Source organism: Streptomyces sp. NBC_00390, from assembly GCF_036057275.1.
GTDB lineage: Bacteria > Actinomycetota > Actinomycetes > Streptomycetales > Streptomycetaceae > Streptomyces.
The window spans coordinates 2,355,478-2,816,850 of the sequence record NZ_CP107945.1 but is presented as its reverse complement, the minus strand read 5'-3'; the positions used below and the strand labels follow the sequence as shown (position 1 = coordinate 2,816,850).

The 461,373-nt window shown below is 69.8% G+C and carries 392 protein-coding genes, 7 tRNA genes, 3 rRNA genes, 9 pseudogenes and 2 riboswitches (2 of these 413 cut by a window edge); of the genes and pseudogenes, 275 read left to right on the top strand and 136 right to left on the bottom strand.

The features are described 5' to 3' along the window. On the bottom strand, positions 1 to 798 hold the 5' portion of the coding sequence (ligD, locus tag OHS70_RS11700; protein WP_328396480.1) for a non-homologous end-joining DNA ligase. The gene continues 78 nt to the left of window position 1, outside the view; 798 of the gene's 876 nt are visible here — the first part of the coding sequence; its start codon is at positions 796 to 798; its stop codon lies off the left edge, out of view. A 41-nt stretch (positions 799 to 839) separates the two neighbouring features. On the opposite strand from ligD, the gene ku (OHS70_RS11695) reads away from it, so the two are divergent. Next, on the top strand, positions 840 to 1,898 hold the full coding sequence (gene ku / locus OHS70_RS11695; protein WP_328396478.1) for a non-homologous end joining protein Ku: 1,059 nt from the start codon (positions 840 to 842) through the stop codon (positions 1,896 to 1,898). 21 nt (positions 1,899 to 1,919) lie between these two features. On the opposite strand, the gene OHS70_RS11690 is transcribed toward ku (OHS70_RS11695), so the two are convergent. Beyond that, a complete protein-coding gene (locus OHS70_RS11690; protein ID WP_328396476.1) occupies positions 1,920 to 2,522 on the bottom strand; it encodes a TetR/AcrR family transcriptional regulator in 603 nt (200 codons plus the stop codon). 51 nt (positions 2,523 to 2,573) lie between these two features. Here OHS70_RS11690 and OHS70_RS11685 point away from each other — a divergent pair, with 51 nt between their 5' ends. Beyond that, positions 2,574 to 3,506: a DUF2867 domain-containing protein gene (locus tag OHS70_RS11685; protein ID WP_328396474.1), complete on the top strand. Its 933-nt coding sequence runs from the start codon at positions 2,574 to 2,576 to the stop codon at positions 3,504 to 3,506. On the opposite strand, the gene OHS70_RS11680 is transcribed toward OHS70_RS11685, so the two are convergent. Next, a complete protein-coding gene (locus OHS70_RS11680) occupies positions 3,442 to 4,020 on the bottom strand; it encodes a histidine phosphatase family protein (protein WP_328396472.1) in 579 nt (192 codons plus the stop codon). The two genes, OHS70_RS11685 and OHS70_RS11680, sit on opposite strands and share 65 nt — an antisense overlap. A 311-nt stretch (positions 4,021 to 4,331) precedes the next feature. On the opposite strand from OHS70_RS11680, the gene OHS70_RS11675 reads away from it, so the two are divergent. Beyond that, on the top strand, positions 4,332 to 4,559 hold the full coding sequence (locus OHS70_RS11675) for a CbtB domain-containing protein (RefSeq protein WP_328396470.1): 228 nt from the start codon (positions 4,332 to 4,334) through the stop codon (positions 4,557 to 4,559). Positions 4,560 to 4,572: 13 nt separating this feature from the next. After that, positions 4,573 to 5,376 carry a CbtA family protein gene (locus tag OHS70_RS11670; RefSeq protein WP_328396468.1) on the top strand — a complete coding sequence of 268 codons (804 nt, stop codon included), beginning with the start codon at positions 4,573 to 4,575 and terminating at the stop codon, positions 5,374 to 5,376. Positions 5,377 to 5,425: 49 nt separating this feature from the next. Here the strand turns inward: OHS70_RS11670 and OHS70_RS11665 are convergent, their stop codons facing one another. Beyond that, positions 5,426 to 6,163 (bottom strand): DUF429 domain-containing protein, encoded by a 738-nt coding sequence (locus OHS70_RS11665; RefSeq protein ID WP_328396466.1) that lies wholly within the window; start codon positions 6,161 to 6,163, stop codon positions 5,426 to 5,428. Positions 6,164 to 6,522: 359 nt separating this feature from the next. Between OHS70_RS11665 and OHS70_RS11660 the strand changes: the two genes are divergently transcribed. Together OHS70_RS11660 and OHS70_RS39045 are read left to right on the top strand one after the other, a co-directional pair. Then, positions 6,523 to 7,230 carry an SDR family NAD(P)-dependent oxidoreductase gene (locus tag OHS70_RS11660; protein ID WP_328396464.1) on the top strand — a complete coding sequence of 236 codons (708 nt, stop codon included), beginning with the start codon at positions 6,523 to 6,525 and terminating at the stop codon, positions 7,228 to 7,230. A 147-nt stretch (positions 7,231 to 7,377) separates the two neighbouring features. Beyond that, on the top strand, positions 7,378 to 7,452 hold the full coding sequence (locus tag OHS70_RS39045) for a 50S ribosomal protein bL37 (protein ID WP_384040260.1): 75 nt from the start codon (positions 7,378 to 7,380) through the stop codon (positions 7,450 to 7,452). Between the two features lie 174 nt (positions 7,453 to 7,626). On the opposite strand, the gene OHS70_RS11655 is transcribed toward OHS70_RS39045, so the two are convergent. From OHS70_RS11655 to OHS70_RS11645, 3 genes are read right to left on the bottom strand one after another with little or no spacing between them, the layout of a single operon-like run. Further along, on the bottom strand, positions 7,627 to 8,514 hold the full coding sequence (locus OHS70_RS11655; RefSeq protein ID WP_328396462.1) for an alpha/beta fold hydrolase: 888 nt from the start codon (positions 8,512 to 8,514) through the stop codon (positions 7,627 to 7,629). Then, entirely contained in the window at positions 8,514 to 9,311 is a 798-nt protein-coding gene (locus tag OHS70_RS11650) for a TetR/AcrR family transcriptional regulator (protein WP_328396460.1), read from the bottom strand. The genes OHS70_RS11655 and OHS70_RS11650 overlap by 1 nt, the downstream gene beginning before the upstream one ends. Continuing rightward, the gene (locus tag OHS70_RS11645; protein WP_328396458.1) at positions 9,308 to 9,481 is read right to left on the bottom strand and encodes a hypothetical protein; all 174 of its coding nucleotides are present in this window, start codon (positions 9,479 to 9,481) and stop codon (positions 9,308 to 9,310) included. The genes OHS70_RS11650 and OHS70_RS11645 overlap by 4 nt, the downstream gene beginning before the upstream one ends. A gap of 95 nt (positions 9,482 to 9,576) precedes the next feature. On the opposite strand from OHS70_RS11645, the gene OHS70_RS11640 reads away from it, so the two are divergent. Continuing rightward, positions 9,577 to 9,735: a hypothetical protein gene (locus OHS70_RS11640; protein ID WP_328396456.1), complete on the top strand. Its 159-nt coding sequence runs from the start codon at positions 9,577 to 9,579 to the stop codon at positions 9,733 to 9,735. 115 nt (positions 9,736 to 9,850) lie between these two features. Continuing rightward, positions 9,851 to 10,579 (top strand): hypothetical protein, encoded by a 729-nt coding sequence (locus tag OHS70_RS11635; RefSeq protein ID WP_328396454.1) that lies wholly within the window; start codon positions 9,851 to 9,853, stop codon positions 10,577 to 10,579. 187 nt (positions 10,580 to 10,766) lie between these two features. Here OHS70_RS11635 and OHS70_RS11630 read toward each other — a convergent pair. Further along, a pseudogene (locus OHS70_RS11630) lies at positions 10,767 to 10,868 on the bottom strand (DNA alkylation repair protein); the annotation flags it as partial. Positions 10,869 to 11,027: 159 nt separating this feature from the next. Here OHS70_RS11630 and OHS70_RS11625 point away from each other — a divergent pair. Further along, positions 11,028 to 11,612, top strand: a complete 585-nt coding sequence (locus tag OHS70_RS11625) for a DinB family protein (RefSeq protein WP_328396452.1) — start codon at positions 11,028 to 11,030, stop codon at positions 11,610 to 11,612. Positions 11,613 to 11,654: 42 nt separating this feature from the next. Further along, positions 11,655 to 12,468: pseudogene (locus OHS70_RS11620) on the top strand (IS5 family transposase). A gap of 256 nt (positions 12,469 to 12,724) precedes the next feature. Here the strand turns inward: OHS70_RS11620 and OHS70_RS11610 are convergent. Both OHS70_RS11610 and OHS70_RS11605 read right to left on the bottom strand, forming a co-directional pair. Further along, a complete protein-coding gene (locus OHS70_RS11610; protein ID WP_328396448.1) occupies positions 12,725 to 13,003 on the bottom strand; it encodes a hypothetical protein in 279 nt (92 codons plus the stop codon). A gap of 443 nt (positions 13,004 to 13,446) precedes the next feature. Then, positions 13,447 to 14,097, bottom strand: coding sequence for a hypothetical protein (locus OHS70_RS11605; protein WP_328396446.1), 651 nt, complete (start codon positions 14,095 to 14,097; stop codon positions 13,447 to 13,449). Between the two features lie 568 nt (positions 14,098 to 14,665). Between OHS70_RS11605 and OHS70_RS11600 the strand changes: the two genes are divergently transcribed. Together OHS70_RS11600 and OHS70_RS11595 are read left to right on the top strand one after the other, a co-directional pair. Further along, positions 14,666 to 18,400: a S8 family peptidase gene (locus OHS70_RS11600; protein WP_328396444.1), complete on the top strand. Its 3,735-nt coding sequence runs from the start codon at positions 14,666 to 14,668 to the stop codon at positions 18,398 to 18,400. A 137-nt stretch (positions 18,401 to 18,537) separates the two neighbouring features. Next, a complete protein-coding gene (locus OHS70_RS11595) occupies positions 18,538 to 19,545 on the top strand; it encodes a helix-turn-helix transcriptional regulator (RefSeq protein WP_328396442.1) in 1,008 nt (335 codons plus the stop codon). A gap of 91 nt (positions 19,546 to 19,636) precedes the next feature. Here OHS70_RS11595 and OHS70_RS11590 read toward each other — a convergent pair whose 3' ends face one another. Next, entirely contained in the window at positions 19,637 to 20,770 is a 1,134-nt protein-coding gene (locus OHS70_RS11590) for a glutathione-independent formaldehyde dehydrogenase (protein ID WP_328396440.1), read from the bottom strand. Positions 20,771 to 20,940: 170 nt separating this feature from the next. Between OHS70_RS11590 and OHS70_RS11585 the strand changes: the two genes are divergently transcribed. The 3 genes from OHS70_RS11585 to ku (OHS70_RS11575) all read left to right on the top strand — a co-directional run bounded on the left by OHS70_RS11585 (position 20,941) and on the right by ku (OHS70_RS11575) (position 22,506). After that, entirely contained in the window at positions 20,941 to 21,132 is a 192-nt protein-coding gene (locus OHS70_RS11585) for a hypothetical protein (protein WP_030931808.1), read from the top strand. Positions 21,133 to 21,233: 101 nt separating this feature from the next. After that, complete coding sequence (locus OHS70_RS11580; protein ID WP_328396438.1) at positions 21,234 to 21,407, top strand: tetratricopeptide repeat protein; 174 nt, start codon at positions 21,234 to 21,236, stop codon at positions 21,405 to 21,407. 202 nt (positions 21,408 to 21,609) lie between these two features. Continuing rightward, positions 21,610 to 22,506 carry a non-homologous end joining protein Ku gene (gene ku, locus OHS70_RS11575; protein WP_328396436.1) on the top strand — a complete coding sequence of 299 codons (897 nt, stop codon included), beginning with the start codon at positions 21,610 to 21,612 and terminating at the stop codon, positions 22,504 to 22,506. On the opposite strand, the gene OHS70_RS11570 is transcribed toward ku (OHS70_RS11575), so the two are convergent. The 3 genes from OHS70_RS11570 to OHS70_RS11560 form a co-directional block, all read right to left on the bottom strand. After that, positions 22,503 to 22,682, bottom strand: a complete 180-nt coding sequence (locus OHS70_RS11570; RefSeq protein WP_328396434.1) for a DUF6233 domain-containing protein — start codon at positions 22,680 to 22,682, stop codon at positions 22,503 to 22,505. The two genes, ku (OHS70_RS11575) and OHS70_RS11570, sit on opposite strands and share 4 nt — an antisense overlap. Then, positions 22,683 to 22,832: a hypothetical protein gene (locus tag OHS70_RS11565; RefSeq protein ID WP_328396432.1), complete on the bottom strand. Its 150-nt coding sequence runs from the start codon at positions 22,830 to 22,832 to the stop codon at positions 22,683 to 22,685. A gap of 190 nt (positions 22,833 to 23,022) precedes the next feature. Then, complete coding sequence (locus OHS70_RS11560) at positions 23,023 to 23,493, bottom strand: GNAT family N-acetyltransferase (protein ID WP_328396430.1); 471 nt, start codon at positions 23,491 to 23,493, stop codon at positions 23,023 to 23,025. A gap of 642 nt (positions 23,494 to 24,135) precedes the next feature. On the opposite strand from OHS70_RS11560, the gene OHS70_RS11555 reads away from it, so the two are divergent. Then, positions 24,136 to 24,801 carry a hypothetical protein gene (locus OHS70_RS11555; protein WP_328396427.1) on the top strand — a complete coding sequence of 222 codons (666 nt, stop codon included), beginning with the start codon at positions 24,136 to 24,138 and terminating at the stop codon, positions 24,799 to 24,801. A gap of 309 nt (positions 24,802 to 25,110) precedes the next feature. On the opposite strand, the gene OHS70_RS11550 is transcribed toward OHS70_RS11555, so the two are convergent. Beyond that, on the bottom strand, positions 25,111 to 25,332 hold the full coding sequence (locus OHS70_RS11550) for a helix-turn-helix domain-containing protein (protein ID WP_010981499.1): 222 nt from the start codon (positions 25,330 to 25,332) through the stop codon (positions 25,111 to 25,113). After that, the gene (locus OHS70_RS11545) at positions 25,332 to 25,817 is read right to left on the bottom strand and encodes a DUF2975 domain-containing protein (protein ID WP_328396401.1); all 486 of its coding nucleotides are present in this window, start codon (positions 25,815 to 25,817) and stop codon (positions 25,332 to 25,334) included. The genes OHS70_RS11550 and OHS70_RS11545 overlap by 1 nt, the downstream gene beginning before the upstream one ends. Before the next feature lie 461 nt (positions 25,818 to 26,278). On the opposite strand from OHS70_RS11545, the gene OHS70_RS11540 reads away from it, so the two are divergent. Beyond that, positions 26,279 to 26,575, top strand: coding sequence for a GYD domain-containing protein (locus OHS70_RS11540; protein WP_328396399.1), 297 nt, complete (start codon positions 26,279 to 26,281; stop codon positions 26,573 to 26,575). A 255-nt stretch (positions 26,576 to 26,830) separates the two neighbouring features. On the opposite strand, the gene OHS70_RS11535 is transcribed toward OHS70_RS11540, so the two are convergent. Then, positions 26,831 to 26,902: transfer RNA gene (locus tag OHS70_RS11535), tRNA-Arg, on the bottom strand. A 503-nt stretch (positions 26,903 to 27,405) separates the two neighbouring features. Here OHS70_RS11535 and OHS70_RS11530 point away from each other — a divergent pair. The 26 genes from OHS70_RS11530 (at position 27,406) to OHS70_RS11405 (ending at position 55,123) form a co-directional block, all read left to right on the top strand. Beyond that, a complete protein-coding gene (locus tag OHS70_RS11530; RefSeq protein WP_328396397.1) occupies positions 27,406 to 27,888 on the top strand; it encodes a response regulator in 483 nt (160 codons plus the stop codon). A 55-nt stretch (positions 27,889 to 27,943) separates the two neighbouring features. Next, positions 27,944 to 28,924: an ArgS-related anticodon-binding protein NrtL gene (nrtL, locus tag OHS70_RS11525; protein ID WP_328396395.1), complete on the top strand. Its 981-nt coding sequence runs from the start codon at positions 27,944 to 27,946 to the stop codon at positions 28,922 to 28,924. 16 nt (positions 28,925 to 28,940) lie between these two features. After that, entirely contained in the window at positions 28,941 to 30,332 is a 1,392-nt protein-coding gene (lysA, locus tag OHS70_RS11520; RefSeq protein ID WP_328396393.1) for a diaminopimelate decarboxylase, read from the top strand. A 97-nt stretch (positions 30,333 to 30,429) separates the two neighbouring features. Beyond that, positions 30,430 to 31,719: a homoserine dehydrogenase gene (locus tag OHS70_RS11515; RefSeq protein ID WP_328405557.1), complete on the top strand. Its 1,290-nt coding sequence runs from the start codon at positions 30,430 to 30,432 to the stop codon at positions 31,717 to 31,719. Between the two features lie 7 nt (positions 31,720 to 31,726). Continuing rightward, complete coding sequence (gene thrC / locus OHS70_RS11510) at positions 31,727 to 32,797, top strand: threonine synthase (RefSeq protein WP_328396391.1); 1,071 nt, start codon at positions 31,727 to 31,729, stop codon at positions 32,795 to 32,797. A gap of 334 nt (positions 32,798 to 33,131) precedes the next feature. Next, positions 33,132 to 34,049: a homoserine kinase gene (gene thrB / locus OHS70_RS11505; protein WP_328396389.1), complete on the top strand. Its 918-nt coding sequence runs from the start codon at positions 33,132 to 33,134 to the stop codon at positions 34,047 to 34,049. A gap of 414 nt (positions 34,050 to 34,463) precedes the next feature. Continuing rightward, positions 34,464 to 36,506, top strand: coding sequence for a transcription termination factor Rho (gene rho / locus OHS70_RS11500; RefSeq protein ID WP_328396387.1), 2,043 nt, complete (start codon positions 34,464 to 34,466; stop codon positions 36,504 to 36,506). Positions 36,507 to 36,662: 156 nt separating this feature from the next. Further along, a complete protein-coding gene (locus OHS70_RS11495) occupies positions 36,663 to 38,408 on the top strand; it encodes a trypsin-like serine protease (RefSeq protein WP_328396385.1) in 1,746 nt (581 codons plus the stop codon). Positions 38,409 to 38,593: 185 nt separating this feature from the next. Further along, positions 38,594 to 39,730, top strand: coding sequence for an LCP family protein (locus tag OHS70_RS11490; RefSeq protein ID WP_328396383.1), 1,137 nt, complete (start codon positions 38,594 to 38,596; stop codon positions 39,728 to 39,730). Between the two features lie 148 nt (positions 39,731 to 39,878). Then, on the top strand, positions 39,879 to 40,103 hold the full coding sequence (rpmE, locus tag OHS70_RS11485; protein WP_328396381.1) for a 50S ribosomal protein L31: 225 nt from the start codon (positions 39,879 to 39,881) through the stop codon (positions 40,101 to 40,103). 108 nt (positions 40,104 to 40,211) lie between these two features. After that, on the top strand, positions 40,212 to 41,291 hold the full coding sequence (gene prfA, locus OHS70_RS11480; RefSeq protein WP_328396379.1) for a peptide chain release factor 1: 1,080 nt from the start codon (positions 40,212 to 40,214) through the stop codon (positions 41,289 to 41,291). Between the two features lie 38 nt (positions 41,292 to 41,329). Beyond that, complete coding sequence (gene prmC / locus OHS70_RS11475; RefSeq protein ID WP_328396377.1) at positions 41,330 to 42,175, top strand: peptide chain release factor N(5)-glutamine methyltransferase; 846 nt, start codon at positions 41,330 to 41,332, stop codon at positions 42,173 to 42,175. A 44-nt stretch (positions 42,176 to 42,219) separates the two neighbouring features. After that, positions 42,220 to 42,867, top strand: coding sequence for an L-threonylcarbamoyladenylate synthase (locus tag OHS70_RS11470; RefSeq protein WP_328396375.1), 648 nt, complete (start codon positions 42,220 to 42,222; stop codon positions 42,865 to 42,867). 28 nt (positions 42,868 to 42,895) lie between these two features. After that, positions 42,896 to 43,546, top strand: a complete 651-nt coding sequence (locus OHS70_RS11465; protein ID WP_328396373.1) for an arsenate reductase/protein-tyrosine-phosphatase family protein — start codon at positions 42,896 to 42,898, stop codon at positions 43,544 to 43,546. A gap of 128 nt (positions 43,547 to 43,674) precedes the next feature. Further along, positions 43,675 to 44,949 (top strand): serine hydroxymethyltransferase, encoded by a 1,275-nt coding sequence (gene glyA, locus OHS70_RS11460; protein ID WP_328396371.1) that lies wholly within the window; start codon positions 43,675 to 43,677, stop codon positions 44,947 to 44,949. Between the two features lie 106 nt (positions 44,950 to 45,055). Further along, complete coding sequence (locus OHS70_RS11455; RefSeq protein WP_328396369.1) at positions 45,056 to 46,420, top strand: MraY family glycosyltransferase; 1,365 nt, start codon at positions 45,056 to 45,058, stop codon at positions 46,418 to 46,420. A 262-nt stretch (positions 46,421 to 46,682) separates the two neighbouring features. Next, the gene (locus tag OHS70_RS11450; protein WP_328396367.1) at positions 46,683 to 47,120 is read left to right on the top strand and encodes a hypothetical protein; all 438 of its coding nucleotides are present in this window, start codon (positions 46,683 to 46,685) and stop codon (positions 47,118 to 47,120) included. 225 nt (positions 47,121 to 47,345) lie between these two features. After that, a complete protein-coding gene (gene atpB, locus OHS70_RS11445) occupies positions 47,346 to 48,158 on the top strand; it encodes a F0F1 ATP synthase subunit A (protein WP_328396365.1) in 813 nt (270 codons plus the stop codon). Between the two features lie 75 nt (positions 48,159 to 48,233). Next, the gene (atpE, locus tag OHS70_RS11440; RefSeq protein ID WP_328396363.1) at positions 48,234 to 48,464 is read left to right on the top strand and encodes an ATP synthase F0 subunit C; all 231 of its coding nucleotides are present in this window, start codon (positions 48,234 to 48,236) and stop codon (positions 48,462 to 48,464) included. 38 nt (positions 48,465 to 48,502) lie between these two features. After that, positions 48,503 to 49,057 (top strand): F0F1 ATP synthase subunit B, encoded by a 555-nt coding sequence (locus OHS70_RS11435; protein ID WP_328396361.1) that lies wholly within the window; start codon positions 48,503 to 48,505, stop codon positions 49,055 to 49,057. Continuing rightward, complete coding sequence (locus OHS70_RS11430; protein ID WP_328396359.1) at positions 49,054 to 49,869, top strand: F0F1 ATP synthase subunit delta; 816 nt, start codon at positions 49,054 to 49,056, stop codon at positions 49,867 to 49,869. The genes OHS70_RS11435 and OHS70_RS11430 overlap by 4 nt, the downstream gene beginning before the upstream one ends. Before the next feature lie 128 nt (positions 49,870 to 49,997). Further along, the gene (gene atpA / locus OHS70_RS11425; protein ID WP_328396357.1) at positions 49,998 to 51,596 is read left to right on the top strand and encodes a F0F1 ATP synthase subunit alpha; all 1,599 of its coding nucleotides are present in this window, start codon (positions 49,998 to 50,000) and stop codon (positions 51,594 to 51,596) included. Between the two features lie 20 nt (positions 51,597 to 51,616). After that, positions 51,617 to 52,534 carry a F0F1 ATP synthase subunit gamma gene (locus OHS70_RS11420; RefSeq protein WP_328396355.1) on the top strand — a complete coding sequence of 306 codons (918 nt, stop codon included), beginning with the start codon at positions 51,617 to 51,619 and terminating at the stop codon, positions 52,532 to 52,534. Beyond that, entirely contained in the window at positions 52,534 to 53,976 is a 1,443-nt protein-coding gene (gene atpD / locus OHS70_RS11415) for a F0F1 ATP synthase subunit beta (RefSeq protein WP_328396353.1), read from the top strand. Before OHS70_RS11420 ends, atpD begins: the two co-directional genes overlap by 1 nt. 189 nt (positions 53,977 to 54,165) lie before the next feature. Then, the gene (locus tag OHS70_RS11410) at positions 54,166 to 54,549 is read left to right on the top strand and encodes a F0F1 ATP synthase subunit epsilon (RefSeq protein WP_328396351.1); all 384 of its coding nucleotides are present in this window, start codon (positions 54,166 to 54,168) and stop codon (positions 54,547 to 54,549) included. Positions 54,550 to 54,676: 127 nt separating this feature from the next. Beyond that, positions 54,677 to 55,123 (top strand): DUF2550 domain-containing protein, encoded by a 447-nt coding sequence (locus tag OHS70_RS11405; RefSeq protein ID WP_328396349.1) that lies wholly within the window; start codon positions 54,677 to 54,679, stop codon positions 55,121 to 55,123. Positions 55,124 to 55,321: 198 nt separating this feature from the next. Here OHS70_RS11405 and OHS70_RS11400 read toward each other — a convergent pair whose 3' ends face one another. The 4 genes from OHS70_RS11400 to OHS70_RS11385 form a co-directional block, all read right to left on the bottom strand. Then, complete coding sequence (locus OHS70_RS11400) at positions 55,322 to 56,179, bottom strand: metallophosphoesterase family protein (RefSeq protein ID WP_328396347.1); 858 nt, start codon at positions 56,177 to 56,179, stop codon at positions 55,322 to 55,324. A gap of 84 nt (positions 56,180 to 56,263) precedes the next feature. Beyond that, positions 56,264 to 58,117 (bottom strand): glycosyl hydrolase family 18 protein, encoded by a 1,854-nt coding sequence (locus OHS70_RS11395; RefSeq protein ID WP_443062592.1) that lies wholly within the window; start codon positions 58,115 to 58,117, stop codon positions 56,264 to 56,266. Between the two features lie 156 nt (positions 58,118 to 58,273). Next, positions 58,274 to 58,972: a response regulator transcription factor gene (locus tag OHS70_RS11390; protein WP_328396345.1), complete on the bottom strand. Its 699-nt coding sequence runs from the start codon at positions 58,970 to 58,972 to the stop codon at positions 58,274 to 58,276. Beyond that, entirely contained in the window at positions 58,969 to 60,174 is a 1,206-nt protein-coding gene (locus tag OHS70_RS11385) for a sensor histidine kinase (RefSeq protein WP_328396343.1), read from the bottom strand. Before OHS70_RS11385 ends, OHS70_RS11390 begins: the two co-directional genes overlap by 4 nt. Before the next feature lie 151 nt (positions 60,175 to 60,325). On the opposite strand from OHS70_RS11385, the gene OHS70_RS11380 reads away from it, so the two are divergent. After that, positions 60,326 to 60,919 carry a hypothetical protein gene (locus tag OHS70_RS11380; protein ID WP_328396341.1) on the top strand — a complete coding sequence of 198 codons (594 nt, stop codon included), beginning with the start codon at positions 60,326 to 60,328 and terminating at the stop codon, positions 60,917 to 60,919. On the opposite strand, the gene OHS70_RS11375 is transcribed toward OHS70_RS11380, so the two are convergent. Beyond that, complete coding sequence (locus OHS70_RS11375) at positions 60,916 to 61,488, bottom strand: cob(I)yrinic acid a,c-diamide adenosyltransferase (protein ID WP_328396339.1); 573 nt, start codon at positions 61,486 to 61,488, stop codon at positions 60,916 to 60,918. The two genes, OHS70_RS11380 and OHS70_RS11375, sit on opposite strands and share 4 nt — an antisense overlap. A 220-nt stretch (positions 61,489 to 61,708) precedes the next feature. Here OHS70_RS11375 and OHS70_RS11370 point away from each other — a divergent pair, with 220 nt between their 5' ends. The 3 genes from OHS70_RS11370 (at position 61,709) to OHS70_RS11360 (ending at position 65,691) form a co-directional block, all read left to right on the top strand. After that, the gene (locus OHS70_RS11370) at positions 61,709 to 62,557 is read left to right on the top strand and encodes a 3-hydroxyacyl-CoA dehydrogenase family protein (protein WP_328396337.1); all 849 of its coding nucleotides are present in this window, start codon (positions 61,709 to 61,711) and stop codon (positions 62,555 to 62,557) included. Positions 62,558 to 62,683: 126 nt separating this feature from the next. After that, positions 62,684 to 63,007, top strand: coding sequence for an STAS domain-containing protein (locus OHS70_RS11365; RefSeq protein WP_328396335.1), 324 nt, complete (start codon positions 62,684 to 62,686; stop codon positions 63,005 to 63,007). Positions 63,008 to 63,261: 254 nt separating this feature from the next. After that, positions 63,262 to 65,691 carry an ATP-binding protein gene (locus OHS70_RS11360; RefSeq protein ID WP_328396333.1) on the top strand — a complete coding sequence of 810 codons (2,430 nt, stop codon included), beginning with the start codon at positions 63,262 to 63,264 and terminating at the stop codon, positions 65,689 to 65,691. Positions 65,692 to 66,127: 436 nt separating this feature from the next. On the opposite strand, the gene nucS is transcribed toward OHS70_RS11360, so the two are convergent. After that, positions 66,128 to 66,790, bottom strand: a complete 663-nt coding sequence (nucS, locus tag OHS70_RS11355) for an endonuclease NucS (RefSeq protein WP_328396331.1) — start codon at positions 66,788 to 66,790, stop codon at positions 66,128 to 66,130. A gap of 242 nt (positions 66,791 to 67,032) precedes the next feature. Here nucS and OHS70_RS11350 point away from each other — a divergent pair, with 242 nt between their 5' ends. Further along, entirely contained in the window at positions 67,033 to 67,425 is a 393-nt protein-coding gene (locus OHS70_RS11350; protein ID WP_177147611.1) for an SCO5389 family protein, read from the top strand. Between the two features lie 101 nt (positions 67,426 to 67,526). Here the strand turns inward: OHS70_RS11350 and OHS70_RS11345 are convergent, their stop codons facing one another. After that, positions 67,527 to 68,558, bottom strand: a complete 1,032-nt coding sequence (locus tag OHS70_RS11345; RefSeq protein ID WP_328396326.1) for an LLM class flavin-dependent oxidoreductase — start codon at positions 68,556 to 68,558, stop codon at positions 67,527 to 67,529. Positions 68,559 to 68,769: 211 nt separating this feature from the next. On the opposite strand from OHS70_RS11345, the gene OHS70_RS11340 reads away from it, so the two are divergent. Then, complete coding sequence (locus tag OHS70_RS11340) at positions 68,770 to 69,099, top strand: ATP/GTP-binding protein (RefSeq protein ID WP_328396324.1); 330 nt, start codon at positions 68,770 to 68,772, stop codon at positions 69,097 to 69,099. A 3-nt stretch (positions 69,100 to 69,102) separates the two neighbouring features. On the opposite strand, the gene OHS70_RS11335 is transcribed toward OHS70_RS11340, so the two are convergent. The 3 genes from OHS70_RS11335 to OHS70_RS11325 all read right to left on the bottom strand — a co-directional run bounded on the left by OHS70_RS11335 (position 69,103) and on the right by OHS70_RS11325 (position 72,109). Continuing rightward, entirely contained in the window at positions 69,103 to 69,936 is an 834-nt protein-coding gene (locus tag OHS70_RS11335; protein WP_328396322.1) for an ABC transporter permease, read from the bottom strand. Further along, complete coding sequence (locus OHS70_RS11330; RefSeq protein ID WP_328396320.1) at positions 69,933 to 71,090, bottom strand: ABC transporter ATP-binding protein; 1,158 nt, start codon at positions 71,088 to 71,090, stop codon at positions 69,933 to 69,935. Before OHS70_RS11330 ends, OHS70_RS11335 begins: the two co-directional genes overlap by 4 nt. Before the next feature lie 149 nt (positions 71,091 to 71,239). After that, the gene (locus OHS70_RS11325) at positions 71,240 to 72,109 is read right to left on the bottom strand and encodes a hypothetical protein (protein WP_328396318.1); all 870 of its coding nucleotides are present in this window, start codon (positions 72,107 to 72,109) and stop codon (positions 71,240 to 71,242) included. 260 nt (positions 72,110 to 72,369) lie between these two features. Between OHS70_RS11325 and OHS70_RS11320 the strand changes: the two genes are divergently transcribed. Then, on the top strand, positions 72,370 to 73,302 hold the full coding sequence (locus OHS70_RS11320) for a hypothetical protein (protein WP_328396316.1): 933 nt from the start codon (positions 72,370 to 72,372) through the stop codon (positions 73,300 to 73,302). Here the strand turns inward: OHS70_RS11320 and OHS70_RS11315 are convergent. The 5 genes from OHS70_RS11315 to mce form a co-directional block, all read right to left on the bottom strand. Further along, a complete protein-coding gene (locus OHS70_RS11315; protein ID WP_328396314.1) occupies positions 73,283 to 74,062 on the bottom strand; it encodes an ABC transporter permease in 780 nt (259 codons plus the stop codon). The two genes, OHS70_RS11320 and OHS70_RS11315, sit on opposite strands and share 20 nt — an antisense overlap. Before the next feature lie 3 nt (positions 74,063 to 74,065). Beyond that, positions 74,066 to 75,022, bottom strand: coding sequence for an ABC transporter ATP-binding protein (locus OHS70_RS11310; protein WP_328396313.1), 957 nt, complete (start codon positions 75,020 to 75,022; stop codon positions 74,066 to 74,068). Positions 75,023 to 75,166: 144 nt separating this feature from the next. Next, positions 75,167 to 76,105 carry a cellulose-binding protein gene (locus tag OHS70_RS11305; protein ID WP_328396311.1) on the bottom strand — a complete coding sequence of 313 codons (939 nt, stop codon included), beginning with the start codon at positions 76,103 to 76,105 and terminating at the stop codon, positions 75,167 to 75,169. Between the two features lie 114 nt (positions 76,106 to 76,219). Continuing rightward, complete coding sequence (gene scy / locus OHS70_RS11300) at positions 76,220 to 80,173, bottom strand: polarized growth protein Scy (RefSeq protein ID WP_328396309.1); 3,954 nt, start codon at positions 80,171 to 80,173, stop codon at positions 76,220 to 76,222. 166 nt (positions 80,174 to 80,339) lie between these two features. Then, the gene (gene mce / locus OHS70_RS11295; RefSeq protein WP_328396307.1) at positions 80,340 to 80,768 is read right to left on the bottom strand and encodes a methylmalonyl-CoA epimerase; all 429 of its coding nucleotides are present in this window, start codon (positions 80,766 to 80,768) and stop codon (positions 80,340 to 80,342) included. A gap of 146 nt (positions 80,769 to 80,914) precedes the next feature. On the opposite strand from mce, the gene OHS70_RS11290 reads away from it, so the two are divergent. The 4 genes from OHS70_RS11290 to OHS70_RS11275 all read left to right on the top strand — a co-directional run bounded on the left by OHS70_RS11290 (position 80,915) and on the right by OHS70_RS11275 (position 85,317). After that, positions 80,915 to 82,117 carry an acetyl-CoA C-acetyltransferase gene (locus OHS70_RS11290; protein WP_328396305.1) on the top strand — a complete coding sequence of 401 codons (1,203 nt, stop codon included), beginning with the start codon at positions 80,915 to 80,917 and terminating at the stop codon, positions 82,115 to 82,117. 62 nt (positions 82,118 to 82,179) lie between these two features. Continuing rightward, complete coding sequence (gene meaB / locus OHS70_RS11285) at positions 82,180 to 83,136, top strand: methylmalonyl Co-A mutase-associated GTPase MeaB (RefSeq protein WP_328396303.1); 957 nt, start codon at positions 82,180 to 82,182, stop codon at positions 83,134 to 83,136. Positions 83,137 to 83,200: 64 nt separating this feature from the next. Further along, complete coding sequence (locus OHS70_RS11280; RefSeq protein WP_328396301.1) at positions 83,201 to 83,788, top strand: TetR/AcrR family transcriptional regulator; 588 nt, start codon at positions 83,201 to 83,203, stop codon at positions 83,786 to 83,788. Next, positions 83,785 to 85,317: an MFS transporter gene (locus OHS70_RS11275; protein WP_328396299.1), complete on the top strand. Its 1,533-nt coding sequence runs from the start codon at positions 83,785 to 83,787 to the stop codon at positions 85,315 to 85,317. Before OHS70_RS11280 ends, OHS70_RS11275 begins: the two co-directional genes overlap by 4 nt. Here OHS70_RS11275 and OHS70_RS11270 read toward each other — a convergent pair. The 4 genes from OHS70_RS11270 to OHS70_RS11255 all read right to left on the bottom strand — a co-directional run bounded on the left by OHS70_RS11270 (position 85,235) and on the right by OHS70_RS11255 (position 87,893). Beyond that, positions 85,235 to 85,711, bottom strand: coding sequence for a MarR family winged helix-turn-helix transcriptional regulator (locus tag OHS70_RS11270; protein ID WP_328396297.1), 477 nt, complete (start codon positions 85,709 to 85,711; stop codon positions 85,235 to 85,237). The genes OHS70_RS11275 and OHS70_RS11270 overlap by 83 nt on opposite strands. Positions 85,712 to 85,831: 120 nt before the next feature. Next, positions 85,832 to 86,614, bottom strand: coding sequence for an AIM24 family protein (locus tag OHS70_RS11265; RefSeq protein ID WP_328396295.1), 783 nt, complete (start codon positions 86,612 to 86,614; stop codon positions 85,832 to 85,834). Continuing rightward, positions 86,611 to 87,261, bottom strand: coding sequence for an AIM24 family protein (locus OHS70_RS11260; protein WP_328396293.1), 651 nt, complete (start codon positions 87,259 to 87,261; stop codon positions 86,611 to 86,613). The genes OHS70_RS11265 and OHS70_RS11260 overlap by 4 nt, the downstream gene beginning before the upstream one ends. Beyond that, entirely contained in the window at positions 87,261 to 87,893 is a 633-nt protein-coding gene (locus OHS70_RS11255) for an AIM24 family protein (RefSeq protein ID WP_328405553.1), read from the bottom strand. The genes OHS70_RS11260 and OHS70_RS11255 overlap by 1 nt, the downstream gene beginning before the upstream one ends. Positions 87,894 to 88,071: 178 nt before the next feature. Between OHS70_RS11255 and OHS70_RS11250 the strand changes: the two genes are divergently transcribed. Both OHS70_RS11250 and OHS70_RS11245 read left to right on the top strand, forming a co-directional pair. Next, on the top strand, positions 88,072 to 88,422 hold the full coding sequence (locus OHS70_RS11250) for a DUF3817 domain-containing protein (RefSeq protein WP_328396291.1): 351 nt from the start codon (positions 88,072 to 88,074) through the stop codon (positions 88,420 to 88,422). Continuing rightward, positions 88,419 to 88,712: an MTH1187 family thiamine-binding protein gene (locus OHS70_RS11245; RefSeq protein WP_328396289.1), complete on the top strand. Its 294-nt coding sequence runs from the start codon at positions 88,419 to 88,421 to the stop codon at positions 88,710 to 88,712. Before OHS70_RS11250 ends, OHS70_RS11245 begins: the two co-directional genes overlap by 4 nt. Before the next feature lie 169 nt (positions 88,713 to 88,881). Here OHS70_RS11245 and OHS70_RS11240 read toward each other — a convergent pair. Next, positions 88,882 to 89,016, bottom strand: a pseudogene (locus OHS70_RS11240) (transcriptional regulator); the annotation flags it as partial. 198 nt (positions 89,017 to 89,214) lie between these two features. On the opposite strand from OHS70_RS11240, the gene OHS70_RS11235 reads away from it, so the two are divergent. The 3 genes from OHS70_RS11235 to OHS70_RS11225 all read left to right on the top strand — a co-directional run bounded on the left by OHS70_RS11235 (position 89,215) and on the right by OHS70_RS11225 (position 91,921). Then, positions 89,215 to 89,724: a MarR family winged helix-turn-helix transcriptional regulator gene (locus OHS70_RS11235; protein ID WP_328396287.1), complete on the top strand. Its 510-nt coding sequence runs from the start codon at positions 89,215 to 89,217 to the stop codon at positions 89,722 to 89,724. Positions 89,725 to 89,787: 63 nt separating this feature from the next. Continuing rightward, a complete protein-coding gene (locus tag OHS70_RS11230) occupies positions 89,788 to 90,117 on the top strand; it encodes a DUF3817 domain-containing protein (protein ID WP_328396285.1) in 330 nt (109 codons plus the stop codon). A gap of 103 nt (positions 90,118 to 90,220) precedes the next feature. Continuing rightward, a complete protein-coding gene (locus OHS70_RS11225) occupies positions 90,221 to 91,921 on the top strand; it encodes an acyl-CoA mutase large subunit family protein (RefSeq protein ID WP_328396283.1) in 1,701 nt (566 codons plus the stop codon). Positions 91,922 to 92,005: 84 nt separating this feature from the next. Here OHS70_RS11225 and OHS70_RS11220 read toward each other — a convergent pair whose 3' ends face one another. Further along, positions 92,006 to 92,653, bottom strand: a complete 648-nt coding sequence (locus tag OHS70_RS11220) for a TetR/AcrR family transcriptional regulator (RefSeq protein ID WP_384045966.1) — start codon at positions 92,651 to 92,653, stop codon at positions 92,006 to 92,008. Positions 92,654 to 92,900: 247 nt separating this feature from the next. On the opposite strand from OHS70_RS11220, the gene OHS70_RS11215 reads away from it, so the two are divergent. The 5 genes from OHS70_RS11215 to OHS70_RS11195 all read left to right on the top strand — a co-directional run bounded on the left by OHS70_RS11215 (position 92,901) and on the right by OHS70_RS11195 (position 97,722). After that, the gene (locus tag OHS70_RS11215; RefSeq protein WP_328396279.1) at positions 92,901 to 93,875 is read left to right on the top strand and encodes a tetratricopeptide repeat protein; all 975 of its coding nucleotides are present in this window, start codon (positions 92,901 to 92,903) and stop codon (positions 93,873 to 93,875) included. A gap of 627 nt (positions 93,876 to 94,502) precedes the next feature. After that, entirely contained in the window at positions 94,503 to 95,147 is a 645-nt protein-coding gene (locus OHS70_RS11210) for a DUF6230 family protein (protein ID WP_328396277.1), read from the top strand. 103 nt (positions 95,148 to 95,250) lie between these two features. Next, positions 95,251 to 95,796 (top strand): DUF6114 domain-containing protein, encoded by a 546-nt coding sequence (locus OHS70_RS11205; RefSeq protein WP_328396275.1) that lies wholly within the window; start codon positions 95,251 to 95,253, stop codon positions 95,794 to 95,796. Continuing rightward, complete coding sequence (locus OHS70_RS11200) at positions 95,786 to 97,099, top strand: hypothetical protein (protein WP_328396273.1); 1,314 nt, start codon at positions 95,786 to 95,788, stop codon at positions 97,097 to 97,099. Before OHS70_RS11205 ends, OHS70_RS11200 begins: the two co-directional genes overlap by 11 nt. 116 nt (positions 97,100 to 97,215) lie before the next feature. Beyond that, complete coding sequence (locus OHS70_RS11195) at positions 97,216 to 97,722, top strand: hypothetical protein (RefSeq protein ID WP_328396271.1); 507 nt, start codon at positions 97,216 to 97,218, stop codon at positions 97,720 to 97,722. A 60-nt stretch (positions 97,723 to 97,782) separates the two neighbouring features. Here the strand turns inward: OHS70_RS11195 and OHS70_RS11190 are convergent, their stop codons facing one another. Continuing rightward, complete coding sequence (locus OHS70_RS11190) at positions 97,783 to 101,775, bottom strand: hypothetical protein (RefSeq protein ID WP_328396269.1); 3,993 nt, start codon at positions 101,773 to 101,775, stop codon at positions 97,783 to 97,785. A 305-nt stretch (positions 101,776 to 102,080) separates the two neighbouring features. Here OHS70_RS11190 and OHS70_RS11185 point away from each other — a divergent pair, with 305 nt between their 5' ends. Beyond that, positions 102,081 to 102,323 carry a hypothetical protein gene (locus tag OHS70_RS11185; protein WP_328396267.1) on the top strand — a complete coding sequence of 81 codons (243 nt, stop codon included), beginning with the start codon at positions 102,081 to 102,083 and terminating at the stop codon, positions 102,321 to 102,323. Positions 102,324 to 102,468: 145 nt separating this feature from the next. Here the strand turns inward: OHS70_RS11185 and pyk are convergent, their stop codons facing one another. From pyk to pta, 3 genes are all read right to left on the bottom strand, one after another. Then, a complete protein-coding gene (gene pyk / locus OHS70_RS11180) occupies positions 102,469 to 103,899 on the bottom strand; it encodes a pyruvate kinase (RefSeq protein WP_328396265.1) in 1,431 nt (476 codons plus the stop codon). A 107-nt stretch (positions 103,900 to 104,006) separates the two neighbouring features. Continuing rightward, positions 104,007 to 105,233, bottom strand: coding sequence for an acetate kinase (locus OHS70_RS11175; protein ID WP_328396263.1), 1,227 nt, complete (start codon positions 105,231 to 105,233; stop codon positions 104,007 to 104,009). Then, a complete protein-coding gene (gene pta, locus OHS70_RS11170) occupies positions 105,230 to 107,311 on the bottom strand; it encodes a phosphate acetyltransferase (protein WP_328396261.1) in 2,082 nt (693 codons plus the stop codon). The genes OHS70_RS11175 and pta overlap by 4 nt, the downstream gene beginning before the upstream one ends. Positions 107,312 to 107,606: 295 nt before the next feature. On the opposite strand from pta, the gene OHS70_RS11165 reads away from it, so the two are divergent. Further along, complete coding sequence (locus OHS70_RS11165) at positions 107,607 to 108,632, top strand: ATP-dependent 6-phosphofructokinase (protein ID WP_328396260.1); 1,026 nt, start codon at positions 107,607 to 107,609, stop codon at positions 108,630 to 108,632. Positions 108,633 to 108,772: 140 nt separating this feature from the next. On the opposite strand, the gene OHS70_RS11160 is transcribed toward OHS70_RS11165, so the two are convergent. Further along, the gene (locus tag OHS70_RS11160) at positions 108,773 to 109,384 is read right to left on the bottom strand and encodes a helix-turn-helix domain-containing protein (RefSeq protein WP_328405552.1); all 612 of its coding nucleotides are present in this window, start codon (positions 109,382 to 109,384) and stop codon (positions 108,773 to 108,775) included. A 194-nt stretch (positions 109,385 to 109,578) separates the two neighbouring features. Here OHS70_RS11160 and OHS70_RS11155 point away from each other — a divergent pair, with 194 nt between their 5' ends. Genes OHS70_RS11155 through OHS70_RS11145 form a run of 3 tightly spaced genes read left to right on the top strand, consistent with a single transcriptional unit; the run spans position 109,579 to position 111,829 of the window. Then, positions 109,579 to 110,583: a hypothetical protein gene (locus OHS70_RS11155; RefSeq protein ID WP_328396258.1), complete on the top strand. Its 1,005-nt coding sequence runs from the start codon at positions 109,579 to 109,581 to the stop codon at positions 110,581 to 110,583. Then, entirely contained in the window at positions 110,580 to 110,753 is a 174-nt protein-coding gene (locus OHS70_RS11150) for a hypothetical protein (protein ID WP_328396256.1), read from the top strand. The genes OHS70_RS11155 and OHS70_RS11150 overlap by 4 nt, the downstream gene beginning before the upstream one ends. Beyond that, on the top strand, positions 110,750 to 111,829 hold the full coding sequence (locus tag OHS70_RS11145) for a hypothetical protein (protein WP_328396254.1): 1,080 nt from the start codon (positions 110,750 to 110,752) through the stop codon (positions 111,827 to 111,829). The genes OHS70_RS11150 and OHS70_RS11145 overlap by 4 nt, the downstream gene beginning before the upstream one ends. 24 nt (positions 111,830 to 111,853) lie before the next feature. On the opposite strand, the gene OHS70_RS11140 is transcribed toward OHS70_RS11145, so the two are convergent. Together OHS70_RS11140 and OHS70_RS11135 are read right to left on the bottom strand one after the other, a co-directional pair. Further along, positions 111,854 to 112,531, bottom strand: coding sequence for a response regulator (locus OHS70_RS11140; protein WP_328396252.1), 678 nt, complete (start codon positions 112,529 to 112,531; stop codon positions 111,854 to 111,856). A gap of 43 nt (positions 112,532 to 112,574) precedes the next feature. Next, a complete protein-coding gene (locus tag OHS70_RS11135) occupies positions 112,575 to 114,464 on the bottom strand; it encodes a sensor histidine kinase (RefSeq protein ID WP_328396250.1) in 1,890 nt (629 codons plus the stop codon). A gap of 104 nt (positions 114,465 to 114,568) precedes the next feature. Between OHS70_RS11135 and OHS70_RS11130 the strand changes: the two genes are divergently transcribed. Beyond that, positions 114,569 to 115,957 (top strand): cation:dicarboxylate symporter family transporter, encoded by a 1,389-nt coding sequence (locus OHS70_RS11130; protein WP_328405550.1) that lies wholly within the window; start codon positions 114,569 to 114,571, stop codon positions 115,955 to 115,957. Between the two features lie 66 nt (positions 115,958 to 116,023). Here OHS70_RS11130 and OHS70_RS11125 read toward each other — a convergent pair whose 3' ends face one another. Beyond that, the gene (locus OHS70_RS11125; protein WP_328396248.1) at positions 116,024 to 116,194 is read right to left on the bottom strand and encodes a hypothetical protein; all 171 of its coding nucleotides are present in this window, start codon (positions 116,192 to 116,194) and stop codon (positions 116,024 to 116,026) included. A gap of 214 nt (positions 116,195 to 116,408) precedes the next feature. Here OHS70_RS11125 and OHS70_RS11120 point away from each other — a divergent pair, with 214 nt between their 5' ends. Continuing rightward, positions 116,409 to 116,729, top strand: a complete 321-nt coding sequence (locus OHS70_RS11120; RefSeq protein WP_328396246.1) for a GYD domain-containing protein — start codon at positions 116,409 to 116,411, stop codon at positions 116,727 to 116,729. A 217-nt stretch (positions 116,730 to 116,946) separates the two neighbouring features. Here the strand turns inward: OHS70_RS11120 and OHS70_RS11115 are convergent, their stop codons facing one another. After that, entirely contained in the window at positions 116,947 to 117,894 is a 948-nt protein-coding gene (locus OHS70_RS11115; protein ID WP_328396244.1) for a DUF1996 domain-containing protein, read from the bottom strand. Positions 117,895 to 117,906: 12 nt separating this feature from the next. Beyond that, positions 117,907 to 119,313 carry a glycoside hydrolase family 16 protein gene (locus OHS70_RS11110; protein ID WP_328405548.1) on the bottom strand — a complete coding sequence of 469 codons (1,407 nt, stop codon included), beginning with the start codon at positions 119,311 to 119,313 and terminating at the stop codon, positions 117,907 to 117,909. A 188-nt stretch (positions 119,314 to 119,501) separates the two neighbouring features. On the opposite strand from OHS70_RS11110, the gene OHS70_RS11105 reads away from it, so the two are divergent. The 4 genes and pseudogenes from OHS70_RS11105 to OHS70_RS39040 all read left to right on the top strand — a co-directional run. After that, on the top strand, positions 119,502 to 119,672 hold the full coding sequence (locus tag OHS70_RS11105; RefSeq protein ID WP_328396242.1) for a hypothetical protein: 171 nt from the start codon (positions 119,502 to 119,504) through the stop codon (positions 119,670 to 119,672). A 54-nt stretch (positions 119,673 to 119,726) separates the two neighbouring features. After that, complete coding sequence (locus OHS70_RS11100) at positions 119,727 to 120,119, top strand: MerR family transcriptional regulator (protein ID WP_328396240.1); 393 nt, start codon at positions 119,727 to 119,729, stop codon at positions 120,117 to 120,119. Between the two features lie 3 nt (positions 120,120 to 120,122). Beyond that, a complete protein-coding gene (gene trxA, locus OHS70_RS11095) occupies positions 120,123 to 120,473 on the top strand; it encodes a thioredoxin (protein WP_328396238.1) in 351 nt (116 codons plus the stop codon). 80 nt (positions 120,474 to 120,553) lie between these two features. Beyond that, a pseudogene (locus OHS70_RS39040) lies at positions 120,554 to 120,763 on the top strand (trypco2 family protein); the annotation flags it as partial. 111 nt (positions 120,764 to 120,874) lie between these two features. Here the strand turns inward: OHS70_RS39040 and OHS70_RS11090 are convergent. Continuing rightward, on the bottom strand, positions 120,875 to 122,314 hold the full coding sequence (locus OHS70_RS11090; protein ID WP_328396236.1) for a WGR domain-containing protein: 1,440 nt from the start codon (positions 122,312 to 122,314) through the stop codon (positions 120,875 to 120,877). Positions 122,315 to 122,637: 323 nt separating this feature from the next. Here OHS70_RS11090 and OHS70_RS11085 point away from each other — a divergent pair, with 323 nt between their 5' ends. Next, the gene (locus OHS70_RS11085; protein ID WP_328405546.1) at positions 122,638 to 124,848 is read left to right on the top strand and encodes a HelD family protein; all 2,211 of its coding nucleotides are present in this window, start codon (positions 122,638 to 122,640) and stop codon (positions 124,846 to 124,848) included. A 107-nt stretch (positions 124,849 to 124,955) separates the two neighbouring features. On the opposite strand, the gene glgB is transcribed toward OHS70_RS11085, so the two are convergent. From glgB to OHS70_RS11065, 4 genes are all read right to left on the bottom strand, one after another. Next, positions 124,956 to 127,355: a 1,4-alpha-glucan branching enzyme gene (glgB, locus tag OHS70_RS11080; RefSeq protein WP_328396234.1), complete on the bottom strand. Its 2,400-nt coding sequence runs from the start codon at positions 127,353 to 127,355 to the stop codon at positions 124,956 to 124,958. A 376-nt stretch (positions 127,356 to 127,731) separates the two neighbouring features. Continuing rightward, positions 127,732 to 129,111, bottom strand: a complete 1,380-nt coding sequence (locus tag OHS70_RS11075; protein ID WP_328396232.1) for a maltokinase N-terminal cap-like domain-containing protein — start codon at positions 129,109 to 129,111, stop codon at positions 127,732 to 127,734. Positions 129,112 to 129,266: 155 nt separating this feature from the next. Further along, on the bottom strand, positions 129,267 to 130,991 hold the full coding sequence (treS, locus tag OHS70_RS11070; protein WP_328396230.1) for a maltose alpha-D-glucosyltransferase: 1,725 nt from the start codon (positions 130,989 to 130,991) through the stop codon (positions 129,267 to 129,269). Then, positions 130,988 to 133,105 carry an alpha-1,4-glucan--maltose-1-phosphate maltosyltransferase gene (locus OHS70_RS11065; RefSeq protein WP_443062591.1) on the bottom strand — a complete coding sequence of 706 codons (2,118 nt, stop codon included), beginning with the start codon at positions 133,103 to 133,105 and terminating at the stop codon, positions 130,988 to 130,990. Before OHS70_RS11065 ends, treS begins: the two co-directional genes overlap by 4 nt. 574 nt (positions 133,106 to 133,679) lie before the next feature. On the opposite strand from OHS70_RS11065, the gene OHS70_RS11060 reads away from it, so the two are divergent. The 4 genes and pseudogenes from OHS70_RS11060 to OHS70_RS11045 all read left to right on the top strand — a co-directional run. Next, a complete protein-coding gene (locus OHS70_RS11060; RefSeq protein WP_328396226.1) occupies positions 133,680 to 134,024 on the top strand; it encodes a hypothetical protein in 345 nt (114 codons plus the stop codon). Next, positions 134,021 to 135,304 (top strand): FAD-dependent monooxygenase, encoded by a 1,284-nt coding sequence (locus OHS70_RS11055; RefSeq protein WP_328396224.1) that lies wholly within the window; start codon positions 134,021 to 134,023, stop codon positions 135,302 to 135,304. The genes OHS70_RS11060 and OHS70_RS11055 overlap by 4 nt, the downstream gene beginning before the upstream one ends. Before the next feature lie 316 nt (positions 135,305 to 135,620). After that, entirely contained in the window at positions 135,621 to 138,284 is a 2,664-nt protein-coding gene (locus OHS70_RS11050) for a glycosyltransferase family 1 protein (RefSeq protein ID WP_328396222.1), read from the top strand. Positions 138,285 to 138,321: 37 nt separating this feature from the next. After that, positions 138,322 to 138,777: pseudogene (locus tag OHS70_RS11045) on the top strand (alginate lyase family protein); the annotation flags it as partial. A gap of 49 nt (positions 138,778 to 138,826) precedes the next feature. Here the strand turns inward: OHS70_RS11045 and OHS70_RS11040 are convergent. From OHS70_RS11040 to glgX, 5 genes are all read right to left on the bottom strand, one after another. Then, positions 138,827 to 139,561 (bottom strand): Clp protease N-terminal domain-containing protein, encoded by a 735-nt coding sequence (locus OHS70_RS11040; RefSeq protein WP_328396220.1) that lies wholly within the window; start codon positions 139,559 to 139,561, stop codon positions 138,827 to 138,829. A gap of 158 nt (positions 139,562 to 139,719) precedes the next feature. Further along, the gene (locus OHS70_RS11035; protein WP_328396218.1) at positions 139,720 to 141,753 is read right to left on the bottom strand and encodes a M4 family metallopeptidase; all 2,034 of its coding nucleotides are present in this window, start codon (positions 141,751 to 141,753) and stop codon (positions 139,720 to 139,722) included. Between the two features lie 509 nt (positions 141,754 to 142,262). After that, positions 142,263 to 144,140, bottom strand: a complete 1,878-nt coding sequence (locus OHS70_RS11030; RefSeq protein ID WP_328396216.1) for an ABC transporter ATP-binding protein — start codon at positions 144,138 to 144,140, stop codon at positions 142,263 to 142,265. After that, positions 144,137 to 146,062, bottom strand: a complete 1,926-nt coding sequence (locus tag OHS70_RS11025; protein ID WP_328396214.1) for an ABC transporter ATP-binding protein — start codon at positions 146,060 to 146,062, stop codon at positions 144,137 to 144,139. Before OHS70_RS11025 ends, OHS70_RS11030 begins: the two co-directional genes overlap by 4 nt. 126 nt (positions 146,063 to 146,188) lie before the next feature. Then, on the bottom strand, positions 146,189 to 148,471 hold the full coding sequence (glgX, locus tag OHS70_RS11020; protein WP_328396212.1) for a glycogen debranching protein GlgX: 2,283 nt from the start codon (positions 148,469 to 148,471) through the stop codon (positions 146,189 to 146,191). A 200-nt stretch (positions 148,472 to 148,671) separates the two neighbouring features. Between glgX and OHS70_RS11015 the strand changes: the two genes are divergently transcribed. The 5 genes from OHS70_RS11015 (at position 148,672) to OHS70_RS10995 (ending at position 154,570) form a co-directional block, all read left to right on the top strand. Continuing rightward, positions 148,672 to 149,898: a L,D-transpeptidase gene (locus tag OHS70_RS11015; protein ID WP_328396210.1), complete on the top strand. Its 1,227-nt coding sequence runs from the start codon at positions 148,672 to 148,674 to the stop codon at positions 149,896 to 149,898. Positions 149,899 to 150,102: 204 nt separating this feature from the next. Beyond that, positions 150,103 to 151,347, top strand: coding sequence for a L,D-transpeptidase (locus tag OHS70_RS11010; protein WP_328396208.1), 1,245 nt, complete (start codon positions 150,103 to 150,105; stop codon positions 151,345 to 151,347). 75 nt (positions 151,348 to 151,422) lie between these two features. Then, the gene (locus OHS70_RS11005; RefSeq protein ID WP_328396206.1) at positions 151,423 to 152,190 is read left to right on the top strand and encodes an enoyl-CoA hydratase/isomerase family protein; all 768 of its coding nucleotides are present in this window, start codon (positions 151,423 to 151,425) and stop codon (positions 152,188 to 152,190) included. A 159-nt stretch (positions 152,191 to 152,349) separates the two neighbouring features. Next, on the top strand, positions 152,350 to 152,961 hold the full coding sequence (locus tag OHS70_RS11000; protein WP_443062590.1) for an ATP-binding protein: 612 nt from the start codon (positions 152,350 to 152,352) through the stop codon (positions 152,959 to 152,961). 409 nt (positions 152,962 to 153,370) lie between these two features. Next, on the top strand, positions 153,371 to 154,570 hold the full coding sequence (locus tag OHS70_RS10995; protein WP_328396202.1) for a YncE family protein: 1,200 nt from the start codon (positions 153,371 to 153,373) through the stop codon (positions 154,568 to 154,570). A 40-nt stretch (positions 154,571 to 154,610) separates the two neighbouring features. On the opposite strand, the gene OHS70_RS10990 is transcribed toward OHS70_RS10995, so the two are convergent. Beyond that, positions 154,611 to 155,249: a GNAT family N-acetyltransferase gene (locus OHS70_RS10990; RefSeq protein WP_328396200.1), complete on the bottom strand. Its 639-nt coding sequence runs from the start codon at positions 155,247 to 155,249 to the stop codon at positions 154,611 to 154,613. A gap of 105 nt (positions 155,250 to 155,354) precedes the next feature. On the opposite strand from OHS70_RS10990, the gene OHS70_RS10985 reads away from it, so the two are divergent. Continuing rightward, positions 155,355 to 155,570, top strand: a complete 216-nt coding sequence (locus tag OHS70_RS10985; protein ID WP_328396198.1) for an EF-hand domain-containing protein — start codon at positions 155,355 to 155,357, stop codon at positions 155,568 to 155,570. 64 nt (positions 155,571 to 155,634) lie between these two features. Here OHS70_RS10985 and OHS70_RS10980 read toward each other — a convergent pair whose 3' ends face one another. From OHS70_RS10980 to gcvT, 4 genes are all read right to left on the bottom strand, one after another. Continuing rightward, complete coding sequence (locus OHS70_RS10980) at positions 155,635 to 157,002, bottom strand: L-serine ammonia-lyase (RefSeq protein ID WP_328396196.1); 1,368 nt, start codon at positions 157,000 to 157,002, stop codon at positions 155,635 to 155,637. Between the two features lie 134 nt (positions 157,003 to 157,136). After that, a complete protein-coding gene (glyA, locus tag OHS70_RS10975; RefSeq protein ID WP_328396194.1) occupies positions 157,137 to 158,402 on the bottom strand; it encodes a serine hydroxymethyltransferase in 1,266 nt (421 codons plus the stop codon). Between the two features lie 24 nt (positions 158,403 to 158,426). Further along, on the bottom strand, positions 158,427 to 158,801 hold the full coding sequence (gene gcvH / locus OHS70_RS10970; RefSeq protein ID WP_328396192.1) for a glycine cleavage system protein GcvH: 375 nt from the start codon (positions 158,799 to 158,801) through the stop codon (positions 158,427 to 158,429). A gap of 58 nt (positions 158,802 to 158,859) precedes the next feature. Next, positions 158,860 to 159,975 carry a glycine cleavage system aminomethyltransferase GcvT gene (gcvT, locus tag OHS70_RS10965; protein WP_328396190.1) on the bottom strand — a complete coding sequence of 372 codons (1,116 nt, stop codon included), beginning with the start codon at positions 159,973 to 159,975 and terminating at the stop codon, positions 158,860 to 158,862. Positions 159,976 to 160,123: 148 nt separating this feature from the next. Next, a riboswitch (glycine riboswitch) is annotated at positions 160,124 to 160,221 on the bottom strand. 179 nt (positions 160,222 to 160,400) lie between these two features. Here gcvT and OHS70_RS10960 point away from each other — a divergent pair. From OHS70_RS10960 to OHS70_RS10915, 10 genes are all read left to right on the top strand, one after another. Then, positions 160,401 to 161,069 (top strand): AAA family ATPase, encoded by a 669-nt coding sequence (locus OHS70_RS10960; protein WP_328396188.1) that lies wholly within the window; start codon positions 160,401 to 160,403, stop codon positions 161,067 to 161,069. A 311-nt stretch (positions 161,070 to 161,380) separates the two neighbouring features. After that, positions 161,381 to 162,151 carry an enhanced serine sensitivity protein SseB gene (locus OHS70_RS10955; RefSeq protein WP_328396186.1) on the top strand — a complete coding sequence of 257 codons (771 nt, stop codon included), beginning with the start codon at positions 161,381 to 161,383 and terminating at the stop codon, positions 162,149 to 162,151. 113 nt (positions 162,152 to 162,264) lie between these two features. After that, the gene (locus OHS70_RS10950) at positions 162,265 to 163,053 is read left to right on the top strand and encodes an enhanced serine sensitivity protein SseB C-terminal domain-containing protein (protein ID WP_328396184.1); all 789 of its coding nucleotides are present in this window, start codon (positions 162,265 to 162,267) and stop codon (positions 163,051 to 163,053) included. Between the two features lie 217 nt (positions 163,054 to 163,270). Then, a complete protein-coding gene (locus OHS70_RS10945; RefSeq protein WP_328396182.1) occupies positions 163,271 to 164,938 on the top strand; it encodes an ABC transporter substrate-binding protein in 1,668 nt (555 codons plus the stop codon). An 85-nt stretch (positions 164,939 to 165,023) separates the two neighbouring features. Next, positions 165,024 to 166,025, top strand: coding sequence for an ABC transporter permease (locus OHS70_RS10940; protein ID WP_328396180.1), 1,002 nt, complete (start codon positions 165,024 to 165,026; stop codon positions 166,023 to 166,025). Positions 166,026 to 166,035: 10 nt separating this feature from the next. Further along, positions 166,036 to 166,989 carry an ABC transporter permease gene (locus OHS70_RS10935; protein ID WP_328396175.1) on the top strand — a complete coding sequence of 318 codons (954 nt, stop codon included), beginning with the start codon at positions 166,036 to 166,038 and terminating at the stop codon, positions 166,987 to 166,989. Positions 166,990 to 166,995: 6 nt separating this feature from the next. After that, a complete protein-coding gene (locus OHS70_RS10930) occupies positions 166,996 to 167,994 on the top strand; it encodes an ABC transporter ATP-binding protein (RefSeq protein WP_328396173.1) in 999 nt (332 codons plus the stop codon). Then, complete coding sequence (locus OHS70_RS10925) at positions 167,991 to 169,373, top strand: ABC transporter ATP-binding protein (RefSeq protein WP_328396171.1); 1,383 nt, start codon at positions 167,991 to 167,993, stop codon at positions 169,371 to 169,373. Before OHS70_RS10930 ends, OHS70_RS10925 begins: the two co-directional genes overlap by 4 nt. Before the next feature lie 47 nt (positions 169,374 to 169,420). Next, positions 169,421 to 170,083, top strand: coding sequence for a trimeric intracellular cation channel family protein (locus tag OHS70_RS10920; RefSeq protein ID WP_328396169.1), 663 nt, complete (start codon positions 169,421 to 169,423; stop codon positions 170,081 to 170,083). Between the two features lie 62 nt (positions 170,084 to 170,145). Further along, positions 170,146 to 170,994 (top strand): thioesterase family protein, encoded by an 849-nt coding sequence (locus OHS70_RS10915; protein WP_328396167.1) that lies wholly within the window; start codon positions 170,146 to 170,148, stop codon positions 170,992 to 170,994. 185 nt (positions 170,995 to 171,179) lie between these two features. On the opposite strand, the gene OHS70_RS10910 is transcribed toward OHS70_RS10915, so the two are convergent. Beyond that, positions 171,180 to 171,794, bottom strand: a complete 615-nt coding sequence (locus OHS70_RS10910) for a TetR family transcriptional regulator (RefSeq protein ID WP_328396165.1) — start codon at positions 171,792 to 171,794, stop codon at positions 171,180 to 171,182. A gap of 132 nt (positions 171,795 to 171,926) precedes the next feature. Here OHS70_RS10910 and OHS70_RS10905 point away from each other — a divergent pair, with 132 nt between their 5' ends. The 3 genes from OHS70_RS10905 (at position 171,927) to OHS70_RS10895 (ending at position 173,680) form a co-directional block, all read left to right on the top strand. Then, a complete protein-coding gene (locus tag OHS70_RS10905; RefSeq protein ID WP_328396163.1) occupies positions 171,927 to 172,079 on the top strand; it encodes a hypothetical protein in 153 nt (50 codons plus the stop codon). Between the two features lie 22 nt (positions 172,080 to 172,101). Next, positions 172,102 to 172,395: a DUF4190 domain-containing protein gene (locus OHS70_RS10900; RefSeq protein ID WP_328396161.1), complete on the top strand. Its 294-nt coding sequence runs from the start codon at positions 172,102 to 172,104 to the stop codon at positions 172,393 to 172,395. A 121-nt stretch (positions 172,396 to 172,516) separates the two neighbouring features. Next, the gene (locus OHS70_RS10895; RefSeq protein WP_328396159.1) at positions 172,517 to 173,680 is read left to right on the top strand and encodes a cysteine desulfurase family protein; all 1,164 of its coding nucleotides are present in this window, start codon (positions 172,517 to 172,519) and stop codon (positions 173,678 to 173,680) included. A gap of 130 nt (positions 173,681 to 173,810) precedes the next feature. Here OHS70_RS10895 and OHS70_RS10890 read toward each other — a convergent pair whose 3' ends face one another. Further along, positions 173,811 to 174,530, bottom strand: a complete 720-nt coding sequence (locus OHS70_RS10890; protein ID WP_328396157.1) for an N-acetylmuramoyl-L-alanine amidase — start codon at positions 174,528 to 174,530, stop codon at positions 173,811 to 173,813. A 61-nt stretch (positions 174,531 to 174,591) separates the two neighbouring features. Between OHS70_RS10890 and mnmA the strand changes: the two genes are divergently transcribed. Next, positions 174,592 to 175,716, top strand: a complete 1,125-nt coding sequence (mnmA, locus tag OHS70_RS10885; RefSeq protein WP_328396155.1) for a tRNA 2-thiouridine(34) synthase MnmA — start codon at positions 174,592 to 174,594, stop codon at positions 175,714 to 175,716. 193 nt (positions 175,717 to 175,909) lie between these two features. On the opposite strand, the gene OHS70_RS10880 is transcribed toward mnmA, so the two are convergent. Continuing rightward, complete coding sequence (locus tag OHS70_RS10880; RefSeq protein ID WP_328396153.1) at positions 175,910 to 177,703, bottom strand: hypothetical protein; 1,794 nt, start codon at positions 177,701 to 177,703, stop codon at positions 175,910 to 175,912. 413 nt (positions 177,704 to 178,116) lie between these two features. On the opposite strand from OHS70_RS10880, the gene OHS70_RS10875 reads away from it, so the two are divergent. The 12 genes from OHS70_RS10875 to OHS70_RS10820 all read left to right on the top strand — a co-directional run bounded on the left by OHS70_RS10875 (position 178,117) and on the right by OHS70_RS10820 (position 191,282). Next, the gene (locus OHS70_RS10875) at positions 178,117 to 178,656 is read left to right on the top strand and encodes a TIGR00730 family Rossman fold protein (RefSeq protein WP_328396151.1); all 540 of its coding nucleotides are present in this window, start codon (positions 178,117 to 178,119) and stop codon (positions 178,654 to 178,656) included. A 24-nt stretch (positions 178,657 to 178,680) separates the two neighbouring features. Then, entirely contained in the window at positions 178,681 to 179,370 is a 690-nt protein-coding gene (locus tag OHS70_RS10870; protein ID WP_328396149.1) for an SDR family oxidoreductase, read from the top strand. Between the two features lie 153 nt (positions 179,371 to 179,523). Then, the gene (locus OHS70_RS10865) at positions 179,524 to 180,336 is read left to right on the top strand and encodes a hypothetical protein (protein ID WP_328396147.1); all 813 of its coding nucleotides are present in this window, start codon (positions 179,524 to 179,526) and stop codon (positions 180,334 to 180,336) included. A 72-nt stretch (positions 180,337 to 180,408) separates the two neighbouring features. Beyond that, positions 180,409 to 181,413 (top strand): methionine synthase, encoded by a 1,005-nt coding sequence (locus OHS70_RS10860; protein ID WP_328396145.1) that lies wholly within the window; start codon positions 180,409 to 180,411, stop codon positions 181,411 to 181,413. A gap of 31 nt (positions 181,414 to 181,444) precedes the next feature. Further along, positions 181,445 to 183,628 carry an NAD-dependent DNA ligase LigA gene (gene ligA, locus OHS70_RS10855; protein ID WP_328396143.1) on the top strand — a complete coding sequence of 728 codons (2,184 nt, stop codon included), beginning with the start codon at positions 181,445 to 181,447 and terminating at the stop codon, positions 183,626 to 183,628. Positions 183,629 to 183,945: 317 nt separating this feature from the next. Then, entirely contained in the window at positions 183,946 to 186,072 is a 2,127-nt protein-coding gene (locus tag OHS70_RS10850; RefSeq protein ID WP_328396141.1) for a putative bifunctional diguanylate cyclase/phosphodiesterase, read from the top strand. 237 nt (positions 186,073 to 186,309) lie between these two features. Beyond that, positions 186,310 to 186,783 carry a carboxymuconolactone decarboxylase family protein gene (locus OHS70_RS10845; RefSeq protein ID WP_328396139.1) on the top strand — a complete coding sequence of 158 codons (474 nt, stop codon included), beginning with the start codon at positions 186,310 to 186,312 and terminating at the stop codon, positions 186,781 to 186,783. A 500-nt stretch (positions 186,784 to 187,283) separates the two neighbouring features. Next, entirely contained in the window at positions 187,284 to 187,580 is a 297-nt protein-coding gene (gene gatC, locus OHS70_RS10840; protein WP_328396137.1) for an Asp-tRNA(Asn)/Glu-tRNA(Gln) amidotransferase subunit GatC, read from the top strand. Positions 187,581 to 187,585: 5 nt separating this feature from the next. Next, positions 187,586 to 189,079 carry an Asp-tRNA(Asn)/Glu-tRNA(Gln) amidotransferase subunit GatA gene (gatA, locus tag OHS70_RS10835; RefSeq protein WP_328396135.1) on the top strand — a complete coding sequence of 498 codons (1,494 nt, stop codon included), beginning with the start codon at positions 187,586 to 187,588 and terminating at the stop codon, positions 189,077 to 189,079. 5 nt (positions 189,080 to 189,084) lie between these two features. After that, positions 189,085 to 189,318 (top strand): hypothetical protein, encoded by a 234-nt coding sequence (locus OHS70_RS10830; protein ID WP_328405544.1) that lies wholly within the window; start codon positions 189,085 to 189,087, stop codon positions 189,316 to 189,318. Positions 189,319 to 189,334: 16 nt separating this feature from the next. Continuing rightward, entirely contained in the window at positions 189,335 to 190,843 is a 1,509-nt protein-coding gene (gatB, locus tag OHS70_RS10825) for an Asp-tRNA(Asn)/Glu-tRNA(Gln) amidotransferase subunit GatB (protein ID WP_328396133.1), read from the top strand. A 169-nt stretch (positions 190,844 to 191,012) separates the two neighbouring features. Further along, a complete protein-coding gene (locus tag OHS70_RS10820) occupies positions 191,013 to 191,282 on the top strand; it encodes a hypothetical protein (protein ID WP_328396131.1) in 270 nt (89 codons plus the stop codon). A gap of 13 nt (positions 191,283 to 191,295) precedes the next feature. Here OHS70_RS10820 and OHS70_RS10815 read toward each other — a convergent pair whose 3' ends face one another. Continuing rightward, a complete protein-coding gene (locus OHS70_RS10815; RefSeq protein WP_328396129.1) occupies positions 191,296 to 192,207 on the bottom strand; it encodes a hypothetical protein in 912 nt (303 codons plus the stop codon). Positions 192,208 to 192,509: 302 nt separating this feature from the next. Here OHS70_RS10815 and OHS70_RS10810 point away from each other — a divergent pair, with 302 nt between their 5' ends. The 6 genes and pseudogenes from OHS70_RS10810 (at position 192,510) to OHS70_RS10785 (ending at position 201,929) form a co-directional block, all read left to right on the top strand. Continuing rightward, positions 192,510 to 194,603, top strand: a complete 2,094-nt coding sequence (locus tag OHS70_RS10810) for a phosphocholine-specific phospholipase C (RefSeq protein ID WP_328396127.1) — start codon at positions 192,510 to 192,512, stop codon at positions 194,601 to 194,603. A gap of 195 nt (positions 194,604 to 194,798) precedes the next feature. Continuing rightward, complete coding sequence (locus tag OHS70_RS10805) at positions 194,799 to 197,018, top strand: MMPL family transporter (RefSeq protein WP_328396125.1); 2,220 nt, start codon at positions 194,799 to 194,801, stop codon at positions 197,016 to 197,018. A 15-nt stretch (positions 197,019 to 197,033) separates the two neighbouring features. Next, on the top strand, positions 197,034 to 197,636 hold the full coding sequence (locus OHS70_RS10800) for a GNAT family N-acetyltransferase (RefSeq protein WP_328396123.1): 603 nt from the start codon (positions 197,034 to 197,036) through the stop codon (positions 197,634 to 197,636). 66 nt (positions 197,637 to 197,702) lie between these two features. After that, positions 197,703 to 198,439: pseudogene (locus tag OHS70_RS10795) on the top strand (GNAT family N-acetyltransferase). 162 nt (positions 198,440 to 198,601) lie between these two features. Further along, the gene (locus OHS70_RS10790) at positions 198,602 to 198,778 is read left to right on the top strand and encodes a hypothetical protein (protein WP_328396121.1); all 177 of its coding nucleotides are present in this window, start codon (positions 198,602 to 198,604) and stop codon (positions 198,776 to 198,778) included. Positions 198,779 to 198,788: 10 nt separating this feature from the next. Further along, positions 198,789 to 201,929: a helix-turn-helix transcriptional regulator gene (locus tag OHS70_RS10785; RefSeq protein WP_443062589.1), complete on the top strand. Its 3,141-nt coding sequence runs from the start codon at positions 198,789 to 198,791 to the stop codon at positions 201,927 to 201,929. A 33-nt stretch (positions 201,930 to 201,962) separates the two neighbouring features. Here OHS70_RS10785 and OHS70_RS10780 read toward each other — a convergent pair whose 3' ends face one another. Then, positions 201,963 to 203,120, bottom strand: a complete 1,158-nt coding sequence (locus OHS70_RS10780) for a PQQ-dependent sugar dehydrogenase (RefSeq protein ID WP_328396119.1) — start codon at positions 203,118 to 203,120, stop codon at positions 201,963 to 201,965. 124 nt (positions 203,121 to 203,244) lie between these two features. Further along, positions 203,245 to 204,255, bottom strand: a complete 1,011-nt coding sequence (locus OHS70_RS10775) for an aldo/keto reductase (RefSeq protein ID WP_328396117.1) — start codon at positions 204,253 to 204,255, stop codon at positions 203,245 to 203,247. Positions 204,256 to 204,329: 74 nt separating this feature from the next. Here OHS70_RS10775 and OHS70_RS10770 point away from each other — a divergent pair, with 74 nt between their 5' ends. The 6 genes from OHS70_RS10770 to serA all read left to right on the top strand — a co-directional run bounded on the left by OHS70_RS10770 (position 204,330) and on the right by serA (position 214,167). After that, positions 204,330 to 205,280 (top strand): 2-hydroxyacid dehydrogenase, encoded by a 951-nt coding sequence (locus OHS70_RS10770; protein WP_328396115.1) that lies wholly within the window; start codon positions 204,330 to 204,332, stop codon positions 205,278 to 205,280. A gap of 390 nt (positions 205,281 to 205,670) precedes the next feature. Next, complete coding sequence (locus tag OHS70_RS10765) at positions 205,671 to 208,496, top strand: putative bifunctional diguanylate cyclase/phosphodiesterase (protein ID WP_328396113.1); 2,826 nt, start codon at positions 205,671 to 205,673, stop codon at positions 208,494 to 208,496. A gap of 203 nt (positions 208,497 to 208,699) precedes the next feature. Then, on the top strand, positions 208,700 to 210,586 hold the full coding sequence (locus OHS70_RS10760) for an acetolactate synthase large subunit (RefSeq protein ID WP_328396111.1): 1,887 nt from the start codon (positions 208,700 to 208,702) through the stop codon (positions 210,584 to 210,586). Between the two features lie 26 nt (positions 210,587 to 210,612). Continuing rightward, complete coding sequence (gene ilvN / locus OHS70_RS10755; RefSeq protein ID WP_328396109.1) at positions 210,613 to 211,137, top strand: acetolactate synthase small subunit; 525 nt, start codon at positions 210,613 to 210,615, stop codon at positions 211,135 to 211,137. A 95-nt stretch (positions 211,138 to 211,232) separates the two neighbouring features. After that, positions 211,233 to 212,234 carry a ketol-acid reductoisomerase gene (gene ilvC, locus OHS70_RS10750; protein WP_328396107.1) on the top strand — a complete coding sequence of 334 codons (1,002 nt, stop codon included), beginning with the start codon at positions 211,233 to 211,235 and terminating at the stop codon, positions 212,232 to 212,234. Between the two features lie 328 nt (positions 212,235 to 212,562). Further along, positions 212,563 to 214,167, top strand: coding sequence for a phosphoglycerate dehydrogenase (gene serA, locus OHS70_RS10745; RefSeq protein ID WP_328396105.1), 1,605 nt, complete (start codon positions 212,563 to 212,565; stop codon positions 214,165 to 214,167). A gap of 150 nt (positions 214,168 to 214,317) precedes the next feature. On the opposite strand, the gene OHS70_RS10740 is transcribed toward serA, so the two are convergent. Both OHS70_RS10740 and OHS70_RS10735 read right to left on the bottom strand, forming a co-directional pair. Next, the gene (locus tag OHS70_RS10740) at positions 214,318 to 214,779 is read right to left on the bottom strand and encodes a hypothetical protein (protein WP_328396103.1); all 462 of its coding nucleotides are present in this window, start codon (positions 214,777 to 214,779) and stop codon (positions 214,318 to 214,320) included. 34 nt (positions 214,780 to 214,813) lie between these two features. After that, complete coding sequence (locus tag OHS70_RS10735; protein WP_328396101.1) at positions 214,814 to 216,139, bottom strand: PucR family transcriptional regulator; 1,326 nt, start codon at positions 216,137 to 216,139, stop codon at positions 214,814 to 214,816. A gap of 172 nt (positions 216,140 to 216,311) precedes the next feature. On the opposite strand from OHS70_RS10735, the gene OHS70_RS10730 reads away from it, so the two are divergent. The 8 genes from OHS70_RS10730 to OHS70_RS10695 all read left to right on the top strand — a co-directional run bounded on the left by OHS70_RS10730 (position 216,312) and on the right by OHS70_RS10695 (position 223,792). Continuing rightward, positions 216,312 to 217,238, top strand: coding sequence for a proline dehydrogenase family protein (locus OHS70_RS10730; RefSeq protein WP_328396099.1), 927 nt, complete (start codon positions 216,312 to 216,314; stop codon positions 217,236 to 217,238). A gap of 257 nt (positions 217,239 to 217,495) precedes the next feature. Beyond that, positions 217,496 to 219,127 carry an L-glutamate gamma-semialdehyde dehydrogenase gene (gene pruA, locus OHS70_RS10725; RefSeq protein WP_328396097.1) on the top strand — a complete coding sequence of 544 codons (1,632 nt, stop codon included), beginning with the start codon at positions 217,496 to 217,498 and terminating at the stop codon, positions 219,125 to 219,127. Positions 219,128 to 219,254: 127 nt separating this feature from the next. Beyond that, a complete protein-coding gene (locus OHS70_RS10720) occupies positions 219,255 to 219,494 on the top strand; it encodes a hypothetical protein (RefSeq protein WP_328396095.1) in 240 nt (79 codons plus the stop codon). Positions 219,495 to 219,536: 42 nt separating this feature from the next. Continuing rightward, positions 219,537 to 219,974, top strand: coding sequence for a hypothetical protein (locus OHS70_RS10715; RefSeq protein ID WP_328396093.1), 438 nt, complete (start codon positions 219,537 to 219,539; stop codon positions 219,972 to 219,974). Between the two features lie 101 nt (positions 219,975 to 220,075). Next, entirely contained in the window at positions 220,076 to 220,621 is a 546-nt protein-coding gene (locus OHS70_RS10710; protein ID WP_328396091.1) for a GNAT family N-acetyltransferase, read from the top strand. Between the two features lie 236 nt (positions 220,622 to 220,857). Next, positions 220,858 to 220,986 (top strand): hypothetical protein, encoded by a 129-nt coding sequence (locus tag OHS70_RS10705; RefSeq protein WP_328396089.1) that lies wholly within the window; start codon positions 220,858 to 220,860, stop codon positions 220,984 to 220,986. A gap of 390 nt (positions 220,987 to 221,376) precedes the next feature. Then, positions 221,377 to 222,420: a 3-isopropylmalate dehydrogenase gene (locus OHS70_RS10700; protein ID WP_328396087.1), complete on the top strand. Its 1,044-nt coding sequence runs from the start codon at positions 221,377 to 221,379 to the stop codon at positions 222,418 to 222,420. Between the two features lie 259 nt (positions 222,421 to 222,679). Further along, entirely contained in the window at positions 222,680 to 223,792 is a 1,113-nt protein-coding gene (locus OHS70_RS10695) for a branched-chain amino acid aminotransferase (RefSeq protein WP_328396085.1), read from the top strand. Between the two features lie 6 nt (positions 223,793 to 223,798). Here the strand turns inward: OHS70_RS10695 and OHS70_RS10690 are convergent, their stop codons facing one another. Then, on the bottom strand, positions 223,799 to 225,220 hold the full coding sequence (locus tag OHS70_RS10690) for a cytosine permease (RefSeq protein WP_328396083.1): 1,422 nt from the start codon (positions 225,218 to 225,220) through the stop codon (positions 223,799 to 223,801). A gap of 167 nt (positions 225,221 to 225,387) precedes the next feature. Here OHS70_RS10690 and ureA point away from each other — a divergent pair, with 167 nt between their 5' ends. The 4 genes from ureA to OHS70_RS10670 all read left to right on the top strand — a co-directional run bounded on the left by ureA (position 225,388) and on the right by OHS70_RS10670 (position 229,948). Continuing rightward, the gene (ureA, locus tag OHS70_RS10685) at positions 225,388 to 226,074 is read left to right on the top strand and encodes an urease subunit gamma (RefSeq protein ID WP_328396081.1); all 687 of its coding nucleotides are present in this window, start codon (positions 225,388 to 225,390) and stop codon (positions 226,072 to 226,074) included. Beyond that, complete coding sequence (locus OHS70_RS10680) at positions 226,074 to 227,756, top strand: urease subunit alpha (RefSeq protein ID WP_328396079.1); 1,683 nt, start codon at positions 226,074 to 226,076, stop codon at positions 227,754 to 227,756. The genes ureA and OHS70_RS10680 overlap by 1 nt, the downstream gene beginning before the upstream one ends. Positions 227,757 to 227,782: 26 nt before the next feature. Beyond that, the gene (locus OHS70_RS10675) at positions 227,783 to 228,805 is read left to right on the top strand and encodes an agmatine deiminase family protein (protein ID WP_328396077.1); all 1,023 of its coding nucleotides are present in this window, start codon (positions 227,783 to 227,785) and stop codon (positions 228,803 to 228,805) included. A 537-nt stretch (positions 228,806 to 229,342) separates the two neighbouring features. After that, positions 229,343 to 229,948 (top strand): TetR/AcrR family transcriptional regulator, encoded by a 606-nt coding sequence (locus OHS70_RS10670; protein ID WP_328396075.1) that lies wholly within the window; start codon positions 229,343 to 229,345, stop codon positions 229,946 to 229,948. Here OHS70_RS10670 and OHS70_RS10665 read toward each other — a convergent pair. Beyond that, positions 229,920 to 230,723: a hypothetical protein gene (locus OHS70_RS10665; RefSeq protein ID WP_328396073.1), complete on the bottom strand. Its 804-nt coding sequence runs from the start codon at positions 230,721 to 230,723 to the stop codon at positions 229,920 to 229,922. The two genes, OHS70_RS10670 and OHS70_RS10665, sit on opposite strands and share 29 nt — an antisense overlap. A gap of 488 nt (positions 230,724 to 231,211) precedes the next feature. On the opposite strand from OHS70_RS10665, the gene cimA reads away from it, so the two are divergent. Continuing rightward, the gene (gene cimA, locus OHS70_RS10660) at positions 231,212 to 232,843 is read left to right on the top strand and encodes a citramalate synthase (protein WP_328396071.1); all 1,632 of its coding nucleotides are present in this window, start codon (positions 231,212 to 231,214) and stop codon (positions 232,841 to 232,843) included. Between the two features lie 267 nt (positions 232,844 to 233,110). On the opposite strand, the gene OHS70_RS10655 is transcribed toward cimA, so the two are convergent. Beyond that, positions 233,111 to 234,985, bottom strand: a complete 1,875-nt coding sequence (locus tag OHS70_RS10655) for a ricin-type beta-trefoil lectin domain protein (RefSeq protein ID WP_328396069.1) — start codon at positions 234,983 to 234,985, stop codon at positions 233,111 to 233,113. A gap of 244 nt (positions 234,986 to 235,229) precedes the next feature. On the opposite strand from OHS70_RS10655, the gene OHS70_RS10650 reads away from it, so the two are divergent. The 4 genes from OHS70_RS10650 (at position 235,230) to OHS70_RS10635 (ending at position 242,148) form a co-directional block, all read left to right on the top strand. Beyond that, positions 235,230 to 236,216, top strand: a complete 987-nt coding sequence (locus OHS70_RS10650; RefSeq protein WP_328396067.1) for a LacI family DNA-binding transcriptional regulator — start codon at positions 235,230 to 235,232, stop codon at positions 236,214 to 236,216. 90 nt (positions 236,217 to 236,306) lie between these two features. Next, on the top strand, positions 236,307 to 239,393 hold the full coding sequence (locus OHS70_RS10645) for a glycoside hydrolase family 3 N-terminal domain-containing protein (RefSeq protein ID WP_328396065.1): 3,087 nt from the start codon (positions 236,307 to 236,309) through the stop codon (positions 239,391 to 239,393). A gap of 55 nt (positions 239,394 to 239,448) precedes the next feature. Continuing rightward, positions 239,449 to 240,801, top strand: a complete 1,353-nt coding sequence (locus tag OHS70_RS10640) for a hypothetical protein (protein ID WP_328396063.1) — start codon at positions 239,449 to 239,451, stop codon at positions 240,799 to 240,801. Between the two features lie 147 nt (positions 240,802 to 240,948). Continuing rightward, positions 240,949 to 242,148 carry a S8 family peptidase gene (locus OHS70_RS10635; protein ID WP_328396061.1) on the top strand — a complete coding sequence of 400 codons (1,200 nt, stop codon included), beginning with the start codon at positions 240,949 to 240,951 and terminating at the stop codon, positions 242,146 to 242,148. 95 nt (positions 242,149 to 242,243) lie between these two features. Here OHS70_RS10635 and OHS70_RS10630 read toward each other — a convergent pair whose 3' ends face one another. Continuing rightward, complete coding sequence (locus OHS70_RS10630; protein ID WP_328396059.1) at positions 242,244 to 242,870, bottom strand: YceI family protein; 627 nt, start codon at positions 242,868 to 242,870, stop codon at positions 242,244 to 242,246. A gap of 630 nt (positions 242,871 to 243,500) precedes the next feature. Between OHS70_RS10630 and OHS70_RS10625 the strand changes: the two genes are divergently transcribed. Both OHS70_RS10625 and OHS70_RS10620 read left to right on the top strand, forming a co-directional pair. After that, positions 243,501 to 245,111 carry an acyl-CoA carboxylase subunit beta gene (locus OHS70_RS10625; protein ID WP_328396057.1) on the top strand — a complete coding sequence of 537 codons (1,611 nt, stop codon included), beginning with the start codon at positions 243,501 to 243,503 and terminating at the stop codon, positions 245,109 to 245,111. A 39-nt stretch (positions 245,112 to 245,150) separates the two neighbouring features. Next, positions 245,151 to 245,357 carry an acyl-CoA carboxylase subunit epsilon gene (locus tag OHS70_RS10620; protein ID WP_328396055.1) on the top strand — a complete coding sequence of 69 codons (207 nt, stop codon included), beginning with the start codon at positions 245,151 to 245,153 and terminating at the stop codon, positions 245,355 to 245,357. Between the two features lie 426 nt (positions 245,358 to 245,783). Here OHS70_RS10620 and OHS70_RS10615 read toward each other — a convergent pair whose 3' ends face one another. The 8 genes from OHS70_RS10615 to OHS70_RS10580 form a co-directional block, all read right to left on the bottom strand. Further along, the gene (locus tag OHS70_RS10615) at positions 245,784 to 246,365 is read right to left on the bottom strand and encodes a GTP-binding protein (protein WP_050791473.1); all 582 of its coding nucleotides are present in this window, start codon (positions 246,363 to 246,365) and stop codon (positions 245,784 to 245,786) included. After that, the gene (locus OHS70_RS10610) at positions 246,346 to 246,927 is read right to left on the bottom strand and encodes a DUF742 domain-containing protein (protein ID WP_328396053.1); all 582 of its coding nucleotides are present in this window, start codon (positions 246,925 to 246,927) and stop codon (positions 246,346 to 246,348) included. The genes OHS70_RS10615 and OHS70_RS10610 overlap by 20 nt, the downstream gene beginning before the upstream one ends. A gap of 96 nt (positions 246,928 to 247,023) precedes the next feature. Beyond that, positions 247,024 to 247,437: a roadblock/LC7 domain-containing protein gene (locus OHS70_RS10605; protein ID WP_006127847.1), complete on the bottom strand. Its 414-nt coding sequence runs from the start codon at positions 247,435 to 247,437 to the stop codon at positions 247,024 to 247,026. A gap of 10 nt (positions 247,438 to 247,447) precedes the next feature. After that, on the bottom strand, positions 247,448 to 250,720 hold the full coding sequence (locus OHS70_RS10600; RefSeq protein ID WP_328396051.1) for a sensor histidine kinase: 3,273 nt from the start codon (positions 250,718 to 250,720) through the stop codon (positions 247,448 to 247,450). 336 nt (positions 250,721 to 251,056) lie between these two features. Then, positions 251,057 to 251,638: a GTP-binding protein gene (locus OHS70_RS10595; protein WP_328396049.1), complete on the bottom strand. Its 582-nt coding sequence runs from the start codon at positions 251,636 to 251,638 to the stop codon at positions 251,057 to 251,059. Next, positions 251,619 to 252,023 (bottom strand): DUF742 domain-containing protein, encoded by a 405-nt coding sequence (locus tag OHS70_RS10590; RefSeq protein WP_328396047.1) that lies wholly within the window; start codon positions 252,021 to 252,023, stop codon positions 251,619 to 251,621. Before OHS70_RS10590 ends, OHS70_RS10595 begins: the two co-directional genes overlap by 20 nt. A 137-nt stretch (positions 252,024 to 252,160) precedes the next feature. Then, the gene (locus tag OHS70_RS10585; protein WP_005311457.1) at positions 252,161 to 252,574 is read right to left on the bottom strand and encodes a roadblock/LC7 domain-containing protein; all 414 of its coding nucleotides are present in this window, start codon (positions 252,572 to 252,574) and stop codon (positions 252,161 to 252,163) included. Positions 252,575 to 252,583: 9 nt separating this feature from the next. Continuing rightward, positions 252,584 to 256,075 carry a sensor histidine kinase gene (locus OHS70_RS10580; protein WP_328396045.1) on the bottom strand — a complete coding sequence of 1,164 codons (3,492 nt, stop codon included), beginning with the start codon at positions 256,073 to 256,075 and terminating at the stop codon, positions 252,584 to 252,586. Between the two features lie 582 nt (positions 256,076 to 256,657). On the opposite strand from OHS70_RS10580, the gene OHS70_RS10575 reads away from it, so the two are divergent. The 9 genes from OHS70_RS10575 (at position 256,658) to OHS70_RS10535 (ending at position 260,572) form a co-directional block, all read left to right on the top strand. Next, on the top strand, positions 256,658 to 256,831 hold the full coding sequence (locus OHS70_RS10575) for a hypothetical protein (RefSeq protein WP_328396043.1): 174 nt from the start codon (positions 256,658 to 256,660) through the stop codon (positions 256,829 to 256,831). Positions 256,832 to 256,933: 102 nt separating this feature from the next. Beyond that, entirely contained in the window at positions 256,934 to 257,707 is a 774-nt protein-coding gene (locus OHS70_RS10570) for a fumarylacetoacetate hydrolase family protein (RefSeq protein ID WP_328396041.1), read from the top strand. Then, positions 257,700 to 259,175 (top strand): glutamate--tRNA ligase, encoded by a 1,476-nt coding sequence (gltX, locus tag OHS70_RS10565; RefSeq protein ID WP_328396039.1) that lies wholly within the window; start codon positions 257,700 to 257,702, stop codon positions 259,173 to 259,175. Before OHS70_RS10570 ends, gltX begins: the two co-directional genes overlap by 8 nt. Positions 259,176 to 259,284: 109 nt before the next feature. Next, the gene (locus OHS70_RS10560; protein ID WP_328396037.1) at positions 259,285 to 260,004 is read left to right on the top strand and encodes an HAD family hydrolase; all 720 of its coding nucleotides are present in this window, start codon (positions 259,285 to 259,287) and stop codon (positions 260,002 to 260,004) included. An 88-nt stretch (positions 260,005 to 260,092) separates the two neighbouring features. After that, positions 260,093 to 260,164: transfer RNA gene (locus OHS70_RS10555), tRNA-Gln, on the top strand. Positions 260,165 to 260,185: 21 nt separating this feature from the next. Continuing rightward, positions 260,186 to 260,258, top strand: a tRNA-Glu gene (locus OHS70_RS10550). A 62-nt stretch (positions 260,259 to 260,320) separates the two neighbouring features. Next, positions 260,321 to 260,393, top strand: a tRNA-Glu gene (locus tag OHS70_RS10545). A gap of 16 nt (positions 260,394 to 260,409) precedes the next feature. Next, positions 260,410 to 260,481 (top strand) — tRNA-Gln (locus OHS70_RS10540). 18 nt (positions 260,482 to 260,499) lie between these two features. After that, a tRNA-Glu gene (locus OHS70_RS10535) sits at positions 260,500 to 260,572 on the top strand. 40 nt (positions 260,573 to 260,612) lie between these two features. Here the strand turns inward: OHS70_RS10535 and OHS70_RS10530 are convergent. After that, on the bottom strand, positions 260,613 to 261,251 hold the full coding sequence (locus OHS70_RS10530) for a MerR family transcriptional regulator (RefSeq protein WP_328396035.1): 639 nt from the start codon (positions 261,249 to 261,251) through the stop codon (positions 260,613 to 260,615). 101 nt (positions 261,252 to 261,352) lie between these two features. On the opposite strand from OHS70_RS10530, the gene OHS70_RS10525 reads away from it, so the two are divergent. Beyond that, complete coding sequence (locus OHS70_RS10525) at positions 261,353 to 261,841, top strand: DUF4188 domain-containing protein (protein ID WP_328396033.1); 489 nt, start codon at positions 261,353 to 261,355, stop codon at positions 261,839 to 261,841. 15 nt (positions 261,842 to 261,856) lie between these two features. On the opposite strand, the gene OHS70_RS10520 is transcribed toward OHS70_RS10525, so the two are convergent. Beyond that, the gene (locus OHS70_RS10520; RefSeq protein ID WP_328396031.1) at positions 261,857 to 262,105 is read right to left on the bottom strand and encodes an SCO4226 family nickel-binding protein; all 249 of its coding nucleotides are present in this window, start codon (positions 262,103 to 262,105) and stop codon (positions 261,857 to 261,859) included. 215 nt (positions 262,106 to 262,320) lie between these two features. Beyond that, positions 262,321 to 263,037, bottom strand: coding sequence for an IclR family transcriptional regulator NdgR (gene ndgR, locus OHS70_RS10515; RefSeq protein WP_026278050.1), 717 nt, complete (start codon positions 263,035 to 263,037; stop codon positions 262,321 to 262,323). A gap of 144 nt (positions 263,038 to 263,181) precedes the next feature. Between ndgR and leuC the strand changes: the two genes are divergently transcribed. The 4 genes from leuC to OHS70_RS10495 all read left to right on the top strand — a co-directional run bounded on the left by leuC (position 263,182) and on the right by OHS70_RS10495 (position 266,450). Continuing rightward, positions 263,182 to 264,606: a 3-isopropylmalate dehydratase large subunit gene (gene leuC / locus OHS70_RS10510; protein WP_328396029.1), complete on the top strand. Its 1,425-nt coding sequence runs from the start codon at positions 263,182 to 263,184 to the stop codon at positions 264,604 to 264,606. A 137-nt stretch (positions 264,607 to 264,743) separates the two neighbouring features. Beyond that, a complete protein-coding gene (leuD, locus tag OHS70_RS10505; protein ID WP_328396027.1) occupies positions 264,744 to 265,337 on the top strand; it encodes a 3-isopropylmalate dehydratase small subunit in 594 nt (197 codons plus the stop codon). A gap of 104 nt (positions 265,338 to 265,441) precedes the next feature. Next, positions 265,442 to 265,669, top strand: a complete 228-nt coding sequence (locus OHS70_RS10500; protein WP_328396025.1) for a hypothetical protein — start codon at positions 265,442 to 265,444, stop codon at positions 265,667 to 265,669. Positions 265,670 to 265,811: 142 nt separating this feature from the next. After that, on the top strand, positions 265,812 to 266,450 hold the full coding sequence (locus tag OHS70_RS10495) for an HU family DNA-binding protein (RefSeq protein WP_328396023.1): 639 nt from the start codon (positions 265,812 to 265,814) through the stop codon (positions 266,448 to 266,450). Between the two features lie 91 nt (positions 266,451 to 266,541). Here the strand turns inward: OHS70_RS10495 and OHS70_RS10490 are convergent, their stop codons facing one another. Next, on the bottom strand, positions 266,542 to 266,745 hold the full coding sequence (locus OHS70_RS10490) for a hypothetical protein (RefSeq protein ID WP_328396021.1): 204 nt from the start codon (positions 266,743 to 266,745) through the stop codon (positions 266,542 to 266,544). Between the two features lie 10 nt (positions 266,746 to 266,755). Continuing rightward, positions 266,756 to 267,451 (bottom strand): 2-phospho-L-lactate guanylyltransferase, encoded by a 696-nt coding sequence (gene cofC, locus OHS70_RS10485; protein WP_328396019.1) that lies wholly within the window; start codon positions 267,449 to 267,451, stop codon positions 266,756 to 266,758. A gap of 158 nt (positions 267,452 to 267,609) precedes the next feature. Here cofC and OHS70_RS10480 point away from each other — a divergent pair, with 158 nt between their 5' ends. From OHS70_RS10480 to OHS70_RS10470, 3 genes are read left to right on the top strand one after another with little or no spacing between them, the layout of a single operon-like run. After that, positions 267,610 to 268,362: a lysophospholipid acyltransferase family protein gene (locus tag OHS70_RS10480; protein WP_328396017.1), complete on the top strand. Its 753-nt coding sequence runs from the start codon at positions 267,610 to 267,612 to the stop codon at positions 268,360 to 268,362. After that, on the top strand, positions 268,359 to 269,369 hold the full coding sequence (locus tag OHS70_RS10475; RefSeq protein WP_328396015.1) for an NAD(P)H-dependent glycerol-3-phosphate dehydrogenase: 1,011 nt from the start codon (positions 268,359 to 268,361) through the stop codon (positions 269,367 to 269,369). Before OHS70_RS10480 ends, OHS70_RS10475 begins: the two co-directional genes overlap by 4 nt. Before the next feature lie 34 nt (positions 269,370 to 269,403). Further along, positions 269,404 to 270,561, top strand: coding sequence for a D-alanine--D-alanine ligase family protein (locus tag OHS70_RS10470; protein WP_328396012.1), 1,158 nt, complete (start codon positions 269,404 to 269,406; stop codon positions 270,559 to 270,561). A gap of 394 nt (positions 270,562 to 270,955) precedes the next feature. On the opposite strand, the gene OHS70_RS10465 is transcribed toward OHS70_RS10470, so the two are convergent. Continuing rightward, positions 270,956 to 271,189: an Lrp/AsnC family transcriptional regulator gene (locus OHS70_RS10465; RefSeq protein ID WP_328396010.1), complete on the bottom strand. Its 234-nt coding sequence runs from the start codon at positions 271,187 to 271,189 to the stop codon at positions 270,956 to 270,958. Between the two features lie 227 nt (positions 271,190 to 271,416). Between OHS70_RS10465 and OHS70_RS10460 the strand changes: the two genes are divergently transcribed. Beyond that, complete coding sequence (locus OHS70_RS10460; protein WP_328396008.1) at positions 271,417 to 272,388, top strand: thiamine-phosphate kinase; 972 nt, start codon at positions 271,417 to 271,419, stop codon at positions 272,386 to 272,388. A gap of 10 nt (positions 272,389 to 272,398) precedes the next feature. After that, positions 272,399 to 273,202, top strand: coding sequence for a bifunctional hydroxymethylpyrimidine kinase/phosphomethylpyrimidine kinase (gene thiD / locus OHS70_RS10455; RefSeq protein ID WP_328396006.1), 804 nt, complete (start codon positions 272,399 to 272,401; stop codon positions 273,200 to 273,202). A gap of 91 nt (positions 273,203 to 273,293) precedes the next feature. Here thiD and rpmB read toward each other — a convergent pair whose 3' ends face one another. Next, positions 273,294 to 273,479, bottom strand: coding sequence for a 50S ribosomal protein L28 (gene rpmB / locus OHS70_RS10450; protein ID WP_003957616.1), 186 nt, complete (start codon positions 273,477 to 273,479; stop codon positions 273,294 to 273,296). A 263-nt stretch (positions 273,480 to 273,742) separates the two neighbouring features. Between rpmB and OHS70_RS10445 the strand changes: the two genes are divergently transcribed. The 9 genes from OHS70_RS10445 (at position 273,743) to mutM (ending at position 282,942) form a co-directional block, all read left to right on the top strand. Beyond that, positions 273,743 to 275,332, top strand: coding sequence for a DAK2 domain-containing protein (locus OHS70_RS10445; protein ID WP_328396003.1), 1,590 nt, complete (start codon positions 273,743 to 273,745; stop codon positions 275,330 to 275,332). 208 nt (positions 275,333 to 275,540) lie between these two features. After that, positions 275,541 to 277,742: an ATP-dependent DNA helicase RecG gene (gene recG, locus OHS70_RS10440; protein ID WP_328396001.1), complete on the top strand. Its 2,202-nt coding sequence runs from the start codon at positions 275,541 to 275,543 to the stop codon at positions 277,740 to 277,742. 112 nt (positions 277,743 to 277,854) lie between these two features. Continuing rightward, positions 277,855 to 278,439 (top strand): 16S rRNA (guanine(966)-N(2))-methyltransferase RsmD, encoded by a 585-nt coding sequence (gene rsmD / locus OHS70_RS10435; protein ID WP_328395999.1) that lies wholly within the window; start codon positions 277,855 to 277,857, stop codon positions 278,437 to 278,439. Between the two features lie 26 nt (positions 278,440 to 278,465). Further along, on the top strand, positions 278,466 to 278,948 hold the full coding sequence (coaD, locus tag OHS70_RS10430; RefSeq protein WP_328405540.1) for a pantetheine-phosphate adenylyltransferase: 483 nt from the start codon (positions 278,466 to 278,468) through the stop codon (positions 278,946 to 278,948). Between the two features lie 94 nt (positions 278,949 to 279,042). Beyond that, a complete protein-coding gene (locus tag OHS70_RS10425) occupies positions 279,043 to 280,128 on the top strand; it encodes an ATP synthase F0 subunit B (RefSeq protein ID WP_328395997.1) in 1,086 nt (361 codons plus the stop codon). A 135-nt stretch (positions 280,129 to 280,263) separates the two neighbouring features. After that, on the top strand, positions 280,264 to 280,911 hold the full coding sequence (locus OHS70_RS10420; protein WP_328405538.1) for a YceD family protein: 648 nt from the start codon (positions 280,264 to 280,266) through the stop codon (positions 280,909 to 280,911). A 2-nt stretch (positions 280,912 to 280,913) separates the two neighbouring features. Further along, positions 280,914 to 281,087, top strand: a complete 174-nt coding sequence (gene rpmF, locus OHS70_RS10415) for a 50S ribosomal protein L32 (RefSeq protein ID WP_026165248.1) — start codon at positions 280,914 to 280,916, stop codon at positions 281,085 to 281,087. Positions 281,088 to 281,106: 19 nt separating this feature from the next. Continuing rightward, complete coding sequence (gene rnc / locus OHS70_RS10410) at positions 281,107 to 281,970, top strand: ribonuclease III (protein WP_328395995.1); 864 nt, start codon at positions 281,107 to 281,109, stop codon at positions 281,968 to 281,970. A gap of 111 nt (positions 281,971 to 282,081) precedes the next feature. Next, a complete protein-coding gene (mutM, locus tag OHS70_RS10405; protein WP_328395991.1) occupies positions 282,082 to 282,942 on the top strand; it encodes a bifunctional DNA-formamidopyrimidine glycosylase/DNA-(apurinic or apyrimidinic site) lyase in 861 nt (286 codons plus the stop codon). Here mutM and OHS70_RS10400 read toward each other — a convergent pair. Continuing rightward, the gene (locus tag OHS70_RS10400; RefSeq protein WP_328395989.1) at positions 282,915 to 283,340 is read right to left on the bottom strand and encodes a winged helix-turn-helix transcriptional regulator; all 426 of its coding nucleotides are present in this window, start codon (positions 283,338 to 283,340) and stop codon (positions 282,915 to 282,917) included. The genes mutM and OHS70_RS10400 overlap by 28 nt on opposite strands. Positions 283,341 to 283,453: 113 nt before the next feature. Between OHS70_RS10400 and OHS70_RS10395 the strand changes: the two genes are divergently transcribed. Then, positions 283,454 to 284,044 carry a flavodoxin family protein gene (locus OHS70_RS10395; protein ID WP_328395987.1) on the top strand — a complete coding sequence of 197 codons (591 nt, stop codon included), beginning with the start codon at positions 283,454 to 283,456 and terminating at the stop codon, positions 284,042 to 284,044. Positions 284,045 to 284,116: 72 nt separating this feature from the next. On the opposite strand, the gene OHS70_RS10390 is transcribed toward OHS70_RS10395, so the two are convergent. Further along, on the bottom strand, positions 284,117 to 284,992 hold the full coding sequence (locus OHS70_RS10390; RefSeq protein WP_328395985.1) for a CAP domain-containing protein: 876 nt from the start codon (positions 284,990 to 284,992) through the stop codon (positions 284,117 to 284,119). Positions 284,993 to 285,145: 153 nt separating this feature from the next. Here OHS70_RS10390 and OHS70_RS10385 point away from each other — a divergent pair, with 153 nt between their 5' ends. From OHS70_RS10385 to OHS70_RS10370, 4 genes are all read left to right on the top strand, one after another. Continuing rightward, positions 285,146 to 285,427: an acylphosphatase gene (locus tag OHS70_RS10385; protein WP_328395983.1), complete on the top strand. Its 282-nt coding sequence runs from the start codon at positions 285,146 to 285,148 to the stop codon at positions 285,425 to 285,427. 413 nt (positions 285,428 to 285,840) lie between these two features. Continuing rightward, complete coding sequence (locus OHS70_RS10380; RefSeq protein WP_215097132.1) at positions 285,841 to 286,059, top strand: hypothetical protein; 219 nt, start codon at positions 285,841 to 285,843, stop codon at positions 286,057 to 286,059. Positions 286,060 to 286,242: 183 nt separating this feature from the next. Next, the gene (locus tag OHS70_RS10375; protein ID WP_328395980.1) at positions 286,243 to 290,130 is read left to right on the top strand and encodes an AAA family ATPase; all 3,888 of its coding nucleotides are present in this window, start codon (positions 286,243 to 286,245) and stop codon (positions 290,128 to 290,130) included. Between the two features lie 152 nt (positions 290,131 to 290,282). Then, entirely contained in the window at positions 290,283 to 291,704 is a 1,422-nt protein-coding gene (locus tag OHS70_RS10370; protein ID WP_328395978.1) for a sugar porter family MFS transporter, read from the top strand. 33 nt (positions 291,705 to 291,737) lie between these two features. Here the strand turns inward: OHS70_RS10370 and OHS70_RS10365 are convergent, their stop codons facing one another. Beyond that, positions 291,738 to 292,715 carry an LLM class flavin-dependent oxidoreductase gene (locus OHS70_RS10365; protein ID WP_328395976.1) on the bottom strand — a complete coding sequence of 326 codons (978 nt, stop codon included), beginning with the start codon at positions 292,713 to 292,715 and terminating at the stop codon, positions 291,738 to 291,740. Positions 292,716 to 292,872: 157 nt separating this feature from the next. On the opposite strand from OHS70_RS10365, the gene ftsY reads away from it, so the two are divergent. Next, on the top strand, positions 292,873 to 294,096 hold the full coding sequence (ftsY, locus tag OHS70_RS10360) for a signal recognition particle-docking protein FtsY (RefSeq protein ID WP_328395974.1): 1,224 nt from the start codon (positions 292,873 to 292,875) through the stop codon (positions 294,094 to 294,096). Between the two features lie 93 nt (positions 294,097 to 294,189). Here ftsY and OHS70_RS10355 read toward each other — a convergent pair whose 3' ends face one another. Continuing rightward, positions 294,190 to 294,852 carry a bifunctional DNA primase/polymerase gene (locus tag OHS70_RS10355; RefSeq protein ID WP_328395972.1) on the bottom strand — a complete coding sequence of 221 codons (663 nt, stop codon included), beginning with the start codon at positions 294,850 to 294,852 and terminating at the stop codon, positions 294,190 to 294,192. A 430-nt stretch (positions 294,853 to 295,282) separates the two neighbouring features. Between OHS70_RS10355 and nsdA the strand changes: the two genes are divergently transcribed. From nsdA to ftsH, 6 genes are all read left to right on the top strand, one after another. Beyond that, positions 295,283 to 296,758, top strand: coding sequence for a transcriptional repressor NsdA (nsdA, locus tag OHS70_RS10350; protein WP_328395970.1), 1,476 nt, complete (start codon positions 295,283 to 295,285; stop codon positions 296,756 to 296,758). A gap of 299 nt (positions 296,759 to 297,057) precedes the next feature. Further along, entirely contained in the window at positions 297,058 to 298,413 is a 1,356-nt protein-coding gene (locus tag OHS70_RS10345) for an ammonium transporter (RefSeq protein ID WP_328395968.1), read from the top strand. Beyond that, positions 298,410 to 298,748, top strand: coding sequence for a P-II family nitrogen regulator (locus OHS70_RS10340; RefSeq protein WP_328395966.1), 339 nt, complete (start codon positions 298,410 to 298,412; stop codon positions 298,746 to 298,748). The genes OHS70_RS10345 and OHS70_RS10340 overlap by 4 nt, the downstream gene beginning before the upstream one ends. A 26-nt stretch (positions 298,749 to 298,774) precedes the next feature. Continuing rightward, complete coding sequence (locus OHS70_RS10335) at positions 298,775 to 301,237, top strand: [protein-PII] uridylyltransferase (protein ID WP_328395964.1); 2,463 nt, start codon at positions 298,775 to 298,777, stop codon at positions 301,235 to 301,237. A gap of 216 nt (positions 301,238 to 301,453) precedes the next feature. Further along, complete coding sequence (ffh, locus tag OHS70_RS10330) at positions 301,454 to 303,004, top strand: signal recognition particle protein (RefSeq protein ID WP_328395962.1); 1,551 nt, start codon at positions 301,454 to 301,456, stop codon at positions 303,002 to 303,004. 70 nt (positions 303,005 to 303,074) lie between these two features. Continuing rightward, a complete protein-coding gene (gene ftsH, locus OHS70_RS10325; protein ID WP_328395960.1) occupies positions 303,075 to 304,991 on the top strand; it encodes an ATP-dependent zinc metalloprotease FtsH in 1,917 nt (638 codons plus the stop codon). Positions 304,992 to 305,013: 22 nt separating this feature from the next. Here the strand turns inward: ftsH and OHS70_RS10320 are convergent, their stop codons facing one another. Then, positions 305,014 to 305,862, bottom strand: a complete 849-nt coding sequence (locus OHS70_RS10320) for an SAM-dependent methyltransferase (RefSeq protein WP_328395958.1) — start codon at positions 305,860 to 305,862, stop codon at positions 305,014 to 305,016. 211 nt (positions 305,863 to 306,073) lie between these two features. On the opposite strand from OHS70_RS10320, the gene proS reads away from it, so the two are divergent. The 18 genes and pseudogenes from proS (at position 306,074) to OHS70_RS10230 (ending at position 320,750) form a co-directional block, all read left to right on the top strand. Next, positions 306,074 to 307,486 (top strand): proline--tRNA ligase, encoded by a 1,413-nt coding sequence (proS, locus tag OHS70_RS10315; protein WP_328395956.1) that lies wholly within the window; start codon positions 306,074 to 306,076, stop codon positions 307,484 to 307,486. A 209-nt stretch (positions 307,487 to 307,695) separates the two neighbouring features. Further along, entirely contained in the window at positions 307,696 to 308,325 is a 630-nt protein-coding gene (locus OHS70_RS10310; RefSeq protein ID WP_328395954.1) for a hypothetical protein, read from the top strand. Between the two features lie 280 nt (positions 308,326 to 308,605). Beyond that, positions 308,606 to 309,046 (top strand): 30S ribosomal protein S16, encoded by a 441-nt coding sequence (rpsP, locus tag OHS70_RS10305; protein WP_328395952.1) that lies wholly within the window; start codon positions 308,606 to 308,608, stop codon positions 309,044 to 309,046. Between the two features lie 2 nt (positions 309,047 to 309,048). Next, complete coding sequence (locus tag OHS70_RS10300; RefSeq protein WP_005311361.1) at positions 309,049 to 309,288, top strand: RNA-binding protein; 240 nt, start codon at positions 309,049 to 309,051, stop codon at positions 309,286 to 309,288. 78 nt (positions 309,289 to 309,366) lie between these two features. Further along, a complete protein-coding gene (gene rimM, locus OHS70_RS10295) occupies positions 309,367 to 309,927 on the top strand; it encodes a ribosome maturation factor RimM (RefSeq protein WP_328395950.1) in 561 nt (186 codons plus the stop codon). Then, positions 309,927 to 310,748 carry a tRNA (guanosine(37)-N1)-methyltransferase TrmD gene (gene trmD / locus OHS70_RS10290; RefSeq protein ID WP_328395948.1) on the top strand — a complete coding sequence of 274 codons (822 nt, stop codon included), beginning with the start codon at positions 309,927 to 309,929 and terminating at the stop codon, positions 310,746 to 310,748. The genes rimM and trmD overlap by 1 nt, the downstream gene beginning before the upstream one ends. 132 nt (positions 310,749 to 310,880) lie before the next feature. Beyond that, positions 310,881 to 311,231, top strand: coding sequence for a 50S ribosomal protein L19 (rplS, locus tag OHS70_RS10285; protein WP_328395946.1), 351 nt, complete (start codon positions 310,881 to 310,883; stop codon positions 311,229 to 311,231). A gap of 71 nt (positions 311,232 to 311,302) precedes the next feature. Further along, the gene (gene lepB, locus OHS70_RS10280; protein ID WP_328395944.1) at positions 311,303 to 312,088 is read left to right on the top strand and encodes a signal peptidase I; all 786 of its coding nucleotides are present in this window, start codon (positions 311,303 to 311,305) and stop codon (positions 312,086 to 312,088) included. Next, positions 312,081 to 313,092: pseudogene (gene lepB / locus OHS70_RS10275) on the top strand (signal peptidase I). The gene lepB (OHS70_RS10280) and the pseudogene lepB (OHS70_RS10275) overlap by 8 nt, the downstream one beginning before the upstream one ends. Further along, positions 313,061 to 313,972, top strand: a complete 912-nt coding sequence (lepB, locus tag OHS70_RS10270; protein ID WP_328405536.1) for a signal peptidase I — start codon at positions 313,061 to 313,063, stop codon at positions 313,970 to 313,972. Before lepB (OHS70_RS10275) ends, lepB (OHS70_RS10270) begins: the two are co-directional and overlap by 32 nt. 71 nt (positions 313,973 to 314,043) lie before the next feature. After that, entirely contained in the window at positions 314,044 to 314,784 is a 741-nt protein-coding gene (gene lepB / locus OHS70_RS10265; protein ID WP_328395942.1) for a signal peptidase I, read from the top strand. Continuing rightward, positions 314,774 to 315,304: an NUDIX hydrolase gene (locus tag OHS70_RS10260; RefSeq protein ID WP_328395940.1), complete on the top strand. Its 531-nt coding sequence runs from the start codon at positions 314,774 to 314,776 to the stop codon at positions 315,302 to 315,304. Before lepB (OHS70_RS10265) ends, OHS70_RS10260 begins: the two co-directional genes overlap by 11 nt. Before the next feature lie 56 nt (positions 315,305 to 315,360). Then, complete coding sequence (locus OHS70_RS10255) at positions 315,361 to 315,669, top strand: DUF2469 domain-containing protein (RefSeq protein ID WP_055510545.1); 309 nt, start codon at positions 315,361 to 315,363, stop codon at positions 315,667 to 315,669. A 194-nt stretch (positions 315,670 to 315,863) separates the two neighbouring features. Further along, positions 315,864 to 316,226 (top strand): YraN family protein, encoded by a 363-nt coding sequence (locus OHS70_RS10250; protein WP_328395937.1) that lies wholly within the window; start codon positions 315,864 to 315,866, stop codon positions 316,224 to 316,226. After that, positions 316,226 to 317,848 carry a YifB family Mg chelatase-like AAA ATPase gene (locus tag OHS70_RS10245; protein ID WP_328395935.1) on the top strand — a complete coding sequence of 541 codons (1,623 nt, stop codon included), beginning with the start codon at positions 316,226 to 316,228 and terminating at the stop codon, positions 317,846 to 317,848. The genes OHS70_RS10250 and OHS70_RS10245 overlap by 1 nt, the downstream gene beginning before the upstream one ends. A gap of 30 nt (positions 317,849 to 317,878) precedes the next feature. Beyond that, positions 317,879 to 319,045, top strand: a complete 1,167-nt coding sequence (gene dprA / locus OHS70_RS10240) for a DNA-processing protein DprA (protein ID WP_328395933.1) — start codon at positions 317,879 to 317,881, stop codon at positions 319,043 to 319,045. A gap of 249 nt (positions 319,046 to 319,294) precedes the next feature. Continuing rightward, positions 319,295 to 320,131, top strand: a complete 837-nt coding sequence (whiG, locus tag OHS70_RS10235; protein WP_328395931.1) for an RNA polymerase sigma factor WhiG — start codon at positions 319,295 to 319,297, stop codon at positions 320,129 to 320,131. Positions 320,132 to 320,192: 61 nt separating this feature from the next. Next, entirely contained in the window at positions 320,193 to 320,750 is a 558-nt protein-coding gene (locus OHS70_RS10230; protein WP_328405534.1) for a TetR/AcrR family transcriptional regulator, read from the top strand. Here OHS70_RS10230 and OHS70_RS10225 read toward each other — a convergent pair. Next, complete coding sequence (locus OHS70_RS10225) at positions 320,698 to 321,246, bottom strand: M23 family metallopeptidase (protein WP_328395929.1); 549 nt, start codon at positions 321,244 to 321,246, stop codon at positions 320,698 to 320,700. The genes OHS70_RS10230 and OHS70_RS10225 overlap by 53 nt on opposite strands. Positions 321,247 to 321,739: 493 nt before the next feature. On the opposite strand from OHS70_RS10225, the gene rpsB reads away from it, so the two are divergent. From rpsB to OHS70_RS10200, 5 genes are all read left to right on the top strand, one after another. Further along, positions 321,740 to 322,645 (top strand): 30S ribosomal protein S2, encoded by a 906-nt coding sequence (gene rpsB, locus OHS70_RS10220; protein WP_328395926.1) that lies wholly within the window; start codon positions 321,740 to 321,742, stop codon positions 322,643 to 322,645. A gap of 104 nt (positions 322,646 to 322,749) precedes the next feature. Then, positions 322,750 to 323,586: a translation elongation factor Ts gene (gene tsf / locus OHS70_RS10215; protein ID WP_328395924.1), complete on the top strand. Its 837-nt coding sequence runs from the start codon at positions 322,750 to 322,752 to the stop codon at positions 323,584 to 323,586. Positions 323,587 to 323,741: 155 nt separating this feature from the next. Beyond that, complete coding sequence (pyrH, locus tag OHS70_RS10210; protein WP_328395922.1) at positions 323,742 to 324,524, top strand: UMP kinase; 783 nt, start codon at positions 323,742 to 323,744, stop codon at positions 324,522 to 324,524. Between the two features lie 128 nt (positions 324,525 to 324,652). Continuing rightward, on the top strand, positions 324,653 to 325,210 hold the full coding sequence (gene frr, locus OHS70_RS10205) for a ribosome recycling factor (protein ID WP_328395920.1): 558 nt from the start codon (positions 324,653 to 324,655) through the stop codon (positions 325,208 to 325,210). Continuing rightward, positions 325,210 to 326,346, top strand: a complete 1,137-nt coding sequence (locus OHS70_RS10200) for a phosphatidate cytidylyltransferase (RefSeq protein ID WP_328395918.1) — start codon at positions 325,210 to 325,212, stop codon at positions 326,344 to 326,346. The genes frr and OHS70_RS10200 overlap by 1 nt, the downstream gene beginning before the upstream one ends. Before the next feature lie 73 nt (positions 326,347 to 326,419). On the opposite strand, the gene OHS70_RS10195 is transcribed toward OHS70_RS10200, so the two are convergent. Further along, entirely contained in the window at positions 326,420 to 327,232 is an 813-nt protein-coding gene (locus tag OHS70_RS10195) for a hypothetical protein (RefSeq protein ID WP_328395916.1), read from the bottom strand. A 275-nt stretch (positions 327,233 to 327,507) separates the two neighbouring features. On the opposite strand from OHS70_RS10195, the gene OHS70_RS10190 reads away from it, so the two are divergent. Both OHS70_RS10190 and OHS70_RS10185 read left to right on the top strand, forming a co-directional pair. Then, on the top strand, positions 327,508 to 328,869 hold the full coding sequence (locus tag OHS70_RS10190; RefSeq protein WP_328395914.1) for a hypothetical protein: 1,362 nt from the start codon (positions 327,508 to 327,510) through the stop codon (positions 328,867 to 328,869). A gap of 294 nt (positions 328,870 to 329,163) precedes the next feature. Then, positions 329,164 to 330,153, top strand: coding sequence for a serine hydrolase (locus tag OHS70_RS10185; protein ID WP_328395912.1), 990 nt, complete (start codon positions 329,164 to 329,166; stop codon positions 330,151 to 330,153). Between the two features lie 357 nt (positions 330,154 to 330,510). Here OHS70_RS10185 and OHS70_RS10180 read toward each other — a convergent pair whose 3' ends face one another. Then, entirely contained in the window at positions 330,511 to 331,524 is a 1,014-nt protein-coding gene (locus tag OHS70_RS10180) for a helix-turn-helix domain-containing protein (protein WP_328395910.1), read from the bottom strand. 70 nt (positions 331,525 to 331,594) lie between these two features. On the opposite strand from OHS70_RS10180, the gene OHS70_RS10175 reads away from it, so the two are divergent. Next, entirely contained in the window at positions 331,595 to 331,927 is a 333-nt protein-coding gene (locus OHS70_RS10175; RefSeq protein WP_328395908.1) for a cupin domain-containing protein, read from the top strand. A gap of 118 nt (positions 331,928 to 332,045) precedes the next feature. Here OHS70_RS10175 and OHS70_RS10170 read toward each other — a convergent pair whose 3' ends face one another. Beyond that, complete coding sequence (locus OHS70_RS10170) at positions 332,046 to 332,261, bottom strand: hypothetical protein (protein ID WP_328405532.1); 216 nt, start codon at positions 332,259 to 332,261, stop codon at positions 332,046 to 332,048. Between the two features lie 26 nt (positions 332,262 to 332,287). Then, positions 332,288 to 332,512: a hypothetical protein gene (locus OHS70_RS10165; RefSeq protein ID WP_328395906.1), complete on the bottom strand. Its 225-nt coding sequence runs from the start codon at positions 332,510 to 332,512 to the stop codon at positions 332,288 to 332,290. A gap of 169 nt (positions 332,513 to 332,681) precedes the next feature. Between OHS70_RS10165 and OHS70_RS10160 the strand changes: the two genes are divergently transcribed. Further along, positions 332,682 to 333,107 carry a DUF3592 domain-containing protein gene (locus tag OHS70_RS10160; RefSeq protein ID WP_328395904.1) on the top strand — a complete coding sequence of 142 codons (426 nt, stop codon included), beginning with the start codon at positions 332,682 to 332,684 and terminating at the stop codon, positions 333,105 to 333,107. A gap of 92 nt (positions 333,108 to 333,199) precedes the next feature. Here the strand turns inward: OHS70_RS10160 and OHS70_RS10155 are convergent, their stop codons facing one another. Beyond that, positions 333,200 to 333,520: a DUF6191 domain-containing protein gene (locus OHS70_RS10155; protein ID WP_328395902.1), complete on the bottom strand. Its 321-nt coding sequence runs from the start codon at positions 333,518 to 333,520 to the stop codon at positions 333,200 to 333,202. Positions 333,521 to 333,624: 104 nt separating this feature from the next. On the opposite strand from OHS70_RS10155, the gene OHS70_RS10150 reads away from it, so the two are divergent. The 5 genes from OHS70_RS10150 to OHS70_RS10130 all read left to right on the top strand — a co-directional run bounded on the left by OHS70_RS10150 (position 333,625) and on the right by OHS70_RS10130 (position 339,215). Continuing rightward, entirely contained in the window at positions 333,625 to 333,996 is a 372-nt protein-coding gene (locus OHS70_RS10150) for a hypothetical protein (RefSeq protein WP_328395900.1), read from the top strand. Between the two features lie 159 nt (positions 333,997 to 334,155). Beyond that, positions 334,156 to 335,262 (top strand): 23S rRNA (adenine(2503)-C(2))-methyltransferase RlmN, encoded by a 1,107-nt coding sequence (gene rlmN / locus OHS70_RS10145; RefSeq protein ID WP_328395898.1) that lies wholly within the window; start codon positions 334,156 to 334,158, stop codon positions 335,260 to 335,262. A gap of 60 nt (positions 335,263 to 335,322) precedes the next feature. Continuing rightward, positions 335,323 to 335,427: riboswitch (TPP riboswitch) on the top strand. Then, complete coding sequence (locus tag OHS70_RS10140) at positions 335,423 to 336,520, top strand: thiamine ABC transporter substrate-binding protein (RefSeq protein ID WP_328395896.1); 1,098 nt, start codon at positions 335,423 to 335,425, stop codon at positions 336,518 to 336,520. Its footprint overlaps the riboswitch before it by 5 nt. 38 nt (positions 336,521 to 336,558) lie before the next feature. Next, a complete protein-coding gene (locus OHS70_RS10135; protein WP_328405530.1) occupies positions 336,559 to 338,187 on the top strand; it encodes an ABC transporter permease in 1,629 nt (542 codons plus the stop codon). After that, complete coding sequence (locus tag OHS70_RS10130; protein WP_328395894.1) at positions 338,187 to 339,215, top strand: ABC transporter ATP-binding protein; 1,029 nt, start codon at positions 338,187 to 338,189, stop codon at positions 339,213 to 339,215. The genes OHS70_RS10135 and OHS70_RS10130 overlap by 1 nt, the downstream gene beginning before the upstream one ends. 60 nt (positions 339,216 to 339,275) lie before the next feature. Here the strand turns inward: OHS70_RS10130 and OHS70_RS10125 are convergent, their stop codons facing one another. From OHS70_RS10125 to OHS70_RS10105, 5 genes are all read right to left on the bottom strand, one after another. Then, on the bottom strand, positions 339,276 to 340,388 hold the full coding sequence (locus OHS70_RS10125) for an LOG family protein (protein WP_328395892.1): 1,113 nt from the start codon (positions 340,386 to 340,388) through the stop codon (positions 339,276 to 339,278). Between the two features lie 358 nt (positions 340,389 to 340,746). Beyond that, complete coding sequence (locus OHS70_RS10120; RefSeq protein WP_328395890.1) at positions 340,747 to 341,910, bottom strand: hypothetical protein; 1,164 nt, start codon at positions 341,908 to 341,910, stop codon at positions 340,747 to 340,749. After that, on the bottom strand, positions 341,892 to 342,620 hold the full coding sequence (locus tag OHS70_RS10115; protein ID WP_328395888.1) for an ABC transporter ATP-binding protein: 729 nt from the start codon (positions 342,618 to 342,620) through the stop codon (positions 341,892 to 341,894). The genes OHS70_RS10120 and OHS70_RS10115 overlap by 19 nt, the downstream gene beginning before the upstream one ends. Before the next feature lie 188 nt (positions 342,621 to 342,808). Further along, positions 342,809 to 344,188 (bottom strand): aspartate aminotransferase family protein, encoded by a 1,380-nt coding sequence (locus tag OHS70_RS10110; protein WP_328395886.1) that lies wholly within the window; start codon positions 344,186 to 344,188, stop codon positions 342,809 to 342,811. Further along, positions 344,173 to 344,688, bottom strand: a complete 516-nt coding sequence (locus tag OHS70_RS10105) for an Lrp/AsnC family transcriptional regulator (protein ID WP_328395884.1) — start codon at positions 344,686 to 344,688, stop codon at positions 344,173 to 344,175. The genes OHS70_RS10110 and OHS70_RS10105 overlap by 16 nt, the downstream gene beginning before the upstream one ends. A 169-nt stretch (positions 344,689 to 344,857) precedes the next feature. On the opposite strand from OHS70_RS10105, the gene OHS70_RS10100 reads away from it, so the two are divergent. Next, positions 344,858 to 346,297 (top strand): gamma-aminobutyraldehyde dehydrogenase, encoded by a 1,440-nt coding sequence (locus OHS70_RS10100; protein WP_328405528.1) that lies wholly within the window; start codon positions 344,858 to 344,860, stop codon positions 346,295 to 346,297. A gap of 119 nt (positions 346,298 to 346,416) precedes the next feature. Here OHS70_RS10100 and OHS70_RS10095 read toward each other — a convergent pair whose 3' ends face one another. Both OHS70_RS10095 and OHS70_RS10090 read right to left on the bottom strand, forming a co-directional pair. Then, complete coding sequence (locus OHS70_RS10095) at positions 346,417 to 346,971, bottom strand: TetR/AcrR family transcriptional regulator (RefSeq protein WP_328395882.1); 555 nt, start codon at positions 346,969 to 346,971, stop codon at positions 346,417 to 346,419. Further along, the gene (locus OHS70_RS10090) at positions 346,968 to 347,330 is read right to left on the bottom strand and encodes a DUF1304 domain-containing protein (protein ID WP_328395880.1); all 363 of its coding nucleotides are present in this window, start codon (positions 347,328 to 347,330) and stop codon (positions 346,968 to 346,970) included. Before OHS70_RS10090 ends, OHS70_RS10095 begins: the two co-directional genes overlap by 4 nt. A gap of 169 nt (positions 347,331 to 347,499) precedes the next feature. Here OHS70_RS10090 and OHS70_RS10085 point away from each other — a divergent pair, with 169 nt between their 5' ends. Beyond that, positions 347,500 to 348,663: a polyamine ABC transporter substrate-binding protein gene (locus OHS70_RS10085; protein ID WP_328395878.1), complete on the top strand. Its 1,164-nt coding sequence runs from the start codon at positions 347,500 to 347,502 to the stop codon at positions 348,661 to 348,663. Positions 348,664 to 348,701: 38 nt separating this feature from the next. After that, positions 348,702 to 349,241 carry a hypothetical protein gene (locus OHS70_RS10080; protein WP_328395876.1) on the top strand — a complete coding sequence of 180 codons (540 nt, stop codon included), beginning with the start codon at positions 348,702 to 348,704 and terminating at the stop codon, positions 349,239 to 349,241. 33 nt (positions 349,242 to 349,274) lie between these two features. On the opposite strand, the gene OHS70_RS10075 is transcribed toward OHS70_RS10080, so the two are convergent. The 3 genes from OHS70_RS10075 to OHS70_RS10060 form a co-directional block, all read right to left on the bottom strand. Further along, positions 349,275 to 349,658: a winged helix-turn-helix transcriptional regulator gene (locus OHS70_RS10075; RefSeq protein ID WP_328395874.1), complete on the bottom strand. Its 384-nt coding sequence runs from the start codon at positions 349,656 to 349,658 to the stop codon at positions 349,275 to 349,277. 265 nt (positions 349,659 to 349,923) lie between these two features. Beyond that, a complete protein-coding gene (locus OHS70_RS10065; RefSeq protein ID WP_328395872.1) occupies positions 349,924 to 350,613 on the bottom strand; it encodes a glycerophosphodiester phosphodiesterase in 690 nt (229 codons plus the stop codon). A 20-nt stretch (positions 350,614 to 350,633) separates the two neighbouring features. After that, entirely contained in the window at positions 350,634 to 351,659 is a 1,026-nt protein-coding gene (locus OHS70_RS10060; RefSeq protein ID WP_328395870.1) for an adenosine deaminase, read from the bottom strand. 111 nt (positions 351,660 to 351,770) lie between these two features. Between OHS70_RS10060 and OHS70_RS10055 the strand changes: the two genes are divergently transcribed. Further along, positions 351,771 to 352,469 (top strand): DUF4190 domain-containing protein, encoded by a 699-nt coding sequence (locus OHS70_RS10055; RefSeq protein ID WP_328395868.1) that lies wholly within the window; start codon positions 351,771 to 351,773, stop codon positions 352,467 to 352,469. On the opposite strand, the gene OHS70_RS10050 is transcribed toward OHS70_RS10055, so the two are convergent. Then, entirely contained in the window at positions 352,459 to 353,016 is a 558-nt protein-coding gene (locus OHS70_RS10050) for an NADAR family protein (RefSeq protein WP_328395866.1), read from the bottom strand. The two genes, OHS70_RS10055 and OHS70_RS10050, sit on opposite strands and share 11 nt — an antisense overlap. Before the next feature lie 175 nt (positions 353,017 to 353,191). Here OHS70_RS10050 and OHS70_RS10045 point away from each other — a divergent pair, with 175 nt between their 5' ends. The 8 genes from OHS70_RS10045 to OHS70_RS10010 all read left to right on the top strand — a co-directional run bounded on the left by OHS70_RS10045 (position 353,192) and on the right by OHS70_RS10010 (position 362,890). Continuing rightward, the gene (locus tag OHS70_RS10045; RefSeq protein WP_328395864.1) at positions 353,192 to 354,709 is read left to right on the top strand and encodes a gamma-aminobutyraldehyde dehydrogenase; all 1,518 of its coding nucleotides are present in this window, start codon (positions 353,192 to 353,194) and stop codon (positions 354,707 to 354,709) included. A gap of 64 nt (positions 354,710 to 354,773) precedes the next feature. Then, complete coding sequence (locus tag OHS70_RS10040) at positions 354,774 to 356,021, top strand: ABC transporter substrate-binding protein (protein WP_328395862.1); 1,248 nt, start codon at positions 354,774 to 354,776, stop codon at positions 356,019 to 356,021. 46 nt (positions 356,022 to 356,067) lie between these two features. Next, positions 356,068 to 357,222, top strand: a complete 1,155-nt coding sequence (locus OHS70_RS10035; protein ID WP_328395860.1) for an ABC transporter ATP-binding protein — start codon at positions 356,068 to 356,070, stop codon at positions 357,220 to 357,222. Then, positions 357,219 to 358,139 carry an ABC transporter permease gene (locus OHS70_RS10030; protein ID WP_328395858.1) on the top strand — a complete coding sequence of 307 codons (921 nt, stop codon included), beginning with the start codon at positions 357,219 to 357,221 and terminating at the stop codon, positions 358,137 to 358,139. Before OHS70_RS10035 ends, OHS70_RS10030 begins: the two co-directional genes overlap by 4 nt. Next, positions 358,139 to 358,936, top strand: coding sequence for an ABC transporter permease (locus OHS70_RS10025; RefSeq protein ID WP_328395856.1), 798 nt, complete (start codon positions 358,139 to 358,141; stop codon positions 358,934 to 358,936). Before OHS70_RS10030 ends, OHS70_RS10025 begins: the two co-directional genes overlap by 1 nt. A gap of 21 nt (positions 358,937 to 358,957) precedes the next feature. Then, positions 358,958 to 360,370, top strand: coding sequence for an NAD(P)/FAD-dependent oxidoreductase (locus OHS70_RS10020; RefSeq protein WP_328395854.1), 1,413 nt, complete (start codon positions 358,958 to 358,960; stop codon positions 360,368 to 360,370). Between the two features lie 161 nt (positions 360,371 to 360,531). Next, complete coding sequence (locus tag OHS70_RS10015; RefSeq protein WP_328395852.1) at positions 360,532 to 360,990, top strand: hypothetical protein; 459 nt, start codon at positions 360,532 to 360,534, stop codon at positions 360,988 to 360,990. A 100-nt stretch (positions 360,991 to 361,090) separates the two neighbouring features. Further along, positions 361,091 to 362,890 carry a chitinase gene (locus OHS70_RS10010; RefSeq protein ID WP_328395850.1) on the top strand — a complete coding sequence of 600 codons (1,800 nt, stop codon included), beginning with the start codon at positions 361,091 to 361,093 and terminating at the stop codon, positions 362,888 to 362,890. On the opposite strand, the gene OHS70_RS10005 is transcribed toward OHS70_RS10010, so the two are convergent. The 3 genes from OHS70_RS10005 to OHS70_RS09995 all read right to left on the bottom strand — a co-directional run bounded on the left by OHS70_RS10005 (position 362,856) and on the right by OHS70_RS09995 (position 365,803). Then, positions 362,856 to 363,413 carry a phosphatase PAP2 family protein gene (locus OHS70_RS10005; RefSeq protein ID WP_328395848.1) on the bottom strand — a complete coding sequence of 186 codons (558 nt, stop codon included), beginning with the start codon at positions 363,411 to 363,413 and terminating at the stop codon, positions 362,856 to 362,858. The genes OHS70_RS10010 and OHS70_RS10005 overlap by 35 nt on opposite strands. A 334-nt stretch (positions 363,414 to 363,747) precedes the next feature. After that, entirely contained in the window at positions 363,748 to 365,097 is a 1,350-nt protein-coding gene (gene gabT, locus OHS70_RS10000) for a 4-aminobutyrate--2-oxoglutarate transaminase (RefSeq protein WP_328395846.1), read from the bottom strand. 154 nt (positions 365,098 to 365,251) lie between these two features. After that, complete coding sequence (locus OHS70_RS09995; protein WP_328395844.1) at positions 365,252 to 365,803, bottom strand: hypothetical protein; 552 nt, start codon at positions 365,801 to 365,803, stop codon at positions 365,252 to 365,254. Between the two features lie 154 nt (positions 365,804 to 365,957). Between OHS70_RS09995 and OHS70_RS09990 the strand changes: the two genes are divergently transcribed. The 12 genes and pseudogenes from OHS70_RS09990 (at position 365,958) to OHS70_RS09935 (ending at position 382,637) form a co-directional block, all read left to right on the top strand. After that, positions 365,958 to 368,255, top strand: a complete 2,298-nt coding sequence (locus tag OHS70_RS09990) for an ATP/GTP-binding protein (RefSeq protein WP_328395842.1) — start codon at positions 365,958 to 365,960, stop codon at positions 368,253 to 368,255. Between the two features lie 108 nt (positions 368,256 to 368,363). After that, positions 368,364 to 369,977 (top strand): PucR family transcriptional regulator, encoded by a 1,614-nt coding sequence (locus OHS70_RS09985; protein WP_328395840.1) that lies wholly within the window; start codon positions 368,364 to 368,366, stop codon positions 369,975 to 369,977. Between the two features lie 90 nt (positions 369,978 to 370,067). After that, complete coding sequence (locus OHS70_RS09980; protein WP_443062588.1) at positions 370,068 to 371,066, top strand: EamA family transporter; 999 nt, start codon at positions 370,068 to 370,070, stop codon at positions 371,064 to 371,066. A 133-nt stretch (positions 371,067 to 371,199) separates the two neighbouring features. Next, positions 371,200 to 372,645, top strand: a complete 1,446-nt coding sequence (locus OHS70_RS09975; RefSeq protein ID WP_328395838.1) for an aldehyde dehydrogenase family protein — start codon at positions 371,200 to 371,202, stop codon at positions 372,643 to 372,645. Positions 372,646 to 372,880: 235 nt separating this feature from the next. Continuing rightward, positions 372,881 to 374,863, top strand: coding sequence for an acyl-CoA dehydrogenase family protein (locus OHS70_RS09970; RefSeq protein WP_328395836.1), 1,983 nt, complete (start codon positions 372,881 to 372,883; stop codon positions 374,861 to 374,863). A gap of 55 nt (positions 374,864 to 374,918) precedes the next feature. Then, positions 374,919 to 375,212: pseudogene (locus tag OHS70_RS09965) on the top strand (3-phosphoshikimate 1-carboxyvinyltransferase); the annotation flags it as partial. Between the two features lie 190 nt (positions 375,213 to 375,402). Further along, on the top strand, positions 375,403 to 376,656 hold the full coding sequence (gene dxr / locus OHS70_RS09960; RefSeq protein ID WP_328395834.1) for a 1-deoxy-D-xylulose-5-phosphate reductoisomerase: 1,254 nt from the start codon (positions 375,403 to 375,405) through the stop codon (positions 376,654 to 376,656). After that, entirely contained in the window at positions 376,653 to 377,948 is a 1,296-nt protein-coding gene (locus OHS70_RS09955) for a M50 family metallopeptidase (protein ID WP_328395832.1), read from the top strand. Before dxr ends, OHS70_RS09955 begins: the two co-directional genes overlap by 4 nt. 151 nt (positions 377,949 to 378,099) lie before the next feature. Further along, positions 378,100 to 379,278 (top strand): flavodoxin-dependent (E)-4-hydroxy-3-methylbut-2-enyl-diphosphate synthase, encoded by a 1,179-nt coding sequence (ispG, locus tag OHS70_RS09950; RefSeq protein ID WP_328395830.1) that lies wholly within the window; start codon positions 378,100 to 378,102, stop codon positions 379,276 to 379,278. Positions 379,279 to 379,410: 132 nt separating this feature from the next. Further along, positions 379,411 to 380,256 (top strand): GNAT family N-acetyltransferase, encoded by an 846-nt coding sequence (locus OHS70_RS09945; RefSeq protein ID WP_328395828.1) that lies wholly within the window; start codon positions 379,411 to 379,413, stop codon positions 380,254 to 380,256. A 51-nt stretch (positions 380,257 to 380,307) separates the two neighbouring features. Further along, positions 380,308 to 380,877, top strand: a complete 570-nt coding sequence (locus OHS70_RS09940) for a GNAT family N-acetyltransferase (RefSeq protein WP_328395827.1) — start codon at positions 380,308 to 380,310, stop codon at positions 380,875 to 380,877. Between the two features lie 65 nt (positions 380,878 to 380,942). Then, positions 380,943 to 382,637 (top strand): proline--tRNA ligase, encoded by a 1,695-nt coding sequence (locus OHS70_RS09935; protein WP_328395825.1) that lies wholly within the window; start codon positions 380,943 to 380,945, stop codon positions 382,635 to 382,637. A gap of 273 nt (positions 382,638 to 382,910) precedes the next feature. Here the strand turns inward: OHS70_RS09935 and OHS70_RS09930 are convergent, their stop codons facing one another. The 3 genes from OHS70_RS09930 to OHS70_RS09920 are packed head-to-tail and all read right to left on the bottom strand — an operon-like array spanning position 382,911 to position 384,792. Continuing rightward, positions 382,911 to 383,786, bottom strand: a complete 876-nt coding sequence (locus OHS70_RS09930) for an aminoglycoside phosphotransferase family protein (protein WP_328395823.1) — start codon at positions 383,784 to 383,786, stop codon at positions 382,911 to 382,913. Positions 383,787 to 383,809: 23 nt separating this feature from the next. After that, positions 383,810 to 384,265 carry a DUF4439 domain-containing protein gene (locus OHS70_RS09925; protein WP_328395821.1) on the bottom strand — a complete coding sequence of 152 codons (456 nt, stop codon included), beginning with the start codon at positions 384,263 to 384,265 and terminating at the stop codon, positions 383,810 to 383,812. Further along, on the bottom strand, positions 384,262 to 384,792 hold the full coding sequence (locus tag OHS70_RS09920) for a hypothetical protein (RefSeq protein WP_328395819.1): 531 nt from the start codon (positions 384,790 to 384,792) through the stop codon (positions 384,262 to 384,264). The genes OHS70_RS09925 and OHS70_RS09920 overlap by 4 nt, the downstream gene beginning before the upstream one ends. 165 nt (positions 384,793 to 384,957) lie before the next feature. Between OHS70_RS09920 and rimP the strand changes: the two genes are divergently transcribed. From rimP to OHS70_RS09875, 9 genes are all read left to right on the top strand, one after another. After that, positions 384,958 to 385,461, top strand: coding sequence for a ribosome maturation factor RimP (gene rimP, locus OHS70_RS09915; RefSeq protein ID WP_328395817.1), 504 nt, complete (start codon positions 384,958 to 384,960; stop codon positions 385,459 to 385,461). Between the two features lie 2 nt (positions 385,462 to 385,463). Then, positions 385,464 to 386,459: a transcription termination factor NusA gene (gene nusA, locus OHS70_RS09910; protein ID WP_328395815.1), complete on the top strand. Its 996-nt coding sequence runs from the start codon at positions 385,464 to 385,466 to the stop codon at positions 386,457 to 386,459. Between the two features lie 120 nt (positions 386,460 to 386,579). Next, positions 386,580 to 386,858 (top strand): YlxR family protein, encoded by a 279-nt coding sequence (locus OHS70_RS09905; protein ID WP_328395813.1) that lies wholly within the window; start codon positions 386,580 to 386,582, stop codon positions 386,856 to 386,858. A 152-nt stretch (positions 386,859 to 387,010) separates the two neighbouring features. Beyond that, a complete protein-coding gene (gene infB / locus OHS70_RS09900; protein ID WP_328395811.1) occupies positions 387,011 to 390,124 on the top strand; it encodes a translation initiation factor IF-2 in 3,114 nt (1,037 codons plus the stop codon). A gap of 139 nt (positions 390,125 to 390,263) precedes the next feature. Beyond that, positions 390,264 to 390,557 (top strand): DUF503 domain-containing protein, encoded by a 294-nt coding sequence (locus tag OHS70_RS09895; protein ID WP_328395809.1) that lies wholly within the window; start codon positions 390,264 to 390,266, stop codon positions 390,555 to 390,557. Between the two features lie 47 nt (positions 390,558 to 390,604). Continuing rightward, a complete protein-coding gene (gene rbfA / locus OHS70_RS09890; protein WP_328395807.1) occupies positions 390,605 to 391,051 on the top strand; it encodes a 30S ribosome-binding factor RbfA in 447 nt (148 codons plus the stop codon). Beyond that, entirely contained in the window at positions 391,048 to 391,944 is an 897-nt protein-coding gene (gene truB, locus OHS70_RS09885) for a tRNA pseudouridine(55) synthase TruB (RefSeq protein WP_328395805.1), read from the top strand. The genes rbfA and truB overlap by 4 nt, the downstream gene beginning before the upstream one ends. A gap of 222 nt (positions 391,945 to 392,166) precedes the next feature. Beyond that, complete coding sequence (locus OHS70_RS09880) at positions 392,167 to 395,994, top strand: serine protease (RefSeq protein ID WP_328395803.1); 3,828 nt, start codon at positions 392,167 to 392,169, stop codon at positions 395,992 to 395,994. Then, complete coding sequence (locus OHS70_RS09875; protein ID WP_328395801.1) at positions 395,895 to 396,851, top strand: bifunctional riboflavin kinase/FAD synthetase; 957 nt, start codon at positions 395,895 to 395,897, stop codon at positions 396,849 to 396,851. The genes OHS70_RS09880 and OHS70_RS09875 overlap by 100 nt, the downstream gene beginning before the upstream one ends. Positions 396,852 to 397,199: 348 nt before the next feature. Here the strand turns inward: OHS70_RS09875 and OHS70_RS09870 are convergent, their stop codons facing one another. From OHS70_RS09870 to eccE, 9 genes are all read right to left on the bottom strand, one after another. Further along, positions 397,200 to 398,180: an ABC transporter ATP-binding protein gene (locus OHS70_RS09870; protein ID WP_328395799.1), complete on the bottom strand. Its 981-nt coding sequence runs from the start codon at positions 398,178 to 398,180 to the stop codon at positions 397,200 to 397,202. After that, positions 398,177 to 399,169 carry an ABC transporter ATP-binding protein gene (locus tag OHS70_RS09865; RefSeq protein ID WP_328395797.1) on the bottom strand — a complete coding sequence of 331 codons (993 nt, stop codon included), beginning with the start codon at positions 399,167 to 399,169 and terminating at the stop codon, positions 398,177 to 398,179. Before OHS70_RS09865 ends, OHS70_RS09870 begins: the two co-directional genes overlap by 4 nt. Next, entirely contained in the window at positions 399,166 to 400,095 is a 930-nt protein-coding gene (locus OHS70_RS09860) for an ABC transporter permease (RefSeq protein WP_328395795.1), read from the bottom strand. Before OHS70_RS09860 ends, OHS70_RS09865 begins: the two co-directional genes overlap by 4 nt. Beyond that, positions 400,092 to 401,150 (bottom strand): ABC transporter permease, encoded by a 1,059-nt coding sequence (locus OHS70_RS09855; protein WP_328395793.1) that lies wholly within the window; start codon positions 401,148 to 401,150, stop codon positions 400,092 to 400,094. The genes OHS70_RS09860 and OHS70_RS09855 overlap by 4 nt, the downstream gene beginning before the upstream one ends. Before the next feature lie 3 nt (positions 401,151 to 401,153). Continuing rightward, positions 401,154 to 403,055: an ABC transporter substrate-binding protein gene (locus OHS70_RS09850; RefSeq protein WP_328395791.1), complete on the bottom strand. Its 1,902-nt coding sequence runs from the start codon at positions 403,053 to 403,055 to the stop codon at positions 401,154 to 401,156. Between the two features lie 199 nt (positions 403,056 to 403,254). Next, complete coding sequence (locus tag OHS70_RS09845) at positions 403,255 to 406,599, bottom strand: SCO5717 family growth-regulating ATPase (RefSeq protein WP_328395789.1); 3,345 nt, start codon at positions 406,597 to 406,599, stop codon at positions 403,255 to 403,257. 415 nt (positions 406,600 to 407,014) lie between these two features. Continuing rightward, positions 407,015 to 407,248 carry a DUF397 domain-containing protein gene (locus OHS70_RS09840; RefSeq protein ID WP_328395787.1) on the bottom strand — a complete coding sequence of 78 codons (234 nt, stop codon included), beginning with the start codon at positions 407,246 to 407,248 and terminating at the stop codon, positions 407,015 to 407,017. A gap of 288 nt (positions 407,249 to 407,536) precedes the next feature. Continuing rightward, a complete protein-coding gene (locus OHS70_RS09835; RefSeq protein ID WP_328395785.1) occupies positions 407,537 to 408,253 on the bottom strand; it encodes a hypothetical protein in 717 nt (238 codons plus the stop codon). Further along, positions 408,253 to 409,587 carry a type VII secretion protein EccE gene (gene eccE, locus OHS70_RS09830; protein ID WP_328395783.1) on the bottom strand — a complete coding sequence of 445 codons (1,335 nt, stop codon included), beginning with the start codon at positions 409,585 to 409,587 and terminating at the stop codon, positions 408,253 to 408,255. The genes OHS70_RS09835 and eccE overlap by 1 nt, the downstream gene beginning before the upstream one ends. 180 nt (positions 409,588 to 409,767) lie before the next feature. Here eccE and eccB point away from each other — a divergent pair, with 180 nt between their 5' ends. The 10 genes and pseudogenes from eccB (at position 409,768) to OHS70_RS09780 (ending at position 421,239) form a co-directional block, all read left to right on the top strand. Next, complete coding sequence (eccB, locus tag OHS70_RS09825; RefSeq protein WP_328395781.1) at positions 409,768 to 411,297, top strand: type VII secretion protein EccB; 1,530 nt, start codon at positions 409,768 to 409,770, stop codon at positions 411,295 to 411,297. Between the two features lie 13 nt (positions 411,298 to 411,310). Beyond that, positions 411,311 to 412,540, top strand: a complete 1,230-nt coding sequence (mycP, locus tag OHS70_RS09820) for a type VII secretion-associated serine protease mycosin (protein WP_328395779.1) — start codon at positions 411,311 to 411,313, stop codon at positions 412,538 to 412,540. 281 nt (positions 412,541 to 412,821) lie between these two features. Further along, positions 412,822 to 413,265, top strand: coding sequence for a hypothetical protein (locus OHS70_RS09815; RefSeq protein WP_328395777.1), 444 nt, complete (start codon positions 412,822 to 412,824; stop codon positions 413,263 to 413,265). A gap of 6 nt (positions 413,266 to 413,271) precedes the next feature. Further along, a complete protein-coding gene (locus OHS70_RS09810; protein WP_328395775.1) occupies positions 413,272 to 415,170 on the top strand; it encodes a hypothetical protein in 1,899 nt (632 codons plus the stop codon). Between the two features lie 24 nt (positions 415,171 to 415,194). Beyond that, entirely contained in the window at positions 415,195 to 416,457 is a 1,263-nt protein-coding gene (locus tag OHS70_RS09805; protein ID WP_328395773.1) for a S8 family serine peptidase, read from the top strand. Between the two features lie 116 nt (positions 416,458 to 416,573). After that, positions 416,574 to 416,912, top strand: coding sequence for a WXG100 family type VII secretion target (locus OHS70_RS09800; protein ID WP_328395771.1), 339 nt, complete (start codon positions 416,574 to 416,576; stop codon positions 416,910 to 416,912). A 69-nt stretch (positions 416,913 to 416,981) separates the two neighbouring features. Then, positions 416,982 to 417,284, top strand: coding sequence for a WXG100 family type VII secretion target (locus tag OHS70_RS09795; RefSeq protein ID WP_328395769.1), 303 nt, complete (start codon positions 416,982 to 416,984; stop codon positions 417,282 to 417,284). A gap of 197 nt (positions 417,285 to 417,481) precedes the next feature. Next, a pseudogene (locus tag OHS70_RS09790) lies at positions 417,482 to 417,786 on the top strand (LysR substrate-binding domain-containing protein); the annotation flags it as partial. A 620-nt stretch (positions 417,787 to 418,406) separates the two neighbouring features. Continuing rightward, on the top strand, positions 418,407 to 420,581 hold the full coding sequence (locus OHS70_RS09785; protein ID WP_328395767.1) for a hypothetical protein: 2,175 nt from the start codon (positions 418,407 to 418,409) through the stop codon (positions 420,579 to 420,581). A 25-nt stretch (positions 420,582 to 420,606) separates the two neighbouring features. Continuing rightward, positions 420,607 to 421,239 carry a hypothetical protein gene (locus OHS70_RS09780; protein WP_328395765.1) on the top strand — a complete coding sequence of 211 codons (633 nt, stop codon included), beginning with the start codon at positions 420,607 to 420,609 and terminating at the stop codon, positions 421,237 to 421,239. 811 nt (positions 421,240 to 422,050) lie between these two features. Here the strand turns inward: OHS70_RS09780 and OHS70_RS09775 are convergent. The 5 genes from OHS70_RS09775 to eccCa all read right to left on the bottom strand — a co-directional run bounded on the left by OHS70_RS09775 (position 422,051) and on the right by eccCa (position 429,825). Then, positions 422,051 to 422,182: a hypothetical protein gene (locus OHS70_RS09775; protein WP_328395763.1), complete on the bottom strand. Its 132-nt coding sequence runs from the start codon at positions 422,180 to 422,182 to the stop codon at positions 422,051 to 422,053. Positions 422,183 to 422,272: 90 nt separating this feature from the next. Continuing rightward, positions 422,273 to 422,818, bottom strand: a complete 546-nt coding sequence (locus OHS70_RS09770; RefSeq protein ID WP_328395761.1) for a hypothetical protein — start codon at positions 422,816 to 422,818, stop codon at positions 422,273 to 422,275. Positions 422,819 to 422,900: 82 nt separating this feature from the next. Further along, the gene (locus OHS70_RS09765) at positions 422,901 to 425,204 is read right to left on the bottom strand and encodes a hypothetical protein (protein ID WP_328395759.1); all 2,304 of its coding nucleotides are present in this window, start codon (positions 425,202 to 425,204) and stop codon (positions 422,901 to 422,903) included. A 7-nt stretch (positions 425,205 to 425,211) separates the two neighbouring features. Next, complete coding sequence (locus tag OHS70_RS09760; RefSeq protein ID WP_328395757.1) at positions 425,212 to 425,712, bottom strand: hypothetical protein; 501 nt, start codon at positions 425,710 to 425,712, stop codon at positions 425,212 to 425,214. Positions 425,713 to 425,853: 141 nt separating this feature from the next. Beyond that, complete coding sequence (gene eccCa, locus OHS70_RS09755) at positions 425,854 to 429,825, bottom strand: type VII secretion protein EccCa (protein ID WP_328395755.1); 3,972 nt, start codon at positions 429,823 to 429,825, stop codon at positions 425,854 to 425,856. Positions 429,826 to 430,049: 224 nt separating this feature from the next. On the opposite strand from eccCa, the gene eccD reads away from it, so the two are divergent. The 6 genes from eccD (at position 430,050) to OHS70_RS09725 (ending at position 437,114) form a co-directional block, all read left to right on the top strand. Further along, positions 430,050 to 431,549: a type VII secretion integral membrane protein EccD gene (gene eccD / locus OHS70_RS09750; protein WP_328395753.1), complete on the top strand. Its 1,500-nt coding sequence runs from the start codon at positions 430,050 to 430,052 to the stop codon at positions 431,547 to 431,549. A gap of 165 nt (positions 431,550 to 431,714) precedes the next feature. Beyond that, a complete protein-coding gene (gene rpsO, locus OHS70_RS09745) occupies positions 431,715 to 432,005 on the top strand; it encodes a 30S ribosomal protein S15 (protein WP_328395751.1) in 291 nt (96 codons plus the stop codon). 274 nt (positions 432,006 to 432,279) lie between these two features. After that, entirely contained in the window at positions 432,280 to 434,502 is a 2,223-nt protein-coding gene (locus OHS70_RS09740; protein WP_328395749.1) for a polyribonucleotide nucleotidyltransferase, read from the top strand. Then, a complete protein-coding gene (locus OHS70_RS09735) occupies positions 434,499 to 435,878 on the top strand; it encodes a M16 family metallopeptidase (RefSeq protein ID WP_328395747.1) in 1,380 nt (459 codons plus the stop codon). The genes OHS70_RS09740 and OHS70_RS09735 overlap by 4 nt, the downstream gene beginning before the upstream one ends. Before the next feature lie 16 nt (positions 435,879 to 435,894). Further along, a complete protein-coding gene (gene dapB, locus OHS70_RS09730) occupies positions 435,895 to 436,647 on the top strand; it encodes a 4-hydroxy-tetrahydrodipicolinate reductase (protein ID WP_328395745.1) in 753 nt (250 codons plus the stop codon). Between the two features lie 14 nt (positions 436,648 to 436,661). Beyond that, positions 436,662 to 437,114 (top strand): hypothetical protein, encoded by a 453-nt coding sequence (locus OHS70_RS09725; RefSeq protein ID WP_328395743.1) that lies wholly within the window; start codon positions 436,662 to 436,664, stop codon positions 437,112 to 437,114. Between the two features lie 23 nt (positions 437,115 to 437,137). Here OHS70_RS09725 and OHS70_RS09720 read toward each other — a convergent pair whose 3' ends face one another. Both OHS70_RS09720 and OHS70_RS09715 read right to left on the bottom strand, forming a co-directional pair. Further along, a complete protein-coding gene (locus tag OHS70_RS09720) occupies positions 437,138 to 437,692 on the bottom strand; it encodes a hypothetical protein (RefSeq protein WP_328395741.1) in 555 nt (184 codons plus the stop codon). 93 nt (positions 437,693 to 437,785) lie between these two features. Further along, a complete protein-coding gene (locus OHS70_RS09715; RefSeq protein ID WP_328395739.1) occupies positions 437,786 to 438,052 on the bottom strand; it encodes a hypothetical protein in 267 nt (88 codons plus the stop codon). 171 nt (positions 438,053 to 438,223) lie between these two features. Here OHS70_RS09715 and thyX point away from each other — a divergent pair, with 171 nt between their 5' ends. The 6 genes from thyX to rrf all read left to right on the top strand — a co-directional run bounded on the left by thyX (position 438,224) and on the right by rrf (position 447,533). After that, positions 438,224 to 438,961 (top strand): FAD-dependent thymidylate synthase, encoded by a 738-nt coding sequence (gene thyX, locus OHS70_RS09710; protein WP_328395737.1) that lies wholly within the window; start codon positions 438,224 to 438,226, stop codon positions 438,959 to 438,961. A 189-nt stretch (positions 438,962 to 439,150) separates the two neighbouring features. Continuing rightward, positions 439,151 to 440,050: a 4-hydroxy-tetrahydrodipicolinate synthase gene (gene dapA, locus OHS70_RS09705; RefSeq protein ID WP_328395735.1), complete on the top strand. Its 900-nt coding sequence runs from the start codon at positions 439,151 to 439,153 to the stop codon at positions 440,048 to 440,050. Between the two features lie 129 nt (positions 440,051 to 440,179). After that, positions 440,180 to 441,865 carry a ribonuclease J gene (locus OHS70_RS09700; protein WP_328395733.1) on the top strand — a complete coding sequence of 562 codons (1,686 nt, stop codon included), beginning with the start codon at positions 440,180 to 440,182 and terminating at the stop codon, positions 441,863 to 441,865. 493 nt (positions 441,866 to 442,358) lie between these two features. Continuing rightward, a 16S ribosomal RNA gene (locus tag OHS70_RS09695) occupies positions 442,359 to 443,884 on the top strand. Positions 443,885 to 444,194: 310 nt separating this feature from the next. Next, a 23S ribosomal RNA gene (locus OHS70_RS09690) occupies positions 444,195 to 447,318 on the top strand. A 98-nt stretch (positions 447,319 to 447,416) separates the two neighbouring features. Continuing rightward, a 5S ribosomal RNA gene (rrf, locus tag OHS70_RS09685) occupies positions 447,417 to 447,533 on the top strand. Together the 16S, 23S and 5S rRNA genes form the textbook arrangement of a ribosomal RNA operon. Before the next feature lie 53 nt (positions 447,534 to 447,586). Here the strand turns inward: rrf and OHS70_RS09680 are convergent. Beyond that, on the bottom strand, positions 447,587 to 448,495 hold the full coding sequence (locus OHS70_RS09680) for an alpha/beta hydrolase family esterase (RefSeq protein ID WP_328395731.1): 909 nt from the start codon (positions 448,493 to 448,495) through the stop codon (positions 447,587 to 447,589). Positions 448,496 to 448,613: 118 nt separating this feature from the next. Between OHS70_RS09680 and OHS70_RS09675 the strand changes: the two genes are divergently transcribed. After that, positions 448,614 to 448,686 (top strand) — tRNA-Thr (locus OHS70_RS09675). Positions 448,687 to 448,735: 49 nt separating this feature from the next. Here the strand turns inward: OHS70_RS09675 and OHS70_RS09670 are convergent. Beyond that, complete coding sequence (locus OHS70_RS09670; protein ID WP_328395729.1) at positions 448,736 to 451,390, bottom strand: SpoIIE family protein phosphatase; 2,655 nt, start codon at positions 451,388 to 451,390, stop codon at positions 448,736 to 448,738. A 268-nt stretch (positions 451,391 to 451,658) separates the two neighbouring features. Between OHS70_RS09670 and OHS70_RS09665 the strand changes: the two genes are divergently transcribed. The 4 genes from OHS70_RS09665 to OHS70_RS09650 all read left to right on the top strand — a co-directional run. Continuing rightward, positions 451,659 to 457,139, top strand: a complete 5,481-nt coding sequence (locus tag OHS70_RS09665) for a HAMP domain-containing protein (protein ID WP_328395727.1) — start codon at positions 451,659 to 451,661, stop codon at positions 457,137 to 457,139. Positions 457,140 to 457,413: 274 nt separating this feature from the next. Beyond that, positions 457,414 to 458,094, top strand: coding sequence for a response regulator (locus tag OHS70_RS09660; RefSeq protein ID WP_328395725.1), 681 nt, complete (start codon positions 457,414 to 457,416; stop codon positions 458,092 to 458,094). 125 nt (positions 458,095 to 458,219) lie between these two features. Next, positions 458,220 to 460,976 (top strand): DNA translocase FtsK, encoded by a 2,757-nt coding sequence (locus OHS70_RS09655; protein ID WP_328395723.1) that lies wholly within the window; start codon positions 458,220 to 458,222, stop codon positions 460,974 to 460,976. A gap of 190 nt (positions 460,977 to 461,166) precedes the next feature. Further along, positions 461,167 to 461,373, top strand: partial view of a helix-turn-helix domain-containing protein gene (locus OHS70_RS09650; protein ID WP_328395721.1) — the 5' end (the start) only. 612 nt of this gene lie beyond the right edge of the window; the window shows 207 of its 819 coding nt (coding positions 1-207); it begins with the start codon at positions 461,167 to 461,169; its stop codon lies beyond the right edge, outside the window.

Sequence of the window (461,373 nt, the reverse complement as noted above, 5' to 3'; positions counted from 1 at the left end):
GTCGCCCATCAGGAAGGAGAGCTCCCTGCCCGCCTCGACCTCCTGCCAGGTCACCGGCGCGGACACGGTCGGCTCGGGGCGGGCGCGCAGGGTGTAGGGGGCAGCGGTCGTCTTCGCTGCGGCGTTCTGGCTGTGGTCGACGAAGACCTTCCCCGGCCGCAGCGCCTTGGCCATCCGGTGCAGCACCAGCTTCGGCAGAGCCGCCTCGCCCTCGACCGCCAGGCCCTTCGCGTACTCCGAGACCTTCCGGGAGGGGGTGGGAGCCAGCGGCACGAGCAGATGCAGACCCTTGGAGCCCGAGGTCTTCACGTATGCCTCCAGGCCGTCGGCCGCCAGCCGCTCGCGCAGCCACAGCGCCACCTCGCAGCACTGGGCGACGCCCGCGGGCGGGCCGGGGTCGAGGTCGAAGACCATACGGTCGGCGACGGCCGGCGCGTCGGACCGCCACTGCGGCGTATGGAACTCCACCACCAGATTGGCCGCCCAGATCAGGGACGGCAGATCCTGTACGACGACCTGGTGGGCGTTCACGTCCTCCGAACGCGGCACCAGGGCCGTGTCCACCCAGTCGGGGGTTCCCGGTGGCGGGTTCTTGGTGAAGAACAGCTGCCCGTCGGGGCCGTCCGGGTACCGCAGGAACGACAGCGGGCGATGGCGCAGATGGGGGAGGATCGCCTCCGCCGCGGTGGCGTAGTAGTGCACGATCTCGCCCTTGGTGGTGCCCGTGGCGGGGTGGATCACCTTCTCCAGATTGGTGAGCGCCAGGCGCCGCCCCTCCACCTCCGTGATCGGCGTCATAGTATGAGAATCCCATGAAAAGCGGATGAAAGGGATGGAACGTGCGATCCATTTGGAACGGCGCGATCTCCTTCGGTCTGGTCAGCATCCCGATCAAGCTCGTCAACGCCACCGAGAGCCGCTCCGTCTCCTTCCGTCAGATCCACTCGGCCGACGGAGGCCGGATCCGCTACCGCAAGGTCTGCGAGCTGGAGGAGAAGGAGGTCGGTGCCGCGGAGATCGGCAAGGCCTACGAGGACGCCGACGGCACCCTGATCCCGATCACGGACGAGGACCTCGCCACACTGCCGCTGCCGACGGCGAAGACGATCGAGATCGTCGCCTTCGTCCCCGCATCGGAGATCGACCCGCTCCAGATCGAGGCTGCGTACTACCTCTCCGCCAACGGGGTCCCGGCCGCCAAGCCGTACACCCTGCTGCGGGAGGCCCTCAAGCGCAGCCAGAAGGTCGCCATCGCCAAATTCGCCCTCCGGGGGCGCGAGCGGCTCGGCATGCTGCGCGTCGTCGACAATGTGATCGCCATGCACGGCCTGCTGTGGCCGGACGAGATCCGCGAACCGGAGGGCGTGGCGCCGCAGACCGAGGTCACCGTGCGCGAGGCCGAACTCGACCTGGCCGACGCCTTGATGGCCACCCTCGGCGAGGTGGAACTCGACTCGCTGCACGACGACTACCGCGAAGCGGTCGAGGAGATGATCGCCGCGAAGGTCGAGGGCGGCGTCACGGTGCCGGAGGCTCCGCCCGAGGAAGGCCGTGGCAAGGTGATCGACCTGATGGCCGCGCTGGAGAGCAGTGTGCGCGCGGCGAAGGAGGCACGCGGCGAGGAGGGCGACGTCGCGAAGGTCACGCAGCTCAAGGGCCGGTCCGCCCCGAAGACGCCGGAAGCGAAGAAGTCGACGGCTACGAGCGCGAAGAAGACGGCGGCGAAGAAGACGGCGGCGACCAAGTCCACGGCGAAGACGGCGAAGAAGGCGGAGACGAAGAAGACGGCGGGCGCGAAGACCGCGGCCAAGTCGACCGCCAAGTCCACGACCGCCAAGTCCACGACCGCCAAGTCCACGGCGAAGAAGGCGACCCCGCGCAAGCGCCGCTCGGCATGACCGGACCGCCCCGCCGCCCTCTTACGCGTCGCGGCGCAGCAGCGTGTCCATCATCGACTCCAGATACGCGTCGCGCTCCGCCCCCGCCGGCAGCGTCTGCGGCACCGCGTGCGTGAGCTGGGTGTGCCCGAGATAGCTCGTGTACGCCAGCAGCCCCCGCTGCCGCGCCGCCTCGGGCGGGAAGCCGAGCTCCTCGAAGAGCTGGGCCACGTACCGGACCCGACGCTCCGTCACCCGCCGTAGTGTGGCAGCGACTTGAGGGTGCGCCGCGGTGGCGAGCAGGGAGACCTCGAGCGGATCCTCGGCGGCCGACGCGGTCGCCTCGTGGAAGAGCATGCGCAGCCGCGTCTCAGGGTCCGGCTCGGCGTCCAGCGCCGTGATGATCTCCTCGGTGCAGAGCTCCTCCCACCGCAGCAGCGCGGCCTCGATCAGCGCCTCCCGGTTGGCGAAATGCCAGTAGAAGCTGCCCTTGGTGGTGCCGAGCCGGGCGGCGAGGGGCTCCACGGCGACGGCGGCGAGCCCGCGCTCCGCCATGGCGGCGAGCGCCGCGTCGGCCCAGTCACCGGCGGTGAGCCGCTTGCGTTCCCGGCCCTTCTCCCGCCCTGAGTCCTTCGGTTGCACCATGTCCATACGCTACCGTACGGTTGAACATACGCCACCGTATGGAGGTGCGGAATGCGCACGGTACGCAACGTCCACGAGCGCGTCGTCGAAGCCCCCGCCGCAGTGGTGGGCGCCCTGCTCGACCGCCTCGGCTCGCAGGACGACCCGATCAGCCCGACCCCGGTCTGGCCCCCGATCCGCTTCGACCGCCCTCTCGCCGTCGGCGCGGACGGCGGGCACGGCTTCGTCCGCTACTCGGTCGGGGCCTACGAACCCGGCCGCAGCATCCGCTTCGACTTCACCCCGCCGGGCACCGGCCATCACTCCTTCGGCATCGAGCCGCTCGGTGACTCACGCTGCCGGATCCGCCATGTCCTCGAGCAGCAACAGGGCCTGAAGGACAGCCTGCTGTGGTCACTGGTGATCCGGCCCCTGCACGACACGATGGTGGAGGAACTCCTCGACAACGTCGTCCGCGCGGCGACTCCCGACCAGCCGCCGCGCCCCACCCGCTGGACCCGATGGGCGCGCCTGATGCGCCGCGCGGTCTGGGAGCGCCCGTCCGCGGTCGACTCTCCCGAGGGCGCTGTTCTCGCCCGACAAGCCTGCGGTGACCCCGACTTCACCGATTCCTGGCAACTGCCGCTGGACCCCGGGATGCCCCGCGACCCCGCGGCCTGGCGCACGGTGCTCCCCTTCCCGGTGCGGGCGACCGCCCCGCACGAGATCCTGCTCGGCGAGGACGCGTCCCATCTGGACTTCCGCGCCTCGCTCCTTGTCGACGAGGACGAGGACACGGTCACCCTGACGACGGTGGTCAGGATCCACAACCTGCGCGGCAGGCTGTACTTCGGGGTCGTACGCCTCTTCCACCCCGTGATGGCCCGCATGATGCTCAGCCGTACCCGTCGCCGACTGGCGTACGAGGCCCCGCCCGCTCCTACCCGCCTGGCGCGACGAGCGATCGCCCGGCCTGAACGTTCCAACGCCCTGCCCGGCCACTGAGTCCGGTCGCGGTGAGCGGCCGGACGTCCAGCCGCCAGAACGCGCTGTCGGGTGCGGACAGGGCGTGGACCAACGCGGCGCGTACGACGTCGGGTTCGACGACACAGAGGAGACGTCCGCCGTCGCCGTCGCGGTCGGCCGACGCGTCGAGCCAGGCACCGACGCGGATCCGCAGGTCCCGCAGCGACTCCCCGCCATGGGGTGCGGAACCGGGGTCGGTCAGCCAGGAGGTGACGGCGGCCTGATCGGCGGCCGCGACCTCGTCCAGGCGCAGTCCGCGCCAGCGTCCCATGGCGCAGCCCGCGAGCGCGGGCAGAGCTTCGGCGTCCAGCCCGAGGCCCTTTGCGGTCGCGTGGCAGCGTGCAGAGTCCGACACGTGCGCACGCCCGCTCATGCGCTCGGCCCGCTCCAGACTCGCGAACCCGGCGGGATCCAGCGGCAGGCCGTCGTCGAACCGGGCGTCCCGCAACGCCACGCTCATCGCGGGCGAGATGAGGGTGACTCGTACGGTCATCGGCGTGCTCGCATCCGGGCACCCTACTCAACAGCACACAGGGGGCGTACAGGAGGCGCACGGGGGCGAAAGCGAGTGATTCGCGCCTCAGCCCCTTGGCCAGATGTGAGCGTCGCGGTACGGTCACCGCGACAATTTCAATCATCACGACGACGGCGAGACGGAAGCCCGGTGAGAGTCCGGCACGGTCGCGCCACTGTAGTGCCGCAGCGGAAGCCCTTGCACGGGCGTGTCCGCGGCGGCGAGTCAGACCCGCGGACCGTCGTCGCGCACCACCGTATGGGACGCGTGTTCCCCAAGGAGGTTCCGCCATGGCCGAGGCTGTTGTATCCGGCGCCGTTTCCACCCCTGCCGTACCCGAACTGACCTCTCTCCCCGTGCGGGCGGTACTGCCCTGGGCGGTGTTCATCGGCCTCCTTGCCCTCGTCGCCCTGTACTTCGTGGGTGCCGAACAGGGCGCCACCTCCGTCTTCGCCGGCGCCGACGTGCACGAATGGGTGCACGACGGGCGTCACCTGCTCGGCTTCCCCTGCCACTGAGAGGCTTGAGTACGTGTACGCCTCAACTGTCAGAAATCTACTGGTCCGTGGCATGCTCGCGGGCCTGATAGCCGCGCTCTTCGCCTTCGCCGTCGCCTACAGCCTGGGTGAGCCCCAGGTGGACGCCTCGATCGCGGTCGAAGAGGCCGCGGCGGCCGAGGAAGCGGCCCACGCCGGACACGGCGGCGCCGCGGCCGAAGCCGAGGAGGAAGAGGAACTGGTCAGCCGCGCGGTGCAGTCGACCGCAGGCCTCGGCAGCGGCGTCCTCGTCTACGGCGTTGCGCTGGGCGGCATCGCGTCGCTGGCGTTCTGCTTCCTGCTCGGCCGCCTGGGCCGCTTCACCCCGCGCGCGACTGCGGCCATCACCGCGGCGGCCGCGTTCACCACGGTCTTCCTGGTGCCGTTCCTGAAGTACCCGGCCACCCCGCCGGCTGTCGGCAACCCGGACACCATCGGCAAGCGCACCACGCTGTTCTTCCTGATGATCCTGCTCAGTGTGCTGCTCGGCATCGCGGCCACCATCGCGGGCCGCCGCCTGGCGCCGCGCCTGGGCAACTGGAACGCAACTCTGGTCGCCGGCGCGGGCTTCATCGCCGCGGTGACGATCGCGTTCGTCTTCCTGCCCTCGAACGAGGACGCGGTGGCGAAGGGCTTCCCGGCGGCAGTGCTGTGGGAGTTCCGCCTGGCATCGCTCGCGGTCCAGGCGGTGCTGTGGACGGTGTTCGGCGTCGCCTTCGGCTTCCTGGCGCAACGTCTGCTCACGCCGCGCGAGACCACGGTCCCCGCGGCCGCGGAGGGTGCACCGACCCCGGCCTGAGACGCTCGACCTCCGCGCCCCTGCCGCGACTTAGGCGGTGGGGGCGCGTTCATGCCTCCAGCAACCGCGGCAGGCTGCCGACGACGGGCACATGAATCCAGCCCTCGATGCGCGCCACCTCCAGATCCGCCCCCACGGGCGGCCGCGTCAGCCCCTGGGCCACCGCACGCGCGGTCAGCGCACAGACCAGCGCGTCGAAGGCGTGCTCGCTGCTCTCGTACGCCGCCCGCGCCTCGCCGTCGCAGCGGAGCCACGGAGCGGCCTGCACCAGCTCCGCCACCGAACGCACCCTGCCCAGACCCCAGTTCTGCCGGGTCGCCCGCGGATACACCTCGCAGACGTCCCCCGTCCCGGCCCGGTCCACCGCCCGCCCCCGGACGGCGAGTTCGTCCTCGATGTGCGCCCACCGCGCGACCATGGCCCCGATCCGGTCGAAGGGAGCGGACAGTGGCGGCTGTCCCGGCTTGAGGGCATCCCACACGAGCCGGTCCGTACGCCGGAACCGCAGCGACGACAGGCGGTGCACGGTGCTGTCCAGCCCGCGCCCCGGCCACGGCTGATGCGCGGCATGCGCGGCAACGGCCTGCACGAAGCCGACGGGCCACCCGAAGGGCGTGTCCACGGCGGCACGGTCGTCCACCCCGAGTCCGGCGAGCAGACAGACGATCTCGGCATCCCGGCACCGTGTCCGGGGCGGCTCCACGACGGCATGGGCGGAGCCCCAGGTCACCACCGAGGCGGCCGTGTTGTCGGGACTGGCGGAGAGATCGATGCCGACAGTACGCATGCGGCTCATCGTGGCAGACGTCCGCCGGACTCGTCCCGGACCCGGCTGCCGACCGCCCGACAGCCCCGGACCCCTGGCCACCGAGCCGACCCGGCGTCCGTCCAGTTGCCCGGGCCCGGTCGCTGCCGTCGGCTTGTCCGGCGGGGCGGTCGATCGAGGCGACCTGTTCGTACGGGTAACCCACCACGTCGGCAAGTGCTGTTGGGCGGGGTCGGCCCTGTCCCGGAACAGCCGCACCGGTTTTCCGTCTTTCCGTAACCGAGCCGGATCGCCGGCCTGTCGTGCGTCGCCGTGGCGGACGGCACGCTGCCGGGGGAGTACGTGAGGCGCCCGTACCGGATGCGACTAGCGTCGTAGTCATGTCCCAGGCGTCGCACTCCATTCGTACCGCGCTGGTCACCGGCGGCAATCGGGGTATCGGTCTCGAGACCTGCCGGCAGCTCGGCCGGGCCGGGCTCGACATCGTCCTGGCCGCGCGCGGTCCCGCACGCGGCCGGACGGCCGCACAGGAGCTCACCCGGCAGGGGCTGCGGGTCAGGGGCGAGGAACTCGACATCACGGACGGCGGGAGTGTGCGCGCCTGCGCGCAGCGGCTCGCGGAAGCAGGCATCGAGGTCGATGTGCTGGGCAACAACGCGGGCGTCTATCCGACCGAGCCGTTCTTCTCCCTCGACGAGGAGACGATGCGGCAGTCGATCGACGTGAATCTCATGGGTGCGTTCCGCACCTGCCGGACGTTCGTGCCGGAGATGATCCGGCGCGGCTACGGACGGGTCGTGAACGTCTCCTCCGGGCTCGGCGCCATGACCGACAACGTTCCCTCCCCGGCCGCCTACGGCATCGCGAAGGCCGCCCTCAACGCCCTCACCCTGGTCGTCGCGGCCGCGAGTCCGTCATCGGTGAAGGTCAACGCGGTCTGCCCGGGCTGGGTGCGCACCGACATGGGCGGCGAGTGGGCACCCACCACCGTCGAGCGGGGCGCGGACACGGTCAGCTGGCTGGCGCTGCTGCCGGACGACGGTCCCACGGGTGGGTTCTTCCGCAATCGCAGCCGCATCCCGTGGTGAGGGAGCGTCCGGGCCGCCGCTGCGGACCGCGGCGCACCGGGACGCGACCGGCGACGCCGGCACGCGCGTACCGCCCCGCACCGCTGATGCGGACCCCGCAGCCCGCCCCTAGACTGGCGAAAAGTCCTGATTGAGGGAGATATACCCATGTCGAAGCGAGGCAACAAGCGCCGCGCCCGCAAGAAGAAGCGCGCGAACCACGGCAAGCGCCCCAACGCCTGAGCCATGGCCGCTGAGCCGGACCCGGTGAAACCCGGGTCCGGCTCGGCGTGGTCAGTGGCTGTACAGGCCCCTCGGCGCAGCCGCAATCGCGAACGTCCTTGCCGCTGTTGCCTTCATGACCTGCCGGCGCGCCCCGCCGGGCCTGGACGGTGCCGGCCCGCTCGCCCATCAAGCTCAGGATCCGGCGAGGAACGTACCGAGGAGGGGGCCGACCTCCTCCGGGGCCTCGATCTGGGGGTAGTGGCCGACGGCGGGCGGTCCGGCGAGTTCGGCCACGACTGCGTGCGGCATGCGTTCCCGGACACGGGCGAGGACATGAGCACCGCTGATCGGATCGGCAGGGCCCCATACGAAGAGGGTCGGGCCCTCGTAGCCCTCCAGGGCCGAGACCCATCGGGCCTGGTGCACGCGCCGCTCATCGATGTAGCGCAGCAACTGCGGGGCCAGCAGCCGGCCTCGGTTGAGGGCGATGCCCTCCCACATCTCGTGCAGCGCGCGGTCCGTGACCGGTCTGCCCAGGATCCGGCGCATCGAGGCGCGGAAGCCGCGTTCGCTGATCGCGTGGGCGAGCAACGGTCCCATCGGTCCGTGGAGCAGCCGCTGGATGCGGATCGGCCTGTGCAGGTCGGCGTACAGGCCCCCGTTCAGCCAGGCCGTCCGGGTGATCCGGCGGGGGGTCCGCGCGAGCAGTTCCTGGGCCACGCTCACCCCGTAGTCGTGGGCGACCAGCGCGGTGTCACCGATGCCCAGACGGCGCCAGAGGTCCTCCACCAGATCGGCCTGCTCCAGCAGCGAATAGCGGTGTCTGCGCGGCTTGTCGCTGTGGCCGAAACCGAGAAGGTCGAACGTGGTGACCCTGAATCCCAGCCTCGCCAGCCCGGGCACGAGCGGCGACCAGTCGTGGGACGAGGTGGGGAATCCGTGCACGAGCGTCACCGGGGCGCCGTCGGCCGGCCCGTCCTGCCGGACGAAGAGCGTATGGGCACCCGCACGTCCTCGAACGGCGACCCGTGTGCCGCCGGCGAACCACTGCGTGCCGGTGGGCAGGGCGGAACCAGGCACTAGCCATCCCCCTTCAAGCGGGCGATGCCGTCCAGGAGACACCGCAGGCCGAATTCGAACTCGTCGTCGCCGTCCGGTCCGCCGAGGAGGGTGGAATGGGCGGTGACCAGCGGAAACCGTCCGGCGGGAAGCGAGGCGAACAGACCGGCCATCGCCGACCGCTGCCCGGCCGTGCGCGCCGCGCCACCGCTGTCCAGGAGCACGGCCCCGACCACGAAGTGCGTGACGGTGAGGTAGATCCGCACCGCCTGCCCGGGCGGCCACCCCGCATCCGTGAGCAACCGCAGGCCGTGCTCGCGGGCGCGCAGGGCGTTCGGGCCGAGGAGCTGACCCTGGGTCATCTGGGGGACCAAGGCGTGGTGCGCACTCAGTACACGCCGGTACTCCCGGGCGCCGGCCTCGGTGCGGGCGCGCCAGTCCGGGCCGGGCCCGGGCAGGCGGACCTCGCCCAGCATGTGATCGACCAGTTCCACGAGCAGTTCGTCGCGACTGGCCACATGCCGGTACAGGGACGTGTGCCTGACGTTCATCCGGTCGGCCACCGCACGCATCGTCAGTGCGTCGAGGCCGTTGCTGTCGGCGATCGCCAACGCGACGTCCATGATCGCGCCGAGGGTCAGCCCGCCGGGCCGCGGCCGCCGGCGGACCCGGGCTGCGTAGCGCTGCTTCCACCAGGCGGCCGAGCCGATCGCGGGACCCTGGCCACCGGCCGCCGCGGGGCCCTCCGCCGGGGCGACCTCGATTCCGGCCGCCACGGGCTCGGGCTCTGCCTGCGCCCACTCCTGCGGGCCGGTCATGCGAACAGATCGGGGTCGGTGCGGACGACGTCGTCCCACAGCGGCCGGAAGGAGACCCACCCCGCGAGCGGCGACCCGGTCTGCCCCCGCGTGCAGCGGGCGGCCTCCGCGACGCTGATCAGCGCGAGATCCTCCTGCGCTGGGAGAAAGGCATGTGCGGTGTCGGTCACGTCAGGGCTCCTCCTACGTCGGCGCCTGCACAGCGGGCAGTGATGCGTCCAGCAGACGCATATTAAGCGTCCACCGGACGCATCACAACGGGCTGGTGGCGACGGAAGACGAGGTTCTCGTCGTAGTGCCGCCCGTGCCGGAGGCAGTGGCAGAGCCGGCCGAGCATGAGGTTGAAGAGGTTGCGTCGGACGGCGGCGTGCCGGTCTCGGTGGTCGTCGCGTCGCGGGCGGTAGTGGACTTGGGCGGCGGGTGAGGCGGTGATCGCGGAGAAGACCAGAGGTAGCCGGAGTGGTTGAGGCTGCCGACCGCTGCATCGAGGCCCTGATGAGCTAGTGCGACCGACCCGAGGCGCGTCGTTAGGCTGCGGCATGCGCGTTCACCCGATTTCGCCCCCGTCCGTCTACGGACGCCTCCGCGTCGAGCGGCGCAACCTCACACCCGCCCGCTGGCTGGAGCAGCGCCCGCCCGGCAATGACGGATTCGGCACGGTGGCGGGGGTGTGCGCACCCGGCTTCGACGCGTACGCGCGGATCCTCCATCCGGCCCGAATCGGTGAGGAACCGGTGCGGTGGGACCGAGTCGCCGCCGTGTACGGACGGTCCGTGTCCGCGGAGACGCGCTGGCACGAGCTGATCGGCGCCCAAGATCCCGTCCGCTACCGCAACGACGACACCCCGGCCGTCCCCGGCGTCTGGGACGAGCACCCGCAGGAGGGCCCGACCCCTGCCGACGTGGCCCGCACTCTGATCTCCGTGCTGTCCCAGCACACCCGTACCCCTGACTGCTGCTGGTACGGCCTGTGGGACGGCTACGGCGACCACGACTGGCACGACACCCCGGTCTTCCGCACCCCCGGCCGCGACGAGATCCTGCTCGCCGGACCTCTCGACGATGCCGACTCGCCCGCGCGAGACCCCCACGAGGCGTGGCTCGAGAACCCCGACCTGTGGTGGCCTCAGGATCGTGCCTGGTGCGTGGGCGGTGACGTCGACCTGGTGAGCACCTACGTCGGTGGTTCGGCGGCCTGCGTCGCGCAGCTCCTCGCGACCCCAGGCCTGGAGGCACACGCAGTCGCCGAGACCTCCACCGTCAACTGATACGGCACAACTGGTGGGTTCGCTGCAGGCGGCCGTCACGCGGCTGCCCGTTTCCCGGCGCTCAAGGGGTGGTGCGTGGACGCGCTCAGTAGTCACCGGCCTGCGGCGAACACGTCGGCCTCGACGTGGCGGCGCTGCACCCCGCACTCGCGGCGACGGCCCCGAAGAACCACCGTCCCCTCACGTCACCGTGATCGTCACCGTGTCCATCGTTCACCTCGCGAATCTTCGGGTCCTCGAGCTCGGCCAGCTCGGCCATCACCTCGGCCACCATCGTCTCGGCCACCATCGTCTCGGCCACCTAAGAGGGTGTCACACATGGCAAGTTTCGCGAGCTTCTTGTAGCAGGTCAGGGCGGCGGCCATGGCCAGGCCTCGGCTCTGCCAGTCGTTGCGGACCACGTACGGGATCTTGAGACCACAAGCAGCCCATGGCAGGCTCATGCCGCATGATCGATGAATTCGCGAAAGACAACCTGCACGGGAGACTGCGGCGGGACCGCAAGGCGCTGCTCTGGAAACTCGACGGCTTGTCCGAATACGACGCCCGCCGACCTTTGACAGCGACCGGGACCAACCTCCTCGGCCTGGTCAAACACGTGGCCACCGTCGAGGCCAGGTACTTCGGCGAGGTCTTCGACCGTCCTTCCCCGGAATCGCTGTCCCGGTGGCAGGACTCCGACGGCAGTGATCTGTGGGCGACCGAGGACGAGACCCGCGATCAGATCATCGGGTTCTACCGGCGCACGTGGGAACACTCGGACGCGACGATCAACGAGCTCCCCCTCGACGCCCCCGGCCACGTGCCGTGGTGGCCGGAGCCTTATCCCAACACGAACCTGTTCGCCATCATGGTCCATGTACTCGGCGAGTCCATCCGGCATGCCGGGCACGCCGATATCCTGCGCGAGGGCCTCGACGGCCGGACCGGGGTGCGCGCCGAAAACGAGCAGCAGATCGACGAGGAAGCCCGTGCAGCCTACTGCGCGAAGATCGAGCAGGCCGCCAGGTCGGCCGCACCGATCAAGGCTTAGAGGTTGTCAGTGACTTGATGTTCGTGCGGCATGATGCCGGTCGTGGGTGCTGATCTATCGAAGCGTCTGGTTCCTGATGAACTCTGGGAGCTGGCCGCCCCGTTGCTGCCGTCGTTCGCTGCTCGTCCGCAAGGTGGTGGGACCGCTCCGTGTGACGAGCGGGCCGTGTTCACGGCAGTGGTGTACGCGCTGACCAGCGGCTGTGCCTGGCGGCATCTGCCGCCGACGTTCGGCACGTCGCCCTCCCCCGCGCATCGCCGCTTCATGGTACGGACCGAGGCCGGCCTGTGGCGTCGGCTGCACCGGGCGGTGCTGGACGAACTCGGGGCCCGGGGCGAGGTGGACTGGACCTCGGCGATCGTCGACGCGGCCTCCGTTCGCGCCAGAAGGGGGGATCGCTGACCGGGCCGAACCCGGTCGATCGCGGCAAGAAGGGCAGCAAGCTGCACGTGCTGTCCGATGCCCAGGGCATCCCGCTCGCCGTCGCCGTGTCCGGCGCGAACATGCACGACAGCCTCGCCCTCAAGCCGCTCATCCGCGGCATACCCGCCGTCCGGTCCCGCCGGGGACCACGGCGCCGACCCGTCAAACTCCGCGCGGACAAGGCGTACTTCTCCGCCGAACACCTGGCCTGGCTGCGCGAGCGCGGGCTCGTCGCGCGCATCGCGCGGCCCGGCATCGAGTCCGGCGAACGCCTCGGTCGGCACCGCTGGAAGATCGAACGGTCGATCGCCTGGCTCTTCGGCTACCGCCGCCTCACCGTCCGGTACGAACGAATGGGCTCGCACTTCCTCGCCTTCCTCGGCCTGGCCGCCGCCTGACCTGCTACAAGAAGCTCGCGAAACTTGCCACGTGAGACACCCTCTTAGCGGTTGCCCGCCACCGCCCTGGCGATCGGTTACGGCGCTTTGTGTGCGGCTGTGCCGCTCGGTCCCTGCCGCAAGTGCCGCGGATGTTCGAGATGAAGACCGACCGCTGAGGCCGCCTCACGCGGGACAAGACCTGCCGCCGCTGCAAGGTCCACGGCACGCGGATACGCGTCGGCCGCGACCTCTACAACTTGTGGGCCGGCACCTACCGCGCAGGCACTCGCTGACCACCCGAATACTGGCCTACTCCGGACCGAGCGCGGCTGTCATGCGCTCTTTCCAGTCCTCGTCGGCGAAGCCGGTGTCCATCAGCACGTCGCGGTAGTCGATGTAAGCCAGCTCGATCAGCGCCAACAGCCTGTCCACGTCGCCCGCCGCGCCCAGCACGATCGCCGTCTGTACGCGGCCCTCGTCCCATTCCCGGCAGGCCGGGCCCCACTCCTCAAGCAGCTCGATCACCACCGCTGCGACCTCCGGGTCGGGGAAGTCCCGGCGCACCCGCGACTCCGCTCGTGCGTTCAACTGCACAGGTTCCCCCACTGCGCAACCCTCCCGTTCCGCCCCGACGGGCGGGCCCAGGGGCCCATCCCGCGTGAAGGAGATCGTTCCATGGCCTTGACCGTCTCCGGACTCCGGGGAGCGACACGGCCGCCGGGGCCTGAAGGCGCGCGAGGCAGCAACGGACCGGCCGGTCCCCATCCCGCTCGTGCTGGTCGCCATACTCTCCGCGCGCACCTGAAGGAGTTCGAGACCGCGGGGGATTGGTCGGGCCACTGGCGTGCCTGGGAGGTAGCGAGGCTGTACGCGCTGTCTCCGGACCGCGTCGAATCGCCGCTCGCCGGGCGTCCGTGCGACCTGAGGCACGCATGCATCATGCGGTGGCTGAACGCTTGGGTGCCCATCGCTGAAGCCCACTGCCCGGCGATCACAGCCGCACCCACCCGTAGATCATTTACGGGTCGACCCTAGGACTGCGGGGCGGTCTCGGAACGGATGCGTTCGTATTCGGTCGGATCCAGGATTTCCCAGACCGCCTGGCCGATCGCGAGGACACCGCGGGCCGGCAGGGCCACGTCACCGATCCGCGGATTGTCCTGCAGCCGGACGGGGAGTCCGAGGTCGACGCCGTCGAGCGTGGCTCGTGAGTCATCGATGAAGTACATCTGCTGCGGCATGAGGGTTCCGGTGTGACCGCTCGGCATCACGCCGGACATCTGAAGGTGCCCCATTCCCAGCGCGCGGGCCACTCGCTCCCGAGCCCGTACCAAAGATGCCGCTCGCCACGTGGCGAGCGGCAACGCCACGCTGATGCTGTTGAGGAAACCGAGGAGGCGGGTCGAGGAGGCGGTGAGAGTCCAGTCCAGTGAAGGAGCATCCATCGTCACCTGCAGGGAGGCCGGGCCCGTCCAGGTGAGCCCTATACGGGCGTACCCCGTGCGGTCGCAGGCCGCGCCGTAGTACCGGGGGCATGCTGTGTCCAGTCGTGCCCCGTGGACGCGGATCGACCAGCTGCCGCTCGGATCGCGATGCCACAGCGTGCGGTAAGGCCCGAAGCTGTTCTCAGGAAAGACTCGGAGCGCGAGCACGTGACCGGAGTCGAAGGGCAGCGCAAACACGCCCCAACCCTTGACGTACTCGTGATGGGGCCAAGGTGCCCGACCCCGCACAGTGGGGATGTCCGACAACCTGGATGACAAGTCGAGCATCGTCATCACCTCGGGGTGTTGACCAAGAATTTCGATGCCCCGGTTCAAGCGTAGAACGGACAGGAGACAGGAACCCGTCGAGGCCTGCCCATGTGGTCTTCGGCACGGGGAGTAAGGGCAGCGCCGAGTCGGCCGTGCATCTTCGTCGGTGTCCCGCTGCTCGTCGAGGGAGCGCAGGGCCGTGGCGCCGCGCTGCTGCAAGCGCGGCTACGTCTTCCTTGGCACCGCGACAGCGACAGCCCTCGTCATTTGGCTCCGGACGTGATCGGCCGGACAAGTCCCAGTGAGTCAAAGCCGTCACCGGGCGGCGAGCGGTCGGCAAGGGCTTCGCGCTGCCACCGCCGACTGAATGCCCATGTCTGAAAAGTGCAACCTTGCCTGGATGTGCGCGAATTGCGGCTGACAAGTCCTTGCCATGGCGAGGACTTGCCGTCATCCGGCCTTCACGTCGGCGTGAACTGGCCTATAGACCCAGGGCATGTCCTCCTCCTCTCAGTCTTCCGCCTTCCGGCGCAGGCGGTGGCGGCTCGTCTCCGCCGCCACCGCGGTGCCGCTGCTGGCGGCGGGGCTTGCAGTTCTGCAAGCGCCCGCACAAGCCGCCCCGAGCAAGCCCACCGTTCCCCTCAAGCCCTCGGCGACCCACAAGGTCACCCTGGTCACCGGCGACGTCGTCACGGTCACCACGACGGCCGACGGTAAGCAGATCGCCGACGTCGACCGGCCCGACAGCGCCGTCGGCGGCGTGAAACTCCAGGAGATCAAGGGCGACCTGTTCGTCATTCCGGACGAGGCGGCGCCGCTGCTGGGCACGGACAAGCTGGACCGGCGGCTGTTCAACGTCACCGATCTGATCGAGATGGGCTACGACGACGCGAAGTCGGCCGCGGTGCCGCTGATCGCGACGTACACCCAGCCGAAGTCCCGCGCGGCCGTCGAGCCGACGGCCCCCCGGGGCAGCAAGCTGACCCGCAAGCTCAAGGGCATCCGCGGTGCCGTGCTCAGCACCGAGAAGCGGCAGGCCCGCACCTTCTGGACCACCGTCGCGCCGCGGGGCAGAGCGACGTTGGGCGCGGGTGTGGCGAAGCTGTGGCTCGACGGCCGCGTGAAGGCCAACCTGAAGGAGAGCGTGCCGCTGATCGGCGCGCCCGAGGCCTGGGCGGCCGGCTACACCGGAAAGGGCGTCAAGGTCGCGGTGCTCGACACCGGCATCGACGTCAACCACCCCGATTTCGCCGGCCTGATCGACGGCACGGCCAGCTTCGTGCCGGGTGAGGCCGTCACCGACGTCAACGGGCACGGCACGCATGTGGCCGGCACGATCGTCGGTTCGGGCGCCGCCTCCAAAGGCGACAACAAGGGCGTCGCCCCCGGCGCCGACCTGTTCGTCGGCAAGGTGCTCGGCGGCACGGAGGGCTACGGCCAGGACTCCTGGGTCATGGCCGGCATGCAGTGGGCCGCCGAGTCCGGTGCGGACGTCGTCAACATGAGCCTCGGCGACTCCTACCCGACGGACGGCAGCGACCCGATGTCGCAGACGGTCGACGCGCTGTCCGCGCAGTACGGCACGCTGTTCGTCATAGCCGCCGGCAACGCCGGCCCGGAGAGCATCTCCGCCCCGGGCGCGGCCTCCTCGGCGCTGACCGTGGCCGCCACCGACAAGGAGGACCGGCTCGCGTCCTTCTCCAGCACCGGCCCGCTGGCCTACTCCGGCGGCATGAAGCCGGACATCGCGGCGCCCGGCGTGGACATCACCGCAGCCCGCTCGCAGGAGATGACGGACGGTGGTGAGGGCCTGTACCGCACCATCAGCGGCACCTCGATGGCCACCCCGCACGTGGTAGGCGCGGCGGCGATCCTGGCCCAGCAGCACCCGGACTGGACCGGCGCGCAGCTCAAGGAACACCTGACGAGCACCGCGAAGGAACTGGACGGCGGGTACTCGCCGTACGAGGTCGGCACCGGCCGTCTCGACGTGGCCGCCGCAGTGCGCACCACGGTCCGCGGCACCGGATCGCTCTTCTTCGGCAACTACACATGGCCGCACAAGCCGAGCGACGTCGCCGTCACGAAGGACCTGACCTTCACCAACACCGGTTCCGCCGACGTCACGCTGAACCTGGCGCTGACCAACGACGGGGGCCCCTTCACGCTCGGAGCCACCAAGGTGACCGTCCCGGCGGGCGGTACCGCCGGGGTCCCGGTGACCGGTGACCCGCAAGCCGCCTCGGCAGGCCGGCACGTCGGCTATGTGACAGCCACCGACACGGCCACCGGGCAGCCGGTGACCCGCACGTCCGTGGCGCTGCTCAAGGAGGAGGAGCGCTACGACCTGAACATCAAGCTGGTCGGCCGGGACGGCAAGCCCGCCGCCGGATGGGTCGGCATCAATCTGGCCGGCGACCCCTGGCCGTGGAATGTCTACGTCGACGGCTCGACCACGATGCGCATGGCACCCGGCCTGTACACCGTCGCGGGATACCTCGACGTGGCCGGTGAGCAGGCGGACCGCTCGGGTCTGGCCGTGCTGGTCGACCCGGAGACCGTGCTCAAGGACGGCTCCGCGGACGTGGTGCTGGACGCGAGCAAGGCACACCTGCTGCAGACCGAGGCGCCGCAGCGCACCGAGGACCGCCAGCGCAAGGTCGACTTCAACGTCCACTACAAGGGCCACGACCCGTACATGGACTACCGCAGCGCGTACGTGCTGCCGCTGACGTACGACGACGTCTACGTCGCCCCGACGGAGCCGATGAAGCAGGGCGAGTTCATGCTGACCACCCGCTGGCGCAAGGGCGAACCGCAGCTCAGCCTGAGCACGTTGGGCGGTCGGCTCCGCTTCGATGCACGGGTACAGGCGGGCAGCGCCCTGGGATCCGCCACGGACACTCTGGGCGCCGTCTACGCGGGCAACGGCTCGGCGGCCGCGTACGAGAAGGTCAGGGCCAAGGGCAAGGCCGTCGTCGTCGAGCGCAGCGACGAGGTCTCGCCGCAGGAACGCACCGAGGCCGCAGTCGCGGCCGGCGCAAAGGCGCTGATCGTGGTCAACGACGGTGTCGGTGCACTGATGGAGTACGTCGGCGAGTCGACCATCCCGGTCGCCACCGTCCACCGTGACGCGGGCGGGACCCTTGTCGCGATGGCCAAGGCCGGCATCTTCAAGCTGACCGTAAAGCAGACCGAGTACACGCCGTTCGTCTACGACCTGACCCAGGACTACCCCGGTCGGGTGCCGGACAGGGCCCTGGTCTACAAGCCGGCCAAGGGTGACCTCGCCCGGATCGACGCCCGCTACTACTCGGCCACGGACGGCGGGTTGGCGGAGGGCTACCGGTCCGACTTCACCCTCAGCCCGTCGTTCAACTTCCCCGAGGTCGAGTGGCACCCGGGCACCCGCACCGAGTGGGTGACCCCGGGCCAGGTCTGGAGGGAGTTCCACGCGCAGGGCATCGACGGGAACCTGCCGTGGGTGATGGTGTCGGGCGACAACACCTATGCCAAGGGCAGCACCACGCGTCTGGACTGGTTCGCTCCGGCGACCCGGCCCGGCCAGAGCGAGTCCTTCGGCGTGTACAACTCCCGCTGGCAGAACCACATGACCTGGAACGTGCAGGCCTGGGCCTCCGCCAGCGACACCATGCGACTGGGCGGCTACCTGCCGTGGGGTGAGACGCCGACCCACCTGCAGATCTTCCAGGGCGACACGCTGATCCACGACAACCCGAACAGCACGGACATGCAGTGGAAGGAGGTGCCGGCGGGCAACCTGCCCTACCGCGCCGTCCTCGACGCGGAGCGGCCCGGTGACGTCTTCCGGCTGTCGACGCGCACCCACACCGAGTGGACGTTCATGTCCGACACCGTCGACTCGGACTTCTCCGAGCCGTTCTCGGTGCTGAACCTGGACTACAAGCTGGAGTCGGACCTGCACGGTGACGTGAAGGCCAATGCAACCCAGAAGATCGCGCTCAAGCCGGCGTCGGTGGACCTCGGCAGCGTGCCGGGCACCGTCACCAAGGTGAGGCTGGACGTCTCGTACGACGACGGCGCCACCTGGCAGAAGGTGACCCTGGCCAAGGGCGCCGACGGCTACTGGACAGGTGCGTTCAGGACGGCCAAGAAGCCCGGCGGCTACGTCTCGGTCCGCGCGAGCGCGGAGACGGACAGTGGCTTCAGCGTCAAGAACGAGATCATCCGGGCGTACGGCCTGCGATGAACCGCACTGCCGGGCCCCGGGGAGGCGACTCCCCGGGGCCCTTCCCGTCACACCTGCTCCCACCAGGGGCTATTCAGGGTCTGCCGCCATGGCGCATACTCTCCCCGCTGCGGCAAGCGGAAGAGAGTCGGTCGCCGATGCTGGATGTTCTGGGCCTCGAACCCGATGACGAGCGCGTGTACCGGGCGCTGCTCGGACGGCCGAACTCCACCGCGATGATCCTGTCGGATCAGCTCGTCGTACCGCAGGCCCACGTCGACAAGGCCTTGTCCCGCCTGGTCGGGTGGGGACTGGTGATCAGGTCGGCGGACGAGCAGTTCACCGCCGCGCCGCCGGCCATGGCGCTCGGTGCTCTCATCAGCCAGCGCCGGGACGGGCTGCGCATGGCTGAGCAGGCACTGGTGACCTTCGCCGAGGAGCACCGGGCGGCGATGACCGGGAGCAGCATCAGCGATCTGATCGAGGTCGTCACGGGCGTCGACGCCATCCGCCATCGCTTCCTCCAGGTGCAGCAGGCAGCCCGCACGCAGGTCCGCACCTTCATCACCACACCGTTCGTCGCCGTGCCGCCCGACGAGAACACGGCCGAACCCATGGCCATCGGCCGCGGCGTGCACTTCCGGGCGGTACTGGACCGGGCCGTGCTGGCAGAGCCGGGCATCATCACCGATGCGATCGATTCACTGCGCAACGGCGTGCAGCTGCGTGTCGCCGACCAGTTGCCGATGAAACTCGTGCTGGCCGACGCCGAACTCGGCCTCGTCCCGCTCGCGACCACGCCGGCCGGAGAGCCCGGCGCCGTGCTGCTGCACCGCAGCGGACTGCTGGACGCGCTGGACGCGCTGTTCGAGACGGTATGGCGCACCGCCCACCCACTGGAGCTGTCGGGCACCGGCGGAGAAGCCGAACCCACCGTCGAGCTCGGGGAGGAGGGCCCGACCGACCTCGACCGGAGGATCCTCGCGCTCCTGCTGGCCGGCCTGACCGACCAGACAGCCGCGACACAGCTTGGTCTGTCACCGCGCACGCTGCACCGACGCCTGCGCCACCTCATGGACATAGCCGGAGTTCGGACCCGGATGCAGCTTGGCGGTCACGCCATCCGACACGGCTGGGTGGAGCCACCGGTGCCGGGGGAGACGTAACGGCGCTTCTCATGGCGCGTGGCCACCGCCCGGTGTTCCTCCGTGACCCGCAGCCGGGGGGCGAACGCAACCGGGCAAACCGAAGGACCCGCTACGGGTGCAGCACGACCTTCGTGTAGCCCTCGATCCGCTTGTCGAACTTGTCGTACGCCGACGGCGCCTGGTCCAAAGGCAGTTCATGCGAGACGACGAAGCTCGGCTTCGCCCGGCCTTCGATGATCATGTCGCGCAGGTGCCGGTTGTAGCGCTTCACGTTGCACTGCCCCGTACCCATCCGCAGGCCCTTCTCGAAGAGCTTGCCGATCGAGACGAGGAGCATGCCGTGTCTGGCCTGCTCGTCAGGGCCTCCGGGATCGGCCGGGACGTAGAGGCCGGGCACACCCAGCGCTCCAGTGGCCCGGACCGTTCCGACGAGCGAGTTCAGGACGGTCGCCGGCTCCTCGCGCTCAGTACCGCGCGCCATCGCCTGGTAGCCGACGGCGTCCACGCCCTTGTCCGTGCCGACGCCCTCGGTCTGCTCCTTGATCTGCTCCACGGGATCGCCCTCGGCGAAGTTGATCGGAATCGCGCCGATCTCCCGGGCCTTCTCCAGCCGCTCGGGAACCCGGTCCACGACGAACACCTTCTTCGCACCGCGCAGCAGGGCCGAGTAGGCGGCCATCAGCCCTACCGGCCCGCCGCCGTAAACGGCGACGCTCTCACCCGGGCGGACCTGGGCGAGTTCACAGCCGTGGTATCCGGTCGGGAAGATGTCGGCGAGCAGTATGAAGTCGGTCTCGTGCTCGTTTCCCGGCGGTAGCTTCAGGCAGTTGAAGTCGGCGTAGGGAACGCGTAGGTATTCCGCCTGGCCGCCTGGCCAGGGCCCCATGGCGACATAGCCGTAAGCGCCACCCGCGAAGCCGGGGTTGACGGTCTGACAGAATCCGGTGAATCCCTCGACACAATTGGTGCAGAACCCGCAGGCGACATTGAAGGGCATGACCACGCGGTCGCCCTCCCTGAGAGAGGTGACGCCCTGGCCGATCTCCTCGATGACTCCCATGTTCTCGTGGCCGAAGACTATGCCTGGCTCGGCCGCGGTACGGCCCTCGTACATGTGCAGGTCGGAGCCGCAGATCGCGCTTGAGGTGATCCGTACGATGACGTCGTTCGGATGCTGAGTCTTGGGCTTTTCAACATCTTCGACCGCCACGGTGAACGGTTCCTTGTACACGACGGCCTTCATGGCTGTACCTCCGCTCGGCGATGTCCAATATGCTTTTCACCCCCAGCCCGCCATTGCGCGTGACTCATCTCTCATGGTTGTCCTGCCTGCGCCAACAAACAACTCGGTAATCTCGGGGGGAATATCTTCCCTTTGGTGTAACACCCGAGAAAAGGAGAGGGAGGGCGAAAGTGGCAGCACAACGGCTCGGGACCCTGCTCGTCCCAGTACCCGGACTCTCCGGCACCACATACCCACCCGGAACGACGGTGACTGTCCGCGGTCGCGGCGCGACTGTCGATGCATTTGTCAACGGCGACTGGCTTCCGCTGTCGTGGTGGGAGTTCTCCGACGGCCTCCGCGAGGACATCGCCGACCGCTGAAGTGGCGCGCGAACACAGACGTCCAGGGTCTCCTCCCGGCGTGATCATGCGAGACGGCGTTTTCGCGGGGCTGAGGGTTGCTGCGACGCCTGGTCCCAGAATTGAGCAGGCACGCGAACACCCTGACCGAGGACACGCTGACTCGCCGACGGCGGGTGCTGGGCGAGGACCACCCCCAGACCCTGACCAGCGCCTACAACCTGGCCGTCGATCTGGGGGAGCTGGGGGAGGTCGAGGCCGCACGCATCCTGGCCGAGGACACCCTGGAACGCTGACGGCGGGTGCTGGGCGAGGACCACCCCCACACCCTGGCCAGCGCCAACCAGCTTGAAGAGCTAACCGACGGGTCTTCCTGAATCGCCATGGTTGCGGGGTGGCCGGCTGACGCGGGCTGGCGGAAGGCGCTGAGCTCCATGTGGCGGGTTCGGTGTGTCGCCGTAGGCTGGCTCTGCTCGGGGCTCGCAGTGGAGGTTCGTCATGCCCCGCCCCGTCTGGTCCGGTGCCATCAGCTTCGGTCTGGTCACCATTCCGATCAAGGTGCTGTCCGCGACCGAGGACCGCAGTATCAGCTTCCGGCAGATCCACTTGGAGGACGGCGGCCGGATCCGCTACCGGAAGATCTGCGAGCTGGAGGACAAGCAGGTCGGCGACCACGAGATCATCAAGGGGTACGAGCTCGACCGCGACACCCTCGTCCCCGTGACGGACGAGGAGCTGGCGCGCATGCCGCTGCCCACGGCAAAGGCCATCGAGATCGCCGCGTTCGTCCCGGCCTCCAGCATCGACCCCATCCATATCGGCGACTCCTACTACCTGTCCGCCGAGGGCGTCGCAGCGAAGCCGTACAAGCTGCTGCGCCAGGCCCTGGAGCGCAGCTCCAAGGTCGCCGTGGCGAAGTTCGCCTGGCACGGAAGAGAGCGCCTTGGACTGCTGCGGGTCAAGGGCGACGTGATCGTGCTGCACGCCATGCGCTGGCCCGACGAGATCCGCTCACCCGAAGAGCTCGCCCCGCCGCCGGTAGAACTCGGGGACGCGGAGATCGACGAGGCGCTCGAGCTCATGGACGCCATGACCGAGGAGCACATGCCCGACCTCACCGACCAGTACCGCAAGGCGCTCGAGGACGTCATCGAGGCGAAGGCGCACGGCGAGCAGCTGCCCAAGGCCGAGCGGGAGGAGCAGCCGGCCGGGCAGGTCGTCGACCTCATGGCCGCGCTCAACGAATCCGTCGCGAAGGCGCGCGAGGCCCGCGGCGAGGACGCCACCGTGCACGACATGCCGAAGAAGAAGGCGACGAAGAAGACCCCCGCCAAGAAGCAGACCACGAAGAAGGCAGCGGCGAAGAAGACCACCGGCAGGAAGCGCGCGGGCTAGTCCAACACCCCCAGCGCGGTGTCCGGCCGGCAGTGGCTGCACGCCTCGACACCCTCGCCCAGCGCTCGCACCGCCTGGTCCCGCTGCAGCGTGTGCACCCGCTTACCCGCCATGTGACAGCCGCCGACGTGCACCGCCACCGGTGGAGCGCCCTGACCGATGCCGCGCTCCAGCACTCAGTCAGGCGTCACCTCGAGCCGGCTGCGGCGGCGGATGGCGGCCTTCTGCTCCAGATAAGTGATCCTCTCGCGGACCCGGGCGAGGCTGAGGGCAAGGAACGTCTCGAGGATGCGCAGGCGCTCCCGGTCCGGCGGGAGAACGGACACGCTGCCGCCCTGCCGGTGCGGACGCGCTGACGATCTCAACTTCCGGCCACAGCTTGCAGGCTGTTGCGTAGGCGCGCTGCGCGAATACGAGTGATCACGCACGTAGGCCGTTAGCCCCCAGCCCACAGGCCGGGGGCTTCGTCGTCTCTCGGTCGTGTGCCATCGGTTGTTTGTCTGCGGCTTCCCGAGCTCACCGAGCGGGGAAGGCGAGCCGCAGAACGATCTCGCCGTCGTCGATCTCCCCGGTGGGCTCGAACCCGAACTTCTGGTAGAAGGGCCACGGTTCGCCGTCGCCGGGCTCGTAGCTGGTCAGCAGCTCGGTGGCGCCGTCCGCGCGAACCAGGGCGGCGATCTGCGTGAGCGCCTCTCGGCCGATTCCTCGCCTCTGGTACCGCTTGTCGATGAGGAGGCGCCAGAGGAAGTGTCGCCCTTTGTAAGGACCAGCCTGCGGTTTCCACGACAGCATCACGAAGCCAACTGGCTCATCGCCACGGTACAGGGCGCGGTACCAGGGATTGGCCTCCGGCGTCTTCGCCGCCTCCTTGAGCGACTTGGACACGGAGGCGACGAACTGCTTCTGGTCACCTCGTACGCGGAGGGCACGAACGGCATCCCGGTTGTCGTCGGTGATCTCCCGTAGGTGCACGCCTGGGGACCTCATGCCACACCCCTTCCTGCATCCGGCAGCTGCGTCATCCGGGCCGACGTGAAGAGGCCGCCACCGGGCCGCGTTTCCATGCGCGTACGCGTTATCAAGGACGCCAGGCTGGACGTCTTCGCAGCGTATTCGACACAGACGATCTGGAGCGGCACTGGCACGCCAGCCTGTGACCGCATCCGAGGCAGCTCCTGGTGAAGAGCAACTCGGCCTGACGTGGCGATGCTCATGCATGGGATGACCTGGGCAGATGCTCGAAGATCGGGTTCACAAATAGTCCACAGACCCCGTCATAGGGCCGCTCAGTGCTGCATACGCCTGCACGTACGCGAAGACCCCGGCCTCAGCGTTTCCGCTGATGACGGGGTCTTTGGGCACCTCATACAGGGTGCCCCCGGCAGGCAGGCAGGTCCGGCTCGGGGAAGGTCAGCCACAGCCACACTCCGAACGGCAGCGGCATCCGGTACACCGAGGGGGCCAGCCCGACCGGGGTCCAGGTCTCCCCTGTCTGCGGATGGGGCGTCGCCGACCGCAAGGACCGGAGGCGTACGCTCCGGATGGGCGGGGCCTCTGGAGACGTCCTGTGCGTTCACTCCGGCTGGCTACGATGCGGGGCCTTCCTTCCTGACCTCAGAGGAGTGCTACGTGTCGACTCGCAAGGTGACCGCGCTTGCCGTGGGCTCCATCGTGCTCATCGCGGGATGTTCGGATGGCGGCACCGACGCCAAAAGCGACGCGCGCACCGCCACCACGGAGTCGTCGCCGACCGTCTCCGCGCCCACGTTCAGCAAGTTCGCTGACTTCCCCGGCAAGGACTTCGTGACCGTCGAACCGGGGACGAACCTCGGCGTGCGGGTGAAGGGCGTGGACACCGTCTGGACACCCGAACTGGCCGGCAAGTCGGCCGACCCCGGAAAGCACTTCGTCGCCGTGTACGTCGCCGTGACCGGCGAGCTCGCCGACCGCGGGGTGGAGAAGGTCAAGCTCGACTACCTCAGGCTGAAGTTCACGTCGACGACGCAGAAGTGCGGCCCCAGGGGGGACAGGGACGTCTGCCACTTCGAGGCCTACCCCAGCACCCGGCTCGAGCAGGTAGCGGACGGCGAGTGGCGCAACACCAGCTGGACCGAGACCATCAGCGGCACCGATCTGGAGCGCGGCGAGACCAAGATCGGCGTGATCGGGTTCAGCCTGCCGGACACGGAGACGGCCACCTCGTTCGAACTGTGCGGCCCCACGAAGGACGCCCGCGTGGACTACGACCGGTTCCCCTGTGCTCCGATCAAGGCCCCGGACAGGACCGCGAGCTGACGGCGCCTCGTCAGCGGGGACCCGTGAAGTATGCGGCGCTCTCCGCGTCCGCGGGGTAGTACGACTCGATCGTGACCCTCGTCCAGCGGGGAGGCGGCGCTTGGCCAGCAGCTGAGGGCCTCGGGTGAGGTCACGATCTGTATGGCTGCGGCCGTGGGGACCACCAACTCATCGGCTGTAACCCCAGGGCTGCGGCGTAGTCGCGTGACGTCCCAGTCGTGATCATGTGAGTCCGAGGAGGACGAGCGGTCCAGGTGTTGTGTCACGGGCCGGTGGTGCCAGGCGTTTTCACGCCCGCCCTGGGGCACGTCATCCGCCGGCGGCGTCCTCGGCCTCCCAGCGCAGCAGGTCGCCCGGCTGGCACTTGAGCACCTCGCAGAGCGCGGCGAGCGTCGCGAAGCGTACCGCCTTGGCGCGGCCGTTCTTGAGTACCGCCAGGTTGGCGGGCGTGATCCCTACGCGGTCCGCGAGCTCGCCCACGGACATCTTCCGCCTGGCCAGCATCACGTCGATGTCGACGGCGATCGGCATCAGATCACCTCGTCCAACTCGGCCTGCATCTGCGCCGCTTCGACGTCGCGTGCGACGGCCTGGGCGAGCAGCATACGCAGCACGAGCACGATGAGCGCGACCCCCAGGATGGCCACGCCAACCCCGCCCATGATGACGGTGACGCCAGGGTCGTCCCGCTGGCCCGGCGCATTGAGGGCCGTGACCGCGAACCACACGAGGGCCGCCGCCACGATCGCGCCGATCACGCCGTCCACGTACCGGAAGGCGGCGTGGGAGAACACGGTTCCGCGTCGCACCATCGTCACCAGTCGCCATACGCAGACCAGGGCGACCTGCGCCGACACCATGCCCAGGATCGTGATCACGCGCAGCGGGGTCAGCGGGAGCGACCCGTCCTCCGGGTCGGTGGCCAACGCCCACACCATCAATGCCTGTACGAACACGGTGCCGGCGAGCACCAGCGCGAGCACGGCGCGCAGCGCACGCACTGTCAGCTTTCCCATGGCCCATCCTTCCATCGAGTTGCGATGGGAATCTATCGAATGTCGATAGGTGAAGCAAGGGCTGAGAAGGAGGGTGGGGCGGCGGGTTCGCGCCGTGGCGGGACGCCGCCGCCCCTCCCATGGCATGGCGGTGGCGCGAACCGTCTTGATCTCGTCGAAGTTGGCCTCGCTTGAGCACAAATCGGACGCCAGCCGACTACGCCGAAGCCCTGGGGGTGTATGTCGGGCAAGGCCATGAAGCCAGGCCGACCGGCCGAGGAGTACCGGGGGCACTGCTGACTGCCGTTGCCGTCCGCGTTCGCTGCCGTGTCACCTTCATTTGTGTCGACGGGCCGCCCACCGCTCGAGGCAGTATGTGACGGCTCCCGTCACTCCTTTAGATGCGCCTCTCATGCGCATTACGCGCATGGTGCCCACGATTGACCACGACGTGTTGTGTCTACTTACAGGGGTAAAGGATCATGCCCACGTTCGTTGCGCTGCTGAACTGGACCGACCAGGGGGTCCGCGGCTACAAGGACACCCCGCAACGCGCCGAGGCCTTCGCCGCAGCGGCACAAAAACTCGGGGTGAAGGTCCTGAACGAGTACTGGACCGTCGGTCCGTACGACATGGTGGTCGTCATGGAAGCGCCCGACGACGAGACCGCCACCGCAGCGCTCCTGCAGGCCGGCGGGTTGGGCAACGTCCGTAGCACGACCCTGCGAGCCTTCGGCCGGGACGAGATGGACCGCATCATCGCCAAAACCATCGGCTGAGGTTCCGCGTCGAGGATCTGTTGGTACGCGTACCACGATCAAGGCGGTACGCTCCAAGGCCCCTGGAATTCGCCCTGTCGGGGGGCCTTCGCTATTCCTGGGTGCGACCTGGGCTTACGTCCCAAGATCCTGTCCACGAATAGTCCACAGCCCCCGACATACGCCCGCTCCGAGCGGCATACGGCTGCGCAAGCAAGAAGACCCCGGCCTCAGCGTTTCCGCTGGTGACGGGGTCTTTGGACACCTCATACAGGGTGCCCCCGGCAGGATTCGAACCTGCGCACACGGCTCCGGAGGCCGTTGCTCTATCCCCTGAGCTACGGGGGCGTACGCCCCGCTGTTGCGCGGCGACGGGTAGAACCCTACCAGCTCCCACAGGGTCGTCGTGAACAGGTATTTCCAGCTTCACGGCAGGTGCCGCACGGGTCATCTCCAGGCCTTGTGCGCTGTGATTTCGGTCCAGTCGGAGTCCGAGTAGACGAGTCGCAGGGAGTCCGCCTGTCCGAGATAAGCCTCCTGGAGCACTGGCGATGCCGCGTCGGCGCGCCTACGCGCTTCACTGGTCATGGGCCGCCCTCCGCAGGCGGTCCCCTGGCTCTGGCCAGGCTGTAGGCCCCGCTTTCGCCACCCGGCCCCGCCCCTGAGCGAAACCCCCGAGCGTAGCGCGGCCTCGCACGCACCCGCCCCGACGCCCCCGGGGCGACACGCCCCCCACCCGGCGCTCCCGCCCCCGGTGGCGCGCCGCCCGGAGTCGGTGGCGCACGCCCCCACCCCGACGCCCGGTGGCACGCCCCCCCGCCCCGCCTCCCCGTCCCCCACCCGGGTCGGAAGTGGGCAAAACCCGGACGCAGCCCCGTTCGCCGACCTACTCTCGAGTTGTGTCCGGCGTGTCCCGCCGAGTTCTCGTTGTTGATGACAATCGGGTGATTCGGCAGCTGATCAGGGTCAACCTCGAGCTGGAGGGCTTCGAGGTCGTGACCGCGGCCGATGGTGCCGAGTGCCTGGACGTCGTGCATCGGGTCCGCCCCGATGTCGTCACCCTTGATGTCGTCATGCCCCGGCTCGACGGACTGCGCACCGCAGCCCGCCTTCGCGCCGATCCCCGCACCCGTCATCTGCCCGTCGCCATCATCAGCGCCTGCACCCAGTACGAGGTGGACAACGGGATCGCCGCCGGCGTCGACGCCTTTCTCGCCAAGCCCTTCGAGCCGGCCGAGCTCGTACGGCTCGTACGCCGGTTGATGCACCGGGAGGGTCCGCCGTCCGTCGACGGCAGGCATGGAGCCGGGCGGGCGGGGAGCGCTCGGGGCTGACCGCATCGCGAAACCGGTTCGCGAAGGGCCCCCCTCCCTCCCCTACGCTTGTCCCGTGACACCGGCTGAGCTCTCCCTTACCGTCCACCACGCCGTGCGGCGTGCCGTGGAGGAAGGTGTGCTCGAGGCGCCCGTGCCCGAATCCGGCAGCATCAAGCTGGAGCGGCCCCGGCCGGGTGGACACGGGGACTACGCGACCGGGATCGCGCTGCGGCTTGCCAAGGCCGCCGCTCAGGAGCCGCGGCGGGTGGCCGAGATGCTGCGGGACCGGATCGCCCGGGAGTCCGGGATCGAGCGGGTCGACATCACCGGCCCCGGGTTCCTCAACATCACCCTCGGCGGCGGCACCCAGCAGATGCTCGTCCGCACGGTGCGCGAGCGCGGCAGGACGTACGGATCCGGGGACTCGCTCGCCGGGACCTCCGTGCGGTTCCGGATCGAGGGCGACCGGCGCGCCGCTCTGTGGACCTCGGCCGTCTCACATCTGCTCAGCACCCAAGGCGCCCGCACCGACGTCATCGCCGGGGGCGAGACGGTCCTCAGGGTCGTGCCCGCGCCCGATCAGGATTTCTACGAGCGGCTCGGGCCGGACGCCGCCCGCTGGGCCGTCCTCTCCGCCGCCGCGCACGACCGGCCCAGGACCGGCGACGAGTGGCTCGTCCAGCACGAACGCAACCCCCTCTTCCGGGTGCAGTACGCATACTCCCGGACCAGGGCGCTGACTCGCGCCGCCGCACGGCTCGGTATGGCCGCCGCCCCCGAGGAGCACGTCGACGCCCCGGCGCTCACGGCCGCCGTCCGTGACTACCCCGCCGTCACCGCCGACGCCGCCCGTCTGCGCGCCCCGGACCGTATCGCCCGTCATCTGGACGTCACCTCCGATGCCTTTCTCGCGTTCCAGCACACGGTGCTGCCCGTCGGCGACGAGAAACCCTCGGCCGCCCACCGCTCCCGGCTCGCCCTTGCCGAAGCCGCCGGGACGGTGCTTGCCGGTGGCCTGTCCCTCCTCGGCATCAGCGCACCCGAACACCTGTGAGATGTGAGAGAGACAGATGAGCCGATCCGCACACCCCGCCGGGCCCCGTCATGCCGATGTTCTTCCCGAGGGCCACTACACCGCCCCGCCCACCGACCTGAACGCGCTCGACGAGAAGGTGTGGGCCCGTACGGTCAGCCGCAACGACGACGGGGTCGTCCGCGTCGGAGGGATCGAAGTCACCCGGCTCGCCGAGGAGTTCGGCACGCCCGCCTACTTCCTCGACGAGGCCGACTTCCGGGCCCGCTGCCGCGCCTGGGCGGACGCGTTCGGCAAGGACGCGGACGTGTTCTACGCCGGCAAGGCGTTCCTCAGCAGGGCCGTCGTGCGGTGGCTCACGGAGGAAGGACTCAATCTCGACGTGTGTTCCGGGGGAGAGCTGACGACCGCGCTCGACGCCGGCATGCCCGCCGAACGCATCGCCTTCCACGGCAACAACAAGTCCGAGCAGGAGATCGAGAGGGCCGTGCGCGTCGGTGTCGGGCGGATCGTCCTCGACTCCTTCCAGGAGATCGTCCGCGTCGCCCACATCGCCCAGAGCCTCGGGAAGCGGCAGCGTGTGCAGATCCGCGTCACCGTCGGCGTAGAGGCGCACACCCACGAGTTCATCGCCACCGCGCACGAGGACCAGAAGTTCGGCATCGCGCTGGCCGGCGGGCAGGCGGCGGAAGCCGTCCGCCGGGCCCTCAGGCTCGACGGTCTCGAACTCATCGGAATTCATTCGCACATCGGGTCGCAGATCTTCGACATGGCCGGCTTCGAGGTCTCCGCGCGGCGCGTCGTCCAGCTTCTCGCCCAGGTGCGCGACGAGCACGGTGTCGAGCTGCCCGAGATCGACCTCGGCGGCGGCCTCGGTATCGCCTACACCTCCGAGGACGACCCCCGAGAGCCGCACGACATCGCCAAGGCGCTCGGCGAGATCGTCACCCGTGAGTGTGAGGCCGCCGGGCTGAGGACGCCGCGGATCTCGGTCGAGCCGGGGCGCGCGATCGTCGGTCCCACCGCGTTCACGCTGTACGAGGTCGGCACCGTCAAGCCCCTCGAAGGACTGCGGACGTACGTCAGCGTCGACGGCGGCATGTCGGACAACATCCGCACCGCTCTGTACGACGCCGAGTACAGCGTCGCCCTCGTCTCGCGTATCTCCGATGCGGCCCCCATGCTCAGTCGTGTCGTCGGCAAGCACTGTGAGAGCGGCGACATCGTGGTGAAGGACGCGTTCCTGCCCGCCGACCTCGCGCCCGGCGATCTGATCGCCGTGCCGGCCACCGGCGCGTACTGCCGTTCCATGGCCAGCAACTACAACCACGCACTTCGCCCGCCCGTTGTCGCCGTCAGGGACGGTGAGGCGCGGGTGATCGTCCGGCGCGAGACGGAGGAAGATCTTCTGCGTCTCGATGTCGGCTGATGAAATAGATGTCTCGCAATCTGGACGGGGGATAGAAACTTCCGTCCGGTGCGTGAGACTGGTCCAACCGTAGAAGTAAAGGAAACGAGGTCGGATGATGCGTACGCGTCCGCTGAAGGTGGCGCTGCTGGGCTGTGGAGTGGTCGGCTCAGAGGTGGCGCGCATCATGACGACGCACGCCGACGACCTCGCCGCACGCATCGGCGCCCCGGTGGAGCTCGCCGGGGTCGCCGTGCGCCGCCCCTCCAAGGTGCGGGCCGGTATCGACGCCTCGCTGATCACCACCGATGCGACCGCGCTCGTCAAACGCGGCGACATCGACGTCGTCATCGAGGTCATCGGCGGCATCGAGCCCGCCCGGACCCTCATCACCACCGCGTTCGAGCACGGCGCGTCCGTCGTCTCCGCCAACAAGGCGCTGCTCGCCGAGGACGGCGCGACCCTCTACGCCGCGGCCGAGCAGCACGGCCGGGACCTGTACTTCGAGGCGGCCGTCGCGGGGGCGATCCCGCTGATCCGCCCGCTGCGCGAGTCGCTGGCCGGCGACAAGGTCAACCGCGTGCTCGGCATCGTCAACGGCACGACCAACTTCATCCTCGACAAGATGGACAGCTCGGGCGCCGGATACTCCGAGGCGCTCGACGAGGCCACCGCCCTCGGTTACGCCGAGGCCGACCCGACCGCCGACGTCGAGGGCTTCGACGCCGCGGCCAAGGCCGCCATCCTCGCCGGGATCGCCTTCCACACCCGCGTACGCCTCGACGACGTCTACCGCGAGGGCCTGACCGAGGTCACCGCCGCCGACATGGCCTCCGCGAGGCGTATGGGCTGCACCGTCAAACTCCTCGCGATCTGCGAGCGCGCCGCCGACGGGCGGTCCGTCACCGCCCGCGTCCACCCGGCGATGATCCCGCTCAGCCACCCGCTGGCCTCCGTGCGCGAGGCGTACAACGCCGTCTTCGTCGAGGCGGACGCCGCCGGCCAGCTGATGTTCTACGGTCCCGGCGCCGGCGGCGCCCCGACCGCATCCGCGGTGCTCGGCGACCTCGTCGCCGTCTGCCGCAACAGGCTCGCCGAGGCAACGGGGCCCGGCGAGTCCGCGTACACGCAGCTGCCCGTCAGCCCCATGGGTGACGTGGTGACGCGGTACCACATCAGCCTCGACGTGGCCGACAAGCCGGGCGTCCTCGCCCAGGTGGCGACGGTCTTCGCCGAGCACGGCGTATCCATCGATACGGTGCGCCAGCAGGGCAAGGACGGCGAGGCCTCCCTCGTCGTCGTCACCCACCGCGCGCCCGACGCGGCCCTCTCCGGGACCGTCGAGGCACTGCGCAAGCTCGACACCGTGCGTGGTGTCGCCAGCATCATGCGTGTTGAAGGGGAGTAAGGGACCCATGACCACCAACGGCACCCACCAGTGGCGCGGCATCATCGAGGAGTACCGGGACCGTCTTCCGGTCACGGACACGACGCCGGTCGTCACGCTGCGCGAGGGTGGCACGCCGCTCGTCCCGGCGCAGGTCCTCTCCGAGCTCACCGGTTGCGAGGTCCATCTCAAGGTCGAGGGAGCCAACCCCACCGGGTCCTTCAAGGACCGCGGTATGACCATGGCCATCACCAAGGCCAAGGAAGAGGGCGCGCAGGCCGTCATCTGCGCCTCCACCGGCAACACCTCCGCGTCGGCCGCCGCCTATGCCGTACGGGCCGGAATGGTCTGCGCGGTGCTGGTGCCGCAGGGCAAGATCGCGCTCGGCAAGATGGGCCAGGCCCTCGTGTACGGCTCGAAGATCCTTCAGGTCGACGGAAACTTCGACGACTGCCTGAACCTGGCCCGCGGCCTGTCGGAGAACTACCCGGTGGCGCTGGTCAATTCGGTCAATCCGTTCCGCATCGAGGGTCAGAAGACGGCGTCGTTCGAGATTGTCGACGCGCTCGGCGACGCCCCCGACATCCATGTGCTGCCCGTCGGCAACGCCGGCAACATCACGGCGTACTGGAAGGGCTACAAGGAGTACTCCGCCGACAGGATGTCCACGCGCACCCCGCGGATGTGGGGCTTCCAGGCCTCCGGTTCGGCGCCGATCGTGCGCGGCGAGGTGGTCAAGGACCCGTCCACCATCGCCACCGCGATCCGGATCGGGAACCCGGCCTCCTGGCAGCAGGCGCTCGCCGCGCGCGACGAGTCGGGCGGGCTCATCGACGAGGTGACGGACCGTGAGATCCTGCGCGCCTACCGGCTGTTGGCCTCGAAGGAAGGCGTCTTCGTCGAGCCGGCGTCGGCCGCTTCGGTCGCCGGTCTGCTCAAGGCGGCCGAGCAGGGCAAGGTCGACAGGGGCCAGCGGATCGTCTGCACGGTCACCGGAAACGGTCTGAAGGACCCCGACTGGGCGGTTGCCGGAGCGCCGCAGCCAGTCACCGTTCCGGTCGACGCCGTGGCTGCCGCGGAGCGCCTCGGCCTGGCGTGAGCGCCGTCGTGCCGGGCGGCCACAACAGCCCGCCCGGCACGGCCGATTGCCGCTGGAAGCCGCCGACTGCCTACCGGAAAGTATGGCAAGCGGGGCAAGGGCCTGCATAGAGGCACAGGAGGCCGCGCGACACGCATCGTGCGCCTCCTGTGCGCCCTATGTCGCAGGTGAACCTTCCTTCGATAGGCTGTACCGAACCCCCCGCCGCATATGCCGCGGTGCTGTTGCCCGTGAGGCCCGTGGGTGTTCGTACCTCTCGAACAAAACTCGCAGATCCCGTAGTTCCGCATCTGCGGTCCGATACGAATCCAGAACCAAGGAGTGTCCTCGAGCGATGGCCGGTCCAGCGTTCCGCGCCGCCGCCGTCCGGGTGCGCGTCCCCGCCACCAGCGCCAATCTCGGTCCGGGCTTCGATGCCTTCGGACTGTCGCTCGGCCTGTACGACGACGTCGTCGTCCGGGTCGCGGACTCCGGTCTGCACATCGACATCGCGGGTGAGGGCGCGTCGACGCTGCCCCGCGACGAGAGTCACCTCCTCGTACGCTCCCTGCGCACGGCCTTCGACCTGCTCGGCGGGCAGCCGCGCGGCCTCGAGGTCGTGTGTGCCAACCGCATCCCGCACGGGCGGGGACTCGGCTCGTCGTCCGCGGCCATCTGCGCCGGTATCGTCGCCGCCCGCGCGGTGACGATAGGGGGCGATGCCAAGCTCGACGACGCGGCGCTGCTGGAGCTCGCCACCGAGATCGAGGGGCACCCCGACAACGTGGCCGCCTGCCTGCTCGGCGGCTTCACGCTCGCCTGGACGGACGCGGGCGCGGCGCGTGCCATCAGGATGGATCCCGCAGATTCCGTCGTTCCGGTGGTTTTCGTCCCCGGCAAGCCGGTACTGACCGAGACCGCCCGCGGGCTGCTGCCGCGCACCGTCCCGCACGTGGACGCGGCAGCAAACGCCGGCCGGGCCGCGCTGCTCGTCGAGGCGCTGACCAGGCGTCCCGAGCTGCTGCTGCCGGCCACCGAGGACCGGCTCCACCAGGAGTACCGGGCTCCGGCGATGCCGCAGAGCATCGACCTTGTGAACCGTCTGCGCGCCGACGGCGTCCCTGCAGTCATCTCCGGTGCGGGCCCCACGGTTCTCGCACTGGCCGAGGACGGTGTGGCCGACAAGGTCGCCCGTCTGGCGGGCGAGGAGTGGGCGGCCAATCGGCTCACTTTCGACGCGGCGGGCGCCAGCGTTCTGCCGCTGGCACCGTAGACGCCCGCGGCGGTACACGCAGTGACACAAGATTGCCGGTGAGGGAGAGGGGGAATGTTTGTTGGAGCCGGTAGTGTTAACCTCAAGTCTGCAACCGACGTCGTTGAGGCGCGGTGCATCGCGGTCCCCGTCGGGGCCACCATCCTTCCGGGAGCCTCCCAAACTGCCTGAGCAGCCTGCCTGAGCAGTTTCGAGCACGCTCCGGAACCGGCACGACACCCCTCGCTTTTCCCAGGAGTGGGCCGAGCAGGGGGATCTCGGGCCGGGCCTTGCACGTATGCATGTATATCTCTCCGCCGTTGATTGTCGGCGGGACCACCGCTCCGGCACGGTCCGCACAGCAGGACCGCGGTCGGACAGCACAACCGGTCGCCGAGCCAGAAGGCCGACGTCCGCTCCAGGGAAGGACCCTTCGTGAGCGACACCACCGATCTGATGGGCGTGACTGCCGACAGCAGTGTCGACACCACCGCGCCCGCCGCAGGTGCTGCCTCGGGCACCACCTCACGGCGCCGCCGCTCCGGCACCGGCCTCGAGGGCATGGTCCTGGCCGAGCTGCAGCAGGTCGCGTCCGGCCTCGGCATCAGGGGCACAGCGCGGATGCGCAAGAGCCAGCTGATCGAGGTCATCAAGGAGGCGCAGGCCGGAGCCGGAGCCTCCACCCCGGCGAAGAGCGCCGAGGCAGGCACCGGCGAGGCCGCGACCAAGCCGAAGCGGCGTACCACCTCCAAGACCCGGACGGGTGACGAGTCGGCAGCGGCCGAGACGGCCGCGAAGGCCGACAAGGCCGTCGCCCAGCAGCAGATCGACATTCCCGGTCCGTCGGCAGGCGACGACCAGCCGGCCGCGGAGCGGCGCCGTCGCCGTGCCACCGCACAGGCGGGCAGCCCCGAGACCCGTACCGAGACCCGCGGCGACACCGCCGTCGAGGTCCGGACGGAGGCGCAGCCCGAGGCCAAGGCCGAGGCCGCCGTCGCAGTGTCGGCCCAGGACGGCGCCGACGGCCGCCAGGGCCGTCAGGAGCGCGGTCAGCGCGGCGAGCGCAGTGACCGCGGAGCGGAGCGTGGAGGCGAGCGCGGCGACCGCCGTGAGCGTCAGCGCGACCGTGACCGCGACCGCCGCGGCAAGGGCGACGACCAGCAGGGCGGCCAGCGCCAGCAGCGCCAGGGCGGCCAGCAGGGCCCGCAGGGCGCCGGACCGCAGGACGACTTCGACGACGAGGCCGGTGGCCGGCGCGGACGCCGCGGCCGCTACCGCGACCGCCGGGGCCGTCGTGGCCGTGAGGACTTCGCGAGCGAGCCGCAGGTCTCCGAGGACGACGTCCTGATCCCCGTCGCGGGCATCCTGGACATCCTGGACAACTACGCGTTCATCCGGACCTCCGGCTACCTGCCCGGCCCGAACGACGTGTACGTGTCCCTCGCCCAGGTGCGCAAGAACGGTCTGCGCAAGGGTGACCACGTCACCGGTGCGGTCCGCCAGCCCAAGGAAGGCGAGCGCCGCGAGAAGTTCAACGCGCTGGTCCGCCTCGACTCGGCGAACGGGATGGCTGCCGAATCCGGCCGCGGGCGCCCGGAGTTCAACAAGCTGACCCCGCTCTACCCGCAGGACCGGCTCCGCCTGGAGACCGACCCGGGTGTGCTGACCACCCGCATCATCGATCTCGTGTCGCCGATCGGTAAGGGCCAGCGCGGCCTGATCGTGGCCCCGCCGAAGACCGGCAAGACCATGATCATGCAGGCGGTCGCCAACGCGATCACCCACAACAACCCCGAGTGCCACCTGATGGTCGTCCTGGTCGACGAGCGTCCGGAAGAGGTCACCGACATGCAGCGGTCGGTCAAGGGCGAGGTCATCTCCTCGACCTTCGACCGCCCGGCCGAGGACCACACCACCGTCGCCGAGCTGGCCATCGAGCGCGCCAAGCGTCTCGTCGAGCTGGGTCACGACGTGGTCGTCCTGCTGGACTCGATCACCCGCCTGGGCCGTGCGTACAACCTCGCGGCGCCGGCCTCCGGCCGCATCCTGTCCGGTGGTGTCGACTCGACCGCGCTGTACCCGCCGAAGCGCTTCTTCGGTGCCGCGCGCAACATCGAGGACGGCGGATCTTTGACCATCCTCGCGACGGCTTTGGTGGACACAGGTTCACGTATGGACGAGGTGATCTTCGAGGAGTTCAAGGGCACCGGCAACATGGAGCTCAAGCTCGACCGCAAGCTCGCCGACAAGCGCATCTTCCCGGCGGTGGACGTGGACGCGTCCGGTACCCGTAAGGAAGAGATCCTGCTCGGCAGCGACGAGCTCGCCGTCGTCTGGAAGCTGCGCCGGGTGCTGCACGCGCTCGACCAGCAGCAGGCGATCGAGCTGCTGCTCGACAAGATGAAGCAGACCAAGTCGAACGGCGAGTTCCTGCTGCAGATCCAGAAGACGACCCCGTCCTCGGGCAACAACGACTGACCCGACCGCCGGTCGTACGTCGTTCGAAGGGCCGCCCCCGTATCCGGTACGCCGGATACGGGGGCGGCCCCATGTCGTGTCGGTGTCCCCCGATACGATCGCGCTCTCTTCGATCGTATTTTCTGATGCACAGAAACCTTCCCTGGGGGGACCTGAGTGCGCATTTCCCGTTCCGGAGGCCGTCACAGACGCCGTCTCAGCCGGATCATCCCCGCAGCGGCCGCCGCCCTGGCGCTGCTGACCGGCGGAACGCTGGCGGCGACGTCGTACGCCGGTGAGGCCGACGGCAACACGACCCCGTCCATGAAGGCGCCTGAGGGCGTCAAGGTCGTCGAGCCGGACACGGCCGACACCGAGCCGCAGGCGCAGACGCGCATCATCGGCGGCACCAGCACCTCCGGCGGCTGGATGGTGCAGCTGCTCTTCGACGTGTACGGCGACGGCAACTACTACTTCACCTGCGGCGGCACGCTGGTCGCGCCCAACAAGGTGCTGACCGCCGCCCACTGCCTGTACGACGAGAACGGCGTACGGCAGGACTGGGGCAAGCGGGGTGCGGTCCTGGCAGGCACCAGCAAGCTCCTCGGCGGGCCCGACAACGCCGAGGGCCAGTTCGTCGACGTCCAGCGCAGCTGGGTGCGCGCCGGCTACGGCAGCGACGGCAACGCCAACGACATCGCGCTGCTCACCCTCTCCAAGCCGGTGGGCCACCCCACCCTGGAGATGGCCAAGCCCACCGACACCGCGCTCTACGCCCAGGGCACCAAGGGCACGGTGTACGGCTGGGGGCTCACCGGCTCCGACGAGAACGCCAACCTGTCCTCGACGCTGCTCAAGGCGACGCTCCCCATCCAGTCGGACATCGACTGCACCGAGAACTTCAACGAGAGCCTGCCGAACGAGCCGGGCCTCTTCCAGCCCGGGAAGATGATCTGCACCGGTCCGCTCGGCACCGGCGACGACGCCACCGGCACGACCACCTGCCCCGGCGACTCCGGCGGCCCGCTGATCGTCAACAACAAGGTCGTCGGCGTGGTCTCCTGGGGCATAGGCACTCAGACCCAGGCGTGCAACGTCGAGGGCACCTTCGAGGTGTTCACCAAGGTCTCGGCGTACTCGCCGGCTGTCCGCCCCCGCGTCGACGACACCGACGTGACCCGTGACGGCCAGGCCGACCTGTTCGTCCGCTCGACCGACGGCAAGGGCTACTACAAGAAGTCCACCGGCAAGGGCTTCGAGGCCCGTACGTCGCTGACCGGCTCCTGGAGCGCGTACAACGTGGTGCTCCAGGCCGACCTGAACCGTGACGGGTACCAGGACTACGTCATCCGGCGGAAGTCCGACGGTGACGTCTTCTGGCGGCACCGCTCGGCGTCCAGTTCCACCTACACCGACACGAAGATCGCCGACGGCTGGGGCACCCGTAAGTTCATCGCCGTGCCCGGCGATGTCACCGGCGACCGGCTGCCCGACATGATCTCCGTGGACTCGGCCGGCAAGCTCTGGGTATACCCCGGCAAGGGCAACGGCACCTTCGGCGCCCGCGTCGGCGGCGTCAGCGGGTACGGCAGCTTCAACTCCCTGCGCGGCAAGGGCGACTTCACCGGTGACGGCCGCACGGACCTGATCGCGCGCGGCGCCGACGGCTCGGTCTACCTGCTCAAGGGCACCGGCAACGGCTCCGCCCCCTACGAGGCGAAGCTCAAGGTCCGTGACTGGGCGGGCTACAACGCCTTCGCGGCCCCCGGCGACGTGACCAACGACGGAAAGGCCGACTTCGTGGCCCGTACCCCGGGCGGCACGCTGTACCTCTACCCGGGCACCGGGAAGGCCTCCGGCGAGATCTTCGCCACACGCGTCTCGATCGGCGGCGGCTACCAGCAGTACAACATCTTCGGCTGACGCCGCAGGTGAGAGCGGGTTCGCCCGCACTCGGCCGACGTGCCACCAGGGCCCACCGCCATCGGCGGTGGGCCCTGCGCGTCGTGCAACGCTGCTTGCTCGTCCAGCGTCTGAACACATGACGGCTCCCGCGCCCGGAGTGCCACCAGCGGGGGACAGCGGGAGCATCGAGAACAGAGGGGACCATGACCGAGCAGAGAAGCGGCGGCGGCCGAATACGTGGCGGTCGCGGCACACGCCGTAAGCAGCCCACGCCGGCCCGACGGGCGGCGACCGTCGCCGCCTGGTCGGCTGCGGGCCTGCTGCTGGTCGGCGGCTCCGGCCTCGGCTACGTCTACGTCAAGCTCAACGGCAATCTCCAGGGCGTCGACATCAACCAGCGCCTGGGAACCGACCGCCCCAAGAACATCGACAACGGTTCGATGGACATCCTCGTCCTCGGCTCCGACTCCCGCTCCGGCGCGAACTCCGGGTACGGCACCGACGACGGCGTCGCCCGCTCCGACACCGCGATGGTCGTGCACGTCTACCAGGGGCACAAGAAGGCGAGCGTGGTCTCGATACCGCGCGACACGCTCATCGAGCGGCCCGGGTGCACCGACGACAACGGCAAGGCGGTCGCGGGCGGCCGGCGCGTCATGTTCAACACCGCATACGAGGTCGGCGGGCCGGCCTGCGCCGTGAAAACCGTCGAGAAGATGTCCGGCATCCGCATGGACCACTACATCGAGGTCGACTTCACCGGCTTCAAGAAGCTCATCGACGAGCTCGGCGGTGTCGAGATCACCACCACGCAGTCCATCGAGGACAGCAAGAGCCACCTGACCCTCGAGCCCGGCACGCACCGGCTCGACGGCGAGCAGTCGCTCGGACTCGTCCGCACCCGCAAGAGCGTCGGCGACGGCAGTGATCTGGGCCGTATCCAGCTGCAGCAGGCGTTCATGAAGGCGTTCATCGAGCAGGTCAAGGACGTCGGCGTCTTCTCCGACCCGAAGAAGATGGTCGACCTCGCCGACGCCGCCACCAAGGCGATCACCCCGGACTCGGAGCTCGACTCGGTGGGCGAGCTCATGGGCTTCGCCGAGGGGCTCGGCCGCCTCGGCGCCGACGACGTGCACATGGTCACGATGCCGGTCCGCTACGACCCCCTGGACCCCAACCGTGTCGTTCCCCTGAAGGGGGACGCACGCAAGGTGTGGAGCGCGCTCAAGCAGGACCGTCCCATCCCCGCGGCCGCGCTCGAGAAGTCGGCGGGGGACAAGGGCGAGGCCGCCGACGTCGTACGCGGCGAGCAGCCGACGAAGGCCGTGAAGCGCCCGTAGCACCCGGGACGCGGCCCAGGAATACTTCGGCGCCCACCCCCGTTTTGGGAGATACGGCCGGTCCTGGCAGACTGGTACGTCGGCCCCGGTTCACGCACCCGCAATCCGCGCGTGCGACCCGGCGCCCTCCCGAAACTAGGAGACACCCTTGAAGCGCGACATCCACCCGAAGTACGTCGAGACCCAGGTCAGCTGCACCTGCGGCGCGTCGTTCACCACCCGTAGCACCATCGAGGCCGGTTCCGTCCGCGCCGAGGTCTGCTCCGAGTGCCACCCGTTCTACACGGGCAAGCAGAAGATCCTCGACACCGGTGGCCGTGTGGCCCGCTTCGAGGCCCGCTTCGGCAAGGCTGCCGGCTCCGCCAAGAAGTAGCGAGCCATTGCGCCGGTCCTCGGCCACCCCTGTTCCGGGGGTGGCCGGGGCCGGCGCTTTGTCCGTTCTGAGCAGCCCCCTTTCGTGTACAAAAACCAGGAGCCCCCGATGTTCGAGGCGGTCGAGGAACTGATCGGCGAGCACGCCGATCTCGAGAAGAAGCTCGCCGACCCTTCGGTCCACGCGGACCAGGCGAACGCACGCAAGCTGGGCAAGCGCTACGCCGAGCTGACGCCGATCGTCGGCACGTACCGCTCCTGGAAGCAGTCCGGTGACGACATCGTGACGGCACGTGAACTGGCCCAGGACGACCCGGAGTTCGCAGCCGAGGTCAAGGAGCTGGAGAAGCAGCGCGAGGAGCTCACCGAGAAACTGCGCCTGCTGCTGGTGCCGCGCGACCCCAGCGACGACAAGGACGTCATCCTCGAGGTGAAGGCCGGCGCGGGAGGCGACGAGTCCGCCCTGTTCGCCGGCGACCTGCTGCGCATGTATCTGCGCTACGCCGAGCGCGTCGGCTGGAAGACCGAGATCATCGACGCCACCGAGTCCGAGCTGGGCGGCTACAAGGACGTCCAGGTCGCGGTGAAGACCAAGGGCGGCCAGGGCGCCACCGAGCCCGGCCAGGGGGTCTGGGCCCGGCTGAAGTACGAGGGCGGGGTGCACCGCGTCCAGCGCGTGCCGGCCACCGAGTCCCAGGGCCGTATCCACACCTCCGCGGCCGGTGTCCTCGTGACCCCCGAGGCCGAGGAGATCGACGTCGAGATCCACGCCAACGATCTGCGGGTCGACGTGTACCGCTCGTCGGGCCCCGGCGGCCAGTCCGTCAACACGACCGACTCCGCGGTGCGCATCACGCACCTGCCGACCGGCATCGTCGCCTCCTGCCAGAACGAGAAGAGCCAGCTCCAGAACAAGGAGCAGGCCATGCGTATCCTGCGCTCCAGGCTGCTCGCCGCGGCGCAGGAGGAGGCCGAGAAGGAGGCCGCGGACGCCCGCCGCAGCCAGGTCCGCACGGTCGACCGCTCGGAGAAGATCCGTACGTACAACTTCCCGGAGAACCGGATCTCGGACCACCGGGTCGGATTCAAGGCGTACAACTTGGACCAGGTGCTCGACGGCGAACTGGACGCGGTCATCCAGGCCTGCGTCGACGCCGACTCCGCCGCCAAGCTGGCAGCCGCCCAGTAACACCCCCTGAACAACCCTGCAGTGCTCGGAGGACTCGCGTGAACCTTCTGCTTGCCGAGGTGGCCCAGGCCACCCAGCGGCTGGCCGACGCCGGCGTGCCCTCACCACGCTTCGACGCCGAGGAGCTCGCCGCATATGTGCACGGCGTCAAGCGCGGGGAGCTCCACAACGTCAAGGACGCGGACTTCGACGCCCGCTACTGGGAGGCCGTCGCCCGCCGCGAGGCGCGCGAGCCGCTCCAGCACATCACCGGACGGGCCTTCTTCCGCTATCTGGAGCTGCAGGTCGGCCCGGGCGTCTTCGTGCCCCGCCCCGAGACCGAGTCGGTCGTCGGCTGGGCGATAGACGCCGTACGGGCCATGGACGTCGTCGAGCCGCTCATCGTCGATCTGTGCACGGGCTCCGGGGCGATCGCGCTGGCCATGGCACAGGAGGTGCCGCGCTCGCGGGTGCACGCCGTGGAGCTGAGCGAGGACGCTCTGCTGTGGACCCGCAAGAACGCCGAGGGCTCCAGGGTCACCGTCCACCAGGGCGATGCGCTCAGCGCGCTGCCCGAGCTCGACGGCCAGGTCGACCTTGTCATCTCCAACCCCCCTTACATTCCGCTCACCGAGTGGGAGTATGTCGCCCCCGAGGCGCGTGACCACGACCCGCAGATGGCCCTCTTCTCCGGTGAGGACGGACTCGACACCATCCGCGGTCTGGAGCGCACCGCGCACCGGCTGCTGCGGCCCGGCGGGCTCGTCGTCATCGAGCACGCGGACACGCAGGGCGGACAGGTGCCGTGGATCTTCAACGAGGAGTCCGGATGGGCGGACGCGGCCGACCACGCCGACCTCAACAAGCGGCCACGGTTCGCGACCGCACGCAAGGCCATGCCGTGACAGACGGCATCGACGTCCAGTACATGCACGAGGAGGCCCGTTAAATGGCACGGCGATACGACTGCAACGACGTGAGCGACCGTACGACCGGCCTGCGCGAAGCGGCGTCGGCGGTCCGCCGCGGCGAGCTGGTCGTGCTGCCCACCGACACCGTTTACGGGATCGGTGCGGACGCCTTCACCTCCGAGGCCGTCGCGGATCTTCTGGCGGCCAAGGGCCGCGGCCGCTCCATGCCCACCCCGGTCCTGATCGGCTCCCCGAACACCCTGCACGGCCTGGTCACCGACTTCTCCGAGCAGGCATGGGAGCTCGTCGACGCGTTCTGGCCGGGTGCGCTGACGCTGGTCGCCAAGCACCAGCCGTCGCTCCAGTGGGACCTCGGCGACACCCGTGGCACGGTCGCCATCCGTATGCCGCTGCACCCGGTCGCGATCGAACTGCTCACCGAGGTCGGCCCGATGGCCGTCTCCAGTGCCAACCTCACGGGACACCCCTCGCCCGAGGACTGCGACGCGGCCCAGGAGATGCTCGGCGACTCCGTCTCCGTCTACCTGGACGGCGGCCCGACCCCGGGCATCGTGCCGTCCTCCATCGTCGACGTCACGGGCAAGGTCCCGGTGCTGCTGCGCGAGGGTGCACTCTCGGCGGACGAGCTGCGCAAGGTGGTACCAGACCTCGAGGTGGCTCCGTGAGCGAAGCGAGCATCCGAGGACAAGCACGGTGACCGCCCCTGAGGGGCGTGGCATAGCGGAATCCAGCAGTGCGGCATCGACCTTCCGCATCCTCCACGTCAGCACCGGCAACGTCTGCCGCTCGCCGATCACCGAGCGGCTGACCCGCCATGCCCTGAGCGTGCGCCTCGGCGATCACCTCGCGGGCGGTCTGATCGTGGAGAGCGCCGGCACCTGGGGCCACGAAGGCGCTCCGATGGAGGCCAACGCCGAGATGGTCCTCGCCGACTTCGGCGCGGACGCGAGCGGGTTCGTGGGCCGCGAACTGCTCGACGAGCACGTCATCCGAGCGGACCTGGTCCTCACCGCGACCCGGGACCACCGCGCCCAGGTCATCTCCATGGGCCACTCCGCGGGCCTGCGGACCTTCACACTCAAGGAGTTCACGCGCCTCGTGCGCGCGATAGACCCCGCCACGCTTCCCGACCCGAAGGAGGAGGGCGTGGTGGAACGCGCACGCGCCCTGGTGCGTGCGGCGGCGGCTCTGCGCGGGTGGCTGCTGGCGCCCAGCCCGGACGCGGACGAGGTGTACGACCCGTACGGGGCGCCGATCACGTTCTTCCGGTCGATCGGCGACGAGATCCACCAGGCTCTGGAGCCGGTGGTGACGGCACTGACGGGCGTCCCGACCCGGTCCTGAGCAGGGCGCGCCGTGTGGCCCGCCCCGGTGCGGAACACGCCCGCGCGGGCGGAGCCGTACACCGCGCGCGGCAACGGCCCGGGTCCTACATTGGAGGTGCCGCAGCTCCCCCGAGGACCGGAGCCGTCATGTCCGTGACCCATCACGTGCCTGCTGCCGTTCATCCCACCTACGAGGGCCCGTCCTTCGACACGCTGCGCCGCCAGGACCCGCAGATCGCGGACATCCTGCTGGGCGAGGCACATCGTCAGAGCTCGACGCTCCAGCTCATCGCCGCCGAGAACTTCACCTCGCCCGCGGTCCTCGCCGCGCTCGGCTCGCCGCTCGCCAACAAGTACGCCGAGGGCTACCCCGGCGCCCGCCACCACGGCGGCTGCGAACTCGTCGACGCCGCCGAGCGGATCGCCGTCGAGCGGGCCACCGCCCTGTTCGGCGCCGAACACGCCAACGTGCAGCCCCACTCCGGGTCCTCCGCCGTGCTCGCGGCATACGCCGCGCTGCTGAAGCCGGGGGACAAGGTGCTCGCGATGGGCCTTGCGTACGGCGGCCACCTCACCCATGGCTCGCCCGCGAACTTCTCCGGCCGCTGGTTCGACTTCGTCGCCTACGGGGTCGACGCGGAGACCGGTCTCATCGACTACCACCAGGTCCGCACCCTCGCCCGGCACCACCGTCCCAAGGCGATCGTCTGCGGCTCGATCTCGTATCCCCGCCATCCCGACTACGCCGCCTTCCGCGAGATCGCGGACGAGGTCGGTGCCTATCTGATCGCCGATGCCGCGCACCCGATGGGACTGATCGCCGGCGGCGCGGCCCCCAGCCCCGTGCCCTATGCCGACGTGGTGTGCGCAACGACACACAAAGTCCTGCGCGGACCCCGCGGCGGAATGATCCTGTGCGGGTCGGAGCTGGCCGAGCGCATCGACCGGGCGGTCTTCCCGTTCACCCAGGGAGGCGCCCAGATGCACTCGGTCGCCGCCAAGGCGGTCGCCTTCGGCGAGGCGGCGACACCGGCGTACACGGCATACGCCCATCAGGTGGTGGCCAATGCCCGGGTGCTCGCCGAGGGGCTCGAGGCGGAGGGTTTCACGGTGCTGACCGGCGGCACCGACACCCATCTGATCGGCGCCGATCCCGCCGGTCTGGGCGTGGACGGCAGGACGGCCCGCGGCCGGCTCGCCGCCGCGGGCATGGTGCTGGACACCTGCGCCCTGCCGTACGGGGACGGCCGCGGCATCCGGCTGGGCACCGCCGCGGTCACCACCCAGGGGATGGGACAGCGCGAGATGGCGCGGATCGCCGTGCTGTTCACGGCGGCGCTGCGCAGCGAAGGGGAACAGGCCCGGGAACTGCCGGCTCAGGTGCGTGAGCTGGTGGGGAGATTTCCTCCGTTTGCGGGGTAGACGAGCGGCTGTGCAACCATCACAGCTCCCCGGATGTCCTCAAGCATGTGGCCACCACAGCTAGGGTGTGGGGCTGAGATGGCCAGCGATTCCTGTGGGGCAGCCCGTGCGTGATTACCTGCTGACGCTCTGTGTCACGGCCGCGGTGACGTATCTGCTGACCGGTCCGGTGCGCAAGTTCGCCATCGCGACCGGCGCGATGCCGGAGATCCGTGCCCGTGACGTGCATCGTGAACCGACGCCACGACTGGGCGGCATCGCGATGTTCTTCGGGCTGTGCGCAGGTCTGCTCGTCGCCGACCACCTGTCCAACCTGAACAGCGTCTTCGAACTGTCCAACGAACCACGCGCCCTGCTGTCCGGCGCCGCGCTGATCTGGATCATCGGCGTCCTGGACGACAAGTTCGAGATCGATGCGCTGATCAAACTCGGCGGCCAGATGATCGCCGCGGGTGTGATGGTGATGCAGGGTCTGACGATCCTGTGGATTCCCGTCCCCGGTGTCGGCACCGTCTCGCTGACCAGCTGGCAGGGCACGCTGCTGACCGTCGCCCTGGTCGTCATCACCATCAACGCGGTGAACTTCGTCGACGGTCTCGACGGCCTCGCCGCCGGCATGGTGTGCATCGCCGCCGCGGCGTTCTTCCTGTACTCGTACCGGATCTGGTTCGGGTACATGCTCGAGGCGGCCGCCCCCGCCACCCTGTTCACCGCGATCCTGATGGGCATGTGCCTGGGCTTCCTGCCCCACAACATGCACCCCGCCCGGATCTTCATGGGCGACTCCGGCTCCATGCTGATCGGTCTGGTGCTGGCGGCGGCGGCGATCTCGGTCACCGGGCAGGTCGACATGGACGCCCTCAAGCTCTTCGAGGGCGGTACGCGTGAGGCCACGCACGCGGCGCTGCCGGTCTTCATCCCGCTGCTGCTGCCGCTGACGATCATCGCGATCCCGATCGCCGACCTGGTGCTCGCGATCGTCCGCCGCACCTGGAAGGGCCAGTCACCCTTCGCGGCGGACCGCGGGCATCTGCACCACCGGCTGCTGGAGATCGGCCACTCGCACAGCCGCGCGGTGCTGATCATGTACTTCTGGTCGGCTCTGATCGCGTTCGGCGTCGTGGCGTACTCGGTGCACTCGGCGTCGATGTGGATCGTGCTGCTCATCGTGGCGCTGAGCGCGGTCGGCCTGGTGCTGTTGCTGCTGCCGCGCTTCACGCCGAGGGCCCCGAGGTGGGCGGAGGCGTTCGTCCCGCCGCGATACCGGCGCAGCCGGGTACGCCGGCAGCCGCAGGCCGCCGTGTCGGCGGCCGGGCCGGTGGAGACAGGGTTCCCGGAGATCGAGGACGAGCTGGGGGAGCACACCCCGGTCGCGGCGGGCGTTCAAGGCGTCCACGGCGTCAACGGTGCGACAGCGATCGGCCCCCGCTCACGCTTCCCGGACCGGCGCAAGGCCGGCACCCGAGGTTGACCGGCGCCGTATATGCCGCCTATTACCAGACATAGCGAACATCTTTCGTGCACACACGCGCGCAGTCGCTCTCATGTGTGAGAGTTGGCACACCGTCGGGTAAAGACCTCATCAAATAGTTTGTGATACCGTTCACGAGAACCCAGGACAGAGCCGAAGGACCGTAGTGCGACGGTCCGTTGGCCCCGAGGCACATCTCGGACCGGGATCACGCTCGTCCATGACGACACCACTGCCCCCACCAGCAAGCGGAGCTGCCGCCATGCCGTCCAATGACGCACGCACTCTTCTCCTCGCCGCCGTACCCACCGCAGCCGCCGGCGTGATCGCCGCCGTGATCAGCGGGGTGGTCGCCGGTGGAAAGGGAGCGCTCGGTGCGGTGGTCGGCACCCTGGTGGTCATCCTCTTCATGGGGATCGGGATGGTCGTGCTCCAGCGGACGGCGAAGTCGTTCCCGCACCTCTTCCAGGCGATGGGCCTGATGCTGTACACGGCCCAGCTGCTGTTGCTCCTCGTCTTCATGGCCGTCTTCAAGGACACCACCCTGTTCGACGCCAAGACCTTCGCCTTCACGCTCCTCGCGGCGACCATTGTCTGGGTCGGCGCACAGGCACGTGCTTACATGAAGGCGAAGATCCTCTACGTCGATCCCGAAGCCGCGAAGGGCCGGGCGCCCGAGAAGACGGGCTCGGCGACGTGAGAGGTAGGGCCGGGATAAGTGGCAGTTCGTTCTCCTGCTATCGTCCGGTGCCAACTGCGGCACTGCGGGCGCGGGCATCTGAGCTGACGCCTGTTCCAACGCGAGGCTCAACGCCTGACAGCCGCTCCCACATCCGAAACACCAGTCCAGTGCCGAACCGCGGCTGCGCGCCGCGCCGACACAACGAGGTTGCCGTACCTATGCGCCACGCTGAAGGAGCCCGCGGTGAGTGCTGACCCCCAGATGCTCGCCTTTGACGCAAGCTGCCAGATCTTCAGGGACTGTGGCTTCCCGGCACCAGGTCTGCATTCCTTCCTCTTCAAGCCCATCTTCACCGTCGGCAGCTTTGAGTTCAACAAGGCAATGCTGCTCGCGCTGCTCGCCTCGGTGGTTGTCGTCGGGTTCTTCTGGGCCGCGTTCAGCAAGCCGAAGCTGGTCCCCGGCAAGATGCAGATGGTCGGTGAGGCGGGTTACGACTTCGTCCGCCGCGGGATCGTCTACGAGATCATCGGCAAGAAGGACGGCGAGAAGTACGTCCCGCTGATGGTCTCCCTGTTCTTCTTCATCTGGATCATGAACATGTGGGCCGTGATCCCGCTGGCCCAGTTCCCGGTGACCTCGATCATCGCCTACCCGGCGGCCATGGCCCTGCTGGTGTACGTGATCTGGGTCGGCCTGACGTTCAAGACGCACGGCTTCGTCGGTGCCTGGAAGAACATCACCGGCTACGACAAGTCGCTTGGCTGGATCCTGCCGCTGATCGTCGTGCTGGAGTTCTTCTCCAACCTGATCATCCGGCCGTTCACGCACGCGGTCCGACTCTTTGCGAACATGTTCGCGGGTCACATGCTGCTGGTGATGTTCACGCTCGCCAGCTGGTACCTGCTGAACGGCATCGGCATCATCTACGCCGGTACGTCGTTCGTGATGGTCATCGTGATGACCGCCTTCGAGCTCTTCATCCAGGCTGTTCAGGCATATGTCTTCGTGCTCCTGGCCTGCAGCTATCTCCAGGGCGCGCTCGCCAAGAGCCACTGAGCGACCCGACCCCCTGCCCAACAGACGTCCGGTGGCCAACCCCCACCGGTCCGTGAAAGAGAAGGAAGAACTGGCATGTCCCAGACCCTTGCCGCCGTCACCGGCAACCTCGGCTCCATCGGTTACGGCCTTGCCGCGATCGGCCCCGGCGTCGGCGTCGGCATCATCTTCGGTAACGGCACCCAGGCCCTCGCCCGTCAGCCCGAGGCGGCCGGTCTGATCCGTACCAACCAGATCATGGGTTTCGCCTTCTGTGAGGCGCTCGCCCTCATCGGCATTGTCATGGGCTTCGTCTTCCGCCAGTAATCCGAAGACAGCCCAACCTCTTTACGGAAGGCACTGATGTGAACCCTCTGGTTCAGCTCGCGGCTGCGGAGGAGCAGAACCCGCTCATTCCGCACCCGGATGAGCTCGTCATCGGCCTGATCTCCTTCGCTATCGTCTTCTTCTTCCTCGCGAAGAAGCTTCTTCCGAACATCAACAAGGTTCTGGAAGAGCGTCGCGAGGCCATCGAAGGCGGCATCGAGAAGGCCGATGCGGCCAAGATCGAAGCCGAGAGCGTACTCGAGCAGTACAAGGCTCAGCTCGCCGAGGCCCGTCACGAGGCCGCGCGGCTGCGCCAGGAGGCCACCGAGCAGGGCACCGCGATCATCCAGGAGATGAAGGCGGAAGGCCAGCGGCAGCGCGAGGAGATCATCGCGGCCGGCCACGCCCAGATCGAGGCCGACCGCAAGGCCGCGGCCGCGGCGCTGCGTCAGGACGTGGGCAAGCTCGCCACCGAACTGGCCGGCAAGCTGGTCGGTGAGTCCCTCGAGGACCACGCCCGCCAGAGCCGCACCATCGACCGCTTCCTCGAGGCCCTCGAGGACGGCGCTTCGAAGGCTGAGGCCACCCGATGAACGGTGCGAGCCGCGAGGCGCTGGCCGCCGCACGCGAGTCCCTCGACGCGCTGACCGACAACACGTCGGTCGACGCGAAGAAGCTCGCGGACGAGCTGGCCGCCGTGACCGCGCTGCTCCACCGCGAGGTGTCGCTGCGTCGGGTCCTGACCGACCCGGCGCAGGCCGGCGAGGCCAAGGCCCAGCTGGCCGGGCGCCTGTTCGGCGGGCAGGTGGGCGGCGAGACCGCCGACCTGATCACCGGCATGGTGCGGTCCCGCTGGTCGCAGTCGCGTGACCTGGTCGACGCGCTCGAGGAGCTGGCGAACATCGCCGACCTCACCGCCGCGCAGCGGACCGGTGTCCTCGACGACGTCGAGGACGAGCTGTTCCGGTTCGGCCGGATCCTCGGCTCCAGCACCGAGCTGCGCTCCGCGCTGACCGACCGGTCGGCGCCGGCGTCCGCCAAGAGTGAGCTGCTGCGCAGCCTGCTCGGCGGGAAGGCCGATCCGGTCACCGAGCGGCTGGTTGTCCGTCTTGTGACCCAGCCCCGGGGACGTAGCCTGGAGGCGGGACTCGAGTCCCTGTCCACGCTCGCCGCGGCGCGCCGGGACCGGACGGTGGCCGTCGTCACCTCGGCGGTACCGCTGACCGATGCGCAGAAGCAGCGCCTCGGCGCCGGTCTGGCGCGGATGTACGGCCGCGAGATGCACCTCAACCTCGAGGTGGACCCGTCGGTCCTCGGCGGGATCCAGGTGCGGGTCGGCGACGAGGTCATCAACGGCACGATCGCGGACCGGATCGCCGAGGCGAAGCGGCGCATCGCCGGCTGACGGCACCAATTCAACAAGCATGGCAAGCGGCCCGGTTGGGCCGTGCAGAGATTGCAGAAGATTCCTGGGGGTCGGCCCCCAGACCCCCAAAGAAACTTCGGGCCCAACAAGGAGAGCAGGGAACCCAGATGGCGGAGCTCACGATCCGGCCGGAGGAGATCCGGGACGCGCTGGAGAACTTTGTCCAGTCGTACCAGCCGGACGCGGCCTCGCGCGAGGAGGTCGGTACGGTCAGCCTTGCCGGCGACGGCATCGCGAAGGTCGAGGGTCTTCCCTCGGCCATGGCAAACGAGCTGCTGAAGTTCGAGGACGGCACCCTCGGCCTCGCCCTCAACCTCGAGGAGCGCGAGATCGGTGCCATCATCCTCGGCGAGTTCAGCGGCGTCGAGGAGGGTCAGCCGGTCACCCGTACCGGCGAGGTCCTGTCCGTAGCCGTCGGCGAGGGCTACCTCGGCCGTGTTGTCGACCCGCTCGGCAACCCGATCGACGGCCTCGGCGAGATCGAGACCGACGGCCGCCGCGCGCTTGAGCTGCAGGCGCCCGGCGTCATGGTGCGTAAGTCGGTGCACGAGCCGATGGAGACGGGCTACAAGGCCGTCGACGCGATGACCCCGATCGGCCGTGGTCAGCGTCAGCTGATCATCGGTGACCGTCAGACCGGCAAGACCGCCCTGGCCGTCGACACGATCATCAACCAGCGCGACAACTGGCGCTCGGGCGACGTGAACAAGCAGGTCCGCTGCATCTACGTCGCCATCGGCCAGAAGGGCTCCACCATCGCGTCCGTGCGCGGCGCGCTGGAGGAGGCCGGTGCCCTGGAGTACACGACCATCGTCGCCGCCCCGGCGTCCGACCCGGCCGGCTTCAAGTACCTTGCGCCGTACACCGGTTCGGCCATCGGTCAGCACTGGATGTACCAGGGCAAGCACGTCCTGATCATCTTCGACGACCTGTCGAAGCAGGCCGACGCCTACCGCGCCGTGTCGCTGCTGCTGCGCCGCCCGCCGGGCCGTGAGGCCTACCCGGGTGACGTCTTCTACCTGCACTCCCGTCTGCTGGAGCGCTGCGCGAAGCTCTCCGACGAGATGGGCGCCGGTTCGATGACGGGTCTGCCGATCGTCGAGACCAAGGCGAACGACGTGTCGGCGTTCATCCCGACCAACGTCATCTCCATCACCGACGGCCAGTGCTTCCTGGAGTCCGACCTGTTCAACGCCGGTCAGCGTCCGGCCCTGAACGTCGGTATCTCGGTCTCCCGTGTCGGTGGCTCCGCCCAGCACAAGGCCATGAAGCAGGTTTCCGGCCGCCTCCGTGTGGACCTCGCCCAGTTCCGTGAGCTCGAGGCGTTCGCCGCCTTCGGTTCCGACCTGGACGCCGCCTCGAAGGCCTCGCTGGAGCGCGGTAAGCGCATGGTCGAGCTGCTGAAGCAGGCGCAGTACCAGCCGATGTCGACCGAGAACCAGGTCGTCTCCGTCTGGGCCGGCACCACCGGCAAGATGGACGACGTCCCGGTTCAGGACATCCGCCGTTTCGAGCGCGAGCTGCTGGAGTACCTGCACCGCGAGGAGGGCGGCCTGATGACGTCGATCCGCGAGGGCGGAAAGATGTCGGACGACACCCTGACCAAGGTCGCGGACTCCATTGCGACGTTCAAGAAGCAGTTCGAGACGCACGACGGCAAGCTGCTCGGCGAGGACGCTCCGGCGACCGTCAACGTCTCGAAGTGACGACGGAAGGGACCTGACTCATGGGAGCGCAGCTCCGGGTCTACAAGCGTCGCATCCGGTCCGTCACCGCGACGAAGAAGATCACCAAGGCGATGGAGATGATCGCCGCCTCGCGCATCGTCAAGGCGCAGCGCAAGGTGGCGGCCTCCACGCCGTACGCGACCGAGCTCACCCGCGCGGTCACGGCGGTGGCGACCGGATCGAACACCAAGCACCCCCTGACCACGGAGGCGGAAGCCCCGACCCGTGCCGCGGTTCTGCTCATCACGAGCGACCGCGGTCTGGCCGGCGGCTACTCCTCCAACGCCATCAAGGCGGCCGACCGGCTCACCGAGCGGCTCCGCGGCGAGGGCAAGGAGGTCGACACGTACATCGTCGGCCGCAAGGGTGTCGCCTACTACGGCTTCCGTGAGCGCAAGGTCACGGACTCGTGGACCGGGTTCACGGACAGCCCGGAGTACGCGGACGCCAAGAAGGTCGCCGGCCCGCTCATCGAGGCTGTCCAGAAGGACACCGCGGAGGGCGGCGTCGACGAGCTGCACATCGTCTTCACGGAGTTCGTGTCGATGATGACGCAGAACCCCGTCGACAACCGGATGCTGCCGCTCAGCCTTGAGAAGGCGGCGGAGGAGAGCGGTACGAAGGGCGAGATCCTTCCGCTGTTCGACTTCGAGCCGTCGGCGGAGGACGTCCTCGACGCCCTGCTTCCGCGCTACGTCGAGAGCCGTGTCTACAACGCACTGCTGCAGGCCGCCGCTTCCGAGCACGCGGCCCGCCGCCGGGCGATGAAGTCGGCGACCGACAACGCGGGCGAGCTGATCAACACGCTCTCCCGACTTGCCAACGCGGCCCGCCAGGCCGAAATCACCCAGGAAATCAGCGAGATCGTCGGTGGCTCCAGTGCCCTGGCCGACGCGACCGCGGGGAGTGACAAGTAATGACGACCACTGTTGAGACGGCCGCCGCCACGGGCCGCGTCGCCCGGGTCATCGGCCCGGTCGTCGACGTGGAGTTCCCCGTCGACGCGATGCCGGAGATCTACAACGCGCTGCACGTCGAGGTCGCCGACCCGGCCCAGGACGGCGCCAAGAAGACGCTGACGCTCGAGGTTGCCCAGCACCTCGGTGACGGCATCGTCCGCACCATCTCGATGCAGCCCACCGACGGTCTGGTCCGCCAGGCCCCGGTGACCGACACGGGCGCGGGCATCAGCGTCCCGGTCGGCGACTTCACCAAGGGCAAGGTGTTCAACACCCTCGGTGAGGTGCTGAACCACCCCGAGGAGAACGCCAACGTCGGCGAGCGCTGGCCGATCCACCGCAAGGCCCCGGCCTTCGACCAGCTCGAGTCCAAGACCGAGATGTTCGAGACCGGCCTGAAGGTCGTCGACCTTCTCACCCCGTACGTCAAGGGTGGAAAGATCGGTCTGTTCGGTGGTGCCGGTGTCGGCAAGACCGTTCTGATCCAGGAAATGATCATGCGTGTCGCCAACCTCCACGAGGGCGTTTCCGTCTTCGCGGGTGTCGGTGAGCGTACGCGTGAGGGCAACGACCTCATCGGTGAGATGGAGGAGTCCGGCGTTCTGGAGAAGACCGCGCTGGTCTTCGGCCAGATGGACGAGCCCCCGGGCACCCGTCTGCGCGTCGCCCTGGCCGGTCTGACCATGGCGGAGTACTTCCGCGATGTGCAGAAGCAGGACGTGCTCTTCTTCATCGACAACATCTTCAGGTTCACCCAGGCCGGTTCCGAGGTGTCCACCCTGCTCGGCCGTATGCCGTCCGCGGTGGGTTACCAGCCGAACCTGGCGGACGAGATGGGTCTGCTGCAGGAGCGCATCACGTCGACCCGTGGTCACTCGATCACCTCGATGCAGGCGATCTACGTCCCCGCGGACGACCTGACCGACCCGGCGCCGGCCACCACCTTCGCCCACCTCGACGCGACGACGGTTCTCTCCCGTCCGATCTCCGAGAAGGGCATCTACCCCGCGGTGGACCCGCTGGACTCCACGTCCCGCATCCTGGACCCGCGTTACATCGCGCAGGACCACTACGACGCCGCCATGCGCGTCAAGGGCATCCTGCAGAAGTACAAGGACCTCCAGGACATCATCGCGATCCTCGGTATCGACGAGCTGGGCGAGGAGGACAAGCTGGTTGTCCACCGTGCCCGTCGTGTCGAGCGCTTCCTGTCCCAGAACACCCACGCGGCGAAGCAGTTCACCGGCGTGGACGGTTCGGACGTGCCGCTGGACGAGTCGATCTCCGCGTTCAACGCGATCTGCGACGGTGAGTACGACCACTTCCCCGAGCAGGCGTTCTTCATGTGCGGTGGCATCGAGGACCTCAAGGCCAACGCCAAGGAGCTCGGCGTCTCCTGAGTCCCCTGACTCGCTGAAGGGGGCGGGTGCCCCCGCCCCCTTCAGTACGCCCCCCTCCCCTGCCTCCGGCGGGGGAGGCCCAGGCCGGAAGGCCTGGGGCGGCCCGGACGCTTCGGTATTTCCGGGCCCTACTAGACTTATGACCCAACACCCGGCACAACCGCCGGGTGGTGACCCGAGGAGCCACCCTTGGCTGCTGAGCTGCACGTCGAGCTGGTCGCCGCCGACCGGCAGGTCTGGTCCGGCGAGGCCACCCTGGTCGTCGCGCGCACCACGTCCGGCGACATCGGCGTCATGCCCGGTCACCAGCCGCTGCTCGGTGTGCTGGAGTCGGGCCCGGTGACCATCCGTACGACCTCCGATGACGGGGCGAGGACTGTCGTCGCCGCGGTGCACGGCGGTTTCATCTCGTTCGCGGACAACAAGCTGTCGCTGCTTGCGGAGATCGCCGAGCTGGCGGACGAGATCGATGTCCAGCGCGCCGAGCGTGCGCTGGAGCGTGCCAAGTCGGACGCGGACGGTGCCGCCGAGCGTCGTGCCGATGTCCGGCTGCGTGCGGTGGCGGTGCACTAGTCGCCCCGCCGGCAGTTTTGTCCCTCAGCCGCGGCCGGGTTGGATCCACTCCAGACCCTGCCGCGGCTGAGGCGATGCAGGTGCATGTGAATTTCGGCTACGGGACGATGCGAGGAGGTCGGTGGAGATGGTCCTCGCTCTGCTTGTGAGCTGCCTGGTCGTCGCACTGGTAGTGATCGGGTTGTTCGTCTTCGGGCTCCGCAGACGGCTGATCCAGCGCTCGGGCGGCACCTTCGACTGCAGCCTGCGCTGGAACGTGCCGGAGAAGACCGATCTCTCCGGCAAAGGCTGGGTCTACGGAGTCGCCCGCTACAGCGGCGACCGGATCGAGTGGTTCCGGGTCTTCTCGTACGCTCCCCGCCCGCGCCGTGGCCTCGAGCGCTCGGCGATCGAGGTGCTCGCGCGCCGCAGTCCCGAGGGTGAGGAGGAGCTGGCCCTGCTCTCCGACGCGATCGTGCTCGGCTGCCTGCACCGCGGCACCCGCCTGGAGCTGGCGATGAGCGAGGACGCGCTGACCGGCTTTCTCGCCTGGCTGGAAGCGGCACCTCCCGGCCAACGAGTCAATGTCGCCTGAATAAGCAGCCTCGTTGGTGGGGGTCCCCCCGGACGGAGTCTGGGGGAGAGTCAATGTCGCCTGAATAAGCAGCCTCGTTGGTGGGGGTCCCCCCGGACGGAGTCTGGGGGAGAGTCAATGTCGCCTGAATAAGCAGCCTCGTTGGTGGGGGTCCCCCCGGACGGAGTCTGGGGGAGGGCCAATGCTGCCTGGACGGCATCATGCCTGGTCGGGCACGGGCAGGATGACCCGGGGCGCGCGCACCGACGCCGGCCGCTCCTTCCACTCCCGCGGATAGCCCACCGACACCTCCTCGAACCGCACCCCGTCGGCCCACATCGTCCGCGGGATGTGCAGATGCCCGTAGACGACGGTGACCGCACGGAATCTGCGATGCCAGTCGGCGGTGCCGACGGTGCCGCACCACTGCGCGAACTCCGGGTAGCGCAATACCTCGGTGGGGTGTCGTGTCAGCGGGAAGTGGTTGACCAGCACGGTCGGCAGCGCCGGATCGCACTGCGCCAGCCGTGCCTCGGTGATCTCCAGCCTGGCCCGGCACCAGGCGTCCCGGCTCGGATACGGGTCCGGGTGCAGCAGGAACTCGTCGCTGCACACCACACCCGCGCGGTACGCGGCCGCCAAAGACTCCTCCTTCGTGGAGGTGCCGGGCGCGTGGAAGCTGTAGTCGTACAGCACGAAGAGCGGGGCGATCACGACCGGGCCGCCCTCGCCGTGCCACACCGGATACGGATCCTCCGGGGTGATGACGCCGAGGCGGCGGCAGATCGCCACCAGGTGCTCGTACCGCTCCTGGCCGCGTAACTGGACCGGATCGGCGCGGGGTGTCCACAGTTCGTGGTTGCCGGGCGTCCACACCACCGTGTCGTACCGCTCGGCGAGCAGGGCCAGCGTCCGTTCGATGTCGTCGATGTGTTCTCCGACGTCGCCGGCGACGAGCAGCCAGTCCGAGGGCGAGTCCGGCTGCAGACCTTCCACGATCGCGCGATTGTCCCGATAGGCCGTATGAAGGTCGCTGATCGCGAGCAGCCGGCCCGTTCCCCCGTGTGATCCAGCCATGATCCGGACGCTACCACTGGAAGTGAAGGGCCGTCAGCAGACTGGCTGCTGACGGCCCTTGGCGCCACGAGGTGCCGGGTGCGGCTATCCCAGCCCGCTGTTGATCGCGCTGACCAGCTCTCCGTTCGCCGTGTCGCCGCTGAACTCCCAGAAGAACGCGCCTCCCAGGCCCTGGCCGTTCGCCCAGCTCATCTTGGAGCCGACGGTGGCCGGGGTGTCGTAGCTCCACCAGTTGCTGCCGCACTTGGCGTACGCGGTGCCGGCGATCGTCCCGGTGGCCGGGCAGGTGTTCTTGAGGACCTTGTAGTCCTCGATGCCCTGCTCGTAGGTACCGGCGGCCGGGCCGGTCGCGGTACCGCCGGGTGCCGCCTGCGTCACGCCGGTCCAGCCGCGCCCGTAGAAGCCGATGCCCAGCAGCAGCTTCGACGAGGGCACGCCCTTCGCCTTGAACTTGGCGATCGCCTCGGCGGAGTTGAAGCCTGCCTGCGGGATGCCCGGGTACGAGGTGAGCGGGGAGTGCGGAGCCGTCGGGCCCTGCGCCGCCCAGGCGCCGAAGAAGTCGTACGTCATCACGTTGTACCAGTTGACGTACTGCGCGGCGCCCCCGTAGTCGGCGGCGTCGATCTTGCCGCCGGACGACGCGTCGGCCGTGACGGCCGCCGTGACGAGGTTGTTCGTACCGAACTTGGCGCGCATGGCCTGCATCATGTTCTTGAACGCGGCGGGGCCGCTGGCGTCGCAGGACAGACCGCAGGCGTTCGGGTACTCCCAGTCCAGGTCGATGCCGTCGAAGACATCGGCCCAGCGGGGGTCCTCGACCAGGTCGTAGCAGGACTGCGCGAAGGCGGTCGGGTTGGCGGCCGCCTGGCCGAAGCCGCCGGACCAGGTCCAGCCGCCGAACGACCAGAGGACCTTGATGTGCGGGTACTTGGCCTTCAGCTTGCGCAGCTGGTTGAAGTTGCCGCGCAGCGGCTGGTCCCAGGTGTCGGCGACGCCGTCGACGGACTGGTCGGCGGTGTACGCCTTGTCGTAGTCGGCGTAGGCGTCACCGATGGTGCAGCGGCCGCCGGAGACATTGCCAAACGCGTAGTTGATGTGCGTGATCTTCGACGCGGAGCCGGAGGTCACCAGGTTCTTCACGTGGTAGTTGCGCCCGTAGACACCCCACTCGGTGAAGTAGCCCAGCTTGACCTTGCCACCGGGGCCGGGGCCCGGGTCGGTGCCGCCGCCGGTGGTCCGCACGGCGCGCGCGCCGCTGACGGGTCCGGTCTGGTCGGCGGTGTCACGCGCCCGCACGGTGTACGAGTAGTCGGTGCCGGCGGTCAGCCCCGTGTTGGTGTACGTGAGCCCGGTGACGGTCGCGACCGTGGTGCCGTCGCGCAGGACGTCGTAGTTCTTGATGCCCTTGTCGTCGGTGGCCGCGGTCCAGCTCAGCGTCACCGCGGTGTTGGTGATGTTGCTCGCGGACGGGGTGCCGGGGGCGGAGGGCGGGTTGTCCCCGGGGACGCTGCCGCCGTCGCAGGAGCCGCCGTTGATCTTGCAGTTGCCCGGCGAGCCGGGGCCTGCGCCGTTGAAGCCGAACGAGACGGAGGCGCCGGGGGCCAGCGTGCCGTTCCAGCTCTTGTTCTTGGCCGTCCAGTGGGTGCCGGCGCTGGTGACGTCGGCGTCCCAGGCGGAGGTGACGGACGTCCCGGAGGGGAAGTCCCACTCCACGGTCCAGGAGGCGATCGAGGTGGTGCCGGTGTTCTTCACCGTCCACTTGCCCTCGAAGCCGGTGCCCCAGTCCTGGACCTTGGTGTAGGTGGCGGTCGCGGACGTGGCCGCCTGGGCCGGCGTGGCGAGGCCGACCATGGCGGCCAGGGGGAGCAGCAGGGCGGTGAGTCCCGCCGTCGCTCTGGATCGGAATCTGCGTCTGGTGCGGGGGGTACTCGTACTCAAGGGTGCTCCTCGAGATGCGTACGGACAGTAAGGGGGTTGGTCCGTGCAGGCACTCGGCGGGGCTCACCGCAGTGTGCCGTGCGGCGAGCGTAGGAAGGTCTGGACCAATCGTCAATAGGTCCAGACCAAAGTCGAACGTGGATCCGCGCCTGTTCCTCAGACCCCCAACTCCTGGGCCAGCACGGCTGCTTGGACCCGGCTGCGCAGCTCCAGCTTCCCCAGCAGACGGCTGACGTGCGTCTTCACCGTGGTCTCCGCCATCGACAGCCGGCCGGCGATCTCGGCGTTCGACAGCCCCGCGCCGAGACACGAGAGCACCTCGCGCTCCCGTCGCGTCAGCGCATCGAGAACGGCCGGGTCCGGCGCGTCCGCCGGCCGTACCGGTGCGGCCGAGGCGAACTCCGCGATCAGCCTGCGCGTCACGGCGGGCGCGATCAGCCCTTCGCCGCGCGCCACCGTGCGCACCGCATCGAGCAGATCCTTCGCTTCGGTGTTCTTCAGCAGAAAGCCGGAGGCCCCGGCCCGCAGCGCCCCGAAGACGTACTCGTCGAGATCGAACGTCGTCAGTACGAGCACGTCCGCCAGCCGCTCGGCCGTCACCTGCCGGGTCGCCGAGACCCCGTCCAGCTTCGGCATCTGCACATCCATCAGCACCAGATCGGGGCGCAGCTCACGGGCCAGCCGTACCGCCTCCTCGCCGTCCGCGGCTTCGCCGACCACCTCGATGTCCGCAGCGCTGCGCAGGATCAGGACCAGACCCGCGCGCACGGCGCTCTGGTCCTCGGCCACCAGCACGCTGATGGTGTGCGGGCCGTCCCTGCCGGGCTCGTGCGGCGGAACTGCGGGGGACGTCATGCCGAGGGCTCCTTGTCGTTCAGCGGGGGCAGCTCCGCCCGTACACACCAGACTTTCTGCGGCCCCCCGGGCGGACCGGCGGCCGGACCGGCCTCGAACGTCCCGTCCAGAAGGGCCACCCGCTCCTGCATACCGACCAGACCGGCTCCGGAGCCGGGGGCGCGCGGTCCCTGCCGTTGCCCGAACGGACTGGTCACCGTCACGACCAGCGGCTCACCCGTCGCACCGGACACGCTGATCTGCACCTCACCCGCTGCCGCATGCTTGATCGCATTGGTCAGCGACTCCTGGACGATCCGGTACGCCGCGAGCTCGACCGGAGCGGGCAGCCGCTCTCCTCTGTCCCTGCGGTCGTCGAGTGCGAAGGTCAGCCCGCTCGACCCGCCGTTGCTCCTCGCCTGCTCCACCAGCGCCTCGAGACCGTCCAGCGTGGGAGCCGCGGCCGGCTCGGCGTCGCCGCTGCTGTCCCGCAGCAGCCCGATCAGCCGGCGCATCTCCGCCAGCCCCTCGACGCTGTTCTCCCGGATCACCCCCAGCGCCTGCCGGGTGGTCGCCGCATCGTCGAGCGACAGCGCGGCCGTGGAGTGGATCGCGATGGCCGACAGATGGTTGGCCACCATGTCGTGCAGCTCACGGGCCATCCGGGCACGCTCGGCCACCACGGCCTGGGCCCGGTCCATCTCCGCGAGCAGCGCTGTCTGCTCGGCACGCAGCCGGGCCGAGTCCGCGGCGTCGCGGTGATTGCGCACGATCACACCGGTGACCGCAGGGAAGAACGACACCAGCGCCGTCACCACGCCGATGAGCAGCGCCACCGGATCCCGGAGCCAGGCCAGGAAGCCGATGGTCACCCCGATGCTGATCAGGCCGGTCGTCACCGGGACACGGCGGGCGGTGGCGGGGGTTCCGTACAGCACGGCCGCATACACGAGGTCCGCGAACATGACGACCGTCGCGATGTTGCCCGGGGTGAACTGGTCCGCGACGACCGCGACCGTACCGATGTTCAGCACGGTACGGGGCATGATCCTGCGCACCAGCTCCAGTGCGGCCATCACCGTCAGCGGCACCAGCGCCGTCCACGCGGGCAACAGGGCGGGGGCGCCCCGGCTGTGCAGCCCGAGGGACCACAGCAGCAGGCCGATGAGCAGACCGGCGACCGCGAGGAAGACATCGTCGCGGTGCGGGCGGGGGAAGGTCACCCCTCCATCAAACACGGACCGGGCCCCGGCCTGCCTCATCGCACGGACGGATGCCCCACTACATCGAAGGATGCAGTGCCACTTCGTCACTGGCGACGACGATTCGTGCCTCCGGCGCCGGGAGTCTGGACGGGAAGGAAGGGAGACTGCCGTGATCGTCACGCTGATCGTTGTCTGCGAGGTCGGATTCTGGGTGCTGCTGGCCCTCGGGCTCGCGTTGCGGTACCTGGCGAAGATGCGCAGGCTGGGCGCGGCCGTGCTGCTGATGGAGCCGCTGCTCGAGGTCGTGCTGCTGGTGGTCACCGCGATCGACCTCAAGAACGGCGCCGAACCCAGCTGGAAGCACGGTCTGGCCGCGCTCTACATCGGCTTCACCGTCGGCCACGGCCACCGCACGATCAAGTGGCTGGACGGCCACGCCGCCCACCGCTTCGGCGGTGCCCCGCGCCCGGTGGGACCGCCGAAGTACGGCATGGCCAGGGCGCGCCACGAGGGCAGGATCTGGCTCGGCACGCTGATCGCGGGGGCCGTCGCCACGGTGCTGCTGCAGCTGGCCGTCTGGTACGTGGGTGACGCGAGCCGCACCGGTTCACTGCGGGACTGGATGTACGCCTCGTGGCGCGCGGTCGGCATTCACGGTCTGATCGCGCTCAGCTATGCGCTCTGGCCGAGGAAGGCCCCGGCGCAGGGCACGGACACGGACCGCGCCGGGGAGCGCGAGCCGGTCCGGGTGGACCGTTCCTAGCGGTCCCCGCCCGGTACCCACAGGACGTCGCCGATCTCCTTGTTCGCCGTCCTCGCCAGAATGAACAGCAGGTCGGAGAGCCGGTTGAGATACGTCGCCGTCAGCGCGTTCATCGTCTCGCCGTGCACCTCCAGCGCCGCCCACGTCGAACGCTCCGCCCGCCGGACCACCGTGCAGGCCTGGTGGAGCAGCGCCGCGCCCGCAGTGCCACCCGGAAGGATGAAGGAGCGCAGCTTCTCCAGCTCCTCCAGGAAGCGGTCGCAGTCGGCCTCCAGCTTGTCGATGTACGACTGCTCCACCCGCAGCGGCGGGTACTTGGGGTCCTCGACCACCGGCGTCGACAGATCCGCGCCGACGTCGAACAGGTCGTTCTGCACCCGGACGAGGACCTTCACGACATCCTCGCCCAGATTGCCCAGTGCGATGGCCGTGCCGAGGACGGCATTGGCCTCGTTGGCGTCGGCGTACGCGGAGATCCGCAGATCGGTCTTGGCGGTGCGGCTCATGTCGCCGAGGGCGGTGGTGCCCTTGTCGCCGGTACGTGTGTAGATGCGCGTCAGATTGACCATGAGGCCAGCCTAGTTACGCACGGCGCGGGGGGCAGGGACGTGTGCCCACCGTCACCCCGGGCGCCGCCGCACGCCGCTCGGAGCCACCGGGCGCACCCTCGTCAGTGTGATGTCCGCAATACGAGACGTGACGCGCATCTCTTCCCCACCCGACAGCCCCTCACGGGCGCTAACCTCCGGCAGAGAGCCCACATGTAAACAGTTGTTAAGGAGTGCCGCAGTGGCCAGGAAGCTCGCCGTCATCGGGGCCGGACTCATGGGGTCCGGTATCGCGCAGGTCTCCGCCCAGGCGGGCTGGGACGTCGTTCTGCGGGATGTCACCGACGCGGCCCTGACCCGCGGCCTGGACGGCATCAAGGCTTCCTACGACCGGTTCGTGGCCAAGGGCAGGCTCGAAGAGGCCGACGCCGACGCGGCGTTGGCGCGTATCACCACCTCGACCGACCTGGACGCCGTCGCCGACGCGGACATCGTCGTCGAGGCCGTCTTCGAGAAGCTCGAGGTCAAGCACGAGATCTTCCGGGCTCTCGACAAGATCGTCCGGGACGACGCCGTGCTCGCCTCCAACACCTCCGCCATCCCGATCACCAAGATCGCGGCGGTGACGGAGCGTCCGGAGCGCGTCGTCGGCACCCATTTCTTCTCGCCGGTGCCGATGATGCAGCTGTGCGAGCTGGTGCGCGGCTACAAGACCAGCGACGAAACCCTCGCCACCGCACGTGAGTTCGCCGAGTCGGTCGGCAAGACCTGCATCGTCGTGAACCGCGACATCGCCGGTTTTGTCACCACCCGCCTCATCTCGGCGCTCGTCGTCGAGGCCGCGAAGCTGTACGAATCGGGCGTGGCCACCGCCGAGGACATCGACATCGCCTGCAAGCTGGGCTTCGGCCACGCCATGGGGCCCCTCGCCACCGCCGACCTGACCGGTGTGGACATCCTGGTGAACGCCACCAGCAACATCTACACCGAGTCCCAGGACGAGAAGTTCGCCCCGCCGGAGCTGATGCGCCGGATGGTGGATGCGGGTGACATCGGCCGCAAGAGCGGGCAGGGCTTCTACAAGCACTGATCCACCATCACCCTCCGGGGTGATTTCGGTATCGGTTCGCTTACAAGCAGCAACCGCCTCGGCCTTGCGGCAGTCAGTGGTTGCAAAGAAAGACGTGACGTCACAGAGCACTCTCGGGGAGCGCATATGCACATCAGGGGCGACCACACCGAGCTGGTCGTCGGGGGCCGCCTCGACGTCCGCAGCGCGGCGGACGCCCGTACGGTGCTGCACTCGGCCGTCGACGACGGAGTCGGCGACCTGGTGCTCGACCTGACACATCTCGACTCGTGGGACGCCACCGGGCTCGGGGTCATCATGGGCGCGCACCGGCGGGCCGGCCGGTGCGGCCGCCGACTGGTGCTGCGCGGCGTACCGCCGCAGATGCAGCGCCTGCTGGTGGCCACCCGGCTGCATCGCATCCTCGCCATCGAAGGCGGTATCGCGGCCGAATCGCTCCCCCGGGTCTGACCGCTACGAGCAGGGAATCCTCACGAGACGGTCACGTCCCGGGCGGGGGAGACCCCGGCGGTTTCGCGATGCCGTGCGAACGTCTAGGGTTCGATCGCCTGCCCTTTCGACGGACCCGTGAGGCAGGCACCGGACCCGAAGCGTCAGCGGGCGTGCAGACAGGCCGGGAGGGCATTCGCACGCGGCTCCGGCACCAGGATTTCCCGGTCCTGGCGGAGCAAGGCTAGAGCTAACCGCATCTGGGGGCTTTGACCATGGACAACGACAGCTTCGGCGACGGCGCGGGACCGGCTCGTCCGCCGCGTGATGCCATCACGCCGGACCGCGCACCGTCCCTGCCGGCACCCGTCCGTACGGTCCGGCTCGTCGCGGGCGACTTCCTGCTCACCGTCAACCCGGTCGACGGCAGCGAGATCGAACCCTGCCCGCCGGGGGAGCAGCCCGGACCGCCCGCCCGGCGCACCGCCGCCGAGCGCGCCGAGTTCCAGCGTGCCGCGCAGCCGCCCGTACCGCCGGGACCCGCCTCGCCGCGGCTCCCGCTGCTGGAGCGGGAGGAGGAGCGCGAGCGGCTCGTACGCCTGCTGGGCCGCGGCCGCTCCGTGCGGCTGACCGGTCCCGCCGGCTCCGGCCGCAGCGCCCTGCTCGATGCCGTCGCCGAGCGCTGCGGGGGCCTCGCGCCCGACGGCGTCGTTCGGCTCAGCGGCTTCCACCGCACCCCCGCCGAACTGCTCCAGGAGCTGTTCGCCACCGTGTACGCCGCGCCCCGGCACCGGCCGGAACCCGAGGCGTTCGCCGGTTACGTCCGTGACATCGGCGCGATCGTCCTCCTCGACGATCTCGAGTTCGGCGAGGCCACGCTCGGCGAGCTGCTGGACGCCGCTCCCGAGTGCGCCTTCCTCGTCGCGGCAACCCCCGACGTCCCCCCGCCCGCCTCTGACCCGCACCTCGAAGAGGTCGTGCTCAGCGGTCTGGGCCGGGCCGCGGCCCTGGACCTGCTGGAGCGCACGGTCGACCGGCCGCTCAGCGAGGACGAGCAGAACTGGGCCGGTGACCTCTGGTTCGAGTCCGAAGGACTGCCGCTGCGCTTCGTGCAGGCCGGTGCGCTGCTCCGGCAGTGCGACAGCCTGCGCGCCGACCCGGAGGCGTTCGAGGAGTTCGCGCCCTTCGCCGCGGCCCAGGGCAAGGACGTTCCGCTGCCGTCGCTGGGGGAGGGCGCCGCGCCCTCCTCGCTGCTCGCCTCCCGGCTCAGCGAATCCGCCCGCCAGACGCTGCGGTTCGCCGTCGCCCTCGGCGGTGAGGTCCCGCACCAGGCGCATCTGCCGGCGCTGGTGGGCGACACCCACGCCGACGCCGCACTCGGCGAACTGATGAGCTGCGGACTGCTCACTCCGGTCGGCTCCCGCTACCGGCTGGCCGCGGGAGTCCTCGCTCAGCTCACCGAGAAGGGCTACGCGGAGGACGCGGCCGCCACCGCCCACACCGCGGCCCAGCACTATGCCTGGTGGGCGGGGCATCCCTCGGTGACTCCGGAGCGTGCCGTCGCCGAGGCGGACGCGATCATGGCCGCTCTCGGCACGCTGGTGCCGGGCCGCGAGCCCGGACACCCCAGCACGGCCGTCCTGCTCGCACGCAGCGCCGCGCCCGCGTTCGCCGCGGGACAGCACTGGGGAGCATGGGAGCGTGCGCTGCGGGCCGGCTCCGAAGCCGCCCGAATATCCGGTGAGGTCGCCGAAGAGGCGTACTTCCACCACGAGTTGGGCGTTCTGGCGCTGTGCACCGGAAGTCTGGACCGGGCCAGGGCCGAACTGGAGGCATCCATCGGCATGCGCGGCGCGCTGGCCGACAAGAACGGCACGGTCGCGGGACGGCGCGCGCTGGCCCTTGTCGCGGACCGTGCGGAGGGCACGTCGCCGGTCGGCGGCACCCCGGGCGACGAGCAGCCGGCCGCCGAACGGCCGGCGGAGCCCGTCTCTCCGCCGCGCGGTGTCCCGGCCGCCCGGGCCCTCGCCGCCCTGGAGTCGGTTGCCAGGACATCGCCGCTGCGGGCTCTGCCCGCGAACGAGCCGCAGACGGTCGTGACCCGGCGCGAGACGCCCTCGGACGACGACCGGCCCACGGGCCGCCGTGCCGTGCTCTTCGGCGCCCGGCGCAACATGGTCGCGGCGGGCGCGGGCGCCCTGCTTGCCGCCGTTCTGGGCACGGTGGTCACCCTCGGCACGGTCTCCGACAAGGAGGAGACACCGAGCGACGACATCGGGACCGGCCAGTCCGTGAACGAGGACGACAGCGCGGACGGCTGGGACACCTCGGATCCGGCAGACGGTGCGCCGGCCGACGAGGACAAGGACAAGGACGACAAGGACAAGAGCGCCAAGCCCTCGGACTCGGTCTCGCCGAGCCCGAGTTCGTCGACGGGCGGCCCGTCGGCGCCGGGGGAGGGGCCGTCGTCGAGTGCGTCGACGCCGGGCACCGGGCCGTCGTCCTCGAAGCCGTCCTCGAAGCCGACGAAGTCGCCGACTCCGACGAGGACCCCGACACGGACGCCGACGCCGACCCCCACCCCGACTCCGACCCCCACGCCGACTCCGACCGCGACGCCGTCCTCGCCCGGCGGCAGCGAATCGGTGACGAGCAGCGCCTCCACGACCTCGGACTCCGAGAGTTACACCACGCCGGTGATCTGACGGGGCAACGGGCCGGGGCGCCGGTCCGCCCCTGCCCGTTCCGGCCGTGCGGGGCGTTCCGCCGGCCTGCTGCGGGGCGTGGCCCTGTCGGGACCGGCCTGTCACGGGGGTGCTGTGCGGTACCGGATCGGGCGTGGCGGTCCGCCGGTTCGGGCCCCTGAGGGACGGTCTGCCGGACGGTACGTCCGTCGTCGGCCGTGCTTACGCGGCCGCGCTGCGCGGCACGTGGTCCCGGGCGACCCGCCACCGGGGACGGGAGTCCTGTGCCCCGCCCGTGCGCCCGGCACTCCATGGCGGTCCTCGCGTCAGTCCGCCGTCGCCGCGATGCGCGCCGCCCGCGCGGCCCGGGAACAACCCGTGCCCCTCACGCAACACCGCGGCCCCGGAGCCGCTGCGCGCGCCCGGGGCCGGTCAATGTTCACTCAGCTGACGAATCTCAGAAGAGGCGCAGCTTGTCGTCCTCGATGCCCCGCAGCGCTTCGTAGTCGAGCACCACACAGCCGATGCCGCGGTCCGTCGCCAGTACCCGTGCCTGGGGCTTGATCTCCTGCGCCGCGAACACGCCCTTCACCGGCGCCAGATGCGGGTCGCGGTTCAGCAGCTCCAGATAGCGGGTGAGCTGCTCCACGCCGTCGATCTCGCCACGCCGCTTGATCTCCACCGCGATCGTCGAGCCGTCGGCGTCCCGGCAGAGGATGTCCACAGGGCCGATGGCGGTGGGGTATTCGCGCCGGATCAGGCTGTATCCCTCGCCGAGTGTCTCGATCCGGTCGGCGAGAAGCTCCTGGAGGTGCGCTTCCACGCCGTCTTTGATCAGGCCGGGGTCGACACCGAGTTCGTGCGACGAGTCATGGAGGATTTCCTCCATCGTAATGATCAGTTTCTCGCCCGCTTTGTTCACCACGGTCCACACGCTGTCGTCGCCCTCCTTCAGCGTGCACGGCGGTGACATCCAGTTCAGTGGTTTGTACGCTCGGTCGTCGGCATGGATCGAGACGCTCCCGTCGGCCTTGACCAGGATCAACCTGGGGGCGGAGGGCAGATGGGCGGTGAGCCGGCCCGCGTAGTCCACGGAGCAGCGGGCGATGACGAGACGCATGGTCGGCAACGCTACTCGACACACGGCGTTGCGCGCGATTCGCCCTGGAAGCACCCTTCGTTATTTGGCCGGTTGTGTTCCCAATCTCCTGGTGCGCTCCGGACAGCGCACTTACCGTGGAAGCGGGAGGTCGCGGCGCATGCACTCTGCGTTGTCGTGTGCCGTTGGTATGTCGGTGCACGTCCGCTTCCTCCTTCCCTGCCCGTAAGGCCCCGTTCGGCGGGGCCGCGAGAGGAGAACCCATGTCGCTCGACGTCTCACCGGCGCTGTTGGAACAGGCCGAGCGAGGCGAGGTCGACGAAGCCGCTTTCGTCGACTGCGTCCGGACCTCCCTGCCCTACGCATGGGAGATGATCAGTTCTCTGGTGGCTCAGCTGAAGGTGGACGGCGGGGACTTCGCCGACAACCAGACGCCTCCGCCGGACGAGCAGGCACGTGGTCAGCTGCTGCGCGCGCTCGCGAGTGACGCGATTCGCGGTGCGCTGCAACGGCACTTCGGGGTGCGTCTGGCATTCCAGAACTGCCACCGCGTCGCGGTGTTCCCGCTGGACTCTTCGGTCGACGAGCGGCTCGCCCGCTTCACCTCCGTACGGGGTCAGCTGCTCAATCAGTCGCCCGAACTGCGCGACTGCTGAAGTCTTTGCTGCCGCTCCCCATCGCGGGAGGTGCAACTGATGTCGGAGCGGCAGCACCTCCCGGACGACCCGGACCCGGACCTGCGGGTCGCACTGTGTCCTCAGCCGAGCAGGGGCAGTACCTCCGTGCCCAGCCGCCGTACGTTCTCCTCGGTGGCGGCGAGGTCGCCCGAGCCCTCGGCGAGCAGTGCGAAACGAGTGATCCCGGTGCGCTCGGCGGTCGCCGCGAGCCGGTCCGCCGCACGCCGGGGCGGGCCCACGGGATGCAGCGTGCAGAGCAGTTCGGTGTACGCCACCGGGTCGCGCATCGCCCGGTGCCGGCCGTCGACGGTGACATGGGCTTCCAGGCCCTGCCTGAGCCAGCCGGGCATCGCCTTCACCAGGGTTTCGGTGGCCTCACGGCTGTGGTCGCCGATCTGCACCAGACCGGCCGACACATGGCCGGCCGCAGCGACCGTCTCGGGCGCGTGGCCGGCTGCCAGCGCGTGTGTGCGCCACAGAGCGACCATGTCCGCCTTCTCCTCGTCGCCGCAGTGCATCCCGAGCAGCATCGCCAGCCCGCGCTCCGCGGCGAGACGCACGCTCTTCGGCGACGTGCATGCGACGATGACCTCGGGCCCGCCGGGCGGGCCGTCGATGAGCTCGTCGGGCCGGGGCACGACCGGCACCGGACGGAAGCCGAACCGCTCACCCTGCGCACCGACTTGGGGCTCGCGCAGCCAGCGCAGCAGCAGATCGAGGGATTCGGGGAAGCCCGTCTCGTACGCGGCGAGGCCGGCGCCGAACACCTCCAGGTCGACCCAGGGCCCACCGCGGCCCACCCCGAGCGAGAACCGTCCGTCCGAGGTGAGATGCAGCAGAGCGGCCTGCTCGCCCAGCGCCACCGGATGGGCGCTCGGCAGGACGCTCACGGCCGTGCCGACCCGGATCCGCCGCGTACGCCCGAGCAGCAGGGCCGCAAGGGTCACCGCCGACGGGCACACCCCGTACGGAACGAAATGGTGCTCGGCCAGCCACACGGAGTCCAGCCCGGACTCCTCCGCGACCTCGGCGGAGCGCACCGCGCGGTGCAGCGCCTCCCCCTGCCCCTGGCCCGGAAACTGAGCCGCCAGTACGAAAGTTCCAACGCGCATCGCCATCTGCCTCCTTGCGGCCGACGCGTCACTCCCCCACTGGCAACAACGCCTGACACGTGCCAAAGGCACGGGTAGGCGCAAAGTTGTTGCGATTGTCCGGTAACTGCGCCTGATTTGAGCCACGGTCTCATGCTGCGGGGGCGGGTACCCGTGACTTCGGCCCTTACGCTGGAAGGGAACTGTCCGGACTTGCCCCGTGAGGTGTCACGTGTCTCCGCGCCGCAACCGCCCCCGTGGCGGCGAGAAGCCGACCGATCGCTCAGGCGAGCCGGGGGAGCGGTACGGAGGCTTCGGCAGAGCCGAGTCCTGGCAGGGCGAGGAGTGGTCGGTGCGCCATGTCGCGGGCGCCGCCGCCGACGGCAAGCGGTACCGATGCCCGGGCTGCGACCAGGAGATCCCCTCGGGGGTGCCGCATGTGGTGGCCTGGCCCGAGCATGCCGGTGTCGACGACCGCCGGCACTGGCACAAGGCGTGCTGGAACGCGAAGGACCGCCGCACCACGAGGGTGCAGCGGTCCCGTAACGCGCCGAGGTACTGAGGGTCAGACGTCGCGGCTGTTGATCGTCGCGAACGCTCCGGCCATCGCGACCGCGGTCACGCCGAGAATGATCCACACCGGCTCCCAGCCGACCGGACCGGAACCGGAGCCGTCGGCGGCCTGTCCGTAGACGCCGATGAGCTGGCTCGGGATCGCGTATCGCAGCAGGAAGTCCTGCACGTCCGAGAGCGACTCCGAGAACATGAACATGGCCGCCACGAGCGGCAGCAGCATCACGCCGATCATGATCGTGATCGCGCCCGCCGAGTGCCGGATCATCGCACCGACAGCGAGGGACAGCAGTCCGAGCGTCGCGACGTAGAGCCCCACCCCCACGGTGGACTGCAGCCACTGCCCCCCGGTCGGCTCGTCCGCGTCCACCATCGACGTCTGGATCGCGGCGACGAGCGCGGCGATCACGGTCGTGAGGGTGAAGACCAGCAGGAAGAACACGAGGGACTTGGCGATCAGCACCCGGCTCCGGCTGGGGCAGGCGGTCAGAGTCGTACGGATCATGCCGGTGCCGTACTCGGACGCGATGGTGAGCACGCCGAGCGTCATCACACAGATCGAACCGAGCAGTACGCCGAAGAAGCCGAGGCCGAGCGCCGACTCGCCCTCCACCCGGACATCCTGCGACGAGACGATGGCCGCGACCCCGAGACCGATGCCGAGCATCAGCACGATCATCACGCCGAGGGTCCACATCGTGGAGCGCACCGAGCGGATCTTGGTCCACTCGGAGGCCAGGGCGTCGCCGAGGTGGGCGCTGCGCACCGGGATGGGGGAGGCGTACGAGGCGACGGGGGCGCCCTGCTGCTGGTAGGGGGTGGTCATCGGGCGTCCTCGGGCTTGTTCAGGTCGGCGGGGGCGGCGGCAGCGGCCGACGGGGCGACGGGCGGGGCGGCGGGGGCCACAGGGGGACCGGTGACCGGCGCGCCGGGCGCGTACGGGTTCTGGCCCGGCGCAGGCGGCGGCGGGGCGTAGAAGCCGTGTTGCGGCACCTCGGGGATCTGCTGCTGCGGCGGCAGGTACCCCATCGGCGGCTGCTGCATCAGCCCCGACTTCTGGTCCGCGGTCGAGCGGTAGTCGACGGCGCCCTGCGTCATGCGCATGTACGCCTCCTCCAGCGAGGCCTGGTGCGGCGACAGCTCCCACAGCCGCACATCCGCCTCGTGCGCGAGATCGCTGATCCGCGGCAGGGTCAGCCCGGTCACCCTCAGCGCGCCGTCCTGCTCGGGCAGCACCTGCCCGCCGGCCTCGGTCAGCGCGGCCGAGAGCTTCTCGCGCTGCTGCGGCTCGGTGTGCGGCGTACGCACCCGCGCGAAGTCCGCGGAGTTGTGCGAGATGAAGTCCTTGACGCTCATGTCCGCCATCAGCTGCCCGCGGCCGATCACGATCAAGTGGTCGGCGGTGAGCGCCATCTCGCTCATCAGATGCGAGGAGACGAAGACGGTACGGCCTTCGGAGGCCAGCTGCTTCATCAGATTGCGGACCCAGAGGATGCCCTCGGGGTCGAGGCCGTTGACCGGCTCGTCGAACAGCAGCACCTGCGGATCACCCAGGAGCGCGGCGGCGATGCCGAGCCGCTGCCCCATACCGAGCGAGAAGCCCTTGGAGCGCCGCTTGGCCACGTCCTGCAGACCGACGACCCCGAGTACCTCGTCGACGCGGCGCGCCGGGATGCCCGACAGCTGTGCCAGCGACAGCAGATGACTGCGCGCACTGCGTCCGCCGTGCACCGCCTTGGCGTCCAGCAGCGCACCGACCTGGCGCGGCGCGTTGGGCAGCTGCCGGAAGGGCCGGCCGCCGATGGTCACCTGCCCCTCGGTCGGCCGGTCGAGGCCGAGGATCATGCGCATGGTGGTGGACTTGCCGGCGCCGTTGGGCCCGAGGAAGCCGGTGACGGCCCCCGGCCGCACCTGGAAGGAAAGGTTGTACACGGCTGTCTTGGCGCCGTAGCGCTTTGTCAGGCCGACTGCCTCGATCATTCTGCAGCCCCATCGGCTTTCGGGTCGTCGGGGCAGCGGCATTGCTGCCGATCGCCCCCGTAAGAGTTAGGAGGATATCCGGGGTTTGACGGTTCCCCGCAAGGTATAACGCTCCGGCCACAGCGTCGGGCCGGTCCAAGGCCCCAGCGCTACATGCCAAGCGAGCCGCCGCCCAGCGGCGGCAGATCGTCGTACCGCCGCGGCTCGGCCGCCGTGTCCGCGTACGCCGCAAGGCCGGTCCGCCGCCGCACCCATCCCTCCTCGCCGAAGATCTGCGTCCCCCGCTCCCGCACCGCCCGGTCCGCCCGCGCCCTTTCCACCCACGCCGCCGGATCCGGCCCCAGCAGTGTGCGCAGCCGGGCGGAGCCGGCCAGCAGGGCTGCGAGGAGCTGCCTCTGGGCGACGCCGCCGGAGCGCGGGGTGCCGTCCGGCCCGCGCAGGACGCCGTGCGCACTGACGTATGTATAGGCGCCGCTCAGCCGCTCGCCGGACGGCATCGTCATCGCGAACGCCGCGCCGGGCAGCAGCACTCGCGCGTAGTGGAACTCCGTGCCGTCCAGGGCCGCGAGCTGGACCGGGTCCAGCCACGAGACGACCAGGACCGCTTGTGCCCCGGGGGCCGCGTACGGTGCCCCCGCCACATAGCCGGCCGTGCTGATGTGGCCCGAGCAGCCGACGCCGACGCCGCGCACCCGAACCGGGACCATCGGCACGACGGCCGGGACGCCGCAGCGGGTGAGTTTGTGGCCGACCTGCGCGGGCGATGCGTTGGAGCCGACCGCCAGCACCGGGTGGCGGCGCCCGGCGGAGGCCCGGCCGAGGCGGGCGAGCACCTCGTCCAGCGGCTGCCGCCGCTCTTTCACGTACCACTCGCCGAGCCGCCGCGGCCGTACGTCCAGCCGCAGCAGCTCGTCGCCGGTCAGCAGGGAGGGCTCGGTCACCGGCAGGCCCGGATAGGCCAGCGGGTCTTCCGCCGGAACGGCGTCCAGCCCCAGGGCCTCGAGACTGCGGTCCGTCATCGACAGTGCCCTTCGAGGATCACGCGCGTGCGGGGGCCGTGACACCTCAGGTCCACCCGTGGCGGGCAAACGGGACCCACCCGGGCAATGCGGTTGACGGGGGCGCGGACCGGGGAGAGATCTCCGAAAGTGAACTCGCGGTGGGGAGGCGGGAGTTGCACTGGATTCCCGGATTGCCGGTGCGGCGCAGGCCGCATCCCCGGTGTCGGAAGTCGGTTCGCTGGTGGGTGGCGGGGCGTTCGGTCCCCGCACTGATCCTCATGACGCTGAGCGCGCTCGCGGCCCTCGCCTCGGCCATCGCCGTGGCGTGGACGCTGAGCGAGGACTCCGACCGGGGCATCGCGGAGCGGCTGCGGGACGGGGAGGAGCTGGCCAATCTGGCGCTGGGGGCGCTGCGGGCCTGCATCGGCACGGACAGTCTCAGCCCCGAGCCGGACAGCGTGGCCCATGCACTGCTGGCCACCGTCGCCTCGATCACCGGTGCACTGGTGCCCGCGGTACTGCTCGGCATCGTGCTGATCAAGATGTTCGCCCTGCGCCCGTTCGTCTGGCGCAGGAGGGCCTCCGTCGCCCCCGCGTACACCGTGCACCAGTTCCGCGACTACGCCGCCCGGCACCGGGACAGCACGAACGCGGTGATCGGTGTGCGTTTCTACAACCACATCGACAATCTCGCCTTGGCGGATCTTCGGGTGACGGCCCAGATGCGCTATCTGGAGAGGTCGCAGGAGGGCCTCCTGGTCATCTACAAGATGAAGCTGAGGGTCCTCGACGAGAAGGGGGAGGAGTCCACCGAGCGCTACTGGCCGTCGGTGGAGCGCGGTGCGCCGTTCACCGTGTGGATCCCGGTCGACGCGCCCGTGCCCCGGCTGCCGTTCACCCGCATCCAGGGCAAGGACCTCAGCGGCTCGCAGGGTGTCAGGCTGCTGGTCCGGCTGACCGCGCGCACGGTCGGCATGGGCACCGAGATCGTCGACGAGCGCTGGTTCGACCTGGACGGGGACGACTTCGAGACCGGCCGCTTCGTGCCGCTGCAGCCCGATCTCGGCCAGGACGTGTGGACCTGGCGTGGCTGGGCCGAGTTCGACGGACTGCTGCCGGGCGAGGGCGGCCCCCCGCCCGACGGCGGCGCCCGGCCCCCGGCCGGGGACACCCCGCCCGGCCGGGCACCCGCTATGCGTCGCGCTCCTTGAGCACCACAGCGCCGCCGATCAGCGCCGCAACCACCCACAGCAGCATGATCCCGAGGCCGCCCCAGGGGCCGTACGGAGCCGCCTCGGTGTTCATCGCGTCCGGGACGACCTGCATGATCTTCGATCCGGCCTGGTCCGGGAAGTAGCGGGCCACGTCCTTCGCGCCCGGAACCGCCGAGAGGATCTGCGAGACCAGGAAGAAGAACGGCATCAGGATGCCGAGCGACAGCATCGAGCTGCGCAGCATCGCCGCGACGCCCATCGAGAAGACCGCGATCAGCCCCATGTAGAGGCCTCCGCCGATCACGGCGCGCAGTACGTTCTCCGCGCCGATGGTCGTGCGGTGTTCACCGAGCAGGGCCTGGCCGAGGAAGAAGGTCAGAAAGCTCGTGACCATGCCGACGACCAGTGCCAGCAGCCCGGCCACCGCGATCTTGCTGAACAGGAACGTGGCCCGCTGGGGCACGGCGGCGAGCGACGTACGGATCATGCCGGAGCTGTACTCCGTGCCGACCACCAGGACGCCGAAGACGACCATCGCCAGCTGCCCGAGGATCATCCCGGAGAAGCTCAGGAACGTCGGGTCGAAGGTGGCCCGCTCGACCTCCGACAGATCGTCGAACGTCGAGGCCAGCAGCGCGCAGAGCGCGGCGCTCATCGCGACCGTCACGACCAGCGCGCTGATCAGCGTCCAGACGGTCGAGGAGACCGTCCGGATCTTGGTCCACTCCGACCGGAACACGGCAGGTACGGATGCCATGGGTCAGACCCCCTTGAATTCGCCGTCGCGCGGGGCCCACTGCGGTGCGGTGCCCGTGGAATGCGCGTGGTACTCCACCGCGCCCGCCGTCATCTGCATGAACGCCTCTTCCAGCGAGGCGCGTTGGGCGCTGAGCTCGTGCAGCACGATGCGGTGCTTCGCGGCCAGCTCGCCGAGCTGCTCGGTCGTGGCGCCGTCGATCTCGAGCGTGCCGTTGCCCGACTCCACCGCGGTCAGGCCGGCCGCGTGCAGCACATCGCGCAGCCGCTCCTGCTGCGGAGAGCGCAGCCGTACATAACTGCGCGAGTTCTGGTGGATGAAATCGGCCATGGACATGTCCGCCATCAGCCGGCCCTGCCCGATGACGATCAAGTGATCGGCGGTGAGTGCCATTTCGCTCATCAGATGGGACGAGACGAAGATCGTCCGGCCTTCGCCCGCGAGGGTCTTCATCAGATTGCGGATCCAGTGAATTCCTTCGGGATCCAGTCCGTTGACCGGTTCGTCGAACATCAGGATCTCCGGGTCACCGAGCAGGGCGGAGGCGATTCCCAGCCGCTGACCCATGCCGAGTGAGAATCCTTTGGTCTTTTTCCTTGCCACGGCACTCAGGCCGACCACGTCGAGGACTTCGGCGACCCGGCTCGCCGGGATGCGGTTGGCCTGGGCGAGGCAGAGCAGATTGTTGTACGCACTGCGGCCGCCGTGCATGGACTTGGCGTCCAGCAGCGCGCCGATGTACTTGAACGGCTCCTCGAGGTTCCGGTAGTGCTTGCCGTCGATCCGGACCGTCCCGCTGGTGGGGTTGTCCAGATCGAGCATCATCCGCATCGTCGTCGACTTGCCCGCGCCGTTCGGCCCGAGGAAGCCGGTCACCACACCCGGCCGGACCGTGAAGGAGAGATGGTCGACAGCCACCTTGCTGCCGAAGTGTTTGGTGAGACCCTCGAGCTCGATCATGTGTTCACGCTACGGGCGGGGTACGGCATTCGCCACCGGGTTCGCCCAACGGGTCAGGACACTTTCGGTGGCCGGCCGCCGACGCGCGAGTGCCCGGCGCCACAAGGGCACCGGGCACTCGGTGAAGCGTGACCCGAGGGGGCGTCAGCGGGTCTGCTGCGCCGGGACGCCGCGGGAGATCGGCTCGTCGTCGGCGGGGGAACCGGCCGCGGCGACCGCCGCACCGGTCAGCGTCGCCAGCATCTCGCGGACGTTGGTCAGCTGAGCGTTGATGGAGTCGCGGCGGTTGGTGAGCGCCGCCAGCTCGCGCTCCGATTCGCTGCGGATGCGGTCGGCCTTGGCGTTCGCGTCGGCCACGATGTCCTCGGCCTGGCGCTGTGCGGTCTCCACCGTCTGACGGGCCCGGCGCTCGGCGTCCGTACGCAGCTTCTCGGCCTCCAGGCGCAGCTGCTCGGCGCGGTGCTCGATCTCCGCCAGGCGCTTCTCGGCCTTCGCCTGACGCGAAGCCAGGTCGCGCTCGGACTGCTCGCGGCGCTTGGCCAGGTTGGTCTCGAAGTCCGCGGCGGCCTGGGCGGCCTTGGCGCGGGTCTCCTCGAAGAGCGCGTCCGCCTCCTCGCGCTTGGACTGCGCGTCCTTCTGCGCCTCGGAACGCAGCGTCTGGGCGTCGCCCTTGGCCTTCTCGACGATCCGGACGCCCTCGTCCTCGGCCTTGGCCTTGCGCTCGGTGGCGAACGACTCGGCGTCGTTGCGCACCTGCTGGGCGGCGGACTCGGCGAGCTCGCGGTGCTGCTCGGCCGCGCGACGGGCCTCCTCGCGCAGGTCCTTCGCCTCCTCCTCGGCGAGGCGGAGGATCTTCTCGACACGCGCGCCGAGACCGGCGTACGACGGCTCCGCGTCGCTGACCTGGGCCTGGGCGTTCTGCGTCTCGAGGTGGAGCTCCTCGATGCGCTTTTCCAGAGAAGTGATTCGGGACAGTGCACTATCACGGTCGGCGACGAGCTTGGTAATGCGGTCATCCACCTGACCGCGGTCGTAACCACGCCGCACGAGCTCGAAGCCGAAGGGGGAGGAAGTGTCGCTCATGGGGTTCCTGTCGAATGAGACCGGTGAGGTGTTAGGGGGAATCCTAGGGGCCGAAGCGGCGTGTCATCGAGCGGATGCCCGTTTGATATGGAGAATGTCCAGTCTTTTGAGTGGCTAGCCGTCCGATGACTTGCCACTCGAACGTGTAACACCCGCCGACGCGCCCGCCTTGACTCCACCGTCCTTGCCCGCACCGGGAGTCTCGAAGGACTCCAAGGCCTCCAGCACGTCCTGGACCCGGGAAATCTCGGCCTGGATGTCCTCGCGACGGCGCACCAGCACATCGAGTTCCCGCTTGCCCTCGGCGACCGTGCGCTCGGCCTCGCCGTCGGCCTCCGCCTTGACCCGCTCCGCCTCGCGGACCAGCTCGGCCTTCTTCTGCGCGGCCTCCTTCAGCAGGGCCTCCGCCTTGCGCACGGCGGCGATCCTGACCTTGCCCGCCTCCGAATTGGCTTCGGACAGCAGTTCCTTGGCTTTCGCCTCGGCCTCGGCCTTCTGCTCATCGGCGGTCTTGACCAGCTGGTCGGCCCGCTCGCCGGCCGATCTCATCTGCTCGGCCGTCTCGCGACGGGCCCGCTCGTGCAGTTCCTCGACCTCGTTCTCCACCCGGGCCCGCAGCTCCTCGCCGCGCTCCCGGATGGCCGTGGAGTCCCGGCGCGCACCGACCAGCAGCTCGTCGGCGTCCGTCCGTGCCTTCTCCACCAGGGTGTTGCCCTCGACGATCGCCTCGGCGACCAGCCGCTCGGCCTCCTTGCGGGCCGCGCCCACCATGGCGTCCGCCTGCTCCTCGGCCTCGGTGGCCGCACGCAGCGCCTCCTCCTGGGCCTTGGAGATCAGCTGGTCGACCTGCTTGGCGGCGTCCGCACGACGCTTGGCCGCGGTCTCGCGGGCCTCGTCCACCGTGCGGTCGGCCGCGGCGCGGGCCTCGGTGCGGATCCGGTCGGCAGCTGCCTCCGCGTCCGCCTTGACCTTCTGGGCCTCCGCCCTGATGCGCTCGGCCGCCTGCTGGGCCGAGCCCACCGCGTCGGCGGCCTCGGCGCGCAGCCGCTCCGCCTCACCGCTCGCCTCGGTGATCAGCTGGTCGGCCTGCGCCGCCGCATCGGCGCGGCGCTTGTCGGCGGCCTGCCTGGCCTCGTCGAGCACCTGCTCGCGGTCGGTACGCACCGCGGTCCGCAGCCGCTCGATCTCGGCCTCGCCGTCCACCTTGATCTGCTCGGCCTCGATGAGCAGCCGGGTGGCCTCCGCGTCGGCCGACGCGCGCAGTTCGGCCGCCTCGGTCCGCAGCCGCTCCGACTCGCTCGTCGCCTCGCCGATCAGCAGATCCACCTGCGCGGCCGCCTCGGAACGGATCCGGTTGGCGTCCTCGCGGGCCTCGGCCCTGGTGCGCGACGCGTCCTGGTCGGCGGAGGCCAGCGCGTCCGAGGCTTCCGTCCGCACCCGCTGCGCGTACTCCGCGGTGTCGGAGCGCAGCCGGTCCGACTCGGTGATCGCATCGTTCATGGTCCGCTCGGCCAGCGCCTGCGCGGCCTCGGACTCCTCCTGGGCCCTGGCGCGCAGCCGGGCCGCGTCCTCGGATGCCCGCTCCCGCTCCGCGTACGCATCGGCGCGGACCCGGTCCGCCTCTTCCTGCGCCTCGGTCCTGGTGCGCTCCGCCGCGTGCTCGGCCGCACTGCGCAGCCCGGCGATCTCTTCCTCGGCCTGCTCCTGAAGACCGTTGACGGAGTCCCGCACCTGCTGTGCGGTCTGCTCGGCGGCCGAGACCATCTCGGCGGCACGCCGGTCGGCCTCCTCGACGAGCCGGTGCGCCTCCGTCTGCGCCTCCTCGACGCGCCTGCGGGCGGACGCGAGCAGCTCCTCGCTCTGCTCGCGGGCCAGCTCCCGCTCCTGGTTGGCCTCCGTACGCGCCGAGTCGAGAATCTCCTCCGCCTCCCGGCGGCGGCGGTTCGCCTCCTCCTGGGCGGCGGCGAGCGCCTCGGCGGCCTCCGCGCCCACGCGCTCCGCGGCGGCGGCGGCCTCGGCCCGTACCCGGTCGGCCGTGTCCTGGGCCTCGTTCTTGAGCCGCTCGGCCTCGGTCGCCGCATCGGTGCGCAGCCGAACCGCGACCGCCTCACCCTCGGCGCGGGAGGCCGAGGCGTCGGCGGCGGCCTCGTCGCGCAGCCGCTCCGCCTCCTGCTCGGCCTGCGCCTGCAGCGTACGCAGCCGCTCGGCGGCCTCGGCGCGCACCCGCTCGGTCTCCTCGGCCGCCTCGCGGCGGATCCGCTCGGCCTCGCCGCGCGCCTCGGAAAGGCGCTCCTCGGCGGTCGCCAGACGGGTCTCGGCCTCGGTGTGCAGCCGGGTCAGTTCATCGGCGGCCTCGCTCTGGCGGGCCGCTACGGCGCGCTCGGTCTCCTGGCGCAGCTCGGCCGCGGCGCTCTCGGCGGCCGCCCGTACACCGTCGGCCAGTTCCTCGGCCTCGCCGCGCAGGCGGTCGGCCTCCGCGCGGGTGCGCTCCAGGGTCTCCTCGGCCTGCTTGCGCAGGGTGGTGGCGCGTTCGATCGCCTCCGTACGCACCCGCTCGCTGTCGCCGCTCGCGGCGGCGCGCAGCTCGTCGGCGTCGGTGCGCGCCTTGGTCAGCAGCTCCTCGGCGGTGCTGGCCGCCTCCTCGATCTGCTGGACGGCCTCGCGGCGCGCCTCGCCACGGATGCGCTCGCCCTCGGCGACCGCCTCGGCACGCAGCTGCTCGGCCTCGCCGCGCAGCCTGCGTGCCTCCTCCTGCAGCTCGACGGTCTTGGCGCGGTACTCCTTGGTGTCGTCCTTGGCCGCGCCCTTGAGCTGGTCTGCCTGCTCGGCGGCCTCGCCGCGCAGCCGGTCCGCCTCGGCCTCGGCCTCGCGGCGGATCCGCTCGGCCTCCTCGCTCGCCTTGCGGGTGGTGTCCTTGGCGTCCTCGGAGGCCTTGTTGAGCACCTCCTCGGCGGTGCGGGCGGCCTTGGCGAGGTGGGCGGCGGAGTCCTCGGCGGCGGCGGTACGGGCCTTGTCGGCCGCGCCCGCGACCAGCTTCTCCGCCTCGGCACGGGCATCGGCGAGCGCCTGCTCCGCCTCGGCCTTCAGCGCCTCGGACTCCTTGGTGGCCTCGCTGACCAGCCGGGCGATCTCCGCCTTGGCGGTACGGGTGCGCTGCTCGTTGACCGACTCGGAGGCGGCCAGCTGCTTGGAGGCGGCCTCCTTGGCCTCGGTGACCAGCTTCTCGGCCTCGGCGCGTGCCTCGCGCAGCTTCTCCTCGGCCTGCTGGGCCCGCTGCTCGGCGGCGCGGCTGAGCTCGGCGGCCTGCTGGCGTGCCTGATCGGACTCGGCGCTGGTGGAGGAGCGCAGCTGCTCGGCGTGGCTGGTGGCCTCCTGGGCCTGGTTGGACGCGGCGGTCAGCAGCCGCTCGGCGTCCTTGCGGGCACGCAGAAGGATCGCTTCCGCTTCAGTGCGGGCGCTCTCCGCCTCCGAGGCCACCCGCCTGCGGGCCTCCTCGGCGATCCGGACGGCCTCGGCGCGGGCCGCGGCGAGCGCCTGCTCGGCCTCGGCGCGGGTCTCGTCGATCAGCCGCTGGGCCTGGGACTCGCTGCGGGCGCGCAGCTGCTCGGCCCAGGCGACGTTCTCGTTGACGTGCGACTCGACGGTCTGACGGCGCTCGGCCAGCTCCTGGTCGAGGCGCTGGCGACGCTGGTTGGCCTCGGAATGCAGCTCGGCCTGCAGCCGCGCCTGGTGCTCGGCGTGCTCCTGGAGGATGCGCTGCGTCTGGGCACGGGCCTCGCGCAGCTCGCGCTCGGCGTCCATGCGCAGCTGGTCGGCCTGGATCTGGGCGTTCCGCAGCAGCTGCTCGGCCTGATAGCCGATGTCTGCGTTGTCGTAGGCAGGACGGGAGGCGAGATTACGGCGCGCCTCATGGAGCTTTGCACGCAAAACCTCGACCTGGTAGCCCAGGTCTTCGGCGTGCTGGACGGCCTTCTCCCGCTCGGTCTTCAGCCGGTCCATCTCGGCCTCGAACCGCGAGAGGTGGTCGTCCTCAGCTCGGTGGCTCTCCTGGCGTTCGTAGCCCCGCACTGCGCGGTCCCATCCGTCCCCTGGTCGCAACTTGTCTCCGTACGAGACCGTTCGTCGGCGAACGGCCCCCCGGGGAATGGTGACAGATCAATGACGAGGACGCGGCACGGCCCCGACCCGGCCCCGGCCCGGAATCGCCCACTCTACCGGGCCGGGAATCCTCAGGTCAGTGCTCCGTTGCAGACGTGACGAGTTCGGTGAGTACGCCGTGGCAGTCCTTGGGGTGGAGGAAGGTGATACGCGAACCCATGGAGCCGATACGCGGTTCGTCGTACAGAACCCGCACGCCCTTGTCCCGGATGGACTGCGCGTCGCCGTCCACGTCCGCGGTGCCGAAGGCGATGTGGTGGACGCCCTCACCGTTCTTGGCCAGCCACTTTCCCACCGCGGAGTCCTCGCGGGTGGGCTCCAGGAGCTGGAGGTAGGAGGCGCCGCCGTCGGACGTCTCATTGATCTTGAGCATGGCTTCCCGCACGCCCTGCTCTTCATTGACCTCGGAGTGGAACACCTCGAAGCCGTACGTGGCCCGGTAGAACTCGACAGTCTTGTCGAGGTCGAAGCAGGCGATCCCGATGTGGTCGATTCGCGTCAGCATTTCTCCAGTGCAGCGCCATTGCGGGCGGTTACGCAACGTGCGCGCGATCACACCGGCAGCCCGGTGACCCGAGCCGGTACCGCTCAGTACATTTGAGGTAAACCCTCGTTCACTCCTCAGCTGCGGCTGGTAAGGGGATCGTGCACATGTCTGGAACGACCGGTAACACCTCCGTGATCGTCGCGGGCGCTCGTACGCCCATGGGCCGTCTGCTCGGCTCGCTCAAGTCCTTCTCCGGTGCCGACCTCGGCGGCTTCGCCATCAAGGCGGCGCTGGACCGGGCGGGCATCGGCGGCGATCAGGTGCAGTACGTGATCATGGGGCAGGTGCTGCAGGCAGGCGCGGGGCAGATCCCGGCCCGCCAGGCCGCGGTCAAGGGCGGCATCCCGATGAACGTCCCCGCCCTCACGATCAACAAGGTCTGTCTGTCCGGACTGGACGCCATCGCCCTGGCCGACCAGCTGATCCGCGCCGGTGAGTTCGACATCGTCGTGGCCGGCGGCCAGGAGTCGATGACCAACGCCCCGCACCTGCTGCCCAAGTCGCGCGAGGGCTACAAGTACGGCGCCGTCGAGATGCTCGACGCCATGGCGTACGACGGTCTCACCGACTCCTTCGAGAACGTCGCCATGGGCGAGTCCACCGAGAAGCACAACACCCGGCTCGGTATCGCCCGTCCGGAGCAGGACGAGATCGCGGCGCTCTCGCACCAGCGCGCCGCGGCCGCGCAGAAGAACGGCCTGTTCGAGGCCGAGATCACGCCCGTCGAGATCCCGCAGCGCAAGGGCGAGCCGGTGATCTTCAGCAAGGACGAGGGCATCCGTGGTGAGACCACGGTGGACTCGCTCGGCAAGCTGCGCCCCGCCTTCGCCAAGGACGGCACGATCACCGCCGGCACCTCCTCGCAGATCTCCGACGGCGCCGCGGCGGTCGTGGTGATGAGCAAGGCCAAGGCCGAGGAGCTGGGCCTGGAGTGGATCGCCGAGATCGGCGCCCACGGCAACGTGGCCGGCCCCGACAACTCGCTCCAGTCGCAGCCGTCCAACGCCATCAAGCACGCGGTGGGCAAGGAGGGCATCGCCGTCGAGGACCTCGACCTCATCGAGATCAACGAGGCCTTCGCGGCCGTTGCCGTGCAGTCAATGAAGGACCTCGGCGTGACCCCGGAAAAGGTGAACGTCAACGGCGGCGCCATCGCGCTGGGCCACCCGATCGGCATGTCCGGTGCCCGTGTCGTGCTGCACTTGGCGCTGGAGCTCAAGCGCCGCGGCGGCGGTGTCGGTGCGGCGGCACTGTGCGGCGGCGGCGGCCAGGGCGACGCGCTGATCCTTCGCGTCCCGGGCAAGTAACCCGGGCGCGCTTCTCGCCCCAATCCGAAGTACGCGTCCCTAACTCAAGGAACGGAGCAGTGATGGCGGACGTCCCCGAGCTGGTCGCCCAGGCGCGCGAGGGCAGGCCCCGGGCCGTGGCCCGGCTGATCTCGCTGGTCGAGGGGGCGTCGCCGCAGCTGCGCGAGGTGATGGCGGCGCTCGCGCCGCTGACCGGAGGGGCGTACGTCGTCGGTCTGACCGGTTCGCCGGGTGTCGGCAAGTCGACGTCCACGTCGGCGCTGGTGTCGGCGTACCGGCGGGCAGGCAAGCGGGTGGGAGTGCTGGCCGTCGACCCGTCCTCGCCCTTCTCGGGCGGGGCGCTGCTCGGCGACCGGGTCCGGATGTCGGACCACGCCTCCGACCCCGGCGTCTACATCCGCTCGATGGCCACCCGCGGCCATCTGGGTGGCCTGGCCTGGGCCGCACCGCAGGCGATCCGTGTCCTGGACGCGGCCGGCTGCGAGGTGATCCTGGTCGAGACGGTGGGCGTGGGCCAGTCGGAGGTGGAGATCGCCTCCCAGGCCGACACCTCCGTGGTGCTGCTGGCGCCGGGCATGGGCGACGGTATCCAGGCGGCCAAGGCGGGCATCCTCGAGATCGGCGACGTGTACGTCGTGAACAAGGCGGACCGGGACGGTGCGGATGCCACCGCCCGCGAGCTCAACCACATGCTGGGCCTGGGCGAGTCCCGCGGCCCCGGCGACTGGCGCCCGCCGATCGTGAAGACGGTCGCGGCGCGGAACGAGGGGATCGACGAGGTCGTCGAGGCGCTGGAGAAGCACCGCGCGTGGATGGAGGAGCACGGCGTTCTGACGGAGCGCCGGGCCCGCCGCGCGGCCCATGAGGTGGAGACCATCGCGGTCACCGCACTGCGCGAACGCATCGGCGATCTGCACGGCGACCGCCACCTGGACGCTCTGGCACAGCGGATCGTGGCGGGCGAACTGGACCCGTACACGGCGGCGGACGAACTGGTGGCGGGTCTGACCACGTCCTGACGCCGTCCGCGACCGGATCCTTCCTCGGTAGACACTGTCTACCCCCGCCTGGTAGACAGTGTCTATGAGTGAACAGGACTCGGGTCTGCGTGCCCGTTTGATCGACGCCGGTGTCGACCTGCTGAGGCGGGAGGGTGTCCAGGCGCTGTCCCTGCGGGAGATCGCCCGCCAGGCGGGCGTCTCGCACGGTGCCCCGCGCCGTTACTTCCCGACCCACCTGGAACTGCTGTCCGCCATCGCGCGTGAGGGCTTCGCCGATCTGGCCGGCCAGGTCGCCGAGGCGATCGGCGACAGCCAGGCAGGCCCCCGCGCCCAGCTCATGTCGCTGGGACGCGTGTATCTCGGCTTCGCGCTGGCCGACCGCGGCATGTTCGAGCTGATGTTCCGTCATGACCTGCTGGAGAGCGGCCGTCTCGGCCTGCGGGAGACCAGCCTCCCGCTCTTCGAGGTGCTGGTGGATCTCGTGGCCAGGGCACAACCACACTCCGACGCGCCACCCCGGCTCGTCGCGGGCGCGCTGTGGGCGAATCTGCACGGCATCGCGCAGCTGTGGGCATGGGGAAGTCTTCCCCTCGCTGTGGGCGGGGACGACGTCGAACCGCTGCTCCGTGCCGCGCTGGACGCGCACCTCGGGCCGGAGGCGGCCCGATGAGCTCACGGCGCCATCGGCGTCTCACCCTCGCGGGCAGCATCACCGGGGCGGCGATCGTGGCCCTGGACGGCACCGTGCTGGTCGTCGCTCAGCCCACCCTTCAGCGGGACCTGGACGCCTCGTTCGTACAGGTCCAGTGGACCAGCACCGGATATCTCATCGCCGTGGCGAGCCTGCTCGTATTCGCCGGCCGCCTCGGCGACCGGTACGGGCATCAGCGGGTCTTCGCCGCGGGGATGGTGGGGTTCGCGGCCGCTTCGGCGGGTATCGGCCTGGCGCCCGGCATCGGCTGGGTGATCGGCCTGCGCGTCGTCCAGGGGATCTTCGGAGCGCTGCTGCAACCGGCCACGCTCGGGATGCTGCGCGCGGTGTATCCCCCCGACCGGCTCGGCACGCCGATCGCCTTGCGTACCAGTGCCATCGGACTGGCAGCGGCCGCGGGGCCGGTCGTCGGCGGTGCACTGGTCGCCCACCTCGGCTGGCGAGCCGTCTTCCTCGTCAATGTCGTACCGGCGCTCGTGATGGGCCTGCTCGCGCTCGCCGTCCGGGTGCCGCAGCCCCGGAACATGGGTGCCGTCCGGCTGGACCTGCCCGGTGCCGGCCTTCTCGCCCTGGCACTGGTGTGCCTTGTGCACACGCTCGTCGAGACACCCCGGACAGGCTGGACGGGGGCGACGGCGCTGGGATGCGGGGTGTTCGCCGCCGCGAGCGCCGCGTTCGTCCGTCATGAGCGGCGTACGGCGAGTCCGCTGGTGCCCTCCGCCCTTCTGGGTACCGCGGCCGTGCCCTCGGCGCTCGCCGTCCTGCTGGCGGCGTCGGCAGCACTGTTCGGCACACTGTTCGTCGGGACCTATTTCCTTCAGGACGTCCTGGTGCTGGACCCGCTCGAGACCGGTCTGAGAGTGCTGCCCCTGGCCCTGATGATGGTGCTGAGTGCGCCCGCCTCGGCGCTGCTGCTGCACCGGCAGGGGCCCCGCCGGACGGCCGTGGCGGCGATGGCGCTGCTCGCCCTCGGCATCCTCGCGGTGTCCCGGCTCGACCAGGCGTCGACGCCGATCGCGATCGGCGGCAGCTTTCTCCTTCTGGGCGCCGGCTTCGGCCCGGTGATGGTCGCCGCGACGGCCGTCGTCGTGCGCCGGGCGTCGGTGGGCGACGCAGGGGTGGCCGGCGGACTCCAGCAGACCGCCATGAACATCGGCCCGACGCTGGGCGTCGCCGCTGCCACGATGCTGGTTTCCGTCTCCGCGCCTCGCGCCGTCGACGGCCGGTCGGGCGGCGGGCCGCACTGGAGCGGCGAGTCCTTCGCCTCCGCGATGGGCTCCGCCCTGATGGCCCTCGCGGCCGTGGCCCTGATCGGTGCGCTGCTCGCCATCGGGCTGCCCGGTCGCACGGGCGGCCGTGCGTCCGTCCTGCCGGACACGGCACGGCGCGGGGCGGCCGGTGGGGTCAGAGCTTGCTGCGCCGGCCACGCAGATGCTCGGCGACCGGAGTCAGCGAGGCCCGCAGGTCCTCCAGCGCCTCCGGCGTGAGCAGGTCGATGAAGTGCTTGCGCACGGACGCCACATGGTGCGGTGCGACCTTCTGCATGGTCGCGATCCCGTCGTCGGTCAGCACGGCGTACAGACCGCGGCGGTCCGACTCGCAGTGCTCCCGGCGCACCAGGCCGGCGTTCTCCATGCGGGTGATCTGGTGGGAGAGGCGGCTCTTGGACTGCAGCGTGGCCGCGGCGAGGTCGCTCATCCGCATCCGCCGGTCCGCCGACTCGGAGAGGTTGACCAGGATCTCGTAGTCGTTGTTGGTCAGTCCGAACGGCTGGAGGTCCTTCTCGAGCTGGTGCATCAGCAACCGGCTGACGTCCAGATGGGTGCGCCAGGTGCACTGCTCGTCATCGGTCAGCCAGCGAGTGGCCGTCTCGGTCTCCATATATGGATACTACCCTAAGAAGTTGAAAAGCGGACGAAATCTGGGAGTGTGACGTACGGCACCCGGCCCCGTACGCAACAAGGGTGCAGACGTTCGACGTCACACTCCGCAGACTACCGTTCACAGGCCGAAGCGACGCTGGAGGTCCCCCAGCTGGCCGGGAAGACGCGGTGCGGAGCCGTGTTGACCGCCGCCCGCGGGGCCGCCGTGGCCGCCCGGAACTCCTGGCTCCGACGGCACGGTGCCCGTCGCGTGCTCGGCCATCAGCACCTCGGTCGACTGCAGCAGCACCGTGCCCGCGCCGACGAACTCGAACTGGTGCTCCTCACCCGACGCCCCGCCGATTCCGGTCAGCGCGCGCACCCCGCCCATCACCCCGGACATATAGCCGTGGTCGTAGTGGTGGCAGGGTGACGGACAGTCCGCCCACCCCACGAGGGCCTGCGGATCCACCCTGATCGGCGGCTCCATGAAGACCACCGGGCCGTTCGAGGCGGCGACGAACTTCCCCGTCCCGATCAGCGTCACGAACCCCGGCACGATCGACTGCTTCAGTGCCAGCGTCGGCTGAAACGCGAGCAGATTGCCGGACCGGATCGTGAGATTGCCGTTGTCGAGGTCGAAGGAGTTGACTTCGAAGGCCCGGTCGGCGAGCAGCATCTTGCCGCCGCCCTCCGCCACCACCCAGTCGCTCGCGTGCAGCGGCGAATGGAAGGACGTACGCCTCAGCCGGTCGAGCCGGCCGTGGCCGATTCCGTTGAAGTCGATGCGCCCGTAATAGGCGATCATCTTGCCCTTCTGCAGGAACCACTGGCTCGACTTGAGCTCCACGCAGAAGGTGTACGGATTGACGTTGTCGTCGCTCGGCAGCGTCGTCGGGTCGAAAATCACCGGCGTGCTCACAGCTTCTCCTCCGACGCCTGGACGTACACCGCACCGCTGCCGCTGAGCTCGAGCTGGAACGCCTCGCCCGAGCCGCGGCCCACCATGTCGCGCCAACCCAGCGCCGTGGAGAGCTTGTTGCGTACGTCGCCGTGGTGCGCGACATACGCCTGCGGGTCCACATGGACCGCCCGCCCCGGGGTGATCGGCAGCTCGATCACTCCGCCGTGCGCCATCACCGCGACCGCGCCGTGGCCCTTGAGGGTCGTGGTGAACAGGCCCTGGCCGGTCACCTGCCCGCGCACCATGCCCATGACCCCGCCCTGCGAGCCCATGAACATCGTTCCCTGCTGCAGTGTCCCGTCGAAAGCGAGCAGCCGGTCCGCCTCGACACAGAGGGTGTCGCCGGTGAGGTTGATGACCTGGATGTGATGGCCGCCGTGGCCGAACATCACGGTCCCGCTGCCCTCGACCGTCATCAGTGGCGTCGCCTCGTTCGCCACGCGGCGCCCGATCATCGACATCAGCCCGCCCTGACCGCCGCTCATGTTCGGCGTGAACGAGACCTCGCCCTTGTACGCGAGCATGGCGCCGCGCTGGGAGTACATCTTCTGGCCCGGGACCACGGTGGCCTCGACCATCTTGGAATTGACCTCGCGGAACGGCATCAGACGTCCCCTCCGACGGTGTTCCGCTCGCTCGGCTGGACGTAGACGAGCCCGTCGCCCTCGAAGCGGATCTGGAACGCCTCGCCGCCGCCCTCACCGAGGAACGTGCGGAAGGTCACACCCGACTGGAAGTCCTGCCGCAGATTGCCCTGGTGCGCGATGTACGCGCCGGGGTCGACCGACAGCGGGTACTGCGGCGTCACGCGCAGCACCACGGCCTGACCGTCCGACATGACCGCCGCCTGGCCGGTGCCCTCCACGGTGGTGGTGAACAGCCCGTTGCCCGTCGCGCCGCCACGCAGTCCGGTGAACGTCGTGCCGGTGCGCAGTCCCGCGTCGGTGCACAGCAGGTTGCTCGACTCGACGTAGAGCTTGTCGCCATGCAGGTTCACGAGGTTGATCTCGGACGCGCGGTCGGCGAAGAAGCAGGTGCCCTGCCCCTTCACTTCCATCATGGTCATCTGCTCGCCGGTGAGCCGGCGGGTGACCATCCCGCGGATGCCCTCACCGCCACCGGACATCTTCTTGAAGGTCATCTGGCCGTCGTAGGCGACCATCGAACCGTTCTTCGCTTTGACGGCGTCGCCGGTCATGTCGACGGCGAGCACTTTGCTGCCTTGGAGTCGGAACATTGCCACGGGAGGACGTTAACCGGTGATTCCGGCCCCGAACAGGGGACTCGGGGATGATCCGGACCCTGACGAGGGACAGCACGGGCAGATGCCACAATGGTGGCCCCCGCTTGTGCATTCATTCACAAGATCACTGTCCAACCGTGTCGTGTCCGACCCCGACGTCAAAGGTGCCTTCGTGGACATCAAGACCGCCACCGCCATCCACCGGCTGCGCCTCATCTCCGTCCCGGAGGCGCTCTCCTTCCCCGCTCTGCTGATCTTCGGCTCGCTGCTGAGCCGCATTTCGGACATCGACTTCCTGATGATGCCTCTCGGGATCCTGCACGGCGTGCTCTTCGTGATCTACGCGGTGCTGCTGCTCGACGTGTGGGCGAAGACCAAGTGGCCCCTCGAGCGGGTCGGCCTCTTCTTCCTTCTCGCGCTCCTGCCGTTCGGCGGCCTGTACGGCGACAAGCTGCTGAAGCGCTACGAGCAGGACGCCGTCATCGCCACCCGCGCCCGCCGCGAGAGCAAGGTGGACGCGTGATCGTCGCCTTCTCCGTCACCCCGCTGGGCGTCGGTGAGGACGTCGGCGAGTACGTCGCCGACGCTGTGCGGGTTGTCCGCGAGTCCGGGCTGCCCAACCGTACGGACGCGATGTTCACCTCGGTCGAAGGTGACTGGGACGAGGTGATGGACGTCGTCAGGCGCGCCGTCGCCGCCGTCGAGGAACGTGTGCCGCGCGTCTCCCTCGTCCTCAAGGCCGACATCCGCCCGGGAGTGACGGACGCGCTGACCTCCAAGGTCGAGACCGTGGAACGCCATCTGGCGGGCTGACCCCGCGAGTTGTGCCGAGAGCCCCTGGCCCGACGGGCCGGGGGCTCTTCCGTGCCTGCTGTTTGAGCGAGCGCTCACAACCGTCCGATCTTGGCCGGGTCCTCTCCGCCTCCCCGCCCGGCGGAGCGGGTGGTCCGCCACCGCCTCCGCCGTACGAGCGCACGCCGCCGCGCTCGTACAGCACCTGATGGCCGTAGCGGCGCGAGGTCGGCGGACCCGCGTCCCGCAGCACCGCCAGATGCGCGGACACGGTGGAAGGAGCGAGCAAGAGCCGCTGCGGACGGCCGCCTGGGTCTCCCAGAGCGGGGACACGGCGAACCGGCACCGCAGGAGGTCCTGGTCGTCGCCGGGGCCGGAGCCGTCGGAACCCTGTGCACGATCGCTGTGATCAGGCACGTCGCGCGGTACCGGCGTCCGCCGTGCGCGTTGGGCCGAAAGACTGAAGGGACCGAAGAGCGAGACAGGGCTGACCAGCATGTGACCAGTGGGTAAGGTCGGTGCCGTGCCGAAGCCGCTCAGTCTTCCCTTCGACCCCATCGCCCGAGCCGATGAGCTCTGGCAGCAGCGATGGGGGCCGGTGCCCTCGATGGCAGCGATCACCTCGATCATGCGCGCCCACCAGATCCTGCTCGCTGAGGTCGACGCCGTGGTCAAGCCGTACGGGCTGACCTTCGCGCGGTACGAGGCGCTGGTGCTGCTCACCTTCTCCAAGGCCGGCGAGCTGCCGATGTCCAAGATCGGCGAGCGTCTGATGGTGCACCCGACCTCGGTCACGAACACCGTCGACCGGCTGGTGAGGTCCGGTCTGGTCGACAAGCGCCCGAACCCGAACGACGGCCGCGGCACCCTGGCCTCCATCACGGACAAGGGGCGCGAGGTGGTCGAGGCGGCCACCCGCGACCTGATGGCCATGGACTTCGGGCTCGGCGCGTACGACGCGGAGGAGTGCGCGGAGATCTTCGCGCTGCTGCGCCCGCTGCGGATCGCGGCGGACGACTTCGACGCGAAATAGACCGTGCCGGCAGGGCGCGACCCGGGCGAAGATCGCCCCTTGCGCCCGGTTACGCTCAGGGCCATGAAAGCGAATGTGCTGACCCGCTACCGGGCGATGGCCTACATCACCGCCGTGTGGCTGCTTGTCTTCACCGCGGCGATCGTCGCGAAGTACGCGTTCCACGTCGGCGACACCATGCTGATCTCGCAGATCCACGGTGTGCTCTTCATCGTCTACGTGATCTTCGCCTTCGATCTGGGCTCCAAGGCGAAGTGGCCGTTCGGCAAGCTGCTGTGGGTGCTGGCCGCGGGCTGCATTCCGTTCGCCTCCTTCTTCGTCGAGCCGAAGATCACCCGGGAGACCCGCCGGCACATCGCGGACGCCGTGAGCCCGGTCAAGGCCGAGGCCTGACACCTCCGAACGGCCGCGGGCACGGCCCGCGGCCACTGCGTTCATCCGCTGCTACGCAGCGTTGCCATCGACATTTACTAGGACGTCCTAGTAAATTGAAGGTATGGACGCTGACGCCATCGAGGAAGGCCGCCGACGCTGGCAGGCCCGTTACGACAAGGCCCGCAAGCGGGACGCGGACTTCACCACGCTCTCCGGCGATGCCGTCGAGCCGGTCTACGGGCCGCGGCCCGGGGACACCTACGAGGGCTTCGAGCGCATCGGATGGCCCGGTGAGTACCCCTACACCCGCGGTCTGCACGCGACCGGGTACCGGGGCCGCACCTGGACCATCCGCCAGTTCGCCGGCTTCGGCAATGCCGAGCAGACGAACGAGCGCTACAAGATGATCCTGGCCGCCGGCGGCGGCGGGCTCTCCGTCGCCTTCGACATGCCGACCCTGATGGGCCGCGACTCGGACGACCCGCGTTCCCTGGGCGAGGTCGGCCACTGCGGTGTGGCCATCGACTCCGCCGCCGACATGGAGGTCCTGTTCAAGGACATCCCGCTCGGCGATGTCACGACGTCGATGACGATCTCCGGGCCCGCCGTGCCGGTCTTCTGCATGTATCTGGTCGCCGCCGAGCGCCAGGGCGTCGACCCGGCCGTGCTGAACGGCACGCTGCAGACCGACATCTTCAAGGAGTACATCGCGCAGAAGGAGTGGCTCTTCCAGCCCGAGCCGCATCTGCGTCTGATCGGCGACCTGATGGAGCACTGCGCGCAGGGCATCCCCGCGTACAAGCCCCTGTCGGTCTCCGGTTACCACATCCGCGAGGCGGGCGCGACGGCCGCGCAGGAGCTCGCGTACACCCTCGCCGACGGCTTCGGCTATGTGGAGCTGGGCCTGTCCCGCGGTCTGGACGTCGACACGTTCGCGCCCGGCCTGTCCTTCTTCTTCGACGCGCACCTCGACTTCTTCGAGGAGATCGCCAAGTTCCGTGCCGCGCGCCGGATCTGGGCGCGGTGGATGAAGGAGGTGTACGGCGCGAAGACCGACAAGGCCCAGTGGCTGCGCTTCCACACCCAGACCGCCGGTGTCTCGCTCACCGCCCAGCAGCCGTACAACAACGTGGTGCGTACGGCCGTCGAGGCCCTGTCCGCGGTTCTCGGCGGCACCAACTCCCTGCACACCAACGCCCTCGACGAGACCCTCGCCCTCCCCAGCGAGCAGGCCGCCGAGATCGCCCTGCGCACCCAGCAGGTGCTGATGGAGGAGACCGGCGTCGCCAACGTCGCCGACCCGCTCGGCGGTTCCTGGTACGTGGAGCAGCTCACGGACCGGATCGAGGCCGACGCCGAGAAGATCTTCGACCGGATCAAGGACCGGGGGCGTCTGGCGCACCCCGACGGACAGCACCCGATCGGCCCGATGACCTCGGGCATCCTGCGCGGGATCGAGGACGGCTGGTTCACCGGAGAGATCGCCGAGTCGGCCTTCCGCTACCAGCAGTCGCTGGAGAAGGGCGACAAGCGCGTCGTGGGCGTGAATGTCCACCACGGCTCGGTCACCGGGGACCTGGAGATCCTGCGGGTCAGCCACGAGGTCGAGCGCGAGCAGGTGCGCGTGCTGGCCGACCGCAAGGCCGGGCGGGACGACGCGCTCGTGAAGTCCTCGCTGGAGGCGATGCTCGCCGCGGCGCGCGACGGATCGAACATGATCACGCCGATGATGGACGCGGTGCGGGCCGAGGCCACACTGGGCGAGATCTGCGACGCGCTGCGCGACGAGTGGGGCACCTACACGGAGCCCCCCGGCTTCTGACCCCCGGCTTGTGAGCTCAGGGCTTCTGAACCCCCGGCATCCGTGCCGGGGGTTCTGCGGCTGCTGCCGGAGCAGAGGAGCGGATCAGCCCGAGAGGGCCTTTATCCCGGACAGCAGCAGCAGGGTGAAGCGGCGAGCCCACTCCGGATCGACCGGCTCCCCGCTCACCAGCGCCCGGTGGACCACGGCGCCCGCCACCACATCGAAGATCAGGTCCGTGTTGAGATCCGCCATCGCGGGGTCGTCCTCGTACGGCAGTTCACCCCGGGCCTGGGCGCGTTCGCGGCCCTCGACCACCAGCCGCTTCTGCCGCTCGACGATGGCCTCGCGGATACGGGCGCGCAGCGCCTCGTCGCATGTCGCCTCGGCGACCACGCCCATCAGTGCCGTCTTCGTCTCCGGCTGCGCGAGCAGCGTGGCGAACTGGAGCACGACGGCCTCCACGTCCGCGGCGAGGCTGCCGAGGTCGGGCAGTTCGAGTTCGTCGAAGAGAACGGCGACGGCATCGACGACGAGTTCGTTCTTGTTCGTCCAGCGGCGGTAGAGGGTGGTCTTGGCCACCCCGGCGCGCGTGGCCACATCGCCCATCGTCAGCTTCGACCAGCCCAGCTCGACGAGCGAGGCGCGCGTGGCCTCGAGGATCGCGGCATCGGCCTCGGCGCTGCGAGGCCGTCCCGTACGTCCTGTACGCGCTGATTTGGGATGAGTGCTGCTGGGCATGCCCGTGACCATACCGGCCGGTAAGGAAAACATCGCGGGCCTGTCCGTGTGAGGCAGTTCACCGAGCGAAACTCACACGCGAACGGGCGCATCCAGTTACGCTACGACCCGTAGCGAAAGCCTGGACAGACTCCTGGACGGGCTCGAAGCGACAACCACAGGCGTCAGGGTGGGGACCCTGCGCCACATTCTGGGGAACGGAAGCCGGATCGACCGTCCGGCTTTTCACTTGGGCGCGCGGAGGGGGGAGGATGTACTCATGCAGCCTAGGAACATGTCCATGAGCGGCGTCGTCGACCTTGCCGCGGTGAAGGCGGCCGGAGAGGCCAAGGCGAAGGCGGAGCAGGCCCGGGCCGAGGCGGCCCGTCAGGGCGGCGGCGGTGCAGTGTCCCCCGCCACCCTTGTGATCGACACCGACGAGGCGGGCTTCGAGCGCGATGTCCTGCAGCGTTCCACCGAGGTCCCGGTCGTCATCGACTTCTGGGCCGAGTGGTGCGAGCCGTGCAAGCAGCTGACTCCGCTGCTGGAGCGCCTCGTCAAGGAGTACAACGGCCGCTTCGCTCTCGCCAAGATCGACGTCGATGCCAACCAGTTGCTGATGCAGCAGTTCGGGATCCAGGGCATCCCGGCGGTCTTCGCGGTGGTCGCCGGCCAGGCGCTGCCGCTCTTCCAGGGCGCGGCGCCCGAGGCACAGATCCGCGCCACGCTGGACCAGCTGATCCAGGTGGCCGAGGAGCGCTTCGGCCTGACCGGCCTGGTCGTGGACGCCGAGGCGCCGGAGGCCGACGAGGCCGCTCCGGCCGCCGTGCCGGCCGGTCCGTACGACGCCCTGCTGGAGGCGGCCGTGCAGGCGCTGGACGCGGGTGACTTCGGCGGTGCGGTCCAGGCGTACAAGAACGTGCTGGCCGACGACCCGGGCAACACCGAGGCGAAGCTGGGCCTCGCGCAGGCCGATCTGCTGGGCCGCGTAAAGGACATGGACCCGCAGCAGGTCCGCAAGGACGCGGCCGACGATCCGGCCGATGTGGCCGCGCAGATCGCCGCGGCCGATCTGGACCTGGTCGGCGGCCATGTGGAGGACGCGTTCGGCCGGCTCGTCGAGACCGTGCGGCGCACGTCCGGCGAGGACCGTGACAAGGCCCGGCTGCGGCTGCTCGAGCTCTTCGAGGTCGTCGGTGCGGATGATCCGCGGGTGACTTCGGCGCGTTCGGCGCTGGCCCGGGTGCTGTTCTGACGTACCTGTCATGAGAGCGCCGTTTCGGCGTTCCCGCGGCGGTGGTGCCTGCTCGGCACCACCGCCGTTTTGGCGACACAGTGACAAAACGCGACTCCGCTTTACCAAAACTTGGTAATCCGAGCGGTTGTTACTCCGAGTACATCAATCCGCTTGTTCTGTCCGTTTATTGGCGGCAATTTCCGACTCTGTCTCAGGGGGTCGTGGCACCCAGCGTGCTCGGGTGGCGCCAGTCGGTCGTGTCGTGGTTATCAGGCCGTTACTAGCGAGTAACGAACCCCCTTGTGCCCCGGCCGGGAATGGACCACGATCGGCCACGCTCGGTCCATTACCGCACCAGCCCGGCCCCCAGCCGTGCCGCGGGTCCTTGGGTCCCCACCGAGTCGGCCGGCGGCAGTGGCGCCGGTCGCGGACAGGGGGGTTCCTGCCGAACAGCAGGGCCTGTCCGACCGGTTGCGCGACAGCGCGACCAGTGGTTGTCGCTCGGGGGTGATCGCCAGTGTTTCGGACGCACCAAGCGCCTGAAAGTACAGGCGCTCTCCTTCCCGAGGACGTAGCACTTCTCCCATCCCAGGTCGGGCCCCGCAGGTCCGGACCGGAGATGTACGTCCGAGAAGGAGGAAAGTCATGGAGTCAATGGCTCGTGGTGGAACCAGATGGAAGCGGTTCGCCCTCGTCATGGTGCCTAGCGTTGCCGCCACGGCAGCGATAGGCGTCGGCCTGGCACAGGGTGCGCTCGCCGCGTCCTTCAGTATTTCTGGCCAGGAATTCAAGGTTGAGGCCGACAAGCTCGAAGGCACCAAGTTCGTTCAGTACGGCAGTATCGCCACGGGCAAGACGCTCGAGGGCAAGGACTTCGCGGCTCCGGTCGCCGTCTCCGGGTTCAAGACTGCCAAGATCACGAACATGTGTCAGTCGGTCGTGACGCCCAACGTGCCGTTCATCGGCAACGTGAGCCTCGAGCTGACCGCCGGCCAGGACCCGAAGAACCCGGTTCTCGCCGAGGACATCTACCTGGATGTCTCGGACCTCGAGGCCGACGCCGAGTTCCGTCAGATCGACATCGGCGTTGCCGCGGGCTCGCTGGCCAAGAAGGACGGTGACCCGGGCATCCAGCCGGGCACCAAGGCCAACCCGTACGGCTTCGGCCAGCGTGCCGACACGGCGGTTCTGACCGGTGTGAAGCAGAAGGCGTGGGCGACCACGGCCGGAACCTTCAAGCTCTCCGGTCTGAAGATGAAGCTGCACAAGGGCGTCAAGGAGTGCTTCTAGAGGCTGATGCTTCTGGACGGGCGGGGACTCCGCGAGCCCCCGCCCGCTCCGCCACCTCTCCACCCTCGTTTGAGCACGACCGCTTTCCAGGGAGCTGTTTTCCATGAGCGCCGAGTCCACTGGTTCCCGCGGATTCACCTACTGGCGACTGCGTTTCCGTGCGTGGCGTCGCAGCCGGCCGTTCTGGGCGGGTCTGTTCACCATGTTCGGCGGCGTACCGATCGCTTACCTGCCGTACGCCGACGTCCGGCTCGGCAATCTCACGATCGCCATGGCCACCACCGCCGGTGCCGGCTCGCTCATCATCGGTGTTCTGCTGGTCACGCTGGGCATGACGATGTGGTTCCACACGGTCGTCCGTGTATTCGCCGGTGTCGCTGCGATCGTGCTTGCGCTGGTTTCCCTTCCGGTGTCCAACATCGGGGGATTCCTTGTGGGCTTCCTGTTCGCCTTGTTGGGTGGCGCTCTCTCGATCTCCTGGATGCCCGGCCCGCCTCCGAGCAAGGCCGCCAAGCAGGGTGCGAACACTGCACAGGACGGCGATGACGCCGACCCGTACATGGAGGAGCCCCGTCCTGACGAGGGATCCGACCCGAACGTGACCGAAACGACTGCCCACGCCGATGGCGGGAGGAACAGTGCGGGGTGACGAAACACAACAGAGCGCCGCTGACGGCGGTGCTCCTCGGGCGAGAAGCGGGCCCCGTCACGCAGCCCCCAGGAAGTCTCTGCTGACCAAGCTTCAGATGCCCGCGGGCAAGGCGATAGCCCTGGCCGCGATGCCCACAGCCGTCTTCGTCGGTATGGGTCTCACGCCGAAGCTTGCTCTCGCCGACGACAAGGAGATCCCGTTCGCGCCGGGACCGTGCGTGACCCGATCCGACGAGCCTGCCGAGTCCGAGTCGCCGTCGCCGTCGCCGTCCGAGTCGGCAGAGTCGGCCGAGCCCTCGGAGTCCCCCTCCGCGACCGCGAACCCGGACCCTGCGCCGAGTGACACGGCCGCCGGCGAGGAGGAGGCCCCGAAGCCCGCCGAGACGCCGTCCGCCGAGTCGGTCGACAAGGCCGCAGAAGAGGCCAAGGCGCCCGCGCCGGCTCCGACGCCGAGCGAGACCAGGAACCCGCTGGACCCGCTGGGTGTGGGCGACGCGCTCAAGGACCTGTTCGACGGCCCCGACCCGGAGCCGACGGCAACTGCGACGCCTGCCCCGAGCGAGACCGAGCCGGCGGACGAGCCGTCCACGCCTGCCGAGAAGCCGGCTGAAGAGCCTGCCGAGAAGCCGGCGGACAAGCCGGCCGAGAAGCCCGCCGACACGGCGGGCGACACGGTCGACAAGACCGAGGAAGCGATCAGGGACGCCGCCGACAAGGCCGGCGCCAAGGTCGAGGAGCTGGACGAGGACGCCAAGGGTCTCGACGCCAAGCAGGACGAGGACATCCCGGACGGCGCGAAGCCCCGCTTCCCGTGCCCGACCGCGGACCCGGAGGCCCTGGCCGACGCCCAGCTCGAGCCGGGCCGGCCGCTGCTCCCGGACGACCCGTGGATCCTGGAGAGCTCGAAGCTCACCCTGACGGGCCTGGACTACAAGGGCATCGTCGAGGTGAAGACCGGCAGCGGCAAGATCAAGAAGGTGCTGAAGTTCACCGCCGAGGGCGTGGACATCAAGGACCTGCACCAGCTGGTGGTCGGCCCCAACGGCACGACCGCGCACGTCAAGGCTCGTCAGGGCTCCACCTCGACGATCCGCGGCGGCACGGTGACGATGTACACGGAGGAGCTGAAGGGCAACCTCTTCGGCATCATCCCGATCACCTTCAGCCCGAAGTCGCCGCCACCGCTGAACGTCCCGTTCGCGATGTTCACCGACGTGAAGGTCACCCAGGCCGGCCAGTTCGGCGGGAACCTGACGGTCCCCGGCCTGCACAACCACTTCACCGGCGGCAACGCCGGCTGATACCTCCGGGAGCCGCACAAAGGCTGTGGGCCGCACCTCGAACGAGGCGCGGCCCACAGTCGTTCCCGCTCGTCGGGCCGGCGCGTCCGACCGCCTTCTCTGAGATCATTTCAGGCATGGACATCAAGGATGTGCTGGCGGACTACGCGAAGGCTGGCGGGGTGGGCATCCTCAGGCCGGGAGCCGCGCTGGACGACGTCGCCGGCGTACTCGGCCCGCCCGTCGATGCCGACTACTTCCCGAACCCGGAGAAGTCCTGGCCCCGGACCTTCGCCTACGGGGACGTGCGCCTGGAGGTCTGCCGCTGCCGCAGGGTCAAGCAGGTCGCGCTCAGCACCTGGACCGACACCGTGGACGTGCCGACCGGGCAGCCGGGAGAGACGCGGACCATCGCGGCGACGACCACGTTCGCGGACCTGAAAGAGGTACTCGCGTCGGCCGGGACCGACTGGGAATTGTGGGAGCTCCCCAGGGTGAGAAGTCAGTTCACCGTCATCGTCGGCGAGTACCCGCAGGACGTCCACTTCACCTTCCACGTCCCGGACCCCGACGCACCCGACCGCGCCACGCTGCACAGCGCGATCTCGAAAGACCTCGAACACACCTGCCCCGCGGACGCGTAGAACGGACGAGGGCCGGTTCCGCGTTGGCGCGGACCGGCCCCCTTTGGCAACCACTGAGGGTCAGCCGCGGCCGGCCTTCTGCTCAGTGATGATGTTCAGCGCGTCGATCAGGCCCTTCAGCTTGGGCGCGAAGTTCGTCGCGCAGCCGAACTGCAGCGGCCGGCGCTTCTCACCCGGCTTGAGGTTCTCGTTGTACCTCTGGTTGTTGGCGTCCTGGTTGAAGATGGTCATCGCGTCTCTCGTCTTCGCGATCAGATCCTCGCGCATGGCGTCGTCGTCGATGATGGCTTGAACGGTGGCCTTGATCTCGGCCTCGGTCGGGACCTTGCCGTTACTCATACGGAGCGGGACGCCCATGATGCCACCCCGCTCGTGCGTGGTCTGGAGCCCGACCTCCGCACCGTTCAGCAGGTTGATGTGCGCGCCCCTCTTGGTGCACCAGTCCCCGCTGACGGGCGAGACGTGCTTGATACCGCAGAACTTCTTCTTCTTGCCGCCTGCGGCCTTCGCCGACAGGGCTCCCTTGGCACCGGGCGCGGCCTTCGCGCTCCGGGCACCGGGGCTCTGCGCGGCGCCCGGGTACAACTCCGCGGCGTCCAGCACACATTCGGCGATTTCCTCGCCCTTGCGGTACTTCTCGATGATCGACTTGAGGTTCTTGAGGATCTTCTTGCCCCACTGGGCCTTCTCGAAGAACTTCGCGATACCGCTCACGACCGTCACGATCGCCTTGCCGACCGCCGGGATCTTCCCCACGATGAGCGCGAGGCTCGCGACGTCCACCAGTGACCACAGGCAGCTCTCGATGTCGCCCTGCCCGAAGCAGCGCTTGACGTTGTTCACGCCGAGCACCTCGAGCAGGATCTCCCCGCCGTTCTCCGTCACCCAGTCGATGACGGACTTGTTGACTGCCGCCAGCGCTTCGCGGTAGTCGTCCACGCATCTCTGACCGCACTGGGCGCGCAGGATCGCCTCGTCGTCGGCGCTCAGGCCCGGCTCGCGCGGACCCTCGGCGCCCGTGTCACCGCTCTCCATCGCGGCCTTGCGGGCTTCTTCGAGCCGCTTGCGCTCCGCGGCCTCGGCGCGGTCGGCGCTGGTATCCGCGTCCTTGGCCGCCCCGTCGGCATTCTTCGCCGCGGTCTCGGCGGCGTCGGCGTCCTTCTCCGCCTGCGTCGCGGTGTTCCGGGCGCTCGACGCGTCCTTCTCCGCGGCGCTTGCCGCGCCGCGGGCGCTGGACGCATCCCGCTCGGCCTCCGTGGCGTCGCGGTCGGCCGCGGCAGCCTCCGCCTCCGCGTCGTTGGCCGCGAAGCCGGCGTTCATCGCGTCGACGCCCGCCTGCTGGTCGTACTTCTGGGCGCTGGCGTCGGCCTTCTTGGCCGCCGCTGCCGCCTTCGCCGCCTCGGCCGCGGACGCCTTCGCCGCCGCGACCGACTGCAGCGCCTTCGCCGCGTCCGCCGCTGCCGCCGCCGCGGCCTGCGCCGCGATCTTGGCGTCACCCGCGGCCTTGTCGGCCAGCGCCTTCGCCGCGGCCGCGGCCTTCGCGGCCTCGTCGGCCTTGGCCTTGGCCGCCGCCGCCTGCTGCTCGGCATGGGTCTTCGCGCTCTGGCCGACCAGGACCGCGAACGCGGCCGACACATCGGTCTCCTGGTACGGCGCCCCGATCGCGATCGCCTGGTCGGCCGCCTTGGTCACGGCGTTCGCCGCGTCGCGCGCGGCCGTGGCCGCCTGGGCCGCGGCAAACGCGAAACCGGCGGTCTTCGCCGCCCACGCGGCCGTCTTCGCGGCCTCCGCCTGCGCAGCCGTCGCCTCCTGGCGTGCCTTGACAGCCGCGGCCTGGGCCTTCTTCGCTTCGGCCTCGGCGTTCTTGGCGTTCTGCTTGGCCGCCGCAGCGGCATCGATGGCCTCGGCCGCGGCCGCATGCGCGGTCGCGGCGGCGGAGTGCGTCGTCATGTAGGCCGACCATGCGTTGTCCGCTGCCGCACGCGAGCGTGAGGCAGCGCCCTCGGCGCGGGTCGCCGCAGCGCGCGCGTTGACCGCGGCACTTGATGCGTCGTTGGCCGCGGTACGTGCCCGAGTGGCAGCGGACGAGGCGTCGTTGGCCGCACTGCGGGCATCGGTCGCCGCCTCGCGGGTCTCGGCTGCGGCATCGGTGCCCTTGGCCGCCGCAGCGGCAGCCTCAAGTGCCGCCGCACGCGACGCGGTTGCGTTCTTCTCGCGCTCGGCCTCAGCGGCCAGATCGCGGGCCAGGTACGCCTCGGCCTCGGCGTCCTCGGCCTCCTCGCGCTTCTGGGCGGCCAGTGCACCGGCGGTCTCGGCCGTGCCCCGGGCACGCCCCGCCGCATCGCGCTCCGACTGGGCCCGCTGCTCGGCCTCGGCCGCCTTCTCGCGCTCGCGCGCCGCGTTGGCGCGTTCGGCAGCCGCGTTCGCCTTCTCCTTCTCGGCGATCTCGCGCTGCTTCTTCGCCTCGGCGGCGCCCGCCTGCGCGGTCTTCTCCGCGGCCTCGGCCGTCGCCTGCGCGTTCTTCGCCTTGGTGGCGTTGGCGGCGGCTTCCTTGGCCTGGGCGTCGGCGGCGGCAGCGGCAGCCTTCGCCTGGGCGGCGGCCTCCTGGGCGGCGGCCCTGCGGAACTCCGTCTGCAGTGCGTGCGACTGGGTCTTCGCCAGCGCCAGCAGCGCCTGGCTGTCGGCGGCTGTGGCCTTCGCCGCGTTGGACGCGGTCAGCGTGGTCTTCGCGGCCGCCTGAGCAGCGGCGTACGAGGCCTTCGCCACCTGCACCGACTGCTGCGCGTGCATCAGACCGCGCCCGCGCGGCAGCTTGGCCGCATCGGAGATCGCCCACGCCGCGCTCTGCGACGCGGACGCCTTGTCCGAGGCGGTCTTCGCCGCGGCCACGGCCTTGTCGGCGATCGTCACCTGCGCGGCGGCGGCGTTGCGTGCGGCCGTGAGGTCCTTGGCGGCCTGGGTGAACACGGCCGGCTTGGGCTTGAGGATGCTGTCCGGCCGGGCCGCCCAGTACTTCTGGAAGAACAGGATCTGGTCGGCCTGCCAGGCCTGCCGGATGGCCTCCACCATTGCGTCGGTGGCGACCCGGAGTTGCTTGTTGACCGCGCTCTCGGCGGTGACGATCTCGCCGCGCTGCTTGCTCTGGCCGGCGTACTCCGCCTCCCACTCGGTGTGGGCCTCGACGACGACACCGGTGAGCGCACGGTAGTGGTCGACCGGGTTGCTGCTGTCACAGCCCGCCCAGGCGATCTTGAGCGACTCGACCTCGGCCCGGAACTCCGCGGTCCCGGGTTCCGGGGCCTTCTTGAGGAAGCCACCGAAGCGGAGCACCGTGGCGACATCGTTGGCCGACCCCGGCGAGCCGTTCTCGCCGTTGTGCAGGCCCACGACCTCGTCCCTGGCCAACGGCTTGTAGGCCGTGCCCCAGTCGTCGCCCTCGGTGTCGAAGGCGGCGATGACCTCCTTGGCCTTGTCGAGGGACGACTTGCCCGGCCTGGGCGTCGGGTCGTCCCCGATCTTGTGGGAGAGCTCGCGCGCCCTCCGGGCGAAGGTGATGATCTCCTCGCCGAACTCAGGGGCGTGGAAGTCCCGGCCGCCCGAGCTGTTCGTGTGCGCGTACGGCTTGTTGGTCTCGTTCAGCTTGGCCTGGCGGGCATTGAAGGCGTCGCCGTATGCACCGGCCGCCGCCTCGTCGCGCTCCCGGGCCTCACCCAGAGGTCCGGAGATCCAGTACCAGTTGTTCCACGCGGCCTTCACGTCCGCGTCCGTGCCCGAGAGGGCGGTGCTGGCCGCGGCCTTCATCTCGGGGCCGCCGTAGTGCACGACGCGCCCCACCCGGCAGCGGTCGTTGCGGGCATCGGCGCCCAGACTGATCCTCAGCGTCCGCTTCCACGGATCGGCCGGATCGTCCCCCGGTTCGTCGGCCTGGGCGGGCACCGCGTACATCAGGCCCGCCAGGATCGATGACGCGGTGAGCAGCGCCGTACCGGCGACTCCCCGTGTCCATGCCGCGTGCCGCGCACGCCCGCGTCTCGCCAGCAGTCTTCTTCGCACTTCTCAGCCTGTCTTCTCGGCAAAAGGTCGGCCAAGGAGGGAAGTACGCATGGCAGCACCAAGGCGCCCGTCAAGCATGACGGGATGTCAACTGAGTGCTGATGAAGTGGATTTCATTGGCGCGCAGGTCGAGCGCGCGTCCCCCGCCTTCCCCCCGAAGGCGGCTCGATCATCGCACGGCGATTCCGCTATCGGAAGATGCTTTTGGGGCGAGAGTTGCTGGAGTGAAGCTTTGAGGTTGTGCGCATACTGGGGACCATGAGCGACCCCGTCGAGCCGTGCACCGTGACCGCGGTGCACAAGCCGTGACGGCCGTCGTGAACGGGATCACCCGCCTCACGTCCGACACCTTCCGCCTGACCGTCGAGCGGGACGGCGTCGCGGAGCACTGCACGTTCCACCGCACAGGGGAGGGACTGCTGTCCGGTGTCCACTGGGTCGAGCCCGTCGAACTGCTCTGGGACTTCGCACCTTTGAGGGCACTGAACAAGGCAGCCCTCCGTATCGCGCAGGGGGAGGACGTTCCTCTCCCGCTGACACTGGGCTGACCCACGGGCGCCCGGCGGACACTCGTTCGCCGGGCACCAACCCGTGGTCGTGAGGATCAACCGGGAGCGTTCCGCGGTGACGGTCGAGAGGGCGGCCCCGGCATCCCTGCCGAAGGCCGCCCTCGTCATGTGCGAGCAGGCCGCGTCAGCTGTGCGTCTCCCCGCCCAGGTGGTGCACCCGCACCATGTTGGTCGTGCCGGGGACACCGGGGGGCGATCCCGCCGTGATGACCATGATGTCGCCCTCGTTGTACCGCTGGAGCTTCAGCAGTGCCGCGTCGACGTGGTCCACCATCGCGTCCGTCGTCTCCACGAACGGCGCGAGGAAGGATTCCACTCCCCAGCTCAGGGTCAGCTGGTTGCGTGTGGACTCGTCGGTCGTGAAGGCCAGGATCGGCTGCTTGGCGCGGTAACGGGACAGCCGACGGGCCGTGTCGCCGGACTGGGTGAAGGCCACCAGGGCCTTGCCGTCCAGGAAGTCGGCGATCTCGCAGGCCGCGCGGGCGACCGAGCCGCCCTGGGTGCGCGGCTTCTTGCCCGGGACCAGGGGCTGCAGGCCCTTGGCGAGCAGTTCCTCCTCCGCCGCGGTGACGATCTTCGACATCGTCTTGACCGTCTCGATCGGGTACGCGCCGACCGACGACTCCGCGGACAGCATGACCGCGTCCGCGCCGTCCAGGATCGCGTTGGCGACATCGGACGCCTCGGCACGCGTCGGGCGGGAGTTGGTGATCATCGACTCCATCATCTGGGTCGCCACGATCACCGGCTTGGCGTTGCGGCGGCACAGTTCGATGAGGCGCTTCTGCACCATCGGGACCCGCTCGAGCGGATACTCGACGGCCAGGTCGCCGCGGGCCACCATCACCGCGTCGAACGCCGCCACGACGTCGGCCATGTTCTCGACGGCCTGAGGCTTCTCGACCTTGGCGATGACCGGGACCCGGCGGCCCTCCTCGTCCATCACCTTGTGGACGTCCTTGACGTCATCGGCGTCGCGGACGAATGAGAGGGCGACCATGTCGCAGCCCATCCGCAGCGAGAACCGCAGGTCCTCGACGTCCTTCTCGGACAGGGCGGGGACGTTGACCGCCGTGCCGGGCAGGTTGATGCCCTTGTGGTCGGAGATGACACCGCCCTCGATCACGATGGTCTTGACCCGCTGGCCGTCGACCTCGGTGACCCGCAGTTCGACGTTGCCGTCGTTGATCAGGATCTGGTCGCCCTTGGAGACATCGCCGGGCAGTCCCTTGTACGTGGTGCCGCAGATGGACTTGTCCCCCGGGACGTCCTCGGTGGTGATGGTGAACTCGTCACCCCGCACCAGCTCGACGGGGCCCTCGGCGAAGGTTTCCAGACGGATCTTGGGACCCTGGAGGTCCACCAGCACGCCCACGGCGTGGCCGGTTTCCCCGGACGCCTGGCGGACGCGGTGGTACCGCTCCTCGTGCTCAGAGTGGGTCCCGTGGCTCATGTTGAAACGGGCCACGTTCATGCCGGCCTCGATGAGCGCTTTCAGCTGCTCGTAGGAGTCGACGGCGGGGCCCAGTGTGCAAACGATTTTGGAACGGCGCATAAGGCGGATCCTATCGGTTTGTTTCGTCGCGGAATATTCCGTCTGGTGGAATGTACAAATGGGCGGCCGACCGCTCAGGCGTTCAGTAATTCATTTCAGATCACATTTCAGGCTTTCACCAGCTCAAAGGTCTGCCGGGCGATCTCCAGTTCCTCGTCCGTGGGGACCACGGCCACTGCCACCCGTGCGTAATCCGCCGAGATCAGCCGCGGTTCGTCCGACCGCAGGGCGTTCCGCTCGGCGTCCAGGACCAGTCCCAGCTCCTCCAGGCCGGCGATGGCGGCCTGGCGTACCGGTGCCGCGTTCTCGCCGACCCCGGCCGTGAACACGACCGCGTCCACCCGGCCGAGCACCGCGTAGTAGGCACCGATGTACTTCTTCAGCCGGTGGATGTAGATGTCGAAGGCCAGCCGCGCCCGCTCGTCGCCCTCGTCGATCCGGCGGCGGATCTCCCGCATGTCGTTGTCACCGCACAGACCGACCAGACCGCTCTTCTTGTTCAGCAGGACGTCGATCTCGTCCGCCGACATTCCGGCCACCCGCTTGAGGTGGAAGGTGACCGCCGGATCGATGTCACCGGACCGTGTGCCCATCACCAGCCCCTCCAAGGGGGTGAGACCCATCGAGGTGTCCACGCACCGGCCGGCCGCGACCGCCGACGCCGACGCGCCGTTGCCGAGGTGCAGCACGATGACGTTCACCTCGGACGGGTCCTTGCCGAGCAGGGCGGCCGTACGGCGCGAGACATACGCGTGCGAGGTGCCGTGGAAGCCGTAGCGGCGGATGCGGTGGGCGTCGGCCGTCGCCACATCGATGGCGTAACGCGCGGCGTGCTCCGGCATCGTGGTGTGGAAGGCGGTGTCGAACACCGCGACCTGCGGCAGGTCCGGGCGCAGTGCCTGGGCCGTACGGATACCGGTGATGTTCGCCGGATTGTGCAGCGGTGCCACCGGGACCAGCCGCTCGATCTCCGCCAGCACCTCGTCCGTGATCACCGTGGGCGCGGAGAACCGCAGACCGCCGTGCACCACCCGGTGGCCGATCGCCGCGAGCTCGGGCGAGTCGAGGCCGAGCCCGTCGTGCGCCAGCTCCTCGGCGACCGCCTTCAAAGCCGCGTTGTGATCGGCGATCGGCCCGGTGCGCTCGCGTTTCTCGGCGCCGCCGCCGGCCAGCGGAGTGTGCACCAGGCGGGACGTCTCCTCACCGATCCGCTCGACGAGACCGATCGCGAGCCGGGAGTTGTCGCGCATGTCCAGCAGTTGGTACTTCACCGACGACGAGCCGGAATTGAGGACCAGGACGCGGGTGGGGGAGGCGGATGCGGAGGCGGTCATGCGGGCAGCTCCTCACCCTGGGACTGGATCGCGGTGATCGCGACCGTGTTCACGATGTCGCTGACGAGCGCGCCGCGCGACAGGTCGTTGACCGGCTTGCGCAGACCCTGCAGCACCGGGCCGACCGCGACGGCGCCCGCCGAACGCTGTACGGCCTTGTACGTGTTGTTGCCGGTGTTCAGGTCCGGGAAGATCAGCACCGTCGCCTGCCCGGCCACCTCGGACTCCGGCAGCTTGGTGGCCGCCACCGACGGATCGACGGCGGCGTCGTACTGGATCGGGCCCTCGACCCTCAGGTCCGGGCGGGCCGTGCGCACCAGCTTCGTCGCCTCGCGCACCTTGTCCACATCGGCGCCGGAGCCCGAGCTGCCGGTGGAGTACGACAGCATCGCGATGCGCGGCTCCACGCCGAAGCGGGCGGCGGTCGCCGCCGACTGGATCGCGATGTCGGCCAGCTGCTCGGCGTCCGGGTCCGGGTTGACCGCGCAGTCGCCGTACACCAGCACCCGGTCCGCCAGGCACATGAAGAAGACCGAGGAGACGATCGCCGCCTCCGGCTTCGTCTTGATGATCTCGAAGGACGGGCGGATCGTCGCGGCCGTGGAGTGCACGGCCCCGGACACCATGCCGTCGGCCAGGCCCTCCTCGACCATCAGCGTGCCGAAGTAGTTCACGTCGGCGACCACGTCGTACGCCAGCTCCTCCGTCACGCCCCGGTGCGCGCGCAGCGCCGCGTACCGCTCGGCGAAGCCCTGGCGCAGCTCGGAGGTCTGCGGGTCGATCAGCCGGGCCCCGCTCAGATCGATGCCGAGGTCGGCGGCCTTCTTGCGGATCACCTCGGTGTCGCCGAGCAGCGTCAGATCGCAGACGTCGCGGCGCACCAGCACATCGGCGGCGCGCAGCACCCGCTCCTCGGTGCCCTCGGGCAGCACCACCCGGCGGCGGTCGGCCCGCGCCTGCTCCAGGAGGTCGTGCTCGAACATCATCGGCGTGACCCGGCCGCTGCGCGCCACCGCCAGGCGGGCCAGCAGATCGGCGGTGTCCACATGGCGCTCGAACAGGCCGAGCGCGGTCTCCGCCTTGCGGGGCGTGGCCGCGTTCAACTTGCCCTCGAGGCCGAAGAGTTCGGCGGCGGTGGGAAAACTGGTGCCGGACACGAGGACCACCGGCGTGCCGGGGGCGAGACGTGCGGCGAGGGTGAGGATCTCCTGGCTCGGCCGCTCGTTCAGCGTCAGCAGCACACCCGCGATGGGCGGAGTGCCCGCGGAGTGGGCGGCGAGCGCGCCCACGACCAGGTCGGCGCGGTCGCCCGGGGTGACCACCATGCAGCCGGGGGTCAGGGCGGTCAGGAAGTTCGGCAGCATCGCACCGCCGAAGACGAAGTCGAGGGCGTCGCGGGCCAGGCCCGAGTCGTCGCCGAGCAGCACGGTGCCGTCCAGCGCGTGGGCGATCTGGGCGACGGTGGGGGCGGCGAGCGCCGGGTCGTCGGGCAGGACGTAGCAGGGCACGGGGAGGCGGGCCGCGAGCCGCTCGGCTATCTCCTCGCGTTCCTCGGGCGCGACCCGGTTGGCGACCATGGCGAGGACATTGCAGCCCAGGGCCTCGTACGCGCGGCAGGCGTTACGGGTCTCTGCGCGTACGGACTCGGCGGGCTGGTCCTTGCCGCCGACGACCGCGATCACGGACGCGCCGAACTCGTTGGCGAGCCGGGCGTTGAGCGCGAGCTCGTCGGGGAGCTGGGTGTCCAGGTAGTCGGTGCCGAGCACCAGGACCACCTCGTACTCCCTGGCCACCCGGAGAAACCGCTCGACGAGCCGGGAGACCAGTTCGTCGGTACCCTTCTCCGCCTGCAGGGCCGCGGCTTCCTGGTAGTCCATGCCGTACACGGACGCCGGGTCCTGCGAGAGGCGGTAGCGAGCGCGCAACAGGTCGAACAGGCGGTCGGGGCCGTCGTGGACCAGGGGACGGAAGACGCCGACCCGGTCCACCTGGCGGGTCAGGAGCTCCATGACCCCCAGCTCGACCACCTGCCGGCCGTCCTTGCGGTCGATCCCGGTCACGTACACGCTGCGCGCCACGCGTGCTCTCCCGTCCACTGCGTCGTCGGTGATTGAGTGTGCACTTCTGCCTCTGCGGCTGCCCGAATCCGAGCGTGCGAAATGGCCGCCCGGGGCGGCACTGCCCTCTTGACAATACCCCTGCGGGTGGCTAGAGCGCCTGTCGGGCAAAGGGGGTTGCGGGGCATGGCCGAAGGGCCCGCGAGCGGGGCCGGGGACCGTACGGCGCAGTGGCCGGGAGCGCGGCGTCCGGGCCGTCCATGGGACAATTGGATCCGGCTCACATGCACCATCGAGGAGCAGGAGACACGGCACGATGCGCATCGGAGTTCTCACCGCAGGCGGCGACTGCCCCGGGCTGAACGCAGTGATCCGGTCGGTCGTGCACCGTGCCCTGACCGGGCACGGCGACGAAGTCATCGGTTTCGAGGACGGGTTCAAGGGTCTGCTCGACGGTCACTACCGGCCACTCGATCTCAACGCGGTCAGCGGCATTCTCGCCCGCGGCGGCACGATCCTCGGCTCCGCCCGGCTGGAGCGGGGGCGCCTGCGCGAAGCCGCCGAGACTGCAGCGGAGTTGGCGAAGCAGTACGGCATCGACGCGCTCATCCCCATCGGCGGCGAGGGCACGCTCACCGCGTCCCGGATCCTGGCCGATGCCGGAATGCCCATCGTCGGTGTTCCCAAGACCATCGACAACGACATCTCCTCCACCGACCGCACCTTCGGCTTCGACACCGCCGTCATGGTGGCCACCGAGGCCATCGACCGGCTGAAGACCACCGCCGAATCCCATCAGCGGGTGATGGTCGTCGAGGTCATGGGCCGCCACGCGGGCTGGATCGCACTGGAGTCCGGTATGGCGGGCGGCGCGCACGGCATCTGCCTGCCCGAGCGGCCCTTCCAGGTCGAGGACCTGGTCAAGATGGTCGAGGAGCGCTTCGCCCGCGGCAAGAAGTTCGCCGTCATCTGCGTCGCCGAGGGCGCCCACCCCGCCGAGGGCTCGATGGAGTACGCCAAGGGCGAGATCGACCAGTTCGGCCATGAGCGCTTCGAGGGCATCGGCAACACGCTGGCCGCGGAGCTGGAGAGGCGCCTCGGCAAGGAGGCCAAGCCGGTGATTCTCGGACATGTCCAGCGCGGTGGCACACCGACCGCGTACGACCGGGTGCTCGCCACGCGCTTCGGCTGGCACGCGGTGGAGGCCGTGCACCGGGGCGAGTTCGGCATGATGACCGCGCTGCGCGGGGCAGAGGTGCAGATGGTGCCGCTGGCCGAGGCGGTCACGCAGCTCAAGACCGTGCCCGAGAACCGGGTGTTCGAGGCCGAGTCCGTCTTCTGACCCGGCCCGCCGCTCATCCGGGGACCGAACGGCCTTGACGCCCCCCGTCGACGATCAAGGCCGTTCGCCTTCCCCGTGCCCCTTGAGCGGCCCCCCTCCTGCGTCGACGGGCCGGGGCTTGGGACCGTCCGGACAGGGCCCTACCCGCGGGCCAGTTCCCAGAAGTGGTCGACGATCCGGTCCAGGAATTTCCGGCCCGCCTCCCCGGTGTCCTGCGATGCCGTGCCCCAGCTCAGCGTCGCCACCATCAGGGACTGGTAGTCGGTGTGCAACTGCTCCAGCACGTCCTCCAGTTCGCGGCGCTCCATCGGCAGCATCCTGGCCACCGGCCGGACGTATGCCTGCCAGCGTGCGGTCACCGCGTCCCGCAGCAGCTGCGCGAGCTCCCGGTCGCGGCCGGTCGCCGCCAGCAGGTCGCGCAGCGTCAGCCCGAGCACGGCGCCGAGCGCCGCGGTCTGCCGCTCGTTGCCGCGCCAGCGGCCCGTCTCCTCCATCCGCAGGTACGCCATCACCTCGACGCCGAGCCGGCGTGCCAGGTCGTCGGGTGTCATACCGCGGGCGATGCGGTGCTCCCGCAGCGTCCGGGCCGAGGCGAGCAGCTCCCCCGGCGCGCACCACAGCACCCCGGCGAGCGCGGTCAGTTCATGGGCGTCGGGGGAGGCGATCCCGCGCTCCCACGCCACGACCGTGTCCGGTGTGACGTGGAGTCCGTACTGGGCGCCCAGCCCGTACGCGACATGGCCGGGTGCCATCCCGAGGGCCTCGCGGAGCCGGCGAGCGGCGGGGGCGTTGAACGGCGGGGACGGGGTCTGCACGCGGACAAGGTACGGGTGGCGGTGGCCCGGCGACCACGGTGCGTACACCCAAAGCAACAACTCGTAGGAACGTCCGAGTTGATCACCCTTTGCTAACGTCGGGGTCGTACCGCCGACTCCAGGGGGAATGTGTGCGGACGTTACTGTCAAGTACGGGACCGCGCAAGACCGCTGTGCTCGTCCTGGCTGTGGCTCTGCTGGCCGCGACGGAGTTCCTGGTCCGCGCACAGTTGCTGCGGGACGGACAACTCGACGACAACCGGGACCGGTTGAGGTCCGCCTGCGAGGGACTCCTGCCGCACGAGGAGCTGGCGCGCCGGCTGCCCGACGACCGGGACGTCGTGCCCGACGAGTACGGCACCGTCCTCGACCCGGGACAGGAGAGCCGGGCGCTGCTGGACTGCAGGCTGCCGTGGGGCGACGGTCGTGAGGTCCGGCTGCGGGCCGAGGCGCTGCTCGCCCGGCAGCTGACCCTGCCGGGCGACAGTGACGGCCGGTTCCCCTACCGACTGTCCGCCGGGGCCGAGGGATTCGTCCACCGGTTCGAGAGGCGTGGCCGCGCCGAGGCCATCGCATCGGTGCTGGTCCACTGCCCGAGGGGGGTGCGGGCGCGCGGAGGACGGAGCACGGGCGTCCAGGTGGCCGTACAGCTGCCGGCCGAGAACCGCACCGCCGACCGGCTGCTGGCCGCCCGGACCGCGCTCTCCTTCGCCGACTGGGCCACCGGACGGCTCGGCTGCGGGGCAGCAGCACTCCGCACAACGGCCCCCGCCCCCGCCGGTTCTCCGCCGTCCGGCCACGCCATGTGCGCCTGGCTGGACCCGGAACCGGCGGATCGGGCCGCGGGCCGCTGGGCCCACTCCGGCAGCAGCCGCTTCACCACCTGGCAGAACAGCTGCAGCGGCCGCCGTGAGAAGGGGGCCCCCGCACCGCGACGACTGGAACTCGAGGGCGTCGAGACCCACAGCGCCGCCGGGGCACTGGGGCGTGAGCTGTACGAGACCGAGTTCTTCACCGGGCCCGAGGCGGGCCCGACGGAGTCAGAACCTTCCGCCACACCGAGGACGGGAGCACGTTCCACCTCTCTGCCGCCTCCGTCTGCGACGGCGGCCCCGTTCGTCACCGGGTCTCCGTGACGCCCCACATCACCTACGACGACGAGGGCATGGCACGGCTGACCGCGACGGACTGGTCCCGGATCACCGCGGACGCCCGCGCGGTGTTCGACCGGTACATGACCGCCGATGACGGCTGGCCCCGGCGGTCCCACTGCCGCGGGACCACGGTGCGGGAGGAGCTTTCGTGACCGCCCCGCCGACCGCCCGTACCCGCGCACTCGCGGCCACGGCAGGCGCGTTCCTGCTGCTGACAGCCGGCTGGCTGTACCTGAACGGCGATCTCGACCGCTGGACCGGATCACGTGCACTCGCAGGTGCCTGCGACGGCGTACTCGCGCAGGACGAGACACGCAACGTCCTCGGGGACGGGCCGCTTGCCGAGGACGCCGACCGCCGTCTCGGCGAGGACGGAAGCACCGGCGGCGAACGCTCGCTGCTGGTCCGCTGTGTCATCGAGCGCGTCACCGGGCAGCCGGCCGGGGACAGCGAGGTCGAGGTGACCGTCCACGGCGTGCCCACGCCGGAGGCCCGACGGATCCAGGACGCCCTGTACTGGGGCACGCAGTCCGTCCGGCCCGTACCGCTCGGCCACGGCTGGGACGGCTTCTACGCCTCGGACGGCGACAGAGGCACCGCCGCCGTCCTGCTCGACTGTCCCGGCGTCCCCGGCGACCTGCTGGTCACCGTGCTCGCGGACGTGGCCGGATACAACGCGGACAACCCCGCGCACCGCACTCGTGTGGCGCGGCTGGCCACCGCCACCGCCGAGCGGGCCGCCGACCGCTGGGACTGCGGCGCGCCCCGTGGCACGGCGCCGCGCACGGTTCCGCTGCCGACCGGCGACGACGAGTCCGTGGACCCCGGCCGGGCGAAAGGGACCTGCGCCGGGGTACCCGGCCGCGGCGGGACGTCCCGGGTCTGGGAGAGTCCCCGGGGTGACTCCCCACGCGAACAGTGCGCGCTGGGCGGAGTGTGGGAGCCGTCCAGTGTGCTGGACGCCTACTACGGTCCGTACGCCGAGGACATGCGCCGCCGGCTGGTGGGCGAGCAGCCCGCCCAGGCCGTGCTGTACGCAGCGACCGCGCTGTGCCCGGACACGGACGAGCCCGCGCTCTATGTGCTCCACTCCACGCATGCCACACTGTCCGCCGCCGACGCGCGCGCCACGCTCACGGCGTTCGCCCGGCGCTCCGCCACGGCGCACGGATGCGACGCACCCACGCAACCCGAGCGCCCGGATCCGCCGGAGACCGGCCGGGGCTGAAGGGGACGGTTCCCGTGAGGTGGCTCAGCGGGTGGTGCGGATCCAGCGGTACTGAAGCTCGGGGCGCCCGATCTGGCCGTACTGGGGGCTGCGCGCGGCTCGCCCGTCGGTGACCAGATGCTCCAGATAGCGGCGCGCGGTGATCCGTGAGATCCCCACCGCCGCGGCGGCCTCGGTGGCCGTCAGTCCCTCGGCGCTGTCCCGCAGCGTGCGGGTCACCGCCTCGAGGGTGGGGCCGCTGAGCCCCTTGGGCAGCGTGGCGGCCCGGGGTGCGCGCAGGGCGGCGAGAGCACGGTCGACCTCGTCCTGCCCGCTGGCCTCACCGGCCGCGGCGCGGAACTCGGCGTACCGGGTGAGACGGTCGCGCAGGGTCGCGAAGGTGAAGGGCTTCAGCACGTACTGGACCACGCCGAGGGAGACGCCCTCCCGCACGACGGCGAGATCGCGGGCGGAGGTGACGGCGATGACGTCCGCCGAGTGGCCGGCGGCGCGCAGGGACCGCACGAGCTGCAGTCCGTGCCCGTCGGGCAGATACAGATCGAGGAGGAGGAGATCGATCGGGGTCCGCTCCAGCGCGCGTACGGCCTGCCCGCGCGAATGCGCGACCCCGGCGACGGCGAAGCCGGGGACGCGGCCGACATAGAGCGCGTGCGCATCGGCGGCCACGGGGTCGTCCTCGACGACGAGGACCCGGATCGTCATGCCCACGCCTCCGCAGGTCCTGCCCCGGAGCTCCGCGCCCGTCTCATGCGCGTACCTCCTCGGTCCGCAGCGGCAGCCGTACGGTGAATTCCGCGCCGCCGTCCGCCCCTTGCGCCACGGTGACGGTACCCCGTCCCCGCTGTACGGCCTGCTGCACCAGCGCGAGCCCGATCCCACGGCCGGGCCCGTGCGTGGACCACCCGCGCCGGAAGACGTCCTGCGCGCGCTCCGGATCGACCCCGGGACCGGTGTCGGTGACGCGCAGCAGCAGCTCGCCGCCGTCGACACGAGCCGTCACCGTCACCCGCGCCCGGCCGGCCCCGGTGCCGGCGACGCCGGCGAGCGGGTCGTCCGTACCGACCGCGGTACGGACGGCCCGGCCCGCGCCGCCGTCCGGCTCCGCCGGGGCTGCGCCCGGCCGTGCTGCCTCGTCGCGTACCGGCTCCGCCGGGCCTGCAGGGGCTGCGGCGGTACGGAGTGGCTCCGGCGAGCCCGTCCCGCCGGTGGTCATGCCGGCTTCGGTGGCCGCAGATTCCAGGACGGTCGCCGGTTCCAGAGTGTGCGAGCCGTCTGCCGGCCGTGGTGGTGCCGGGATCGCCACGGCCCGCGCCGTCGGCTCCGATGCCGCGTCGACCGCGTTGTCGATCAGGTTTCCCAGGATCGTCACCAGGTCACGGGCCGGGAGCGTCCGCGGCAGTACGCCGTCGTCGATGCGGCTGTCCTGCGTGAGGACCAGTTCCACACCGCGCTCGTTCGCCTGCGCCGCCTTGCCCAGCAGCAGCGCCGCCAGCACCGGCTCGCCGACCGCGGCGACGACGCGGTCGGTCAGGGCCTGGGCCAGTTCCAGCTCCGCGGTCGCGAACTCGACCGCTTCGCCGGAGCGGCCGAGTTCGATCAGCGACACCACCGTGTGCAGACGGTTGGCGGCCTCGTGGGCCTGGGAGCGCAGCGCCTGGGTGAAGCCCCGTTCCGAGTCCAGCTCGCCGGACAGAGCCAGCAGCTCGGTGTGATCGCGCAGGGTCACCACCGTGCCCCTCTGCTCCCCGCCGACGACCGGCTGTGTGTTCACCACCACGACCCGGTCCGCGGTCAGATGGACCTCGTCGACGCGCGGCTCGGACGCCAGCAGCGCGCCCGTGAGCGGGGCAGGCAGGCCGAGTTCGGCGACCGGGCGCCCCACCGCGTCCTCGCCCAGACCCAGCAGTTCGCGTGCCCCGTCGTTGGCGAGGGCGATCCGCCGCCGCCCGTCCAGCATCACCAGACCCTCGCGCACCGCGTGCAGTGCGGCCTGGTGGTAGTCGTGCATCCGGCTCAGCTCGGCCGCGTTCATGCCGTGCATGTGCCGCCGCAGCCGCGCGTTGATCACATACGTGCCGATACCGCCGAGCACCAGTGCCGTTCCCGCGACCCCCAGCAGCGCCGTGACCTGCTTGGCCACCTGCTCGCTGATCTCCTGGATCGTGATTCCGGCGCTGACGATCGCGACGATCCGGTTGCCGTCGTACACCGGCGCGACCGTGCGGACCGAGGGGCCGAGCGTCCCCAGGTGCTTCTCGCTGTAGATCTCGCCCCGGAGCGCCGGGGCTATATGGCCGAGATACGTCCGCCCGATCTGTCCCGGCTCCGGATGGGTCCAGCGCCTCCCGTGCGTATCCATGATCACGACGAAGTCGACCCCGGCGTCCTTGCGCAGCGACTCCGCGTACGGCTGCAGCACGCTCGACGGGTCCGCCGAGCGCACCGCCTCGATGACCGAGGGCGAGTGCGCGGCGGCCGCCGCCGTCGCGGTGGACTGCAGCCGTGCTGCCTCCTCCGCCTGCGAGCGGTCGGTGATGTACGCGAACAGCGCGCAGCCCGCCACGATCGCGGCGACCAGCACGACCTGCATCGCGAACAGCTGGCCCGCGAGGCTGCGGGGACGGGGAATGCGCATGCGGCAAGTCTGCCTGGCCGCATTTGCGTGAACGAAACGAACGTAAGGGTGACCGGGGTCACAGGGTGGTGGATATTCACGGCATCCATCGGGACATGGACGCAATGAACATCGAGGAGGAACCCGTGGCCACAGGAGCCGTCAGGCGGGACCGGACCCACTATCTCTACATCGCCGTGATCATCGCGGTCGCGCTCGGCGTCACCGTCGGCCTGGCCGCTCCCGAGTTCGCCGTCGAGCTCAAGCCGATCGGCACCGGCTTTGTGAACCTGATCAAGATGATGATCTCGCCGATCATCTTCTGCACGATCGTGCTGGGCATCGGCTCGGTACGCAAGGCCGCGAAGGTGGGCGCGGTCGGCGGCATAGCGCTCGGCTACTTCCTGGCGATGTCGATGGTCGCTCTGGGCATCGGCCTGGTCGTCGGCAACATTCTCGACCCCGGTACGGGTCTGGCGCTGACCGACGCGGTCAAGGAGGCGGGCCAGGGCCAGGTCGAGGCCGAGGCCAAGGACACGACCGAATTCCTGCTCGGCATCATCCCGACCACGATCGTCTCCGCCTTCACCGGCGGAGAGGTCCTGCAGACCCTCCTCGTCGCCCTGCTCGCGGGCTTCGCGCTGCAGGCGATGGGCGCGGCCGGCCGGCCGGTGCTCCGCGGCGTGGAGCACATCCAGCGGCTCGTCTTCCGCATCCTCGCCATGGTGATGTGGGCCGCGCCGATCGGCGCCTTCGGCGCGATCGCCGCGGTGACCGGTTCGGCCGGTCTCGACGCCCTCAAGAGTCTCGCCGTGCTGATGCTCGGCTTCTACGTGACGTGCTTCCTGTTCGTCTTCATCGTGCTCGGAGCGCTGCTGCGGGTCGTGGCGGGCCTCAACATCTTCACGCTGTTCAAGTACCTGGGCCGTGAGTTCCTGCTGATCCTGTCCACCTCCTCCTCCGAGTCCGCCCTTCCGCGGCTCATCGCGAAGATGGAGCACCTGGGCGTGAGCAAGCCGGTCGTCGGCATCACCGTCCCGACCGGATACTCCTTCAACCTCGACGGCACCATGATCTACATGACCATGGCCTCGCTCTTCATCGCCGATGCCATGGGCAACCCGATGTCGATCGGGGAGCAGATCGCGCTGCTGCTGTTCCTCTTCGTCGCATCGAAGGGCGCGGCAGGCGTCACGGGTGCGGGCCTGGCGACGCTGGCGGGCGGGCTGCAGTCGCACCGGCCGGAGCTGGTCGACGGCGTCGGCCTGATCGTCGGTATCGACCGCTTCATGAGCGAGGCGCGGGCCCTGACGAACTTCGCGGGCAACGCGGTCGCGACGGTGCTGGTCGGCACCTGGACGAAGGAGATCGACAAGCAGCAGGTGACGGAGGTGCTCGCCGGACGTGTCCCGTTCGACGAGACGACGCTCCTGGACGACCACGCACCGGCGCACGCCGACGTCCCCGGCCAGCGGGACGAGGCGGAGGACGAGAGGGCGCCCGTGAAGGTCTGACCTCCGGCGCGGCAAGCAGCGGGCCCCGGCACCCTCCGGCCGGGGCCCGCCTTCGGCCCGCTCTGGTCAGGCCGGGGGGAAGGAGAACATCGAGCACGTCGTCGTCCCGTGGGCGTACAGCTTCCCGTCCTCGATCCCGACGACCCGTGCCTCCGCCGTCGCGGTGGTCCGGCCGACATGCACGGCTGTGCCGGTGACCCGCAGCGGCCGGGTGTCGGCGAACACCGGACGGCTCATGCGGCGAATCCAGGACCGGCGCCCGGCATGGGGGAGTGGCGTATCCGACCCGCTTGACAGCGATCCGGACCCCGGCGAGCAGGCGGGGCATCCGCCGCGCACGACCGGGCCCCCGGCCCCCGTGCGGCGGCTCCCGGATGGCCGGAACGCCACCTGTGCCCAAAGGTGAAACCGTCTGCCGCACCCGCGGCGCATCGGGAAACGGGAGAGGCACATGCCGAAATACCTGGTCCAGGCCAGTTACACGGCCGAGGGAACCAAGGGCCTGCTCGCCGAGGGCGGCTCGGGCCGCAAGGAGGCCGTGGAGCAGGAGGTCAGGTCCTGCGGAGGCACGCTCGAGTGGATGTACTTCGCGTTCGGCGACGACGATCTGTACTGCGTGATCGACATGCCGGACGAGGTGTCCATGGTCGCGACGTCCATGACCGTCCGTGCCACCGGAGCCGTACGGTCCAGGGCGGTCCCGCTGCTCAGCGTCGCGGACATCGACGCGGCGTCCAAGAAGTCGGTGGAGTTCCGGCCACCCGGCGCCTGACCACACCGGACGCCCCTACGCGCAGCGCGCCGGACCCCACCCCCGTGGGTCCGGCGCACGCGCAGCCATGAACCCGACCGGCCTCAACCACACCTGCGCGCGGCAGGATCGGCGGATCGGCCCATCGGGTTCTGGAGCGGTGAAGCGTACCCTGACCAGGGTGCGACGCGGTCGGGCGCCCGGCGGGCCGGGGGTCCGGCTCGCCGGGCGCCCGAGGTCACTGCTGGACCGGACGGCCGTCCGTCCCGCAGATGTAACCGGCGACGACGCAGTCGCGTACCCGGCGCTCGAGCTCCGCCTGGTTCCAGGCGTTGAAGAAATCGCCGTGGAAGGTGTAGCCGGGGGCGTTCGTGACGTTGGCTCCGTTCCTCGTGCCCGCGAGAGTCAGTCCCCCGCCGTTGACGGGCCAGGTGATCAGCAGCTCCAGTCGCGGTACGACGACCGGATGGCTCGCCGGGCAGCTCTGGCCCACGGCGTACGCCATATGGTCACGGTGGTTGGCGCTGTCCAGGTTCCTGCCGTCCCAGCAGGTCGGGAAGTCCAGGTAGTTCTCCAGCTTCGTGCCCGGCGGGCAGGTGATGAATTCCCGGCTGGACTCGGGCCGGCCCACGCACGACCAGCGGGCGGCCGGGTTCTGATCCGGCGAGGTGGCCAGGGCGTTGCCGACGACGTACCGCAGCCCGCGCGGGTGGGCCACGGCCCGGGTGTGGTCGGTGATGCCCTGGTAGTACACGGTGACCCGCTCGGGGGCCACGGGCGCTCCGTTCTGATAGAGAGTGGGCGTCCAGTACGAGGAAAGATCCACCTGGGGCGTGCAGTTGGTGGTGCCGGCCGCCAGTGAGTCCAGGGTGGACGACGCATCGGCGGTCCGGTTGCCGTAGAACTCGTGGATGTGCGAGCGGCCGGCCTGCCCCGGGAAGACGATGGGGTCATCGCCTCTGCGATGGCTGGAGAAGCACTCCGCACGGAACTCGCTGCCGCGCACCGGTGCCGCAGCCTGCGCGGCGATCGCGGCCGCCTGGGTCCTGGAGAAGGTGTACGCATGGGCCTGGTGGTCTTGCCGGTGGTGTTGTCCGGGGCCGTCGCGGCCGGTCGCCCAGCCGGCCGTGGCCAGCACCAGGACCGCGGCCGTGCCGGCGAGCAGTCTGCGGATCAGCGGTTTCACGGTCTCCTCCCGTCAGCCGAACGGGATGCGGACGAGGGACTGGTTCCCGATGCCGAGTGTGCTCGTGCCGTTGCCGATCGCGCTCCACACCTCGACCCGCACCCTGCCGTTGGTCAGGTTGCCGTGGCTTCCGGAGGCCGAATGCAGGCCTCTTGACTGTGTGTAGTGCTCGTATCCGGCGACCGGATCGGTGGCGAAGTAGTGGTAGGTCTCCGTGCGGTCCCAGGTGCCGTCCCCCGTACGGTCGTAACTCACCCTCACCTGCTGCCCGTTGGCCACCGTGGATCCGGCGTCGACGAACAGGTCGAACTGCGTGGCGCCCCCGTTGTAGGTACGGGTGATGGGGCCCGAGGTGAAGACCTGCGGGTTGTGCGGGGTGCCGTCGTGGTTGGCGCCGCCCGCCGAGGCGAGCGTGGCCGTGGCCGCGGACGCCGTCGCATCGCCCGCGCCGCCGCCCGAGCGCAGATACAGCTGGGAGGAGCCGGACGGCGGCGGGTCGGTCGGTCCTGGCGGCGGAGTGGTACCGCCGCCCCGCGTCCAGACGGCCACGTAGTCGACGAGCATCGAGTGGCCCGGCACGGTCGCCGGGGTCGGGGTCTTGCCCGCGAGAGCGTCCGGGAACGCGCCGCCGATCGCGACATTGAGGAGGATGAAGTAGCCGGCGTGCTCGGTCATGCCGGCCCAGGTGCCGGCGTCGAAGCGGCTCTGGCTGACGCTGTGGAACAGCTGTCCGTCCACGTACCAGCGCAGCTCGTTCGGTGAGACGGAACGGTCCCACTCGAAGCGGTATGTGTGGAAGGCCGACTGGCAACTGGCTCCGGGGCAGGCCCGGCTGTTCGCGATCCCACTGGTCTCGTTGCAGGGACCGCCGGGGTTGACCCCGCAGTGCAGCACGCCCCACACGGAGTTGATGCCGTTGACGTTCTCCATGATGTCGAACTCGCCGATGGACGGCCAGTTCCAGTAGTTGCCGCGGTACGGGGAACCCAGCGCCCAGAAGGCGGGCCAGTAGCCGAGCGCGGCCTGCCCGGTCACATTGGGCATCTGGATCCGGCCCTCGATGCGCAGCGTTCCGCCGGCCGGCGCCTTGAAGTCGGCGCGGCGGGTCTCGATACGGGACGAGGTCCAGTTGCCCGCGCCGTCCCTCAGCGGGGTGATGCGCAGATTGCCGCTGCCGTCGAGGCTGAGGTTGTCGGGGCTCGCGGTGTAGTTCTGGATCTCACCCGTGCCCCAGTTGCCGGGGCCGCCGGGGTAGGCGTGGCCGGTGTCGATCTGCCAGTGGGCGGACGAGGGCAGGGTGCGGTTCGGGCCGGTGAAATCGTCGCTCCACTGCAGGTTCCAGCCGGGTGCCGGCGGTACGTCGCCGCGCGCGGGTCCGGCCCCGGTGACGGCGATGAAACCGGCCAGTGCGACGGCCATCGCGATCACGACGGCGAACAGGGGGCGGGTGCGCGGGGGAGTGTGTCTGCTGCGGCTCGTGCTCAAGGAACACCTCCGGAAAGGTGGTGCCGAGGGGAGAAGTGCGGGGCGGTGTGAGAGCGCTCTCAGAACGTTTTGTAGATGGAGGCGAGGGCGTCGTCAATGGCCTCACAGCGTCAACTTCCTGAATGCGGTATGCAGTTGGTCCCGAAGGCTGCTGGATCCTCAAGGTCACGGTGACCGGCACGGTCCACCCCGAAGAGGTGCTGGAGCAGGTGTCGGTGCCCGGCCGTACGGCGACGCCGGTCGTGCCGGCTCTTCGCCGGAGTGGAAGCCGCTGCCGCGGCCGCCCGGGCTGAGCCCGCGGACGGTCCGTTGCCTTGACGTCGGCGTCAAGGAATACCGTCGGGTGCATGCGAATCGGTGAGCTGGCACAGCGGGCGGGCACCACGACCCGCACGCTGCGCTACTACGAGTCACGCGGACTGTTGCCCGCGCTGCGCGCGGGCAACGGCTACCGCACGTACGGCGAGGACGATCTGCGTCTGGTTCAGCAGATCCGGACCCTGCAGGACTTCGGGTTCGACCTGGAGGAGACCAGGCCCTTCGTGGAGTGCCTGCGCGCGGGCCATCCGGCCGGTGACGCCTGCCCGGCCTCGCTCGCCGTGTACCGCGCGAAGCTCGCCGAGCTGGACGTGCTCATCGAACAGCTCCAGTCGGTGCGCGCCCAGGTCGGAGCACAACTCCTGCGGGCCGAGGCGCAGCTGCCCGGCGGCCCGGACCCTCAATGTGAATTCGGAGACTGACGGATGACTCGGACAGCGGGTGTCGCCACGGTGACGGATGCGGACTTCGATGCCGAGGTGCTGGGCGCGGGCCGCCCGGTGCTCGTGAAATTCACGGCCGACTGGTGCGGACCGTGCCGCCAGCTCGCTCCGGTGCTGAGCGCGATGGCCGCGGAGGAGGCGGACCGCCTGAAGGTGGTCCAGCTCGACGTCGACACCAACCCGGAGATCACGGCGCGGTACGCGGTGCTGTCGACGCCGACGCTGATGCTGTTCCGCGGCGGCGAACCGGTGACGTCGATGGTGGGCGCCCGCCCCAAGCGCCGGCTGGTGCAGGAGCTGGACGACGCCCTCCAGGACCGGCCTGCGCGGTGAGGCGGAACCCCGCGCATGGTGGCTGACCGCGGGCCCTTGCTCACCACCAGGAGGCACCGGGTACGGCCGTAGAACTTTCCGAGCTGATCGGCCGGCTCAGGGTGCGGCTCGCCGAAGCCGTGCACGCCTCTCCCGACGGCGAGGTGCGCTTCGGGCTCGGTCCGGTCGAACTCGAACTGTCCGTCGCGGTGCAGCAGGACACCACGGCGGGGGCCAAGATCCGTTTCTGGGTCGTCGAACTGGGCGCCGACGCCGTGGGCTCGTCCCGGACGACCCAGCACATCAAGCTGACCCTCACGCCTCACCAGAACGGCCGTCCGGGACGGCCGTTCTGGTGGCGGGCGACGAGGTCGACGGCGCGCGCTGAACGCGCCCGCCCGCCGCACCGCCGCCGGCCGGTCTCAGACCAGGCGACGGATCTCCCCGCGCACCCGGTAGAACCCGGCCTGGGCGGGGTGCAGCGCGTCGACGACGTACCGGGCGCCCACTTCGCGTATGCCACGGGGGAACTGGACGTTCCACGACGGTTCGAAACCGTCGGACACCACATGCACGCGCATCCGGCCGCCGGTCTGGACGCACTCCACCACCACTCCACCGGCGGGCGGCGCCGATATGGTCGCCACCGCGGCCGGCGACGCGGCGGGACTGTAGGTCGGCAGCGCCGCCGCCGACTTGACGTCCCTGGCCAGGGGCACCGTGCCTTGCTGCGCGGCCGCGACCGCGGTCTCACTCGCGTCCACGCACACCAGGGATCCGTCCGTCGTGACCATGTAGAGCTTCTCGTCCCGGTACTGCATGGACAGTGCCGAGCCGCCGCCCGTGCCGAGCTTCCACAGACGGGTGCCGTCCGCCGCGAAGCAGTACACGGAGGACGACGAGTCGCCGGCGAAGACATGGCGCCCGTCAGGCGAGGTGGCGCAGGAGTACACCGCGGTGTCACACCGGTACGTCGCCTCGACGGCCCCCGTCCTCTTGGAGATGCGGTGCACGTCGTGGCGCACCGTGCCCGCGTACACGGAGTCGGCCTCCTGCCAGCCGAACAGCACACCTCCCCCGGTCGGCGCGTGCCACAACTGCCGGCCGCCGTCGGGCGCGTACGCCGTGACGCCCTTGCTGTGGCCGTGGTACACCCGCTGCTCGTCCGCCCGCACCATCCAGGCCTGGTTGCCGCTCGACCTGCGTGCCCACTGGTGCTCGTCCTCGTGGTCGATGACCGTCAGACCGCCGTCCGCGTCGGAGACGTTCAGTACGCCCTCGCGGATGTCGAGCCAGAAGATGTCGACGTCCGCCGCGATGTCATAGGCCGCGAACGGAAGCTTGGAGGACAGGTCGTACACCTTGCCGTCGTCGCAGCCGGCGTAGATCCAGAAGTCGTCCGCCACCAGGCACTTGACGCCGTCCGGCAGCGAGTAGCGGGCCAGTACCTCTCCGCCGTGACTGAGCGTGTAGACATCCCCTGCCTGGTTGCCCACCCAGCAGCGGTCCTCGTCGATATGGATGCCGAAGGCGGCCGAGCCGGTGCGGAACCGCCACAGCACCGGGGCCGTGGAGCGCGCGGTGGACGGTGCGGAGGTCACCTGACGGCGCGTCACCGGACGTGCCGCCCGTTGTCCCTGGACGGCGGGCGCATACCCCTTGCGTACCTTCTCGCCTATCTTCCTGGCCGCTGCGGCCTTCGCCTTCTCGGCCGTGGGGAAGGACGAGGTCTGCAGCTGACCGCCCGCGCCGATCCGGCCGTAGCGCACCGAGACGACCGTCCCCTCCACGGTCACCTCGTAGAACTTGTGCGCTCCGCCGCCGTCCTGCGACAGCTCCAGATACGTCGTGGTGCGTGCCATGACAGACCCCTCCCCAGGCCGGAACAGGCGGCCGTTTCCCGCCCGTTCCACTGCGGAGAACGCTACGGGCTGCCACTGACAGCCGGCCCTGGCGCCGTCAGGAGGGCGCCGGCCCCCAGGCATCCAGGGCGATGGTCAACAGCTCCGCCCCACAGCCCCACGCATACAAGATCCCGGAGCCAGAAATACCCCGGACCGAATTTGACGGCCGGGGTATTTCTCTGCATATATTGGATAGTTCCGTGCTCCCGTGAAATAGGGCACACGGCGAAGTTCAATAAAGGCACCCTAGCGCGTCAGGAGCTGAATTGTCAACCGAGGAAATGCGGCGGGAACAACAATTCGTCTCTCTCGCCCATGAGCGGCTCGACCAGCTCAGGGGGGAGGCCGAAGCTGCCGTGCGCGCCACGATGGCGCAGGTCAGCACCAGTTTGCAGGCCCGCGTCGAACGCGATATCGAGGTGGCCGAGCACTCCGCGTCACTCGGCGCGCTCGATGCCGCGGACGCCGGGCTGTGTTTCGGGCGTATCGACCGGCGTGACGGCGTGACTTATCACATCGGGCGTACCGGAATCCGTCGTGACGATGCCGACCGCACCCCTCTGCTCATCGACTGGCGGGCACCCGTCGCGCGCCCGTTTTATCTTGCGACCGGGTACGAGCCCATGGGTCTGCGCCGCAGACGCCACATCACCACCGAAGGGCGCACCGTCACGGCGCTGCACGACGAGATCATGGATCTCGCCGACACCACCCGCACCGGCTACGAGTCGCACGATGCCGACGAGGTGCTGCTCGCCGCGCTCAACAGCGCGCGCACCGGGCGGATGGCCGACATCGTGTCGACCATCCAGGCCGAGCAGGATCACATCATCCGAGCTCCCCAGCGCGGCGTGCTCGTCGTCGAGGGCGGACCGGGGACCGGGAAGACCGCGGTCGCGCTGCACCGGGCGGCCTATCTGCTCTACGCGCACCGGGAGCAGCTCGCCAAGCGGGCGGTGCTCATCGTCGGGCCCAACCCGGCCTTCCTGGGGTACATCGGCGAGGTGCTGCCCTCCCTCGGCGAGACCGGCGTGCTCCTGGCGACCGTCGGTGAGCTGTTCCCCGGCGTGCACGCCACCGGCAGCGACACGCCCGCGGCCGCCGCCGTCAAGGGCCGGGCCGAGATGGCCCACGTCCTGGCCGAGGCCGTACGCGACCGGCAGCAGGTGCCCGAGAAGGGCGCCCCACTTGTCATCAGGCACGACGACGGTGAGCTCGTCATCGACTGGGACATGGCTGTCGAGGCGCGGCACAAGGCGCGGGAGACCCAGCTGCCGCACAATCTCGCCCGCCCGCACTTCGTGTTCCGGATCATCGACGAGCTCACCGCCCAGCTCGCCGACCGCATCGGCGCCGATCCGTACGGCGGCCCCAACTTCCTCGGCCCCGACGACATCGCCCTGCTCGGCAAGGGCATCGCCGCCAGCGCCGAGGTGCATTCCGCCATCGCCACACTGTGGCCCCCGCTCACCCCGCAGGAGTTCCTCGCGGACTATCTGGCCCGGCCCACCCATCTCGGCGCGGACGAAGCGGAGTTGATCCGGCGCGCCGACGGGCCGTGGACGCCGGCCGATGTGGCACTCCTCGACGAGGCCGCCGAACTCCTCGGCGAGGACGACTCCGCGGCCCGCGCCGCCGCCGAGGCCGAGCGGGCGCGACAGATCGCCTACGCCCAGGGCGTGCTGGACGTCTCGTACGCCTCCCGCACCTACGAGTTCGAGGACAAGCACGACGAAGAGTCCGAGGTGCTCGCCGCGCACGACATCATCGATGCCGAACGGTTCGCCGAACGTCACGAGGAGGCCGACCACCGCACCGCGGCCGAGCGCGCCGCCGCGGACCGCACCTGGGCCTTCGGGCACATCATCGTCGACGAGGCGCAGGAGCTGTCCGCAATGGCGTGGCGCCTGCTGATGCGCCGCTGCCCCACCCGCTCGATGACCCTGGTCGGCGATCCGGCCCAGACCGGGGACATCGCGGGCCTCGGCTCCTGGAAGCGGATTCTCGAGCCGTACGTCGGAGACCGCTGGCAGCACACCCGGCTCGGGGTCAACTATCGTACGCCCGCCGAGATCATGGACCTGGCCGCCCGTATGCGCCGCAAGTCCTGCCCCGATTTCCGTCCGCCGCGCTCGGTGCGCTCGACGGGTGTGGTGCCGTGGACCGAGCGGGCCACGAAAGAGGATCTGGGGCGCACCGTCCTGGCCGCGGTCGCGCGGGAGACGCCCGATGAGGGCAGGCTCGCGGTCATCGCCCCGCGCGAACTCCACGGCGAACTGGCCTCACTCGGCGGCGGCCCGGTCGATCTGACCCGGACCGTCGTCCTGCTCGATCCGAGGCAGGCCAAGGGCCTCGAGTTCGACTCGGTCATCGTCGTCGAGCCGGCGCTCTTCGGTGAGAGCGACCTGTATGTGGCGCTGACCCGCGCCACGCAGCATCTCGGCCTGGTGCACGTGGAGGACCTGCCCGAGGCGCTCACCCAGAAGGGCTGATCAGCCGTGGCACCCGAGTGCGGGACGCCGCGGGGGCGGTGACGAGGGCCGGTCATGGCGCGGAACGCGCCCGTCGGCCCCCGCCCGTCATCCGGCCCTCCGCGCCGTCACGCCGGCCGCAGCCAGATCGTCGCCAGCGGCGGCAGCGTCAGCTGGACCGAGGAGGTGCGGCCGTGCCAGGGCACCTGCTCAGGCTTCAGAGGGTCCGGGTTGAGCACGTCGCTGCCGCCGTAGCGCGCCTCGTCCGTGTTCAGCACCTCCGTCCAGGCGCCTGCCGGGTTCGGGACACCGAGGCGGAACTCATGACGGACCACCGGCGAGAAGTTGCTCACCGCGAGCAACGGGCTGCCCGACCTGTCGAAACGCAGGAAGGCGAAGACGTTGTCCTCGGCGGCATGGCCGTCCACCCAGTCGAAACCCTCCGGCTCGGTGTCCCGCTGCCACAGTGCCGGCGTGTCCCCGTACACCCGGTTCAGCTCCCGGACCAGATCGCGTACGCCGCGGTGGTCGGCCTCCGCCGCGTACGACGGGTCGAGCAGCCACCAGTCGGGCCCATGGCCCTCGGACCACTCCGCCCCCTGCGCGAACTCCTGTCCCATGAAGAGCAGTTGCTTGCCCGGGTGGGCCCACATGAAGCCGAGATACGCGCGGTGGTTGGCGCGCTGCTGCCACCAGTCGCCCGGCATCTTGCTGACGAGCGAGCGCTTGCCGTGCACCACCTCGTCGTGCGAGATGGGCAGCACGTAGTTCTCGCTGTACGCGTACACCATCGAGAACGTCATCTCGTTGTGGTGGTACTTGCGGTGCACCGGCTCCTTCGAGACGTACTGCAGGGAGTCGTGCATCCAGCCCATGTTCCATTTCAGGCCGAAGCCGAGTCCCCCGAAGCCGCCCGGCCCCACATGGTGGGTCGCCCGGGTCACCCCGTCCCAGGCCGTGGACTCCTCGGCGATCGTCACGACGCCGGGGCAGCGGCGGTAGACCGTGGCGTTCATCTCCTGCAGGAACCCCACGGCGTCCAGGTTCTCCCGGCCACCGTGCTCGTTCGGGCTCCACTCGCCGTCCTCGCGGGAGTAGTCGAGGTAGAGCATCGAGGCGACGGCGTCCACGCGCAGGCCGTCGATGTGGAACTCCTCGCACCAGTAAGCCGCGTTCGCCACCAGGAAGTTGCGCACCTCCTTGCGGCCGTAGTCGAACTCGAGGGTTCCCCAGTCGGGGTGCGCCGCGCGCGCCGGGTCCGTGTGCTCGTACAGCGGACGGCCGTCGAACTCCGCCAGCGCCCAGTCGTCCCTCGGGAAGTGCGCGGGCACCCAGTCCACCAGCACGCCGATGCCCGCCCGGTGCAGGCAGTCAACGAGGTGCCGGAAGTCGTCGGGCGTGCCCATCCGGGCGGTCGGGGCGTAGAAGCCGGTGACCTGATAGCCCCAGGAACCGCCGAAGGGATGTTCGGCCGGCGGCATGAACTCCACATGTGTGAAGCCGAGCTCCTTCACATACGCGGGCAGCTGGGTGGCCAGCTGGCGGTAGGTCAGTCCCGGACGCCAGGAGGCCAGATGCACTTCGTACACCGAGAGCGGGGACTCGTGGACCGGCCGGTCGGCCCGGTGCGCCATCCACTGTTCGTCCCGCCACACATGGTGCGACTCGGTGACGATCGAGGCGTTGGCGGGCGGCACTTCGGTACGCCGGGCCATGGGGTCGGCCCGTAGCGTGTGCGAGCCGTCCGGGCGGGTGATGTCGAACTTGTAGAGGGCCCCCTCGCCGACGCCCGGCAGGAACACCTCCCACACACCCGTCGCCCCGAGCGAGCGCATCGGACAACCCGTGCTGTCCCAGTAGTTGAAGTCCCCGGCGACCCGTACACCCTGTGCATTGGGAGCCCAGACGGTGAACCGCGTCCCGGTGACGCCCTGGTGGGTCATCGGATGCGCGCCCAGCGCCTTCCACAGCTCCTCGTGCCGTCCTTCGCCGATCAGATGGAGATCGAGCTCGCCGAGCGCGGGCAGGAAGCGGTACGGGTCATGGACCTCGAAGCCGCTCTCGTTTTCGTCGTAGGTGACCAGCAGCCGGTACTCCGGGGTGGTGCGCATCGGCAGCACCCCGGCGAAGAGACCGTCGCCCTCCGAGTGCAGCTCGGTCCGCAGCCCCTTCCCGAGCACCGTCACCGTCCGCGCGAACGGGCGCAGTACGCGAATCTGGACACCGCCCCGCACCGAGTGCGCCCCGAGCAGCGCGTGCGGATCGTGATGGGCGCCGGACAGCAGCCGCTGCCGGTCCCAGTCGGTGAGCGGCTTCGCCGCCCGCACACCACGGCCGCCGCTCGCCGCACGCGGACGGGGCGCGGCCGCCGGCCCGGTCTGCGCCGTCCCTGCTGCGTCCCCTGACCCGGCGGGCTCGGACCCGGAGTCACCGGACCCGGTGGTGCCGGACCGGGTTCCCCCTGCGCCGGAGCCGCCGGACCCGGTGGCGACGGACGCGGCGCCGTGTGACCGGGCGGCGCTCGCCATGTCAGGCGCAGTCCCTGCGGAGGCACTTTCCGGGCCCGCTCCCGCTGCGCCGGTCCTTGCCCCGGTGCCTGCCCCGTTCGGGCGCACAGGGCCCGCGCCCGCCCCGGCGGCGGGCGCGCGGGTGGAGCGTGGCGTGCGGGCTGCCGGCTCCAAGGTGTTCGCCCCGGCCGAGGCAGGCTCCGCAGGGCTCGGGCCCGCGGCGGCGTTCCCCTCCGGCTGCGGCCGGCCGGTCGTGTTCCCGGAGCGCTTCGCCTCGGCGGCGGCCGGGGGCTCGGGCGTCTGCTGCGGCAGATCGGGGTCGGAAGGGCTGGGGGGCGGGGGACGGCGGGTCACGGGTTCGGCCTCCTCGGGCGACGGCGGGGTGGGGGCGGTGACATCAGGGGGCCGCGGCGAGGCGGCAGATCGCGGCCATCGGGACGGGCAGCCAGTCGGGCCGGTGCCGGGCCTCGTAGACGACCTCGTACACGGCCTTGTCCGTCTCGTACGCGCGCAGCAGTTCGGGCTCGTCGCGCGGATCGGTCCCGCAGGCCGCGGCGTAGCCCTCGCAGTACGCGTCACGGCACACCTCGGCCCACGTCGGGTTCCAGGGGCGGTGGGTGCGTGCCGCGTAGTCGAACGAGCGGAGCATGCCGGCGACATCACGGACGGCGGGCTGTGGCCGGCGGCGCTCGGTGAGCGGCCGCGCGGGCTCGCCCTCGAAGTCGATGACCGACCAGGCACCGTCGGTCGAACAGTGCAGTGCCTGCCCGAGATGCAGATCGCCGTGCACCCGCTGTGCAGTCCAGGCGCGCCCGTGCCGCCCGAGCACGGCGACCGCGTCGAAGGCCGCCCGCAGCCGGGGCACGTACGGCACCAGGGCCGGGACCGCCTTGGCCGCCGCGTCGAGTCGCTGCGTCATCGCGGCCGCCAGCTGCTCGGTCTGCGCACCGCGCAGCCTCACCGTCGGCAGCGCGTGCGCGAGCGCGGTGTGCACCTCGGCGGTGACGCGCCCCAGGGCATGCGCCTCCTTGTCGAAGGCGCGCCCGCCGGCCAGTGCTTCCAGGGCGAGCATCCAGGCGTCGCGAGAGTCGCGCAGGTACGGCTGGAGCACACCGAGGGTGAAAGGTTCCGGCGTGTGCGACTCGTACCAGGCGACGGGAACGGGAGCCCGGTCGCACCCGGCGCGCGCCAGGGCGAGCGGGAGTTCCAGATCGGGGTTCGGGCCGGGATGGATACGGCGGAAGAGCTTGAGGATGAACGTATCGCCGTAGACCAGCGAGGAGTTGGACTGCTCGGCGTCCAGCGGGCGGGGCAGCAGACCCCGTGGAATCGCGGGCGCGCGGTCGAACCGGTCGAAGCGCAGCGGGCCGAGAGTGCCCGGTGCGCGCAGCCGCTCAAGGAGCACGGCGGAGAGCCGGGGATCGTGCAGCCCCTCGTACACGGTCCGTCCGGCGAGGGGACCCTCCGCCAGATGCCCGATCAGGGAGGGGGCGAGCACAGGCGGCAGGGTTTGGCGTACACCGATGAGCAGTTGGTAGCAGTCGGCTGCCGCCTGGGGTGTGGCGAGGTCCGGCTGCCGGACCCGCACGAGCAGATGCAGCAGTCCCGGGCCGGGGCCCTGGAGCGGCAGCAGTTCGGTCGCCGAGACGAGCGAGAAGCCGGCGACGTGCGACCCCTTGCCGGCGAACCAGCGCTGTCTGGGCAGCCATTGGTGCAGCAGAGGGGCGAGTGAGGGGAGCAGTGCGACGGAAGTCCGGGTGGATGCAGCCTCCGACATGGAATCGCGTCCTTTCCCCGGGTACACCACGAATGCGCAAAGTGTCCCGGATTACAGCTGTGGCTGTCCGGCGGCGCGCGGGGATGAGGGGGAGAGTGCCCGTTGCGGGGCGGGGGAAACCGCCCCGCATCGGAGTAGAGCCCCTCGAGGACGCGTCAAGCGGGAATGGAGTCCTTTCGCAGCCGGAACCAGTAGAAACCGTGACCGGCGAGAGTCAGCAGGTAGGGCCACTGGCCGATGGCCGGGAAGCGCACACCACCGATCAGTTCCACGGGATGACGGCCGTTGAAGGCACGCAGATCGAGCTCGGTGGGCTGGGCGAAACGCGAGAAGTTGTGTACGCAGAGCACGAGATCGTCCCCGCCCTCCTCCTTCGAGGGTGCCTCGCGAAGGAAGGCGAGCACCGCAGGGTTGGAGGACGCCAGTTCGGTGTACGAGCCGAGACCGAAGGCGGGATTCTGCTTGCGGATCTCGATCATCCGCCGGGTCCAGTGCAGCAGCGACGACGGTGAGGCCATCGACGCCTCCACATTGGTGACCTGGTAGCCGTAGACCGGGTCCATGATGGTCGGCAGATACAGCCGGCCCGGATCGCACGACGAGAAGCCCGCGTTGCGGTCCGGTGTCCACTGCATCGGCGTGCGCACCGCGTCCCGGTCGCCCAGCCAGATGTTGTCGCCCATCCCGATCTCGTCCCCGTAGTAGAGGATCGGGGAGCCGGGCAGCGACAGCAGCAGCGCCGTGAACAGCTCGATCTGGTTCCGGTCGTTGTCGAGCAGCGGGGCGAGGCGGCGCCGGATACCGATGTTGGCCCGCATCCGCGGGTCCTTGGCGTACTCCGCGTACATGTAGTCGCGCTCTTCGTCCGTCACCATCTCGAGCGTGAGCTCGTCGTGGTTGCGCAGGAAGATGCCCCACTGGCAGCTCTTGGGGATGGCCGGGGTCTTGGCCAGGATTTCCGAGACCGGGTAGCGGGACTCGCGGCGCACCGCCATGAAGATCCGCGGCATCACCGGGAAATGGAAGGCCATATGGCATTCGTCGCCGCCGGCCGCGTAGTCGCCGAAGTAGTCGACGACGTCTTCCGGCCACTGATTGGCCTCGGCGAGCAGCACCGTGTCCGGGTACTGCGCGTCGATCTCCTTGCGCACCCTCTTGAGGAACGAGTGTGTGGCCGGGAGATTCTCGCAGTTGGTGCCTTCCTGCTGGTACAGGTAGGGCACGGCATCCAGCCGGAAACCGTCGATGCCGAGGTCCAGCCAGAACCGCAGTGCCGAGATGATCTCTTCCTGCACCGCGGGGTTCTCGTAGTTGAGGTCCGGCTGGTGGGAGAAGAACCGGTGCCAGTAGTACTGCTTGCGCACCGGGTCGAAGGTCCAGTTGGACGTCTCGGTGTCGACGAAGATGATCCGCGCGTCCTGGTACTGCTTGTCGTGGTCCGCCCAGACGTAGTAGTCGCCGTACGGTCCCTCCGGATCGCTGCGGGACTGCTGGAACCACGGGTGCTGGTCGCTGGTGTGGTTCATGACGAAGTCGATGATGACGCGCATCCCGCGCTGGTGCGCGGCGTCCACGAACTCCACGAAGTCGGCGAGGTCGCCGAACTCGGGCAGTACCGAGGTGTAGTCGGCGACATCGTAACCACCGTCCCGCAGGGGGGACTTGAAGAACGGCGGCAGCCAGAGGCAGTCCACCCCCAGCCACTGGAGATAGTCCAGCTTGGCGGTGATGCCCTTCAGGTCGCCGACGCCGTCGCCGTTGCTGTCCTGGAAGGAGCGGACGAGGACCTCGTAGAAGACGGCCCGCTTGAACCAGTCCGGGTCGCGGTCCCGGGCCGGGGTGTCCTCGAAGGTGTCGTGGACGGGCTCATTGACGATCATGATGTGGGTGACCCTCCGGTCTGCGGGGACGGTCGCAGGACGAAGATGTGCGCGGGCGTACGGCCCGGCTCGAGGCGCACATAGTTGGTCCTGCCCCAGTTGTAGGTCTCGCCGGTGAGCTCGTCGCGCACCGGGGCGCTCTCGTGCCAGTCGAGCCCGAGTCGCGGCATGTCCAACGAGACCGTGGCCTCCTGGGTGTGGTGGGGGTCGAGGTTGGCGACCACGATCACGGTGTCCTGACCGGACCGCTTGGAGTACGCGATCACCGCGTCGTTGTCGGCCTGGTGGAAGTGGAGGTCGCGCAGCTGCTGGAGCGCCGGGTGGCGGCGCCTGATCCGGTTGAGTTTCGTGATCAGCGGGCTGATGGTGGTACCGGCTCGCTCGGCCGACTCCCAGTCGCGCGGCTTCAGTTGGTACTTCTCCGAGTCGAGGTACTCCTCGCTGCCCTCGCGCAGAGGTTCGTTCTCGCACAGCTCGTACCCGGCGTACATGCCCCACGAGGGCGACATGGTCGCGGCGAGCACCGCCCGCACCTCGAACGCCGGCCGCCCGCCCTCCTGGAGATAGGCGTGCAGGATGTCGGGGGTGTTCACGAAGAAGTTGGGCCGCATGTACGCCGAGGCGTCGCCGGACAGCTCGGTGAGGTACTCGGTCAGCTCGTCCTTGGTATTGCGCCAGGTGAAGTACGTGTAGGACTGCTGGAAGCCGATCGCGGCCAGGGTGTGCATCATCGCCGGCCGGGTGAACGCCTCGGCGAGGAAGACGACATCGGGGTCGGTGCCGTTGATGTCGGCGATCACCTGCTCCCAGAAGACGACCGGCTTGGTGTGCGGGTTGTCGACCCGGAAGATCCTCACTCCGCGGTCCATCCAGAAGCGCAGCACCCGCAGCGTCTCGGCCACCAGCCCCGGCATGTCCCGGTCGAAGGCGATCGGATAGATGTCCTGGTACTTCTTCGGCGGGTTCTCGGCGTACGCGACGGAGCCGTCGGCCCGGTGGTGGAACCACTCCGGGTGCTCCTTCACCCAGGGATGGTCGGGGGAGCACTGCAGAGCGAAGTCAAGGGCGACCTCCATGCGCAGTGAGCGGGCGGCGGTGACGAAGTGGTCGAAGTCGGTGAGCGTGCCGAGGTCGGGGTGGAGCGCGTCGTGCCCGCCGTCCGCGGAGCCGATGGCCCAGGGCACGCCCACGTCGTGCGCGTGCGCCGACAGGGAGTTGTTCGGCCCCTTGCGGTGAGTGGTGCCGATGGGGTGCACGGGAGGCAGATAGACGACGTCGAACCCCATCGCGGCGATGGCCGGGAGCCGTTCGGCCGCGGTGCGCAGGGTGCCCGGGACGGGCTCCCTGCCCTTCTCGACCACCGCGCCCTCGGAGCGCGGGAACAGCTCGTACCAGGAGCCGAAGAGCGCCCGCTGCCTTTCGACCCAAAGGGGCAACTTCGGTGAGGCGCTGACCAGTTCACGCAGCGGATGGCGGTCGAGCGCGGCGGTCGCGTCCGGGGCGAACGCGCCGGCCAGCCGCGCGGCGGCCGACCGTGAGGTGTCGCGCAGCGCGTCCGCCGCCGCGAGGACGGCCTCCCGGCCGTCCTTCTTGGGCACGCCGGCGGCGGCGCGCTCGTACAGCTCGGCGCCCTCCTGGAGGACCAGCGCGGTGTCGATGCCGGCCGGGATCTTGATACGGGCGTGGTGGCGCCAGGTGGCCACCGGATCGCTCCAGGCCTCCACGGCGTAGGCCCAGCGGCCCTCGGTCCGGGGGGTGATGTCGCCACCCCACCGGTCGGTGCCCGGGGAGAGTTCCCGCATGGGGGTGAAGGGCCCCGGGCGGCCCTTCGGGTCGTACAGCACGACGTTGGCGGCGACCGAGTCGTGGCCCTCGCGGAACACGGTGGCGGTGACCTGGAAGGTCTCACCCGCCACTGCCTTCGCGGGCCTTCTGCCGCAGTTGACGAGGGGGCGTACATCCAGGACGGGGATGCGACCGATGAGCGAGTTCACGACATCACCTGGGGGCTGTGCGGGCCGGTCGGTTTGCGAGGGTTGTGCGCTGTTGTGTGGTGTGAGTGTTCTTTCTAACTGCTCGGTCGATGACTTCGGTGACTGGCGGGCTGCGGGCATGTCCGCTCCTGTCCGCGTTCACTCGGGTGGGCGGAAAGAATGGTGAGTGGGTGCGCCGGCTGGGTACCGGATGAGCCTTCCCCCGCCCGTCGGGTGGGCAATCCGGTGATGTGTTAACTACTAGGACGTAGGGGACTGCACAAGACGCACAAAGAGGCCGGTTCTGTCGACACGACGGAACCGGCCTCCCTGAAGAACCGTGCGCCGTGCGCGCCGGAGCGTGCACGGCGCTGTGCGCCCTTACCCGGGGCGGCCCGGCGCCCGGCGCACGCCGCTCATGAGCGCCTCAGGACATGGCTCAAACCGCGCTCCTGACGGTCCTCACGTCTGCTGCTGCGACTCCTCCGGCCACATGCGCCACGGCTGACACGCCACCCACTCGTCCGCCAGGTCCTCCTTCACCGCCGCCCGAGACGTCGAGGGGACCGGCATCGCCGGCCACGACCACCTCGGCCCGGCAACAGCTCAAGTAGCGCTGCGGCAGGCCGATCTGACGCCGTGGCAGTGTGACCGCCGCGACGAGAGACACGAGCCGTCCTCGACGACTGCGTCCGATACAGCCTCCCGTCCTGGCGTGCCCACTACGCTGCCACAGGGGCGGCACGTCCGCCGTCCCCAAGCTGTCCGCAGCCCTCAGCTGGGAGGACGCCGACCGTATCCCGCCGCCTCTGCCGTCGCCCCCGCCCGCGTGGTGCGCACCCTCAAGACCTTCCGTGCCCGCCACCTCACCATCGCGCGCAAGGCCTGCAGCGAGGAGGTACGGCTGTACGACACCGGCAGCGGCGGTCCGCCGGCCGAACTGCTGCGGGCGGTGCTCCACCTGACCCGGGACAACGAGACGCTGGTACGCCCGTCCCCCGAACGGCCGCCTGCCCCGGCCGCCCGACCGCGCGAGCAAGGAGGAGTTCCGTCCCCATGACCCACATCCTGATCGCCGGCGGTGGCATCGCCGGTCTCACCGCGGCACTGGCCCTGCACACGGCGGGCTTCGAGCGGGTCACGGTCGTCGAGACCACCCGCGAGATCCAGCCGGTCGGCGCGGGGCTGAACATCATGCCCAACGCGGTCCGCGAGCTCGACGCCCTCGGGGTGCTCGACCGTCTGGAGGCGCGCGCCCTGCGCACCCGCGAGCTGCGCTACTACCACCGCAGCGGCGGACTGATCTCCCGCGAGCCACGGGGGCTCGGCGCCGGCTACCACTGGCCCCAGCTCTCCATCCACCGCGGCGAGCTCCAGCTGGCCCTGGCCGATGCCGTGCGGGCGAGGCTCGGCTCGTCCGCGCTGGCCAGCGGCGTGCGAGTGACCGGTGTCGAAGCGCTCCCGGACGGCCGCCCCAGGGTCCAGCTGGAGCACCGCGACGGCGTCGTACGCGGCAGCGCCTCACTGGAACCCGACGTCCTCATCGGCGCCGACGGCATCCGCTCCACGGTCCGCGCGTCACTCAACCCCGGCGAGGGCGAGCCGCCGTGGAACGGTCTGCTCATCTGGCGCGGAGTCTCCCGCATGCCCGCGAGCCGCGCGGCCGGCTTCATGTTCATCGCGGGCGACGACCGGCAGAAGGCCGTGGTCTATCCCCTCACCGAACCGGTGGATGGGCAGGTACTGGTCAACTGGGCGCTGGTGAGGCCCGCCGAGCCGGGCGACGACCCCACGCGCGGAGACTGGAACCGGCCCGTCCCGGTCACCACCTTCCTCCGCCACTACGAGGGCTGGGAGTTCGGCGGGGTGAGCGTCCCGGAGGTGCTGCTCGCCGCCGACGCGGCGTTCGAGTACCCGATGGTGGACCGGGACCCGCTGCCGAGCTGGTCCTGCGGCCGTACGACGCTGATCGGCGACGCCGCCCACGCCATGTATCCGGTCGGCTCCAACGGCGCCACCCAGTCGATCATCGACGGCCGCGCCCTCGCCCATGCGATGGCCCGGCACGTCGACCCTGCCGAGGCCCTCACCGTCTACGAGACCGAGCGCAGAGGACCCATGACCGACCTTCAGGGCAGCAACCGGCAGCTGGGGCCGGAGGTCGTCATCAGCCTCGCCCATCAGCGCGCACCCGGCGGATTCACGGACGTCCACGATGTGATCCCGGCAGCCGAGCTCGCCGAGATCGCGGCCCGGTACGCCGCCGCGGGTGCCTTCGACAGGAAGACCGTGAACGAGGGGTCCCCGTACGGTCCCCCGGCACGGCGCCGGCCTCTGTGAGCCTTGCCGGGCCGGTGGCCGGCCAGGCCCTGGTCATGTCCTCGGCGACCAGAGGCTGAGCCGTTCGGCGGTTTCCGGCGGTGGTGGGTCAACCCCCGGGGCAAGCGCCGGCCCCGTGAACCACCACCGGGACGGACCGCCGACGGCCCCTGTCCTGGTGGGCCACGACCGGGCGGGACCCGGCGTGCGCCCCCGGAGGATTCGCGCGCCGTGGTTGCGGGGGGCGTGGTGGTACTACCGTCGTCGGGGACGGAAAAGGGACGCACACCGTCGTGCGTCCGCTCGGATGCGTACCTCCCCTGCAAAGGTGTGACCTGTGAAGGCCATTCGTCGATTCACCGTCCGCCCCGTCCTCCCCGAACCGCTCCGGCCGCTCAGTGACCTTGCCCGCAATCTGCGCTGGTCCTGGCACACCGAGACCCGTGAGCTCTTCCAGACCGTCGATCCCGAGGGGTGGCAGTCCTGCGGGGGCGACCCCGTGCGCCTCCTCGGTACCGTGTCCGCCGCCCGGCTGACCGAGCTGGCCGCAGACCGCCGCTTTCTGCGCAGACTGGCCACCGTGGCCGACGACCTGGACGACTATCTGCACGGCCGCAGGTGGTACCAGGCCAACAGCGGAGGTGGCCGGACCGCCGCCGACGCACCACGGTTCCCCGCGGCCGTCGCCTACTTCTCACCCGAGTTCGGCGTCACCGCGGCCCTGCCGCAGTACTCCGGAGGCCTCGGCATCCTCGCCGGTGACCACCTCAAGGCAGCCAGCGACCTCGGCGTGCCGCTGGTCGGCGTCGGGCTGCTGTACCGCCACGGGTACTTCCGCCAGTCCCTGTCCCGTGACGGCTGGCAGCAGGAGCACTATCCCGTCCTCGACCCCAACGAACTCCCGGTCAGCCTGCTCAGGGAGGACGACGGCACACCCGCCCGGGTGTCCCTCGCCCTGCCCGGCGGGCGCTCCCTGCACGCCCATATCTGGGTCGCGCGGGTCGGGCGCGTACCACTGCTGATGCTCGACTCCGACGTGGAGGAGAACGGCCCCGGCGAGCGCGATGTCACCGACCGGCTGTACGGCGGCGGCAGCGAGCACCGCCTGCTGCAGGAGATGCTGCTCGGAATCGGAGGAGTGCGGGCCGTGCGGGCGTACTGCCGGCTCACCGACCACCCCGAACCGGAGGTGTTCCACACCAACGAGGGACACGCCGGCTTCCTCGGCCTGGAGCGCATCCGCGAACTGGGTGCCTACGGGCTGGACTTCGACGCCGCCCTGGAGGCCGTACGGGCCGGGACCGTGTTCACCACGCACACCCCCGTGCCCGCCGGCATCGACCGGTTCGACCGTGAACTGGTCGCCCGCCACTTCGGCGAGCGCGCGGAACTGCCCGGCGTACCCGTGGAGAAGGTGCTCCAGCTGGGCATGGAGACCTACCCCGGCGGCGAACCCAACCTCTTCAACATGGCGGTCATGGGCCTGCGGCTCGCCCAGCGCGCCAACGGCGTGTCCAAACTGCACGGCGCCGTCAGCCGCAGCATGTTCGCGGGGCTCTGGCCGGGCTTCGACTCCGCCGAAGTGCCCATCACCTCCGTCACCAACGGGGTGCACGCCCCCACCTGGGTCGCTCCCGAGGTGCTTGGACTGGGTGCCCGGCAGATCGGCACGAGCCGTGCCGAGGACGCTCTGTCCGTCGGCGGCTCCGATCGCTGGGACGCCGTCGCCGACATCCCCGACAGCGAGATCTGGGAGCTGCGCCGGTCCCTGCGCGAACAGCTGGTGACGGAGGTACGGGCCCGGTTGCGCGCCTCCTGGCGCCAGCGCGGTGCGGGCACCGCCGAACTGGGCTGGATCGACGGCGTGCTGGACCCGGACGTGCTCACGATCGGGTTCGCGCGCCGGGTGCCCTCGTACAAACGGCTCACGCTGATGCTGCGCGACCGCGACCGGCTGATGGAGCTGCTGCTGCACCCGACGCGGCCGGTACAGATCGTGGTCGCGGGCAAGGCCCATCCGGCCGACGACAGCGGCAAGAAGCTGGTTCGGGAGCTGGTGCGCTTCGCCGACGACCCGCGGGTGCGTCACCGGATCGTCTTCCTGCCCGATTACGGCATGGGGATGGCGCAGAAGCTCTACCCGGGCTGCGACGTGTGGCTGAACAATCCGCTGCGCCCGCTGGAGGCGTGCGGCACCAGCGGGATGAAGGCCGCTCTGAACGGCGGGCTCAATCTGTCGGTGCTGGACGGCTGGTGGGACGAGTGGTTCGAGCCGGACTTCGGCTGGGCGATCCCCACGGCCGACGGCTCGGCCACCGACGAGGACCGCCGCGACGAGCTGGAGGCGGCCGCCCTCTACTCGCTGATCGAGAATCAGGTGGCCCCGCGCTTCTACGACAGCGGCAGCAGCGGACTGCCGGGGCGCTGGATCGAGATGGTCCGCCGCACCCTGACCTCGCTCGGCCCCAAGGTGCTCGCCGGCCGTATGGTCCGCGAGTACGTGGAGCGGCTGTACGCACCGGCCGCCCAGGCGCACCGGGCGCTGGACGCGGCCACCGCGCAGGAGCTGGCGGCGTGGAAGGCGCGGGTGCGCGACTGCTGGCCCCAGGTGGCCGTCGACCATGTGGAGGCACTGGACCAGGCGGCGCCCGCCGCCTTGGCGGCCACGGCGGAGCTGGGCTCCACGCTCGCCCTGCGGGTGCGGGTCGCCCTCGGCGCGCTGCAGCCGGAGGACGTGGAGGTGCAGGCGGTGGCCGGCCGGGTCGATTCCGACGACGCGATCCGCGACGCCAGGACCTTCCCGCTGAAGCCGGCCGGCGGCCCCGATCTGGAGGGCCGCTGGATGTTCGAGGGTCCGCTGGAGCTCGAGCGCACCGGGCCGTTCGGCTACACCGTACGGATCCTGCCCTCGCACCGGCTGATTCCGGCGGGTGCGGATCTCGGCCTGGTGGCCCTGCCGACGGAGGCGGCGGGTGAGGACGCGGGTGTGCTGATGCGCTGACCCCGGGCGCGGGCTTCTTTCCTGCCGTGAACATTCATCCCTGCCGAAGACCGCGCCGGGCTCGGGCCTGGCCACCCGGGACGAGATAGTCCGCTACTGGCAGGGCCAGACGACGTTCACGAACGGGCTCAGCCAGGAGACCTGCCGCGACCTCACCCACACCGGGTACGGGCTCTCGGCCCTCTCGCACATCGCGGAGACCAGCCGCATCCAGGGCCAGGACCTCTATCCCGAGGTCGCCGACCGGCTGCGGCACGCGCTCGGACTCCACGCCAGGTACCAACTGGGCGAGCCGGTCTCGGGAAATCTGTGCGGCGGCAGCCTCAAGGACAGGCTCGGCCCGGTCACCGAGGTCGGCTTCAACGCGCTCGGCAACCGCATGGGCCACGCGATGACCAACACCGGGCGGCTGACCGAGCAGCAGCGCCCGGCCGGGTCCAACAACCTGTTCGTCGCCTGGGAGACCCTCAGCACGCCCGGCAACCCCAACTAGCGGGTGTGCGGGCCCTGTCCGGTGTCGAGGCGGACAGGGCCCGCATGGCTCACTTCAGTTGTTGCCGCAGCGCGGCGATCGCTTCGCCGACGTAGCCCTCCGTGGTCGACTTGTCGATCCCGAGACCGGAGAGCGGGCCGCTGCCGTCCTCCACCTCCAGCAGGGCGAGCAGGATGTGCTCGGTGCCGACGTAGTTGTGCCCGAGCCGCAGCGCCTCGCGGAAGGTGAGCTCCAGGGCCTTGCGCGCTCGCGCGTCGTACGGGATCACCTCGGGGAGTTCGTCGGCAGCGGCGGGCAGCGTGGCCGTGACCGCCTCGCGGACGCGCTCCAGGCCGACGCCCTGCGCCACGACCGCTTTCGCGGCCAGGCCCTCGGACTCCGCGAGCAGCCCGAGCGCAAGATGCTCGGGTCCCACGAGCCCGCTGCCCGCTGCGCGGGCCTCGTTGCTCGCGGCCGCCACGACGTTGCGGGCCCGCGGGGTGAAGCGCCCGAAGCCCTGGCTCGGATCGAGATCGATCGGCCGGCCGGACTCCTTGGTGACGAACCGTTTCTGGGCGGCCTGCTTGGTGACCCCCATGCTCTTGCCGATGTCGGTCCATGAGGCGCCGGAGCGCCGGGCCTGGTCGACGAAGTGACCGATGAGATGGTCGGCGATGTCACCGAGGTGGTCGGCGGCGATGACGGCGTCGGAGAGCTGGTCGAGCGCACCGGAGTGCGCCTTCTTGATGGCCTCGATCAGATCGTCGAGACGCACGGGATGAGTCAGACGGACTGGATCTGTCATGCGACAACCTTAGGTTGACGACCCTTGGATCGTCAACCTTTGGTTGACGCTTTGTGTCGTGCCGAGATGTGACGTGTCCTGAATTGGCAGGGCGCTGCCCGGGAGCCGTACGGCGTCCCGGGCAGCGCCCCTGTTCGTGGTGAGCCTGATCGGCAGGCTCAGAAGGTGAGCTTGACGCTGTTGATGTAGCCGGTGTCGTAGCGGGCCACGTCCTGGACACGCAGCTTCCAGGCGCCGTTGGCGACCTCGCTGGAGGCGTTGACGGTGTACGTCTCGACCACGTTGTCCGCCGAGTCCGAACCGCTGGAGTTCTTCAGGCGGTACGCGGTCCCGTCCGGGGCCAGCAGGTCGATGACCAGGTCACCGCGCCAGGTGTGGACGATGTCCACGCCGACCTTGAGGGCGGCGGGGGCGTTGCCCGTGCGGCCGGTGACGTTGACCGTGGAGGTCCCGGTGCCGAGGTCGGGGATGGAGACATCCGCCGTGTTCTCGAAGACCGTCCCCGGGTCGGGGTCCGGCCCACCGGGGCGGGAGCCGACGTTGATGCCTGCCCAGGCGTCGGTGACCGCCTTCACCTCGGGGCTGGTCGCCCCGTACAGCTCCGTGGCGACCGCGATGGTGCCGGTACGGGCGCCCGCGTAGTTCGTCGTGGAGTTGAACTTGGTGGTGAGGGCCTTGAACCAGATCAGCGATGCCTTGTCGCGGCCGATTCCGGTGACCGGCAGACCGTCGGAGGTCGGCGAGTCGTAGTTCACCCCGTTGATGGTCTTGGCGCCGCTGCCCTCGGAGAGCAGGTAGTACCAGTGGTTCGCGGGTCCCGAGGAGTAGTGGACGTCAATTCCGCCGATGCCCGAGTACCAGTAGTCCTTGGACCGGGTGTCCTTGCTGGGCTTGTCCATGTACCGCAGCGGGGTGCCGTTGCCGTTGATGTCGATCTTCTCGCCGACCAGGTAGTCGCCGACGTCCGAGGTGTTGTTGCCGTAGAACTCCACGGCCGCGGCGAAGATGTCGCTGGTCGCCTCGTTGAGGCCGCCGGACTCGCCGCTGTAGACGAGCTTCGCGGTGACGGAGGTGAGGCCGTGCGTCATCTCGTGCGCGGCCACGTCGATCGACGTGAGCGGCTTGGCGTTGCCGGAGCCGTCGCCGTACGTCATGCAGAAGCAGCTGTCCTGCCAGAACGCGTTGACGTAGTTGTTGCCGTAGTGCACGCGGGAGTAGGCGCCGACGCCGTCACCGCGGATGCCGCTGCGGCCGTGCACGTTCTTGTAGTAGTCCCAGGTGAGGCCGGCGCCGTAGGCGGCGTCCGCGCCCGCGGTCTCCAGGTCGGAGGCCTGGCCGTTGCCCCAGACGTCGTCCGGTCCGGAGAACAGGGTTCCGGTGCCCGACGTACCACGGTTGAGGTTGTACGTCTTGTGGCTGCCGCGGCCGCCGTCGGTCAGGTTGTACGTCGACCCGGACTGCGTGGACCCGACGTTGACCTGGCCGCTGTACTGCGTGTTGCCGGTGCCTGTCTCGACCGCCTGCCACTCGAAGAGCTTCGCGCCGGTGGAGGCGTCGGTGACGACATGCAGTTCGTTCGGCGTGCCGTCGTGCTGCAGGCCGCCGACCACGGTCTCGTAGGCGAGCGTCGGCTTGCCCTCGGCCAGCCAGACCACCTTGCGCGGTGCGCGGTCGGCCTTCGCCTTCGCGGACCCCTCGGCCTTGGCCGCGCCCACCGCCTGCTTCTCGGCGACGGACGGTGCGACGTCGGCGCTGGTGTCCACGTTCTTGAGCGTGGCCCGGGACGCCTTGGAGACCGACTCGGTCACTCCCGCCTTCGACTCGGAGACCACGAGGTCGCCGCCGAGGACCGGCAGTCCGGCGTAGGTGCGCTCGTAGCGGGTGTGCGTGGTGCCGTCGCGGTCCTGGGTGACATCGCGGACGAGCAGCTTCTCCTGGGAGGTCAGGCCCAGTTCCTTCGCGGTGGCGGCCGTGGTGGCGGACGCCTCGCGTATGAGCTCCGCACGCTGTGCGGGCGTCAGACTCTTCGGCAGGGCGCCCGGGTCGGCCTTCCCTGCCTTCGCCGCGGCTGGAACGGCGGATGCGGTGGTCTGGGCCGCGGACGTGCCGGTCTGGAAGCCGACGGCGAGGAGGGCGGCAGTGGCGACAAGAGCTCCGGTCGCGGTGGCGCGACGGCGATGCGTGGGTCTCACGCGAACTCCTTCTGCGAGGGGGGTACCGGCGAGCTGGGTAGGCAGGCCGGGCAGAGCATGCCGAGCATGTGGATCACGTCGAGCATGTGGAGCTTTGTGGAGCGCGGATCGGGGGAAGAGTCGCACCAGTGACGCCCGTCTGTCAGGAGCGCGACAAGAAGTTGGCTGGAAATAGTTCGTTGAACGTGCAGCCGTGTTCGTTGAGCGGACGTTTCCCCGATGGCTGCGGCCCGGGGAGCGCATTCACCGAAGACCGTGTGCGGCGCCGGAAGCGAGGCCGATGCGGGACCTGGCATGTGTGAACGCAGTGTTGAGCACGTGTTGCCTCTGGTCGGGGAGATCGGGCGGAGGTGTGACTCGTTCCGCGCCCGTACGGGCGGGAGCGGTGGAGCCGGCCCGGACGGCGCGCACGGGTCGGTGCGGGCGCCACCGCCGACCGCGCGCTCGTGCCGCTGCCCGGTGCCGCCGCACCCGGCGCCGCCGCGCCGACGGCGCCGCCCGTCGGCCTGTCAGCCGACCAGGCTGTCCCGCCAGGCCCGGTGCAGGCCTGCGAACCGGCCGTCGCCGCCGGTCAGTTCGGCCGGTGTCCCGTCCTCCACGATCCTGCCGTGTTCCATCACCAGCACCCGGTCCGCGATCTCTACCGTCGACAGACGGTGGGCGATCACCACGGCCGTGCGTCCCCGCAGCACCGTGTCCATGGCCCGCTGCACCGCGCGCTCGCCCGGGATGTCCAGGGAACTGGTCGCCTCGTCCAGGATCAGCACCGCGGGATCGGCGAGCAGTGCGCGGGCGAAGGCCACCAACTGGCGCTGGCCCGCGGAGATACGCCCACCGCGCTTGCGTACGTCCGTGTCGTAGCCGTCCGGCAGGGCGCTGATGAAATCGTGTGCGCCGATGGCCTTCGCGGCGTGCTCGATCTCCTCGCGCGACGCGTCCGGACGGCCGACCGCGATGTTCTCCGCGACGGTCCCGGAGAACAGGAACGCCTCCTGCGTCACCATCACCACCCCGCGCCGCAGTTCGGGTGTGGCCAGATCGCGCAGATCGACCCCGTCGAGCAGGACCCGTCCGTCGGAGGGGTCGTAGAACCGGGCCAGCAGCTTGGCCAGGGTCGACTTGCCCGCACCGGTCGAGCCGACCATCGCCACGGTCTGCCCCGCCGGAATCGTCAGATCGAAGTGCGGCAGCACCTCACCGCCCCTGCGGTACGCGAACCGGACGCCGTCGAAGACCACCTCGCGGCCCGGCCGGTCCGTGTCCCGCGCAGGCAGCCGGCGGGGCTCGACCGCCTCGGGGACCGAGGGGACCTGAGCCAGCAGGCCCGCGATCTTCTCCAGGGAGGCGGCCGCCGACTGGTAGGAGTTGAGGAACATGCCGAGCCGGTCGATGGGGTCGTACAGCCGCCGCAGATACAACACCGCCGCCGCCAGCACTCCCAGCGCCAGCGTCCCGCCCGCCACCCGGTACGCACCCCACAGCACGATCCCGGCGACCGCGGTGTTCGCGACCAGCCGGGAGCCGACGACGAAGCGCGCCATCTCCAGCAGCGCATCGCCGTTGCTGCGCTCGTGCCGGTGGTTCAGCACCCGGAACTCGCCGTCATTGGCCCGCTCGCGGCGGAACGCCCGCACCGGCCGGATTCCGTTCATCGTCTCGGCGAACTTCACGATCACGGCAGCGATCGCGGTGGAGCGCTGCATGAAGACGGACTGGACACGCCGCTGGTAGAGCCGGACCAGCAGATACAGCGGGACGAAGGACAGTACCGCGACGGTGCCGAGTCCGAGGTCCAGCCAGAGCAGCATCGCCGAGATGAAGACGAAGGACAGAATGACGCCGATGAGCTCCTGAAGTCCCTCGCTCAACAGCTCCCGCAGCGACTCGACGTCGGTCGTGGAACGGGAGATCAGCCGGCCCGAGGTGTACCGCTCGTGGAAGTCCACGCTCAGCGCCTGCGCATGGCGGAAGATCCGGCCGCGCAGATCCAGCAGGACGTCCTGATTGACCCGGGCGGACACGCGGATGAAGCCGTACTGGAACGCGCCCGCGCCCAGCGAGCAGAGCGCGTACCCCGCGCCGACGGCGGCCAGCGGACCGTAGTCGTGCGAGCGGAACGCCGGTACGCCGCGGTCGATCGCGTACGCCACCAGCATCGGTCCGGCCTGCACCGCGGCCTGCTGGAGCAGCAGGAGCAGTGCGGCGACGGCGACCCGGGCGCGTCGTGGCGCGAGAAGGGAACGCAGCAGCATCCCGGTCGCCCCCGCGGGCGCGGGGAGGGCATCCCGGTCGAAGGGGTCGTCCCCGCCCTGTTCCGGCCGTCCGCCGCCGGTGGACCTGGTCTCGTCGGCGTCCTCGATGCCGTCCATCGCGGTCGTCGAGGTCATCGTGCGCCACTCCCTTCTGCGCCGGACATCAGCCAGGCGTACTCCGCGTTCGTACGAAGCAGTTCATGGTGGGTGCCCACCGCGGCGATCCGCCCCTCGGACAGCAGCGCCACCCGGTCGGCGAGCATCACGGTCGACGGCCGGTGCGCCACCACCAGCGCGGTCGTGTCGTCGAGCACCCTGCGCAGCGCCGCCTCCACCAGGGCCTCCGTGTGGACGTCGAGGGCGGACAGCGGGTCGTCGAGGACCAGGAAGCGTGGCCGGCCGACCACCGCGCGGGCCAGCGCGAGGCGCTGGCGCTGTCCACCGGAGAGGCTGAGGCCCTGTTCGCCGACCTGGGTGGCGATGCCCTGAGGGAGACGGTCCACGAAGCCGGCCTGGGCGATGTCGAGGGCGTGGCGCAGGGCCTCCGCCCTGTCTCCGCCGTCCGGGACCTGTGCGGTGTCCGGGACCTGTGCCGCGTCCGGGCCGTCCGGCGGGCGGGAGCCGTGTGCCGGATGCGAGCCGCCCACGCCCATCAGGACGTTCTCACCGACGCTCGTCGAGAACAGCGTCGGCTCCTCGAACGCCACCGACACCAGTTCGCGCAGCCGCTGCCGCGGCATCGCGGTGATGTCCTCGCCGTCGAGCGTGATCCGCCCGGCCGTCGCCTCGTACAGCCTTGGTACCAGCGCGGTGAGCGTGGTCTTCCCGCTGCCGGTGGCGCCGACCAGGGCCATCGTCTCCCCTGGCCGGATCCGGAGGTCGATCCCGGCGAGAACCGGCGCGGTGGCCGCGGGCGCGTCCGGGTAGCGGAACTCGACGCCCTCGAACCGCAGTCCGCCCACGTCGGCGTCCGGCGGGTTAGGGACGCCCAGATCCGCATCCCGCTCGCCCGCCTCCCGCTCGCCCGCCTCCCGCCGGTCCGCATCCCGCTGGTACGTCTCACGTTCCTCCTCGGCGTCCAGCACCTCGAAGTACCGCTCCGTCGCCGTCGCCGCCTCCTGGCTCATCGCCAGCAGAAAGCCGATCGACTCCACCGGCCAGCGAAGCGCCAGCGCCGTCGAGAGGAACGCCACCAGCGTGCCAGCCGACAGGTCTCCGTCCGCGACCTGGATCGTGCCCAGCACCAGCGCGGCGCCGATCGCCAGCTCCGGAATCGTGGTGATCAGGGCCCAGATGCCCCCCAGCAGCCGGGCCTTGCCCAGCTCCGTGCCGCGCAGTCGCTCGGCGAGCATCCGGAAGGCATCGGCCTGACTGCGGTGCCGGCCGAAGCCCTTGACGATACGGATGCCGAGCACGCTCTCCTCGACGACCGTCGTCAGGTCGCCGACCTGGTCCTGCGCCTGCCGGGCCACGATCCAGTACCGGGCCTCGAACAGCGAGCACACGAAGACCAGGGGCACGACGGGCGCCAGCAGCACCAGCCCCAGCGTCCAGTCCTGCGCGAGAAGCAGCACGAACCCCACCAGGATCGTGGCCGCGTTGACGAGCAGAAAGGTCAGCGGGAAGGCGAGGAACATCCGGATCAGCATCAGATCGGTGGTGCCGCGCGACAGCAGCTGACCTGAGGCCCAGCGGTCGTGGAAGGACACCGGCAGCCGCTGCAGATGACGGAACAGATCGGCGCGCATGGCCGCCTCCACGCCGGCGAGCGGCCGGGCGACCAGCCACCGGCGGAAGCCGAACAGGACGGCCTCGGCAGCACCCAGCAGAAGCAGGACCAGCGCCCCGAGCCAGACTCCGCCCGGGTCACTGTCCGCGACGGGACCGTCGACGATCCACTTGAGCACGAGCGGGATCACGACGCTCAGACAGGACGCCACAACGGCGACGAAAGCGGCGCTGAACAGGCGCGTCCGGACGGGCCGTACATACGGCCACAGCCGTAGCAGGGTGCGCACGGCGGACCGGTCCTTGGTGACAACGTGTGTGGTGGGCATCATGTGCGAGCCTACGGTTTGCCACTGACAGCGCTCATGTGGTTTTCCGTGGCGCCGCCTGCCCGGACGCGTCGTCGTGAAGAGGGCCGGTGGGGCACTGACCCGCCCCCGCCCGGCCCCCGCAGGCTACGCCCGGACCTTCAGCAGCAGCACCGACCGCGCCGGCACCGTCACCACCGCGCCGCCCTCGTGCACCGTTGCGGGGGCTGTGTCCTGGTCCTCCAGTGAGGTGTCGACCGCCAGTTCGTACGAGGTGGCCCAGGGCGGGCCCGGCAGACGGAAGTCCACCGGGCGGTGCCCCGCGTGCAGGATCGTCAGAAAGCTGTCGTCCGTCACCTGGGCGCCCCGCGCGTCCCGTCCCGGGATGTCCCGGCCGGAGAGGTACAGCGCGAGGGTGGCTGAGGGGGCGTACCAGTCCGCTTCGTTCATCTCCGTGCCGTGCGGGGTGAACCAGGCCAGGTCCCGCAGGCCGTCCGCCGCCTGCGGGCGGCCGGAGAAGAAGGCCCGGCGGCGCAGCACCGGATGGGTGTGGCGCAGTGCGAGCAGCCTCCTGGTCAGCGCCAGCAGCCCGGCCGGTCCCGGTTGCCCGGGCAGCGACCAGTCCAGCCAGCTGACCTCGTTGTCCTGGCAGTAGGCGTTGTTGCTGCCGCCCTGCGTACGCCCCATCTCGTCACCCGCGACCAGCATCGGCACCCCGGTCGACAGCAGCAGCGTGGTCAGCAGGTTCCGGATCTGCCGGCGGCGCAGCGCATTGACGCGTGGGTCGTCCGTCTCACCTTCCGCGCCGCAGTTCCAGGACCGGTTGTCGTTCGTCCCGTCCCGGTTGCCCTCGCCGTTGGCCTCGTTGTGCTTCTGCTCGTAGCTGACCAGGTCGCGCAGGGTGAAGCCGTCGTGGGCGGTGACGAAGTTGATGGACGCGTAGGGGCGCCGGCCGCCCCAGGCGTACAGGTCGCTGGAGCCCGACAGCCGGTAGCCGAGATCGCGTACGTCGGGCAGCGCGCCGCGCCAGAAGTCCCGTACCGCGTCCCGGTAGCGGTCGTTCCACTCCGTCCACAGCGGCGGGAACGCGCCCACCTGGTAGCCGCCGTTGCCCACGTCCCACGGCTCGGCGATCAGCTTCACCCTGCGCAGCACCGGGTCCTGGGCGATCACCGCGAGGAACGGGGAGAGCATGTCGACGTCGTGCATGGAGCGCGCCAGGGCCGCCGCCAGGTCGAAGCGGAAGCCGTCCACCCCCATCTCGGTCACCCAGTAGCGCAGCGAATCGGTGATCAGCCGCAGCACATGGGGCTGGACCACGTGCAGGGTGTTGCCGCACCCCGTGTAGTCCGTGTACCGCCGGGCGTCGGACTGCAGGCGGTAGTAGCCGCGGTTGTCGATACCGCGCAACGACAGCATCGGACCCAGCTCGCCGGCCTCCGCCGTGTGGTTGTAGACCACGTCCAGGATGACCTCGATGCCCGCGTCGTGCAGCGAGCGCACCATCCGCTTGAACTCGCCCACCTGCTGCCCGCGCGTCCCGCCCGAGGCGTATCCGGCGTGCGGGGCGAAGTAGCCGATGGAGTTGTAGCCCCAGTAGTTGCGCAGCCCGCGGCGCAGCAGATGGTCCTCGTGCGCGAACTGGTGGACGGGCAGCAGTTCGACGGCCGTCACCCCGAGGCGCACCAGGTGCTCGATCGCCGCCGGGTGCGCGAGTCCGGCGTAGGTGCCCCTGAGGTTCGGCGGGATTCCCGGATGGAGTTTGGTGAAACCGCGGACGTGCAGCTCGTAGATGACCGAGTCCGCCCAGGGCGTCTTGGGCCTGCGGTCGTCCATCCACTCGTCGTCGGCGCCCTCGTCATGGACCACGACCCCTTTGGGCACGTAGGGCGCCGAGTCACGCTCGTCGCGCACCGTGTCGGCGACATGCTGCTGCGGCCAGTCCCGCACATGCCCGTACACCTGCGCAGGCAGCGTGAAGTCGCCGTCCACCGCCCGTGCGTACGGGTCGAGCAGCAGCTTCGCGGGATTCCAGCGCGCTCCCGTCCACGGGTCCCAGCGGCCGTGCACCCGGTAGCCGTACCGCTGCCCCGGTCTCACGCCCGGTACGAAGCCGTGCCAGATCTCGTGGGTGAGCTCGGTCAGCGGCAGCCGTGTCTCGGTCGCGGCGGCGCCCGCCCCGTCGAACAGGCACAGCTCGACCGCCTCCGCGCCGCCCGCCCACAGCGCGAAGTTGGTGCCCGAGACCCCGTCCGGCCCGGCCCGGTAGCGTGCGCCGAGCGGCGTCGGCGCCCCCGGCCACACCGGTGGCCTGCCGCCGCCGCCCGAGGTGCCGGCGTGGCCGTTGACGCCGGCCACCGCCGCAGGCAGGCCGGGCAGCATGCCCCGCACCCCCTCCTGCGCTGTCTCCTGCTCGGCTGCGCTCGACACCTGCCGGCCTCCCGCGGCTCGCCTCGCGTGCACCCGGCCCGCGGCGTCCCGGCCGCGAGCACCCCACGCGCGGTCCTCCCACCAGTTCTGCCCGCACCACCCTGCTCCCAACATGGCCCGGCACTCACGTTTCCCCTCCCGTTCGCCCTCGCGTTTCCCCCCGACGTTTCCCCTGGAGGGGCGTGGTCGTTGAGCGGTACGTGACATATGTACTGAAGCGGGCGGGGCGCGCCGTCGCGCTCGCCCTGGCAGGGGCAGGGCTGATCGCGGGAATTGTCGGATGCACCGGCGACAAACCCGAGGTCGCCGACAAACCGAGGGCACCCCAGAACACGATCCGCATCACGCCCGAGGACGGCTCGAAGGGGGTCAGTCCAAAGGGGGCGATCAAGGTGAGCGTGTCGAGCGGCCGGCTGGAACGGGTCGAGGTGACCCAGGTGGAGGACGCCGATCCCGTCGAAGTCCGCGGACGCATCTCCACGGACCGCCTGCGCTGGACTCCCGCCGACGGCGTCCGGCTGCGGCTCGCGGCCAAGTACAGCATCGACGTGGTGGCGGTCGACGCCGGCGGCCGTCGTGCGGCCCGCCACACCACGTTCACGACCCAGGTCCCCGAACACCGGTTCATCGGCTACTTCAAGCCCGAGAACCGTTCGACCGTCGGCACCGGGATGATCGTTTCGTTCGACTTCAACCGGGAGATCGAGAACCGCGCGGCGGTCGAACGTGCAATCCGCGTCACCTCGGATCCTCCTGTCGAGGTCGCCGGTCACTGGTTCGGCACGGCGCGACTCGACTTCCGGCCGCGCACCTACTGGAAGCCGGGCACCCGGGTCACGGTCGATCTGCGGCTGCGCGACGTCGAGGCGGCGCCGGACGTGTACGGCATCCAGGACAAGACCATCGCCTTCACGGTCGGCCGCTCGCAGGAGTCCCTGGTGGACGCGGCGGCCCACACCATGCAGGTGCGGCGTGACGGTGAACTGCTGGCGACCGTGCCGATCACGGCGGGCGCGCCCAGGACGACCACGTACAACGGGAAGATGGTGGTCACCGAGATGTTCGAGGTGACCCGGATGAACGGTGCGACGGTCGGCTTCAAGAAGCGCAACGGCAAGGGCGAGTACGACATCAAGGACGTTCCCCACGCGATCCGGCTGACCAGATCCGGCACCTTCCTGCACGGCAACTACTGGGCCGACCCGGACGTCTTCGGCGCGGCCAACGTCAGCCACGGATGTGTCGGACTGCGGGACGAGAAGGGCGGCAGCAGCGACGCTCCGGCGGGCTGGTTCTTCGACCGGACGCTGATCGGCGACGTGGTGGAGGTCGTCAACTCCCGCGACAAGCAGGTCGCCCCCGACAACGGTCTCGGCGGCTGGAACATGGACTGGGCGAGCTGGAAGGCGGGCTCGGCGATCGAGTGATCATGTGATCGGAGTGTCCCGGCGCCGGCGCCGCGAACCGCCGGCCTGTGGGGTGCTGCCCCACAAGCCATTTGGGACGGAACGGTGACAAGGCCGTGGTCGAACATCACCCCCCCGTGTGATTATCTGTCGCCGAGCGTGCGTATGGGGCGCGCGGGGGTGCGGCCTTGGTGATCCCAGGCTGCTTGAGGGGAGATCACGACTGTGAACGGGCAGCCGATATCGGGGGCATCGGCCAGGGCCGGGCGCGGACGCGGGGGCGCCGCGCTGTCCGCACTGGTGCTGGGGGCGATGCTGGTACTCACGGCCTGCGGGGGCGGGGGCGGCGGCTCGGACAAGGGCAGCGGCGACGGGGGCAAGAAGGGCGGAGAGGTCGCGAATTCGGCGTCCCAGGCCGTGGTGACCATCGCGCCCAAGGACGGCGCCGATGCCGTCGCGACCAGCGGTGTGCTCAAGGTGACGGCCACCAAGGGCAAGCTGACGACGGTCACCGTGCAGGACGACAAGGGCACGAAGATCGAGGGCAAGATCGCCGGCGACGGGGGGAGCTGGGAGCCGCTCCAGCACCTGGCCGGCTCCACCAAGTACAAGGTGCACGCCGTCGCCAAGGACGAGGAAGGCCGTGAGTCGGCCAAGGACACCACGTTCACCACGCTCGTGCCGCAGAACACCTTCATCGGGCACTACACGCCCGAGGACGGCTCGACGGTCGGCGTCGGCATGCCCGTCTCGATCAACTTCACCCGGGGGATCACCAACCCCGAGGCCGTCGAGAACGCCATCAAGGTCACCGCGGAGCCGTCCGTCCCGGTCGAGGGTCACTGGTTCGGGAACGACCGTCTCGACTTCCGTCCGGAGAAGTACTGGGCCGCGGGCACCAAGGTGACCGTGAAGCTCAACCTGGACGGCGTCGAGGGGCGCCCCGGCGTGTACGGCAAGCAGGCCAAGTCCATCTCGTTCACCATCGGCCGCAGTCAGGTCTCCACCGTGGACGCGAGCGCACACACCATGAAGGTCGTGCGGGACGGCAAGGAGATCAAGAACATCCCGATCACCGCGGGCGCGCCGTCGACCACCACGTACAACGGCCAGATGGTCATCAGCGAGAAGTACAAGGTGACCCGGATGAACGGCGCCACCGTCGGCTTCGGCGGTGAGTACGACATCAAGGACGTGCCGAACGCGATGCGGCTGTCCACCTCGGGCACCTTCATGCACGGCAACTACTGGGCCTCGTCGGGGACCTTCGGTTCGGCCAACGTCAGCCACGGCTGCGTGGGCCTGCGGGACGTCCGCGGCGGCGGCGACAGCGGCACCCCGGCCGCCTGGATGTTCAACAACTCGATCATCGGCGACGTGGTGATCGTGAAGAACTCCAAGGACAAGCAGATCGCTCCGGAGAACGGCCTGAACGGCTGGAACATGCCCTGGTCGGAGTGGACCAAGTAGGACGTCCCGAGCGGGCCCGGTGCTGTGAGCCACAGCACCGGGCCCCTTCGCGTTAACGGGGGCTAACCTGCCCCCATGACTGTTTCCCTCGAAGTCTCCGACGGCGTCGGCACCATCCGCCTGGACCGCCCGCCGATGAACGCCCTGGACATCGCCACGCAGGACCGGCTGCGCGAGCTCGCCGAGGAGGCGACCCGGCGCGACGACGTGCGGGCCGTGATTCTGTACGGCGGCGAGAAGGTGTTCGCGGCGGGCGCGGACATCAAGGAGATGCAGGCGATGGACCACACGGCGATGGTCGTGCGTTCCCGTGGTCTGCAGGATTCCTTCACCGCCGTCGCCCGCATCCCCAAGCCCGTCGTCGCCGCCGTCACCGGCTATGCGCTCGGCGGCGGCTGCGAGCTCGCGCTGTGCGCCGACTACCGGATCGCAGCGGACAACGCCAAGCTCGGCCAGCCGGAGATCCTGCTCGGCCTGATCCCCGGCGCCGGCGGCACCCAGCGCCTGTCCCGGCTGATCGGTCCCTCCCGCGCCAAGGACCTGATCTTCACCGGCCGCATGGTGAAGGCGGACGAGGCGCTCACGCTCGGGCTGGTCGACCGCGTCGTACCGGCCGCCGAGGTGTACGAGCAGGCCCACGTCTGGGCCGCCGCCCTCGCCAAGGGGCCGGCGCTGGCACTGCGGGCCGCCAAGGAGTGCGTGGACGCGGGTCTGGAGACGGACATCGAGACGGGACTGGCCGTCGAACGGAACTGGTTCGCGGGGCTGTTCGCGACCGAGGACCGCGAGCGCGGTATGCGCAGCTTCGTCGAGGAGGGGCCGGGTAAGGCCAAGTTCCTCTGAGCGGGCACGAGTTGGCGTGCCGCTGAACCGGCGGCGCGTCAACTCGCCTGCTCGGTCCGCCCAACCTTAAGGCGGGATTAAGACGAAACGGCTCACTGTGCCGGGTGATCATTCGAGCGCAAGGCGTCAGTGCAGCTCAAGACGGGTATGAATGGCCGTATGGGGCCAGAGTCATATGCCATGCGGTACCTCCGGAACGCCTCGCCCCGGGGGCTCTATTCCCCGGGAACGGCCACGCAGAAGCCGCGGTCCGGCCATGATGGAGGCATGGCGGGCCTCGAGGGTGTGGGACAACCGCGGCAGCGCGCGCATGCGGCCGCCGCATGGCGGGCACCGGCAGTCGATGACGAACAGGCGCTCAAGGCACTGGAGTTGTTCGGCAATCCGACGGAAGCGGAAGTACGGCTGCCGTCCCTGCCCGAATCCGCCGCCACCGCACGCCGGCTGACGCAGTGTGTGGTGCAGCGCCAGTGGGTGCTGCCCGCCCAGATCTGCGAGCATGCCGTCCTGCTCGTCTCCGAGCTCGTCGGCAACGCGGTGCGCCATACGGGTGCGCGGGTGTTCGGGCTGCGCATACAGCGCCGCCGCGGCTGGGTGCGGGTCGAGGTGCGCGATCCCTCGCGCGGCCTGCCCTGTCTGATGCCGGTCCAGGAGATGGACACCAGTGGCCGCGGCCTGTTTCTCGTCGACAAGCTCTCCGACCGGTGGGGGGTGGATCTCCTGCCGCGAGGCAAGACCACATGGTTCGAGATGCGCATCGGCGATCACTGACCCGCGGGAGATCGCCGCGAACGCCACCGTCCACCGGGATGCACAGAAGCCCCCTCGCGCCTTGCGGTGCGGTGGGGCTCCTGTGTGGTGCGCCGTGGATTGGGGGGGTGTCCACGGCCGCTCAAGACGACCTGGCCCGGGTCGATGGGGGTCGTGTCTTCGACTATGACAGACAGGGGGACTGTCGCCAAGCCTCCATACTTGGACATATGACATCAAGGCCGTATTCATTGGAAGTGAATCTTAGGTGAGATCGGCCACCCGCCTGTAAATCGATGAATAACTATCGGTTCCAGCGATTGTTTCATTGATCATTTAAGGTGGAGCGCTTTCCTTGGGGGCGACTCGGTGTCGCATCGATTTCATCAATCGTTATCTTTCAGGCATCTCGCCCCTACTGTGCTTACCCGTGACCCCGACGACGACATCTCTCACCGCACGGACCGCGGCGCTGCTCGGCGGCGTCCTGCTTTCCCTTCTCGCGGGCTGCGGCTCCGGCGGCGCGGGCGATGACACCACCGAGGCGCGCGGCACCCGTACCGCCGCGGCGCCGGCGAAGACGGAGCAGGCGGCCGTCGCCGCACTGGAGGGCATGCCGCCCGTCCTCGACCCCCGGGACATCTACGCGGCGAACCGGCCGGGCATGCTCTCGCCGACGGTCAGGGGCTACCCGTCGCGGGTGTACGTCCCCAACACCAACTCCAACACCGTGACGGTCATCGACCCCGAGACGTACCGGGTGATCACGACCATCCCGGTCGGGGTCCAGCCGCAGCACGTGGTTCCGTCCTGGGACCTGAAGACGCTGTGGGTCAACAACAACCGCGGACACACGCTCACTCCGATCGACCCGGCGACCGGAGTGGCGGGCAAGCCCGTCGAGGTGCACGACCCGTACAACCTGTACTTCACACCCAACGGCAAGTACGCGATCGTCATGGCGTCGCTGGACCGTGAGCTCGTCTTCCTCGATCCGCACACCATGGAGCGGAAGGAGGCGACCCCGGTCCCGTGCTACGGCGTCAACCACGCGGACTTCTCGCCCGACGGCAGGTACTTCGTCGTCTCCTGCGAGTTCTCCGCCCAGCTGCTCAAGGTCGACACCGAGAAGATGGAGGTCATCGGCCGGCAGAAGCTGCCCCTCGAAGGCGCGATGCCGCAGGACGTGAAGCTCTCCCCGGACGGAAGGACCTTCTACATCGCCGACATGATGGCGCACGGCGTGTGGGTGCTCGACGGGGAGAGGTTCACCGAGCCCGCGCTGATGCCCACCGGCAAAGGCGCCCACGGCCTCTACGTCAACCGCGACTCCAGCGAGATGTTCATCTCCAACCGCGGCGAAGGCTCCATCTCCGTCTTCGACTTCGAGCAGAACCGGCTGACCAAGAAATGGTGGCTCCCGGACGGCGGCAGCCCGGACATGGGCGGGGTCTCGTCGGACGGCAAGGTGCTGTGGCTGTCCGGGCGGTACCACTCCGAGGTGTACGCCATCGACACACGGACCGGCGAGCAGCTGGCCCGTATCCCCGTCGGCAGCGGTCCGCACGGCCTTGCCGTCTATCCGCAGCCGGGCCGCTACTCGCTCGGCCACACGGGAGTCTTCCGCTAGGCCCTGTCCGGCGCCGTCTTCGATCAGGCTGCCGGCCCGCTCAGGCGGCCGTGAGGATCGCCTCCGATGCCACGGGCCGGAACCCCGCCGTCTGGAAGAGCCGTACGCTGCGCGCGTTGCCCGGTGACTGCTGCGACCACACCACCGAGTCCGGCACCAGCTGACGGGCCGCGCGGGCCAGCGCAAGGCCGAGGCCCCGGCCACGTGCCTCCTCGTCGACCTCGAGCGCGACCTCCCAGCGCCCCGCGAGCCCCCGGCCGAGAATCAGTACCCCGCCGTCGGCGGCCCAGACCCGCACGTCGTCGCGGTACTTCAGGGCCCGGGCGACCCGAGGGTGCTCCGGGTCCTCGATCTCACGCAGCTCGATGCCGGGCCTGCCGGGCAGCGCACCGGCGACCGTCACCAGGTCGATCGTGTTCATCGAGCGTCCGGTACGGGCCATCAGGGCACACAGGAAGCCCGGATTCATCGCGGCGGCCAGCCGGTCGGAGTCGGTGGCGGCCAGCCGGTCCCGTATCCACTGCGGATCCTCGTCGGTGAAGACCACCGAGTGGGCGGTGAACGCCACCACCCCGGCGTCACGGGCCCCCGGCTGGCGGACCACGGTGACCGCGCCGTCGCCCGGCGGGAACTCCCCCCGGGCCGCGGCGGTCAGAATCCGTCCCAGTTCCTCGCTCATCCCATGCCCTCCCTCGTCCCCGGTGCGGGACTCCCCTCCATGATCCGCGAGCGTCGGCCGATAATCTGAGCCCCGTCAGTAATGCACCAAGAAGGGGCGGAAGCAGTGGCGGACATCGAAGAGGCGCGCAAGGCGTTCGAGCGCTACGACCTGAACGGCGACGGCCTGATCACGGCGGCCGAGTACAAGAGCGTGATGGCGCAGCTGGGCGACTTCAACGTCACCGAGACCGTCGCCGAAGCGGTGATCAGGACCAAGGACGCCAACGGCGACGGTCAGCTGACGTTCGACGAGTTCTGGACCTCGCTCAACCAGGCCTGACGAGCCAGGACGGCCCCCGTCCCCGGGGTGCCGGGGACGGGGGCCGTCACGTGCGCCGTGCCGGTCAGCACTCGATGATGTTCACGGCGAGACCGCCGCGCGCGGTCTCCTTGTACTTCACCGACATGTCCGCCCCGGTCTCCTTCATGGTCTTGATGACCTTGTCGAGCGACACCTTGTGGCTGCCGTCGCCGCGCATCGCCATGCGGGCCGCGGTCACGGCCTTGACCGCCGCCATGCCGTTGCGCTCGATGCACGGGATCTGGACGAGGCCGCCGACCGGGTCGCAGGTCAGACCCAGGTTGTGCTCCATGCCGATCTCGGCGGCGTTCTCGACCTGCTCGGGGCTGCCGCCGAGCACCTCGGCCAGCGCGCCTGCTGCCATCGAGCAGGCGGAGCCGACCTCGCCCTGGCAGCCGACCTCGGCGCCGGAGATGGAGGCGTTCTCCTTGAAGAGCATGCCGATCGCGCCGGCGGCGAGCAGGAAGCGGACCACACCGTCCTCGTCCGCGCCGGGCACGAAGTTCATGTAGTAGTGCAGGACCGCCGGGATGATGCCTGCGGCGCCGTTGGTCGGGGCGGTGACGACCCGGCCGCCCGCGGCGTTCTCCTCGTTCACGGCCATCGCGTACAGAGTGATCCACTCCATCGCCAGCGCCTGCGGGTCGCCCTCGGAGCGAAGTTTGCGGGCGGTGGTGGCGGCGCGGCGGCGGACCTTGAGGCCGCCCGGCAGGATGCCCTCGCGGGACATGCCGCGGGCCACGCATGCCTGCATCACACGCCAGATCTCCAGCAGTCCCTCGCGGATCTCCTCCTCGGAGCGCCAGGCCGTCTCGTTCTCCAGCATCAGCGCGGAGATCGACAGGCCGGTCTCCTTCGTGAGCCGCAGCAGCTCGTCGCCGGTGCGGAAGGGGTACTTCAGCACGGTGTCGTCGAGCTTGATCCGGTCCTCGCCGACGGCGTCCTCGTCCACGACGAAGCCGCCGCCCACCGAGTAGTACGTCTTCTCCAGGACGGTCGCGCCCTCGGCGTCGTACGCGAAGATCGTCATGCCGTTGGCGTGGTACGGCAGGGCCTTGCGGCGGTGCAGAACCAGATGCTCGTCGAAGTCGAAGTCGATCTCGTGCATGCCGAGCAGATTGATGCGCCGGGCCGACTTGATCCGCTCGACCTGGTTGTCGGCCGTCTCGACGTCGACGGTGCGCGGAGAGTTGCCCTCGAGGCCCAGCAGGACCGCTTTCGGGGTGCCGTGGCCGTGACCGGTCGCGCCCAGGGAGCCGTAGAGCTCCGCGCGTATCGCGGTGGTGCCGGCGAGCAGGCCCTCGTTCTTGAGGCGGCGGGCGAACATGCGCGCCGCGCGCATCGGGCCGACCGTGTGGGAGCTGGACGGGCCGATGCCGATCGAGAACAGGTCGAAGACCGAGATGGCCACGGGGTACTCCTCAGGTTGGTAGACGCCGTTGTCTGCCGAGGTGGTGCAGATAACTCAGAGCGCGCGGTGCAGGGCACCGCACTCACGTCCAGTGTGCGCGGTGCCCCGTTTGTTTTGCTTCGGGCCCGAAAGAACTACTTCGTCAGCCCAGGGTAGAGCGGGTGCTTGTCGGCCAGCGCCGTGACCCGGGCACGCAGGCCCGCGGCGTCGTACGACGGCTTCAGCGCCTCGGCGATGATGTCCGCGACCTCGCGGAAGTCGTCGGCCTGGAAGCCGCGGGTGGCCAGCGCCGGGGTGCCGATCCGCAGACCCGAGGTGACCATAGGCGGCCGCGGGTCGTTCGGGACGGCGTTGCGGTTGACGGTGATGCCGACCTCGTGGAGACGGTCCTCGGCCTGCTGGCCGTCCAGCTCGGAGTTGCGCAGGTCCACCAGGACCAGGTGCACGTCCGTACCGCCGGACAGTACGGAGACACCGTGCTCGGCCACGTCGGACCGGACGAGACGCTCGGCGAGGATGCGGGCGCCGTCCAGCGTGCGCTGCTGGCGCTCCTTGAAGTCCTCGGAGGCCGCGATCTTGAAGGAGACCGCCTTCGCCGCGATGACGTGCTCGAGCGGGCCGCCCTGCTGGCCGGGGAAGACCGCGGAGTTGATCTTCTTGGCGAGCTCGGCCGTCGACAGGATCACACCGCCGCGCGGACCGCCGAGCGTCTTGTGCGTCGTGGTGGTGACCACATGGGCGTGCGGCACCGGGTTGGGGTGCAGGCCCGCGGCCACCAGACCCGCGAAGTGGGCCATGTCGACCATCAGGTACGCGCCGACCTCGTCGGCGATCCGGCGGAACGCCGCGAAGTCCAGCTGACGCGGATACGCGGACCAGCCGGCCACGATCAGCTTCGGCTTGGACTCCTTGGCGAGCTTCTCGACCTCTGCCATGTCGACCCGACCGGTCTGCTCGTCCACGTGGTAGGGGACCACGTTGTAGAGCTTGCCGGAGAAGTTGATCTTCATGCCGTGGGTCAGGTGACCGCCGTGGGCCAGGTTCAGGCCCATGATCGTGTCGCCCGGCTTCAGCAGCGCGAACATCGCGGCCGCGTTCGCCTGGGCGCCCGAGTGCGGCTGCACATTGGCGTGCTCGGCGCCGAAGAGCTCCTTGATGCGGTCGATCGCGATCTGCTCGACCACGTCGACGTGCTCACAGCCGCCGTAGTAGCGGCGGCCGGGGTAGCCCTCGGCGTACTTGTTGGTGAGGACGGAGCCCTGGGCCTCCATGACCGCCACCGGAGCGAAGTTCTCCGAGGCGATCATTTCGAGGGTGGACTGCTGACGGTGGAGCTCGGCGTCGACGGCGGCGGCGACGTCCGGGTCCAGCTCATGGAGAGGGGTGTTCAGAAGCGACATCTCTCGGTCCCTACGGGTCGTGTGTCAGCTGGCGAAGTCGGTGTACTCGTCCGCGGAGAGCAGATCCTTCGGCTCCTCGCTGACGCGCACCTTGAAGAGCCAACCGCCCTCGAACGGGGCAGAGTTCACCAGAGACGGGTCGTTGACGACGTCCTCGTTGGTCTCGGTGACCTCACCGGAGACGGGCGAGTACAGGTCGCTGACCGACTTGGTGGACTCCAGCTCTCCGCAGGTGTCACCCGCGGTGACCGTGTCGCCGACCTCGGGGAGCTGGACGTACACCACGTCGCCGAGCGCATTGGCCGCGTGCTCCGTGATGCCGACCGTCGACACGCCGTCCTCGGCGGCCGACAGCCACTCGTGCTCCTTGCTGTAGCGCAGCTGCTGGGGGTTGCTCATGACCTGAATTCTCCTGTACGCGGGGGAGTGCTGGTGAACGAAGAGAGGGTGCGGACGATCACTTCTGGCGCTTGTAGAACGGCAGCGCCACGACCTCGTACGGCTCGTGCGTGCCGCGGATGTCGACACCGACGCCCGGCGTACCGGGCTCGGCGTGGGCCGCGTCCACGTAGGCGATGGCGATCGGCTTGCCGAGGGTGGGGCTCGGGGCACCCGAGGTGACCTCGCCGACCACCGTGCCGCCGGCCACCACGGACATGCCGGCTCGGGGGACCCGGCGGCCCTCGGCGATCAGACCGACGAGCTTGCGCGGCGGGTCGGTCTCGGCGCGCTCGGCGGCGGCCTGCAGCGCCTCGCGGCCGACGAAGTCACCGCTCTTCTCGAACTTCACGACCCGGCCGAGCCCCGCGTCGAAGGGGGTCAGCGAGGTGGTCAGCTCATGCCCGTACAGCGGCATGCCCGCCTCCAGGCGCAGCGTGTCCCGGCAGGAGAGACCGCAGGGGATCAGGCCGGCCGGGGCGCCCGCCTCGGTCAGCGCCTGCCACAGCTTCTCGGCGTGCTGCGGCTCGACGAACAGCTCGAAGCCGTCCTCGCCCGTGTAGCCCGTACGGGCGATCAGTGCCGGCACACCGGCGACCGTGCCGGGCAGGCCCGCGTAGTACTTCAGGCCGTCCAGGTCGGCGTCGGTCAGCGACTTCAGGATGCCGGGGGACTCGGGACCCTGGACGGCGATCAGCGCGTACGCGTCACGGTCGTCGCGGACCTCGGCGTCGAAGCCTTCGGCGCGCTCGGTCAGGGCGTCCAGGACGATCTGCGCGTTGCCCGCGTTGGCGACGACCATGTACTCGTTGTCGCCGAGGCGGTAGACGATCAGGTCGTCGACGATCCCGCCGTTCTCCTGGCAGATCATCGTGTAGCGGGCGCGGCCGACACCGACGGAGCCGATGTTGCCGACCAGCGCGTAGTCGAGGAGGGCGGCGGCCTGCGGGCCGGTGACGGTGATCTCGCCCATGTGGGAGAGGTCGAAGAGACCGGCCCTGGTACGGACGGCGTTGTGCTCGTCGCGCTCACTGCCGTACCGCAGCGGCATGTCCCAGCCCGCGAAGTCGGTCATGGTCGCGCCCAGCGAGCGGTGCAGGGCGTCGAGAGCGGTCAGACGGGGGGCATTGCTCATGGATGAAGCTCCCAGGGCATGGCGGCGAGGACAATCCTCCCCATCTGTCATCGGAACCTGAGAGGTTCGCCCCGACCCCGCGTACGGGTAGTCGTGACTTGCACCTTGGGTGGAGCCACTCGACAGCGGCTCGCTTTTCAGATCTGCCTCATCGCGCGCGGTACGGGGCCTGAGAGATTCAAGGGAGGATCTTGCTCCTTCGGCGCCCGCCACACCAGGTGGCCGGGACTCTCCCGCGCGGATTCAAGCGGCCGGTATGCAGTTGGCGCGCACATCATTGCACGCATCGGGGAAGAGTGGGCGGTGGCCGGGAAGCGGGCTGTGAGGACGCCCGTGTCGCGCCGCCTTAAATAGGTTGAGTGGCATTACCATTTCTTTACGCTTTATGGGCAAGGGTGATGGGTGTCCCGAGATGGGGGAGGGTGATGACCTTGCAGCCGTCCGGCGCATACGCCACGTCGGCCGGAGTACCCGCTCAGCCGGCTGTCCCCGTCCGGGGCCGCGGGCAGGCGGGTGCATCCGTCCTGCGCGACCTGAGGCACCGATCGGGGCGCGGCCCGCAGAGCCTTGTCTTCGCCGCCGGTGACGTGGTGATCGTCTCCGGTCTGCCCGGCAGCGGAAAGTCCACGCTGATCGAGCGGGCCGCACGCGGTCTCGGGATCGACTCCCAGGACACCCGGGACAGGTGGGACGCCCGTATGCCCCGCCTGCTGCCGTACGCCGTGTACCGGCCGTTCGTCCGTATCGCCCACTACGCGGGCCTGCGGCGCGCACTGCGCTCGGGCCGCAGCGTGGTCGTCCACGACTGCGGCACCCAGGCGTGGGTGCGGCGCTGGATCGCCCGCGAGGTGCGCAGACGGGGGACCGGACTGCACCTCGTACTGCTCGATGTCACCCCGCGGGTGGCCCGCGAGGGCCAGCGTGAGCGTGGGCGCGGCGTCTCCGGCTACGCCTTCGCCCGCCACCGCCGGGCGGTCGCCCGTCTGCTCGCGGCCGCGGAATCGGGCCGGCTCCCGGCCGGCTGCGCCTCGGCGGTGCTGCTGGACCGCGCCGCGGCGGCGGGGCTGACGCGGCTGGGCTTCACCGAGGAGTAGCCGGACGGGCCGGGCCGGTCAGGCCGCCGTCGCCTCCGCCCGCGGCACCACGTGCCGCCGGTGCTGCACGCATCGTGCGCGGGCCCGGGTCCCGCAGGGCGGGGTGGGCTCTCAGCCGGCCACCGCGGCCCCGGTCGGTCCCTGGGAAAGCCTTGCGTGCCGCGCCGCGCCGCGACGCCTCCTCGGCCGGTGCGACCGTCCGGGGGCCTTCCGGCACCCGGACGGGTCGCCGTGGGCAGGGAGGGACCCGTTATCGTCGGGGACGCGACCCCGGAACGTGCGGGGGAGGACCGGGGGAGAAGGACACGCACATGGAGACTTCGGAGCACACCCACCAGCAGCCGTACAGCGGCTGGCCGGGCAATGAGCTGGAACAGGTGCTCGGCGCCGCGCTGGGCAACCCCGCGGCCGGAGGGCGGCTGGTCGAGGTGCTCGGCCGCAGCCATGTCTGGGTCCCGCTACCGAGCGGCGGCGGTCCCGACAGCCCGAATCTCGATCTGCCCACCGTGGAGATCGACGGTGCCCCCTACGTCCCTGTCTTCAGCTCCGAGCAGCAGTTCTTCGCCTGCGTCGGGAGTCATATGTCCTTCACCGTGGCGCCCGCCCGGGAATTCGCGCGCGGGCTGCCCCCGCAGCTCGGCATCGCCGTGAACCCCGGCGGCGCCGTCGGCGTCCCGCTGCCTCCGCCCGCCGTCGCCGAGCTGTGCCGGGCGGGACGTACCCCGCTCGAGGGGCCTGCCACCGGAGGCAGGGTGCGGCTGTTCGAGCCGGACTGGCAGGAGGAGCCGGTCGACTTCCTCTCGGCTGCCGCCGGAGAGTTCGAGGCGACCGGAATCGTCCTGACCGCCCGCCGTGCCCTCGCCTCCATCGAGGGGGACCCGCCGGTCCTGTTCATCGGCGTCCAGCTCTCCTCCTTCGAGGGCTCCGACCGCAACGCCCCGATGGACGCGCTCGGCCGTGCGCTGAGCCGGGTACAGCTCGGCTGGCCGGTCAACCTCGTCCTGCTGGACATAGCCCAGGACCCCGTCGGCGACTGGATGCTGGAGCGGGTCCGGCCCTTCTACCAGCGCCGGGACGGGTAGTCGTCAAGTCTGTGTAAGGACTGCGGATTAAGCTGGTTCCATGGCCTGACCGGAGGCCGTGAAGCAGTGCCGATGGCCGGATCGAAGAGGGACACAAGAGGGGCGGAACCAGAGTGAGCGCGTCAGGCACCGCGGCGGCCGGGCAGGTCGAGCACATGCTGCGCCAGGTGACTCCCGGACGCTATGACGCGTACGAGGCACTGCTGCGCGCCCTCGCGGACCCGGCGGGCGGCCGGATCTGGATGCTGCTGTGGCACGGTCAGCCCGGATCCCCCGACGCCCAGTACGGAAACATGGACGTCGACGGTGTGGGATACGCGCCGTGCGTCACCTCCGCCCAGGAGCTCGCCGTCTCCGGCTGGAACCGCGCGCACGAGGTGGTCAGCGGACGCGACATCGCCCGTGCGCTGTACCCGGAGCGCTGGGGCATCTGGCTCAATCCGCATGCCCCCGGTGGCGGCGTGGGCATTCCCTGGCTGGACCTGCGCCGTATCGCCACCGGACTCGACCGCATGCCGGCCGGGCCGCTGCGCCTGTCCGAACCGGCGATCGAGATCCCGCAGTTCTACGGGCTGCTGGCGCAGAACGCCCACCGCACCCCCGCGGTCCGCTCGCTCCGCCGCGCCTGGGTGCAGCCCGCGATCGGCGCCGCGTATCTCGCCATCGGCCTGGACCTCTACGACACGAGCCCGCAGTCCGTGGACGCGGTGCGCGCGATGATGCAGCAGTCGGTCGGCGCGGTCCCGGACGGCCTTCCGGTGTCCACGGTCGCGATGTCCGACGAGTACGACCCGGTGACGATGTGGCTGCGGGTCAACGCACGCCCGTTCTACGACCGTGAGGCCCATGGCGGCGCTGCCGCAGCCGGCGGCTACGGATATCCGCCGCCCGTCGGACGCTGACCACCCTTCGAGACACCCCTCGAACACACACGCCTGAACAGGCACTTATGTCAAGGGTGTTAACAAGCCCGGCAAGGATGTCCCGGAACTGCCCGGTTTGTTGAATGTCCGGGTCTCAGCTAGGTATCACCGCTATCCGGACTGTTCTCCGTGGTGTCTCCGATCTGTAGTGTTCGGCCGTCAAGACCTCACCACATGGCGAACCAGGGGTGGACCCATGCGAATATTCAAGTCCGGCGTTGTCCGGGCGATCACGGCGGCGGTGGCCGTCGGTCTGATCGCGACGGGATGCTCCAGTGAGCGCGGCAAGGACGACAAGGCCGGCGCCAAGGACACCTTCGTCTTCGCCGGTGCCGGTGACCCCGGTTCTCTGGACCCTGCGCTCGCGAGTGACGGTGAGACCTTCCGTGTCACCCGTCAGGCGTTCGAGGCGCTGCTCGAGCACGAGTCCGGCGGCAGCAAGCTCGTCGGTGGTCTCGCCGAGAAGTGGTCGAGCAACCCGGCCGGCACCGTGTGGACGTTCAATCTTCGCAAGGGCGTGAAGTTCCACGACGGTGAGGCGTTCAACGCCGCCGCGGTCTGCGCGAACTACGACCACTGGTTCAACTGGAAGGGTACCTACCAGTCCAGCGCGGTCTCGTACTACTGGCAGTCCATCATGGGCGGCTTCGCGAAGAACGAGGACAAGGAAGCGCCGAAGGCGAACTACAAGTCCTGCACCGCGAAGGACGACAGCACCGCCGTCATCGAGATCAACGAGCCCTCGGCCAACCTCCCCGGCGGCTTCTCGCTCCAGGCCCTGGCGATCCACTCGCCCAAGGCCATCAAGGAGTACGAGAAGCAGGACGCGAGCGCCAAGGGCGACGCGATCACGTACCCCAAGTACAGCCAGGAGGCCGGCACGGTCGCCGGCACCGGCCCGTACAAGATCGTGAAGTGGAACAAGGGCAACAAGGAAGTCTCCCTCGAGAGCTTCGACGACTACTGGGGCGAGAAGGCCAAGGTCAAGAACCTGATCTTCCGTACGATCGACACCGACCAGGGCCGCCGCCAGGCGCTGCAGGCCGGTGACATCGACGGATACGACCTGGTTGCGCCCGCCGACATCAAGACGCTCGAGGGCGAGGGCTTCAAGGTCCCGACCCGTGACGTCTTCAACCTCTTCTACGTGGGCATGACCCAGTCGAAGAACCCGGCGCTGAAGAAGCCCGAGGTCCGGCAGGCCATCGCGCACGCCATCGACCGCGAGAACATCGTCAAGACCCAGCTGCCCGAGGGCGGCAAGGTCGCCACGCAGTTCATGCCCGACACGGTCGCCGGCTTCTCCGAGAACGTGAAGAAGTACGAGTTCGACACGGACAAGGCCAAGCAGCTCCTCAAGGGCGCGGGCGAGGAGAAGCTCAAGATCGAGTTCTGCTACCCGACCGAGGTCACCCGCCCGTACATGCCTGCCCCGCAGGACATGTTCGAGCTGATGAAGGCCGACCTGGAGAAGGCCGGCATCACGGTCACCCCGAAGGCCATGAAGTGGGCCCCGGACTACCTGGACGCCACCGAGGCCGGCTCCTGCGCGCTGCACATGCTCGGCTGGACCGGTGACTTCAACGACGGCTTCAACTTCATCGGCACCTGGTTCGCCGGCGCCGACAAGCAGTGGGGCTTCAAGGACAAGAAGGTCTTCGACTCGGTGAACGCCGCGTCGAAGGTCACCGACCCCGCGGGCCGCGTCGAGGCCTACAAGAAGGCCAACGAGACGATCATGGAGTACCTGCCCGGCCTCCCGATCTCGTCCTCCCCGCCGGCCATCGCGTTCGCCAAGAACGTCAACCCGCCGAACGTCTCCCCGCTGACGCAGGAGAACTTCGCCGAGGTCTCCTTCAAGTAATCGCACACCAGCGGGTCCGCCCGGCCACAGATCCTCGGTGGCCGGGCGGACCCGCATCGACGCACGTGAGAAAGGGGCATGCGGGGTGCTGCGACTCGTCGTAAGAAGACTGCTACAGCTCATTCCCACCCTGCTCGGCCTGTCGGTTCTGCTCTTCCTGTGGCTGAACCGGCTGCCCGGCGGACCCGCCTCAGCGATCCTGGGCGAGCGGGCGACCGAAGCCGAAGTGGCACGAATCAACAGGGCGTTGGGGCTCGACCAGCCCGTCTACGTCCAGTACTGGCGCTTCCTCAAGCGCATCTTCGAACTGGACCTGGGCACATCCACCCAGACCGGTCAGCCGGTGTGGGACGAGTTCGCCACGCGCTTCCCGGCGACAGTTGAGCTGAGTGTCGCGGCGATCCTGATCGCCGTCGTGGTCGGCATCCCGCTCGGCTACCTCGCGGCCAAGCACCGCGGCGGCTGGCTCGACGTCGCCTCCGTCTCGGGTTCTCTGATCGGCATCTGCATTCCGGTCTTCTTCCTCGCACAGCTGCTCAAGGGTGTGGTCGCCGAGCCGCTCGGCCTGCCGACCTTCGGTCGCCTCCCGAGCGGAATCGACGCCACTGACGTCACCGGGTTCGCGGTGCTGGACGGCCTGCTGACCGGTGAGTTCGACGCCAGCTGGGCGGCGATGAGGCATCTGATCCTTCCCGCCATCGCGCTGGCCTCCATCCCGCTGGCCGTCATCGTGCGCATGACCCGGGCCAGCGTCCTGGAGGTACTCGGCGAGGACTACGTCCGTACCGCGGAGTCCAAGGGCCTTGAGAAGCGCATCGTTCGCGGCCGTCACGTTCTGCGCAACGCGATGCTGCCGGTGATCACCGCCGTCGGCCTGCTGACCGGCAGCCTGCTGTCCGGCGCTGTGCTCACCGAGTCGGTCTTCACCTTCGGAGGCATCGGCTCCTTCATCCGAACGTCGATCGATGCCCGTGACTACCCGGTGCTTGTCGGGTTCATTCTCTTCATCGCGATGGTGTACGTCCTCATCAACCTGCTGGTCGACCTCGCGTACTGCATCATCGACCCGAGAGTGCGGGTGCACTGACGTGACGACCATGACCAAGAAAGCCGACAAGATCGATCGGCTTGCCGAGTTGATGCAGAGCACCGAGGTGACGGCGGGCGCCAGTTTGTGGCGGGAAGCGATGCGACGCCTCAGGTCCAGCAAGATGGCCGTCATCGGTGCCGTGATCATCGCTTTGTTCGTGCTCCTGGCGGTCGTTGGTCCGTGGATCGCCCCGCACAGTCCCTCCGCTCAGACCTGGCGTGGCGAAGTCTTCCCGAACCAGGGCAAGTTCGTCGGTATGCGCAGTGAGAACTGGTTCGGGCTCGACCATCTCGGCCGCGACTTGTTCTCCCGGATCCTCGTGGGTGCCCGGCAGACACTCCTGGTGGGTGTCGTGTCCATGCTTATCGGGCTCGTCGTCGGTGCAGTGATCGGTGTGGCCTCCGGTGCGGCGGTCACGCTCGGCGGCAATGTCGGTCAGCGGGTCGACACCGTGATCATGCGTATCACCGACATCATGCTGTCGCTGCCGTCGCTGCTGCTGGCGGTCTCCATCGCCGCGGTGATGGGCCAGTCCCTGACCACGGTGATGATCGCCGTGGGTGTCGTCCAGATCCCCATCTTCGCCCGGATGCTGCGTGGTTCGATGCTCGCCCAAGGCGGCGCGGACTACGTGCTCGCGGCGAAGGCCCTCGGTGTACGCAAGAAGCGGATCGTCCTCACCCAGATCCTGCCGAACTCCCTGAGCCCGGTGATCGTCCAGGCAACGCTCAGCCTCGCCACCGCGATCATCGAGGCCGCGGCGCTGTCCTACCTGGGCCTCGGCAACCCCGACCCGGCCATCCCGGAGTGGGGAGTCATGCTCGCCCAGGCAGAGAGGTTCTTCGACAACGAGCCCATGATGGCGGCCTATCCGGCCATCGGCATCATCATCACCGCCCTCGGCTTCACCCTGCTCGGCGAGGCCATGCGCGAAGCCCTCGACCCGAAGCTGCGAGGCTGAAGTCCCATGGCACTGCTCTCTGTTGACGAACTCAGCGTCACCTTCACCGCCAAGGGCCGCAAGGACTCGACGGCCGTGGACGGCGTCTCATTCGACGTCGACCAGGGCCAGGTCGTCGGCCTGGTGGGCGAGTCCGGCTGCGGCAAGTCCGTGACCTCGCTCGCCCTGATGGGTCTGCTGCCCGGCAAGGGTGTGAAGATCGGCGGACGTGCCGACTTCGACGGCCAGAACCTGCTCGCCATGAGCCCGCGCAAGCTGCGGGACATGCGCGGCAGCCAGCTGGCGATGATCTTCCAGGACCCGCTGTCCTCGCTGAACCCGGTGATCCCCATCGGCGTTCAGGTCACCGAGATCCTCCAGCGCCACCGCGGCCTCAAGGGGGAGGCCGCCCGCAAGGAAGCCGCCCATCTGCTGGACCGGGTCGGCATCCCCGACCCCACGCGGCGGCTGAAGGAGTATCCGCACCAGCTGTCCGGCGGTATGCGCCAGCGTGCGCTCATCGCCATGGCGGTCGCCTGTGCGCCGCGCCTGCTGATCGCCGACGAGCCGACCACGGCGCTGGATGTGACCATCCAGGCGCAGATCCTCGAGCTCCTGAAGGAACTGGTCGACCAGGAGGGCACCGCCCTGCTGATGATCACCCATGACCTGGGTGTCGTGGCCGGCCTGTGCGACCAGGTCAATGTGCTGTACGCGGGCCGGGCGGTGGAATCGGCGGGCCGCCGCGAGCTGTTCGCGCACCCCACCCACCCGTACGCGCACGGCCTGCTCGGCTCCATCCCGCGTCTCGACGCACCGCGCGGGGAGCCGCTCAACCCGATCCGCGGATCCATCAACGACAAGATCGCCTGGGCCGACGGCTGTGCCTTCGCGCCCCGCTGCGACTTCTACACGATGGAGTGCCTGACCGGCACACCCGAACTGACCGAACCACGCGCGGCCGGACACCAGGTGCGTTGCGTCAACCCGGTCCTTCCCAAGCCCAAGGCGGAGGTCTCGGCATGAGCTTGCTCGAACTCGACGATGTGAAGGTCCACTTCCCCGTCAGGAAGGGCGTCTTCTTCGACCGCACCGTCGGCCATGTGTACGCCGTCGACGGCGTCTCGCTGAGCGTCGAGGCCGGTCAGACCTATGGCCTGGTGGGCGAGTCGGGCTGCGGCAAGACCACGCTGGGCCGGGCCGTCCTGAGGCTCGTGGACATCACCGACGGCGAGGTCGTCTTCGACGGTACGGACCTGGCCAAGCTGTCCGACGAGAAGATGCGGTCGTTCCGGCGCCGTCTCCAGATGGTGTTCCAGGACCCGCTGGGCAGTCTCAACCCACGGCAGAACATCGAGTCGATCCTGTCCGAGGGCATGGCCGCGCACGGCATCGGCGAGAACCAGAAGGACCGGCGGGAGAAGATCAAGACGATCCTCGCCAAGGTCGGCCTGCCCGACAATGCGCTGTCGCGCTATCCGCACGAGTTCTCCGGTGGTCAGCGCCAGCGCATCGGCATCGCCAGGGCGCTGGTCCTCGAGCCGGACGTGATCATCTGTGACGAGCCGGTGTCGGCGCTCGACGTGTCGATCCAGGCGCAGGTGATCAACCTCCTGGAGGAGCTCCAGGAGTCGCTGGGTCTCACCTATCTGGTCATCGCCCACGACCTCGCCGTCGTCCGGCACATCTCGGACGTCATCGGGGTCATGTACCTGGGCGGTCTGGTGGAGGAGGCGCCGAGCGACGCGCTGTACGCCGGGCCGAAGCACCCGTACACCAAGGCGCTGATGTCCGCGGTGCCGGTGCCCGACCCGGAGGTCGAGGACCGGCGCGAGCGGATCCTGCTGCACGGCGACCTGCCGTCGCCGGCCAATCCTCCGGCGGGCTGCCGTTTCCACACCCGCTGCCCGTGGGCGCAGGACACGCTGTGCGCGACGGAGCGTCCGACGCTGAAGGACGTGGGCGGCGGCCACAAGGTGGCCTGCCACTTCGCGGCGGAGATCGAGGCCGGGACGGTGGCGCGGACCCGTGCGACGGGTATCGAGGCCGTCACGGAGACGGCGGAGGTCGCGGAGCAGGCCGAGCCGGTCAAGGTCGGGGCCGTCGCCGCATCCGTCGCCGAGGTCGCCGATGCGGACGAGGACGGGGCGGACGAGAAGTCGGACGCGCAGCCGGTGGGCATCCCGGCCGCCCGGACCGCGGACGACGAGACCGAGCCGGCCGACGCGGTGGGCGAGGAAAGCGCCGCGGCGGACACGAAGGACTCGGACGCCGAGTCCGATGCGGAGCCGGACGCCGGGACCGATGTCCCCGAGGCTGCCGCCGGGCAGAGCGCCGAGGGGGCCGGGTCCGAGGAGGCGAAGGACTCCGCCGAGGCCGGCGAGGGAGCTGCCAAGGCCGGGTGAGGACACCTCGCGGCAGTCGGGAGCACCGGACGTTGTAGAACTGTCCGGTGCTCCAAGAACTCTTCACGCCCTCCGTCCAGCATGTGCTCGACCTCATGGGGATCTTCGTTTTCGCGATCTCCGGTGCGCTGCTCGCCGTACGAAAGAACTTCGACGTCTTCGGCATGGCCGTGCTCGCCGAGGTCACGGCGCTGGGCGGAGGGATGCTGCGTGACCTGATCATCGGGGCCGTACCGCCCGCTGCCTTCACCGATCTCGGGTACTTCGTCACGCCCCTGATCGCGACCGCGCTGGTCTTTTTCCTGCACCCGCAGGTCGAGCGAATCCAGGTGGGCATCAATGTCTTCGACGCGGCCGGCCTCGGCCTGTTCTGCGTCACCGGCACGACCAAGGCGTACGAGTACGGGCTCGGGCTCACCGCCTCCGCGGGGCTGGGTCTGGCCACGGCGGTCGGCGGCGGTGTGCTGCGCGATGTGCTGGCCAACGAGGTGCCGTCACTGCTGCGCTGGGACCGCGATCTCTATGCCGTGCCCGCGATGGTCGGCGCGACCATGGTCGTCCTCTGCATCCAGTTCGATGTGCTGAACGCCGCGACGAGCGGGCTCGCGGTGGTGACGGCGTTCGTGCTGCGACTGCTGGCGATGCGGTTCCACTGGCGGGCGCCGCGGGCGTGGAACAGGCGCTCGCAGGCGGTCGAGGAGACGCCCTGAGCCGGCCCTGGGTCTCCAGGAGAAAGCTACCGCTCAGTAATTTCCTGTTGTACCGTACCGCCATGGCACAGGCAGTTCAGGCACGTATCGGTGACAGCGAGTTCGACCGCGACACGGCTGTCGCTCTGCGTGAGACAGGCATCTACGACGCGGACCTCTCGGCCGGCTGGACGATCATCCACGCCGTGAACGGCGGCTATCTGCTGGCGCTGCTGGGCCGGGCGCTGGGTGACGCGCTGCCGCACCCGGACCCCTTCACGGTCTCGGCGCACTACCTCACGGCCTCCCAGCCGGGCCCCGCGGTCATCCGTACCGAGGTCGTCCGGACCGGCCGCACGCTCTCCACCGGCCAGGCCTCGCTCTTCCAGTACGCCGAGGACGGCACGGAGGTCGAGCGCATCCGCGTCCTCGCCACCTACGGCGACCTCGACGCGCTGCCCGATGAGGTGCACACCACGGCGCAGCCGCCGGCGATCCCGCCGCTCGAGCACTGCCTCGGTCCCAAGGACGGACCCGCCGCGATACCGGGCAGCTCCGCGATCACCGAGCGCCTGAGCATCAAGCTGGACCCGGCCACGGTGGGCTGGGCGGTCGGCGCTCCGTCGGGCAAGGGCGAGATGCGCGGCTGGTTCGGGCTGGCGGACGGGCGTGACGCGGACCCGCTCTCACTGCTGCTGACCGTTGACGCGCTGCCGCCGACCTCGTTCGAACTCGGCCTCAAGGGCTGGACCCCGACGGTGGAGCTGACCACGCACATACGCTGCCGCCCGGCCCCGGGGCCCTTGCGGGTCTCGATCACGACACGCAACGTCGCGGGCGGGTTCCTCGAGGAGGACGCGGAGGTGTGGGACTCGGCGGACCGCCTGGTGGCCCAGTCGCGTCAGCTGGCCAAGGCGCCGCGCACCACCTGATCCCCGGTCCGGAGCCCGATCTCCGGTCCGGGGGGTCGGCCCCGGACCGGTCTCTCCACCCCGGGCGCATCCGCGCCCGGGGTGTTCACGTATGTGCGCCGGGTGTTTCGCGTGCCGGGCGACCGGTGACGTTGCCCGCGTCGTTCCCGGCGGGTCGGGGCGCGGCTCGCGTGGGCGGGGCGCGTTCAGTCCAGCCAGTGGATGCGGCCCAGACCCACCAGGCGCAGCTGTCGCCGGGCGAGTGAGCTGATCCGCTCCTCGCCCTCCGGCCCCGCCTCCAGCAGCGCCGAGGCCGTCATCACCATGTGGTCGACGTAGACGCCCGCGAGCATCTGCAGATCGTCCTCGCTCCACCCGGCCATCTCCGGGCGCTGTGCGAACGCCGCGGCCACCTCGTCCGCGAACCGCCGCAACTGCTCGCCGATCGCCTCGCGGACCGGCGCCACACCGCCGTGGCGCTCCCTGGCGACGAAGCGGACATGGCCCGGCGAGGTGCGGACCAGCTCGGCGATCAGCGCCACCGTCCGGTCGATGCGGGCCCCGTCACCGGCTTCCCTGAGCGCCTCGCCGATCGTGAGGTGCAGGCTGCCCAGGGCCTCCTCGACGAGCGCGACACCGAGGTCGGCCATGTCCTTGAAGTGCCGGTAGAAGGCGGTCGGCGCGACGCCCACGGCCCGGGTGACCTCGCGCAGTCCGACACTGCTCAGGCTCTGCTCCTCCAGGAGCTGGAGCGCCGCGTCCAGCAGGGCCTGACGGGTCTTCTGCTTCTGGGCCTGACGGATGCCGAGGGTGTGACTCATGGCATTCAGTAAACATCCGTTCTCCAAGGAAAGGAAGGGTAGACTCCTGGGTCAGTGAACACTTGTAATCACAAGTGTTCACCGAAAGATCGCCAGAGTTCACCCCTGTTCCACTCAGCGAAAGGACGACACATGATGGCCCTCGTCGCAGCGCTCCTCCTGATGGGGATCATGCTGGGCGCCGTGGTCCAACTCCCCGCCTCCGCCACTCTGGTGGCCTCGGCAGTCATCGGCTGCTGGCTGCTCGTCTTCGCCGTGCGCGAGCGTCGCGCCCGGCGCAACTGACCCCGGACGGAGCCGAACTGTCATGCAAGACACCACACTCGTACGCGGCGACACCGGCGCCCAGGCCCGTGGGGCACGCGGCAAGGACGCCGACGGTATGGCCGTCGCCGCCTTCCTGCTCGGACTCGTCGGACTGCTCGTCATGAACATCGTGCTCGGCCCGACCGCGATCGTGCTCGCCGCACTCGCCCTGTGGCGCGGTACGGCCCGCCGCGGCCGCGCTCTGCTGGGGCTCGCCCTCGGTATCGCGGACCTCGTCGTGCTCGCCGTACTGGTGACCACGAACGGCGCGGTCGTCTGGGGCTTCGGCACCTGAACCCGGACCGACGCGGTGCGGCATCTGAGCCGCTGCCACCACCCAGGGGGCGCACGCAGGACGACCGTGCACCCCTGCGCCGCAGCCGCGGCCCGGCAGGGCTCGTAGAATCGTGGCCACCATGGCTTACCTCGACCACGCCGCGACCACTCCGATGCTTCCGGAGGCCGTCGAGGCGATGACCGCCCAGCTCGCCGTCACCGGCAACGCCTCGGCCCTGCACGCCGCCGGGCGCCGGGCCCGTCGCACCGTCGAGGAGGCCCGCGAGACGCTCGCCGACGCACTCGGCGCACGGCCCAGCGAGGTCGTCTTCACCTCCGGCGGCACCGAGGCCGACAACCTCGCCGTGAAGGGCCTGTACTGGGCCCGCCGGGACGCAGAGCCCGCCCGGACCCGTGTACTGGTCAGTCCGGTGGAGCACCACGCCGTGCTCGACGCGGTGGACTGGCTCGGTGAACACGAGGGCGCGACCGTCGAACATCTGCCGGTCGACGCGTACGGCAGAGTGCACCCCGAGGCGCTGCGCGAGGCCATCGAGCGAAACCCCGACGATGTGGCGTTCGCCACCGTGATGTGGGCCAACAACGAAATCGGCACCGTCATGCCGGTGGCCGAACTCTCCGCTGTGGCAGCTGAGTTCGACGTCCCGTTGCACGCCGACGCCGTCCAGGCCTTCGGTCAGCTCGAGGTCGACTTCGCCGCCTCCGGCCTCGCCGCCATGACCGTCTCCGGTCACAAGATCGGCGGCCCGTACGGCATCGGCGCACTGCTGCTCGGCCGGGAGTACAGCCCCGTTCCGGTACTGCACGGCGGCGGCCAGGAGCGGCACGTACGCTCGGGCACCCTCGACGCGCCCGCGATCGCCGCCTTCGCGGCGGCAGGCAGCATCGCTGCCGAGCGCCGCGGCGACTTCGCCCGCGACATCGGCGGCCTCCGCGACGAGCTGGTCCAGGTCGTGCGCGAGGCCGTGCCGGACGCGATCCTCGGCGGCGACCCGGTGGACCGGCTGCCCGCCAACGCCCACTTCACCTTCCCCGGCTGCGAGGGCGACTCTCTGCTGCTGCTGCTCGACGCCCAGGGCATCGAATGCTCGACCGGCTCCGCCTGCACGGCCGGCATCGCCCAGCCGAGCCACGTGCTGCTGGCCACCGGCACCGACCCGGACCTGGCCCGCGGCACGCTGCGGTTCAGCCTCGGCCACACCTCCACCAAGGCGGATGTGGACGCGGTGGCACAGGTGATCGGCCCCGCGGTCGAGAGGGCGCGCACGGCGGGACTCAGCTAGGGCCTGCCCCGACGGCCCGCCGGGGCGCGCCGGCAGGCAGGTCCCGGCGCCGCGACGGCGCGGGTGCACCCGCCGGTTCCGGAGCCCATCCGGCGCCTCGTGCGCCGGAGTTGTCCCCCCGCCGCCCGCGTCAGCGGGACTCCGCGGCCCGCACTGCCTCGCGTGCCGCGGGGGACGCCTCGCGTACCAGCTTCAGATACCGGTCCCAGTTCCAGTGCGGGCCCGGGTCCGTGTGATCCGTACCCGGCACCTCCACGTGCCCGATGATGTGCTCGCGGTCCACCGGTATGCCGTACCGTGCGCAGACGCCTGCCGTCAGCCGCGCCGACGAGCGGTACATCGCGTCCGTGAAACCCCGGGGCTTGTCCACGAACCCCTCGTGCTCGATGCCGATGCTGCGCTCGTTGAACGAACGGTTCCCCGCGTGGAAGGCCACGTCCAGCTCCCGGATCAGCTGGGCCACATGCCCGTCCTTGCGCACCACGTAGTGCGTCGCCGCCCCGTGGCCGGGGTCCTTGAACACCTTGAGTGCCGAGCGGTAACTGCCCTGGACCACATGGATGATCACGCGGTCGATGCCGTAGTCGTCGGGGCGGTCGGCGAGCCGCCAGTTCGCCCGGGAGGCGGCCGTCCACTCCGCGCCGAGGTGGTCGATCTCGCCCTCCTTGCGCGGCTTCGCCACCCCCGGGAGCCGCCACCAGGCCCGCCTGAGCGCGTCCTGCGCCACGACGCCCGTGCCCACCAGGACCGCACCGCTGCCGATCAGCACGGCGCGCCGGCTCACGCCGCGCCCCCCGCCCTTGCGGCCGCCCTCGCTCCTGCGGCTGCCGCGCTTGCTGTCACTCCCCATGCGTCCCACAACGCATACTCGCAAGCCATCGGTTCCCGGCGCCCCGTACTCTGGTAGCGCTATGACTCAGACTTCCCAGCGACCCCTCCGCGTGCTCGCCGCCATGTCGGGCGGCGTGGATTCCGCCGTCGCCGCCGCCCGCGCCGCCGAGGCCGGACACGATGTCACCGGTGTCCACCTGGCGCTCTCCGCCAACCCGCAGTCCTTCCGCACCGGCGCGCGGGGCTGCTGCACCATCGAGGACTCGCGCGACGCCCGCCGTGCCGCGGACGTGATCGGCATCCCGTTCTATGTGTGGGATCTCGCCGAGAGGTTCCGCGAGGACGTGGTCGAGGACTTCATCGCCGAGTACGAGGCGGGCCGTACGCCCAACCCGTGCCTGCGCTGCAACGAGAAGATCAAGTTCGCCGCGCTGCTCGACAAGGCGCTGGCGCTGGGCTTCGACGCGGTGTGCACGGGCCACTACGCGACCGTCGTCCTGAACGAGGACGGCAGCCGCGAGCTGCACCGCGCCAGCGACATGGCCAAGGATCAGTCGTACGTCCTCGGAGTGCTGGACGAGAAGCAGCTGGCGCACGCCATGTTCCCGCTCGGGGACACGCTCACCACGAAGGACGAGATCAGGGCGGAGGCGGAGCGCCGCGGTCTGGCCGTCGCGAAGAAGCCCGACAGCCACGACATCTGCTTCATCGCCGACGGTGACACCCAGGGCTTCCTCGCCTCGCGGCTGGGCACGGCCGAGGGCGACATCGTCGACGAGTCGGGCACCAGGCTCGGCAGCCACGACGGGGCCTTCGGCTTCACGATCGGCCAGCGCAAGGGTCTGCGCATCGGCCACCCGGCCCCCGACGGCAAGCCGCGCTACGTCCTCGACATCTCCCCGGTGAACAACACCGTGACAGTCGGCCCCGCCGAGGCGCTGGACGTCGTCTCGCTGACCGCGATCAAGCCGCGCTGGTGCGGCGCGGCGCCGACCGGCCCGGGCACGTACACCGCCCAGCTGCGCGCCCACGGCGGCGAGACGGAGACGACTGCGGAGCTGGTCGAGGGCGAGCTGCGTGTCACTTTCACCGAGCCGGTCCGCGCGGTCGCACCCGGCCAGGCGATCGTGCTGTACGACGGCACCCGCGTGGTCGGTTCGGCGACGATCGCGACGACGCGGCGCAGGGCGGCGTCGGTGGCGTGAGCCACATGGCGACGGTCACCTTGATCGAGGTCAGCAGACATCCGGGCGCCGTCCCGTCGCTCGTCCCTTCCGTGGGCCGCCCGCACCGGTAGCCGGTGGCCCGGTTCGCCGCACGGGGCACGGCAGACGACTGCAGCCGTGTGCGGGCCCCTGCGCGTGCCCCGCGGACTCGTCGCCGCCGGCCACGTCGGCGTCAGCCTTCCGGCCAGGGGAACCCCAGCTGCTCCGCGTACTCCCGCGAGCCGCCGCTGATCTTCGCGTATCCCTTCGGGTCCTCCTCGGCCAGTCGCCGCAGCACCGCCGCAGCCCGTGCCTCGGGGGGCGTGCCGTCGTCCGGGAGCTGCCAACTGAACTGCAGCCACGGGCCGTCCTCTTCCGGCTGGAAGAAGAACCACATCACAACCGTGTCCGGGTCCGAGGAATCCGTGCCCGCCCGGCCCCGGCTCAGCCGCCACCGGCTGACGACATCCGGCGACTCGCGGAGGCCGTTCGTGATCAGCCGGGCCGTCGTCCGGGCAGGCCACGCCCAGGAGTGGTCGGTCTCGGCCCGCGTGATCTCGGCGTCGTACGCGGCGGCGTCGAAGCGGTACTCGGGGAGCACCACGCCCTTGGAGGTGCCGCGCCAGCCGCCCCACACCACCTCGTCGCCGTCGCGGCCGACGGTGACGAACAGCGCGCCGCAGCATCCCTCGGTGCAGTACGCCTCAGCCAGTTGCACCTCCTGGCCGTCCGCCGTGGCCCGCAGCGAACCGCTGTGAAGCAGATATTCGGGGGAGTGGCCCGGCCCCCGGCCGAACGCCTCGGGGACCAGCGGGCGTTTGTCGACGAGGAACCGGGTCTCCACGATGTCGGGGTCCGCCGGGTCGCGCACGACGACCTCGATCCGCAGGGGGAACGCGTCGGGCCCGGCGGTGAACGGCTGACGGGCGGTGCGGCGCGCCCACCGGAGCCGATGGCGCTCAGCGGGATCGGCCGGTTCGCGGGCGTCCAGCACGGCGGCCCAGTCGGGCGTGGTGAGCAGCGAGTCCAGGGCGTCGAGCAGTGCCTCCCGTTGTCCGGGTCTCCAGTCCAGCAGCACGCTGGGCCCGCTGTGCAGGTCGAGCGCGAGAGCGAGCAGCGTGGCGTAGTGGTCGAGGGACGGGGTGAGGCGGGAGGCCCGGGCGATCACGGCGGCGTACACGGTGACGGCATCCCGGTAGCTGCGGATCTCCGCCTCGTAGTGCCGCGGGCTCGTCATCCGGGCCAGCAGCCGTGCCCCCTGAGCCAGGATCGCCTCGTCGGCCGGCTCGTCGCGGAGAAGGCCGGAGAGGAGAACGCTCTCGGCGATCCGTCGGGCGATTGCGGAGTCCACGGTGCGCGGATCCATGGGTACCCGGAGCAGCCCGGCCCGTGCCGCCTCGTCGTCGCGGGCGGTGAGGGCGTCGATCAACGGTCGCAGCTCACTCTCTCGCGTGTAGCAGCCGAGCCACAGCAGGGCTGCGGTCGGGACGTCGATCGCATCGAGTGCCCGGATCGCATGCCGGGTGAAACCGCGCAGCAGGCCGAGGGTCCTGAGGCAGGGCACGTCCTCCGGCTCGCCGAGGCGTGTGAGGAGGGCGATGCCGGTGCCCACGGCGTACGCCGTGGTGCCGGAGCGGGCGAGGCGCCGCCCGAGGGTCCTGGCCTGCTCCTCGTCGGGCACTGTCATCTTGTCGACTACCGAGAAGATGTGACGGGTGTTCACCCCTGCCTCGCACAGGCGGCGATCCACCTCTTCGGCGGCACGGGGCGTGTCTGCCTCGGTCAGCAGGGGTTCGAGGGCCTTACGCGCGGCTTCCTCGGACTCCCGCCAGTCGCGGCTGGGCCGGGCTCGGCGCTCTGGTGCGTCCGGTAGTGAGTAGCCGCCCATCGGCAGGCGGCCGTCGGGCTCCGCGTGCTGAAGGCGCAGGGCGTAGGCGTACAGGGAGGCCGGCTGGGGGAGCGCGGTGCGCTCTTCCGGGGCGCTCACCGGGCGGGGTGGGACTCGATTCCGTAGGTCATGCGCGGATCATGGCACGCCGATTCCGGTGGCATCAACGGATTTGCTCTCCGGCCGGCCGCGAGAGTCACGCAACGGGACGACGTGTGGCCGATGTGCGCTGGCCAGGGCCTGAAGCAGCTGCGGCAAGGGCGTGGGGCCGCGGGCCTGTTCGAGGCGGACGCCCGTGGCCGACACTGTCGCGAGCTGCGAATTCACCACGGCGACAAGGGATTTCGTCGCGTGCCGCCGCTGGACCCCCCGGGTCACTCGTCGAGGAAGTCCACCGACGCTGGCGCCGGCACATGCGGCGCCACCTCGTGCGTCTGGCCCGGCAGGGTGCGGTGGCGGCCGTGGAGGAGAGACACGGAGAGACTCCGCCGGCGGCCCGTACCGTGGGATCCATGAACATCTGCGTCTTCCTTTCCGCCGCCGACCTCGACGACCGTTACACCGTCCCCGCTCGCGAGTTCGCGAAGCTCATCGGCAAGGGCGGCCACACGCTCGTGTGGGGCGGCTCCGAGTGCGGGCTGATGAAGGTCGTCGCGGACGGTGTGCAGGAGGCGGGCGGGCGGCTGGTGGGCGTGTCCGTGGGGTTCCTGGCCGCGAACGCCCGGGCGAGCGCCGACGAGATGGTGATCGCCAAGGACCTGGCCGAGCGAAAGGCGCTGCTGCTCGCCAAGTCGGACGCGGTGGTGATCATGGTGGGCGGTGCCGGGACGCTGGACGAGGCCACCGAGATCCTGGAGCTGAAGAAGCACGGCAGGACCACCAAGCCGGTCGTCCTGCTGAACACGGCGGGCTTCTACGACGGGTTGAAGCAGCAGTTCCTGCGGATGGAGGCCGAGGGCTTCCTGCCGGTGCCCCTGACCGAGCTGGTGTTCTTCGCCGAGGACGCCGCCGGGGCGCTGGCATACCTGGAGGAGTCGGCGGGCGTGCAGTAGCGCAGTGGTGCGAGCATGGCGGACATGGCTACCCATCTGATCACCGGCGCCGGATCCGGCATCGGCGCCGCCGTCGCGCGCCGTCTGCGCGAGCGCGGCGACGACCTCGTCCTCGTGGCCCGCGACGCCGGCCGCGCCAAGGAGCTCGCCGACCGGTACACCGGCGCCCGTACGCTCGTCGCCGACCTCGCGGCCCCTGACCGCATCTCCTGGGCGCTCGGTCACCAGACGCTGCCCGACCGCATCGACTCGCTGCTGCACATCGCCGGCATCGTCGACCTCGGGAGCGTCGGCGAACTCACCCCCAGGACCTGGCACAGCCAGCTCGACGTCAACCTCGTCGCACCGGCCGAGCTGACCCGGCTCTTCCTGCCCCAACTGCGGGTCGCCCAGGGGCATGTGGTCTTCGTCAACTCCGGCGCCGGGCTCAACGCCCATGCAGAATGGGCTGCGTACGCGGCCTCCAAGCACGGTCTGAAGGCGCTCGCCGACTCGTTGCGCCACGAGGAACACGGCAACGGGGTGCGCGTGACGTCCGTCTATCCGGGGCGCACCGCGAGCCCGATGCAGGCCAAGGTGCACTCCCAGGAGGGCAAGGAGTACGACGAGTCCCGCTGGATCGACCCGGAGTCGGTGGCCACGACGATCCTGACCGCACTGGATCTGCCTCGCGACGCCGAGATCAACGATCTGACGGTCCGGCCGGGACGCTGAGGGACCGGGCCAGGACCGGTCCGGGGCAGCGCATCGGCATGATCACCCTGCCGGGAACTGCCTGGTCGCGCCGCTGACAGCCTGCCGCCCCGCCCTGCGGTGCCCTGTCCCGCGGGCGGGTTCTCCCGTCCTGTACGAAGGCAAGAGGTACGCATGACATCAGGCAGACCCGGCACCGTGGCCGCTCTCGTGGGAGCCCTGGCCCTGACGGTGCTCACCGCCCCTCCGGCGCAGGCCGCGGCCACCGGCATCACCGTGTCGGACATCGTGATCAACGGCGGCAGGCCCGTCGTGGTGGGGACCACCCAGGTGAAGGAGCCGGCCCTCTCCTTCCGTATCTCGCTGCCCGCCGGCTACAGCACCGCCGACCCGTTCCGCTACGACGCGCACCCATTCCTCTACCACGACACCACCCCCGCCAAGGGAGCCGACAACGGCGGCATCTACGTCGGGGGTTACACCTGCTACGAGCAGAGCGCCCGGACGGCACGCTGCGAGGGCAACCTGTACATCGACCCGCCCTACCGCCTCGACTCCGGCAATGACGCCACCACCTGGAAGATCGGCGTCGTCAAGCGTCTGTGGAAGGCCGACGGCGGACTCAAGGCCGAGGAGTACAACACGGCCCCCGGCGGCGTCCGCGTGCAGCGCGCGGCGAAGGTCACCGTCAACGCCTCCCCGGGGCCGGTGACGAAGGGCAGGGCGCTCACCGTGACCGGCGGCCTCACCCGTGCGGACCGGGTGAAGCACAAGTACACCGGCTACGGCAGCCAGTCGGTCGAGCTCCGGTTCCGCAAGGCGGACAGCTCGGCCTGCACCACCGTCAAGAAGGTGAAGACCAGCTCAACCGGTGCGCTGAAGACCACCGTCACGGCCTCTGCCGACGGCTACCGGCGCTTCGTCTTCGGCGGCACCACCACCACGGGCACCGCCACGGCGACCGGCGACTTCGTCGACGTCCGCTGACGGCACGCTGCTGCCGGGCCCCGTCCCGGCAGCAGCACCCGGAGCGCCCGGCGTGGCACGTACGCTTCCCGGGTGAGCGAGAAGAACGACTTCAGCTGGGGCCCCGCCACCGGCGTCGGGTCCATGCCCGGTGGGGACGCCCGGGAAAGCGCCAAGACCGTCGCCGGGTCCTTCGACGACTTCCCGTACCTGCCCGAACTGCCGGCCCGAGGGCCCGGAGCCGACATGATCGGGCGGACCATCGGACTGCTCGTCGAGATGTACGCCCATGTCGAGCCCAGCGGCTGGCGGATCAGCGACCGGCCGGGGCGTGACACGCGCAGGGCATGGTCCTGGCTCGGCGAGGACCTCGATGCGCTGGAGGAGTTCACCCAGGGCTACGAGGGCCCGCTGAAGGTGCAGGCCGTCGGGCCGTGGACGCTTGCCGCCGCGCTGGAGCTGAGGGGCGGCGAGGCGGCGCTCGGTGACCCGGGTGCCTGCCGCGATCTCGTGGGATCCCTCACCGAGGGGCTGCGCGGCCACCTCGGCGAGGTGCGCCGCCGGGTGCCGGGAGCCCGGGTCGTGCTTCAGCTCGACGAGCCCTCGCTCACCGCGGTCCTGCGCGGGCAGGTCAGGACCGCCAGCGGTTACCGCACTTACCGGGCGGTGGACCGGCAGGTGGTCGAGAGCGCCCTGCGCGACGTCATCGACGTGAGCGACGACCCCGTGATCGTGCACTCCTGTGCGCCGGACGTGCCGTTCGGGCTGCTGCGCAGGGCAGGTGTCGCTGGTGTCTCGTTCGATTTCGGGCTGCTCACCGAGCGTGAGGAAGAGTCGATCGGTGAGGCGGTGGAGGCAGGCACCAAGCTGCTCGCGGGCGTGGTGCCGTCCACCGACGCGGCATTGTCGGACCCGGCAGGTAGCGTCATGGGTGTCAGGACGCTGTGGCGCAGGCTGGGGCTGAATCCGGGGACTCTCGCCGAGTCCGTCGTCATCACCCCGTCGTGCGGGCTCGCCGGCGCGTCGCCCGCCTACGCGCGTGCGGCGCTCGCCCACTGTGTCCGGGCCGCGAGATCGCTCGCAGACAACCCTGAGTGACGGGGCGCACGGCATACGGGAGGACGAAACGGTGGCTGGCGAACAGGAGACGGCACTGCCCGCGGAGGCACGGGAGCAGCACGCCCGGCTCGCCGAGCAGGTCGAGGAGCACCGCTTCCGGTATTACGTGAAGGACAGCCCCGTCATCAGCGACGCGGACTTCGACAAGCTGCTGCGCGGCCTCGAGGCGATCGAGGAGGAGTACCCGGCGCTGCGTACCCCCGACTCGCCCACCCAGAAGGTCGCGGGGGACTACGAGACAGAGCTGACCAAGGTCGAGCACCGCGAGCGCATGCTCTCCCTCGACAACGCCTTCGACGACGCCGAGCTCGCCGCCTGGGCCGAGCGCGTCGCCCGGGACGTCGGCGGCTCCGGCTACCACTTCCTGTGCGAGCTGAAGGTCGACGGCCTCGCGGTCAGCCTCACGTACGAGAAGGGCAGACTGGTCCGCGCGGCCACCCGCGGCGACGGCCGGGTCGGCGAGGACATCACTCCGAACGTGCGCACCATCGCCGAGATCCCCGACCGCCTCCAGGGCGACCGCATCCCGGACCTCGTCGAGATCCGCGGCGAGGTCTACTTCCCGATGGAGCAGTTCCAGGAGCTCAACGCGCGGCGGGTGGCGGCCGGGGAGCAGCCGTACGCCAACCCGCGCAATTCCGCGTCCGGTTCGCTGCGCCAGAAGGACCCCAGAGTCACGGCGAAGCTGCCGCTGCACATGGTCGTGCACGGCATCGGCGCGCGCGAGGGCTTCGACATCGACCGCCTGTCGCAGGCGTACGACCTGCTGCGTGAATGGGGCCTGCCCACCGCCCGCCACAACAAGGTGGTGGAATCACTCGACGCCGTACGGGAGTTCATCGCCTACTTCGGCGAGAACCGGCACTCGGTGGAGCACGAGATCGACGGTGTGGTCGTCAAGCTGGACGAGATCCCCCTTCAGGGCCGGCTCGGCTCCACCGCACGCGCCCCGCGCTGGGCCATCGCCTGGAAGTATCCGCCGGAAGAGGTCAACACCAAGCTGGTCAACATCCGGGTGGGCGTGGGCCGTACGGGCCGGGTGACGCCGTACGCCCAGGTCGAGCCGGTCACGGTGGCGGGCTCCGAGGTCGAGTTCGCCACCTTGCACAACCAGGACGTGGTCAAGGCCAAGGGCGTGCTCATCGGCGACACGGTCGTGATCCGCAAGGCGGGTGATGTCATCCCTGAGATCCTCGGCCCGGTGGTGGACCTGCGGGACGGCTCCGAGCGGGAGTTCGTGATGCCGGCCGAGTGCCCCGAGTGCGGCACGGCGCTGCGCCCCATGAAGGAGGGCGACGTCGATCTGCGCTGCCCGAACGCCCGGTCCTGCCCTGCCCAGTTGCGCGAGCGCCTGTTCTACCTCGCGGGCCGCAAGTCGTTGGACATCGAGCACTTCGGCTATGTCGCGGCCGCCGCGCTGACCAAGCCGCTCGAGCCGTCGCAGCCGGTGCTGACCGACGAGGGGGACCTGTTCGACCTCACCGTCGGGCAACTGCTGCCCATCAAGGCGTATGTGCTCGACCAGGACAGCGGACTTCCCAAGCGCGACCCGAAGACCGGAGAGGAGAAGATCGCGACGGTCTTCGCCAACCAGCAGGGTGAGCCGAAGAAGAACGCCGCCGCGATGCTGGACAACATCGCGGCCGCCAAGACCCGCCCGCTCGCCCGGATCCTCACCGGGCTCTCCATCCGGCACGTAGGCCCGGTCGCCGCGGAGGCACTTGCCCGCGAGTTCCGTTCCATCGACCGGATCGAGCAGGCCACCGAGGCCGAGTTGGCGGCCACCGACGGCGTCGGCGAGATCATCGCGGCATCGCTCAAGCAGTGGTTCGCCGAGGACTGGCACCAGGAGATCCTGCGCAAGTGGCGGGCGGCGGGCGTCCGGATGGCGGACGAGGGCGCTGACGAGGACACCGGGCCGCGTCCCCTCGAGGGACTGACCGTCGTCGTCACCGGAACACTGCGGAACCACACCAGGGATGGCGCAAAAGAGGCGCTCCAGAGCCTTGGCGCGAAAGTGGCCGGTTCCGTGTCAAAGAAAACTGCGTTCGTGGTCGTCGGTGACAACCCCGGTTCCAAGTACGACAAGGCAGTGCAGCTGAAGGTGCCGGTGCTGGACGAGTCGGGCTTCGCCGTACTCCTCGAACAGGGCCCTGATGCGGCCCGTGAGGCTGCTGCGGCCACGGAGGTGTGACAAAGGGGGGCAGGGAGGGGCGCTCATCGGGGGCGCACGAGGCGCTCGAGTACGCCAACAGGGGCCGGATCCGGACGCGTTCCACGCCGGTGGAACAGCCGGTACAGGTCACCCGTTCAGCGCATAGCAGATGGTGAAGGGTGGCCAGGTCGCATTCGGGCAAGAGCTGTAGAGCGCTGCCCGTCCGAGCCTCCTGCGCCCTACTGTTGAGATGTGCGCCTGTCGTGCACGGCTGCGTGGTGGGATTTCAGTCGTGGTGGCACGACACAGGGAGCCAACGCGAGGCATCGGCACCGCCGGCTGTGAGAGGGACGGGAATGAAACCGACCGAGAGCGCCGACCCGGTCACACGGCCGCGTGCACTTGTGGCCCTGCTGGGCCGAACCCCCGGGCTGCCCCTGGCCGTTGTCGCCTGCGCCGTGCTCGTCCTGCTGACCGGCATCGTCCAGGCGGTCCGGGAGAGCCATGCGCTCTTCCCCTCCGGCACGGTCGGCTGGTCGCTCGCCCTGCTCACCGGGATCATCGTCGGCCATCTCGTCGCACTGGGCCGCGACCGCTGGTGGGGCGGCACCGGCTCCGGTGCCGCCCTCACCCTCGCCGCCCTCCTGCTGTTCGGCTGGCTGCCCGCCGGGCTCGTCAGCCTGGCCGTCGTCACCCTGGTCGGCGCCGCCTGCCCCACCCGCCGGCGCCAGGGGCTGCTGCACGGCGCCGTCGACATCCTGGGCATCGGCGCCGCGGCGCTCGCCCTCGCCGTGTTCGGGGTCGTTCCCACCGTCGAGGTGCCCTGGGACCCGCTCCACTGGGGGATCTCGGCCGCCCCCGAGGTGATCCTCGCGGCCACCGCGTATCTCGCCGTCACCCGGCTGCTGCTCTGGTACGTGCTGACCCCGTCGGGCGGCGGGCTGCCCACCGTCGCCCGTACGGCCCTGGTCCGGCAGGGACTTGTCGCCGTCGCCCTGCTCGGCATCGCTCCGCTGATCTGCGTGGTCGCCGTCGCGATGCCACTGCTGCTGCCGCTGTTCGCCGTGCCGCTGATCGCCCTGGACTCCACCCTCTGGATAGCCAGGGCCAGGGCCGAGGAGCAGCTGCGCGACCCGCTCACCGGCCTGCCCAACCGCCAGTGGCTGCTGGAGCGCACCTGGGCCGCGCTGGAGGACGCCGAGAGCAGCGGAGCACGGTCCGCCCTCGTACTGATCGACCTCGACCGCTTCCGGTCCGTCAACGACACCCTCGGCCACCTCGCCGGCGACCGGCTCCTGCTCCAGATCGCCGAGCGGCTGCGGCTCGCCCTGCCGCGCGGGGCCGAGGCGGCGCGGCTCGGCGGCGACGAGTTCGCCGTGCTGTTGCCCACCGCCGACTCCGCCACGAGCGCCCAGCGCGTCGCCCGCCACCTCGTCGCCGAGCTCTCCTCGCCCCTCGACCTCGACGGCCTCACCCTCGTCCTGGAGGCCAGTGCCGGGGTCGCCGTCTTCCCCGACCACGCACTCGACGCAGAGGGCCTGCTGCGCCGCGCCGACGTCGCCATGTACCAGGCGAAGCGTGACCGTACCGGCGTCGAGGTGTACGAGTCCAAGCGCGACAGCAACACGCCCGACCGGCTGGGCCTGCTGGGCGATCTGCGCCGGGCGCTCGACGCCGGCGACGTCGAGCTGCACTACCAGCCCAAGGTCCGCTTCGACGGCCAGGTCGCGGGACTCGAGGCGCTGGTCCGCTGGGTGCATCCGGAGCGGGGCCGGGTCCCCCCGGACGAGTTCATCGCCATCGCGGAATCCTCCGGCCTGATGCCGCATCTGACGGAGTACGTCCTCGACACCGCGCTCGCCCAGGTCGCCAGGTGGCGGGCCCAGGGGCTCAACGTCCCCGTAGCCGTCAATGTCTCACCGCGCGACGTCCACACCCCCGGATTCGCCGGAGCCGTCGCCGCCCGCCTCGCCCGGCACGGCGTCCCGGCCGGGGCGCTCCAGCTGGAGATCACGGAGCATGTGCTGCTGGAGGACCCGCAGCGCGCCGCCGACACGCTGGCCGGGCTCGCCGACCACGGGGTGAAGATGTCGCTGGACGACTTCGGCACCGGCTACTCCTCTCTGGTCCATCTGCGCCGCCTTCCGGTCAGTGAGCTCAAGATCGACCGGTCCTTCGTCGCCCGGCTCGCCGTCGACAACGAGGACGCGGAGATCGTCCGCTGCACGGTCGACCTCGCCCATTCGCTCGGACTGCTGGTGGTCGCCGAGGGCGTCGAGGACGACGAGACCTGGGAGCGGCTGCGCGACCTGCGGTGCGACGCGGTGCAGGGATGGCTGGTCGCCGCAGCGATGCCGCCGCAGGAGACGACGGCGTGGCTGCGGGCCAGGGGCAAGCGGGGCTGGTGCCGTCCGGCGGAACTGCCCGCCGCCGCGCCGGGGCCGGCCGAAGCGGACCGCCCTTCGGGCCATGTCGTGAACTAGGCCGGTTCGTTCGGCCACCGGGTGGACCGGAGGAAGACTCCCGCGACGGAGGGCGAGCCACGAGGCACCTGCGCCGCGGTGCGCGGGGGCGGCGACCTGGCGACGGCCCTGACCTCGTCCTGGACGGTCGCTCCCACAGCCCGGGCAGGGGAGACGCACGTCACATTCGTGCATGTCACATCGCGCCGAGCCGTTCCGTCATGGGTGTAGCCACCGACAACGGCAGAGGAGTTCACCATGGGCGCCCGTTTGAACGTCTTCGGCAACGAGACCGCAGGCAAGTTCCTGAAGCACATCGTCTCGGCAGGCAAGGTGGTCGCGGACTCGGCACTGCCGGACGCGACGCAGGAACTGGTGAAGATCCGCGCGAGTCAGATCAACGGGTGCGGTTTCTGCACCGACATGCACACCAAGGAAGCCGTCGCCGCCGGTGAATCGTCGGTGCGGCTCAACCTGGTCGCGGTGTGGCGGGAGGCCACGGTCTTCACCGAGGCCGAGCGCGCTGCGCTGGAACTGGCGGAGCAGGGCACCCGCATCGCGGATGCGGCCGGTGGGGTCACGGACGAGGCCTGGGCGAATGCCGCCAAACACTACGACGAGGAGCAGCTCGCCGCCCTGGTGTCGCTGATCGCCGTCATCAACGCCTTCAACCGGCTGAACGTCATTGTCCAGCAGCCCGCCGGCGACTACCAGCCCGGCCAGTTCGGATAAGCGGGAGTGCCTGACCCGCAGGCCGGGGCCGTTGCCTGTCGGCAGCAGCCCCTGGGCCCGGCATCCTCGCCGGGCCCAGGGGCGTTTCTGAGGCCCACCGGTGGTCCGGCGCTCATGCGCTCTTCTGAGATGAAGGGCAGCACGAACGCGTGCGCGCACCGGAGCGGAGCGCGCACACCCGGCATCGTCAGGGGGCACCCGACTCGCGGGTCACGGGCGAATCCGCCACGGCGGGCCTCGCAGAGCGGAGTCTCTCTCCACATCGACCCGGTTGCTCCCGGTAATCGCCGTTCGGTGGCACCGCCGCGCCCGTGCCACGCGGTGTGCAGCCGGCGCGTGGCAGAGGGGTGGGCGCCGGCTTTGCGCGGCCGCCCAGGGGGACCCGGCCTTCCCCCGGACCGGGGGAAGGCCGGGGTGAGGGAGCAAACCGTTTCACGGTCACCCGCCGCTGCCCCATAGGATTGGGCCAAACACCACACACTCACCCTGAGGATCGCTGCATGCCTGGCATTACGCGCGAGGAGGTTGCCCACCTCGCCCGGCTGGCGCGTCTGGAGCTTTCCGGCGACGAGCTCGAGCACTTCGCCGGACAGCTCGACGACATCATCGGCGCGGTCGCCCGCGTCTCCGAGGTCGCCGACCAAGACGTACCCCCGACCTCCCACCCGCTGCCGCTGACCAACGTCATGCGCGCGGACGAGGTTCGTCCGTCGCTCACCCCCGAGCAGGCGCTGTCCGGCGCCCCGGCCCAGGAGCAGCAGCGTTTCAAGGTGCCGCAGATCCTGGGGGAGGACTGAATCCCATGACGGACATCATCAAGCTCACCGCGGCCGAGACCGCCGAGAAGATCGCCGCGGGCGAGCTCACGGCCGTCGAGGTCACCGAGGCCCACCTGGCCCGTATCGAGGCCGTCGACGAGAAGGTGCACGCCTTCCTGCACGTCGACCGCGAGGGAGCGCTCGCCCAGGCACGCGCCGTCGACGCCAAGCGTGAGGCCGGTGAGAAGCTCGGCCCGCTGGCCGGTGTGCCGCTGGCGCTCAAGGACATCTTCACCACCGAGGGCATCCCGACCACGGTCGGATCCAAGATCCTCGAGGGCTGGATCCCGCCGTACGACGCGACGCTGACCAAGCGGCTCAAGGCTGCCGACGTGGTCATCCTCGGCAAGACCAACATGGACGAGTTCGCCATGGGGTCCTCGACCGAGAACAGCGCCTACGGCCCGACCGGCAACCCGTGGGACCTGACCCGTATCCCCGGCGGCTCCGGCGGCGGCTCCTCGGCGGCCCTCGCCTCCTTCCAGGCCCCGCTCGCCATCGGCACCGACACCGGCGGCTCCATCCGTCAGCCCGCCGCCGTCACCGCCACCGTCGGCGTCAAGCCCACCTACGGCGCGGTCTCCCGCTACGGCATGGTGGCCTTCTCCTCCTCCCTCGACCAGGGCGGCCCCTGTGCCCGTACGGTCCTGGACGCGGCGCTGCTGCACGAGGTCATCGCCGGGCACGATCCGCTGGACTCGACCTCCATCGAGGCCCCGGTCCCGCCGGTCGTCGAGGCCGCGCGCAACGGCTCGGTCGAGGGCATGCGCGTCGGCGTCGTCAAGCAGTTCCGCGGCGAGGGCTACCAGGCCGGAGTCGTGCAGCGCTTCGACGAGTCGGTGGAGCTGCTGCGTGAACTGGGCGCCGAGATCGTCGAGCTGGACTGCCCCTCCTTCGACCTCGCCCTGTCGGCGTACTACCTGATCGCGCCGTCCGAGTGCTCCTCGAACCTCGCGCGCTTCGACGCCATGCGCTACGGCCTGCGGGTCGGCGACGACGGCACGAAGTCCGCCGAGGAGGTCACCGCGCTGACCCGCGAAGCCGGTTTCGGCGACGAGGTCAAGCGGCGCATCATGCTCGGCACGTACGCGCTCAGCTCCGGCTACTACGACGCGTACTACGGCTCGGCCCAGAAGGTGCGCACGCTCATCACCCGCGACTTCGAGAAGGCGTTCGAGCAGGTCGACGTGATCGTCTCCCCGACGACGCCGACCACCGCCTTCCCGATCGGCGAGCGCGCCGACGACCCGATGGCCATGTACCTCGCCGACCTGTGCACCATTCCGACCAACCTGGCAGGCAACGCCGCGATGTCGCTGCCCTGCGGTCTTGCGCCGGAGGACGGCCTGCCGGTCGGTCTGCAGATCATCGCCCCCGCCATGAAGGACGACCGGCTGTACAAGGTCGGCGCCGCCGTCGAGGCCGCCTTCGTGGAAAGGTGGGGTCACCCGCTGCTGGAGGAGGCTCCGTCGCTGTGAGTGCAATGACCAAGAAGGCCAAGAACTTCAAGAAGTCCAAGTCCGGTCTGTACCTGTCGCTCGGCACCACTGCTTTCGGTGCCATCGGTGTCGCCAAACAGGCCAAGATGGCGCGCAAGGACAACGACGTGCTCCGGCTGATCGACGCCGGGATCTCGGCCGCTGCCATCGTCACCGGCCTGGCGATCCTCTACCGCGAGCTGAAGCGCCTCGGCGACGACGACGTCCTGCTGGGCTGAGAGGGAAAGTTTCATCGTGACCGTCACTGAACTGGTGTCGTACGAGGACGCCCTCGCGTCCTACGACCCCGTCATGGGCCTCGAGGTCCATGTCGAGCTCGGCACCAAGACCAAGATGTTCTGCGGGTGTTCGACCGAGTTGGGCGCCGCGCCCAACTCGCAGACCTGCCCGACCTGCCTCGGCATGCCCGGCTCCCTCCCGGTCGTCAACGCGATCGGCGTCGAGTCCGCCGTCAAGATCGGCCTCGCGCTGCACTGCGAGATCGCCGAGTGGTGCCGCTTCGCCCGGAAGAACTATTTCTATCCGGACATGCCGAAGAACTTCCAGACCTCGCAGTACGACGAGCCGATCGCCTTCAACGGCTATCTGGACGTCCAGCTCGAGGACGGCGAGGTCTTCCGCGTGGAGATCGAGCGCGCCCACATGGAGGAGGACACCGGCAAGTCGACGCACGTCGGCGGTGCCACCGGCCGTATCCATGGCGCTCAGCACTCGCTGCTGGACTACAACCGCGCCGGCATCCCGCTGATCGAGATCGTCACCAAGCCGATCGTCGGCGCCGGCGAGCGCGCCCCCGAGGTCGCCAAGGCGTACGTCGCCGAGCTGCGCGAGCTCATCAAGGCGCTCGGCGTCTCCGAGGCCCGTATGGAGATGGGCCAGATGCGCTGCGACGTGAACCTGTCGCTGCGCCCCCACGGCACCGAGAAGTTCGGTACCCGCTCGGAGACCAAGAACGTCAACTCGCTGCGCTCGGTGGAGCGTGCCGCCCGATTCGAGATCCAGCGCCACGCCGCGGTGCTCTCCTCCGGCGGCACGATCATCCAGGAGACCCGTCACTTCCACGAGGAGGACGGCTCCACGACGTCCGGCCGGGTCAAGGAGGAGGCGGAGGACTACCGTTACTTCCCCGAGCCCGACCTGGTGCCGGTCGCCCCGCCCCGCGAGTGGGTCGAGGAGCTGCGCGCCACGCTGCCCGAGCTGCCGCGGCTGCGCCGCAACCGGCTCCGCGAGGAGTGGGGCGTCTCCGAGCACGACATGCAGTCGATCCTCAACGCGGGTGCGATGGACCTGATCGTCGCCACGATCGACGCCGGCGCCCCGGCCGACCAGGCCCGCAAGTGGTGGATGGGCGAGCTCGCCCGTAACGCCAACGAGTCGGGCAAGGGCCTGGACGAGCTCCCGATCACCCCGGCGCAGGTCGCCCGGGTGACCGCGCTGGTCACGGAGGGTTCGCTCAACGACAAGCTGGCCCGCCAGGTCATCGAGGGCGTACTCGCCGGCGAGGGCGACCCGGACACGGTCGTCGAGAAGCGCGGTCTGAAGGTCGTCTCGGACGAGGGCGCGCTGGGCACGGCCGTCGACGAGGCGATCGCGGGCAACGCGGCCATCGCCGACAAGATCCGCGGCGGCAAGGTTGCCGCGGTCGGTGCGCTGGTGGGCGCGGTCATGAAGGCCACCCGCGGGCAGGCCGACGCGGCGCGTGTCAAGGAACTGATTCTCGAGCGGCTCGGTGTGAGCGAATGATCGGCCTCGCCGTCAGCAAGGGCTGACGGCGGCAGCGGTCACCGGCCGTTCGCGACCAGGCAGGACGTCACAGGGGTGGCGGGCACGCAGGTGCCCGCCACCCCTTGGCGTACGCCCCCGAGTTGGACACGCCCGTGACCGGAGCAGGGGCGGGGTCGTTGCTCACGGCATGACCACAGCACAGCGTGTACTCGCCGCCATTGCTCTCGCGACCGGCGCCTCGGCCCTTGCCGCCCCCGCCGCCACCGCGGCAGCCCCGGTCGAGGTGCCGTCCGTCATCGGGCAGCTCGACTCCTTCGCCGCGACCTCGGTGCCGACGGAGCACCGGGCGCAGGTGCCGACCGTCTCCGAGCAGGTCGGTGGCGGGATGAACCGACTGGGCAAGGTGAACCAGCTCACCGGCCAGGCCGCTCCTGCTCTCGCCTCCGCCCTCCGGTAGCGGATCCGGCGTGTCAGTGGCGTACGCCCAGGCCCGGGAGCCACATGTCGCCGCGGTCCTTGCAGCTCACATCCCGGGCCCGCAGTTCCTCCGGCTCCCTGGTGCCACGGGCCCGCAGTTCCGTGACCACCAGGCGGGCCAGCGCGGCGGCGTCCGCCCGGTCGGGGTCGGCGAAGTCCGTCTGCCACCAGCCGCGGTCGCAGCTCTGCCAGCCGCGCGCGAGCATCAGCTGTGCCCGCTCCTGGCCGTCCGGCGCGTCGCGGTCGTCGATCGAGGCATGCAGCCCGTCCTCGAGGCTGTACGACACCAGTAGCTGACGTCCGCGGTCCGCCGCGCTCGTGAGGCAGAAGCTCGTCCAGTCCGTCCCCACCTGCACCGCGAGCTGCTCCACCCAGGCCGCGAGCAGCAGCTCCAGCGAACTCTCGACATGATCCAGCCCGGCGGCGAGCCGGCCGCCGGGCCGGGTGGTCGGACGCTCGCCCGGCCCGCCGCGGTCCAACTGCCAGACGTACGGCAGAAAGTCGAAGTCGTGCGGCTCGCCCCCCGTCCACGCGCCGCCCCACTCGAAGGTCCGGTGTTCCTCCTCCTCCAGGACAACGGTGTCATGAACCGACAGCTGGGCCCGCTGCCGGTCACCCGAGAGGAGCACGAGACGTCCGCTGCCGCGCCACCGGACGTTCGGTCCGCCGGACGAGCCCCCGTAGAGCGTGGGTTCGCCGATGCGGGCCACCACTGCCTCGTAGACGGATCGGAAGGCCTCCCGCCGCTCCCGCAGCGACGCGCCCGGCTCGTACACGAGCACCGGGACGGGAGGCCTGCCGATGTGCGGGCCGGCGGTGTCATGGAGCTGCTGGGCGAACTCCGCTGCGTCGGCCGGCGACAGCGTGGGTTGGTCGGTCCCCGTGTGGATCCCCGTATTCTCCATGCTGGCCATCGTGCCAGCCGGCACCGACATTTCCCCCGGGTCTTGCCGACCTAGGCCGATTCCCGCCTGAGTCTTGCCTGTTGGGCGTCGTTACGGTAGAGACCGGACGGCCGGCGGGCTCGAAGGAACCGCGGTGCCCATGGGGGCGTAGCGGGCAAATTATGACATGTTCATGCTAAAAGGACAGGATTGTGGAGCGTCGGGGAACCGCCGGGCGTTCACTGCCACGCCCTTCGCGGGACCGGTTCAGGTCATCCGGTGTCACTAGCGTCCGGCTGCAGTTCTGGAGTCAGGAGGAAACCGTGTCCAAGGACCTTTCACGACGGCGTCTGTTCGCACTCGGCGGCGGCGGTGCCGTCGGAGCGGCGGCGGGATCGCTGCTGCCGCCGTCCCTGCACGCCGCGCTCGCCGCCGGGCCGCCCTCCGGCGGGCTGCGTGCCGTCAGGCATGTGGTGATCCTGATGCAGGAGAACCGGTCCTTCGACCACTACTTCGGCACGCTGCGCGGCGTACGCGGCTTCGGTGACCGCAACGCCGTCGAACTCCCCTCCGGGGAGCCGGTCTTCGAGCAGCCGGGGCCGCTCGGCACGGTGCTGCCCTTCCCCGTACGCGACGCCGCCGAGACGCAGCAGAAGGATCTCCAGTACATAGGCGATCTGGACCACTCCTGGAGCGGCGGCGCCAAGGCCTGGCGCCAGGGCTGGATGGACGGCTGGGTGTCGGCCAAGACCGCGGCGACCATGGCGTACTACGACCGGCGCGACCTGCCCCTGCACCACGAACTCGCCGACACCTTCACCATCTGCGACGCCTACCACTCCTCCACCCACACCTCGACCAGCCCGAACCGCAACCATCTGTGGAGCGGCTGGACCGGGTACGAGGCCGACGGCAGCCGGGCCGTGACGAATGCCGCGTATGCCGAGGGCACCCACCCCGGCTACCCCTGGCCGACATACGCCGAGCGCCTGGAGAAGGCCGGCCGCAGCTGGCGGACCTACCAGGAGTGGGAGAACTTCACCGACAACAACATCGAGTTCTTCACCACCTTCAAGACCGTCGCCCGCAAGGCCCTTGCGAAGGCCGGCGACTTCACGTATATGGAGGCCTTCTACGCGAAGGTCCGCGACACCGCCGACGCCGCCGAGCGGACCCGGCTGCTCGCCGCGCTGGAGGAGGGGGTGGCCACGCTCACCGAGCAGGAGCGCTCACTCTTCGAGCGCGGGCTGCGCCGTGGTGAGACCGGCACCCTTGCCGAGCAGTTCCGCGCCGACGTCGCCACGGGCCGGCTGCCCGAGGTCTCGTACCTGGTGCCGTCCGCCGTCGACTCCGAGCACCCCGGCGCCTCCTCGCCCATCGCGTCCGCGTCCCTCGTCTACAAGATCCTGGACGCGCTCGCCTCGCACCCTCAGGTGTGGCGGCACACCGTCGTGCTGATCAACTACGACGAGAACGACGGCTTCTTCGACCACGTACCCCCGCCGGTGCCGCCCGCCGACAACACCGACGAGCGCTGGCAGGGCCTGCCGACCGGGCTCGGCATCCGCGTTCCGCTGCTCGTCGTGTCGCCGTGGACCGTCGGCGGATACGTGTGCTCCGAGGTCTTCGACCACAGCTCGGTGATCCGGTTGCTCGAGAGGTGGACGGGCGTCGAAGAGCCCAACATCACCCCGTGGCGGCGGGCCGTCACCGGTGATCTGACCTCCGCGTTCGACTTCCGGCGCGGCAGGCCGCAGCCCGAGGTGGAGCAGCCGGGGCAGATCCCGCCGTTCACCGGACGCTGGCGGCCCGTGCCCCCGGCCGTACAGCGGATGCCCGTCCAGGAGCCGGGCACCCGGCCCGCCCGTCCGCTGCCGTACCAGCCCGACGCGCACGGCGGGTTGACCGGCCGGACCGTCACCGTCTCGCTCAGCAACCGGGGACGTGCGAGCGCGCACTTCGCCCTCTACCCGTACGCGGGCGAGTTCCCCGTCCCGCAGCACAAGGACGTAAGGGGCGAGGCGCAGTGGTCCGTGCCCCTTACCGGCGAGACGTACCGCTTCACGATCACGGGCCCCAACGGGTTCCGCCGCGAGTTCGCCGGCCGGGCTTCCGGCCGGGCCGGGGTCGTTTCGGCCATCGACCACCACGACCGCGACGTGCATCTCACGCTGCGCAACAGCGGCGGCACGCTCCTCACCTACACCGTCCGGCCGCTGGGCTATGTCGACGAGGCGGATCTGCACGGCTGGACCCGGCGGATCACGGTCAAGCCGGGACGCAGCCGCACCGTCGTCCACTCGGCGGCCGACGCGCACGGCTGGTACGACCTCGAGGTGACCGCGGAGGGTGACGCCGGCTTCCGCCGCCGGCTCATGGGCCACATCGAGAACGGCCGGCCCAGCGTGTCCGGCTGAGCGCGGCACGCGGACAGGTGCGCGGGAACCTCCGGGCCGCGGCCCCGGGGCGCCCGCGCATCGCTGTGCTGTGAGTAACCCCACGAAAGGGACAAAGGGGCCTGTTTGGCTGACAGAGTGGCCCTGTATAGGTCAAGTGTTCTTTGCGGGCTGTTCCCGGACAAAGATCCTCGAACCATCCAGGGAGCGGGTCCGTTGGCAGCTGTTGCCCGGTGGTGCGTCAGGCACCGCCTCGTCGTCGTTCTTCTCTGGTTCCTCGCGCTCGGCGGTGTCACGGCCGCCGCGAGCATCGCGGGAACCGCGTACTCCAACGACTACGAGGTCCCGGGCACCGAATCCGGACGCGCGGTCGACCTCCTGAAAAAGGGCTTCCACGGCCAGGGCGGCGACAGCGACACCATCGTCTGGCACACGGCCGACAGCAGCGTCCGCGCCGACCGCGTCGAGCAGCGCATGGACCAGATGCTCGACGCCGTCGCGGAGCTCGACGGGATCGCCTCGGTCACCAGCCCCTACAGCGGCCGGGGCGACGCCCAGATCAGCGCCGACAGGCACACCGCGTACGCCACCGTCACCTTCGACCGCCAGGCCGACGACATCCCCGAGGAGCAGGTCCGGGCACTCGTCGACACCGCCAAGGCCGCCGAGACCGACGCCGTACAGGTCGAGCTGGGCGGCAGCGCCATCGCGCTCACCGAGGCCCCCGGCGGCCACATGGCCGAGGTCGTCGGCGTGGCTGTCGCCGCCGTCGTCCTCCTGGTCGCCTTCGGCTCCCTGGCCGCGAGCCTGCTGCCCATCGCGACCGCACTGGTGTCCGTCGGCACCGCCTACTCGGGCATCGTGCTGCTGGGCCATGTCATGACCGTCGCCGACTTCGCGCCGATGCTCGGCATGCTGATCGGCCTGGGCGTCGGCATCGACTACGCGCTGTTCATCGTCACCAGACACCGCAAGGGGCTCAAACGCGGCCTCCCGGTGGCCGACGCGGCCCGCGAGGCCGTGACCACCACCGGCCGCGCCGTCGTCTTCGCCGGCGCCACCGTCTGCATCGCGCTGCTCGGCATGCTGATCCTCCGGCTCAACTTCCTGAACGGCGTCGCGATAGCCGCATCGCTCACCGTCGTCCTCACCGTGGCCGCCTCGGTGACGCTGCTGCCCGCCCTGCTCTCCCTCATAGGCATGCGTGCCCTCAGCCGCCGCGAGCGGCACCGGCTCGTCAGCCATGGACCGCAGCCCGAACTGCCCACCGGCTTCGCCGCCCGCTGGTCCGCCTTCGTGGAACGTCACCCCAAGCTGCTCGGTGGTCTCGCCGCGGTCGTCATGCTCGTACTCGCCCTGCCGACCTTCTCGCTCCACCTCGGCACCTCCGACCAGGGCAACGGACCCGCCACCGCCACCACCCGCCAGGCGTACGACCTGCTCGCCGACGGCTTCGGCCCCGGCGTGAACGGCCCGCTCACCTTGGTGGGCCGGCTCGACGGCGCGGACGACCAGGTGGCGATGGACCGGCTGCCGCAGGCGCTGCGCGGCACCGACGGTGTCGCCTCCGTCGGTCCGGTCACGTACAACAGCAGTCGCGACACGGCGGTGCTCACCGTCGTGCCGGAGACCTCGCCGCAATCACGGTCGACGAGCGAACTGGTCGACCGGCTGCGCTCGGACGTCCTGCCCGACACCGAGCGGGGCACCTCGCTCGAGGTGGACGTGGGCGGTGTCACGGCCGGCTACGACGACTTCGCCGAGATCATCGTGGGCAAGCTGCCGCTCTTCGTCGGCGTCGTCATCGCGCTCGGCTGTCTGCTCCTGCTCGTGGCCTTCCGGTCGGTCGGTGTCCCGTTGAAGGCCGCGGTGATGAACGTGGCCGCCGTCGCCTCCGCCTTCGGCGTCGTCGTCGCGATCTTCCAGTGGGGCTGGGGGAGCGAGTTGCTGGGTCTCGGCAGCGCGGGCCCGATCGAGCCCTTCCTGCCGGTGATCATGGTCTCGGTGCTCTTCGGGCTCTCCATGGACTACCAGGTCTTCCTGGTGAGCCGGATGTACGAGGAGTGGCTGGAGACCGGTGACAACCGGCGCGCCGTACGGGTAGGCCTTGCCGAGACCAGCCGTGTGATCAACTCCGCGGCCGTGATCATGATCTCGGTCTTCCTGGCCTTCGTCCTCAGCGGCGACCGGGTCATCGCGATGTTCGGCATCGGTCTGGCCGCAGCGGTCGCCCTGGACGCCTTCCTCCTGCGCACGCTGCTGGTACCCGCCCTGATGCACCTGCTCGGCGGCGCCAACTGGTGGCTGCCACGATGGCTCGACCGGTGGCTGCCTCGGATCAGCATCGAAAGTCCCGGGAGCCGCGAGGCCGCGCATGCGAGGATCCCGGAGCAGAGCGCAAGCCTCGACGGCGAGGACAGCAAGCTCACACCCTGACCACCGAGGAGCGGTATGTTCGCGATCAGCCTGGGCGACGACGGAGCCGAGCTGCGCCCCCTGGAACCGTGGCAGGCCGAGGAGTACTTCGCCCATATCGAGCGCGGGCGTGAGTACATAGGCCGGTACATCGCACTGGCGAGAGTCGCTTCGGACGTGGAATCGGCCCGTGCCTTTCTCCAGTCGTACGCGGACAAGGCGGCCGCCGACGCCGGCCGGATCTACGGCATCTGGCTCGACGGCACGCTCGTCGGCGGCGTGCTCTTCCGCACCCTGGACGTGGCCCTCGGCACCTGTGAGGCGGGCTGCTGGCTGGAACCCTCCGCGGCCGGCCGGGGCCTGGTCACCCGCGCAGCGACGGTGATCATCGACTGGGCCGTGGAGCAGCGCGGGATCCACCGGGTGGAGTGGCAGGTGTCGTCCGAGAACAAGGCCAGCATCAACGTGGCCAAGCGGCTCGGGATGACCTACGAGGGCGCACAGCGCGAGAGCTACCTCTACGGCGGCGTACGGCACGACATGGAGATCTGGTCGGTACTGGCCCCGGAATGGCGTGCCCGTCGCGCGGCAGCCGGCACGCACGAGGTCCTGGCGGGAACGGCAAACAACTTGGCGTGAGCCGGGTCCCGCTGCTCGAATGCCCCGGTGAACCGACGCGACACACTCTCACTCTTCGACCGCCAGATGCGCCGCCGCACCGGCTCCGGACGGTCGGCGGCCGTACGGACCGGCGACGTCGTACGCCAGGCCGGTGCCGGCGGCGACTGGTGCGGTGTCGTCTGGTCCGGACTCGAGGCGCGTACGGCGGACGCCGCCATCGCCGAGCAGGTGCGGTACTTCACCGCCCTCGGCCGCCCCTTCGAGTGGAAGCTGTACGACTACGACCGGCCCGCCGACCTCGCCACCCGCCTGCTGAACGCCGGATTCACACCCGAGCCCGCCGAGACCCTGATGGTCGCCGGGACAGCGATCTGCCCACCGCCGTCGATCTCCCCGACGGGGTGCGGCTGGAACGGGTGACCGGCCCGGCAGGCATCGACCTCGTGACCGAGGTCCATGAGCGGGCGTTCGGTACCAGCGGCGCCCGGCTGCGCGAACAACTGCTCGCCCAGCTCGCCGACGGCGGCCCGGACACCATCGAGATCACGCTCGCGCTGGCGGGCGACCTGCCGGTGAGCTCGGCGCGTCTCGAAGTGCACCCCGGCACCGACTTCGCCGGCCTCTGGGGCGGCGGCACCCACCCGCTGTGGCGCCGCCGGGGCATCTATCGGGCTCTGATCGCCCACCGCGCCCGTATCGCGGCCGACCGGGGCATCCGCTATCTGCAGGTCGACGCCTCCGCACAGAGCCGGCCGATCCTCGAGCGGCTCGGCTTCGTCGCCCTGGCGACCACCACTCCGTACGTCCATGACCCGCACTGAGCGGGGGGACTTAGGGCGCCCGGCCGACCGCGGTCGCCGGGCCTAAGGCCCCCGGTCACCGGAAGATGCGGCACTCGCCCGATGCGGCGGTACCCCCTGGGAGACGAAGGTTGAGGCATCAGCCGGGGCCGGCAGTGGCCCCCGCCCACCAGGAGGTACGAGATGTTCGAGTACGAGATCCAGAAGCTGCGCCAGAACGAACTGATCAGGGAGGCCGACGCCCGGCGCCTCGTGCGCCAGGTGCAAAGAGCACGCCGTGCCGCCAGAGCCTCCGCCAAGAACGCGGGGGAGGGCCGGGTGAATCCAGCGGGAACCAGCCACTACACCCGCGCCGCGTGACCCCGGCGTGATGATCGTCATCCCGGTGAACGGTCCCACGCCGCCGGACAGCTGTGCGATGCTCGGCAGCGTGGAGACCAGGTCCGTCAGCCCGGTGTTCGTCGGCCGCGCCGGCGAACTGGCCCTGCTGACCGATGCACTTGCCCGAGCCGCCGGCCCGGACACCCCCGGGGCCGGTGGCCCCGGGGGAGAGCCGCAGGCGCTGCTCGTCGGCGGTGAGGCAGGCGTCGGCAAGACCAGACTCGTCGAGGAGTTCATCGGCGAGGCCTGCCGCACGGACGCCGTCGTCGCCGTCGGCGGCTGCGTCGAGATCGGGGCGGACGAACTGCCGTTCGCGGCCTTCTCCACCGCTCTGCGCACCCTGCACCGGCGGCTGCCGGCCGAACTGCTCGCGGCCGCCGCCGGTCAGGAGGACGAACTGGCGCGGCTGCTGCCCGAACTGGGCACATCGGCCCCGGGCGGGCGGAGCCGGCACGACGAGGAGGGCATGGCACGGCTCTTCGAACTCACCGCACGGCTGCTGGAGCGCATCGCCGCCGAACGCACCGTCGTGCTGGTGCTGGAGGACCTGCACTGGGCCGACGCGTCCACCCGGCACCTGCTCGCCTACCTCTTCCGTACGCTGCGCCGCGGCCGGCTCGTCATCATCGCCACCTACCGCTCCGACGACGTCCACCGGCGCCATCCGCTGCGGCCCTTCCTCGCCGAACTGGACCGGATGCGCACCGTCCAGCGCATCGAACTGACCCGCTTCAACCGCGCCGAGGTACGCCGCCAGATGGCCGGCATCCTCGCCGTGGAACCCGACCCGGCCCAGGTGGACCGGGTTTTCGACCGCTCCGACGGCAACGCCTTCTTCGTCGAGGAGCTCTCCAGCTGTAGCGGCGGCGACTGCGCCGGCCTGCCCGACTCGCTCCGCGACCTCCTCCTCGTGCGGGTCGAGGCACTGCCGGACGATGCGCAGCGGCTCGCACGGATCGTCGCCGAGGGCGGCTCCACCGTCGAGCACGGCCTGCTGCACGCCGTCGCCGGGCTGAGCGAGGACGAACTCGACGAGGGCCTGAGAGCCGCTGTCGGCGCGAACATCCTGCTCGCCACACCCGACGGCGACGGCTACCGCTTCCGGCACTCCCTGGCCCGCGAAGCGGTCAGCGACGACCTGCTGCCCGGTGAGCGCTCCCGTCTCAACCGCCGCTATGCCGAGGCACTGGAGGCCGACCCCGGCCTCGTGCGCGAGGCGGAGCGCGCGATGCGACTTGCGACGTACTGGTACCGCGCGCACGACCCCGCCAAGGCGCTGCCCGCCGTGCTCGAGGCCTCCGTCGAGGCCCGGCGGCGTCATGCCTACGCCGAACAACTGCGGCTGCTGGAACGTGCGATGGAGCTGTGGGACAGCGTCCCCGACGACGTGCGCGGCGCACTGCGGCCCGTCGACCACGCCGAGATCTATCCGCCCTGCGGCTGCGACCCCGCCACCACCCCGCTGCGCTATCTCGACCTGATGGCCGAGGCGGCCGTCGCGGGCCGGCTGTCCGGCGAACGCGAACGCGCTCTGAAGATCACCAAGCGGGGGCAGCGCCTCGCCGAGGCCGAGGACGACTCGCTGCGCGCCGCCTGGTTCTCCGTCCAGCGCTCCCGGCTGATCTCGGCGCTGGGCCGCGGCGACGGCTGGGCCGAACTGGGCACCGCACAGGACCTCGTACGCGGCCTGCCGCCGTCCACCGTGCACGCCGAGGTCCTCGCGGAAGCGGCGGCCTGGGGCATGACCCACGACCCCGGCCCCGCATGTCTGGCAACGGCGGAACGCGCCGTGGACCTCGCCCGCATGGTCGGCGAGGAGGAGATCGAACTGCATGCCCGCCTCACGCTCGGCAGCCTGATGGCCGACGCCGGCGACGTCGAGGGCGGACTCGCCGAGATGTACGAGGTCAAGAACCGGGTCGTCGCACTCGGTCTGGCCGTCCATATCGGCCGCACCCATGTGAACCTCCCCTCCGTCCTGGAAGGTGTCGGCCGCTCGCGCGACGCCCTCGACATCCTCACCGAGGGCATCGGCCTCTCGCAGAAGTACAGCCTGTTGGACACCGAGGCCTGGATCCGGATGAATCTGGCCGAGTCCTGCCAGTCGCTGGGACGGTGGGACGAGGCGGTCCGGATGGGCGAACGCGCCCTGCAGATCGCACTCAGTCCCAAACCTCGCGGTCATGCCAGCACCCGCCTCGCCATCCTCGCGCTGGAGCGCGGCGACGTGACGAGGGCGGCGGAGCACTTGCAGGCCGCCTATGGACACTTCGGCGCCAACGACCCCATGCCCCAGGCGAACCTGCCGCTGATGATGATCGCGCTGCAGATCGCCGGGGCCGAGGGGCGGGTGCTCGACGCCCGCGCCGAACTTCGGCACGCCACCGAGGCCGGCTTTCCGCCCGGCACCCAGCGCTACGCCTGGCCCCTGCTGCGCGCCGCCGCCACCCTGGAGGCCGACACGCGGGGACTGCCCGCCGCCGAGCCGGGGCGCGCGGACGCACTGGTCCGGATCCGCGGGGCAGCCAGAACGCTTGTCACCGCCGCGCCGGTGTGGACGGCGCACGAGCGCTGGCTGCGCGCCGAGTTGCTGCGCGCCGGCGGGGAGGACACGCCGGTCCACTGGGCGGAGGCCGTGGACGCCTTCACCGGGCTGGACCGCCCTTACGACCTGGCGTGGGTACGGGTGCGCCTGGCCGAGTCCCAGCTGCAGGCCGCCCGTCCCGGCCCGGGGGAGACGGACCGCGCGACGGCCGCCGCACTGCTGCGTCAAGCGCTGGCCACGGCACAGCAGTTGTGCGCCCGACCCCTGGCCGAGGACATAGCCCTGCTCGCCCGGCGCGCCCGCATCAGCCTCACCGACGACTGCCCCGACCCGTCGGCCGCGGGGGAGCCACCCGGCGCCCCGACGCTCGGGCTGACCCCACGTGAACAGGACGTACTGCGCCTGGTGGCCGCCGGGCACAGCAACCGCCGGATCGCCGAGGAGCTCTACATCTCACCCAAGACCGCGAGCGTCCATGTCTCCAACATCCTTGCCAAGCTCGGCGTATCGGGCCGTGGCGAGGCGGCGGCCATGGCCCACCGGCTGCGCCTCTTCCCGGACCTGGCGAGCGAAGCGGTCTCCTGACGAAGCGGTGGAGGCCGCAGTCCGCTCACCCCGCTACTTCACCTCCAGCAGGAGGATCTTGTCGTCACCCGGCTCGGGCGTGCCCCGGGTGTCCGTCTCGCTCGTCACGAGCCAGAGCCGGCCGCCGCCCGCCGGCAGGACGGTCCGCAGGCGGCCGTGCTTCTCGGTCAGGAACGACTGGGGCTCGGCGGAGGGCTGCGCCCCGTCGAGCGGGACACGCCACAGACGCTTGCCCGCCAGCCCCGCCATCCATATCGACCCCTGTGCGTAGGCGATACCGCTCGGCGAGGCGTCCGCCGTCTTCCACTGCGCGACCGGATCGACGAAGCCGTCCTTGGCGCCCTTGCCCTCGACCTCCGGCCAGCCGTAGTTCTTGCCCGGCTCGATCATATTCAGCTCGTCCCAGGTGTCCTGGCCGAACTCTGCTGCCCACAGTCGCTTCTCGGCGTCCCACGCGAGCCCCTGCACATTGCGGTGGCCGTACGAGTAGACGACGGAATCAGCCTCCGGATTGCCGTGCACCGGCTGCCCGTCCGGAGTCATCCGCAGGATCTTGCCGCCCAGCGACTCCTTGTCCTGCGCCAGCCCCGTCTCCCCCGTCTCCCCGGTGCCCGCGTACAGCATCTTGTCCGGGCCGAAGGCGATCCGCCCGCCGTTGTGCACGAAGCCCTTGGGGATGCCTCGCAGGACTGTGTCCGGCGCGCCCAACTGCTGCCCGGCCGGCTTCTGCTCGTCGTACAGCAGCCGGGCGATGCGATTGTCCGATGCAGTGGTGAAGTACGCGTACACCTGGTGGTCGGAGGCGAACGACGGGGAGACGGCCAGCCCCAGCAGACCGCCCTCGCCGCCCGGCGCGACTCCGGGCACCGAACCGATCACGGTCTTCTTGCCGCCGTCCGCCGCGACGCGGGTGATCGTCCCCTCGTCGCGTGAGGCGACCAGCAGATCGCCGCCGGGCAGCGTGGCCACACCCCAGGGGGACTCGAGATCCTCGGTCAGCACGGACACGACCTCGACGGACCCCTTGGCGGGCGGCAGGTTCGGGTTCGCGGAGGCGCTGGAACCGGTCGCGGTCGGCGAGGCGGCCGGAGGGGAGGAAGCCGGCCCCGTCCTCCCCGCCCCGTTCTTCTCGTCGCCCGAGGAACACCCGGCCGCGAGAACAAGGACGGCGGTGGCCACGAGGGCACTCACAGCAGGACGGTGCACGGTTCTGATCCCTTCGACGGCTGCTCGAGCTGCCTTACTGCCCTTCTTACACCGCAGCCGCTCCTCAGGTTCCCGATCTTGTCAGATCGCTCGGACGGCGGAGCGCCGATCAGTCCCAGGATCCCTGCGCGGGCGGCAGTCCGGCGATCTCGGCCAGGTCGTACGCCGTGAGTTCCAGCTCCGCGGCCCGGGCGTTCTCGACGGCCCATTCCTCCCGTTTGGCGCCCGGCACCGCCACCACGTGCCGGCCACGTCTCAGTACCCATGCCAGCGCGACCGTCGCCGGCGTGGCCGCCGGCCCGTGCCGCTCCGCGATCCGCCGCAGTCCCGCCACCACCGGCTGGTTCGCGGCCATCATCTCGGCGGTGAACCGCGGATGCCGCGCCCGGACGTCGTCCGGCTCGAAGCCCTGTCCGGGCGTCAGCGTGCCCGTGAGAAAGCCGTTGCCCAGCGGCATCGCCGCCAGGAACCCCACCCCGCGCGCCTCGCACCACGGCAGCAGCCGCTCCATCGCCTCGGGCGACCACACCGACAGCTCCGCCTGGACCGCACTGACCGGGAAGACCTGCTGCACCCGCTCCAGCTGCCGGATCGTTCCTTCGTGCAGATTTGCCCCGGTCCGCGCCCCCGGCCTCCGCATCGCCCGTGCGCCCACCGCGCACATCCCCAACGCCCGTACCTTGCCGGCCCCGACAAGCTCCGCCATCGCGCCCCAGGTCTCCTCGACCGGAACCTCAGGATCGGCACGGTGCAGCTGGTACAGGTCGATCACATCGGTCTGCAGCCGGCGCAACGACGCGTCACAGGCCCGTTTCACATATCCGGGCCTGCCGTTGGCGACCACGTGCTGATCACCGGCCAGCAGCCCGACCTTCGTCGACACGAACGCGTCCGCCCGCCGTTGCTTCAGCACCCGGCCGACCAGCAGCTCATTGGTGAACGGGCCGTACATGTCAGCGGTGTCCAGCAGGGTCGAGCCGGCGTCGAGCGCTGCGTGAACGGTGCGCAGCGACCGGTCCCCGCGCTGCTGGGAGCTGCTGTAGGCCCAGCTCATCGGCATGCAGCCGAGCCCCACGGCGCCCACTTCGAGGGCTCCCGCACCGATTGTCCTGCGCTCCAACTCCCCGTACCCCTCCCTCGACGCACCCAAAGCTAGCCAATGCCACCGGGCAGGTTTCGCTTAGCCTCCGGAGCATGACTGCTGATGTGTGGCTCCCCGTCCCGGCCGACGAGATCGAAGGCCTTCCCGATCCCGCCAAGTCGGGTCTCACCTACCGACTCTGGGACGGCGGGCAGGAGTTCCCGGCCGACCCCGCCGACTGCGTCTTCTATGCCGTCCCGTACATGAAGGGCACGGAGGTCGCCGTACGCCCGCTGGCCGCCATGACCTCCGTGCAGGTCGTGCAGACCCTGTCCGCGGGAATCGACCATGTGGAGCCGGGACTCGGCGCGCTGCGGCCCGGCGTGCGCCTGTGCAACGCCAGAGGGGTCCACGAAGCCTCCACCGCCGAGCTCACCCTCGCCCTGATCCTTGCCTCCCTGCGCGGGATCCCCCGCTTTGTGCGGGGCCAGGACCAGGAGGAATGGCACTCCGGCTTCTATCCGGCGCTTGCCGACAAGTCGGTGCTCATCGTCGGGTACGGCTCCATCGGCGCGGCGATCGAGGACCGGCTCGCGCCCTTCGAATGCGCGCGGGTGGCGCGCGTCGCGCGCTCTGCCCGCGCCACGGAGCGCGGAGAAGTGCGCGCACTCGCCGATCTGCCCGTCCTGCTGCCCGACGCGGACGTCGTGATCCTCTCGACCCCGCTCACCGATCGGACGAAAGGCCTGGTCGGCGCGGACTTCCTGGCCCGGATGAAGAACGGCGCCCTGCTGGTCAACGTCGCCCGGGGTCCGGTCGTGGACACAAACGCCCTGCTCGCGGAGGTCGGGAGCGGACGCATCACCGCCGCCCTCGATGTCACCGATCCCGAGCCGCTGCCCGCCGGTCATCCCTTGTGGCACGCGCCCGGCGTGCTGATCAGTCCCCATGTCGGCGGCTCCACCTCGGCGTTCATGCCACGGGCCAAACGCCTGCTGGCACGGCAGCTCACCCGGTTCGCCGCCGACGACCCGGTGGACAACGTGGTGCTCACGACCGGCTGACGATCTCGAATCGCACCCCTTCGATCACTCTTCGAAGTCACTCGGATGCACCGCGTGCCTTGATGGCCACAGATCGTCACTGAGAGTAGAGGGGCTATGTCCCTGAGTGACGATATTGGTGTATCGTCCCGACCTGGGGGCTGCGCCGAAGCGAGGGGCGGTGCCGTGACGCGAACTGACTGGCGATCACATCAGAGGGGGGCGACGGGCGATGCACGGCCGATGGACCAACGATCCGACGCGGCGGGGCCGCCACCGGCGACCCCAGCGCGCCCCGGCGCGCCGACTCCTTCCGGCACGACGGACACCGCACCTGCCGGAGCGGCCGGAGACACGGGCTGCCGGAACGCTGAGGCGTCCCACACCGGCAGCGAGGCCGGAGGCGGCGCGATGAGCGCGCCCGGGGCGCTGGTGGCGCCGGGCGCCGCCCGGCAGGCCGTCCCGGGATGCGGCACGGGGCTGCTCGCCCGGTTCCTCCTCGTGCTGCTGTGCACCGCCTACGGCGCAGGAGCCGCCCTGGGCTGGGGGTCACGCGAACTGGCGGTGTTCATGGGCGACTTCGGCCTCAGCGCCGCCGCCCTGCTCGCGGCCGTCTCCTGCCTGATGTACGCCCGCACCGAGGCCTGCCGCTTCCGGCCCGCCTGGCTGCTGTTCGCCTTCTCGTCGCTCATGGCCTCGGCGGGGAACGCGGTCTGGGGATGGTACGAGTTCGTGCTCGACCGTGACGTACCGAGCCCGTCCGTCGCCGACCTGTTCTTCCTCTGCTTCGCGCCCCCGGCCATCGTCGGACTGCTCGTGCTCGCCAAGCGACCGGTGACCAAGGCCGGCTGGGTCTGTCTGGGACTTGACGCCTGGCTGATCGGCGGCTCCCTGCTCACCCTCGCCTGGAGCCTCGCGCTCGCCCACACCGCGCACGCACAGGGCGAGAGCGTGGCCCCGGCCGCCCTGGCGCTCGCCTACCCGCTGCTCGACATCGTGCTGGTCAGCATGGTCCTCGCACTGCACTTCCGCCGTTCGTCGAGCAACCGCTCCGCGGTCAACACCGCGATCGCGGGCCTTGCCCTGACCGTGCTGTGCGACGCCGTGTTCACCTCGCCCCTGCTTCAGGAGAGCTACAAGTCCGGCGAGCTGCTCGACGCGGGCTGGTTCGCGGGTTCGCTGCTGCTCGCCTACGCCCCCTGGGGCCCGCGCCGGGCGGCGGAGGCCGCGCCGCCGCCGCTCCGCAGCCGTCAGCCGAACCGGCCTCTCGCGAGCTCGCTCGCCGCGCTCACGCCGTATCTCGCCGCGGCGGTGTGCACGCTCGGGATTCTCTACAGCGTCGTCGAGGGGCGTCGTGTCGACCGGGTCGTCGTCCTCACCGGCTGCACCGTCGTGCTCGCACTGGTCGTGCGCCAGGGCATCATGCTGCTCGACAACATCGCCCTGACGCACGAACTGGCGCAGAAGGAGAACCACTTCCGCTCGCTGGTGCAGGGGTCGAGCGACGTCATCATGATCGCCGCCTCCACCGGCGTCCTGCGATACGTCTCGCCCGCGGCGAACGGTGTCTACGGGCGCGACGCCGAGGAGCTCGTCGGCTCCGAGCTGGCCTCGCTGATCCACCCCGAGGACCTCGGCCGCGTCGTCCATGAGGTACGCCGGTTTCTGGCCGCCTGCGCGACGCAGGAACCCACCACTCGGATCGAGTGCCGCTTCCGCTCCGGCGCCGGGGACTGGCTCAACGTGGAGTCCACGATCAGCCGCCATCAGGGCGGTCTGATCCTCAACAGCCGGGACGTCACCGAACGGGTCCGTCTGCAGGCGCAGTTGCAGCACAACGCGGAACACGACCCGCTCACCGATCTGCCCAACCGCGCCCTGTTCACCGAGCGCGTCCGGATGGCCCTCACCGGCCGTCGTACGGGCGATCCCGGCACCGCCGTGCTCTTCATCGACCTCGACGGTTTCAAGGGCGTCAACGACCGCTTGGGCCACCAGGCCGGCGACGAGCTGCTGGTCCAGGCGGCCCGCAGACTCGCGGACTCGGTGAGGGCCGGGGACACCGCCGCCCGCCTGGGCGGGGACGAGTTCGCGGCCCTCATCATCGGCGACGGCGTCCGGGACCGGTCCGCCCGCGAGCGCCAGGTCCACGAGATCGCCGACCGGCTGCGCCTGACGCTCGCCCAGCCGTACAGCATCGACGGCCGTGAGGTGCGCGTGGCCGCCTCGATCGGAGTGGCCTTCGCCGAGCCCGCCCAGGGCCCCAACGACCTCATGCGCAACGCCGACCTCGCGATGTACCGCGCCAAGGCCGGAGGCAAGGACCGGGTCGAGCTGTACGCGCCCCAGATGCAGGCCGATGTCGTCCACCGCACCGAGCTCGCCGCCCGGCTGCGCAGCGCACTGCACGACGGAGAGTTCGCCCTGCTCCATCAGCCCGTCGTGAGCCTCGGCACCGGGCGGATCTCGGCCGTCGCCGCCCAGGCCCGCTGGAGGTCCGCCCAGGGGATCCTGTTCACCCCGGCCGAGTTCCTGCGCATCGCCGATGACGGCGACCGCACCGCCGAGCTCGGCCGCTGGCTGCTCGAGGAGGCCGTCGAGCAGGCCGCCGAGCGCGCCCGGGCAGGCCTTCAGGTTCCTGTGTCGGTCCGTCTCACGGGCCGGCTGCTGCTCGACCGGTCCCTGCCGCTCGGCTCCGTGGAGGCCCTGCTGACCCGGCACGAGCTGCCGTCGGGAGCGCTGGTCGTCGAGCTGGCCGACAGCGATCCGCGGATCTCCTTCGACGAGCTGGAGCAGCGACTGGTCGCGCTGCGCAGACTCGGCGTACGGATCGCCCTGGACGGCTTCGGGAGCGGCTACGCGGCGATCAACGCGCTGCGCCGCCTCCCTTTGGACGTGCTGAAACTGGACAGGGGGCTGGTCGAGGGCGTCGTCGAATCGGCGAGGCTGCACAAGATCACAAGTGGGCTGCTCCGTATCGCCTGCGATCTCGGTATGCAGTCAGTGGCGGACGGGGTGGACGTGCCGGAGCAGGTGCTGGCCCTGCGGGCGATGGGCTGCACGCACGGGCAGGGCATGGCGTTCTCCGGGCCTCTGGACGAGTACCGGCTGCGCCGTGCGCTGGTCCGCGACGAGTACCCCGTACCCGGCACAATGGCCCTGCCGGTCCTGTCCGGCGGAGGGCTCCCGACTCCCCGTAATGGCTCAAATAATGAGACGCGCGTCCCACCCACTTGACAGTGACCGCGCCACGGGGGGAGGGTCATTGCCATGCGCACCCGAATTCTCGTACTTGAAAAGCGCGTCGGCTGAGCAGAGCCCGTCCCAGGCCCTGCAGACCCTCCCGACGCGCTCCCCTCGCTTGCCTCCTGGCACGAGGGGTTTTTTGTTGCACCGGCACTTACCAAAACCACGCAAAAACCCTCAGCTTCGAGAAGAGAATGCCGATGACCGAGCAGGCCACCGGGGCCCACCATCCGCAGCCGCGGGCCCGTAACGGCGGACAGACCTCCGCCAGCGTTGAGCACGTCACGGGCGCGCAGTCCCTCATTCGCTCTCTCGAGGAAGTAGGGGCCGACACGGTCTTCGGCATCCCGGGCGGAGCCATCCTCCCGGCGTACGACCCGATGATGGACTCGACCAAGGTCCGTCATGTCCTGGTCCGCCACGAGCAGGGTGCCGGGCACGCCGCCACCGGCTACGCCCAGGCGACCGGCAAGGTCGGCGTCTGCATGGCCACCTCCGGCCCCGGCGCGACCAACCTGGTCACCCCGATCGCCGACGCGCACATGGACTCCGTTCCCCTGGTCGCGATCACCGGTCAGGTCGCCTCCAAGGCGATCGGCACGGACGCCTTCCAGGAGGCGGACATCTGCGGCATCACCATGCCGATCACCAAGCACAACTTCCTGGTCACCAAGGCCGACGACATCCCGCGCACCATCGCCGAGGCGTTCCATATCGCCTCGACCGGCCGCCCGGGCCCCGTCCTGGTCGACATCGCCAAGGACGCCCTCCAGGCGCAGACCAGGTTCAGCTGGCCGCCGCAGACCGACCTGCCCGGCTACCGCCCGGTGACCAAGCCGCACGCCAAGCAGATCCGCGAGGCCGCCAAGCTGATCACCGCCGCCAAGCGGCCCGTCCTGTACGTCGGCGGCGGTGTCATCAAGGCCGGTGCCACGACCGAGCTGAAGGTCCTCGCCGAGCTCACCGGCGCCCCCGTCACCACCACCCTCATGGCGCTGGGCTCGTTCCCCGACAGCCACCCGCTGCACGTGGGAATGCCGGGCATGCACGGTTCGGTCACCGCCGTCACCGCGCTGCAGAAGGCCGACCTGATCGTCGCCCTCGGCGCTCGCTTCGACGACCGCGTCACCGGCAAGCTGGACAGCTTCGCCCCGTACGCCAAGATCGTCCACGCCGATATCGACCCGGCCGAGATCGGCAAGAACCGCACCGCGGACGTGCCGATCGTCGGTGACGCCCGCGAGGTCATCGCCGACCTGGTCCAGGCCGTCCAGGCCGAGCACAACGACGGAAACACCGGCGACTACAGCGCCTGGTGGAACGACCTCAACCGCTGGCGCGAGACCTACCCGCTCGGCTACGAGAAGCCCGCCGACGGCAGCCTCTCCCCGCAGCAGGTCATCCAGCGCATCGGTGAGCTCGCCCCCGAGAACACCATCTACGCCGCCGGTGTCGGCCAGCACCAGATGTGGGCAGCCCACTTCATCAACTACGAGAAGCCGGCCACCTGGCTGAACTCGGGCGGCGCCGGAACGATGGGCTACGCGGTCCCGGCCGCGATGGGCGCGAAGGCCGGAGCCCCGGACCGCACGGTCTGGGCGATCGACGGCGACGGCTGCTTCCAGATGACCAACCAGGAGCTCACCACCTGCGCCCTGAACAACATCCCGATCAAGGTCGCGATCATCAACAACGGCGCGCTCGGGATGGTCCGCCAGTGGCAGACCCTCTTCTACAACCAGCGGTACTCCAGCACCGTCCTGCACGCCGACGACACGGGCCACCACGTCGCCGGCTCCCAGGTCGGCGCGAGCACCACGGCGCGCCAGGGCACCCGCGTGCCGGACTTCGTCAAGCTGTCCGAGGCCATGGGCTGCTACGCGATCCGCTGCGAGTCCCCGGACGACCTGGACAAGGTCATCAACGAGGCCAACGCCATCAACGACCGCCCGGTCGTCATCGACTTCATCGTCCACGAGGACGCCCAGGTGTGGCCCATGGTCGCCGCCGGTACCTCCAACGACGAGGTCATGGCCGCCCGCGGCGTCCGTCCCGACTTCGGCGACAACGAAGACGACTGAGAGCCGTAGGAAGAGGAACGACGCACATGTCCAAGCACACGCTCTCCGTCCTGGTGGAGAACACCCCCGGCATCCTGGCCCGGATCGCCGCGCTGTTCTCCCGCCGCGGCTTCAACATCGACTCGCTCGCCGTCGGTGTCACCGAGCACCCCGACATCTCCCGCATCACGATCGTGGTCAACGTCGAGGACCTCCCGCTCGAGCAGGTGACCAAGCAGCTGAACAAGCTGGTCAACGTCCTGAAGATCGTCGAGCTCGAGCCCGCCGCCGCGATCCAGCGCGAACTGGTACTGGTGAAGGTCCGCGCGGACAACGAGACCCGCTCCCAGGTCATCGAGATCGTCCAGCTGTTCCGTGCCAAGACCGTGGACGTCTCGCCCGAGGCCGTCACGATCGAGGCCACCGGTTCGAGTGACAAGCTCGAGGCGATGCTCAAGATGCTGGAGCAGTTCGGCATCAAGGAGCTCGTCCAGTCCGGCACCATCGCCATAGGGCGCGGCGCCCGCTCCATCACGGACCGCTCCCTGCGGGCGCTGGACCGATCCGCCTAGCGGACCGCCGTTCCGCCTGGCGAGACCCCGAAACGTCCACATCCCTCCCCGCCGTACGGTGGGACGCAACACCAGCACTCCAAGGAGATATCCCAGTGGCCGAGCTGTTCTACGACGACGATGCCGACCTGTCCATCATCCAGAACCGCAAGGTCGCGGTCATCGGCTACGGCAGCCAGGGCCACGCCCACGCGCTGTCGCTGCGTGACTCGGGTGTCGACGTCCGGGTCGGTCTGCACGAGGGCTCCAAGTCCAAGGCCAAGGCCGAGGAGCAGGGCCTGCGCGTGGTGACGCCGGCCGAGGCCGCCGCCGAGGCCGACGTCATCATGATCCTGATCCCGGACCCGATCCAGGCCCAGGTCTACGAGGAGTCCGTCAAGGACAACCTGAAGGACGGCGACGCGCTGTTCTTCGCCCACGGTTTCAACATCCGCTTCGGCTTCATCAAGGTCCCGGCCGGTGTGGACGTCGCCCTGGTCGCTCCCAAGGGTCCGGGCCACCTGGTCCGCCGCCAGTACGAAGAGGGCCGTGGCGTCCCGGCGATCGCCGCCGTCGAGCAGGACGCCTCCGGCAACGCGTTCGCCCTGGCGCTCTCGTACGCCAAGGCCATCGGCGGCACCCGCGCCGGCGTCATCAAGACCACCTTCACCGAGGAGACCGAGACCGACCTGTTCGGTGAGCAGGCGGTCTTGTGCGGTGGTACGTCCGCGCTGGTCAAGGCGGGCTTCGAGACCCTGGTCGAGGCCGGCTACCAGCCGGAGATCGCCTACTTCGAGTGCCTCCACGAGCTGAAGCTGATCGTGGACCTCATGTACGAGGGCGGCCTCGAGAAGATGCGTTGGTCGGTCTCCGAGACCGCCGAGTGGGGCGACTACGTCACCGGCCCCCGGATCATCACCGACCAGACCAAGGCCGAGATGAAGAAGGTCCTCGCCGAGATCCAGGACGGCACGTTCGCCAAGAACTGGATGGACGAGTACCACGGCGGTCTGAAGAAGTACAACGAGTACAAGACGCAGGACGAGAACCACCTGCTGGAGACCACCGGCAAGGAGCTGCGCAAGCTCATGAGCTGGGTCGACAACGACGAGGCGTGAGCCGTGACGGTGAGGGGGCCGTCCCGGCCCCCTCACCGGTCCGCTCCGCCGGTGCGCTCCAGCAGTTCTCCGGGCGGGTCCCGTGCAATGCGACCACCGGCACGAACCACCGACGGCCCCTTGGACGACCCCGCCCCCGGTTCGCCACTCTGTCCAGCCACGGACGGGTGATCCTGCCAAGGAGGCGCAAGATGCACCCCATGGCACCACTACACTCATCAGTACATACGCGTCAGGCCCACAGTGTCGTGCGTCTTCCACGCGGCTAGCCCCTCCACCGCCTGCGGCCGTCGGGACGGCCGTCCGCACTGGACATGTGAGGACTCACGTGAGCTCGGACCCTCGTCAAAAGCCAGTAGTACTCATCGCTGAAGAGCTGTCGCCCGCCACCGTCGACGCCCTGGGACCGGACTTCGAGATCCGGCACTGCAACGGCGCCGACCGTGCCGAGTTGATCCCTGCCGTCGCCGATGTCGACGCGGTCCTCGTCCGCTCGGCCACCAAGGTCGACGCCGAGGCCATCGCCGCGGCCAAGAAGCTGCGGGTCGTCGCCCGCGCCGGTGTCGGCCTGGACAACGTGGACGTCTCCGCCGCCACCAAGGCCGGCGTCATGGTCGTCAACGCTCCGACGTCCAACATCGTCACCGCCGCCGAGCTCGCCTGCGGTCTGCTGGTCGCCACCGCGCGTAACATTCCGCAGGCCAACACCGCTCTCAAGAACGGCGAGTGGAAGCGCTCCAAGTACACCGGCGTCGAACTCAGCGAGAAGACCCTCGGTGTCGTCGGCCTCGGCCGTATCGGCGTGCTCGTCGCGCAGCGCATGTCCGCCTTCGGCATGAAGATCGTCGCGTTCGACCCCTACGTACAGCCCGCGCGGGCCGCCCAGATGGGCGTCAAGCTGCTCTCGCTCGACGAGCTGCTCGAGGTCTCCGACTTCATCACCGTCCACCTCCCCAAGACCCCCGAGACGCTCGGCCTGATCGGCGACGAGGCGCTGCACAAGGTCAAGCCGACCGTCCGCATCGTCAACGCCGCCCGCGGCGGCATCGTCGACGAGGAAGCGCTGTACTCGGCGCTCAAGGAGGGCCGCGTCGCCGGCGCCGGTCTGGACGTGTACGCGAAGGAGCCGTGCACCGACTCCCCGCTGTTCGAGCTGGACCAGGTCGTCTGCACCCCGCACCTCGGCGCGTCCACGGACGAGGCGCAGGAGAAGGCCGGTATCGCCGTCGCCCGCTCGGTGCGCCTCGCGCTCGCCGGTGAGCTGGTCCCCGACGCGGTCAACGTCCAGGGTGGTGTCATCGCCGAGGACGTGCGCCCGGGTCTGCCGCTCGCCGAGAAGCTCGGCCGCATCTTCACCGCACTCGCCGGTGAGGTCGCGGTCCGCCTCGATGTCGAGGTCTACGGCGAGATCACCCAGCACGACGTCAAGGTGCTCGAACTGTCCGCGCTCAAGGGCGTGTTCGAGGACGTCGTCGACGAGACCGTCTCGTATGTGAACGCTCCGCTCTTCGCCCAGGAGCGCGGTGTCGAGGTCCGGCTGACCACCAGCTCGGAGTCCCCGGACCACCGCAATGTCGTCACCGTGCGCGGCACGCTCTCGGGCGGCGAGGAGGTCGCGGTCTCCGGCACGCTGGCCGGCCCCAAGCACCTCCAGAAGATCGTCGCCGTCGGTGACTACGACATCGACCTGGCGCTCGCCGACCACATGGTCGTGGCGCGCTACGAGGACCGTCCCGGTGTCGTCGGCACCGTCGGCCGGATCCTCGGCGAGGCCGGGCTGAACATCGCCGGCATGCAGGTCTCCCGTCAGGAGGAGGGCGGTGAGGCGCTGGTCGTGCTGACCGTCGACGACACCGTGCCGCAGTCCGTGCTCACCGAGATCGCGGAGGAGATCGGTGCCACGTCGGCCCGTTCGGTGAACCTCAACGACTGAGTCCTCCCACCGCTGCGCACGTCGAAGGGCCCGGGAGACCGGGCCCTTCGACGTGCGCGGGACAGAGTGCCGCCCGGCTCGGCGTTCGAGGACAGGCCAGGCCCCCGTGGACCTCCACGGGGCCCTGGCGGCAGCCGGGAGTTCGCCGGGCTACGGCACCGGTGCCGTAGCCCGGGCATCCGTCGGCACGGTCGCCTGCGCGGCTGGTCCCTCCTCGGCCGGCGCCGTGCGGCCCGTGCCGCGGAGCAGCAGTGCGGCAAGGACCGCCGCGGCGGCGAGCAGCGCCGCGCCCCCCGCCGCGGCGATCTGCATTCCGTGCACAAAGGCTTCGCGTGCCACCTCCAGCACCTCCTGCCCGGCCCCGCCCGGCAGTTGCTGAGAGACCACACTCGCGCCGCCGACGGTCTCGCGGACCGTGTTCAGCGCCTCGCCCGAAAGACCGGCCGGCGCCGCGTCGGCGATGTCCCTGCGGTAGACGGCCGCGCCCACGCTGCCCAGGACCGCCATGCCCAGCGCTCCGCCGAACTCCTGCCCGGTCTCCAGCAGCGATGCGGCCGAACCCGCCTTCTCCGCCGGCGCCGCGGCCAGCGCCATGTCGGAGACCAGCGCCATCACGGTGACGATGCCGCAGCCCGCCGGTGAGGCGTCATAGCCGCGCGCCCTTGAGTGCCATGTGCAGCAGCAGCCGGTCCTCGCCCTCCGTCAGGTGCAGACCGGTGAGCTCCTCGATGCGCGACAGGCGGTAGTAGAGCGTCTGGCGGTGGATGCCCAGGGCCGCCGCGGTGCGGCTCGCCTGGCCCGCGCAGTCGAGGAACACCTCGGCGGTGCGGGCCAGTTCGGCATGGGCGGGGGAGAGCAGCTCCTGCACGGCGGGGTCGGGTCCCGTGCCTGGGGGCAGCGCCGTCAGCATGCGGTACGGGCCGAGGTCCGACCACCGGGCGACCGGGCCGAGCCGGGGTTCGGCCTGCGCCGCCCGCGCCGCCGAAGTGGCCTCGTACCAACCGGTGTCGAGCTCGGCGAGGCCGCGTCGCGGCGCGGCCACCCCCGCGGCGGCTGCCGCGCCGTGGCCCGCCCGGGCACTCGCGCCTTCGGCGCCCTGGGTGGGCCCGCCACCCGCAGCGGCGCCCGGGGGTCCGTCGGCACCCCGAGCGCCCCCGGCCGCCGTGGCTTGCTCCCCGGGCCGGCGCCCCGGGCCGGCAGCCCGCCCCGCATCCGCACCCGAGGCTTCGCGCAGCCGGGCAGCCACCGTCAGCGCGGGGGTCAGGTTGTCGGCCGAGCGCAACCGCACCAGCGCAGCAAGAGTGTGCCCGGCGGGCCCGCCCGGAGCCCCGGCCGCCGCCCGCGCCGGCAGCGGCACCGTGCACAGGGCCGACGTGCCCGGCAGCGAGCGTGGCGACGGAGCGTCCCCCGCGGACCAGGGCGTCACGCACACGACGGTGTGCAGTCCGTCGGCGTCCGGGCCGAGTGCCGTACGCAGCGCCGCCACCGCCATGTCGTACTGCCAGCCCCGCCCGGCCGAGAGCACCGCGCGGAACTCGCGGGACAGGTCTGCGCCCGCCCGCTCCTCCTCCGCGAGCAGGGTGCCGATCCGCTCGGTGACCTCCATCGCCGCGGCCAGCTGCTCGGCTGTCGGCCCCGGGTCCGCGTCGAGCAGCCATACGTATCCGAGCACCACGCCCCGGTGCCGTACGGGCAGGCAGATGCGGTCCCGGAAGACGCCGGCGTCGGGGGCGGCGGGGATGCGGACCGGGCCCGTGGCGCGGGTGATGCCGTACCCCTCGAACCAGGAGCGGACCGCGGGCGTGGACTTCCTGGTGAGGATCGAGCGGGTCCGGACCGGGTCCATCGCCGTGTCGTCCTCGCTGTCGTGGGCCCCGAAGGCGATCAGCCCGAAATCGCGGTTCTCCAGCGTCGCCGGGACGGCCAGCAGCGCCGAGATCTCGTCGACGAGTTCTTGGTAGTCGCCCTTCACGCCGACATTGTCGCACCCCCTTCAGACAAATGTCTGAGATCCTGGCCGTGGATGCGTGACAGCTGTCGATGGCCGAGGATCGGAGCGATCCTTAGGTTTCACGGTGGTTCTTCGTGCCGTTCCCGTCTCGTTCGGTTCCGGCCTCCTTCAATCTGCTTCGTGGAGGTGCCCCGTGCTGGCTCCCGTGATCCTCGCCGCGTCCCGCAGCGACAAGATGCGCCGTTTCGTCTCGGCCGCTCCGGGGACCAAGCAGGTCGTCGCCCGGTTCATCGCCGGCGAGACGGTCGACCAGGTCGTCCCGATCGTCGAGGAGACGGTCGGCAAGGGGCTCGAGGTCACGCTGGACGTGGTCGGCGAGGACATCACGACCCGCGAGCAGGCCACTGCCGCGCGCGACGCCTACCTCGAGCTGATCGAGCACCTCAAGGGCCTCGGTTTCGGCACCAAGGCCGAGATGTCCGTCAAGCTGTCGATGTTCGGCCAGTGCCTGGAGGGCGGACACGAGCTGGCGCTCGCCAATGTCCGCCCGGTCGTGGAGGCCGCCGCCGCGATCGGTACCACGGTCACCCTGGACGCCGAGGACCACACCACCCTCGACTCGATGTTCGCCATCCACGAGGAGCTGCGGAAGGACTTCCCGCAGACCGGATGCGTCATCCAGGCCTACCTGTTCCGCACCGAGGAGGACGCCCGCCGCCTCGCCGCGAACGGCAGCCGGGTCCGTATCGTCAAGGGCGCGTACAAGGAGCCCGCCTCCGTCGCGTACCAGGACAAGTCCGAGATCGACCAGGCGTACGTCCGCATCCTCAAGATCCTCATGGAGGGTGAGGGGTACCCGATGATCGGGTCCCACGACCCGCGCCTGATCGCCATCACGCAGGAGCTCGCCCGCAGTGCGGGCCGCAAGCTGGACGAGTACGAGTTCCAGATGCTGTACGGGATCCGCGGCGACGAGCACGTCCGGCTCGCCGCCGAGGGGCACCGGATGCGCGTCTACACCGCGTACGGCACCGACTGGTACGGCTACTTCATGCGGCGCCTCGCGGAGAAGCCGGCCAACCTGCTGTTCTTCGTCCGCTCGATGATCACCAAGGGCTGAGCGACGGTTGTCGTCCCCCAGGTGTTCAGGCGCATCCTGGATGACGACAGCCACCGCTCTTCGGCCGGATGAGCCGGGCCCGGTTGCGTTCCGCCGTCGGACAAGGAAATACGGAACTCGTGACTGCGCCCCCGGGCGCTTCTCACCCACCCGCCGAAGCAAGCTCGTGACGGTCAAGCCCTGACCGCTGCTCAACGTAAGCCACCACTTCAGTTCCACTCAGCTGAAGTCAGGGATTCACTCGGAAGAGGTAACTCATGGACGCTGTGACCCAGGTCCCCGCTCCCGTCAACGAGCCGGTGCACGGCTACGCCCCCGGTTCGGCGGAGCGCCTCCGCCTCGAGGCCAAGCTCAAGGAGCTGGCCGAGAACCCCATCGACCTCCCGATGACCATCAACGGTGTGAAGCGCATGGGCGGCGGCGAGCGCGTCGACGTCGTACAGCCGCACAACCACCGGGCCGTCATCGGCACCTTCGCGGGCGCCACGCAGCAGGACGCCCAGGACGCGATCGACGCCGCGCTCGCCGCCGCCCCGGCGTGGCGCGCGATGGCCTTCGACGACCGCGCCGCGATCATCCTGCGCGCCGCCGAGCTGCTGGCCGGCCCGTGGCGCGAGACGCTGGCCGCCTCCACCATGCTGGGCCAGTCGAAGACCGCGCAGCAGGCCGAGATCGACACCCCCTGTGAGCTTGTCGACTTCTGGCGCTTCAACGTCGCCTACGCCCGCCAGATCCTGGCCGAGCAGCCGCCGGCGAACTCCCCGGGCGTGTGGAACCGCCTCGACCACCGCCCGCTCGAGGGCTTCGTCTACGCGATCACCCCCTTCAACTTCACCGCCATCGCGGGCAACCTTCCCACCGCCCCCGCCCTCATGGGCAACGTGGTGGTCTGGAAGCCGTCCCCGACGCAGACCCACGCCGCCGTGCTGCTGATGCAGCTCCTCGAGGAGGCCGGCCTGCCCAAGGGCGTCATCAACCTGGTGACCGGCGACGGCATCGCGGTCTCCGAGGTGGCCCTGAACCACCGCGACCTGGCCGGTATCCACTTCACCGGATCGACCAAGACCTTCCAGCACCTCTGGAAGACGGTCGGCAACAACATCGAGAAGTACCGCTCCTACCCGCGCATCGTCGGTGAGACGGGCGGCAAGGACTTCGTCGTCGCCCACCCGAGCGCCGACCGCGCCGTCCTGAAGACCGCGCTGACCCGCGGCTCCTTCGAGTTCCAGGGTCAGAAGTGCTCCGCGTCCTCGCGTGCGTACATCCCGGCCTCGATCTGGAACTCGGGCTTCAAGGAGGAGTTCGCGGCCGAGGTCGACGGCATCAGGATGGGTGACGTCACCGACCTGACGAACTTCATCGGCGCCGTCATCGACGAGCGTGCCTTCGCCAAGAACAAGGCCGCGATCGACCGCGCGAAGGAAGATGCGACCTGCACCGTCGTCGCGGGCGGCAGCTACGACGACTCGGTCGGCTACTTCGTCCGCCCGACCGTCATCGAGTGCTCCGACGCTTCGAACGAGGTCTTCACGACCGAGTACTTCGGCCCCATCCTCGCCGTGCACGTCTACGAGGACGAGAAGTACGACGAGATGCTGGCGCAGATGGAGTCCGTGTCGGCATACGCGCTGACGGGCTCGATCATCGCCGGTGACCGTGCCGCCGCGGCCGACGCGATGGAGAAGCTCCGCTACGCCGCGGGCAACTTCTACATCAACGACAAGTCGACCGGAGCCGTCGTCGGCCAGCAGCCCTTCGGCGGCGGCCGCGCGTCCGGTACGAACGACAAGGCGGGCGCTCCGCAGAACCTGATGCGCTGGACGCTGACCCGCGCGATCAAGGAGACGCTGGTCGCTCCGACCGACTACGGCTACCCCCACATGGGCTGACGCCCGCCCGGGGCGGAGCCCCGTCCGTGATCACCGCCCCCTGCCGGTCCCCCCAGACCGGCCGGGGGCGGCTCACGTCCGGCGGGCTTACGCTGCTGGAAGGGGGGACGAGGTCAGGAGGGACGACATGCCTGGTTCCACGACTCTCGGCCCCGGCCACGGGGTCGACGTGATCGATCACCCCGACGCCCAGCGGCTCGCCTCCGTCATGCGCGAGCTGCACCGGCTGCTGGACATGGCGGGCCCGAACCGGATCACCGACGCGCAGGTCGCCGCCTTGTGCGGGGGCGAGGCGCATCACCGCGAGGAGTTCACCCGGTGGGTGGACGGAGCCGCGCGCCGGCTGGAGGAGACGACCTCGGCCTGACGGAACTCCTGCCTCTTCGTCCCACCGTGCCATACTCCCCGGGTGTTCGAACTCCTCCCGGGACCGCGCCTGTTGCTGCCGCACGGTGCGGGGACGCTGAGCTTCGGCATGGGGGAGCAGCAGGCGCAATGGGCCTTGTCCACGCTCTGTGACGTGCGCCCGGGCTGGGTCTGCGGCACGGCTTGGGCGTGCTCCGGGGAGTTCGACGGCGTCAGGGTGCTGATGTGGGGAGCGCTCGAGGAACCGCACACGGGCGGGCTCGAGTTCATCGAAGTGGCCCGGATCGAGGACCCGCCCCGAGGCCCGTGCGTGACGCCGTTCGCCTGGGACGGCATCGATCTGCTCGGGTATCCGCAGCACGAGATCGCGCCCTTCGTGCCGGACGAAGTGGAGCTGTGCGCACCCGCCGTCCCTGAGGCGTATGTGCGCGCCGTCCGGCTCGGTGCGGGCCGGCGGCGCTCGGCGCGACCCGGACGGTGAACGGCGCCAACTCCCCTTCCAGGGACGGTTTTCCGACAGTCGGTTCCTGCGCGGCCACCGGCTCGGTACCTGACGCGTGCGGTGCCTGCGAGAGTTGCGCCATGAGTGACACGCTGCGCACGGCGCACACGTACCAGCTGTCCGACGACTCACTCGCCGAGATCCGGTCCCTGCTCGACACCGCCTTCCACGGGGACTTCGGCGAGGAGGACTGGACCCACGGCCTCGGCGGCATCCACGCCTGCGTACGCGACCGGGGCGGTCTCGCCGCCCACGGCAGCGTCATCATGCGCCGGCTGCTGCACGCGGGGCGCTCGTACCGCGTCGGATACGTCGAGGCCGTCGGTGTCCGCGCCGACCGCCGTCGCCAGGGCCTGGGCGGCCGGGTGATGGCGGCGCTGGAGTCGGTGATCGACGGCGCGTACGACCTCGGCGCCCTGTCGGCCTCGGACGACGGCGCCGCGCTGTACCGCGCCCGGGGCTGGCAGCTGTGGAGCGGCCGGATCGAGGCGCTGAGCCCCGACGGGGTGGTACACCTCCCGGACGAGGAGACCTCCACCTGCCTGCGCCCGGCGGCGGACCGTCCCCTTCCGGCCCCGGCCTTCGGCGCGCTGCTGTTCGACTGGCGCGACGGCGACGTGCTCTGAGGCGGTCGGTCCCGGCACACCCCCGTCCAAGATCGCGTCTCAGATAGTAGGAAGTCCGAGTAATTGTGGAGACAGAAGCGTGTAGCTGACTTAGCTTTGTAGAAGCCGAACGTCTCGCTCGATCCAGCGAATGGCGGCTGCGAGCCCGTGCCCCATGCAGGCAACCCCTGCGGCACCGCTCCCCGCCCCTTCCGGCACCTTCGAAATCTCTCGTGATCTCCAAGGAGTCGATCACCATGCCCGCTGAGACCGTCCGCCGAGTCCGACACTCTTCCCGCAGCAACGAGTCCGACCGCAAGAACGCCGCCGCCGCCCTGCAGCGAGCCCTCGACCGCAGGGACAACGGCGGCGAGACGGGCCACTGAGCGACGGGCCGAGCCCGCCGCCCACGCGCCGTCACGCCCCTCGCTCCCTCGAAGTGGTCGATGCGCCTGCCGTTCCCGGCAGGCGCGGAGATCTTGAGCTTCGGGCTCGCGCCGGCCTCCGTCTCCATCTCGAGGAACGAGAAGCCGGCGTCGTGGCCAGGGACATTGCTCTCGAGGCTGTCCTTCACCAAGCCCGAAGCCGTAAAGATCCGCGCATGCTCATGCCGCGCACGAGCTGTGGGGGGATGCCGAGGTCCGGGGTGTCAGCAATGACGCCGAACTGGTCAGTAACTTCCGCCCCCGCTGCGGGCCGTCGGCTGGGCGACACGCCGCACGTCCACATGGTGGACGTCGGATGTCATGGGGTGGGACGCGGAGTAGGGTGCCGACATGTCTCGCAGCATCAATCTCGCAGTGATCCCCGGTGACGGCATCGGCCAGGAGGTCGTGGCTCAGGGCCTGAAGGTCCTTGCCGCCGTCCTCCCGCAGGATGTGAAGCTGGAGACCAAGGAGTACGACCTCGGCGCCCAGCGCTGGCACCGCACCGGTGAGACCCTCCCGGACGCGGAGCTCGACTCCCTCAAGAACCACGACGCGATCCTGCTCGGCGCCATCGGCGACCCGTCGGTACCGTCGGGTGTGCTGGAGCGCGGCCTGCTGCTGAAGCTCCGCTTCGCCTTCGACCACTACGTCAACCTGCGTCCGTCGAAGCTGTTCCCCAACACCGCGACCCCGCTGGCCGGCCGCCCCGACATCGACTTCGTCGTGGTGCGCGAGGGCACCGAGGGCCCGTACACGGGCAACGGCGGTTCGCTGCGCACGGGTACGGAGCACGAGGTCGCCACCGAGGTCAGCGTCAACACCGCGTTCGGCGTGGAGCGCGTCGTCCGTGACGCGTACGAGCGCGCCAACGCCCGTCCCCGCAAGAAGCTGACGCTGGTCCACAAGAACAACGTCCTCGTCTACGCCGGCCACATGTGGAAGAACATCTTCGACAGGGTCGGCCAGGAGTACCCCGAGGTCACCACCGACTACCTGCATGTCGATGCCGCGACGATCTTCTTCGTCACCCAGCCGGAGCGCTTCGACGTCATCGTCACCGACAACCTCTTCGGCGACATCCTCACCGACCTCGCCGCTGCCGTGACCGGCGGTATCGGCCTGGCCGCGTCCGGCAACATCAACCCGACGGGCACGTTCCCGTCCATGTTCGAGCCCGTCCACGGCTCCGCGCCCGACATCGCGGGCACGGGCAAGGCCGACCCGACGGCCACGATCCTCTCCGTCGCCCTCCTGCTGCGTCACCTCGGCTTCGAGGCCGAGGCCGTGCGCATCGAGGGGGCCGTCTCCGCCGACCTCGCGGAGCGCGACGGTGCCACCGTCCGTACGACGGACCAGATCGGCGACGCGCTCGCGGTACGCGTAGCGAGCTGACCCGACCGACTGCATTCCATCGGGGCTTCGCCCCTGCACCCCCAGTCGCCGCCGGGTCGCTTCAGCGCCCGGCGGCTTCTCCTGTGCGGCCTCCGGGTGCCACCATCAATCCAGGGCCGTACTCACACCGTTCCCCCCAAGGTTTTGCGCGCGCGATAATCGGACGTGGGCCGTGTCGCGCGGGAGAACTCGGACGTCCAAGCATCAGCTGCGGCGTGAGCGCGGTCCGTCACAACAACCGGTGAAGGACACTGCACTCATGACGACGCCCTCGATCGAGCTCAAGCCCTCCTCGCACCCGCTGTCCGACGCGGAGCGCGAGGCGATCCTGGCCAGCCCCGGATTCGGCCGCTACTTCACCGACCACATGGTCACGATCAAGTGGACCGAAGGGCGTGGCTGGCACGACGCCGAGCTCGTCCCGTACGCGCCGCTGTCGATCGACCCCGCCAACATGACCCTGCACTACGCGCAGGAGATCTTCGAAGGCCTCAAGGCGTACCGCCACCCCGACGGCTCGGTGGCCACGTTCCGCCCCGAGGCCAACGCCAAGCGCTTCCAGGCGTCCGCCCGGCGCCTCGCCATGCCCGAGCTGCCGGTCGAGACCTTCATCGCCGCCTGTGACGCGCTGGTCCAGCAGGACAGGGCGTGGGTTCCGGCGCACGGCGGCGAGGAGTCGCTCTACCTGCGTCCGTTCATGATCGCGACCGAGGTCGGTCTGGGCGTGCGCCCCGCCAACGAGTACCTCTTCATCGTCATCGCCTCGCCCGCCGGTGCCTACTTCCCCGGCGGGGTCAAGCCGGTCTCCATCTGGCTCTCCGAGGACCGCGTGCGCGCCGTCCCCGGCGGCATGGGCGACGCCAAGACCGGCGGCAACTACGCCGCGTCCCTGCTCGCCCAGGCAGAGGCCGCCGCGAAGGGCTGCGACCAGGTCGCCTACCTCGACGCCGTGGAGCACAAGTGGGTCGAGGAACTGGGCGGCATGAACCTGTACTTCGTGTACGGCCAGGAGGACGGGGCACAGCGGATCGTCACGCCCGAGCTCACCGGCTCCCTGCTGGCCGGCATCACCCGTGACTCGCTCCTCCAGCTCGCAGAGGACCTCGGCTACAAGTCCGAGGAGGGCCGGATCTCCATCGACCAGTGGCGCGAGGACACCGCGAACGGTTCGCTCACCGAGGTGTTCGCCTGCGGTACGGCCGCGGTCATCACACCGGTCGGCCTGGTCAAGTCCGCGAGCGGCGAGTGGAAGCAGTCGGACGGTCAGCCGGGCGAGGTCACGCTGAAGCTGCGCGAGGCGCTGCTGGACATCCAGACGGGCAAGGCGAAGGACGTCCACGGCTGGACCCACCAGCTGGGCCGGGACGTGTAGGACGGTTCAGACCCCGGGCCCCGCAGCCTGAAAGGCAGGCTGCGGGGCCTTCGCCCTGCGGGTGCCCAGGGCCACGTACACCGCACCGCCCACCACCCCCGACAGGACGAAGCTGCAGTCCAGGCCGCCCGTCAGCGGGAGCAGCGGGCCCTCGTACAGCGGGGTGGAGACGGCACTCAGACCCACCGCCGCGCCCAGCGCCCAGGACCCGGCTGCGCGCGGGTGCCAGCCCGCGCGGAACCAGTAGACGCCGCCGCGCGCCCGGCGGTTGTAGACCTGCAGGGCGTCCGCGTCGTACGTGCCGCCGCAGCGCACATGCTCGATCAGTGTGATCACCGCCCATGGTGTGCCGACCGCCGTCAGCAGCAGCACGAACGACGTCATCGCCGACTGTGCGTCCCAGACGAAGTGGCCGAGGAAGACGAACGCGGTCGCGACGACGGCGACGACGAGGGTGGCCCGGGTGCGTGTGGCACGCGGCAGGATCGCGTCCAGGTCCAGGCCCATCGAGTACAGCATCAGGCCCGCGTTGCCCACCGAGCCCGCGGCCGCGGTGATCAGCAGGGGGACCAGGTACCAGGTGGGGGAGGCGGCGACCAGCGGACCCGCGTAGTCCGGCGAGGCGCGGGCCGCGAGCGCGGTGAACGTACCGAAGAGCTGGGGGACGAGCAGGCCCGCGACCAGCCCCGCGGCGGTGGCGCGCAGCACGCGCCGCGGACTGTGGTGCTGCGGCGAGATGTAGCGCGTGTAGTCGCCGAGCAGCGTGATGAAGGCGATCGGACCGCTCAAGCCCGCGGCGACGGCGGACAGCCCCCAGGTCGGCCAGAAGGAGCCGAGCAGATACGGGGTGTCGGGCAAGGCGGCCGTGGTGAAGTCAGGGGCGTAGGCGATCACACCGAGCAGCAGCAGCCCGGTCATACCGACCGCGAGCACCTTGCTCAGGCGCAGCAGCAGCCGGTAGCCGTACACCGCGCCGACCACGGTGCAGGCGGCGAGCAGGGCGTAGACGAAGGTGTGGGCGAGGCCGCCGGTCGGCAGCCCGGCGATGCGCGCCAGCGTCCCGATCATCACGTCCCCGCCGATCCACAGCGTCAGCGCGGTGTAGCCGAGTGAGAGCAGCAGACCGACGACCGAACCGATGAGCCGGCCGCGCACGCCGAAGGCGGCGCCGCTGGACGTGGACAGATTGGTCGCCGTGCGCAGTGACACGAGGGCGAGCGGCGCGGTGACCACGACGCCCACCACTGTGCCGGCGACGACCGAGGTGAGCGAGGGCCACAGTCCCAGTCCGAAGGAGACCGGGAGCCACCCGAAGACGATCACCCCCAGACAGAGGTTCGACCCGAGCAGGATCGAGACGAGATCGCGCGGAGTGCTGGTGCGCTCCACCTCGGGGACGGTGTCGACTCCGCGCTGTTCCATCGGCATGAGGCTGCCCCTGACGCTCGACTGTTTGAGTGATGCTCTAATTGAGTGCTGTTCAATGTGGGTCAAAACTCGACCCAAGTCAATGGGTGTAATTGATGTAGCGCAAAGGCTTTCGGTCAAACTGTTGCTGTTGTTAGAGTGCTGCTCAAATCAGGAGGTGTGGTGACGTGCGACTGACCCCGACCGAACGCGACCGGTTGCTGCTGTTCGGTGCAGCCGAGCTGGCGCGGGCACGCCGGGCCCGCGGCCTGCGGCTCAACGTGCCCGAGGCGACCGCGCTGATCGCGGACACCGTCTGCGAGGCGGCCCGCGACGGACGGCGCCTCGCCGAGGCCATCGCCGCCGCCCGTGCGGTGCTCGGCCCCGACGACGTGCTCCCGGGCGTGGCCGACGTCGTCACCGAAGTGCATGTCGAGGCCGTCTTCGACGACGGGTCACGGCTCGCCGTCGTCTGCGACCCGATCGGTGGCGGCACACTCGGCGCCCACGCGCCGGGCGCGCTGCTGCCGGGGCCCGGCCACGACGAGCTCGAACCGGCACTCACGCTGAGCGTGAACAACACCGCCACCGTGCCCGTCAGCGTCACCTCGCACTTCCACTTCTTCGAGGCCAACCCGCGGCTCCGCTTCGACCGGGCCGCGGCGTACGGCATGCGGCTCGCCGTCCCGGCCGGCTCCTCGGTCCGCTTCGACCCTGGCGGTGAGGCCGAGGTCGGACTGCTGCCGATCGGCGGCGACCGTGTCGCCATCGGCTTCGCGGGCCTGGTCGACGGCCCGCTGGATGCGCCCGGCGCGCGGGAGGAGGCCCTGCGCAGGGCAGCGGCCTGCGGCTATCTCGGAGCGGAGGAGAACTGATGGACCCGTACGAATACGCATCCGTGCACGGCCCCCGCGCCGGCGACCGCGTCGTGCTCGGTGACTCGGGACTCGTCGTCCGCGTCGAGTCGGACGCGCAGAAGCCGGGCGACGAGTTCCTGGCCGGCTTCGGCAAGACCGCCCGTGACGGGCTGCACCTCAAGGCCGCGGCCGTACGCGAGACCTGCGACGTCGTCATCAGCAACGTCCTTGTCATCGACGCCGTTCAGGGCATCCGCAAGGTCTCCGTCGGCATCCGTGAAGGCCGCATCCACGCGATCGGGCGGGCCGGCAACCCGGACACCCTCGACGGCGTGGACGTCGTCGTCGGCACGGGCACGTCCATCGTCTCCGGCGAGGGACTGATCGCGACCGCGGGCGCCGTCGACACCCACGTCCATCTGCTGTCGCCCCGCATCATGGAGGCCTCGCTGGCCTCCGGCGTCACCACCGTCATCGGCCAGGAGTTCGGCCCGGTGTGGGGCGTCGGCGTCAACTCGCCCTGGGCGCTGAGGCACGCCTTCAACGCCTTCGACGCCTGGCCCGTCAACATCGGCTTCCTGGGCCGCGGTTCGTCCTCCGACCCGGCCCCGCTCGTCGAAGCGCTGGCCGAGGGAGGGGCATCCGGCTTCAAGGTCCACGAGGACATGGGCGCGCACACCCGGGCGCTGGACACGGCGCTGCGCGTCGCCGAGGACCACGACGTCCAAGTGGCGCTGCACAGCGACGGCCTGAACGAGTGTCTCTCCGTCGAGGACACCCTGCGCGTCCTCGATGGCCGTACGATCCACGCCTTCCACATCGAGGGCTGCGGCGGCGGACACGTACCGAACGTGCTGAAGATGGCGGGAGTGCCGAACGTCATCGGCTCCTCCACCAACCCCACCCTGCCCTTCGGGCGGGACGCGGTCGCCGAGCACTACGGCATGATCGTCTCCGTCCACGACCTCAAGACCGACCTGCCCGGCGACGCCGCCATGGCCCGCGACCGGATCAGGGCCGGGACGATGGGCGCGGAGGACGTCCTGCACGACCTCGGGGCGATCGGCATCACCTCGTCCGACGCCCAGGGCATGGGCCGCGCCGGCGAGACCGTACGCCGTACCTTCGCCATGGCCGGAAAGATGAAGGCCGAACGCGGCCCCATGGAAGGCGACGGAGCGCACGACGACAACGCGCGGGTCCTGCGCTACATGGCCAAGCTGACCGTCAACCCCGCCATCGCCCACGGCCTCGCGCACGAGATCGGCTCCATCGAGGTGGGCAAGATGGCCGACATCGTGCTGTGGCGGCCGGAGTTCTTCGGCGCCAAGCCGCAACTGGTGCTGAAATCGGGCTTCCCTGCGTACGGGGTCGTGGGCGACCCGAACGCCGCGACCGACACCTGCGAACCGCTGGTGCTCGGCCCGCAGTTCGGCGCGTACGGCGCCACCCCGGCCGACATCTCCGTCGCCTTCGTGGCGCAGGCCGCCGTCGATCTCGGCTCCGACCGGATGCCGACCCGGCGGCGCCGGGTGGCCGTACGCGGTACGCGGGGCATCGGACCGGGCGATCTGCTGCTCAACTCCCGCATCGGCGACGTCTCGGTGGACGGCCGCACGGGCCTGGTCACCCTCGACGGCGACCCGCTGCGCTCCGAGCCCGCCGACTCGGTCTCCCTCAACCGCCTCTACTTCTTGTAGACCGAAACAGACCCGAGGACTGATACATGTTCCGTATGCCGCCCGAGTGGTCCCCGCACGAGCGCACCTGGATGGCCTGGCCCGGCCCCAACCCCACATTCACGGACGAGGCGGAACTGGCCGAGGCCCGTCACGCGTGGGCCTGCGTCGCTCGTGCCGTACGCCGCTTCGAGCCCGTGACGATGGTCGTGGGCACCGGGCAGTCGGACTCCGCGCGCGCACTCCTCGGAGCGGACACCGACGTCGTCGAGCGGGACCTGGACGACGCGTGGATGCGCGACATCGGCCCCACCTTCGTCACCGACGGCCTGCAACTGGCCGCCGTGGACTGGGTGTTCAACGGCTGGGGGGCGGCGGACTGGGCGCGCTGGGATCACGACGAGAAGATCGCCCGCCATGTCGCCGACCTCGCCGGGGTCCCGGTCCACCCGTCACCGCTGGTCAACGAGGGCGGCGCGATCCACGTCGACGGCGAGGGCACGGTCCTGCTCACCGACACGGTCCAGCTCGGGCCCGAACGCAACCCCGGCTGGAGCCGCCAGGAGGTCGAGGCCGAGATCCACGCGCGCCTCGGCACGACAAAGGCGATCTGGCTGCCGCGCGGCCTGAGCGGCGACTACGGCATGTACGGCACCCGGGGCCATGTCGACATCGTCGCCGCCTTCGCCGGCCCGGGCGTCGTGGTCGCCCACACCCAGCCCGACCCGTCCCACCCCGACCACGAGCTCTGCAAGGCGAACGTCGAGCTCCTCGCGTCCCGGACGGACGCGAAAGGCCGCCGTCTGGAGGTGGTCGAGGTCCCGGCGCCGACGGTGCTGCGCGACGAGGACGGCGAGTGGGTCGACTACTCGTACATCAACCACTACGTCTGCAACGGTGGTGTGGTCCTGTGCGCCTTCGACGACCCTCGCGACGAGATCGCGGCGGGCATCTTCCGTCGGCTGTACCCCGGGCGGACGGTGACGCTGGTCGACGCGCGGGCGATCTTCGCAGGCGGGGGAGGCATTCACTGCATCACACAGCAGCAGCCGAGGGTGGGCGCCGTGTGACGGCAGCCGGCCCGCCCGGGTGCACCACGTGGTTCCCCTGCGGGGATGGGCACCGACAGCAGTGGCCGGCCTCGTCCCGGCCGTGGGCAGATTGTCGGCCCTCCCGTGGGGAGCCGGGAGGGTCGGCAGGCAGCGCCCGGGTTCCGGCTCCCCGGGCGAGGTGCGCACAGCATGCACCCGTTTCGGCCTGCGGGACAGAGGCCTGACCGGAAAGTCTCGGTGGAGTTCCGGCAGTCCGGGCGCGGCGGCCGACGGTCCGATGTCCCCTGGAGGGGGGCGCGGCGGGCGTTGACAGCCTTCGGCCATGCCCGGCTCCCCGAGCCCGACGTGCACCTCGTCGTCGCGGAGGTCTGCGGGATCGGGCGCCTGGAGTCGAACGTCTCCGCGAACGCGGCGCCGGCGGACCGCGACGCGTCCACGAGGCGGTACGCGCCCTGCGCAAGGAGATGTCCGAGGCAGGTTGGAGCATCACCGACGACGGCCGCCGCACATCAGGTAGAACGTACGAGTGAAACCACCGCCCCCGGAGGCCGCCGCATGACCCCCGCGGCCCGACGTCGCAATGTCGCCCCGCCCCGTGAGGCGCTGCTCGCCGCAGCCATGGACACGATCGCCGAGCGCGGGCTCGACGGGCTGACCATGGCCGGGCTCGGGCGTGAGGTCGGTATGAGCAGCGGTCATCTGCTCTACTACTTCCGCACCAAGGACGAGCTGCTGCTCCAGACACTGGAGTGGAGCGAGGGCCGCCTCGGCGCGGAGCGCAGCGCGCTGCTCTCCCGCCAGGCACCGGCGCACGAGCGGCTCGAGGCGTACGTCGGTCTGTACGTCCCCGACGGGCCGCGCGACCCGCACTGGACGCTCTGGCTCGAGGTCTGGAACCGGTCGCAGAACGCGGACGACGACGCCCGGAACCGCCAGGCCGCCATCGAGGGCGCGTGGCACCGTGACCTCGTGGCGCTGCTGGCCGAGGGCGTCTCACGCGGGGAGTTCCGGTCCGTGGACCCGGACCGCTTCGCAGCCAGGCTGCGGGCCCTGCTCGACGGATTCAGCGTTCATGTCGCGGTCGGGGTACCGGGCACGGGCCGGGCCCAGGTTCTCGCCCACGTGCGGGAGTTCATCGCGGACGGCTTGCTCCCGGGTTGACGCCCCCATCCCCCGGAAGGGGGCCCTGGCCCCGCCCCGAGGGCGACGGCCGTGCCGGGCGCATGGCGATCGCGCCCGGCCCCTGGGCCAGCCGCTTCTGCATCTTCCTGAGCCCGTCGGCCGCTTGCTCGCGGATCTTCCTCAGCGCATCCGTCTGCCCGCCGGCGCTCGCGGTGAGCACCGTCGCGTCCGCGCGCGCGGTGAGGAGGACGTAGACACGGTCCGTCCGCGTCCCGTCCTCGGCGGCGACCTGTCTGCCCTCCTCGGCGACGATCTCGTCGAAGCCGGGTACCTGTGGGGACGGCGTCGTGCGTACGTCCACCCAGCGCTCACGGTCGCGGTGCTGCGCCGGACAGCGGCGGATGCCGTCCCGCACGTCGGTCACATACGTCTGCGCCGTGTCCTCGTCGTCGAACACGCGCACCTCGGACGTCGCCGAGAGACCGGACGCGACCTCGTGGACGCTCCTCGAGACGGAGGCCACCGTGCCCGCCCGGACAGCGCGGCTGGACCACTCGCAGGTCAACAGGACCACGGACTCGGCCACCGGGGCGGTCTCGTACCGCGTGCTCCGGATGAAGCCGGGCCCCCAGTCCGCAGGGGTCAGAGCCACCCTGGAGGCCAGCCGCCGGGCTGCCGCCCCGTCGGCCGCCGAACCGGTCGGTGAAGGGGAGCGGGCGATGCTGCCGGCGGTGTCGGAGTCGTCCGGGCCGCCGACGCGCGTCAGAGCGGCCGACACGAGCCCGAGGCCGAGCACCGCCGCACCGATGATCACGGCAAGGCGTCGACGGGGCAGCCGGCGTGCGGGCTCGCGGGCGGGCGGCTGTGTCGGAGGGCCGGTCGGAGGTCCGCCGGGCGGTGGTGAGTTCACCTCGTTCCCATACCACCGGCGTCCGGGGTTCTCCTGCCCGCCGATCGGGTGCGCACCCCGGCTGCCTTCGCGGGCGGGTGTGCGGCGGCCCGCGCTGCCCGCATCCTGAGACCGATGTCCAGATGGGCGCGCACCTGTGGCAGACTGCCGATGTGCTCTCGTTCGCCATGATTATCGGCAGCAGCGCGCCGGTCCGCAGTGACCGCTGAACCGTGGACGTATCCCCTCGCGGCAGCGGCACCGTGCCCCAGACCCGCGCGCAGACCTCTCGCACCCGCGAGGGGTTTTTTCGTTTTACGGCCCGACCCAGGCCACAGGCGAACCGCGCGAAGATGGGGGCAAGTGGAGCCAGAACTTCCGGAGCCACTCATCCGACAGGAGTCAAGACAGCCATGACCACCAAGGCCACGGACACGCAGACCGGCGGCGGTTCTCGTGTCGATGACAGCTTCCATGTCTTCGACACGACGCTGCGTGACGGTGCACAGCGCGAGGGCATCAACCTCACGGTCGCGGACAAGCTGACGATCGCCCGGCACCTGGACGAGTTCGGCGTGGGCTTCATCGAGGGCGGCTGGCCGGGCGCCAACCCCAGGGACACGGAATTCTTCGCCCGCGCCCAGCAGGAGATCACCTTCCGGAACGCACAGCTCGTCGCGTTCGGCGCCACCCGTCGGCCCGGTGCCAGGGCCGCCGAGGATCCGCAGGTCAAAGCACTCCTCGACGCGGGCGCCCCGGTGATCACGCTGGTCGCCAAGTCGCACGACCGGCATGTCGAGCTCGCCCTGCGCACGACGCTGGAAGAGAACCTGGAGATGGTCCGTGACACCGTCTCCCACCTGTGCGAACAGGGCCGCCGGGTGTTCGTCGACTGCGAGCACTTCTTCGACGGCTACCGCGCCAACCCCGAATACGCCAAAGCCGTCGTCCGTGCCGCGGCCGAGGCCGGAGCCGAGGTCGTCATCCTCTGCGACACCAACGGCGGCATGCTGCCCGCCCAGGTCCAGGCCGTCGTCTCCACGGTCCTGGCCGACACCGGAGCGCGCCTGGGCATCCATGCCCAGGACGACACGGGCTGTGCCGTTGCCAACACGCTCGCGGCCGTCGACGCGGGCGCCACCCACGTCCAGTGCACCGCCAACGGCTACGGCGAGCGGGTCGGCAACGCCAACCTCTTCCCGGTCGTCGCCGCGCTCGAGCTCAAGTACGGCAGGAAGGTCCTGCCGGAGGGCTCCCTGCAGGAGATGACCCGGATCTCGCACGCGATCGCCGAGGTCGTCAACCTCACGCCCTCCACGCATCAGCCGTACGTGGGAGTTTCCGCCTTCGCCCACAAGGCCGGACTGCACGCGTCCGCGATCAAGGTCGACCCCGACCTCTATCAGCACATCGACCCCGAGCAGGTCGGCAACACCATGCGGATGCTCGTCTCCGACATGGCCGGGCGCGCGTCCATCGAGCTCAAGGGCAAGGAGCTCGGCATCGACCTGGGCGGCGATCGAGAGCTGGTCGGCCGGGTCGTCGAGCGTGTCAAGGAGCGCGAGCTCAGGGGCTACACGTACGAGGCCGCCGACGCGTCGTTCGAGCTGCTGCTGCGCGAGGAGGCCGAGGGACGGCCCCGCCGCTACTTCCGCACCGAGTCCTGGCGCGCGATCGTCGAGGACCGCCCGGACGGCACGCACGCCAACGAGGCCACGGTGAAGCTGTGGGTCAAGGGCGAGCGCATCGTCGCCACCGCGGAGGGCAACGGCCCGGTCAACGCGCTGGACCGCGCGATGCGGGTGGGCCTGGAGCGTTTCTACCCCCAGCTCGCCAAGCTGGAGCTGGTCGACTACAAGGTCCGTATCCTCGAAGGCCGCCACGGCAGCGAGTCCACGACCCGCGTCCTGATCACCACGGGCGACGGCAGTGGCGAATGGTCCACGGTCGGCGTCGCGGAGAACGTGATCGCCGCCTCCTGGCAAGCCCTCGAGGACGCGTACACCTACGGCCTGCTGCGCGCCGGCGTCGAGCCGACGGACTAGTCGAGCCGACGGACTGGTCGAGCCGACGGACTGGTCGAGCCGACGGACTGGTCGAGCCGACGGACTGGTCGAGCCGACGGACTGGTCGAGCCGACGGACGAGACGCATGGGTCCGCGGCTTGTCGACACGGCTGATCGGTAGGTCGGCCGACACGGCCGCGCAGGCCCGCCGGGCCGATCCCCCGGTCCGGAATCGAGAGGTGCATGAACATGTACTCCACCCCTTCTCGGGGTGGAGTACACAAGGCGGGCCAGGAGGCCGTCCGGCTACTGAAGGCGCCATTTCTGGTTGACCGCCCCCGTGCAGGACCAGATCTGCGCACGCGCCCCGTTCACCGACGAGTTGTCCGTGACGTCCAGGCACCTGTCCGCCGAGACGTTCACCAGGTCGCCGCTGCCCGATTCGTGCCGCCACTGCTGGGCGCCGGAGTCGTTGCAGCCGTACAACTGCACCTTGGCGCCGTTCGCGGTCGACCCCGAGGTCACGTCCAGGCACTTGCCGAGCGCCCGGACCGAGCCGTCGGAGCGGATCGTCCAGCGCTGGGCCGCGGAGCCGTTGCAGTCCCAGAGCTGGACCGCGGTGCCGTCCGCGTCGGCGCCGCCCGCGACGTCCAGGCACTTGCCTGCCAGACCCACCAGGGCGCCGGACTGCTCCGAACCGCCGCCGGACTGGGCACCGGACCAGGTGAAGGTCGCGGACGTCCTTCCGGGCAGCGCGTACGTGTACCGCCGGCCGCCCCAGTTGACCGTCATCGTCTGCGCGTCGGACGAGTCGTTGTAGGCGATCAGCGCCTTGGAGCCGTCCGGGTTGCGCCATGCCACGTTCGGGACGGCCGAGCTGCCCGTGGAGGCGATCCGGTGGGCTCCGGGCTTCACGAACTTCGTGAGGTGGCCCATCGTGTAGTACTCGATCGTGTAGTCGACCTGGCCGTGCCGTGCGTCGCCGTTGTGCACGGTGATCAGGCCGTCGCAGACCCCGCAGCCGCCGTTGTGCGGGCCGCGGTTCTGGTCGACGGCGAGGGACCACTTCGTCACCGACTTCGCCCAGTTACGGGTGTAGTCGATGATGTTCGTCATGTCCTCGCGCTGCTGGTTCGCGATCCAGGTGCCGCCCGAGTGCTCGGTCTGGAAGGCGTCCAGCTGCGGGTACCGGTTGTGCACGTCGGTCTGCTTGGAGACGTTCCCGCCGTAACCGTGCCAGGCGATGCCGCCGAAGTTCGGGTGGCTGCGCACCGCCGCGTCGTTCACCGTCTCGGCTGCGTACGCGTCGTACGTGTCCCAGTTCCAGTCGTGCGCCAGCACCTTGGTGGTCAGGCCGGCGGACTGGAGCTTCGGCAGCAGCTCGCTCCTGGTGAAATAGGCGAGCCCCGAGGCGTTCCAGCTCATGGAGGGGTAACCGCCGCAGCACGTCGGCTCGTTCTGTGCCGTGACGTAGTCGACCGGAACACCCTGGTCGCGCCACGCCTGGAGGTACTTCACGAAGTAGGAGGCGTACACGCCGTAGTTCTCGGCCTTCAGCCAGCCGCCGCCCAGCTGCCCGCTGTCCTTCATCCAGGCGGGCGCCGTCCACGGCGACGCCACGACGGTGAGCGCGGGGTTGAGCTGCTCGGCCTGCTTGGTCAGCGGCAGGACGTCCTGAAGATCGTGGGCGATCGAGAATCGTGACAGCGTCGGGTCGGTCCGGCCGGCCGGCATGTCGTCGTACGTGTAGCCGAAGCGGGCCAGGTCCGAGCCGCCCATCGGATTGCGGACGAAGGAGAGACCGATGCCGTCGGTGGGCGAGAACAGCTTCTTCATCGTCGCGTCACGGGTCGCCCGGGACAGTGCGCCGCTGCCCTTCACCAGCCAGGCGGCAGTGTCCGTGAAGGATGCGCCGCCGCCGGTGAAGGTCTGGTAGCGGGTGTTCTCGTCGACGGTGATGTTCGTGCCGCCACCTCCGTTGCCGGACTGGAAGGTGACGGGTGTCTGCTGCTGCAGACCGCGGGTGACATGGCGGCCGCCGCTGTCGTCGGTCGTGGTCAGCCAGATGTTCACCTGTTCGCCCGCGGCCTGCGCGGTGCCGGCCGACAGGCCGGTCAGTCCGGCCGCGGCCAGCGCTCCCGCGAGCAGGATGCGGAGCGTTCTCATCGGTCGTCGTGCCATGGGCTGAAGCCCTTCTCGGCAGAGGTGTGGGGGACGAAGCGTGAGTGAACTGCCGATCTGAACGTCCGTCAAGGGTTTGCGTATTCAGGATCTGAACGAACAACGCCCTTCAACGGCATGAAAATTGGGATTCGGCCGATCTCGGTGTGAAGTCTTGACGACAGGACTCGCTGCCGATTGACTCGCCGCGCACCACCGGTACCGGTTCCGGTACCGGTTCCACCTCGAGACGGAGGCCCCTTCGATGCGTGTCACGATCGCCGACGTCGCACGTGAGGCGGGGGTCAGCAAGACCACGGTCTCCCGGGTCCTCAACACCAGGGCGGATGTGGACTCCCACACCGCAGCCCGTGTTCGTGAAGTGATCGCTTCCCTCGGCTATGTGCCCAGCTCCGGCGCCGTCGGCCTGGCCCGCGGCAGCAGCCGTACGATCGGCATGCTGACGCCTCCGCTCACCTGGCCGTGGATGGGCGAGGTCCTCCAGGGCGTCGTCGACACGGTCGAGGCGGCCGGCTACGGACTGCTGCTGTTCACCTGCAACCGCGGCGCCGAGTCCGTGGACCACTTCACCAGCCAGGTCTCCGCCCGGGCCTTCGACGGACTGCTCGTCGTCGAACCGGAGAACACCCTCGACACCATCACCGCCATGCACCGCCGCGGGCTGCCCGTCGTCCTGATCGACGACCGCGGCCACCACCCCGAATTCCCGTCCGTGGCCACCACCAACCGCGAGGGCGGTGCGGCCGCCGCCCGGCACCTCCTGACGGCCGGCCGCACCCGGCCCCTCGTCATCACCGGCCGCCGTCACTTCGGCTGCGTACGCGACCGGCTGGAGGGCTTCGTCGACGTCATGCCGACGCCCGCCGGCCGGATCGCCGATGGCGACTTCACCGAGATCTCCGGTCGCCTCGCGATCGAACGCCATCTCGCCCGAGGCACGGTCTTCGACTCGGTGTTCGCGCACAACGACCTCAGCGCCGCAGGTGCCCTGCGGGCCCTGCGCGACGCCGGCCGCACCGTCCCGGACGACATCGCCGTCGTCGGTTTCGACGACATCCCCATGGCCCGGCACACCGAGCCCCCGCTGACCACCGTGCGCCAGCCCATGCGCCGGATGGGGGAGACGGCGGCAGGTCTGCTGCTCTCCCGGCTCTCCGGCGGGCCGGTCCCGGCCGAGCCGGTCGTGCTGCCGACCGAGCTCGTCGTCCGGGGCTCCGCGCCCACCCGCTGACCACCACCCAGCACTGCTCTACGGCCAGGCGTCTCGCCGCCTCGGCACACCGCCCGCTCCCGCACGCCGTCGACCACCGAAGGAGCCGTCATGCCACGAACACGACCACGATTCAGAGCCCGGTCGAGGACGGGAACGGCGGTGATGGCGGCGACGGCGGTACTCGGCAGCCTCCTGGCCGCCGCCCTGCCGAGCGCCGCCGCGGCCGACGACCCGGCGCCCGTGCCCGTCGACCGGTTCGAGGGCGAGATCCCCTTCGCGAACCCGCCGGCCGAAGGCATCTTCACCTGGGGCAGCGACGCCGACGACCAGCCGAAGCTGGAGCTCAAGGAGCGCGCCGACGCCCCCGAGGGCAGCAAGGTCCTCGAAGGCAGCTACGACATCAGCGGCTGGGGCGGACTCACCCACGACTTCGCCTTCGACAAGCCGGCCCACGACTGGACCGGCCGCAAGGGCGTCCGCTTCTGGTGGTACGGCCAGAACACCGCGCCCCTGCCGCCCGGTTCGGGCAAACGCATCCACTTCGAGATCAAGGACGGCGGCGCCAACGGCGAGGCGTCCGAGCTGTGGACGACGTCCTTCACCGACGACTGGGAGGGCTGGCACCTTGTCGAGCTCCCCTTCATGGACTTCGTCTACCGCGCCGACTACCAGCCCGTCGGCGGCATCGACCAGGTTCTCGGCCTGAACGAGACGTGGGGGTACGCCCTCACCCTGCCGACGGGCGCCCCCGGCTCGTTCGCCCTCGACGGCGTCGAGCTGTACGGCAAGGCCGACCCGGTCCTCAGCGCCAAAGTGGTCACCGACGCGGCCGTCCACCCGGTCGCCGAGGGCGGCACCGCCCAGGTGAAGATCTCCGTGGCCACCACCGGTTCCGGACCGATCGACGAGCCCGTCACCGTCGCGTACACCACCGCGGGCGGCAGCGCCGAGGCCGGTACGGACTACACGCCGGTCTCCGGCACGCTCACCTTCCCGGCCGGCACGACCTCGGGCGAGACCCGTACGGTCGCGGTCCCCACCAGGAAGGACGGCGCGGCCGAGTCCGCCGAGACGATCCCGCTCGAGCTCACCGTGACCGGCGCCAAGTCCCCTGCCGAGTCCCCGCAGGTCGTCGTGAACGCGCACGGGCTGCCGTACCTCGACGCGAAGCTCCCGGTGAAGAAGCGCGTCGCCGACCTGCTCGCGCGGATGTCCCTCGCCGAGAAGGCGGGCCAGATGACCCAGGCCGAGCGCAACGCGCTCAAATCCCAGGGGGACATCGCCTCCTACGATCTCGGCTCGCTGCTCTCCGGCGGCGGTTCGGTGCCGACGCCGAACGCGCCCGAGGCCTGGGCCAGGATGGTCGATGCCTACCAACTGCGCGCCCAGGCCACCCGGTTCCAGATCCCGCTGATCTACGGCGTGGACGCGGTGCACGGGCACAACAACGTCGTCGGGTCGACGATCATGCCGCACAACATCGGCATCGGCGCCTCCCGCGATCCGGCGGTCGCGGAGAGGGCCGGAGCGGTCACCGCCAAGGAAGTCCGGGCCACCGGCATCCCGTGGGACTTCGCGCCCTGCCTGTGTGTGACACGCGACGAGCGCTGGGGCCGCTCGTACGAGGCCTTCGGCGAGGACCCGGCGCTGGTCACCGCCATGGAGACCGTGATCAAGGGGATGCAGGGCCCGGCGTCCGGCAAGGACCTGGACCGCAACGACAAGGTGCTGACCAGCGCCAAGCACTTCGTCGGTGACGGCGGCACGGCGTTCGGCTCGTCGGCCACCGGCTCGTACACGATCGACCAGGGCGTCACCAAGGTCACGCGGGAGGAGCTGGAGGCGGTCCACCTCACGCCGTTCGCCGAGGCCGTCGAGCGCGGTGCCGGCACCGTCATGCCCTCCTACTCCTCGCTCGACATCCTCGGCGACGACCGGGGTCCGGTGAAGATGCACGCCAACGCCGAGATGATCAACGGGGTCCTGAAGGATCGCATGGGCTTCAAGGGCTTTGTCATCAGTGACTGGCAGGCCATCGACCAGATCCCCGGCGACTACCCCAGCGATGTGCGCACCTCGGTCAACGCCGGACTCGACATGATCATGGTGCCGACCAACTACCAGGACTTCACCAGGACCCTCAAGGACGAGGTGGTCGCCGGGCGGATCGGCCAGGCCCGTATCGACGACGCCGTGTCCCGCATCCTGACCCAGAAGTTCACGCTGGGCCTGTTCGAGAAGCCGTACGCCGACACCACCCACCTCGCGGAGATCGGCTCGCCCGGACACCGGGCGGTGGCCCGTGAGGCCGCGGCCAAGTCCCAGGTGCTGCTGAAGAACGACGGCGGTGTGCTGCCGCTGAAGCCGTCGCAGAAGGTGTACGTCGCGGGATCCAACGCCGACGACCTCGGCAATCAGGCCGGCGGCTGGACCATCAGCTGGCAGGGCTCCTCCGGGAGGATCACCACCGGCACCACCATCCTCGAGGGCATGAGGAAGGCAGCCCCCGACAGGGAGATCACCTACTCCAAGGACGCATCCGCGGCGACCGGCGGCCATGACGTGGGGGTGATCGTCGTCGGCGAGACACCGTACGCCGAGGGCATCGGCGATGTGGGCAACGGTCACGACCTGGAGCTCGGTGCCGCGGACAAGGCCGCCGTCGACAAGGTGTGCGCAGCGATGAAGTGCGCGGTGCTCGTCGTGTCCGGCCGCCCTCAGCTCATCGGCGACCGGCTCGGCGGCATCGACGCGCTCGTCGCCTCCTGGCTGCCGGGCACCGAGGGCGACGGGGTCGCCGACGTCCTGTACGGCAGGCGCCCGTTCACCGGACAGCTTCCGGTCACCTGGCCGAAGTCCGAGGCCCAGCTGCCGATCAACGTCGGTGACGCGTCGTACGATCCGCAGTTCCCCTACGGCTGGGGCCTGACCACGCTGCGGAAGACACCCGCCGGCGGCGAGCTCACCCTCAAGGCGATCGGCATCGCGGCGAAGGTCCTGGAGGCGACCGGCCGGGCGAGGTCCCCCGAGGCGAGGGAGCTGGTCACCCTGGCCAGGCTGATCACCCAGCAGAGGGTGGGCGGTCATCTCACCGAGGCGTCGGCGAAGCCCTTCGCCGACGCGGACCGTCTGCTGCTCGCGGGCCGTCCGGCCGGTGCGGTCGCCAAGCTGACCCAGGCCTACCGGGCGGCCTGAAACCCATACCTCGACAGACGCCCGAAATCAACCCCTTTCAGGTAGTTTCGATGATATGAAGACCAGGCTGTTCACTGCACTGTCCGGTCTGCTGCTCGCGCTCTCGGCAGCCGCCCTCGGGGCGGCGCCGGGGGCGCCCGCGGCCACCGGTCCCGAGACCGTGGCCGAGGCGCTCAAGGAGGGCCCCGTCTACGTGGACCCGGGCGCCGCGGGCCAGCTGTCCCCGGCCGAGGCCGACGCCCTGGCCCAGAAGATCAAGGACGCGGACAAGCCGGTCTTCGTCGCCGTGCTGCCCGAGACCTCCGCCTTCCCGGCGGACAGCATTCTGCGAACCGTCCGCACCGAGACCGGGATCACCGGCCTGTACGCCATCCGGCTCGGCGACGGCTTCGACGCGGGAGCGGACCGCAGCGTCATGTCACGCCAGGCCGTCGACAACCTCACCGACGCGGTGAAGGCGACCGGCCCGGTGGACGCGGCCACCCAGCTCGACAACTTCGTCGACCAGGCGCTCCCGCAGACCCGCGGCAGCGCCCCCGCCTCCTGGAACACCGGCCCGGGCGTCGACGGCGGAGTGAGCGCCGCCGGCCTGATCACCCTCGGAGCGGTCCTCGCCGCCGGGGGCACCACCGCATTCGTGGTCGTCCGCGGCAAGCGGCGCCGCAAGTCCGAGGAGGAGCGGGCCGCACTCGAGAAGCTCCGCGTGGTGGTCGACGAGGACATCACCGCCTTCGGCGAGGAACTCGACCGCCTCGACTTCCACCCCTCGGAGAAGGGCGCCGACGACACGATGCGCGCCGACTACGAGCGGGCGCTGGATTCCTACGACACGGCCAAATCGCGCATGGGCGCGGCCAAGCACCCCTCCGACGTGCGCGCGGTCACCGAGGCACTGGAGGACGGCCGCCACTCGCTGGTGGTGCTGGCCGCACGTCGCGAGGACAGGCCGGTGCCCGAGCGCCGCGCGCCCTGCTTCTTCGACCCCCGCCACGGACCCTCGGTCGCCGACGTCTCCTGGTCCCCGGCCGCCGGCACCGCCCGCGATGTCCCCGTCTGCGCGGCGGACGCGGCGCGCCTCGAGTCCGGCCAGGACCCGATGGCCCGCACCGTCGACACGGACTACGGCCGCAGGCCCTACTGGGAGGCGGGCCCGGCGTACGGCCCGTGGGCGGGCGGCTACTTCGGCGGCGGCCTCCTGCCCGGCCTGCTGGCGGGCACGGTGCTCGGCAGCATGCTCTCTACCCCGGCGTACGCCGCCGAGTACGGCGGCGGCGACTTCGGTGACTACTCGGGCGGTGACTACTCCGGCGGCGACTTCAACTCCTCCGACTTCGGCGGGGGAGGGGGCTGGGGCGGCGGCGGTGACTGGGGCGGCGGCGGTGGCTTCGACGGGGGCGGCGGGTTCTAGGCCCTGTCCGGCCCGGGGTGCACCGCCCCTGTGCCCGTCCTGCCTGTACGGCAATCGGCGGGGCAGGGAACGACTTCACTACCGAAAGTAGTTAATAGCCACGGTCGGTGATTGATCGCGATCGGCCGCGGTGCTTGCCTCGTCCCCATGCGAAAGAGAACGAGGTTCTGCGCCCTCGTGGCGGCAGCGGTCACCACCGCGGTGATGACCGCTGCCGCCACCCTCCCGGCCGCCGCCCAGTCCGACCCCGCCCCCGTCCCCCGGCTCGCCCCGCTGCACCGCTCGGCCAACGCCGTGCCCGGCCACTACATCGTGCGCCTCAGCAAGACCGTTGCCGCGGCCGAGGTGCCCGGCCGCTTCGGCGTCAAGCCCCTCTTCACCTACACGTCGGCCATGCGAGGTTTCGCGGCCGCACTCAACCCGTCCCAGTTGCAGACGGTGCGCCGGACGCCAGGCGTCATGTCCGTCGAGGAGGACGCCAAGGTGACGGCCTTCGAGACGGGCGGCGGCGTCCCCCGGGCGCGGGCCGCCTCCTGGGGCCTGGACCGCATCGACCAGCGGAGTCTGCCGCTCAGCGGCTCGTTCACCGCGAGCGGCGACGGGCAGGGCACCCTCGTGTACATCCTCGACACCGGTATCGACTACGCCCACGCCGAGTTCGGCGGGCGCGCGGTGTTCGGCTACGACTCCGTCGGTGACGGGCGGCGAGGCGCGGACTGCAACGGTCACGGCACCCATGTCGCCGGCACCGTCGGCGGCAGTACGTACGGTGTGGCCCGCAAGGCGACCCTGGTCAGCGTCCGGGTCCTCAGCTGCGAGGGCTCGGGCAGCTGGTCGGGGGTGATCGCCGGGTTCGACTGGGTGGCCGCCAACGCCCGGCAGCCGGCCGTGCTCAACGCCTCGCTCGGCGGCGGCAGGTCCTTCGCGGTGAACAGCGCGGCCACCGCCGTCGCGGACAGCGGCGTCCTGCCGGTGGTCGCCGCGGGCAACTCCTCGCAGGACGCCTGCCAGATCTCCCCGGCGTCCGCGGAGCGCGCGGTGACCGTCGGCGCGACCAATCGTTCCGACAAGGAGACGGATTTCTCCAACTACGGCGCATGCCTGTGGCTGTACGCCCCTGGTGCTTCCATCGTCTCGGCCAGGCTCGGCGGCGGTGCCCGGACTCTGAGCGGTACGTCCATGGCCTCGCCGCACGTCGCGGGTGTCGCCGCGCTCTACAAGTCGGCGCACCCGGCCGCGTCCGTGGCGGAGGTCGCCGACTGGCTGGCCGACCAGTCCACCAAGGACGTGGTGGCAGCCACCGGCGACAGCTCGCCCAACCGTCTGCTGTTCACCGACGGACTCTGAGAGACGACGCAGACCCCGTGACGCAGGCCGGCGGGGCCGGGTGGCTCCCGGCCCCGCCGTGGCGGTGCGCACGTCAGGTGGTGCGTGCGGTCGGATCAGGCGGCCTGCGGCGCGGCCTTGATCGCGGAGATGTCGAAGGTGAGCTTCACCTTGTCGCTGACCATCACGCCGCCGGCCTCCAGCGCCGCGTTCCAGGTCAGGCCCCAGTCGGAGCGCAGGATCTCGGTACCGCCCTCGAAGCCCACGCGCTCGTTGCCGTACGCGTCGGTGGCGGAGCCGTTGAAGTCCAGGTCGATGGTGAGCGGACGGGTCACGTCCTTGATCGTCAGATCGCCGGTGATCCGGTACTTGTCGCCGCCCAGCTGCTCGGCGCCGGTGGAGCGGAAGCTCATCCTCGGGAACTTCTCGGCGTCGAAGAAATCACCGCTGCGCAGGTGGCCGTCGCGGTCGGCGATGCCGGTGTCGATGCTGGCGATGTCGACGTCGATCGCGGCGGTGGAGCGGGAGGGGTCCGCGCCGTCCAGCGAAAGGGTGCCCTCGTGGGAGCCGAAGCTGCCCCGGACGTTCGTGACCATGGCATGACGGACGGTGAAACCGATGCTGCTGTGCGCGGGGTCGATGGTGTAGTCGCCGCTCAGTGCCGCCAGTGCCGGGTCCACCTCCAGGGTGGAGACGGCCTGCGAGACGGTGACGTCGGTGTTCTTGCGGTTGAAGAGACCCATGACTGCTCCCTGGGGACGGGCGCCGGAGCGCTGTTGTTTAAGCTTCAACGAAATTGACTGTAGACGCATTCCGTTCAAAGTTCAACATCTTCGGGGAAGTTTCACTCCAGGAGTCGTCGAGGCCCCCGGTCACGGGCAGGAGGCCCCGCAATGAAATGCCGCTCCGCTCTCAGTGCGCTCGCGCTCGTCTCGGATGCCTGGTCGTCCCCGGTCCCGGTGCCTCGTGAGCCGCCTGCCGGGCGGTGGTCGATCACCCGCTTGGGTCAACGGCCGCGAACTTCTGGCGGCTCGGTAAGGTGGGCCGCCCGTCGCGGCGTGCCCACGCGCCCCCTGTGAAGGTCCCCGGCTGTCGCGCAGGGCCGGTGATCAGCAAGGATGCGTCCGCCGAGGCGCTTGCCGCAGGGCGGGGTGCCTCGGCTGCACGTCCCCGGGAATCGCCGGGACGGGGCAGGCGTATGAGGTGACGCTCGGCTGAACAGTGTTGTAAGACCTCCACAACGGCAGGCCATCCCCGGATGGTGAATGACGCTCAGTGCGAAATGGTTCTGTGGGACACCGACAGCAGATCGGGCGCGAGACTGTACGGAGTGGACGGCAGGGTTTTCTTGGTCTGATCCGTAGGGTCGATGCATGACCGTTTTGGACGAGACCACCAGCGACGCAGCCGAGGTCGTCGACGCCGTCGAGGCCGTCGACGCGCGCGGCCGCGTGGCCGAGCTGCACGCCCGCCGCGAGGAGGCCCGGCGCGGACCCAGCGACCGTGCCACCGAGGCCCAGCACGCCAAGGGCAAGCTGACCGCCCGCGAGCGTATCGAGCTGCTGCTGGACGAGGGCTCGTTCCGCGAGGTCGAGCAACTGCGCAGGCACCGGGCCACCGGGTTCGGTCTCGAGGCCAAGAAGCCGTACACCGACGGTGTCATCACCGGCTGGGGCACGGTCGAGGGCCGTACGGTCTTCGTCTACGCGCACGACTTCCGGATCTTCGGCGGCGCGCTCGGCGAGGCCCACGCCACCAAGATCCACAAGATCATGGACATGGCCATCTCGGCCGGCGCGCCGCTCGTCTCCCTGAACGACGGAGCCGGCGCCCGTATTCAGGAAGGCGTCTCCGCGCTCGCCGGATACGGCGGCATCTTCCAGCGCAACACCCGGGCGTCCGGCGTCATCCCGCAGATCAGCGTGATGCTCGGCCCGTGCGCGGGCGGCGCGGCGTACTCGCCGGCGCTCACCGACTTCGTGTTCATGGTCCGCGAGACCTCGCAGATGTTCATCACCGGCCCGGACGTCGTCAAGGCGGTCACCGGTGAGGAGATCACCCAGAACGGGCTGGGTGGCGCGGATGTGCACGCCGAGACCTCGGGCGTCGCGCACTTCGCGTACGACGACGAGGAGACCTGCATCGCCGAGGTGCGCTACCTGCTCTCGATGCTGCCCTCCAACAACCGGGAGAACCCGCCGTCCGTCCAGGCGGACGACCCGTCCGAGCGTCGCTCGGACGTGCTGCTCGACCTGGTCCCGGCGGACGGCAACCGCCCGTACGACATGCACAAGGTCATCGAGGAGCTCGTCGACGACGGCGACTACCTCGAGATTCACGAGCGGTGGGCCCGCAACATCATCTGCGCGCTCGCCCGGCTCAACGGTCAGGTGGTCGGCATCGTCGCCAACCAGCCGCAGTCCCTGGCCGGTGTCCTGGACATCGAAGCCTCCGAGAAGGCAGCGCGCTTCGTGCAGATGTGCGATGCCTTCAACATCCCGATCATCACCCTGCTGGACGTGCCCGGCTTCCTGCCGGGCGTCGACCAGGAGCACGGTGGAATCATCCGGCACGGGGCGAAGCTGCTGTACGCGTACTGCAACGCCACGGTGCCGAGGATCTCGCTGATCCTGCGCAAGGCGTACGGCGGTGCGTACATCGTCATGGACTCCCAGTCCATCGGCGCGGACCTCACCTACGCCTGGCCGACCAACGAGATCGCGGTGATGGGCGCCGAGGGTGCCGCCAACGTCATCTTCCGCCGGCAGATCGCCGACGCCGACGACCCCGAGGCCATGCGCAAGCGAATGGTCAAGGAGTACAAGGCCGAGCTGATGCACCCCTACTACGCAGCGGAGCGCGGACTGGTCGACGACGTCATCGACCCGGCCGAGACCCGCGAGGTGCTCATCCGCTCGCTCGCGATGCTCCGCACCAAGCACGCAGACCTGCCGTCGCGCAAGCACGGCAACCCCCCGCAGTGACCCTGCGACGAGACTGACGAGACTGGAGCCACGAAGCTCATGAGCACTCCGACCGACTCCTCCTCCCTCCTGCGCGTCGAGAAGGGCCAGGCGGCCCCTGAGGAACTGGCGGCCATCACCGCGGTCCTCCTGGCCCGTGCAGCGTCCACCACCACTCCCCAGCCCCACCGCGGCCGCTCCACGGCCGGCTGGCGCCGGCTGGAGCGCCAGCCGGGCTTCCGCGCGGCCCACAGCTGGCAGGGCTGACACACCCGTACGGCCTCTCGAGGCCGCCGCAGGGCCCCCGCTCGCGCGACTGCGAGCGGGGGCCCTGCGCGTTCCCAGCCGTCGTCTGACGGCCCCTGGCCTCCTGCGGCACTGCGTCCCGGCTCAGGCCGCCGAAGGCCGTCCCCTGACACCGCTCGGCGTGCCGCCGGCGGTCGGCCGTCGTAGCCGGGTACGGCGGGGCGTGCCGCAGCGCGGGCCGGGACGCCGACGGTCACAAAGAGTGCCAGGGTCGTCGGTGACTCGCCCCCCCCGTGACGCCCAAGGGCGTGCACAGACACAGGCCTTGGGGAGGTCGTTCGCTCCGGGCAGGCAGGCCAGGGTGATCCGGCGGCCACGAGGAAAGGCTCCGCACTCCTTTCGGAGTGCGGAGCCTTTCCCACGGCCGGACAGGGATCCGGTGCGGACCTACCGCAGGCGCGCCATGAGGGCGTGCTCGACGAGCGTGATGAGGGCGCTCTTGGCGTCCGCGCGGTGGCGGGCGTCGGTGGTGATGATCGGGGTGTCGGGGCCGATCTGGAGTGCTTCGCGGACTTCCTCCGGGTTGTAGGGCTGGTGTCCGTCGAAGCCGTTGAGGGCGATGACGAACGGCAGGCCGCTGTTCTCGAAGTAGTCGACCGCGGGGAAGCAGTCGGCGAGCCGGCGGGTGTCGACGAGGACGACGGCGCCGATGGCGCCGCGGACCAGGTCGTCCCACATGAACCAGAAGCGGTCCTGGCCCGGGGTGCCGAAGAGGTACAGGATCAGGTCCTGGTCCAGGGTGATGCGGCCGAAGTCCATGGCCACCGTGGTGGTGGTCTTGTCGCCGGTGTGGGTGAGGTCGTCGATGCCGGCCGATGCGGACGTCATGACGGCTTCGGTACGCAGCGGGTTGATCTCCGAGACGGCGCCGACGAACGTGGTCTTGCCCACGCCGAAGCCGCCCGCCACCACGATCTTCGCGCTGGTGGTTGAGCGGGCTGCACCGCCGCTAGAGCTTGCGAAGTCCACTGAGCACCCTTTCGAGCAGTGTCACGGCTGGCTGGCCGCCGGCGGACTCGTCGCCGCCGGGCTGGTGAATGGCGACAAGTCCGGCCTCCGCCAGGTCGGCGACGAGGATCCGGGCAACGCCGAGGGGGATGGAGAGAAGGGCCGAGATCTCGGCGACCGACTTGATCTCGAAGCACAGCCGGCAGATCCGCTGGTGCTCGGGCAACTGCCCTTGCAGCCTGGACGGATCGGCCGTGGTGCTCACCAGCGCCTCGATGGCGAGCTGGTAGCGCGGCCGGGTCCGGCCGCCGGTCATGGCGTACGGGCGCACCAACGGGTTGCTGCCGCCCGATGCCGGCGACGGCTGAGGAGCCTTCCGCGGCTGCACCGGCTGGATCCGGGGGTGTCCCCCCGGGCCCATCGGCTGGTCGTACGACGGGTCGTACGGAGACTGCTGCTGCTGATAGGGCCCCTGAGCGCCCTGTCTGCTCGGCGTCGAAGGAAAGTTGAAGCGGTTCGCCGAGTGATCGCCCGAAGGCTGATGACCACCTTCATAGGGGCGTCCGCCTGGGGGTGTTGCCACGTTTCCTCCTCCGACTGCCGGTCGCCGGTCCCTGTCCCTGTGGAGCCGCGCCACCGCACCTTACGGTGCGGTGGCGTGAAACGCACTGTCTGCCTGTTAGTTGAGAAGACTTCCCTGGAGCTCCGCCCGCAGGTCCGGGGTGAGCACGCTGCCTGCACGGTCCACCAGGAGGGCCATCTCGTAGCCCACCAGGCCGATGTCGGCATCGGGGTGGGCCAGAACGGCCAGCGAGGATCCGTCGGAGATGGACATGATGAAGAGGAAGCCGCGCTCCATCTCCACAACTGTCTGGTTGACAGCGCCGCCTTCGAAGATCCGGGATGCTCCAGCGGTCAGCGAGGTCAGACCGGAGGCGACAGCCGCCAGCTGATCGGCGCGGTCGCGCGGGAAACCTTCGGACATCGCCAGCAGGAGTCCGTCGGCGGAGACCACCACGGTGTGGGACACCCCAGGGGTGTTGTCCACGAAGTTGGTGATCAACCAGTTCAGATTCTGCGCCGCCTGGCTCATCGGGCTCACACTAACGCTCCTGGTTGTAGGTACTACCCGGGCCACTCTGTCGATCGTAAGTGGCCGGTCCGTTCGTGTCCGTCCCCGCGTTGCGTCCCTTCTGGACGCCGCGACGCAGGTTGCTCAACCTGCCGCGCACGTCTTCGGGGGCGCGGGAGACCTGGGGGCCGCCCTGCGGCGTCTGCTCCGCGGTGCCCTCGACCAGGTTGGCCTTGGGCACGCGCCGGGGGAGACCGGAGGAGGTGACTCCTCCCGCCTTCGGGTCGCGAAGCTTCTCCGCCCGCTGCCAGCGCTCGTCGTTCTTCGAACGCCATTCGCCGGGGCCGGAGCCGGTGTCGGAGCCTGAGTCGGAGGAGGTACCGAAGCCGAAGCCGGTGCCGCGGCCGCCGATGGTGGGCCGCCCGCTCGGTGAAGCTTGCGGCGCCTGTTCGGCGGGCTGCTGCCACTGCTGCGACGGCTGGCTGCTGCCGCGCTTGGGAAGGCCGGAGGTCGTCCGCTCGTGGCTGTTGCTCGGAGAGGGTCCCGGACGATCAAAGCCTACGCGCTCGGGCGCGCTCGTGGGAGCGTCCGGGGCAGATTCCGATTCGGTCCGGTACTCCGGCTCGTACGCGGTCTGATAGCCGTCCTGAGCCGACCACTCCGACTGATGGGCCGGAGAGTCGTACGAGGCGTCGTACTGCGGCTGGGAGCCCTGCGGAGCCTGGTAGCCGGCTTCCGTATAGGCCTCTGCCGAGTGCTGCGCAGACTCCTGGGTCTCGGGGTAGCCGCCCGGTGCCTGGTAGTCGTCGTACGCCGTCTGCTGGTCCTGTGCGTAGTCCTGGGAGTAGCCCTGGTCGTACCCGGAGCCGTACTCCTGACCGTCCTGGGCGTATCCCTGACCGTCCTGGGCGTACCCCTGCTCGTCCTGGGCGTACCCCTGCTCGTCGCGGTAGAGCGGGCGCTCACCGCCGTGCGCCTGGGCCTCGAGGGCGGCACGCCGCTCCTCGCGGGCCAGCGAGCGGCCGACCGGGTCGAGCTGTGAGGAGTCCGCGGGCTGCTCGTAGCGGGAGTCGTCGAAGCCGAGCTCCGCCGCCGTGCGCATCGGGGGGCTGTCGTACGACTCGTACGACTCGTACGACTGCTGCAGCTGCTCCGGGATGATCGAGGAGACCGTGAAGTCGTCCTCGGGCAGTGCCTCGCCGCCGCCACCGTGGGTGATGGCGTCGGGAAGCATGACGAGAGAGGTGGTGCCGGCCTGCTCGCCCGAGGGGCGCAGCTGGACGCGGACGCCGTGCCGGTCGGCGAGTCGGCCGACCACGAACAGGCCCATGCGCTGCGAGACGGCGGCGTCCACCGTCGGCGGGTTGGCCAGCTTGTGGTTGATGTCGGCGAAGTCCTCGGCCGTCAGGCCGATGCCCTTGTCGTGGATCTCGATCATGACGCGACCGTCGGGCAGCCGGGTGGCCGTCACGCGAACCTTGGTCTGCGGGGAGGAGAACGTCGTCGCGTTCTCCAGCAGCTCGGCGAGCAGGTGCACGAGGTCGGTCACGGCCTGGCCGTGGATGTCCGTCTCCGGGACGCCCGTGAGCTCGATGCGCTCGTAGGACTCCACCTCGGAGGAGGCGGCGCGCAGCACGTCGACCAGCGGAACCGGCTGGTTCCAGCGCCGGCCGGGCTCCTCGCCCGCGAGGACGAGGAGGTTCTCGCCGTTGCGGCGCATACGGGTCGCCAGGTGGTCCAGCCTGAAGAGGTTCTCCAGCTGGTCCGGGTCGGCCTCGTTGTTCTCCAGGTCGGTGATCAGGGTCAGCTGGCCCTCGATCAGCGACTGGTTGCGGCGCGAGAGGTTGGTGAAGATCGCGTTGACGTTGCCACGGAGCATGGCCTGCTCGGCGGCGAGCCGGACGGCCTCGCGGTGGACCTGGTCGAAGGCGCGGGCGACCTCGCCGATCTCGTCCTGGGTGTCGATCGGGATCGGCTGGACCCGGGTGTCGACCCGGCCCGGCTCGGTGCGCGAGAGCTGGTCGACCAGCATCGGAAGACGCTGCTCGGCGATACCGAAGGCGGCGGTGCGCAGCTGGCGCATCGAGCGGCTCATCTGGCGGGCCATGAGACCGGCCAGGATGAAGGCGGTCAGCAGGGCGATGACGACGATGGCGCCGTTGACGATGGCGTCGCTCTTGGCGTCGTCGGAGATGGCCGCCGCTTCTTCCACGGCCCGGTCGACGAGGCTCTTCTCGATCTCGGTGTAGCCGTCGAACTTCGCGGTGGATCCGCCGAACCAGGTCTGGGGCGTGATGTCCTGCGTCTTGAGCTTGTCGGGCGACACGCCCTGGCCGATCTGGGTGGCCATGCCGGTCAGGACGGAACCGTCCTGACCCTCAGGGGGAGTCAGCCCCGCGGCCGCCAGCCGCTTCTTGCCCTCGGCGGCCTTGGTGGTCATGACCTCCTTGAGCCGGTCCACTTCGGCCTGCGTACCGCCGGAGACGTACTCGCCGATGGCGATCTGCTCGAGGTAGTTGTACGAGTTGAACGCCACGAGCTGGCGATTGAGGACGCCCTGGTCCTTGCTGGGCCGGACCAGCAGGTGCATGCCGATGGAGCGCTGCAGGGACGTGGCGGCCTTGGCCAGCTGGACGGCGTAGACGGTACGGCCGTAGCTGGTGATGTTGCCGGTGCCGAGGCCGAGCTCGTTGGAGAACTCCATCAGGTAGTGATGGACGGCGACGTAGCCCTCTTCGGTCTGCACCGGGTCGAGCGCCTTGGTGTAGGCGGCCCCGCGGAGCTTCTCGAGCGACGGCTCCGCTTTGCGGAACAGGTTCAGACGGCGCTTGAGGCCTTCCGTCTGCGGCATCTGCTCGATGACCTTGTCGAACTTGGCCTTGGCGGCATCCGTGTTCGCGTACGCGTCACGGATGACGGGACCCTTGCGGGCGTCGGCACTGGTGGCCAGCAGCAGAGGCTGGGCCGTCAGGTCACGCTCGTTCAGCAGCGCCTGGCCGTACTCGGAGGCAGCACGCACGACGAGCGCCGTCTTCTCGGCGTCCTGCGCTTCGCTCCAGGTGTCGATCGAGGTCTTGACCTGGAAGCCGCCCATCACCAGTCCGACGATGACGGGGATGAGCAGGATCGCGTTCAGGCGGGTCGGTACCCGCCAGTTGCGCGGGGACAGCCGGCTTGTGCTGCCGGCGGCCGGGGAAGCACCGGAGGTACCCGACACATCCACAGGCGACGCCGCTGTGCGCGGCGGCGGGGTGAAGTTGCCCCGCGCCTGCTGCTCTGCGGAGCTGTTCTTGCTTCGCCTCACTCGACCAACAACCTCTCGGCGTCGGCACCTAGGTTGTGCCGTTTTTTCGTTCAGAGCCGTACTACTCGGGAGTTCGAGAATTTCAGCACGTCGAAGGGTCCCGTTCCAAACACCTGGAATCTGTGATTCCGAGTGGCCTACGCCTCAGATAAATCGGGCATAAAGAACGAGCCTCGTCAAAAGGCGAGGCTCATGTGGCGCAGTGATATCAGCCGTGTGCGGCGGGTGTTCGCTGCGCGTCAATTCTCTGTCGAAATGTTATGAACATGGAGGCGGACCGTGTCAAAAGACACGGCCCGAGCCTCCACAACTACGACAACTGCCGTATAACGCTGTCTACTTGAGCCGCGCCATGAGGGCGTGCTCGACGAGCGTGATGAGGGCGCTCTTGGCGTCCGCGCGGTGGCGGGCGTCAGTGGTGATGATCGGGGTGTCAGGGCCGATCTGGAGTGCTTCGCGGACTTCCTCCGGGTTGTAGGGCTGATGCCCCTCGAAGCCGTTGAGGGCGATGACGAACGGCAGGCCGCTGTTCTCGAAGTAGTCGACCGCCGGGAAGCAGTCGGCGAGGCGTCGCGTGTCCACCAGCACGACGGCGCCGATGGCGCCGCGGACCAGATCGTCCCACATGAACCAGAAGCGGTCCTGACCGGGGGTACCGAAGAGGTACAGGATCAGGTCCTGGTCCAGGGTGATGCGGCCGAAGTCCATGGCCACCGTGGTGGTGGTCTTGCCTCCGGTGTGGGTGAGGTCGTCGATGCCGGCCGACGCGGACGTCATGACGGCTTCGGTACGCAGCGGGTTGATCTCCGAGACGGCGCCGACGAACGTGGTCTTGCCCACGCCGAAGCCGCCCGCCACCACGATCTTCGCGCTGGTGGTCGATCGGGCCGCGTCGCCGCTAGATCTTGCGAAGTCCACTGAGCACCCTTTCGAGCAGTGTCACATCCGGCGTGCCGCCGGCCTCTCCGTTGCCCGGCTGGTGGATGGCCACCATGCCCGCCTCCGCCAGGTCGGCGACGAGGATCCGGGCAACGCCGAGCGGCATCGACAGCAGAGCAGAGATCTCTGCCACCGACTTGACCTCCCGGCACAGGTGGCAGATCCGCTGGTGCTCGGGGAGCAGCCCGGCAAGGAGTGCCGGGTCGGCCGTGGTGCTGACCAGCGCCTCGATGGCGAGCTGGTAGCGCGGCCGGGTCCGGCCGCCGGTCATGGCGTACGGACGGACCAGCGGCTGATCGCCCTCATCTCCGTAGGCGTCCAGCGAGGCGCCGTACGGATCGTGAGAGGCGGGTGGCGGGGTCATGAATCCTCCGGGCGTGACAACACGTGGTCTGCGTGCCGTCTGAGTGGGCCGGTGGGGGGCCTAAAGGCAGCCTGACGGATGACTGTGCGGTGGAGTGCATTGGAGCACCTGCGTCTGTACGTGGGGGGAACAGTGACTCAGTGCAGCAGGCTTCCCTGGAGCTCGGCCCGCAGGTCCGGCGTGAGCACACTGCCGGCCCTGTCGACCAGGAGAGCCATCTCGTAGCCCACGAGGCCGATGTCGCAGTCGGGGTGCGCGAGCACGGCCAGCGAGGAGCCGTCGGAGACCGACATCAGGAACAGGAAACCGCGTTCCATTTCGACCACGGTCTGGCTGACCGGGCCGCCTTCGAAGATCCGGGACGCTCCCGCGGTCAGCGAGGTCAGCCCCGATGCGACCGCGGCAAGCTGGTCGGCACGGTCACGGGGAAAGCCTTCGGACATGGCCAGCAGAAGACCGTCGGCGGAGACCACCACTGTGTGGGACACCCCAGGGGTGTTGTCCACGAAGTTGGTGATCAACCAGTTCAGATTCTGCGCCGCCTGGCTCATCGGGCTCAACTAACGCTCCTGCTGGTGGGTGGGGCCGAGGTTGAAGCTGCCGGTCGTGCTGTTCTGCTGCCGGCCCTGCTGGATACCGCGTCGGAGGTTGGTCAGTCGGCCGCGCACGTCATCGGGCGCACGAGAGACCTGCGGACCACTTTGGTGACTCTGCTCCTGCGCGGTGCCCGGCACGAGGTTGGCGCGCGGGACCCGGCGGGGCAGACCCGAGGTGGTGACGCCGCCGGCCGCGGGCTTCCTGACCCGCTCGGCCTGGCGTACCAACTCGTCATTGGGCGACGTGCGCCACGCGGCACCGTTCGCGTTCTGCGCGTTGCCCGGGGTTGCCGGGCTCGGCGCGGGGGTGCGCTGGGGCATCGGCGGAGCGGTGCGCTCCGGCGACGCCTGCGGGACACCGGGGTTCTGCTCGGCGGACCGGCCGCCCGGCCCACCGTGGAACCAGTTCGTCTCAAGGGTGTCGTACAGCGGCGTCCGGCCGTCCCCGGGACCCGAGGCCGGCGGCAGCGCCTCCGGCTGGTACGGGGCGGGCAGCCCCGCCGCGCTTCCCTGGGAGGCGCCCCCGGCGGGGCGCTGCGGCGCGAAACTCGAGGTGTCGCGCTGCTGGGCGGGCGCCGGCTGCTGCGGAGCGGAGTTGCCGTACACGTCAGGGCGGGCGAACTGCCCCGTGGACCGGTCGCCGCGCGGCTGGGCTCCTCCATAGCCTGCGGCCTGGGGGGTGCTTCCGTATTTCGGGCGGGGGAACTCCGCCGTAGCGGCGTGGTCCTCGTGGCCGCGCGGCGCGTCGGATGCCGGACGCTGCTGCGGGACCGGCGGCTGCTCGCTGCCCCAGCTGGTGGTCTGCGGGCGCTGCTGACGCGGCGGTACGGACTCGTCGCGGCGGCCGCCGGGACCGCCGGGCAGCTCGGCACGCGGGCCGCCCGTGGGGGGCAGCTGCCGGCCGCGGTCACCCGTGCCGGGCGCGTTCTGCTGGAAACCGCTCTGCCTGGGGGCCTCGTTACGGGCCGGGGCGCCCTGCGCACCGCGATGCGCACCGAAACCGGCGCCCTGACGCGAGGCGTCCTGCTGGGCCGTGCCCTGGCCACCGCCCTGTCCGGGGCGCGGAGCCGGAGCCCCGTCACGACCCGGGAGCGCGGCGCGCGGAGCCGTACCGGCACCGACCTGGCCGCGAGGGGCACCCGCGCCGAGCCGGCCGCCCGCAGGCGTGCCGCCACCCGCGCCGCCGAGGCCCGGACGGCTGCCGCCGGCCGGAGCACCGGGACGGCCCGCCGGCGCCGGGGGAACGGCGCCCTGGCCGCCCGCACCGGGCTTGGCGGGCGCCTTCTTGCCGCCGTTGGCGACATCGACGGGGAGCATGACCAGCGCGGTGGTGCCACCGGAGTCGGAGGGGCGCAGCTGGATACGGATGCCGTGTCGCAGGGACAGGCGGCCGACCACGAACAGGCCCATTCGACGGGAGACCGAGACGTCCACGGTGGGAGGCGACGCGAGCCGCTCGTTGATCGCGGCGAGGTCCTCGGGGGAGAGGCCGATGCCGGTGTCGTGGATCTCGACGAGCACCCGGCCGTCGGGCAGGGCGTGACCGGTGACCTTGACCTTGGTCTGCGGTGAGGAGAACGACGTGGCGTTCTCGAGCAGCTCGGCGAGCAGGTGCACAAGGTCGTTGACGACGCGGCCGGCGACCTCGGTCGCGGGGACGGCGGCCAGTTCGATGCGCTCGTACTGCTCCACCTCGGAGGCGGCGGCACGGAGCACGTCGACCAGCGGGACCGGCCGGGTCCACCGGCGGCCCGGCTCCTCGCCCGCGAGGACGAGGAGGTTCTCGCCGTTCCGGCGCATACGGGTCGCGAGGTGGTCGAGCTTGAAGAGTGAGGACAGCTGGTCGGGGTCGGCCTCGCGGGACTCCAGCTCCGAGATGAGCGAGAGCTGACGCTGGATAAGACCCTGGCTGCGGCGCGAGAGGTTGGTGAACATCGCGTTGACGTTGCCCCGGAGGAGGGCCTGCTCGGCGGCGAGGCGGACCGCCTCGCGGTGCACGTCGTCGAAGGCCGCGGCCACCTTGCCGATCTCGTCCCGGGAGTGCACACCGACGGACTCGACGGAGGTGTCGACGTCCTGCGGGTCGGCCTCGGACAGCTGCTTGACGAGCTCGGGCAGGCGGTCCTGGGCGACCTTGGTCGCCGTGTCCTGCAGCCGCCGCAGCGAACGGATCATGGATCGGGCCACGACGAACGCGCCGACGAGCGAGACGCCGAGGACGACGAGGATCAGCGCACCGTTGATGATGGCCTCGCGCTGCGACTCCTCGCGCAGCTCACGGGCCTTGTTCTCCATCTGGTCGAGCAGCGTGCCCTCGATCTGCTTCATCGCGTTGATGCGGACCGAGTAGTCGTCGGTCCAGTCCAGGTGCGAGCGCTCGGGCAGCCGCTTCAGCGCGTCCTTCGTGTCCAGCACGCGGTTGGCGTACGCCTCGGAGGACGCGATGATCGGGTTGCCGTTCTCCATCGTGGCGGTGAGGTCCTCGGAGTCGCCGCCGGAGGACTCGTAGATCGACTTGAAAGCCTTGAGCTCGGTCTCGCCGTTCTCCATGGCGGCCTTGCCGTAGAGGCGGTCGTTCTCCGACAGCCCCGGGGCCTTCGCGTCGCTGCCGCCTGGCAGTGCCGCGGCGATGATCGCGCGCTGGATGGACGCGTACTCCTTGGCGGAGGAGAACGCGGCCAGGGCGCGCGTCCGCTTGATCATCTCCGGGTTGCTGGTCGCCTGCGCCATGTCCTGGGAGAGGCTCAGCAGCGACTCGATGAGCCGGCTGTAGCGCTCCACGGTCATGGAGTTGGGGACGTCCGGGGCGTAGGCCCCGTCCCGGATGTTGTTGAGGGTGTTGACCTGTACGGCGATCTGGTTCGCGTTGGCGCGGATGGACTCCAGCGCCTCGTCGTCGTCCGTGTTGGGGATGTCACGCGTGGCCTCGAGGAAGGCCTTGCGGGCACGGTCGGTCTGCGTACGCGGCCCGGAGACCTTGAAGTCGGTCTCAGGGGTGCCGTTGGCCAGCGGGCCGGCGGACAGGTCGCGCTCCGCCTGGAGCGCCTGTGCCAGCTCGGTGGCCTCCTGGGTCATCTTGGTCAGCAGCTGCATGTGGTCCAGCTGCTTCATGTCGTCCATGGACTCCTGGATACGGAGTCCACCCAGCGTGGTCGCCGCGACGACCGGCAGGGTGAGCAGTGAGACCAGACGCGTGCTGATGCGCCAGTTGCGGAGCGCTATTCGCGATCCGGTGTCGGTGGGGCTCTTGGGTGCGCGGAGGCTCTTCAGCCTCGCCGAAACCGACCCGTCGCCCGAGGGCGCCGACGCACCGGGGCGCGCGGCACGGTCACCGCTGTCGCCGGGCGCAGCCGGTCCCTGGTTGTGGGCGTGCTGGGGCGAGGAGCCGCGGTCGGTCCCGCCGCGCGGCTCCTGTTCCGCCGCAGCGCTGCCATCCCTCTTGAAACGTCCCTGCACTAGCGTCGCAACCTCTGGACCAGGCGTCCCTCCGCTTGCACGGCGGGACGGTGTCGGCGTCTTGGGGCCAAGAACTGCCCCATGGGTGGTCGTGATTGACCGGCGCTTCCTCCCCCTTCTCCCGCCGCTGCCCGGCGCTGCGTTGCGCCCTTGCGCGCCGGCATGAAACCCGCGGCGGTGCGTGGAATTCCAGCACAGCGCCGGATCTCCAACAAGAGCCTCGTACCGGCCTGTGACCTAGGTGACACGGTGTAGAGGTCTTGTCACGAATCGTGGAGAGTGTTCCGGGATGAATCGGTCTTTATCGTGCAAGTTACTTAGGGGTGGGGGGTGTCCCAGTCGCGATGATCAGGAGCGGAATGGTGCATTCAGTGGCGCAATGTCCGATTCCGCAATGGTGATCCATGGCCCGAATTGTCTGAATTCACGCGTGACTCGTGAGGAAACTCACACCTAGATCGTTGAGTCATCCGCTCATTTGAAGGGAACCGCATGTTTAGCCTGTCGCTTTACAGGGATTGCCCATCCGTCAACCGGCGCTCGCCGCAGTGCCCGTAGCCCGACAAGGTCTGAAAACAACCGATGAAGACGACGATGATGTTCCGCAACATAGCGAACCCTCGGCGCACGACTCTCGCCCACCTCGCGGACGCGGACGAGCTGCAGACGCCGGAGCAGCCGGAACACTCGCTCGATCTTCCCGCCCAGACCGCGAACCCCCGCCGGACCGTCCTGATGGTCGCCCCCGACCAGTGACGTCACCTGCGCCGTAATGCGCGCGATCGGGCCCCCTTGCCGCGTTAGCCTGGAGCGTCAGACTCCGGCCAGCGAGCAAGTAGTGAGGGGCGACAGCATCCCGTGCGCATCGCCAGGTTCTCCATCGACGGCAATGTCGCCTTCGGCGCGGTCGAGGACGGCCCCGAAGGTCTCGTCCTCGACATCATCAAGGGCATTCCGTACGCCGACTTCGAGCTCTCCGGGACCAAGGTTCCGCTGAGCAAGGTCCGGCTCCTGCCGCCCGTGCTCCCCAACAAGGTCGTGGCCATCGGCCGCAACTACGCGGAGCACGCGGCAGAGCTCGGCAACGCGGTCCCCGACGTACCCGTCGCCTTCTTCAAGCCCACCACCTCGGTGATCGGCAGCGGTGACGCGATCGAGTACCCCTCGTTCTCGAGCGAGCTGCACCACGAGGCGGAGCTCGCCGTCGTCATCGGCCGCATGTGCCGCGAAGTCCCGCGCGAGCGTGTCAAGGACGTCATCCTCGGCTACACCTGCGCCAACGACGTCACCGCGCGTGACGCCCAGCAGCGCGAGAAGCAGTGGGCCAGGGCGAAGGGCTTCGACACCTCCTGTCCGCTCGGCCCCTGGGTGGAGACCGATCTCGACCCCGGCGATCTGACCATCCAGTGCACCGTCAACGGCGAGCAGCGCCAACTGGGTCGTACGAGCGAGATGGTCCGCTCCATCGAGGACCTGATCGTCCACATCACGGAGGCCATGACGCTGCTCCCGGGCGATGTCGTCCTCACCGGCACGCCCGCCGGGGTCGGCCCCCTCAACGTCGGCGACGAGGTCGCCGTCACCATCGAAGGCATCGGCACTCTCACCAACAGGGTGATCAAGCGTGGCTAACGCGAACGTCCGCGTACGTTTCTGTCCCTCCCCGACCGGCAACCCCCATGTGGGCCTGGTCCGCACCGCTCTGTTCAACTGGGCCTACGCCCGGCACAGCGGCGGCACCATGGTCTTCCGCATCGAGGACACCGACGCGGCCCGCGACTCCGAGGAGTCGTACCTCCAGCTGCTCGACTCGCTGCGCTGGCTGGGTCTCGACTGGGACGAGGGCCCCGAGGCCGGCGGCCCGCACGCGCCGTACCGCCAGTCCCAGCGGATGGACATCTACAAGGACGTCGCCGAGAAGCTGCAGGCCGCCGGTCACGCGTACCACTGCTACTGCACCCCTCTGGAGCTCGAGGCCCGCCGCGACGCCGCCCGCGCCGCCGGCAAGCCCTCCGGCTACGACGGAAAGTGCCGCACACTGAGCGCCGAGCAGAAGGCCGCGTACGAGGCAGAAGGCCGCGAGTCGATCGTGCGCTTCAAGATGCCCGACGAGCCGATCACCTTCACGGACCTGGTCCGCGGCGAGCTCACCTTCACCCCGGACAACGTCCCGGACTACGGCATCGTCCGCGCCAACGGCGCCCCGCTGTACACCCTGGTGAACCCGGTCGACGACGCCCTGATGGAGATCACCCACGTCCTGCGCGGCGAGGACCTGCTCTCCTCCACCCCCCGCCAGATCGCCCTCTACAAGGCGCTGATCGAACTGGGCGTCGCCCAGCAGATCCCGGCCTTCGGCCACCTGCCGTACGTCATGGGCGAGGGCAACAAGAAGCTCTCCAAGCGCGACCCGCAGGCGTCGCTCAACATCTACCGTGAGCGCGGCTTCCTGCCCGAGGGCCTGCTCAACTATCTCTCGCTGCTCGGCTGGTCCTTCTCCGCCGATCAGGACGTCTTCTCGATCTCCGAGATGATCGAGAAGTTCGACGTCGCGGACGTCAACGCGAACCCGGCCCGCTTCGACCTGAAGAAGGCCGAGGCGATCAACGCGGACCACATCCGCCGCCTGGACGTGAAGGCCTTCACCGAGGCGTGCGAGCCCTGGCTGCAGGCCCCGCACGCCGATTGGGCGCCCGATGACTTCGACCGCGCCGCGTGGGAGGCCATCGCCCCGTACGCCCAGACCCGTCTGACGGTCCTGTCCGACATCACGGCCAACGTCGACTTCCTGTTCCGCAAGGAGCCGGTGGAGGATGAGGCGTCCTGGACCAAGGCGATGAAGGAGGGCTCGGACGCCCTGCTGCGCACCGCCCGCGAGAAGCTCGAGGCCGCGGACTGGACGAGCCCGGAGTCGCTGAAGGAGGCGGTCCTCGCCGCCGGCGAGGCCCACGGCCTCAAGCTCGGCAAGGCCCAGGCCCCGGTCCGCGTCGCGGTCACCGGCCGTACGGTGGGCCTGCCACTCTTCGAGTCCCTGCAGATCCTGGGCAAGGAGCGCACGCTGTCCCGCATCGACGCGGCGCTGGCGAAGCTGGCCGCGTAGTCCCGGTGCATGCCGATCCGCGCGGTCCTCTGGGACATCGACGCTGCGTTGTCCGGGGGATGACCCCCGAACCCCCGGCAGGGGGCGGTGTGCGGGGTACCGTCGGATCATGCCCATCCGCGCCGTCCTCTGGGACATCGACGACACGATCTTCGACTACACCGGTGCCGATCACGCGGGGATGCAGCAGCATCTGAGCAACGAGGGCCTGCCCGACGGATACGTGTCCGTCGGGCAGGCCCTTGGCCGTTGGCGGGAGCTCACGGATCACCACTGGGCCCGGTTCGCCGCCGGAGAGACCGACTTCCAGGGGCAGCGCCGCGACCGGGTGCGCAGTTTCCTCGGCAGGGAGCTGTCCGACGACGAGGCCGACGCCTGGTTCGGCCGCCATGTCGTGCACTACGAAGCCGCCTGGGTGCTCTTCCCGGACGCCCTGCCCGTCCTTGACATGCTCGCCCATGACTATCGTCACGGTGTCCTGTCGAACTCGAGCATCCACAACCAGGACCGCAAGCTGCGCGTCCTGGGCGTGCGCGACCGTTTCGAGGCCGTCGTCTGCGCCGTCGAACTGGGCGTCTCCAAGCCCGATCCTGCGGCCTTCCACGCCGCCTGCGAGGCCCTCGACCTGGCTCCGCAGGAGGTCGCCTACGTGGGGGACCAACCCGACATCGACGCCGGCGGGGCCGTGGCCGCGGGGCTCGTCGGTATCTGGCTGGACCGTGCCGGCCTCGGCGGGCGCCCCGAGCTGACCAGGATCACCGGTCTCGACGAGCTTCCCGGGGTGCTGCGGGCGGATACCCGTTTTGGAGCGCCGTCCACCTTCGGGTAATGTTCTTCCTGCGCCGCCCGAGCGGGCCGAAAGGCAGGCCGGGAAGCGCACAACAGAATGAGACCCCCGCAGGGGGGTTGATTTTTGATGGCCTATGGTGTAATTGGCAGCACGACTGATTCTGGTTCAGTTAGTCTAGGTTCGAGTCCTGGTAGGCCAGCTCGCAGAGCTCATCTGCAAAGCCCCCGTTGTGTAGCGGCCTAGCACGCTGCCCTCTCAAGGCAGTAGCGCCGGTTCGAATCCGGTCGGGGGTACAGATCCTTCCCGCGTGATCACCTGGGTCGCACCCGACTGATCACGATGCAGGATCGCTAGGGCCCCCGTTGTGTAGCGGCCTAGCACGCCGCCCTCTCAAGGCGGTAGCGCCGGTTCGAATCCGGTCGGGGGTACTGGTCTAAACCACCATGGGCTATGGTGTAATTGGCAACACGGATGATTCTGGTTCATTTGTTCTAGGTTCGAGTCCTGGTAGCCCAGCAGATCGAAGCAGATCTTGCCCCCGTTGTGTAGCGGCCTAGCACGCCGCCCTCTCAAGGCGGTAGCGCCGGTTCGAATCCGGTCGGGGGTACTCGAAGGAAAGCCCCTCCCCTGTCGGGGAGGGGCTTTCCTCATGTGTAGCGCCGGCGTGACTCCTCCGCCTGCGCCAGTCTGCGCAGGCTCAGCAGTACCGGCTCGTACAGCACGGTGAACGCCACCGCCGCCTCCAGCTGTTCCTCCTCCCGCTCGTACCGTTCGATCAAGTCCAGGTCTGCGACGGCCAGTTCAGAGGCGGAGCGGGCGTACGGCAGCAACTCGGCCACATCGCAGGGGTAGCCGAGCCGGTCCATCGAGGCGATCGCCTCGACCAGCATCCGGTACGACGGTGACTCGTACCCCACCTCGTGGCCGAAGCTCCAGCCGAGCCGCTCCAGCAGGGCGTCGGCGGTCCGCAGGGCGGCCTTGGTGGCCGGATCCTGCTCGTCCGGATCCGGGCCGTGCGCAATGGCCCACACGGCTGCGCCGAGGCGCATGTGGTGGTCGAGCGAGTCGTCGTCGACGGCGGCGAGCACCTCGCGGGCGGTGGCCACCGGTACCCGTCCGACCTGGATCAGGGCCCGGACCAGACGGAGGCGGCGCAGATGGCCGTCGTCGTACTCGGCCTGGGTGGCGCTGACCCGGTGCCCGGGTGGCAGCAGCCGCTCACGCAGGTAGTACTTGATCGTGGCGGTGGGTACGCCACTGCGTTCGCTGAGCTCTGCCAGTCGCATCGTCGAGCATCCTTCGCTTGCCAAAATTTTTAGAGAGTGGCACTATCCAAGTGTAGATAGATAGCTCCACTATCCAATCTTCCTCGCAAGGGGGAACCGCGATGAGCAACCAGCCGATCCCGGGGCGCATGACCGCCGAGTCACAGGACGGAGTGACTGTCTTCCTCATCGGGATGCGCATCAACAGCTTCCGCTCGGTGCGGAGTTGGTGGCCGACCTTCACCGCCATGCCGCGCATGCTGAGGGAACTGTCGAAGGAGAAGGACAGCGGACTGCTGGGGTACCAGCTGCTGTTGGGCGGACCCCGGCTGATCTACGTCGTCCAGTACTGGGAGTCGACCCAGAAGCTCCTCGCCTACGCCTCCCAGCCGGACAAGGAGCACCGTCCCGCCTGGGCCGCCTTCAACCGCCGGATGCGTGAGGGCAAGGGCAAGGTGGGTTTCTGGCACGAGACGTATGTCGTCCCGGCCGGTTCCTACGAGTCCGTCTATGTGAACATGCCCGCATTCGGTCTGGGCGCGGCGACCGGCGTCGTTCCCGTCGGCCGCCGCGGCGACCGGGCCGCCGACCGGCTGAAGCCGGCGGCCTGACAGAGGTTCGCCGGGTCACACGCTGAGCGGGACAGGGTGTATCTCGTCCGCGGGGTGGCCGGTGCGCTCGTGTATGCGCTGCACGGCCTCCGCCGACGGGCCTTCGGACAGGCAGTAGACCGTGCCCGACGCCGGGTCGGCCCAGGCCTTCTTGAAGTGCACACCCTCTTCGCCCTCGATCGCCAGGTCGGCCCGGTGTGCCTCGCGCAACTGGTCGTCGGTGATGCCCTTCATCCCGTGGTGCACGTCCATGTACTCGGTCATCGCTCTCACACCTTCGTCGTCGCCTCGGGTCCTGCCGGCCCGGCCGGGCGTACCGGCCGGTGCGTGGATCCGTCGGTACTTCCATGCTGCACCCGCCACGTGCGGCCGACCGTGCCGGAAGACGGATCTGTCGCGGGCGCCCCGTGGTGGCACAAACACGTCCGGCCGGCCCCTGCGGCGTTGAAGGGGCCGGCCGGACGTGGACGAAGGGGGGCTCAGCCTGAGCGGCGCAGGGCCTCGCTCAGTCGTGCCGCCGCGTCGATGACCGCCTGGGCGTGCATCCGGCCCGGGTGGCGGGTCAGGCGCTCGATCGGTCCGGAGACCGAGACGGCGGCGACCACGCGGTTGGACGGGCCGCGTACCGGTGCGGAGACCGAGGCCACGCCCGGCTCGCGCTCGCCGATCGACTGGGCCCAGCCCCGGCGCCGTACGCCCGAGAGCGCCGTGGCCGTGAAGCGGGCACCCTGCAGTCCGCGGTGCAGACGCTCCGGCTCCTCCCAGGCCATCAGGATCTGGGCCGACGAGCCCGCCTTCATCGTGAGTGTCGAGCCGACCGGCACGGTGTCCCGCAGTCCGGACAGCCGCTCGGCCGCAGCCACGCAGATGCGCATGTCGCCCTGCCGTCGGTAGAGCTGCGCGCTCTCGCCGGTGACATCGCGCAGGTGGGTGAGTACGGGCCCGGCCGTGGCCAGCAGCCGGTCCTCGCCCGCCGCGGCGGCGAGCTCCGCCAGCCGCGGGCCGAGGATGAACCGGCCCTGCATGTCCCTCGCCACCATCCGGTGGTGTTCCAGTGCCACGGCCAGCCGATGGGCCGTGGGTCGTGCGAGCCCTGTCGCCGCGACCAGCCCGGCGAGGGTGGCCGGACCGGACTCCAGAGCGCTCAGAACCAGAGCTGCCTTGTCGAGAACGCCGACGCCGCTAGAGTTGTCCATGCAACGATATTCACGTCTCACACTGTGAAACGCAAGTTCAAATTTCCGGGGAACTTGCGACGCTGTAGTTGCGGCCCGCGGACCAACGGGCTCTGCACAAGATCTCTAGTTGTGTCGGCGGCACAGTCGGCCGGAGGGAAATCGATGGGTAGGACACTCGCGGAGAAGGTCTGGGACGACCATGTCGTCCGGCGCGCCGAGGGCGAGCCCGACCTCCTCTTCATCGATCTGCATCTGCTGCACGAGGTGACCAGCCCCCAGGCTTTCGACGGGCTTCGGCTGGGCGGCCGCCAGGTGCGTCGTCTCGACCTCACCATCGCGACCGAGGACCACAACACCCCCACCCTGGACATCGACAAGCCGATCGCCGACCCGGTCTCGCGAGCCCAGCTGGAGACGCTGCGTAAGAACTGCGCCGAGTTCGGTGTCCGGCTGCACCCGCTGGGTGACGTCGAGCAGGGAGTCGTCCACGTGGTGGGCCCGCAGCTGGGCCTGACCCAGCCCGGCACCACCGTGGTCTGCGGTGACTCCCACACCTCCACCCACGGTGCGTTCGGCGCCCTGGCATTCGGCATCGGCACCTCCCAGGTCGAGCATGTGCTGGCCACCCAGACGCTGCCGCTGGCCCGCCCCAAGACCATGGCCATCACGGTCGAGGGCGAACTGCCCGACGGCGTCACCGCCAAGGACCTGATCCTGGCCATCATCGCCAGGATCGGCACCGGCGGCGGCCAGGGCTATGTCCTGGAGTACCGCGGCTCCGCCATCGAGAAACTGTCGATGGAAGCCCGGATGACCATCTGCAACATGTCGATCGAGGCAGGCGCCCGGGCGGGCATGATCGCTCCGGACCAGACCACGTTCGACTATCTGAAGGGCCGCGACCACGCGCCCGAGGGCGACGACTGGGACGCCGCCGTCGAGTACTGGAAGACGCTGCGCACCGATGACGACGCGGTCTTCGACGCCGAGGTGTTCATCGACGCCGCCGAACTCTCCCCGTTCGTCACCTGGGGCACCAATCCCGGTCAGGGCGCGCCCCTGTCGGCGCATGTCCCCGACCCGGCTTCGTACGAGGACGCTTCGGAGCGCCTGGCTGCCGAAAAGGCCCTGGAATACATGGGGTTGACCGCCGGGCAGGCTCTGCGTGACATCAGGGTCGACACCGTCTTCGTAGGCTCGTGCACCAACGGCCGCATCGAGGACCTGCGCAACGCCGCCTCGATCCTGCAGGGCCGCAAAGTCGCCGACGGCGTACGGATGCTGGTCGTCCCCGGCTCGGTGCGGGTCGCGCTGCAGGCGGTGGAGGAGGGCCTGGACAAGGTCTTCAAGGACGCCGGCGCCGAATGGCGGCACGCGGGCTGCTCGATGTGTCTGGGCATGAACCCCGACCAGCTGGCGCCCGGCGAGCGTTCCGCCTCCACCTCCAACCGCAACTTCGAAGGCAGGCAGGGCAAGGGCGGCCGTACCCATCTGGTCTCGCCACAGGTCGCCGCCGCCACCGCGGTGCTCGGCCACCTGGCCTCGCCCGCCGACCTGTCCGACATCCCGGCCTCAGCCGGAGTCTGAACACCGTGACTCCTCCACCCCGTAAGAACGGCGTGGCTTCTCACTTGGCCCGGGAGGGCCTCATGACGGCCAAGCCCTGACCGCTGCCCGAAGGCAGGGCAGCACCGTACTACTCCACAGGCAACGAAGGATGAACAATGGAAGCCTTCACCACGCACACCGGCCGGGCCGTCCCGCTGCGTCGCAGCAATGTCGACACCGACCAGATCATCCCGGCGCACTGGCTGAAGAAGGTCACCCGGGACGGCTTCGAGGACGGACTCTTCGAGGCCTGGCGCAAGGACTCCGAGTTCGTGCTCAACCGCCCCGAGCGGCAGGGTGCCACGGTGCTGATCGCCGGACCCGACTTCGGCACCGGTTCCTCGCGCGAACACGCCGTGTGGGCGCTGCAGAACTACGGTTTCAAGACCGTCATCTCCTCCCGGTTCGCCGACATCTTCCGCGGTAACTCGCTCAAGAACGGGCTGCTGACGGTGGTGTTGGAGCAGAAGATCGTCGACGCCCTGTGGGAGCTGACCGAGGCCGACCCGACCGTGGAGATCACGGTCGACCTCGAGACGCGTCAGGTTCTCGCCCCGGGCATCACCGCCGACTTCGAACTCGACGAGAACGCCCGCTGGCGACTGCTGAACGGTCTCGACGACATCAGCCTCACCCTTCAGAACGAAGCGGACATCGCCGCTTACGAGGCCGGCCGGCCGGCCTTCAAGCCGAGCACGATTCAGGCCTGAGCAGCGCTTTTCCCGAACTGCGCCCCCCACCGCCCGGTGGGGGGCGCAGTCGGTTGTTGAGGTCCGGCCGGGCGACAACTCGCCCCAGATGGCACAATCGGTGCATGGACCGTGACAGCCAACTCGAGCTCTACGAGGCAGTCGCGGCCCGATTGAAAGAGGCGCACACAAGAGTGCGCGAACTGCAAGTCCCGGAGGGCGTAAGGATGGCGCTGTCCCGGAAGCTGCTGGTCGTCACGGCAGCGGCGAAGCACGATCTCCCGGACGCGGCAAGGCGTCTGGACCGGTTGATGAACGACCTCGATGAGGGCCGTTTCCCCGAAGGCGACTGACACCCAGAACTCCGAGGCGGTCGACATCGTTGCGGCACTAGGGTGATTAGCCCGTTTCGTGTTTGATTTGCGGTATATATCTGCCTAACGTGCGAAAAAGCCTGGACCGATTCGTTCCGGCAATGTCTCCGAAGGGGAAGACGTGAACAAGGCGCAGCTCGTAGAAGCGATTGCCGACAAGCTCGGCGGCCGTCAGCAGGCCGCGGAGGCTGTCGACGCGGTACTTGACGCGATCGTCCGCGCAACAGTCGCCGGAGACCGGGTTTCGGTCACCGGCTTCGGCTCGTTCGAGAAGGTCGACCGCCCCGCCCGCTACGCCCGCAACCCGCAGACGGGTGAGCGCGTGCGGGTCAAGAAGACGTCCGTTCCGCGCTTCCGTGCGGGCCAGGGCTTCAAGGACCTGGTGAGCGGCACGAAGAAGCTCCCCAAGGGTGGCGAGGTCGCCGTCAAGAAGGCTCCCAAGGGCAGTCTTTCGGGCGGTATTTCCCGCACGACGGCCAAGGCCGCGGCCAAGAAGGCCACCGCCAAGAAGGCCGTCGCGAAGAAGACGACGGCGGCCAAGAAGGCCGTCGCGAAGAAGACGACGGCGGCCAAGAAGACCGCGGCGAAGAAGACGACCGCCAAGACCACGGCGGCCGCCAAGAAGACCACGGCGGCGAAGAAGACCGCTGCGGCCAAGAAGACCGCGCCCGCCAAGAAGGCCACGGCCAAGAAGGCCCCGGCCAAGCGGGCGACGTCCCGCAAGACCACCGCCAAGAAGACCACTGCCAGGAAAAAGTAAGCGGCACAAGGTCATACAGCCACTCACGCGCCGGGCCGGTTTCCCCATCGGGAGACCGGCCCGCGGCGTGTCCGGAGTGCGGCCCCGGGTGTCAGAAGGTCTGCAGCGTCACCAGCGTGATGCGGCGTGCCTCGCCCTCGCCCTCGGTCTCGATCCGTACCCGCTGCCCCGGCCGCAGCAGCCGCAGCCCGCCCGCGTCGAAGGCGGCGGCGTCGAACTCCACCGGGGTGCCGTCGTCGAGCAGCACGCTCCCGCTGCGGGTTTCGGGGTCGTATGTGTACGAGGTCGCCTGCATGCGCGGCAGCCTATCCGCCTGCCCGGCCGTCCAGAACGCGGGCGCCCGCCGCCCAGCGCCCAGCCGTGTACGGACCCGCCCCCAGCGCCAGCGCGGCCCTGAGGTCCTGGGCGGTGTCCACGTCCTGGCGCACGGAATCGACGCCGTCGAGAAGGATTTCAACGGCACCGGACATCAAATGCCGACGGCGCGAAGGGCCGCCGAATGCGGGCCTGAATTCGGCGCCCGGCGCGGCGGTGAGCAATGTCGTGCCCATTCCTGCCGCATCTGCCAGAAATGCCCGATTGAATCCCGAGGCGGCGTCAAGTACACGTGCCAATTCCGCGGGACGCAATGCGGGGAGGTCCGCGTTGAGCGCGGCGACCGGAGCGCCGGGACGCACGGCGCGCACCGCGGCGGAGCCGTGCGCGAGGGCCGCATTGAGGCCGGCCGCGGGCGTGTCCGGCACGATCCGCGCCCCCAGCGCCGCGAGTGCGACCGCAGCCGCCGGATCGTCCGTGACGACCACCACATCGCGTACGGCGGGGCAGGACAACGCGGCGGCCACGGTGTCCTGCGCGAACGCGAGCGCCAGATGCGGCCGCAGGCCCGCGTCCGCCGCGTCCGCCAGCCTGCTCTTGGCCTGGGTGAGGGGCTTGAGCGGAACGATCAGCGACCACTGTGGGGGCGGGTCGGTGTTCGCGTAGGGCTCCGGGTCGATGCGCATCGCGACCATTGTGGCTCGCTGTGGCAAGCTGCCGGGGGCCGGGCTGAGGGCCGCTCGCGAGGTCGGGGCGTACGGTGTTCTCGACAGACCAGGGGCCTGGGGCGACACTTGACCCCCAGCAGCCAGGCAGTAGCCCGGTCATAGAGGAAGGTGTCCGAGTGTCCCGCCGTAGAATCGGCTTCTGGTACCGCCTGGCGGCGGTCATCGCAAAGCCGCCGCTGGTCGTTCTGTTCAAGCGGGACTGGCGGGGAATGGAACACATTCCGGGCGACGGCGGATTCATCACCGCGGTCAACCACAACTCGTATCTGGACCCGCTGTCCTACGCGCACTTCCAGTACAACACCGGACGAGTGCCGCGCTTCCTCGCCAAGGCCGCTCTGTTCAAGGGCTCCTTCGTCGGCATGATGCTGCGCGGCACCCAGCAGATCCCCGTCTACCGCGAGACCACCAACGCGCTGGACGCATTCCGCGCCGCCGTGGACGCCATCGAGCGCGGTGAATGCGTGGCGTTCTACCCCGAGGGCACCCTCACCCGCGACCCGGACATGTGGCCGATGGCCGGCAAGACCGGCGCCGCACGGGTCGCCCTGATGACCCGCGTCCCGGTGATCCCCGTCGCCCAGTGGGGCGCCAACCTGGCGATGCCGCCGTACGCCGAGGAGAACAAGCTCCGGCTGTTCCCGCGCAAGACGCTCCGGGTGCTTGCCGGACCGCCCGTCGACCTGGACCGTTTCTACGGCCTCGAACCCACCCCCGACGTGCTGCGCGAGGCGACCGAGGTCATCATGGCCGCGATCACCGCGCTGCTGGAGGAGGTACGCGGCGAACAGGCGCCGGCCGAGCCGTACGACCACCGCACCGCCCGTGCGGAACAGCGGCGCAGGGCCGCTGAGGAGGAAGCGAAGTGACCCACCCGGTCAAGGCAGCCGTCTTCGGAACAGGCTCGTGGGGCACGGCGTTCGGCATGGTGCTCGCGGACGCGGGCTGCGAGGTCACCCTCTGGGGCCGTCGCGCCGAACTCGTCGACGCCGTCAACACCACCCGTACCAATCCCGACTACCTGCCCGGGATCGAGCTCCCGGCCGGCATGCGGGCCACCACCGACCCGGCCGAGGCGCTGCACGGCGCGGACTTCACCGTCCTTGCCGTCCCGTCCCAGACCCTGCGCGGCAATCTCGCCGCCTGGGCGCCGAAACTGCCCTCCGACACCGTCCTCGTCTCGCTGATGAAGGGCGTCGAACTCGGCACCGCCAAGCGGATGAGCGAGGTCATCGAGGAAGTGGCCCAGGTGCCCGCGGAGCGCGTCGCCGTGGTCACGGGCCCCAACCTCGCCAAGGAGATCGCCTCCCGCCGCCCGGCCGCCGCCGTGGTCGCCTCCTCCGACGAGGCCGTCGCCCGCCGCCTGCAGGCCGCCTGCCACACCTCCTACTTCCGCCCCTACACCAACACCGACGTCGTCGGCTGTGAACTGGGCGGCGCGGTGAAGAACGTGATCGGGCTCGCCGTCGGCATCGCCGACGGCATGGGCCTGGGCGACAACGCCAAGGGCTCGCTGATCACGCGCGGTCTCGCCGAGACCACCCGGCTCGGCCTCGCGATGGGCGCCGACCCGCTCACCTTCTCCGGACTCGCCGGCCTCGGCGACCTGGTGGCGACCTGCTCCTCGCCGCTGTCCCGGAACCACACCTTCGGCACCAACCTCGGCCGCGGCATGACGCTCCAGGAGACCGTCGCGGTCACCAAGCAGACCGCGGAAGGTGTCAAGTCCTGCGAATCGGTGCTGGATCTGGCGCGTCGCCACGGCGTCGACATGCCCATCACCGAAACGGTCGTCGGCATCGTCCACGAGGGGAAGCCCCCAGTGGTCGCGCTCAAGGAGCTGATGTCGCGCGCCGCCAAGCCCGAGCGGCGCTGACGCACGGCGTACCAGCAGGTACGCTCATCGCGATATGAGCACCGAGAACCTCCCCCAGAGCCCCGAGCAGCAGCTCCGTAAGCCGCGCGTGGCGGTCGTCTTCGGCGGCCGCAGCTCCGAACACGGGATCTCCGTGGTCACGGCCGGCGCGGTGCTGCGCGCGATCGACCGCACCAAGTACGACGTGCTGCCGATCGGCATCACCACCGACGGCCGGTGGGCGCTGACCGCCGACGAGCCGGAGCGGATGGCGATCACCGACCGCAGGATGCCGAGCGTCCACGACCTCGCCGAGTCCGACGAGGGGGGCGTGGTGCTCTCCGTCGACCCCGGTAGCCGCGAAGTCGTCTACAGCGAGCCCGGAGCCGTGCCCAAGGCGCTGGGTGAGGTCGACGTCGTCTTCCCGATGCTGCACGGCCCGTACGGCGAGGACGGCACCCTCCAGGGGCTCCTCGAGCTGGCGGGCGTGCCCTACGTCGGCTCCGGTGTGCTCGCCTCGGCCGTCGGCCAGGACAAGGAGTACATGAAGCGCGTCTTCCTCTCCTTCGGGCTGGCCGTCGGACCGTACGAAGTGATCCGGCCGCGTGAGTGGGAGCAGGACCGGACCTCGGCCCGCAAGAAGATCATCGACTTCGCGGGCGAGCACGGTTGGCCGCTGTTCATCAAGCCCGCGCGTGCCGGGTCCTCGATCGGTATCACCAAGGTCGACGACCTCTCCGGACTCGACGAGGCGATCGAGGAGGCGCAGCGCCACGACCCCAAGATCCTGGTCGAGGCGCTGCTGCGCGGCCGCGAGATCGAGTGCGGGGTGCTCGAGTTCGAGGACGGCCCGCGTGCCAGTGTCCCGGCCGAGATCCCTCCGGTCAGCAGCCACGACTTCTACGACTTCGAGGCGAAGTACATCGACTCGGCGTCCGGGATCGTCCCGGCGCCGCTGACCGGCGAGCAGACCGCCGAGGTACAGCGGCTCGCGGTACAGGCCTTCGACGCGGCCTCGTGCGAGGGCCTCGTGCGCGCCGACTTCTTCCTCACCGAGGACGGCGAGTTCGTCATCAACGAGATCAACACGATGCCCGGCTTCACGCCGATCTCCATGTACCCGCGTATGTGGGAAGAGAGCGGCGTCAGCTATCCGGAGCTGGTCGACCGGCTGATCCAGGCCGCGCTGCGCCGCCCGACGGGACTGCGCTGAGGCCCGGACAGGGCCCGGTTTCCGGGGATGCGGACAGCGGCCGGCACCGCCGGGCCGACGGAGCCGGCCGGCGCGGCGGGCAGGTCGTGCGGCACATGGCGTGAGCCGGCGGCTTCGGCCGGCCGTCCCCGCATCCGGCCGTCCCTGGTCATGTCCTCGGCCTCCACTCGTCTTCTCCGGCCGGGGGACCCCGCAGCGCAGTACGATCGCGGCGTCGCCCCGGCCGGCGGCCGGTCCGGACGAGGGCTCGGCTCCGGCGGGGGCCGGGAACCGTGACCTGCGCCGCCGCGTCCGTCGATGAGAAGCCCTCGGGGGGCGGCGTCACGACGGCCGACGGCGGACAGACAGAGGGACCGGCGAGGCGATGATGTCACCGGCCAGGTGCAGACGGGGGCTACAGGTGCACGACCGGGCAGGTCAGCGTACGCGTGATGCCTTCCACTTGCTGGACCTTGGCGACCACCATCCGACCGAGATCATCGACCGTGTCGGCCTGGGCACGCACAATCACGTCGTACGGGCCGGTCACGTCCTCGGCCTGGATCACACCAGGAATCCTGCCGATGGTCTCGGCGACCAGCGACGCCTTGCCCACCTCGGTCTGAATGAGGATGTACGCCTGTACCACGGAGCCTCCAGGGCGGCACGAGGATCATGTCCCCTACCGTCGGTGGGGAGATCCCAGGGAGAGGGGTCGCCACGGTATCGCGTCGCCATGGGCCACGGGGAGACCCGCGCGCCGGACGGCGCCCGCAGCGTGGCGTACGGAAAGCAGAAGTTGACGTATCTCTTGAAGGTACCTACAGCAGTGACCGCTCGCGACCGCAAGCGCACTGGGGCAGAAGGGGCACAGCGATGAAGGGCACTGTGGGCGAGCTGGGGGAGTTCGGGCTGATCAGGGAGCTCACCTCCCGGCTCACCTCCACCCCCGCGGTACGGCTCGGCCCGGGCGACGACGCGGCGGTCGTGGCCGCGCCCGACCGCAGGGTCGTGGCCAGCACGGACCTCCTGCTGGAGGGGCGGCACTTCCGCCGCGACTGGTCGACCGCGTACGACGTCGGACGCAAGGCAGCGGCACAGAATCTCGCCGATATCGCGGCGATGGGCGCGGTGCCGACCGCTCTGCTGCTCGGCCTGGTCGTACCGGCCGAACTCCCGGTCACCTGGGCAACCGAGCTGATGGACGGTATCCGGGACGAGTGCCAGGTCGCCGGGGCGGCGGTGGTCGGCGGCGATGTCGTCCGCGGGGACGTCATCACCATCGCCATCACCGCACTTGGGGATCTGCGCAACCACGAGCCGGTCACCCGGGCCGGTGCCCAGCCCGGCGATGTCGTCGCCTACACCGGCTGGTTGGGCTGGTCGGCCGCCGGGCACGCGGTGCTCTCGCGCGGCTTCCGCTCGCCGCGCGCCTTCGTGGAGGCCCACCGCAGACCCGAACCGCCGTACCACGCGGGCCCCGCGGCCGCCGGGCTCGGCGCCACGGCGATGTGCGACATCAGTGACGGCCTCGTCGCCGACCTCGGACACATCGCCGAGGCCAGCAAGGTGAGGATCGATCTGCGCTCCGGACTGATCGACATTCCCTCGCAGATGAACGACATCGGCCAGGCCGTCGGCGTCGATCCGCTGCAGTGGGTGCTGACCGGGGGAGAGGACCACGCGATCGTCGCGACGTTCCCGCCGGACGCGAAGCTGCCCGCGCGCTGGAAGGTGATCGGCGAGGTGCTCAACCCGTCCGCGCTTCCGCAGGTGACCGTGGACGGTGCGCCGTGGACCAGCAAGGGCGGCTGGGACCACTTCGGCGACATCGAGGACGGCAAGTAGATTCGGGGGCATGGACATACGCCCTCGCGCCGTACCTCCTCGTGTGCTCACCGTCGCCGGCTCCGACTCCGGCGGCGGTGCGGGCATTCAGGCCGATCTCAAGACCATGCTGGCGCACGGGGTGCACGGTATGAGCGTGCTGACCGCCGTCACCGCCCAGAACTCGCTGGGGGTGCAAGGCGCGTGGGAACTGCCCGCCGAGGCGGTAAGGGCCCAGTACCGCAGCGTCGTCGACGACATCGGCGTCCAGGCCGTGAAGACCGGCATGCTGGCGTCCGCGGAACTCGTCGAGACGGTCGCGGAACTGCTCGCGGACACGGACGCGCCGGTGGTCGTGGACCCGGTCGGCGTCTCCAAGCACGGCGATCCGCTGCTGGCGGCCTCGGCTCTGGAGTCCGTGCGGACGAAGCTGCTGCCGGCCGCCACCGTGGCCACCCCCAACCTCGACGAGGTCGCCCAGCTCACCGGTGTGGTCGTCGACGGCGAGGCCGGGATGCGCCGGGCCGCCGACGCGGTGCTGGCCTTCGGGCCGCGTTGGGCGCTGATCAAGGGCGGGCATCTCGCAGGGGACGCGGTGGACCTGCTGACCGACGGGAGCGAGGAGCACTGGCTGCGCGCCCCCCGCCACGACAACCGGCACACGCACGGCACTGGCTGCACGCTCGCATCGGCGGTCGCGGCGTCCTTGGCCCAGGGGATGGCCGTCCCGGAGGCCGTACGGGCGGCCAAGGAGTACGTGACCGGGGCCATTGCCGCAGGGTTCGCGCTCGGTGGCGGGATCGGCCCGGTGGATCACGCCTGGCGCCACCGCTGACAGGCGCGCCGGAACGGCGAAAAGCCGGTCCACCGAGGTGGACCGGCTTTCAAGGCAACCGCAGGGGCTGCGCTACGACGAAACGTCGGCGTTAGCGCGAGACCTTGCCGGCCTTGATGCACGAGGTGCAGACGTTGAGCCGCTTCGGCGTCCGACCGACCACGGCACGCACACGCTGGATGTTCGGGTTCCAGCGACGGGACGTACGGCGGTGCGAGTGCGAAATGTTGTTGCCGAAGCCCGGCCCCTTGCCGCAGACGTCGCAGTTGGCAGCCACGGGTCACTCCAAAGACTTCAGATGCACTTACAGTGAATTCCGGCGCGACCGGAATCAGTGATCTGATTGGTGGCTTTGCCGGGGGAATGGCCCGACTCTCATCGGGCAACCGGAGCAGCATACAACGGCTGCGTCCGAGATACGAAACTACCATGGCTTCCTTCGCCCCCGCCCGGCTCCCAGGTGGTGGCCGGGGTCTACGCTGCGAGGCAGCCCGCAGCCCGCAGCCAACGGCCGCACGGCCGTTCAAGGAGGATCACCAGGTGCCGCAGTCCCTCGACGCCGAAGCGGTACGCGCCTGGTGCTCACTGGCGCTGGAGGCCCTGGGCCGGGAGCGCGAGGAGATCGACGCGATCAATGTGTACCCGGTCGCGGACGGTGACACCGGAACCAATCTGTATCTGACCGTGGAGTCGGCGGCCCAGGCGGTGGACGCGGTCTTCGCCGCGCACGAGACCGGGGAGTCGGTGCCCGCCCTGGCCGATGTGGTGCGGGCGATGGCGCACGGAGCGCTGCTGGGTGCCCGCGGGAACTCGGGGACGATCCTGGCGCAGTTGCTGCGGGGCGTGGCGGAGCGGATCAGCGGTGGGCAGGACCTGGCCGGAGCGCTGCGGCGGGCTGCGCAGCTGGCGCGCGAAGCGGTCGCGCATCCCGTCGAGGGCACCATCCTGAGCGTGGCCTCGGCCGCCGCGGACGCTGCGGCGAGCTCACCGGCGGACGCGGCCCGCGCGGCGTACGCGGGCGCGCGCGCCGCGCTGGAGGAGACGCCGCGGCAGCTCGAGGTACTCGGCCGCGCGGGTGTCGTCGACGCGGGCGGACGCGGGCTGCTGATGGTGCTCGGGGCGCTGGTCGAGGCGGTCGTGGGGGAGGCTCCGGTCGCGCCCGTACTGGCCCATGCGCGGCGTGAGCCACAGACGGACGCGCTGCGGCCGTGCGCCGACGGCGGGCCGGCGTTCGAGGTGATCTATCTGCTGGAGGCGGACGACGCGGCGGTGGCCCGGTTGCGGACCCGGCTCGACGGGCTCGGCGACTCGCTCGTCGTCGTCGGCGGCGACGGCCTGTGGAACGTCCATGTGCACGTCGACGACGCGGGTGCCGCGGTCGAGGCGGGGGTCGAGGCCGGGCGGCCGTACCGGATCCGTATCACCCACTTCGACAGTGCGTCTCCCGCGTCGTCGACGCGGGAACCGGTGCAGCGGGCCGTCGTTGCGGTCGTGCCCGGAGAGGGCCTCGCCGGCCTGTGCACGGAGGCGGGCGCGACGACCGTGCCCGCGCGGCCGGGAGAACCCCCGGCCAGCGGCGAACTCGTCGAGGCAATCCGCCGGGCCCACGCCCGCGAGGTGGTCCTCCTCCCGAACGACCCGGCCCTGCGCCACACGGCCGCCGCGGCCGCGGAACAAGCCCGCACCGAGGGCATCCGTGTCGCGCTGATCCCGACCCGCTCCCCGGTCCAGGGCATCGCGGCCCTGGCCGTACATGAGCCGGACCGCCGCTTCGACGAGGACGTGGTCGCCATGACGGCGGCCGCTGGCGCGACCCGCTACGCCGAACTGGCCGTCGCGGAACGGCAGTCGTGGACATCGGCGGGGGTGTGCCAGGCCGGTGACGTCCTTGGCCTGATCGACGGCGACGTGGCGGTGATCGGCGCGGATGTGACGGCGACGGCCGTGACGGTGCTGGACCGGATGCTCTCGTCCGGCGGTGAACTGGTCACTCTCGTCCTGGGCGCCGCCGCTCCGGAAACACTGGCCCACAGCCTGGAACGCCACGTCCGCGAGGGCTATCTGGCGGTCGACACCGTGACGTACGAGGGCGGCGACGCGGGGACGCCGCTCATGATCGGCGTGGAGTAGGAGGAGCCGGCCACCGGCGGAACCGGGCTCGTGACCAGGCGAAACCCGCCGGTGCGCGACGACTGTCGGTGCGGTGGTGTGCAATGGATCGCGTGTCCGCACTGGATGAACCGCTCAAGACCCCCGGTCCGGCGACCGCGAGGGTCGTGGCCGAGCACCTCGACCTGGCTGTGTTTTCCCGGGGGGCGCCCCCCGGACCCCCCGCAGGATGCGGGGCCGGGGTGTGCCGGGAGGCGCTGTGCTGAGTGAGAGCCTCAAGAAGACTCTCGGTCCGGCGACCGCGAAGGTCATGGCCGAGAACCTCGATCTGCATACCGTCGGCGATCTGCTCCACCACTACCCCCGGCGGTACGAGGAGCGCGGGCAGCTGACGCGGCTGGACGAGCTGCCGCTCGACGAACACGTCACCGTGGTCGCCCAGGTCGCCGACTCCCGCGTGCACACCTTCAACGGCGGCCGCGGCCAGCGCCTCGAAATCACCATCACCGACGGCAGCGGCAGGCTCCAGCTGGTCTTCTTCGGGCGCGGCGTCCACAAGCCGCACAAGGATCTGCCGCCCGGCAGCCGCGCGATGTTCGCCGGCAAGGTCTCCGTGTTCAACCGCAAGCTCCAGCTCGCCCACCCCACGTACGAGAAGCTGGACGCGGACAGCGGCGACGGCGCGGTCAGTGCCTTCGCGGGAAAGCTCATCCCGATCTACCCCGCCTGCAAGGGCCTGGAGTCCTGGAAGATCGCCAAGGCGGTCGACGCGGTCCTGCCCCAGGCCCAGGAAGCGCTCGACCCGCTTCCGCCCGCCCTGCGCGACGGCCGCGGATTCGTCTCCCTCCCCGAGGCGCTGCTCAAGATCCACCGTCCGCAGTCCAAGGCGGACATCGAGGACGCCCGGCAGCGTCTGAAGTGGGACGAGGCCTTCGTCCTCCAGGTCGCCCTGGCCCGGCGGCGGTTCGCCGACACCCAGTTGCCGGCCGTCGCCCGCAGACCCGCACCGGACGGACTGCTCGACGCCTTCGACGCCAAGCTGCCCTTCACCCTCACCGAAGGCCAGCAGCAGGTCAGCAAGGAGATCTTCGACGACCTGGCGACCGAGCACCCGATGCACCGGCTTCTCCAGGGCGAGGTCGGCAGCGGCAAGACGCTGGTCGCGCTGCGCGCGATGCTCGCCGTCGTGGACGCCGGGGGCCAGGCCGCGATGCTCGCGCCCACCGAGGTCCTCGCCCAGCAGCACCACCGCTCCATCACCGAGATGATGGGCGAGCTCGCGGAGGGCGGCATGCTGGGCGGTTCCGAGCAGGGCACCAAAGTGGTGCTCCTGACCGGCTCCATGGGCGCGGCCGCGCGCCGCCAGGCGCTGCTTGACCTGGTGACCGGCGAGGCGGGCATCGTGATCGGCACCCACGCCCTGATCGAGGACAAGGTGCAGTTCCACGACCTCGGTCTGGTCGTCGTCGACGAGCAGCACCGGTTCGGCGTGGAGCAGCGTGACGCCCTGCGCTCGAAAGGCAAGCAGCCACCGCATCTGCTGGTCATGACCGCCACCCCCATCCCCCGCACGGTCGCGATGACGGTCTTCGGCGATCTGGAGACCTCCGTCCTGGACCAGTTGCCCGCCGGCCGCTCGCCCATCGCCACACATGTGGTTCCGGCGGCCGACAAGCCGCACTTTCTGGTGCGTGCCTGGGACCGGGTGCGCGAGGAGGCCGAGGGCGGACACCAGGCGTATGTGGTCTGCCCCCGGATCGGGGACGACGAGGACGAGAAGCCGAAGAAGAAGTCCGCGGAGGACGAGGCGGAGAAGCGGCCGCCGCTGGCCGTCCTGGAGGTCGCCGAGAAGCTCATGGCGGGGCCGCTCAAGGGACTGCGGGTCGAGGTGCTGCACGGCCGCATGCACCCAGACGACAAGGACGGCGTGATGCGCCGCTTCGCCGCCGGTGAGGCCGATGTGCTCGTCGCCACCACGGTCATCGAGGTCGGGGTGAACGTACCGAACGCCACCGCGATGGTGATCATGGACGCGGACCGGTTCGGCGTCTCACAGCTGCACCAGCTGCGCGGACGTGTCGGCCGCGGCTCCGCCCCCGGCCTGTGCCTGCTGGTCACCGAGATGCCGGAGGCGAGCCCGGCCCGGGCCCGGCTCGGCGCGGTCGCCGCCACCCTCGACGGCTTCGAGCTCTCCCGTATCGACCTCGAACAGCGCCGCGAGGGCGATGTGCTCGGCCAGGCCCAGTCGGGCGTGCGCTCCTCGCTGCGCGTCCTGGCCGTCATCGAGGACGAGGACGTGATCGCCGCAGCCCGGGAGGAGGCCGTCGCGATCGTCGCGGCCGACCCGGAACTGACAGGGCTGCCCGAGCTGCGGACCGCCCTGGACGCGCTGCTGGACAAGGAGCGGGAGCAGTACCTGGAGAAGGGCTGAGCGCCCCTGCCCGGACCCGGGCGCCGCTCCGTCCGGGGACCTGCCGTGCCCGAAGCCATATCGTGGGGGTGGCACCCGCCGTACCCCCACGACCCGACGAGGACACACACCCATGACCCGCGTGATCGCCGGCGCGGCCGGCGGACGCCGGCTGGCCGTACCGCCCGGCAACGGCACCCGCCCCACCTCCGACCGCGCCCGCGAAGGACTCTTCTCCAGCTGGGAGTCGCTGCTCGGCTCGTTGCGGGGCGTGCGTATCGCCGACCTCTACGCGGGCTCCGGCGCCGTCGGTCTCGAGGCGCTCTCCCGGGGCGCGGACCACGCGCTGCTCGTCGAGGCGGACAGCCGTGCCGCGCGCACCGTCCGGGAGAACGTGCGGACCCTGGGCCTGCCGGGCGCCGAGGTCCGCACCGGCAGAGCGGAACAGATCGTTGCGGGACCTGCCCCGTCGACCCCGTACGACGTGGTGTTCCTGGACCCTCCGTACGCCGTCACGGACGACGATCTTGGCGAGATTCTGCTCACACTCCGCACGCAGGGCTGGCTCGCGGACGACGCGATCGTCACCGTGGAACGCAGCACCAGAGGCGGAGAATTCAACTGGCCCAAGGGTTTCGAGCCACTGCGGGCCCGTCGCTACGGCGAGGGGACGCTTTGGTACGGTCGCGCCGCCTCTACGTGCGAAGACGCACGATGAACGGACCGGAGAGCGAGGGACTTCAGTTGCGCCGCGCAGTCTGTCCGGGGTCATTCGACCCCATCACCAATGGGCACCTCGACATCATTGCCCGCGCCTCCAAGCTGTACGACGTCGTACATGTCGCGGTGATGATCAACCAGGCCAAGAAGGGGCTGTTCACGGTCGAGGAGCGGATCGAGCTGATCCGCGAGGTCACCGGCGAGTACGGGAACGTGGTCGTCGAGTCCCACCACGGCCTGCTCGTCGACTTCTGCAAGGACCGCGACATCCCTGCCATCGTCAAGGGTCTGCGCGCGGTCAGCGACTTCGACTACGAGCTGCAGATGGCCCAGATGAACAACGGCCTCTCGGGTGTCGAGACCCTGTTCGTCCCCACCAATCCCACCTACAGCTTCCTCTCCTCCAGCCTGGTCAAGGAGGTCGCAGCCTGGGGCGGCGACGTGTCCCACCTGCTGCCCCCGGTCGTCCACCGGGCCCTGGTCGAGCGCCTGGCCGCCAAGGGCTGAACTGACAGACCGTCATCCGGTGTCGGGAGGGCGCCCGCTGCCCGTACAGTCGTCCCGTCCGTCTCCCAACAGCAGTAGAGAGTGGCGAACCACGGTGGACGTGCACAAGAAGCTGGACGAGATCGTCGAGACGGTCGGGAACGCCCGCTCCATGCCCATGTCGGCCTCGTGCGTGGTCAACCGCGCCGAGCTGCTCGCCATGCTCGAAGAGGTCCGCGAGGCGCTGCCCGGGTCGCTGGCCCATGCCCAGGAGCTCATCGGCGGCCGGGAGCAGATGGTCGAGCAGGCCCGCCAGGAGGCCGAGCGGATCATTCAGTCCGCCCACGCCGAGCGCGGCTCGCTGATCTCCGACACCCAGGTCGCCCGCCAGTCCCAGGACGAGGCGGACCGCATCCTCGCCGAGGCGCGCCGCGAGGCCGACGAGATCCGGGCCGAGGCGGACGACTACGTCGACTCGAAGCTGGCCAACTTCGAGGTCGTCCTCACCAAGACCATCGGGTCGGTCGACCGCGGCCGCGAGAAGCTGCTCGGCCGAGGCCCGTCCGCCGATCTCGCCTACGGCGAGGCCGAGGACGACGACGCCCCCGAGTACAGCGCCGACCCGGAGACCCTGAAGCAGCGCGCGGACCAGTACGTCGACGCCAAGCTGGGCGCCTTCGAGGCCGTGCTGTCCAAGACCCTCGACGCCGTGGGCCGCGGCCGGCAGAAGCTGCACGGCCGGATCGCCACGGACGACCTCGGCGCGCACATGGCCGCCCAGGACGCCGCCGGGCCGCACCAGCACACGAGCGACGCCGACTACCTGGCGGGCCTCGCAGAGCTCGCCGACCCCGAGCCGCAGGCGGTTCCCGCCGTGCCGCAGCAGGACCCGTACGGCTACCAGCCCCAGGTCCCGGCCCAGACCGGCGCCTACGGCTACCAGGACGCCTACGCGGGCTACCAGCAGCCGGACCCGTATGCCGCCGCCGGCTACGGAGGACAGCAGCAGGGCTACGACCAGCAGCAGTACGCCCAGCCGGACCCGTACGCCGCCGGGGCCGGTGCACACGCGGGTTACGGGGGGCAGCAGCCGCAGCACCAGATCCCGGTCCAGCAGGGCGCCGCCCTCGACGAGACAAGCCTTTTCGACACAAGCATGATCGACCTGGACCAGCTGCACCGGTACGAGCAGGGGCGCTGAGAGGCCCGGATTGGGTCTATGGCGGCCGTTCCAGTATCCTGGCTCTTCGGTCGCGCGTAGTTTTGCGATCCCGGCTGTCCGCTTCGCACCGCGAATCGGGACGGTCCTCCCCACGAACCGAAAGCAGGAAGAGCCCTGAGCACGCGCCTCGACCACCGCAACCCTCTCGTGTTCGACACGCACGAGCTGGGCCGGCGTCCCGGTGCGCTCCAGCGGCTGTCCCGCACGGCCGACGCTCCGAAGGACTTCGGCATCGACGGGGTCATCGGAGTGCCGGAAGGCGCTCCGATGGAGCTGGACCTCCGCCTCGAGTCGGTCATGGAAGGGGTGCTTGTCACAGGCACCGCCCGTGCAGCGGCCGAGGGGGATTGCGTAAGGTGTCTGGAGCCGCTGCGCCATGAGGTCGCCGCGGACTTCCAGGAGCTGTTCACCTACCCCGACGCCGACGACCGGGGCCGCAGCCGTGCTGCGACCCCCGACAAGGACACCGTCGACGACGAGGACGAGGACACGCTCTTTCTCGAGGACGGCCTGTTCGACCTCGAACCCGTGCTGCGTGATGCGGTGGTGCTCGCACTGCCGATGCAGCCGGTGTGCCAGGAGGACTGTGCAGGTCTGTGTTCCGACTGCGGGATCAACCTGAACGAGAACCCGGGCCACCACCACGACGCCGTCGACATCCGTTGGGCGGCACTGCAGGGACTCGCCGAGACCGTTCAGGACGGCGAGAAGGACAACATGGGCGGCGCCGAAGCGGGCGTCGACGAGAAGCAGGAGAAGTAGCCGTGGCTGTTCCGAAGCGGAAGATGTCGCGCAGCAACACGCGCCACCGCCGGTCGCAGTGGAAGGCTGCGGTCCCCACCCTGGTTTCGTGTGAGCGTTGCCAGGAGCCGAAGCAGCAGCACATCGCGTGCCCGAGCTGCGGCACCTACAACAAGCGCCAGGTTCTCGAGGTCTGAGCGGCTGGTGAGAGGCACGATGTCTGAGCTGTCCAATGCCAAGAAGCAGGCAGACGCAGTGACCACAGCCAACGCGGCCTCGTCCCACACCCTTCTGGAAGGGCGGCTCGGGTACCACCTCGAGTCCGCCCTTCTGGTGCGCGCGCTGACCCATCGTTCGTACGCGTACGAGAACGGCGGGCTGCCCACCAACGAGCGGCTGGAGTTCCTCGGGGACTCCGTGCTGGGCCTGGTGGTCACCGACACGCTGTACCGCACCCACCCCGACCTGCCCGAAGGCCAACTGGCCAAGCTGCGGGCCGCGGTGGTCAACTCTCGTGCGCTGGCGGAGGTCGGTCGCGGCCTGGAACTCGGTTCGTTCATCCGGCTCGGCCGGGGCGAAGAGGGCACGGGCGGCCGGGACAAGGCGTCCATCCTCGCCGACACACTCGAAGCAGTGATCGGCGCGGTCTATCTCGACCAGGGCCTCGAAGCGGCGTCCGAGCTGGTGCACCGGCTCTTCGACCCGCTCATCGAGAAGTCCTCGAACCTCGGAGCCGGCCTGGACTGGAAAACCAGTCTCCAGGAGCTCACGGCTGCCGAGGGGCTCGGAGTCCCGGAGTATCTCGTCACCGAGACCGGCCCGGACCACGAGAAGACCTTCACTGCTGCCGCCCGCGTCGGTGGTGTCTCGTACGGCACCGGCACCGGCCGCAGCAAGAAGGAAGCGGAGCAGCAGGCGGCGGAGTCCGCGTGGCGGGAGATCCGTTCCGCCGCGGACGAGCGTGCGGCGGCGGCCAAGGCCGCGGCCGAAGCGGGTGCCGCGCTGGACGAAGGGGCTGCCGAAAGCCCTTCGGATCCTGCACCTTCGGATCCCGCACCTGTGGACCGGGCATCCGCCTGATCCGCATGTGAGGCTGTTTTCCCCGAGGTCCCTCGCCCCTGGTGAGGGACCTCGGGGCGTTGTGGGAGCGGTACGCTGCGAGCGTCGTCCGAGACTGACACAGGAGAGCCGGTGCCCGAGCTGCCCGAGGTCGAAGTCGTACGCCGTGGCCTGCAGCGCTGGGTCAGCGGGCGGACGATCGCCGAGGTCGAGGTGCTGCACCCCCGCGCGGTGCGACGGCATCTCGCGGGCGGTGAGGACTTCGCGGCGCGGCTGAAGGGCCGCACAGCCGGCGACGCGAGCCGGCGCGGAAAGTACCTGTGGCTGCCCGTGGCGGAGACCGACATGTCCGTCCTCGCCCACCTCGGTATGTCCGGTCAGCTGCTCATACAGGCCGAGGACGCCCAGGACGAGAAGCATCTGCGGATCCGGGTCCGCTTCGACGACGTTCTCGGCACCGAGCTCCGCTTCGTCGACCAGCGCACCTTCGGCGGTCTGTCCCTGCACGAGAACGCTCCCGGCGGGCTGCCCGACGTCATCGCGCACATCGCCCGTGATCCGCTGGACCCGCTCTTCGACGACGCCGCCTTCCACACCGCGCTGCGGGCCCGGCGTACGACGATCAAGCGCGCGCTGCTCGACCAGTCACTGATCAGCGGTGTCGGCAACATCTACGCGGACGAGGCGCTGTGGCGGGCCAGACTCCACTACGAACGGCCCACCGCGACGCTGACCCGCCCCCGCTCGGCCGAACTGCTCGGCCATGTACGGGAGGTGATGACCGCCGCACTCGCCGTCGGTGGCACCAGCTTTGACAGTCTGTATGTGAACGTCAACGGCGAATCAGGTTATTTCGAGCGGTCGTTGGACGCCTATGGACGCGAGGACCAGCCCTGCCGCCGCTGCGGTACACCCATGCGCCGCCGGCCCTGGATGAACCGCTCCAGCTACTTCTGCCCACGCTGTCAGCGGGCCCCGCGCACCGTGTCCTGACTCCCTGCCGTGTCCTGACCCGCAGGGGTCTCACGCTCGGTGTCGTAGTGCTCGCGAGCGGCCAGCACTTCGGGCATCCGGCCCTCCACCAGGTGGATCAGCCCCAACAGCCGCTCGGCAACGGCCCGGCCGAGATCGGTGAGTTCGTAGTCCACCCGCGGTGGATTCGTCGGCTGGGCCTCCCGGTGCACCAGGCCGTCCCGCTCCAGCGCATGGAGCGTCTGGGAGAGCATCTTCTCGCTCACGCCGTCGACGCGTCGCCGCAGCTCGTTGAAGCGCATCGATCCCTCGTGCAGGGCCCCGATCGTCAGACTGCCCCAGCGCCCCGTCGCATGCTCCAGCGTGGTGCGCGAGGGGCACTGCCGGGAGAACACGTCGAACGCGAGGTCGTTGTCCATGGCTGCCAGGATACTCAGGCGCAGCGCTAACCAATGGGTTGCGCTAACTAGAAGTTAGTGCTTTCCTTTCTTCATCGCTGAAGACCGGCGCTGCTGATGAGGAGACCCCTGCAATGACCACACCTGTCGTCTCGATCGCCTACCACTCCGGCTTCGGGCACACCGCCGTGATCGCCGAAGCCGTCCGCGTCGGCGCTGCCGACACCGGCGCTCGGGTCCACCTGATCAAGGTGGACGAGATCAGTGACGCCGAATGGGAGCTGCTGGACGGCTCCGACGTCATCGTCTTCGGCTCGCCCACATACATGGGCACCGCGTCCGGCGCCTTCCACCAGTTCGCCGAGGAGACGTCGAAGCGCTGGTTCACCAAGTCCTGGCACAACAAGCTGGCCGCCGGATTCACCAACTCCGGCTCCAAGAGCGGCGACAAGCTGCACACGCTGCAGTTCTTCCAGACGCTCGCTTCGCAGCACAACATGATCTGGGTGCCGTTGGGCCTGGCCCCGGGCTGGAACACCACGGAGGGCTCCGAGAACGACCTCAACCGCCTCGGCTTCTTCGCCGGCGCCGCCGCCCAGACCAACGCGGACGAGGGCCCGGAGGGCGTGCACAAGGCGGACATCGCGACGGCCGAGCACCTCGGTCGCCGCGTCGCCGAGACGGCCCGGGTGTTCATCGCCGGCCGCGGCGCCGTCGCCGCGTAACGGCCGCATACACGTTCAAGGGCCCAGGTCGCCATTGCGGTGACCTGGGCCCTTGATGTGTCGAACCGACTGCTAGAAGCCGAAGTCCTGCGTCCACCACGGGCCGCCGTCGGCGATGAACACACCGACACCGAGCGTCTTGTAGTCGCAGTTGAGGATGTTCTGGCGGTGACCCTCGCTGTTCATCCAGGCGTCCATCACGGCGGCCGGGTCGGCCTGCCCACGCGCGATGTTCTCGCCGCCGAGGTTGGTCACACCCGCCTTGCCCGCACGGTCCCAGGGGGTCGCACCCTCAGGGTTGGTGTGGTCGAAGAATCCACGGTTCGCCATGTCCCGGCTGTAGGCGTCCGCCAGCTTGCCCAGAGTGGGGTCGGCCTTGACCGGGCTGCAGCCCACCTTCGCGCGCTCGTCGTTCACCAGCTTCAGCACGCCCGCCTCGGCGGAGGTCTCGGCGCTCGACGGGGTCTCGGCGACCGGGTTCGACCGCTCGGGGGCCGGGCGGCTGGGCGCGCTCGACCGCTCGGGGGCCGGGGCGGTGCTCGGCTTCTTCTTCTCGGGCGACTCGGCGGCCTTCGAGGGCGCCGCCGACGGCTTGGCGGCCCTGTTCGGCTCGGCCGGCTTGGAGGACGGGGTCTTCGAGGCGGGCTTGGACGGTGCCTTCGACGGGGCCTTGGGGTCCGCCGAGGGCTTGCGCGGGGAAATCGCGCTGCCCGAGGTGCCGGACGTGCCCGCTGTCGGCCCGTCGCTCGCGTCGCCCTGCGTCTGAAGGCGCGGGACTCCTTGCGTACGCACCTGCGACGCGGACTGGCCCGCGGGGACCGCAGTGTCCTTGTCGCCGCCCGGCAGAATGCCGGCGGTCACTGCCACCGCGCCGACCGCCATGGCTGCGGAGGCGCCGAGCAGCCCGGTGCGGACGGGCAGACCCCTCTTCCGTCGATGGCGTCCCATCTGCTGTGCCTTCCTGGTTTCGGACGCTCCCGCCATCGGCGGTCCGGTCCACGAGACTCACCCGTTCGAGTGAGGGTCATTGGATGGCGACTGTACGCGAATACGCCCAAAGGCGACGTGACCTGTGAGCTACCGGCCCGCTACCGTGCACACATGAACGATCATGCGCGGCTCACCGCATGGGTACGCGGCCGAGTACAGGGAGTGGGCTTTCGCTGGTTCACCAGGGCAAACGCTTTGGAGATCGGCGGCCTCACCGGCTTCGCCGTCAACCTCGATGACGGTCGCGTTCAGGTGGTCGCCGAGGGATCACGTGACAATTGCCACCTTTTGCTCGAATGGCTCCGTTCCGACGACACGCCCGGCCGGGTCGACGGAGTCACTGAGATCTGGGACACGCCCCGCGGCGGTTACGACGGCTTCGCCATCCGCTGAGACGGCCCCGGCGTACCCGTCGGCGGGGCGTCCCGCGCGCCCGGGTGGACGCCCGGGGTGCATGCCGTGAGCACCCTGTCGTCAGCAGAAAGAGGCTGGTGGTTGCCAAGAAGCGGCTACTCGTGCCAGGCTGCGCCCTAAGGATGATCTCCATGCCCCCAGGGCCCCGCAGGTCAGGCTCCGCCGCGGTTTCAGCGGCCGTATGCCCCCGGGTTGCCCGCCGATACGGGGTGTGATCGTGTTGACCGTCAAACTTTTTGGTGAGACTCTGGAAGCCCCGCGCACCTTAGCTGTTTGGCAGTAAGAACCGCAGCAATATCAAGCAGTAACAAGCACTGTCGAGCACCGCGGGTGCGAATCCCTCACGACCCACACCGATTCGGTCGGTCACTCAGTGTGGAGGACCATCCATCATGGCAAAGGCGCTTCTCGGTTACGTCGGCGGTTCCGATCCGCGACTCCTCGCCGAGATGCGACGGCTCCAGCAGCGCGTCCAGGACCTCGAATCCGAGCTTGTACGGATTCAGTCCGAGAACGACGCGCTGAACGCTGCCGTCGCTCAGCACCCTGGAGAGTCGCTGCTTGACGGCATCGACATCGACGTACCCCAGGCGGAGCCTGCGCTCACCTGAGCACGGCGTCCGCTGGAGTTCTTCGAAGCAAGATATGCAAGGGACGCCTAGGCGTCCCTTCTTTCTTTCCGGCTGGTGTCCCGCCCCGACCGATGCCTCGCCCCCTGCGGTGCTTTCTTTAACGTCTGATGTGCCCTGCACCTTCATGGGTGAAACCGCGAGTGAAAGGTAGAGTCCGGCGGCGTGCACCTCAAGGCCATGACCCTGCGCGGCTTCAAGTCGTTCGCCTCCGCCACCACCCTGCGCTTCGAGCCGGGTATCACCTGCGTGGTGGGCCCCAACGGATCGGGCAAGTCCAATGTGGTGGACGCGCTCTCCTGGGTCATGGGTGAACAGGGAGCCAAGTCCCTGCGCGGCGGGAAGATGGAGGACGTCATCTTCGCCGGGACGACCGGGCGGCCGCCGCTCGGTCGCGCCGAGGTCTCCCTGACCATCGACAACTCCGACGGTGCGCTGCCCATCGAGTACGCCGAGGTCACCATCACGCGGATCATGTTCCGCAACGGCGGCAGCGAGTACCAGATCAACGGCGACACCTGCCGACTGCTCGACATCCAGGAGCTGTTGTCCGACTCCGGTATCGGCCGGGAGATGCACGTCATCGTCGGACAGGGCCAGCTCGACTCCGTCCTGCACGCCGACCCGATGGGGCGCAGGGCCTTCATCGAGGAGGCGGCCGGCGTACTCAAGCACCGCAAGCGCAAGGAGAAGGCGCTGCGGAAGCTGGACGCGATGCAGGCCAACCTCGCCCGCGTACAGGACCTGACCGACGAACTGCGCCGCCAGCTCAAGCCGCTGGGACGGCAGGCGGCGGTCGCCCGGCGGGCCGCCGTCATCCAGGCCGATCTGCGGGACGCCCGGCTCCGGCTTCTCGCCGACGATCTCGTACGGATGCGGGAAGCGCTTCGTACGGAGGTCGCCGACGAAGCCGCGCTCAAGGAGCGCAAGGAAGCCGCCGAGGCCGAGCTCAAGTCGGCGCTGACGCGTGAGGCGCATCTGGAGGACGAGGTACGCAGGCTCGCGCCGAGGCTGCAGCGTGCCCAGCAGAGCTGGTACGAACTCTCGCAGCTGGCCGAGCGGGTGCGTGGTACGACCTCGCTCGCCGACGCCCGGGTCAAGAGCGCGACAGCTCAGCCGGCGGAGGAGCGGCGGGGGCGTGACCCGGAGGACATGGAGCGCGAGGCCGCCCGCATCCGAGAGCAGGAGGCGGAGCTGGAGGCCGCGATGGAGGCGGCGCAGCACGCACTGGAGGACACCGTCGCCCACCGCGCCGAACTGGAGCGCGAACTCGCGGTCGAGGAACGCAGGCTCAAGGATGTCGCCCGGGCGATCGCCGACCGGCGCGAAGGACTGGCCCGGCTCGGCGGCCAGGTCAACGCCGCCCGCTCGCGTGCGGCGTCGGCACAGGCCGAGATCGACCGGCTGGCCGCCGCGCGGGACGAGGCGCAGGAGCGGGCCCTCGCGGCGCAGGAGGAGTACGAGCAGCTGAAGGCCGAGGTCGACGGCCTCGATGCGGACGACTCGGCGCTGGCCGAGCAGCACGACGCGGCCAAGCGGGAACTGGCCGCGGCGGAGGCGGCGCTCGGCGCCGCCCGGGAGGCGCTGACCGGCGCGGAACGCAAGCGCGCCGCGGTGGCCGCCCGGCGCGAGGCGCTCGCGCTCGGCCTGCGCCGCAAGGACGGCTCCGGGACTCTGCTCGGCGCGAAGGACCGCCTCGGCGGGCTCCTCGGCCCGGCCGCCCAGCTGCTCACCGTGACCCCCGGCTTCGAGATCCCGGTGGCAGCGGCCCTGGGCGTGGCGGCGGACGCGGTGGCAGTCGCCAACCCCGGCACGGCCGCAGAAGCGATCCGCCTGCTGCGCAAGCAGGACGGGGGACGCGCGGCGATGCTGCTGGCGGGCGCGGCGGAACCTGTTCCGGCAGCCGGTGGCGCGGGGACCGTCAGCGTCGGCGTCCGCGACGGATCGCACAGCGGCGGAGGCCACGCGCCCGGCGACGCCGAGGGGATGACGGGTACTCGGCCGACGGGCGGGCCCGGGACACCGCTCGACGGGGCGTCGGCGAACGACACCCACCCGGCCGTGGCCGGCTCGGGCAACCACGGCGCCGGCGGTGGCGCGGCTCGCGCGGGCGACGGCCGTGAACCGGCCGAGCGATGGGACGACGCACGCGGCGCGGCCGCAGCCGTCACGGGCGACGACCTTCGCGCGCCGGGCCCGGACAGGTGCGGCCCGGCCGGAGTGGCACCGGCGGTCGATCGGGCCTGGGACCACGCCCCGCACGTCGCCGACCTCGTCCGCGGGCCCGATCAGCTCATGCCCGCGGTGCGGCGTCTGCTGCGCGGCATCGTCGTCGTCGGGACTCTCGAGGACGCCGAGGACCTGGTGTACGCGCACCCCGAGTGGACCGCCGTCACCGCCGAAGGCGACGTACTCGGCGCCCACTTTGCGCACGGCGGCTCCGCCGGGGCGCCCAGTCTGCTCGAAGTGCAGGCGTCCGTCGACGATGCAGCCGCCGAGCTCGAGGAGCTGGCCCTGCAGTGCGAGGAGCTGACCGCCGCACAGCAGCAGGCCGTGGCGCGCCGCGGCGCCTGCGCCGCGCTCGTGGAGGAACTGGGGGAGCGGCGCAGAGCTGCCGACCGGGAGAAGTCCGCGGTCTCCGGGCAGTTGGGACGGCTCGCCGGGCAGGCGCGCGGCGCCGCCGGTGAGGCCGAGCGGACCACCGCGGCCGCGGCCCGGGCCCAGGAAGCATTGGAACGGGCCCGCGAGGAGGCCGAGGAGCTGGCCGAACGGCTTCTTGTGGCCGAGGAGGCCCCCGTCGAGGACGAGCCCGACACCTACACACGGGACCGGCTCGCCGCCGACGGAGCCAACGCGCGCCAGACCGAGATGGAGGCCCGCCTCCAGGTGCGTACGCACGAGGAGCGCGTGAAGGGACTCGCGGGCCGGGCCGACGCGCTGGACCGGGGAGCGCGGGCCGAGCGCGAGGCCCGGGCGCGCGCCGATCAGCGCCGGGCCCGGCTGCGTCACGAGGCCGAGGTCGCCGCCGCGGTGGCCGGCGGTGCCCGCCAGCTGCTGGCGCATGTCGAGGTGTCGCTCGTACGGGCCGAGGCGGAGCGCGTCGCGGCCGAGGCCGCCAAGGCGGAGCGGGAGCAGGAGCTGACCGCCGCCCGCAACCGGGGGCGCGACCTGAAGAGCGAGCTCGACAAGCTGACCGACTCGGTCCACCGCGGCGAGGTGCTCGGCGCGGAGAAGCGGCTGAGGATCGAACAGCTGGAGACCAAGGCTTTGGAGGAGCTCGGTGTGGAGCCGGCCGGGCTGGTCTCGGAGTACGGCCCCGACCAGCTGGTGCCGCCGTCGCCGCCTGCCGAGGGCGAGGAACTGCCCGAGGACCCGGAGCATCCGCGGAACCTGCCGCGGCCCTTCGTGCGCGCGGAGCAGGAGAAGCGCCTCAAGGCCGCCGAACGGGCCTATCAGCAGCTCGGAAAGGTGAATCCGCTGGCGCTGGAGGAGTTCTCCGCGCTTGAGGAACGGCACAAGTTCCTCTCCGAGCAGCTTGAAGACCTGAAGAAGACCCGGGCCGATCTTCTGCAGGTCGTCAAGGAGGTCGACGAGCGCGTCGAGCAGGTCTTCACCGAGGCGTACCGGGACACCGCCCGGGAGTTCGAAGGGGTCTTCTCCCGGCTCTTCCCCGGCGGCGAGGGCCGGCTCATCCTGACCGATCCCGACAACATGCTCACCACAGGTGTGGATGTCGAGGCCCGGCCGCCCGGCAAGAAGGTCAAGCGGCTCTCGCTGCTCTCCGGCGGCGAGCGTTCGCTGACCGCCGTGGCCATGCTGGTGTCGATCTTCAAGGCCCGGCCGAGCCCGTTCTACGTGATGGACGAGGTCGAGGCCGCGCTCGACGACACCAATCTCCAGCGGCTGATCCGCATCATGCAGGAGCTGCAGGAGAGCTCACAGCTGATCGTGATCACGCACCAGAAGCGGACCATGGAGGTCGCGGACGCCCTGTACGGCGTGTCCATGCAGGGAGACGGCGTCTCCAAGGTGATCAGCCAGCGCCTGCGATAGCGCCCCTCCGGGCTCGAGGCTTCGACACGTGAAGACATGGCCGCTGCGGCATTGCTTGTGTCTTCAAGTGGTGGGCCGCCTGAAGTTGTGCGCCACTGGAAGGGCTCACCCCCCACGCCCGGCGTCGCCGCCGGGCGGCCCCAGGAGTGCATGTGACAGGTACAGCGCAGGCGCCCGAAGGCCGTAAGGCCAGGCCGGAGCATCTCAGCCGGGTCGTCTTCCTCGCGGCAGCGGCCGCGATGGGTGGCTTCCTCTTCGGCTACGACAGTGCGGTGATCAACGGCGCCGTCGTCGCGATCCGCGATCGCTTCGATGTCGGTTCCGAGCTCCTGGCCCAGGTCATCGCCGCCGCGCTGATCGGCTGCGCCATCGGCGCGGCGACCGCCGGCCGGATCGCCGACCGCATCGGCCGGATCCGCGTCATGCAGATCGCCTCCGTGCTGTTCATCGCCAGCGCGCTCGGCTCCGCGCTGCCGACCGCCCTGTGGGATCTCGCTCTGTGGCGTGTGATCGGCGGCGTCGCCATCGGCATGGCCTCGGTCATCGCCCCGGCCTACATCGCCGAGGTGTCCCCGTCGGCGTACCGCGGCCGCCTCGCCTCGTTCCAGCAGGCTGCCATCGTCATCGGCATCGCCGTCTCACAGCTGGTCAACTTCGGCGTCCTCAACCTCGCGGACGGTGAGCAGCGCGGTGAGATCGGCGGGTTCGAGGCCTGGCAGTGGATGCTCGGCATCATGGTTGTACCGGCTCTGATCTACGGACTGCTCTCCTTCTTCATCCCGGAGTCGCCCCGCTACCTGGTCTCCATCGGCCGCACACAGGAGGCCCGCAAGGTGCTCCGCGAGGTCGAGGGCAAGACGGTGAACCTGGACATCAGGGTCGCCGAGATCGAGCAGAACATGCGGCACGAGCGGAAGCCCTCGTTCAAGGACCTGCTCGGCGGAAAGTTCCTCTTCCTGCCGATCGTCTGGATCGGCATCGGCCTCTCCGTCTTCCAGCAACTCGTCGGCATCAACGTGATCTTCTACTACAGCTCCTCGCTGTGGCAGTCGGTCGGTATCGATCCGGAGAGCTCGTTCCTCTACTCCTTCGAGACGTCCATCGTGAACATCGTCGGTACGGTGATCGCGATGCTGCTCGTCGACCGGCTCGGCCGCAAGCCGCTCGCGCTGATCGGTTCCGTCGGCATGACGATCTCGCTCGGCCTGGCGGCCTGGGCGTTCTCGTACAAGACCGGCACCGGCGAGGACATCTCACTGCCTGACCTTCAGGGCACGGTGGCTCTCTTCGCCGCCAACTTCTTCGTGCTCTTCTTCGCCCTCTCCTGGGGCGTGGTGGTGTGGGTGCTGCTCGGCGAGATGTTCCCGGGCAAGATCCGCGCCGCCGCGCTGGGTGTCGCCGCCTCGGCCCAGTGGATCGCCAACTGGCTGATCACTGTGACGTTCCCGACCCTGTCCGACTGGAACCTGTCGGGCGCGTACGTGATCTACGCAGCCTTCGCGCTGCTCTCGATTCCCTTCATCCTGAAGTGGGTGCCGGAGACGAAGGGCAAGGCGCTGGAGGAGATGGGCTGATCCCCGCTGCCTCGCCATGGTCGCTGCCATGGCTCAGCGCGTGAGCCGGGGCAGCACCGTCTCGCACAGCAGCTCCAGGCTGCGCCGGCCCTCGTCCACCGGCATCCCGCCGCACAAGGGGTGCAGGACCAGACTCCCGCCCCGTGCCCCGAGCTCCTCACACTCGTCCGGGGTGACGATCCTGTACACACCCTCGCGGCGCAGCTCCTCGACCGTGCTCGCCTTGGAGCGCACGGCGGACCGGATGTCCTTGGACTGCCAGGAGGCATACGTCCGCGCCTCGTGCAGGAAATGCTCGCCGTACAGCGCCCAGGCCCGGTCCGGGTCCTCGGCGACATGCAGCAGCGGGGTCCGCTCGGCGGGCATCATGCAAAAGCCCTCGGTTCCGTACGAGGCGCGCTGCTCGTTGTAGTACGCCTCCAGCTCCGGCAGATGCGCGCTCGGGAAGAACGGCAGCCCGAACCGGGCAGCGCGGCGGGCGGCGGCCCGGGAGGAGCCGCCGACCAGCAGCATCGGATGCGGCTGCGTGTACGGGCGGGGAGTGACGCGCACGGTGCGCCCGCGGTACGTGAACGGGTCACCGGTCCAGGCCGCCAGCAGCGTGTGGAGCAGCTCGTCCTGGAGCGCGCCGCGCCGCCCCCATTCCACGCCCAGCTGTTCGTACTCCTCCGGCCGGTAGCCGATACCTGCGACGGTGACCAGCCGGCCCTTGCCGATCAGATCGAGTACGGCGATGTCCTCGGCCAGCCGCAGCGGATCGTAGAGCGGCCCGATGATCGCCGAGACGGTCACCGCGATACGGCGCGTCGCGCCGAGCACGGCCCCCGCGAAGACGAAGGGGGAGGGGAGCCAGTTGTCGGCGGCTCCGTGGTGCTCCTCGGTCTGGACGGTGTCGACGCCGTGTTCGTCGGCGTACGCGGCCATCTCCAACGCCGACCGATAGCGAGCCGCCAGCGTCTCGGCTGTGGCGCCGGGGTCGACGAGGTTGAAGCGGACAACGGTGAATGCCATGGGAACGTCCCCCTCCGCCGGGTGTGGACATGGCAAGGAGGGACAGTAGCTGACGTAGCGTCAGATCGGCAGGGTTCCGAGCCCGGAACCGTGGCGTCGCGCGTCCCGCCTCGGGGAACCGGGCGTGCGGCGAGGGGTCACGCATACTGGACGCGTTATGGAAATCGTCATCCTTGCTGTAGTCATCGCCCTGGTCGCGGTCGGCGCCATCAGCGGGCTCGTGGTCAGCAGCCGCAAGAAGAAGCAGCTGCCGCCCCGGCCGCCGTCGAGCACGCCGACCATCACTGCTCCGCCCGCCGAACCGCACGTCGGTGACGAGGCGGAGACACCGCGCGACGAACCCCGCCGCACCATCGAAGAGGTCGACCTCCCGACCGCCGAAGAGGCGGTCGAAGCCCCGGTCGCCCTCGAGGACCCGGTCGTCGCAGAGCCCCTCGCCCCCGCGATCGAGATCCCGGAGCCGACCGCCGGACGGCTGGTCCGGCTGCGTGCCCGGCTCGCCCGCTCGCAGAGCTCGCTCGGCAAGGGGCTGCTCACGCTCCTGTCCCGCGAGCACCTCGACGAGGAGACGTGGGAGGAGATCGAGGACACGCTGCTCACCGCCGACGTCGGCGTCGCGCCGACCCAGGAGCTCGTCGAGCGGCTGCGCGAGCGCGTGAAGGTCCTCGGCACCCGTACCCCGGTGGAGCTGCGCACCCTGCTGCGCGAAGAGCTGCTCACGCTGCTCGGCACCGACTTCGACCGCTCCGTCAGGACCGAGAGCGGAGTCGACACTCCTGGCGTGGTCATGGTCGTCGGCGTGAACGGCACCGGCAAGACCACCACGACCGGCAAGCTGGCCCGCGTCCTGGTCGCGGACGGCCGCTCCGTGGTGCTCGGCGCTGCCGACACCTTCCGAGCCGCCGCCGCCGACCAGCTCCAGACCTGGGGTGAGCGGGTGGGCGCCCGCACCGTACGCGGACCCGAGGGCGGCGACCCTGCCTCCATCGCGTTCGACGCGGTCAAGGAAGGCATCGCCGAGGGCGCCGATGTCGTGCTCATCGACACCGCCGGCCGGCTGCACACCAAGACGGGCCTGATGGACGAGCTCGGCAAGGTCAAGCGCGTCGTGGAGAAGCACGGCCCGCTGGACGAGATCCTGCTGGTCCTGGACGCCACGACCGGTCAGAACGGTCTGGTGCAGGCCCGGGTGTTCGCCGAGGTCGTGGACATCACCGGCATCGTGCTGACCAAACTGGACGGCACCGCCAAGGGCGGCATCGTCATCGCGGTCCAGCGGGAGCTGGGCGTTCCGGTGAAGCTCGTCGGACTCGGCGAGGGCCCGGACGACCTGGCGCCCTTCGAGGCGGAGGCCTTCGTCGACGCGCTGATCGGCGACTGACACACCGCTCTGAACGCCATTGCCCGGCCGCGTCACCGACGCGGCCGGGCAATTCTGCTGTCCGGGCCCGTCCCGGCCGTGCCCCGCTCCCGGTCAGGGGTGGGAGCGGTGGCAGACGTAGGCCAGCGTGCCCAGCAGCAGCCGGGCCTGCGGCGGGGCGGCCGCCGTGTCCAGCGACGGGGCGCGCAGCCACTGCACCGGGCCGAGGCCCGCGCGGTCCGACGGCGGGGCCGTGACATGGTCGCCCGGGCCCAGGCAGTGCAGATCCAGATCCGCGTCGTCCCAGCCCATCCGGTAGAGCAGCTGGGGCAGCTCCGCAGCCGCTCCCGGCGCCACGAAGAACTGGCAGCGGCCGTCCGGGGTGAGCGACACCGGGCCGATCGGCAGCCCCATGCGCTCCATCCGCACCAGTGCACGGCGGCCCGCGAAAGCCGCCACGTCGAGGACGTCGAAGCTGCGTCCCACGGGCAGGAGCAGCGAGGCGCCGGGCACCTCCGCCCACGCCTTGCTCGCCTCGTCGAGGGTGGCGCCCGCCGGGACCTCGAGCGCGAAGTCGAGGGGGTGTGCGCCCGGGGCCGTGCATCCCTCGTCGCCGCAGGAGCACCGGCCCGCCGCGGCGCGTGCGCCAGGAACCACCGGCCAGCCCCACAGGCCGGTGTACTCGGCCACCGCAGTGGCCTCCGTCGTGCGCCCGCGGCGCCGGGAGCCGGACCGGATCTGACTGATCCCCCGGGTGCCGCCGATCGTGAAGCCCATGCCCCCTCCAACGGGTCCAACGCGCCGGTGGTTACGACTCGGAGTTCTGCTGTGACGCTTCGTCGTCCCCGATCCGGGTGACGGCGGCGCGCGACGGCCGGCGGGGGAGCGCGAAGGATGGCGTGCGCCTGTAAGTGCATCGCTTCACCGCCTCCCGAATCGTCCAGTGTCAAGTGAATCGCGCCTGACGGCAGGCGAGTTCATTCGAAGGGGTGGCGAATGGTGGCGTTTCTGCAATCTCCCTCGCCGGAGCGGTGATCGTAGGATTACTTTCGGTGCACGGACCCTGGGAATCTGTGCGCCTTTGGGTATGCCAACGGCAACCAGGTTTCCTGTTCGAGTGGGTGCAAGGTCCCCACCGGCAGTCGCAATTCACGGCATTCTGGTAGGGGTTCGAAGCAACGAGGCTTCGGCGGATGGAGGCGTTCCAGTGGGCGGCAGCGGCGCAGACGGTACGACCACCGGCAAGCGCCCGAACGAGCAGCTGAGCTCATGGTTCGTGCGCAGTGGCTGGTCCAAGGGCGAGCTTGCGCGCCAAGTGAACCGCAGGGCGCGCCAGATGGGCGCCCACCACATCAGCACGGACACCTCGCGCGTGCGCCGCTGGCTGGACGGCGAGCAGCCGCGCGAGCCGATTCCGCGCATCCTCTCCGAGCTCTTCTCCGAGCGGTTCGGCAGCGTCGTCGCCATCGAGGACCTCGGACTGCGGTCGGTGCACCAGTCGCCCTCCGTGTCCGGCGTCGACCTGCCCTGGGCGGGCCCGCAGACCGTCACCCTGCTCAGCGAGTTCTCGCGCAGCGATCTGATGCTGGCCCGGCGCGGCTTCCTCGGAACATCGCTGGCGCTCGCTGCCGGACCCGCCCTCGTCGAGCCGATGCAGCGCTGGCTCGTGCCCAGCCCGGCCGCCGAGCCGGGGCCCCAGGAAGCACCCCCTGCCCAGCGCCGCTCGTCAAGGCTGTCCAAGCCCGAGCTGGACCTGCTCGAGTCCACCACCGCCATGTTCCGCCAGTGGGACGCCCAGTGCGGCGGGGGACTGCGCCGCAAGGCCGTGGTCGGCCAGCTGCACGAGGTCACCGACCTGCTCCAGGAGCCGCAGCCCGCCGCCACCGAGAAGCGGCTGTTCAAATGCGCCGCCGAGCTCGCCGAACTGGCCGGCTGGATGAGCTACGACGTCGGCCTGCAGCCCACGGCGCAGAAGTACTTCGTCCTCGCCCTGCACGCCTCCAAGGAGGCGGGCGACAAGCCGCTCGGCTCGTACATCCTGTCCTCGATGAGCCGCCAGATGATCCACCTCGGCCGCCCCGAGGACGCCCTGGAGCTCATCCATCTGGCCCAGTACGGCGGCCGTGACTGCGCCACCGCGCGCACCCAGGCCATGCTGTATGCGATGGAGGCCCGCGCGTACGCCAACATGGGCCAGCCCAGCAAGTGCCGGCGAGCCGTCCGGATGGCCGAGGACACCTTCGCCGACGCCGGTCTCGACGGTGAGCCCGAGCCCGACTGGATCCGGTTCTTCTCCGAGGCCGAGCTCAACGGCGAGAACGCCCACTCCTACCGTGACCTGGCCTATGTCGCGGGCCGCAGCCCCACCTACGCCTCGCTCTCCGAGCCGGTGATGGAGCGGGCCGTGGACCTGTTCCGCGAGGACGACGTGCACCAGCGGTCGTACGCACTCAACCTCATCGGCATGGCCACGGTGCACCTGCTGAAGAGGGAGCCCGAGCAGTCCACCGTGCTGGCCGGCGAGGCACTCGCCGTCGCCAAGCGGGTGCGCTCCGAGCGCGTCAACACCCGGCTGCGCAAGACCGTCGACACGGCCGCGCGGGACTTCGGCGACGTCCCCGAGGTCGCCCAGTTCACCGACCTGCTCACAGCTCAGCTGCCTGAGGCCGCAGAAGCGGTCTGAGCGCGGCACCTTCAAGGCCCCGGCCGCGACGCTCACCCTGAACAGCCCGACTCGGCTCCCCCGCCAGGTCATCCGGGTGAGTGCCGCGGCCGGTCTGTGTCCGGGGAGGGTACGCCCGCCCCTTTCGGACGATCATTCCGTTCATGGTGACGTAACACGCCGGACCTCTTCGTCACGGCCGCGAAACATCGTGCGGCATCCGCCGAAACCGCGCTGCGTCAACCTCATGGCGCATAACCGGCCCGCCCATCCGCTCAGGCTCCGCCCGCACGCGGCCGCACGACGACGAGGAGACGCCGATGCCCCCAGGCATCTCGACCCTTGCCGCAGACACGCCGACGCTGTCTGCCGCCAACACCGGCTTCATGCTCATCTGCTCCGCCCTGGTGATGCTCATGACTCCGGGCCTGGCCTTCTTCTACGGAGGCATGGTCCGCGTCAAGAGCACCCTGAACATGCTGATGATGAGCTTCATCAGCCTTGGGATCGTCACCATCCTCTGGGTGCTCTACGGCTTCAGTCTCGCCTTCGGCGCCGACGTCGGCTCGGTCATCGGCTGGAGCTCCGACTATGTCGGCCTCAGCGGTATCGGTCTCAACGAGCTCTGGGACGGCTACACCATCCCGATCTACGTCTTCGCCGTGTTCCAGCTGATGTTCGCGGTCATCACGCCCGCCCTGATCAGCGGTGCGCTCGCGGACCGCGTGAAGTTCACCGCCTGGGCGATCTTCGTCGCCCTGTGGGTCACCGTCGTCTACTTCCCGGTCGCGCACTGGGTCTGGGGCGCCGGCGGCTGGCTCTTCGAGCTGGGCGTCATCGACTTCGCCGGTGGTACCGCCGTCCACATCAACGCCGGTGCCGCGGCCCTCGGCGTGATCCTCGTCATCGGCAAGCGCATCGGCTTCAAGAGGGACCCGATGCGGCCGCACAGCCTGCCGCTGGTCATGCTCGGCGCCGGTCTGCTGTGGTTCGGCTGGTTCGGCTTCAACGCCGGCTCGTGGCTCGGCAACGACGACGGCGTCGGCGCGGTGATGTTCGTCAACACCCAGGTCGCCACCGCCGCCGCCATGCTCGCCTGGCTGCTGTACGAGAAGATCCGCCACGGCGCCTTCACCACCCTCGGCGCGGCCTCCGGCGCGGTCGCCGGTCTGGTCGCCATCACCCCCTCCGGCGGTGCGGTCTCCCCGCTCGGCGCGATCGCCGTCGGCGCCATCGCCGGTGTGCTCTGCGCCATGGCCGTCGGCCTCAAGTTCAAGTTCGGCTACGACGACTCCCTCGACGTCGTCGGCGTCCACCTCGTCGGCGGTGTGGCCGGCTCCCTGCTGGTCGGCTTCTTCGCCACCGGCGGTGTCCAGAGCGATGTCAAGGGCCTCTTCTACGGCGGCGGCGTCGACCAGCTCACCAAGCAGGCCATCGGTGTCTTCTCGGTCCTGGCCTACTCTCTGGTGGTCTCCGCGATCCTCGCCTTCCTCCTCGACAAGACGATCGGCATGAGGGTCGACGAGGACGTCGAGGTCTCCGGCATCGACCAGGTCGAGCACGCCGAGACCGCGTACGACTTCAGCGGTGCGGGCGGAGGAGCCGGCTCCCGCAAGGCCGCATCCGCGCCGAGTGACACCGTGGCAGCCGCAGAATCCAAGAAGGTGGACGCATGAAGCTCATCACCGCAGTCGTGAAGCCGCACCGTCTGGACGAGATCAAGGAGGCCCTGCAGGCCTTCGGTGTCCAGGGCCTCACGGTCACGGAGGCCAGCGGCTACGGCCGGCAGCGCGGCCACACCGAGGTCTACCGGGGCGCCGAGTACACGGTCGACCTGGTCCCCAAGATCCGTATCGAGGTACTGGTCGAGGACGACGACGCCGAGCAGCTCGTCGATGTGATCGTCAAGGCAGCCCGCACCGGCAAGATCGGTGACGGCAAGGTCTGGAGCGTTCCGGTCGAGACCGCGGTACGGGTCAGGACCGGCGAGCGCGGCCCGGACGCGCTCTGAGCGCAGGGCAGAACAGGAGCTGTTGGGTGACGAGCCCGGAAGTGACCACCGAAGCGGAAGACTCGGGACCCAGCGGCTACGCGGCGGCCCGGCTGCGCCTTCTCACCGAGAAGGCGCAGTCCGGGCCGCCGCGCCGTGCTGCGCTGGCCGAGCTCACGGACGAATGGCTGTCCGCACTCCTCGCCGCCGCCGTGCAAGCGGCGGACGTACGCGGTGTCGCCCTTGTCGCCGTCGGCGGCTACGGCCGCGGCGAGCTGTCGCCACGCAGCGACCTCGACCTCCTGCTGCTCCACGACGGCACCGCGGACTCCGGCGCGATCGCCACCCTCGCCGACCGGATCTGGTACCCCGTCTGGGACCTGGGACTCGCCCTGGACCACTCCGTGCGCACCCCTGCCGAAGCCCGCAGGACAGCGGGCGAGGACCTCAAGGTGCAGCTCGGACTGCTCGACGCCCGGCCCGTCGCCGGAGATCTGGGACTGGTCGCCGCCCTGCGCACCACCGTGCTCGCCGACTGGCGCAACCAGGCCCCCAAGCGGCTGCCCGAGCTCGACGAGCTCTGCCGGGAGCGCGCCGAACGCCAGGGGGAGCTGCAGTTCCTGCTCGAACCCGACCTCAAGGAGGCCCGGGGCGGACTGCGGGACACCACCGCACTGCGCGCCGTGGCCGCCTCCTGGCTCGCCGACGCACCCCGCGAAGGACTCGGCGAAGCCCGCCGCACCCTCCTCGACGTACGCGACGCCCTCCATCTGACCACCGGACGGGCCACCGACCGGCTCGCTCTCCAGGAACAGGACCAGGTCGCCGCCGAACTCGGCCTGCTCGACGCCGACACCCTGCTGCGCCAGGTCTACGAAGCCGCCCGCACCGTCTCCTACGCCGCCGACGTCACCTGGCGCGAGGTGAACCGGGTGCTCAAGGCGCGGTCCGTACGGCCCAGACTGCGGGCCATGTTCAGCGGCGGCCGCCCGCCACAGCCCGAACGTGTCCCCCTCGCCGAAGGCGTCGTGGAACAGGACGGCGAAGTCGTGCTCGCCCGCACCGCGCGCCCCGAACGCGACCCCGTACTCCCGTTGCGCGCCGCTGCCGCCGCCGCCCAGTCCGGGCTGCCCCTCTCCCTCCACGCCGTACGCCGTCTCGCCGCCACCGCCCGACCGCTGCCGGTGCCCTGGCCCGCCGAAGCCCGCGAGGAACTGGTCACCCTGCTCGGCGCGGGCGAGCCCGCTGTGGCCGTCTGGGAAGCGCTCGAGGCCGAAGGCCTGATCACCCGGGTCCTTCCCGACTGGGAGCGGGTTCGGTGCCGGCCGCAGCGCAACGCCGTGCACACCTGGACCGTCGACCGGCACCTCGTCGAAACGGCCGTCAAGGCGTCCGCGCTCACCCGCCGCGTCGGCCGCCCCGACCTGCTGCTGGTTGCCGCACTGCTCCACGACATCGGCAAAGGCTGGCCCGGCGACCACTCGGTGGCCGGCGAGACCATCGCCCGCGACGTCGCCACCCGGATCGGCTTCGACCGCAGCGACGTGGCCGTCATCGCCACCCTCGTACGCCAGCACCTGCTGCTCATCGAGACGGCCACCCGGCGCGACCTGGACGACCCCGCCACCGTCGCCTCCGTCGCGGCGGCCGTCGGGTCGGTGGGCACCCTGGAGCTGCTCCACGCCCTGACGGAGGCCGACGCCCTCGCGACCGGTCCCGCGGCCTGGTCCTCGTGGCGCGGTTCACTCGTCACCGAGCTCGTGAAGCGTGCCGCGGCCGTCCTCGCCGGCGACGCCCCGGCCGAACCGGAACCTGCCGCTCCCAGCGCCGAACAGGAACGGCTCGCGATCGAGGCGCTGCGCACGGGCGAGCCGGTGCTCGCGCTCCACACCCAGACCGGGACCCCGCAGCCGGACGGCGAACCGGAACCCGTCGGTGTCGAGCTGCTGATCGCCGTGCCCGACCAGCCGGGTGTGCTCCCCGCGGCCGCAGGCGTACTCGCCCTGCACCGGCTGACCGTCCGCGCCGCCGACCTGCGCGCGGTCGAGCTCCCGAGCGAGATCGGGACCGGCCAGGTGCTCGTACTGAACTGGCGCGTCGCGGCCGAGTACGGCTCCCTGCCTCAGGCGGCCCGGCTCCGCGCCGACCTCGTCCGCGCTCTGGAGGGCTCGCTGAACATCCCGGCCAGACTCGCCGAACGCGAGGCGGCGTATCCGCGCAGGCGCGGGGTCACGGCCCCGCCACCCCGTGTCACCGTCGCCCCGACCGCCTCGAACCTGGCCACGGTGCTGGAGGTCCGCGCCCAGGACGCACCGGGCCTGCTGCACCGGATCGGGCGGGCGCTGGAGGGAGCGAAGGTCCGGGTGAGAAGTGCACATGTCTCGACCCTGGGCTCGAACGCGGTGGACGCCTTCTATGTGACATGCGTCAACGGACAGCCCTTGTCGGCGCAGGCTGCCGTGGACGTCGTACGGGCGGTGGACGAAGGCCTGCGCCGGCCGGCGGAGTGATGCCCGGCCGGGAGGGGCGCTGAGCAGGACGTGCATCCCGCACACGCGGGGATCGGCCGGCCTGCTCAGCAGTTCAAGAAGATCGTCAAATCTTGCTCCCCGCCGCTGCGGGGATTCGGCCCCCGCCCGCCGTACAACGGGCGGGGGCATATATGTTCCGGCGCCCGATACCCTTGGGTCGTCCACCTTGCCCCGACCCGAGGATTCGCGACCACCGTGTTCGATACGCTTTCCGACCGCCTCAGCGCGACTTTCAAGAACCTCAGGGGCAAAGGGCGCCTCTCCGAGGCCGACATCGATGGCGCAGCCCGGGAAATCCGTATCGCCCTGCTCGAGGCGGATGTGGCCCTTCCCGTCGTCCGCGAGTTCATCAAGCAGGTCAAGACCAGGGCGCTCGGTGCCGAGGTCTCCAAGGCGCTGAATCCGAGCCAGCAGGTCATCAAGATCGTCAACGAAGAGCTGGTCACGATCCTGGGCGGTGAGACCCGCCGTCTGCGGTTCGCCAAGACCGCGCCGACCGTGATCATGCTCGCCGGTCTCCAGGGTGCCGGTAAGACCACCCTCGCCGGAAAGCTCGGTCTCTGGCTCAAGGCCCAGGGACACTCCCCGCTGCTCGTCGCCTGTGACCTCCAGCGCCCCAACGCCGTCAACCAGCTCGCCGTCGTCGCCGAGCGCGCCGGTGTCGCTGTCTACGCCCCCCAGCCGGGCAACGGCGTCGGCGACCCCGTCCAGGTCGCCAAGGACTCCATCGAGCACGCGCGGACCAAGGTCCACGACATCGTCATCGTCGACACCGCCGGCCGCCTCGGCATCGACCAGGAGATGATGCAGCAGGCCGCGGACATCCGCGACGCGGTCAGCCCCGACGAGATCCTCTTCGTCGTCGACGCCATGATCGGTCAGGACGCGGTCAACACCGCGGAGGCCTTCCGCGACGGCGTCGGCTTCGACGGCGTGGTGCTCTCCAAGCTGGACGGCGACGCCCGCGGTGGTGCCGCGCTCTCCGTCGCGCACGTCACCGGTAAGCAGATCATGTTCGCCTCCAACGGCGAGAAGCTGGACGACTTCGACGCGTTCCACCCGGACCGCATGGCGTCGCGCATCCTCGGCATGGGCGACATGCTCTCCCTGATCGAGAAGGCCGAGCAGACCTTCAGCCAGGAAGAGGCCGCCAAGATGGCCTCCAAGTTGGCGAGCAGCAAGGGCAAGGACTTCACGCTCGACGACTTCCTGGCCCAGATGGAGCAGGTCCGCAAGATGGGCTCGATCTCCAAGCTGCTCGGCATGCTGCCCGGCATGGCCCAGATGAAGGAGCAGATCAACAACATCGACGAGCGCGACGTGGACCGCACGGCCGCGATCATCAAGTCGATGACCCCGGCCGAGCGCCAGGAGCCGACGATCATCAACGGCTCGCGTCGTGCCCGCATCGCCAAGGGCTCCGGAGTCGAGGTCAGCGCGGTCAAGAGCCTGGTGGAGCGGTTCTTCGAGGCCCGCAAGATGATGTCGCGGATGGCGCAGGGCGGCGGGATGCCCGGCATGCCCGGCATCCCGGGCATGGGCGGCGGTCCCGGCCGGCAGAAGAAGCAGATCAAGCAGGCCAAGGGCAAGCGCAAGAGCGGCAACCCGATGAAGCGCAAGGCCGAGGAGCAGGCCGCCGCGGCGCGTCGCGAGGCGGCGGCGCAGGGCAACGCCTTCGGCCTGCCGGCCGGCGAGCCGGGCAACGAGTTCGAACTGCCGGACGAGTTCAAGAAGTTCATGGGCTGATCTCCCCGGGACGGATGTGGGCACTCGCTGAGCGGGTGCCCACGTTGTTTTTCTGGCTTAACGTCCCGGTATGACCAACTCCGTGCCGCCGCGTCAGACGCCGGAGAAGCCATGGCGCTCGGAGGGTGCACCGTCCCCGGCGCCGCGCCGCAGGATGCCGGGCGGCTGGGTCGGGCTGGCCATCACGGCGTTGGTCGTCTTCCTGAGCGCCCTCCTCGTACTGTCCTACGTCAACAACGGCGACGAGCCGACGGTCTCGTACACGGAGTTCAGCAAGCAGGTCGCGGACGGCAACGTCTCGAAGATCTACTCCAAGGGCGATGCCATCCAGGGCCGGCTGAAGAAGAAGGCCCCCCTCCCGGACGGCAAGGGCGACTACACGACGTTCACGACCCAGCGGCCCGCCTTCGCGGACGACAACCTGTGGGCGGAGCTGACCGAGCAGAAGGTCACCGTCACGGCCGTACCCGTCGTCGTGCAGCGCAGCTTCCTGTCGAACCTGCTGATCTCCCTCGCGCCGATGGTGCTGCTGGTGCTCCTGTGGGTGTTCATCGCCCGGCGCATGCGCGGGGGCGCGGGTGCCGGGGCGCTGGGCCGCAAGGCTCCGCCCAAGCCGGTCGAGCTGGAGGTGGGCAGGCGCACCACGTTCGACGACGTGGCGGGCATCGACGAGGTCGAGGGCGAGCTGAACGACGTCGTCGACTTTCTGAAGAATCCGCAGGCCTATCGGGCGATGGGCGCGCGGATGCCGGGCGGCGTGCTGCTGGCCGGTCCGCCCGGCACCGGCAAGACGCTGCTGGCGCGGGCGGTGGCGGGCGAGGCCGGCGTGCCGTTCTTCTCGGCGTCGGCCTCGGAGTTCATCGAGATGATCGTCGGCGTGGGTGCGAGCCGGGTGCGGGAACTGTTCGCCGAGGCGCGCAAGGTGGCGCCGGCGATCGTGTTCATCGACGAGATCGACACCATCGGCCGGGCGCGCGGTGGTGGTGCGGGGGTGGGCGGGCACGACGAACGGGAGCAGACGCTCAACCAGATTCTCACCGAGATGGACGGTTTCAGCGGCTCGGAGGGCGTGATCGTGCTGGCGGCCACCAATCGGGCGGATGTGCTCGACCCGGCGCTGACCAGGCCGGGCCGGTTCGACCGCATCGTGCAGGTGTCGCCGCCGGACCGCGGCGGCCGGGAGGCGATCCTCAGGATCCACACCCGGGAGATCCCGCTGGCCGCGGACGTCGATCTGGTCCAAGTGGCGCGTACGACGCCGGGGATGACCGGCGCTGAGCTCGCCAACCTCACCAACGAGGCCGCGCTCCTGGCGGTCAAGCGCGGGCGCAGTGCTGTCACGCGCGGCGATCTGTCCGACGCCCTGGAGAAGGTCCAGCTCGGCGCGGAGCGCCCGCTGGTCATGCCCGAGCCGGAGCGCAGGCGCACGGCCTACCACGAGAGCGGGCACGCCCTGCTGGGCATGCTCCAGCCGGGCGCCGACCCGGTCCGCAAGATCACCATCGTGCCGCGCGGCCGGGCGCTGGGCGTGACGCTGTCGACGCCGGACGCGGACCGGTACGCGTACACCGAGGAGTATCTGCGCGGGCGGATCATCGGGGCCCTGGGCGGGATGGCGGCCGAGCACGTCGTCTTCGACGTGGTCACGACCGGGTCGGAGAGCGACCTGGAGCAGGTCACCGGTCTGGTGCGGGGCATGGTCGGCCGCTGGGGCATGAGCGCGCGGGTGGGCCGGCTGACCGCGATCCCGGGCGACGTGCAGCAGGCGTACGGCCTGTCCGCGGCACCGGCGACGCTGGACACCGTGGAGCACGAGATGCGGCGCATCGTCGACGAGTGCTACGAGAGCGCGTGCCGCCAGTTGCGTGACGAGCGCGGGAAACTGGACGCACTGGCGGCGGCGCTCCTGGAGCACGAGACGCTGGAGGAGGAGGCGGCCTACCGGGCCGCCGGCATCACCCGGCTCGCCAAGGACGCAGACGTCTGACGCCGGTCCGGCGCCCCGGCCCTCACGGTGTCCGGGCGATCAGGTACCGGAAGACGTTGGGCATCCACACGGTGCCGTCGCGCCTGCGGTGGGGGTGGAGGGCTTCGGCGATCTCCTTCTCGACCTGTTCCCGGTCCGTCTCCTGCACCGCCTCGTCGTACAGGCCGGTCGACAGCAGCCCGCGCACCGCGCTGTCCAGGTCCGCGTACCCGAAGGGGCAGGCCACCCGACCCGAGCCGTCCGGCCTGAGTCCGGCCCCGGCCGCGACGTTCTCCAGGTCGTCGCGCAGCGCGGGACGCCAGCGGCTGGAGCTGCGCAGCCTTTCGGTGAGCCGTCCCGCGACGCGCAGCACACCCGAGGTGGCGCACCGCTCGGGCGGGCCCCAGCCGGTGAGCACCACGGCGCTCCCGCGTTCCGAGTGCGCGACCGCGGCCGCGAGCGCCGCCTTGAGCCCCTCCGCGTCGCCCGCGCTGCATCCGATCGGCTGGAACGCCGTGATGAGGTTGTACGGCCCGGGGCCGGGCTCACCGGGCGCCGGGAGGTCTCCGTCGTAGAGCTGGGGCGCGGTGGTTGCGGCCCCGTCCGGTGCCATCCGTTCCAGTGCCAGTTCCAGGCGCGTGCGGTCGGTGTCGAATCCGGTCACGTGCGCGCCGCGGTTCGCGGCGATGACGAGGGCGAGCCCGGAACCGCAGCCGAGGCCCAGCAGCCGGGTTCCGGCGCCCACCTCCAGGCGCTCGTACACCGCCTCGTAGAGCGGTACCAGCATGCGTTCCTGGATCTCGGCCCAGTCACGGGCCCGTGCGCACGCCTCCGCCGAGGACTCGGCTGCCGACGCCGTACGGGGTCGGTGCCGGACGAGCGTAGGTGTCATCGAAAGCGCCCCAATCCGCCGAGAGGTCGGTTGTGCCCTGAAGGACCGCCCCCCGTGCGCGTACGCTTCGCGCTCCCCCGTATGCCAGAGAACTGCGCATGTGTCCCCGCGTCCAGGGGTCGTGCGCCACTGGCTTGTGTACCAGGGGCGTACGCCCCCGGCAGCCTGGACGATTCACATATAGGTCCCGTGTCGCCGTACCATGCGCGCCATGGCTAAGGCACCCGTTCTCACGCCCCAGGCGGAAGACTTCCCACGCTGGTACCAGGACCTGATCAACAAGGCCGAACTGGCGGACAACGGCCCGGTGCGCGGCACCATGGTCATCCGACCGTACGGCTACGGCCTGTGGGAGCGGATGCAGCAGGAGATGGACGCCCGCATCAAGGACGCGGGCGCTCAGAACGCCTACTTCCCGCTCTTCATCCCCCAGTCTTACCTGACCCGGGAAGCTGAGCATGTCGAGGGCTTCGCGCCCGAGCTCGCGGTGGTCACGCACGGTGGCGGCAAGGAGCTCGAGGAGCCGGTCGTGGTGCGGCCGACCTCCGAGACGATCATCAACGACTACTTCTCGAAGTGGGTGCAGAGCTATCGCGACCTGCCGCTGCTGATCAACCAGTGGGCGAACGTGGTCCGTTGGGAGATGCGGCCGCGTGTCTTCCTGCGGACGACGGAATTCCTCTGGCAGGAGGGCCACACGGCGCACGCCACGTACGAGGACGCCCGCGACTATGCCGCGTACATCCACAAGGAGGTGTACGCGGACTTCATGGTCAACGTGCTGGGCATCGATGTGGTGCTCGGCCGCAAGACGCCCAAGGAGCGCTTCGCCGGGGCGATCAACACCCTCACGCTGGAAGGCATGATGGGCGACGGCAAGGCCCTTCAGCTGGGGACGAGTCACGAGCTCGGCACCAACTTCGCCAAGGCGTTCAACACCTCGTACCTCTCCAAGGAGGGGCACCAGGAGCTGGTCTGGCAGACCTCCTGGGGTGTGTCGACGCGCATGGTCGGCGGTCTGATCATGTCCCACGGCGACGACAACGGCCTGCGCGTCCCGCCGCGGCTGGCAGCCGTACAGGTCGTCGTGATGGCCATCAAGGGCGACGAGGCGGTCGCCAAGGTCCGGGAGCTCGGCGAGGCGCTGAAGGCGGCGGGTCTGCGGGTGCACGTCGACGACCGCGTCGACACCCCGTTCGGCCGCCGGGCGGTCGACTGGGAGCTCAAGGGCGTTCCGGTACGCATCGAGATCGGCCCGCGGGATCTGGAGGCGGGCACCGCGATGCTGGCCCGCCGTATCCCCGGGGGCAAGGAGCCGGTGAGCATCGAGTCGCTCGTCGCGCTGCTGCCGAAGGTCCTCGAGGACGACCAGGCGCTGCTGCTCGAGCAGTCCCGGGCCCGCCGCGAGGCCCGTACCAGCGACGTCACGACGATCGAGGAGGCCGCCGAGGCCGCGGTCGCCGGCGGCTGGGCCCGTATGCCGTGGGCCGCACTGGGTGAGGACGGGGAGGCCAGGCTCGCGGAGCAGGCCGTGTCCGTGCGGTGTCTGGTGGCCGAGGACGGGTCGGTGCCCGACGCCGACGACGCGCCGGGTACCGTCGCTCTGGTGGCCCGCGCCTACTGACGTTCCGCCTGCCGGGCGGGTGTCGCGGAGGAGCGGCGGCCGCCCGGTGGCACGCGGGAGCACGCGCCGGGGCGTACGTGCGGGATCGCACCACCTTGATGTGAGAAGCGCTGCTTCTCCCGAGATCGGCGCAGATCAGCGCACTCGCCCTCGTCGGTCCCCATCAAGGCAACTGACGGGTACGTGCAAATTATTTGGGATGGCCCGGAATGGAACCCGGGGGCACTTCGGCTCGTTATCACGACGTGAGCACGACACCACCTGTTCTCGCCGCAGAGCTGGCACAGGCGTGGGCCGACATTCAGCGGCACCACCCTGAGCTGCCGGATCTTGCCGCGCCCGAGTCCCTGATCGGAGAGTCGTCGTCCGCCTGTGGCGCCGAGCTCTCCTTCGAGCGACTGCTTCACGAAGCAGTCCACGGCATTGCCGCCGCAAGGGGTGTCCGCGACACCTCGCGCGCCGGCCGCTACCACAACCGCCGATTCCTTGCGATCGCCGAGGAGATGGGCCTGGACCATTCGGACGAGCCGCACCCCAGCAGCGGCTTCTCCCTGGTCACGCTCAATCCCGACGCGAAGCGGCGGTACCGCCCCACGATCGAGCGGCTGCAGCGTGCCCTGAAGGCACACACCGTTGCCACGGCATCGGACACCAAGCGCACCTTCCGCGGACCGGCCGCCCGGCACGGCTCCTCGGGCGGCGGTGTGCGGGTCAAGGCGGTCTGCGACTGCGGCCGCAATGTCAGAGTTGTTCCTTCGGTCCTCGCCCAGGCGCCGATCGTCTGCGGCGGATGCGGCAAACCCTTCCGCATCCCGGAAGTGGTGGGCGCGGCGAGCTGATCGCCCGCACCGGTGCGACCGAGCCGGAGGAAGCGCGCCAACAGCATCCACATCCGCATCCGGGCCTCCCCTCCCCTTCGGCGGGGCCCCACAGGGGCGTCCGGCCCCGGCCCGGTAAGGATGTGTCCTGGGCGTATGGCACAATGGCTAGCTGTACTCGACAGCCGCACAGGAACCCTCTCGCCTCCGGCTGACGCGTCCATCGGGCACCCCGAGTACCGCAACCCCACGTGGCATCTCGTTGTGCCCAACCACGTCAAGACCAGGAGACACCACTCCCGTGGCAGTCAAGATCAAGCTGAAGCGTCTCGGCAAGATTCGCCAGCCCCACTACCGCATCGTCGTCGCCGACTCCCGTACCCGCCGTGACGGCCGGGCCATCGAGGAGATCGGTCTGTACCACCCGACGTACAACCCGTCGCGCATCGAGGTCGACTCGGAGCGTGCGCAGTACTGGCTGTCCGTCGGCGCCCAGCCGACCGAGCCGGTCATGGCCATCCTGAAGCTCACCGGCGACTGGCAGAAGCACAAGGGCCTGCCGGCCCCGGCGCCGCTGCTGCAGCCGGCGACGAAGGAGGACAAGCGCGCTTCCTTCGACGCCTTCGCCAAGGCTCTCGAGGGTGACGACGCCAAGGGTGAGGCCATCACCCCGAAGGCGAAGAAGGCCGACAAGAAGGCGGACGAGGCCGAGGCCGCTCCCGCCGAGTCGACCGAGGCCTGAGCATGCTCGAGGAGGCTCTCGAGCACCTCGTGAAGGGCATCGTCGACAACCCGGACGATGTGCAGGTGGCTTCGCGCAATCTGCGCCGCGGCCGCGTGCTGGAGGTCCGGGTGCACCCCGACGATCTCGGTAAGGTGATCGGCCGCAACGGCCGCACCGCTCGCGCCCTGCGTACCGTCGTGGGCGCAATCGGCGGCCGTGGCATCCGCGTCGACCTCGTCGACGTGGACCAGGTTCGCTGACAGATCGAACACCGGCTCGGGCCGGGGAGGGCCTACGGGCCCGCCCCGGCCCGTAGTCGTATCGAAGGAGAAACAAGCGTGCAGCTGGTAGTCGCGCGGATCGGCCGCGCCCACGGCATCAAGGGCGAGGTCATCGTCGAGGTGCGCACGGACGAGCCGGAGCTGAGGCTCGGACCCGGCGCCGTGCTGGCCACGGACCCGGCCGGGGCCGGACCGCTGACCATCGAGACCGGCCGGGTGCACAGCGGGCGGCTGCTGCTGCGCTTCGAGGGTGTGAGGGACCGCAACGCGGCCGAGGCGCTGCGGAACACCCTGCTGATCGCCGAGGTCGACCCCGAGGAGCTCCCCGCGGAGCCTGACGAGTACTACGACCACCAGCTGATGGACCTCGACGTGGTCCTCGCCGACGGCACCGAGATCGGGCGGATCACCGAGATCAGCCATCTGCCCTCGCAGGACCTGTTCATCGTGGAGCGGCCCGACGGCAGCGAGGTGATGATCCCCTTCGTCGAGGAGATCGTCACGGAGATCGACCTCACCGAGCAGAAGGCCGTCATCGCCCCGCCGCCCGGCCTGATCGACGAGAGTGAGGCCGAGGTCGCTTCATCGCGGGACGAGCCGTCGAGGGACGAGAACTGATGCGGCTCGACGTCATCACGATCTTCCCCGAGTACCTGGAGCCGCTGAACGTCTCCCTCGTCGGCAAGGCCCGCGCGCGCGGCCGGCTCGACGTCCGGGTGCACGATCTGCGGACCTGGACGTACGACCGCCACAACACGGTCGACGACACCCCCTACGGCGGCGGCCCCGGCATGGTCATGAAGACCGAGCCCTGGGGCGACTCCCTCGACGACATCCTGGCCGACGGTTACGAGTCGGGCGCGCGGCAGCCGGTCCTGGTGGTGCCCACGCCCAGCGGGCGCCCCTTCACGCAGGAACTCGCCGTCGGGCTCTCCGCGTGCCCCTGGCTGATCTTCACCCCCGCCCGCTACGAAGGCATCGACCGCCGGGTCGTCGACGAGTACGCGACCCGGATGCCGGTCCACGAGGTGTCGATCGGGGACTATGTGCTGGCCGGCGGCGAGGCGGCCGTACTGGTGATCACCGAGGCCGTGGCCCGGCTGCTGCCCGGAGTCCTGGGCAACGCCGAATCCCACCGGGACGACTCGTTCGCCCCCGGTGCGATGGCCGATCTGCTGGAGGGGCCCGTCTACACCAAGCCCCCGACCTGGCGCGGCCGCACGATCCCCGACGTCCTCGTCAGCGGCCACCATGGCAAGATCGCGCGCTGGCGGCGGGACGAGGCATTCCGCCGGACCGCGCTCAACCGGCCTGATCTGATCGAGCGTTGCGACGCCGCCGACTTCGACAAGAAGGACCGGGAGATCCTGTCGATGCTGGGCTGGGCGCCTGAGCCGGGCGGCCGATTTTGGCGCAGGCCCGAGGCCATGGAAGAATGAGCCGCTGCTGTGCGTCCGGCCGGCGCCCCTGCCACAGGGGGAACGACGCCCGCCCGACGTGGACAGCGCACCGACATCTCATCCCGATCATTCCGCTGATGACCTGTGGCATCGGCGAGGAAGCAGACCACCATGGCTCACCTGCTCGACAACGTCAACGCCGCTTCGCTGCGCACCGACGTCCCGGCCTTCCGTCCCGGCGACACCGTGAACGTCCACGTGCGAGTCATCGAGGGCAACCGCTCCCGTATCCAGCAGTTCAAGGGCGTTGTCATCCGCCGTCAGGGCGCGGGCGTGAGCGAGACCTTCACGGTCCGCAAGGTCAGCTTCTCCGTCGGCGTCGAGCGCACCTTCCCGGTGCACAGCCCGATCTTCGAGAAGATCGAGCTCGTCACTCGCGGTGACGTCCGTCGCGCCAAGCTGTACTACCTGCGCGAGCTGCGCGGCAAGGCCGCGAAGATCAAGGAGAAGCGCGACAACTGAGCTGCGGCTCATGCGCACGCGCACGCTTCTGATGTAACCCACATAGGGTGGCCGGATAGGCTTCCCCCTTGATGGACACCGAAGCAAAGCACACGGAGCGCGACCGCACCTCCACCCCCGAAGCCGGGGATGAGGAGGTGCGGTCGCGCTCCGCGCGTTTTCCGGGCCGCTCCAGGTCCCGGATGTCCCTGCGCACGGCCGGGCTGATCGGAGTCGCCTGCACCGTTTTCGTCCTGCTGCTCAGCAATTTCGTGATGCAGCCGTTCCAGATCCCCAGCAGCTCGATGGAGCCCACCCTCGCGGTCGGTGACCGGGTGCTGGTGAACAAACTGGCCTACGGATCCGGTTCCGGACCCGAGCGCGGGGACGTGATCGTCTTCGACGGTACGGGCTCCTTCGTGCAGGAGGGCGTGGCCGAGAACCCGGTCAGCGCGACCGCACGCGAAGGGCTTGCGGCGCTCGGTCTCGCCGAGCCCGCGGAGACCGACTTCATCAAGCGTGTGATCGGCGTGGGCGGGGACCGGGTTGTCTGCTGCGACAAGGGGGGCAGGGTCGAGGTGAACGGCGTACCGGTCGAAGAGAGATATCTGCACCCCGACGGCACCGCCTCGGCGGTGCCCTTCGACATCGTGGTGCCCGAGGGCACCCTCTGGGTCATGGGCGACCACCGCACCGCCTCGCGCGACTCCCGTGACCACCTCGGGGAGCCGGGCGGCGGCATGGTGCCCGTCGACAAGGTGATCGGGCGGGCGGACTGGATCGCCTGGCCCGTGGGCCGCTGGACCTCTCTCGACTCCGGCGCCGCCTTCGCGGACGTACCCCAGGTGCCACGAACGCCGGGCGGCGGCCATGGGTAACCGCGGGCGCCATGGCAGCCACCGGTCCGACACCCGGCTGCCGACCGGGACACGGCCGACGAACGGCGCACGGCCGCTGCCGGGCCGCGCCGAGCGACGCCGGCTGGCCCAGAAGGTCAAGCGCAAGCGCCGCCGCTCGGCGGTCAAGGAGGTCCCCCTCCTGATCTCCGTGGCGCTGCTGATAGCCCTGGTGCTGAAGTCCTTCCTGGTGCAGGCCTTCGTGATCCCCTCGGGCTCGATGGAGCAGACCATACAGATCCAGGACCGCGTGCTGGTGGACAAGCTCACCCCGTGGTTCGGCTCGAAGCCGCAGCGCGGCGATGTGGTCGTCTTCAAGGACCCGGGCGGCTGGCTGCCGCCGGACGAGGCCAAGAAGGCGGAGGACCCGGTCGTCGTCAAACAGGTCAAGCAGGGGCTGACCTTCATCGGACTGCTGCCCTCGGACAACGAGAAGGACCTCATCAAGCGTGTCATCGCCGTCGGCGGGGACCGGGTGGTCTGCTGTGACAGCGGCGGGCGGGTCAGCGTCAACGGCGTACCGCTCAATGAGCCGTATCTGCACCCTGGAAACGTTCCTTCGACGCTGAAGTTCGATGTGCAGGTCCCGGCCGGGCGGCTGTTCGTGATGGGTGACCACCGGTCCGACTCGGCGGACTCCCGCTTCCACCTCGACGAGGTGGGCCAGGGAACCGTCTCAGAGGAGCAGGTGGTGGGCCGTGCGGTCGTCATCGCCTGGCCGCTGAACCACTGGCGCAAGCTGGAGGAGAACGACACCTACGCATCCGTGCCCGACGCGCGAGGCGGGGCGACGGCGGCGCTGTCCTCGTCGCATAGTGTGTCCACTCAGGATCACCATCGAATGATCCTGCTCCCGAGCCCTGCGGAACTCCCGCTCGTTATGGGAGTGGTGGGTCTGCTCCTTCTCGCGGGCAGGCGGTTCGCACGGAGTAGTGAGGAGTGGATGTGGGGGATGTGGCGGTCGACGCGCGTTCCGGACACGATGAACCCGATGAGAGGCCTGGGCGACACCCGGGGGCGACGTCGGCAGTGACGGACGACTCGGAGCACACCACCGGGGGCGACGACGGATCCTCGGAGGGCAGCGGTACGGGACAGAAGAAGCAGCGATCCTTCTGGAAGGAACTGCCGCTCCTGATCGGTATCGCGCTGCTGCTGGCGCTCCTGATCAAGACCTTCCTGGTGCAGGCCTTCTCGATTCCCTCGGCCTCGATGCAGAACACCCTCCAGCGGGGCGACCGTGTGCTGGTGGACAAGCTCACCCCGTGGTTCGGCTCCGAACCGCAGCGGGGCGAGGTAGTGGTCTTCCACGACCCGGGCGGCTGGCTCGAGGGTGAACCCACCCCGACCCCGAACGTCCTGCAGAAGTTCCTGAGCTTCATCGGCCTCATGCCCTCCTCCGAGGAGAAGGACCTGATCAAGCGGACCATCGCGGTCGCCGGTGACACCGTGGAGTGCAAGAAGGGCGGCCCGGTCAAGGTCAACGGCAAGGCACTCGACGAGCCGTACATCTACCCCGGCAACACGCCCTGCGACGACCAGTCGTTCGGGCCGTTCAAGGTGCCCGAGGACCGGATCTGGGTCATGGGCGACCACCGGCAGAACTCGCAGGACTCCCGGTACCACATGGAGGACAAGAACGGCGGCTTCGTCCCGGTCGACAAGGTCGTCGGACGTGCTGTCGTGGTTGCCTGGCCGCTGAGCCGCTGGTCCACCCTGCCGGTGCCCGAGACCTTCGATCAGCCCGGCATCAACAAGGCCGCTGCTGCCGCCACGACGGCCGCGCCCGCGGCGATGGGCCTCGTCGGCGCGCTGCCGATCGTGCTGTGGCGGAGGAGGCTGACCAGCGGGCGTACCGCCGGGTAGGGTGCCGTCCCAGAACGCCGATCCCGGGGGGCGACCCACGGGATCGGACCTCCGAGGAGAGGAGCGCTGGGATGAGCGGAACCGGACGTGACGACGACGGCCACGGCCGTCTCGGCAGTGTGCTGTCGGGGCTGGCCGTGGCCGTCGGCTGTGTGCTCTTCCTCGGCGGCTTCGTCTGGGGAGCGCTCGTGTACCAGCCGTACACCGTGCCCACCGACTCGATGTCCCCCACCGTGCAGGTGGGGGAACGGGTGCTGGCGGAGCGGATAGACGGCGCCGAGGTCCGGCGCGGGGACATCGTCGTGTTCCGCGACAAGCAGTGGGGCGACATGCCCATGGTCAAGCGGGTGGTCGGTGTCGGCGGTGACACGGTCGCCTGCTGCGGCGACGGCGGCCGGCTGACCGTGAACGGCAAGGAGATCGACGAGCCGTACCTCCACGACTCCGGGCCCGCCGCGCAGAAGTTCAACGCCGATGTGCCCGAGGGGCAGCTGTTCATGCTCGGCGACGAGCGCAGGGGCTCGATCGATTCCCGGGAGCATCTGCAGGACCCCGGTCAGGGTTCCGTCCCGCGCTCGGCCGTGGATGCCAGGCTGGACGCCGTGGCCTGGCCGCTGAACCGCGGCATGCTCGACCGGCCCGAGGGCTTCGCTGTGCTGGAGGGCGGGATCTCGCAGCCGGGGCCGGTGAAACTGATGGTCGGCGCGGTGGTGACGGGAGCCGTGCTGATCGTGGGTGGCGCCGCTTACGGGCCGCTGGCCGGCAGGTTCGGCGGACGGCGGCGCGAGAAGGCCCTCGCCGGTGTCGGCTGAGAATGCGCGGGCCGAAGGCGGGGCCGAGGGCTCCGGGGCCGGCCTGAGGAAGGTGTCGAGGGTCGTACTGCTCGACCCGCACGACCGCATTCTGCTGCTGCACGGGCACGAGCCCGCCGATCCGGACGACAGCTGGTGGTTCACTCCCGGCGGTGGTCTGGAGGGCGACGAGACCCGAGAAGAGGCCGCCCTGCGCGAGCTGGCGGAGGAGACCGGCATCACAGAGGTGGAGCTGGGGCCCGTGCTGTGGCGCCGGCACTGCTCGTTCCCCTTCGACGGCCGTCGCTGGGACCAGGACGAGTGGTACTTCCTGGGACGTACCGCGCAGACGGTGACCGCGCCCGGCGGACTGACCGAACTGGAGCAGCGCAGTGTTGCCGGGCTGAGGTGGTGGACCTCCGCCGAACTGTCGGCGGCGCGTGAGACGGTGTATCCGACCAGGCTCGCCGAACTGCTGCGTACGCTGCTCGACGAGGGTCCTCCGAGTACGCCGGTGATCCTGGCTCCCGAAATCGTCTAGGGGTGCCGCGGGGCTGGAGCACAATAGGGGGACGCAAGGCTGAAGGGGAACATGCCATGAGCGCCGAGGACCTCGAGAAGTACGAGACCGAGATGGAGCTGAAGCTCTACCGGGAGTACCGCGACGTCGTCGGGCTGTTCAAATACGTGATCGAGACCGAGCGTCGTTTTTACCTCACCAATGACTACGAGATGCAGGTGCACTCGGTGCAGGGCGAGGTCTTCTTCGAAGTCTCCATGGCGGACGCCTGGGTCTGGGACATGTACCGACCGGCCAGATTCGTCAAACAGGTCCGTGTGCTGACCTTCAAGGACGTGAACATCGAGGAGCTCAACAAGAGCGACCTCGAGCTGCCGAGCAGCTGATTCCCTGCTGCTGCCGGCCCGTCCGGCGCCCGGCCCGTGTCTCTCGGCGGCCGGCCTGAGAGCTGCCGTCTCCCGCGCCCGGCCCCTTGATCCCTCTTACGGGTGACGGGGTTGTCCACAGCGGGAGGGTTGTCCACCAAGATCCACAACTGAGGGTCGGACGCGTCACAGTCGGTGCCGGAGGTGGTGCCGAAATGAACGCGACGGGGGCACTGGGACGGTACGGCGAGGACCTGGCGGCACGGCTGCTGATCAGGACCGGTATGACACTGCTCGCGCGGAACTGGCGCTGCGGGCGGGTCGGCGAGATCGACATCGTGGCCCGGGACGGCGACACGGTGGTCGTCTGCGAGGTCAAGACCCGCCGGGCGGGATCGTTCCAGCATCCGATGGCCGCGATCACACCGGCCAAGGCACAACGGCTCAGACAGCTCGCCGCATGCTGGCTGGAGCGGCACGGGGGACCGCCGGACGGCGGAGTGCGCGTCGACCTGGTGGGAGTGGTGCTGCCCAGGCGCGGCGCGGCCCTCGTGGAGCATGCCAAGGGGGTGGCCTGATGGGGTTCGCACGCGCATGCTCCGTTGCCCTGATGGGTGTCGAGGGCGTGGTGGTCGAGGTCCAGGCGGACCTGGAACCAGGAGTGGCGGCGTTCACGCTCGTGGGGCTGCCGGACAAGAGCCTGGTGGAGAGCCGTGACCGGGTGCGGGCGGCGGTGGTGAACTCCGGCGCGGAGTGGCCGCAGAAGAAGCTCACGGTGGGGCTCAGCCCGGCGTCCGTGCCCAAGGGCGGCAGCGGTTTCGACCTGGCCGTGGCCTGTGCAGTGCTGGGTGCGGCCGAGCGCATCGACCCCAGCCGGATCGCGGATCTGGTGCTGATCGGGGAGCTGGGACTCGACGGACGGGTCAGACCGGTGCGCGGGGTGCTCCCCGCAGTACTCGCGGCGGCCGAAGCCGGGTACCGGCAGGTGGTCGTCCCCGAGCGGACAGCGGGGGAGGCGTCCCTCGTGCCGGGGATCTCGGTCCTGGGCGTTCGGAGCCTGCGTCAGCTCATCGCCGTGCTGGCCGACGAACCGGTGCCGGACGAGGAGCCGGTGGAGGAGGGCCGGCCCGACGCGATGCTCGCGGGGCTGCTGATGCCGGGAGCGGGCCTCGGCACGGGGCCGGCCGCGGAACAGGCGGACGCCCCCGATCTGGCGGACGTGGCCGGACAGCACCGGGCGCGCACCGGGCTGGAGGTCGCCGCGGCGGGCGGACACCATCTGCTGCTGTCCGGTCCGCCCGGTGCGGGCAAGACGATGCTCGCCGAGCGGATGCCGGCCGTGCTGCCGCCACTCAGCCGGCGGCAATCCCTTGAGGTCACGGCAGTGCACTCGGTGGCGGGCATCCTTCCGCCGGGGGAACCGCTGGTGCGCAGAGCGCCGTACTGCGCGCCCCATCACTCGGCGACCATGCAGGCCCTGGTGGGTGGAGGCAACGGGCTGCCGAGACCCGGGGCGGTCTCGCTCGCCCATCGGGGGGTGCTCTTTCTGGACGAGGCGCCGGAGTTCTCCGGCAAGGCGCTCGATGCGCTGCGCCAGCCGCTCGAGTCGGGCCATGTCGTGATCGCCAGGAGCGCGGGCGTGGTGCGGCTGCCGGCGAGATTCCTGATGGTGCTGGCCGCCAATCCCTGTCCGTGCGGACGGCACACCCTGCACGGGGCGGGCTGTGAATGCCCGGCCGCGGTGATCCGGCGCTACCAGGCCAGGCTGTCCGGGCCGCTGCTCGACCGGGTCGATCTGCGGATCGAGGTCGAGCCGGTGAGCCGGTCCGATCTGCTGGGCGGTGCGGGCGGTGACAGCCGCGGGGAGTCGACGGCGGTGGTCGCCGCCCGCGTGCAGGAGGCCAGGGCAAGAGCGGCCACCCGCCTGGAGGGCACGCCGTGGACGGTCAACAGCGAGGTGCCGGGCCATGAGCTGCGTACCCGCTGGGGGCCTGCCCCCGGCGCGCTGGGCGCGGCCGAGCGGGACGTGGAACGGGGCCTGCTGACCGCTCGAGGTCTGGACCGGGTGCTGCGGGTCGCCTGGACGGTCGCCGACCTGGCCGGGCGTGACCGCCCCGAGGCCCAGGATGTGGCGCTCGCCCTGGAGCTGCGTACCGGCATCGCCCGGGGCATCCCCGCACAGATCGGGGCCGCGCTGTGAGCGGAGGGCAGAGGCACACGGGGGTGGATCGTGTCCGGTGAGGTGAGTGAGGGGGAGCGGGCGGCGCGGGCCGCGCTGACGCGGGTGCTGGAGCCGGGGGACGAGCGCGGCGGACGGTGGCTGCGGGAGTTCGGCGCGGAGGGCGTGCTGGCGCTGCTGACATCGCAGGACTGCCGGGAAGGCGCACTGCCCGGGGTCACGGAGACACGGCTGCGCGGGCTGCGGGCGCGGGCCGCGGGGGTGATACCGGCGCGGGATCTGGACGCGGTGCGTTCAATCGGTGGACGGTTCATCGTCCCCGGCGACGCCGAGTGGCCGAGCCAGCTCGACGACCTGGGAGATGCCCGGCCCCTCGGACTGTGGCTGCGAGGCCGACCCGACCTGCGGATATGGGCGTTGAGTTCGGTAGCCGTGGTCGGCGCCAGGGCTTGTACACCGTACGGGTCGCATATGGCCGCGGCCCTCGGCACAGGGCTCGCAGAGCGCGGCTGGGTGGTCGTGTCGGGTGGTGCCTACGGGGTCGACGGCGCCGCGCACCGTGGCGCACTCGGCGCGGGCGGGGCCACGGTCGCCGTGCTCGCCTGCGGAGTTGACGTCGTCTATCCGCGCGGTCACGCCGAATTGATCGGACGCATCGCCGAACAGGGCCTGGTCGTCGGCGAGTTGCCGCCGGGCGACCATCCCACGCCGAGCAGGTTCATCCTCCGCAACCGCGTGATCGCCGCGCTGACCCGGGGCACCGTCGTCGTCGAGGCCGAGTACCGCAGCGGCTCGCTGGTCGCCGCGCGCAGCGCTCAGCAGCTGGGGCGCTTCACCATGGGCGTTCCGGGACCGGTGACCAGCGGGCTGTCGGCAGGCGTGCACGAGCTGCTGCGCGGGGAGGGGGTGCTGGTCACCGACGCGGCCGAAGTGATCGAACTGGTAGGCGGTATGGGTGAGCTGGCACCCGCACGCCGGGGGCCCGTACTGCCCAGGGATCTGCTGGAACTCCGCAGCAGGCGGATCCTTGAAGCAATGCCGGCCCGGGGCGCCATGGCCGTGCCGGAGGTGGCGCGGAGTGCGGGCACGACGGCCGACGAGACGCTCGGCAGGCTGTACGAACTGCACTCACTGGGGTTCGTCGAACGGCTGCATGAGGGATGGCGGTTGACACCCCGGACGAGTCGCGGTTCGAACGCGCGGCGAGGCGGTACTTGACCCGGAGCATTCGGGTGAAAAAGTGAGGCCGATGACCTTCGGAGTCCAGTCTGCGACGCCAGAAGGGCCGGCGCGCGAGGCGTCGGCCCTCGTTCGAAGGTGTGGACGAGGGCGGATACCACCACTGGTTCGTTCCCGCGTTCTTCGGCCACCGCGGCGTCGCACTCACGCTACGCTCACCGGGTTCCGGCCCGAACGGCCCAACCCGCACCCGTCACCCGCTCACAGCAGAACGGCTCAAGGCAACGCATGCCCCAGCACACCTCCGGGTCTGACCGCGCGGCAGCGCCCCCCGCTGCCCGTGGCACCGTGCGGCCCCCAGCTCCCTCGTCGCTCGAGGAGCTGTGGCGGTCGTACAAGGCCACGGGTGACGAGCGGCTGCGGGAGCAGTTGATCCTGCACTACTCACCGCTGGTGAAGTACGTCGCGGGCCGGGTCAGCGTCGGGCTGCCGGCCAACGTCGAGCAGGCCGACTTCGTTTCCTCGGGAGTCTTCGGGCTGATCGATGCCATCGAGAAGTTCGACATCGAGCGCTCGATCAAGTTCGAGACCTACGCCATCACCCGCATCCGTGGCGCGATGATCGACGAACTGCGTGCCCTGGACTGGATTCCGCGCTCCGTACGGCAGAAGGCCCGGGCCGTGGAGCGCGCGTACGCCACGCTCGAGGCGCAGCTCAGACGGACTCCGTCGGAGTGCGAGGTTGCCGCGGAGATGGGTATCACCGTCGACGAACTGCACTCGGTTTTCAGCCAGTTGTCGCTTGCGAACGTCGTGGCGCTCGAGGAGCTGCTGCATGTCGGCGGCGAGGGCGGTGACCGGCTCAGCCTGATGGACACACTCGAGGACACCGCGGCGGACAATCCCGTCGAGGTCGCCGAGGACCGGGAGCTGCGCAGGCTGCTGGCCCGCGCCATCAACACACTCCCCGAACGGGAGAAGACGGTTGTCACGCTCTACTACTACGAGGGCCTCACCCTCGCCGAGATCGGCCATGTGCTGGGAGTGACCGAGAGCCGGGTCAGCCAGATCCACACCAAGTCGGTGCTGCAGCTGCGGGCGAAGCTGGCCGACGTAGGACGTTGACGCTGAATCGTCCCGGCCTCATCCGTACAGTGGAGGCGTGCCCAGGATTCGAGCGGCCTCCGTGGCCGAGCACCGGACGATGCAGCGAACCGCCCTGCTGGATGCTGCGCGCTCCCTTCTGTCCGAAGGCGGTACGGAGGCGCTGACCTTCCCCGCTCTTGCCGAGCGCACCGGCCTCGCGAGGTCGTCCGTCTACGAGTACTTCCGTTCGCGCGCAGCGGTTGTCGAAGAGCTCTGCGCAGTGGACTTCCCCGTATGGGCGGCCGAGGTCGAAGCCGCCATGGCCAGTGCGGACACGGCAGAGGGCAAGGTCGAGGCGTATGTACGCCGGCAGCTGGAGCTGGTCGGGGACCGCAGGCACCGGGCCGTCGTCGCCATCTCCGCGAGCGAGCTGGACGACCGGGCCCGCGAGAAGATCCGCGCCGCGCACGGCGGGCTGATCGCCATGATCGTCGAGGCCCTGGGGGAGCTGGGCCACGAACAGCCGAGGCTCGCGGCGATGCTCCTGCAGGGCGTCGTGGACGCGGCCGTCCGCCGGATCGAGCTCGGCGCCGCCGAAGATCCGGCTACCGTCGCCGACGCCGCGGTCGCCATGGCGCTGCGGGGCGTACGAGGCTGAGGCCACGCCCGATCCGGCGCTGGGCGCGATGCGCCACGAACGCGACGGCCGTCAGCAGCGCAAGATGCAGCACTCCTGCCATGCCGGCGACGGCACGCCCTGCCGGCGCCGGCAGGGCGCCGGCAGGCACTGCGGCCGCCGGCGGCACGGGTACACCGAAGACGGGGAGCAGCCGGGACGGCGCGCGGCGCAGCATCCAGGGCGGCAGCAGCGACAGCGGGTCCAGATACTCCGTGCCGCGCCGCAGCCCCCAGTGCAGACAGCCCGTGGTGCAGTGGGAGGACCGGGCAACCGCAGCCACGACCTGGCCCGCGGTGACCTCCGTGCCCTCCTCGACCAGCGGCTCGACGGGTTCGTACGTCGTGCGCAACGGCGGGTCACCCGTACCGGTGAGGCTGATGGTGAGCACTCCACGGGCCGCGACCCGGCCCGCGAAGGACACCCGTCCGGACGCCGCGGCCCGCACCGGCGCGCCTGCCGCCGACGCCAGGTCCACACCGCGGTGGCCCCTGCCGTAGGGAGAGGCCGGAGGATCCCACCCGCGGACGACCTCCGGACGCGGAGGCCCCAGAGGCCAGCTGCGAGCCCCGCCGGGGGCCGGACCGGGTTCCCCGGCCCCGCCACGAGGCCCGGCCGAGGCGCGGACCGGAGCCGCCCCGGCAGCCACCGCCGCGACCAGCAGCACGACAAGCACCCGCACACCCAAGGAAACGGAAAGTCTGCAGTTCATGGCATCCACGGTCCCGTGCGCGCCCGATCCGCGCCGATCATGGTCCGGAACTGTGGACAACCGGCCGGTTGTGGACAGCGCCGTCACCCGGCACCGCCCGGGTCCCGTACACTTCTTCTGGCGATCCGGGTCACCGGGTCGACTTCGCACGCCCCGCCACCGAACCCTTTACGGTCACGGTGGCCGCGCTCCTCGGTCCCTTGCGGCACGGCGCGTCGGGGCGTCAGGACATAACCGAGAAACCCAAGGAGATACGGCCATGGCCGTCGTCACGATGCGGGAGCTGCTGGAGAGCGGCGTCCACTTCGGTCACCAGACCCGTCGCTGGAACCCGAAGATGAAGCGCTTCATCTTCACCGAGCGCAACGGCATCTACATCATCGACCTGCTCCAGTCGCTGTCGTACATCGACCGCGCCTACGAGTTCGTCAAGGAGACCGTCGCCCACGGCGGCTCCATCATGTTCGTCGGCACCAAGAAGCAGGCCCAGGAGGCCATCGCCGAGCAGGCGACGCGCGTTGGTATGCCGTACGTCAACCAGCGTTGGCTGGGCGGCATGCTCACCAACTTCTCCACCGTCTACAAGCGTCTGCAGCGCCTCAAGGAGCTCGAGCAGATCGACTTCGAGGATGTGGCCGCCTCCGGTCTCACCAAGAAGGAGCTCCTGGTCCTCTCGCGCGAGAAGGCCAAGCTGGAGAAGACCCTCGGTGGTATCCGCGAGATGCAGAAGGTGCCGAGCGCCGTCTGGATCGTCGACACCAAGAAGGAGCACATCGCCGTCGGTGAGGCGCGCAAGCTCCACATCCCGGTCGTCGCGATCCTCGACACCAACTGCGACCCCGACGAGGTCGACTACAAGATCCCGGGCAACGACGACGCGATCCGCTCCGTCACCCTGCTCACCCGCGTGATCGCCGACGCCGTCGCCGAGGGCCTCATCGCCCGTTCCGGCGCCGCCACCGGCGACTCGAAGCCGGGCGAGAAGGCTGCCGCTGAGCCGCTCGCCGAGTGGGAGCGCGACCTGCTCGAGGGCGAGAAGAAGGCTGACGAGGCCGAGAAGCCGGCCGAGGCTCCGGCCGCCGAGGCCCCGGCCGCTGAGGCTCCGGCCGCTGAGGCTCCGGCCGCCGAGGCCGAGCAGCCGGCCGCGGACGCCGAGCAGGCCTGACCGCACAGTTCGGTAGTTGACGGCGGGGGGCGGTGCCACAAGCACCGGCCCCCGCCGCTCACCCGTAGATCTTCGACTTTCGATTCCGAGAGAGATTCAAGGACATGGCGAACTACACCGCCGCTGACGTCAAGAAGCTCCGTGAGCTCACCGGCGCCGGCATGATGGACTGCAAGAAGGCCCTGGACGAGGCCGACGGCAACGTGGACAAGGCCGTCGAGGCGCTGCGCATCAAGGGCCAGAAGGGCGTCGCCAAGCGCGAGGGCCGTTCCGCCGAGAACGGTGCCGTCGTCTCCCTCATCTCCGAGGACAAGACCTCCGGCGTTCTGCTCGAGCTGAAGTGCGAGACGGACTTCGTCGCCAAGGGTGACAGGTTCCAGTCCGTCGCCGGCGCGCTCGCCGCCCACGTCGCGGCCACCGACCCGGCGGACCTCGAGGCCCTGCTCGCCTCCGAGATCGAGTCCGGCAAGACCGTCCAGGCGTACGTCGACGAGGCCAACGCCAACCTCGGCGAGAAGATCGTCCTGGACCGCTTCGCGCAGTTCACCGGTGGCTACGTTGCCGCGTACATGCACCGCACCATGCCCGACCTCCCGCCGCAGATCGGTGTCCTGGTCGAGCTGGACAAGGAGAACGCCGAGATCGCCAAGGGCGTCGCGCAGCACATCGCCGCCTTCGCCCCGAAGTACCTCTCCCGCGAGGACGTCCCGGCCGAGGTCGTCGAGGCCGAGCGCCGCGTCGCCGAGGAGACCACGCGCCAGGAGGGCAAGCCCGAGGCTGCCCTTCCGAAGATCGTCGAGGGTCGCGTCAACGGCTTCTTCAAGGAGGCAACCCTCCTGGGCCAGCCGTACGCCCTCGACAACAAGAAGTCCGTCCAGCAGATCCTGGACGAGGCCGGTGTCACCCTGAAGCGCTTCACCCGCATCAAGGTCGGCATCTGAGCCGGAACGCGATCGACGTGGGAGCCCGCCAGGGTTGCCAGCAGTCGCCGGTCGCATGCGCCGGACGACCGCAGATCTGACGAGGAGGCCATTGCCGACAGGGAACCAGCACCCACCGGCAATGGCCTTCTTCGTATGTGCACGAGGAGATCTCCATGAACAAGGGCGCGGACGCCAATCAGTCTGCCGACGCCAAGCGCGACCACACCGGGCAGAGGGCCGGCCGCTTCATGCTGAAGCTGTCCGGTGAAGCCTTCTCCGGTGGCACCGGTCTGGGCGTCGACCCCGACGTCGTACACGCCATCGCCCGTGAGATCGCTGCGGTCGTGCGCGATGGCGCAGAGATCGCGGTCGTCATCGGCGGCGGCAACTTCTTCCGTGGTGCCGAGCTCCAGCAGCGCGGCATGGACCGTGCCCGCTCCGACTACATGGGCATGCTCGGCACCGTCATGAACTGCCTCGCCCTCCAGGACTTCCTGGAGAAGGAAGGCATCGACTCCCGCGTTCAGACCGCCATCACCATGGGCCAGGTCGCGGAGCCGTACATCCCGCTGCGCGCCGTGCGGCATCTGGAGAAGGGCCGCGTGGTCATCTTCGGTGCCGGTATGGGTATGCCGTACTTCTCCACCGACACCACCGCTGCCCAGCGCGCCCTGGAGATCGACGCCGAGGCTCTGCTGATGGGCAAGAACGGGGTGGACGGGGTCTACGACTCCGACCCCAAGACCAACCCCGACGCGGTGAAGTTCGATGCTCTCGAGTACAGCGAGGTGCTGTCCCGCAACCTGAAGGTCGCGGACGCCACCGCGATCACCCTCTGCCGTGACAACGCTCTTCCGATCCTCGTCTTCGAACTCCTCACCGAAGGCAATATCGCTCGGGCGGTCAAGGGTGAGAAGATCGGCACGCTCGTGAGCGACCGGGACACCCGGGCCTGACCCGGGGGCTTCCCTCCAGGGATGGACAAAGTCCTGCCGGTCGGACACCGTGCAGGGAAGACGCGACACAGGTTCCGCCGGCCCAGATTGTGCGCCGGGCCTTATTCCACAACACGCAGGAGCAAGTGGTGATCGAAGAGACCCTCCTCGAAGCCGAGGAGAAGATGGAGAAGGCCGTCCTGGTCGCCAAGGATGACTTCGCCGCGATCCGCACCGGGCGTGCGCACCCGGCGATGTTCAACAAGATCGTGGCGGACTACTACGGCGCCCTGACGCCGATCAACCAGCTGGCGTCGTTCTCGGTGCCCGAGCCGCGTATGGCCGTGGTGACCCCGTTCGACAAGAGCGCGCTGCGCAACATCGAGCAGGCGATCCGCGACTCCGACCTGGGCGTCAACCCGAGCAACGACGGCAACATCATCCGGGTGGTGTTCCCCGAGCTGACCGAGGAGCGCCGCCGCGAGTACATCAAGGTCGCCAAGGGCAAGGCCGAGGACTCGAAGATCTCGATCCGTTCCGTGCGCCGCAAGGCCAAGGAAGCCATCGACAAGCTGATCAAGGACGGCGAGGTCGGTGAGGACGAGGGCCGCCGCGCGGAGAAGGAGCTCGACGACACCACCGCGAAGTACGTCACGCAGGTGGACGAGCTGCTCAAGCACAAGGAAGCCGAGCTGCTCGAGGTCTGATGAACGACTCTTCCTGGGGGGCGGGGGCCCCGCACAGCACCGGATATGCCGGGGCGTGGCCACCGCCCGACCAGGCGCAGGCGTCCATACCGGCGGGTCCCGCATACGGCGGGCATGACGCACAGCAGACTCGGCCCATGCCCATCGTGCCGGACTTTCCCGACGCTGGCAGAGACGCCGAGGACCATGACGGCGGCGACGCCCGCGACGACCGCGACCGGGGGGCCGCTCGGCTGAGCGGGCCTTTGTTCCGTGACGAAAAGCCGCAGGAGCCCATGCACACCCCGCCCCCGGCCTCCGCGCCCCAGCCGCCGCAGAAGAAGCGCGCCGGGCGCGATCTGCGGGCGGCCATAGGGGTCGGCGTCGGGCTGGGAGCGGTGATCGTTGCCTCGCTCTTCTTCGTCAAGGCCGTGTTCGTCGGCGTGATAGCGGTCGCCGTGGTCGTCGGACTCTGGGAGCTGACCTCACGGCTCGAGGAGCGCAAGCAGATCAAGGCGCCGCTGGTGCCGCTCGCGGTCGGCGGCGCGGCCATGGTCGTGGCCGGCTATGTGCGCGGCGCGGAAGGCGCCTGGGTCGCCATGGCGCTCACCGCGCTCGCGGTCCTGGTCTGGCGCATGACCGAGCCGCCCGAGGGTTACCTGAAGGACGTCACGGCCGGTGTCTTCGCCGCGTTCTACGTGCCCTTCCTGGCGACGTTCGTGGCGATGATGCTCACCGCGGACGACGGGCCCGAGCGCGTGCTGACGTTCCTGCTGCTCACCGTGGTCAGCGACACCGGTGCGTATGCCGTCGGGTGGCGCTTCGGCAAGCACAAGCTCGCGCCGCGCATCAGCCCCGGGAAGACCCGCGAAGGCCTGCTGGGCGCTGTGGCGTTCGCGATGGTGGCCGGAGCGCTGTGCATGCAGTTCCTCATCGACGGCGGCACCTGGTGGCAGGGCCTGCTCATGGGTCTGGCCGTCGCGGTCAGTGCCACGCTGGGTGACCTGGGCGAGTCGATGATCAAGCGGGACCTCGGCATCAAGGACATGGGCACGCTGCTGCCGGGCCACGGCGGCATCATGGACCGGCTGGACTCGCTGCTGCCGACCGCGCCGGTGGTGTGGCTGCTGCTCGTGGTGTTCGTCGGCTCCGGCTGACATCGTGCGGTCGTACGGCGAGGGGCTCACCGGTCGGTGGGCCCCTCGCCGTTTCCCTCGTTCCTCGGCCGGGTCACTGGACCGGGCGCTTGCCGGATTCCTTGTCGGCGTTGCCTGACAGCGCCTTGGTCGCGAGGATGCCCACGACGATCAGCCCGATCCCGAACCAGGTGGCCGCGTCCTCGAAGATCAGGACGGCGATGCCCACGGGGACGAGCATCCCGGCCAGGGGAAGCAGCAGCCCGTTGACCGACGGGATCTGCTCGCTGCCGCGCGCCTTCGCCCGCGCGTAGTCGGGGTACCACTCGGTGAAGCTGAGAGCCGCGATGATCGCCAGGATCTGGATGATCCATTCGGTCCAGATGTTGTTCGGGTTGTGCAGGACGAGATCGCCGTAGCCGCCCACGACGGCGGCCACCAGGAAGGCACCCGCCCAGACCCCGGTGATCACGTAGTTGACCCGTTTGAAGAGGGGGGAGTCCCAGTAGGCGGGATCGACACGCTCCCGGGCGTACTGCACCGTGAAGGGCATCCGTACGGCCATGGAGCCGAGCGCGATGACCACCAGAGCGATGTTCGCGACCTCGTCCGCGTACAGCTCCAGCCAGTGGTGGGTGCCCTCGTCGGCGAACGCCCCGACGACCGCCAGAACCGCGAAGAAGAACACGTCCGCCACTTCGAGGATCTTCAGCGACTCGCCGGGACGCAGGATCCGCCCCAGGACGACCAGCACGATCGAGACCGCGAGCGCAAGCCCCACCGCGAAGCCGAAGCGCCCGGGACCGGCAAGGACCGAGAAGATGATCCAGGGAGACATCCCCACGACGGGGTTGTCGAGCGCACCGGCCAGCCACCGGCCCCCTGCGGTATCGGCCACGGCTTTCATAGACGAACCCTTCCCGACGACCGGAGTCCCCGTTTTCAGCGTGACCGCTGACGTCGGGATGCGCGACGCGACCCCACGTCACGCCGACCGGCCTGGCGTGCGCGGTCGCGGAATCGTGTGACGGCGGTGCCGGAACGGATCGGGGCGAGAGGTGCGCATCGGCCGCCGAGGGCTGACGATGGATCGAGAGGGGCCGGCCGGTCGTGCGGCTCCCCGAAGCATCTGCAGGGCGAACACCCCGCCGGCGTGCGGCAAGCGCGCAGAGGGGAGCACGCATGGACCCGTCCGCCGACTCCGGCCCCGAGGGCCACCGGCACGAGATGCCGAGCGGACCCTTGAACGATGCCGAACGGGCGGAATACGACCGCCTGCGCCGTGCTGCGGGCATGCGGCACCGCCGCCTGCGGCTCTTCGGGACGTCCGTGCTCCTGGTGCTGGCCGTCCTGCTCGCGCCGCTCAGCGTGGTCGCCACCTGGGTGGACTCCGAGATCTCCGACACTGCCCGGTACGAGCAGACCGTCGCGCCTCTCGCCAGGGATGCCGCTGTGCAGAATCTGGTGATCGACCGCGTCACCGACCGGGTCGTCGCCGAGATCGATGTGCGCAAGGTCAGCGACGAGGTCGCCGACATCCTGGCCGACCGTGACGCGCCCGCCTTCGTCGTCGACGCGGCCAGGAAGCTGGACGGCCCGCTGAAGAGCGGGGTGACCACGGCGGTGAGCTACGTGGTGCGGAAGGTGGTCACCAGCGAGCAGTTCGCCACGGCATGGGACGACGTGAACCGGCGTGCCCACACCGCCGTCTCGAGCGTCCTCACCGGTGAGGGCGGGGGAGCCGTCGAGGCCAAGGGCGACACCATCGTCCTGAACGTTGCCGTCGTGATCGACGAGATGCAGGAAGAGCTGATCGGTTCGAAGATCGTCTCTGCGAAGAGCATCCCCGGGGTCGACCAGTCGGTCGTGCTGGCGCGCAGCGACAAACTGAGCGAGGCCCAGGACGCCGCCCGTCTGCTGGGCATCCTCGGCGCCTGGCTGCCGTTGACGGTGGTCGTCCTCGCCGGCCTGGGCGTGTGGATGGCCCCGTCGCCCCGGGTGGCGCTGATCGCCGCGAGCACGGCCATCGGCGTCATGATGTGCCTGTTGCTCGTCTCGCTCGCCGTCATGCGCGTGTTCGCTCTGGATGCCGTACCCCCGGACGCCGAGACGCAGAACGCCGCGGCCACCGTCTACGACACCCTGGTGAGATTCCTCCAGCAGGCCGCGGTCACAGTGCTCGTCGCCATGCTGATCATCGCGGTCGCGGGGTATCTGTACGGACCCGGCCGCGGTGCCCGCGCGGTGCGCTCCGCCGTGGCCCAGAGCACCGGAGCTGCCGGCCACGCTCTCGCCCGGAAGGGGCTGCGCACCGGCGGCGTCGGCCGCTGGCTGCACACCCACCGCCCCCTGACCACCGGCATCGTGGTCGCAGCCGGAGCGCTCGTTCTGTTCCTGTGGCCGTATCCCACGCCTGGCTCCGTGGCCCTCGTGCTCGTGCTCGTCGTGGTCGTCCTGGTGGCGCTCGGTGTTCTCGGCGCCGCGGACGCGGCGGACTCCGAGGACGGGCCGCCCACCGCCGCGTCCGGCTCGGTGGCCGAGTAGCGCTGCGCCGCCCCTCCGAGGAATCGGTGCACTTTTCAGCCCTGTCGTCTTGAACCTCAGATGCAGCGCGATATCCAGCGAAGAGGGTCCATTCGGAGGACTCACTTTTCACCCTAGGCCTATTGGCTGGCCCGGCAGGCCCCGCCCATCCCCGGCTTGTAATGTCGGACCGCAAGTGCTGGATTGCGCCGAAACGCCGGAAAGACACCTACCGAACCCCGCTTCGTATGAAATCGGGGCCGGGTCTGTTGCGGTGTCCGTACGGGTGGCTCCGGAAAACGGAAAGGGTTCGAATTGAAGCTCAGCAAGACGACCTCGAGGGTGACTTTAGGGACGGTTTTCGTCGCGGCCTACGTTGTCGTTGCAACCTCTTCCTGGACCGTCGAACCTGCCCCCGCGGAACCCATAGCCCATGAGGCGGGGGAAATGGAAAGCACATCGCAGCGGCTCAAGGGCGGGCTGATTGAATGTGCGTCCCCGAACCCCGAACTGGCACATGAACTGGCCCGAGACATAGCAAGGTCGCTGGCGAATCGCGCCAGTCGAGCCTCGATGGTGCTGTATGACCGAACCACTGATACCTCCTGCGCCTACGGCGCGGACAAGCACTACGATTCCGCGAGCATAGTCAAGCCGATCATATTGGGCGCTCTGCTCCTGGCCAGAAGCGACCACTTGTCCGAGGACGAGCAGGAACTGGCCAGGGAAATGATCGTGAGTTCGGACAACGATGCGACGTACACCCTGTGGGACAGCGTGGGGACCGAAAACATCCAGGAATTCCTGGACAAGGCCGGAATGGAGGACACCATCCTCGACGAAGCAGGTCTCATGGGTCTGACTCAGGTCACTGCGAGGGATCAGGCCACATTGCTCGAGCTGCTCACCGGTGAGGACAACTCGGTCCTGAATGCCGAAGAGCGCGCCTACATCCTGGGCCTCATGCGCAACGTGCAGGAGGATCAACGGTGGGGAGCGCCTGCCGGTGCCCCCTCGGGCGCTGCCGTCCAGGTCAAGAACGGATGGCTTCAGCGTTCCGAGAGGGTCAAGGACCCCTGGGACAGCGGGGACTGGAAGGTCAACAGCATGGGTGCGTTCACCGGGCGCGCCTACGACTACGGTCTGGTGGTCCTCACCGAGAACAACAGGGTTCCTGAAGGCGAGTCACCAGGTGTGGGGTGGGACTACGGCATGGAGACGATCGAGCGAGTGGCGAAGGCCGTCCACCGTGACCTGTACCCGGACCGTACTCCCGCAGCTGCCGGCAGCCCCGGCCGCCGATGAAATGCCGCCTGTGAACCCTGTGAACATGGAGCGGGAGGCGGCTCCATCCGGGTGACGGATCCCGTGACGGGGGCCGGGCGCGACCGGCAACGACCGGCGACGCCCGCCCCCGGCGTCACGGCCGCCAGGCCACCTCGCGAAGCGGCCCAACGTGCCGATCGCGTCGTCTTTCCGGACGGCGGCCGGATCGTGGAGGAAGGAAGCCATGACGAGCTGCTGCGCCGCGGTGGGCGCTACGCCCATTTCTGGAATCCCCGACGCCGGCAGCGAGTGAGTGAGCCGGCATGCTGGTCGATCTCTCTTGCGGGACAGCCGCGCCGGCACCCCCGTTGCGATCTTCGCAGCCCCCCAACGGGCCTACCGGTCTTCGGAGTCGGCAGGACCACCGCCGCTTGTCGAGTGCATGGGCCGGGCTTCTCCGAAGATTCGGCGGTAGGCCCCCGGGGTGGTCCCGAACGCGGCTCGGAAGCGGCGCCGGAGGTTGACCGCGGAGGAGAGCCCGACCCGGGTCGCGATCGCCTCCACCGGAAGGCCGGTCTGTTCCAGCAGGGTTCGTGCCGCGTCGAGGCGCTGGTTGAGCAGCCACTGCCCGGGACTGGTGCCGAGCTGCCGGTTGAATCGGCGGGCGAAGGTGCGGTCCGAGAGGCCGGCGCGTTCGGCGAGCCGGCTGACGGTCAGCTCTGCGTCCAGCCGGGAGAGCACCCATTGCAGGACCGGAGCCAGCGACTCGTCCGTGCCGGCGGGGGCGGCCTGTGCGACGTACTGGAGCTGGCTGCCCTCCCGGTGCGGCGGCAGCACCATGCTCCGGGCGATCTGAGCGGCGTATGCCGCGCCGTGGTCGGAGCGTACGAGATGCAGGCACAGATCGATGCCGGCGCCGGTACCGGCACTGGTGGCCACATCACCGTGATCGATGTAGAGCACGTCGGCATCGACCTGTACCTGAGGGAAGGCAGCGGCGAGTTGGGCGGTCCGGCGCCAGTGGGTGGTGGCCCGGCGGCCGTCGAGCAGTCCCGCTTGGGCGAGGACGAACGCGCCCGTGCAGATGGACACGATCCGCGATCCGCGCCGGTGCGCGGCCCGCAGGGCGTCGAGGACGGCCGGCGGGACAGGTGCCCCGGGCGGCTGCCAGCCGGGGACCATCACCGTGTCTGCGCTCCGCAGGGCCTCCAGACCGGCGTCGACGAGCATCGAGTACCCGGCGGTGGTCCGCAGCGGTCCTGGCTGCTGGGCGCACACCCGGAAGTCGTAATGGACCGGTAGATCCGGCGGGATGTTGCCGAAGACCTCGGTGGCGCAGGCGAGTTCGAAAGGCGACTGCGGCTCATTGAGCAGCGCCACCACCTTATGACGGGCCTTATGACGGGGCATGGCAGAAAAGTACCTGCAGATGTCATTCCAGACACTCGTTCGGATTCCCGCTGCGAGCCAGAGTGGCTGCATGAGCGAGCACACCGACATGAACGCACTGATGACTGTCGTCCACGTTGACGAGGTCGCGCCGCACGAGGTGGTTCCCGGGATCGTGCGGCGCAGGCTGCCGGCAACCGACCACGCCCGCGGCTGGCTGATCGACTTCGCCGCGGGCACCGAGTGGCCGGAGGTCGACGTGCACACCGGAGAGGAGTGGTACTACGTGCTGAGCGGAGAAGTGATCGAGGGGGAGGAGCGCTACGGGCCGGGTACGTATGTGGTGTTCGCCGCGGGCAGCCGGCATCGGCCCCGTACCGAGACGGGCGCGCGGATGCTCGGCATCTCCCTGCCGGCCGGCTGACGGGCGCCACATCTGCTGCCTGCGGCTGACTGTGGTCCGGTGGGCGGTCCGTAGCGGCCTCCTGCGAGCCGTTCCGCGAGGCACCGCGGCCGGCAGGCCGTTCCGGCCCGTCGGCGTCTCAGCCCGCGGCGTCGTATTCGTGCGACCTGCCGCCCTGCCACTTCACCCAGCGTGGATCGTCCAGCAGATCCCAGGCGTCCGGCAGGCCCGCCCGTCGCAGGAACTCGACCAGATCGGCGTCGCTGCGGGCCAGGCCGGCGATCTGGGTGCGGATCGTCACGCGGCGGCCGCCGGGGCCCACCGCGCGATGAACGACGATCGGCGCAGTGCTCAGGTCTTCAGGCTGTGATGGTCCGCGGTTCACGGCGCACCGAGTTCGGTGTCCGGTCGGTGGTACGGGCGGGCTGCGGTGCCGTCCCCGGCGATTGCGCGGCGAGCCTGCTCTCGTGGCGTGCGCGCGGCGCGGACGGCGGCCACCTCCTGCCGTTCCAGCTCCGCGATGGTCCCGTCCGGACGGCGCAGCTGCCGGACCGGCCATTCGCGGACGCTGCGCAGGCGCTCCGGACGAGACATTTTTTCGGACACAAGTTCGATTCTAGATCGGGGTCCGGCCCTGGTGACGACCGGGGGTCGTCAAGACGGACTCCAGCCTTGTCGGCCCTGATGCCGCCGAGCGCGCGCAACGGTGGCGGCCGGCAGCGGCCACAGCCGCCCCACTCGCAACCGAGACCCCTGCGCACGCGTCGCACAGCACATGGAACGTGAATGGCTCTTCTCGCTCATCCCGCTGGCGATCGGCGTGGTCTTCCTCAGCTTCGGCGTGTACGGGCTCCGCCGTGCCGCTGCGCTGCGCCGCACCGGTGTCACCGCAGAGGCTCGGATCGTCCGCCACGATGTCAGTCGAGGCAGCGAAGGCGCCACGTTCCACCACCCGGTCGCAGCCTGGACGACCCGGGACGGCCGCGAGTGCGAGTACTCGTCCAGGTTCGGCCGCGGTTCCGTCGGAGGCGTCTTCGGTGTGGGGGCCTTTGTCACGGTCCGATACGATCCGGAAGATCCCCGACGGTTTGAGATCCAGGGCTGGGACGTAGCGACGGTCGACCGGCTGTTCACCGTGCTGGGGTCGGTGTTCACGGCGGGCACCTTGGTGGTGCTGCTCGTCCGGGTAGTCACTCTCTGACCGCACCCGAGTCTCGTCTTCTACGGCCGCAGCATGTCCCGCGCCGAGTGATCCGGGGCGCCACCGTTGTGGCTCCGTGCGGCGGGGCCGTCCTACTGGCCGGGGCGAGGCATCCGGACGACCGCAGTTCCTCCGTCGAGATCCACTGTCGTCCTGTTCGGCGGCGCCCCGTCATCCTCGTTGTCCGGCATGACCAGTGCCGACTGCCGCTCCTTCGGTTCGTTCTGCTTGCCCGGCGAGAGACTCGCGTGAAGCTGCTCGAATCCGGTCGCTGATATCTGGCCCTGACGTGCACTGTTCCGCCACGGCAGCGCTCCGGCCCGACCCGCGCGCAGCAGCAACTGGTCGACGAAGGCCAGCAGGGTCAGCGCGATGACCAGCCCGGGCAGGGTCATCAAGAAGACGGTTTGCACACCCCCAGTATCCGGAGGCGGCCTGCCGGTCGTCTGTGGGCTGTCGAGGTGTTCTCGGGCGTGCCTCTCGCGACATAAATTCGAACAGGCGTATGGTTTCGGGTATGGCTGAGAACGCGTTCCCAGACGATCTTCGTGTGGCACAGGTCCGGCTCCATCAGGCGTCGTCGGAGCTGGCGGCGCTGTGCCGGACCCTGTCGTGGTCCGTCGATCCGATGCCCGGCTGGGAGGGGGAGGCGCATCCCCACACCGGTGTCGTGACTGGTGGCCGTCAGGACAGCCCCGGCTGGACCGGGGAGCAGCGTGAGGCGGTGGAGCGGCTGCGCGCGGAGTGCGTCGCGCTGTCCCTCACCGTCACCACACATCCGTACTGGGCGGGAGTGGAGCGGGAGAAGGTCGTCGACGAGCGGATGCGGCTGAAGGCGGACACCGAGCCGGCCGCCATACCCGCCCTGAATGTCGACGTGGCCGCGTAGCCCTGCAAGCGAGGGACGTCCCGCCATGTCCGGCCAGGTCCCTGGGCCGTCTGTGGACCGTCCGAGGAGCCCCACAGCAACCAGTGGCGACGGACGACGACCACCGCGAGCATCAAGGCCCGCAGGTCACCGGATTCCGTCTGCGACACTGGTAGCACCATGCCCAAGCCCGGAGAACTCACTTTCGTCGCCCCCCGCGGAGCCAAGAAGCCCCCGCGGCACCTTGCGGACCTCACGCCCGCCGAGCGCAAGGAGGCCGTGGCCTCGATCGGCGAGAAGCCGTTCCGCGCCAAGCAGCTCTCGCAGCACTACTTCGCGCGGTACGCCCATGACCCTTCCCAGTGGACCGACATCCCCGCCGCTGCGCGCGAGAAGCTCGCCACCGAGCTGCTGCCCGACCTGATGGCGGTCGTACGGCACATCTCGTGCGACGACGACACCACCCGCAAGACCCTGTGGCGGCTCCACGACGGCACGCTCGTCGAGTCCGTGCTGATGCGGTACCCCGACCGGGTCACCATGTGCATCTCCTCGCAGGCCGGCTGCGGGATGAACTGCCCGTTCTGCGCGACCGGGCAGGCGGGCCTCGACCGCAACCTGTCGACGGCCGAGATCGTGCACCAGATCGTCGACGGCATGCGCGCCCTGCGCGACGGCGAGGTGCCCGGTGGCCCGGCGCGGCTGTCGAACATCGTCTTCATGGGCATGGGCGAGCCGCTCGCCAACTACAAGCGGGTCGTGGGCGCCATCCGCCGTCTCACCGACCCCGAGCCGGACGGTCTCGGCCTGTCGCAGCGTGGTGTCACCGTCTCCACCGTCGGGCTGGTGCCGGCCATGCACCGCTTCGCCGACGAGGGCTTCAAGTGCAGGCTCGCCGTGTCGCTGCACGCTCCGGACGACGAGCTGCGCGACACCCTGGTCCCGGTCAACACCCGGTGGAAGGTCCGCGAGGTCCTCGACGCCGCCTGGGAGTACGCGGAGAAGTCCGGCCGCCGGATCTCGATCGAGTACGCGCTGATCCGCGACATCAACGACCAGGCCTGGCGCGGCGATCTGCTCGGCCGCCTCCTCAAGGGCAAGCGCGTCCATGTGAACCTGATCCCGCTCAACCCCACCCCGGGATCGAAGTGGACGGCCTCGCGCCCCGAGGACGAGAAGGCGTTCGTGGAGGCCATCGCCGCCCACGGTGTGCCGGTCACCGTCCGGGACACGCGTGGCCAGGAGATCGACGGAGCCTGCGGACAGCTCGCGGCGACCGAGCGCTGAGGCAGGGCCTGCCGGCCATGGCTGATACTGTGCCCGTGCTTTCGCACAAATGAACAATGAACATTCCGACAGGGGAGCGCAGACAGCGCTGAGAGTGCGGCCAGGCCGCAGACCCTCGGACCTGATCCGGGTCATACCGGCGTAGGGAGTCAGCACCATCATGAACAGCCAGCTTCGCCGTGCCGTCAGCACCGCATTCGTCGGTGCCCTCGGCATTGCCGCACTCGCCGCCTGCGGCGAGCAGTCCAAGGACTCCTCGGACGGCGGCTCGGGCAAATCCAGGACCGTCACACTCGTGAGCCATGACTCGTTCGCGGCGTCCCCGGCGGTACTGAAGGAGTTCACCGAGCAGACCGGCTACAAGGTCAAGGTCCTCAAGAGCGGGGACGCGGGCGCGGCGCTCAACAAGGAGATCCTCACCAAGGGCTCCCCCCAGGGCGACGTCTTCTTCGGCGTGGACAACACCCTGCTCTCGCGCGCCCTCCAGAACGACCTGTTCATTCCGTACGAGGCCAAGGGCCTCGACCAGGTCGCGGACGAAGTGCAGCTGGACAAGGACAAGCACCGCGTCACCCCTGTCGACACCGGCGACATCTGCGTCAACTACGACAAGAAGTACTTCGCCGACAAGAAGCTCGCGCCGCCGCAGACCTTCGACGACCTTGCCGAGCCGGCGTACAAGAACCTCCTGGTCGTCGAGAACGCGGCCACCTCCTCGCCCGGCCTCGGCTTCCTGCTCGGCACGGTCGCCGAGTACGGCGACGAGGGCTGGCAGGACTACTGGAAGAAGCTCGACGCCAACGGCGTCAAGGTCGTCGACGGCTGGGAGCAGGCGTACAACGAGGAGTTCTCCGGTTCCGCCGGCGGCAAGAAGGCCAAGGCCGACCGTCCGCTCGTCGTCTCCTACGCCTCCAGCCCGCCCGTCGAGGTGCTCTACTCCGACCCGCAGCCTGCCGAGGCCCCGACCGGCGTCGCGACCGGCACCTGCTTCCGCCAGATCGAGTTCGCGGGTCTGCTGGACGGCGCGAAGAACGAGGCGGGCGGCAAGGCCCTGCTGGACTTCCTGATCACCAAGAAGTTCCAGGAGGACATGCCGCTGAACATGTTCGTGAACCCGGTGGTCAAGGACGCGAAGCTGCCCGAGCTCTTCACCGAGCACGGCGCGGTCGTCGACAAGCCGGAGACCGTCGCTCCCGAGACGATCACCAAGAACCGTGAGCAGTGGGTCCAGTCGTGGTCCTCGCTCGTCCTGAAGTAAGAAGTACCCTCCGCGGGAACGCGGCGCGGCTGGCTCTGATCGCCGTGCCCGTCGCGTTCTTCGCGCTCTTCTTCGCCTACCCCGTCACCGCGATCGTCGGGCGCGGTCTGAACGTCGACGGGGTATGGCAGCTGGGACGGATCGGCGAGGTACTCGGGCGGCCCGAACTGCTGCGGGTGCTGTGGTTCACCACATGGCAGGCGCTGGCATCCACCGCGCTCACCTTGCTGATCGCGCTGCCCGGCGCGTATGTCTTCGCCCGTTTCGACTTCCCCGGCAAGCGGCTGCTGCGGGCGGTGGTCACCGTTCCCTTCGTGCTGCCCACCGTCGTCGTCGGCACCGCGTTCCTCGCGCTGCTGGGACGCGGCGGACTCCTCGACGACCTGTGGGGCGTACGTCTCGACACCACCGTGTGGGCGATCCTGCTCGCGCACGTCTTCTTCAACTACGCCGTCGTCGTGCGGACGGTGGGCGGACTCTGGTCCCAGCTCGACCCGCGCCAGGAGGAGGCCGCGCGCGTGCTCGGCGCCGGACGATTCGCCGCCTGGCGGAGCGTCACCTTGCCGGCGCTGGGCCCCGTCGTGGCAGCGGCCACGCTGATGATCTTCCTTTTCACCTTCACCTCCTTCGGTGTGGTGCAGATCCTCGGCGGACCCACCTTCGCCACCCTCGAGGTCGAGATCTACCGGCAGACGGCACACCTGCTGGACCTGTCCACGGCAGCCGTGCTCACCCTGGTGCAGCTCGCGGCCGTCGGGACGGTCCTCGCCGTGCACGCCTGGACCGTACGAAGGCGGGAGAGCGCCCTGCGCCTGGTCGATCCGGCGCTGACCGCACGCCGGCCGCGCGGCGCCGGCCAGTGGGCGCTGCTCTGCGCGGTCCTCGCCACGGTCGCCCTGCTGCTCCTCGCGCCCCTCGCGGTGCTCGTCGAGCGGTCCTTCGACACCCCGCAGGGATACGGCTTCGCGTACTACCGCGAGCTCGGCACGGTGGACCCGACGGGCGGGGCGTTCCTGGTGCCGCCCGTCGAAGCGGTCTGGAACTCCCTCCAGTACGCCCTGGTGGCCACCGCCATCGCCGTTGCCGTCGGCGGGCTCGCGGCCGCCGCGCTGACCCGGAGGGCCGGGCGGTTCGTGCGCGGCTTCGACGCGCTGCTGATGCTGCCGCTCGGTGTCTCGGCCGTCACCGTCGGCTTCGGCTTCCTGATCACACTCGACGAGCCGCCACTGGATCTGCGGGCCTCCTGGATCCTGGTGCCGCTCGCCCAGGCACTGGTCGGCGTACCCTTCGTCGTCCGCACCATGCTGCCGGTCCTGCGCGCGGTGGACCAACGGCTGCGGGAGGCCGCGGCCGTGCTCGGCGCATCGCCGCTGCGGGCCTGGCGGGAGGTCGATCTGCCGCTGGTACGGCGGGCGTTGCTGATCGCCGCCGGATTCGCCTTCGCCGTCTCGCTCGGCGAGTTCGGCGCGACGGTCTTCATCGCACGCCCCGACCGGCCGACGCTGCCGGTGGCTGTGGCCCGGCTGCTGGGGCGTCCCGGAGAGCTCAACTACGGGCAGGCGATGGCGCTGAGCACGATCCTGATGGCCGTCTGCGCGGTCGCCCTGCTGCTCCTCGAACGCATCCGTACGGGAGTCCGCTCCGACAACACCACGGAGGAGTTCTGATGGCGATGCTGCGGCTGTCGGACGTGAGCGTACGGTTCGGAGCGCGCGCGGCGCTCGACTCGGTGGACCTGGAGGTCACCGAGCACGAGACCGTATGCGTTCTCGGACCGAGCGGCAGCGGCAAGTCCACCCTGCTGAGGGCAGTCGCCGGACTGCAGGACATCGACCACGGACGGGTCCTGCTCGGCGGCGCGGACCAGAGGGGCGTGCCGGCACACCGGCGCGGAGTGGGCCTGATGTTCCAGGACCACCAGTTGTTCCCGCAGCGCGATGTCGGGGGCAACGTCGCCTTCGGGCTGCGGATGCACGGAGTCCGCCGCGCCGAACAGGCCCGCCGGGTGGCCGAGTTGCTGGAGCTGGTCGGGCTGCCGGGTGCCGCTGGGCGGGCGGTGTCGTCGCTGTCCGGGGGTGAGCAGCAGCGGGTCGCGCTCGCCCGGGCGCTGGCACCGGAGCCGAGGCTGCTGATGCTCGACGAACCCCTGGGCCAGCTGGACCGGGGGCTGCGGGAGCGGCTCGTCGTCGAACTGCGCGGCCTCTTCGGCCGGTTGGGCACAACGGTGCTCGCCGTCACCCACGACCAGAGCGAGGCCTTCGCGCTCGCCGACCGTGTGGTCGTCATGCGCGACGGACGGATCGCCCAGACGGGCACGCCGCTGGAGGTGTGGCGCCACCCTGCGTCGGAGTTCGTCGCGCGCTTCCTCGGCTTCGACAATGTCGTCCCCGCGACCGTGCACGGCGCGGCGGCGGACACGGTGTGGGGCAGGGTTCCGGTGCCGAAGGGCTCGCCGCAGGGCCCGTGCCGCCTGCTGATCCGCCCGTCCGGAGTGCGGGTGCTGCCTTCGCCCGACGGCCTGCGGTGTGCGGTGACGTCCCGTGTCTTCCGGGGCACGCATGTCGCGCTGCGGCTGGAGCCCGAGAACGCCCCGCCGCTGGAGGCGGAGTGCGGACTGAGGGACGCCCCTGAGCAGGGTGCTCAGGCGGGAGTGGCGTTCGACCCGGCCGAGGTGGTCGTGCTCCCGCCCGAGTGACGCGACTTTGTTCAGGAGGGGGAGGCTTCCGCCGGCCCTTCCACGGTGCCGGCGGGCTCCTTACCCGGCCAGCCGCGCGAGTGCCTCAGGGGCCTCTTCGACCGAGTCGACCAGCGCGATGCGCGTCTGCATCGACCGGCCGCGGGCCAGCGACTGGAGCAGCGGCCAGGTGGGAAGCAGCTCGGTCCAGTGGGCACGGTTCACGAGCACCATGGGGGTGGGTTCGCCCCGGGACTCGTAGTAGTTCGGGGTCGCGTTGTCGAAGATCTCCTGGACGGTGCCGGCCGCGCCCGGCAGGAAGATCACGCCCGCGGAGGAGCGGGACAGCAGACCGTCCTCGCGGGTGGCGTTGGCGAAGTACTTGGCGATGTGCCCGGCGAACGCGTTCGGCGGCTCGTGGCCGTAGAACCAGGTGGGGATGCCCACCGAGTCGCCGCCCTGCGGCCAGCGGTGCCGCACTTCGAAGGCCGCGAGCGCCCACTCGGAGACGGACGGGACGAAGGACGGTGCCTTGGCGAGGAGTTGGAGGGCGTCGTGAAGCATCTCGTCGGGCTGTGGAGCGGCGTAGGCGCCCAGGTTGGCGGCCTCCATCGCACCGGGCCCGCCGCCGGTCGCCACCGTGAACCCGTCCCGGGCCAGTGCCCGGCCGAGCCGGGCGGCCCCGGCGTACGCGTCGGTGCCACGGGCCATCGCATGCCCGCCCATCACACCCACGACCCGTGCGCCGACAAGGAGTTCGTCCAGGGCGTCGGAGATCGCGTCGTCGTGGATCGAGCGGAGCATCGAGGCGTAGATGTCGCCGTCGGCCTTGGTGGACTGGAACCACTGGTAGGCGCCGGCGTCGGGCGTGGCGTCGTAGCCGCGGTCGGCAAGGCCGGTGAAGAGCTCTTCGGGGGAGTACAGCCGCCCCCGGTACGGATCGAAGGGCAGTCCCGGCACGGGCGGGAACACGAGCGCGCCGTCGCCGCGGACCTTGGCGTCGGCGTCGGCGTTCATACGGCAGCCGAGGAACACGGCGTCCGCGCAGTCGCAGCTGAGCAGGGCGAACGTACGGTGCGACAGATCGACGGACTGCACCCGGTACCCGACGAGCGAGCCTCCCGCGGCAATCTCGTCGAACGCCTCGATGGACTCGATCTCGCGGTGATGTCCGCGCTCCTGCGGGTTCGCCATGCGGCCACGATAGGCCCCTGCCGGGGACGGTGGGGGAGCGGGGTGGCGCGGTGCGGACGGGCGCGGTCGCCCTTGCGCCGAGTGCAGTTGCCGCTCCTGGGGGACGGTGTGCGGCGCGTCGGTGGCGGCTCTGTGCGCATGTCTGGAACGCCGGCGTCTCGCGGCGGCTTCCGGCGGAGGCGGCCCGGCGACGGGGTGTGCATGAGCAGGGAGGCCGGTCCTGCCTCGGGCCGGGCAGGCGGGCGGCGCGGCCGTCGGTCCGGGAGAGTTCGGCCTCGGGGGTCGGGAGCCGCTGCGGAGGCGGATCCCGGGACGGGGGCGGCCGCTGATGGGGGGCAGTGGGTCAACGGGACAGCGGTCAGGGGGACAGCGGGGCCGCGGCCAGAGTGGCCACCGCCCAGGTCAGGGGGACGAAGGCCACCAGCAGCGCCACCGCGCGCAGCGCCGTCGCCTGATGGAGGGCCGCGAGAGAGGTGCCCAGGCGCAGGAGGTTCGTCCTGGTCTGTGCCCGGGCCTGACGGGCCTCCAGCACCGCCGTCAGCAGCGTCGCCGTCGTGCAGGCCATCACCAGGATCGCGCCGAGGGCCGTCACCGGCCCGAAGACGTCCGAGGACGTGCCGTACACCGTCGAGGCCGCGATCGCTCCCGAGGCCACCGCGCACACCACGCCCAGGGGGCGGCCGATGCGCTGGGCCTCCTCCATCAGGACGCGGCCGGCCAGCAGGCGCGTCGCGCCGGGACGGGCGGTCTGCAGGAGACGGCCGCACAGATGGGTGATGCCCGGGCCCGCGAGGGCGAGCCCCACGGCGGTCAGGGCCCAGCCCGCCAGGACCCCTGCCGGGCCGTCGGCGACCTGCCCCGGCAGGGGGAGCGCAGACTGGGCCGCGCCTCGGCTCGCGTAGGTCTCGACGGCGAGGCCGGCGGCGGCCAGGGCGACCCCCCAGGGCAGCCCGGGTGGTGCCGCCATCGGGGCGGCGGGCTGGTCCGGGTCCGTCTCCTCGCCCGGCTTCGCCCGACGCGGCCGCAGTGCGAGCGCCGCCGCGACGGTGGCCAGCACCGGTACCAGCGAGAGCAGCGTCAGCACCGCCCCCAGCGGCAACGGCTGCTCCGCGGCCAGCAGTTCGGCCGCGTCCGCGTCGAATGGCAGCCCTGTCAGATCTCCGCGCAGATGCAGGAAGAACAGCAGCGCCAGCATGCTGCCCAGCGTGCAGGCGACAGCCGTGGACACCGCGGCGAGCGCGGCCAGCCGGGCCGGGCCCAGCCCCACCGCGGACAGCCCGGACCGCAGGCGCGTGCCCGGATCCGTACGCGCCACGGCCACCGCGAAGTGCACCGTCGCGGCGAGCGGCGCCAGGCACCACAGCAGCCGTACCACCGATGCGCCCGAATCGTCGGGGTGGGCCAGCGCATAGGTCAGCGTGCACAGCAGCAGAAAGCCGACACCCGCCGATGCCGCCGCCACCATCAGCCGGCGCAGCAGAACCAGGGGATGTGTGCCGCGGGCTAGACGGAGAGCGAGCACGCGGCCCGCCCTTCCGCGTCGGCGGAGCCGAAGGAGTTGGCCCGTCGGCCGTCGACGATCGTGATCGCCCGGTCCGCGAGCCCCGCCACGTCCGCGTCGTGCGTGGCCAGCACCACGGTGATCCGGTGCGAGCGCGCCGCGGCCGTCACCGTACGCAGCACGTGTGCCGCGTCGGCGCGGTGCAGCGTCGCCGTCGGCTCGTCGGCGAACAGCACCACAGGCACGGTGACCAGGGCCCGTACGACACAGACGCGCTGCTGCTCCGACCGCAGCAGGGCGTGGGGGCGCTTGTCCGCGCAGCCGCCGATGTCCAGGCGCTCCATCCACTCCAGTGCGGTGGACTTCGCCTTGCGGTGCGAGACGCCGCGCAGCAGCAGCGGCAGCGCCGCGTTCTCCCACGCCTTGAGCTCCGCCACCAGCGTCGGCTCGGGGTCGATCCAGCCGAACCGGTCGCGCCGCAGCCGTTCCCGGTGCACCGGAGGCATCGTGTGCACGGGCGAGCTGTTGAACCACACCTCGCCCTGCTGCGGCACGAGTTGGCCGGACAGACACCGTAGCAGCGTGGTCTTGCCGCCTCCCCGCGGGCCGCACACGGCGAGGATCTCGCTCTCCCGCACGCCCAGTGACACACCGACGAGCGCGGGCGAGCCGCGGTGGGAGTAATGGAGGGAACGTGCCCAGAGCACATCGTTGTCCGGTGGGGCCACCATGGCGCACTCCTCGGTTCTGATCAGATTTCCGGCCCCCCGTACGGGGGAACGAAGACAGGGCCGATCGGTCACTGGGCACGCTAAGGAGTCCGCGGCGAGGCGCCGGAAGGCACGCGGCCCGGGTACCGCCCATCTCACTCGGATGGGGGTACCCGGGCCGGTCACAGGCAGGGCGCGGAGCCTTTTGCCTAGAGCTTGGTCCAGGCCTCCGTCAGGACGCCGCGGAGGATCTGCTCGATCTCGTCGAACGTCGACTGGTCGGCGATCAGCGGCGGCGCCAGCTGCACGACCGGGTCGCCGCGGTCGTCGGCCCGGCAGTACAGACCGTTCTCGAACAGCGCCTTGGAGAGGAAGCCGTACAGGACGCGCTCGGTCTCCTCGTCGTTGAAGGACTCCTTCGTCGCCTTGTCCTTCACCAGCTCGATGCCGTAGAAGAAGCCGTTGCCGCGGACGTCGCCGACGATCGGCAGGTCGTGCAGCTTCTGCAGCGTGGTCAGGAAGGCGCCCTCGTTGTCCAGCACGTGCTGGTTGAGCTTCTCCTTCTCGAAGATGTCGAGGTTGGCGAGGCCCACGGCCGCCGAGACCGGGTGACCGCCGAAGGTGTAGCCATGCAGGAAGGTGTTGTCGCCCCGGTAGAAGGGCTCGGCGAGACGGTCGGAGACGATGCATGCGCCGATCGGGGAGTAGCCCGACGTCATGCCCTTGGCACAGGTGATCATGTCCGGCACGTAGCCGAACTTGTCGCAGGCGAAGGTCGTGCCGAGGCGGCCGAAGGCACAGATGACTTCGTCGGACACGAGCAGTACGTCGTACTGGTCGCAGATCTCGCGGACCCGCCGGAAGTAACCCGGCGGCGGCGGGAAGCAGCCGCCGGCGTTCTGCACCGGCTCGAGGAACACGGCCGCGACGGTGTCGGCGCCCTCGAAGAGGATCTGCTGCTCGATCTGGTCGGCGGCCCAGCGGCCGAAGGCCTCGGGGTCGTCGCCGTGGATCGGGGCGCGGTAGATGTTGGTGTTCGGCACCTTGTGCGCGCCGGGCACCAGCGGCTCGAAGGGGGCCTTCAGGCCGGGCAGACCGGTGATGGACAGAGCACCCTGCGGAGTGCCGTGGTAGGCGACCGCACGGGAGATGACCTTGTACTTGGTGGGCTTACCGATGAGCTTGAAGTACTGCTTCGCGAGCTTCCAGGCGGTCTCGACGGCCTCGCCGCCACCGGTGGTGAAGAAGACCTTGTTGAGGTCGCCCGGAGCGTGCTGCGCCAGACGCTCGGCGAGCTCCACGGCCTTCGGGTGCGCGTAGGACCACACGGGGAAGAACGCGAGCTCCTGCGCCTGCTTGAAGGCCGCCTCGGCGAGCTCGCGCCTCCCGTGGCCCGCGTTGACCACGAACAGGCCGGCGAGGCCGTCCAGGTAGCGCTTGCCCTTGTCGTCGTAGATGTAGGTGCCCTCGCCACGCACAATGGTGGGCACGGGTGCGTTCTCGTACGACGCCATGCGGGTGAAGTGCATCCACAGGTGGTCGTAGGCGGTCTTGGAGAGGTCCTTGCTCACGGCTATCGGGTTCCCCACATATAGGTCTGCTTCTTGAGCTTTAGGTAAACGAAGCTCTCGGTGGAGCGCACCCCGGGGAGGGCGCGAATCCGCTTGTTGATCACTTCGAGCAGGTGGTCGTCGTCCTCGCAGACGATCTCCACCATCAGGTCGAACGAGCCCGCGGTCATCACCACGTACTCGCACTCGGCCATTGCGGTGAGCGCGTCGGCCACCGGGTCGAGATCGCCCTCGACCTTGATGCCGACCATTGCCTGGCGGCGCAGGCCCACGGTGAGCGGGTCGGTGACGGCGACGATCTGCATCACGCCCTGATCGAGCAGCTTCTGGACGCGCTGTCGCACCGCCGCCTCGGAAAGGCCCACGGCCTTGCCGATCGCGGCATAGGGGCGGCGCCCGTCCTGCTGGAGCTGTTCGACGATCGCGAGGGAGACGGAGTCGATCGTCGGAGTCGACGATCCGCTTCCCGTCCCGGTCCTGGAGTCTGCGCTACGGCTGGCCACGAGCTCACTCTGCACTGCGACTCGTCTGTCTGGCAACCCTGGAGCGATGAAATTCGTTGTTGGCGGGGCGTTATTTCACTGAATCCGAAGTTGGGGAGCGTCGGGCCTATGGAAAACGTCTGCCGAGAGATTAGGGTGGATGTCTCAGGGATCGGACACCGACAGGACTGGAGGGGTGGCAACAGTGACCACCGAGCTGCGTCGTCTGCGCAACTACATCAACGGGGAGTTCCGGGACGCCGCCGACGGCCGGACCATCGACGTGGTCAACCCGGCCACGGGCGAGGTCTACGCCACGTCGCCGCTGTCCGGCCAGGCCGATGTCGACGCCGCCATGGACGCTGCCGCGGCCGCTTTCCCCGCCTGGCGCGACACCACCCCGGCCGAGCGTCAGAAGGTTCTGCTGAAGATCGCGGACGCCTTCGAGGAGCGGGCCGAGGATCTTGTCGCGGCCGAGTCGGAGAACACGGGCAAGCCGCTCGAGCTCACGCGCACCGAAGAGATTCCGCCGATGGTGGACCAGATCCGCTTCTTCGCGGGCGCGGCGCGCATGCTCGAAGGCCGCTCCGCCGGCGAGTACATGGAGGGCATGACCTCGATCGTCCGGCGTGAGCCGGTGGGCGTCTGTGCCCAGGTCGCGCCGTGGAACTACCCGATGATGATGGCGGTGTGGAAGTTCGCGCCGGCCCTGGCGGCGGGCAACACCGTCGTCATCAAGCCGTCCGACACCACGCCCGCGTCGACGGTGCTGATCGCCGAGATCATCGGCGCGATCGCCCCCAAGGGCGTCTTCAACGTCATCTGCGGCGACCGTGACACCGGCCGCCTGATGGTCGAGCACGAGACCCCGGCGATGGCGTCCATCACCGGTTCCGTACGCGCCGGCATTCAGGTCGCCGCCTCCGCGGCCAAGGACGTCAAGCGTGTCCACCTCGAGCTCGGCGGCAAGGCGCCCGTCGTGGTCTTCGAGGACACCGACATCCCCAAGGCGGTCGAGGACATCTCGGTCGCGGGCTTCTTCAACGCCGGACAGGACTGCACCGCCGCGACCCGTGTGCTCGTGCACGAATCCATCCATGACGAGTTCGTGCAGGCGCTCGCCAAGGCGGCCGCCGACACCAAGACAGGTGCGCCGGACGACGAGGACGTGCTGTTCGGCCCGCTCAACAACGCCAACCAGCTGGCGCAGGTCTCCGGCTTCATCGACCGTCTGCCGGCGCACGCCAAGGTCGAGTCGGGCGGCCACCGGGTCGGCGACAAGGGCTACTTCTACGCCCCGACCGTCGTCTCCGGCCTGAAGCAGGACGACGAGATCATCCAGAACGAGGTCTTCGGGCCGGTCATCACGGTCCAGTCCTTCGCCGACGAGGCGCAGGCGCTGGAGTGGGCGAACGGTGTGGAGTTCGCGCTGGCGTCGTCGGTGTGGACGAAGGACCACGCGCGGGCGATGCGGATGTCGAAGGCGCTGGACTTCGGCTGCGTGTGGATCAACACCCACATTCCGCTGGTGGCGGAGATGCCGCACGGCGGCTTCAAGAAGTCCGGGTACGGCAAGGACCTGTCGGCGTACGGGTTCGACGACTACACGCGGATCAAGCACGTGATGACGTCGCTCGACGGCTGACGGCTGACGGCTGACGGCTGACGGCGCGGTGGCGGGGCGGGGTGGGGGTGCGTTCCCCCGCCCCGCCCCTTTCCGCGACCGGAGAGCCGTGACCACCGGGGAAGTGGTGGCGTCCGGGGCTATTCCAGCGGGGTGGTGTGAAGCGCCAGCAGCAGGCGCCAGGTCTGGGAGGACATCCGGTCCGGGGGCGCCGTGATCGTGCCGTGGAGCCAGTCCGCCAGCAGGCCCGCGAACGTCGAAGCCACCGCCGTGGCGATCAGGGCGGGGGCGGGGCCGCCCGCCAACTCGCGTTCGCTGCGGCTGCGTTCGCGCAGTTCACGGTGGAGCAGGTCCCCCAGCGGGCCGCTGCCGCCCTCGCGCAGCAACGTCCGGTACAGGGAGGCGTTCGCGGCCGCCCTGGTGAAGAACTCCGCCAGGGCCGGCGGCGGTGCTGCCGGGTCCGGTACACCCCGCCACGCGTGCAGCGCGTCCACCGCATCCCGTACGACCTCGGCGCAGGCGTCGACCGCCAGCGCCTCGAGGTCGGGGTAGTGCACATAGAACGTGGCCCGGCCGACACCCGCCCGGCGCACCACGGCTGCCACGCTGACCTCCTCGAGCGGGCGCTCGGCGCACTCCCGCAGCAGTGCCTCGCGCAGTCTGGACCGGGTCCGCTCCGCCCTGGGATCGCTCATCCGGCCAACAGTACGGCGCTCAGCGCGAGTGCACCGGGAAGGGCCTGAGCCACCAGGATGCGGCGGTTCGCGGTGAAGCCCCCGTACAGGCCCGCCACCACCACGCAGCCGAGGAAGAAGAGCTGCACCTGCCGGCCCGTGGGGTGTGCGGCGATCAGGCCCCAGATCAGGCCCGCGGCCAGGAACCCGTTGTACAGGCCCTGGTTGGCGGCGAGCGGCGCGGTCGCGCGGGCCGTCTCCGCGTCGAAGCCGGAGAGTTTCCGGCCGGGCTTGCGCTGCCACAGGAACATCTCCAGAACCAGGATGTAGACGTGCAGCGCGGCCACCAGGCCGACCAGTACTTGGGCTGTTGCGTTCATGCGCGACTCGATTCGATCCAGTTCATGGACAGATGTTCAGGAAGTATAGACATGCGTCCATGATCGACAGGGTGTCGGGCGACGTGTCCATGGATCGACGCGGCGTCCATTGCCGCGCGCACCCGCCGCCCGGCATCCTTCGCATGTGTCGGCGATCCGGATGAATCCCATGTCACGTCGGTCCCTGCTGCGCGCCCTCGGTGGCGGTGCGGCCGGACTCGCACTCGCCGGCTGCGGGGTTCCTGCGGCCTTCGTCGCGCCCGGTGACCGCGCGCGCCGCGACCTCTCGGCCCGCGAGCGGCGCGTCGACTTCGCCAACTGGCCGCTGTACATCGACACGGACGACGAGGACACCTCGAAGCGGCCCACCCTCGACGCCTTCACCGAACGCACCGGGATCGCCGTCCGGTACACGGAGGAGATCAACGACAACGACGAGTTCTTCGGCAAGATCAGCCCCGCCCTCATGAACGGTCAGGAGACGGACCGGGACCTGATCGTCATCAGCGACTGGATGGCGGCCCGGTTCGTACGGCTGGGCTGGGTGCAGGAGATGGACCGGGCGAGCCAGCCCAACGTCTCCAAGTACCTCGACCCGCAGCTGCGTTCACCCGCCTTCGACAACGGCCGGCGCCACAGCGTGCCCTGGCAGTGCGGGATCACCGGCATCGCGTACAACCGCGCACGGCTCGGCCGGGAGGTCCGCAGCACCGCCGACCTGTGGGCGGGCGACCTGCGCGGCAAGGTCACGCTGCTGTCCGGGCTCGACGAGGCCTTCGCTCTGCTGATGCAGGGAAACGGCGTCGACGTCACCCGCTGGCGCGCCGACGACTTCCACCTCGTGTGCGATCAGGTGGAAAAGCGTGTACGGCAAGGACATGTCCGGCGGTTCACCGGCAACGACTACATCAAGGACCTCTCCACCGGCGATGTGCTCGCCTGCCAGGCGTACTCGGGCGATGTCATCCAGCTCCAGGCCGACAACCCGGACATCGAGTTCGTGGTCCCCGAGGAGGGGGCGGAGCTGTGGGCCGAGAGTCTGATGATCCCCAACCTCGCCCGGCACAAGCGCAACGCCGAGGCGCTGATCGAGCACTACTACGACCCCGAGGTGGCTGCCGAGCTGGCGAGCTGGGTCAACTACGTCTGCCCCGTGCCGGCCGCCCGTGAGGTGCTGGCCTCCGCCAAGGACGAGGAGACGGCGGCGCTGGCGGAGGACCCGCTGATCTTTCCCGACGACGCGATGCGGGCCCGGCTCGCCATTGCGCGTGACATCACGTCAACAGAGCGGCAGGAGCTCGCCGGACGCTGGAACGCCCTCGTGGGTCTGTGATTTTTGAACGCGTTCATTCTCGCTGTACGCTGCTGTGCATGAGCGAGAGCGCGGCCCTCGTACGGGGCATACGTGTGTGGCTGGTCATCTTCATCGTCTGTCTCGTCCTCAGCGGTCTGACCGCCTTTCCGCTGGTGACGGAACTGCACTGGCTGGAGGACGCGCTGAAGTCCTCCGCCTCCCCGGTGCCCGAGCACCTCCCCGGCCTGACGGAGTGGATCGAACGGGTCCGCGAGGGCCTGGACGCCACCGACGAGCGGTACCCGTTCGTGCTGTACGGCACGGACTGGCTGGCCTTCGCCCACCTCGTGATCGCGGTCGCCTTCTACGGCCCGTACCGCGACCCGGTGCGCAACATCTGGGTCGTCGAATTCGGGATGATCGCCTGCGCCGGCATCATTCCGCTCGCCCTGATCTGCGGACCGATCCGCGGCATCCCCTTCTGGTGGTCGGTCATCGACATGTCGTTCGGCGTCTTCGGCGTGATCCCGCTCCACCTCGTGCGCCGCAGGATCAAGCGGCTGGAGGCGCTCACGGCCCGGCCGGTCCCCACCGCTGCCGTCGCCACCGGGACCTGAGCGCCGCGTGGACGACGACCTCCGCGAGCGGGTTCAACCCTCTGCCACGTCCCGTCCCTCGGCGCGGTCCTGGGCCTCGAGCACCTCGTCCCCGTACCGGAAGCCCCATGCGCCGAGTGCCTCGATGGGACCGATCAGCGTGCGGCCGAGCGCGGTGAGCCCGTGGTCGACCCTCGGCGGCGCCTCGGCGTACGCGCGGCTCCCCACCAGGCCGTTGTACTCGAGACACCGCAGGGTCCCGGTGAGCACCTTCGAGTTGATGCCGCCGATCGTTTCGCGCAACTCGCCATGGCGGCACGGTCCGTCGCGCAGAGCCCAGAGGGTCACCGCGTTCCAGGTGTTGGCCGGCAGGTCGAAGGTGGGGCGCGCACGGCAGTCCGCGAGAAAGCCGTCCGGAGCCCCGTGGCCGTGGGACATGGGTGCACCTCCTGTGCCCAGCGGACCCCTGCCACGAAAGCGTCTGGCGTATCGCGCCGCTCGAATTCGGCGGCCGGCCGCTCGCCGTGCCTCTCCGCGGCGATGACCCGGAGGCGCTCGCGACGTACGCGTCCTTGTGCGGGACCTCGGCGCGGAGCCCGTCGCGGCAGGCGCTCTCACCAGGGCACGCCTGCTCGAGGCCACGGCCGCCCTGCCGATCGGGGTGTGGGTGGGGAGGGCGTCGATGCGCAGGCGATCGCCCCGATCAGGCCCGTGAGCGGCGCACCACACTGCGCAGGGTGTCCACGCGGTTGGTCGTGATCGCATCGACCCCGCAGCCGATCAGCCGGCGCATGGTGCGCCGGGTGTCGGCCGTCCACGCGGAGATCAGCATCCCGTCCCGGTGGACCCTGTCCGCCAACTCCCGTCCGACCAGCCCGAATCGGTAGTTCAGCCAGCGGGGTCCCAGCGCGTCGAGCAGCACCCGGCGCGGCGGGGCGAGGGAGGTCCAGGTCAGGGCGATCTCGGCCGACGGGTCGGCCGCGCGTACCGCGAGCATCGTCGTCGCGCCGGCGCAGTAGTAGACGCGGTCGCCCGCACCGCACTCGCGGACCGTGCCCACGACCGTGCGCACCGACTCCTCACAGGCGCCCGGCAGGTCGATCATCACGCGGTGCGCCCCGGTCCCGATAAGCGCCTCGCGCAGGGTCGGCACCCCGCCCGCGGTCAACCCGCTCACCTCGGCGTGGGTGAGCCGGGCGAGCGGGCGATCGTGGCCCCACAGCCGCTCCAGCGAGTCGTCGTGCAGCAGCACGGGCACGCCGTCGCGGGTGAGCCGTACATCGATCTCGACCGCGTCCGCGCCGCGCTCGACGGCCGAACGCAGCGAGGGCAGGGTGTTCTCGCGGACGCGGTAGGGGTCGCCGCGGTGGGCCACGACCGTGACATCGCTCATGGGACCAGTGTGGTCGCCGGTCAGCGGGCCAGCCAGGCGGTGGTGTACGCGTCGATCTCCGCGTTGATCCTGGCCTTGCCCGCGGGGTCGAGGAACGATGCTTCCACAGCGTTCTTCGCGAGGCCCGCGAGTCCCCGCTCGTCCAGGTCCAGCAGCCGCGCCGCGACCGCGTACTCGTGGTTCAGGTCGGTCCCGAACATCGGCGGGTCGTCGCTGTTGATCGTCACCAGCACGCCGGCCGCGACCATCTCCTTCACCGGGTGCTGGTCGAGGTCGGTGACGGCACGCGTCGCGATGTTGGAGGTGGGGCAGACCTCCAGCGCGATCCGGTGCTCCGCGAGGTGCGCGAGCAGCTTCGGGTCCTGCGTGGCGCTGGTGCCGTGCCCGATGCGCTCGGCGCGCAGTTCGGTGAGCGCGTCCCAGATAGTCCGGGGCCCGGTCGTCTCGCCGGCGTGCGGCACCGAGTGCAGCCCGGCGTCGATCGCGCGGTCGAAGTACGGCTTGAACTGCGGTCGCGGTACGCCGATCTCCGGGCCGCCGAGGCCGAAGGAGACCAGGCCTTCCGGCCGCAGGTCCACAGCGAGCCGCGCGGTCTCTTCGGCGGCCGAGAGACCGGCCTCGCCGGGGATGTCGAAGCACCAGCGCAGCACGACCCCGAGCTCGGTCTCCGCCGCCCGGCGGGCGTCCTCGATCGCCTCCATGAAGGCCTTCTCGTCGATGCCGCGGCGGGTCGAGCTGAAGGGTGTGACGGTCAGCTCGGCGTAGCGGATGCTCTGCCGGGCCATGTCCCGGGCCACCTCGAACGTGAGCAGCCGTACGTCCTCGGGGGTCCGGATCAGATCGACGACGGAGAGGTAGACCTCGATGAAGTGCGCGAAGTCGGTGAAGGTGAAGTACTCGGCGAGCGCTTCCGGATCGGTCGGAACCTTCGAGTCCGGGTGGTTGGCGGCCAGCTCGGCCACGATGCGCGGTGAGGCCGAACCGATGTGGTGCACATGCAGTTCGGCCTTGGGCAGTCCCGCGATGAAGGGGTGCAGATCGGTCATCGGGTGCCTCCGGGTGCGCTCGGCCGCTGGTCGTCAGGGATCATCGTAGGCGGCCGGGTCCGGCTCAGGGACCGGGCCGTAGCATGGCCGCACCACGAGTGGGGGAGAAGAATGTCCGACAATCAGGCCCAGCCGCCCGGCGGGCCGCAGCCGCGAGACCCGTGGGCCCCGCCGGAGAGCAGCGCCGCACCGAGCACCCCGCAGGACAGGGTGCCGCTGGACAAGCCCGCCGCGCGGCCGGTGCACGACCAGCCGACGGTCACGTCGATGCCGGCCGTCGACGGCGGCGCCGTGCCGCCGCCGCCGACCGCTCCCGGTGGGCCCGGCCTGCCGGCAGCCGGTGCGTACGGCTACCCCGCGGCCTCGCCCGGCACGGCCACCGGCTCCTTCGGCCCGGTCGCGAACGACCCGTACGGTGCCGGGTACCCGGGCTACCCCGGCTACCCGGGATACAGCCAGCCCGGCTGGCAGCAGAGCCCGGCGAACGGCATGGGCATAGCCGCGATGGTGCTCGGCATCCTCGCCGTGTGCCTTTTCTGCGTCTACGGTGTCCTCTCGGTCATCCTCGGCGTCCTCGCGCTGATCTTCGGCATCCTCGGCCGCAAGAAGGTCGAGCGGGGCGAGGCCACCAACGGCGGCATGGCCCTGGCCGGCGTCATCCTCGGCTCCATCGGCATCGTCATCGGCGCTGTCGTCATCGGTCTGCTCGCCTGGGGCATCACCAAGGCCATCAACGAGGAACGCAGCAACGACTACGACAACGACTACGACTCGTACTCCAACGTCCTGGTGGTCGACGTCAGCCGGTAGCCCACCGCACCCGCAGTTCCTCGCGCGCCTCCATCAGCGCGAAACCCAGCAGATTGAGCCCGCGCCAGCGCGTGGGATCCTCTGCCCGCTCGTCGTCGGCGGCCAGTCCGATACCCCAGATCAGGTCCACCGGGCTGGCCTCGACGAGCACCCGGTCGCCCGTGCCCAGCAGAAACTCCCGCAGGCCGGCGTCCTGCCCGAACTTGTGCACACTGCCCGCGCGCACGATCTCGAAGCGCTCCCGCTTCCATGCCTTCTCGTCGAAGCCCCGCACCAGCCGCCCCGCCTTCTTCGCCGCGGCCGGGCTCGCCGCCTCCAGCGCCGCGCGTTCCGCCTCCTCGTCCCCGAACAGCCGGGCCTTGGCGGCCATCATCCAGTGCTCCGCGGTGGCGTAGCGCACGCCGTCCACCACGAAGGGCGACGGCCACCACTGGCTCAGACAGCCCGCCCCGAGAGTGCCGTCCCGGCGGGGCGCATGGCCCCAGAAGTGCAGGTACTTGACCCTCGTGCCGCCTGCGGCTTGCTTGATCAGCTCATCCATCCCCATGCATGCGAGTCTGGCAGTGACCACGGACAATCCGTTCACGGTTTGTCCGGTCGACGCGACACTTGGTCGACCGATTCCGTCGCGTAATCAAAAGGCAACAACGGAATCCCTTGTTGGGTGCATCACCCTCTGCCAGGATCGGCACTCAAATCGGGCTGGGACAACGGAGAGCGTCATGGGCAACCGATTCCAGATCAAGGACCGCTTCGCTGCCGGCGCGCAGTACATCGGCGGACAGCTGCGCCCCGGCACGTCGGGGCGCACTCAGGACATCGTGAACCCGGCGACCGGCGAGACGGTCCACACGTACGAGCTGGCCGGCTCGGCCGATGTGGACGCCGCCGTCGCCGCGGCCCGGGAGGCCTTCCCCGGCTGGGCCGGCGCCACCCCCGGCGAGCGCTCCGACACGCTGCACCGCTTCGCCTCCGTGCTCGCCGAGCGGTCCGCGGAGCTCGCGGACGCCGAGACGCTCCAGTGCGGCAAGCCGATCAAGCTCAGCACCGAGTTCGACGTACCGGGCACGGTCGACAACACCGCCTTCTTCGCCGGCGCCGCCCGCCATCTCCAGGGCCAGTCCGCGGGCGAGTACAGCGGCGACCACACCTCGTACGTGCGCCGCGAGCCGATCGGCGCGATCGGCTCCATCGCCCCCTGGAACTATCCGCTCCAGATGGCGGCCTGGAAGATTCTCCCGGCCATAGCTTCGGGGAATACCATCGTGCTGAAACCCGCCGAGATCACCCCGCTCACCTCGCTGATGTTCGCCGAGGCGGCCGCGGAGGCGGGCGTCCCCGACGGTGTCGTCAACATCATCAGCGGCGCGGGCAAGGACGCGGGCGAGCATCTGGTCGGCCACCAGGACATCGCCATGACCTCATTCACCGGCTCCACCGCGATCGGCAAGCGCGTTGCGGAGATCGCCACCGCCTCGGTCAAGCGCCTCCACCTCGAGCTGGGCGGCAAGGCCCCGTTCGTGGTGTTCGACGATGCCGATGTCGACGCCGCGGCCCATGGCGCGGTGGCCGGCTCGCTGATCAACTCCGGCCAGGACTGCACCGCGGCCACCCGCGCCTATGTCCAGCGGCCCCTGTACGACGCCTTCGTCGGCGCGGTCGCCGACCTCATGGCCGGTGTGCGGCTCGGTGACCCCTTCGACCCGTCCACCGATCTCGGCCCGCTCGTCTCGCACCTCCAGCGCGACCGGGTGGCGGGCTTCGTCGAACGGGCCCGCGGGTACGCCACCGTCGTCACCGGCGGCCAGGCGCCCGGCGGGGACCTGAAGGACGGCGCGTACTACCTGCCCACGCTCGTCACCGGTGCCGCCCAGGACAGCGAGATCGTCCAGTCGGAGATCTTCGGCCCGGTCCTGGTCGTGCTGCCCTTCGACACCGACGACGAAGGCATCGCCCTCGCCAACGACACCCCGTACGGACTCGCCGCCTCCGCCTGGAGCCGCGACGTCTACCGCGCGGGCCGCGCCACCCGCGAGATCAAGGCGGGCTGCGTCTGGGTCAACGACCACATCCCGATCATCAGCGAGATGCCCCACGGCGGCTACAAGGCGTCCGGCTTCGGCAAGGACATGTCGTCGTACTCGTTCGATGAATACACCCAGGTAAAGCATGTGATGTTCGACAACACTGCGGTCGTCAGGAAGGACTGGCACCGCACGATCTTCGGGGACCGACCGTAACGGCACACGCCCCCGTGTGACCGAGCCGCGCGACCAGCGGCATCATCCCGAAAGGGCACAGAGCATGGATCACAACCAGCCCGACGGCCTGTCCCAGGCACAGCTTGCCGCGATGCGTCGCAGTCTCACGAACGGCAGGGGCGCGCTCAGCCGCCGCTCGATGCTGCGCGCGACCGGCATCGGGGCGCTCACCGCCGGAGGTCTGGCGGCCCTCACCTCGTGCGGAATCCCGCCCGCCAAGCGTGAGGAGGGATCGTCGGACGCGGACGACCGCTCGGACCAGGAGAAGCAGCTCGCCTTCTCCAACTGGACCGAGTACATGGACACCAGTGAGGACGGGAAGACCCGGCCGACCCTGAACGAGTTCACCCGGCGGACCGGGATCAAGGTCAAGTACACCGAGGACATCAACGACAACGTCGAGTTCTTCGGGAAGATCCAGCCGCAGCTGGCGGCCGGCCAGGACACCGGGCGTGACCTGATCAACGTCACCGACTGGCTGGCCGCCCGGATGATCCGGCTCGGATACGCCCAGAAGCTCGACGCCTCGCTGCTCCCGCACGCGTACGCGAACCTCTCGCCCCAGTTCCGCAGCCCGGACTGGGACCCCGGACGCGCCTACTCGTACCCCTGGACCGGTATCCCGGCCGTCATCGCCTACAACATCAAGGCGACCCGGGGCCGCAAGGTCGACTCGGTCACCCAGCTGCTGGACGACCCCACTCTCAAGGGCCGGGTCAGCTTCCTCACCGAGATGCGCGACACGGTCGGACTGACCCTGCTCGACATGGGCAAGGACCCCGCCAAGGTCAACGACGCCGACTACGACGCGGCCATCGGCCGGCTCCAGAAGGGCGTCGACAAGAAGCAGATCCGCCGGTTCACCGGCAACGACTACACGTCCGACCTCGACAAGGGCGACATCGCCGCCTGTGTCGCCTGGGCCGGTGACCTCATCCAGCTCCAGGTCGACAACCCGGACATCAGGTACGCGATCCCGGCCGCCGGCTACATGACCGCCACCGACAACCTGATGGTCCCCGCACATGCCCGGCACAAGAAGAACGCCACCCGGCTGATCGACTACTACTACGAACTCCCCGTCGCAGCCCAGCTCGCCGCGTACATCAACTACGTGACCCCGGTCGCCGGGGTGGGCACGGAGCTGGCGAAGATCGACCCGGCCCTGGCCAAGAACCCGCTGATCATCCCGGACGAGGCCATGGCGGCCAAGTCCCACTCGTTCCGTTCGCTCTCCTCCGAAGAAGAGACGGCGTACGAAGAGAAGTTCACCAAGCTCATCGGCGCCTGACCTGCCCTGCCTCCTTCGATTTCCGACACACCTGGGACTGCGACCCATGACTGACAAGACAGCGGGCGGCGATGTCCGCCTTTCCGGGATCAGCAAGACGTACGGCTCCTTCACCGCCGTACAGCCGCTGGACCTGACCATTCCGCAGGGCTCGTTCTTCGCGCTGCTCGGCGCGTCCGGCTGCGGCAAGACCACCACGCTGCGGATGATCGCCGGGCTCGAGGAACCCACCACCGGCACGGTTTCGCTCGGTGGAAAGGACGTCACCGACCTCCCGCCGCACAGGCGGCCGGTCAACACCGTCTTCCAGAGCTACGCGCTCTTCCCGCATCTGAACATCTACGAGAACGTCGCGTTCGGCCTGCGCCGGCGCGGCATCAAGTCGGTGAAGAAGCAGGTCGACGACATGCTGGAGCTGGTCCAGCTCGGCGACTTCGCGCACCGCAAGCCGCACCAGCTCTCCGGCGGCCAGCAGCAGCGTGTCGCAGTCGCCCGCGCGCTGATCAACCATCCCGAGGTGCTGCTGCTCGACGAGCCGCTCGGTGCCCTCGACCTGAAGCTGCGCCGCCAGATGCAGCTCGAGCTGAAGAGGATCCAGACCGAGGTCGGCATCACCTTCGTCCATGTCACCCACGACCAGGAGGAGGCCATGACCATGGCCGACACGGTCGCGGTGATGAACAAGGGCCGCGTCGAGCAGCTGGGCGCCCCCGCCGACCTGTACGAGAACCCGCAGACCACCTTCGTCGCCAACTTCCTCGGCACCTCCAACCTCATCGAGGCCCAGGTCGTGGAGAGCAGCGACGGAGAGGTCGTCGTCACCGCGGCCGACGCCAAGCTGCGGCTGTCCGCGGACCGTTGTGCCACCCGGCCGAGCCCCGGAGGAAAGCTCCTGGTCGGTGTGCGTCCGGAGAAGATCTCGCTGGCACACGCGGACGACGAGGGCGACATCGCCGGCGGCCGCAACCGGTTCACCGGCACGATCGCCGACTCCAGCTTCATCGGCGTCTCGACGCAGTACGTCATCGACAGCCCGGTCTGTCCCGAGCTCGAGGTGTACGCGCAGAACGTCGAGCGCGATCCGCGGCTGGTTCCCGGTGCCCGGGTGGTCCTGCACTGGAACCCGGAGCACACCTTCGGTCTCGATGCCGCACAGGACATCGACGCGGGTGTGGAGACGGTCGAGGAGAAGACGCCGTGACCGTAACCGAGGCGCCGCCGGCTCCCCCAGGGCCGGTCGTGCACAAGACGTCCGTGCGCCGCAAGCTCGTCCCGTACTGGCTGCTGCTGCCCGGCATCCTGTGGCTGCTCGTCTTCTTCGCGCTGCCGCTGGTCTACCAGGCCTCCACCTCCGTGCAGACGGGCTCGCTGGAGCAGGGCTTCCAGGTCACCTGGCACTTCCAGACCTACTGGGACGCGCTGACCGAGTACTACCCGCAGTTCCTGCGCTCGCTGCTGTACGCGGGCACAGCCACGGTCCTGTGCCTGCTGCTCGGCTACCCGCTCGCCTATCTCATCGCCTTCAGGGCGGGCCGCTGGCGCAATCTGTTGCTGGTGCTGGTCATCGCGCCGTTCTTCACGAGCTTCCTGATCCGTACGCTCGCCTGGAAGACGATCCTCGCGGACGGCGGACCCGTGGTGGAGTTCCTCAACGTCATCGGCTTCCTGGACGTCACCAGCTGGCTCGGGCTGACCGCGGGCGACCGGGTGCTCGCCACCCCCCTCGCCGTCGTGACCGGTCTGACCTACAACTTCCTGCCGTTCATGATCCTTCCCCTGTACACCTCGCTGGAGCGGATCGACCCGCGCCTGCACGAGGCGGCCGGGGATCTGTACGCCAAGCCCGCCACGGTCTTCCGCAAGGTGACGTTCCCGCTGTCCATGCCCGGTGTCGTCTCCGGAACCCTGCTGACCTTCATCCCGGCGAGCGGCGACTACGTCAACGCCGAGCTGCTGGGCTCCACCGACACCCGCATGATCGGCAACGTGATCCAGTCGCAGTTCCTGCGCGTGCTCGACTATCCGACGGCCGCCGCGCTGTCGTTCATCCTGATGGCGATCGTGCTGGTCATGGTCACCGTCTACATCCGACGGGCCGGGACGGAGGATCTCGTCTGATGAGCTGGATTCGGCGCAACTTCGTGGTCATCGCGGGCATCATCACGCTCGCGTACCTGATCATTCCGAACATCGTCGTGATGGTGTTCTCGTTCAACAAGCCCGCCGGGCGCTTCAACTACTCCTGGCAGGAGTTCTCCCTCGACGCCTGGAAGGACCCGTGCGGCGTCGCCGACATGTGCGGCTCGCTCACCCTGTCGCTGCAGATCGCCCTCTGGGCGACGCTCGGCGCGACCGTGCTCGGCACGATGATCGCCTTCGCGCTGGTCCGTTACCGCTTCCGAGCCCGCGGCACCATCAACTCGCTGATCTTCATGCCGATGGCGATGCCCGAGGTGGTCATGGCGGCCTCACTCCTCACGCTCTTCCTCAACCTGGGCGCGGAGCTGGGCTTCTGGACGATCCTCATCGCCCACACCATGTTCTGCCTCAGTTTCGTGGTGGTCGCCGTCAAGGCGCGCGTCATGTCGATGGACCCACGTCTGGAGGAAGCCGCGCGCGACCTCTACGCGGGGCCCGTGCAGACCTTCCTGCGGGTCACGCTGCCGATCGCGGCACCCGGCATCGCGGCAGGCGCGATGCTCGCCTTCGCCCTGTCGTTCGACGACTTCATCATCACCAACTTCAACTCGGGCAGCACCGTCACCTTCCCGATGTTCGTGTGGGGCTCGGCCCAGCGCGGTACGCCCGTCCAGATCAATGTCATCGGTACGGCCATGTTCATCATCGCCGTGCTGATCGTGGTCGCCGGCCAGGTCATCAGCAGCCGGCGGAAGAAGACCGCCCTGCCCAAGTAGGACCCCGAAGGAGTGGAAACCATGGCCCCAGCTGCCATGACATTTGCCCAATCGCTCTCGGACGCCCAGCCCGTCCCCTTCTGGCTGGAAGACCCCGGCAAGCCCGGCGCACTGCCCGCCCTCACCGGTGACGAGCGGACCGATCTGCTCGTCGTCGGCGGCGGCTACAGCGGACTGTGGACCGCGCTGCTGGCCAAGGAACGCGACCCGGGACGGGATGTCGTGCTGATCGAGGGGCGCGAGGTGGGCTGGGCCGCCTCGGGCCGCAACGGCGGCTTCTGCGCCGCCTCCCTCACCCACGGGCTGGGCAACGGACTCGCCCGCTGGCCCGAGGAGTTGGCGCAGCTGGAGGAGCTCGGAGCCCGCAACCTCGACGCCATCGAGGACACGGTCGCCCGCTACGGGATCGACTGCGACTTCGAGCGCACCGGCGAGATCGACGTGGCCACCGAGCCGCACCAGCTCGACGACCTGCGCGAGATGCACGAGGAGGCTTCCCGGCACGGCTTCACCGGACTCGAACTGCTGGACGCGGACGCCGTGCGCGCGGAGGTGGACTCACCGACGTTCCTCGGCGGGCTGTGGGACCGGCGCGGTGTCGCCATGCTGCACCCCGCCAAGCTCGCCTGGGGACTGAAGCAGGCGTGCACGGACCTCGGTGTGCGCATCTACGAGAACACCCGCGGCCTCGAACTGAGCGCGTCCGGTGCAGGGATGGCCGTCCGCACGCCCTACGGCCGGGTCTTCGCCCGCCGGGTCGCGCTCGGCACCAACGTCTTCCCGTCGCTGGTCCGGCGGGTGCGCGCGTACACCGTTCCGGTCTACGACTACGCCCTGATGACGGAGCCGCTCAGCCCTGCGCAGCTCGCGTCGGTCGGCTGGAAGCGACGCCAGGGGCTGGGCGACAGCGCCAATCAGTTCCACTACTTCCGGATCACCGCCGACCAGCGCATTCTGTGGGGCGGGTACGACGCGATCTATCCGTACGGCGGCAAGGTCAGCGCCGAGTTGGACCACAGGCCGGAGACGTATCTCAAGCTAGCCTCGCACTTCTTCCACTGCTTCCCGCAGCTCGAAGGGCTCCGCTTCAGCCATGCCTGGGGCGGTGCGATCGACACCTGCTCGCGCTTCTCGGCCTTCTACGGCAGCGCGCACGGCGGGAAGGTCGCGTACGCCGCCGGTTTCACGGGTCTGGGTGTCGGCGCGACCCGCTTCGGCGCCGATGTGATGCTCGACCTGCTGGCGGGTGAGGAGAGTGAGCGCACCCGGCTGAAGATGGTGCGCACCAAGCCGCTGCCCTTCCCGCCGGAGCCGGTGGCCTGGGCGGGCATCGGCCTCACCAAGTGGGCGCTGGCCAGGGCGGATGCACGCGGCGGCCGGCGCAATCTGTGGCTGAAGGCGATGGACCGGCTCGGTCTCGGCTTCGACAGCTAGGCCCTGTCCGGGTGCCCCTGTGTGTGCCCGTCGCACGCCTTCGATCATTGGTGTGACCCAGCTCACCATCGCTGGGTGCCGAACCCGCGTCATGACCGGAATCCGATCGGCTCTCCCCGTGTGAACGCACCTTTGGTGCACGTGGACGGAAGGCCGGATTCATGGGTGGCTCGGGGGTGCAGGCGGCGGTGGAGTGGCTGGCGGCGGTGGCGCCGGACCCGGACGCCTGCCGGCGGGAATGGGAGCGCGATCCTCTCGGGTTCGCGCTCCTTCCCGCCGGCAGGCTCTGGGACGTACTGGTCCTGCCGGGCGGACTCGGCTGCCGCACCCTTGATGTGATCACCCGCCTGGTGAGCCGGCCCGGGCCCGTCCTCGCCGGCTTCGGTGACGCGCGGACGGGATTCTTCGTACCTCCGGGCACGGCAGAGCACTGGCTCGGCACCGGGGTGCGCACCGTGGGCGGCGGTACCTGGATCGTCGTGCCCTGTCCTGGCCGGACGAGCGGAGCGGTGCACTGGCTGGTCGCGCCGGACGGCGCGGGCACGCTCACGGACGCGTCGCTGCTGGAGCTCGCCCTGCACGAGGCGGCGGCCGCACCGGCCGGCGACGTCGGCAGGTGAACGCCGCGGGAATGTCAGAGGTCTTGACAACCGTATTGGTCTGGACCATGTTGTGCCCGCCAGCGCCACCTCTCCAAAACCCCCATGCCCGGAGGAAGTTGTGCACCGCACCAGACTTACGGCTGCCCTGGCGGCGGCCGTCCTCGCCGCCGGAGGACTCGTCGCCACAGCAACGACCGCCGAAGCGGCCGACGCCGAACTCGCCCGCAACGGAGGCTTCGAGGCCGGGCTGACCGGCTGGAGTTGTACGGCCGGCAGCGGCGTCGTCGTCGGCTCACCCGCCCGCAGCGGCAGCTCGGCCCTCAAGGCCACCCCGGCAGGCAGCGACAACGCCAAGTGCTCCCAGACCGTCACCGTCCTGCCCAACTCCACCTACACGCTGAGTGGTTGGGTGCAGGGCAGCTACGTCTACCTCGGCGCGTCCGGCACCGGCACCACCGATGTCTCCACCTGGACGCCGTCCGCGACGAGCTGGCAGCGGCTCTCGACGACGTTCAGCACCGGAGCGTCGACGACGTCGGTGACCATCTACACGCACGGCTGGTACGGCACTCCCGCCTACCATGCCGACGACATCTCCCTGTTCGGTCCGGGCGGCGGCCCCGTACAGACACCGGCCGCCCCCACCGGACTCAAGGCGGGCATCCCCGGCTCGACCTCTGTGCCGCTGAGCTGGAACGCGTCGTCGGGCGCCACCGGCTACCACGTCTACCGGGGCACCGCACGGGTCGCGACGGTGAGCGGCACATCGGCGACGGTCACCGGACTCACCCCGTCCACGGCCTACAGCTTCCAGGTCTCCGCAGCCAACGAAGCCGGAGAGTCCCCGAAGTCGGCAGCCGTGACCGCGACGACGACGGCGGGCGGCGGCCCCGGCGGCGGCCTGCCTGCGCACGCCCTCGTCGGCTATCTGCACGCCAGCTTCGCCAACGGCTCCGGCTACACACGCATGGCCGACGTCCCCGACTCCTGGGACGTCATCAACCTCGCCTTCGGCGAGCCCACTTCGGTCACCTCCGGCGACATCCGGTTCAGGCTCTGCCCCGTCGCCGAGTGCCCGAACGTCGAGTCCGAGGCCGACTTCAAGGCCGCCGTCAAGGCCAAGCAGGCCGCGGGCAAGAAGGTCCTGATCTCCATCGGCGGCGCCAACGGCCAGGTGCAGCTGTCGACCACAGCGGCGCGCGACGCCTTCGTCACCTCCGTGTCGAACATCATCGACGACTACGGACTCGACGGCCTGGACATCGACTTCGAAGGCCACTCGCTGTCCCTGAACACCGGCGACACGGACTTCCGCAACCCGACGACGCCGGTGGTCGTCAATCTGATCTCGGCACTGAAGACCCTCAAGGCCAAGTACGGCAGCGGCTTCGTGCTCACCATGGCCCCCGAGACGTTCTTCGTACAGCTCGGCTACCAGTACTACGGCTCCGGTCCCTTCGGCGGACAGGACCCGCGAGCCGGCTCGTACCTCCCGGTCATCCACGCGATGCGGGACGACCTCACCCTGCTGCACGTCCAGGACTACAACTCGGGCCCGATCATGGGGCTCGACAACCAGTACCACACCATGGGCGGCGCGGACTTCCACATCGCCATGACCGACATGCTGCTCACCGGCTTCCCCGTCGCGGGCGACCAGTCCAGGTTCTTCCCGGCCCTGCGCCCCGACCAGGTCGCGATCGGACTGCCCGCCTCGACCAACGCGGGCAACGGCCACACCTCGCCCGCCGAGGTGAACAAGGCTCTGGACTGTCTGACCAGGAAGGCCAACTGCGGCTCGTACCAGACCCACGGCACCTGGCCCGCGCTGCGCGGCCTGATGACCTGGTCGATCAACTGGGACCGCTACAGCCAGTGGGAGTTCATGAAGAACTTCGACGCCTACAACTGGAGCTGAGCGGGACGAGCAGCAGCACACAGAGCAGAACGCTGCCGAGGACGTCCAGCGGCCAGTGGTGGCCGCGCAGCACCAGACCGATGCCCGTCGCCGTGGTCAGTACCGCGGCGGCGGGCATCGTCCATCGGCGGCGCAGCCGCGGGGCGAGAAGCAGTGCCGCACCGCAGTAGGCGACCATCGCGGTGGCGGTGTGGCCGGAGGGGTACCAGCCGGTGCCGGGCTCGAGGGGTCCGGTGCGGGCGATCCACATCTTGAGCGGAACGACGGCCGCGGGTACGGCGGCCATGGTCAGGGCGGCGACGAGCCCGGGCAGCCACTGCCGGGTGCGCCAGATCGTGTAGGCGACGGCCGCGGCCAGGACCGGCAGCGCGACGGCCGGGGAGCCGAGATCGGCGAGCGGTTCGGTCAGGGAGCGGGGGGCGTCGCCGAACAGGGCCCGTCCGAGGCGTTCGTCCGCCCGGCGCAGCGGGCCGTGGGCGGTGATCTGCCAGGTGACCAGGGCGAAGAGTGCGGCGCACAGCACCGGTGCGAGGGCCCGGGAAAGCCGAGAGGCCGGTCGCCTCGCAACAGGGGGGGTAGTTGCGAGGCGACCGGTCGGATCGGTTTGCCGCACGCCCCGGGGGGTTTGGGGCGAGCGGCCATCCGATCGGTGAGGAGATTCGGAGCTCGAGGCTCCAGTGGTGTGCGCCAGGGCACGACCAGAACGGGGCTGGGGAGGCTCCGCCCTGGGGTCGTCCGCAGTCTCCTGCGGACGGGGTGTTTCTCTCATCTGCTGAAACCGTACGGCAGTGGCCGGGGGACCGACAGGCGGATCTCCAACCCGCCATCGGCCCCGCACACCTTCTTCACAGGACGTGTCAGACCTGGGCGAAAGCGCTCTCGATGATGTCAAGACCCTCGTTCAACAGGTCTTCGCCGATGACCAGCGGCGGCAGGAAGCGCAGCACGTTCCCGTACGTGCCGCAGGTGAGCACCACGAGCCCCTCGGCGTGGCAGGCCTTGGCGAGTGCGCCCGCCGCCTCCGGGGCGGGCTCCTTGGTCACCAGGTCCTTCACCAGCTCGATGGCGATCATGGCGCCGCGGCCGCGGATGTCGCCGATGACGAATCGATCGTTGTGGGCGAACTTCTCCTGCATCGCGGCGAGGCGGCCCTTCATGATCTCCTCGATGCGCTTGGCCTTGCCGTTGAGGTCCTGCTCGCGCATGGTCTCGATGGAGCCCAGCGCACCGGCGCAGGCCACCGGGTTGCCGCCGTAGGTGCCGCCGAGGCCGCCCGCGTGCGGGGCGTCCATGATCTCGGCGCGGCCCGTGACGGCGGCGAGCGGCAGGCCGCCCGCGATGCCCTTGGCCGTGGTGATCAGGTCCGGGACGATGCCCTCGTCCTCGCAGGCGAACCACTGGCCGGTGCGGCAGAAGCCGGACTGGATCTCGTCGGCGACGAAGACGATGCCGTTGTCGTTGGCGAACTTCACGATCGCCGGCATGAAGCCCTTGGCCGGCTCGATGAAGCCGCCCTCGCCCAGGACCGGCTCGATGATGATCGCGGCCACGTTCTCGGGGCCGACCTGCTTGGTGATCTGGTCGATGGCCTGGGCGGCGGCCTCGGGACCGCAGTTCTCCGGGCCCGTCGGCCAGCGGTAGCCGTACGCCACCGGCACCCGGTAGATCTCGGGCGCGAACGGCCCGAAGCCGTGCTTGTACGGCATGTTCTTGGCGGTCAGCGCCATCGTGAGGTTCGTACGGCCGTGGTAGCCGTGGTCGAAGACGACGACGGCCTGGCGCTTGGTGTACGCACGGGCGATCTTGACGGCGTTCTCGACGGCCTCGGCGCCGGAGTTGAACAGCGCGGACTTCTTGGGGTGGTCGCCCGGGGTCAGCTCGGCAAGCGCCTCACACACCTCGACGTAGCCCTCGTAGGGCGTGACCATGAAACAGGTGTGCGTGAAGTCGGCGAGCTGTGCGGAGGCGCGGCGTACGACGGCCTCGGCGGAGGCGCCGACCGAGGTCACGGCGATACCGGAGCCGAAGTCGATCAGGCGGTTGCCGTCGATGTCCTCGATGATCCCGCCACCCGCGCGAACCGTGAACACGGGCAGCACGGACCCCACCCCGCCGGCCACCGTGGCCGTGCGGCGGGCCTGCAGCTCCTGCGACTTCGGGCCGGGAATGGCGGTGACGACGCGGCGCTCCTGCGGGATTTCGGTCATGAGGGGCTCCTGGGGGTGTTCCGGACGCTTCTTGTTCTTTCCCCGCAGGCTAGGGCGGGTCCAGGGGGTCCGGCATGCTCCGATCGGGAGTGGTGGGCGCGTGTCGTTGTCCTTCACGGACATAGGCGTACGCGAGGATCCCCGCCGGAGCCTTCTAGCCTGCGTCGACGACCGGGACGCCGGGGGCGAAGTGGTCCACCGCCGCGGCCAGGCGGGCCCGGTCCAGACGCCAGCCGTTCACCGCGCGCGACGCCATGGCCACATCGACCGGGACGTTCGGCACGAGGAACCGCATGGCGGCGCGGGCACGCGGACCCTGGCCGGGGCCGGGCAGCGGCGCCGTCCCGTCGTGGCGGGCCACGCCCACCCAAGGCATCGTGGAGTTCTGCACCGCCTGCTGCCAGAGCACGACCGCCGTGATGTCCGCCCAGGGAACGTGCGCGGTGGTCGACCGGTATCGCAGTGGAGCACCGCCGAGGAGTACGCCCGTGCCGTCGACCCGCAGTGCCACCTTGCGGGTCAGCGAGTTGAGCGTCATGACCAGCCCGCCTCCGGCGAACAGCGGTATGCCGAGGAACTGCGCGAGCAGTGGAGTGCCGGGCAGCAGAAGGGCCGCTGTGAAGACGACCGAGATGGTCAGGGCGCCCACCGTCCTGCGGTCCCGGCCGAACCGTGCCTCGTACACCGGTGACTTTGCGTCAGTCATGGGCTGATCATGACAACGCCGGGCGGCCGGGGGGAAGCCCCGGATGTTCCGGTCCTGTCCGTCACCACACGGCCGGAGTCGGTGAACTCCCCACGCGGGGGCACTAGATTGACCCTGCACAGAGCGGGCCTGGCTGGTCAGGGGGCAGCGGTTCATGGAATCCGAAGGCACATTCGACGCGCGCGGCACACGAGCCGATCCCGTGCCGCGGCCCGCCGCGCCGCCGCAGGGTGTGCCGGCAGTGCCGGGCGTGCCTCCCGGAATGCCCGCGCTGCCCGCTCATGCGCCGGTCACCCGCCCTGCCGTCGCGCAGTGGCTGCGCACCCCGAGGCCTCCGGCCGCACCGGGCGTCTGGCGGCTCGGCCACCGTGAGCGGCCGCGGGAAGAGCCGGAACCGGTCCCCGCCCGCCAGCTGTTCAGCGGCGCCTTCATCGCGTACCTCTGTGGCTGGCTGGTCTGGTCGCTGCTGTGGCACGGCTATCTCGAGGGGTGGTGGATCTTCGTCGACGAGTGGTGGCTGCTGCCGATGCTGTGGCTGGTGCCCGACGAATGGAGGTCGGCATCCAGCCCCCACGTGGAGTGGTACGTGGCGGCGACGTATCTCTACGACGCCCTCGTCCTGGGCCTGCTCGCCGTCGGATTCGGCCGCGTCGGCAACTGGCGCGAGATCTGGCAGCGGTACGGCGTACCGCTCTGGCCGCTGTTCGTGCTGCTGCCGGGTGTGTGGCGCGAGATGCCGCGGACCGTTGCATGGCTCACCTGGGTGTCGAACATCTACTACGTACTGCTCGTGGCGGCGCTCGTCGCGGCTGTCGGGCGCATCGGCACATGGCCGCTCGTGCGCCGGCGCATGGGCGAGGCCGCCGCTCCGCCGCCCCCCGCGCCCGGCTCCGACCCCGCCGACTGGCCCGAACTGCGCGCCGCCGGGATGGCCGAGGCGGCAGCACGGCTCGCCGAGGCGACCCGTGCCGGACAGCTCGGCGACGTGGACTACGCCCGGATCCGACGGGCCTGGCAGACGGTGCACGCCAGGCCCGAGCGGCTGCCGGCCTTCGCGGACACCGTGCGCAAGCACGGCGCCGCCGCGTGCGCGCACCCCTCGGGCGTACGGGACCTGCCGGTGCGCACCGCCACGCACGATCTGGCGACCGCCCAGGTCAAGATCGGCACGGCCGTGGACGACACCCGCAACCCCTATGCCCGCCGTACCACGGGTGTCGCGCTCGAACCCGCGCTGCTCGGCACCTCGTTGCTCGCCGTCGGACCCTCCGGCTCGGGCAAGACCGTGCGCCTGGTGCGCCCTGTCGTCGAGTCGCTGTGCCTGCAGGCGCTCGCCAACCGCGCCGCCGTGGTCGCCGTCACCGCCCGGGGCACCACACTGACCCCGGACGACTCCTTCGACCTGGTCATCGCGCCGGGCCGGCCCGACTCCACCCATGACCTCGATCTGTACGGCGGGGCCGACGACGCCGACGAGGCCGCACGCATCCTCGCCGAGGCGCTCGTGGGTGACCTGGTCGCCGACAGCAGGCGTGCGGCCACCGCGCTCGCGCAGCTGATCGGCCCCTACCACCGTGTCCACGGTCATTTCCCGGGCGTACCGGAGCTGCGGGATCTCGTCGGCGGGGCACCCGGCCCGCTGGGGGAGCTGCGCGCCGCGCTCGATGCCGCCGGCGAGGCGTCGCAGCTGCGCGAACTCGACGCCCGCGCACGGCAGTCGGAACGCGCCGACGACATCGGCGTGCTGCTCGCCGAGCGGATCGCCTTCCTCGACCGGCCCGCCTTCGCGGACTTCTTCCGCACCGACGGCGCCGGCCGGCAGTTCTCGCTGAGGGCCATCGAGCACCCTCTGCGCGTCCGCGTCGACCTGCCCGAGCGCGGCCACGCCGAGGCATCCCGGATCATCGCCCGGCTCGTCCTCGCCCAGTTCACCGAGGCCGCCCTCGCGCGTTCGGACCGTTCGCTGTTCGCCTGTCTGGTCCTCGACGACGCGACCTACACCGTCACGGCCGACTCCGTACGGGCCGTCCAGCGTCTGCGTTCCGCTCACGCCGGCGTGGTACTCGCGCTGCGCACCCTGGAGGACGTACCGGAGGCGCTGCGCGATCCGCTGCTCGGCGCGGTCGGCTGCCGCATGGCGTTCGCGGGCCTCGCCCCCTGGGACGGCGGCCGGTTCGCCGAGATGTGGGGCACCGAATGGGTGCAGACCCGCGACGTCACCAACCGGCAGATCGTGTCGGACGAACCTCTGACCAAGGCGCTGCACATGCTGCGCCGCCTGGTCACCGGCAAGGCGACCACCGCCGAGGCGGTCACCGTCCGCGAGGTCGAACGCGCCCGCTGGTCGGCGTCCGACCTGGCCCACGGGCTGCCCGCCGGGCATGCGGTGCTCTCGCTCACGACCGTACGGGGCGAGTACGCACCACCGCTGCTCGTGGATCTGCGGACCTGACCTCCCGACGGCCCCCCGGACTGCTACGCCCTGGCAGAATCGAGGTATGCCGTTCATACGGGACGGCGAAATGCTCCGCACCTCCCGCTCGAAGGGCCCACGGTCCCCATGCCGCCCACGCTCGCCTCGCTCGTCCAGCACTCGGCGCTCAAACTCACCGTGCGCGCCGGCGAGGACCGGCTCGAGGTGCCCGTGCGCTGGGCCCATGTCAGCGAGCTCGCCGACCCCGTGCCCTACATGGAGGGCGGCGAACTGCTGCTCGTCACCGCCATGACCCTGGACGCCGAGGACCCCGAGGCGATGCGCCGCTATGTGCGCAGGCTCGTCGGAGCGGGTGTGGTGGGCCTCGGATTCGCGGTCGGGGTCTACTACGAGGACATCCCGGACGCGCTGGTCGAGGCGGCCAAGGAGGAGGGCCTGCCGCTGCTCGCCGTGCCGCGGCGCACGCCGTTCCTCGCGATCAGCAAGGCCGTCTCGGCCGCGATCGCCGCCGACCAGTACCGGGCCGTGACCGCCGGGTTCGAGGCCCAGCGCGAGCTGACCCGGGCAGCGCTCGCCGAGGGGCCCGACGCTGTGATCGCCCGGCTCGCGGCCCATGTCGACGGCTGGGCCGCGCTGTACGACGCGTCCGGCGCCGTCGTCGCCGCCGCACCGGAGTGGGCCGCACGCCGCGCTGCCCGGCTGACCCACGACGTGGAAAGGCTGCGCGAGCGCGCCGCACCCGCGAGTGCCGTGGTCGGCGACTCGGACGACGACCGGGTCGAGCTCCAGACCCTGGGCACCGGACGCCGGGTGCGCGGCGCGCTCGCGGTCGGTACGGGCGCTCCGCTGGGCACCGCGGAGCGCTATGCCGTGCACTCCGCGGTCGCGCTGCTGACCCTGTCCACCGCGCGCTCCCGCTCGCTCCAGGCGGCCGAGCAGCGCCTCGGTGCCGCGGTGCTGCGGATGCTGCTCTCCGGCCAGCCGGACCACGCGCGGGCGGTCGCCGGTGATCTGTACGGCGGCCTGCTGGACGCCCCCTTCCGGCTGCTCATCGCCGAACCGGCCGGCGAGGTGGACCCCACGGCCGGTCCCCTCCCGGTGCTCACCGAGTCGCTGGAATCGGCTGCCGCGCGGGCCGGTGAGGCACTGCTGGCAGTCCCGGACACCGACGACCGGCTCGTGGTGCTGGCCGCGGACGGCGGCGCCGTGGTCGCGGCGTGCGTGGACGCGTACGGCGACAAGGAGGCCGCGGAAACCGAGATGTACATAGGGTTCTCCGCGCCGACCGGCCCGATCGCGGCGGCCGGGGCGTACAAGCAGGCCGAGCAGGCGCTCTCCGTGGGCCGGCGTCGCGGGCGCGCCCTGGTCGAGCACGAGGAGCTGGCGACAGGCTCGATCCTCCCGCTGCTCGCCGACGACGCCGTACGCGCGTTCGCGGACGGCATGCTCCGCGCTCTCTACGAACACGATGCGACGGGCCGCGGTGACCTGGTCGCCTCGCTGCGCGCCTGGCTCTCCCGGCACGGCCAGTGGGACGCCGCAGCCGCGGACCTCGGCGTGCACCGCCACACGCTGCGCTACCGGATGCGCCGCGTGGAGGAGATCCTGGGCCGCTCGCTGGACGACCCGGATGTCCGTATGGAGCTGTGGCTGGCCCTGAAGACGACGGCCGTTCCGGCCATGGACACGGCCGGCTCGGTGTCCGCCTCGGCGACAACGGAGCCGTCCACGACCCAGTGATCCGGGGCCCCGCGACCCGGAGCGGAAATATTTCCCCTTCCTGTGCCCGGAAGCGGGCATAAATCTGGCAGTTGATTGCTGAAGTATTTAATGTCATGCCCTGTGGTCACCAACTCCAGCACCCCTGAAGCCGGCGCCTCCGCGCCCGGCCGCACCCCGGGCATCACCGCGCCCGCCGCTTCCGGATCCGCCGCCCCCGGCCGCCGGATATCCGGAGCCGTCTGGGCCGCCCTCGCCATCGTCTATGTCGTCTGGGGCTCCACGTACCTCGGCATCCGCATCGTCGTCGAGACCATGCCGCCCTTCCTCTCGGCGGCCGGCCGGTTCGTCGTCGCCGGTCTGCTCCTGGCCGCGCTGGTCGCCTGGAAGCAGGGCGTTTCCGCGCTCAGGGTGACCCGTGCCCAGCTCACCTCCGCCGCGATCGTCGGCCTCCTGCTGCTCCTCGGCGGCAACGGACTCGTCGTCCTCGCCGAGACGACCGTGCCCTCAGGGCTCGCCGCGCTGCTGATCGCCGTCGTGCCCGCGTGGGTGGTCCTCCTGCGCACCGGCTTCGGCGAGCGCCCGGGCCTCGCCGCCTACCTCGGCGTCGCACTGGGGCTCGCGGGACTCGCCGTCCTGACCCTGCCGGGCCTCAGCGGCCAGGTGCGCATCACAGGCGTGCTCACCGTGATCGCCGCCACCGCCATGTGGTCGATCGGCTCCTTCTCCTCGTCGCGCATCCCCATGCCCGCCAATCCGTTCGCGGCCAGCGCGTACGAGATGGTCGCGGGAGGCATCGGCTGCCTGCTGGTCGCCCTCGGCCGGGGCGAGCACCGGGGCTTCGTGCTCGCCGATGTCTCCGGCCGCTCCTGGCTGGCCCTCGCCTACCTCGTCGTCTTCGGCTCGCTGATCGCGTTCACGGCGTACGCCTGGCTGCTGCACTCCGCCCCGCTCTCCTTGGTCGCCACCTACGCCTACGTGAACCCGGTCGTCGCCGTGCTGCTCGGCGCGCTGATCCTCGGCGAGCAGCTGAGCTGGCCGATCGCCGTCGGCGGCACGGTCGTCGTGGCCGGAGTGTTCCTGATCGTGAGTACGGAACGGCGCCGCTGACCTGCGCTTTCGCCAAAGCGTAAGAGAGCGCCCGGTCACTGCTCCACGCCGGACAAACGCGTTGGCGCCGTCCCGGTCCTACCGTGGGGCACAGACACACCCCCACTACTTCGGAAGGGCCGGGACCCGGACAATGACTTCCACCCACGCCTTCTGGCTCGCCGGCCGCCAGGCCACCGGCGAGACCGCCTTCGACGTCACCTCGCCCTGGGACAACCGTCTCGTCGGCAGGGTCTCCGTCCCCACCGAAGCCCAGGTGGAGGAGGCGGTCGCCGCCGCTCACGCCGTCGTGGACGAGTTCGCGGCCACGCCGGCCCACGTACGCGCCGCAGCGCTCGACCATGTGTCCAGGCGCCTCGTCGAGCGCACCGAGGAGATCGCCCAGCTGATCTCCGCCGAGAACGGCAAGCCGATCAAGTGGGCGCGTGGCGAGGTCGGCCGCGCCGTCTCCGTCTTCCGGTTCGCCGCCGAGGAGGCCCGTCGCTTCAACGGCGGCGAGGCCCAGCGCCTCGACACCGACGCCGGCGGCCAGGGCCGCCTCGCGCTCACCCGCCGCTTCCCCAAGGGTGTCGTCCTCGGCATCGCGCCGTTCAACTTCCCTCTGAACCTGTGCGCCCACAAGATCGCCCCGGCCATCGCCGTCGGCGCGCCGATCATCCTCAAGCCCGCCCCGGCGACGCCGCTGTCCGGCCTGATCCTCGGTGAACTGCTCGCCGAGACCGAGCTGCCCGCCGGTTCCTGGTCCGTGCTCCCGGTCCCGAACGATCAGATGCCCGCCCTCGTCCAGGACGAGCGCCTGCCGGTCATCTCCTTCACCGGCTCCGACAAGGTCGGCTACGCGATCATGGACTCCGTCCCGCGCAAGCACTGCACCCTGGAGCTCGGCGGCAACGGCGCGGCCGTGGTCCTCGCCGACTGGTCCTCCGAGGCGGACCTGGACTGGGCGGCGACCCGTATCGCCACCTTCTCGAACTACCAGGGCGGCCAGTCCTGCATCTCCGTGCAGCGCGTGATCGCCGACGCGACCGTGTACGACCGGCTGCTGCCGAAGATCGTCGCGGCGGTCGAGGCCCAGGTCACCGGCGACCCGTCCGACTCCGCCACCGATGTCGGCCCGCTCGTCAGCGAGGACGCCGCCCTGCGGGTGGAGTCCTGGGTCGACGAGGCCGTGCGCGGCGGCGCCAAGCTGCTGGCGGGCGGCAAGCGTGACGGTGCCTCGTACGCGCCCACCGTTCTCACCGAGGTCCCGGGCGATGTCACCCTGGCCTGCGAGGAGGTCTTCGGACCAGTGCTCACGGTGACCAAGGCGGACGGCGAGGCGGAGGCCTTCGCGGCCGTCAACGACTCCAAGTACGGCCTGCAGGCAGGCGTGTTCACGCACGACGTGCAGACCGCCTTCCGCGCCCACCGTGCCCTCGAGGTCGGCGGCGTGATCGTCGGAGACGTTCCGTCCTACCGTGCCGACCAGATGCCGTACGGCGGAGCCAAGCAGTCCGGCGTCGGCCGCGAGGGTGTGCGCTTCGCGATGGACGACTACACGTACGAGCGGGTGCTGGTCCTGACGGGCCTCGCCCTCTAGGACACGACGGACCGACGGCCGGAGCCCACTGTGCGGGGGCTCCGGCCGTTGCCGTCCCCCGGACGGGCTCCCCGACCGGTTCGAGGGCCAGGATTCCCCCCAGGTTCCCTCCACTGCGGTACACCCACTGGTGGGGCGGGAAGGAATCGGGTACTACGGACGAGTAGCACCGGCCGGTACCGGCGCGCCCCGGCCGACGCCCGGCACGACCCCGACTCGCGGCGAGGTGAGCCTCATGTCCGCACCACCCGACAAGCCCGTCGACACGTCACTCCAGACACCGATCGACCAACCCCACACCCCGAAGGTCAGCGAGCGCGAAGCGCGACAGGTCGCCGAAGCCGCGCGCGAACAGGCCTGGCGCAAGCCGAGCTTCGCCAAGGAACTGTTCCTGGGCCGCTTCCGGCTCGACCTGATCCACCCGCACCCGATGCCCTCCGGTGAGGCCACCAGGCGGGGCGAGGAATTCCTCTCGAAACTGCGCGACTTCTGTGAGACGAAGATCGACGGCGCGCTCATCGAGCGCGAGGCGCGGATCCCGGACGAGGTCATCAACGGGCTCAAGGAGCTCGGTGCCCTCGGCATGAAGACGGACCCCAAGTACGGCGGCCTCGGTCTCACGCAGGTGTACTACAACAAGGCCCTCGCCCTGGTCGGTTCGGCGAACCCGGCGATCGGCGCGCTGCTGTCGGCGCACCAGTCGATCGGTGTGCCCCAGCCGCTGAAGCAGTTCGGCACCCAGGAGCAGAAGGACAAGTTCCTGCCGCGACTGGCCACCAGCGCCATCTCGGCCTTCCTGCTCACCGAGCCGGACGTCGGCTCCGACCCCGCCCGCCTGGCCACCACGGCCGTCCCGGACGGCGACTCGTACATCCTCGACGGCGTCAAGCTGTGGACCACCAACGGGGTCGTCGCCGACCTCCTCGTGGTCATGGCCCGGGTGCCGAAGTCCGAGGGTCACAAGGGCGGTATCACGGCCTTCGTCGTCGAAGCGGCGAGCGAGGGCATCACCGTCGAGAACCGCAACGCCTTCATGGGACTGCGCGGCCTGGAGAACGGCGTCACCCGCTTCCACCGGGTGCGGGTCCCCGCCGAGAACCGCATCGGGGCCGAAGGTGCGGGCCTCAAGATCGCCCTGACCACCCTCAACACCGGTCGGCTCTCGCTGCCCGCGATGTGCGTCGGCTCCGGCAAGTGGTGCCTGAAGATCGCCCGGGAGTGGTCGGCGGCCCGCGAGCAGTGGGGCAGGCCCGTCGCCAAGCACGAAGCGGTCGGCGCCAAGATCTCCTTCATCGCGGCGACCACGTTCGCGCTGGAGGCGGTCGTCGATCTCTCGTCCCAGATGGCCGACGAGGACCGCAACGACATCCGCATCGAGGCGGCGCTGGCCAAGCTCTACGGCTCCGAGATGGGCTGGCTCATGGCCGACGAGCTGGTCCAGATCCGCGGCGGCCGCGGCTTCGAGACCGCCGAATCGCTCGCGGCGCGCGGCGAACGGGCCGTCCCCGCCGAGCAGATGCTGCGTGACATGCGCATCAACCGCATCTTCGAGGGCTCGACCGAGATCATGCATCTGCTGATCGCCCGTGAGGCGGTCGACGCCCATCTCGCGGTCGCCGGCGACATCATCGACCCCGACAAGCCGTTCTCGGCCAAGGCCAAGGCGGGGGCGAACGCGGCGGCCTTCTACGCCCGCTGGCTGCCCAAACTGGTCACCGGGCCCGGTCATCTGCCCCGTACCTACGCGGAGTTCCACCCGGCCGGGCATCCCGACCTCGCCGCGCATCTGCGCTACGTCGAGCGGAACGCCCGCAAGCTGGCCCGGTCCACCTTCTACGCGATGTCGCGCTGGCAGGGCCGCATGGAGACCAAACAGGGCTTCCTTGGCCGGATCGTCGACATCGGCGCCGAGCTGTTCGCGATGAGCGCGGCCTGCGTACGCGCCGAGCACATGCGCCTGGCCGGCGAGCACGGCCGCGAGGCGTACCAACTGGCCGACGTCTTCTGCCACCAGTCCCGTATCCGCGTCGAGGAACTGTTCACGCGTCTGTGGTCCAACACCGACGACCTGGACCGCAAGGTCGTGAACGGCGTCCTGTCGGGTACGTACACCTGGCTGGAGGAGGGCGTCATCGACCCCAGTGGCGAAGGCCCCTGGATCGCGGACGCAACCCCGGGCCCCGCGACCCGAGCGAACGTCCACCGCCCGATCCACTGAGCCGGACCCGGGGCGGGCGGGGTGCGTCCACACGCTGGACGTACCCCGCCCGCCCGTGGCTTTCGCGGGCAGCACGAGTGCCCGTGACCGTCGTCGAGCCTTGACGCGGCCGCTGGTACAGGACGGACCGAGGGCTTCGCCGAAGGACTGACCCGTCCCGGGTACGCGGTGGAGCGCGGCCCCGACACCTGGTGCGTCGAGGGCCGCCCGGCCGGCCCCGCGGTCGCCGAGGCCGACGCCTGCGGCTGGACGGCGCCACCTCCGCCCGCTTCCTGCCGACGCCGGCGCCTACCGCTCCGACGTCTGCGCGCAGATGCTCCGCCGGCCGCTCGGCCCGCTCACCGGCGCCCCTTTGTACCCCGGCATCACCTACGACGCCCCCGGCTGTGTCCGTAAAGACCCTCCCCGGTTTCCACACCGCATCCGCGGCGCTGCGGCAGGCCCGGAACGACCGGCGCCCACCGGCCGCGGCGGCCCGGGGCAGGACGCACAAGGGACGCACTGTCAGTGCCGACAGCGACAGCGGCCACAATGGGGGGATGAGCGACAGCCCATCCCCCCTGGCCGACCCGCACATCGTCTACGCCCCCGATGAGGGCGCAGGCCGCCGGGACATCGTGGTCCTCGGCTCCACCGGGTCCATCGGCACCCAGGCCATCGACCTCGTCCTGCGCAACCCCGACCGCTTCCGCGTCACCGCGCTGTCCGCCGCCGGCGGCCGGGTCGCGCTGCTCGCCGAGCAGGCGCGGCAGCTGGGGGTGGAGAAGGTCGCGGTGGCCCGAGAGGACGCGGTGCCCGCCCTGCGCGAGGCGCTGGCCGAGCAGTACGGTGCCGAGCCGCTGCCCGAGATCCTGGCCGGCCCGGACGCCGCGACCGAGCTCGCCGCCTCTCCCTGCCACACCGTGCTCAACGGCATCACCGGTTCCATCGGTCTCGCTCCCACCCTTGCCGCGCTGGAAGCAGGCCGAACGCTCGCGCTGGCCAACAAGGAGTCGCTCATCGTCGGCGGGCCGCTGGTCAAGGCGCTCGCCAAGCCCGGCCAGATCATCCCGGTCGACTCCGAGCACGCCGCCCTGTTCCAGGCGCTGGCCTGCGGGACCCGGGCGGATGTACGCAAGCTGGTGGTGACGGCCTCCGGCGGCCCGTTCCGGGGCCGCACGAAGGCGGACCTGTCGAACGTCACCCCCGAGGACGCCCTGGCCCACCCGACCTGGGCCATGGGCCCGGTGATCACGGTCAACAGCGCCACGCTGGTCAACAAGGGCCTCGAGGTCATCGAGGCCCATCTGCTCTACGACATCCCCTTCGACCGCATCGAGGTCGTCGTCCACCCCCAGTCGTACGTCCACTCCATGGTGGAGTTCACCGACGGCTCGACGCTGGCCCAGGCCACCCCTCCCGACATGCGCGGCCCCATCGCCATCGGTATCGGCTGGCCCGAGCGGGTCCCGGACGCGGCCCCCGCGTTCGACTGGTCCACGGCTTCGACGTGGGAGTTCTTCCCGCTCGACAACGAGGCGTTCCCCTCCGTCGGACTCGCCCGGCATGTGGGCGAGCTGGGCGGAACGGCTCCGGCGGTGTTCAATGCCGCGAACGAGGAGTGTGTGGACGCATTTCTCGCAGGGCGGCTGCCGTTCAACGGCATCATGGATACGGTCACTCAGGTCGTCACCGAACACGGAGTGCCCGCACCGGGAACTTCCCTGACGGTGGCGGACGTCCTGGAAGCGGAGACCTGGGCCCGGGCCCGGGCCCGTGAACTCGCCGCAGAGCACTCGGAGGCGCACGCATGATCTGGATGACGATCCTCGGCATACTGGTCTTCGCCGTAGGTCTGCTCGTCTCGATCGCCTGGCACGAGCTGGGGCATCTGTCCACCGCCAAGCTCTTCGGCATCCGCGTACCGCAGTACATGGTCGGCTTCGGCCCGACCATCTGGTCACGCAACAAGGGCGAGACGGAGTACGGGCTCAAGGCGATTCCGCTCGGCGGCTACATCCGCATGATCGGCATGTTCCCGCCCGGTGAGGACGGCAGGGTCGAGGCCCGCTCCACCTCCCCGTGGCGCAGCATGATCGAGGACGCCCGCTCGGCCGCGTACGAGGAACTGCAGCCGGGCGACGAGAAGCGGCTCTTCTACACGCGCAAGCCGTGGAAGCGCGTGATCGTCATGTTCGCCGGCCCGTTCATGAACCTGATCCTGGCCTTCGTACTGCTCCTCGGCGTATTCATGGTCGTGGGCGTGACGCAGCAGACCACGACGGTCGACTCGGTCCAGCCCTGCGTCATCCAGCTGAGCGAGAAGCGCACCGACTGCCGCAAGAGCGACCCGGTCGCCCCGGCCAAGGCCGCAGGCCTCGAGTCAGGTGACAAGATCGTCGCGTTCGACGGAAAGCCGGTGGCGGACTGGCCGACCCTGTCCGAGCGCATCCGTGAGTCCAGGGGGGCTGTCACCGTCACCGTCGAGCGTGACGGGCAGCAGAAGGTGCTGAACGCCACCCTCATCGAGAACACGGTCAGCAAGAGGGACGAGAACGGCAACCCCGTCCCGGGCACCCAGAAGGCCGGCTACCTCGGCTTCACCGCGCAGCAGATCGACGAGCCCCTCGCCTTCGGGCAGTCCATCGACCGCATGGGGATCATGATGGAGGACGGCGTCCAGGCGCTCGTCGCCATGCCGTCCAAGATCCCCGACCTGTGGGACGCGGCCTTCAACGGTGCCGAACGCAAGGCGGACTCCCCGGTCGGCATCGTGGGCGCGGCTCGCATCAGCGGTGAGATCTTCGGTTTGGAACTGCCGGTGGAGAACACGCTGGGCATGGCTGTGTTCCTCATCGCCGGCTTCAACCTCTCGCTGTTCCTGTTCAACATGCTGCCGCTGCTGCCTCTTGACGGTGGCCATATCGCGGGCGCGCTGTGGGAGTCCCTGCGCCGTAAGCTCGCGCGCCTGTTCAAGAGGCCCGACCCGGGCCCGTTCGACGTCGCCAAGCTGATGCCGCTCGCCTACGTCGTCGCGGGTGTCTTCGTCTGCTTCACGCTGCTCGTGCTCGTCGCGGACGTCGTCAACCCGGTGCGTATCTCCTGAACGACGGGCCCGGACACCTCGGGTGTCCGGGCCCGTACCAATGGGTGGACACAGCCACGCGATGTGCTGCGCGCAAGGTGCGTGCCGTAATCTCGGAGGCCGGAGCCCGCCCATCCGGGACCTTGATCCACACCTTGGGGTTGCACAGCAGATGACCGCGATTTCTCTGGGAATGCCGTCCGTTCCGACGAAGCTCGCCGAGCGCCGGGCCAGCCGCAAGATCCAGGTCGGATCGGTGGCCGTCGGCGGTGACGCACCCGTGTCCGTGCAGTCGATGACGACGACGCGCACCTCGGACATCGGTGCCACGCTGCAGCAGATCGCGGAGCTGACCGCGTCCGGCTGCCAGATCGTGCGGGTCGCCTGCCCCACTCAGGACGATGCCGACGCACTCGCGACCATCGCCAAGAAGTCGCAGATCCCGGTCATCGCGGACATCCACTTCCAGCCGAAGTACGTCTTCGCCGCGATCGACGCCGGCTGCGCCGCGGTCCGGGTGAACCCGGGCAACATCAAGCAGTTCGACGACAAGGTCAAGGAGATCGCCAAGGCGGCCGGTGACGCGGGCACCCCGATCCGCATCGGGGTCAACGCCGGATCGCTCGACGCGCGACTGCTGAAGAAGTACGGCAAGGCCACCCCCGAGGCGCTCGTCGAGTCGGCGCTGTGGGAGGCGTCCCTCTTCGAGGAGCACGGCTTCCGCGACATCAAGATCTCCGTCAAGCACAACGACCCGGTCGTCATGGTCAACGCCTACCGGCAGCTGGCCGCGCAGTGCGACTACCCGCTGCACCTGGGCGTCACCGAGGCCGGCCCCGCCTTCCAGGGCACCATCAAGTCCGCGGTCGCCTTCGGGGCACTGCTCAGCGAGGGCATCGGCGACACGATCCGGGTGTCCCTGTCCGCCCCGCCCGCCGAAGAGGTCAAGGTCGGCATCCAGATCCTCGAATCGCTGAACCTCCGCCAGCGCCGCCTGGAGATCGTCTCCTGCCCGTCCTGCGGCCGCGCCCAGGTAGATGTCTACAAGCTCGCCGACCAGGTCAGCGCCGGTCTGGAGGGCATGGAGGTCCCGCTGCGCGTCGCCGTCATGGGCTGCGTCGTCAACGGCCCGGGCGAGGCCCGCGAGGCCGACCTCGGTGTGGCGTCGGGCAACGGCAAGGGCCAGATCTTCGTCAAGGGCGAGGTCATCAAGACCGTGCCCGAGTCGAAGATCGTCGAGACCCTCATCGAAGAGGCACTGAAGATCGCCGAGCAGATGGAGAAGGACGGCGTCGCCTCCGGCACTCCCGATGTGGTCGCCGTCGGTGAGCCCGCGGCGGCCCTCGGCTGACCCGTCCGCTCCCGCGACAACGATCAAGCCCCGGTGCAGACCCTGCGCCGGGGCTTCGTCGTGGGCGAGCCATCCGGGGGACACGCCAGGTACAGTGCGGAAATCAGCAGACCGCATGGTGAGGCCCCCTACGTGTTGACGCAGACCACCACCCGGGTGCTCGAACCGAGCGACCTCGGCGCAGCGCTCGCCATCCTCGAGAGCGAGCCCGTGACGAATGCTTTCGTCACCTCCCGCGTCCAGGTTGCCGGGCTGGACCCCTGGCGTCTGGGCGGCGAGATGTGGGGCTGGTACGCGGACGGGCAACTGCGCTCGCTGTGCTACTCCGGTGCCAACCTCGTCCCGATCTGTGCCACTCCCGACGCCGTACGCGCTTTCGCCGACCGCGCGCGCAGGTCCGGACGACGCTGCTCCTCCATCGTCGGTCCCTGCCAGCCGACCGCCCAGCTGTGGCGGCTGCTCGAACCGAGCTGGGGTCCGGCACGGGACGTACGCGCCCATCAGCCCCTGATGGTCACCGAACGGCTCCCGGACGACATCGAGCCCGATCCGCAGGTCCGCCGGATCCGCAAGAACGAGATGGAACTGATCATGCCGGCGTGCGTGGCGATGTTCACCGAAGAGGTGGGCATTTCCCCGATGGCGGGCGACGGCGGTCTGCTCTACCAGGCCCGGGTCGCGGAACTCGTCGGGGCCGGACGTTCCTTCGCCCGCATCGAGGACGGAAAGGTCGTCTTCAAGGCCGAGATCGGCGCCGCGACCCCGCAGGCCTGCCAGATCCAGGGGGTGTGGGTGGCTCCCGAGTTCCGGGGTCGCGGGCTGTCCGAGACCGGTATGGCGGCGGTGCTGCGCTACGCGCTCGCCGATGTCTCTCCGGTCGTCAGCCTCTATGTGAACGACTACAACACCGCGGCCCGGGCGGCGTACCGGCGGGTCGGCTTCAGTGAGGTCGGCGCCTTCATGAGCGTGCTGTTCTGAATCAGGAACGTACGGTTCAGAGGGCGGACAGCTGCAAGTAGGGTTCGGGCCATGGCAGCACTGTCTGGGGACCCGTCCCAGGAACCCGATGTCGTGGTCGGACCGCTCGAACTCTCCGCGCGGGTGGACGATGCCCTTGCCGTACAGGCGATCGCGTTCGGGCTCAGCGACGAAGAGATCGACATCCGCCGCTACATCGTGCTGCGGCATCTGCTCAACCGCGGCGCCCGCGCATTCGGCGCCACCACCGCGACCGGCCGGCTCGTCGGATTCGTCTACGGCATGCCCAACGAGCGCACCCACTGGTGGTCCACCATCGTCGAGCCGTATCTGCACAGCACGGGCAACGCAGGCTGGCTGAACGACGCCTTCGTGATCACCGAACTCCATGTGCACCCCAGATTCCAGGGGCGCGGCATCGGCCGGGAGCTGATCACAACGATCACCGACACAGCGGACGAGCCCCGCTCGATCCTGTCAGCGATCGACACCGAGAGCCCGGCCCGTGCCCTGTACCGCAGCCTCGGCTACCAGGACCTGGCCAGGCAGGTCATGTTCCCGAGCGCGCCGAGTCCGTACGCGGTGATGGGGGCTGCGCTGCCGCTGCAGCGGGGGAACTGATTTCCGCCTGAACGTGCGGCCCGGCTAACCTCCTGCACATCACACGTTCCGAGCAGGAGTTCACCATGGCCCAGGTCCAGCGCATGTCCCGTCTGATGATCAAGACACTGCGCGACGACCCGGCCGACGCCGAGACGCTCAGCCACAAGCTGCTCGTCCGTGCCGGTTATGTCCGCCGCAACGCCGCCGGAATCTGGTCCTGGCTGCCGCTCGGGAAGCGGGTCCTGGAGAACGTCACCCGCGTCGTACGCGAGGAGATGGACGCGATCGGCGCGCAGGAGGTTCTGCTGCCGGCCGTGCTGCCCAAGGAGCCGTACGAGGCCACGGGCCGCTGGGAGGAGTACGGCGCGGAGCTGTTCCGTCTCAAGGACCGCAAGGGCGCCGACTACCTGCTCGGCCCGACCCACGAAGAGATCTTCACCCAGCTGGTCAAGGACCAGTGCACGTCCTACAAGGACCTGCCGGTGATCCTCTACCAGATCCAGACCAAGTACCGCGACGAGGCGCGTCCGCGCTCCGGCATCCTGCGCGGCCGTGAGTTCCAGATGAAGGACTCGTACTCCTTCGACACCACGGACGAGGGCCTCGCCGAGTCGTACGCCCTGCACCGCGAGGCATACGTCAAGATCTTCGAGCGCCTCGGCCTCGACCACAAGATCGTCTCCGCGGTCTCCGGCGCCATGGGCGGCTCGGCGTCCGAGGAATTCCTCGCCCCGGCCGCGGCCGGCGAGGACACCTTCGTGTACTGCCCCTCGTGCGACTACGCGGCCAACACCGAGGCCGTCACCTTCGCGCTCGCCCCCGTCGACGGTGCCGCGCACGGTCCGGTCGAGGAGCTGGACACTCCCGACACCCCGACCATCGAGACGCTCGCCGACCACCTCGGCGTCCCGGCCTCCGCGACCCTGAAGAACCTGCTGGTCAAGGTTGACGGTGAGATCGTCGCCGTGGGCGTGCCGGGCGACCGCGAGGTCGACCTGGGCAAGCTGGGCGACCATCTGGCACCGGCGACCGTCGAGCTGGTCACCGCCGACGACTTCACCGACCGCCCCGACCTGGTCCGCGGATACGTCGGCCCGCAGGGTCTGGAGAAGGTCCGCTACATCGCCGACCCGCGCATCGCGCCCGGCACGGCGTGGATCACCGGTGCCAACAAGCCGGACACGCACGCGAAGAACGTCGTGGCGGGCCGTGACTTCGAGGTCGACGAGTACCTGGACGTCGTCGTGGTCGAGGACGGCGACCCGTGCCCCGCGTGCGCGACCGGCCTGAAGCTGGACCGCGCCATCGAGATCGGTCACATCTTCCAGCTCGGCCGCAAGTACGCCGACGCGTTCCAGCTCGACGTGCTCGGTCAGAACGGCAAGCCGGTTCGCGTCACCATGGGCTCGTACGGCATCGGCGTCTCACGCGCGGTGGCGGCACTGGCCGAGCAGACCGCCGACGAGCAGGGCCTGTGCTGGCCCCGCGAGATCGCCCCGGCCGACGTCCACGTGGTCGCCGCGGGCAAGGCGCTGCAGACGGAGCTGGCGCTCGACGTCGCCCAGCAGCTCGGCGCCGCGGGCCTGCGGGTGCTGGTGGACGACCGGGCGGGTGTCTCACCGGGCGTGAAGTTCACCGACGCGGAGCTGATCGGCGTCCCGAAGATCCTGGTGGCCGGGCGCCGCTCGGGCGAGGGAGTGCTGGAGCTGAAGGACCGGCGTACGGGGGAGCGCGAGGAGCTTTCGGTGGCGGAGGCGATCGCCCGCTTGCGCGCGTAGGTAGCGGGGGCGTTGCCCCCCATCCATCCTCCTACGCCTTGCGGCGTGGGGGGACCTCCACTTCCCGTGACCGGGGCAAGCCCCGGGCCCCGTACAGCCCTTCGGGCGGTCCCCCTGGACTGCGTCCGGGGCCCCCAGACGAGCTGACGCAGCCCGGCAGCGTCAGCCTCGCCGGCGCTTGAGGCGCGGGGTCCGGGGGCGAGCCCCCGGACACGGGAAGGGGCGGGACAGTGGGGTAGGGGAACCCGCCCCCGGGCAGCGGACTCGCCCGGGCTACAGCCAGCCCGCGAACTCCAGCGCCAGTTCCCCCTCCTGGAGCCGCCCCGCGGCAATCGCCCGTGTGCCCGACTCCACCGCCCGGAACAGCGTCCAGCCCCGCAGCCGGTCGCGGTCCACCTCCAGGGAGTCCGCGAGCTTGTTCACACGGCGGCGGGCCGCCGACGCGCCCGCAGAGGCCGCGATCAGGTCCTCGACCCGGTCGCGGACCAACCGAGCCAGGTCGTAGGCGCGTTCGCCCACCAAGGGCTCCGGGCCGACCGCGAGCCATGGCGTCCGGTCACCCGAAAGCACCTTGCCCTGGCGGAAGTTGCCGTGCAGCAGCTCCTCTTCGGGTGCGAACGCGGCGAGTTCGTCGCGCGCGTCCAGCGCCGCCGAGACCAGCTCCGCCACCCCCGGGTCGTCGAACTCCCGCATCGCCACGGCCTGTCGGGACGTACGCTGCGCGACTGTCTCGAAGGCGTGGTCCGCCGGCGGCTCGACCCACAGTCGCCGTACGGTGCCCGCCGCCTCCAGCAGCGCCTTCGCCTCCGGCAGGGAGCGCAGCGAGACATCGGGCTGCAGGCGCTCCAGCAACAGCGCGTCGTCGGCAGCGCCCAGCAGCCGTACCGCACCCCAGCCGTTCCAGTGCTCGAGCGCCGCCCGTTCCAGCTCGGGGGAGGCCGACGGTGGGGCGACCTTCAGTGCGGCGGGGGTGCCGTCGGGCTGTCGCACCAGAAGGACCAGACTGCTCCTGCCGCCCGGGGCCATGACGCGTTCGACTTCCAGACCGCTCCGGTCCACCGCCTCCTGGGCGAGGCCCGGCAGTTGCCCGAGCCAGTCGTCGCCCTCACCGAGTGCCCGGACCAGCCGCTGCGGCGGTTCGAAAGCCATACGCTCGTTGTTCCCTTTCCGCTTCAGCGGTTGTTGCCCACAGCACGCTCGGTGAGCCCAGGAAAGGCTACGCCGCTGCCGCGCCAGCGCACCGCGCGGACCGCCGCCTCCTGCAGCGCGCCCGCGGCCTCCAGGCGCAGCGCGCCTTCCGCCGCCCGGACGAGGTCGGAGTAGACGCCCGCGATCCGGTCCTCCAGCTCCGCGGCGAGCCGTACGGCCGCTGCCGCATCCGGTACCGGGAACGGCAGTGCGTACGCCGCGGCCGCCGCCACGGGTTCGCCCTTCAGGTCGCGCACGGTGCGCGTCAGCGCGTCGCGCCGAGCCCGGTGGGCGGCGTATGCCGCCTCCGCCTCGGCCTCGCGGTGGTCGCCGACCCGGCCGCCGACCACCCCGTACCCGTACACCGCCGCATGCTCGGCGGCGAGTGCGGCCTGGGCGGCGTCCAGCGTGGCCTTCGCGGAGGAGTCCAGTCCGGTCATCGCGCTTCCCCCTTCGTCAGCAGGTACGCATGCGCGGCACCGGCAGCCGCGACGGAGGCCAGCAGCCGGGCCAGTTCCGGTGCGGCTTCGGCCAGGGACGCCGTGTGCGCCTGCGAGGTACGGCGCTCGGCCGCGGCCAGCGCCTTGAGCGCGGCACCCGGCTCGGCGGCGACCGAAGCCGACGGGGACGGGGCGGGGGACGAGGAGGGGGATGCGGAGGGCGACGCAAGGACGCCGGGAGCGGGGGCCAGAGCCGTCACGTGCTCGTCGACCGCCGCCCGTAGCGGTGCCAACCGCCCCGTCAGCACGGGATGTTGGGCGATCACGAGGTCGTACTCGTCCCGCAGCGCCCGGCTGGCCGCAGCGAGCCTGCGGCGCAGCGCCGCCTCGGCGCGTGCGGGGTCGGAAGGGGAACCCGAGGTACGCCGGCCGGCGGGCGCGTCCGTCGAACAACCCGTCAACAGGCCCGCCGCGGCAGCCCCCGTCACCACGAGCGCGCGCCTGCGTGTCGTCCCCGTGCGCCCCACGCCTGTCTCCCTCGGGCCTCGTCATGGCTTGCGATGATCATCGCCGCAGGCGAGCGTACCTGCGGGTCCGGCGCCGGTGGACGGCAACACCCTCCGCGACCGGATACCCTTTGATCTGACACGCGACGATCCCACAACAGCACACGCGGCCGAGGAGTCACCCGGATGAGCACCACCCAGAGCGAGAGGCTGCGCGGGCTGCTGGAACCGCTCGTCAGCGCCGCCGACCTGGATCTGGAGGAGATCGAGGTCTCCCGGGCGGGCAGGCGCCGCATGCTGAGGATCACCGTCGACTCCGACGAGGGCGTGGAACTGGACGCATGTGCCGAGCTGAGCCGCGTCATCTCCGACAAGCTCGACGAGACGGACGCCATGGGTGAGGGCGAGTACGTCCTGGAGGTCAGCTCGCCCGGCGCCGACCGGCCCCTGAACGAACACCGCCACTACGTGCGCGCGACCGGCCGGCTGGTCAGGCTGCAGCTGCACGAGGGCGGCGAGCTGGTGGCCCGCATCCTCACCGTGGACGACACCGGACTCGATCTCGAAGTGCCCGGCGTGAAGGGACGCAAGCCCACCGCCCGGCGGGTCGAATTCCCCGAGATCGCCAAGGCGCGCGTGGAGATCGAGTTCAATCGCAAGGACAAAGACGAGAAGGAAGAGGAGGCGTAGCCGTGGACATCGACGTGAAGCTTCTCAAGGGCCTCGCGCAGGAGAAGGAAATTCCCTTCGAACTGCTGGTCGAGGCGATCGAATCGGCCCTCCTCATCGCGTACCACCGCACCGAGGGCAGCCGCCGCCACGCGCGCGTGGTGCTCAGCCGGGACACCGGCCATGTGACCGTGTGGGCCAAGGAGGACCCGGCGGATCTGGAGGAGGGCCAGGAGCCCAAGGAGTTCGACGACACCCCGTCGGACTTCGGCCGGATCGCCGCCACGACCGCCCGCCAGGTCATCCAGCAGCGTCTGCGGGACGCCGAGAACGATGTGACCTTCGGCGAGTACGCGCGCCGTGAGGGCGATGTCGTCGCAGGTCAGGTGCAGCAGGGCAAGGACCCGAAGAACGTCCTGGTCAAGTTGGACGACAAGCTCGAGGCAATCCTTCCGGTGCAGGAGCAGGTGCCGGGCGAGGAGTACACGCACGGCCTGCGGCTGCGCACCTATGTGGTCCGCGTGGCCAAGGGTGTGCGCGGCCCGTCCGTGACGTTGTCGCGCACCCACCCGAACCTGGTCAAGAAGCTTTTCGCGCTGGAGGTCCCGGAGATCGCGGACGGCAGCGTCGAGATCGCGGCGATCGCCCGTGAGGCCGGTCACCGCACCAAGATCGCGGTCCGCTCCACCCGTTCGGGCCTGAACGCCAAGGGCGCCTGTATCGGCCCGATGGGCGGCCGGGTGCGCAATGTGATGGCCGAACTGCACGGCGAGAAGATCGACATCGTCGACTGGTCGGACGACCCGGCGGAGATGGTCGCCAACGCCCTGTCGCCGGCCCGCGTCAGCAAGGTCGAGGTGGTCGATCTCGGCGCGCGCTCCGCACGGGTGACCGTTCCCGACTACCAGCTGTCACTGGCGATCGGCAAGGAGGGGCAGAACGCCCGCCTCGCCGCCCGCCTGACCGGCTGGCGCATCGACATCCGCCCGGACACGGAGCAGGGATCCGACCAGGGCTGAGGAATGTATCGGTGGGAGATCCCGTTGGGCTTGACGGCGGGGTGTCGCGCAGATCTGGACAACAACCGTTCGATTTTTGCCCCAAAGGGGTGAGGTCGGTGCGGGGAGGTAGACTTAACCGTGTCTGGCCGGACGCATGCCCGCGTGTGCCCTGAGCGAACCTGTGTGGGATGCCGGGAGCGAGCGGCCAAGAGCGATCTGCTGCGCATCGTGGTGATCGGGGACGCATGCGTCCCCGATGATCGCGGTACGCTGCCCGGCCGGGGTGCGTATGTACACCCCGCCTTGGTCTGTCTCGACCTGGCGGTCCGCCGCCGGGCGTTCCCGAGGGCCTTCAGGGTCCAGGGTCCGCTTGAGACCGCTGATGTACGGCGGCATGTTGAGCAGGCAGCACTGTAAGAAGAAAGACGTACGGCACGGAACACCGTGCGGTCAGGTACCTCGCGAGTTGGAAGTAGGTCGAGATTGCGATGAGCACTCGATGAGTACGCGATGAGTACGCCCATGAAGTAGCGACGGTCCGGCGGTAACCCGGACCTAAAAGGAGCGAAGTGGCTAAGGTCCGGGTATACGAACTCGCCAAGGAGTTCGGCGTGGAGAGCAAGGTCGTCATGGCCAAGCTCCAAGAACTCGGTGAATTCGTCCGTTCGGCGTCCTCGACGATCGAGGCGCCGGTTGTACGCAAATTGACTGACGCTTTGCAGGGTCCCGGCGGTGGCGCCGGCAAGACTGCTGCCAAGCCTGGCGCGCCCCGCAAGGCGACGCCCTCCCCCGCAGCGGGCAACCGCGCGGGCGGCCCCTCTGCACCCGCTGCGCCGTCTCCGGCCGGCGCGGCACGTCCTGCTGCCCCGAAGCCCGGCGCCCCGGCCCCCAAGCCGGCCGCCGCGCCCGTGAGCAGCACCCCCTCCGCGGCCCCGGCTCCGGGCCCGCGTCCGACTCCGGGTCCCAAGCCCGCACCGGCCAAGCCCGCTCCGGCGGCTCCGGTGCCCGCCGCCGAGTTCTCGGCTCCGGCCCCGGCCCAGCCCGCCGCACCGCAGTCCCCGCGTCCCGCGGGTACTCCCGGTCCTCGCCCCGCCCGTCCGGCTCCGGCCGGCGGTCAGCGTGACGGCGGCCGCGGCGGCGAGCGTCCGGCACGTCCCGCCGGCGGTCAGGGCGCTCCGCGTCCCGGTGGCCGTCCGGCCGGTCCTCGTCCGGGCAACAACCCCTTCACCTCCGGTGGCTCCACCGGCATGGCGCGCCCGCAGGCGCCCCGTCCGGGTGGTGCACGTCCCGGCCCCGGTGGACCTGGCGGCGCCGCTTCCGGTGCCCCGCGTCCGCAGGGTGGCCCCGGCGGTGCTCCGCGCCCGCAGGGCCAGGGCGGTCCCCGTCCGACCCCGGGCGGCATGCCTCGTCCGCAGGCTCCCCGTTCCGCGGGCCCTGGCGGCGGTCCCGGTGGTAATCGCCCGAACCCGGGCATGATGCCGCAGCGTCCTGCTGCCGGTCCCCGTCCTGGTGGCGGCCCCGGTGGCGGCGGTCGCGGTCCCGGTGGCGGCGCCGGTCGTCCCGGCGGTGCCGGTCGTCCGGCCGGCGGCGGCTTCGCCGGCCGTCCCGGTGGCGGCGGCGGTGCCGGTCGTCCCGGTGGCGGCGGCGGCTTCGCCGGCCGTCCCGGTGGCGGTGGCCCCGGTGGCGGTGGCGGCGGCTTCGGCGGCGGTCGTCCCGGCTTCGGCGGACGTCCGGGTGGTCCCGGCGGCCGTGGTGGCACGCAGGGTGCGTTCGGCCGTCCCGGCGGTCCGGCGCGTCGTGGCCGTAAGTCGAAGCGGCAGAGGCGCCAGGAGTACGAGGCCATGCAGGCCCCGTCGGTCGGCGGTGTGATGCTGCCTCGCGGCAACGGCGAGACCGTTCGCCTGTCGCGCGGTGCCTCCCTCACCGACTTCGCGGAGAAGATCAACGCCAACCCGGCGTCGCTCGTCGCCGTGATGATGAACCTCGGTGAGATGGTCACGGCCACGCAGTCCGTCTCCGACGAGACGCTGCAGCTTCTCGCCGACGAGATGAACTACACCGTTCAGATCGTCAGCCCGGAGGAGGAGGACCGCGAGCTTCTCGAGTCCTTCGACATCGAGTTCGGCGAGGACGAGGGCGGCGAGGAAATGCTCGTCTCCCGTCCGCCGGTCGTGACCGTCATGGGTCACGTCGACCACGGTAAGACCCGACTGCTCGACGCCATCCGCAAGACGAACGTCGTTGCGGGCGAGGCCGGCGGCATCACGCAGCACATCGGTGCGTACCAGGTCGGCACCGAGGTCAACGGTGAAGAGCGCAAGATCACCTTCATCGACACCCCGGGTCACGAAGCGTTCACCGCCATGCGTGCCCGTGGTGCCAAGTCCACCGACATCGCGATCCTCGTGGTGGCGGCGAACGACGGTGTGATGCCCCAGACGATCGAGGCGCTGAACCACGCCAAGGCGGCCGGTGTGCCGATCGTGGTCGCGGTCAACAAGATCGACGTCGAGGGCGCGGACCCGACCAAGGTGCGCGGTCAGCTGACCGAGTTCGGTCTGGTGGCCGAGGAGTACGGCGGCGACACGATGTTCGTCGACATCTCCGCCAAGCAGGGTCTGCACATCGACTCCCTGCTGGAGGCCGTGGTCCTCACCGCGGACGCTTCGCTCGACCTCCGGGCGAACGCCGAGATGGACGCGCAGGGTATTGCGATCGAGGCCCACCTCGACCGCGGCCGCGGCGCCGTCGCGACCGTCCTGGTCCAGCGAGGCACGCTGCGCGTCGGCGACACGATGGTCGCCGGTGACGCGTACGGCCGTGTCCGGGCGATGCTCGACGACAACGGCAACAACGTGGAGGAAGCGGGTCCGTCGACCCCCGTCCTGGTCCTGGGTCTCACCAACGTCCCCGGCGCCGGCGACAACTTCCTCGTCGTCGACGAGGACCGTACGGCCCGTCAGATCGCCGAGAAGCGCGCTGCGCGTGAGCGCAACGCGGCCTTCGCCAAGCGCACCCGCCGGGTGTCCCTCGAGGACCTCGACAAGGTGCTCAAGGCCGGTCTGGTGCAGGATCTCAACATCATCATCAAGGGCGACGCGTCCGGTTCGGTGGAGGCTCTCGAGTCCTCGCTGCTCCAGCTCGACGTCGGCGAAGAGGTCGAGATCCGCGTCCTGCACCGCGGTGTGGGTGCGGTCACCGAGTCCGACATCGACCTGGCGATGGGCTCCGACGCCATCGTCATCGGCTTCAACGTCCGTGCGGCCGGCCGTGCCGCGCAGATGGCGGAGCGCGAGGGCGTCGACGTCCGCTACTACTCGGTGATCTACCAGGCCATCGAGGAGATCGAGGCGGCCCTCAAGGGCATGCTCAAGCCGGAGTACGAAGAGGTCGAGCTCGGTACGGCGGAGATCCGCGAGGTCTTCCGCTCGTCCAAGCTGGGCAACATCGCGGGTGTTCTCATCCGCTCCGGCGAGGTCAAGCGCAACACCAAGGCCCGACTCATCCGTGACGGCAAGGTCATCGCGGAGAGCCTCAACATCGAGGGCCTGCGCCGCTTCAAGGACGACGTCACCGAGATCCGCGAAGGCTTCGAGGGTGGTATCAACCTCGGAAACTTCAACGACATCAAGATCGACGACGTCATCGCGACGTACGAGATGCGCGAGAAGCCTCGCGGCTGACACGCAGCCTGTCCGGGGCCGGTCGACGGGACATATTTCCGTCGATCGGCCCCGGCCGTTGCGTGTACGGTGCTGATGTCCCTGCCAAGCAGCCGCGGCGGGGCCCCAGACCCCGAACCGGCGGGACATCCGGACATACATGTATGTGGGGACACTGTCCTTCGATCTGCTTCTCGGCGACGTACGGTCGCTGAAGGAGAAGCGCTCCGTGGTCCGCCCCATCGTGGCCGAGCTCCAGCGCAAATACGCGGTGAGCGCGGCGGAAGTGGGCGGCCAGGATCTCCATCGCCGGGCCGAGATCGGCCTGGCCATGGTGTCCGGGGAGACCGGGCACCTCACAGACGTACTGGACCGGTGCGAGCGCATGGTCGCCGCCCGGCCCGAGGTGGAACTGCTGTCCGTTAGACGCAGACTCCACAGCGACGAAGACTGAACCTGTGCAAGGCACAGCACGAAGAGCAGGAAAAGGGAGAAGGACCAGTGGCCGACAACGCGCGGGCGAAGAAGCTGGCGGACCTCATCCGGGAGGTGGTCGCCGAGAAGCTGCAGCGCGGCATCAAGGACCCCCGGCTGGGCACGCATGTGACCATCACGGACACCCGGGTCACCGGTGATCTGCGGGAGGCGACGGTCTTCTACACGGTCTACGGCGACGACGAGGACCGCGCCACTGCGGCGGCGGGCCTGGAGAGCGCCAAGGGCATCCTGCGCTCCGCGGTCGGTGCGGCGGCCGGCACGAAGTTCACGCCGACGCTCACCTTCGTCGCCGACGCCCTCCCCGAGACCGCCAAGACGATCGAGGACCTCCTCGACAAGGCGCGCGCCTCCGACGCCAAGGTGCGCGAGGCGTCCTCGGGCGCCGCGTACGCCGGCGAGGCCGACCCGTACCGCAAGCCCGAGACCGACGAGGACGAAGCGTCGGAATGACGGACAACAGGACGCCGGACGGCCTTGTCATCGTCGACAAGCCGTCCGGCTTCACCTCGCACGACGTCGTCGCCAAGATGCGCGGGATCGCGAAGACCCGCCGTGTCGGACACGCGGGGACGCTGGACCCCATGGCCACCGGGGTGCTTGTCCTCGGGGTCGAGAGGGCCACCAAACTGCTCGGTCATCTCGCGCTGACCGAGAAGGAGTACCTCGGCACCATCCGGCTGGGGCAGAACACCGTCACCGACGACGCGGAGGGCGAGATCACGTCCTCGTCCGACGCCTCCGGGGTCACCCGGGAGGCCATCGACGCGGGAGTCGCCAAGCTGACCGGCGCCATCATGCAGGTGCCGTCCAAGGTCAGCGCCATCAAGATCGACGGCAAGCGGTCGTACGCACGGGTGCGCGGCGGCGAGGAGTTCGACATCCCCGCCCGGCCGGTGACCGTGTCGTCCTTCCGCGTCTACGACGTGCGCGACGGGGTGACCGAGGACGGGCTGCGCGTCCTGGACCTGGTGGTCTCCGTGGTCTGCTCCTCCGGGACGTACATCCGGGCGCTGGCCCGTGACCTCGGCGCCGATCTGGGCGTCGGCGGGCATCTGACGGCACTGCGGCGCACACGCGTGGGCCCGTACGGACTGGACGCGGCGAAGACGCTCGACCAGTTGCAGCAGGAGCTGACGGTCATGCCGATCGCCGAAGCCGCCGCCGCCGCGTTCCCGCGCTGGGACGTGGACGGCAGGCAGGCGAAGCTGCTCACCAACGGAGTGCGGCTGGAGATGCCGGCACAGGGGGCCTCGCCGGTGGCGGTCTTCGGGCCGGACGGGCGTTTCGTGGCTCTGGTCGAGGAGCACAAGGGCAAGGCCAAGAGCCTCGCCGTCTTCGGCTGACCCGGCCGCGGGACTCACCGGATTCCTCTGATTCCTCGTGGAACGGGCAGCGCCGCTGCCCGTTCCACGATCCCCCTCGCTTCCCCCAGGCAGAGGTCTATCCCTTCCGGACCGCGTAATCACCTGATCGGGCAGGCGCACGGAGTGAACCGCGGGAGCACTGGGGGGCGCGTTCACTCACAGCCTTCTCTTGTTGATCACTGGCGACCTACCGTCGACGGTATGGGAAGCGGGGACCTGGCAGCGCTGGTGCGCATCTGCGATCCGGCCGGGCGGCCGCGCGGCACCGGCTTCGTCGCCGACCGCCTCGGCACGGTGGTGACCAGCCATGAGGCAGTCGACGGGCAGGCGCGGGTGATGCTGTACGCCTCCGGCGGGCGAGTCTGCTCCGCCGAGGGCGACGCCGTCACGGCACTGCCGCACCACGGACTCGCGCTGCTGCGTGCCGACGGGCTGGGCGTACCGCCCCTGCCGATCGGCACGCGCGACGGGACCGAGTCGGGGAGGTACGTACGGCTCGCGGCCCACGGCTGGCGCGAGGCACGCGTACTGGGCACGACCCGGGCCACGTACGGCGCCGCCGGCTCCCGTCATGCCATCGACGACGCGCTGGAACTGGCGATCGGTACGGACGGCAGCGACGCGCTGCGCCTCGGCGGCGCGGCGGCCGGGGGCCCGGTGCTCGACGCCCGTACCGGAGCGGTGCTCGGAATCCTCGGTACCGCGCTGCGCTGCGGCCATGCCACGGCGGCATGCGCCGTACCGCTGCGCGCCGCCGGCCGGGCGCCAGACGGGCCGCTGGCCGCCCTGCTGCGGCGCAATGGGACAACAGTGCCCGCGTACGGTGACGATCTGAACCTGGCGGCGGTGCTGGAACTCACCGCGGCGCGCGATGCGCACGGTCCCAGGATCGAAAGGCCGGGTGTCGCACGGCAGTTGGACGACTTCGCCGACGGTGCCACGGCCCTGGTGGCCGCGCTCGTCGGCGCACCCGGCACGGGCCGCACCACCGAGCTCACCGCGCTCGCCTCCCGCCGTACGCCCGCGCCCACGCTCCGGATCCGAGGCGCCGACCTGCGCGCCGACGACACGTCGATCGCCGACGCGGCCGCACGGTTCCTCGCCGCGTCGGGGCCGGCCGCCATGACCGCGGGCATCACCCCGGACCGCGTGGCGGGCCTGGCCCGGGAGGCCGGACACACGCTGCTCATCGTTCTGGACGGACCCGAGGAAGCCCCGCCGCTGCCGCCGGAGGCCACGTCCCGGTGGACGGCGAACACGGTGGCATGGCTGACGGCGACGGACACCCGGCTGATCATCGGGTGCCGCCCGGAGCACTGGGAGGCGGCGGGGACGCTGTACCCGCCGGGCGTGCTGTACGGATCGGGCGCGGGCGCCGCACGAGTCCGTGTGCCGGAGCGCAGGGCGGTGCTGCGAGCTTCCGGCACGGTGCATGTGCGGCCTCGCACGGCATTGCCGGATGCGGCGCTGTGTCCGGCGGGCGTGCACCGAGTCGGGGTGGGGGCGGACGACGGCGCGGGAGCGGTCGAGGCAGTGCGGGCGGGCGGCGCGGCGGGGGAGACGGACGGCGACGACCGGCTGCGCCTGCCGGCGCTGCGATCCGGCGGGCGCACGGGCTCGTCGGGGGCACCGGGTCAGTGGATCGATACGGCCCGGGGAAGGGCCGGTCGACCGGAGGCGGGACCGGGGGAGGACCCGCCGGCCGTGCCCATCGGGGAGTTCACACCGGACGAGGCGCGGCGGATGCGGGAGCTGTGCCGGGTGCCCGACGCCATGCTCGCCGGAGCCGACGCCCTGCATCCGCTGGCGCTGAGGATCTACGGCGAGGTGCGGGACGCCCCCGGCGCGGACATGCCTGCGCGCCCGGTACGCGCGGATCTGTTCGGCGCGTATCTGGATCTGGTCTGTCTGCGTATCGCCGCAGGGGCCGCCGGTGACGCGCCCGGCAGCGCCGTGCGCCGGCTCGCGGCATCCCTCGCGGGGCACGTCCACGAGATGGCCCGGCGGTGTCTGGCGACGGGGCAGGGGGATCTGGACCGCGCCTCGTTCGAGGAACTGTTCTCCGGGTGGGAATCCGCCGTGTTAGCCGAGGGGCTGATCGTGGCGGCGGGGCCCGGGTACCGCTTCGCGCACGAGGAGGTCGCCGAGTGGATCCTGGGCGCCCACCTGGATGTCGACGCCACGCTGGACCGCCTCGTCCACCGCCCGCAGCCGGGTGCCGGACAGCCGGTCCCGCGGCATCGCCTCGGCATCGTCGTCCACGCTCTGCTCCGGCTGGACCCGCTGCACGGACCGGCCGCGCTGGAGCGGCGGCTGACCGGACTGGCCCGCGCTCTGGAGCAGCCCCGGGCAGTATCGGGCGACGCCCGCTGGTGGGCGCGCCGGCTGCTCGGCGAGGTGCTGCGGCGGGTGCCGGACGCGGAGCCGTACGCCGACGTGCTGCTGCGGCTCGTCCGCCTGCGCGACCCGGACGCGTTCGGACCCGGCTTCTGGGAGCGGCTGCCCCTTTGCGAGGCCACCCGTCTCGATCTGCTGCGGCGGCTCGTCCCCGACGACCCGCCGCACGGCGACCGGTCCGGCCGGGGCGGCGGGCGGCGCTACCTGGACGTCGCGGCGGCCCGGCTCGCCGCCGACCCGGGAGCCGTACAGCCGCTGCTGTGCCGCTGGTTCGCCGACACCACGCCGCTGCCCGCCGGGCCCGACGCGACCGTTCGCCCCACCGTCGCCATGGCGGCTCAAGCCCTGCTCTACGCCCGGCGCGGCCTTGCCGTCGACGATCTCACCGAGGCACTGGTCGACACCGCCCACCCCCGTGCCGCGGAACTGCTCGCCGCACTCGCCGAGGACGAGCCCTCCGCGCTGTGCCGGGCCGTGGCACGCTGGGCCCGCGACCCGCGTCCGCGGCGCCGTGGCGCTGCCGCCGCACACGCGCCCGCCACCGCGGCCGCGGCGACCCGTCCGGCCGATCACGAACTGCTGCGCCAGGCAGCGCTCGCGCTGCTCGACGGACCCCCGGACCCCGCCGTGCGCGCCCCCGCGCTCATGCTCCTCGTCCGGGATCCGGTCAGCCGCCCCCACCACCTGGACGCAGCGCTGGCGGCGTACACGGCCGGTGCGCCCGGGCTGTCCGCTCGGGCGCTCGCGCCCGCACTCGCCGACCACCCCGGGCCCGTGCTCGCCGCCTTCCGGGCCAGGCTGCTGGCGCCGCCCGGCGACCGGCGCGCGGACGATGCCGACGAGGGCGGCGAGATCCTCGGCGTCCTCGCCGGCATCACCGCTCCGGCCCCGGCCCGCCGCGCCGCCGCGCTCGTCTGCGAGTACGTCGACCACCGACCGCAGGCCGCACGGCAGGCAGCCGTATACGTCGGACGTCTCCTCGAACGGGGACCGGGTGCGCGCGACCTCCTCTTCCCCCTCGTCGCACGCCTGCTGCGCGGCCGCCCGCCCCAGGTGCGCGCTGCCCTCGCCCCGGTGCTGGCCGCCCCGGGCGGCGCGACGTCCCGGCCGCTGCGCGCCGAGCTGCTCGACGTACTGCTGGAGTACGAGCAGTACGAGGCACGGGATCTGGCCGTGCTGGAGGCCGTGCTGAGCGCGGCGGCGCTGGGCTGCACGGTCCGTACCGAGCCCCGGACCAGGGAGCTGGTGCACCGCACGGGGCTGCTGCTCGCGCGCAGTCCGGGCGGTGCGGCCCGTCTCGACCGCCGGCTCGTGGAGCTGGCACACGAGCTGCCCGGCTTCGCCGCGTCGCTGACCGGATGGCTGGCTACGGCGCCGCAGGAGTGGGCGGCGGTGGTCGGTCCGGGCACCCGCCGGGCCCTTGTGCCGATTGCCTGTCCGGTGCCGATGCCGACCGCACGCCGCGGGCATGGCAGTCTTAGACCTGCGCAAGAGGCAATCATGGACACAGGTTCGGGCGAGGAGCGGTCACAGTGCAGCGCTGGCGTGGCTTGGAGGACATCCCCGAGGACTGGGGACGCAGCGTCGTCACCATCGGCTCCTACGACGGGGTGCACCGCGGGCACCAGCTGATCATCGGCCGCGCGGTGGAGCGGGCCCGCGACCTGGGCGTGCCCTCGGTCGTGGTGACGTTCGACCCGCATCCGAGCGAGGTCGTCCGCCCGGGCAGCCACCCGCCGCTGCTCGCCCCGCACCACCGGCGCGCGGAGCTCATGGCCGAGCTGGGCGTGGACGCTGTGCTGATCCTGCCCTTCACCGCCGAGTTCTCGAAGCTGTCGCCCGCCGACTTCATCGTGAAGGTGCTGGTCGACAAGCTGCACGCACGCGCGGTCATCGAGGGCCCGAACTTCCGCTTCGGCCACCGCGCCGCGGGCAACGTCGCCTTCCTGTCCGAACTGGGCGCCACGTACGACTACGAGGTCGAGGTCGTCGACCTGTACGTGAGCGGCGCGGCGGGCGGCGGCGAGCCGTTCTCGTCGACGCTGACCCGGCGGCTCGTCGCCGAGGGCGATGTCGAGGGCGCGGCGGAGATCCTGGGCCGGCCGCACCGCGTCGAGGGCGTGGTCGTGCGTGGCGCACAGCGGGGGCGTGAGCTCGGCTACCCCACGGCGAACGTGGAGACCCTGCCGCACACCGCGATCCCGGCGGACGGGGTGTACGCGGGCTGGCTGACCGCCGACGGCGAGCGGATGCCCGCCGCGATCTCGGTCGGCACGAATCCGCAGTTCGACGGCACGGAGCGGACCGTCGAGGCGTATGCGATCGACCGTGTGGGGCTCGACCTGTACGGACTGCACGTGATGGTGGACTTCCTGGCGTACGTGCGCGGCCAGGAGAAGTTCGACTCGATCGAGTCACTGCTGGACGCGATCGGCGAGGACGTCAAGAAGTGCCGTGAGCTGAGCGGCGCGTACGACGCCCGGGGCTGACCCCGACCGGGCGGGCGCGGCCCGGCCACTGCGTGGTCACTCGTCGGTCGCGCTGTGGGCATGCGTTCCGCGGAACGGGGGCACGGCACGACGCAACGGGCCGTTTCGCGTGCCGGGTGCGTGTCGCCACGCCGGCGTCGTCCCGTCGTCCCGTCGGCCGTCGCCGGATCCCGGGACCGGCCCGGTCCGTGTGCGTGACGTCTGACCGTTCCAGGGTTCGTGTCCGGGCAGCGCCGCATCCGATGTGCGACTCCGCCGCCCGGTCACCGCGCTCCGCGCGAGCTGCGCCGCGTCAGGTCCCGGAACCGACCCCGGCGTACCTCATCCCGTGAGGGCGGACGCGACCCGTCATCGCGGCCGCGTCGCCCAGTGGCATGCCACGTGCGCCTCCGCCGCGCTCGGCAGTATCGGCAGGTCCTGGGTGCGGCACAGGTCGGACACCCCCGCCCGCGTCGCCTCGCCCGACGACAGCACCTGGCAGCGGACATGGAAGCGGCAGCCTTCTGGGATGCGCGAAGGGTCCGGGGGCTCGCCGCTCAGGACGACGGGCGGCAGGCCGGATTCCGGCAGGACCGACAACAGGGCCTTCGTGTAGGGATGCCGAGGGCTTGTCAGGACGTCCTCCACCGGCCCGGTCTCCACGATACGGCCGAGGTACATGACAGCGACCCGGTCCGCGATGTTCCAGGCCAGACCGAGGTCGTGCGTCACCACCAGCGCGGACAGGCCCAGTTCGTCGCGCAGCCGCAGGAGCAGCGCGAGGATCTCGCCCCGTACGGAGGCGTCCAGTGAGGCCACCGGCTCGTCGGCGACGATCAGTTCGGGCTCCAGCACGAGGGCGCCCGCAATGACCACGCGCTGACGCTGGCCGCCCGAGAGCTCGTGCGGGTAGCGCAGGAAGAAGCGCTCGGGCGGACGCAGACCCGCGCGCGAGAGCGCCTCGGCGACGGCCTCGCGCTCGTCCCCGGCGTATCCGTGGATCCGCAGCCCCTCGGCGACCGCGTCGTACACCGTGTGCCGCGGATTGAGCGATCCGCTCGGATCCTGGAGCACCAGCTGCACGCGCTTGCGGTACGCCTTGAGCGCCCGGGATCCGTAGGCGAGAGGGGCGCCGCCGAAGGTGACCCGGCCCGAGGTGGGCGGCACCAGGCCGAGCAGGGAACGCGCCAGCGTGGTCTTGCCGCAGCCGGACTCACCGACCAGGGCGACGATCTCACCGGTGCCGATGTCCAGATCGACCCCGTCGACGGCACGTGCCGTCCGCCCGCCGCGTCGCCCGGGAAAGGCGACATGCAGACCGTCGGCCGACAGCAGGGGAGTGGTGGTCATGACTGGCTCCTGACAACGGCTTCGGGGGCGGTGCCCACATGCACGCACGCCGCACGGTGGTCCTCACCGGCCACCGCCAGCAGTTGGTCCTCCTCGGCGCACGCCTCCACCGCGACCGGGCAGCGCGGATGGAACGTGCACCCGCCCGGCAGCGCCGCCGGATCGGGCGGGTCACCGGGCAGGCCACGCGGGGCGCGGCGCGAGGCCGGGTCGCCGATACGGGGGAAGGCGGCGGACAGAGCCCGCCCGTACGGATGCTCCGCCGCCGCGTACACCGCCCGGGCCGGGCCCTCCTCGACGACCCGGCCCGCGTACATCACCGCGAGGCGGTCGCAGGTGTCGGCCAGCACTCCCAGATCGTGGCTGATCATCAGCAGACTGATGCTCTGCTCGGCGACCAGCTGCTCGATCAGCCGGAGGATCTGCGCCTGGATCATCACATCGAGCGCCGTCGTCGGCTCGTCCGCGACGATCAGCTGCGGATCGCAGGCGAGCGCCATCGCGATCATCACCCGCTGCCGCTGGCCGCCGGACAGCTCGTGCGGATAGGCGTCCGCGCGTGAGGTGGGCAGCCCCACATGCTCGAGCAGCTCGCCGACGCGCGTGGCAGCCTCTGCCTCGGTCGTGGACCTGCGGTGCAGCAGGATCGGCTCGGCGATCTGGTCGCCGATGCGGTGCACCGCGTTCAGGGAGTGCATGGCACCCTGGAAGACGATCGACGCCCCCGCCCACCGCACGGCCCTCAGCCGCCCCCACTTCATGGTGAGGACGTCCTCGCCGTCCAGCAGGATCTCGCCGGTCAGCCTGGCCGACGCGGGCAGCAGCCGCAGCAGCGCCAGTGCGATGGTCGACTTGCCGCAGCCGGACTCGCCCGCGATGCCGAGCTTGCGGCCCGCGGCCAGGGACAGGTCGACGCCGCGCACCGCGGGCACGGCCCGCGCTCCGGAGCCGTACGTCACATGGAGGTTCCTGACCTCGAGCAGGCTCAACGAGCCACCCCCAGCTTCGGGTTCAGCACGGACTCGATCGCCCGCCCGCACAGCGTGAAAGCGAGTGCCACGACCGCGATGGCGATACCGGGCGGTGCCAGGTACCACCAGTGGCCCGAGGAGACTGCGCCGGCCTCGCGCGCGTCCTGCAGCATGCCGCCCCAGGAGACGACCGTCGGATCACCGAGGCCGAGGAAGGCCAGCGTCGCCTCCGTGAGGATGGCGCTGGAGATACCGAGTGTGGTCTGCGCGAGCACCAGCGGCATCACATTGGGCAGGACATGACGGTTCATGATGTGGCCGTGGCCGCCGCCGAGCGCCTTGGCACGCTCGATGTAGGGACGGGACTCGACCGCGATGGTCTGGGCGCGTACCAGCCGGGCCGTCGTCGGCCAGCTGGTGACGCCGATCGCGACGATCACGGTCCACACGCTGCGCGACATCACGGTGGCCAGCACGATCGCCAGCACCAGTGTCGGCATCACCAGGAACCAGTCCGTGATCCGCATCAGCACCGTGGAGAACCAGCCGCCGTAGTGACCGGCGATGATGCCGATCAGCGTGCCGATGGCCACCGACAGCGCGGCAGCCAGCAGGCCGACGGTGAGCGAGATCCTCGCTCCCCACAGCAGCAGACCCAGCAGCGAGCGGCCGAACTGGTCCGTCCCGAGCGGGAATTCACCGCTCGGCTTCTCCAGCGCCGAGCCCGGCGCGTTCGTCACGCTCTGCACGTCAGCGCCCACCAGCCAGGGCGCGGCCACCGCCACCAAGGCGATGAGCGTCAGCGCGGCGAGACCGTAGAGCCCCGCGCGACGGGAGCGGTACGCCTTCCAGAACCGGGCCACCGAGTGGCGGCGGCGTGCCCAGGCCAGGGAGGCCGCGGTCCGCCCGGCCTGCTCGGTCTTCGCTACCGGTGTCGTCGTCATCGGCCCACCCGTGGATCGAGCAGCGGATACAGCAGATCGGCAAGCAGGTTCATCAGGATCATCGCGCCGGCGAAGACCACGAAGAGGCCCTGCACGAGCGGCAGATCGGGCACGCTGAGCGCCTGGTAGAAGAGTCCGCCGAGGCCCGGCCAGGAGAAGACCGTCTCCACGAGGATCGAGCCGGCCGCCACATGCCCCAGATTGATGAACACCATGGTGACCGTGGGAAGCAGCGCATTGGGAACGGCATGCCTGCGGCGCACCGAGTCGTCCCGCAGCCCCTTGGCCCGCGCCGTCGTCAGATAGTCGCTGCCCATCTCGTCCAGCAGCGAGGAACGCATCACCAGCAGCGTCTGCGCATAGCCGACGGCGACCAGTGTGATCACCGGCAGCACCATGTGGTGCGCCACGTCGAGGACGTACGCGAAGCCGCTCTCGGTGCCAGACTCCATACCGCCGGTCGGGAACAGGCCGGGGATCGGCCCGATCCCCACCGAGAAGGTGATGATCAGCAGAAGGCCGAGCCAGAACGACGGGACCGACCACAGGGTCAGCGCCACTCCCGTGTTGAGCTTGTCGCCGAGACTGCCGTGGCGCCACGCCGAGCGCGTACCCAGCCACAGCCCGATCGCCGAGTAGATCACCACCGCCACACCGGTGAGGAGCAGCGTCGCCGGCAGCTTCAGCCAGATCAGCTCCCCGACGGGGGCATGGAACTGGTACGACATCCCCAGATCACCGCTGAGCGCTTTGGCGCAGTAGTCGGTGAACTGCTGCCACATCGGCTGGTCGAGCCCGAACTGGCGGCGCAGGGTGGCCATCTGCTCCGCAGATGTCGGCATGCCGTGCGTCATGGCCTTGACCGGGTCGCCCGGGATGATCCGGAACAGGAAGAAGCTCGTGACGAGCACGGCGAGCAGCGAGACCGCCGCCCCCGCGAGTTTGCCGCCCACATAGAACAGATAGGCGCGGGCATCGGCGCTCGTGGCGCGGGCCTTGGGGGCCCGCGCCACGGCGGTGGTGCCGGTGGTGCCGGTCGTGCTTGTGGTGCTCATCGACTATTCACGGTCTTCCGCGGTGGAACGGCGACGCATCGCGACGAAGAACCCGAGGGCCGCGGCGAGGACGACGGCCGCGCCGATGCCGATCACCACACCCGTCGACGAGCCGCTGTCGGAGCTGCTGCCGTCAGCGGCGACCGGCTCGGCCGACCACCAGCTCCAGTAGCCGTCCTGGCCGTAGATGTTGCCCGCGGCCTCGGGCATCGTCGTGATGGACTTGATCTGGTCGGTACGGTACGCCTCGACGGCGTTCGGATACGCGAGGACATTCATGTAGCCCGTGTCGTACAGCCGCGATTCCATCTGCTTGACCAGCTCGGCACGCTTGGCCGGGTCGTACTCGGCCGCCTGCTTAGCGTACAGCTCGTCGTACTGCTTGTCGCAGATGAAGTTGTCGGTCGCGCCGGTGTCCTTCGGAGTGGCGGGCAGCGCCGCGCAGGTGTGGATGGACAGCACGAAGTCCGGGTCCGGGTTGACGGACCATCCGTCGAAGGCCAGGTCGTAGTCGCCCGCGAGCCAGGGGTCGGAGACGTTGTCGAGGCATTCGACCTTCAGGCCGATACCGAGCTCGCCCCACCACTCCTGCAGATACTTGCCGATCGCCTTGTCGTTCGGGTCGGTGGCGTGGCAGAGGATACGGAAGTTCAGCGCCTTGCCGTCCTTGCCGGCGCGCTTGCCGCTGCCGTTCTTCTTGTAGCCGGCCTCGTCGAGGAGCCTGGCCGCCTTCGCCGGGTCGTAGTCGGTCCTCTGGCCCGCCTCCGGCTTCCAGAAGTACGCCGCGAAGCGCGGCGGGATGTAGCCCTCGCCCTCGACCGCATGCCCCTGATAGACCTTCTCGACGATGGTCCTGCGGTCGGTGGCGTGGAAGAGCGCCTTGCGTACGGCCGGGTCGAGCAGGGCCTTGTGGCCGCTGCCGAACTTCTTGCCGTCCTTGGACCGCGCGCCGGGGTTGGTGGCGAGGGCGAAGAAACGGCGGCCGGGGGCGTCGTTGACCGCGATGTTCTTGGCGTTCTTGAGGGCGGCCGCCTGGGCCGGGGTCAGGCCCTGGACGAAGGAGACCTCGCCCTTCTGCAGCGCGGCGACCGCCGCGTCACCGTCCTTGTAGTACTTGAAGACCAGCTCGTCGAACTTGGGCGCGCCACGCCAGAAGTCCTTGTTCGGCTTGAGCTTCACATACTGGTCGACCTTGAAGTCGGTGATGACGAACGGGCCGTTGCCGACGATCGGGAACTGCTTGTCGTTGTTGAACTTCGAGAAGTCGCCGACCTTCTCCCACACGTGCCTGGGCACGATCGGCACGTCCAGTGCCGTCATCGTGGCCTGCGGCTGCTTCAGCTCTATCACCAGGGTGCGGGCGTCGGTCGCGGTGACCTTCTTGAAGTTGGCGGTGAAGCTGCCGTTGGCGGTGGCGGCGTTCTCGTCCGACATCATCTTATTGAACGTCCAGGCGGCATCCTCGGCGGTGGCCTGCTTGCCGTCGGACCACGTGGAGTCGTCGCGGATCGTGAACGTCCAGGTGAGCTTGTCCGGGGACACCTCCCACTTGGTGGCGAGGCCCGGGATCGTACGGCCGTCCTTGGCGTCGTAATTCGTCAGGTAGTCGTAGGCCAGACGGTGGACCGAGGTGCTGATCAACCGGGACGCGAGGAACGGACTCAGGGAGTCCACGCTCTGCGACACGGCGACCGTGAGGACCTTCTTGCCGCCCTTGTCGTCCTTTGCGGCGGCCGCCCGGGCCTGGGTCTGCGACGGGGCGAGGGCGCGCTCCTGGGGCTGGGCCTGCGCCTGGGGGACGATCGCCCCGGTCATCGCAAGCGCGGAGGCCGCTGTGCCCGCGGCGAGAACCAGTCGGAAGCGGGGGCGCTGCCGGGAGCTGTGTGGTGAAGCTGTAGTGACCATGGACGGTGACCTCGCGTCATTACTCACTCGGAGAAGGCGGGTTGGTGATCTCTGGTTCGCCAGCTGGTGAAGCGAGGTTTATCAGCGGTGGTGAAGCCGCGTCAACGGGTCCTCAAACCGCGTGTGGGCTGCGGGAATGCGATGAGGGCCCGCACCGTGGAGACGGTGCGGGCCCTCATTGGTCGAGACCTCTGAAGCGCTACTGCTGAGGGGCTGGCGGTGCCTGCGGCGGCTGCTGCTGCGGCCATCCGGCCGGCGGTACAGGGCCTTGCAACTCGGGTTGCCCCGGACCGGCCTGAGTACCCGGCGGGAGCGCCTGACCCGGGGCGGCGGGGGCTCCCGCCGGCAGCGCCTGACCAGGACCGCCCGCCTGTGCGGGCGGTACGGCGGCCGGGTTCGCGGGCGACGGGGTCTGCGAGGGCGACTGCTGCCAGCCCTGGGGCGGGTAGCCCTGCTGAGGGCCGCCGTACGGCTGCTGGGGCTGCTGCGGGTGCGGCTGCTGGGGGTACTGCGGCGGGTACGGGTGCCCCGGCACCGGCGGTTGCCCGTGCATCGGCGGCTGTCCCTGTCCCTGCCACTGCGGCTGCGGCTGTCCCTGACCCGGCATCGGCGGGGCCGCCTGCGGCGGCGGGTTGCCATCAGCCGTCCACAGCCCCTGCTGCTGCTGGGCGCGCACGAAGTCCTCGGCGATCAGGGCCGAGAGGTTGAAGTACGCCTCACGGGTCTTCGGCCGCATCATGTCGAGATCCACCTCGGCACCGGCCGCCAGGTGCTCGTCGAACGGCACGACGACGACGTCGCGGCAGCGCGTCTTGAAGTGCGCCACGATGTCGTCCACCTTGATCATCTTGCCGGTCTCGCGGACCCCGGAGATGACCGTGATGGACCGCTGCACCAGCTCGGCGTACCCGTGCGCGGACAGCCAGTCGAGCGTGGTCGAAGCGCTGCTCGCACCGTCGACGGACGGCGTCGAGATGATGATCAGCTGGTCGGCCAGATCCAGCACTCCGCGCATGGCGCTGTAGAGCAGACCTGTGCCGGAGTCCGTGAGGATGATCGGGTACTGCCTGCCCAGCACGTCGATCGCGCGCCGGTAGTCCTCGTCGTTGAACGTCGTCGACACGGCCGGGTCCACGTCGTTGGCGATGATCTCCAGACCGGAGGGCGCCTGCGAGGTGAACCGGCGGATGTCCATGTACGAGTTGAGGTACGGGATGGCCTGCACCAGGTCACGGATGGTGGCCCCGGTCTCGCGGCGCACCCGGCGGCCGAGCGTGCCCGCGTCCGGGTTGGCGTCGATCGCGAGGATCTTGTCCTGACGCTCGCTGGCCAGCGTCGAGCCCAGCGCGGTGGTCGTCGTGGTCTTGCCGACGCCGCCCTTGAGGCTGATGACGGCGATCCGGTAGCAGGACAGCACCGGCGTACGGATCAGCTCGAGCTTGCGCTGCCGCTCGGCCTCCTCCTTCTTGCCGCCGATCTTGAACCGTGCGGCACTGGAGGGGTTACGGCTCGACTTGGCCTTCTGCTTGTTGTTGCGCAGCAGACGGTCCGAGGAGAGCTCGACCGCGGCCGTGTAACCGAGCGGCGCACCCGGCACGGACCGCTCGCGCTGGTCGTGCGTGACCGGCGTGGGCCAGGCGGCACCGGTGCGCGGGTCGACGGGACCGGCGGGCTGCGGCCCGCCCTGCTGCGCGGGCAGGTTCGGCGCGTGCGGTGCCTGAGGCTGCGCCAGCGGCTGTGCCTGCGAGGGGATCGGTGCGGGCGCGGGGGTGCCGGGCTGCTGGCCGGGTGCGGTCTGTTGGGGGAAGCCGTAGCCGCCTTGCGGCGTGGGGGTGTTGGGTACCTGCGCGGCGGCCGGTGGTGGGACCGGTGTGCCTGGTGCGGGCTGTCCGGGTGCGGCCTGCTGGGGGAATCCGTAGCCGCCCTGCTGTCCGGGTGCGGGGGCGCCGGGCTGACCGGGCTGGCCCGGGTGCGGGAAGCCATAGCCGGCCTGCGGCGTGGGGGTGCCGGGCTGCTGACCCTGATGACCGGGCTGGCCCGGGTACGGGAAGCCATAGCCGGCCTGCGGCGCGGGGGTGCCGGGCTGCTGTCCGGGTGCGGTCTGCTGGGGGAATCCGTAGCCGCCCTGGGGCGTGGGGGTGCCGGGCTGCTGACCCTGATGACCGGGCTGGCCCGGGTACGGGAAGCCATAGCCGGCCTGCGGCGTGGGGGTGCCGGGCTGCTGGCCGGGTGCGGTCTGTTGCGGGAATCCGGAGCCGCCTTGCGGCGTGGGGGTGTTGGGTACCTGCGCGGCGGCCGGGGGTGGGACCGGTGTGCCTGGGGCGGGCTGTCCGGGCGGGGCCTGCTGCGGGAATCCGTAGCCGCCCTGCTGTCCGGGTGCGGGCGGCTGGCCCGGCCACCTCGGCTGGGCCTGCGGCGGCGCGGACTGGTCGGCGTTCGGAGCCGCCGCGGGCCACTGCGGCGCTGCGGCCGGCGCGGCCGGCTGATAGGCGGGCGGCAGCGGCGGCAGTCCGGCGCTCGGCGCGGCCGGCGCCTGCGACCAGGGCTGTGCCCCGGCCGGCGGTGTGTCCTGCGGTTCGACGACGGCAGGCGCGGCGTCCTCGTGCGCGACCGCGTCAGGAACCGCGTCGGCGGGGACGGCGTCGGAGGGCGCGTCGGCGGGGACGGCGTCGGACAGCGCGTCGGTGGGGACAGCGTCGGACGGCACGTCAGCCGCGCTCTCGGCGGCCTCGGCGCCCTCCGCAGCTTCGTTCGCCTCCGCCGACGGCTCTTCGGAGCTCGCCTGAACCTGGACGTCATGGCCTTCGGACGTGCCCGTACCGGCGTCCGTACCAGGGCCGGCCTCCGCGGCGGATTCCTCGGAAGCCTCCGCCTCGGCGGCGGCCTCCTCCTCGGAAGCGGCCGCCGTCGACTCGTCAGCCGTGTCCGAACCATCGGCGGTGGCAGCGGGTTCGCCGGCCGCCGGTACGGCCGCCTCGCCGGATGCGGCCCCCTGTTCCGTCTCCGTGGCAGCGGCCCGCTCCGCCATCTCACGCTTGAGAGCGGCGGCGGAGAAGCGCATGGTCGCCCCGCTCTCCAGGTCGCCGCCGCCGAAGGAAGGCGAGGCGTCGGCGGCCGGTGCGGCAACGGCAGGCGGGGTCGGTGTCGTAGGCGCCGGCGCCTGCGGGGGCGCGGCCTGGGCCGGCTCCGTCGCAGCCGGTGACACGGACGCGACCGGGGCAGCGGCTGGCGGAACCGGAGCGGCAGGCGCGGAGGCTATGGGTGCAGGCGCCTGCGCCGGCGGCGGAGCCGGCGCCCAGTTCGGCTCGAAGCCGCTCCCTGCGGGCAGCCCCGGCACAGCGACCGGCGCACCGCCCGGCGGCGGCGGAGGAGGCGTCTGCTGAGCAGGGCCCCCGCCCGAGGTGTCGCCCGAAGCGTTCTGCGTGTACCAGGCCGGCGGGGTGTAGTCGATGGTGAACTCACCCGTCAGCTCGGCGGGCTCCGCGTCGGACTCGTCGACGGGAATGTTCCAGCCCCCGTGGATGTCGTCCCGATCGCCGTTCACTATTGCCTCCTGGTGTGCCTGGTGTGGTCGAGCACCCTTGTGCCGTGTTGGATGGTGCTTGGGGGCCACCGTGGAAACCGATCGGCCCGGCTCTCCCCCTGGGACGCGGCGAACACGCCCGCAGGTTCTTGTGCCGCGCCTCCACCCACCCTAATCGTCAACGATGCCGCACCGGCAGGGCGGACCCGTGGCCGACTGCTGTCCCGTTCGTCACGCCCTGCCCCCACGTGATGCGGGCGCGGCAGAGCGTGAGGGATCGCATGGCAAACCGGGACAACTGCTCATGGAATTCATGGAGACCGGCCGGTCCGACCCGTCGGCACGCCCCGGCCGGCCCGTCAGGCGCAGGCCGCCCGCACGGCAGCGGTGACGGCGCCGGCTGCCAGGAACCGGCACCACCCGCACACCCGGCGGCTTACTGCAGGTCGAACTCACCGTCGCGTGCCCCGAGTACGAAGGCCCGCCATTCGGCTTCGGTGTATCGCAGCACGGTCTCCGGATCCAGGGACGACCGCATGGCCACGGCGCCGCCCGGAAGATGAGCGATCTCGACCCGCTCCTCGTCCGGACTCGTGCCGGGGGCGCCCTGCCACTCGACGTTCGAGATGTCGAGTGCGTACAGCTCGTCCTTCTCTTGTGCGCTCCCCATCAGCGTGGCTTCCTTTCGATCACAGCCGAGATGAACGTGCCCACATGCACAGTGATGCCGCGTATGTCACTGTCGCTCTGCGTCACTTCGGGCATCCTAGGTCAGCCGTGCCCCGGGACGCGGGCCAGTTCGGGGACCGTTCACGGCAAAGAGACTCCACGCGGCCCCGCACCCTTTGCGTGGCGGTGTGTGCCGTTGCGTGCCAGGGAGGTGTCACCCGGCGCACGCCCTGCGCGCACGATCGGCCTGTTCGCCGCGTCGTCCGTGAAGGCGGGGTGAGATCTGCGATCAGTCCATCCGGCGGGCCACGCCCAGCAGGCCGGACTCCGCATCCGTGGCCGTCGTCATCACCCAGTGACGCTCGCGCCCCGCGCACCAGAGGGTGACCCCGTCCGCGAGAGTCGGCAGTGCGTCCGTCTCCATCCGGGACAGCCCCAGGATCCGGCCGATCTGCTCCGCTTCCTGCGGCGAGACCCGTTGGACACCCACCAACGTCGCGGTCCGCAACAACCGCGGTGCCACCGGGCTCAGATACGGCAGCAGCGTCATCACGGACTGCCATGGCGACGACACCACGCGCCCGCGCGGCGGCCGCATGCCGCAGTCACGCACCACCACGACCGGGCTGCCCACGCTCGCGCCCATCGGGGGGACGCGCCCCACATCGTGCAGCGTGATGCACTCCAGTCCGGCCCCCGCCGCCTGTGCCAGGAGGCTCCAGTCCTGGGCCCGCCCGGTCTCTACCGCCACGCGCGCGCCGGTGCCCGCCGCGCGAAGTGCCAGCACCTGCGCCGTCCACAGTCCGCCGATCAGCACCACTTCGTACGGTGTCGAGCGGTGGAACCCGATCATCTGCGGGCGCCCCTCGCCGTCGTCGCCGATCACCACACCGTCGTCGCCGACGGGCAGGGACAGCGCGCCCAGATGGTCGGCAGCCATGGTGTGTCCCGCGTGACGCGGCCCGAGGAGCCCTCGAAGCCCACGTGCAGATCCCGTACGGCTCATTACCGTGCACCCCCCAGCGGCAGCGTCGCCAGTGCTCCCGGCAACTGCTCGCGATCCAGTCGTAGCAGGCCGACCTTCGCCGTACGGGCGGCCTGCTCCAACACGCGCCGCACGCCGACCAGTTCGGTGTCGGAACCACCGGTGATACGTACGTTTCCGGCCACGGTCATCGCCCCCTGCCGTGAGTCACGCCGCAACGTGAGGCTGAAGGTGGTCGCGTAGGCCGGGGCGGCCGTGAGCAGGGAGACCAGCTTGGGAAGCGGAGACGCCCCGCGACCCAACTCCGGCCAGCGGCCCACCGCGTACGTCGTGTGCCAGCGGTCGTCGCAACGCCAGACCCGAGAGGTCTCGGCGGTCCGCCGCTGCGGTGCGGTGTCCGGCCGCCCGGCCCGGGCCGTCAGCCGCGGACTTGCGCACGCCGCGGTCGCCACAGTGGAGTTCAGCTCCTCCTGGTCCAGCACGACGGCCTGGAAGCCGGCGCCGGTGATACGGCTTGCCACATGGTCCGCCGCACGGACCAAACAGCGTTGGGCACCTTCGATGCCGCCGCCGCGCGCCTCGACGGCCTCCCGGCACCGTTCCGGATCCAGCTTCACGGCCACCCAGGTCAGCCGCAGCGCAGGTGCGCCGGTCCGCTCCTGGAGCGGGGCGTACGAGAGCCGTGCCACCGACTGCTGGGGCAGATGCGGTGCCGGGGCGGAACGCACCTGCTGCACCAACTGCACCGATTCCAGGACGATGTCGTCCACTTCGAGGGCACCGCCCAGGAGGGACAGCGGGAGTGCACGGGCCCCGAAGGCGGGGCGCAGCGCGGACCCGCTCGCCTCGACCCTCACCACGGCGGTCAGGAACGAGCCGTCGCCGAGCATCCCCACGGTGCGGCGCTTCCGGTCGACATAGGCGAACGGGCCGAAGCCCGGCACGCTCTCCGCGACCGGGGCCAGGGACGGATCCACATCCGCCGCCGCAGGCGCGGCCTGACGCCTGCGGGAGCGAAGGGCGAGGGCGGTCGACAACCAGTCCTGCAGGGCCTGGCCCCGACGGCGTATCACGGAGAGGAGCACGAGGACGCCCGCGATGACACAGGCGGGCACCAGCCACAGGCCGCCCAGCGCGACACCCACCGCGGCCAGCGCGAGAGCCGCCTCCACGAGCACCAACTGGCGCAGCTGGAAGGGGCCGAGACGGCTGGTGCGGGACAGGGGCCGCAGCGTCGTCGTCGCGGGGACGCCTTGCGCGGACGAGCCACCCCCTGCATTGCTGCGTTGCCGTTGGGAAGATTCGGAGGCTCGTTGGGAAGCCCGCCCGTTCCGCACGCGCGTTGCCGTACCCATCGCCGCGTTGCCCCCTCGTGTCCGTAATTACCAAATTCCCATGGGCGTTGACCGGGCGATCACCCTACCTGAGCAGTGGGACGCGGGCGCCAGCAGGCATAGTAGGGGGCGGTACGACGGCAGCCCATCTCGATGAGTGTGGGAACCTGGTCGCCCAGCGGGGAGAGGGACAGCGGACAGATGGCATCACGACGGGACGAACTCAACGCCTACACCTTCGCGAAGCGAAGGCTGATCGCGCAGTTCCTCCAGCCGAACGCGACCGGTTCGGAAGAAGGTGCACCCCGCCCCCTGCGTGCGGTGCTTCCCGGGGCCATCGTCGGGGTGGTGGTACTCGCGGTCTTCGGAGCCTGGGGGATGTTCAAGCCGGTCGCCCCCAAGGACTGGAACACGCCGGACGAGAACGTGATCATTGCGAGCAAGTCCACCACCCGCTATGTGGTCTTGAGAACCAACGGAAAGGTGCAGCTCCACCCGGTGCTCAACATGGCGTCGGCGAAGCTGCTGCTCCTTCCCGACAAGGGCAAGGTCATCAACGTCGACGAGTCCGTGCTCGACAGCGGGAAGATTCCGCACGGCGCCACGCTCGGCATCCCCTACGCTCCTGACCGGCTGCCCGATCCCAAGGAGGCCGGGGCGGTCAAGCGCTGGGCGGTCTGCGAGCGTCCCGGGCAGGGCGGTCGCTCCATCCAGAAGGCCGCGTTCGTCTTCGCCGAACGGGAGCAGAAGCAGACCGAGGGTGCCAACCGGCTGCGGGGCGGAGAGCTCCTCTACGTCGAGAGCGGGCCCGACGAGGCCCGCTACGTCGTCGACGCCGGCGGCAAGGCCTACCCCGTCGCGAAGGACGACCTCCTGCTGAGCCAGGTCGTCGGGCGGAACCAGGTGCCCCAGCGCGTGTCCGAAGCCTGGCTCAAGACCCTCCACAAGGGCGACACGATCGCTTTCCCGACCGTCCCCGGACGGATCGGCGACCCCGCGAACGCGCCGGGCGAACTGGACCCCGCGGACAACAGGATCGGCATGGTCCTGTCCGCGACCGACGGCACGAGGAACCAGCAGTACGTCGTCCTTCAGGGCCGGGTCGCGCCGATCTCGGACTTCACGGCGAAGCTCCTGCTGGGCAGCAAGCAGCTGATCAGCCTCGGCCAGCCCGGCAAGGCGAAGGCGGTCAGCCCCGGAGTCCTCGAGCCGGGAGCCCCGTTCAACCAGGACAAGGACTGGCCGGCGGCCAGGCCGGTACCCGTCAACGACGCCGGTACCGCCGAGGACAGCCGTAACACCGTCTGCAACGTGCTGCGTGAGGTCGACGGCGACAACGGGGAGACCACGCTGAGCACATGGGCGGGTACGGACTTCCCCGCCCCGCTGCCGACCGGCTCCACCAGCGCCTATGTCACCCCTGGATCCGGCCAGCTCTTCCGCCAGTTCAAGGGCTCCAACACCAAGAGCGGATTCCTCTTCCTGGTCACCGACACCGGACTCCGCTACGCGATGCAGTCCAACGGCGACACCGCCACCGACGACTCCGGCATCGGTTCCTCCGGCTCGGAGGAGGAGAAGCGGCAGCGGGCGCAGGAGGCGCAGCAGGCCCAGAACCGGCTCGGCTACAAGGACGTCGACCCTCTGCCCATCCCGGCCGAATGGTCGACGTTCCTGCCCACCGGACCCCGGCTGTCCACCGGGGCCGCGCGTCAGCCGCAGGGCTCCTGAGGACTGGGGCGAGATGACGAACCACACCCGGCGCCTGCTCACGACGGCGGCCGTCACCGCTCTCACTCTCGTCGGCCTGCCGCTGCCGACCGCGGTGGCGGACGACACGCAGTGCACCTTCCCGGGAAAGAAGTACGAAGGCCGCCCCTGGTCCCTGCAGCGGGTCCTGCTCGACGAACTGTGGAAGCAGTCCACCGGCAAAGGTGTGCGGGTGGCGGTCATCGACACCGGCGTCGACGTCAAGAACAAACAGCTGACGCGCGCGGTGGACGTCAAGAGCGGCCGCAATCTGCTTCCCAAGAACCTCAAGGACGAGAACGGCAACAAGATCGAGCGTGGCAAGGAGGACGGGACCACGGACACCGTGGGCCACGGCACCAAGGTCGCCGGCATCATCGCAGCCCGCCCCGACAAGGGCACGGGCTTCGTCGGCCTCGCTCCCGACGCCACGATCATCCCGATCGAGCAGAACGACGCCGACGGCCACGGCACTGCCAAGACCCTTGCCAACGCCATCAACTACGCGGTCACCGCACGCGCCGACGTGATCAACATCTCCCAGGACACGGCCAACGCCGTGGAGCCGGCCCCGGCGCTGAAGCAGGCCGTGGACGCCGCCCTCGCGAGGGACATCGTGATCGTTGCGTCGGCGGGCAACGACGGCCTGGGCGGCAACGTCAAGCGGACGTACCCGGCTTCGTACCCCGGGGTCCTGGCGGTGGCGTCCTCGGACCGCAACAACGAGCGTGCGGCCTTCTCCCAGTCCGGCGACTTCGTCGGCGTCGCGGCCCCCGGCGTGGACATGATCTCCACCGTCCCCGGCGGCGGCCACTGCGCCGACAACGGCACCAGCTTCTCCGCACCGTACGTCGCCGGTCTCGCGGCCCTGGTCAAGGCGAAGCACAAGGACTGGACACAGGAACAGATCGTCGCTCAGATCCAGCAGACGGCCGAGCGCTCGGTCGCGGGCCACGACCGCCTGGTCGGCTGGGGAGTGGTCGACCCGGTCCGCGCCCTCACCGAGGACGACAAGCCCATCGAGAAGCCGGTCGCCAACGAGGGCATGCCCAAGGCCGAGGCACCGACCCCGGCGAAGCTCCATCTCGGCGAGACACCGGAACAGCGCAACACCCGCCTCGCGACGTATGTGGTGGTGGGCGGCGGAGTCCTGGTCGCAACGATCGCGGGCGGCGCGGTGGCACTGCGCGACTCCCGACGGCGGGCCGGACGGGCTGCCGGATAACGGGTGGGTGAACTGTGCGCGGGAGCGGTGAAGCCTTGCGGGTGAACCGTGAAGCGTTGCAGGTGGCAAGGTGCCGACCGTTGCAACCGCACAGGGCCTGCGTGACGTCCTGACAGTTAAGTCGCGTGACGGATAAGACACTTGGGGCTGTCACTGGCAGTGGCTAGAGTGGGTTAGGTGCAATCGGTGGATGGCGAGTCACCACGATCGCAATGCGTGACAGCTGAAGCAAACGGGGAGGAATGGCATCGTGCTCGAGGTAGTTGGTGACGGGGGCAGCTATGGCGAGTGACCTCGAGCGCGGCGTCGAAGCGCTGAAGAAGTTCCGGTCAAGCGTGGACGGCGTGCTGAAGGACCTGGAAGGCGGCGACGGCGGCAGGACCAAGGTCGCCGCCGAGCGGGTGACCCGCGGGTCGTTCGGCGTCGGGCTGGACTTCGCGGAGGCCGAGGGTTTCTACAAGGAGTACAACCGCGTCCACAAGGCACTGGTCTCGCTGTCGAAGTCGCTCGGCGACCAGATCGAACTGCTCATCATCGGTGTGCACGCGGCCGACGTCGGCTATGACGACGTGGAGGAGGGGATGCGCGCCCGCTTCCACGAGATCAGGTCCCGTCTGGACAAGGAACGGGACGAGGCGATCGAGCGCGCGGAGGCGCAGGAGAAGCCCGCACAGCCCGAGGCGCCTCGCAACGATTCCAAGACCGTCGGCAAGGATCTGGGGTGATGAGTGATGAGTGACGAGAAGCAGCAGAAACCCGATACCAAGCTGCCCGAGACACCGCAGGAGCACCAGCAGGATCAGGCGAAGGACCAGTCCGACATCGAAGGGGGCTTCGCCGCCACCGACATGGTGGAGCGGATGAGGGACGCCTTCGATGTCTTCGGCCTCGGCTCCACCGGAAGCGTCTTCGGCTCGACTGCCTTCGACGGCCGCAAGCTCAACGAGATGCTGGCCTTCCTGGAGAGCGCCAACCCCGCGGACCTGGAAGACGCCGGCGATGCCCTGGAGAAGGCGAACGTCGCCATCAACAAGGCAGCCACTGAACTCGACGATTTCGTCAAGAAGACCGATTGGAAGGGCGAGGGCGCCACGGCGTTCCAGGAGTATGGCGCCGGGGTCGTGAGCTACGCCTGGTCCATCGGCAAGATGGCCAACGCGGCCGGCGCCCAGATGAAGGTCGCCAGCACAGGCCTGGCCTCGGTCCGCAACGCGAGGCCGCCGGGGGACGACCGCACGATCCGGAAGGAACCCAAGGACTTCGAACTCCCGGAGCAGACGGCGGACAACCCGGAGTACCAGAAGGCCCTGCAGGTCGAGAAGGACCGGCAGGAGGCCATCAACCAGATGAACCGTCTGGCTTCGTTCTACGCGGTCTCCCAAGGCATGCTGGCCAAACAGAAGGAGCCACTGCCACCGGCCGCGTACAAAGCGGCGGTGCCGGCGCCGACCGGATGGTTCGAGCCCGGCACCGACTCCGGAACCGGAGAAGCGCGCGACAGTCTGTCCCGGGGAACTTCCGGACATGCCAGCAGCGTAGGCGAGGCTGGCGTTACCGAGACCGCACCTCGCACCGAGGCACTCGGCAAGACCGGCTCCATTGCCGACTTCACGTCGATGGAGATCGACAGCGTGACCACGGCCCCGCCGCCCACGACTACCGCTCCGAACACGACGCCGCCGACCCCCGTCAGCAACCCGAACCAGGGAGGCGGTCCCGTCTCTCCTCCGCCCACCAACTTCGGCTTGCCGGGACGTGCTGCACCAGTTCCCCGGACCGGCGATCCGAGGACGGCCGGCGGACCGCCGAGCAAGGCCGTGGGCCGTGCGGGCACGCCGGGCGGCTCGCAGCCGTTGGGACGACCCGCCACGTCGACGGGGCGACCCCCAGGGACACCCAGCGGTACGTCGACCGGCCGCTCACCCATGGTCGGCCGTCCGAGTGCCACGGGGATCCCCGGCGGAGGCGGCACAGGACGTTCCGTAACGGGCGCAGGCCGTGGCCAGGCACCCATCGTGGGTCGGCCCGGTGGTACGGGCCAGCCTGTCTCGGGACGAAGCGGTGGCCAGGCGCCCATCGTGGGTCGGCCCGGTGGTACGGGCCAGCCTGTCTCGGGACGAAGCGGTGGCCAGGCGCCAATCGTGGGTCGGCCCGGTGGTACGGGCCAGCCTGTCGCCGGACGCAGCGGTGGCCCCAACGGACCTCGTGGCGGCCGGGGGGACGGAATCGTCGGCGGCACACCTCAGCGTTCCACCAGTGGAAGCACGGGATCGCGCATCCCCCGGGGCACGATCATCGGTGGAGACGGTCCGGCTGCGGGTCGATCCTCCGCGGCGCGGCCGAGCCAGGCGGGCGTCGTTGGGGCCAATCCCGGCAACACCGCCGCCCGGCCTGTCGGTCGCGGCACTCCCAGTGTGAACGGAGTCGTCGGCACCCCGCGCGCTCCCGGCTCCCGCCCCGGTACCGGAGCTGCGGCAGGTGGCGGACTCGCCGGTGGCCGCGCCAACCAGCGCCGGCCGGGAGAGGACGAGCAGGACCGTGAGGGCACTGCCCGCCCGGACTACTTGACGGAAGACGAAGAGACTTGGGCGAATCGCCGACGCGGTGCTGTGCCGCCGGTGATCGACTAACCACTGGGAAGGCTCGAAGCCAGAATGACGGCACGAACGATCGAGGGTCGCAGGTTTCGACGAGGCCTCGGCACCGTGGCTGCACTGACAGCGCTGACGAGCGGATTCGTCAGCGCTGCCCCGGCGGCGCTCGCTGCTGATGCACAGTCAAAGCAGTGGTACCTGGATGCCATGAACGCCGAGGAGATCTGGAAGACCTCGACCGGCAAGGGCATCACCGTTGCTGTCATCGACAGTGGTGTGAATTCCTCCGTTCCTTCCCTTCAAGGCAAGGTTCTGAAGGGAATGGACGTCGCGGAGGCCAAGGGGGACGAGACCGACGATTTCAACGGTCACGGGACCACGATGGCTGAGCTCATTGCGGGTTCGGGGGCGGGTGGAGGTCTCAAAGGGCTGGCGCCCGACGCCAAGATCATTCCCTTTCGGATCAGCGACACCGAACTCCAGAACAAAGAGAAAGTGAACGCGTTCGACGCAGAAGAAGCGATCAGGGCTGCCGCGGACAGCGATGCCAAGATCATCAATGCGTCGTTCGGCAACACGTACTACAGCTCTGGAGTCCGTGAGGCGGTCAAATACGCTCAGGCCAAGGGCAAGCTGTTCTTCGCCGGTGCGGGAAATGATGCGCAGAAGGGCAACCCCGAGAGCTATCCGGCGAGTTACCCCGAGGCCATTGCCGTGGCGGCAACTGACAGGGAGGGCGAGGTCGCCAACTACTCCCAACATGGCGACTTCGTGGATCTTGCTGCACCGGGCAGCGACATTCCCAAGTGGTGTGACGAGACGTTTACCCGTTACTGCGACGGGGACGGTGGCACAAGTGCCGCCACCGCCATCGCCTCCGCCTCTGCCGCCCTCATCTGGTCCGCCCACCCCGACTGGACGGCGAACCAGGTCCTCCGCGTCATGTTCGAGTCCGCCGCACGCGGCGAGGACTGGAAAGAGGGCACGGTGAGCAACTACCTCGGCCATGGGATCGTACGCCCCGGTGCCCACATCAACCGAGGCCTGGGCAAGCCCGGTGACCCGGGCACCAGCCCTCTCACCAACACCAAGGTCGGTGGTGGTGCCTCCGGTGCCGGCTCCTCCGCCTCGCCCGACCCCTCTGCACCAGCTTCGTCACAGGACCCAAAGCCCAAGCCCGGATCGAACGCCGCCGTGGCAGGCTCCAGTTCGGAGTCCTCGGAAGGCAGCGGTCAGCTGGGACTGGTGCTCGGCGCCATCGCCGCCGCAGTGGTGATCGGAGGCGGAGCATTCGCCGTCGTGCGCAAGCGCCGCAGCGCGTGACCGTCACCGGCCTCTGGTGACCTCAAGCCACCGCCACCCCGAAACCTCTGCCTATCACCACCCGGTGAAGCGCAGGCCGGCAAGTTCCAACGACGTATCAGAAGGGAAACCCAGCCATGTCACAGGGCCAGCGCCTATCAGATGAGCAAGTGGCCAAGCTTCAGGAGCACATTCTCCTGAAGTTCACCTCGATCAAGGGACAGCTCCACCAGATTCAGGGCACGATCGACAGCCTCGAAGGCCAGTGGAAGGGCATCGGCGCCGGGGCCTTCGACAAGAAGCAGTATGAGATCAACAACGCGATGGTGCGCATCGGCAACCTCCTTGCCGAGCACGTTGAGTCGATGACTCTGACGCGCAAGATCAAGGACGGCACGGAGGACGAAATCCGTGCGGCAGTGCAGTCCATCGACGTCAACGACGGCGCCCCGCAGTCGAGCATCCGCGGCCTGTAGCCCAATGAGGGCCCGCTCGACCTCAGCAAGTAATCACTGAAACGCAACCATCAAGGAGTTGGGGGAATCATGGCTTTGGGTTCACCGGATGAGCTCGTCGTCAAGTATGGCGCGCTCGACGCGACAGCCACAGTGCTCGGCAACCAGGCCAAGAAGCTCGAAGAGGACCTCGCCGAGATCAAGAAGGCCGTGGCCACCGTGGCCGCCGGGTGGGAGGGCGACGCGCACGAGGCCTACACCCGGAAGGCGGCGCAGTGGGACAAGGAGGCCGACATCATCCACAAGGCTCTCCAGGCCATCACCCAGGTCGTAGCCCGCGCCGGCGGCGACTACATGGGTGGCGACAAGAAGGCTGCAAGCTACTTCCAGTAAGGCGGGGGCTGTTCACAGCCGTCCGGGGTGGGCACGCGCGAGGGGTGCCCACCCCTTCCCATGCCCGAAGGCTCGGCGTCCGGTGACCTGGGACCGCCCGTGCCGCGTTACTCTGACCGGGCCTTTCGGTCGCTATGGCCAGGACCATCCTCCTCTGCCCTTCTACTGATTCAGGGCTTGCCCACTCAACTGGCGGCCCGCTAGTGCTGCGCGGATATGGATCGTGGACCTGCCAGGTGCTCGTAGCGCCGCTGGCGGAGTACGGGGGCCTGGCCGATCCGCTCATGGAACCGGCGTTCACCACGGCGGTTAGGTGCGCTGCGGTGAGCGGAGCCGGCCCGGCGGTGCTCAGTGATCTGGCGGTCACCGAGGAACTGTCGTCGCGCCGCCTCGTCGAGGTCCCCGGGGAGGGCGTCCACCTCCACCGCGCCCTCCGGCGCCGTCTGGCCCACGGGGACCCCTCCCCACCGGCCCGGCCCGCAACCCGCTCTCCCTGGCGGGCGGCTCCTCGGCCCGACCGTTCGCCCGCAAGGGAGAGTCGAGCAGGGAGCCGGGCTGCCCGGTCGTCCGTTCCAATTGCTTGTGTAGGGTCGACCTTTGACGTGTCCGGGACGTCTTGCGGACTTCCCGAGTGGAATGTCGATCTCTTGCTTGTCCGTACGGGGGAAGGAGTCCACCAGATGGCGTGGGATGAATGGGAGCAACTGAAAGCCGACGCCGGCAGTAGAAGCTCCTCGCAAATGCAACTGAACGAGGTGCCGAGCGACAGGAGCGGCGGGCAGCAGGGCGACCTCAAGGCCGACCAGGACGACCTGGCCGCGGTCGGCGACAGCGCGTTCAAGCTGTTCACGGAACTCCCCGCTACGGCCGTGACGCCTGGTCCAGCAGTCAGACCGCCGCCAAGGACCTCAAGACGCAGGAGTTCGAGCTCGGGGGCGCCCTGGACACGGTCCAGGAGCGCTGGGAGAAGTCGCTGACCACCCTGCTCGACGCCTGTGCCCACATCTCCAACCACATGGACTTCACGAACAAGGCCCACGCGGGCGACGAGTACCACATCGTGTCGACCGTCAGCAGCATCGCCACCCTCGACGAGGGTTTTGACGAGGGGACGAAGCGCTGATGGACCTCGAAGCCCTCCGACATGCCAACTTCTCGCTGCTGAACATCGCTATCGGCGACTGGGGCACGGTCGTCAAGAGCCTGACGCGCCTGGACAAGCGGGCGCGCGACGACATGAAGGCCAAGGCCGACAGGGCCAATTGGGCCGGCGTCAATGCCACTGTCTCGCGCGAGTTCATTTCCAAGACGGCCGGTGAGTTCTCGGACGCCCTAACCCAGGCGACCTCCCTCCACAACATCCTCAAGGATACGTACGACGAGCTCGTCGGGTACCGGGACAAGCTCAAGCAGGTCCTGGACGACGGCTTCGAGAAGGACAAGCTCTCGGTCTACGGCGAGAAGGGCGGCGGCTTCCGCGTCGTCCCGGCCGTCCACCCCGAACCTCCTGGCACCAAGGCGAAGGCCGAGGCCCTCAGGGACAGGATCCAGGATCTCCTCGGCCAGGCCACGACGAGCGACTCCACCGCCGCCCGTGCCCTGCGGGCGATAGCCGAACAGGCCGACTACGGCTTCTCCGGCGCCAAGCACGCAGACCGCGACTCCGCCGCCGACGCGCTGAAGAAGGCCGACGACATGGCAAAGCTGGCGAAGGACGCCAAGAAGATGTCGCCCGAGGAGCTCGCCGAATTCCAGCGGACCATGGCCAAGTACAAGGACGACGAGCTGTTCGCCGCCCAGTTCGCCTCCGAGCTGGGGGGCAAGGAGACCCTGCAGTTCTGGAACGACCTCGCCGAGATCCACGCGGGCGCGAGGGGCGAGGAGCTCAAGCAGCTCCAGAGCATCCAGAGGGACCTGAGCATGACGCTCGCCACAGCCACGCTGTCCGACGCGGACGGCATGACGGAGTGGAAGAAGAAGGTCCTCGACGAGGCGACCACGGCCTTCCGGACCAACCACTCGGACCCGCTGCGGCCGAACGGCGCCATGGGCTACCAGGTCATGAGCAGCCTGATGCACCACGGCAAGTACGACGCCGAGTTCCTCGACGCCTACGGCAAGCAGCTCCTGAAGATGGACATGGCGCCGGCCAGCAGCGCCGGCATGGGCACCAACGACCTGTGGAAGGCCGCGACCATGACGGACCTCGTCTTCGGCGACGACGACGGCCGTGACCCGATGATCGGCTTCATGAAGGCCCTGTCGCACAACCCCGAGGCCGCGCTGGAGACCTTCGACGACAAGAAGGTCTTCGAGCACGTCGTCGAGAGCATCCGGTACACGGACCGCGACGGTGCGGTGGCGCACGCCCTCGAAGCGGCGGTCACCGGCTACGGGGACGGCGAGAAGGCGACCGACATCAGGCCGCACAGCAAGGCCCAGGTCGCGCTGATGCAGGAGGTCATGCACGCGGTCGCACAGCCGGAGACCGGCAAATTGCTGGTCAACAAGGCCACGGGCGAGAGCTTCGGCGACATGGCGGCCGCCTACATGCCGGAGATCAACCGGGCGATCGCCGGCAATGGATCCGATTCGATCTTCATGAGCAACAGTCAGGACCCGGACGGCCTGAATAAGACCGACACGATGCGCTTCCTGTACGACGTGTCCAACGACCCCATGGGCCGGGCGGCGATCATCGTCGGCGAGAACATCTACACCGCGAGCTCGATGGAGGCGCACATCGCGAATCCGGACCTCTTCAACGGCAAGTCCGAGTTCCCGATCAACGCCATCGCGAGAAACACCGGAATCATCGAGGGAATCGTCGGGCACGCGGTCGCCGACGCCAAGATCGCCGGCGACCTGGGAGCCGAGAAGGACGCGAACGACGCCCTCAAGTCGAAGGGAGACGTGGTCAAGGCCTTCCTCGCCGCCGGCGTGAACGTGGGCAGCGTCGCCCTGGTGCCCGTGGGCGCGGGCGCCGCCATGACGGGCGCTGCGGCCAGCGGTTTCTTCGGCGGAGTCGCCGGTATCGCCGTGGACACCCTCCTGAAGGGCCAGGAGCAGCAGGGAGCGCTGGACAGGGCCCTCTACGCCTCCGGTGGGACGCTGAACGACACCATGGAGTCGGCCAAGGCGCAGACCCAGAGCAGTATCGCCGAGGCCATCAGCTCGCACGGTTCCAAGGAACTGACGGACGACGAGGCGAACGAGCTGGTCCGGGTGGCCCTCGAACAGGGCTGGACCGACGCCGACTCCATGATGGAAGAAATCCGCGCCCGCCCGGCCGCGTGATTCTCGAGTAGATGTGAGCAGACATATGCAGGCACGTCGGAAGAAACGCCTCGCGACCGCGGGAATAGGCTTCCTGGTGGCGGTCGGCACGGTCTTCGGGTACCTGGAGATCTTCACCAAGGGCGTCGACCGGCTGTCGGCCCGGCCGTGCGACGGTGCGGTGGACCGGGAGACGGCGGCGCGTGCCCTGCCCTCGGCGCGTTCGGCCGAGGAGCGAGGGAAGCTCCGGCAGAACCGGTCGGACGGCAACTTCTTCTTCGCCTGCTACGTACGCACCAGCGGTGGCTCCGTCATCTCGGGAGAGGTGGAGTCCCGTGACTCGGCTCCCGGCCCGTGGCGTGACTACTACGCGAAGGAGCCGTACGTCGTGGACCCTGTGGATGTGTCGTCCGGCGACATCAGAGCCGTGGTGCACCCGGACCACGCGTACGTGTACGTCCCCTGCACCCCGCCCGGCAAGAAGCCAGGCGAGGCGCGGGAGGCCTACGCGCTGACCGTCGACGCCCGCACCATCGGCAAGACCCGCGTCCAGGGGGACGAGTTGCGGCAGGTCCTCGTCGACTTCGCCTACCAGCTGGCTCGTCACACGTACAAGGCTGTCGAGTGCAAGGAGTCGCGGACCTTCCCGAAGGAACTGCCCAGGCTTCCGGCGGCCTGAGGAACACCAGAGGCCCGGCCCGCGTCCGCGCGGTCCGGGCCTCGGCGTACACCGGCACCCGTCACGACGCCGCCGCGACCAGCCCCTCCATCACTCGCAGGTCGTCGCCCATCTCCGGGCGCCACCGCACGCTGTCATGATCGCGCTGGCGGTGAGTACGCGGGACCGGTCGACGCCCTGGATGATGACTCCGAACCGGTGGTCTTCGCTCTGAGTGTCGAGCGGATCGACGGCTGGAGTCCCGCGTGCAACGTCTTGCGCCGAAGTGTCCTCTTCCCAGCGTTCGATGCCGGCAGAGAGAACTGACGCGCCGTCGAAGTGCAGGCGGCAGCGGTGTGGGCGGTGTCTCGGACAACGCGCCGCACGTGGGAATCTCCGTCTCGAGGTCGTCCGCCATGCGTCGGCCTGCGGTGGAAGCGTCGTTGAAGCCGTCCGCAGTGCCCATACGTGCCCATTCCTCGACCTTGCCGACATAGGGGTAGCGGTGCGCTGCTGCAGCATTCCTCGCGGCCGCAGCGCTCAAGGAATTATTCTTCTCCTTCGCCGTTTGCGCTGCGCGCGACGAACCGGAGTTTCGGCGCGAGCGGGACGCCGGGGCCGGTCGGGTCGAGCCGGGTGATCAGCTGGTACGGGCCTATGTGGCGCGGGCCGTTACCGGAGGGCCGTTCCGTGCGCCCTCGTTCCATCTGCGAATCCCCTCTGCCCGTGCCGTCAACCGGGAGAGCCTATCGAGGCCCCCGAAGCCCTTCTACGCGTGGTCGTACGTGGGCGTGCCCCGGCTGCTTGAACGCTGCCCGCAGCCCGCACCCACTCACGCCTCGTCGGGCTCCTCGGGGGAGGGAGCCGACGTCTCGTCGGTGGGAGTGACGTATGAGCCCTTGCCGGGGGCGGTGAAGATCAGGCCGTGCTCCCGGAGTTCACGCATCGCGCGCCGCGCGATCACCGCGGATGATTTCTCAAGGCCGGTGACGTGTGCGGCTGAGCTCGCCCGTTGCCGTCACCGCGGGGGTGTCGGGAACGTTCCGCCGATGCGTCACTTCAGCCTGTCGCTGCATGCTCCTGATGTCGGGACAGCGTCGGCGTAGGCCGCGATGAGCTTGTGCATCTCGGCCTCCGTGGCGTCGTCGTGCGTCACCCTGACCGTCGCCCAGAGCAATTGGTCCGAGCTGTTCGCGTCGGGGCACTCGACGCGTCCCACGGCCCCCTTCTTCGAGTACAGGAAGCGGCGGTCCTTGCTCGGGGTGTCCGCCGGATCGACGTCGAGTGCCACCCGCGCGACGTCCTGTGCCGTAGCGTCCTTCTCCCAGGGCTCGATGCTGGCGGACAGCGCCGACTCGTCGTCGACGTGAAGCCGGCAGCGCTTGTTGCCGCCGACATCCGACGGGTGCAGGCTGACCTTCTCCCCAGGGGGCAGGACGGGCTCCAGCGCCGAAGCCGCGACCTTCACACCGCACAGATCGGTGGGAACCGCGTACTCGCGGGTCGGCGAGGAGCACGATGCCGTGAGCATGAGCATCGCCGTCAGGCCCGCACAGGCCGCCAGCGTTCGCGCCGTGTGACTCGGTGCGCTCAGGATCACTTTCACGGTCCTTCCGGATGAGAAATTCGGTCGGGGCGTCACAGGGCGGAGCGGCTCGGGTCTGTGACGCCGTTGATACGCGTCAGATGTCCGTCTGGAGCTCAGGTGCCACACGGCCCGAGAAGTCACCGCCGTGCTGGTAACCGTCCCGTGCGCCCGTGCGTGCCCACTCGGCGATGTCGCCCTCGTCGGGCAGCTTGTGGGCCTTGGCGGCCTCGGCCGCGGCGTTCTGGGTGTACTTGATGTTGGCGTCCAGGCCGCTCTCCCAGTCCTCGCCCATCTTCGCGCCCGCCGCGTCCTTCGCGTTGCCCTCGGCGTCCTGGAACAGCTCTTCCAGGATCAGGCTGCTCACCGTGCTGGCGCCACCACCGACCGCGGCACCGACCACCGGACTCGCGATGAACGAGACTCCTACACCGATGCCGGTGCCGATGCCGCCCGACACGGCGTTCTTCCACTGAGCCACGGACTGTTCGTACTTCTTGTCCGCTTCCTCTGCGGGGCCGGCGACTGCCTCCTGACGGCCGACGTTGAGCGTTCCCGAGACCTCACCGGAGGCATGGGCGATCTCGCTGACGAGCAGCTGCTTGTTGCCGCTGTAGCGCTGGTCCGCCGGGAGGTCCGGGTTGAGGTGGTAGTCCATCAGGTTGGCCATGTATGCCTTCTGGCCGACCTCGACCGCGGCGTACCCCTCGGGGTCCTGACCGATCGTGAGCAGGAACCGTGAGACGTCCCGGTGATGCATGACGGCTTCGCTGCCGGCCACGGGGAACAGCTTCTCGACCCGGTCGCGAGCTTCCTTCTCCGTCTGCGTGGCGTCGGCGCTCGGGTTGGTGTCCGTGGTCGCCCGGTTGATGTCGGGCAGGTATTCGGAAGCGATCTGGCCGATGCTGTCCGACATGTACGAGTGATCCGTGAGGCGCTTGTTGTCCTCGGAGATCGATGCCACGAGGTTCTCCATGAGCCGCGCCTGCTCCGGGCTGTGCGGCGGAGTGTCCTCGGTCGGCAGTTCGCCCGCGGGGTGACCGGTCGTCGCGGCCTCGAGCGCCTGGGCCAGGTTGTTGCGGCCCTCGATGCTGTCCTCGCCCTTGTCGTCCCTCTCCTGGGGCCAGTCCCGCTCCTCGAAGAGGTAGTCGAAGTTGCTCAGCTCCCGCTTCTCGTTCTTGCCGTTGCCGTCGGAATCCTCTTCGAACTCGTGGTCCTCGTCCTTGGTGACGAAGTCCGCGTTGAAGAAGTCGGTGGCCGCGTCCGGGCTGTTCGCCAGAGCCTTGAGGAAGCCGGTCATGGGGTCGGATCCTGAGTCGGAGCCCGTGCGGTTGAGGAGCGGGTCCATTCCCATGTGCTGCCAGGCCATCGGCACGTGACGACCGTTGTCGGTCATCTTCTTCTCGGTCTCGATCAGTTTGGTGCCGTAGTCCGTCAGGAACCGGTCGTCGTAGTCGCCCCAGCGCATGAGGTTGCTCATGACCTGGAAGCCCATGGTGGTGCTGTTCTTGGAGATGGGCTGGTCGCCGAGGTTGACCATGTCGACCTTCCAGCGGGACATCTCGGGCGTGTCCGCCTGAGAGGCTGTGGCGAGGGTCAGGCTCAGGTACTTCTGGAGGTCGTCGTACTGGTCCACGCGATCGCGGCCGACCTTGTACGCGGCACGAGGGTCGTTGATGCCCGCCCAGAAGTTGAGTGTCCCCTGCGGGCCGAGCGTCGTCGCGAAGTGCTCGGCGAAGATCTCGTCACCGGAGTACTTCTCCAGGCCCGACTTCAGCGCGTCGAAGTCCGCCGGCGTCATGTCCTCCGGCTTCTTCTTCGCCAGGGCCGCGAGTCGCTCGGCCTCCTTGACGGCGGCGGCGGCAGTGTCGCGGTCCTTGTACTTGGCGTCCGAGAAGCCGTGGTCCGTGAGGTCCACCAGCGCCTTGAGTGACGTGGCGGCGGTGCTGTCGATCTCGGTCGCCTTGTTCAGGATCCCCTGGAGTTCATCGCGCAGGGCGTCGAGGTCCGACTGACCGCCCGGTGCTTTCTTGTCAGGGTTCTCCCGTACGGTGAAACCGCCGCCGTTCGCGGTCACCGTGAGGTTCTTGCGCCGGCCGCGCTCGATGGCCTCCTCAAGTAGACGCTGCTGCGTCTTCAGCTCGTCGCGTGTGTCGCGCATGATGTCGCGGATGGACGTCGCCTGGGTGACGGCATCGCCGAACTCTCCGGCGGTCTTGCCTATGAACTCACGTGAGACGGTGGCGTTGTAGCCAGTCCAGTTGGCCTTGTTGGCCTGACCGTGCAGTCCCTCCTGGGCGTCCTTCTTCAGCGTTTCCAGTTTGGTCAGCATGCTCGTCCAGTCGGTGACCGTGTCGTCGAGCAGCTTGAAGTTGGCCGAGTGCAGAGCGTCGAAATCCATCAGGCCCTCAGTCCTCGTCCTTCTTCTTGTCCTTCTCCCCGTACACCGGGTTCTTCTCGCCCTGCTTGGCCCAGTCCTCGTCGAACCCGGCGTCGAGCGTGTAGATGCTGCTCACATGCCGTTCGATGAAGACTTCGTCGCCGGCGTGCGCGTTCTTGGTGAAGTCCATGTGGTTCGAGATCAGCGCGCACGCGTCCATCACGGACCCGAGCTGCTTGTCCCACCGGGTCGACACGTGCTGCAGCGCCTTGCCGAGCGCGAAGCCCTGCGAGTCCAGGTCGGTTCCGGCCCCGTCCGTGCTCGTGACGCGTGCTTCTTTCCACAGCCGGTTGTACAGCGTGAAGGCGTGGTCACCGATCTTCGCCAGATCCTTCTGGTGCACCGTGAGGTCGCCCTGCGGGCTTCCGGCATTGGGTCTGTCCTCGGGCGGCAGCCCGTTGAGCTGCATCTGCGCCGACTCGTTCTCGGCTGCCGATGCCTTCAATTGCTCCCACTCGTCCCAAGCCATTCGCAGGGCTCCTTATCCCGTACCACGATGGACGCTTCAATTCCGTATCGACATCAACCTAAAGCTTGCGGGGGTCGACGAACCGGCCGAAGTCGACGAACGCCACCGCGAACACGCCCGCGAAGACCGCGGCCCCGATCATCAGGACTGCTCGCCCGGCATGAGCCCTGTCTGCACCAGCGGATTCCCCCTCTGCCGTGAGACGAAGACGCCCCGGCCCGCCGGCATCGGCCGCATCCTGACGCCGCCGAGCACGTCGCCTTCCTGCGGGTCGCCGGAGAGCAGCACACCCTGTGCGCCGAGCTCCATCATCCGCTGCATGAAGGGTTCGTACGAGGACCGGCTCGCTCCCGCCCCGCTGCGGGCGATGATGAAACGCACGCCCACATCGCGCGCGAACGGCAGGTGTTCCGTGAGCTTGGCCAGCGGATTGCCGCTCGACGTGGACACCAGGTCGTAGTCGTCGACCACGACGTACACGGAGGGGCCACGCCACCAGCTGCGGTCCCGCAGCTGCTGGGCCGTGACATCGGCCGACGGTGTACGGCGCTGCATCAGGTCGGCCAGCGCGTCCACGTGGTGGTCCATGTTGTTGGACATGGGAACGTACTCCGCCAGGTGCGTGGCCGGGGTGACGTCAAGCAGCGCGCGCCGGTTGTCGATCACGAAGAACTTGGCCGAGTCGCCGTCGTACCTCTCCGTCACCTGCTTGATGAGTAGCCGCAGAAGGTTGGACTTGCCGGACTCGCTCTCACCGAACACCAGGAAGAACGGGTCGCGGTCGAAGTTGACGAAGACCGGTTCCAGGCTGTTCTCGTCGATGGCGAAGGCCACACCCCGCTTCGGCTCCGCGAAGCCCGCCGGAAGGTCCCGCACCGGCAGTTCGCGCGGCAGCAGCCGCACCGACGGGGCGCCCGGCGCGGTCCAGTGCCGTGAGACCTCCTGCGCCATCGCGGCCGTGGCCTCGGACAGGTCGCTGTCGGAGTTGATGCCGTCGATGCGCGGCACGGCGCCCATGAAGTGGAGCTTCTCCGGCGTGATACCGCGTCCCGGCACACCCGTCGGGACGTTGACGGCGACCTTGCGGTCCACCTCCGAGTCCATGGTGTCGCCCAGACGCAGCTCGAGCCGGTTCATCAGGTGGTCCTTGAGGTTGGAGCGGACCTCCATCGAACGCGACGCCGTGAGGATCACGTGGATGCCGTAGCCCAGTCCGCGCGCCGCGATGTCCACGACGGCAGGCTCCAGGCCTTCGTAGTCGGTGCGGAAGTTGCCCCAGCCGTCGATGACCAGGAAGACGTCACCCCACGGCTGCTCCGTGGCGGAGATCTCTCCGCGCGCCCGCAGCCTGCGGTACGTGGCGATCGAATCGACGCCCGAGCTGCGGAAGAACTCCTCGCGCCGCGCCAGGATGCCGTACACCTCGGCCACCGTGCGCCGCACCTTCTCCGGGTCGAGGCGCGATGCGACGCCACCCACGTGCGGCAGGCCCGCGACGGACGACAAGCCGCCACCGCCGAAGTCGAGGCCGTAGAACTGCACTTCCTGCGGAGTGTGAGTCAGCGCGAAGGCCGAGACGATCGTCCTCAGCAGGGTCGACTTGCCCGACTGCGGACCGCCCACGATCTGCATGTGGCCGGCCGCGCCGGAGAAGTCCCGGTAGAGGGTGTCGCGGCGCTGCTCGTACGGCTTGTCGACGACGCCCAGCGGTACGACGAGCCGGCCGGCGCCCTCGTACCCGGGCTGCGTCAGACCGCGGCCCTCCACATCGGCAAGGCCGGGCAGGAGGGCGTCCAGCGGCGGCGGGTTGTCCAGCGGCGGCAGCCACACCTGATGCGCCTCCGCGCCCCGGCCCTCGAGCCGCCGCACGATCACATCGAGTACGGAGTCCGCGAGCGCGTCGTCCTCGGCCGTCCGTGCGTCCGGCACCCGTGTCTGGGAGGTGGGTTCGATGTAGCGGACCGGGACGGGGGCCGCGGTGAACGGCACCGGCCTGCGGTCCACCGGAAGGGGACCACCGGCGACAGCCGTGTGCTGGTTGTCGCGGTACACCCCGGAGACGTACGCCGCCTTGAAGCGCACCATCTCGTCCGTACCGAACTTCAGGTACCCGGAACCAGGCACATTGGGCAGCTGGTAGGCGTCGGGCACGCCGATCGCCGCACGCGACTCGGCCGCGGAGAAGGTGCGCAGACCGATCCGGTACGACAGGTACGTCTCGAGTCCCCGCAGACGGCCCTCCTCCAGCCGCTGGGACGCCAGCAGCAGATGGACGCCCAGCGAACGTCCGATACGTCCGATCTGCACGAACATCTCGATGAAGTCCGGCATGGCGGTGAGGAGTTCGCTGAACTCGTCGATGACGAGAACGAGCGACGGGATGGGCTGCAGCGGGGCGCCGGCGGCGCGCGCCTTCTCGTAGTCGTGGATGTTGGCGTAGTTGCCGGCGTCACGCAGCATCTCCTGGCGGCGGTTCAGCTCACCGCGGATGGAGTCGCCCATGCGGTCCACCAGGGTCAGATCGTCCGCCAGGTTGGTGATCACCGCCGCGACGTGGGGCATCTGGGACATACCGGCGAAGGTGGCGCCACCCTTGAAGTCCGCGAGGACGAAGTTGAGCGTCTCCGAGGAGTGTGTGACGGCAAGGCCCAGCACGAGCGTGCGCAGCAGCTCGGACTTGCCGGAACCGGTGGCACCCACGCACAGGCCGTGCGGGCCCATGCCCTCCTGAGCCGCTTCCTTGAGATCGAGCATCACGGGCGCGCCGTCCTCGCCCACGCCGATCGGTACGCGCAGCCGCTCCGACTGGGAACGGGGGCGCCAGGTACGGCTCACATCGACGGACGCCGCGTCACCGAGGTTCAGAAGGTCGGTGAAGTCGAGGTTGGCGAGCAGGGGTTCGTCGTCGTCCGAGCCCGAGGCGACCCGAAGGGGCGCGAGTTGGCGGGCGAGCGCCTCGGCGGCTTCGAGACTCAGCCGGTCGGGTGCTCCGTCGTACACCAGGCCGTGTCCCGACTCCAGCTGCAGCGAATCACGGTGCACGACCACCGACAACCCGCCGCGAGCGCCGGTCATTTCGCCCGGCACGACCTCGATGATGGTCACACCCTGCAGACCCTCAGCCGCCGCGAGCGCCGACATGGCGGGAATCGACTGTCCGTCGAGCACGACGACGATGTGCGGCTGGTCCAGGAGCGGGTGATTGCCGCCCTGGAAGCGCGGGCGTCCGTCGAGACGCCCGGCGAGCATGTCCTGCAGGTCCCGTGCATCGGTGGTGATCATCCGCCGGCTGCCCGCGCCGTCGCCGGCACCCGGGGCCTGGACGTGCGGGAGCCACTTCGCCCACTCCCACTGCGCAGCCGCTTCCGACCCGGCGGCGATGGCGATGACCAGGTCCTCGGGGGAATGCAGGGAGGCGAGCGACCCGACCATCGCGCGGGCCGCCGACCGGACGGACTCCGGCTCACCGCTCACCGTCAAGTGGTAGAAGGCGCGCAGCGATACGGCCATGGGCAGGCCGTCAAGGGTGCCGTGCGCGGTGAGGAACTGCTGCATCGCTCCGGCCGTGAGCGGCTCGAGGTCATCGACGGGGGCGGTGTCGGGGGCGATGAGGGGGGTGGCCAGCTGCTGGCTTCCCAGGCCGATGCGTACCTGTGCGAAGTCGGGATCGCCGACACGGCGTTCCCACACCCGGCTGCCTTCGGCGACCAGCGCCCACAACTGCTCGGGGGAGGGGTGGAGATAGAACTGTGCATCCCGCTGAAGACTCGCGGTGCGCAGCACGCTGCGCCTGGTCTGCGTCAGGTACTTCAGGTAGTCGCGCCGCAGATCTGCCAGCTGCCCCTGGGTGCCGCGCCGGTAGCGCACGAGCATGGCGATGGCCATGCCGACCGTGGACGCGATCATGATCATGCCCATGATCCGCATGATGGGATTCGGCGTCATGAAGAAGAAGACGACCGAACCGCCCATACCCAGCATCGGCAGCAACTGCATGAGTGCGCCCTCCTGCTGCCCTCTGGGCAGTTCGGGCGGGGGTTGCACCTGCACCTGCTCGCTGGGTACTTCGGACGGCAGGGCCCGTGGTGGGCGCTTGACGACGATCTGACTCACAGCTCACCAATTCCCTTGCCGGATGGAAATGTTCCTATCGGCGCCCCCGTGGCGACGGGTTCCATCCGCGGTGAGGGATCCTACTGGCGTACGAGGTAACGGGTGGGCGGTAGGGTGGCGCGACGTGTTTGCGCACCCATGAACTACCGCAAAAAAAGGGTCATTCGGAGCGCAACGCCAGTCCAACGATCCGAGAGATTCACGAGGGGAAGCAGCAGGTGAGTATGACGGCCCCAGCCGCGCCCACCGGAGCCGGCCAGCCGGCTCCCGCGACTCCGTCCAGCGGCGGCACCGGCTTCTGCCGGGTCACGGTCGTCGCGCCGGACGGGCGCGTCGACGTGGCACTGCCCGAGGACATCCCCGTCGCGGACCTCTACCCGGAGCTCCTGCGCCTGTCCGGACAGAGCCCGGCACCGGGCGCTCCCGTCGGCTACCACCTGGTGCGCCGCGACGGCACCGTGCTCGACGGCTCCCGTTCGCTCGCCGCCCAGCGGATCCTCGACGGCGAACTGCTCTCCCTGCGGCCCTTCGCCGAGTCGCTGCCGCCGGCCGTCTTCGACGATGTCTCCGATGCCGTCGCCTCCGCGGTCGCCCGCGACCGCACGCTGTGGACCGACAGCCTGATGCGCGGCGCCGGGCTCTTCGGCGGTTCGGTCCTGCTGGTGCTGGTCGCCTTCGTCCTGTGGAGCGCCGACCCGCGGCACGACATGCACGGCCTGCCGGGCATCCTGGCGGCCGTCACCGGCGTCCTGCTGCTCGCCCTGGCCGGCGTGCGCGCCCGGGTGTACGACGACCGCGGCTCGGCCGTCGCTCTGGGTATCGGTGCCATGGCCAATGCCGCTGTGGCCGGCGCCGGTCTTCTTGCGCCGGCGGAGGGGCAGGGCATCGGCAGGCTGCAGTTCCTGCTCGCCTGCGCCGCCGTCCTCGTCGTGGCCGTGATCCTCATGATCGTCGCGCCGGCCGGGGACGGCCCCTTCGTGGCGTTCGTCTTCGCTGCCGGCATCGGCCTGCTGGTGACCTTCGTCGCCATCCTGACCAAGCTGGAGCCGACCGAGACCGCCGCGGCGTGCTCGCCGCTCGCCGTGGGCGCCCTCGCCTTTTTGCCCGGCCTCTCCACACGCTTCGCCCGCCTTCCTATCGGCTTCGAGCCGCCCCGGACCTCCGTCGGTGACTACGGGTCCGACCCCGAGCCCCAGGGGCCCGTCGACGGCGAGCGCATCGCCGCCCAGGCACGGCGCGGCCACGAGCTGCTGGTGGGCCTCGTCGGCGGCTGCGCCCTCGTCGCCGTCGGATCCTCGGCGGTGCTCGGCTTCTCGGACAACGTGTGGGGCCAGCTGCTGGCTCTCGCCACCGGCGTCGCCATGCTGATGCGCGCCCACCTCTTCCGCTACACGGCCCAGGTCGGCTGCGCCCTCGCGGCGGGTCTCGGCTCCCTCGCGCTGCTCGGGCTGGGGCTGTGCCTGAACCCTCCGGCGGCACTGATGCGCGACGCCCTGAGGGGCGACAGCGCGGCTCTCGACATCCGTACGATCTGGCTGGCCGCCGCTGTCGCCGGAATCGCTGCGCTGATCATCGCCATCGGGCTGATCGTGCCGCGCAAGGGTGTCACGCCGTTCTGGGGGCGTTTCCTGGAGATCGCCGAGGCGTTCGTGCTGCTGACGCTCATCCCCCTGTGCCTCGCCGTGTTCGACGTCTACCACTCGATCCGGGCGCTGACGTCCTGAAGCGGCTGGTACGCTGTGTGACGGCCGTTTGTGTACGCGATACCCGGAGTCCCGCAGATTCCGGAGTGCAGCGCTCATCGGACCTTCGCCTCCGAGTCACGGAAGCTCCCCTGAGACAAAGACCAGGGGCACTCGTGGGCGCACGAACACCATGAGGAGTACCGAGTGTCTCTCGACGCCGCCACGAAGAAGCAGCTCATCGCCGAGTTCGGCACCAAGGAGGGCGACACCGGCTCCCCCGAGGTCCAGGTCGCGATGCTCTCCCGCCGTATCTCGGACCTGACCGAGCACCTCAAGACCCACAAGCACGACCACCACTCCCGTCGTGGTCTGCTGATCCTGGTCGGCCAGCGCCGCCGCCTGCTGCAGTACCTGGCCAAGAAGGACATCCAGCGCTTCCGTACCCTGGTCGACCGCCTCGGCATCCGCCGTGGCGCGGCCGGCGGTGCCAAGTAAGACGCCGTGAAGGGAGCGGTTCCCACTCTTAGGGGGCCGCTCCCTTTGCTGTACGTGCGCGATGTGCCGGACGCCAATTAGTCTGGTCACACAACGCCACATCCATCGAGCGAGAAGCCGCCTCCTCGCCGCCGGTCCTCGGTAGTGGCCCCCGGACACCACAATCCGGGTGCTTCGATCGAAGACCGGCCCGCACCCCAGGCGCGCTTCTCCATCATCGTCCTCCACCACACGGGTGCATGGACGAAAAGACGAAACGTAGGAGAAACCGCTAGTGGAGAACGAGACCCACTACGCCGAGGCCGTCATTGACAACGGCACTTTCGGCACCCGCACCATCCGCTTCGAGACGGGCCGCCTGGCCAAGCAGGCCGCCGGCTCCGCCGTGGCGTACCTGGACGACGACACCATGGTGCTGTCGGCCACCACGGCTTCCAAGAAGCCGAAGGACCAGCTCGACTTCTTCCCCCTGACGGTGGACGTCGAGGAGCGGATGTACGCAGCCGGTAAGATCCCCGGCTCCTTCTTCCGTCGTGAGGGCCGGCCCTCCGAGGACGCGATCCTCACCTGCCGCCTGATCGACCGCCCGCTGCGCCCGTCCTTCAAGAAGGGCCTGCGCAATGAGATCCAGATCGTCGAGACGATCATGGCGCTCAACCCCGACCACCTGTACGACGTGGTCGCGATCAACGCCGCCTCCTGCTCCACGCAGCTGGCCGGCCTGCCCTTCTCCGGCCCGATCGGCGGCACCCGTGTCGCCCTGATCAAGGGCCAGTGGGTCGCCTTCCCGACGCACACCGAACTCGAGGACGCCGTCTTCGACATGGTGGTCGCCGGTCGCGTCCTGGAGGACGGCGACGTCGCGATCATGATGGTCGAGGCCGAGGCCACCGAGAAGACGATCGAGCTTGTCAAGGGCGGCGCCGAGGCGCCGACCGAGGAGGTCGTCGCCGCAGGTCTCGAGGCTGCCAAGCCCTTCATCAAGGTCCTGTGCAAGGCTCAGTCGGACCTCGCCGCCAAGGCTGCCAAGCCGACCGGCGACTTCCCGGTCTTCCTCGACTACCAGGACGACGTCCTGGAGGCGCTGACTGCCGCTGTCAAGGGTGAGCTCGCCCAGGCGCTGACCATTGCCGGCAAGCAGGAGCGCGAGGCCGAGCTCGACCGCATCAAGGAGATCGCCGCCGAGAAGCTGCTCCCGCAGTTCGAGGGCCGCGAGAAGGAGATCTCCGGTGCCTACCGCGCGCTGACCAAGAAGCTGGTCCGCGAACGCGTCATCAAGGAGAAGGTCCGCATCGACGGCCGTGGCGTCACGGACATCCGTACGCTCGCCGCCGAGGTCGAGGCCATCCCGCGCGTGCACGGCTCGGCTCTGTTCGAGCGTGGCGAGACCCAGATCCTGGGCGTCACCACCCTCAACATGCTCCGTATGGAGCAGCAGCTGGACACCCTCTCCCCGGTGACCCGCAAGCGCTACATGCACAACTACAACTTCCCGCCGTACTCCGTCGGTGAGACCGGCCGCGTGGGCTCGCCCAAGCGCCGCGAGATCGGCCACGGTGCGCTCGCCGAGCGCGCCATCGTGCCGGTGCTGCCGTCGCGCGAGGAGTTCCCGTACGCGATCCGCCAGGTCTCCGAGGCGCTGGGCTCCAACGGCTCGACGTCCATGGGCTCGGTCTGCGCCTCCACCATGTCGCTGCTGAACGCCGGTGTGCCGCTCAAGGCCCCCGTCGCCGGTATCGCCATGGGTCTGATCTCCCAGGAGATCGACGGCGAGACGCACTACGTCGCCCTCACCGACATCCTCGGTGCGGAGGACGCCTTCGGTGACATGGACTTCAAGGTCGCCGGTACGAAGACCTTCGTCACCGCGCTCCAGCTCGACACCAAGCTCGACGGCATCCCCGCCTCGGTCCTGGCCGCCGCGCTGAAGCAGGCCCGCGACGCCCGCCTCCACATCCTCGACGTGATGAACGAGGCCATCGACGTCCCGGACGAGATGTCCCCGAACGCCCCGCGGATCATCACGGTCAAGATCCCGGTGGACAAGATCGGTGAGGTCATCGGCCCCAAGGGCAAGATGATCAACCAGATCCAGGAGGACACCGGCGCCGACATCACGATCGAGGACGACGGCACCATCTACATCGGTGCCGCCGACGGGCCGGCCGCCGAGGCCGCCCGCGCCACGATCAACGGCATCGCCAACCCGACCATGCCGGAGGTCGGCGAGCGCTACCTGGGCACGGTCGTCAAGACGACCACCTTCGGTGCGTTCGTGTCCCTGCTCCCGGGCAAGGACGGCCTGCTGCACATCTCGCAGATCCGCAAGCTTGCCGGCGGCAAGCGCGTGGAGAACGTCGAGGACGTCGTCGCCGTGGGCTCCAAGGTCCAGGTCGAGATCGCCGAGATCGACTCCCGCGGCAAGCTCTCCCTGATCCCCGTGATCGAGGGCGAAGAGAGCTCGGACCCCGAGACGAAGGACGACGCCGCCAAGTGACGTCCCGTAGTTCCAGGACGACGGCCCGCACCTCCTCGGAGGCGCGGGCCGTCGCCCGTACCCAAACACTTCTCCCCGGCAAGGACGGCATCGGTACGGTCCGTCGCACCACGCTTCCCGGCGGACTGCGTATCGTCACCGAGTCCCTGCCCTCCGTGCGCTCCGCCACCTTCGGGATCTGGGCGAACGTCGGCTCACGCGACGAGACGCCCTCACTCGGCGGCGCCACGCACTACCTCGAGCACCTCCTGTTCAAGGGCACGCACAAGCGCTCCGCCCTCGACATCTCGTCCGCGATCGACGCGGTCGGCGGCGAGATGAACGCCTTCACGGCGAAGGAGTACACCTGCTACTACGCACGGGTGCTCGACACCGATCTGCCGCTCGCCATCGACGTGGTCTGCGACATGCTCACCGGCTCGCTGATCCTGCAGGAGGACGTCGACGCCGAGCGGGGCGTGATTCTCGAAGAGATCGCGATGACCGAGGACGACCCGGGCGACTGCGTGCACGACCTGTTCGCGCACACCATGTTCGGCGACACCCCGCTGGGCCGTCCGGTCCTCGGCACCGTCGACACGGTCAACGCACTCGGCGCGGACCGTGTCCGCCGCTTCTACAAGAAGCACTACGACCCGACCCACCTCGTCGTCGCAGCAGCGGGCAACATCGACCACCAGACGGTCGTACGACAGGTCCGCCGCGCCTTCGAGCAGGCCGGCGCCCTGTCCCGTACGGACGCGGTCCCCACCCCGCCCCGGGACGGACACCGTGCCCTGCGCACCGCGGGCCGCGTCGACCTGCAAAGCCGCAGGACCGAGCAGGCACACGTCGTGCTCGGCATGCCGGGCCTCGCCCGCACCGACGAGCGCCGCTGGGCGCTCGGCGTGCTGAACACCGCGCTCGGCGGCGGTATGTCCTCGCGGCTGTTCCAGGAGGTCCGGGAGAAGCGCGGTCTCGCCTACAGCGTGTACTCGTACACCTCGGGCTTCGCCGACACCGGCCTGTTCGGCGTCTACGCGGGCTGCCGCCCGAGCCAGGTCCACGACGTCCTCAAGATCTGCCGCGACGAGCTCGACCGGGTCGCCTCCGAGGGCCTCGCGGACGACGAGATCAGCCGCGCCGTCGGCCAGCTCTCCGGTTCCACCGTGCTGGGCCTGGAGGACACGGGCGCGCTGATGAACCGCATCGGCAAGAGCGAACTGTGCTGGGGCTCGCAGATGTCGGTCGACGAGATGCTCGCCCGCATATCCGCGGTCACCCCCGACGAGGTACGCGCGGTGGCCCGCGACGTACTGGGACAGCGCCCGTCGCTGTCGGTGATCGGCCCGCTCAAGGACAAGCAGGCGGACCGCCTCCACGAAGCGGTCTCCTAACCCGTAAGGAAGAGCAATGAGCAAGCTGCGCGTGGCCGTTCTGGGTGCCCAGGGCCGAATCGGCTCCGAGGCCGTACGGGCCGTCGAGGCCGCCGACGACATGGAACTGGTCGCTGCCCTCGGCCGGGACGACAAGCTGGAGACCCTCGTGGAGTCCGGCGCCCAGGTCGTCGTCGAGCTGACCGTCCCGGCGTCGGTGATGGGCAACCTCGACTTCTGCGTACGCCACGGGATGCACGCGGTCGTCGGCACCACGGGCTGGACCGACGAACGCCTCGCGCAGCTCCGTGCCTCGCTCACCGCCTCGCCCGGGACTGGGGTGCTCATCGCACCCAACTTCTCCATCGGCGCCGTTCTCACCATGAAGTTCGCCCAGCAGGCTGCGCGCTACTTCGAGTCCGTCGAGGTCGTCGAACTGCACCACCCGAACAAGGCCGATGCCCCGAGCGGCACCGCGACCCGCACCGCCCAGCTCATCGCCGCTGCCCGTGCGGAGGCCGGCTGCGCGCCGCAGCCCGACGCCACCGTCTCCGCCCTGGACGGCGCACGCGGCGCCGACGTCGACGGCGTCCCCGTGCACGCGGTGCGGCTGCGCGGCCTCCTGGCCCATCAGGAGGTCCTGCTCGGCGGCGAGGGCGAGACCCTGACCATCAGGCACGACTCTCTGCACCACAGCAGCTTCATGCCCGGCATCCTGCTCGGCGTGCGCCGTGTGGTGTCCACTCCCGGCCTCACGTTCGGCCTGGAAAACTTCCTCGACCTGGGCTGAGCAGGACCTCGACCATGCGCGCAAAGATCTCGTACTTCGTCACGGCGGCCGTCCTGGTCGTCTACTTCGTCCTGGTCGGCAGCCGTGGTGTGATGCTGCTCCAGCAAGGCACCGCGCTGACCGTCACCTTCGGTGCCGCTGTGCTGATCCTGCCGGTGATCGGCGTCTGGTTCCTGTGGAAGAACACCGAGTTCGTCAAGAAGGCCAACGCCCTCGCCGCCGAACTGGACGCCGAGGGCGGGCTGCCGGTGGACGAGCTGGCCCGTACGCCCGGCGGGCGTATCGACCGGGACTCGGCGGACGAGGTGTTCGCCAAGCGCCGTGCCGAGACCGAGGATTCACCGGACGACTGGCGCTGCTGGTTCCGGCTGGCCGTCGCCTACCACGATGCGCGTGACACCCCACGCGCGCGCAGGGCGATGCAGCGCGCGATCGCCCTGCACGACGGCAGGCCGCTGCCGAGCTGATCCGGCCTGTCCGGACGAGAGGCCTAGCCGCGCCGATACTCGTCGCCCCAGGCCTCCACGGTGTCGGTGGCACGATCGAAGGCCTCGGGCCGGGACAGGAAGTCGGCGTTGTGGTCGGTGAGCAGCAGGAGCGGCTCGTCGTTCGGATGTACGACGACGAGTGCCTGTCCCTGCACGGTCCGCGGCAGCCCCAGCCAGCGCACCGGCTGCTGCACCGTACGCAGCGCCGAAGCGCGGTCCCACGACAGCGTGGTGGTGGAGAAGAACGCCACCCTGCGCACTCCGTTCCGGCTGACCCAGGTACCCATGCGGAGCAGCCGGAGCGCGGTGGCGATCACCATGACACCGATCAGCAGACACACCGCCGCGCCCGGCAGAGCACCGGCGAAAGCGATGATCATCGCGGCGAGCAGCACGAACGAGGCGAGCAGCAGTAGCAGCGCCGCCGTTCCGACCCGCCACGGGCCGGGACGGTAGGGCCGCCGCCACTGGTCGTGGTCGTCGAAGGGCAGTGCGACGTCGTCGGAACCGTCGGCAGCGCCGAAAGCACGGTCGGCCGTCAGAAAAGGCAGGGTCACGACTGATCCTCACTCACCAGCACACTCGATTGGGCTGTGACCGGTGAGGCTACCGAGGGGGATGTGGTGCGACCACCCCAGGGCCCGGACGGCTCAGCGGCCATCCGACGCCTCGGACTGCTGCACCTGCCCGGTCGCCTTGCCGGTCTCCAGAGCGGGGAGCCCGAACAGAAGAGAGCCGACCAGCCCCGCTACGACGGTCAGCCCGATCAGCGTACGGCCCGCGAGAGCGGACAGGGTCGGCCGTTCACGGGGCGGGGGAGTGACGTTGCTGCGGAAGCGGTCGGCCTCGGCGACGAATGCGAACGGAACGGTCTCGCGCCCGGGGGCGCGGCCCAGCGGCTGCTGGGGGAGGAACATCAGGGATTCTCCTTGCCATTCTGTGACGGGACGTTGCTACTGGTACAGACGAGCAGAACCGCCGCTTGGTGCCGGAATTCCACAGATTTACTCAGAGGGGGGCAGCGACGCCTGGAACGGGTACGTCGTTAGAGTGGGCGCCGCCGCAGCGTTCACTTGGAAGGACCCCTGGTGCTCGACACCCCCACCGAGATCAAGCCGAGCTTCCGCAGCGATGTCACCGTCGAGCTGGTGAAGCACACTGCGGGAGACTCCGACGTACTGTGGGCCGCCCGTGTGTCCACGGCAGGTGAGCAGTCGCTCGAAGAGCTCTCGAAGGACCCGGAGCGCTCCAAGGGCCTCATCAATTACCTGATGCGCGACCGCCACGGCAGCCCATTCGAGCACAACTCGATGACCTTCTTCATCAGCGCCCCGATCTTCGTCTTCCGCGAGTTCATGCGGCACCGTGCCGGCTGGTCGTACAACGAGGAGTCCGGCCGCTACCGCCGGCTGGAGCCCGTCTTCTACATCCCGGACGCCGAGCGCAAGCTCGTCCAGGAGGGCCGCCCCGGGAAGTACGTCTTCGTGGAGGGCACCCAGGCGCAGCAGGAGCTCACCGGCCGCGTCATGCAGGACTCGTACCGTCAGGCGTACGAGGCGTACCAGGAGATGCTCGACGCGGGTGTGGCCCGCGAGGTGGCCCGCTCGGTCCTCCCGGTCGGCCTCTACTCCTCCATGTACGCCACCTGCAACGCCCGCTCGCTGATGCACTTCCTCGGCCTGAGGACGCAGCACGAGGATGCCAGGGTCCCTTCCTTCCCGCAGCGCGAGATCGAGATGGTCGGCGAGAGGATGGAGCAGCAGTGGGCAAAGCTCATGCCGCTCACCTACGCCGCCTTCAACGCCAACGGTCGCGTCGCCCCGTAGGGCACAGATGTCCGATCAGCCCCGAGAAGTGTCCGTATTGCGGCGTTTCGAGAAGTTCATCTAGGCTGATCAAACGGACCCGGCACTGCTTGAACCCCCGAGCAGGCAGTGCCGGGCTCCACATACCACGTTGTACGTCACGTCCCCCGAGGGGACACCGCGGACTGAGCAGCGAGTAGCGTGTTACCCATGGCTCCGATCTCCACTCCGCAGACCCCCTTCGGGAGGGTCCTCACCGCCATGGTCACGCCTTTCACGGCGGACGGCGGACTCGACCTCGCGGGCGCCCAGCGACTGGCCGCGCATCTGGTCGACGCAGGCAACGACGGCCTGATCATCAACGGCACCACCGGTGAGTCGCCCACCACCAGCGACGTGGAGAAAGACCAGCTCGTACGGGCCGTACTCGAAGCGGTCGGAGACCGGGCCCATGTCGTCGCCGGCATCGGCACGAACGACACCCGTCACAGCATCGAGCTCGCACGCGCCGCGGAACGCGCCGGCGCACACGGCCTGCTCGCCGTGACGCCGTACTACAACAAGCCCCCGCAGGAGGGCCTGCTCCGTCACTTCTCGGCCATCGCGGACTCCACCGGGCTCCCGGTGATGCTGTACGACATCCCCGGCCGCAGCGGCGTCCCGATCGACACCGAGACGATCGTCCGCCTCGCCGACCACCCGCGGATCGTCGCCAACAAGGACGCCAAGGGCGACCTGGGCCGCGCCAGCTGGGCCATCGCCCGCAGCGGCCTCGCCTGGTACTCCGGCGACGACATGCTCAACCTCCCGCTGCTCTCCGTCGGCGCGGTCGGCTTCGTCTCGGTCGTCGGCCATGTCGTCACCCCGGAGCTGCGAGCCCTTCTCGACGCCCACCTCAACGGTGACGTCCAGAAGGCGACCGAGATCCACCAGAAGCTGCTCCCCGTCTTCACCGGGATGTTCCGCACCCAGGGGGTCATCACCACCAAGGCCGCGCTGGCCCTCCAGGGCCTGCCCGCCGGTCCGTTGCGCCTGCCTCTGGTGGAGCTCTCCCCGGAGGAAACCGCCCAGCTCAAGATCGACCTGGCGGCCGGCGGGGTACAGCTCTGAACAGACTTCATAACTGAATATCCGAGGAATGCCGACCGGCGTGGTCGGCCACAGACAACAGCAAGTGCACGAATGTCATGTACGCCACGTGCCTGAGCGGCACGTGGCGTACGTGGTGAGGAGAGTCTTTTGAGTCATCCGCATCCCGAACTCGGCGCGCCTCCCAAACTGCCCAAGGGCGGCCTGCGCGTCACCCCGCTCGGCGGCCTCGGGGAAATCGGCCGCAACATGACGGTCTTCGAATACGACGGCCGACTGCTCATCGTCGACTGCGGCGTCCTCTTCCCGGAGGAGGAGCAGCCAGGAATCGACCTGATCCTGCCTGACTTCACCACCATCCGGGACCGCCTCGACGACGTCGAGGGCATCGTGCTCACGCACGGCCACGAGGACCACATCGGCGGCGTCCCCTTCCTGCTCCGGCTGAAGCCCGACATCCCGCTCATCGGCTCCAAGCTGACCCTCGCGCTGATCGAGGCCAAGCTCCAGGAGCACCGCATCCGCCCGTACACCCTCGAGGTGAGCGAGGGGCAGCGCGAGCGCATCGGCGCCTTCGAATGCGAGTTCATCGCCGTCAACCACTCCATCCCCGACGCCCTGGCCGTCGCCATCCGCACCCCCGCGGGCATGGTCGTCCACACGGGCGACTTCAAGATGGACCAGCTCCCGATGGACGGGCGCCTCACCGACCTGCACGCGTTCGCGCGGCTCAGCGAGGAGGGCATCGACCTCCTCCTGTCCGACTCGACGAACGCCGAGGTCCCGGGCTTCGTTCCGCCCGAGAAGGACATCTCCAACGTCCTGCGGACCGTCTTCGCTAACGCCCAGAAGCGCATCATCGTGGCCAGCTTCGCGAGCCACGTCCACCGCATCCAGCAGATCCTCGACGCCGCGCACGAGTACGGCCGCCGTGTGGCCTTCGTCGGCCGCTCGATGGTCCGGAACATGGGCATCGCGCGCGACCTCGGCTATCTGAAGGTCCCGGCCGGCCTGGTCGTGGACGTCAAGACGCTGGACGACCTTCCCGATCATGAGGTCGTGCTCGTCTGCACGGGCTCGCAGGGCGAGCCCATGGCGGCTCTGTCCCGGATGGCCAACCGCGACCACCAGATCCGAATCGTCCAGGGCGACACGGTGATCCTGGCGTCGTCCCTGATCCCGGGCAACGAGAACGCGGTCTACCGCGTGATCAACGGCCTGACCCGCTGGGGCGCGAACGTCATCCACAAGGGCAACGCCAAGGTCCATGTCTCGGGCCATGCGTCGGCCGGCGAGCTGCTGTACTTCTACAACATCTGCAAGCCGAAGAACCTGATGCCGGTCCACGGCGAGTGGCGCCATCTGCGCGCCAACGCCGAGCTCGGCGCGCTGACCGGTGTTCCCAAGGACCACATCGTCATCGCCGAGGACGGAGTGGTCGTCGACCTCGTCGACGGCAAGGCCAGGATCGTGGGCAAGGTCCAGGCCGGCTATGTGTACGTCGACGGCCTCTCGGTCGGCGATGTCACCGAGGCCTCCCTCAAGGACCGCCGCATCCTCGGCGACGAGGGCATCATCTCGGTGTTCGTGGTGGTCGATTCCGCGACCGGCAAGATCGTCGGCGGGGCGAACATCCACGCACGGGGCTCCGGCATCGAGGACTCCGCGTTCGACGTGGTGATTCCGAAGATCGAGGAAGCCATCCACAAGTCCGCTGCTGACGGCGTGTCCGAGCCCCACCAGCTGCAGCAGCTGATCCGCCGATCGGTCGGCAAGTGGGTCTCCGACACCTACCGGCGACGCCCGATGATCCTCCCCGTCGTCGTCGAGGTCTGACGCTCACGACGAAGGTCGTCCTGGAGCGGAGCCCTCGATTTGCATCGGGGCGCTCCGCTCCAGTACGTTTACGTCTCCACCCGAACGGAACGCGGGCACCTGTGTGCTCGATTCACGGTCTCCGAACCGGGTGGGAATTCCGACTCAGAATCTCTGATAAAGTCGGTCCAGCCGAAAGGCAAAAGGCCCCCAACGGCCACCGGAAACGAAATCCGAACCGGAAACGGAACGGAAAAAGAATCTGGTAAGGTTGGAAACGCAAGACCGAAGGGAAGCGCCCGGAGGAAAGCCCGAGAGGGTGAGTACAAAGGAAGCGTCCGTTCCTTGAGAACTCAACAGCGTGCCAAAAATCAACGCCAGATATGTTGATACCCCGTCCATCTTCGGATGGCAGGGTTCCTTTGTAGAAACACAGCGAGGACGCTGTGTGCGACGGGGACTATTCCTCCCTGTCGCACCGCTCTCGTGGTGTCGACCCGATTACGGGTAAACATTCATGGAGAGTTTGATCCTGGCTCAGGACGAACGCTGGCGGCGTGCTTAACACATGCAAGTCGAACGATGAAGCCCTTCGGGGTGGATTAGTGGCGAACGGGTGAGTAACACGTGGGCAATCTGCCCTTCACTCTGGGACAAGCCCTGGAAACGGGGTCTAATACCGGATAACACTGCGGGCCGCATGGTCTGCGGTTGAAAGCTCCGGCGGTGAAGGATGAGCCCGCGGCCTATCAGCTTGTTGGTGGGGTGATGGCCCACCAAGGCGACGACGGGTAGCCGGCCTGAGAGGGCGACCGGCCACACTGGGACTGAGACACGGCCCAGACTCCTACGGGAGGCAGCAGTGGGGAATATTGCACAATGGGCGAAAGCCTGATGCAGCGACGCCGCGTGAGGGATGACGGCCTTCGGGTTGTAAACCTCTTTCAGCAGGGAAGAAGCGAAAGTGACGGTACCTGCAGAAGAAGCGCCGGCTAACTACGTGCCAGCAGCCGCGGTAATACGTAGGGCGCAAGCGTTGTCCGGAATTATTGGGCGTAAAGAGCTCGTAGGCGGCTTGTCACGTCGGATGTGAAAGCCCGGGGCTTAACCCCGGGTCTGCATTCGATACGGGCAGGCTAGAGTGTGGTAGGGGAGATCGGAATTCCTGGTGTAGCGGTGAAATGCGCAGATATCAGGAGGAACACCGGTGGCGAAGGCGGATCTCTGGGCCATTACTGACGCTGAGGAGCGAAAGCGTGGGGAGCGAACAGGATTAGATACCCTGGTAGTCCACGCCGTAAACGTTGGGAACTAGGTGTTGGCGACATTCCACGTCGTCGGTGCCGCAGCTAACGCATTAAGTTCCCCGCCTGGGGAGTACGGCCGCAAGGCTAAAACTCAAAGGAATTGACGGGGGCCCGCACAAGCAGCGGAGCATGTGGCTTAATTCGACGCAACGCGAAGAACCTTACCAAGGCTTGACATATACCGGAAAGCATTAGAGATAGTGCCCCCCTTGTGGTCGGTATACAGGTGGTGCATGGCTGTCGTCAGCTCGTGTCGTGAGATGTTGGGTTAAGTCCCGCAACGAGCGCAACCCTTGTTCTGTGTTGCCAGCATGCCCTTCGGGGTGATGGGGACTCACAGGAGACCGCCGGGGTCAACTCGGAGGAAGGTGGGGACGACGTCAAGTCATCATGCCCCTTATGTCTTGGGCTGCACACGTGCTACAATGGCCGGTACAATGAGCTGCGATGCCGCGAGGCGGAGCGAATCTCAAAAAGCCGGTCTCAGTTCGGATTGGGGTCTGCAACTCGACCCCATGAAGTCGGAGTTGCTAGTAATCGCAGATCAGCATTGCTGCGGTGAATACGTTCCCGGGCCTTGTACACACCGCCCGTCACGTCACGAAAGTCGGTAACACCCGAAGCCGGTGGCCCAACCCCTTGTGGGAGGGAGCTGTCGAAGGTGGGACTGGCGATTGGGACGAAGTCGTAACAAGGTAGCCGTACCGGAAGGTGCGGCTGGATCACCTCCTTTCTAAGGAGCACTTCTTACCGGCCCTCGGGTCGGTCAGAGGCCAGGACATCGGCGAACGTCCGATGCTGGTTGCTCATGGGTGGAACGTTGATTATTCGGCGCACTTGACCGTCTTTTCTTCCTAGTACTGCTCTTCGGAGCGTGGAACGGCAGGGGAGCGGCGAGGGCGCCTGGCGCGCTGTTGGGTGTCTGAGGGTGCGAGCGTTGCTCGCCCTTCGCGATGCCGGCCCCGGTGAACTCGTCCTTTGTGGGCGGGGTGGCGGGTGGCTGGTCGTTGCTTGAGAACTGCACAGTGGACGCGAGCATCTGTGGCCAAGTTTTTAAGGGCGCACGGTGGATGCCTTGGCACCAGGAACCGATGAAGGACGTGGGAGGCCACGATAGTCCCCGGGGAGCCGTCAACCAGGCTTTGATCCGGGGGTTTCCGAATGGGGAAACCCGGCAGTCGTCATGGGCTGTCACCCGCTGCTGAACACATAGGCAGTGTGGAGGGAACGAGGGGAAGTGAAACATCTCAGTACCCTCAGGAAGAGAAAACAACCGTGATTCCGGGAGTAGTGGCGAGCGAAACCGGATGAGGCCAAACCTACGACGTGTGAGACCCGGCAGGGGTTGCGTCGTGGGGGTTGTGGGATCTCTCTTTTACGGTCTGCCGGCCGTGAGACGAGTCAGAAACCGTATGGATAGGCGAAGGACATGCGAAAGGTCCGGCGTAGAGGGTAAGACCCCCGTAGCTGAAATTCATGCGGCTCGTTTGAGAGACACCCAAGTAGCACGGGGCCCGAGAAATCCCGTGTGAATCTGGCGGGACCACCCGCTAAGCCTAAATATTCCCTGGTGACCGATAGCGGATAGTACCGTGAGGGAATGGTGAAAAGTACCGCGGGAGCGGAGTGAAATAGTACCTGAAACCGTGTGCCTACAAGCCGTGGGAGCGTCGCATGCAAGCTTGCTTGCATGTCGTGACTGCGTGCCTTTTGAAGAATGAGCCTGCGAGTTTGCGGTGTGTTGCGAGGTTAACCCGTGTGGGGAAGCCGTAGCGAAAGCGAGTCCGAACAGGGCGATTCAGTAGCGCGCTCAAGACCCGAAGCGGAGTGATCTAGCCATGGGCAGGTTGAAGCGGAGGTAAGACTTCGTGGAGGACCGAACCCACCAGGGTTGAAAACCTGGGGGATGACCTGTGGTTAGGGGTGAAAGGCCAATCAAACTCCGTGATAGCTGGTTCTCCCCGAAATGCATTTAGGTGCAGCGTCGTGTGTTTCTTGCCGGAGGTAGAGCACTGGATAGGCGATGGGCCCTACCGGGTTACTGACCTTAGCCAAACTCCGAATGCCGGTAAGTGAGAGCGCGGCAGTGAGACTGTGGGGGATAAGCTCCATGGTCGAGAGGGAAACAGCCCAGAGCATCGACTAAGGCCCCTAAGCGTACGCTAAGTGGGAAAGGATGTGGAGTCGCAGAGACAACCAGGAGGTTGGCTTAGAAGCAGCCACCCTTGAAAGAGTGCGTAATAGCTCACTGGTCAAGTGATTCCGCGCCGACAATGTAGCGGGGCTCAAGCGTACCGCCGAAGTCGTGTCATTGCAGTATGTACCCCCAACGGGGACTGTGATGGGTAGGGGAGCGTCGTGTGCCGGGTGAAGCAGCCGCGGAAGCGAGTTGTGGACGGTTCACGAGTGAGAATGCAGGCATGAGTAGCGATACACACGTGAGAAACGTGTGCGCCGATTGACTAAGGGTTCCTGGGTCAAGCTGATCTGCCCAGGGTAAGTCGGGACCTAAGGCGAGGCCGACAGGCGTAGTCGATGGACAACCGGTTGATATTCCGGTACCCGCTTTGAAACGCCCAATATCGAATCAGACGATGCTAAGGCCGTGAAGCCGCCCCTGATCTCTTCGGAGTGAGGGGGAGTGGTGGAGCCGCCGGCCCAGATCTGTAGTAGGTAAGCGATGGGGTGACGCAGGAAGGTAGTCCAGCCCGGGCGGTGGTTGTCCCGGGGTAAGGGTGTAGCCCGAGAGATAGGCAAATCCGTCTCTCATGCAGGGTGAGACCTGATGCCGAGCCGATTGTGGTGAAGTGGATGATCCTATGCTGTCGAGAAAAGCCTCTAGCGAGTTTCATGGCGGCCCGTACCCTAAACCGACTCAGGTGGTCAGGTAGAGAATACCGAGGCGTTCGGGTGAACTATGGTTAAGGAACTCGGCAAAATGCCCCCGTAACTTCGGGAGAAGGGGGGCCATCACCGGTGATGAGTCTTGCACTCTGAGCTGGGGGTGGCCGCAGAGACCAGCGAGAAGCGACTGTTTACTAAAAACACAGGTCCGTGCGAAGCCGTAAGGCGATGTATACGGACTGACGCCTGCCCGGTGCTGGAACGTTAAGGGGACCGGTTAGCTCTGTTTCGACAGGGCGAAGCTGAGAACTTAAGCGCCAGTAAACGGCGGTGGTAACTATAACCATCCTAAGGTAGCGAAATTCCTTGTCGGGTAAGTTCCGACCTGCACGAATGGCGTAACGACTTCTCGACTGTCTCAACCATAGGCCCGGTGAAATTGCACTACGAGTAAAGATGCTCGTTTCGCGCAGCAGGACGGAAAGACCCCGGGACCTTTACTACAGTTTGATATTGGTGTTCGGTTCGGCTTGTGTAGGATAGGTGGGAGACTTTGAAGCCTGGACGCCAGTTCAGGTGGAGTCGCCGTTGAAATACCACTCTGGTCGTGCTGGATGTCTAACCTGGGTCCGTGATCCGGATCAGGGACAGTGTCTGATGGGTAGTTTAACTGGGGCGGTTGCCTCCCAAAGGGTAACGGAGGCGCCCAAAGGTTCCCTCAGCCTGGTTGGCAATCAGGTGTTGAGTGTAAGTGCACAAGGGAGCTTGACTGTGAGACCGACGGGTCGAGCAGGGACGAAAGTCGGGACTAGTGATCCGGCGGTGGCTTGTGGAAGCGCCGTCGCTCAACGGATAAAAGGTACCCCGGGGATAACAGGCTGATCTTCCCCAAGAGTCCATATCGACGGGATGGTTTGGCACCTCGATGTCGGCTCGTCGCATCCTGGGGCTGGAGTCGGTCCCAAGGGTTGGGCTGTTCGCCCATTAAAGCGGTACGCGAGCTGGGTTTAGAACGTCGTGAGACAGTTCGGTCCCTATCCGCTGTGCGCGTAGGAGTCTTGAGAAGGGCTGTCCCTAGTACGAGAGGACCGGGACGGACGAACCTCTGGTGTGCCAGTTGTCCTGCCAAGGGCATGGCTGGTTGGCTACGTTCGGAAAGGATAACCGCTGAAAGCATCTAAGCGGGAAGCCTGCTTCGAGATGAGGACTCCCACCTCCTTGAGAGGGTAAGGCTCCCAGTAGACGACTGGGTTGATAGGCCGGATATGGAAGCCCAGTAATGGGTGGAGTTGACCGGTACTAATAGGCCGAGGGCTTGTCCTCAGTTGCTCGCGTCCACTGTGTCAGTTCTGAAGTAACGAACTCGCCAGACCCCCGTTTTGCGGGTGTCGGTCGGCTGGAGTTCGACATCTTCATAGAGTTTCGGTGGTCATAGCGTCAGGGAAACGCCCGGTTACATTCCGAACCCGGAAGCTAAGCCTTTCAGCGCCGATGGTACTGCAGGGGGGACCCTGTGGGAGAGTAGGACGCCGCCGAACAATCTTTAGCCTCAACCCCCGGACCCTGTCCGGGGGTTGAGGCATTTTTGCGTTCAGGGCGAGATCTTCGGATGGGCGGCGAAGAACTCCCAGATCAGGTCCGTGGCGTCGATGCCGGCTTCCGACGCGCCCATCGTCGCGTCCGTGCTGCCCGGCCAGCTGTGGCCCATGTCGGGGAGGCGGTAGGTAGTGAAGTCGGAGGCGTCGCGGCACTGCGCCGATGTCCGGGTGACGTTCTTGCCCTGCACCTTCTCCGGCCTGCCTGCCGTGCAACTCAGCCGTTTGGACCAGGACGTGATGCCCAGTTCGAACTCGTCGTAGTGCTGGTCGGCTCCGCCGATGAAGGTGGCGACAGAGACCGGAGTCTTCGGCATGTACGTCGGCTTCGCCGCGTCCTGGCCGATGTAGCCGCTGCTGACCGGTGCGATCGCGGCAAAGGTGTCCGGCAGCTCGACCGCAAGCTTGAAGGACATGTCGCCACCGTTCGAGATGCCGGTCGCGTAGATCCGCCGGGGGTCGGCCTTCCAGATACCGACAAGACGCTCGGTCATCGCGCCGATGAAGCCGACATCGTCCTCGGCACCGCAGCACACCAGGGCGTTGTACGCCTTGTCCAGGCCGTCGGGATAGGCGACGAGGAAACCTTCCTTGTCCGCCTTCGCGTTGAAGCCGGTCAGCCGCGCGGCATACGCGCCGTCGGCCGGGTACGGGTGCATGGCGATGACCAGTGGCACGCGTTTTGCCGCGGTGTAACCGGGCGGTGCGTGCACGGTGTAGAAGCGTGTCTTGCCCTGCCAGGTCATGGCGACGGTCTGATCCCCCGGGCGGGGCGTCTCCTTCGGTGTGTTCTGCGTCGCCGGGGGCTTTTTTGGCTTCTTCTTTCCGGCGCCGGTGTCAGAGCCGCAGCCGGCCAGAGGCAACAGCACGGCCACGGCGGCGATCCACAAGGGGCGTATCCGCATGGGCGCATGGTGGCAGCAGGGCCACGGGCGGTCCAGAGGAATGGATGGTTCGGAGAACACATGAGTTCGGGGTATGATCTGTTGCGTTGCCGCGCGGAAGACCGCCGGAGTGCAACAGGCCCCTATAGCTCAGTCGGTAGAGCGTCTCCATGGTAAGGAGAAGGTCAACGGTTCGATTCCGTTTGGGGGCTCATTGAAGAAGGAGGCCCCCCGCCGATCGGCGGGGGGCCTCCTTCGTGTTCAGTTCCTGTGGGGCTCCGGGACGCGCATCGCCAGGATGGCCATGTCGTCCGAAGCCGGCTCGGCCGCGAATCGCTCGACCGCGCGCAGAACGCGTGCGGCGACCGCTCCGGCCGTCAGGCCCGTACACGTCGTCAGGACGTCGGCGAGGCCGTCGTCGCCCAACATGCGGGTGCCCTCGCGGCGTTCGGTGACGCCGTCCGTGACACACAGCAGGACGTCGCCAGGGTCGAGGGTGACCGTCTGCTCGTAGAGCTCCAGGTCGTCCATGACGCCGAGCAGCGGCTGCGGCTCCGCAGCAGGCACCACAGTGCCGTCCTGGCGCAGACGCAGCGGGAGCGGATGGCCGGCGCACACGACCTTGAGCATCGCGCTGCCGTCCTCCTGGGGCCACAACTCGCCGTACAGAAGCGTGAGGAAGCGGCTGCGCGCACCCTCGTCGAGGATGGCCGCGTTGAGCCGCTCCAGGACGGCCGGGCCGCCGAAGCCCTCGCGGGCGAGCAGCCGCAGAGCGTGCCGGGCCAGGCCCGTGACGGCCGCGGCCTCCGGGCCCGTACCGCAGACGTCGCCGATGGCGAACCCGTACGCGCCGTCGCGGATCGGGAAGAGGTCGTAGAAGTCCCCGCCGACCTCGTTGCCTTCGCCGGCCGCCCGGTAGATGACCTCGACCTCGACGCCTGGGATCTGGGGGAGCTCAGGCGGCAGCAGGCTGCGCTGCAGGGACTGACTGATCGCCATGCGCTCCGAGTACAGGCGGGCGTTGTCGAGAGCGAGGGCGGCCCGGCGGGACAGGTCCTCGGCCAGTTCCAGGATCTCCTGGCGGAAGTGGTCGTCCGAGGGCTTGCCGAGCGTCAGCATGCCGATGACGCGGTTACGGGCGACCAGAGGGAGGACGACCGTCTCGCCGCCGACCGCCGCGGCCGTGGCGAGCGTGACGCCGATTCCGGAGGAGACCGGCTGGGACGCACCGAGGCCCAGTTCGCGCTTGGACGCGAGCAGGGCGGCGCGCTGGGCGGCTTCACCGGGCGCGGTCCACACCCGTGCCCCGGGTGTCGGGACAGGGTCCGGAGGGTCGATCCTGGCCAGCAGCGCCTTGAGACCGTCGATACGCTCCTCGTCCTCGTGGAGCACAAAGCTGAGGTACGGCTCCGAGGCCTGGTCGGCGATCGTGTAGACGGCGCACCAGGTGGCGAGGGTGGGGACGGTCATCTGGGCCATCAGCGCCAGGGTCTGGTCCCGGTCGAGCGTGCCGGCGAGCAGGTCCGATGCCTCGACAAGGAAGGAGAGCGAGCCGCGGCGCAGCCGCTCCAGCTCGCCGAGGCGGGCCGATTCCACCGCCAGCGCGATGCGGTCCGCGGCGAACTGGAGGCGCAGGGCTTCCTCGTTGGAGTACCGGCCCGCCGTTTCGGCGGCGACGCCGAGCGAGCCGGTGAGCCGGCCCTCGACCTTGAGCGGAACGGTGACGACCGAGCGCATGCCGGTGGAGTTGAGCAGCGGAACCGCACCCGGCACCGCCGTCAGGTCCTCGTGCACCGCGGGCATCCTGGCGGAGCCGTAACGGCCGGTTCCTGCCTCCACAGGGACGCGGGCGAAGCGCTGGCGTGCCGAGGGCAGGCCGGTCGTGGCCCGGACCTCCAGCTCGGTCTCGTCGTCGGTGGCGAGCAGCAGAAAGGCGGCGTCGCCGTCGAGCATGTCGCGAGCGCGCTCGACCGTGCGCTGCAGCAGGCCGTCGAGGTCGTCCGGGGCGGGAGAGCCGATGAAGACCTCGAACGGGTCCGCGCTGCCGCTTTCGGAACCCGTTTCCGTGACGGGAGCCCGCTGCGGGGTCTGCAGCACCGCACGCTCGTCGTCGCGTACCAGCAGACAGACTGTGGACGGTTCGCCGTTCGTGTCGCGTACCCGAAGGTGTGATGCGTAAACGGGCAGTACCCGGCCGTCGATGCCGCGGATGCCGTAACTGCCCTCCCAGCGGGAGAGCCGGAGGGCTTCGGCGATACCGGTGCCGATGCCGGGCGTGTGCGGCCAGGCGGCGAAGTCCGTGAGCGGTTTGCCGATGACCTGATCGGCCGCGTAGCCGAAGAGGTGCTCGGCGTCCTCGTTCCATACGGAGATGGTGCCGGTGCGGTCGATCTGCGTGACGGCCACGCGCACCCGCTCGTCGGTGACCGGAAGCAGGGCGGTGGGCAGCACCGGGCCGGCGGAGCGGGTGCCCACCGGGCGCTGCGGCAGGTCGAGTTGGAACCACACCTGCTTGTAGGTGGGGGCGTACTCGACACCCCAGCGGGAGGCGAGTGCCGCGCACAGCAGCAGTCCCCGGCCGTTCTCCTGGTCGGGGCTGACGAAGGTGCGGCCGCCGCCCTGGATGGGAATCTCGCGCTCGGGGTAGCGGTCGGCGACCTCGACCCGTACGCCGTCCTCGGTGCGCAGACACAGGACGTCGGCCGCGGTGCCGGCGTGGATGACCGCGTTGGTGACGAGCTCGCTGGTGAGCACCACCGCGTCGTCGACGACGTCGGCGTACCCCCACCCCTGCAGGGTGTCCCGGACGAACGCCCGCGCGGACGCGACCGACCGTCCGACCGGCTCGAAACATGCGGCCGCCCGCGCGGTGATCACAGAACTCCTAGTACGCGTCTCGACGCCCGGCTCTGCCATGATCGGCTTGACCCTCCCGGTGCCCGGTGTTGGTACGTGCGCCACACTGCCCCCGCCGGGCGGACCGGGGCGGTTGGACAGCCGGATGCCAGGTTACTTACCTTCGCTGTCCGAGCGGATGCCGGACGTCACTGTTTCCGCCCACCTGGGGCGGGGACGCTATGCGAAGCTGCCGAACTGTTATGGCCTGGTTCGGCCATGGTGAAACACTGGGCAGGCTTCCGGAGACAGCCCGGGCAGTACGGTCAACCCCTGCGGGAGGGACACGGTGGAGTCTGGCGTGGCAGCGCGTGGCAATAACACGCGCCCGAAAGGCGGACGTTCCCGGAGCAATGGGACAACCGAGGTGGATACGGCGGCACTGAACCGGCTGCGGGCGGCCCTGATGTCGATGCGGGACGGCAACTTCCGCCGTCGTCTGACCGTCTCGGGCGACGGGGTGATGGCCGAAATCGCGGCCGTGTTCAACGAGGTCGCCGACCGGAACCTGCATCTCACGGGCGAGCTCGCGCGTGTACGCAGGATGGTCGGACGCGAGGGGAAGCTGACCGAGCGGCTGGAGACGGGGGCCTGCGAGGGCTCCTGGGCGGCCGCCATCGATGCCTCGAACGCGCTGGTGGACGATCTGGCGCGGCCGGTGTCCGAGGTCGGCAGGGTGCTCTCGGCGGTCGCCGAGGGTGACCTGGAGCAGCGCATGGAGCTGCGTTCCCACGAGGACGACGGCGCGGACACGTCGGTGCGGCCGCTGCGTGGTGAGTTCCTCAAGGTCGCCCGCACGGTCAACAACCTGGTCGACCAGCTGTCGGCGTTCACCGACGAAGTGACGCGGGTCGCACTGGAGGTCGGCACCGAGGGCAAGCTCGGCGGCCAGGCCCAGGTGCGCGGTATGTCCGGTTCGTGGAAGGACCTCACGGATTCGGTCAACACCATGGCGTACCGGCTGACCGCGCAGGTGCGCGACATCGCACTGGTGACGACGGCGGTGGCCAAGGGCGATCTGTCGCGGAAGGTCACTGTCCATGTGGCCGGCGAGATGCTTCAGCTGAAGAACACCGTCAACACGATGGTGGACCAGCTGTCCTCGTTCTCCTCCGAGGTCACCCGTGTGGCACGCGAGGTGGGCACGGAGGGCGAGCTCGGCGGTCAGGCGACCGTGCCGGGTGTGGCCGGCGTGTGGAAGGACCTCACCGATTCGGTGAACACGATGGCCGGCAACCTGACCTCCCAGGTGCGTGGCATCGCCGAGGTGACGACGGCGGTGGCCAACGGCGATCTGTCGCAGAAGGTCACCGTCAGCGCGCGCGGCGAGGTGGCCCAGCTCGCCGAGACCATCAACCAGATGACCGAGACACTGCGCACGTTCGCCGACGAGGTCACCCGCGTGGCCAGCGAGGTCGGCGCGGAAGGCCTGCTCGGCGGCCAGGCGCAGGTGCCGGGTGCGGCGGGTACGTGGAAGGACCTCACCGATTCGGTGAACACGGTCTTCCGGAATCTGACCACCCAGGTGCGGGACATCGCGCAGGTGACGACGGCGGTTGCCAACGGTGACCTGTCGCAGAAGGTCACGGTCGATGTCGCGGGCGAGATGCTCGAGCTGAAGAACACCGTCAACACGATGGTGGACCAGCTTCAGTCCTTCGGTTCAGAAGTGACGCGGGTGGCGCGCGAGGTCGGCGTCGAAGGCCGTCTCGGCGGTCAGGCGGAGGTGCCGGGTGCGGCGGGTACGTGGAAGGACCTCACCGACTCGGTCAACACCGCGTTCCGCAACCTCACCGGCCAGGTGCGGGACATCGCGCAGGTGACGACAGCGGTCGCCAACGGCGATCTGTCGCAGAAGGTCACGGTCGATGTCGCGGGCGAGATGCTCGAGCTGAAGAACACCGTCAACACGATGGTGTCGCAGCTCTCCTCGTTCGCCGATCAGGTCACGCGGATGGCGCGGGACGTGGGCACGGAGGGCCGTCTCGGCGGCCAGGCGCGCGTGGACGGCGTCAGCGGTACGTGGAAGGAACTGACGGACTCCGTCAACTTCATGGCGGGGAACCTGACCTCGCAGGTCCGTCAGATCGCCCAGGTGACCACGGCGGTGGCCCGTGGTGATCTGTCGCAGAAGATCGACGTGGACGCGCGCGGCGAGATCCTGGAGCTGAAGAACACCATCAACACGATGGTGGACCAGCTCTCGGCCTTCGCCGAGCAGGTGACCCGGGTGGCGCGGGACGTGGGTACGGAGGGTCGTCTCGGCGGCCAGGCCCAGGTGCCGGGCGTGGCCGGTGTGTGGCGCGATCTCACCGACTCCGTGAACGGCATGGCCGAGAACCTCACCGGCCAGGTCCGCAACATCGCACAGGTCGCGACCGCGGTGGCCCGTGGTGATCTGTCGCAGAAGATCGACGTGGACGCGCGCGGCGAGATCCTGGAGCTGAAGAACACCCTCAACACGATGGTGGACCAGCTCTCGAACTTCGCCGAGCAGGTGACCCGGGTGGCCCGCGAGGTGGGCACCGAGGGCATCCTCGGCGGCCAGGCCGAGGTCCAGGGTGTGTCCGGCACCTGGAAGGACCTCACCCAGTCCGTCAACTTCATGGCGAACAACCTGACGTCCCAGGTGCGCAACATCGCCGAGGTGACGACGGCGGTGGCCAAGGGCGACCTCTCGAAGAAGATCACCGTCGATGCCAAGGGCGAGATCCTCGAGCTGGTGACGACCGTCAACACGATGGTGGACCAGCTGCTGGACTTCGCGGACGAGGTGACCAGGGTCGCCCGCGAGGTGGGTACGGAAGGCGTACTGGGCGGCCAGGCGCGGGTGCGCGGTGTCACCGGCATCTGGAAGGACCTCAGCGACAACGTCAACCTGATGGCCAACAACCTCACCAACCAGGTGCGCAACATCGCCCGCGTCTCGGCGGCGGTCGCCAACGGCGATCTGACCAAGAAGGTGACGGTCGAGGCACGAGGCGAGGTCGCCGAACTGGCCGAGACCGTCAACACGATGGTGACGACGCTGTCGTCGTTCGCCGACGAGGTGACCCGGGTGGCCCGCGAGGTGGGCACCGAGGGCGAGCTGGGCGGCCAGGCGCATGTGCCGGGTGTCTCCGGCACCTGGAAGGACCTCACCGAGTCCGTGAACTCGATGGCGTCGAACCTGACGGGCCAGGTGCGTCAGATCGCGACGGTCACCACCGCCATCGCCAAGGGCGATCTCACCAGGAAGATCGACATCGATGCGCGCGGCGAGATCCTGGAGCTGAAGACCACCATCAACACGATGGTCGACCAGCTGTCGTCGTTCGCCGAGGAGGTCACCCGGGTGGCCCGCGAGGTGGGCACCGACGGCCAACTGGGAGGCCAGGCGCGGGTACGCGACGTCGACGGCACCTGGCGCGACCTCACCGAGTCCGTGAACGAGATGGCCGGGAACCTGACCCGTCAGGTGCGCGCGATCGCGGCCGTCGCCACGGCGGTGACCCGTGGCGACCTCAACCTCAAGATCGATGTGGACGCCGCGGGCGAGATCCAGGTGCTGCAGGACAACATCAACACGATGATCGCGAACCTGCGCGACACGACCCTGGCCAACGAGGAGCAGGACTGGCTCAAGGGCAACCTGGCGCGGATCTCCGGTCTGATGCAGGGGCGGCGCGATCTCGACGACGTTGCCTCGCTGATCATGAGCGAGCTGACCCCCGTCGTCTCGGCGCAGCACGGCGCGTTCTTCCTGGCCATGCCGACGGGGAACGGCGCGGACGTGTCGGGCTCGGCCGAGGCGTCGTACGAGCTGTGCATGCGCGGCAGTTACGGGTATTCCGCCGGTCTGATGCCCACGTCGTTCCGGCCGGGGGAGACGCTGATCGGTACGGCTGCCGAGGAGAAGCGGACCATCCAGGTCAGCGTGCCGCCGGGCTATCTCAAGATCTCCTCGGGGCTCGGCGAGGCCTCGCCGGCGTACGTGATCGTGCTGCCGGTCCTGTTCGAGGGGAAGGTCCTCGGTGTGATCGAGCTGGCGTCGTTCCAGCCCTTCACGCACATCCAGCGGGACTTCCTGAACCAGATCGCCGAGATGATCGCCACGAGCGTCAACACCATCAGCGTCAACACCAAGACCGAGGTGCTGCTCAAGCAGTCGCAGGAGCTGACCGAGCAGCTGCGTGAGCGCTCGGCGGAGCTGGAGAACCGGCAGAAGGCGCTGCAGGCCTCCAATGCGGAGCTGGAGGAGAAGGCGGAGCTGCTCGCGCAGCAGAACCGCGACATCGAGGTGAAGAACACCGAGATCGAGGAGGCCCGGCAGGTGCTGGAGGAGCGGGCCGAACAGCTCGCGGTCTCCATGCGCTACAAGTCGGAGTTCCTCGCGAACATGTCGCACGAGCTGCGTACGCCGCTGAACTCGCTGCTCATCCTCGCCAAACTGCTCGCGGACAACGCGGAGGGCAATCTCTCGCCCAAGCAGGTGGAGTTCGCCGAGACGATCCACGGCGCCGGATCGGACCTGCTGCAGCTGATCAACGACATCCTCGATCTGTCGAAGGTCGAGGCGGGCAAGATGGACGTCAGCCCGACCCGTATCGCGCTGGTGCAGCTCGTCGACTATGTGGAGGCGACGTTCCGGCCCCTCACGGCGGAGAAGGGGCTCGACTTCTCGGTGCGGGTCTCGCCGGAGCTGCCGGCGACCCTGCACACCGACGAGCAGCGGCTGTTGCAGGTGCTGCGCAACCTGCTGTCCAACGCGGTCAAGTTCACCGACAGCGGCGCTGTCGAGCTGGTGATCCGGCCGGCGGGCGCCGATGTACCGCAGTCGATCCGCGAGCAGTTGCTGGAGGCCGGGTCGCTGCGGGACGCCGACGGGGATCTGATCGCCTTCTCGGTGACCGACACCGGAATCGGGATCGCGGCGGGCAAGATGCGGGTGATCTTCGAAGCGTTCAAACAGGCCGACGGAACGACCAGCCGGAAGTATGGCGGTACGGGGCTCGGGCTGTCGATCAGCCGGGAGATCGCCCGGCTGCTGGGCGGCGAGATCCATGCGGCGAGCGAGCCGGGCCGCGGTTCGACGTTCACGCTGTACCTGCCGCTGCAGCCGAGTGAACTGCCGCCGCAGGGCTATCCGCAGCTCGCTCCCGGGGCCACGGACGGACATGACGGCGGGGACGTGGCCGAGCACGGCGCGCTGCCGCTGCAGTCGGTCTCCTCTGCGCCCTCGGGCCACTCGGGGCCCGCAGCCCTTTTCCGGCGCAGGCGCAAGGCGCTGGGGACCGTGGGGCAGCACAGCATGCTGCCCGGCCGGCCGGGCGGGCAGACCGGGGCCTCCCAGGACACATGGGCCGAGGCGGTCGCGGACGAGGAGATGCCGGAGCAGCGGCGGGTGTTCGCCTTCGACGGCGAGAAGGTGCTGATCGTCGACGACGACATCCGCAACGTCTTCGCACTCACCAGCGTGCTGGAACAGCACGGGCTGTCGGTGCTGTACGCGGAGAACGGCCGCGAGGGGATCGAAGTCCTGGAGCAGCATGATGATGTGACAGTCGTACTGATGGACATCATGATGCCCGAGATGGACGGGTACGCGACCACGACGGCGATCCGCAGGATGCCGCAGTTCGCGGGTCTGCCGATCATCGCGCTCACGGCGAAGGCGATGAAGGGCGATCGCGAGAAGGCCATCGAATCGGGCGCTTCCGACTACGTCACCAAACCGGTCGACCCTGACCACCTGCTCGCGGTGATGGAGCAGTGGATGAGCGAGGAGTGACCGGTCGGCGTTCAATTCCTTGGCAATTGCTGACTGACTGTGCCCGAAGGTGTGTGAGGGGCTTGCATTCGGGGAACCTTCTCGACTCCTGCGGCGTTTTTGGTACGTGCACAGTGACATCACGGTGACAGGGTGTGGCGACGGGCGGGGTGCGGCTACCATGACCGGCACAAGGACGGGCGACGCAAGGGAGTCGTCCCCTGGGGCGGCGCCCGGTGCGTCCCCCAGCTCTCTGAGCTGGGGAGACCCCAAGCCGGGGCGAGGAGGACGGGGCATGGTGCAGAAAGCCAAGATCCTCCTGGTCGATGACCGGCCGGAGAATCTGCTCGCGCTGGAGGCCATTCTCTCTGCGCTCGATCAGACACTGGTGCGGGCATCGTCAGGGGAGGAAGCGCTCAAGGCGCTGCTGACGGACGACTTCGCGGTCATCCTGCTGGACGTCCAGATGCCAGGAATGGACGGCTTCGAGACCGCCGCGCACATCAAGCGGCGCGAGCGCACCCGCGACATCCCGATCATCTTCCTCACCGCCATCAACCACGGCCCGCACCACACCTTCCGGGGCTACGCGGCAGGGGCCGTCGACTACATCTCCAAGCCGTTCGACCCCTGGGTGCTGCGCGCCAAGGTCTCCGTCTTCGTCGAGCTGTACATGAAGAACTGCCAGCTGCGTGAGCAGGCGGCGCTGCTGCGCCTCCAGCTGGAGGGCGGCCAGGCAGGCGGGGGAGAGGCAAGGGAGCCCGCCGGGCTCCTCGCCGAACTCTCCGCCCGGCTCGCGGCAGTTGAGGAGCAGGCCGAAGCGCTCTCCAAGCAGCTGGACGACGACTCGGCGGACGCGGCGGCAGTGGCCACGGCCGCCCATCTCGAGCGCAAGCTCACCGGACTGCGCCGTGCACTGGACGCGCTGGAGCCCGGCACCGGCGGCGGCGCGCCGACGCTCCCCTCGCAAAGCTGACCGAGGCCCGGTGCCCGACCGGCCTTTGAGGGAGCGTCAGTTCACCGCCTCGAGCAGGGCGACACGAAAGGGTGAAGCAGTAGGCACACGTGTCCACTGCCGTCGACACCGGTAACCTCAGCACCATGGCCTCACGTACGTCCGGCAAGGGTTCCCAGGGCACGGCGGGCACCGCAAAGCAGCGCGCCGGCCGCACCACGGGCGCCGCGAAGAAGGCGGCGCCCGTCAAGAAGGCCGCCGCCAAGAAGACCGCACCCGCCAAGAAAGCGCCGGCCAATAAGGCCGTTGCGAAGAAGGCGGCCGCTCCCAGGCCGGCACCGTCCCCGACCGGGGGTGTGTACCGCCTCGCGCGCGCCCTCTGGCTCGGGCTCGCGCACGCCGTCGGCGCCTTGTTCCGCGGGATAGGGCGTGGTGCCAAGGGACTCGATCCGGCCCACCGCAAGGACGGGCTCGCGCTGCTCCTGCTCGCCGTGGCCCTCATCGTCGCGGCCGGCACCTGGTCCAACCTGAACGGTCCCGTCGGCGATCTCGTCGAGATGCTGGTGACCGGCGCGTTCGGCAGGCTCGATCTGCTGGTGCCGATACTGCTGGCAGCGATCGCCGTGCGGCTGATCCTGTACCCCGAAAAGCCCGACGCCAACGGCCGCATCGTGATCGGCCTGTCCGCGCTCGTCATCGGCGTGCTCGGCCAGGTCCATATCGCCTGCGGCTCGCCGGGCCGGGGCGAGGGTACCGAGGCGATGCAGGACGCGGGCGGTCTGATCGGCTGGGCAGCGTCCAAGCCGCTGATCTTCACCATGGGCGAGGTGCTCGCCGTACCGCTGCTCGTGCTGCTCACGGTCTTCGGGCTGCTTGTCGTCACCGCCACCCCCGTCAACGCCATTCCTCAACGGCTCAGGCTGCTCGGCTCCAAGCTCGGCATCGTCGACCTGCCCGGCGCGGACGACGAAGCAGGCGAGGACGACCAGCGGTACGACGATCAGTGGCGCGAGGCGATGCCCGCCCGTCCGCGGCGCTCCTCCTCGCGCCGTGGCGAGGAAACGGACGAGTACGACCCGGAATCGGCCGAGGCGGAGGCGCTCTCCCGCCGCCGCCGGCCCCGCAGGCCCTCCGTACAGCCCGCGATGGGGCGGGAGATGGACGCCGTGGACGTGGCGGCCGCCGCGGCCGCGGCGCTGGACGGAGCCGTACTCAACGGGATGCCGCCCTCTCCGCTCGTCGCCGACCTCACCCGCGACGTCACCGCGGACCGGCAGCGCGCCGCTTCCCCGGTGCCTTCCGCGCGCCGGCCCGAGAACCCGGCGCCCGAGCCTGAGGCGTCCGTGCCGGATCTGACCAAGCAGGCACCCGACCCCGACCGGTCCCAGCCCCTGCCGCCGCGCGCCGAACAGCTCCAGCTGTCCGGGGACATCACGTACGCGCTGCCGTCGCTGGGTCTGCTGGAGCGTGGCGGTCCCGGCAAGACGCGCAGCGCCGCCAACGATGCGATCGTCGCGTCGCTGACGAACGTGTTCGCGGAGTTCAAGGTCGATGCGTCGGTCACCGGGTTCACCCGTGGCCCGACAGTCACCCGGTACGAGGTGGAGCTGGGCCCGGCCGTGAAGGTCGAGCGGATCACCGCACTGACCAAGAACATCGCGTACGCGGTCGCCAGCCCCGACGTACGGATCATCTCGCCGATCCCCGGCAAGTCGGCCGTCGGTATCGAGATCCCCAACTCCGACCGCGAGATGGTCAATCTCGGTGATGTGCTGCGCCTCGCGGACGCCGCCGGGGACGACCATCCGATGCTCGTGGCCCTGGGCAAGGACGTCGAGGGCGGCTATGTGATGGCCAACCTCGCGAAGATGCCGCACGTGCTGGTCGCCGGTGCGACCGGATCCGGCAAGTCGTCGTGCATCAACTGCCTGATCACGTCGGTGATGATCCGGGCGACCCCCGAGGACGTACGGATGGTGCTCGTCGACCCGAAGCGGGTCGAGCTCACCGCGTACGAGGGCATCCCGCATCTGATCACGCCGATCATCACCAACCCCAAGCGGGCCGCCGAGGCCCTCCAGTGGGTGGTGCGCGAGATGGACCTGCGCTACGACGACCTGGCGGCCTTCGGCTACCGGCACATCGACGACTTCAACCAGGCCGTGCGCAGTGGCAAGGCCACACCCCCGCCGGGCAGCGAGCGTGATCTGCAGCCCTACCCGTATCTGCTGGTCATCGTGGACGAGCTCGCGGATCTGATGATGGTCGCACCGCGCGACGTCGAGGATGCCATCGTCCGCATCACGCAGCTGGCGCGCGCCGCCGGCATTCATCTGGTACTGGCCACCCAGCGGCCGTCCGTGGATGTCGTCACCGGTCTGATCAAGGCGAACGTCCCCTCCCGGCTCGCGTTCGCCACCTCCTCGCTTGCCGACAGCCGGGTCATCCTGGACCAGCCGGGCGCGGAGAAGCTGATCGGCAAGGGCGACGGGCTGTTCCTCCCGATGGGCGCCAACAAGCCGACGCGGATGCAGGGGGCGTTCGTCACCGAGGCAGAAGTCGCGGCGGTCGTCCAGCACTGCAAGGATCAGATGGCCCCGGTCTTCCGCGACGACGTCGTGGTCGGCGCCAAGCAGAAGAAGGAGATCGACGAGGACATCGGCGACGATCTCGACCTGCTCTGCCAGGCGGCGGAGCTGGTCGTCTCCACCCAGTTCGGCTCCACCTCGATGCTCCAGCGCAAGCTGCGTGTGGGCTTCGCGAAGGCGGGCAGACTCATGGATCTGATGGAGTCGCGCAACATCGTGGGGCCCAGCGAGGGTTCCAAGGCGCGCGACGTCCTGGTGAAACCGGATGAACTGGACGGAGTGCTCGCCGTCATCCGCGGCGAGTCACAGTCGTAACGGTTCCGTGAGCAACCGTTTCCCTTGGTCGTACGTCAAGTTGGAGGGAGGGACACGATGATGTCCTGAGCCTCGGGATGACCGGCCATTCTGATGGCGTACATATTCCTACCGCCCGGTTGCCCCACCCTTTCGTACCACCCCTAAACTGAACCTCCAGCAGGTGGTTACACGCTCGAAAGGCGCCCCCGTGTCCATCGGCAACTCCCCCGAAGACGACCGGCCTTCAGTCGAAGACGACCGGCCTTCGATCGGTCACGCGCTCCAGCAGGCGCGTGTCGACGCAGGCCTCACCGTTGACGAGGTCAGTGCCTCCACCCGGGTGCGCGTCCCCATCGTGCACGGGATCGAGGAGGACGACTTCTCCCGCTGCGGCGGCGATGTGTACGCCCGCGGC

Coding starts and splice junctions, on each gene's coding strand:
- OHS70_RS10160 (WP_328395904.1), top strand. CDS start 332,682: ATGGAACGTGAATGGCTCTTCTCGCTCATCCCGCTGGCGATCGGCGTG.
- ku (WP_328396436.1), top strand. CDS start 21,610: ATGCCCCGCCCCGTCTGGTCCGGTGCCATCAGCTTCGGTCTGGTCACC.
- mnmA (WP_328396155.1), top strand. CDS start 174,592: ATGACTCAGACTTCCCAGCGACCCCTCCGCGTGCTCGCCGCCATGTCG.
- OHS70_RS09935 (WP_328395825.1), top strand. CDS start 380,943: ATGGCCCAGGTCCAGCGCATGTCCCGTCTGATGATCAAGACACTGCGC.
- pyrH (WP_328395922.1), top strand. CDS start 323,742: ATGAACAAGGGCGCGGACGCCAATCAGTCTGCCGACGCCAAGCGCGAC.
- OHS70_RS10990 (WP_328396200.1), bottom strand. CDS start 155,249: ATGAGCGAGGAACTGGGACGGATTCTGACCGCCGCGGCCCGGGGGGAG.
- OHS70_RS11680 (WP_328396472.1), bottom strand. CDS start 4,020: ATGACCGTACGAGTCACCCTCATCTCGCCCGCGATGAGCGTGGCGTTG.
- OHS70_RS10900 (WP_328396161.1), top strand. CDS start 172,102: ATGCAAGACACCACACTCGTACGCGGCGACACCGGCGCCCAGGCCCGT.
- gcvH (WP_328396192.1), bottom strand. CDS start 158,801: ATGAGCAACCCCCAGCAGCTGCGCTACAGCAAGGAGCACGAGTGGCTG.
- gcvT (WP_328396190.1), bottom strand. CDS start 159,975: ATGAGCAATGCCCCCCGTCTGACCGCTCTCGACGCCCTGCACCGCTCG.
- OHS70_RS10630 (WP_328396059.1), bottom strand. CDS start 242,870: ATGGGTCTCTTCAACCGCAAGAACACCGACGTCACCGTCTCGCAGGCC.
- OHS70_RS10890 (WP_328396157.1), bottom strand. CDS start 174,530: ATGGGGAGTGACAGCAAGCGCGGCAGCCGCAGGAGCGAGGGCGGCCGC.
- OHS70_RS10945 (WP_328396182.1), top strand. CDS start 163,271: ATGCGAATATTCAAGTCCGGCGTTGTCCGGGCGATCACGGCGGCGGTG.
- eccB (WP_328395781.1), top strand. CDS start 409,768: ATGGCATCACGACGGGACGAACTCAACGCCTACACCTTCGCGAAGCGA.
- OHS70_RS10955 (WP_328396186.1), top strand. CDS start 161,381: ATGGAGACTTCGGAGCACACCCACCAGCAGCCGTACAGCGGCTGGCCG.
- ftsH (WP_328395960.1), top strand. CDS start 303,075: ATGACCAACTCCGTGCCGCCGCGTCAGACGCCGGAGAAGCCATGGCGC.
- OHS70_RS09980 (WP_443062588.1), top strand. CDS start 370,068: ATGTCATGCCCTGTGGTCACCAACTCCAGCACCCCTGAAGCCGGCGCC.
- thrC (WP_328396391.1), top strand. CDS start 31,727: ATGACCACCAACGGCACCCACCAGTGGCGCGGCATCATCGAGGAGTAC.
- OHS70_RS10930 (WP_328396173.1), top strand. CDS start 166,996: ATGGCACTGCTCTCTGTTGACGAACTCAGCGTCACCTTCACCGCCAAG.
- OHS70_RS11055 (WP_328396224.1), top strand. CDS start 134,021: ATGACCCACATCCTGATCGCCGGCGGTGGCATCGCCGGTCTCACCGCG.
- OHS70_RS10800 (WP_328396123.1), top strand. CDS start 197,034: ATGTTCGCGATCAGCCTGGGCGACGACGGAGCCGAGCTGCGCCCCCTG.
- OHS70_RS11675 (WP_328396470.1), top strand. CDS start 4,332: ATGGCCGAGGCTGTTGTATCCGGCGCCGTTTCCACCCCTGCCGTACCC.
- OHS70_RS10870 (WP_328396149.1), top strand. CDS start 178,681: ATGGCTACCCATCTGATCACCGGCGCCGGATCCGGCATCGGCGCCGCC.
- eccE (WP_328395783.1), bottom strand. CDS start 409,587: ATGGGTACGGCAACGCGCGTGCGGAACGGGCGGGCTTCCCAACGAGCC.
- OHS70_RS11165 (WP_328396260.1), top strand. CDS start 107,607: ATGCGCATCGGAGTTCTCACCGCAGGCGGCGACTGCCCCGGGCTGAAC.
- OHS70_RS11110 (WP_328405548.1), bottom strand. CDS start 119,313: ATGGCCGTCGCACTGGCCGGTTTCATCGCCGTCACCGGGGCCGGACCC.
- OHS70_RS09725 (WP_328395743.1), top strand. CDS start 436,662: ATGCGCGCAAAGATCTCGTACTTCGTCACGGCGGCCGTCCTGGTCGTC.
- OHS70_RS10605 (WP_006127847.1), bottom strand. CDS start 247,437: ATGAGCCAGGCGGCGCAGAATCTGAACTGGTTGATCACCAACTTCGTG.
- OHS70_RS11255 (WP_328405553.1), bottom strand. CDS start 87,893: ATGTTCCGACTCCAAGGCAGCAAAGTGCTCGCCGTCGACATGACCGGC.
- OHS70_RS10180 (WP_328395910.1), bottom strand. CDS start 331,524: ATGCCCCGTCATAAGGCCCGTCATAAGGTGGTGGCGCTGCTCAATGAG.
- OHS70_RS09955 (WP_328395832.1), top strand. CDS start 376,653: ATGATCTGGATGACGATCCTCGGCATACTGGTCTTCGCCGTAGGTCTG.
- OHS70_RS11025 (WP_328396214.1), bottom strand. CDS start 146,062: ATGCCCACCACACACGTTGTCACCAAGGACCGGTCCGCCGTGCGCACC.
- OHS70_RS10300 (WP_005311361.1), top strand. CDS start 309,049: ATGCTCGAGGAGGCTCTCGAGCACCTCGTGAAGGGCATCGTCGACAAC.
- OHS70_RS09680 (WP_328395731.1), bottom strand. CDS start 448,495: ATGCGGATACGCCCCTTGTGGATCGCCGCCGTGGCCGTGCTGTTGCCT.
- OHS70_RS09715 (WP_328395739.1), bottom strand. CDS start 438,052: ATGTTCCTCCCCCAGCAGCCGCTGGGCCGCGCCCCCGGGCGCGAGACC.
- OHS70_RS09970 (WP_328395836.1), top strand. CDS start 372,881: ATGTCCGCACCACCCGACAAGCCCGTCGACACGTCACTCCAGACACCG.
- OHS70_RS10195 (WP_328395916.1), bottom strand. CDS start 327,232: ATGAAAGCCGTGGCCGATACCGCAGGGGGCCGGTGGCTGGCCGGTGCG.
- recG (WP_328396001.1), top strand. CDS start 275,541: ATGCGGGGCCGGGGTGTGCCGGGAGGCGCTGTGCTGAGTGAGAGCCTC.
- OHS70_RS09795 (WP_328395769.1), top strand. CDS start 416,982: ATGGCTTTGGGTTCACCGGATGAGCTCGTCGTCAAGTATGGCGCGCTC.
- OHS70_RS10395 (WP_328395987.1), top strand. CDS start 283,454: ATGACCACACCTGTCGTCTCGATCGCCTACCACTCCGGCTTCGGGCAC.
- thiD (WP_328396006.1), top strand. CDS start 272,399: ATGGACATACGCCCTCGCGCCGTACCTCCTCGTGTGCTCACCGTCGCC.
- OHS70_RS10530 (WP_328396035.1), bottom strand. CDS start 261,251: ATGCGACTGGCAGAGCTCAGCGAACGCAGTGGCGTACCCACCGCCACG.
- OHS70_RS11100 (WP_328396240.1), top strand. CDS start 119,727: ATGCGAATCGGTGAGCTGGCACAGCGGGCGGGCACCACGACCCGCACG.
- OHS70_RS11210 (WP_328396277.1), top strand. CDS start 94,503: ATGGAGTCAATGGCTCGTGGTGGAACCAGATGGAAGCGGTTCGCCCTC.
- OHS70_RS11400 (WP_328396347.1), bottom strand. CDS start 56,179: ATGGCTGGATCACACGGGGGAACGGGCCGGCTGCTCGCGATCAGCGAC.
- OHS70_RS09860 (WP_328395795.1), bottom strand. CDS start 400,095: ATGACGACGACACCGGTAGCGAAGACCGAGCAGGCCGGGCGGACCGCG.
- OHS70_RS09760 (WP_328395757.1), bottom strand. CDS start 425,712: ATGGCTTGGGACGAGTGGGAGCAATTGAAGGCATCGGCAGCCGAGAAC.
- OHS70_RS09805 (WP_328395773.1), top strand. CDS start 415,195: ATGACGGCACGAACGATCGAGGGTCGCAGGTTTCGACGAGGCCTCGGC.
- pyk (WP_328396265.1), bottom strand. CDS start 103,899: ATGCGCCGTTCCAAAATCGTTTGCACACTGGGCCCCGCCGTCGACTCC.
- OHS70_RS11205 (WP_328396275.1), top strand. CDS start 95,251: ATGAGCGCCGAGTCCACTGGTTCCCGCGGATTCACCTACTGGCGACTG.
- OHS70_RS10820 (WP_328396131.1), top strand. CDS start 191,013: ATGACCACAGCACAGCGTGTACTCGCCGCCATTGCTCTCGCGACCGGC.
- leuD (WP_328396027.1), top strand. CDS start 264,744: ATGGAAGCCTTCACCACGCACACCGGCCGGGCCGTCCCGCTGCGTCGC.
- OHS70_RS11430 (WP_328396359.1), top strand. CDS start 49,054: ATGAACGGTGCGAGCCGCGAGGCGCTGGCCGCCGCACGCGAGTCCCTC.
- OHS70_RS09995 (WP_328395844.1), bottom strand. CDS start 365,803: ATGACTGACGCAAAGTCACCGGTGTACGAGGCACGGTTCGGCCGGGAC.
- OHS70_RS11450 (WP_328396367.1), top strand. CDS start 46,683: ATGCCGTCCAATGACGCACGCACTCTTCTCCTCGCCGCCGTACCCACC.
- OHS70_RS09855 (WP_328395793.1), bottom strand. CDS start 401,150: ATGAGCACCACAAGCACGACCGGCACCACCGGCACCACCGCCGTGGCG.
- OHS70_RS09925 (WP_328395821.1), bottom strand. CDS start 384,265: ATGACCGGACTGGACTCCTCCGCGAAGGCCACGCTGGACGCCGCCCAG.
- OHS70_RS11000 (WP_443062590.1), top strand. CDS start 152,350: ATGGGGCCAGAGTCATATGCCATGCGGTACCTCCGGAACGCCTCGCCC.
- OHS70_RS09780 (WP_328395765.1), top strand. CDS start 420,607: ATGCAGGCACGTCGGAAGAAACGCCTCGCGACCGCGGGAATAGGCTTC.
- OHS70_RS10310 (WP_328395954.1), top strand. CDS start 307,696: ATGGAACCCGGGGGCACTTCGGCTCGTTATCACGACGTGAGCACGACA.
- OHS70_RS10690 (WP_328396083.1), bottom strand. CDS start 225,220: ATGCCGATGGAACAGCGCGGAGTCGACACCGTCCCCGAGGTGGAGCGC.
- OHS70_RS11310 (WP_328396313.1), bottom strand. CDS start 75,022: ATGATCGAGCTCGAGGGTCTCACCAAACACTTCGGCAGCAAGGTGGCT.
- OHS70_RS11075 (WP_328396232.1), bottom strand. CDS start 129,111: ATGTCGGAGGCTGCATCCACCCGGACTTCCGTCGCACTGCTCCCCTCA.
- OHS70_RS11335 (WP_328396322.1), bottom strand. CDS start 69,936: ATGACCACCCCCTACCAGCAGCAGGGCGCCCCCGTCGCCTCGTACGCC.
- dapB (WP_328395745.1), top strand. CDS start 435,895: ATGAGCAAGCTGCGCGTGGCCGTTCTGGGTGCCCAGGGCCGAATCGGC.
- OHS70_RS10045 (WP_328395864.1), top strand. CDS start 353,192: ATGGGCAACCGATTCCAGATCAAGGACCGCTTCGCTGCCGGCGCGCAG.
- leuC (WP_328396029.1), top strand. CDS start 263,182: ATGGGTAGGACACTCGCGGAGAAGGTCTGGGACGACCATGTCGTCCGG.
- OHS70_RS11660 (WP_328396464.1), top strand. CDS start 6,523: ATGTCCCAGGCGTCGCACTCCATTCGTACCGCGCTGGTCACCGGCGGC.
- OHS70_RS09670 (WP_328395729.1), bottom strand. CDS start 451,390: ATGGCAGAGCCGGGCGTCGAGACGCGTACTAGGAGTTCTGTGATCACC.
- OHS70_RS10355 (WP_328395972.1), bottom strand. CDS start 294,852: ATGGGCTTCACGATCGGCGGCACCCGGGGGATCAGTCAGATCCGGTCC.
- OHS70_RS11635 (WP_328396454.1), top strand. CDS start 9,851: ATGCGCGTTCACCCGATTTCGCCCCCGTCCGTCTACGGACGCCTCCGC.
- OHS70_RS10645 (WP_328396065.1), top strand. CDS start 236,307: ATGCCACGAACACGACCACGATTCAGAGCCCGGTCGAGGACGGGAACG.
- OHS70_RS10655 (WP_328396069.1), bottom strand. CDS start 234,985: ATGGCACGACGACCGATGAGAACGCTCCGCATCCTGCTCGCGGGAGCG.
- OHS70_RS10255 (WP_055510545.1), top strand. CDS start 315,361: ATGAGCGCCGAGGACCTCGAGAAGTACGAGACCGAGATGGAGCTGAAG.
- mce (WP_328396307.1), bottom strand. CDS start 80,768: ATGCTGACGCGAATCGACCACATCGGGATCGCCTGCTTCGACCTCGAC.
- OHS70_RS10035 (WP_328395860.1), top strand. CDS start 356,068: ATGACTGACAAGACAGCGGGCGGCGATGTCCGCCTTTCCGGGATCAGC.
- OHS70_RS11230 (WP_328396285.1), top strand. CDS start 89,788: ATGAAAGCGAATGTGCTGACCCGCTACCGGGCGATGGCCTACATCACC.
- OHS70_RS10830 (WP_328405544.1), top strand. CDS start 189,085: ATGACCAAGAAGGCCAAGAACTTCAAGAAGTCCAAGTCCGGTCTGTAC.
- cofC (WP_328396019.1), bottom strand. CDS start 267,451: ATGCGCATCGACCCGGAGCCCTACGCGAACACCGACCCGCCCCCACAG.
- OHS70_RS10525 (WP_328396033.1), top strand. CDS start 261,353: ATGAGCAACCAGCCGATCCCGGGGCGCATGACCGCCGAGTCACAGGAC.
- ftsY (WP_328395974.1), top strand. CDS start 292,873: ATGGAAATCGTCATCCTTGCTGTAGTCATCGCCCTGGTCGCGGTCGGC.
- OHS70_RS11550 (WP_010981499.1), bottom strand. CDS start 25,332: ATGCCGATCGCCGTCGACATCGACGTGATGCTGGCCAGGCGGAAGATG.
- OHS70_RS11315 (WP_328396314.1), bottom strand. CDS start 74,062: ATGGCATCCGTACCTGCCGTGTTCCGGTCGGAGTGGACCAAGATCCGG.
- OHS70_RS10520 (WP_328396031.1), bottom strand. CDS start 262,105: ATGACCGAGTACATGGACGTGCACCACGGGATGAAGGGCATCACCGAC.
- OHS70_RS10915 (WP_328396167.1), top strand. CDS start 170,146: ATGGCACAGGCAGTTCAGGCACGTATCGGTGACAGCGAGTTCGACCGC.
- OHS70_RS11030 (WP_328396216.1), bottom strand. CDS start 144,140: ATGACCTCGACGACCGCGATGGACGGCATCGAGGACGCCGACGAGACC.
- OHS70_RS10345 (WP_328395968.1), top strand. CDS start 297,058: ATGCCCCCAGGCATCTCGACCCTTGCCGCAGACACGCCGACGCTGTCT.
- OHS70_RS11270 (WP_328396297.1), bottom strand. CDS start 85,711: ATGGAGACCGAGACGGCCACTCGCTGGCTGACCGATGACGAGCAGTGC.
- OHS70_RS10040 (WP_328395862.1), top strand. CDS start 354,774: ATGGATCACAACCAGCCCGACGGCCTGTCCCAGGCACAGCTTGCCGCG.
- OHS70_RS10190 (WP_328395914.1), top strand. CDS start 327,508: ATGGACCCGTCCGCCGACTCCGGCCCCGAGGGCCACCGGCACGAGATG.
- dxr (WP_328395834.1), top strand. CDS start 375,403: ATGAGCGACAGCCCATCCCCCCTGGCCGACCCGCACATCGTCTACGCC.
- OHS70_RS09835 (WP_328395785.1), bottom strand. CDS start 408,253: ATGAGCCGTACGGGATCTGCACGTGGGCTTCGAGGGCTCCTCGGGCCG.
- OHS70_RS09880 (WP_328395803.1), top strand. CDS start 392,167: ATGGGAAGCGGGGACCTGGCAGCGCTGGTGCGCATCTGCGATCCGGCC.
- OHS70_RS10090 (WP_328395880.1), bottom strand. CDS start 347,330: ATGAACGCAACAGCCCAAGTACTGGTCGGCCTGGTGGCCGCGCTGCAC.
- lepB (WP_328395942.1), top strand. CDS start 314,044: ATGAGCGGAACCGGACGTGACGACGACGGCCACGGCCGTCTCGGCAGT.
- OHS70_RS11090 (WP_328396236.1), bottom strand. CDS start 122,314: ATGGCACGCACCACGACGTATCTGGAGCTGTCGCAGGACGGCGGCGGA.
- OHS70_RS10575 (WP_328396043.1), top strand. CDS start 256,658: ATGAAGACGACGATGATGTTCCGCAACATAGCGAACCCTCGGCGCACG.
- OHS70_RS11260 (WP_328396293.1), bottom strand. CDS start 87,261: ATGCCGTTCCGCGAGGTCAATTCCAAGATGGTCGAGGCCACCGTGGTC.
- truB (WP_328395805.1), top strand. CDS start 391,048: ATGACGGACAACAGGACGCCGGACGGCCTTGTCATCGTCGACAAGCCG.
- OHS70_RS10390 (WP_328395985.1), bottom strand. CDS start 284,992: ATGGGACGCCATCGACGGAAGAGGGGTCTGCCCGTCCGCACCGGGCTG.
- OHS70_RS09975 (WP_328395838.1), top strand. CDS start 371,200: ATGACTTCCACCCACGCCTTCTGGCTCGCCGGCCGCCAGGCCACCGGC.
- OHS70_RS10200 (WP_328395918.1), top strand. CDS start 325,210: ATGAACGACTCTTCCTGGGGGGCGGGGGCCCCGCACAGCACCGGATAT.
- OHS70_RS09930 (WP_328395823.1), bottom strand. CDS start 383,786: ATGGCTTTCGAACCGCCGCAGCGGCTGGTCCGGGCACTCGGTGAGGGC.
- glyA (WP_328396194.1), bottom strand. CDS start 158,402: ATGTCGCTTCTGAACACCCCTCTCCATGAGCTGGACCCGGACGTCGCC.
- OHS70_RS10500 (WP_328396025.1), top strand. CDS start 265,442: ATGGACCGTGACAGCCAACTCGAGCTCTACGAGGCAGTCGCGGCCCGA.
- OHS70_RS10470 (WP_328396012.1), top strand. CDS start 269,404: ATGAGCACCGAGAACCTCCCCCAGAGCCCCGAGCAGCAGCTCCGTAAG.
- OHS70_RS11275 (WP_328396299.1), top strand. CDS start 83,785: ATGAGCTCACGGCGCCATCGGCGTCTCACCCTCGCGGGCAGCATCACC.
- OHS70_RS11560 (WP_328396430.1), bottom strand. CDS start 23,493: ATGAGGTCCCCAGGCGTGCACCTACGGGAGATCACCGACGACAACCGG.
- lepB (WP_328395944.1), top strand. CDS start 311,303: ATGGACACCGAAGCAAAGCACACGGAGCGCGACCGCACCTCCACCCCC.
- nucS (WP_328396331.1), bottom strand. CDS start 66,790: ATGCGTCTCGTCATCGCCCGCTGCTCCGTGGACTACGCGGGCCGGCTC.
- OHS70_RS11375 (WP_328396339.1), bottom strand. CDS start 61,488: ATGGTCAATCTGACGCGCATCTACACACGTACCGGCGACAAGGGCACC.
- OHS70_RS11130 (WP_328405550.1), top strand. CDS start 114,569: ATGAACATCGAGGAGGAACCCGTGGCCACAGGAGCCGTCAGGCGGGAC.
- OHS70_RS11105 (WP_328396242.1), top strand. CDS start 119,502: ATGCGGTATGCAGTTGGTCCCGAAGGCTGCTGGATCCTCAAGGTCACG.
- OHS70_RS10845 (WP_328396139.1), top strand. CDS start 186,310: ATGGGCGCCCGTTTGAACGTCTTCGGCAACGAGACCGCAGGCAAGTTC.
- OHS70_RS10675 (WP_328396077.1), top strand. CDS start 227,783: ATGTTCCGTATGCCGCCCGAGTGGTCCCCGCACGAGCGCACCTGGATG.
- OHS70_RS11405 (WP_328396349.1), top strand. CDS start 54,677: ATGGTCCTCGCTCTGCTTGTGAGCTGCCTGGTCGTCGCACTGGTAGTG.
- atpA (WP_328396357.1), top strand. CDS start 49,998: ATGGCGGAGCTCACGATCCGGCCGGAGGAGATCCGGGACGCGCTGGAG.
- OHS70_RS09810 (WP_328395775.1), top strand. CDS start 413,272: ATGAGTGACGAGAAGCAGCAGAAACCCGATACCAAGCTGCCCGAGACA.
- OHS70_RS11125 (WP_328396248.1), bottom strand. CDS start 116,194: ATGAGCCGTCCGGTGTTCGCCGACACCCGGCCGCTGCGGGTCACCGGC.
- OHS70_RS10320 (WP_328395958.1), bottom strand. CDS start 305,862: ATGACACCTACGCTCGTCCGGCACCGACCCCGTACGGCGTCGGCAGCC.
- OHS70_RS11220 (WP_384045966.1), bottom strand. CDS start 92,653: ATGGTCACGGGCATGCCCAGCAGCACTCATCCCAAATCAGCGCGTACA.
- OHS70_RS10095 (WP_328395882.1), bottom strand. CDS start 346,971: ATGAGCGATCCCAGGGCGGAGCGGACCCGGTCCAGACTGCGCGAGGCA.
- OHS70_RS11225 (WP_328396283.1), top strand. CDS start 90,221: ATGGACGCTGACGCCATCGAGGAAGGCCGCCGACGCTGGCAGGCCCGT.
- OHS70_RS10015 (WP_328395852.1), top strand. CDS start 360,532: ATGGGTGGCTCGGGGGTGCAGGCGGCGGTGGAGTGGCTGGCGGCGGTG.
- OHS70_RS11625 (WP_328396452.1), top strand. CDS start 11,028: ATGATCGATGAATTCGCGAAAGACAACCTGCACGGGAGACTGCGGCGG.
- OHS70_RS10085 (WP_328395878.1), top strand. CDS start 347,500: ATGTCACGTCGGTCCCTGCTGCGCGCCCTCGGTGGCGGTGCGGCCGGA.
- OHS70_RS11665 (WP_328396466.1), bottom strand. CDS start 6,163: ATGCGTACTGTCGGCATCGATCTCTCCGCCAGTCCCGACAACACGGCC.
- OHS70_RS10115 (WP_328395888.1), bottom strand. CDS start 342,620: ATGGTGGCCCCACCGGACAACGATGTGCTCTGGGCACGTTCCCTCCAT.
- OHS70_RS10695 (WP_328396085.1), top strand. CDS start 222,680: ATGACGACGCCCTCGATCGAGCTCAAGCCCTCCTCGCACCCGCTGTCC.
- atpE (WP_328396363.1), top strand. CDS start 48,234: ATGTCCCAGACCCTTGCCGCCGTCACCGGCAACCTCGGCTCCATCGGT.
- OHS70_RS09660 (WP_328395725.1), top strand. CDS start 457,414: ATGGTGCAGAAAGCCAAGATCCTCCTGGTCGATGACCGGCCGGAGAAT.
- OHS70_RS10935 (WP_328396175.1), top strand. CDS start 166,036: ATGACCAAGAAAGCCGACAAGATCGATCGGCTTGCCGAGTTGATGCAG.
- glyA (WP_328396371.1), top strand. CDS start 43,675: ATGTCCGTGACCCATCACGTGCCTGCTGCCGTTCATCCCACCTACGAG.
- gabT (WP_328395846.1), bottom strand. CDS start 365,097: ATGACCGAAATCCCGCAGGAGCGCCGCGTCGTCACCGCCATTCCCGGC.
- trmD (WP_328395948.1), top strand. CDS start 309,927: ATGCGGCTCGACGTCATCACGATCTTCCCCGAGTACCTGGAGCCGCTG.
- OHS70_RS10785 (WP_443062589.1), top strand. CDS start 198,789: ATGATCGTCATCCCGGTGAACGGTCCCACGCCGCCGGACAGCTGTGCG.
- OHS70_RS11345 (WP_328396326.1), bottom strand. CDS start 68,558: ATGCGCGTTGGAACTTTCGTACTGGCGGCTCAGTTTCCGGGCCAGGGG.
- trxA (WP_328396238.1), top strand. CDS start 120,123: ATGACTCGGACAGCGGGTGTCGCCACGGTGACGGATGCGGACTTCGAT.
- OHS70_RS10815 (WP_328396129.1), bottom strand. CDS start 192,207: ATGGAGAATACGGGGATCCACACGGGGACCGACCAACCCACGCTGTCG.
- OHS70_RS10875 (WP_328396151.1), top strand. CDS start 178,117: ATGAACATCTGCGTCTTCCTTTCCGCCGCCGACCTCGACGACCGTTAC.
- OHS70_RS10865 (WP_328396147.1), top strand. CDS start 179,524: ATGACATCAGGCAGACCCGGCACCGTGGCCGCTCTCGTGGGAGCCCTG.
- OHS70_RS11390 (WP_328396345.1), bottom strand. CDS start 58,972: ATGACGTCCCCCGCAGTTCCGCCGCACGAGCCCGGCAGGGACGGCCCG.
- OHS70_RS09940 (WP_328395827.1), top strand. CDS start 380,308: ATGGCAGCACTGTCTGGGGACCCGTCCCAGGAACCCGATGTCGTGGTC.
- OHS70_RS10625 (WP_328396057.1), top strand. CDS start 243,501: ATGACCGTTTTGGACGAGACCACCAGCGACGCAGCCGAGGTCGTCGAC.
- rpsB (WP_328395926.1), top strand. CDS start 321,740: ATGGCCGTCGTCACGATGCGGGAGCTGCTGGAGAGCGGCGTCCACTTC.
- OHS70_RS09655 (WP_328395723.1), top strand. CDS start 458,220: ATGGCCTCACGTACGTCCGGCAAGGGTTCCCAGGGCACGGCGGGCACC.
- OHS70_RS10790 (WP_328396121.1), top strand. CDS start 198,602: ATGTTCGAGTACGAGATCCAGAAGCTGCGCCAGAACGAACTGATCAGG.
- OHS70_RS11365 (WP_328396335.1), top strand. CDS start 62,684: ATGCACATCAGGGGCGACCACACCGAGCTGGTCGTCGGGGGCCGCCTC.
- OHS70_RS10245 (WP_328395935.1), top strand. CDS start 316,226: ATGGGGTTCGCACGCGCATGCTCCGTTGCCCTGATGGGTGTCGAGGGC.
- OHS70_RS11325 (WP_328396318.1), bottom strand. CDS start 72,109: ATGACGGACCGCAGTCTCGAGGCCCTGGGGCTGGACGCCGTTCCGGCG.
- OHS70_RS11490 (WP_328396383.1), top strand. CDS start 38,594: ATGACCGAGCAGAGAAGCGGCGGCGGCCGAATACGTGGCGGTCGCGGC.
- OHS70_RS11350 (WP_177147611.1), top strand. CDS start 67,033: ATGTCGCTCGACGTCTCACCGGCGCTGTTGGAACAGGCCGAGCGAGGC.
- OHS70_RS09840 (WP_328395787.1), bottom strand. CDS start 407,248: ATGGGGAGCGCACAAGAGAAGGACGAGCTGTACGCACTCGACATCTCG.
- OHS70_RS10385 (WP_328395983.1), top strand. CDS start 285,146: ATGAACGATCATGCGCGGCTCACCGCATGGGTACGCGGCCGAGTACAG.
- OHS70_RS10895 (WP_328396159.1), top strand. CDS start 172,517: ATGGCTTACCTCGACCACGCCGCGACCACTCCGATGCTTCCGGAGGCC.
- treS (WP_328396230.1), bottom strand. CDS start 130,991: ATGATCGTCAATGAGCCCGTCCACGACACCTTCGAGGACACCCCGGCC.
- OHS70_RS10050 (WP_328395866.1), bottom strand. CDS start 353,016: ATGGGGATGGATGAGCTGATCAAGCAAGCCGCAGGCGGCACGAGGGTC.
- OHS70_RS10760 (WP_328396111.1), top strand. CDS start 208,700: ATGCCGATGACCGAGCAGGCCACCGGGGCCCACCATCCGCAGCCGCGG.
- OHS70_RS10770 (WP_328396115.1), top strand. CDS start 204,330: ATGACTGCTGATGTGTGGCTCCCCGTCCCGGCCGACGAGATCGAAGGC.
- OHS70_RS10460 (WP_328396008.1), top strand. CDS start 271,417: ATGAAGGGCACTGTGGGCGAGCTGGGGGAGTTCGGGCTGATCAGGGAG.
- OHS70_RS11600 (WP_328396444.1), top strand. CDS start 14,666: ATGTCCTCCTCCTCTCAGTCTTCCGCCTTCCGGCGCAGGCGGTGGCGG.
- glgB (WP_328396234.1), bottom strand. CDS start 127,355: ATGGCGAGCGCCGCCCGGTCACACGGCGCCGCGTCCGTCGCCACCGGG.
- OHS70_RS11290 (WP_328396305.1), top strand. CDS start 80,915: ATGTCTGGAACGACCGGTAACACCTCCGTGATCGTCGCGGGCGCTCGT.
- OHS70_RS11595 (WP_328396442.1), top strand. CDS start 18,538: ATGCTGGATGTTCTGGGCCTCGAACCCGATGACGAGCGCGTGTACCGG.
- OHS70_RS11420 (WP_328396355.1), top strand. CDS start 51,617: ATGGGAGCGCAGCTCCGGGTCTACAAGCGTCGCATCCGGTCCGTCACC.
- OHS70_RS10640 (WP_328396063.1), top strand. CDS start 239,449: ATGAAGACCAGGCTGTTCACTGCACTGTCCGGTCTGCTGCTCGCGCTC.
- OHS70_RS09815 (WP_328395777.1), top strand. CDS start 412,822: ATGGCGAGTGACCTCGAGCGCGGCGTCGAAGCGCTGAAGAAGTTCCGG.
- OHS70_RS11040 (WP_328396220.1), bottom strand. CDS start 139,561: ATGACAGATCCAGTCCGTCTGACTCATCCCGTGCGTCTCGACGATCTG.
- OHS70_RS10175 (WP_328395908.1), top strand. CDS start 331,595: ATGAGCGAGCACACCGACATGAACGCACTGATGACTGTCGTCCACGTT.
- OHS70_RS11085 (WP_328405546.1), top strand. CDS start 122,638: ATGCGGCGGGAACAACAATTCGTCTCTCTCGCCCATGAGCGGCTCGAC.
- OHS70_RS11690 (WP_328396476.1), bottom strand. CDS start 2,522: ATGGTGCAACCGAAGGACTCAGGGCGGGAGAAGGGCCGGGAACGCAAG.
- OHS70_RS10340 (WP_328395966.1), top strand. CDS start 298,410: ATGAAGCTCATCACCGCAGTCGTGAAGCCGCACCGTCTGGACGAGATC.
- thrB (WP_328396389.1), top strand. CDS start 33,132: ATGGCCGGTCCAGCGTTCCGCGCCGCCGCCGTCCGGGTGCGCGTCCCC.
- OHS70_RS09765 (WP_328395759.1), bottom strand. CDS start 425,204: ATGGATTTCGACGCTCTGCACTCGGCCAACTTCAAGCTGCTCGACGAC.
- OHS70_RS10380 (WP_215097132.1), top strand. CDS start 285,841: ATGGCAAAGGCGCTTCTCGGTTACGTCGGCGGTTCCGATCCGCGACTC.
- OHS70_RS10850 (WP_328396141.1), top strand. CDS start 183,946: ATGAAACCGACCGAGAGCGCCGACCCGGTCACACGGCCGCGTGCACTT.
- OHS70_RS10905 (WP_328396163.1), top strand. CDS start 171,927: ATGATGGCCCTCGTCGCAGCGCTCCTCCTGATGGGGATCATGCTGGGC.
- OHS70_RS11280 (WP_328396301.1), top strand. CDS start 83,201: ATGAGTGAACAGGACTCGGGTCTGCGTGCCCGTTTGATCGACGCCGGT.
- OHS70_RS11215 (WP_328396279.1), top strand. CDS start 92,901: ATGCAGCCTAGGAACATGTCCATGAGCGGCGTCGTCGACCTTGCCGCG.
- OHS70_RS11160 (WP_328405552.1), bottom strand. CDS start 109,384: ATGGCACCCGGCCATGTCGCGTACGGGCTGGGCGCCCAGTACGGACTC.
- OHS70_RS11540 (WP_328396399.1), top strand. CDS start 26,279: ATGCCCACGTTCGTTGCGCTGCTGAACTGGACCGACCAGGGGGTCCGC.
- OHS70_RS10765 (WP_328396113.1), top strand. CDS start 205,671: ATGAGCGCGCCCGGGGCGCTGGTGGCGCCGGGCGCCGCCCGGCAGGCC.
- OHS70_RS10670 (WP_328396075.1), top strand. CDS start 229,343: ATGACCCCCGCGGCCCGACGTCGCAATGTCGCCCCGCCCCGTGAGGCG.
- tsf (WP_328395924.1), top strand. CDS start 322,750: ATGGCGAACTACACCGCCGCTGACGTCAAGAAGCTCCGTGAGCTCACC.
- OHS70_RS10020 (WP_328395854.1), top strand. CDS start 358,958: ATGGCCCCAGCTGCCATGACATTTGCCCAATCGCTCTCGGACGCCCAG.
- gatA (WP_328396135.1), top strand. CDS start 187,586: ATGACGGACATCATCAAGCTCACCGCGGCCGAGACCGCCGAGAAGATC.
- OHS70_RS11685 (WP_328396474.1), top strand. CDS start 2,574: ATGCGCACGGTACGCAACGTCCACGAGCGCGTCGTCGAAGCCCCCGCC.
- OHS70_RS10075 (WP_328395874.1), bottom strand. CDS start 349,658: ATGTCCCACGGCCACGGGGCTCCGGACGGCTTTCTCGCGGACTGCCGT.
- OHS70_RS10060 (WP_328395870.1), bottom strand. CDS start 351,659: ATGACCGATCTGCACCCCTTCATCGCGGGACTGCCCAAGGCCGAACTG.
- OHS70_RS10140 (WP_328395896.1), top strand. CDS start 335,423: ATGAACAGCCAGCTTCGCCGTGCCGTCAGCACCGCATTCGTCGGTGCC.
- ilvN (WP_328396109.1), top strand. CDS start 210,613: ATGTCCAAGCACACGCTCTCCGTCCTGGTGGAGAACACCCCCGGCATC.
- OHS70_RS10560 (WP_328396037.1), top strand. CDS start 259,285: ATGCCCATCCGCGCCGTCCTCTGGGACATCGACGACACGATCTTCGAC.
- OHS70_RS10960 (WP_328396188.1), top strand. CDS start 160,401: ATGACCTTGCAGCCGTCCGGCGCATACGCCACGTCGGCCGGAGTACCC.
- OHS70_RS11360 (WP_328396333.1), top strand. CDS start 63,262: ATGGACAACGACAGCTTCGGCGACGGCGCGGGACCGGCTCGTCCGCCG.
- OHS70_RS10635 (WP_328396061.1), top strand. CDS start 240,949: ATGCGAAAGAGAACGAGGTTCTGCGCCCTCGTGGCGGCAGCGGTCACC.
- atpD (WP_328396353.1), top strand. CDS start 52,534: ATGACGACCACTGTTGAGACGGCCGCCGCCACGGGCCGCGTCGCCCGG.
- OHS70_RS09895 (WP_328395809.1), top strand. CDS start 390,264: ATGTATGTGGGGACACTGTCCTTCGATCTGCTTCTCGGCGACGTACGG.
- OHS70_RS11005 (WP_328396206.1), top strand. CDS start 151,423: ATGACTGTTTCCCTCGAAGTCTCCGACGGCGTCGGCACCATCCGCCTG.
- OHS70_RS11065 (WP_443062591.1), bottom strand. CDS start 133,105: ATGCCCGCAGCCCGCCAGTCACCGAAGTCATCGACCGAGCAGTTAGAA.
- OHS70_RS10585 (WP_005311457.1), bottom strand. CDS start 252,574: ATGAGCCAGGCGGCGCAGAATCTGAACTGGTTGATCACCAACTTCGTG.
- OHS70_RS09870 (WP_328395799.1), bottom strand. CDS start 398,180: ATGACCACCACTCCCCTGCTGTCGGCCGACGGTCTGCATGTCGCCTTT.
- rimP (WP_328395817.1), top strand. CDS start 384,958: ATGAGCACCACCCAGAGCGAGAGGCTGCGCGGGCTGCTGGAACCGCTC.
- OHS70_RS10365 (WP_328395976.1), bottom strand. CDS start 292,715: ATGGCATTCACCGTTGTCCGCTTCAACCTCGTCGACCCCGGCGCCACA.
- OHS70_RS09850 (WP_328395791.1), bottom strand. CDS start 403,055: ATGGTCACTACAGCTTCACCACACAGCTCCCGGCAGCGCCCCCGCTTC.
- OHS70_RS10025 (WP_328395856.1), top strand. CDS start 358,139: ATGAGCTGGATTCGGCGCAACTTCGTGGTCATCGCGGGCATCATCACG.
- mycP (WP_328395779.1), top strand. CDS start 411,311: ATGACGAACCACACCCGGCGCCTGCTCACGACGGCGGCCGTCACCGCT.
- OHS70_RS10910 (WP_328396165.1), bottom strand. CDS start 171,794: ATGAGTCACACCCTCGGCATCCGTCAGGCCCAGAAGCAGAAGACCCGT.
- rlmN (WP_328395898.1), top strand. CDS start 334,156: ATGCCCAAGCCCGGAGAACTCACTTTCGTCGCCCCCCGCGGAGCCAAG.
- OHS70_RS10250 (WP_328395937.1), top strand. CDS start 315,864: ATGAACGCGACGGGGGCACTGGGACGGTACGGCGAGGACCTGGCGGCA.
- OHS70_RS11650 (WP_328396460.1), bottom strand. CDS start 9,311: ATGACCGGCCCGCAGGAGTGGGCGCAGGCAGAGCCCGAGCCCGTGGCG.
- OHS70_RS09985 (WP_328395840.1), top strand. CDS start 368,364: ATGCCGCCCACGCTCGCCTCGCTCGTCCAGCACTCGGCGCTCAAACTC.
- OHS70_RS10700 (WP_328396087.1), top strand. CDS start 221,377: ATGTCTCGCAGCATCAATCTCGCAGTGATCCCCGGTGACGGCATCGGC.
- OHS70_RS11305 (WP_328396311.1), bottom strand. CDS start 76,105: ATGAGCGACACTTCCTCCCCCTTCGGCTTCGAGCTCGTGCGGCGTGGT.
- OHS70_RS10925 (WP_328396171.1), top strand. CDS start 167,991: ATGAGCTTGCTCGAACTCGACGATGTGAAGGTCCACTTCCCCGTCAGG.
- OHS70_RS10055 (WP_328395868.1), top strand. CDS start 351,771: ATGTCCGACAATCAGGCCCAGCCGCCCGGCGGGCCGCAGCCGCGAGAC.
- OHS70_RS11175 (WP_328396263.1), bottom strand. CDS start 105,233: ATGACCGCCTCCGCATCCGCCTCCCCCACCCGCGTCCTGGTCCTCAAT.
- OHS70_RS11120 (WP_328396246.1), top strand. CDS start 116,409: ATGCCGAAATACCTGGTCCAGGCCAGTTACACGGCCGAGGGAACCAAG.
- whiG (WP_328395931.1), top strand. CDS start 319,295: ATGCCCCAGCACACCTCCGGGTCTGACCGCGCGGCAGCGCCCCCCGCT.
- OHS70_RS10080 (WP_328395876.1), top strand. CDS start 348,702: ATGAGCGAGAGCGCGGCCCTCGTACGGGGCATACGTGTGTGGCTGGTC.
- ispG (WP_328395830.1), top strand. CDS start 378,100: ATGACCGCGATTTCTCTGGGAATGCCGTCCGTTCCGACGAAGCTCGCC.
- OHS70_RS11515 (WP_328405557.1), top strand. CDS start 30,430: ATGCGTACGCGTCCGCTGAAGGTGGCGCTGCTGGGCTGTGGAGTGGTC.
- OHS70_RS09990 (WP_328395842.1), top strand. CDS start 365,958: ATGGAATCCGAAGGCACATTCGACGCGCGCGGCACACGAGCCGATCCC.
- OHS70_RS10620 (WP_328396055.1), top strand. CDS start 245,151: ATGAGCACTCCGACCGACTCCTCCTCCCTCCTGCGCGTCGAGAAGGGC.
- rplS (WP_328395946.1), top strand. CDS start 310,881: ATGGCTCACCTGCTCGACAACGTCAACGCCGCTTCGCTGCGCACCGAC.
- OHS70_RS11590 (WP_328396440.1), bottom strand. CDS start 20,770: ATGAAGGCCGTCGTGTACAAGGAACCGTTCACCGTGGCGGTCGAAGAT.
- OHS70_RS10590 (WP_328396047.1), bottom strand. CDS start 252,023: ATGACCCCGCCACCCGCCTCTCACGATCCGTACGGCGCCTCGCTGGAC.
- OHS70_RS09800 (WP_328395771.1), top strand. CDS start 416,574: ATGTCACAGGGCCAGCGCCTATCAGATGAGCAAGTGGCCAAGCTTCAG.
- meaB (WP_328396303.1), top strand. CDS start 82,180: ATGGCGGACGTCCCCGAGCTGGTCGCCCAGGCGCGCGAGGGCAGGCCC.
- OHS70_RS10150 (WP_328395900.1), top strand. CDS start 333,625: ATGGCTGAGAACGCGTTCCCAGACGATCTTCGTGTGGCACAGGTCCGG.
- OHS70_RS10705 (WP_328396089.1), top strand. CDS start 220,858: ATGCCCGCTGAGACCGTCCGCCGAGTCCGACACTCTTCCCGCAGCAAC.
- OHS70_RS10400 (WP_328395989.1), bottom strand. CDS start 283,340: ATGGACAACGACCTCGCGTTCGACGTGTTCTCCCGGCAGTGCCCCTCG.
- ndgR (WP_026278050.1), bottom strand. CDS start 263,037: ATGGACAACTCTAGCGGCGTCGGCGTTCTCGACAAGGCAGCTCTGGTT.
- rnc (WP_328395995.1), top strand. CDS start 281,107: ATGTCTGAGCTGTCCAATGCCAAGAAGCAGGCAGACGCAGTGACCACA.
- dapA (WP_328395735.1), top strand. CDS start 439,151: ATGGCTCCGATCTCCACTCCGCAGACCCCCTTCGGGAGGGTCCTCACC.
- OHS70_RS10125 (WP_328395892.1), bottom strand. CDS start 340,388: ATGGCGAACCCGCAGGAGCGCGGACATCACCGCGAGATCGAGTCCATC.
- eccD (WP_328395753.1), top strand. CDS start 430,050: ATGACGGCCCCAGCCGCGCCCACCGGAGCCGGCCAGCCGGCTCCCGCG.
- OHS70_RS10710 (WP_328396091.1), top strand. CDS start 220,076: ATGAGTGACACGCTGCGCACGGCGCACACGTACCAGCTGTCCGACGAC.
- rsmD (WP_328395999.1), top strand. CDS start 277,855: ATGACCCGCGTGATCGCCGGCGCGGCCGGCGGACGCCGGCTGGCCGTA.
- OHS70_RS11320 (WP_328396316.1), top strand. CDS start 72,370: ATGACGCTGAGCGCGCTCGCGGCCCTCGCCTCGGCCATCGCCGTGGCG.
- prfA (WP_328396379.1), top strand. CDS start 40,212: ATGTTCGAGGCGGTCGAGGAACTGATCGGCGAGCACGCCGATCTCGAG.
- OHS70_RS10740 (WP_328396103.1), bottom strand. CDS start 214,779: ATGGCGCTGGTCTCCGACATGGCGCTGGCCGCGGCGCCGGCGGAGAAG.
- OHS70_RS10650 (WP_328396067.1), top strand. CDS start 235,230: ATGCGTGTCACGATCGCCGACGTCGCACGTGAGGCGGGGGTCAGCAAG.
- lysA (WP_328396393.1), top strand. CDS start 28,941: ATGAGCCGATCCGCACACCCCGCCGGGCCCCGTCATGCCGATGTTCTT.
- proS (WP_328395956.1), top strand. CDS start 306,074: ATGGCTAAGGCACCCGTTCTCACGCCCCAGGCGGAAGACTTCCCACGC.
- OHS70_RS11195 (WP_328396271.1), top strand. CDS start 97,216: ATGGACATCAAGGATGTGCTGGCGGACTACGCGAAGGCTGGCGGGGTG.
- OHS70_RS11470 (WP_328396375.1), top strand. CDS start 42,220: ATGGCACGGCGATACGACTGCAACGACGTGAGCGACCGTACGACCGGC.
- OHS70_RS11545 (WP_328396401.1), bottom strand. CDS start 25,817: ATGGGAAAGCTGACAGTGCGTGCGCTGCGCGCCGTGCTCGCGCTGGTG.
- OHS70_RS10680 (WP_328396079.1), top strand. CDS start 226,074: ATGGACCCGTACGAATACGCATCCGTGCACGGCCCCCGCGCCGGCGAC.
- OHS70_RS10130 (WP_328395894.1), top strand. CDS start 338,187: ATGGCGATGCTGCGGCTGTCGGACGTGAGCGTACGGTTCGGAGCGCGC.
- OHS70_RS11135 (WP_328396250.1), bottom strand. CDS start 114,464: ATGCGCATTCCCCGTCCCCGCAGCCTCGCGGGCCAGCTGTTCGCGATG.
- pruA (WP_328396097.1), top strand. CDS start 217,496: ATGGACGCTGTGACCCAGGTCCCCGCTCCCGTCAACGAGCCGGTGCAC.
- OHS70_RS11330 (WP_328396320.1), bottom strand. CDS start 71,090: ATGATCGAGGCAGTCGGCCTGACAAAGCGCTACGGCGCCAAGACAGCC.
- OHS70_RS09785 (WP_328395767.1), top strand. CDS start 418,407: ATGGACCTCGAAGCCCTCCGACATGCCAACTTCTCGCTGCTGAACATC.
- gatC (WP_328396137.1), top strand. CDS start 187,284: ATGCCTGGCATTACGCGCGAGGAGGTTGCCCACCTCGCCCGGCTGGCG.
- OHS70_RS10720 (WP_328396095.1), top strand. CDS start 219,255: ATGCCTGGTTCCACGACTCTCGGCCCCGGCCACGGGGTCGACGTGATC.
- OHS70_RS10065 (WP_328395872.1), bottom strand. CDS start 350,613: ATGAGCGATGTCACGGTCGTGGCCCACCGCGGCGACCCCTACCGCGTC.
- OHS70_RS11140 (WP_328396252.1), bottom strand. CDS start 112,531: ATGACGATCCGGGTCCTCGTCGTCGAGGACGACCCCGTGGCCGCCGAT.
- cimA (WP_328396071.1), top strand. CDS start 231,212: ATGACCACCAAGGCCACGGACACGCAGACCGGCGGCGGTTCTCGTGTC.
- OHS70_RS10490 (WP_328396021.1), bottom strand. CDS start 266,745: ATGCAGGCGACCTCGTACACATACGACCCCGAAACCCGCAGCGGGAGC.